Origin of the sequence: Luteimonas gilva, from assembly GCF_005239095.1 — a bacterium.
In the GTDB taxonomy this organism is placed as follows: Bacteria; Pseudomonadota; Gammaproteobacteria; order Xanthomonadales; family Xanthomonadaceae; genus Luteimonas_C; species Luteimonas_C gilva.
Window position 1 is genome coordinate 167,648 of sequence record NZ_SZUA01000002.1, and the last position, 455,400, is coordinate 623,047.

The following is a 455,400-nucleotide window of genomic DNA, read 5'->3' on the forward strand; positions in this document are numbered from 1 at the left end:
ACCGACAGCGTGCCGTCGACGGGTTGGCCGCCGGTCATCGCGACCGCGTCGTTATACAGAATCTTGTAGGTGATGTTGACGCCGGCCGCGACCGACTGCCGGATCGCCAGCGAACCGCTGTGGAAATAGGTGCCGTCGCCCAGGTTCTGGAACACGTGCGGCGTGTCGGTGAACGCCGCTTGGCCGCACCAGGTGACGCCTTCGCCGCCCATCTGGGTGAAGGTGTCGGTGTCGCGGTCCATCCACGTCACCATGTAGTGGCAGCCGATGCCGGCCAGGCCGCGCGAGCCCTCCGGCACCTTGGTCGAGGTGTTGTGCGGACAGCCGCTGCAGTAGTGCGGCACGCGCGGGAAGTTGGCGCGGGGCAGCGCGAGTTCGCTTTCCTTTTCCTCCATCCAGCGCAGCACGTCCTGCATGTGGACGCTGTCGTGGAAACGTTGGATGCGGCGCGCGATCACGCCGGCGATGCGGGCCGGAGTCAGTTCGTTGGTCGAGGGCAGAATCCACTCGCCGCTTTCGTCGTACTTGCCGACGATGCTCGGCCTGCTGTTATCGGCATTGATGCCTTCGAAGTTGTAGAACAGCTCCTTCATCTGGCTCTCGATGAAGCTGTGCTTCTCCTCGACCACCAGGATGTCCTGCAAGCCGCGCGCGAACGCGCGGATGCCGATCGGCTCCAGCGGCCAGGTCATGCCGACCTTGTAGACGCGGATGCCCAGGTCGGCGCAAGCGCGCGCGTCCAAGCCCAGGTATTCCAACGCCTGCAGCACGTCCAGGTAGCTCTTGCCGGTGGTGACGATGCCCAGCCGCGCGTTCGGCGAATCGACCACGACGCGGTCGATCAGGTTCGCGCGGGCGAAGGCCTGCGCCGCCTTCACCGCGTAACGGTGCAGGCGCATTTCCTGGTCCAGCGGCGGATCCGGCCAGCGGATGTTCAAGCCGCCCATCGGCATTTCGAAATCGTCCGGCGTGGCGATCTGCAGCGCGAACGGATTCACTTCCACCGATGCGGACGATTCGACCGTTTCGGCGATCGTCTTGAAGCCGACCCAGCGGCCGGTGTAGCGCGACATCGCCCAGCCGATCAGGCCCATGTCCAGGATGTCCTGCACGCCGGCCGGATTGAGGATCGGCATCATCGCGCTGGTGAATTCGCCTTCGCTGCCGTGCGGCAGCGTCGAGCTGCGGCAGGCGTGGTCGTCGGCGGCTAGCGCTAATACGCCGCCATGCTTGGAAGTGCCGGCGGCGTTGCCGTGCTTGAACACGTCGCCGCAACGATCCACGCCCGGGCCTTTGCCGTACCACATCGCGTACACGCCATCGACGGTCGCGCCGGGGAACAGGTTGGTCTGCTGCGTGCCCCAGACCATGGTCGCGCCCAGGTCTTCGTTCAAGCCGGGCTGGAATTTCACGTTCGCGTTCTGCAGGTGCTTGCGCGCGCGCCACAGTTCCAGATCGAAACCGCCCAGCGGCGAGCCGCGATAGCCGGAAATGAAACCGCCGGTGTTCAAACCGGCGGCTTGGTCGCGCAGCCGCTGCATCAGCGGCAACCGCACCAGTGCCTGCACGCCGGACAGGTAGATGCGGCCCGAGGTGCGGGTGAATTTGTCTTCCAGGGTGTAATCCAGATCCAACGCGCTCTTGGTCAGCTCGGTGTTGGCGGATTCGGGCGAGGACAGTTCGGCGGTGCTGGTCATGGCGTGCGTGGCTGCGGCACCGGGAAGGCGCCGTGGGCTGCGGAATGGGGAGCGCAATTCTACCAGCCGCCCGCCAATCACCCTCGTGTAGGAGCGGCTTCAGCCGCGAGCTCTTTCCCTCACGCCCGAGCGACCCTGAAGGCGGCGCGGCGACCTGCCCGAAGAGCTCGCGGCCGAAGCCGCTCCCCACAGCGAAAGCGGGGTAGAGTGGCGCCCTCGGGGGAGTCCAGGACCGGACGCGCGGAGGCCAGGCATGCCGAACATGCAGGCGAACCGGAAAGAGGAAGGCGCCTGGGCGCGCCGGCACAACCACGCCCTGGTGGCGCTGGCCCGGCAGGTCTGGCACGAGGACTGCTCGCTCGCCAGCGCCTACGCGATCATCTGCGAGACCGCCGCCGAGACGCTCGAAGTCGAGCGCGTCAACATCTGGCGCTGCGACGCCGCCGATGCTCTGCGCTGCGTGCACAGCTACGAGCGCAGCGCGCGCCGCCACAATCCGCCCGGCTTCGAAGAAACGATCCGCCCGCTCGGCGACTACGCGGCGCTGCTCGGCGAGGTGCGCGTGATCGACGCGGCGGACGTGACCGCCCATTCGACCTTGTCGGCATCGGGCACTTCGCTCGGCGATTATCTGCACCGCCACGACGTCCGTTCGCTGCTCGACGCGCCGATGCGCAGCGAAGGCGAGTTGATCGGCGTGGTCTGCCACGAACAGGTCGGCGCGGCGCGGATGTGGACGCCGGAGGACGAAGCCTTCGCCGGCAGCATCGGCGATTACGCGGCGATGGCCTACGAAACCCACCGCCGGCGCGATGCGGAAGGCCGCCTGCGCTATCTGGAGCTGCACGATCCGCACACCGATCTGCCCAATCGCGACCATCTGCTGGAAGTCGCGCATTCGGCTTTGCGTCCTTTGCACGGAGACACCGCCGGCGTGGCGGCGATCCATCTGCAGGTCGATACGCTGCTGCACGACGATCCGGAGGCGACGGACGCCTTGCTGATCGCCGCCGCCGATCGTTTGCGCGAAGAATTCTGCGAAATAGCCACCTTGGCGCGGGTCCGCAGCGACGCGTTCGCGCTGCTGCCGCACCGCCATCTGCACGAAACCGAAGCCTTGAACTTGGCCGAGCGCTGCATCGAGCTGGTGCACGAGGCCGCGCGCGATGCCGGCGCGCACGACATCCAGGCCGCCGCGGGCATCGCGTTCTCGCGCGATCTGGTGGCGCCGTCGGCGGATGCGCTGCTGCGCAACGCGGAGCTGGCCAGCCAGCGCGCGCGGCAGGGCAGCCCGGACCGTTGCGAAGTGTTCGACGCCGAACACCATCGCGGCTTGATGAATCGCCTGCGCACCGAACGCGCGTTGCGCGATGCGGTCACGGAAGGCCGGTTGGAGGTGCATTACCAGCCCGAAATCGACTTGCGCGACGGCCGCTGGCGCGCCGCCGAGGCCTTGCTGCGCTGGCGCGACGAGCAGGGCCGGCTGCATTCGGCCTCGGAATTCATCGAGGTGGCCGAAGCTTCGGGCCAAATCGTGCCGCTCGGCCGCTGGGTATTGGGCGAAGCCTGCCGTGTGGCGAGCGCCTGGCCCGAGCGCGACGGCGCCGCGCCGCTGCTGCGGGTGAACGTGTCCGCGCGGCAATTCGAGCAGCCCGGCTTGATCGCCGACGTCACCCAGGCCTTGATGGCGTCGGGCTTGCCGGCCGAGCGCTTATGCCTGGAATTGACCGAAACGGCGCTGCTGCGCGACGAACTCGCCGCCGCGCACACCCTGTCGCGCCTGCGCGGGTTGGGTGTAGGCGTGGCGCTGGACGATTTCGGCAGCGGCTATTCCTCGCTGCTGTATCTCAAGCATCTGCCGATCGACGCGCTGAAGCTCGACCAGGCTTTCGTCGCCGGGTTGCCGACGGACCGCTACGACTTGGCGATCGTGCAAGCGATCTCGACTTTGGCGCGGCAGGTCGGCATCGAAGTGGTGGCCGAGGGGGTGGAGACGCTGCAGCAGGCCGACGCGTTGCGCGAATGCGGCATCGGCCGCGCGCAAGGGCATCTGTTCGCGCCCGCGATTACGGCCGATGCCGTGCTGAAGAAGTTCGGCGGCGATGCTTAACGGACCGGCGCCGCGGCCGGTTCGCATCGCCCATTGAGCGGGCGTTCCGGCATTCAACGAAGTCCTAACCCGAATCAGGGAAAATGGAGCCATCCGATTTTTTGGAGCGAAGACATGTGCCGGAACATCAGAACCCTGTTCAACTTCGAACCGCCGGCCACCGACCGCGAAGTGCGCGACGCCGCGCTGCAGTTCGTGCGCAAGCTGAGCGGGTTCAACAGTCCGTCGAAGGCCAATCAGGCCGCATTCGACCGGGCGGTGGACGAGATCGCGGCTTCGGCGCGGGCTTTGGTCGATTCGCTGACGACGATTTCGGAGCCGCGCGACCGCGAGGTGGAAGCGGCCAAGGCGAAGGCGCGGTCGGCGCAGCGGTTCGCGCCCGTTCGCTAGCCGGGCCGGTTTTGTAGGGCGGCTTTTGTAGGAGCGGCTTTAGCCGCGAGCCTTTTCCTTCAAATCGAGACATCGCCGCGATTTCAGAGAAAAGCTCGCGGCTAAAGCCGCTCCTACGAAGAGCGACAGCAAAGCAGCGGAGCAAGCTCCGCTCTACAAGACGGAGCGTGGGTCAGCCGGCTTCGACGGCGATGTTGTGCGCTTGCAGCCATTCGCGCACTTGCTCGCGTTCGCGCTTGCTCTTCAGGTCGAGCGAGGTTTCCGGCGTCATGAACAGGTAGCGCTGGAAGGTGACGCCCTGCGCGTTCTTCGCGTTCGGGTCGGCCCCAGCTTCGAGCAGCTGCAGCACGCGTCCGGTTTCGTTGATTTTCGCGGCCAGGTGCAGGGCGGTATTGCCTTGGCGGTCGGCGGCGGCGACCTTGGCGCCGGATTTGAGCAGGAAATCGGCGTGGTCGGCGCGTTCGGCCATCAGCGCGGCCATCAGCGGCGTGACGCCGGTCACCGTGTTCGGCGTGTCCGGGCTCGCGCCTTTTTCCAGCAGTTTGCGCAGGTAGTAATCGGTGTCGGCCATCGCCGCCAGATGCACGGCGGTGACGCCGTCGTCGTTGCCGCGCGCCGGATCCGCGCCTGCGGCGAGCAGGGCGTCGAAGCCGTCGCGGCTCTGGTTGAGCATCGCCCATTGCAGCATGGGCAGGCCTTTCTCGCCCTGCGCGTTGGGATTGGCGCCGCCGGCGACCAGTTCCTTGATTCGCGCGGCGTCGCCGGCTTTAACGGCGTCGGCCAGCACGGCGGAAGCGGAATCGTGGAAGGTCTTGGCGGTGTCCATCGGCGCGGAGTTCCCTTGGCGTGCGCAGGCCGCGCACGCCAGCAGCATAAGCGAGAGGAAGGCGATGATGCGGAGCGGAGCGAGCATGGGGCTAGGTTATGCGAGGAACGAGTGAATGGGAACGAGAAACGAGTGGAAAGCGAAGGCTCCCACTCGTTTCTCGTTCCTCACCACTAGTTTCTGGACGTATTACCAGTTCCAGGGCATCACGCTGTTGACGCCTTCGGCCACGTCGCCGGCGAAGTCGGTCACGCCTTGGGTCACGTCCCCGGCAAAGTCGACCACGCCCTCGGTCACGGTGCCCAGGGTATCGGCGGTCCATTCGACAGCGTCGCCGCCGAATTCGATCACGTCGCCGACGAGTTCGCCGCCGCCTTCAAGCACGCCGGCCACGGCATTGGCCGGCGTCTCCAGGCCCAGGAAATCGCCCAGGTCGCGGATGGTGCTGCCGCCGTAGTTGGCGATGTCGCTCACCTGCGCGCTGGCGTAGTCGGCGCCGCCGGAGATCAGGTCGCCGGTCACGTTGAACGCGCCTTCGGCCACGTCGCCCAGGATGTTGAACGAACCTTCGACGTAATCGCCCTGCGCGAAGTCGGTATCGATCACGTTCTGCACGTCGTCGACCTTGCCGCCGACCGAATCGACTACGTCGGTGCCGGTGGTCCACAGGCCTTCGGCGATGTTGCCGATGCTGTTGATCGTGTATTCGGACGCGTTCTCGCGCACGTCGCCGGCCAGGCCGTCGACGTTCAGCACTTCGGACTCGGGCGCGCGCGGCGTGCCGTTGCGCACGGCTTCGACGAACGAAGTGCCGTTGCCGCTGCCGCCGTGGCTGTCGATGAACGGCGTCATACCGGCCGGCAAGGCGAGGCGCCATTCGGTGCCGACCGCGTCGGGCGTGCCGTTCAGGCCGGGCACGTCCTGCTGCACGGTGTTCAGCGGATCGGTTTCGACGATGTAGCGGCGCACTTGGCCGCTGTCGGCCACATTTTCGCGCGCGGCGTTCGGGCTGAAGCCCAGGTCGGATAGGGTATCGTCGCTCAGGCCCGCGGCGTTGAAGGTCACGCCCGCACCGCCGGTGGCCAAGGACGCAGCCGATGCCAGGCCGCCGCCCAGCGAGTGGCCGGTGAACACCACGTTGCCGTCGCCGAAAGCGACTTCGGCTTCTTTGGCCAGCGCCACCGCCTGGTTGTACTGTGCGGTCTCGAAGCCGAACGCCTGGCCGGCATCGGCGCCGATGTCGGCCATTTCCGACGGATCGGTGCCGGCGTAGGCGACCACGTACTGGCCCTGGTCGTTCTGGTAGATGCCGGCGCGGAAACCGGTGTTGCTGTCTTCCAGCATCGCCGGATCGATCGGGATGTGATTGCCCTGCTTGTCCACCAGGAACTTGCCGCCGTTCGGATCCGGCTGCAGTCGGTTCCAGCCGGCGGCTTCCAGTTCGGTCGACGACTGCGTGCCGGTGCCGTTCGGCCCGGTCACCGTGTAGACGTCGTTGGACATCTGCGCGAACTGCAGATCGTTCTGCTGCTGCGGCTGCTGGCCGGCGATCTGGTCGCTGAAGGTCTCGCCGTTGGTCTGCGCGGCGCGCGGATAGCTCTGCTGCGTCGGCTGCGGTTGCACCGGCTGCATCAGATAGCGCATCAGCGCTTCGTTGGAGACGCTGGAGTTGACGCCGTCGAGCAAGGACATGCGGACCACCCGGGGTTGACCGTACTGAGCCGTAGGTTAGGGGGCGGTTCGGGCGGCTGAATAGCTAGTGCAGACCCTAGGGAAGGCGCCGAGCCGTAGGGTGGGCCTTGGCCCACCATCGCCCTCTCCGGCCGCGGCGGACATGAGCGGAAAGAAGGATCAGCTCCGTAGCCCGGGTAAGCGCAGCGCACCCGGGGCCAGCCGCAGCGGATTTCCCGGGTGCGCTGCGCTTACCCGGGCTACGGTCATGCCGAGGCGAACAGATAGTCGAACTCGCACAGCAGGCCGATCAGTCGCTCGCAGTCCTCGCGCCCGTCCAGGTTGCGGATCGCGTAGGTGCCCACCTGGCTGCGCGGCGGGAAGGCGCCGCCTGTCGCGACGATCTCGCGCACCCGGGGCAGCAGTACGAACTGCAACCATTCTTCGAAGGCCATGGTGTCGGCCGCGAAGGCTTTGCGGAAGCCGTAGGCTCCCTCCGGAAGCGGTTCGTCGCGCCAGGCGCCGATCCGGCGCAGTTCGGTTTCGATCGCATCGGCGCTGGCCAACGCCCGTTCGTGCAATCCGCTCATGGCTCGTCCCTGGTTGTCCGCGCAGCGCGGCAAAACCATTGACGGGAAATGCGGGGCCCGGCGTCCAGCTAGGGCGATGCGTCCTTTTCCAGGGCCACGTCGTGGGCCTGCAGCCAGGCGATCACGTCCTTGCGCTCCTGCCGGGCCGCGTCGTTCAAGCGGGCCTCGGGCAACTTGAAGTAATAGGGCTGGAAGGTCTGGCCTTGCGCGTTCTTGGCCCGCGGATCGGCGCCGGCCTCGAGCAGGGCCAGCACATGGGTGCCGGCATTGATCATCGCGGCGGCGTGGAGCGGCGTGTTGCCGGTACGGTCGGCGCGGTTGGCATCGGCGCCTGCCGACAGCAATAAGCGGAACTGCTTGTCGGTGCGCGGACCGGTCGCGGCCGCCAGCGGCGGCGCGCCGGTCTGGCCGTGCGGCGCGTCGGGATCGGCGCGGTGGGCCAGCAGGATCTCCAGATACACCGCATCGTCGGCGATCGCGGCGTTGTGGATCACGGTGCTGCCGCCCAAGCCGGGTTTCGACGCGTCGGCGCCGTTGTCCAGCAGAGCCTTCAAGCCGTCGGGATTTTGCTTGGCCAGGGCGTACTGCAGCAGGTTCATGCCTTTGTCGCCGCTCGCGTTCGGATCGGCGCCTTCGCGCACCAGTTCGCGCACGCGGGCGGCGTCGCCTTGCGCGGCGGCATCGGCGAGCGCGGCGGTCTGCGGATCGGGGAAGACTTGCTGGGCGTCCATGGGATCTCCGCGGCAGGCGGCGGCGCACAAAGCCAGCAATAGCACGAAAACCTGGATCGTCGCGGCGCGCATGGCGGGATTCTTGCACGGTGCCGTCAATGGATTGCGATGGCGATGCGCTCGATAGCGGAATGCGGCGATCGGGTCGAATATCCCGCTACCGAACCCTCATCCGCCCTTCGGGCACCTTCCCCCGATGGGAGAAGGAAGAGCAAAGCCCCTCTCCCATCGGGAGAGGGTTGGGGTGAGGGTTCGGCGAAGCGGTGCGGTTCCAATGACTAGCGATAACGCCAACGGGCGCGCTCAACGCTCCCAAGGCCGCTGCTGCTGCAGCGCATCGATCATCGTCTGCTGCCGATGCAGATCGCCCACGCGCTCGGCCTTGGCCTTCAGATAGTCGGCGGTGCGCTGGGCCATCTCGATCGGGTTCCAAGTCCACTTCGGCGGATCGATCGGCGGCAACGGGCTGTCGAGCGTGATTTCGTGGCCCGGCGCGTCCGGCATGATGCGGTTCAAGCCGGGCGTGTCTTCCTGCGCCGCGGTCAGCGGATCGCCGTCGACGTTGTAGCGGCGGACCAAGCCGTTCTCGGCGTCCTGCTTGGCTTGGCCGGGATCCAGGCCGAACTGCTCCATCGTGTCGTCGTGCACGCCGGAGGCGTCGAAAGTGACCGCCGGAATATCGGTGGCCAGCGAAGCGATGGCGGACAAGCCGCCGCCCAGCGAATGGCCGGTGATGACCACATTGCCTTCGCGTCCGAACTCGCTATTGGCCACTTGCTGGGCGAGCGCCACCGCCTGGTCGTATTGCTCGGTGCGCAGGCCCAGGCCTTGCGGGAAGTTGGCGCCGGTCCAGTCGATGCGTTCGTTGGAGCCTGAGAAGGCCAGGACGTAGTTGCCGTCGCCGTCGGTGTAGATGCCGGCGCGGAAACCGGTGTCCGGCGTTTCCAGGGTCGCCGGGTCGATGCCGGCTTCGCGCAACTGGGCGTCGCTCAGGCGCGTCCAATCGCCGACGCTGCGCACGCTCGGGTCGTAGACGGCGTTGGCGATCTGCATCAATTCCAGATCGACGGCCTTGGCGTCGCGGCCGCGCACTTCGTCGGCGAACGAGGTCGCGCCCGCGGTGGGCCCGCCCTGGCGCGGCGCTGCTCCGAACAGTTGCGGGTGGTAGCTGGGTTCGAGCCGGTAGCTGCCGGTGGGCGTCGCGGGCGGTTGCGGAAGCGCCTGCGGATCGGCCCGGAACGCGGCCGCCCGGTCCTGCCAGCTTTGCGGAGTGATGCCTAGCGGTTGCACGCCTGCCATCGCACGCCCCTCCCTCGGGTCATCGCGCGACGGTAGGCCGGCCTGCAGGCGGCCGCCAGCTAGGGCAGTCCCGAGGTGCAGCTTTGCTTTTTGTAGGGGCGGCTTCAGCCGCGAGCTCTTTCCTTCAAATCGCGACACCGCTTCGATTTCAGAAAAAAAGCTCGCGGCTGAAGCCGCTCCTACATGAGCCGAGCCGTCAGGCGTACTGGGCCAGGCCCAGGCCGAACGACCAGTTCTCCTTGGGCACTTCGACCAGGCTGATCAGCACGTCTTCCGGCCGCAGCCCGGGCGATTCGGACAGCCGGCGCGCGACGTCGGCATAGAACGCTTTCTTCTGTTCCAGCGAGCGGGTGTTGTTGGCGGTGATCTGGACGAACACCAGGTCGTCGCTGCGGCGGATGCCCAGATAACCGGGGTCGTAGACGAACTCTTCGGCCGCATGTTGGCTGACCAGCATGAAGCGATCGTCCTCCGGTACGGCGAAGGCTTCGCGCATCGCGGCGTAAATGCCGTCGGCGATGGCGCGCAAGTATTCCGGCGGCTTGCCGGCGCGCAGATCGATGCGGACGAGGGGCATGTCGGTTCTCCTTATTTTGCTCGTGTAGAGCGGAGCTTGCTCCGCTGCTTCGGCTTTTTGTGGGAGCGGCTTTAGCCGCCGGCGGTTTGAAGCCCGGTGGCGCTTTACGGAAGGGTATCGCCAACCGGTTCCAGGCGTTGATGTCGATCGCCGCATAATTCAGCGCGACCAATTCATTCTCGTCGAAATGCGCGCGGGCTTCCGCGTAGAGCGCATCGTCCACGCCGCCGTCCGCGATGCGCGTCACCGCTTCGGTCCAGGCCAGCGCCGCGCGCTCGCGCGGGGTGAAGGCGTCGATGTCGCGCCAGGCCGGCAGCACGTGCAGACGCTCGGCGCGCTCGCCGTGCGCCAGCGCTTCGCGATGGTGCAGCCACAGGCAATAGCCGCAGCCGTTGATCTGCGAAGCGCGCACGTTGATCAAATCCAGCAGCGAACGTTCCAGGCCGCTGCCGGCGACATGATCGTGCAGCGCCGACAAAGCCTTGCGGCCCTGCGGCGAAATCGCGTTGGCGTCGAGTCTTTGCATGCCGGCCTCCTCAGGACGAAGTCAGTTTCAAGCCGACGATGCCGGCCACGATCAAGCCGATGAAGCCCAGCCGCAGCGGCGTGATCGCTTCGCCGAACAGCCACACGCCCATCAGCACGCTGCCGACCGCGCCCACGCCGGTCCACACCGCGTAGGCGTTGCCCAACGGCAAGGCTTGCAAGGCGCGGCCGAGCAGCCAGACGAAAGCGGCCAAGGTCGCCAGCGACAGCAAACTCCAGCCCGGTCGCGTATAGCCCTGCGAGTACTTCATGCTCACCGCCCAGACCACGTCCAGCGCGCCGGAGACGATCAGCAATAGCCATGCGAGTCCTGTGCTCATCGCCATAGCCTCAGAAGTCCGCCGCCAGCTCGACCACGCGGCGCACGGCGTCGTCGGTGGTCGCGCGCAGCAGGTCGGGATTGCCGATGGTCGGCTGCACCGCCACCGTTTCGAAATCGTGGATGCCCACGAAGCGCAGCCAGGCCTCCAGGAACGGCTTCTGGTAGTCGGGCCGCGGATTGGTGGTGCCGGGCAGGTAATCGCCGGAGCTGGCGTAGACCACCAGCGCGCGCTTGCCTTGCAGCAGGCCGCGATAACCGGCTTCGGGCGAGAAGCTGAAGGTCAGCGTCGGCTGGGTGACCACGTCGATGTAGTGCTTCAACACGTAGGGCACGTTGAAGTTCCACATCGGCACCGAGAACAACAGCCGGTCGGCGGCGGCGAAACGGGCGACGACGCGTTCGATGTCGCCCCAAGCCTGGCGCTGCTCTTCGCTATGCGGCTGTTTGGCCAGGATCGCGTACTTGGCGTCCAGGATGGCGCCGTCCATGGCCGGCAGGGATTCGCGCCACAGGTCGAGCTTGTCGACGACGGCGTCGGGCTTGGCCTGGCGATAGGCGTGCAGAAAGGCTTCCGCCACGGCGATCGAGTGCGAGCGCTGTTTGCGGGGAGAGGCTTCGATGTAGAGCAGGTCGGTCATGGCGGCAGGGGATGCATTTGCGATGAGCTCAAAGTAGGATGTTCATCCATGAAAATCACTCCGTCAAAAAGGCAAGTGGAGTTTGCATGAATGAACAATCGCTGGATTGGAACGACTACCGCTTGGTGCTGGCCGTGGGCCGCGCCGGTTCGCTCAACGGCGCGGCGAAAAGCCTGCGCGTCAGCCACCCCACCGTGTTCCGTCAAATCAATGCGATCGAGCGCAAGCTGGGCGTGCGCTTGTTCGAGCGCGCCCGCGACGGCTATTCGCCGACCGCCGCCGGCGAGGACGTGATCGCCGCCGCGGCCGAATTGGAGACGCGTATCGAAGCGGTGGAGCGGCGATTGGCCGGACGCGACGAGCGACCGTCGGGCACGGTCCGCGTCACCACCACCGACACCTTGCTATTCGGCTTATTGCCGCCGGTGTTCGCCGCGTTCCGGCGCGCGCATCCGCAGATCGTGCTGGAAGTGGTCGCCGACAACGCGGTCTACAACCTGAGCCGGCGCGAAGCGGACGTCGCGCTGCGGCCCAGCGGCGGGCCGCCCGACAATTTGGTCGGCCGCAAGATCGCGAACATCGCTTTCGCGGTCTACCGCCCCAGCCGCTGGCGCGCGCGCGACGGCGACGATCTGAGCGCGCACGACTGGGTCGTGCCGGACGACAGCTTGTCGCACCTCAACTCCACGCGTTGGCTGGCGCGGCACGGCTACGACCGCCGCGCCGCCTATCGCGCCAACAGCCTGCTTTCCTTGCGCGACGCCGCCGCGCAAGGCCTGGGATTTGCGGTGCTGCCTTGTTACTTGGGCGATCGCACGCCGGGCTTGGCCCGCGTCGGCGAACCGGTGGAAGAGTTGCGCAACGAACTGTGGTTGCTGACCCACCCGGACCTGCGCCGGGTGGCGCGCGTGCGCGCGTTCATGGATGGGATGCGCGAGGCGATGCTGGAGCTCAAGCCGGTGCTGGAAGGAACCGCGTAGGTGCGGCGCTTTCCTTAACCGCTATAGCCAGGCCACGGAAACCGTGGCTGGAGCCTGCGTTCCGATCCTCAACGCTCCGCCTTCTCGCACATAGCACTGCGTATGCGGGTTGGCGGTCAACCAAGACTTGAGCGCGTTGCCGCTGCCCAGGGCCGGGCATTGAGATCGAGACGTTCCATTGACGGTGACGCTTTGCAGTTGCGCGCTGGTCGGGATGTCGAGGTTCACGCTGACAGGAAGCGTGGAATTGCCGGTCAGATCGATGCGATAAGCCGTGGCCCCGGTTCGCGACAGCGATGCGCGAACGTCGTTCCTGTCGTTCCACCACGCGGTGATGCCGCGCGTACTGGTCGTAAGAACGTAGGGCAGCCCTTGCGCATACCGGATGTAGGCGTCGAATTCCTGCGCATCGGGTTTTCCGTCGTTGCTGAAGCTTGGGCTGTGATCGCCGATGTGGTCGTACAGATTGATGACGCCGCCCAACGCGTACATCAAATCGGCCGCGCGCTCCATGCAGGGCCTCGCCGGGAGGCTGTCCTGGTTGCAAGCGGGGGGATTGGCGGTGATTTCGTGGGAGATCAGGCCGTACCGCTGGGGCCATTGGTCCAGGCTCGGGCGCGTGCTCAAACCCGTAGCAGGAATGTCGACGATGCCGTGCCGAGCCGCATCGTTGTACACGATGATCGCGGGATCCGAAAATCTCAGGGCGTAATGCGGATGCGGCCCGTGCGAATCTTCGCCCTTGGCTACGACGCCGTTCTGCGCCAGCGTTTGGATGCCGACCAAATCGGGTTGATCGGCATCGAAATGAGAGTAGGCGCCATGCGAAACGTAGATTCTGGGGTTGACGCTGGCGCCCACGTATGCGTCCAGGCGCGCTAGCTCTCCCGTGAATTCGGTCAGGCCCTGGCCCGGAACGTATTGGTGGTTGCCTATCTCGGCTCCGAGCTGCAACAGGCTCCCGATGGAAGCGGCCACTTGCGCGTCGCAATCATTGGCGGCGCTGAGGGTGCACGGCGAAGAACCTATCGGCAAGCCGATCCTGCTGCCGTCCGGCGACCACTCATTGAGCAGGAAATAGCTTCCCTTCACCGGAAAGTCCCGCAGCGTGTTTCCGCCGGCAAGGCCGTCGCTATAACGCTCTATCCTCGCTACCAGGTCATCGTCGGCCGGCGAGGCCGGGTCGAAACCCCGGTGAGGAAAATGGTCGTGCCGGGTCATGAAGCCGGCTTTGTATGGCCAGGGCCACGCGCCGATCCGCAGGTTCGGGATTCCGCGATTCTGATGGGCTTCGTTTATGGCGTTGCGATAGACGCCATAGACGTAGGCGGCCGACGAATGCATCGACCACCCGGCGAGGGAGTTGATGGAAGCGGAGTAGATGTATTTGCCGCGGCTCCTTTGCTTGGTGGCGAATATCGGTTTGGCCGGGTCCGCCGTCGGACATCCGGCATCGAGCGTTATCGGATCATCGACGGCCAGCACTCTGGCGGAACCATCGGGCGCGCTCGCATCCAACGCCACCTTCTGCCCCCAGTGGTGGGTTTGCTCGTAACCAGGCGATGTCTGGCTCCTACCCAAGCGATAGCCGCGCGCCTCGTCGTCTTCGACGAAGTGCTGCAGCAAAGGATCGCGAGCGCTCGCGTCCTCTCGCCGGATGTGGTCGAAACAACCGTCGATCTCGGTGGCGCTCAAACCCATGGCCCGCCATATGGGGCCTGCCGCGTAGGTATTCGGGATCAGGGCGTTGCCGTAATGGTTGAACGCTTGAAAACCGGATAAACCGACCCAGTTGGAGGTGTCGTAGCCCGGATACGGTGTATTTTCGTAACTGCTGGTGATCCTCACCCTAACGCAGCGGGCCTCCTGAGCCGGAAAACTTACGATCTGATAAGCGCCGCTCAGCTGGCTGCCCACATCCGACGCCACGGTGACGAACGTCCCGTCGGCGCAACTCTCGTTGGCCGAGAGTTGCACGTCGAAATCCTTGATCAAATAGGTGTAGCCGAAGCCGCGATCCTGATAAGTGGAATGCTGCAAGGCGACCTGCGTGACGATGGGCATCGCTGCCGTACCGGTTTCGAACCGGTAGGTGAGCCAGGCCGGCAAGACATCGTCGATTTGGTTCAACCAAAGATTCTGGTGGGTCGGATCCACCGTGGCGATAGCAGGAAAGGCGGAAGAGAAGGAATTTTTGGCCGTGACCAGCGTGCGCGGTGCGGCGACGGATGCGATCGAGAACGGAGGGGTCACCCATTCGCTGCAGTTGCCCGCTTTGATGTACGAGGCGCCGCCTACGATCGCCCTGCCTCCGCCGAGGACAAAACCGTCGATCGCCGCGACTACCGCATCGCTGGAACAGATATTGCTCAGGCTGAACAACGCTGCATATTTCGGCTCGCCTCGATGCCTAGGGACTCGGCCCGCCGCGATATCCGCGCCGACGTCGGCCTGCGAAACGAATAAGGCCCCGTTTGCTATGTCGGAGTCGAAAACCACGTCGAATGCGGTTCCGTCCGAGCGCAGCTGCTCCATCAAAAACCCGTATATGTGCCAGTACTTCCAGCCGCCGGGTCCCTGCAAGGTCGATAGGTACGGATCGGGACGATTGGCCGAGTCGACGATCGCTCCCCACTGCGAGTCCGTGTTTTCGGAAACGTGGATCGCCACGCTCGCGTTATGGTTGGCTATTCCCTGGAAATCGGCGGGTCCGACCGCGGCGGCGTTTCCGATCCAAAGGGCGAGCAAGCAGGCGAGCGCTCCTTTCACGGCCAACTCCTCGGCAGGAACAGAGGCGCTAGTTATCGGACTATTTCGCCGGCAATAAAGAGATGCGGATCAAGATTCCGCAAGATAGGGCGTTCGCGGTCGGGAACTGGCGAAGCGCTAGTCCGCCGGCACGGTCCGCTCGCGCGCCCATTCGCGCAGCGCCTGCACTTGCTCGCGCATCAGCACCGACAAAGGCCGCGCCTGTTTGAGTTCGGCATGCAATTGGAACTCGGATAGCGGCGCGTTCTGCGCATAGGCGGCGTACAAAGCGGCGACGATGGCCTGTTCGATCTCGGCTCCGGAGAAGCCTTCCGACGCGCGCGCCAAGCCGGGCAGGTCGAACGCGCCCGGATCGAGCTGGCGCTTGGCCAGATGCAGCTTGAAGATCTCCTCGCGCGCGGCGGGCGTGGGCAAGTCGACGAAGAAGATTTCGTCGAAGCGGCCCTTGCGCAGCAATTCCGGCGGCAGCGCCTGCACCTGGTTCGCGGTCGCCACCAGGAATACCGGCGCTTTGCGTTCGGCCAGCCAGGTCAGGAAATAGCCGAGCACGCGGTGCGACACGCCGCCGTCGGCGGCGTCGCTGGAGCTGGCCAGGCCTTTCTCGATCTCGTCGATCCACAGCACGCACGGCGCCAACTGTTCGGCCGAAGCCAGCGCGGCGCGCAGGTTCTTTTCGGTCTCGCCGTGGTATTTGTCGTACAGCGTGCCGAAATCCAGCCGCAGCAGCGGTACGCCGAAACCGCCCGCGACGGCCTTGGCCAGCATCGATTTGCCGCAGCCCTGCACGCCCAGCAGCAGCATGCCCTTGGGGGGATCCAGTCCCGGCGGCGGCTTGCCTTCGACGAAGGCGGCGCGGCGTTGTTCGATCCAGCGCTTCGCGCGCGCGGCGCCGGCCACGTCGGCGAAGCGCGCGGTGTCGTATTCGAAATGCAGATGGCCGCTGCGGTTCAGCAGTTCGAACTTCAGCTTGGCCAATTGCGCCAAGTCGTTGGCGTCGATCACGCCGTCGTCGAAGATCAAGTGGCGGGCGATGCGGCGCGCGTCGGTCTCGCTCAGGCCTTGCAGATTACGCACGATCTGCGCGACCACCGCTTCGTCCGAACGCACCCGCTTGCCGCCGTTCTCGCGGGCGTAGGCGTCGGCCTGCTCGCGCACCAGCTTGAGCAGCGTGCCCGCATCGGGCAGGCGCGGCGCGAAGCGCACCGCGAACGGTTCCAGGTCCGCCGGCAGTTCGATCTTGGTGCCGACCAGCACCAGCACGTGCGGCTGGCAATGCCGGCGCTGCACGATGTCGCGCACCATGCGCTGGGTGCCGGCGTATTCCAGATAAGGGTCGAAATCCAGCAGCAGATAGACGCCGCGCTGGCCCGCATCGCGGATCGCCTGCAGCGTGTTGGACGCGTCCGGCGCCACTTCGGACTCGTCTTCGCGGTCCAAATCGAGCCGGCGCAGGCCTTCGGTGATCGACCAGCGGTACAGCGCCCGCCACACGTGGGTCAGCGTCTGCCGGAACAGCTCGATCACGCGCTGCTCGTCCGGCGTTTCGATCACGATCAGCGGCGTGTCGGCGCGGATCAGCGCGACCAGGTCTTGCAGTTGGCTCATCGGCGGTCCCGGAACGTCCTTGGCGGCGACTGCCGAAGGCGCCGCAAGATAGCAAACACCGGTCCGCGGGAACAAACGGTGGTGCATGCTCATTCCGAATGATGAGGCTGTTGGATGCGCAGGACGACGCATCCGGCCGTCGATGCCCGCGAAACGGGCGAGGCGCTGCGCCTCGCCCGCTCGCCTATTTCAAAGATCCATGCCGATGCCGGCGCCCACCGAATTCTCGCTGCCGCTGAACGCGCCGCCCAGGGTCAAGGACGCGCGTCCGAACTTCATGCCGTAACCGACCGAGACGGCGTTCGAGCCGTTCTGATGCCCCACGCCCAGCGAGATGCGCCCGCGGTCGCCGCTGCCGTTGGCGGCGTTGGCGGCCATGTGCGACATCGCCGCGCCCAGCGCGCCAACGCGGCCTATCTGCTTGTCCACCTGGCCGAAACGGCGGTCGATGGCCTCGAAGCGATCGTTCAAGCCGAAGTTGCCGACGGCCTTGTCGGTATAAGCCTTGGCCGCGGTCAACGTTTGCGCATCGCCGGCGTCGGCGTGCTGGTTGGCCGCGGTGAGCGTGGCCGCATCGCCGGCTTGCATGTCTTGCCGGATCGCCGTCTCGCGGTTGTCGGTGTAGGCGTTGGCTTGGGTGCCGCCGGTGGCCACGGCCGTGTCGGTATAAGCGCTGGCCTTGAGGAAGATGTCGTCCAAACCGGACTGCAGCTGCGACACGTTGACCGCATCGGTGGCCTCAAAACCTGCCGCCACATTCACGATGCGGCGTTCGTTGCCGAGGCGGCCGACCGAAACGGTGTTCGGATCGACAGCTTGAGATCCGCTGCCGATCGCGACGCTGTCGTCGCCAGTGGCGAAAGCGCCGGTGCCGATACCGACGGAACGAGCGCCCAATCCCCAAGCGCCCGGACCGATGGCGGTACTGTGATCGCCGAAGGCGGTGGTCAGTTCGCTGCTGGATTCGAACATGCCGTCCAGGTCGGTGTCGATGTCGCTATCGGGCATGCCGTTGCCATTGGCATCGAAGAAACCGCCTATGGCCAAACTAGCATTGCCCCGAGCGGCGGTGGCGAAGCCGATGGCGCTACTGCCTGCGCCAGTGGCGAAATTGCCGGCTCCTATGGCCGTGCTCATTTGCGCCGTCGCTTGGTTGAACGCACCGACGGCAGTGGCAGCGGAAGCCGTTGCGATATTGCTGGCCCCGATGGCAGTGGCGAAATCGTCGGTTACCGCATCGCCAGCGATGTTGCCATTGCCGACGGCCGTACCGGCGTTGCCTTGGACTGTATTGGACGAACCCAGACCGGTGGCATTGGAAGCCAAGGCGTTGTTGTCGGTCCCGACCGCCGTGGCGAATAAGTCCGTAGCGTTATCGCCGGCGTTGTTGAGATTGCCGATCGCCGTGCCTTGATCGCCCGTGGCCGTATTGAAGAAGCCGCAGGCGACAGCGCCCAGACCGCTCGCCGTGCTGCCGCCGGGGTTTTCGATCACAGGGAGGCCGTCGATCAAATCGCAAGTCTGTCCGGCTTGGGCCGGTAAGGCGGCCATCAGGCCGAGTAAGGTGAGGGATAAGGTGGTCGGCCGTAGGGCCGGAGCAGAAAGATAAACCTTCATAGGCGGGAAGCTCCGTCGAAAAACTGCCGAATCGGCAGCGAACGGAAAGACGGATTCCGCGCAAAAATATTCTTGAGGTTTCCCGCTATCGATCGAGGAAATTCGACCAAACGGTTGCATCTAGAAACCGAACGGCGGCGCCTGTTCGGATGCGCGTGTGGGAAGAGGATGCGCGTCGCAGTTTACTTGCGATAGGTATCGAGACCGTCGTCACTCGCGGCGGAGAGCGGTCATCGGGGCTGCGTGACGCTGTTGGTTTCCGAAACAAGGGCAGCTAGCTGCCCTTGTTCGTTTGCTGGCAGATGTACGTTCTAGCGAAATACCGTTGCAGTCTGCCGAGCCGCAACTATCTTCGAAGCCCCTACAGCTTCACGCCGAAGCCGACGCCCGCCGAGCGCTCCGAGCCGCTGAAGGCGCCGCCCAGGGTGAATACGGTGCGGCCGAAGCTCTTGCCGTAGCCGATCGAAATCGCCTTCTCTCCGGAGTGGAAACCGGCGCCCACCGACAGCATGCCGTTCTGCGCATCGGACGCGGTTGCGCCCGCCGCCGAGATGGCGCTCATCTGCGACATCGCAGCGCCCAGCGCGCCGACGCGGCCGATCTGCTTGTCCATCTGGCCGAAGCGGCGGTCGATGGTTTCGAAGCGGTCGTTGAGGCCGAAGCCACCGATGGTTTTATCGGTATAGGCCTTGGCCGAAGCCAGCGTCTGTGCGTCGCCCGCATCGGCGTGTTGGTTGGCGGCGGTCAGCGTAGCCGCATCGCCGGCATCGGCATGCTGATTCGCCGCAGTCAGGGTGGCCGCATCGCCGGTCTGCATGTCTTGCCTGATCGCCGCTTCTCGGTTATCGGTGTAGGCGTTCGCCGCAGTGCCGCCAGTCGCCACGGCCGTATCGGTGTAGGCGTTCGCCGTAGCCAAAGTCGCTTGCAGCTGTTGCAGGTTGACCGCATCGGTCGCCTGGGTGCCGTCGGCGACGTGAGTGATGCGGCGTTCGTTGCCGAAGCTGCCGACCGAGACGATGTTGGGTGCGTCGGCCTGCGAGCCGCTGCCGATGGCGACGCTGTCGTCGCCGGTGGCGAACGCCCCTGCACCGATGCCCACGGAGCGTGCGCCTAGAGCCCAGGCCCCCGGACCGATCGCGGTGCTGCTATCGCCGAACGCGGTAGTGCGTTCGTTGCTCGATTCGAAAATGCCGTCCAAATCTGCATCGACGTTCAGGTCGAAATCTCCATTGTTGTTGCCGTCAAACCAACTGCCTATGGCCACGCTGGTATCTCCGTTAGCGCTGGTAAAGAAGCCAATGGCGCTGCTCCCGCCGCCATCGGCCCTGCTGAAGGTGCCCATCGCGCTGCTGAACATACCGTTGGCGGTATTGCCTGTGCCGATCGCATTGCTGGACACGGCGCTTGTGGTATTAAACGATCCGAGCGCGCTACTCCCAGGGCCTGCGGCGAAGTTACTTAGGCCGAAAGCGCTGCTGTCAGCAGTGGAGATGTTGGATACGCCGACGGCGGAACTGTTCGCCCCCTTCGCTTTGTTTTGCAGGCCCACTGCGAGGGATTTGATGCCCGCTGCATGGCTGGCAGCGCCGATCGCGACGGCGTGATTGCCCGAAGCCACGGTCAACTCGCTGCTGGCGTCGGCCACATTGTCGCCGTCGGTATCTGTGTCCAGATTGGCTATGCCGTCGGCGTTGACATCCAGCCAGCTTCCGATCGCCTGACTGTCCGATCCGATGGCGCTGGCCGCGAAACCGGCTGCGAAACCGCGGTCGCCGCCAGCATCGTTGTTGAAACCAACGGCCGTACCGAAGTCGCCGAATGCGCTATTGCTTGCTCCGACCGCGGTACTATTGATGCCGGATGCGAAATTGTTGTGGCCGAAAGCGCTGCTGACATCTCCGGTCGCTACATTGCCGGAGCCCACCGCCGTGGTCGCGAATCCGGAGGCGAAGTTGGTGGAACCCGCGGCCAACGCCGCGGGTCCACCGGCGTTATTTAAGCTTCCATAGGCGGCTGCATCTGTGCCGCTGGCGGTATTTTTATTCCCCATGGCGGCGCTCCCTAGGCCGTTAGCGATATTGTCGGCGCCGACCGCGCTGCTGGACCCGCCGCTGGCTTCATTGGAAAAGCCGGACGCATGGCTGCTGGGGCCGGATGCTTGGTTTTGGCTTCCGAAAGCGCTGCTATTCGACCCGCTCGCGACATTGCTGGTGCCGAAGGCGCTTGCGTTTACATTGCTTGCCATGTTCTGCGAGCCAACGGCATTGCTGCTGGCGCCCATCGCCTGATTGTGGAAGCCGAAAGACCCGCTGTTAATGCCGCTGGCCACGTTCTGCGAGCCCGCTGCGGCGCTGTTGGCGCCGTACGCCTCGTTGCTGAAGCCGTACACGCTGCTGAAATCGGCCTCGGCGCGATTGTTCCGACCCACCGCCGTGCTGCCAATGCCGGTCGCTTTATTCACATTGCCTACTGCGGTGCTGCCGCTGCCGCTGGCCGTATTGACGTGACCGACCGCGCTAGCGTTATCACCTGCGGCGGCATTGCCCACGCCGAAAGCGCTGCTTTCCGCGCCGCTGGCGGTATTGCCGGTTCCGTAGGCGCCGCTTCCGATACCGCTCGCCGTATTGTTAACGCCGATGGCGGCGCCGTCTTGAACCGCCGTATTGCCGAAACCGACGGCGGTGGAATGAAGATCTTTGGTCTTATTGCTAACACCAAAGGCGGTATTGGTCTCTCCGTCCGTTTGGTTGAACGCGCCAAAGGCGACGCTATTAAAGCCGCTGGCGCTATTCTTTCTGCCGCAAGCTACCGATCCCAGGCCGTTGGCCACGCTTCCGCCATCGTCCTCGTCTAAGATGATGTCATCGTTCAGGTCGCAAGTGAAAGGTTCTGCCGCCTGGGCGAGTGGAGCCGAAATAACGCTCAGCAGAGCGGCGCTCAACAGCCAACGCTGGGGGCGATTGGACAACGGAATTAGCGGGGTATTCATAGATCACCGATTGGAAGGAATGGCCTGATGTCAGGTCCAATCTAAAGACGAGAGGTCTGGGAAAAGTGGCCAGCCCGTCTATCGGTGCATTCATGCGTTTGCCCACGCCGCATTCGGCAATCCTGCGCTGTCCAGGACAGCGCAGGGCCTAAAACTGAAAAACATTCGGATCGCTAAGAACGGCGTTCAAGGTTCCGGTTATGTCGTGGCAGATCAAAGATCCGCGCCGAAACCGATGCCGGCCGAACGTTCCGATCCGCTGAAGGCGCCGCCCAGCGTGAACACGCCGCGCGAACCGACTTTCACGCCATAACCCACCGACAAAGCCTGCTGCCCACCGTGGAATCCGGCGCCGACTGCGATGCGGCCGCGCTCGCTGTTGCCGCCGGCGGCGATGGCGCTCATCTGGGCCATTGCGGCGCCCAGCGCATTGCCGCGGTTGATCCGGCGATCCACTTGGCCGAAGCGGCGATCGACGGCGTCGAAACGATCGTTGAGGTTGGAGAAGTCGGCGAACTTCTGGTCAGTATAGGCCTTGGCCGCCGACAGGGTTTGCGCGTCGCCCGCTTGCATGTCTTTCCGAACGGCGGCTTCGCGGTTGTCGGTGTAGGCGTTCGCTTGCGTGCCGCCGGTGGCCACGGCCGTATCGGTGTAGGCATTCGCGGTGGCCAAGGACGCTTGCAGTTGTTGCAGATTGACCGCATCGGTCGCTTGCGTGCCGTCGGCGACATGCACGATGCGGCGTTCGTTGCCGACGCTGCCGACCGAAACGGTGTTCGCTTCGTCGGCGCGCGAGCGGCTACCGATAGCCACGCTGTCGTCGCCAGCGGCGAAGGCACCGGCGCCGAACCCGGCGGAGCGGGCGCCGAAAGCCCAAGCGCCGGGACCGATGGCGGTACTGTGATCGCCAAAAGCGGTGGTCTGCTCACTGCTTGTATCAGCAATGCCATCCTGATTGATATCAATATCAATGCTTTTTATGCCGTCGCCATCGGCATCAAAAAAACTGCCAAAGGCCAGGCTGGAAGTGCCTACAGCGAAAGTATTGCTGCCGAATGCGCTGCTTTCGATGCCAGACGCAATATTGTTGAATCCGTATGCGTTGCTCATCAGGTTACCAGCGAAGTTGCCAACACCGAAGGCGCTAGATCCTATGCCGGACGTGAAATTAAAAATGCCGACGGCGCTGCTTTGATCTCCGTTTGCCTCATTGAATGAGCCGAACGCGGTGCTGTCGGCAGTGGCGATGTTGAACGCGCCAACTGCTGAACTGTTAATCCCGCTCGCCATGTTGTGTACGCCTATGGCCAGAGATTTAGAGCCTGTTGCTTGGCTGGCCGAGCCGATGGCGACAGCGTTTTCGCCCGAAGCCATAGTCAGCTCGCTGCTGGCGTCGGCGGTGTTGTCGCCGTCGGTGTCCAGGTCCAAATCGACGAAGCCGTTGCCGTTCGAGTCGAACCAACCGCCAATGGCCTGGCTGCCGAATCCGCTGGCGGTAGCGCTGAATCCCGCGGCGAGGCTGCCTTCGCCTATGGCGTTATTGAACGCGCCAATCACGGTGCTGGATCTGCCGACGGCATTATTGGTATTACCGACTGCTGTACTCCCTACCCCCAAAGCGTTATTAGCCGTGCCCACCGCAGTGGAATCGCCCCCCGACGCAGTGTTGATATTGCCGACTGCGGTGTCGAAGTCGCTCGTGGCGTGATTGAGGCTGCCGACAGCCGTGCTGAACGATGCGGTTGCCTCGTTTATCGTGCCTACCGCAAGCGAGCGCAGTCCAGTAGCCCGGGTCGCTGAGCCAACGGCGATCGCAAGATCGCCCGAAGCGGTGGTCAACTCGCTGCTGGCATCGGCAATGTTATCGCCATTGGTATCCAGATCTAAGTCGGCGAAGCCATTGCCATTCCTGTCCATCCAGCTACCGATGGCCTGACTACCCAAGCCGCTGGCGGTAGTTCCGAAGCCTACAGCAAGACTATTTTCGCCGGAAGCTTGGTTGGACAGGCCGATCGCTGTAGCGAATGCGCCGTTGGCGTTGTTGAGGGTGCCGACTGCAGTGCTGAAATTGCTATCGGCTTGGTTGGCGCTGCCGCAAGCAAAAGCACTAGTACCAACGGCGGTGCTGCCGCCACCATTTTCGTTGTTGGGATTGCCATCATTCAAATCGCAGGTTTGGCCCGCGTAGGCAGGCAGCATTGCCGATGCCGCCAAAAGCGCCAGCGCGAGCAGCGTCGGCCGGTGGGAGATGAAAATCGGGATTTTCATAGAGGTCTCGTCGTTGCGGCCGCGGGATACGGCCGGGCCAATCACAGACGAAACCCCTTAAAAAATGTGGTCATGCCGCATTCGGCAGCGGATTGCTTTTTCGACCTTTCGGAATCCGCAAACGACCGTCGATCAGCCCGGCGCCGCCTAAGCAAGACGGCGCCGGAAGCTGACACGAACGAAACTACAGCTCGCCGCCGAAGCCGATGCTCGCCGAACGCTCCGAACCGCTGAACGCGCCGCCCAGCGTGAACACGTGCTTGTCGCCGATTTTCTTGCCCCAACCGACCGCGAGCGCCTTCTGGCCGCCCTGCACCGCCGCGCCAATGCCGTACGAGCCGCGCGCGCCGCGACCCATGGCGGCGATGGCGCTGGATTGGGTCATGGCCGCGCTCAACGCACCGATGCGGCTGATGCGACGGTCTTGTTCGCCGAAGCGGCGGTCGATGCGGTCGAAGCGGTCGTTGATGCCGCCGAAGTCGACGCTGGCGAATTTCTTGTCGGTGTAGGCGTTGGCTGCCGACAAGGTCTGCTCGTCGCCGGCTTGCATGTCTTTCCGAACCGCGGCTTCGCGGTTGTCGGTGTAGGCATTCGCTTGAGTGCCGCCGGTCGCCACGGCCGTATCGGTGTAGGCGTTCGCAGTCGCGAGAGTGGCTTGCAACTGTTGCACATTGACGGCGTCGGTGGCCTGAGTGCCGTCGGCCACATTGGTGATGCGGCGTTCGTTGCCAACGCTCCCGACCGAGACGGTGTTGGGCGCATCGGCCTGGGAGCCGCTGCCGATGGCGACGCTGTCGTCGCCGGTGGCGAAAGCGCCAGCGCCGATGCCGACGGAGCGGGCGCCTAAGCCCCAAGCGCCTGGGCCAATCGCGGTGCTGTGATTGCCGAAAGCGGTGGTCAGCTCGCTGCTGGATTCGAAGGTGCCGTCCAAATCGGTGTCGATGTCTAAGTCGGGCGTGCCATTGCCATTAGCATCGAAGAATCCGCCAAAGGCCGAACTGGCTTCGCCGATAGCCGAACTGAGGTGGCCGAAGGCAGAGCTGCCATTACCCACAGCCACGTTTTCGTTGCCGAATGCGCTAGCGTTCTCGCCCATAGCCGTGTTGGCAAGGCCGAAAGCATTGCTGCGCGTGCCGCCGGCGTTATTCCCAACGCCGAAAGCGCTGCTGTTATCCGCGCCGGCCGAGTTCAAGCGGCCGAAAGCGCTGCTGCTGAAACCGCTGGCGGCATTAGCGTCGCCGAACGAGTTGCTGGCGAAGCCGCTGGCGCTATTGCCTCTGCCGAAAGCGCCACTGAACAAACCATCGGCACTATTGTTCGTACCTATGGCGCTGGCTTCAACGCTGCTGGCGACGTTTTGAGTGCCCAATACAAGGGAGCGATTTCCCGTCGCTCGGCTCGCAGCGCCGATCGCTATGGCCTGATTTCCCGAGGCTACGGTCAGCTCGCTGCTGGCGTCGACTGAATTGTCGCCATCGGTATCTAAATCTATATCGACGGCCCCGTTACCGTTGGCGTCGAACCAGCTACCGATAGCCAGACCGGCTTGACCTTTGACGGTAGCGAGGAAACCAGCGGCCATGCTGTGTTTGCCGCTCGCCGTATTGGCCGCACCGATCGCTGTGCTGGCAAAACCTGAGGCATCGTTGCCGCCGCCGATCGCGCTGCTGCCACTGCCGGAAGCAATATTGCCAGAGCCGATAGCAGCACTCCCATCGCCCGAAGCGTCATTGTTGTGCCCGCAAGCCAGGCCAAAAACGCCGGTAGCGGTGCTGCCATCGGCGAACTCCGTATTCGGGTCGCCATCATGGAGGTCGCAAGTCCGGCCAGCCTGGGCCGGCAGAGATGCCGCTAGGCCGAGCAAAACGATTGCCAACGCAGTCGGCCGCAAGATGGCGTTCGAAAGGGGAAGAGTCATGATACAGAAGCTCCGTCGAAGGGCTGCACCTAGCGGCAGTGAGCGAAAAGACGGAGTTCCGAGAAAAAGATGGTCAGCTTCCGGGGAAACCGGGCGCCCGCCGGGGGCTGAGACAGTCAACAGCGAAGGCGATGCTAAGCTCCCCCGTTCCTCGTGCCGGAGACCGTGGATGAAGACGATCATCGTGGCCAGTTCCAAGGGCGGCGTGGGCAAGACCACCATCGCGACCCATCTGGCCGCTCAGTCGGCCCAGGCCGGGCAGCGCACGGTGATCGTGGACGCCGACCCGCAAGGTTCCTCGACTCGTTGGGCCCAGCGCCGGGCCGGCATGGCCAACGGCGCGGTGCTGCCCATCGACGGGACCAAGAAGCGCAGCTGGCAGAGGGCCGTGCCCGAGGACACCCAGCGGGTGATCGTCGACGGCGCCGCCGGGGCGATGGCGGAAGATCTGGAAAGCTTCCTCGACCAGGCCAGTGCCGTCGTGGTGCCGGTGCTGCCCTCCGCCCTGGACATCGAAGCCACGGTGCCGTTCCTGAACACTCTGGCCAAGCATCCCCGCGTGCGCAAAGGCCAATTGCCGGTGGCGCTGGTGGCCAACAAGCTCAAGCCCTGGACCAACGCTTCCCAGCAGGCGGTGGCGGTGATGAACGAGTGGTCCATCCCGGTCGTGGCCCAGCTGCGCGACAGCCAGGCCTACGTGATGCTGACCGGGCTGGGCAAAAGCCTGTTCGACTACAACTCCGCGCAGATCCGCGAGCACCAGAACGATTGGCAGCCATTATTGAAGTGGCTGGGCAAAGCCCGCTGACGTAGCCCGGGTGGAGCCGCAGGCGATACCCGGGGAACAAGACGCGACTCGGTCCCGGATATCGCTTCGCTCCACCCGGGCTACATGAATCCTGAATCTTTGCCGCGGCGAATCCCGGGTATCGCCTGCGGCTCCACCCGGGCTACGCTAAGGCCTGCGATGCGCGAAGCGAGCCCATGAGAGAACTGATCCTGCTGCGACACGCCCATGCCGAACCGGCCACCACCGGCCAGGCCGATCTGGACCGACCGCTGTCGCCGGAAGGACTGGCCGAAGCCGAGGCCGCCGGCCGCTGGCTGGCCGAGCAGGGCCTGATTCCGGACCGGGCGCTGTGCTCGCCTTCGCGGCGGACACGGGAAACCTTGGAGGCGGTGCTGGGCAAGATCGGCTACGTCGACCAGCGCCTGGAAACCGGCATCTACGAGGCGACGCCCGGCGCGCTGGCCGCGCTGGCCGACGGGCATCGCGAGGCCGAACGCCTGCTCCTGGTCGGCCACAACCCCGGTCTAGAACAACTGGCCGCGCTGATGCACAGCGGCCAATCCGGCGACTACCGCGGCATGCCGCCGGGCGGGATCGCGGTGTTGTCGCTGCCGGCCGATGCGGCGATCGAGCCCGGCATCGCCACCCTCTCCGCGTTCTGGTGGCCGTGAGGCCCAGCGCCGGCGCCATGCGCGCGTTCGTTGGGCTGTGTTGGCTGCTCGCGCTCGGCGCCGCTTCCGCGGCGCCGGCGAACCTGCGGATCGATACGGCCCATACCCGCTTGGGTTTCAGCATCGAGACGCGTTGGGGACAAACCCTCGACGGCCGCTTCCCGCAGTACGAAGGTGAAATCGTGCCGCTGAGCGAAGGCCGGCACCGGGTGCAGCTGCGCCTGGCCGCGGGCGCGGTCGAGATCGAAGACAGCCCGCGCTACAGCCGCTTCGCCCGCGGTTCGCGCTTCTTCGACGCCGAACGGCATCCGTCGATCGAATTCATCTCCGAGCCTTACGACGAAGCGCTGCTGCGCAACGGCGGCGAGCTCGGCGGACGCTTGACCATCCGCGGCGTCACCCGCCGCGAAGTGTTCACGATCGCGCCGGCGGCGTGCGCGCGGCCCGCGCACGATTGCGACGTGGTCGCGCGCGGCAGCGTGCGCCGCGAGAACTACGGCATCAACGGCTTCGGCCTGGCGATCCACAACCGCGTGTACTTCCTGCTCAACTTGCGCATGCGCGCAGAGCCGCCGGCTTGAACGCAGCGCGCGCGCTACTGCTGGCGCTGCTGGCCTTGTCGTGCGGGGCCTGCGCGACGATGTCGCAGTCGCAGCGCGAACGCGCGACGCTGATCGCGACGCAGGCGCGCTCCACCGTTATCGACTGCGCCGCAGCCGACCGCTGCGCGCAACCGTCGCCGCTGCACGAACTGGGCGAAAAAGCCTTGCTGGAATCGGGTCCGGACGCGCCGCGCCATTACGCGCTGATCCTGGACCGCGGCCCGCAAGCTTTGCTGGCGCGGATCAATCTGCTGCGCAGCGCGCGCGCTAAGATCGACTTGCAGACCTACATCTTCGACGAGGACGACGCCGGCCGGCTGGTGCTGGACGAATTGCTGGCCGCGGCGCGGCGCGGCGTACGGGTGCGGGTGCTGGTCGACCAATTGTCGGCCTTGAAGAGCGTCGACACCTTGGCCGCGCTGGCCGGCGCGCATGCGAATTTCCAGATCCGGATCTACAACCCGGTGCTCAACCGCGCCCGGATCAGTTACCCGCAATACCTGATCGCCGGTTTGTGCTGCTTCCGCCGCTTGAATCAGCGCATGCACAGCAAATTGCTGTTGATTGACGATGAAGTCGGCATCACCGGCGGCCGCAACTATCAGGACGACTATTACGACTGGAATCCGTCGTACAACTTCCGCGACCGCGACGTCCTGGTCGCCGGCCCCGTGGCGCGCGAAATGGCCGCCAACTTCGAGGCGTTTTGGGGCGCCTTCCGGACTAAACCGGTGGAACAGCTGGGCGACGTCGGCAAGCGCCTGCTGCGGCAAGGCGTGCCCGCTCTGCCGTCGCCGCATTACGAACAGCCGCAGCGTGCGCAGGCGATGTCGCAGAACGCGAGCGACGCGGCGCTGGTGGAGCGCGAACTGGCTTCGCAAGCGATGCGCGTGGCTGGCGTGGATTTCGTCGCCGATCTTCCGCAAAAGCACCGCCGCGACCCCAAGCGCGCCGAAGCGGCGAAGCTGACCACGCCGGGCTTGAACCAGCTCATCGCCTCGGCGCGCGAGGAAGTCTTGCTGCAGACGCCGTACCTGGTGCTGTCCAAGCCGGCGCAGCAATTGTTCCGGCAACTGCACGAAGGCCCTAATCCGCCGCGGATCGTCATTTCGACCAATAGCCTGGCGGCGACCGATTCGTTCATCACCTACGCGCTGTCCTACAAATACAAGCGACGCTATCTGCGCGACTTCGGCTTCCAGATCTACGAATTGAAGCCGTTCCCGCTCACCGCGCCGATCGACCTGACGGCGACCGGCGCCGATTTGCCGAAGGATGTGGCCCCCCTGCTCTTGCCCGGACAGGCCGTTCCATCCCCGTCGCCGCAACCGATGGGCCTTTCGGGCAGCGGCGGCAGCGGCCGCGCGTTGCGCGGCGCCGACGCGTCGCGGGCCCCGCTCGAGCGGGAATCGTTCGTGGGCCGCTATTTCGGCAGCGGCGCCAACCGCCCCGTTCCGCTCAAGAGCGCAGGCGTGCGCATCGGTTTGCACGCCAAGTCGATGGTCATCGACCACCGGATCGGCGTAGTCGGCACCCACAATTTCGATCCGCGCGGCGACCGCTACAACACCGAGAGCGCGGTGGTGATCGAGGACGACGCGTTCGCGCAGGCGCTGGCGGCGAGCATCCGCGGCGACATCGCGCCGGAGAATTCGTGGGTGATCGCGCGGCGCGACAAGCCGCCGGTGTTCTCCGGCTTGGAATATTCGCTGGCGAAGATTTCCGAACACTTGCCGCTGTTCGACCTATGGCCGGTGCGCTACGCCACCAGCTACGAATTCAAGCCGGGCCCGAACTGCCCCTTGCCGCTGCCGCCGGACGCGCCGGGCTTCCGCGATTGCTACGAACCGGTCGGCGACTATCCGGAAGTGGACCTGGGCTTCAAATGGCTCAGCACGCGGATCTTCACCGCCTTCGGCGCGGGATTGGCGCCGATCCTGTAACCGCTTTTTGTGGGGCGCTTCAGCCGCGAGCTTTCCTGCAGATTGCAGCGATGTGACCGGAAGAGCTCGCGGCTGAAGCCGCTCCCACAAAAGCCATGGACGAAAGCAAAGACCCTGCCATCGGTCATGCCCGCGCGCTTGCAACCGTTCGGCGCGTTGCGTCATCCAAATACTCGAAGGCCGCCGATAACGCTTCCCCGGTAGCGCGGCCCGCCCCCACGACGTGCAGGAATCGCCATGAACCGCCAGAACAAGAACAACCCGGCCGCGCCGACCCCGACTCGGACCGCGCCCACCGCATCGAACCGCTTCCGCATCGCAGGCCCGGCATGGCAGTTGGGGCGCCAGCGCGATTTCGGCGTCGGCTACGGCAACAGCAGCGGCTACGCCAGCGATCGGCGCTACGCCGAAGATTGGGGCCAGGAACGCTTCCGCATGGCGTGAAAAATACGTTTTGGCCCCCGCGCGCGCAGCGTCGCGATTGACGCGCCGGGGGCGGCGGCCTAGTCTGGCGGCTTCCTTTTCCGCCCCGGACCCCACGGAACCGCCATGTCGATCTCGCTGACCATCGAACTGAACGACCGCGACCTCGAGCACTTCAATAAAGCGATGGAAGCGGCGCGCAAGGCGGCCGAAGGCAAGTCGTCCGACGAGGTGATCAACGCCGCCAGCGCTCTGCTGGCCGACGCGCAGAAAGTGCACGTGCCCGATTTCATCCTGGACCGCCTGCTGCGCCTGGACGACATGATCGCCATGGTCCGCGACACCGGCTGGGAACTGCCCGAAGCGGACAAGCAGCGGGTGCTGTCGGCGCTGGTGTATTTCGCCGATCCGGCGGACGTGATCCCGGACAACATCGAAGTGCTCGGCTTCCTCGACGACGCGATCATGATCGAGCTGTGCGTCAAGGAACTGAAGCACGAGCTGGACGCCTACGACGACTTCTGCGACTTCCGCCAGCGCGAAGCCGAGAAGCGCGGCATCGAACCGTCCGCGGTCGGCCATCCCGACTGGCTGGACAGCCGCCGCCAGGAGCTGTTCGAGCGCATGCACCAGCGCCGCGAGCGCGACTACGGCACCGGCTACGGCAGCAGCAGCGGGTACGCGGCCAAGCGCACCTACACGCGCACCTGGCGGCCGGGCATGTTCAAGTTCAACTGATCCGGTCCTAACCGCCGCGTCGGTGTTCCGCCAGGACGTCACTCTCGACGAACTCAACGCGTTGTCGAAAGGCACGCTGATGGAGCCGCTCGGGATCCGCTTCACCGAGCTCGGCGCGGATTACCTGCGCGGCACGATGCCGGTCGATGCGCGCACGCACCAGCCCTATGGCCTGTTGCACGGCGGCGCCTCGGTGGCATTGGCCGAAACCCTGGGCAGCAGCGCCGGCGGCTTGTGCGTCGGCCCGGGCCAGGGCGTGGTGGGGATCGAGATCAACGCCAACCACCTGCGCGGCGTGCGCGAAGGCTTGGTCGTCGGCACCGCGCGGCCGATCCACGTCGGCCGCAGCACCCAGGTGTGGGAGATCAAGATCGAGGACGAACGCGGACGGCCGGTGTGCGTGTCGCGGCTGACGCTGGCGGTGATCGACAAGCCGGCATGACCTCTCCTTCTCCTGCGAGGCGGGAGAAGGTGGCGCGAAGCGCCGGATGAGGGCGCGCGGGCTTGCCGGTCGCGACAAACAACCGGTTTCCGACCACCCTCCAGGGCTGCCGCAATCGGCGACTCCCCGCGGCCTCACCCAAACCCTCTCCCGCAGGCGGGAGAGGGCTACAGCCGAAGCTATAGCCCGACTCTAATGCGCTTGAGTATCGTTGCTCCGTGAGCTCCTCTTCCTCTCCGGTCCTGCGCTGGCTGCGATACGCGATCCGCGTGCCGCTGCTGGCGGTGCATATCGTCGTCGGGTTGCCGCTGGCGCTGCTGTGCATGACGCCGCTGACCGACGGCATCCGCATCGGCGACGAACCGCTGCGCTATCGCGTCATCCGCGCCTGGTCGGCCGGCTTGATGCGGGTGTTCGGCTTCCGCCTGCGCCGCTTCGGCACGCCGCTGCCGGGCGCGGCGCTGTTCGTCGCCAACCACGTCAGCTGGACCGACATCGTCGTGCTGCACAGCCAGCGGATGATGGGTTTCGTGGCCAAGCGCGAGATCAGCGGTTGGCCGCTGGTGGGTTGGCTGGCCGCGCGCGGGGAGACCATCTTCCATCAGCGCGGCAGCACCGAATCGCTGGGCGGCGTGCTGCACGAAATGCTGGCGCGGCTGCGCGCCGGGCGCTCGGTCGGCGTGTTTCCGGAAGGCCGCACCCGCGGCGGCGAAGCGGTCGGTCCGTTCCATGCGCGCATCTTCCTGGCCGCGGTCGAAGCGGGCGCGCCGGTGCAGCCGATCGCGTTGCGCTACGGCGCGCGCGGCTCGGCGCAGACCGTGGTCGCGTTCGGCCCGGGCGAAAGCTTCTTCGGCAATTTCCTGCGCTTGCTCGGCGAACCGTCGCGCGATGCGGAAGTGCATTTCCTGGCGCCGATCGCCACCGTCGACGCCGAAGGCCGGCGCCGCATCGCCGAGCTGGCGCGCGACCGGATCGTGGCGGCGATGGCGTCGTGAAAACGACGGCGGCCGCGCAGGTTTCGCCGCAGGCCTCCGGCTATCGGCCGCCCTGGTGGCTGCGCAGTCCGCATTTGCAGTCGATGCTGGGCTCCAGCCCGATGCGCCGTCGCCGCGGCGAACGCGAGCTGGCCGCGCTGCGCCCGATCACCACCGAACACATCGTCGACGGCGGCGACGGCGTGCGCTTGCACGGCCTGCACAGCCGGATCGAAGGCGCGCCGCCGCGCGGCCTGGCCTTGCTGCTGCATGGTTGGGAAGGCAGCGCCGAATCCAGCTATATGCGCTTGACCGCGGCGCAGCTGCTGCGCGCCGGTTTCGAAGTGTTCCGGCTCAATTTCCGCGACCACGGCGACACTCACCACCTCAACGAAGATCTGTTCCATTCCAACCGCATCGGCGAAGTGGTGCATGCCGCCTGCGACATCGCGCAGCGCTTCCCGGCACGGCCGCTGATGGCGGCCGGCTATTCGCTGGGCGGAAATTTCGCTTTGCGCTTGGCGCTGCGCGCGCCCGTCGCCGGATTGCCGCTGGCGCACGTCGCGGCGGTATGTCCGGTCTTGGATCCGGCGCGGACGATGGAAGTGATGGAAGCCGGGGTGGGCGTGTATCTGGGCTATTTCGAACGCAAATGGCGCGATTCGCTGGTGCGCAAGCGTGCGCTGTTCCCCGAGCTGCACGACTACGATAACCGCACCTTAAAGCAGGGCATGCGCGAGCTGACCCGCTGGTTGGTGGAAAGGCATACCGATTTCGGCACCATCGACGCCTATTTCGACGGCTACAACATCGCCGGCGAACGCATGGCCGGCCTGCAGGTGCCGGCCAGCATCCTGACCAGCGAAGACGATCCGGTGATTCCCGCGGCCGATTTCCGCGAGTTGCGCCTGCCCGGCACGGCATATCTGGAAATCGCGCGCTGGGGCGGGCATTGCGGGTTCCTGCTCAACGGCAAGCTCGACGGCTACGGCGAGCATTGGGTGGCCGAGCGCCTGAGCGCCGCGGCATCTCCGTAGCCCGGGTAAGCGCAGCGCACCGGGGAGGCGAGTCGCGACATGTGCCCGGGTGCGGCCTGCGGCCTTACCCGGGCTACGAATTTTTCATTGCGGGGGGCCGATAATCCCGAGTCGCGTACCCCATCAAGGAAAAGCCATGAAACTGCGCAGCGACAGCTTCGACAACGGCGGCCGCATCCCGCCCGAATTCGCGATGGGCGCCGTCGACGGCTTCGGCGGCAACCGCAATCCGCATCTGGCCTGGGACGAGGTTCCGCCCGGCGCGCGCTCGTTCGCGCTGCTGTGCATCGATGGCGACGCGCCGACCGATCCTTCGCTGGTCGGCAAGGAAGGCGTCGAGATTCCGGCCGATCACCCTCGCGGCGAATTCGTGCACTGGGCGATGGCGGACATCCCCGCCGACGTCCGCGAAATCGCCGCGGGTAGTTGCAGCGACGGCGTGACCAAGCAAGGCAAGCGTTCGCCGCAAGGCCCGGCCGGTTCGCGCCAAGGCTTGAACGACTACACCGGCTGGTTCACCGGCGACGCCGAACTGGGCGGAGATTATTTCGGTTACGACGGCCCCTACCCGCCGCCGAACGATCTTCGCACGCATCGCTACGTCTTCCGCTTGTTCGCGCTGGGCGCCGACAAGCTCGAACTGCCCGCGAAATTCACCGCTGCCGACGTGCGCAAAGCGGCCGAAGGTCAGGTTCTGGCCGAAGCGGCCGTCACCGGAAATTACTCGCTGAATCCGAAGGTGCTCGCCGGCTAGCCGCGAGCGCCTCCGCTTTTTGTAGGAGCGGCTAAAGCCGCTCCTACAAAAGCCAGCCAACCGAAGCGTGGACGTGGCTTCCGCCGTTTTGCCCGCTATGCTTAGCGCCGGGGGGAGCGGTACCGCGCTAGGGGGCAAGCAAGATGTCGATCTCGGGAACCGCGTCCGCCGCGGCGGCGCGCATGCCGCTGCCGAAAATGACGGTGATGTGCGCACGCGGGCGCGACAGCTTCGTTCCCGGTCAATTGGACGCCCTGCACCAGGTTGCGGACTTGATGCTGTGTCCCGTGCTGGCGCCTTTGTCCGCGGCGGAATTCGTCGAGCGTTGCGGCGACGCGCAGATACTCGGTTTCACCCGCCGCGCCATCGCCGATTTCGATCGCGGCGCGATCGACGCGCTGCCGAAGCTGCGCGCCGTCGCGATCCACGCCACCGGCACCGAATGGATCGACCTGGAAGCATTGCGCGAACGCGGCATCGCCTTCGCGAGCCTGCCGGACTATTCCGCGGTGAGCGTGGCCGAACACAGCATCGCTATGCTGCTCGCGCTGAGCAGGCGCTTGCATCTGAGCGAACGCGTCTCCCGCGGCGACCTGCCGGCAACGGTGTCGCTGCGCGGATGGGAATTGGCGGGCAAACGCCTGGGCGTGGTCGGCCACGGCCGGATCGGTTCGCGCGTCGCGCGCCTGGCCGAGGCGTTCGGCATGGAAGTGGCTTGGAGCGATCCGGCGCCCGCCGTTCCCGCGACGGGCGCGGGCGTCGGTTTCGATGCGCTGATCGAGCGGTCGGATGTGGTCGTGTTGGCCTGTCCGCAGCGGCGCGGCGCGGCGCCGATCGTCGGCGCGCGCGAGCTGGAACGGATGCGGCCGGGGAGTTATCTGATCAATCCGGCGCGCAGCACCTTGGTGGACAATCATGCCGTCCTGTCGGCGATCCGCGCGAAAACGCTGTCGGGCTACGCCGTCGACGACAAAGTGTTCGCGGAAGCGGCGCTGGCCGGCATCGAGCCGGGACGCATCCTGCAAACCGGGCATACCGCTTGGTATTCGGACGAAACCATCGCCCGCGGCATGGCGCATTGGGTGGCCGCATTGACCGCGCTGGCGGAAAAGGTCGCCCATGAGTGACGCCGTCGCGATCGGCGATCCCGCCCGCTTGGCGCGGCTGCGCTCGGCTTTGTTGTGGCTGAGCGCGTTGTTGCCGGCCGGCTTCGTGGCGCTGCTGATCCTGGCGCAATGGCCGAATTATTGGCTATGGATCAATTTCGAACACACCCCGATGACCACGCTGGAAGTGGCGGTGATGTTCGCCACCGCGATGGCCGCCTTCGTGGCCGGCGCGCGCGCTTGGTTGTCGCGCGCGCCGCAAGCGGCCACGTGGTGGCTGCTCGCGGCGGCCTTCCTCTGGTTCGCGCTGGACGATCGCTTCGCGCTGCACGAGCGCCTGCGCGACCGCGTGCTCGCCCCGCACGGCGTGTCCATTCCTTTCCTGCCCTGGGTCGCGCCCGGCGATTTCATCATGCTGGGATACGCCGCGGTCGGCTTGATTTTCCTGCCGCGCGTTTGGCGGCTGATCTGCGCGGACCCAGGCGCGCGCGCGAGATTGATCGCTGCGGTCGTCTTTGCGATCGCGGCGGTGGCCCTGGATTCGATCGATCTCGCGTCCTTGTCGATTCCGATGCAGCGTTTCGAGCAGACGCTGGAGGAATGCCTGGAACTCGCCGCGCAGGTCGCGTTCTTGCAAACTTTCTTGTGCGCGTTCCTGGGCGAGCTGGGCAAAGGCTCTCCGGCGCGAACCGTAGTGCGACCGTAGAGTCGAGCCCGCTCGACTGCCTTTCCTCCAAGACCGCAGATCGTGACGGAGAGCAGTCGAGCAGGCTCGACTCTACGAAAAACGCTATTTAGCGGGAGCGATTTCCGACTCGACCACCATGTCGAGCACGTAAACCACCGACGAAGCGTCGGCCGGCGCCGGATCGCGCTTGAACTTCTTCAGCCGCAGCACCTTGCGTTCGCCCTCGACGAAATCGAAGCCTTCGATGCCTTCGTACAACGGCTGCCATTCGCCCGGCGGCGATTGCTTGACGCCGTTGTCGGCGTAGCGGATTTCGCGCACCTGCAGGCACTGGTGGTTCGGAATCAGCGGATGGTTGCAAGCCACGCGCTTGGGCGCGACTTCCAAAAACACGGTTTCGCCGGGGCCGCCGTAACGCGTTTCCGGCGTCGCTTCGCCGACCCAGGCCGATTGCTCGCCGTTGCCGGCGACCAGGCGCAGGCGCGGCGGCGCGCTTTCTTCCACGCGCGCTTCCAGCGGCTTGGCGAGCAGGTCGCTCACCGCCTTGTCCGCTTTCATCAGCGGCTCGTCGCAGGCCATCAGCGTCGATTGCAGGCTGCCGACTTTCAGCTTGCCCTGCGCGTCGGTTTCATACGCGCCGCCGATGTGGTTGCAGCCGCCGGAAACGCCGACTTTGCCGCCTTCGAAACTTAGGCTCAGCGCGCGGTCGCCGCCGGGGAACAGCGCGTCGATGCGTTTGCCTTGCGCGTCGGTCGCCGATTCCAGCTTCCAGCGGTAACCGGCCAGCGCGGCGCCGGCATCGGCGGTCGGCTCGGTTTGAGCGGGCGGTTCGGTGGTCGAAGCGGGCTCGACGGGCGCGGGTTTGTCGGTCGGGGTGCAGGCGACCGCGGCCAACGGCAACAACAGCAACAGGAGGCGCAGGTTCATGACGAATCTCCGGTGGGGACCATACCTAACGTGCCTAAGGCTATGGCGGGGTTAGCGCAGGCAACGGCTCTTGTGGGAGGGCTTCAGCCCCGACAAGCTGTCCGGCGACTCTTGCCGGGGCTGAAGCGCCTCCCACAAAGACGGCCCTGGCTTGCAGCGCTCAGCCTTCGTTGCGGGCCGATCCTAGCAGCGCGGCGGTGAGGACGGCGCCAGCATTCAGGCCGCGCGTCGGCGCAGCGCCAACAGCACCGCCACGCCGGCCAGCAAGCCCCAGAACGCCGAACCGATCCCGCCCAGGCTCAGCCCCGAAGCGGTTACCAGAAAAGTGATCAGCGCCGGCTCACGGTCTTGTTCCTCGCGCAACGCCGCGGCCAGGCTGTTGCCGATGGTGCCGAACAAGGCGATGCCGGCGATCGCCATGATCAATTCTTTCGGGAAGGCCGCGAACAAGGCCGCGACGGTCGCGCCGAACAAACCGACGACCACATAGAAAATGCCCGCGAACACCGCAGCGACGTAGCGCCGCGACGGTTCCTCGTGCGCTTCGCGGCCCATGCAGATCGCCGCGGTGATCGCCGCCAAGTTCAGCGCGTAGGCGCCGAACGGCGCGAGCACGACGTTCACCGCGCCGATCCAGCCGATCACCGGCGATATCGGCACGTCGAAGCCCGATGCGCGGATCACCGCCACGCCCGGCACGTTCTGCGAGGCCATCGTCACCACGAACAGCGGCAGCGCGATGCCGAACACCGCGGCCAGCGACAAGTCCGGCATGGTGAAGATCGGCTTGGCCAACTGCAGATGCACGGCGCCCAGTTGCAGGCTGCCGGTGCCCGCGGCGATGGCGATGCCGGTCAGCAGCGTCGCGATCACCGCATAGCGCGGAAACCACCGCCGTCCGCACAAATAGACGACCAGCATCGCCAAGGCCAACACCAGCCGCGTCTGCATCGCCACGAACGCGTCCAGCCCGAAGCGCAACAACACGCCGGCCAGCATGCCCGAAGCCAGCGCCAGCGGAATGCGGCGCATGCCGCGTTCGAACCAGCCGCTGAAGCCGGCGATCAGGATCAACAACGCCGACAGCAAGAAAGCGCCGATCGCCTGCGATAGCGGCAGCCCGGACGTCGTGGTGATCAGCATTGCCGCGCCCGGCGTCGACCACGCCGTCACCACCGGCACGCGATAGCGCAGCGACAAGGCGATGCAGGTGACGCCCATGCCCAAGCCGAGCGCCCAGATCCAGGAACTGATTTCGTCCGGCGATGCGCCTAAAGCCTGCGCCGCCTGGAACACGATCACCGCCGAACTGGCGAAGCCGACCAGCACGGTGACGAAGCCGGCCACGGCGGCCGACAGCGACACGTCGCGGAAGAAACCCGCCGAAGCCGTCGCGTCCGCCGCCGGCTCGCTCACGGCGACGGCACCAGCAGCAGCAATGCGACGCCCGCGACGAAGCGGTACACGGCGAACGCGGTGAAGCGGTGGCTCTGGATGTAGCGCAACAGCCACTTCACCGCGACGAAGGCGGTGATCGCCGATGCGACGAAAGCGACGCCCAGCGCGGTCCAATCCTCGTGCGCCGCACCGCCGTTGCGCAGCACGTGCAGCAGTTCGTAGCCGGTGGCGGCGAACATGGTGGGAATGCCGACCAGGAACGCGAACTCGGTGGCCGCGGCGCGGTTGGTGGTGCCGGCGAGCAGGGCGACGAAGATCGTCGCGCCCGAGCGCGAAGTGCCGGGGAACACGCCGGCGACCACTTGCGCGATGCCGACCAGGATCGCCGTCGTCCACGAAATCTCGCTGCGTTCGCCCAGTTTCTCGGCGCGCTTGGCGGCCAGTTGCTCGGCCGCGATCATCCATACGCCGCCCAAAATCAGCGCCCAGGCCACCGGCGCCACCGTTTCCGGCAATTCCCAGCCCAGCGCCTTCACCAGCAGGCCGCCGGCGGCGGTGAAGCCGAACGCGACCGCTAGCTTCAACGCGTAGTCGCGGTTGGCCTTTTCGCGGAAGCCGATCAGCAATTGCCAAAGACGCTGCCGATAAATCAGCACCACGGCGAGGATCGCGCCGGCCTGGATCGAGATGTTGAACAAGTCGCTGCGGCGGCCCAGCCAGTGTTCGGCGATCAGCAGATGGCCGGTGCTGGAGATGGGCAGGAATTCGGTGATGCCTTCGATGATGCCCAGCAGCAGGGCGGCCAGCAGGTCGGTCATGGGTGCGCGATGGGTCCGTGGCGGTGGTCTTGTCTTTGTAGAGCGGAGCAAGCTCCGCTCTACAAAGCGGGGAAGCATAGCCGATCGAGACTAAGCATCTAATTAGTGCTAAACGACAATGACAAGCACCAAGTTAGTGCATTTCAAATCACAAATTAGCTGTAATTCTTTATAAATCAATAGTTTGATTGTTGGCACAGAGCTTGCAATAAACACGGCATCCCAAACCAAGGCGGTGCCATGTCTTACGAGAACGTCGAAAAGCTCATCAAGGACCACAAGGTCGAATTCGTCGACCTGCGCTTCGCCGACATGCGCGGCGTGCAGCACCACGTCACCTTCCCCAAGTCGATCGTCGAGCCGGGCCTGTTCGAGGACGGCAAGATGTTCGACGGCTCCTCCATCAGCGGCTGGAAGGGCATCAACGAATCGGACATGGTGCTGCTGCCCGATCCGTCGACCGCGTTCCTGGATCCGTTCACCGCCGATCCGACCTTGGTGCTGACCTGCGACATCCTGGATCCGGCCACCATGCAGGCCTACTCGCGCGATCCGCGCGGCGTGGCCAAGCGCGCCGAGGCCTATCTGAAGTCCAGCGGCTTGGCCGATCAGGCTTTCTTCGGTCCGGAACCGGAATTCTTCATCTTCGATTCGGTGCGCTACGCCAACGAAATGGGCCACACCTTCTTCCACGTCGATTCGGAAGAAGCGCATTGGAACTCGGCCAAGGAATACGAAGGCGGCAACAGCGGCTACCGTCCCGGCATCAAGGGCGGCTATTTCCCGGTCGCGCCGATGGATTCGCTGCACGACCTGCGCGCCGAAATGTGCAAGACGCTGGAACAAGTCGGCATCGAAGTCGAAGTGCACCACCACGAAGTGGCGAACGCCGGCCAATGCGAGATCGGCACCAAGTTCAACTCGCTGGTCAAGAAGGCCGACGAGCTGCTGACCATGAAGTACATCATCAAGAACGTCGCCTTCCGCAACGGCAAGACGGCCACGTTCATGCCCAAGCCGATCGTCGGCGACAACGGCAGCGGCATGCATGTGCACCAGTCGTTGGCCAAGGGCGGCGTCAACCTGTTCAGCGGCGACGGCTACGGCGGCCTGAGCCAGATGGCGCTGTGGTACATCGGCGGCATCTTCAAGCACGCGCGCGCGATCAACGCGTTCGCCAACTCCACCACCAACTCGTACAAGCGATTGGTGCCCGGCTTCGAAGCGCCGGTGATGTTGGCCTACTCGGCGCGCAACCGCTCGGCGAGCTGCCGCATTCCGTACGTGGCCAATCCGAAGGCGCGCCGCATTGAAATCCGCTTCCCCGATCCGATGAACTCCGGCTACCTGATCTTCGCCGCGCTGATGATGGCCGGCTTGGACGGCATCAAGAACCAGATCGATCCGGGCGGCCCCAGCGACAAGGATTTGTACGACCTGCCGCCGGAAGAGGAGAAGGGCATCCCGACCGTGTGCCATTCGCTGGACCAGGCGCTGGAAGCGCTCGACAAGGACCGCGAGTTCCTGAAGGCCGGCGGCGTGTTCACCGACGACTTCATCGACGGCTACATCGCGCTGAAGATGAAGGAAGTGACCGCGTTCCGCGCGGCGACGCATCCGCTTGAGTACCAGATGTACTACGCGATCTGATGAGTTTTGAGCCCTCCCCTTCAAGGGGAGGGTTGGGTGGGGAGGGGTTTGCGCTGCGACATGAACCCCATCCCGATCCCGGCCTTCCCCTTGAAGGGGAAGGAGACAAGCCAAGCAACGGCCTAACCATCGCAGAGGAGAAAGCGAAACCGTTCCAAGCGCGACCCGGACGCGACGAAGCCGGGCAGGCGCTACGCAAGGCGCAAGCAGCAATGACTGGGGAGGGCTCACTTGGGCGTGTCCTACACGCATGGAGCCTGTCATGTCTCGCAAGACCGCACTCGCATCGTCGTTACCGCTGCTCCTGCTGGGCGCGGGGCACGCGTACGCCGGCACCACCGGCAACGTCGCCTTGACCAGCGATTACCTGTTTCGCGGCGTTTCTCAAACCAATCAAGAGCCCGCCGTCCAAGGCGGCGTCGAATACGCGGCCGATGGCGGTTTCTATGTCGGCGCCTGGGGCAGCAGCGTCAGCTGGCTGTCCGACCTGTCCACCGACGCAGCGCCGATCTCCAGCGACGTGGAACTGGACGGCTATCTCGGCTACCGCGGCAAATTCGGCGACAGCAAGCTCGCCTACGACGTCGGCGCGCTTTACTACTGGTATCCGGGCGATTTCCCCGCCGGCTTCAACAGCGCCGACACCGGCGAAGTCTATTTCGGCCTCAGCGCCGGCCTGTCCGATACGGCCACCCTCGCCGCCAAGTATTCGTACGCGGTCACCGATCTGTTCGGCTACGCCGATTCGGACGGCAGCGGCTATCTGGATCTCTCATTGAACTGGCAATTCACGCCCGGTTGGACGTTGAACGTCCACGGCGGCAAGCAGTGGATCGAGAACAACGAAGCCTACGAATACGCCGACTGGAAGCTCGGCGTGACCAAGGCCTTCGACAACGGCTTCTCGATCGCCGCCGCCTACACCGGCACCGACGCGGAAAAAACCCTCTACACCAACGCTTTCGGCAACGAGATCGCCGAAGGCAGGTTCTCGCTCACCTTCGCCAAGGCCTTCTAAGGAGACGCCGATGCGCACCACGGGAGACACCGCATGAAACTGATCACCGCCATCATCCGCCCGTTCAAACTGGACGACGTGCGCGGTGCGCTGACCGAGGTCGGCGTATCCGGCATCACCGTCACCGAAGTCAAAGGCTTCGGCCGCCAGAAAGGCCACACCGAGCTGTACCGCGGCGCCGAATACGTCGTCGATTTCCTGCCGAAGCTGAAGATCGAATGCGCGGTCACCGACGACGCGCTCGACGCGGCCTTAGAGGCGATCCAATCCGCGGCCGGCACCGGCAAGGTCGGCGACGGCAAGATCTTCGTGGTCGCGCTGGACCAGGCGATCCGCATCCGCACCGGCGAACTCGGCGCCGACGCGCTCTGACCATCCATGGAGGCAAGCATGAAGATTCGATCGTTGTTCTCCGGGTGGAAAATCCGCCTGCAGGCTTCGCTGCTGATCGCGCTGTGCATCGGCGCGTTGTTCGCTTTCGACGCGTCCGCGCAGGACGCGGCGCAAACCGGCGCCGAACCCGCCGTGGCGGAGGTCGCGGCAGCGCCGGCCGCGGAAGAGGCCGCGCCGACGCCGGTGGTCGACAAAGGCGACACGGCCTGGATGCTGACTTCGACGCTATTGGTGCTGCTGATGACGGTGCCGGGCCTGGCGCTGTTCTACGGCGGCATGGTCCGCTCCAAGAACGTGCTGTCGGTACTGGCGCAGGTGATCAGCGTGTTTTCGCTGCTCACGTTGTTGTGGGTGGCGTATGGTTACAGCCTGGCGTTCGCCGGCGGCGGGGCCTGGATCGGCACGCTCGACAAGGTCTTCCTCAAGGGCGTCGGCATCGGCACTTTGGCCGACACGTTCTCGCCCGGCTTCAAGTTGCCGGAATACGTGTTCGTCGCGTTCCAGGCGACGTTCGCCGGCATCACCGGCGCGCTCATCGTCGGCGCGTTCGCCGAACGCGCGCGGTTCGCGGCGGTGCTGCTGTTCGCGGTGTTGTGGTTCACGTTCGGTTACTTGCCCATCGCGCACATGGTGTGGGCGGGTCCGGGTTTCCTGTTCGGCAAAGGCGCGCTGGATTTCGCCGGCGGCACGGTGGTGCACATCAACGCCGGCGTCGCCGGCTTGGTCGGTTCCTACTTCGTCGGCAAGCGCCTGGGATTCGGCCGCGAAGCGTTGAAGCCGCACAACGTCACTTTCACCTTCATCGGCGCGGCGTTGCTGTGGGTGGGCTGGTTCGGCTTCAACGCCGGTTCGGCGCTGGAAGCGAACGGCACCGCCGCATTGGCCTTCCTCAACACCTTGCTGGCCACCGCAGCGGCATTGCTGGCCTGGGCGCTGGTCGAAAAGCTCGCGAAGAAGAAATCCTCGGTGCTGGGCATCGCCTCCGGTGCGGTCGCGGGCTTGGTCGGCATTACGCCTGCGGCGGGCACGGTGGGCCCGCTCGGCGCGATCGCGATCGGCGCGGCGGCGGGCGTGATCTGCGTGTGGGGCGTGAACGGGCTGAAGCGCTTGTTGAAAGCCGACGACAGCCTGGATGTGTTCGGCGTGCACGGCATCGGCGGCATCGTCGGCGCGATCCTCACCGGCGTGTTCACCGCGCCCGCGCTGGGCGGCACGGGCGCTGCGGATTTCAGCATCGTCAAGCAGGTGGCGACGCAGGCCTTGGGCGTGGGCATCACCATCGTCTGGATCGGCGTGGTGTCGGTCGTGGCCTTCCTGATCGCCAAGGCCGTCTTCGGCCTGCGCGTCGGCGAGGAGGCCGAGCGCGAAGGCTTGGACATCACCTCTCACGGCGAAGCGGCTTACGAGGCCTGAATAGGGGCGGACGGCGCAACGCCGTCCGCTTTTTTGTAGGGTCGAGCCTTGCTCGACTGCTTCTCGTCACGATCCGGCGATCTTGCAGGAAAGCAGTCGAGCAGGCTCGACTCTACGGGAGGCCGGGCGCTCGGATGCAACCGGACCGGCGGTGCGCGTATCGGTGGTATAGAAGGTCGACCATCCGTCGAACGCGAGTAAGGAACGCCATGAAGCCTGGAAAATGGATCGCGCTGGCGCTGCTGACGTTTTCGGCGACGGCGCTCGCGGGGAACCCTTTCGTCGGCAGCTGGAAATTCGACCCCGCCCGCAGCCGCCTTAAGGCCGAAACCGTGCGCTATACCGACCTCGGCGGCGGCCGCATGCATTATTCGAACGGCGCGACCGTGCAATACGATTTCGCCGTGGACGGCAAAGACCACAAGACCGTCGACGATCGCGCCGTTTCCTGGAAACAGCTCGCCCCGGGGCGCTGGGAAACCCGAACCAAGATCGCCGGCAAGACCACCGAAACCGCGATCCGCACCTTGTCCTCCGACGGCCAGGCGTTGACGGTGAAAGCGGAAGGCTTCTTGCCGGACGGCACGCCGTACAAGCACGACAAACGCTACGCCCGCGTCGGTGCGGGCCGCGGCCTGGCAGGCACCTGGCGCGGCGAGGCCATGGACACCAACAACATGCCCGACGGTTACGTGATCAGCGAAGACGCATCGGGCAACATCACTTGGGCCATACCGACCGACAAGCAAAGCCTGGTCGGCCGCTTCGACGGCCGCGACATGAAACTCACTGGCCCGTCCGCGCCGTCGGACACGGTGTTCGCGGTGACGCGGGTTTCCGAACGCAAGATCGCTTATGTGATGAAGACCCGCGGCAAGCCCGGCCAATACGGCACGGTGACGATATCGGCGGACGGCCAAACCTTCACCGAAGAGTCCTGGCTGCCGGGCCGCGAGGAAGACAAATCCACCGGCGTGCTGTCGCGTTACCGCTGCCCGCCGCCGGGCCGGCCGATGCCGGCAGGCGATCCGGCTTGGCTTTGCGCGAAACGCTAGCGCCCCACCACGGCGACGAAGGCTTGCAATCGCGCCGGTCAGCGGTTGCAATGCGGCGATGAAACCTTGGCCGATCCTGTCGTTGCTGGTGGCGATTGCGCTCGTCGCATGCACCCATGCGCCGCCGCGCAATCCGCTGGCGAAGTGGGTGCCATCGCCCAACCACGAACCGCGCCGGCCGATCCTGATCGTGATCCATGCGACCGAGCAGAACGGCGTGCAGGAAAGTTTGGACACGCTGCGCACACGCAACAGCGGCGGTCCGGTCAGCGCGCACTATCTGGTCGGCAAGGACGGCGAAATCTACCAATTGGTGGCGGATGGATCGCGCGCCTGGCACGCCGGCCCCGGCCGCTGGGGCACCATCACCGACGTCAATTCGGCCTCGATCGGCATCGAACTGGACAACGACGGCGCTTCGCCGTTCGCGCCGGCGCAGATCGCCAGCTTGATCGAGCTGCTCGGCGATCTTTGCGAACGGCTCGACATCCCGCGCACCCAGATCGTGGCCCACGCCGATTTCGCGCCGACCCGCAAACGCGATCCGGGCATCTTCTTCCCGTGGAAGCAGCTGGCCGACGCCGGCTTTGGGCGCTGGCCGGATCCGGCGGCCGGCGAGCCGCCGCCCGATTTCGATCCTTGGCTGGCGCTGCGCCTGGTCGGCTATCCGATCGAGGATCGCGCGGCCGCGGTGCGCGCCTTCCACCGGCACTACCGCGGCACCGAAACCGACGCGCTCGACGCGGAAGACGCGCGCATCCTATACGCCTTGACGCGCGAACCCGTCGCCGCGCCCTGAGCAGGGCGTCACGTTTCGCGGTGGCGGCCTGACTTGCGTCGGTATCGCCGCGCCGCGAACGGGCGCAGAATCCGGGCTTCCGCAGAGCAAGGACATGCGCATGCGCCCCGATGCCCGAACCGCAGGTTTGCTGATCCTATCCGCGCTGGCGTCCGCGCCGGTCGCGGCCGCCACGTACACGGTCGGCCCCAGCGGCCGCCAATTCACCCAGCTCACCGCTTTGTTCAACAGCCCGTCGGTGAATCTGCAACCCGGCGACATCGTCCTGGTCGACGGCAATGCGAGCTATGCGGGCGGCATCGTGGTGACGGAAGACGACGGCGGCGCCGCGGGCAATCCGGTGATCATCCGCTGGCGCCGCGATCCGGGCACGTCGCGGCCGAAGATCTCCGGCGGCACGCATACGATCAAGTTCCAGGAATCCAACCACGTCGTGTTCGAAGGCTTCGACGTCGCCGGCGGCACCAGCAGCTGCGTGTTCAACGCCGCCAACGACGTGGTCGTGCGCGACAGCGTCATACACGATTGCCCCGCGCACGGCGTGCTCGGCGCCGACATCGGCTCGGGTTCCTTCACCTTGGAATACAACGAGATCTACAACGCCGGCCAAGGCACGCAGCGGCACGCCATTTACGTGGCCTCCGACGAGGTCGCGTTCCCGAACTCGGTGTTCCGCATGCAATACAACTACGTCCACGACGGCCTGGGCGGCAATCTGCTCAAGAGCCGGCACGAACGCAACGAGATCTACTACAACTGGTTCGAAGGCGCGGCTTATCAGGAGATGGAACTGATCGGCCCGGATTGCGAAGCGCAAGCGGACAATCCGGGTTGGACGCCGGGCCTGAAGACCGAGAATTCGGACGTGGTCGGCAACGTCATCATCCACACTTCGACGGGATGGCCGAACGCGATCCGCGCCGGTGGCGATCTCAACGGCCGCAACATGGGCCATGTGCGGCTGGTGAACAACACGATCCTGCTCGACCGCAGCGGCAGCGTGAACGCGATCTTGGTGCAGCTGGGCCAGGGCCGGCTGGAGATGCACAACAACGTCTTCTACCAATCCAAAGGCACTGCGCCCGCCATCGTTCGCGAAAACCCGGCTTCGGACGTCGATACGCCGTTCTGCGCGCCCTTCGACCGCGAGCCTTGGGTGCTGGGGCGCAAGGTGACCGGCAGCAACAACTGGGTGCAGACCAATGCCGCCTTGGTACCCAGCGCGAGCGAGTGGAGCGGCACGTTGAAAGGGACCAACCCTTCGTCTTGGAGCGATACCGACATCGCGCAGCGCTTGTTGCGGCCCAAAGCGGGCAGCGCTTTGCTCAATGCGGCCAACCCCGCGCCGCCGGGGCCGATCGGATCTCCGTTCCCGTCGGCGTTGCTGGTGCCGATCCAAGATCCGCCGTACCGGACGAAGCTCGCGATCGGCGGACAACGACCGCGCGGCACGGCGGACGGTTTGGACATCGGCGCTTTCGAGCTGGCCGAAGTGCTGCCCGGCGGCGAGCCGAAACCGATGGAAGGCGCGCAGCCTTTGATTCCGCCGCGTTCGCAGCCGATCGCGCCGCCGGCGACCGTCGCCAACCCGCCGGCGCAGACCTCGACGTCGAAGCCGATACCGCAGCGGGCGGCGCCCGCTCCAGTGCGCGCGCTGCCGTCGTTCGCTCCCACTGAGACGGCATCGGACATTCGCCGGCGGCGGTACTACATGGCGCTCGCGTTCTGTCTGGCGCCGCGTCCGTGGACGAGCTGGCTCGAACCGTTGGATGCCGTTCGCCCGCTGCGCTGCCTGCTGCGAACCGCTCCGCGCTAGCAGCGTTCGGCTACGTCGCCTTTGCGGCCGCGCTCAGCGCGGCCAGCCACGGCGTGCGGTCGAAATAGACTTCGTTGCGGCGGATCTTGCCGGCGGCGTCGAACTGCACCAAGCAGACGCCGACCATGTCCAACGCGCCGCGCGCGAGCGGAATCCGCACCCGCCATTTGTTGAGGAAGCCGGCTTGCATGGGGATGCCCTCGATCTGGGTCCACACCCAGTCGGGGTTGCGCGCCAGCAGCTTGCGGAAATACGCGAGCAGCGCCGGGCGGCCGCTCAAGCCGTCGGGCACCGCGGGATCGGAATAGAAGGCGTCTTCCGCATAGAAACCGGCCAGGGTTTCCGGGCCGTTGCCGGTCCATGCCGGCAGCCAGCGCCCGGCGAATTCCGCCGCCTGAGCGGCGCTCATCTGCGTCATCGTCGGCCTCCGTTCGCGCTGCGTGAAATCAGCCTAACCGGACCGACGCAGGCGGCGCGCGAGCGCCCCGGCGGCCGCCGGCATCCCGGGGTGAGACGGCCGACGGCCGCCGGAGCATTCCGGCAGTGTGGCTTCGGGCCGACGGCCGCGTCAGTGCGCTTGGGCAGGCGAACGCCCTGGCATTGGTAAGCGCGACGGGCATTAAAATCGACGAAGCCCCGATGCGAGAGCCGCGATGAACCGTCCCTCCGCCATTGCCGACGCCGGTTCGCGCGAAGCGCTGATCGATGCCTTGCTGGACGATCGCGACTACCACATCGAATTCAAGCACGTGGAATTCGGCGGCTGGTTGAGCAATCACGACAAGCATGCGGTGATCGCATTGGACCGGCTCGGCGCTTCGGCCGAACGCATCGCCGATTACTACGCCCGCTACGCCGCGCAGACCTACGGCTACGGCCTGGAAGCGCCGAAGGTTTCCGAACACGATATCGATGCCGGCAATTGGAAGACGCACCTGGGCCGGCGCAGCAGCTATTCGGCCTATTGCGATTTCTTCGAAGGGGAAGAAAAGCGGCTGGGCATGGACGCGCTGCTCAGGCGCTATCTACCCGAACTATTCCCGGGTTGGGCCGGCGCGCTGGCGCACGGCGCGATCCATCTGGGCTGGGCATTGGATGCGGGCCATCGCTGGATGATCGTCGAAGGCCTGGCCTACCAGGCTTTCGCCTACGTCTCCTGCCATCCGGAAAAGAATGCGCCCGCGCCGGAAGACGACGCGACGCCGACGCAATCGTTGCTGCGCATCGCGCGCGTCTGGGAAACGCAGGGCGATGCGATGCGCGCATGGCTGGATGCGGCGATGGCCGACGAAACCGCGTTCGTGCATCCGGACCTGGCCAGGCACGGATCGCAATACAAGATCGCTCGGGTGTTGGCCAAGGGACATCCTCTGATCCACGCCACGCCCGCGTGGGTGCGCACGCTGCCGCCGGGCGCGCTGTGGGCGTCCCTGCACTACGCGGCATCGCTGCTCTATCTGGTCAAGCCGGGCGACTTCACCGTGCTGCACCTGATCACTTCGCTGCACGCGATGGAGCATATCGCCGCGCCGTTGTCCGAAGCGCAGCAGCGCGAAGCGGCCGCCTGCTATTGGAGCGGCATGCTGGGCATCCTGTTCTCGCGCGGGGCGTTCCCGGCCGGCGCGGCCCTCGAAGAGCTCGATGCGCGTTATCGCGATGCGGTCGATACCGACGAAGCGGCGGCGCAAGCGGATTGGGAAAGGATCGTCGCCAAGGCGATTCCGGACGACGAAGAGCACAATCCCAAGCTGGTCTACGTCGAACGCCTCGCCTGGCGCCGCTACGGCCATCGGACCCTCTTCCGCATCGCCGCCGACCGATTCACGAGCACGCCAGTGCTGACGGCGTACAAGCCGTCTGCACAGCCTTAGGCAGAATCGAGCCAGCTGCTTATTGCCTCAATGCATGATCTTTTCGGCGCGTAGCAGCGCCGCTAGCCCGCAGGTGGACAACCGTATTCGCGATGGAGCGCGCGGCTGAAAGCGGCATCGATCTGATGGCCGATATCCCCCGATGATCCGCGCCAGCGTCGCATTGCTCTGACACAGCAAATGGTTCGCGAGCAGCATCCGCCATCGCGTCAGAGATTGGATCGGCGAGTTGTCGGTCAATCGCTGAAACGCTAGGCCAACCTAGGAGTTCGTAGTGGCATAGAGCGGCGGCAGCCTATATCGATAGTCCGCTTAACGAAAAATCCATTCAAGCAAAAAAGAGTTAGAAAGTCCTGCTATTTATGGGTGTCAATAGCAAAGCGCCTTCTTTTCGGGCACGAAAGTAGTCACAAACACGCCGTTGCCTGACCGCCATCCGAATATGGTGGCCACATTTTTCGTGAGCTTTCGTCCTGTAACGCACGTATGACGAAGCAAAACCCCGACCCGTTCCGCTTGGCTCGCCGGGCTGAGCGAATGCATGCCTCGATTATTAACTCGGCTAATGCCTCATGCCGAGGATAACAATCCTGCTGCCCGTTTTTTTCAAGAATTCGTCCTTTTCCCCACAAATCAATGACTAGGTATTCAAAATGAATTACGCGAAAAGAAAAACGGCAGTCCTAATTAGTCTGCTGGCCACCGCGCCGGTCTATGCCGGTAGTCCTTGCGATTTGAGCGATGGCGATCCGGGCACTGAAGTCGACGGTGGAAGCATAGCCCCCGGACAAGCAGCTTTAGCATGCGGCTTTTCAAACCAAGCAGCTGGCGTACTAAGCACGGCTATCGGCGCACAGAACGAAGCAGTTGCAAATGCAACTGCCGTAGGCAATTCAAACACGGCTAGCGGCCAAGGCAGTACTGCCATCGGCACCTTTACTAAGGCCAGCGGCAAAGAAAGCACGGCTATCGGAAGCATCAATAAGGCTTTCGGAGAGGGCAGTACTGCAATCGGCGATTTAAACCAAGCCTCGGAAGAACACGCTACTGCAATTGGATATTTTAACAGTGCCGAACTCGAATCTACCGCTGTAGGAAGCAATAATGCTGCAAGCGGAAAGTATGCCACGGCGGTTGGTTTTTTTAATTTGGCTGTTAAAGATGCCACTGCAATCGGAAGGTCTAATATCGCCAACAGTGATGACAGTACAGCCGTAGGTGGTTTCAACCATATTTTCGGCGAGCGTGGCACGGCTATTGGCTTTTCCAACGAAGCTGCGGCCGATGGAACGGCTGTTGGTATAGTCAATAAAGCCATGGGCGAAAGCGCTACGGCTGTTGGATTCTCCAACGTTGCCGATATGCAAGGAAGCGCGGTCGGATTCTCCAATCTCGCTACCGGCATTAAAAGCACCGCTTTCGGCTCAGACAATAGCGCCACAGGCGCGCGCAGCGCAGCTTTCGGTCAGGGAAGCGTAGCTAGGGGCTCAGCTAGCATCGCATTTGGAAGTTGGTTTGATTCTAACGGCAATGGCACTTTTGACGAAGTCAGCGATCTGATCGACGTTGACAATGATGGTTTGGGAGATGAAAGACGCGAGATGACCACCGCTCTCGGTGACCACAGTACCGCTATCGGTCCTGGAGCTTGGGCCTTCGGGAATCGTACCGCTGCTTTCGGTGCCGGATCTTTTGCCGTGGCGAATGATAGTGTGGCTATTGGAAGCAACTCTCGTGCCGAAGAGGTCAACACGATTTCGGTGGGAAGCGCCGGCAACGAGCGGCGTATAGTTAATGTGGCGGCTGGCGAAAAGCCCACCGACGCAGTTAATTTCTCGCAGTTAGAGTCAACGTTGAACACTGCCAAGGCTTACGCGGACACGACAGTGGCGACCGGCGGCACTCAAGCGAACGCCTACACCGACAATCGCGAAGCCGCGGTCCGGCAAGACATGCAAGCCGGCGATGCGCAAACCTTGTCGGCGGCCAAGGATTACACCGACAAGAAGTTCGCGGATCTGGATTTCAGCGGCATTAACGACCGTTTCGATGCGATCGACCGGCGCGTCGGCCATCTGGACGATCGCCTGAACCGCGTCGGTGCGCTCGGCGCGGCGATGGTGGGCATGGCTTCGAGCGCGGCGGCGGTCGAGGGCGGCCGGACGCGCATCGGCATCGCCGCGGGCGCGTACGGCGGCAAGCAGGCTTTGTCGGTGGGTCTGCAGCAACGCATCAACTCGCGTGCGGCGCTGACCATCGGCGGTGCGTTCAGCGGTTCGGAACGCTCGGCCACCATCGGCGTCGGTTTCGGGCTTTAACTCGTCTACCGTTGCGGCGGCTTACTGTCCCTGGGCTGCCGCATCCGCCGTACGTCGTCCCCCGGCGTACGGCGTTTTTTCGAAGCGCAATCCGGTTTCGGCGTAACGTGGGAATTTGATCGCCGTCTGAGTTGGATAAGCGATGAAGGATGCGCCGCAGCCTCGTTCCGCTTAGCCTCCCGATGCGCAACGCAAACGGCCGCGGTCAACCCGCGGCCGTTTTTTGTAAAGTCGCGCCGAAGGCCTTTGGCTCAACCGCAAGCCCGCAGTTTCGCGAGAATGGCGAGTCGACGTCGTCGAAGCACAGTAAAAAACCGACGCGACGGACGAAGGGATCGAAGCTCCGCCCGCCGCGCCGGCACAGACGCGATTACAGGTCGCAGGGCGAGCTGAACTTCTGAGCGTTGGCGGTCACCGTGCCCCACTGGCTCACGCTGCCGAAGCAGGAGTAGTACTTGCCGCCGACTTCTTGGCCTTTCTGGTCGTAATAAACGATTTCCAGATCGCTGCTGCGCTTGGCGATCACGGCCGAACTGATCATCGCCAGCGACAGGATCGCGGCGCCCACGTACAGAAACTTGCCTTTCATCTATCAATCTCCAGGAATCGAATCGAGCGCCGCTTGGTATGAAGCGGCAACCAAGATATAGTAGATTGGAATACCAAAATCAATCATTTTGGAGATTGAACTGACAAAGTGTTCTTCAGGACCGCCGAATGGCGGAACGACACGGGCGCAAGCCGCCCGCGCAGGCAGGTCGTTCAGGTCCCCGCGGAGCGGGAATCGCCGGATTTGACGCGCGATGCGGCATCCGAGGAACCGGAAGCGGCGGCAAGCATGCGCCGGCGCGACAGTTCCAACAGGGCGTAAAGCAGATCCCGATTCGTATCGATCTCCCGCCACACTTCCGGGTTGGCGAAATGAACCTCGGGCGACGGCAATCGATTTTGCTGAGGAGGCGAACGCCGGCGGCGCTTAGTACGCAAAACTAAACCGCCGGCGCTAACGCTGGCGAGCGTTAGGCAAATGCCCGTTCCCAACGGTAACCAGGTCGTGACCCAGTCTCCGGCTCGCCCCAGCGACAAATAGAGCAAGCCGAGGCCGGCGGCTACCGAGCAGCCGCAAGCGATTAGGGTCAGGCGCCGATCGATGCCAGCGTCGGCGGAGGAGGACGCCAAGGATGATCCGGACGGCATGTCGGCTCCGATACAAGTAATGTGGAATCAAGGACGGAAAAAAACCTTGTCGACGGCCGTCGATAGCCGCCGAAACCGAGGAGGCATTGAGCCCAAGGTCGTTTCGGCAGGGCTTGCCGGCTTTGCGAATAGCCTTAGTCGCACAACCGCCCAACCCACGAAGTAAGCCATTCGTCGGTAGGCGTTGCGGCAGGCTTCTTGCTCGTTGCTATCGCGCATCCCCGGCCCGCAGTGAGATCGGTGAGCGGTTTGCGCGCATCCGCAATGCGTTTTGGAGGGTTTCGGAGCAGCGTCGACCGGCGGCGAGGAAGCGGTCGAATGTGTGCCGGCGCCTGAATACGGTTTGCGCACCGCTGGAATAGCCCCGGGCGGCATGTGTAAATATGTGACGAGATAGACGGAATCGCGATGCCAGGGCGGGCATCGTCCGGTCGTCCACGGAACGGAGGGGAACGACGAGCGGGGGAACGATGTCCAAGACCAAGCTGAGCGAAACACTCGAAGCGATCAGCCGCGGCGACGGGGCGGCGCAAAAGCAGCTGTCGCAAGAGATCTACAACCAGCTTCGCGTGATCGCGAGGCATCGATTGGGCGGGCAAGCCCGCACCAATCTCAATACCACCGTCCTGGTGCACGAAGCCTACCTGAAAATTTTGGACGTCCCGGACGCCGACGACCGCATGGACCGGGCCCGCTTCTTCGCCCTGGCCTCCAAAACGATGCGCAACCTGCTGGTCGACTATTTGCGCGCGCGCAACGCGGTGAAGCGCGGCGGCGGCCAGATCATGGCGACGCTGGATCTGGACCGCGAAAACGGAGACGACGGCAAGGACGACTTGATCGACGTGCTCGCCGTCGACAAGGCCTTGCAGGCGTTGGGCAAGATCGACGCCCGTCTGGTCAACGTCGTCGAATGCCGCTTCTTCGCCGGGATGAACTACGACGAGATCGCCTTGGCCCACGACATGAGCGAGCGCACCGTGCGCCGCGATTGGCGGCGCGCCCGCGCGTTCCTGCGCGCGCACATGGACGAACAACCGCTGGACGAGCAATCCCTGGACGAGCAGGCGCTCGACGACGAGCTGCCGTGAGCAAAACCGAGCTTTGGCGTCGCGCGTCGGAATTGTTCGACCGAGTGGCGGATCTGCAGGGAGAGGAACGCGAAAGGATCCTGAGCGCCGAATGCGCCGGCGACCCGGCGTTGCGCGCCGAAGTCGACCGCTTGCTGCGCGCCGATCAACGCACTTCAAACCCGTTGGATCGCGACATCGTAGGCGAAGCCAGCACGTTGCTGCTGGACGGCGACGCCGAACAGCAATGCGGGCAGCGGTTTGGGCCCTACAAGATCGTCCGCTTGCTGGCGCAGGGCGGCATGGGCCGGGTGTACTTGGCCCAACGCGAAGACGCCGACTTCACCCAGACCGTCGCGCTGAAACTGATCGGCGGCTACGGCAGCTTCGACGCCGGCACGGCGCGGGCGCGTTTCTTGGAGGAACGGCGGATACTGGCCCGTTTGGAGCATCCGCACATCGCTCGCCTGCTCGACGGCGGCGTCGGCCCGGAAGCGCAGCCCTGGTTCGCGATGGAATACGTGGACGGCGCGCCGCTGACCGACTGGTGCGATGCGCGCAAGCTGGGCGTGAACGCCCGCCTGGAGCTGTTCGCCAAAGTCTGCGATGCGGTGGACCACGCGCATCGCTTCTTGATCGTGCATCGCGATCTGAAGCCGGGCAACGTACTGGTGGATGCGCGCGGCGAGCCGAAGGTGTTGGATTTCGGCATCGCCAAGCTGCTGGACGAAGGCGAACGCGCTTCGGATCGGGCGGGCTCCACGATCCTGATGACGCCGGACTACGCCGCGCCCGAACAATTGCGCGGCGGCCAGATCAGCACCGCCACCGACGTGTACGGCCTGGGCGCGGTGTTGTTCGAACTGCTGACCGGGCGCAAGCCGTTCGTCGATCCGCTTGCGCCTCGCGATGCGCCGCAAGCCTCGCGTGCGGCGACCGAAGATGGGGACGACACCGGGAGGCGCGCGGCCGATCGGGGCACGACGCCCAAGTCGTTGCGCAAGATATTGCGCGGAGACCTCGACCGGATACTGCGTGCGGCCTTGGACCAAAACCCGCAACGGCGCTACCGTTCGGCAGCGGCATTGGCCGAGGATCTGCGCGCGGTGGCGCAAGGGCACCCGATCAGCCTGCGTCGGGATCGCGCTTATCGTATCGGCGTCTTCTTGCGGCAGCATCGATTGGCCGCTGCTGCGGCTAGCGCAGCTGTGTTGGCGCTGCTCGGCACAACGGGTTGGGCGTTATGGCAGCAGCGGCAGGCAATCGCACAGGCGCAAGAGGCGGCGCGGCAGGCGGAGATTGCTAAGAAAGAAGCGCTGGCATCGGAAAAGGCCAGCGATATGTTGATCTCGGCGTTTGAGGCGGCCGACCCGAACTACAGGAGATCCGTGACTAAGCTGACCGCCGAAGAAGTGCTGGATGCGAGTGCGGCCCGTGTGTCGAAGGAACTCGCCGAAGTGCCGGAGGTGCGCGCCCGCATACAACTGATGCTTGGACGTACATACCTGAACCTAGGGCATGACGAAAAAGCCATCGAGATGCTAGAGGCGTCGACGACAAGCTATATGGATCCCTCGGTGAATCGCCCAGGGCTGGCAGCCGATGCGATGGTGCTGCAGTCCATGGTGGAGGGAGGGCGTGAGAACCACCAACGGGCGATCGACTTGGCCCGTCGCGCCGTAGACCTGAAACGGCATTCCGACAGTCCCGAAGAAGAGGTCGTCAATACCCGTAACACGCTCGGCATGGCGTTGATCATGCCAGGGCATTACGAAGAAGCGGAACGCGAGCTGGCGGCCGTCCACGACTATTGGGTAAAGACTAAGGGCATGAAATCAAAATCGGTCTCGAAGTCGTTCAATACCCGTGGATATTTAGCCAACGTATCGGGCAATCCCTTTCAGGCGGAGCGCTTGTACAAGGCATCCCTCACGGCCATGCCGAGTCCCGACGAACGATCCGTCTACATCACAAGAGGCGTGATGGCCTTGGCGATCGGTGCTCAGGGTCGATTCTCCGAGGCCGAGGCCATGCTGGAGAAAAACATTCGCTTAGCGACGCAATTCTACGATCCAAAAAGCACGAAACAGGCCACGCTCTATGGCCGGTTGGGGGAGGCGCAATATCAAAAGGGTGACCTTGTGCGCGCCGAAGCCAATTACCAACATGCCTTCGAGATAGAGAAAAACGGCGGTCGCGAGAACAGCATAAAAGCGGGAAACCAACTCGGCGCATTAGCACAGATACAGGAAATCCGCGGCGATGCGACTAAAGCCGCACGGAATTATCAGCATGCGGAAGAAACCGTGGCCGGCACGGCCGCTCCATCCGATTTGAACCTACTGCATGCGATCGCTTATCGCGAAGCTTTCAAGGCTCGCCAAAACAGCAAAGGTTGGTCCAACGAACGCTTGAAAAGCGCTTTGAGCGATTGGATCGCTATTTACGGCACAGAACGGAAACATGTTCCATCCGATCTGGCAGACGCCCTCTTTTTGGAAGCCGAACGCCGGCTAGCCACCGGCCAAACCGACGTGCAATCCGTACTGCCGCCGGAAGATCCCACTCTCGAACAACCCATGATGCAGGCGCGCCGCCACTATTGGCTCGCCCGCGCGGCGCAGGTGCGCGTAGATCGCGAAATGGCGGCGGCCGAGTACAAGCGAGCACTGGAGATCGCCGATCGATACGCCGGCCGGGATTCGGTTTGGCCCGCGCTATGGCGATTGGATTATGCGAACTGGTTGCGGTCGGACGGAAAACCCGACCAGGCGCGCGCTCAGCTCCAACTCGCCGAAGCGCCGCTCAAAGCGCAAATGATCCCAGGGGCGCGCGCCTTGGCGCGCATGGAAAGGTTGCGGCGCGGACGCGATGCAACGCAATCGCAAACTGCGCAGCGCATCGCCGCAAGCCGGCGTTGACCGTGATGGCGGCGGCGGCCCCCGCGCGCGATCGCAATCGTGAGCGAATATTCGAAATAAGCGCAGGCAGCTCTGCCGCACTGTTCCCCAATCCGATCGGCGGCCACCTTTTTCCGGACCTTCCGTCCTGTAGCCCACGGCCGACTTGCGGCCGTAGACCACGGGAGAGTCCACATGGGCATCAAACTGCATCTGCTCCATCCACCGGCCTTGTTGGCGGCTTTGCTGGCCGTATCGGCGTATGCCCCCGCCCACGCCGGTCAAACTTGTGACCTGAACGATAGCGACCCCATGACCGAAGACGCTGGCAGCAGCAGCGCGACCGGCACGGATGCGGTGGCTTGCGGCCACGGCAATACGGCCGATGGCGAAGACAGCAACGCTTTCGGTAACCAGAACGCGGCGGGCGGCGCGGCCAGCGCAGCCATCGGCTTCGATAACAAGGCCAATGGTCCCAATGCCACCGCAGTCGGCAACGTCAACGTCGCGTCCGGGGATTTGAGTACAGCCGTAGGCGCATTCAATAATGTGCTCGGATTTCAAGGCACGGCAGTCGGTGCTTTGAACACCATCGACGGCAGCAACAGTACTGCTATAGGCAACGATAATACTGTTACTGGCAATTTTGGTTTCGCGGCAGGTACTCTTAATAAAATCGAAGGCAACCGCGCCACGGCGGTCGGGTTCAGCAATACGGCAGGTGCGGATGCAAGCGCCGTCGGAAACGACAATATCGCCAGCGGCGATTCCAGCAACGCGTTCGGTCGCGGCAATGTGGCCAGCGGCGATTCCAGCAGCGCATTCGGAATCGCGAACTCGGCTACGGGCATCAACAGCAGCGCCGTCGGTGCGAGCAATACCGCTAGCGGCTTGAACAGCAGCGCTCTCGGAAATCTGGCCACTGCCAGCGGCGTGGCGAGCGTAGCCGTCGGCAGTTGGTTCGACGTCAATGGCAATGGCAGCCCCGATCCGGATATCGACACAGATCTGGACGGCATTTTCGAATCCAGCAGCGAGCGGACCACGGCTTTCGGTAACCAAGCTACGGCCGTTGGCCCCAGCGCTTGGGGATTCGCGGATCGCAGCGTTGCTTTGGGTAGCGGCGCCTTTGTGGAAAGCAACGCTGTCGGCGCAGTCGCCCTCGGCAGCGGTTCGCGGGCCGACCGCGAAAACACGGTTTCGGTCGGTGCGGCCGGTGCCGAACGCCAGATCACGAACGTCGCTGCCGGCGCCCAAGCGACCGACGCCGTCAACGTGCAGCAGATGCAGACCGGCGACGCGCAGACCTTGTCTTCGGCCAAGGCCTATACGGACCAGAAAGTCGCCAGCCTGGATTTTTCCGGCCTGAACAATCGTTTCGATCGACTGGAAAACCAAGTGGGCGCGCTGGACCGGCGCTTGAACCGCGTAGGCGCCTTGTCCGCCGCGCTCAGCCTGGCCACGCCGGATGCGCGCGTAGGCGGAGCCAATCAATTCAGCATGGGCGTGGGCAATTACCGCGGCACGCAGGCGCTGGCGGTCGGCTACAGCCGGTTGGTCTCTCCGCGGGCCGCGGTGCGCGTCAGCGCGGCCCTGGCCGGCAGCGACAGTGCGGCGGGCGTGGGCGTCAACCTGGGCTGGTAAGGGCGATGGCGATCCCCTCTCTCCTCGTAAATCGAAGAGAGAGGGGTGGGGGCTGGGGAAACTTAGGTCCGTAGCCAGGCCGTTCCTAAGCCGATCCTGAATTTCAGCAAATGGATTGGCCAGTTTTTTCGAGACCTCTCGTCCTGTAACGCACGGTCGACTTCGCGGCCGGCTTACTCACGGGAGAGACCCATGAACACCCAATTGAACTCGTTCCATAAGCCGGCGTTGTTGACGCTGGCGTTGTTGACCGCCCTGGCCTGTCGGCCTGTCCACGCCGGGGAGGTTTGCGAGGTCGCCGTCGGCGACCCGAATAGCGAATACGCCAGCAACAGTAGTGCTGCAGGCATCAATTCCTTTGCCTGCGGCGTGAGCAGCCAAGTCGTCGGCAACGACAGCGTGGCGCTCGGTTTCGATAACGGCGTGATCGGCGACAGCAATACGGCCGTAGGCGTCGGCAACGAAGCGTTCGGCTCCGAAAACAGCAGCGCGATGGGATTCGCCAATCACGCCACCGGCGCGTCCAGCAATGCGTTCGGCAACGGCAATAATGCTACTGCGGACTGGAGCAATGCCTTCGGCAGCAGCAACAACGCTACCGCGGAGTGGAGCAGCGCGATCGGCGGGAACAACCTCGCCGGCGGAAAGTTCAGCAGCGCTTTCGGCCGGTTCAACACGACCAACGGCGAGGGCAGCAACGCCTTCGGCATGTTGAATGTGACCGGCGGCGAGAACAGCAATGCGCTAGGCCGCAGCAATAATGCCATGGGCGATTCCAGTACGGCGGTCGGCGTCGCGAATTTGGCCGTGGGCAAGTACAGCAGCGCTTTGGGGGCGGACAATACGGCCAACGGCGCGTACAGCACCGCCTTGGGTAATTTCACGCAGGCGAAAGGAGATGCCGGCGTGGCCGTCGGCAGTTGGCACGACGCCAATGGCAATGGCGTGTTCGATTCGGACATCGACACCAACCAGGACGGAATTTTCGACGCGAGCAGCGAGCGCACCACGGCTTACGGCAAGGCATCCACCGCAGTCGGCCCGGGCGCTTGGGGCTATGCGGATGGCAGCGTCGCTTTGGGCGCCAGCGCTTTCGTGAACCGCGATGCCGCCAATAGCGTGGCCTTGGGCGCGGGTTCGGTGGCGGATCGGGCGAATACGGTGTCGGTCGGTTCGGCCGGCGCCGAGCGCCAGATCACCCACGTCGCGGCCGGCATCGCGCCGACCGACGCGGTGAACGTATCGCAGCTGCAAGGCGCGTTGGGCATGGCGGACCAGAAATTCGCCGCCATCGACGACCGCTTCGACCGCACCGACGCGCGCATCGGCCGCATCGGCGCCATGAGCGGCGCGCTCGCGGGCATGGCCATGAACAGCGCCAACCTCAGCGGCCGCAATCGCGTGGCCGTGGGCGTGGGTTCGCAAAGCGGGCGCCAGGCCTTCGCCTTCGGCTATCAGCGCGCCATCGGCAACGGCAATCGCGCCAGCGTTTCGCTGGGCGCGGCTTTCTCCGGCAGCGAAAGCACGATCAGCGGCGGCGCCGGCTACAGCTGGTAAGGCGTACCACACAGAGGGAAGCCGCGCGCGGCTTCCCTCATTCATATGTGACTGCATCAAGCGTGCGACGGCTACTTATAAGTAGCGTGTTCAGTCTCATGAATCGAAGCCATCGCGCTCAGCAAAAGCGATGGCCACTTTTTCGAACGACCTTCGTCCTTAAACGCACTCGTCGCCACATGCATGGCGCGGGTGGTCCAGACGATGGCCAGTTTTTTCCGGACTTTCGTCTTCTAACCAGCAGTGCGCCATGCCGACGCGGCAACGGTGCCGTCCTATCAAAACGAATGGAGAGTACGTAATGAAGATGTCCCGTTCCAAAACTCGCCCGGCAGCATTGGCGCTGGCCTTGTTAGCGGCTATGGCTGTTGTGCCGGCGTATGCGCAGTCGGTTTGTGATCTAACCGATGGCGACCCGATGGTCGAAAACACCGGCGGAAGCACTGCACCTTCCGCGCAAGCCACTGCTTGCGGTCTCAACGATGCTGCAACGGGTCAAGGAAGTTCAGCGATCGGTAGTGGCAACACTGCCAGTGGCCTGCAAAGCAGCGCGATTGGCTCTAACAATACGGCGAGCGATATTTTCGCTACGGCTATCGGCGTCGGCAATCAAGCCACTTTATTCGATGCTACTGCCATCGGTTCGTCCAATTTTGCCACGGGTAGGGACAGCACCGCGATTGGTAACGACAATATCGCTGCGGGCGATAGCAGCACGGCAATTGGCGAGGCTAATGGCGTTACCGGGGATTTCAATACGGCGGTGGGGACTCAAAATATAGTGGTGGGGAATAACAATTCCGCTTTCGGCTTTTCCAACAACATCGCCGGTCCGAACGGGGAGGCGTTCAACGACGCCACGGCCATCGGTAATTTGAATGTCGTGCAAGCCAATGCAGGCACTGCGGTCGGCACCAACAACCTAGTTCAGGGGGAAGGCGGCAGCGCGTTGGGCAACAACAACTTTGCGTTGGGCTTCGAGAGCAATGCGGTCGGTACACGCAACATTGCCTCTGCCGATGGCAGTACTTCGGTGGGTGTCACCAACGTTGCTGCTGGCGAACAGTCGAGTGCGGTCGGGTTCCAGAACACTTCTAATGGCATCCTCAGCGTCGCATCCGGCAGTCTGAATACGGCTAACGCCGACCGCTCTGCCGCTATGGGCGTGGGCAACCAATCCGATGGTCAAGGATCTACTGCGCTTGGCGTGGGCAACTTTGCTGGAGCCGATCTGAGTGCTGCGGTCGGAACCAACAATACGGCCACCGGGCTTGCCAGTGTCGCGTTCGGTTCTGGAAACACGGCCAATGGTGAGAACAGCGTAGCGGTCGGTTCGCAGAATACGGTCGATGGCGAAAGCGCTACGGTTTTGGGCGTGCGGAATGCGGTGACTGCTGGCAATACAGCCGTCGTCGGTGAGGCCAACCAAGTAACGGGTGCGGGTGCTTCGGTGTTGGGCGGCAACAATACGGTCAGCGGCTCGCGTTCGACGGCAATCGGTGCCGGCAATAGCGCTAGCGGCGATAATGCTACGGCCATCGGCGTCGGCAGCGAAGCGACTGGCGCGCGCAGCACCGCCATCGGCGTCGCGGCCCGGGCCACTGCCGACAATGCCATGGCATTGGGCAACGCTTCGGTAGCTGACCGTGCGAACACCATCTCCGTGGGCGCTGCAGGCGCCGAGCGTCAGGTCACCAACGTCGCCGCAGGCACTGCAGGTACGGATGCCGTCAACGTCGATCAGCTCGACAAGGGTGTCAAAACTGCGATCGTCACGTCCAATAACTACACCGATCAGCAGATCGCCAATCTGAATCTCGACTTCGGCGGCGCCTTGGATGGCTTCAAAAACGAAGTGAACGACAGGTTCGCGAAGTTCGATAAGCGCCTTAACGCCAATGGTGCGATGCAGTCTGCGATGGCTACGTCGAACGCCAGCTGCGCAGGCCAGAACAATGAGCATCGTATCTGTACTGGTTTCGGCTATCAGGGAAGTCAAATGGCGCTCTCGGTCGGTTACCAACAGCTGATCGACGAGAAGTCCACCTTCACCGTCAGCGGTGCGCTGGGCCGTCATGGCACCAGCACCGTCGGCGTCGGCTACGGCTTCGGCTGGTAATGAAGTGTCGGATGGTGCGGTTCACCGCCCCATCCGATGCCGAGCAACGTTTTGCTCCGGCGGCCCGACAGCGTGGTCTCTCCCCCGAGCCACTTTCGGCCGCCGGAGTCTCTTCTTCGTAGGCGATGGCCATGGTCCGTACCTTCAATCACAAAGCCGGTAGGGCGCAGGCGGCGGCGCCGCAATACGCCCGCCATTTGTGGCCTGGATCGGTCTACGCCTTTGAGCCGCGGGAACGGAGCAAGGCGTGGGTGCCGATGCGCCGGCTGAAGTACCAGGTTGCGGTCAGTGCCGACGGATATCTTTTGGAACCCGATGACGGATTCGAAATCTATCCGTCGCAGGACGATCCCGAGCAGTACCTGCACTCGCTGCATGCCTACGGCATCGTCCTGATGGGCCGTTGCGCTTATGAAGCCGCGAAACAGGCCGGCCACGACGATCCGTACCCGCACCTAATGAGCTATGTGTTCTCGCGCACGCAAGACGCGTTTGTTCATCCGCGCGTGGAAATGGTGCGCGAGTCCGCCGAGTCCTGGGTGCGCCGGATCAAGGCTTGTCCCGGCAAGGACATCTGCCTAGCGGGAGGCGCGCGTTTGGCAGCGTCGCTGTTCAAGGCGGGTTTGATCGACGAAGTGGTGTTGAAGCTCTATCCGATGATGCGCGGTTCGGGCCAGAAGTTGTTGTCGGATCTGGACGAACCCGTCGCATTGGGCTGGCAGCACAGCACCGCCTGCGAAGACGGCACCGTCACGCTCGGTTACGCCGTGCTGGCAGAGGACCAGCTGTCGCTGGAAGAAGAGAAGCGAGCTCCGTAAATCTGCATGCATAGGCCATCGGGGATTTCCAGATAGCCCTTAACCATGAGAACGACACGACATTTCGCTCTTGCGCGCCTGGCGCCGAAGCGGAAGACAACCAAGGAATCGAAAAAATGAAGAAGCTCCACACGTTCAACCTAATCCTTGGCGCGGGCGCCAGCCTGCTGGTGGGCGGCTGCCAGCGACCGCTGCATGCCGACTCCGCCGTGCTGAATGGCGCCGTGCCGCGCTGCCGGGTGATCCTGTCCGAAGCCCGAGCGGAATACCGCGAAGTGGCCAAGAAGGAATGCGAAGCAGTCACGACGCCCGAACAGCGCAAGCGGAGCGCGGGCTGCGCCATCATGGATTACATGCGGTTCTGCTCCGACGCCGTCATCGCGGGCCGCGGCCTGGCCGAGCCGCCCGTGGAAAGAATCGAAAAATAAGAACTCACAGCGTTGCGGGCGGCCCCTGTCTCTCCCGGCCGCTCCTTCCGCCGCGCGGCATCCTCTTCCCCGGTCGCCGCGCGGCGCCTTTTTTTTGGATGAAGCTATTGCGAAATAGGCGCGCTGGCTGGGGCAATGGCGAAACCATCCAGGAACGTAGCGGTCGGGACGAAGAACAAGGTGCCGGTGACCGGGCGGCTGACGTCGAGCAGCCGGTCGTAGTTGCCCTCGGGCAGGCCGATGAACATATTGCGCAGCATCCTCTCGATGGTGGATGGCGCACGCGCGTAACCGATGAAGTAGGTCCCGTACTCGTCGCCATCGATCCGGCCGAACGGCATGTTGTCGCGCAGGATCTTCAGCTCGCCGCCGTCGTCCTCGATGCTGGTCAATACGTTGTGCGCATAGCTCGGCTTGGCCGAGTCCTCCAGCTCGATGTCGTCCAGCTTGGTGCGGCCGATGATCTTCTCCTGCGCCTCGACCGGGATGGCGTTCCATGCCGCGAGGTCGTGCAGGTATTTCTGCACGATCACATAGCTCGAGCCGGCGTGCGGCGGATCTTCGTCGCCGACCAGCACGGCCTGTTCGGCTTCTTTGCCGCTGGGGTTTTCGGTACCGTCGACGAAGCCGAGCAGATCGCGCGCATCGAAATACCGGAAGCCGTGCACCTCGTCGACGACGTCGACCGCGTCGCCCAAACGCGCGCGTATCTGCCGCGCCAGCTCGAAGCACAAATCGATATGGCCCGCGCGGATGTGCAGGAGCAAGTCGCCCGGAGTGGATACGGCATGGCGCGCGCCCGCGCGCAGCTCCACGAACGGATGCAGGCCCGGCGGGCGCGACAGGCCGGTGAGCCGGTCCCAGGCCTCGGCGCCGATGCCGAGCACGCAAGACAGGCTGCGCTCCGCGTCGCGGAAGCAGACCGAACGCACGAAGCCGGAGAAGTCGGGCAGAAAGGCGCGTACCGCAGCTACGCTGGCGGCGTCCTGCTTGATCGCGAGCACCAGAAAGATCGCCGCGCGAGTCAACGGCGCGGCGACGGCTTGCGGGACGGGGACGTCTTGGACGGTCATGAGATCACCAACTCGATCCTGTGCGACGCGACCATCCGTGCCGGTGACCTGGAGCAGATCTTCCATTAGTTCAGCCAACCCATCCAGCTCAGCGGCCAACGCTTTCGTCGATTCCCTCGTGTCTACCGTTTGCTCTCGCCGCTTCGACAGCAGCCACTTGAGTATGTCTGAAAGAATCGGAATGCTCATGGGACGCAGCGCTCTGCCATGACCAAATCTCCAAGTCGAAGGTCGTGCGGTAGCTTGGGGCGGAAAGTAGCTGAGCCGCGCTCGATTGAGCAATGGTCAACCAGATCTGCCCGGCACGCACAGGTCCGCAGCACTGAAAAAAGAAGAGGGGGCCCGAAGGCCCCCTCTAGCTAGCGAATGCTATTACTTTTCCTTCCGCACGCCCTTAAAGGGCTTGTTGTCGGACTTCACGTCCATAAAGCGTCCGGAGTTGGTATCACGTTTCACAAAATGCCCAGACGGCGTTTGGGTCTGGGAGCGTTCACGGACGGCACCTTTGCGATGCCCGTCCCCTTTCGGCGGATTGGTAGCCATTTCTTGGTTCCTGTGTGTGTTGCGCTAGTAGGTAGATCCGCGGCGTTGTACCTACACTTTCTTCTCGATGGGCTGGGTAGCATTGCTGCTACCCAGCCATCTGCGTTAGACGACCTTACTTGTCGTCATCGCGCACCCAGATCGGCCAGGCTTTCAACCCCTTGGAGGCGGCGTGCAACTTCTTGCCGTTCTTCAAGGTGATGACAGGCCGGAAAATCAGCCTGTAACCGGGGCGATGGGGAGTCGTCGGTGTCTTGGTGGACATCGGCGTGGATCCTCATGGCAGAGGCATCCAACTAGAAACTCACGAGGAAATAGCGCAGCTATTGACAGACTGAGCGTTCAGAAACATAATTTTTCGTCTGCCTTGGCGGGCAGCCGCTTTTCCCCGCAAGACTGCACGATGCTGAATACCGTGCAAGTGCAGTTTTAACGAATAGGGTCGATTTACGAGATCGATCACCAGATTTCGGGTTGAAAAAGAGCTTTAACCACTATATCTAGGGCCCGGCCACAGTGCCGGGCCCTTTTCATTTACCTGAACATTAGCACTCTTCGTGACCGAGTGCCAGAAATTTCTGTCAGGCCATGTATTTTTGTTCGGTACGTCGAACAGAGCCGAGTCTGCCCCGCCTGTTCGGTGTTGTCAAACGGGAAGTTCGGTATAGTGGTAGTTGCCCAAACTTTACATAAATTGAACATTTCATATGACGACCAAACTGGGCGAGAAAATCAGGGAACTCCGCAAAGACAAGGAGATGACCTTAGAGACGCTGGCTGTGGCGGCCGGCATGAGTAAAAGCTACTTGTGGGAGCTTGAAAATCGACCAGCTCCACGCCCCTCTGCCGAAAAGCTGGATGCGCTCGCAAAAATATTAGGGCAACCCGTGGCTTATTTTTTGGAGGATGAAACCAGTACTCCTGAAGAGGCGCATGTAGATGAAGCCTTTTTTCGCAACTACAAAAATCTCGACGCAGGCGAAAAAGTGGTAATGCGAAAAATTATGGAGTCTTTTAAGAAGACGCCCTAATGATTGACGAGCTCACGCCTTCCAAAGCTGCCTATAAGTTCACGCATGTCTTAGACCTGTTTTCCCAGGTGCACGGGACCGCTCGTTTCCCCATCGATATTGTTGCACTCGCCATGGATGCTGCCAACCAATTCGGCTGGAAGGATCCGATCACACAGGTTGAAGCGGCCAATATTCAAAAGTTTGAAGGGGCGCTATTTGCGAACGATGAAAGGAGCAAATGGTGCCTGCTTTACAACAGTGCAATGAAATCGCCAGGCCGGATTCGCTTTACCCAAGCCCACGAACTTGGCCACTACGTTCTACACCGACAACAACGAAACGCTTTCAACTGCGCTGAGGACGACGTCGTCAATAGGGAGGCGCATGAAGCCACGATCGAAGCCCAAGCGGATTCCTTCGCAGCCACGTTGCTCATGCCGCTCAATGATTTTCGCAGTCAGATGAATGACGCGGAGAATTTTGAGGGGCTGGGGGCCTGCGCGGAGCGGTATGGCGTTTCCCTGACGGCCGCCACGTTGCGCTGGCTCAAGAATACAGATCGACAGGCCGTGCTGGTTGTGCATCGAGACGGCTATATGCGATGGGCCTACTCCAGCAACGCTGCCGCAAGGAACGGAGCGTTTTTTCGATCGCGCCAGCAACTTGTCGAAGTGCCTAGCCAATCGCTGGCGGCGAATGAGTTGGTTTTAACCGAGCGTACGGGGGTAGAGGTCTCCGCGAGGACTTGGTTCCCTCATGCGCCGGAGAATTTGGCCTTGCGGGAAATGAAGCTTACCGCGACCGACTACGACACGACGATGACCTTGTTAGTCCTTCCCCGGGGCATGAGTGCTTGGCCGCCCTGGCAGGATCGGGAGGTAGCTAGATAAGTGCAGGAATATCGCTAAGCAAGGCACTGTGTGTTGCTCCTGGAATATCACAATTGGAGGAACCGTGACTGGCTCAAACAAACCGAAAAGACCGGGTCGGAGCACCGCCCCAAGTCTCTGCAGCTCGTTGTCTTTCGATGCCACAGTGAATTCGCCTCAGCCCACCCAGATTGCCGCGCTGGCGATCGGGGAGGCCCTTGAGCTCTCGCTTATAAACAGCGGGCAAGGTGTCGTCGTTATGAAAGAAGGAACGATCGTTGGGACGCTAACCGGGGTGCGTGTCGCACAGCTTATCGACTGTATGAATTCCGGATTCGTATATAACGCTGTTGTCCGGAAACTCGACGGTGGCCAGTGCATCGTCCGCGTGGCGGTCCCGTGAGTCAGCTTGCCGTAGTAGGGGGCTCCTACTTGGAAGCTTGTTCCTCTCCGCGCTCGATTGTTTACCGCGGGAGTGGAGTGAGAGCCGCCTGCGTTCTTGCGGGCATGGGAAATACCGTTACGCTGCATACCGTGCTGGGTAATGAACTGGCAGGTGAGTTCGAACAGATCGCGTCGCTCAAAGGGTTTGCGCTCCAAGCTGCGAGGCGCGATCACGAAATCACATTCGTATATCAACACCCGCTGGGGGTGCCTGAGATCGACGGTGAATCTGTGGGGACGGAGCCCAGGAGCGCGATTAGCGCCGATGCTGCGCTGGTGTTTGGAATGATTGAAGGGCGGCCGATCGTGCATGGCGATCGCGTGGTGTACGACCCCCAAGACGGTGACCGAGCGGCGTCGTTCAGCTCCAATGGATCAAGCGCTAAAGAGTTGGCCATTGTCGCCTCACTGTCGGAGGCACGAAGTCTCTCGGGAAAGGAAACCCCAGAGGACGCAGCGTCAGAGCTCTTGAACCAAGGCGGGCACGTCGTCATCGTCAAATGCGGCATGCTCGGCGCGGTCGTCGCTACGGCGGCAGGACTGACATGGATCCGAGCATTTCCGACCGACTATGTCTGGAAGATCGGTTCGGGAGATGTATTCTCGGCCGCCTTTGCACACGCTTGGCTCGTCGAAGGTCTCGGCGTCCTGGACGCAGCCTGGTTCGCCTCCCGATGGGTCGCCGAATACGTCTCCACCCGGTGTGAGGCCCTAGGCGCGGCCGAACTAGAAAGGGTGCGGGCCGAGGCCGCCGCCCAGGCAATGCCTCGCAACCGTCCGACAATCAATCCTAAGCCGATCTACTTGGCCGGCCCGTTCTTCAATACGGCCCAACTGTGGCAAGTGGAGGAAGCCCGTACTGCATTGCATGACGCTGGTGTAGCGGTTTTTTCTCCGATCCATGACGTTGGCGAGGGCCCCGCTGACGAGGTGGCGCCGGAAGATCTTCGAGCGATAAGAGAATGCGGACTGGTACTGGCGCTTCTCGATGGGCTGGACGCCGGGACATTGTTTGAAGTGGGCTACGCTCGTGCACTGGGTATCCCCGTCGTTGCCATCGCCGAATCGGTAGAAGAGCAATCTCTAACGATGATCATCGGATCTGGGTGCATTGTTCGAAGTGACTTTTGCAGCGGTATATACGAAGCCTGTTGGCAGCTCCTAGTCGATGAATGAGCTGTTGCTGCTCTCAGGTGGCATCGATTCAACCGCGATTGCGGTTCTCAAACGTCCAGCCATCGCGCTTACTGTGGACTATGGTCAAAGGGCAGCGCCGGGCGAGATTACCGCCGCGAAAGCGATCTGCACAGAATTGGGGATTAGCCATGTCGTGCTTGCGGTCCCGCTTTCAAGCATAGGGCAAGGACTTATGGCTGGCGGAACGCGTTCGGTGCTGTCTGAAAGGGAGGAGTTCTGGCCTTTTCGTAACCAGCTTCTTCTCACCATTGGTGCGATGTACGCGGCGAGTAACTCTCTCACCCGTGTGCTCATAGGGACGGTGGCAACGGACGTTCGGCACCGCGATGGCTCTCGCAGTTTTCTGCGAGCTATGCACGAATTGATCAGCAGCCAGGAGGGTGGTATCGAGATTCAAGCGCCAGGTATCAATGAAGACACCCTGTCGTTGGTGCGACGGGCACAGGTGCCGGCATCGGTTTTAGGCTGGACCCATTCCTGCCACGCTGGATCTCTGGCTTGTGGCGCGTGTCCGGGCTGCGTAAAACATTCTGAAATCATGGAGGCCCTTGGCTGGAGCCGATGACGGCAAGAATTTTGCATATCGCCAGTATTTCTCCTCAGGAAACCGCGGAATATGGGCTCCGACTATTTCGTCACCGCCGAATCTGTGGCCTTTGTCGCCAAGCAAGCTCGACCAGCTCAGGAGTAATTGCTTCGCGAAGCACACGTAAAGCGTTGTCTGAGAATCGCTGATGCTTTTGTGATCCAAACTCGAAAATCATTACATTGGCAGCATCGTTGTCAATCTGCAGATGGTCCCGGACGGCCTTCGCCTTTGCGACAGTCAATCCAAGCTTGTCCGCAAGCGCTTTGGGGCTCCAGTGGTATTTCCTTTGTAGATCTACCTCACGGATGGCTGCCGCTCCCTCGGGATCATCGCCCGATACATAGCGAATTGCAGGAGCATCCTCAGCCTTTGTAATCCGCACACGCATCGTCGGCCCCTCGCCAGCAACATCAGTGGCTAGGGTCATGAGTCTCGGAAACACCCGCTCAATAGGCGTATCCGCCCTTATCGCTTCCTCGATCCGGTTTAGATCTCTTTGGGAGACTGAGACTTCCTCGCTCACGTGCGCCTCCATCGCGAGCAATGCCGTGATCCTGCCCCTCGCTTCATCCCGGGCTCGTCTACCGGGTGCCAGCAGCTCACGAATCTGGCCGTACTCCCTGTTGACCAGCAACATGAAGTCGGGGATCGGCTGAGTGGACAAAGGGAGAACCCGCAAGGGGAGATTGCCCGCCAGCGAGTCCTCGAAGTGCGCCTCGAGAATCTCATCAAGCGTGGTAATCAATGCCCTTGCGTTGATGTACAAGGCGTCTTCTGGTACCACGAGCATCCAGTGCTGGGCCTGGTCACGCATTGCGTCTATTACGCGCATCGAGCCAGCCTGCGTCGTCGTTAGCCACCCTTTTGAGTGAGCGACGTTCAGTGCTTTCTCAAGTCCGATCGAGGTACCCTTTTCCTTATCGAAGATGTTCTGACCCTTCTGAACCAGCAGCGCTTTGATCAACATTTCGCTGGCGTGCTGTAGTAGCAAGAGCACTGACTCTGGTCGCCCGTCGTCGTCGTGGCTGTTGAATGCCTCAAGCCCTCGTTTTAACGAAGCGAGGGATTTGGCCTTGAGAGTTCTAGCTTCACGCCTGAGTTTCATGAATCTCTCCGTAGCCCATAAACAAGGCTAACGACCCTTGTGGCTAAGATGAAGACGAGCGCCCCACGGCGGGTCACCAGGCTTGGCTATAGCCGAGAGGCCCAACAGCAGCTTGAGGGCCAAAGCCGGACCGGCGAGGATAGGCACTTCTATTCCGGTCAGGGCGCGTCATGTCCGAAATGACAGATCCGACCGAGGCATTGAAGTCCTTCCAAGAGTCCCTGCTGACTGGATCGCTGGAGCTGGAACGGGGCCGTCTGGACCCTGACGTCTACCTACACGTGGATAGGGCTGATGGGAAGCCTCGGTTCACCTATGTGCGTCTGGAAGGGCGAAAGGTGACCGCCTTGGCTTCCTTCGTACCAAACGGCTACTACCTCGGCCATCCAAACCTCGCTGCCGGGTATGCAGTTCTGGAGGCCTATCGCAATCAAGGTCTGGCAAAGGACATCCTGCGGGCCGGGATTGCCGAGCTGAGGAACGGCTTTAAAGGCCGACCGCCCTTTTATGTCGAAGCGGTGATTAGCGTCGACAACGCCGCTTCATTGAAGGTGGCTGCTGAGGTGCTTGGCGGGACGACCGTCGAGTTCAACGACGAAGCGTCAGGCAGACGCGCTATCCGCTACGCCAGGAAGTTTGATACCGGCCGGTGACGGAAGAACCACAGGCAACGGTGAATTCAAGGCACACATGTATGAGCAGAATGCACATGGGCGTACGCGCCTAGGCGGCCAGGGATTCATTTTGCTGCGCAAGTAGTCGTATAGGTAGCTCACCTGCCTCGCGCATGCCGTCCCATATCAGGCAATCCAAGGCAGCAGGCCGCAATTTAAGCGCTGCTGAGAACTGCAGGAACCGAGACTCCATCGAGAGATAGTCTCGCTCGATGCGGTCAGCTGTCGAAAATAGGCCGCAAAGTAGCCCTGCCCGAATCAGGTGAATATCGAGGATAGCCACTTCATCGGAGTCATAGACATTTCGGACGACCCAGCTTGACGTCTTGAATCCCACCCCTGGTAGCTGCATCAACAAGTCACGAATGGTTCGAGCATCCTTCCCCTCCAAACGTAGCTCGGAGATGCGTTGCATTGCCGTGGCAAGGAACTTCGCCTTCTGATTCGGATAACGGTAGTGAATCTTACGGCCGTTGATCTCGAGGGGGAGGTGCAACTCAGCTGCCCAAGCGTCGACGCTCTGTTCTCGGTTGGCAATAAGGCCGGAGCGCTCACAAGCCTCAAACGCGGCGATATTGAGTTCAGCGGTGATTCCGAACCCCCCGAGCAAACAGAACACAAGCTCCTCGACAACGCCCTGCCTGGCGCGATAGTCGCTGGAGCTCGTTGAATCCATGTGCAGCATCCAGGCCTGGGTTAGCCAGTAAGCTGGAGTGAAAACCACCCAGGGTTCTCCCCATCGCACTCCTGGCATCACCTCTTCATCCGCTGCCGGGAGGTAGCGCTCGACGTAGGCTGAATCCAACGGCAATGCGACTTTCCGCATCATGTTCAAACCTCCAGTTTTTCTTGGAGCCAATGGAGCAAGGCATGCTGTTCGTGTGGCGAAAGCGAATCAATGCGACGCGTTAGTCGTTCCCGGCGCCGGAAGATGACCTCGCGTTCGCGAAAGTTCCGACCCAAATGCCTGGGGTCGTGCAACTGAACCGGCGGTTCGAAGTTGAACCAGACGACCTCCTGACGCAGCCCGTCATGCGCCTTCGCCAGAAAAGAACGGCGATTCCAGTCACGAAGCCAGTAGTCATAGAGGGAAGAGGAATATCCTGAGACCATCACGTGGCACTGCTGCTTCAGCAGAGTTGCTAAGAGCCGCTCGTGGTCTCGCTCGGTATAGTCAAATCGGTACACGCGCTGCCGTTTTCGCGTGGACGGTAGGTACGGCGGGTCGACGTAGATCAGAGAGCCTGGATCCAACGCGCTGTCGCCCAGCCAAATCACGGCGTCCGCTTCGACCAGCTCAAAAGGAAGCGGCCCTTGGGCACGCCACTGGGCAATCACGCTTGGATCTATTTCTATTCCGATCTGCCGCTCAGCCCGTCGTTTCCGGCGCATGACCGCACCACTGCCCAGGTGTGTTTCCACATAGGTCGTGTGCCGCGGCATCAAGTTGATGAGCTGGGGATAGCTACGCCCCTTGCCGCCGGGATATCGCATGAGGCCAAGCCTCGCCAAATCTGGCGAGGATGTCAAGCGACCACTTACGTCGAGCCAACCCATCCGCGAAAGGAGTCGCGGTCCAGCAGCGCTCCAAGACTGAGACCCTCGAACCTGAACACGCGTCGTTCGGTAAAGGCGTCATCCTTCAGCCGAAGAGGGGATCTCTAGGTCTAGGTGTCCGCAAAAAAGACTGAAGTTTGTTTTCCGCTACAAACTTCGGTGTTTTGCCCACAAGCCAACACATCGAAATCCTGAGGAAAGGGCGGCGTTATTGCACTATATTGGTGCAATGCCGCCCGGCCCCATTCTCCCGCCGAACTTGGACCGTCTGGCCACGCCTTTGGCCTGGGCCGATGCTTCGGGCCATATCGCCGGCTGCAATGCGGCTTTCGGCCGCTGGCTCGGAATCAGCGCTCGGCGCCTGATCGACCAACCGCTGGCCGCGCTGGAAACCGAGGGCGATGCCTTGCGCCGCGCCTTGTCGGTGCAAACCGTCGACGACGAGCCGTCGCGGTTGCGCCGCATCGCCCTGGCTTACCTGGGCGGAGAACCGCGTTTCGCCGACGTTTGGCTCAGCCGGGAAGAAGACGGCTGGTGGCTCGAAGTGCATCCGGTCGACGAATTCCCGGGCGAGGATCCCGCCATCGTTTTGCCCGGCGCTTTGTCGGCGGCGCTGAAAGGTTTGGCGCACGAACTGCGCAATCCGCTGGCGGGCTTGAAAGGCGCGGCCCAGCTGCTGGCGCGTCGCGGCCAAGACGAGAACGGATCCTTCGACGCCAACACCCGCGAGCTGACCGGATTGATCGAATCGGAAGTCGATCGCCTGGCCGAATTGCTCGACCGCCTGCTCTCGCCGACGCCGCCGGCCGCGCACGCTCCGCTCAATATCCATGTCTCGCTGGAAAAAGTCCTGCGTCTGGCCGAAAGCGATGCCGGTTGGGCGGTGCGGCTGGTGCGCGATTACGACCCCAGCCTGCCCGAACTGCAAGGCGATGCGGACCGCCTGACCCAGGCGATCTGGAACCTGGTGCGCAACGCGATCGAAGCCGGCGCCGCCAACGTCAGCTTGCGCACGCGAGCCGAGCACGGCGTGCGCATCGGCGATGCCCTGCACGCGCTGGCGTTGCGCTTGGAAATCGTCGACGACGGCCGCGGCGTGCCGGAAGACTTGACCGAGCGCCTGTTCCTGCCGCTGGTCAGCGGCCGCGCCGACGGCAGCGGTTTGGGCCTGGCGCTGGCGCAACAGATCGCGCGCGAGCATGGCGGTTCGCTGACCTATCGTTCGCGCCCCGGCCATACCGTGTTCACGCTGCTGCTGCCGCTGCAGCCGGAAGAGCAAAACGCAGAGGAGATCGCGGCCGATGGCGAATGAGGCGGCCCGGATCTGGGTAGTGGACGACGATCGCGCGGTGCGCTTCGTACTGGCGACCGCATTGCGCGAGGCCGGTTTCGAAGTCGACGGCTTCGATTCGGCGCAGTCCGCGCTGGACGCTCTGCGTTCGCGCCCCGCGCCGGACCTGCTGTTCACCGACGTGCGCATGCCCGGCGACGACGGCTTGGTGCTGCTCGACAAACTGAAGACGGCGCATCCGCGCTTGCCGGTGATCGTGATGTCGGCCTACACCGACATCGCCAGCACCGCCGGCGCCTTCCGCGGCGGCGCGCACGAATTCCTGTCCAAGCCTTTCGATCTGGACGATGCGGTGGCCCTGGCCGAGCGCGTGCTGCCGAATGCGGCGGCCGACAACCACGCCTCGGCCGAAGCGCCCGCCGACGGTGCGGCGCAGGCCGAAACCCTGATCGGCGGCACGCCGGCGATGCGCGCGCTGTTCCGCAGCATCGGACGCCTGGCGCAGGCGCCCGTGTCGGTGCTGATCACCGGCGAAACCGGCACCGGCAAGGAATTGGTGGCGCGCGCCCTGCATCGGGAATCGCCGCGCGCGCGCAAGCCTTTCGTGGCGTTGAATACGGCGGCGATCCCGAGCGAGTTGCTGGAGAGCGAATTGTTCGGCCACGAAGCCGGCGCGTTCACCGGCGCTTCGAGGCGCCACATCGGCCGCTTCGAGCAGGCGGACGGCGGCACGCTGTTCCTGGACGAAATCGGCGACATGCCTTTGCCGCTGCAGACGCGTTTGTTGAGGGTGCTGGCCGAGAACGAATTCTTCCGCGTCGGCGGACGCGAGCTGATCCGCGTCGACGTGCGGGTGATCGCGGCGACGCACCAGCCGTTGGAAAGCTTGGTCGCCGACGGCCGTTTCCGCGCCGATTTGCTGCATCGTCTGGACGTGGTCCGCCTGCGGTTGCCGCCGCTGCGCGAACGCCGCGACGATGTGCCCAAACTCGCCGAGGTCTTCCTGCAATCGGCCGCGCGCAAGCTCGGCGCGCCGGCCAAGCGCTTCAGCAAGCAGGCGCTGGAGCGCCTGCAAGCGCACGACTGGCCCGGCAACGTGCGCGAATTGGAAAACCTGTGCTGGCGCTTGGCCGCGATGGCACCGGGCGAAGCGATCTCCCGGGCCGACGTGGACGAAGCGCTCGCGGCGAGACCCTTCGCCGCGGCCGAATCGGCGACGGCCTGGGAAGCCGCGCTCTCGGCGTGGGCGCGCGCCCAACTCGCCGAAGGCAACGAGGGCATCCATGCCGATGCCCGCGAGCGCTTCGACCGCGCCTTGCTGGAAGCCGCGTTGGCGCACACGGGCGGCCGCCGCAGCGAAGCGGCGGTGCGTCTTGGCCTTGGCCGCAATACGCTGACCCGCAAGCTCGGCCCGGGCCGCAAGCGGCGTTGAGGCATCGCGCTTTGTAGAGCTGAGCTTGCTCCGCTGCTTTTGCTTTAGTTCTTCGTAGGAGCGGCTTTAGCCGCGAGCTCTTTCCTTCAAAATCGCGACATCGCAGGATTTGACAGAAAGAGCTCGCGGCTAAAGCCGCTCCTACGAAGAGCAGCGGCAAGAGCAGCGGCAAGAGCAGCGGCAAGAGCAGCGGCAAGAGCAGCGGCAAGAGCAGCGGCAAGAGCAGCGGCAAGAGCAGCGGGGCAAGCCCCGCTCTACAAAGCGAAGGGTCGGTGCCGGGCTTCATTGCGCCTCTACTCGGCCGGCACTAGCCTTGCCGAGTCCCTTCAGGAGCCCCGCCATGAAAACCACCCTCGTTTCGCTTGCGATCGCGTCGGCCGTACTGGCCGGTTGCAGCAGCACGCCTTCGCCGTCCGCTTCCGCGCCGTCCGCGCCCGCGGCCAAAAGCACGGCGCAATCGGCGCGGGTGAATCTGGCTTCCGCTTCGGGCAGCTTGGTCAGCGGCACGCTGACGGTGACGCCGATGGGCGACGGCGTGCACGTGGCCGGCGAGATCGGCGGCCTCCCTCCGGGCAGCACGCACGGCTTCCACATCCATGAGAAGGGCGATTGCAGCGCGGCCGACGCGTCCAGCGCGGGCGGTCATTTCAATCCCGCCGGCAGCGCGCACGGCAAAGCCGGCGCGGGCGCGCATCACGCCGGCGATGCCGACAATCTCATCGCCGACGCCAACGGCGTGGCCAAGGTCGACGCGCATTTCGGCGGCGTCACCTTGGGCGGCGGCGCGGCCAACGACGTCGCCGGCAAAGCGGTGATCGTGCACGCCTCGCCCGACGACTACAAAAGCCAACCGGCCGGCAACGCCGGCGCGCGCGTGGCTTGCGGGATCATTACCGTCGCCAAGTAGGCCCGCGATCGCAGCCTTCGCTTTGTAGAGCGGAGCTTGCTCCGCTGCTTTGCGCTCTTTGTAGGAGCGGCTTTAGCCGCGAGCTTTTTCGGCGATCTCGGCGAGAGCGAAGAGCTCGCGGCTAAAGCCGCTCCCACATAAGATGAGCGCATGAACGCCGCCCTCCGCATCCGCCCCGCCGAAACTTCCGATCTCGACTGGCTGGCCGAGGGCGCGCAAGCGATGGCCTGGGAAACCGAATACAAGCGCTTGGATCCGGACACACTGCGCGCCGGCATCGCCGCCGGCTTGGCCGACGCGGCCAAGGCCCGCTATTTCATCGCGATGCAGGATCTGCCGCTCGCCGGCGCCGAAACGGTGGGCATGCCGGTCGGCACCTTGATGCTGACCCAGGAGTGGAGCGATTGGCGCAATGGCGATTGGTGGTGGATCCAGAGCGTCTACGTGCCGCCGGAGCATCGCCGCAAAGGCGTATTCGCCGCTTTGTACAAGCACGTCCGAGAACTGGCTCGCGCCGATCCGAACGTGATCGGGCTGCGTCTGTACGTGGAAAAGGAAAACGAGACCGCCCAGCGTACCTATTCTTCGCTGGGCATGGCCGATGCGGGTTATCTGATCTGCGAAGACGAGTTCGAGCGCGCGACGCGTTGAGCCGATGCTTTTTTGCTTTGTAGAGCGGGGTTTGCTCCGCTGCTGTTGCTCTTGTGGGAGCGGCTTTAGCCGCGAGCTCTTTCGATCCACAAACGATGATGGAAAAGCTCGCGGCTAAAGCCGCTCCCACAAGAGCCGGAGTCAAGGCAGCGGAGCAAGCTCCGCTCTACAAAGCGACGGTGGCGCTACAGATCCGCGGCGGTTTCGTCGCCGCAATGCACGAACGTCACCGGCACGCCGTGCGCCTGCAGCACCGCGGCGAATTGGCGTTGCCGCGCTTCGAAATGGGCGAAGCGGCGCGCCAGCAGTTCCGCATCGATCGACGCGTCGCCGTGGTAGCGCCGGCGCCAGGCGTCCGGAGCGAACAAGGCGATGTTCGCCTCGCCGCCGGCGTAGCGCAGCAAAGGTTCGGGCGGCGCGTCGAGCAGGATTTCTTCCTGCGGCGCCAGCAAGGCGGTTTCCAGCACCGGCCACAAAGGTTCCAGGCCTTGGTGGCCGTATTGCAGCGCGGTCATCGCCGCCAGGTCGTGCACGGTGAGATAGCGCGCGTGTTCGATCCGGCAGCCGAACGCTTCCTGCGCCAACAACGCCGTCTCGGCCTGGGCCATGCCGCGGTCGAACAGGATCCGTTCGAAAGCCTCGCCGACCTCGGCCGCACCGGACCCGGTCAGCAGGAAAGGCAGCACGCGCAGGCTGCCGCCTTGCAAAGCGGACTCGGCCTGCAGCGGCTGCGGCACGCGGCCGTGTTCGTCGGCGCCGAAGGCGATCACGCGCGGACCGTCGTGCCGGCCGGGCGCGCGCCGGCGCAATTCGTCCAGGCGCCGATGCAGCGGCCAGCCGGGACGCAGGACCTCGGCCGGATCGAAATGCGCCGCGGCGAACGCCAGTTCCAGCCCGCTCGCCTCGGGAACCAGCGCGGCCAGGTCGCGGCCGAGCAAGCCGGCCAGCGCGCCCGCATCGGCCTGGCGCAAGGCTTCGCGCCCCGGTCGCGCGTCGGGCGAGAGTTCCAGCGCGATCACGCCGAAAACGTGAGTGGCGTCGGCATCGGCGGCGGAGGCGGTCATCGGCGGATTTCGTGATTGGCCGTGCACGGGCGCGGCGTTAGACTTGCGCGACATTATGGCCCGCCAAGGTCGGCGGGTCCTCGCAGCGAGGTCCTCCGATGTTGCAAGGCCGCCCCGTCGCCGTGCTCGGCGGCGTCCGCATTCCCTTCTGCCGCCAGAACACCGCCTATGCCGACGTCGGCAACCTGGGCATGTCGGTCCGCACGCTCGGCGCCCTGGTCGAAAAATTCGGCTTGCACGGGCAGCAATTGGGCGAAGTGGCGATGGGTGCGGTGATCAAGCATTCCAGCGACTGGAACCTGGGCCGCGAAGCGGCGCTGTCGTCGGGACTGTCGCCGCTGACGCCGGGCATCACCCTGCAGCGCGCCTGCGGCACCTCGCTGGACAGCATCATCACCATCGGCAACAAGATCGCCACGGGCCAGATCGAAGCCGGCATCGGCGGCGGCAGCGATACCACCTCCGACGTGCCGATCGTGTACGGCCAGAAGCTGCGCCGGCGGATCCTGGCCGCGGCCGCGGCCAAGACCACGAAAGACAAGATCGCCCAGTTCAAAGGCTTCCACTTCCGCGAACTGAAACCCGATTTCCCGGGCGTGGCCGAGCCGCGCACCGGCAAGTCGATGGGCGAGCACTGCGAGGACATGGCCAAGCAGTGGAACATCTCGCGCGATTCGCAGGACGAACTGGCGGTCGCCTCGCACCACAAATTGGCCGCGGCCTACGAGCGCGGTTTCTTCGACGATCTGGTCGTCAGCTTCCGCGGCGTGTCGCGCGACAACATCCTGCGCCCGGACACCTCGCTGGAGAAACTGGCGACGCTGAAGCCGGCCTTCGACAAGACTTCCGGCCGCGGCACGCTCACCGCCGGCAATTCGACGCCGCTCACCGACGGCGCCGCGGCTTGCCTGCTGTCCACCGACGAGTGGGCGCAGGCGCACGGCCACGAAGTGCTGTGCCATATCCGCGACGCGCAAGTCGCCGCGGTGGATTTCGTCCACGGCGAAGGCCTGCTGATGGCGCCGACCATCGCGGTGCCGGAAATGCTCAAGCGCAACGGGCTGACCTTGCAGGATTTCGACATCTACGAAATCCACGAGGCCTTCGCCGCGCAGGTGCTGTGCACGCTGCGCGCCTGGGAGAGCGAGGAATACTGCAAGAACCGGCTCGGCTTGGATGCGCCGATGGGGCGGATCGATCCGGCCAAGATCAACCCGAACGGTTCCTCGCTGGCCGCCGGCCATCCCTTCGCCGCGACGGGCGCGCGCATCGTCGCCACCGCCGCCAAGGAATTGAAGGAACGCGGCGGCGGCCGCTGCCTGGTGTCGATCTGCACCGCGGGCGGCATGGGCGTGGTGGCGATCCTCGAGCGTTGATGCGGTAGCCCGGGTGGAGCGAAGCGATACCCGGGAAACACGTCGCGACCCGTTCCCGGGTATCGCTTCGCTCCACCCGGGCTACAACCCCATTTAGCTTGCAGGCGCGTTTGCACCAGCTCCTTCCATCGAGCAGGGGCGACACGTGCATCGGAACACCAGAACGGGTTTAGCGCTGGCTACGGCGATCGCGCTGGCTTTGGCGGCCTGCAGCAAACATGCGCCGGAGGCCGAATCGGCGGCGGATGCGGCCGTAGTCGCGGCCGCGGCGCCTGCAGCGCCCCCGGCGCCCGAGCCGACCTCGGGCGGCGGTATGGATAAGCGCATGCAGGAACAGGCGCAGCGGGTCGACCAAGACGCGCCGACCGCGCAGCAGATGACGTCCAGCGCCGCGACCTACACCGACGCGCGGCGCAAATTCATCCGCACCGCGCGCGCGCAATTCCGGGTCGCGGACGTGTACCGGTCGGCGTTGGCCATCGAGGACGTGGCCGCGGCGCAGGGCGGTTTCGTGATCCGCAACGACATCTCCGCGCAAACCGGCGCCGTGCAAAGCCGGCCGATGGGCGAAGGCAAATTGCTGGAGCTGGCCGAATACACCGTGCGCGGCGAAGTCGCGGTGCGCGTGCCCAGCGACAAGACCCAGGATTTCCTGCGCGCGATCGTCGGCCAGATGGAATTCCTCGACAGCCGCAATTTCGAAGCGATGGACGCGCAGTTCCAACTCCTGCGGCAACAGCTGGCCTACCAGCGCAGCCAGGAGACCCAGCAGGAATTGGGCGCGGCGACGGCGCAGGGCGGCAAGCTCGGCCAGAAGGCGGACGCCATCGCCGCGCGCGGCGACGCCAAACTCGCCCGCGACGAGGCGCTGGTCGCGCAGAAGGAATTCGAAGACCGGGTGGAGTTCAGCACCCTCCAGTTGTCGCTGTACCAAGCGCCGCGGATCCGCCGGACCGAGCTGACCGATGTCGAAGCGGTATTCGAACAGAACAGCCCCGGTTTCTTCGCAAGATTGGGCAGCTCGCTCAGCATCGGTTGGCACGGCGCGCTCAATGCGTTGGTCGAGCTAGCCAAGCTTTGGCCGCTGTGGTTGGCAGCAGTCGCGGCGTTCTTTGTCTATCGCAGGTTCTTCAAGCGTGCGCGTGCTTCGGATCGAAGCAAAGCGTAGTCGCCGATGGCGACGTTGGGCCCCTCTCCCACCGGGAGAGGGGTTGGGGTGCGGGTTCGGTGTGCGTGGACGCTGAAATCTCGCCGTATGCGGCACGCCAGCGCAGACGAATTCTCGCTGTCGGCTGCTTCATCGCTCCGCCGAACGCTCGTCCGCCCTTCAGGCGCCTTCTCGGAGGGAGAAGGAAGAGCAACTTCGACGCGGTCTATCCGCGCAGCCGCGGCACGCCGTGCTCGTCGCGTTCTTCGACCGCGGCTTGATCCTGGATGCGCTGGCGCAAATCGCGGCCCGGCAGTTCCTGCGCGGGTTCGTTGCGCGCGGCGCGCAAGGCGTTGGCGTAGCTCAGGCGCGCGCGGGTCTCGTCGCCGACCGCGGCGAAACCATGGCCGAGTTCTTCCCAGGCTTCGCCGCCGGCGCCCTGCGCCAACGCGCGGTGCAGGTATTCCTCGGCTTGCGGCCATTGGTTCTGCGCGCGCGCCACGCGCGCCAGCGCGACCAGCAGCGCGGGGCTGGAAGGGTGCGTTTGCAGCCAGCGCTCGGCGTTGGCGCGGCGCGCGTCGAGGCGGCCGATCGGCAGGCGGCCGTACAGCGCCGCGAGCGATTCGGACCAGCGCGCGTCCAAGGCTTGTTCCAGGCTTTTCGCCGCCGCTTCGTCCCAGCGCAGCGCGGCGGCGCGCTCGGCGTAGGCGGCGACGACGTCGGGCTCGCTTTTCGCGGCTTTCGGCAAGGTTTCCCAGCGCTCGGCCAGCACGTTCGCATCCGCCGCTTGGCGCAGCGAAGCTTCGGCCCAGCGCGTTTGCATGCCGTCGAGGCGTTCGCCGGGCAAAGCGTTCTGTTGGCGCATCGGACCGAGCAAACCGTAAGCCTGCCCGGCCTGGCCCGAAGCGGCTAGCGCTTCGGCGCGCAAGGCGAGGCCGCGCGGGGGCAGCGGTTGCGCGGCGGACGCATCGAGCGCGGTCAAGGCGTCGAGCGGACGCTGTTGCGACAGCGCGCGTTCGGCCGTGGCGATCGCCCGCGCCGCCGGATGCTTGTCGCCGAGCAAATCGATCTGCCGTTGCGCCGCGTCCGCGTCGCCGCGCGCATCCGCGGCGCGTGCGGCGGCGATGCGGGCCGCCGCTTCCGCTTGCCCGTCTTCCGCGGCCTGGTTAAGCAGTTTTTCCGCGCGCGCCCAATGGCCTTGGTGCAGCGCGTTCAGGCCGTCGGCCAGGCGCGCCCGCGATTGCCGATGGCGCATGCCGCGCCAGGCGCGGAACGGCAGCATCAGCAGCGTCCACAGGATCCACAGCGCGAACAGCGCGCCGAGCAGGATCAACACGCCCGAAGTGACCGTGGTCGTGTAGTCGTTGCCGCGGTAGCGGACCAGCACATAGCCGGGATCCTGCAGCAGCAATTGCGCGATCAGCGCGCCGATCACGGCCAGGACCAGCCAGAACAGGATATTGCGGAACAAATTCATCGGTTTCCTCGCGGTGTTCAGCGCGCGCCGCGCAAGGTCCGCAGTTGCTGCAGGGTGGTGCCCAGCACCGGCAAGCGCAGCGACAGCGGCAAGGCCTGCAACCGGCGCACGGTGTCGCGGCGCGCGCGCCGTTCCGCGGAGTCTGGCCACAAGCGCGTGAGCCAGGCGTCGACGCGCCGCAAGGCGGTGCGGTAGCCCGCCGCATCGCGGCGTTCCAGCGCCGCGCGGGCCAGGGTCAGTTCGAGCTGCAGCGCGGCCAGTCCGGCGGCGCGATCGGCGGTTTCGACGATCACGCTGCCTTGGGTGGGACGCACTTCGACGATGCGTCCGAACGCCCGCCGCCACCACGGCAGTCGCGACGGTTCGATCGCGCTCGCGCGTTCGGGCAGCGATTGCAAGGTCGCGGCGAAGACCTCCAAGCGGCCGGCGGCGACGCTGCGCGGATCGGCGCCGACGGCGTCCAGCGCCGCGCGTTCCTGCGCCAAGGTTTGGCGCAAGCTCAAATAAGCCGGATCGTCGATGCCGTCCAGCAGCCCCGCCGCCAAGGCGTAACTGCGGCGCGCGCCGTCCAGGTCGGAGTTCAGGTCCAGGCGCTGCGCGGCGCTGGTCAGCAGCATTTCCACTTCGTCGACGCGCAAGGCCTGCGCGCCGTGGCGGTCGGGATCGGCCAGCTTGGACACGTTGTCTTCCAGCAGCGCCGCGCGCTGGCCGATGCCGAGCAATTCGTCGCGCAGCACGCGGTTGGTGGCGTCGGCCTGTTGCTGGCGCTGCGCTTGCGAGCGCAGGTCGCGGCGCAAGGCGTTCACGCTTTCCTCGATCAAAGCGACGCGTTGTTCGGCGTCCACGATCTGCGCGCGCGCATCGGCTTCGTGCGATCGCCAGCTGCGCCATCCGTACCAGCCCGCGAAGGCGAGCAGCGCCAACAAAACCAGCCAAAGCCAGCCGAAGCCGGAGCGTCGCGGGGCGGGAGGAGCGGGATCGTTCACGTTACGGTTCTTCGCGGGGTGGCCCATGCTAGCGGAAGCGGCGTTCGGCGGCTGCCTGGGCGAGCGCTGCGACCAAGTCGGCCGGGCGCGCGCTGGCGGCGACGAGCGTACGGCCGAAGCCGGCTTCGCGGGCGACAACGGCCAGGCGTTCGCTCGCCACGACGGCGAGGGAATCCGGCCAAGCCTGGGCCCATTCCGGCGGCAGCGCTTGCCGCGTCCGCTGCAAGGCTTCGCCGCTGCTGACGACCCAGGCGTACGGTCGGGTCAGGGCGCGCAGTTTGTTCGATGTCGCCGCGGACCAGACCACGGGCTCGCGTTCGTACACGTCGCTGCGCAACACGCGCGCGCCGCGCGCCGCCAGCGCCGGCGCGATCGCGCCGCGCCCGCCGGGCGCGGTGACCAGGCCGACATCGGTGCCGCGCAGCGCTTGCAAATCGGGTAGTGCGAGCAAGCCATCGCTGTCCATCCGCTGCGGCGTGCGGATGCGTTGCGGAGGAACGCCGGCGCGCCGCAGCGCGGCGGCCGTGCCTTCGCCGATCGCGAACCAAATCCGCCCCGGTCCGGGCCGCAACTTGCGCAATGCGGAAGCGGCGGCGACCGCAGCCGGACTGGTGAATACGACGCGTTCGGCGGCGAGCGCTTCGCGCAACGCGGTGCGGGTCGCCGGATCGTCGCGCCGCCGCAATCGCCACGGCGACAACGCCAGCACGCGCGCGCCGTGTTTCGCCGCCGCCCGGCGCATGGGCGCATGCCCGCCGGCGGGGCGCAGCGAGATCAGTGTCCAACCGGACAGCGGCGACGGAGGTGCGCGCGTCATGGAGCACAGCTTGGCACAGCCGCGGCATTGTGGGAGCGGCTTCAGTCGCCGTCGCGGCGGAAAGAAAGAACTCGCGGCTGAAGCCGCTCCCACAAGATCCAGGCCGTACGTTTCAGCGGTGCCGCGAAGCGCGTTGTCGTCGCGTATCCTTGCGGCGATGGACATCGCCAACGCCCTCGCCAAGCTCGACGCCTACTACCAGGCCATGCCGCCGGTGGCGGCGATGCGTTTGCGCATCGCCCATTACGATGCGCAGCATCTGAAGCTGCACGCGCCGTTGGCGCACCACGTCAACGACAAGGGCTGCGCGTTCGGCGGCAGTTTGAGTTCGCTGATGACGCTGGCGGCCTGGGGACTGGTGTCGATGCGCCTGGAAGCCGCCGGATTGCCTTCGGACGTGTACGTCGCCGACAACCGCGTGCGCTATCTGGCGCCGCTGTATGCGGACCTGGAGGCCGAAGCGGCGCTGTCGCCGGAAGGCTCGTGGGACGAATTCCTGACCACGCTGCGCAGCCGCGGCCGCGCACGCACGCACGTGGACGCATGGGTGCGCTTGCCCGGCGGCGAGACGGCGGCGGAATTCAGCGGACGCTTCGTCGCCTTCGCCAAAGGTTAGGATGGGCGCCGATGCGAAGGAGGGGAAAGCCGATGCGCAAGTTCACGTTCGCCCTGGCGGTCTGTGTCGCGCTGCTGCTGGCCGCTTGCGGCGGGGGCCAGAAGAACGCGCTGCTCGCGGCGCAGAACGCTTACGCCGGCGCGATCCGCTGGGGCGAGTTCGAAAGCGCCTGGGCGCGGGTCGATCCCGAGTACCGCGAACAGCACCCCATGACCGAGCTCGAATTCGAGCGGTACGCGCAAATCCAGGTTTCGTCCTACCGTGACCTGGACGAAGCGGTGCTGGAGGACGGCAGCCCGGCGCGGCTGATCGAAATCGGGGTGATCAACAAGCACACCCAGGCCGAGCGCACGATCCGCTACCGCGAGGAGTGGCGCTGGGATTCGGAAAAGAAGACCTGGTGGGTGCGCGGCGGCCTGCCGGACTTCTGGGCCGGCGGCTGAGCGGCTCCGGCTAGGGATTCTTTGCGCCGTAACCGCGACTCGGCGACAATCGCCGCCCGTTTCGCGCGAAGTCCCTGCCTTGAATTTCGAAGAATTGCTGGCTTTCGCCGGCCGCCACCCGATGTTGTCCCTGGGCCTGGCGGGCCTGACCCTGGCGATCGTCTACACCGAAGTCGCCCGTCTGTTCCGCCCCTACAAGGCGTTGCGGCCGGCCGAACTGACCGGGCTGATCAACCGCGAGAACGCGCTGGTAGTGGACCTGTCGCCGACCGCGGACTTCGACAAAGGCCATATCGCCGGTAGCCGCAATGTCGCGCCCAGCCAGTTCGACCCCGAAAACAAGCAGCTCGCCGGCGCCCGTTCGCTGCCGGTGGTGGCGGTGTGCCGCAACGGCCAGGCTTCGGCGGACGCGGCCAAGCGGCTCAAGAAGGCCGGTTTCGAGAAGGTCTATTGGCTCGACGGCGGCATCGCCGCCTGGCAGCAGGCCGATCTGCCCCTGGTCAAGGGCCGCTGAGTCTTGGTGGGAGGGGCTTCAGCCCCGGCAAACCCGCTGCCGCTTGCTGTCGGGACTGAAGCCCCTTCCGCAAGAGCCAAATCCCCGGGCGTGCGATAATCGCCCACTTTCCCGCACGAATTAACGATTGGAGTAAGGCAATGTCCGACGAAATCAGCAACGGCGCGGCCGCCCCGGCCGAACAAGCCGCCGGCGCCACCTTCGTGGTCGACAAGCTGTACCTGAAGGACGTTTCCTTCGAAGCGCCGAACGCGCCGATGATCTTCAACGAGCAGGGCCAGCCGGACCTGCAGATGAACCTCAACCAGCGCGTGCAGCGCGTGGGCGAAGACGCCTACGAAGTGGTCCTGGGCATCACCCTGACCTGCACCGTGAACGGCAAGACCGCGTATCTGGCCGAAGTGCAGCAGGCCGGCGTGTTCGGCATCAGCGGCTTCGCCGAACAGGGCCTGGACGCGATGCTCGGCACCCAGTGCCCGAACGTGCTGTATCCCTATGCGCGTCAAGCGATCGGCGACTTGATCGTCGGCGGCGGCTTCCCGCCGTTCTATCTGCAGCCGATCAACTTCGACGCCGTCTACGCCGAAGGCCTGCGCCAGCGCGCCGAAGCGCAGGAGAACGGCGATCTGTCTTCGGGCACGGAGACGGCCGGCAACGCCTGATCCATGGCGACCGCGCCCTCCGTCGCGGTGCTGGGCGCGGGCTCTTGGGGCACCGCGCTGGCTGCGCTGATCGCGCGGCACGGCCATCCGGTGGTGTTGTGGGGCCGCGACGCCGAATGCGTCGCGGCGATCGACGCGCGCCACGAGAATCCGCATTACCTGCCCGGCATCGCCTTGCCGGAAAGCATCCGCGCCACCACCGATCTGCAGACCGCTTTGCGCGACGCCGATCTGGTCCTGGTGGTGGTGCCTTCGCATGCTTTCGCCGAAACCTTGCGCACCCTGGCGCCGCACCAGCCCGCGCATGCGGGCGTGGCCTGGGCGACGAAAGGTTTCGAACCGGGTTCGGGACGTTTCCTGCATGAAGTCGCCGCCGACATCCTCGGCGAGGACGTGCCGCTGGCGGTCGTCACCGGGCCTTCGTTCGCCAAGGAAGTCGCGATCGGTTTGCCGACCGCGCTGACCGTGCATTCGGATACGCCCGAATTCGCGCAATCGGTCGCCGACGTGCTGCACGGCCCCGCGTTCCGCGCCTATACCGGCAACGACATGGTCGGCGCCGAACTCGGCGGCGCGATGAAGAACGTGCTGGCCGTGGCCACCGGCGTGGCCGACGGCATGAATCTCGGCTTGAACGCGCGCGCCGGCCTGATCACCCGCGGCCTCAACGAAATGCTGCGCCTGTCCGCGGCGATCGGCGCGCAGCCGGAAACGCTGATGGGCTTGGCCGGCTTGGGCGATCTGGTGCTGACCTGCACCGGCGATCTCTCGCGCAATCGCCGCCTCGGCTTGGCGCTGGGACGCGGCCAATCGATCGACGATGCGGTGCGCGAAATCGGCCAAGTCGTCGAATCGGTGCAGACCGCGGACGAAGTGATGCGCCAGGCCGAGCGCCACGGCGTGGAATTGCCGATTTCGCGCGCGGTGCAAGCGGTGCTGCACGGCGAGATCACCCCGGCCGACGGTTTGCGGCAATTGCTGGCGCGCGATCAGAAGCCGGAATATCCCGAAACCCTGTTCCGCTGATCGCTCCCACAATAAAGCGCAACAAAAAGCCCGGCGCGTAGCCGGGCTTTTCGTTTGCTGCGGAACGCGAAGATCAGAAGCTGGCGCGCACGCCGATCAGGTACTTCGTCGCATCGATGCCGTCGTCGATCTCGCCCGCCTCGATCTCGCCGACCAAGCCCCAGGTCTGGTTGAACTTGACCTGCGCGCCGATCAGGCCGGAGAAGCCGTCGAAGTCGCCGCCGCTGTAGCTGCCCTTGATATAGCCTTCGAAACGGTCGTTGAAGGCGCTGCGGAAGCCGACGCTGGCGCGGTAACCGTCGGCCTTGCCGTCGGCGAAATCGCCCGCACCGATTTCCTGGCGCAGATAGCCCACTTCGGCGATCAGATCGGTGCTGCCGTTGCCCAGCGGATAGTGGTAGCCGACGCCCAGCTGCAGTTCGTCGAAATCCACGTCGACGCCGGCGTCGTCGTTCTTGGTCGAGCCGTAGCTGCCGAAGAAATGGAAATCCTTGCCGGCTTCGACCGAGCCGCGCACCTGGAAGCCGTCGAAATCGGCATCGCCGACGCCGTCGACATCGACGTTGAGACGGGCCCAGCCCGCTTCGACGTAGGTGTAGCCCGGTTCGGCCGCGGAAGCGGCCAGCGGCAGTGCGGCCAGCGCGAGCGCCAGTGCGAGTTGCTTCTTCATGAAATCCCCGTCCTTGAATTAGAGAAATTAAAAAACGCCGCGCCCAAGCCGCGGCGGTGGCGAATGATAAATAATCGTTAATCCTGCGGACAACCCTGTCTTTTGGCCTATCCGGCCAACATGGAACCGTAGAGTCGAGCCTGCTCGACTGCTCTTGTCCCAATGCAGTGATTCGGCAGAAAAAGCAGTCGAGCAGGCTCGACTCTACGGAAGCGAAAAAAACGAAGCCCGGCCTGAGCCGGGCTTCGCATCGCGACGGCAGAGGGGAGAGAGCCGTCAGTCGCGATTTCGCAGAACGCTTATCAGGGCGCGCTTACCAAGTCAGGCGCGGACCGACGAACCACTGCGTGTCGCCGTCGGCGAACTTGACGTCGGTGCTGATGCCCCAGTTCTGGTTGAACTTCACCTGCGCGCCGAGACGGCCGTAGAAGTCGCCGTCGATGTCGATGCCGTACTTCTTCTGGTAATCCTCGTAGCCGGCCATCGCGTAGCCTTCCAAGTTCGGCAGCAACGAACCGCGCACGCCCACTTCCGCGCTCCAGCCGTTGAAGTCGACCAGGTCGGCATCGAACTTTTCGTAGGCGATGCGGGTGACCAGGTCGGCCTTGGGCGCGATTTCGTGGTTGTAGCCCACGCCCACGCGCCATTGGTCGAAATCGCCGTTGATGTCTTTCAGTTCCTGCTTGGCGTAGCCGCCGAACAGGTGGAAATTGGGATGGACCGCGACCGAGCCGTCCAGGCCCCAGCCGTCGGCGTCGCCGTCGCCGTTGGTGGCGACATAACCGCCCTGTACGTAGTTATAGGAAATGCCTTCGGCGGCCGATGCGGCGAACGGCAGCGCGGCGAGCAGGGTGAGCGCGAGCAAGGACTTCTTCATGGGGGCCGAACCTTGTGATTGGTTGTTATTAGACCGGCGCTGAAGCGATCGCGCGGATGCCGTTCGCTGCCGGTGCGCGCAGTATCCGCAGACCCGGATAACGGAACCTGAATTTTAAACTCACAAGTTCTGAAACTTTTGGCTGCGATTCAGGTCGTGACGCAGGTCATGCATGGTCGTAGGCGGAAAGTCATGCGTGCGGTGCTTCCCGTCGTTGTGCGAATGCCGTGCGCGCTACGCAGACTGCCGCGCAGGTCGCCAGCTTCAGCGATCCTGCGATCGGCGCCTGAGCGATCAGCGCGCCGCGTCGGCGAGCAGCGCAGACAGCGCCGACTTCAGCATGCGTCGCGCCGCCGCGGGCTTGCGACTTTGCGCGGTCAGCGTGGCGTACGTCGCATAACTGGTCAGCGCGAACGCCAAGTCGCCGATCTCGTCGGCTTGCGCCGCGCGCAATTCGCCGGCGTCGACCAGCCGCTGCATCAGCGCGCCGATCAGCTTGCGCCGGCGCGCGTTGCGTTCGGCCAGCGCCGCGGCGAATTCGGAATCGCCGGCGGCGGCCGCATGCAGCGTGCCCAGCGCCTGGTTATGGGCCCAGAACTCGCAGAACACGTCGACGACGCGATCGAGAGCGGCGCGCGGATCGGGCATGGCCATCGCGCCCGCCAAGCGGTGCAGGCCGCCTTCGCGCGCGATCTCGTCGAACACCGCTTCCAGCAAGCCGCGGCGCGAGCCGAATTGGTTGTAGACCGTCAGCCGGGTGACGCCCGCGGCCTTGGCGACCGCTTCCAGCGAGACCTTGCCCGGATCGGGCGCCTTGCGCAGCAGGCGCTCGGCCGCAGCGAGCACATTCGCGCGGGTTTCGGCGGCGGCGGCATCGCGGGCCGGACTGGAGTAGGTGCGTTCGGGCATTGCAATCCGGTTTTATTGAGTATACAACTTGTATAACCAAATATCGCAAGGGAATCCCCGATGCAGACGGTACTGATCATAGCCTTGTCGTTGCACGTGCTCGCCGCGGTGTTCTGGGCCGGCGGCACCTTCGTGATGGCGCGCGGCGCGGCCGACGGCAGGCGCCTGGCCAAGCCGATGCTGGGTGCCGCGCTGGTCACGCTGCTCAGCGGCGGCTACCTATGGCATGCGCTGCACGGCGCGGCGTTCGGCAAGCCGGAAACGGTGCTGGTGGTCGGCATCGGCTGCGCGTTGCTGGCGTTCGTGCTGCAGGCCGGCGGCGGCGCCATCGCCCGCGCTCAGATGAAACGCGGCGCGCTGGCCTTGGACGGCGCCAAACTGCGGATGGCGAAGATCCAGCGCATCGCCGCGCCACTGCTGGCGCTCACCATCGTCTGCATGGCCGCGGCGCGCTACGCCTGAGCGCCTGTAGCTCCTCTCCCATCGGGGTGAAACCGCACTGCTTGCGCGCCATGGCGCGCGTGCGGTTGAACGCCAGCGCCGCTGGCGCGGGCCGGGGCGCGGAGCGAGGTTGGGGTGAGGGTTCGGCGAAGTCGAGCAGGTTTCAGATCGCGTCGTGAACTGCAGCGATGCCGCTTCGCCGAACCCTCATCCGCCCTTCGGGCACCTTCTCCCGATGGAGAAGGAAAGCGAGGCTAGCTGCCTTTGAAATCGAGCTGGCGCCAAGCCTCGAACACCACCACGGCGACGGCGTTCGACAGGTTCAGGCTGCGGTTGTCCGGACGCATCGGCAGGCGCAAGCGATGTCCGGGTGGGATCGCCGCCAGCACGGCGTCGGGCAGCCCGCGCGTCTCCGGTCCGAACAGGAAGGCGTCGCCGGCGGCGAAGCGCGGCTGGTCGTAACGCACGCTGTTGCGGGTGCTCAGCGCGAACAGCCGTTGCGGCGAGATCGCGGCCAGGGCGGCGTCGAGCGAGTCGTGCACGCGCAGCGTGGCGTATTCGTGGTAATCCAAGCCCGCGCGCTTGAGCTGTTTGTCTTCCAGAGCGAAGCCGAGCGGGGCGATCAAGTGCAATCGCGCGCCGGTGTTCGCGCACAAACGGATGGCGTTGCCGGTGTTGGGCGGGATTTCGGGCTGGTAGAGGACGACATCGAACATCCGCGCATTATGCGCGGCGTCCGCGCTCAGCCGGGAATCGCGCTGGAAATCGGCGCGCGCAGGCAGGCTTCGGCGCGCAAGAAATCCTGTTCCTGCTGTGGGGCGAAGCGCACCGAGACGAAGCCGGCGGTGAGCAGGCACAGCATCGGCAGGGCGAGCAGGCCGCGGCGCAATTGGTGACGGAACGACATGGGACACCTCCTTCGGGTATCTCTATCGACGCAAGCGGCGTGCCAGCCTTGGCCTTCGATCGGCGCGAATAACGCCCAGGACGCGTGTCCGCCGCGTCCGTCCGCGCGGACGGCGGACGCTCGGCCGTTTTTTTGTGGGAGCGGCTTTAGCCGCGAGCTCTTCCATGGTCGCGACGATCTACAAGAAGAGCTCGCGGCTAAAGCCGCTCCCACAAAAAGCGTGCATTACCAAGGCAACCGTTCGCCCCGCCAATCGAAATACCCGCCGCTCTGCGCAGGCTTCAAGCCGTCGATCAGCTGCAGCAGACCCTTCACAGAATCGGCCACGGGCAAGGTCGCCTGATCGCCGCCCATGTCGGTTTGCGCCCAGCCCGGATGCAGGGCGACGACTGCGATCTTGCGATCGGCCAGCGCTTTGGCCAGCAACGCGGTCGCCATGTTCAAAGCCGCCTTGCTGATGTTGTAGCTGGGCGTGCCGAACCGGCCCAGGCCGGCGATGGAACCCAATTCGGAGGTGATGTTCGCCACCGTGGCGCCATCGGTGAGTTTTTCCGACAAAGCCTGGGTCAGCAGGAACGGGCCCATGGCATTGGTGCGGAAGCTGTCTTCCAGGTTCGCCGCGGACACGCGGCCGAAGCGCTCGCCCGAATGCAGCACGCCGGCGTTGTTGATCAGCAGATCCAGACGGTAGGGTTCGCCTTCCTCGCCGAGCAGGTCCAATTCGCGGGCCAATTCGGCGTGGGATTTGGGATCGGTCACGTCCAGCGGCAACATCCGCAAACGCCCCGGATTCAATCCGGCCAGTTGATTGAGGGCGGAAGCTTTGCCCGGGTGGCGGCAGGCGGCGACGACGCGGTCGCCGCGGGCCAGGCATTGGCGGACGAATTCCAGGCCCAGGCCGCGATTGGCGCCGGTGACCAGGCAGTGGCGGACAGGCATGGGCACCCCCGGAAATTCATGACCGACGGCTAGTGTAGGCAGCCCCACGTCCCGGTAGCATGACGGGCTTCGTCCGCCCGCTTCCAGGAGTGCCGCATGCCTTCGATCCGCCTGCCCCGCGCCGTTCTGTACACGACTCTGCTCGCCGCCCTGGTCGGCGGCTGCGACAAGACACCGGCGCCGAGCGGCGATCAAGCGCAAACCTCCGCGGCCGCGCCCGCGCCGGCGAAGGCCGAGGTCGACATCGCGTACGAAGAGTTCACCTTGCCCAACGGCCTGCGCGTCGTCGTCCACACCGACCGCAAGGCGCCGGTGGTGGCGGTGAACCTGTGGTACCACGTGGGCAGCAAGGACGAGCCGGCCGGGCGCACCGGCTTCGCGCACCTGTTCGAACATTTGATGTTCAACGGTTCGGAGAACCACAAGGGCGAATTCTTCGAACCCTTCGAGCTGGTCGGCGCGACCAATATGAACGGTACGACGTGGCTCGACCGCACCAACTATTTCGAGAACGTGCCGACCACCGCGCTGGACATGGCGCTGTGGATGGAATCCGACCGCATGGGCCATCTGCTCGGCGCGATCGACCAGAAGACGCTCGACGAACAGCGCGGCGTCGTCCAGAACGAAAAGCGCCAGGGCGAGAACCAGCCTTACGGCCAAGCCGACGACGAGATCTACAAGGCGCTGTATCCGAAGAGCCATCCCTACCACCACAGCACCATCGGTTCGATGGCCGACTTGAACGCGGCTTCGCTCGACGACGTGAAGCAGTGGTTCCGCACCTGGTACGGCCCCAACAATGCGGTGCTGGTGCTGGCCGGCGACATCGACGTCGCCACCGCCAAGGAAAAGGTCGCCAAGTATTTCGGCGACATCCCCGCCACGCCGACCATGAAGCGCCAGCCCGTCACCGAAGGCGCGCACGCTGAAGCCACGCGCGCGACCATGACCGACAAGGTGCCGCAGGCGCGCGTCTACCGCGCCTTCAGCACGGCCAAATACGGCGATGCCGACCTCGACCGCTTGCAGCTGTTCGCGCAGGTGCTGGGCGGCAGCAAGAGCTCGCGCTTGAACAAGCGCCTGGTGTTCCAGGACAAGCTGGCCGATGAGGTCGAAGCCTTCGTGTGGCCGTTCGAGTTGGCCGGCACGTTCTACATCCAAGCCGACGTCAAGGAAGGCGTGGATCCGGCCAAGGTCGAAGCGGCGATCGACGAAGAGTTGAAGAAGCTGCTCGCCGAAGGCCCGACCGACGCCGAACTGAAGCAGGCGCAGACCGTGTTCAAGGCCGGCTTCGTGCGCGGCATCGAGCGCATCGGCGGCTTCGGCGGCAAGGCCGACGCCTTGGCCGAATGCGCGGTCTACACCGGCAATCCCGGCTGCTTCCGCGACAGCCTGAAAGTCATCGCCGACGCCAAGACGGCCGACGTGAAGGCCAGCGGCGAGAAATACCTCAGCCGCGGCGGCCACACGCTGGTCGTGCTGCCGGGCGCGCGCACCGAGATTCCGGAAGACGTCGCGGTCACGCCGGAACCGATGGCGCTGCCGCCGGTCGATCCCAAATTCACCGTCACCCAAAGCGACGTCGACCGCAGCAAGGGCGTGCCGCAAACCGCGCAGTTCCCGGAACTGAAATTCCCCGAACAGCAGCGCGCGACGCTGAAGAACGGCACCAAGCTGATCCTGGCCGAACGCCACGACGTGCCGGTGGTGCAGATGACCTATCTGTTCAACGGCGGCTACAGCGCCGACCAGGGCCGCAAGCTCGGCACTTCGAGCTTCTCGATGGGGATGATGGACGAAGGCGCCGGCGATCTCGACGCATTGGCCTTCGGCGACCGCCGCGAATCGCTGGGCGCCAACCTCAGCGCCGGCGCATCGCTCGACGGCGGTTCGGCCATGCTGTCCGCGTTGAAGGAAAACCTGGATCCGTCGCTGGCCTTATTCGCCGACATGATTCGCAAGCCGCGCTTCGACCAGAAGGAAATCGATCGCGTCCGCGCCACCTGGATCGCCGGCATCAAGCAGGAGAAGGCGCAGCCGCAAGGCGCCGCGCTGCGCGTGCTGCCGCCGCTGCTGTACGGCGAAGGCCATCCTTACGGCATTCCGTTCAGCGGCAGCGGCACCGAAGCGTCGATCGCGTCGCTGACGCGCGAGGACATGCTCGCCTTCCAGCGCGATTGGGTGCGGCCGGAGAACGCCACCCTGGTCGTGGTCGGCGACACCACGCTGGCCGAGATCGTGCCGCTGCTGGACAAGTACTTCGGCGATTGGAAGGGCGGCGACGGCGCGGCGGCGAAGACCGCGACGCTGGCGCAGGTGGAACGCCCGGCCAAGCCGCGCGTCTATCTGATCGACCAGCCCGGCGCGGTGCAAGCGAACATCTTCGCCGGCGAAGTGGTGCCGTCCAGCGCCGATGCCGGCGCGATCAAGTTCGACATCGCCAACTCGGTGCTCGGCGGCGAGTTCTCTTCGCGCTTGAACATGAACCTGCGCGAGAACAAGCACTGGGCCTACGGCGCGTACAGCTTCACCCCGAACGCGTTGGGCCAGCGGCCGTGGCTGGCGTTCGCGCCGGTGCAGATCGACCGCACCGCCGATTCGCTGAAGGAAATGCAGCGCGAAATCTCCGAGTACGCCAGCGGCAAGGTCGGGCCGAAGCCGGAAGAAGTGGCCAAGATCCAGGCCACCGAGATCCGCGGCCTGCCGGGCTCGTACGAAACCGCCGCGGCGGTGATGGGCACCATCGCCAGCAACGTGCGTTACGGCCGCCCGGACGATTACGTGTTCAAGCGCAAGGCCGAGATCGAAGGCCTGACGCCGGACCAAGTGAAGGCCGCCGCGGCGACGATCGACCCGGCCAAGCTGACCTGGGTCGTGGTCGGCGATCTGTCCAAGATCGAGAAGCCGGTGCGCGCGCTGAACCTGGGCGACATCTCGATCATCGATGCGGACGGCAAACCGGCCGGGAAGAAGTAAACCGCCGCTGCGTCGTCGAAGAAGCGGGCACGCATCCGTGCCCGCTTTTTTGTTGCCGGAGTCGAAGGGCGCGCTCTTGTGGGAGGGGCTTCAGCCCCGACAAGAGCCGCGGGATGGCTTGTCGGGGCTGAAACTCCTCCCACAAAAGCCGCGGTCCACACGAACGATTCATTCGATCCGCGCCACAATCCTTCCGCGATTCTTCCCGGAGCCGGCCCATGCGCATCGCTGTCCTTTTCATCGGAATTCTCGCCGCTACCGGCTGCACCTGGGTCCACATGGCCCCGGGCGCCCAAGCGGTGCGCGTGGTCGAAGGCCCGCCGGCCGGCTGCGAGAAGCGCGGCGAGGTCTCGGTGTCGGTGCGCGACAGCGTCGCCTTCTACCAGCGCAACGAGCTCAAAGTCCGCGACGAATTGGAGACTTTGGCCCGCAACGAAGCCCCGGGCCTGGGCGCCGATACGGTCAGCCCGCTGGCCCCGCCGAGCAACGGCGAACAGCGCTACGCAGCCTGGCGCTGCGGTCCGAACGCTTCGGCGCCCGCTCCGCGCACCGCGCCGGCCGCCGGCGAAGCCCAGACCTACCCTGCCAGCGGCTGAAGCCTTCATGCGCCGGGGGGCGCTATCCGGTACGATGCGCGGTCATTTTCGGCTGACCGCCAAGGGCTCGCCCATGCTGTTCCAACATGTCGCCATCGCCGGCCTCGCCCACGTCGACGCGCCGCGCCGGCTCACCAGCGACGAGATCAACGCCCGCCTGAAGCCGACCCTGGATCGTTTGAAGATCAAGGTCGACGTGCTGCAGGACATCGCCGGCGTCCACGCCCGCCGCCTGTGGGACGGCGAAGTGCAGGCGTCCGACGCCGCCACCCTGGCCGGCGTGAAGGCACTGGCCGATGCCGGCATCGAACCCAGCCGGGTCGGCCTGCTGGTCAACACCTCGGTCAGCCGCGACTTCCTGGAGCCGAGCACGGCCTCCATCGTCAGCGGCAACCTGGGCCTGGGCGACGAGTGCCAGAACTTCGACGTCGCCAACGCCTGCCTGGCCTTCCTCAACGGCATGGACATCGCCAGCCGCATGATCGAGCGCGGCGAGATCGACTACGCCCTGGTCGTGGACGGCGAAACCGCCAACCTGGCCTACGACAAGACCATGGAGCGCCTGCTCAGCCCCGACGTCACCGAAGAGCAGTTCCGCAACGAACTGGCCACCCTGACCCTGGGTTGCGGCGCCGCCGCGATGGTCCTGGCCCGCGCCGAACTCGCCCCGGGCGCGCCGCGCTACCGCGGCGGCGTGACCCGCGCCGCGACCGAGTGGAACGCGCTGTGCCGCGGCAACCTGGACCGCATGGTCACCGACACGCGCATGCTGCTGATCGAAGGCATGAAGCTCGCGCAGAAGACCTTCAACGCGGCCAAGATCGCGTTGGGCTGGGTGGTGGAAGAGATGGACGAATTCGTCATCCACCAAGTCAGCAAGGCGCACACCGCCGCCTTCATTAAGGCTTTCGGCATCGACCCGAAGAAGGTCATGACCATCTTCGGCGAGCACGGCAACATCGGCCCGGCCTCGGTGCCGATCGTGTTGAGCAAGCTGCGCGAGATGGGCCGCCTGAAGAAAGGCGACCGCGTCGCGTTGCTCGGCATCGGCTCGGGCCTGAATTGCTCGATGGCCGAAGTGGTCTGGTAAGCCCGGCCGCATCACGATCACGGGGCCGGTTCGTCCGGCCCTTTTCATGTCCGCGACCGCGATGAATTTCCCGGATTACCCGTTCCAGCCGCAGCGCTTCGAAGTCCTCCCGGGCATCGCGATGTCGTACCTGGACGAAGGCCCGCGCGACGGCGAAATTATCGTGATGCTGCACGGCAATCCGTCGTGGAGCTATTACTGGCGGCATCTGGTTCTGGGATTGCGCGACCGGTATCGCTGCATCGTACCGGACCATGTCGGCATGGGCTTGTCCGACAAGCCTAGCGACGAAAATTATCGCTACACGTTGCAATCGCGCGTCGACGATCTGGCGGCGTTGCTGCGACACCTGCGCATCGACGGCCCGGTGACGCTGGTGGTGCACGACTGGGGCGGGATGATCGGCTTCGGTTGGGCTTTGTCGCACGCGGCGCAGGTCGAGCGGCTAGTGATCACCAATACCGCCGCGTTTCCGCTGCCCGCGGCGAAGAAAATGCCCTGGCAGCTGTCGTTCGGCCGCGATTCTTCATTGGGTGCGTTGGCGATCCGCGGTTTCAACGCGTTCTCCGGCATCGCTTCGTACGTCGGCGTGGAAAGGCGCATGCCGGCCGATGTGCGTCGCGCTTATGTCGCGCCTTACGATTCGTGGGCGAACCGCATCGCCACGCTGCGTTTCGTGCAGGACATTCCGCTATCGGAAAAAGACGCCGCATGGCCGCTCGTCGCCGAAGCCGGCCGGCGCTTGCACGACTTCGCCGACCGGCCCGCGTTCCTCGGCTGGGGCTTGAAGGATTTCGTCTTCGACCGGCATTGCCTGGACGAATTCACCGCCGCCTTGCCGAAGGCGCAAGTGCGGACTTTCGACGACGCCAACCATTACGTGATGGAAGACAAGCACGAAGTCCTGGTGCCGGCGATCCGCGCCTTCCTCGACGCGACCTGAGCTTTTCGCTCGTGTAGAGCGGAGCTTGCTCCGCTGCTCTTGCTCTTCGTAATGCGAATTCATTCGCACGCCCTTGATCGAGGGGAAAAGCGTGCGAATGAATTCGCACCTACGAAAAGCGAATGCAATGGCAAAAGCAGCGGAGCAAGCTCCGTTCTACACGAGCTAAGCGGGTAGCCAGGCGTCCGGGGTCAGCGGCGACAGCCCATAACGCTGCCGCGCCCGATCGCATTGCGGGCTCGGCGCGCCGTTTTCCCAGGCCGGCAGCAGATCGCGGCACGGATCGGGCCTGGCCGCATAAATCCGGCAGCCGACCGCTTCCCCGACCCGGCCGTCCAATGCCGCGCAATGCGGATCGCGCGCATCGGTGCCCTTCATCGCCATCCGATGCGGACCGACCGGCTCGGCCAGCGCATCCGGAATCGCACCGCCCGCGCTGGCCAATCCCAGCCAGTGGAAACTGACCCGGAAGGCCGCGCAGCAGGCGCCGCAGCTAAGGCAGGGATGGGGCATCGCGAGAAAAAAGATTGCCGGGCGCGGCATTCTGCCGATTCGTAGCCTCCGCGCAAGCGCCGAGACAAGCCCTCTCCCGCTTGCGGGGTGAGGGGCCCTGTTTGCGAGCCATTGGCTCGCAGGGCATCGAACGCCAATGCGCTATGCGCGTTGGCCGGGGTGCGAAGCAGGGTTGGGTGAGGGTGAGTCGCGACCGTATTGCCCTCACCCTAGCCCTCGCGCCCCGGCCCGCGCTTACGCGCAGGCGCTCAACGGCGCGCGCGGCGGTGCCGCGCAAGCAGCGCCTCTTCGCCCCGCAAGCGGGAGAGGGAATGCTCAGCGACAATGGACGCATGAGCGAACCCTGCAACATCGCCGCCGCCTTGCCCCGGCTCGCCCGCGAGCGCCCCGAGCAAGTAGCGATGCGCTGCCCCGGCCGTGGCGGCGGTTACGGCATCGCCCTCACTTACGCCCAGCTCGACGCGCGCAGCGACGCGATCGTCGCCGGCCTGGCCAGGCGCGGCATCGTCCGCGGCACCCGCACCGTGCTGATGGTGCGGCCCACGCCCGAGTTCTTCCTGCTGATGTTCGCCCTGTTCAAAGCGGGCGCGGTGCCGGTGCTGGTCGATCCGGGCATCGACAAGCGCGCGTTGAAGCAATGCCTGGACGAAGCCCGGCCGGACGCCTTCATCGGCATTCCGCTCGCGCAATTCGCGCGTGCGCTGTTGGGCTGGGCGCGCTCGGCGCGGATCCGCATCACCACCGGCGCGCGCGCTTGGCTGGCCGACGCGACGCTGGCCGAAGTCGAACGCGACGGCGCCGGCGCCACCGCGCAACTCGCCGACACCGCGCCGGACGAAGTCGCCGCGATCCTGTTCACCAGCGGCTCCACCGGCGTGCCGAAAGGCGTCGTCTACCGGCATCGGCATTTCGTCGCGCAGATCGAGATGATGCGAGAAGCGTTCGGCATGCAACCCGGCGGCGTCGATCTGCCGACGTTCCCGCCGTTCGCCTTGTTCGATCCGGCGCTGGGATTGACCACGATCATCCCCGACATGGATCCGACCCGGCCCGCGCGCGCGGATCCGCGCAAGCTGTTGCGCGCGATCGAGCGTTTCGGCGTCGACCAGTTGTTCGGTTCGCCCGCCTTGATGCGGGTATTGGCCGAGCACGGCGCGAAGCTGCCTTCGCTGAAGCGCGTCACCTCCGCCGGCGCGCCGGTGCCGGCAGACGTGGTCGAAAAAATGCGCGCGCTGCTCGCGGACGAAGCGCAATTCTGGACGCCGTACGGCGCGACCGAATGCCTGCCGGTGGCGGTGATCGAAAGCCGCGAATTGATCGGGCTGCGCGAACGTACCGAGCAGGGCGCCGGCACCTGCGTCGGCCGCGCGGTGCCGCCGAACGAGGTGCGCTTGATCCGGGTCACCGACGAAGCGATCGAACATTGGTCCGACGATCTGCTCGTGGCGGGCGGGCTGGTCGGCGAAATCACCGTCGCCGGACCGACCGCCACCGACACGTATTACAACCGCGACGCGCAGACCCGTTTGGCTAAGATCCGGGAGACGGCGGCGGACGGCGGCTCGCGCATCGTCCATCGCATGGGCGACCTCGGCTATTTCGACCGCGACGGCCGGCTCTGGTTCTGCGGCCGCAAATCGCAGCGGGTGGTGACCGCGCGCGAAACCTTGTGTACCGAGCAAGTGGAGCCGGTGTTCAACACCCATCCCGAGGTGCGCCGCACCGCCCTGGTCGGCATCGGCCAACGCGGCGCGCAGCGGCCGGTGCTGTGCGTGGAATTGCGCCAAGGCGTGCCGAAAAGCGAACGCGAGCGGATCGTCGAGGAATTGCGCCACCTCGGCGAAGGCTTCGTGCATACGGCCAAGGTCGAGGTCTTTCTGTTTCATCCGCAATTCCCGGTCGACATCCGCCACAACGCCAAGATCGGCCGCGAGAAACTGGCCGCCTGGGCCACCGCGCGCTTGCCGAAGGGCTGACGCGCATGGCCGGCCGCTACCGCCTCGACGATCTCGTCATCGACGTTCCGCGGCAACGCGTGGAGCGCGACGGCCAGGCGCTCGACGTCAATGGGCTGAGCTACCGCCTGCTGCACTATCTGCTGGAACAAGGCCAGCGCGTGGTCGGGTTCGACGAACTGATCGAACGCGTCTGGGCGCCGGCGATCGTCAACGAAGAGACCGTCACCCAGCGCATTCGCTTGCTGCGCCAATCGCTGGGCGACGACGGCCGCAATCCGCGCTATCTGCGCTCGGTGCGCAGCCAGGGCTATCAGCTTTGCGTTGCGCCGCAGCCGTTGGGCGAGGAGGCAGCGCCGGAGCCGTCGCCGCAGCGGCGGAGGCGGCGGATCGTCGTCGGTGCGCTCATCGTCGTCGCGATCGGCGCCCCCATCGCCGCCATCTTGTGGAAACGGACGCCCGAAACCGTGGCGGAGCGTCCGGCGCTGCTGCAACGCGCCGCCTATTACGCCGGCATCGGCCAACGCGACGACAACGAACGCGCGATCGGGCTGTATCGGCAGCGTTTGCAGGAAGCGCCGGACGATCGAGAAGCGCAGATTGGCCTCAGCCGCGCGTACAGCGCGCGGGCCTGCCTGTACAACGGCGATCTCGCTTCGGTGCGGCTTGCGCAGGAACTGGCCGAGCGAGTGATCGCGCGCGATCCGCGCAACGCCGCGGCGCATGCGGCGCTGGGGTATTCGTTCGATTGCCGCGGCCGCACCGACCAGGCCTTGCGCGGCTACGAACGTTCGCTGGAGCTGGATCCGCTGTCCGACAACGTGCGCGCTTCGGCCGCGTACTTGTACGAACGCCGCGGCCGGCTGGCCGATGCGCTGGCCGCCAACCTGGGCGTGCGCGAGCCGGCGCGCGTGCGCTTCCTCGACATCCAGATCGCCAGCAACCTGGATCTGCTGGGCTACGCCGCCGATGCCGAAGCGCGTTACCGGCGTAGCTTCCAGCTGTATCCGGACAACGTGTTCTCCAACGCCGCGTGGCCGGGATTCCTGATGCGCCGCGGCCGTTTCGCGGAAGCCCAGGCCGCGCTGGATGAGGCGGTGTCGCGCGGCACCGAGCACGCCGGCCTGCACCTGCTCGCCGTCGAGCTGGCCTTGCAGCGCGGCGATCGCGATGCTGCGCGCCGCGCGGCTGCGCGCGCGATCGCATTGCGTCCGCAAGCCAGCTTTCCGCGCACGGTGGGATGGATCCTGGCCGAAGTGAAACCTCCGGCCGCCGCATTGCGCGCGCAGGCCGAATCGCTGCGCGCCGGCATGCGCAGCGGCGGCGAGCCCTTGGATGGACTCGACGCCGCTTTGCTGTCGGATGCCGCGGAAGATCGCGCCGCCGCCCTCGCCGCATTGGCCGCGGCGGTGGAGCAGGGCTATCGCGACGCGGCTTATTTGCGCGTTTCGCCGCTGTTCGCTTCGTTGCGGACGGCGCCGGGATTCGCCGCGATCCTGTCGTCCATCGACACGGCCGTCGCGCGCGAACGCGAGGCCGTGCGTTCGCGCGGACTGGAGCGCAAGGCCGGGATTACGGCATCGCCTTGAGGATGTAGTCGGCGAGCAGCTTGTGCGACTGCTGATGCATGTCGCGCTGGTTGTAGCGGGTGCGGGTGATCACCGCGACCAGTTTCTCCTCCGGCAGCACGAACACATAGTTGCCGCCGTTGCCCGACATCGCCCAGGCGTCGCGTTTCTTGCCGTGCGCGTCGAAGCGGAAGCGCCAGATCAGATAGCCGTAATCGGCGTCGTCGCGCGCTTGCGCGTGCACGGTCGTCATCGCCCGCACCCACGCGGCCGAGACGATCTGCCGGCCCTGCCAGCGTCCCTGGTCGAGCAGCAGCTGTCCGAACTTGGCCAAATCGCGGCTGCGATAGGACGTGCCGCCGCCGCCCATGCCGACGCCTTCGGACGATTTGCCCCAGGCGCTCTGGCGGATGCCGAGCGGGCCTTCCAACGCCTCGCGCGCGAAAGCGTCCAACGGCTTCGAGGCCGCGCGTTCGACGATCGCGCCGAGCAGGAACGCGCCGGCCGTGCAGTAGGCGAAGGCGCGGCCGTGCGGACTGTCCTGGGGGCGCCGCATCCACGGCGCATAGCCTTTCATCGGCAGATCCAAAACGAACTGCGTCCAGTCGGCGCTGAGGTACATGCGCTCCTCGTGGCCAGAGGAGAATTCGTTCTCGTCGTCGCATTCCCATTGCGAGCTCATCGTCAGCAGGTCTTCGACGGCGAAAACGCGTTTGCGCGGATCGTCGTTGCGCCAAGTGCGGTCCGGGAAGAAGCCGTACACCTTCGCTTGCGGACCGGCGATCAGGCCGCGGTCGATCGCCGCGCCGACCAACAGAGCGGTGACGCTCTTGGTCAGCGAGCGGGGGTTGTTGAGCACGTCGCGGCCGCCGCCGTTGAAGTAACGCTCGTAGACCAGCTTGCCGTCGCGTGCGATCAGCACGCTGGTGGTGTCCGGCGCCGCGCCCGAGGCGATGGCCTCTTCCATGGCGGCGAGGGTGGAGGCGTTCCAGCCGGATTTCGCCGCGTCGGCGACGGCCCAGCCGTCATCCAAGCGCGGCGGCGGGGTATTGGAAGCGGCGTCGGCGCATCCGCAGGCGAACAGCAAAAGGGCGGGCAGTGTGAATCGGCGCATCGGAGCACTCCGTGTGAGGAGGCTCGACTGCACCGCACCCGCGAATGAAGCGCCTGAAATGCGAATGAAGAATTCTGAAGGTTGCTGGATCAAGCGCTTGCGCGCGCGGCGGATGGCCATCGCGTTGGCATGCCGTTATGGTGTGCACCTTTCGCGGAGGACGAGCGATGCGGATTCTGGTGACCGGCGGCGGCGGATTCCTGGGCCAGGCGCTATGCCGCGGCCTGGTCGAACGCGGTTTCCAGGTCGCCAGCTTCAATCGCGGCCACTACCCGCCGCTGGAAAGCATGGGCGTCCGTCAAATACAGGGCGACCTGGCGGACCGCAAGGCCGTCGTCGCGGCTTGCGAAGGCGTCGACGCCGTATTCCACAACGCCGCCAAGGCCGGCGCCTGGGGCGATTACGACGGCTACCACCGCGCCAACGTGATGGGCACCGGCAACGTGCTGGCCGGTTGCCGCGAGCACGGCGTGGGCAAGCTGGTCTACACGTCCACGCCCAGCGTGACGCATCGCGCGACGCATCCGGTCGAGGGCGGCACCGCCGACACCGTGCCTTACGGCGAAGATCTGAAGGCGCCCTACGCCAGCACCAAATTGATCGCCGAAAAGATCGTGCTGGCCGCGAACGACGAACATTTGTCCACCGTCGCGCTGCGGCCGCGCTTGATCTGGGGCCCGGGCGACAACCAATTGCTGCCGCGCTTGGTGGAACGCGCCAACGCCGGCCGTTTGCGGTTCGTCGGCGACGGCGAGAACCTGATCGACACGACCTACGTCGACAACGCCGCGCAAGCGCATTTCGACGCGTTCGACCATCTCTCGCCGAGTGCGGCTTGCGCCGGCCGGGCCTACTTCATCAGCAACGGCGAACCCAAGAGCGTGCGCGAAGTGGTCAACAGTCTGCTCGGCGCGGCCGGCGCGCCGACGGTCGACAAGACGATCCCGTTTCGCGCGGCCTATGCGGTCGGCGCGGTGTGCGAAGGCTTGTGGTCGCTGCTGCCTTTGCGCGGCGAGCCGCCGATGACGCGTTTCCTGGCCGAGCAATTGAGCACCACGCATTGGTACGACATGGCGCCGGCGACGCGCGATTTCGGCTACGTGCCGCGTGTGTCTTTTCACGAGGGCATCATCCGGCTGAAGGATTCATGGAGGGCGCGCGCCGCCATCACTTCGCGCTGATCCGCGGCGAACGAAAATGGCGCGCATCGGCATCGGCCGAGTTCTAGGAGCGTTCCATGCTGCATTACGCCATCGTCTTCTTGGTCATCGCGATCATCGCCGCCGTGCTCGGCTTCGGCGGCATCGCCGGCACCGCCGCCGGCATCGCCAAGATCCTGTTCGTGGTTTTCCTGGTGCTGGCTGCGATTTCGTTCTTCCGCGGCCGAAAGGTTTGATGCCGTCGCCCTCTTGAAAAAGGGGGCGGATCGGCCGAAGTCCGATTGGATTTGCTTTTGATCCCCCTTTTTCCAAGAGGGAAAAAGCAGAAACGCCGGCCGGCTACAATGCCGGCATGGCCGAATCCTCCTCCCTGCCGTTCGATGCGTTGAAGCCGGTCGCCGGCCGCGCGCTCGAAACCGCTTTGAATCGCGCCTTGGCGCTGGACCCCGAGACTCGCGCCGCGCTGGCGCCGCTTTCGGGCAAGCGCGTGACCTTACGCCTGGCTTCGCCGCCGCTGACGTTGCAGATCGCGGTGGAAGGCGAGCGCCTGACGGTCGGTCCCGTCGACGAGGCAACCGAGCCGGATCTCGCCGTGCGCAGCACCCTCGGCGCACTGATCGGCCAGCTGCCGTTCTTGCGCCGGGACGAGGGAGCGCCGGCGGGCAAGCTGCACGTTTCCGGCGACGCCGACTTGGCCCGTCGCCTGCAGCGCTTGGCGGAGCGTTTCGATCCGGACTGGCAGCGCCCGTTCGCCGCCGTGTTCGGCGATGTGCTCGGCGTGCAGATCGCCAATGCGGCCGCCGCCGCGTTCAAGCAGGCGCGCATCGCCGCGGCGAGCCTGGCGGAGGATGCGGCCGAGTTCGTCACCGAAGAATCGCGGGACGTCGTCTCCAAGGCCGAGTTGAACGCCTTCCACGACGACGTCGACCGGCTGCGCGACGGCGTCGACCGCGCCGCGGCTCGCGTCGCGCGCCTGCAAGCGAACGCGGGAGCGCGCGAATGATGTCGTCGCTGCTGCGCGCCGGCAAGATCGGCCGGGTCTTGCTGCGCTATCGCCTGGACGATCTGCTCGACGATACGCCCGCCGAGCGCTGGCTGCGGCTGATGCGGCCGTTCGTGCCGCGCGCTTCGCAGGAAATCGCGGCGATGCCGCGCGGCGCGCGTTTGCGCTTGGCGTTGCAGGAATTGGGCCCGATCTTCGTCAAGTTCGGCCAGATCCTGTCGACGCGGCGCGACCTGGTGCCGCCGGACGTGGCGGTGGAATTGTCGTTGCTGCAGGATCGGGTCGCCCCGTTCGACGGCGAAGCCGCGCGCGCCATCGTCGAGCAGGCCTTGGGCCGCCCGATCGCCGAAGCTTTCGCGCAATTCGATACCGTGCCGCTGGCTTCGGCCTCGATCGCCCAGGTGCATGCCGCGACCTTGCCGGCGACCGACGCCGCGCCGTCGCGCGATGTGGTGGTGAAGGTGCTGCGCCCGGACATCGAGCGCCAGATCGCCGCCGACATCGCCTTGCTGAACAACATCGCCGGCTTGGTCGACCGCACCCATCCCAGCGCCGACAAGATCCGGCCGCGCGAAATCGTGGCCGAAATCGAAAGCACCCTCGCCGCCGAACTCGACCTGCAGCGCGAAGGCGCCAACGCCAGCGTGTTGCGCCGGTTCTGGACGAATTCGCCGGACATGTACGTGCCCGAGCCGATCTGGTCGCACACCGCCGAGCGCGTGCTGACGATGGAGCGCGTCCACGGCATCCCCAGCGACGACATCGCCAAGCTCGACGCCGCCGGCATCGATCGCAAAGCGTTGGCCGCGAAGGGCGTGCGCGTGTTCTACACCCAGGTGTTCCGCGACAATTTCTTCCACGCCGACGCGCACGCCGGCAACATCTGGGTCGATTCGGATCCGGAACGCAAGCTCGATCCGCGCTTCATCGCGCTGGATTTCGGGATCATGGGCCAGCTCTCCAGCGAGGACCAGTACTACCTCGCCGAGAATTTCATGGCGATCTTCAACCGCGACTACCGCCGCATCGCCGAGCTGCACGTGCAGGCCGGCTGGATGCCCTCGCACATCCGCATCGACGAATTGGAAGCCGCGGCGCGTTCGGTCTGCGAACCTTATTTCACCCGGCCGCTGTCCGAAATCTCGCTGGCCGAGGTGCTGATCAAGCTGTTCCGCACCGCGCAGCGCTACGAGCTGACCTTGCAGCCGCAGCTGATCCTGCTGCAGAAGACTTTGCTCAACATCGAAGGCGTCGGCCGCCTGCTCGATCCGCAGCTCGACATCTGGGCCGTGGCGCGGCCGGTGCTGGAGCGGATCCTGGTCGAGCGCTACAGCCCGCAGCGCCTGGCCGGCGAATTCCGCAAGCGCCTGCCCGAGATGGTGACGCACGCGCCTGACATGCCGCGCTTGCTGCACGCCTGGCTGACCCAGCAGGTGGAAGGCAAGCATCAGCTAGCGCTGCGTTCGAAGGATCTGCACGACTTGGCGCAGACCATGAAGGGCATGCAGAAGCGCATCGTCTCGGCGATCCTCGGCACCGGCTTGTTGATCGTCGCGGCGGTGCTGTACGCGCTCGAAGCGGGCGGCCCGCGCCTGTTCGGCGTGCCGGCGGCAGTGTGGGTAGCGGGGCTGGGCGGATTGTGGGGCCTGCTCGCCGCTTGGCCGCGGCGTTGAAGCGTCGTCAATGACTCGCTTTGTCTTGGTTGCATTTGCACCTGCTGTCCCCCCCTTTGAAAAAGGGGGGCAGGGGGGATTTGCGCTTTACCGATGATCTCTCGAGATCAAGAGCAAATCCCCCTCGATCCCCCTTTTTCAAAGGGGGAGGAACAGCGGAATGTCGGGCTGCCGGTTTTGTATCGCGACGACTGGCTCGCGGTAGTCGACAAACCTGCCGGCCTGATGGTCCACGACAGCGCCTTGGCCCGCGGCGAAACCGACTTCGCCGCCGACCGTCTGCGCGAGCAATTCGGCCGACCGATTTTCCTCGTGCATCGTCTGGACCGCGCCACCAGCGGTTGCCTGCTGCTGGCCTTCGACCGCGACACCGCCTCGGCATTGGGCAAGACGCTGATGTCGCGCGAAGTCGAAAAAGACTATCTGGCGGTGTGCCGCGGTTGGCCGGAGGAAACGTTCGCCGTCGATCATCCGCTCGACGGCGGGCCCGGAAAACCAGCGAAAAAGCCCGCGATCACGCGTTTCGCGCGCCTGGGGACGGCGGAGATCGATGCGCCGTCCGCCGGCTTCGACACTTCACGCTACGCCTTGCTGCGTGCTACGCCCGAGACCGGCCGCTTCCGCCAGATCCGACGCCATCTCAAGCACGTTTCGCATCATTTGATCGGCGACACCAGCCACGGCGACGGCCGCCACAACCGCACCTTCCGCATGCTCGGCATCCACCGCATGCTGCTGCATGCCGAGCGGCTGGCGTTCGTTCACCCGGTCGACGGAAAGCGGATCGAGGCGATCGCGCCGGTGGACGCCGAATTCGGCCGTGCGCTGGCCCTGTTCCGCTAACCGGTTCTATAGAGCGGACTTGCTCTTGCTCTTCGTAGGAGCGGCTTTAGCCGCGAGCGCTAGGGCTGGGCCGGCGCCTGCAATTCGGCTTCGATGTCGCGCTGCATCTCGTCCAGCATCGGCACCAGCAGCTTCTGCACGCCGGCCATCGTGTTCTGCATCAGCTGCGGCATCTTTTCGAGCAGCTTTTGCCCGGCCGGGCTGCCGTAGAAGCCGATCATCGCGTCCATGTCTTCGGCGGTGAACGTCTGCCGGTAGATGTCGCGGTAGATCGGTTCGAGTTTTTCCCAAGCCATCGCGCGCTGGATGCCGGCCATCGACTTTTCGAGTATCCGGTCCAGCTTGGCGCGCTGTTCGGGCGTGAACTGCTTGTCGGCGGTCATCTGCGCCGCCATCTGCTGCTGCGAGGCGGCCACCTGCGGCATCACCGCATCCAGAGTTTGGCGCGCGCGCATCACTTCCAGCAGTTTGTCGACCTGGGCGTCGCTGGCCGGCGTCTGCGCCACCGCCGAGAAAGCCGTCAGGCACAGCAGCCAGCCCGACAGCGCGATCGCGATCTTCTTCATGGTTCCCCCTCCCTCGAATGCGGCCATCCTCGGCCAGCGGCGATCCGGCGTCAAACGCGCGCCAGACACTACAATCGCGCCATGAACGCGCCGGCCATCGTCATTCCCGAACAGGAACTCAGCGAACGTTTCGTGCGCTCGGCGGGGCCGGGCGGACAGAACGTCAACAAGGTGGCGACCGCGGTGGAATTGCGCTTCGACGTGGCCAATTCGCCCTCGCTGCCCGAGGCCGTGCGCGCGCGCCTGCTGGCCAAGCGCGACCGGCGCGTGACCGCCGAAGGCGTGCTGGTCATCAACGCGCAACGTTTCCGCACGCAGGATCGCAACCGGCAGGACGCGCGCGAGCGGCTGGCCGCTTTCGTCGAATCGGGCCGGGCAGCGCCCAAGCCGAGGATCGCGACCCAGCCGAGCCGGGCGGCCAAAGCCCGGCGGCTGGACGCCAAGCGCGAGCGCGGTACGATCAAGCGCCAGCGTACCCAGCGCGATTGGGATTGACCGAGGGGACGGATGACCGGAAACGACGACGTGGTCCTGCCGCTGCCGCCGAACGCGCCGCGCGTCAAACCCAATGGCTTCACCCGTTGGCTCGGCCGCAGCATCCTTCGCCTGGGCGGTTGGCGCATGGCCGGCGCGTTTCCCGACATCCCGAAGCTGGTGCTGATCGGCGCGCCGCATTCGTCGAACTGGGACGGCGTCTGGGGTTTCGCCGCCAAGCTCGCGTTGGGCTTGGACATCCGCATCCTCGGCAAACATCAATTGTTCTGGTGGCCGCTGGGTCCGCTCCTGCGCCGGCTGGGCGTGATCGAAGTCGACCGCAACGCCGCGCACGGCGTGGTCGAACAGGCCGCGGCCCTGATCCACAGCCGCGAGAAGTTCTGGTACGGCTTGGCGCCGGAAGGCACGCGCAAATACGTCGAACGCTGGAAGACCGGCTTCTGGAAGATCGCCAAGGCCGCGAACGTCCCGGTGCTGCCGGCGTATTTCGATTATCCGCAGAAGATCATCGGCATCGGCCCGACGTTCGAACTGGGCGAGGACATGGTCGCCGACATCCACCGCATCCAGCGGTGGTATGCGCCGTGGCGGGGGAAGAATCGCGATGTGGTGCAGCCGCCAGCGACGTGATGGGCTGTTCTCCCTTTTTTGAAAAAGAGGGCCGGGGAGGATTTGCTCTTGCATCGAGGTCGATGAAGCAAGATCAAAAGCAAATCCCCCTTGATCCCCCTTTTTTAAAGAGGGAAACAGCAACGACATTCAGGCGTCGATGCGGGTATCCAACGCCACGCCTTCCCAAGCGCGCAGATCGGACAGCAACTGTTCGGCGTGGCCGCGCACCGCGTCCACCGCGTCGGCGCCGAGTTGCAGGCGCAGCGGCGTCTTGTCCGCCTGCAGCGCGGCGGCGACGGCGACGGCGGCTTTCGCCGGATCGCCCGCCTGCGTCTCGTGCATGCCGCGCGAGAACTCGCGCACCACGCCCGAGGTTTCGCGGTATTCGTCCATTTCCGGCATGTGCCGCAACGCGTTGCCGGCGAAGTCGGTGCGGAACGCGCCCGGCTCGACGATCATCACCTTGATCGCGAACGGCGCGACTTCCAGCGCCAAGGCTTCGGACATGCCTTCCAGCGCGAACTTGGTCGCCGAATAGGCGCCGTAGCCGGCGTACGACAACTGGCCGCCCATGCTCGATACGTTGACGATCGCGCCGCGCTTCTGCGCGCGCATCCGCGGCAGCGCCGCGCGCGTCATCGCCAGCGCGCCGAAGAAATTGGTTTCCATCACCGCGCGCCATTCGTTTTCCGGCGTCTCCTCGACCGCGCCGACCAAGCCGTAGCCGGCGTTGTTGATCAGCACGTCGAGAGAGCCGAAGCGTTCGACCGCCGCGTCGACGGCGCGCTGCGCATCGCCGGCGCGGTCGACGTCGACCGACAAGGCCAGCACGCGATCGGGCGCCAGCGCGGCCAGGCCGGCGAGGCGGGCGGCGTCGCGAGCGGTGGCGACGACGTTGTGGCCCTGGGCGAGGGCATGTTCGGCGAAGGCGCGGCCGAAGCCGGAGGAAGCACCGGTGATGAGCCAGGTTTGGGCTTGAGCGTTCATGGGTTGTCTCCTTGGGCCGGTGCGGGCTGCGCCGGGCATGGAGACAGGATCGGCGCCGACCGATCGTTTGATAAGACGGTATAGTTCGCAAGGGTTATGCGATTCGGTGCATGAATGCTTCGAGACCTGCTGCCGCACCTGCCCGTCGTCTTGGCCGTCGCCCGGCGCAACGGCTTCGCCGCGGCCGCGGCCGAATTGGGCATGAGCCCGTCCGCGGTCAGCCATGCGGTCCGCGCCGTCGAGCTGCGGCTGGGGACGCCACTGTTCGCCCGCACCACCCGCAGCGTCGCGCTCACCGAGGCCGGGACGGCCTTGCTGGGCGCGATCGCCCCGGCGATGCGCGACATCGAAGACGCGCTGGAGCGCCAAGGCTCGGCCGCGGGCCGCATCGGCGGCGTGCTGCGCATCAACGCGCCGCGCATCGCGCTGCCGCTGGCGATCACGCCGATCTTGGCGGCGCTGGCGCGGCGCCATCCCGAACTGGTCGTGGAAGTGATCGCCGACGACGCGCTCACCGACATCGTCGCCGCGGGTTTCGACGCCGGCGTGCGGCTGGGCGAAATGATCGCGCAGGACATGGTCGCGGTGCGCCTGACGCCGCCGTTCCGCACCGCGCTGGTGGCGTCGCCGGAATATCTGGCCGCGCGCGGCGAACCGAAGACCATCGCCGAACTCTCCCAGCACAACTGCATCGGCTACCGCCTGCTCGCCAGCGGCGCCGCTTACGCCTGGGAACTGCGGGAAGGCGGCAAGGACGTGGCGGTCGACGTCGCCGGCAGCGCGCGCGTCACCGACGCGCTGCATGCGCGCGAGCTGGCCTTGGCCGGCATCGGCATCGCCTATCTGTTCGTCCCGCTGGCGGCGGCGGAATTGGATGCCGGGCGCTTGCGCGAAGTGCTGCCGGCGCATGCGATCGAAGAGCCCGGTTTGTTCCTGTATTTCCCGCGCCGCGCGGCGGAAGCGCCGAAGTTGCGCGCTTTCATCGAGGCCGTCCGCGACATCCTGCCGTAAGGTGGGCCAAGGCCCACCCTACGTCATCGTTCCGAATGCCCGGTCTCGTCGTAGCCACCGCGCACGAACAGATCCGGCTTGATCAAATCGACGAAGGCCCGCGCCTGCGGCGAGAGGAATTTGCCCTTGCGCATCACCACGCCGTAGCTGCGCGACGGGAAATATTTCGCCAGGGAACGCGCGGCCAGGCGTTCGCGGTCGGCGTCGGTCAGGCAGATCGAGGTGACGATGCTCACGCCCAGGCCCATCGCCACGTATTGCTTGATCACTTCCCAGCCGCCGACTTCCAGCGCCACGGTGTAGGGCACGCGGTTCTGCTGGAACACCAAGTCGACCAGCCGATAAGTGGTGAGGCGTTTCGGCGGCAGGATCAGGCCATAGGGCGACAGGTCTTCGAGCTTCAGATCGCGCTTGTCCGCGAGCGGGTGGCCACGCGGCGCGATCAGCATCGGCTCGAAGCGATACACCGGCGCATAGCTCAGATCGCCCGGCACATCCAGCATCGAGCCGACCGCCAGATCGACCGCGTCCGAGCGCAGCAGATCCAGTCCGCTGGCGCCGGTGACGTTGTGCAGGCTCAGCCGCACATCGGCGTGGTGCTCGCGGAAGGCGGCCACGATCTTGGGCAACAGGTAGAGGATGGTGGAGCTGCCGGCCGCCACGTGCAGCTCGCCGGCGTCCAGGCCGCCGATCTGGTCGCGGAAGGCGGCGTCTAGGCCGTCCAGGCCTTCCACCAGCGGGCGGGCCAGTTCGTACAGGATCTGGCCTTCGCGGGTCGGGGTCATCCGGCGTCCGGACCGCTCCAGCAGCCGCACCCCCATGTCGCGCTCCAGCGCCTGCAACTGCAGCGAAATCGCCGGCTGGCTGACATAAAGCGCCTCGGCGGCCCGGGAGACCGAGCCCAGCCGGGCGGTCTGGCAAAACGCCCGCAAAGGCTTCAACCGATCGGCCTTGTAAGCGAAACGCGGGCTGTCTGAGCCGCCGGAAATCATTGATTCGAAAGGTTGTATTAGCGGAAATAATACTTAGCATTGAGAAAACTGTATTGTCAAATACAGTACTGGGGCGCACGGTGAGGTCGGACCCTCACCGGAGCCGCGCATGTCGGCAGTGCTGAAACCCGCAACCCGTCCCGCCGTCGAAATCGCGGCTCAAGCCGCTGGCCAGGCCGAGCTGCTGACCCCGGCCGCCTTGGATTTCCTGGCCGATCTGCACCGGCGTTTCGAGCCCCGCCGCCAAGCCCGGCTCGCCGCGCGGCGCAAGCGCCAGGCCGAATTCGACGCCGGCGCCTTGCCGGATTTCCGCACCGACACCCGCGCGATCCGCGAAGGCGACTGGCGCGTGGCGCCGATCCCGGCGGCGCTGCTGGACCGCCGGGTCGAGATCACCGGTCCGGTCGATCCGAAGATGGTGATCAACGCGCTGAACTCCGGCGCCAATTGCTACATGGCCGATTTCGAGGATTCGACCGCGCCGACCTGGGACAACCTGATCGCCGGCCAGCGCTCGCTGCGCTCGGCGGTGGTCGGCACGCTCGAGTTCGTCAACGAGAACGGCAAGCGCTATGCGTTGAAGCCGTTCGAAGAGCGGGCGGTGCTGATCGTGCGCCCGCGCGGCTGGCATCTGGACGAGAAGCATGTGCTGATCGACGGCGAGCGCATGAGCGCCAGCCTGTTCGATCTGGGCCTGTTCGCCTTCCACAACGCGAAGACGCTCGCGGTCAGGGATCGCGGCCCGTACTTCTACATTCCCAAGTTGCAGTCGATGGAAGAAGCGGCGCTATGGCAGGACGCGCTGTCGCATGTCGAATCCGCGCTCGGCCTGCCGCGCGGCCAGCTGAAGGTCACCGTGCTGATCGAAACGCTGCCGGCCGCGTTCGAGATGGACGAGATCCTGCACGCGCTGCGCAAACGCATCGTCGGCCTGAATTGCGGGCGCTGGGACTACATCTTTTCATACATCAAAACCCTACGCGCGCACCGCGACCGCGTGCTGCCCGAGCGCGGCCAGGTGACGATGACGCAGCCGTTTCTGAAGGCGTACTCGGAGCTGCTGATCAAGACTTGCCACCGCCGCGGCGCGCATGCGATGGGCGGGATGGCGGCGCAAATCCCGATCGCCAACGACGTCGAGGCCAACGCCGCGGCGATGTCGCGCGTGCATGCCGACAAGCAGCGCGAAGTCGGTGCCGGCCACGACGGCACCTGGGTGGCGCATCCGGCGCTGATTCCGATCGCGCGCGCGATCTTCGACGCCGGCATGCCGTGCAAGCACCAGCAGAGCGTGGCGCGCGACGACGTGAACGTCGCCGCCGCGGATTTGCTCGCGCCGCCATTGGGCACGATCACCCGCGCCGGCTTCGACGGCAACGTCGAGGTGTGCGTGCGCTATCTCGCCGCGTGGCTGGCGGGCAGCGGCTGCGTGCCGATCCACTGGTTGATGGAGGACGCCGCCACCGCCGAGATCGCCCGCGCGCAGCTGTGGCAATGGCTGCACCACGGCAACGTGCATCTGGACGACGGCACGCGGGTCGACTTCGCGCTGTTCGAGCGCGCCCTGCTGAATCTGCCTTCGAAACTGGCCGACGAGAAGGTGGTCGGCGCGGAGAAGGTGCAGGAGGCGATCGGCCTGCTCGACGAACTCACCCACCGCGACGAGCTCGAGGATTTCCTCACTGTGCCGGCCTACGAACGTTTGCCATAACAGCCCGCCTTTGCTCGTGTAGAGCGGAGCTTGCTCCGCTGCTTTTCGGCCAGTCGCGATAGAAGCAAGAGCAGCGGAGCAAGCTCCGCTCTACACCAACCGAAGCAAAGATACGCCCCGACATCGAAGAAGGACCCAACGCCATGAAGACCCTGCCCACCGCCGAACAGATCAAACTGGACTGGACCAACAACCCGCGCTGGAAGGGCGTGACCCGCGCCTATTCGGCCGAAGACGTGGTGCGCCTGCGCGGCACGGTGCCGGTGGAGCATTCGCTGGCCAAGATCGGCGCCGAAAAGCTGTGGCGCTACCTGCACACCGAGGATTTCGTCAACGCGCTCGGCGCGCTGACCGGCAATCAGGCCATGCAGCAGGTCAAGGCCGGGCTGAAGGCGATCTATCTGAGCGGCTGGCAGGTGGCGGCGGACGCGAACGTCGCCGGCGAGATGTATCCGGACCAGTCGCTGTATCCGGCCAACTCGGTGCCGATGGTGGTCAAGCGCATCAACAACACCTTGCTGCGCGCCGATCAGCTGCATCACGCCGAGGGCGACGACAGCATCGACTTCCTGCAGCCGATCGTGGCCGACGCCGAGGCCGGCTTCGGCGGCGTGCTCAACGCCTTCGAATTGATGAAGGCGATGATCGAAGCCGGCGCCTCCGGCGTGCATTTCGAGGACCAGCTGGCCAGCGTCAAGAAGTGCGGCCACATGGGCGGCAAGGTGCTGGTGCCCACCCGCGAGGCGATCGACAAACTGACCGCCGCGCGCCTGGCCAGCGACGTGATGGGCGTGCCGACGCTGATCGTCGCGCGCACCGACGCCGAAGCCGCCGATCTGCTCACCTCCGACATCGACGACAACGACAAGCCGTTCACCACCGGCGAACGCACCGTCGAAGGCTTCTACAAGACCCGCAACGGTCTGGACCAGGCGATCTCGCGCGGCGTGGCCTACGCGCCCTACGCCGATCTGGTGTGGTGCGAAACCGGCAAGCCGGACTTGGACTTCGCCCGCAAATTCGCCGAAGCGGTGCACGCCAAGCATCCGGGCAAGCTGCTGGCCTACAACTGCTCGCCTTCGTTCAATTGGAAGAAGAACCTGGACGACGCCACCATCGCCAAGTTCCAGAAGGAATTGGCGGCGATGGGCTACAAGTTCCAGTTCATCACCTTGGCCGGCTTCCATGCGCTGAACTATTCGATGTTCAACTTGGCGCACGGCTACGCGCGTCGGCAGATGAGCGCCTTCGTCGAGCTGCAGCAGGCCGAATTCGCCGCCGCCGAGCGCGGCTTCACCGCGGTCAAGCACCAGCGCGAGGTCGGCACCGGCTACTTCGACAGCGTGACCCAGACCATCCAGGGCGGTCAGTCCTCGACCGTGGCGCTGAAGGGTTCGACCGAGGAAGCGCAATTCCAGGAAGAAAAGGCGGCGTAACCGTAGTCCGGGTAAGCGCAGCTCACCCAGGAACACGCCCGAGACATGGTTTCCCGGGTGCCGCCTGCGGCCTTACCCGGGCTACGTGGCCGCGGCGCCTGTTCAGGCCTTCGTTTGGCCGGTCCCCGGAACTTTTCGCGTCCCATTCAGGTATCCGGATCGAGTGGTATCCTGAAACCGACGAATCCGGGGGAGCTGGGATGAATCGTCATTCCGTGGTGCCGCCTTCGGCCCGCGCAACGAACGCATTGGATGCAGCCCATCCTGGGGAGATGGGCACGGCCTCGCTCACGGCCGACGAGTACGCCCTGTTCGCGGAGTTCGCTACTCCGCGTCGGGTGACTGCGGGCGAGCGGTTGTTCCATCGCGGCGATCACGGCGCCACCATGTTCGTGGTCGCGCAAGGCACGGTCGATCTGGATTTCGGCGACGACCTTACCGCCAAGTCGCTCGGCCCCGGCGAATTCTTCGGCGAGCTGGCCCTGCTGATCGGCGACCACGCCCGCAGCGCCGGCGCGGTGATGGCCGAAGCCGGCGTGCTGCTGGTGCTGCAGCAAGCCGAGTTCGAGAGCCTGGTCGAGCGCAACCCGCGCATGCTGGCGCAATTCCTGCGCCGCACGATCATGCGCGTCGTGCTCAACGAACAAAGCCTGATCCGGCGCCTGCGCCTGCGCAACGAAGAACTGCAAAGCGCGCTCGACCATCTGCACGCCACCACCCACCAGCTCAACCAGACCGAAGAGCTGATCCGCACCGACGACCTCACCGGCCTGTACAACCGCCGCGGCCTGACTTTGCATCTGCAGGAAAGCCGCGCCATCGGCATGCCGGCGAGCCTCGGACTGCTGCTGGTGGACTGCGACCGCTTCAAGCAGGTCAACGACGAGCACGGCCACTTGGCCGGCGACCGCGTCCTGCAAAGCGTGGCCAACATCCTGCGTTCGGTGGCCGGGCCGGACGACATCCCCTGCCGTTTGGGAGGCGACGAGTTCTGCCTGCTGATCACCGCCGATCAGCCCGAGAAGGTGATGCGCTACGCCGACTTCATCGTCAGCACCACCCAAGGCCTGCTGCAGGTGCCGCAGTCGCCGCCGCACGTTTGCCCGGTCAGCGTGGGCGCCTGCCTGATCGATCCGGCCAGCGATTGGAACGCCTGGTACGCCCAAGCCGATGCGGCCCTTTACCGCGCCAAGAGACTGGGCGGGAACCGCGTCGAATGGCAGGATGGCGATCCGGCCCACGGCTGACCGCCGCCACCGGACTCAAGGATGCAGCCCGCCATGATCCCCGCCGCAGAACCCGCGCAGCCGCCGGCGTCGACGCCGCAGGTCCGCACTCTGCTGCTGACCGATCTGTGCGAGTCGACCACGTTGGTCGAGCGTCTGGGCGACGCGCTCGCCGCGGCGCTGTTCCGCGAACACGATCGCCTCGTCCTGGAATTGCAGCAACGCTGGCGCGGCCGCCTGATCGATCGCTCCGACGGCCTGCTGCTGCTGTTCGAACGCCCCATCGACGGCCTCGGTTTCGCCCTCGACTACATGCGCGGCCTGCACGAGCTGGGACAGGCGCGCAAGCTGCGCCTGCAGGCGCGCGCCGGCCTGCACGTGGGCGAGGTGCTGACCTGGAAGAACAGCGAAGAGGCCGTCCGCGCCGGCGCCAAGTCGCTGGAAGTGGAAGGCCTGGCCAAGCCCCTGGCGGCGCGCTTGATGACTTTGGCGCGGCCCGGCCAGATCCTGCTCTCGGCGGTGGCCGAGCCGATGAGCCATCGCGCGGCCGGCGAACTGGGCGAGCGCGGCAAGCATCTGGTTTGGAAATCCTACGGGCGCTGGCGCTTCAAAGGCGTGCCGAACGCGCAAGAGATCTTCGAAGTCGGCGAGCCCGGCTTGGCCGCATTGCGCATGCCCAAGCATACGGCCAAGGCCTGGCGCGATATTCCGCTGTGGCGGCGGCCGGTGGCGCTGGCCGCCGAGGTGCTGATCATGATCGGCATCGGCACCGGCGCCTGGTTCATGACGCGCTCGCCGCCGGCGATCGCGTTCAACGAGCGCGACTGGGTGGTGGTCGGCGATCTGCGCAACCTGACCGGCCAGCCGGTGCTGGACGAATCGCTGGAGCAGGCGTTCCGGATCAGCCTGGAGCAGTCGCGCTACGTCAACGTGCTCAGCGACTTGAAAGTGCGCGACACGCTGGCGCTGATGAAGCGCAAGCCGGAAGAACCGCTGGATCGCGCCACCGCGTCCGAAGTCGCCCTGCGCGACGGCGCGCGCGCGGTGATCCTGCCGACCGTGGCCGAAGTGGGCGGGCGCGTGCGGGTCAGCGCGGAGGTGATCGATCCGCACACGCAAACCACGGTCTACGCCGAATCGGCCGACGGCGCCGGCGCGGTGTCGGCGCTGAATTCGATCGACAAGGTCACCGCCGACCTGCGCAACAAGCTCGGCGAAGCGATGCGCTCGATCGAGCACGATTCGGCGCCGTTGCCCAACGTCAGCACCGACAATCTGGACGCATTGAAGGCGTACGCGTTGGGCGTGAAGAAGCGCCACGCGGGCGAATCCGGCGAGGCGCTCAATTTCTTCCAGCGCGCCGCGGAACTGGATCCGGACTTCGCCCTGGCCGTGCTCGCCGCGAGCCGCATCTACATGTCGTCGGGCGACATGCCCGCCGCCCATCGCGAGCTGGATCGCGCCGCCAAACTGCGCTCGCATTTGAGCGGACGCGAAAAGCTATTGCTGGACGCTTATCTGGCCCATTTCGGCCCGATCGAGCCACAGCTGCAGCGTTGGCAGCAGATGATCGAGATGTATCCCGACAGCCACGAAGCCCACTTCGCGATGGCGCAGGACAGCGCTTTCTACGCCAACCGCTATCGGCAGGCGATGAAGCACGCGACGGCGGCCGCGGTGCCGCAATTCTCGGGCCAGGCGCCAGCGCAATACCTGCAAGGCATGCTGCTGCTGGCGATGGATCGCTATCCGGAAGCGCAGCGCCTGTTCAAGACTTCGCGCGAAGCGGGATTCAAGGGCGCCGGCTCTTCCTACGGCTACGCCTACGCGGCGCAGCGCGATTACGCCAAGGCCAACGAATTGTTGGCCACGCGCAAGGGCGTCGGCGCGGATACGGAAAACCTGGAAATCCCGTTCAGCGCGATGATGCTCGCCGTCGACCAAGGGCAATGGCAGCAAGCCGAAGCCTCGGCCGATCGCGGCCTGGGCATGGCGATGAAGGCCGAGCCGTTGATCACCACGCCGGAGTGGCGGATCCGCAAGCTGGCCGTGCAGACCCTGGCCGGACGCGAGGCTTCCACGGAGATGCAACAGCGCTTGCTGCGCGAAATCGCCCAACTGCGCGCCGAAGCGGCCAAGACCGACGCGGTTTATCCCAATCTCAGCGAAACCATGTCCTTCGGCGCCGGCTATCTGGGCGCGCGCTTGGATTCGCTGCCGGTGGTCGAGGCGGCTTTAGCCGCGGCTTCGGCCGAGGGCATCGCTGGTTATCCGCTGCTGATCCAGATGCGCCAAGTGCTGCTGGCCGAGCAGGAACGCCTGCAGGGCAAGCCGAAGCGGGCGGTCGCGCGCTTGAAGGTGTGGGCCGGGCGCGAAGATGCGGCGTTCGCCGTGCATTCGGCGCTGATGCGCGCCGCGCGCGCCGACGGCGATTGGACCTTGGCCTTGCGCGAGGCGAAGTGGATGGCCTCGCACCGCGGCCGCGCCTATATGGAAGGCACGGCGGCGGGCTTGCCGAGCGTGGTCAATGTGGCCGACACCACTCTGGCCCGGCTCGATGCGGCCGAAATCCTGGCCAAGACGGACCGCAAGAAAGAAGCCGAAACCGAACTCTCGGCTTTCCGCGCGGCGTGGCCGGTCGCGCAACTGCCGGAAAGCCTGCGCCGCCGGTCGGCGGCGCTATCGGGGGCTTAGTCCGAGCTGAGCAGCTCGGGCGGGCACATGAAACCCTGGATCATCGCCAGGGTGGACTCCAGCTTGGCGCGCTGCGCGGCGATGTCCTCCTTGCTCGCCAGCGAGGCGCCGGCTTGCATCTGCAGGCAGGTGCCGGCCGAAGCGGCGGCGCTCAAACCGGTCCTCAAGGTATCCGAAGGCGCGCGGTGGCCGGCCTCGGCCAGCGCCGCGGAGGCGTCTCTCTGGAACAGCTCGCGGAAATCGTCGTCGGTGGTGAGCCGATCGAGCAGCGTCTTGATCACTTTCGGATCCAGCGGAGCCGGACCATTGCCCTTGGTTGCCATGCACGTTCCCCTTCGTGTTGAGAGACAACACGGTGGACGCTACCCGTGTCGCAGGACCACAACAAGCCCCAACGAGGATTTTAGCGGGATTGCGGCCACCCGGGCGGAGCGGCCTTGCTGGCGCCGGCGCGCGGGCCTAGAGTCGCCTCGCCATATCAAGTGCGGGGATGGAATGCGGATTCGACGTTGCGCCGTGTTGTGGCTGGAGCCGCGCGAGGTCGCCCATTTCGAATTGGAAGACCTGCTGAAAGGCGGCACCGGGGTGGTCGGCGAGATGCGCTGGCATGCGCATGCGCCGCATCTGCCCGAGCCGCTGCCGGTGGACGCGCAGGACGCGGCCTGGCTCGGCGAATTCAGCCCGAGCGATTGGATGGACGGCGATCGTGCGCGCGAACGCATCGGCGCGGCGCGGCTGGAGGCGTGGTTGCGCGCTGGCCTTCTGATCGGCGACGGCGACGATTTCGCCGAACGGCGGCAGGCCGACGAACGTTTCCGCGCCCAGCATTGGCATGGCCTGGCCTCGGTCTGGCACGCCGCATCGCGCTGGGAAGGCTTGGACGCCGCTGGCGAAGTGGCCGAAGCCGGCATGGACAGCGCGCAAGGCTTGCGCGCGAAATTCGGCGCGCCGCCGCCGGCGCTGCACGATCGCGGCGAAGCCGCGCAACGCATCGCCCTGCCGCGCGTCGCGCGCACGCCGCTCGACGATTTGTTCGACGCGAGAAGTTCCTGCCGCAACTTCGACACCGCGCGCGCATTGCCGCAAGCGCCGTTCGCGCACGTGCTGGAACGCGTGTTCGGCGCGCGCGGGCAGGTGCGCGCGGCGGACGATTTCGACGTGCTGAAGAAGACCAGCCCGTCCGGAGGCGCGCTGCATCCCACCGAGGCTTATCTGATCGTGCGGCGCGTGGAAGGCGTCGCGCCGGGCTTGTACCACTACCGCGCCGGCGACCACGCGTTGCAGCCGCTGCCTTCGCCGCAGGATTTGGACCGCTTCGCCTGGCTCGCGGTGGCCGGCCAGCAATGGTTCGCCGACGCGCACGTGCTGATCGCGCTGGCGCCGCGCTTCGCCCGCAATTATTGGAAATACCGCAATCACGCCAAGGCCTATCGCGTGGCCATCCTCGATGTCGGCCACCTGTCGCAGTCCTTGTTCCTGACCGCGACCGAGTTCGGCCTGGGCGCCTTCGTCACCGCGGCGATCAACGAAGTGGACATCGAACGAGCCTTCGGACTGACCGGCTATGTCGACGGCCCGCTCGCCGTCTGCGGCTTCGGCTTGCGCGCCAATAAGATGGCCACTTCCGAATTCGATCCCAACCGCAAGATCTGGCCGCGCGCCGGACGCTGACGGCGCGTCGACGCCGCCGGGCCTAATCTCGGCGCGGGTCGAACTCGCGGAGGGCGCGTGGCGCGCTACCGGATCGGCGATCACGTCAGCTGGAATTCGGAAGCCGGGCGCGTGCGCGGCCGGATCGTGCGCATCCGTACCCGCGATTTCGACTACAAAGGCCATACCCGGCACGCCACGCCGGAAGACCCGCAGTACGAGATCAAGAGCGACAAGACCGATCATGTCGCCGCGCACCGGGGGAGCGTTTTGCGCAAACTGCGTTCGTAGTTCGTAGCCCGGGTAAAGGGCGCAGGCCGCACCCGAGACAGGACGCGGAGTATCCCGGGTGCGGCCTGCGCCCTTTACCCGGGCTACGGGTCCGCGGCCGAAGTACAATGTCCGGCCCAAAATTCCCCTGGAATTCCGTGAAAGCCCCGCTCCGCGCCCTGATCGACCAGGGCATCGCCGCCCTGCGCGCTGCCGGCACCCTGCCTGCGGACGCCGCCCCCGATTTCGTGGTCGAACGGCCCAAAGACCGCAGCCACGGCGACTTCGCCAGCAATGCCGCGATGCTGCTGGCCAAGGCGGCGCGGACCAACCCGCGCGCGTTGGCGCAGCAATTGGTCGAAGCGCTGCCGGCTTCGCCGGACATCGCCAAGGTCGAGATCGCCGGCCCGGGCTTCATCAATTTCCATCTGTCGGCGGCGGCCTACCAGCGCGAAGTGGCCAAAGCCATCGCCGACGGCGCGAACTACGGCCGCAACGCCTCCGGCAAGGGCGTGCGCGCCGGCGTGGAATACGTTTCCGCCAATCCCACCGGCCCGCTGCACGTCGGCCACGGCCGCGCGGCGGCGATCGGCGACTGCATCGCTCGCGTGCTGGCCGCCAACGGTTGGGACGTGATGCGCGAGTTCTACTACAACGACGCCGGCGCGCAGATCGACAATCTCGCCAAGTCGGTGCAGGCGCGCGCGAAGGGCCTGGGTCCGGACGACGCTTCGTGGCCGCAGGACGGCTATCGCGGCGACTACATCAAGGACGTTGCGACCGCCTATCTGAACGGCGAAACGGTCGAATTCGAAAACCATTCGGAAACCGGCGCCAGAAACGCCGACGATCTCGACGCGATCCGCCGCTTCGCCGTCGCCTATCTGCGCCGCGAGCAAAACTTGGATCTGGCCGCGTTCGGCGTGGGCTTCGACGTCTACTTCCTGGAATCCTCCCTGTACGCCAACGACAAGGTCGAGGAAACCGTGCGCGAGCTGATCGCCCACGGCCACACCTACGAGGAAGGCGGCGCGCTGTGGCTGCGCACCACCGACTTCGGCGACGACAAAGACCGCGTCATGCGCAAGTCCGACGGCAGCTATACCTATTTCGTGCCGGACGTGGCCTACCACCGCTCGAAATGGCAGCGCGGCTACAAGCGCGCCATCACCGAACTCGGCGCCGACCACCACGGCTCGCTGATGCGGGTGAAGGCCGGCCTGCAGGCGCTGGACGCCGGCATCCCGGCCGGCTATCCGGAATACGTGCTGCACCAAATGGTCACCGTGATGCGCGGCGGCGAAGAAGTGAAGCTGAGCAAGCGCGCCGGCAGCTATTTCACTCTGCGCGATCTGATCGAGGAGGCCGGCCGCGACGCGACCCGCTGGTTCCTGATCGCGCGCAAGCCCGATTCGCAGCTCACTTTCGATATTGACCTGGCGCGCCAGCAGAGCAACGACAATCCGGTGTTCTACGTGCAGTACGCGCACGCCCGGGTGTGCAGCCTGATGCGCCAAGCGGCCGAAAAAGACCTGGCCTACGACCAGGCCAACGGCTTGGCGAACCTGAACCTGCTCGACGACGAGTCTTCGCAGGCCTTGCTGGTCGAGCTGTCGCGCTACGCCGAAACCGTGGAAAGCGCGGCCGACACGCTGGAACCGCATCTGGTCTCGATTTATCTGCGCGATTTGGCGAACGCCTTCCACACCTGGTACCACGCCACGCCGGTGCTGGTGGACAATGCAGCGGTCCGCGACGCACGATTGGCGCTGAGCGCGGCGACGCGCCAGGTATTGGCGAACGGTTTGGATTTGTTGGGCGTGAGCGCCCCGGAGACTATGTAGGACATGGCAGCAAGACGCGGCAAGTCGCAGGCGCGACGCAACAGCGGCAACGGCATTCCCGGCTGGGCATGGATGATCCTGGGCGTGGTGCTGACCATCGGCGTGATCCTGGCCGCGCCCAAGCTGCTCAAGTCCGACGGCAAGGACGGCTTCTTCCGGCCCAAGCCCAACCCGGACGCGCAGCCGGCGACGAGCGCTGCGGGCGACAACGACGCGGTGGTGCCGGAAGACGGCGGCAACGAACCCGTCGCCAAGGCCGGCGCCAAACCTGATGCGACGCAGGACGCCGATTACGATTTCTATACGCTGCTGCCGGGCAAGGAAGTGAAGATGTCCGACGCCGAACTCGCCGCCACCGCGCGCGCGGAAGAGGCGCGCCAGCAGCGTGCGGCCGCGGCGCAGAGCAAGCCTGCCGTTGCGGAAGACGCGGCCGATCCGGCCGTGCCGGCGTCCGTACCGGACACGACGCCGGCCACCGCCACCGCTTCCGCGAGCGCGACGCAAACCCCGCCGGCCGCCGCGGTCGACGGCGGCGCGCGCTACATCCTGCAAGCCGGCGCGTTCGGCGCTTCCGGCGACGCCGAGGCGCTGAAGGCGCGGATCGCATTGCTGGGCTTGAACGCGCGCGTCGAATCGGCGGAGATCGGCGGCAAGACCGTCTACCGCGTGCGGATGGGGCCCTACGGCACCGCATCGGAATTGGCCGAAGCGAAAGGCAAGCTCGGCAACGGCGGCTTGCCGGCGATGGCGATCAAGGCGAAATAAATCATGACATCCGCTTTCCGAAAAGCCGCCGCAGGCGGTTTCGCATTCCTGCTGTCCGCTGCGCTCGGCGCCTGCGCGAGCGTCGATACCGGCATCGACCGGATCGGAAGCGCGCCGGTGCTGGATCCCGCGGTGTTGAAATCGCTGCCCGACACCGGCTTCGAGGCCGGCGAATTCCGCGCCAAGAACGACGTGCGCATTCCTTATCGCTGGCTCGCGCCGAATAGCCTGGATCCGGACGACCGCTATCCGCTGGTCGTGGTGATGCACAGCTCCGGCCAGATCGGCGAGGACAACGCCGCGCAGCTGAACGGTTTCGCGCGCACCTGGGCGTCGCCCGAAATCCGCGCGCGTTATCCGGTGTTCGTGCTGGTCCCGCAGTTTCCGACGCGCAGCGCGGAATACGACGATCCGGCCAAGCCGCAACTCGCCCGCGGCACCGCGGCGCTGACCGCGGCGTTGGAAGCGGTGGACGCTTTCGTGGCCGAGCATCCGGTCGACCGGCGCCGCATCTACGTCACCGGCTTCTCGATGGGCGGCTCGGCGAGCTGGCTCTCGCCGCTGCTGCGTCCCGATCTGTTCGCCGCGGCCGTGCCGATGTCGGGCATCGCGCCGAGCCGCGAATCCGCTTCGCGCCTGACCGGTTTGCCGATCCTGGCGCTGCACGGCGACGCCGACACCGAAAACCCGATCGACTCGGACCGCGCCATGATCGCCGCGATCCGCGCCGCCGGCGGCGAACGCGCGCGCTTGCGCGAATACGCAGGGCTCGATCACCGCGTGGCCGGCGACGTGTTCTTCGGCACTTGGTGGCGCGATTGGATGTTCGACCAGCGGCGGCCGAAGCCGGAAGAGAAGTCGGAAGAGTAATCCGCTTTTTTCTCGAACCAACAAGCTCGCAGGGCTCGAACAACATGACCGTCGTCCCAGCGCAAGCTGGGACCCATTTGCTCTTGCTGTTGCCTTGAACCGTCATTCCCGCGAAGGCGGGCTGCGGAGGCAGGATGCCGGAGCGAACATCGGCGGAGCCGATGGCCCGAAAGGCGCGTCGCAGGAGCGGCGCGTAATCCAGCGATTTTGCTTTTGCTCGTCGCTTTTTTTGCTCCGCTCGTCATCCCGGCGAAAGCCGGGATCCAGGGCATCCTACGAACTGGGAGTTCGCGACGCGACTCGCGACATGGAAAACAGCTTCCGGGCTATCGCCCGGGTTACTTTCTTTGCTGGCACAAAGAAAGTAACCAAAGAAAGTGCCTAAATTCAACGGCGGTGCGTATCGTCGCATTTCTCGATTCGCCGGGCGCTGCAGCTGGACAGCACGCCGACTCCCGGTCTCGGTCCGTAGTTCGATGGCGGCAGTTCGTATTGGCGTCGCTTCGCTGTGTAGTCGCTGGCGGGCCAGGAGTGTAACTACGCAGCAACGGTCGCTTGTTCAGCCGCACTTGGCCGACCTGAAATCCGTCTCATCGGTAGAGATTCTTACTTTGCGACCGCGGTCAAATCCGCATCGCGGCCGTTGAGAAGGCGCGCGCGCAATCTGCTTCCCCGTAAGACAAGGAAGCCGCCATGGTCATCGAAGCCGCTCTCATCAAACCCGTCGTCGACGTGCTGCTGACCCTGTTCAGGCAGGGCGAGAATCTGCAACTGAAAAGCAACGCCGAAGCCGCGGTGCGCGAGGCGATCCGCGAACTGCTGCTCGCCAACCCCGACGAGAACAAGGCCGAGGCGCGGATCGCGGTGGCCAAAGCCGCGGGCATCCTGTCCGAGGACGTGGTGCTGGCCGAAGACATGCTGAAGAAGCATCGCGCCACCAAGACCCGCACCAACGGCAAGGGCTCGACCGGGCGCAGGCGCAAGCCGGTCGAGCCCAAATCCGACAAAGCGCCCGCGGCCGCCAAACCTGCGGCGAAGAAAGCCGCGAAGAAGGCCGCATAGGCGTAGGCTGGGCGGATCGTCGGAAGGTGGCCGCCCATGATCGCCAGCAAACTGTTCGCAGCGCTCTGCTTGGTTTGGTTGGCCAGCGAACTGTGGCTGGGCTGGCGCCGCCGTTCGGGCGACGCCGCGCGCACGCAGGACCGCGGCACGCTGCGTTTGCTGCTGATCACGATCTACGCCTGCGTCGCGCTCGCGGTGTGGCTTTCCTACCGGCCTTGGGCGCGATATCCGCCGGATTTGCGCGCGATCCTGTTCTGGATCGGCATCGTACTGATGGCCGGCGGCATGCTGTTCCGCGGGTGGGCGGTGCGCGTGCTGGCCGACTATTTCACGGTCGACGTGACGATACGGCCCGATCACCAGTTGATCCGCCAAGGCCCTTACCGCTGGTTGCGGCATCCTTCCTACACCGGCGCGCTGGCGACGTTCTACGGCTTCGCGCTGGCGTTGGGGAATGTGTGGTCGCTGGCCGCGATCGTGCTGCCGGTGACCGCGGCTTTCCTGTGGCGCATCCGCATCGAAGAACGAGCGCTGGCGGAAGCCTTCCCGGCGCAATACGCCCAGTATTCGCGCGAGACGCGACGGCTGATTCCTTATGTCTGGTAGCGGCAATCGAACGCCTCCGGAGGCGCGCATGACCTCGCACTGGCTGCTATGGGCCTTGCTGTCGGCCGTGTTCGCGGCATTGACCGCGGTGTTCGCCAAGGCGGGCCTGCAAGAGGTCGACGCCGATTTCGCCACGCTGATACGCACCGGTTTCGTCCTGGCGCTGCTGGCGGCTTTTGTCCTGTTCGCAGGCAAATGGCGCTCCCCGGCGACGCTTGCGCCGGTTACGTGGGGCTGGCTGCTCGCGTCCGCGTTGGCGACCGGCGCGTCGTGGGTCTGCTATTTCCGGGCGCTGAAAATGGGCGAAGCCTCCAAGGTGGCCGCGGTCGACAAATCGAGCTTGCTGCTGGTGGCCGCGTTCGCCTTCTTTTTCCTGCACGAACGCTTGAACCTGCGCGAATGGGTGGGTCTGGCGCTGATGGCGGGCGGCGTGGCGCTGCTGGCCTTCAAACGCTGACCGGGGTCGCGGGCCGCCTTACAATCGCGGCATGGACAAGACCATTTTCATCACCGGCGGCACGTCGGGTTTCGGCGCCGCCATCGCCCGCAAATTCGCCGCCGCCGACTGGAAGGTGGTCGCCACCGGCCGCCGCGCCGAGCGCCTGCAGCCGCTGGTCGAAGAATTCGGCGCGGACCGCATCCATGCGGCCGTTTTCGACATCCGCGATGCGGACGCGATGTCGCAGGCGATCGCCGCGTTGCCGGAAAAATTCCGCGGCATCGACGCGCTGGTCAACAACGCCGGCCTGGCGCTGGGCACCGCGCCGGCGCAGCGCGCGGATCTGGCGCAATGGCGGCAGATGATCGACACCAACGTCACCGCGCTCGCCGCGCTCACGTATGCGCTGCTGCCGACGCTGATCGAGCGCAAAGGCGCCATCGTCAACATCAGCTCGATCGCGGCGACGTATCCCTACACCGGCGGCAACGTCTACGGCGCGACCAAGGCCTTCGTCACCCAGTTCTCCTTGGGTTTGCGCTCCGATCTGCACGGCACCGGCGTGCGGGTGACTTCGATCGAGCCGGGATTGGCGGAAACCGAATTCACCCTGGTTCGCACCTCCGGCGACCGGTCGGCGTCGGACAAGCTCTACGAAGGCGCGCAGCCGATCGTCGCCGAAGACATCGCCGATGCGGTGCACTGGGTGGCGACGCTGCCGCCGCATTTGAACGTCAACCGGCTGGAAGTGATGCCGGTGAGCCAATCGTTCGCGGGATTCCAAATCCACCGCGACGCGTAGCCCGGGTAAGCGAAGCGCACCCGGGGCACGACACGATCCCGGATGCGCTTCGCTTACCCGGGCTACACGCGCTCAAGCGATCGGCGCGTCGTCCAGATACGTGTATCCGGTCAACCCGGCTTCCAGCGCCGCATTCATGCGCTCGGCCTCGTCCGCCGGCAATTTCGCCGCGGCGACCTTGTCGCGATAGGCCTGGCGCAGCGCATCGAGCTTGTAGCCTACGTAATCGAGCATCACGTCGGTCGTGTCGCCGCGGCGCTGCTGCGCGATGGTGTGGCCGTCGCCCTGCACGCGCACTTCGATCGCGTCGGTGTCGCCGAACAGGTTGTGGATGTCGCCCAGGATTTCCTGGTAGGCGCCGACCAGGAAGAAGCCCAGCCGGTAGCTTTCGCCCGGCCGCAGCGCGTGCAGCGGCAGCGAGGTATCCAGGTCTTCGTTCTCGACGTAGGTGTCGATCTTGCCGTCCGAATCGCAGGTGAGGTCGGCGATCACGCCGCGCCGCTCCGGCGCTTCGTTCAGGCGCTCGATCGGCACGATCGGGAACACCTGGTCGATCGCCCACACGTCCGGCATCGATTCGAACACGCTGAAGTTGACGAAATACTTGTCGACCAGGCGCTCGTTGAGCTCGTCCAACAGATCGCGGTGGCTCTTCTCGTCATAGGTCAGGCGCGACTTCACCGCATGGGCGATGGCGTAGAACAAATCGTCGATGCGCGCGCGGTGGGCGAGGTCGATCCGGCCCAGCGCGTACAGAGTCAGGCCTTCGGCATGGAAGTGCTGCGCTTCCTGGAACAGCTCCACCGCCGGGCGCGCGTCGATTTCGCCGTGGATCTCGCGCAGATGGCGGATCACCGCCGGCTCGTCGTCGTGCGCGTCGGGCACGCGGCCTTCCGGCGCGCGCTCCACTTCCGACACGTTGGCGACCAGCACCGCGTGGTGCGCGGTCATCGCGCGGCCGCATTCGGTGACGATGCGGGGCGGCGCCAGGCCGTGCTCCTCGCAAGCCTCGGCCAGCGGCTGCACGATGTTCGACGCGTATTGGGCGATGCCGTAGTTGATCGAGCAGAAACTGCGCGAGCGGGTGCCTTCGTAATCGATGCCCAGGCCGCCGCCGACGTCGACGTGCGAAATCTTCGCGCCCAGCTTCGACAATTCGACGAAATAGCGCGTCGCCTCGCGCATGCCGTTGGCGATGTCGCGGACGTTGGAGATCTGCGAGCCCATGTGGAAATGCAGCAGGCCCAGGCAATCGCCCATGCCGCTGTCGCGCAGCGACTTCCACAAGTCCAGCACCTGGCGCGGGCTGAGCCCGAACTTGGCCTTGTCGCCGCCGCTGTTCTGCCACTTGCCCGCGCCGAGCGAGGCCAGGCGCATGCGCACGCCCAGGCCCGGCTTCACGCCCAGCGCTTTCGCTTCCTCCATCACCAGCGGCAGCTCGGACGGCTTTTCCACCACGATGAAGGTCTGCAAGCCGAGCTTGCGGCCGATCAGCGCCAGGCGGATGTATTCGCGGTCCTTGTAGCCGTTGCAGACGATCAGCCCGCCGGGCCGCGACAGCGCCAGCACCGCCATCAATTCGGGTTTGCTGCCCGCTTCCAGGCCGAAGCCTTCGCCGGCGTGCGAGGCCAGCGTGCCGGCCACGCCGTAATGCTGGTTGACCTTGATCGGATACACGGCGGTGTAGCCGCCTTTGTAGTCCCACTCACCCTGTGCCTGCGCGAACGCGGCCTGCAGCTTGCCCAGGCGGTCGCCGAGGATATCCGGGAAACGCACCAGCACCGGCATATTGGCGCCGGCGGCCATCGCCTCGTTCACCACCTCCGGCAGCGCGATCGTCGGCCCGCGCTCGCCTTGCGGGCGCACGACGATGCGGCCGGCGCCGTCCACGTCGAAATAGCCCTCGGCCCAGTGCGGGATCGAGTAGGTCTTGCGGGCTTGGTCGGGCGACCAGGCGGTCATGGGCGTGGGTCCGGTGAGGCGGCGGGAGCGCGCATTCTAGCGTCTGCGGGCGAACGGACTGTCACGCGGGTTCGTTACAATTCCGCTCCCCAATGCCGTCGCCTCGCGTTTAGCCCTCTCCCGCTTGCGGGAGAGGGTTGGGCGAGGGCCTTCGCGCCAGCGAAGCGATGCCGCAGAAGTCGCTGGATTCCCGCCTTCGCGGGAACGACAGCTAAAAGCAAACTCAAGGACCGCGCCATGACCGCCCCGAACTGGTTGTACGAAAACTTCGAACCCGCCGGCTCGTCCATCGGCTACCGCATCACCCGCAAGCTGGACGAGGTGCAGTCGCCGTTCCAGAAGATCGAGGTCTACGAGAGCACCGATTGGGGCAATCTGATGCTGATCGACGGCGCGATGATGCTGACCACGCGCGACAATTTCCTCTACCACGAAATGATGTCGCACCCGGCGCTGTTCACCCACGCCGACCCCAAGCAGGTCGTCATCATCGGCGGCGGCGATTGCGGCACGCTGCGCGAAGTGCTGAAGCATCCGGGCGTGCAGAAAGCGGTGCAGTGCGACATCGACGAACAAGTCACGCGCATGGCGGAAAAATATTTCCCCGAGCTGTGCGAATCCAACGGCGACCCGCGCGCTGAGCTGCTGTTCGACGACGGCATCGCCTACATGAAGAACGCCGCGCCCGGCAGCCTGGACATCGTGATCGTCGATTCCACCGACCCGGTCGGCCCGGCCGAGGGCCTGTTCAACAAGGCCTTCTACGAATTTTGCTTCCGCGCACTGAAGGACGACGGCATTTTGGTGCAGCAATCCGAATCGCCGCTGGTGCTGCTCGATCTGATCAAGGAAATGCGCGGCGAGATGGGCAAGGCCGGCTTCAAGACCTTCAAGACGTTGCCCTTCCCGCAGCCGTGCTATCCGACCGGCTGGTGGAGCTGCACGCTGGCGCGCAAGTCGGGCGGGTTCGATTTCCGCGAGAACGATGCGGCGGCGAAGACGTTCGACACCAAGTACTACAGCGCCGATATCCACCGCGGCGCGGCGGTGGCGCCGCCGTTCGTGGCGGCTGCGCTCGGCGAATGACGTAGCCCGGGTAAGGCCGCAGGCCGCACCCGGGACGCGCCGTCGTCGTGAAAAGCCTGGGTGCGCTGCGCTTACCCGGGCTACGCGTTTCGCGGTTGCGAATAAGTTCGCACCTGCGAGCTATAAAGCGTCGCCGTCCAGTTCGCCGGTGCGGATCCGCACCACCCGCTCCAAATCCCACACGAACACCTTGCCGTCGCCGATCTTGCCGGTGCCGGCCGCCTTCATGATCGCCTCGGTCACCGCATCGACCTGTTCGTCGGTGATCGCCACTTCCAGTTTGATCTTGGGCAGGAAATCGACCACGTACTCGGCGCCGCGGTAGAGCTCGGTATGGCCTTTCTGCCGGCCGAAGCCCTTGACCTCGGTGACGGTGATGCCGGCCACGCCGGCCTCGGCCAGCGCCTCGCGCACGTCGTCCAGCTTGAACGGCTTGATGATCGCCATGACCATCTTCATGTGAATACTCCCGTTAATCCGAGCCCAGGATAATCGGAATTTCCTTACCCCGCGCCGCGGCCCCGAACCGATGGCGCGAAACCGAGCGGCGGCGCAAGCTGGCCGCGCCAACGCCCAATAGGACGAAAGCCGTGATCGACCTCAGCCACCTCGACGAACTCGCCCGCCGCCTCAGCAGCTTGGTCCCGCCGGGCCTGCGCGAAGGCCGCGAGGAACTGCAGGAGAACTTCAAGGCCGTGCTGCAGAGCGGCCTGGCCAAGCTGGACTTGGTCACCCGCGAGGAATTCGACGTGCAGCGCGAAGTGCTGCTGCGCACGCGCGCTAAGCTCGAAGCGCTGGAGCGCGCGCTGGCCGATTTGGAAGCGCAGCTCGAAGCCTCCGGCCACGCGCCGAAACAGACGCACTAGCGCGCGCCCATGTCGCTCGCGCTGGTGCACAGCCGCGCACGCGCGGGCGTGACCGCTCCGGCGGTCAAAGTGGAAGTGCATCTGGGCGGCGGCGTGCCGCGGATGTCGATCGTCGGCCTGCCGGAAGCGGCGGTGCGCGAAGCCAAGGACCGGGTGCGCGCGGCGATCCAATGCGCCCAGTTCGAATTCCCGGCGCGGGTGATCACGGTGAATCTGGCGCCAGCGGATCTGCCCAAAGACGGCGGTCGCTTCGATCTGCCGATCGCGATCGGCATCCTCGCCGCCAGCGGCCAAGTCCCGCGCGAGGCGTTGGACCGCTACGAATTCCTCGGCGAACTGGGCTTGACCGGCGAACTGCGCATCGTCGACGGCGTGCTGCCCGCAGCGCTTGCCGCCGCGCAGGCCGGACGCAAGCTGATCCTGCCGCCCGGCAACGGCCCCGAAGCGGCGCTGGCCAAGGAAGTCGAGGCCTGCACCGCGCGCACCTTGCTCGAAGTCTGCGCTGCGCTCAATGGCGCGAAAACGCTGCCCGCCGCGGTCGCGCCCGCCACGCGGCGCGGGCACGGCGCGGACCTGCAGGACGTGCGCGGCCAAGCGCATGCGCGGCGCGCACTGGAAGTCGCCGCGGCGGGCAACCATCACTTGCTGCTGATCGGTCCGCCGGGATCCGGCAAGACGTTGCTGGCTTCGCGGCTGCCGGGCTTGCTGCCGGAAGCGAGCGAGGAAGAAGCGCTGGAAACCGCCGCCATCGCGTCGGTCAGCGGCCGCGGACTGGATCCCGCGCGCTGGCGCGAACGCCCGTATCGCGCACCGCACCACACCGCCAGCGCCGTGGCCTTGGTCGGCGGCGGCGCACAGCCGCGGCCCGGCGAAATCTCGCTGGCGCATCACGGCGTGCTGTTCCTGGACGAATTGCCGGAATGGGACCGGCGCGCGCTGGAAGTGCTGCGCGAACCTTTGGAATCCGGGGTGGTCACGATTTCGCGCGCGGCGCGGCAGAACGAATTCCCGGCGCGATTCCAACTGATCGCGGCGATGAATCCCTGTCCCTGCGGCTGGGCGGGCGATCCCTCCGGCCGTTGCCGCTGCAGCGGGGAAGCAGTGCGCCGTTATCGCGCCCGGATTTCGGGTCCGCTGATGGATCGCATCGACTTGCACGTGGAAGTACCGCGCCTGCCGCCGTCCGATTTGCGCCCCGACGCCGCGCCCGGCGAAAACAGCGCCACCGTGCGCGAACGCGTGGCGCATACGCGCGGCGTGCAGCAAGCGCGCTGCGGCAAAGCCAATGCGCAACTGACGCAAGCGGAAATGGCCGAATGCTGCCGGCTCGACGCGCGCGACCAGCGCTTGCTCGAACGAGCGATCGAATCGCTGCAGCTGTCGGCGCGTTCGATGCACCGCATCCTGCGCGTGGCGCGCACCGTCGCCGACATGGCCGGCAGCGAAGCGATCCGGACGGCGCATCTGACCGAAGCCTTGGGCTATCGGCGTTTGGATCGCGGCGGCGCGCGGCAGGTGGCGTGACCGGTTGTGTAGGGCGCGCCAAGGCTTACTCGTCGCGCGCTGTTGCCCCCTTTGAAAAGGGGCGAATCGCCGTAGGCGATGGGGGATTTGCTTTTGATGTTGCTTTTAGATCAAGAGCAAAAGCAAATGCCCCTCAATCCCCCCTTTTTCAAAGGGGAAGAACAGCATCTTCTTTTCGGGCTGGCGTCGCCGCAGTGGATTGGGGCGGCGAACGCCAAGCCAGCGCCGCGACATAGCCGTCGGCGGGTACGAATTCATGCAGTCGCCAATCCTCGGGCTTTCCCAAGCCTGGGTCGCAGTCCGTCATCGACAACGCATCGTTATCCTCGGCGAAACTCAGCCGATGCAATCCGAACGCCAAGCCATAACCTTGCGCCTTCAGCACGGCTTCCTTCGCGCACCACAGGCGCAGGAACGCGTGTTCGAGCTCGGCGGCCGGCAATCCGGACAACCAGGCGATTTCGCTCGGCGCGAAATAGCGCTGCGCCACTTCCAGCGCGCGCGACCGCGGCCGCCGCCATTCCATGTCCACGCCCAGCTCCACGTCTTCGCCGAGCGCGATCAGCAGGCCTTCGCCGCTATGGCTCCAACTGGCGTCGTAGCGCCGTTCGGGCAAGGCGATCCGGGGCCGGCCGCGCGCTTCGCGGGTCAAAGGCAAGCTGTCCTGGGCCAGGCCCAAGCGCCGTTCCAACCAGCGTCGCGCGGCCGGTTCTGCGGGTCCGGTGCGCGGATGGGGCAGCCAGGACCAGCGGATCGGGCCGATGGCGGCGACGATGTCCGGTTCGGACAATGTGAACGAGCGGTCTTGGTGCGGCATGGGGCCGCCAGCGTAAGCTAATCGGCAGGGGGCGGCGGAGCCGCGCAAGGAGTCGGGCATGTCGGCAGTCATCGAACAACGGGATCCGGGCGCGTCGCCGCAGCTTTTAGGGCAGGGCGACGAAGCGCGGGCCTTGCTGTTCGACGGCGCCGGCGAGACCTCCTTGGCCACCTATTTCGCCCAAGTGCGCGGCCTGGCCGCGCTGCTGCCGGTTGGGCGCTACGCGATCAATTTGTGCGAAGACCGCTACCGCTTCTTGGTCGCGTTCGGCGCCGCCGCGCTGCGCGGCCAGACCACGCTGCTGCCGTCCTCGCGTGCGCCGGCGGTAATCGACGAGGTGCGCGCCCGCTATCCGGACAGCTATTGCCTGGGCGAACAAGCATTCGACGATGCGCCGCCGCACTACTGGCGCCTGCCCGATACGTTGCCTGCGCGCGAAGGCCCGGCGCCGGCGATCGCGGAAGACGCGCTGGTCGCGATCGGCTTCACCTCGGGCAGCACCGGTTGCCCGAAGCCGCATCCCAAGACCTGGGGCGCTTTCCGCACCAGCACCGCGGCGAACCTGGCCGCGCTGCGTCATTTGTGGACCGACGGCACGCTGCCGCATCTGGTCGCCACGGTGCCGCCGCAGCACATGTACGGCATGGAGATGTCGGTGTTGCTGCCGCTGCTGGGCGGGATGGCCGTGCATGCGGAGCGGCCGTTCTTTCCGGGCGACGTGGCGCGCGCGCTGCAACAGGCGGCCGCGCCGCGGGTGCTGGTGACCACGCCGGTGCATCTGCGCGCGCTGATCGAATCGGGCATCGCGTTGCCGCCCTTGGCCGGCATCGTTTCCGCCACCGCGCCGTTGCTGCAGGCTTTGGCCGCGACGGCGGAATCGCGCTTCGGCTGCGAAGTGCGCGAAGTGTTCGGTTCCACCGAAACCTGCGTGATCGCGACCCGCCGCACCGCCAGCGAAGAAGCCTGGCGCCTGCAACCGGGCGTGCGCTTGTCGCCGCAACCCGACGGCACGCTGGTGCATGCGGCGCATTTGGATGCGCCGGTGACGCTGGCCGATCTGGTGGAGCTGGACGGCGACGATCGCTTCCTGTTGCGCGGCCGCAATGCCGATCTGCTGGAGATCGCCGGCAAGCGCGCCTCGCTCGGCGACCTGACCCGCAAGTTGTTGTCGATCCCGGGCGTGGAAGACGGCGTCGTCTTCCAGATGGACGATGGCGACGCCGCCGGCGTGCGCCGGATCGCGGCGTTGGCGGTGGCGCCGGCGCTGGACGAAGCGCAGATCCTGCGCCATCTGCAACGCGGCCTGGATCCGGTGTTCCTGCCGCGGCCGCTGCTGCGCGTGGATGCGTTGCCGCGCAACGAGACCGGCAAGCTGCCGCGCGACGCGCTGTTGGCGCTGCTGCGCGGCCGCGTGCAATAAGCCCGCGTTTGGGCTAAGAAAAGCCGTCCGGATGCCCCGTCCGGCCCGGCGCCAGCGCTGACGCCCCCATCACATCGGGCTCGCCAGACTGACGTTCGCCCCCACGCAAGGGGAGCGCCATCACCCTTCACCTGTTCAAGGAGTGCGGAGCCATGGGCATCATCATCTGGTTGATCGTGGGCGGTATCGTCGGCTGGCTGGCCAGCATGGTCATGAAGACCGACGCGCAGCAGGGCATCCTGCTCAACGTCGTGGTCGGCATCGTCGGCGCCTTCATCGGCGGCTGGCTGATCGGGCCCTTGGTCGGCGCGGGATCGATCAACGATGGCTTTTCGATCATGAGCTTCATCGTGTCGCTGGTCGGCGCGATTATCCTGCTCGCTATCGTCAATCTGTTCCGGCGCGGGCGCGTGCGCTGATACGCGGTCGCCGCAACGCAACGAAGAAGGCCCGGCATCGCCGGGCCTTCTTGCTCGTGTAGAGCGGAGCTTGCTCCGCTGCCGAGTTTCGTAGGTGCGAATGAACTCGCACCTACAACAACAAGCGAAGCAAAGGCAGCGGAGCAAGCTCCGCTCTACACAAGCCTAAGCATCAGCCGGCGCCTAGGCGCACCCACGCCGGCGCATGGTCGCTGGGCCGCTCCCAGGTGCGCGGTTCGCGGTCGATGCCCGACTCCGCCGCTTCGCCGCGCAGCGCATCGGAGACCAGGGTCAGGTCGATCCGCAGGCCCAAATTGCGCCGGAAAGCGGCCTGGCGATAGTCCCACCAACTGAATACGCCGGCTTCCTGATTGTGCATCCGGAACGCGTCGTGCAGGCCCAGCGCCATCAGTTTCCGCAGCGCGGCGCGCTCGGCGGCGGAGGTGAGGATGTGGCCGTCGTTCCACACCGCGGGATCGTGCACGTCGCGGTCGTCGGGCGCGATGTTGAAATCGCCCAGCACCGCCATCCGCGGATGCGAGCGCAGTTCTTGTTCCACCCAGCCGTGCACCGCTTCCAGCCAACGCAATTTGTACTCGTATTTTTCGGTACCGACGTCCTGGCCGTTGACCACGTACAGGTTGACGATGCGCACCCCGTTCACCGTCGCGGCGATGACGCGCCGTTGCGCGTCGTCGAAACCGGGGATGCCGATCACCACGTCTTCGATGGCGTGCTCGCGGGCCAAAATGGCCACGCCGTTGTAGGTCTTCTGCCCGGCGAACACGCTGCGGTAGCCGAGTCCGGCCAGCGTCGCATCGGGAAATTTGTTGTCTTCGAGCTTGGTTTCCTGGATGCCGACCACGTCGGGCGCCGCGACGCGCAGCCAGTCTTCCAGGTGCGGCAGGCGCACGTTGAGCGAATTGACGTTCCAGCTGGCGATTTTCATTCGGAGTCCGTGCTTTTGTAGAGTCGAGCCTGCTCGACTGCTCTTGATGTTCGGCGTTTGGTGAGGGAAAAGCAGTCGAGCAGGCTCGACTCTACACAAGCGGAGCGTCGGCGGGCCAGCAGGCCGAGCCGGAGCGTCAGCGGACCAGCAGGCGGATGAAACGCTCGACCTTGGAATAGGGCGGCTTGAGCAAGTCGCTGCCGGCGCGGCGCGTCTGCCACAGGATCGGCAGTTGCTTGCTGAAGGCGTCGAAGCCGGCGCGGCTGTGGTAGGCGCCCATGCCGCTGGCGCCGACGCCGCCGAAAGGCAGGGCGTTGATCGCGAAATGGATCAGGCTGTCGTTGACGGTGACGCCGCCGGCCAAGGTGTTGCCGAGGATCCGCTCGATCGCGGCGCGGTCGTAGCCGAACGGATACAGTGCCAGCGGCCGCTCGTGCGCGTTGACGTAGGCGATGGCCTCGTCCAGCGAGCGATAACTCTTGATCGGCAGGATCGGGCCGAAGATTTCGTCTTGCATCACCTTCGCATCGTCGCCCGGCTCGATCACCAGCGTAGGCGGAAAACTGCGCGCGCCGGCGTCGCCGGGCTGCAGCGCGATGACTTGCAGGCCCTTGGCCGCGGCGTCGTCGACATAGCCTTGCAGCCGCTGCCATTGGCCTTGGTTGATGATCCGGGTGTAGTCGCCGCCGGCGCCGCCGGCGTAGCGCGCGTGCACTTGCTCGCGCAGCGCCGCCACCAGTGCGTCGCGGCGCGCCGCGTCGACGAACACGTAATCCGGCGCGATGCAGGTCTGGCCGCCGTTGAACCACTTGCCGGTCGCCAAGCGCGCGGCGGCCAATTCGACCGGGAAATCCGGGCACACGATCGCCGGCGACTTGCCGCCCAATTCCAGCGTCACGGGCGTGAGGTTCTGCGCAGCGGCGGCCATCACCTTGCGGCCGACCGCGGTCGAGCCGGTGAACACCAGATGATCGAAAGGCAGCGCGGCGAATTGCGAAGCCACTTCCGCGCCGCCGAATGCGACGGCGACGCGGTCTTCCGGAAACACTTCGGCCAGCAAATCGCGCAAGAAGCGCGCGGTGCGCGGGGTGTGCTCGGAAGGTTTCAGATAGACGTGATTGCCGGCGGCGATCGCGGTGGCCAGCGGGATCAGCGCCAGGTTCACCGGATAGTTCCAAGGCGCGATCACGCCGACCACGCCCAGCGGTTCGGGGCGGATTTCGGCGCGCGCCGGCCAGAACTTCCAGTCCACGCCGACGCGCTTGGGCTTCATCCAGCCGCGCAAATGGCGCAGCAGATGATCGATCTCGCCGAGCACGGTCATGCCGTCGGAGAGCAGGGTCTCGTGCGTCGAGCGGTGGCCGAAATCGGCGGCGATGGTCTTGGCCATTTCGTCCAGGCGCGATTTCAGCGCCTGGCGCAGGCGGCGCAGGTCGTCGCGGCGCTGCGCGTAACCGGGCTTGCCGGCCTGCCAGGCTTCGCGCAGGCGGGCCAGGGTGGGGCGCAACTCGGCGACGGGCGTATCGGCGGCGGTATCCATACGCCGCAGTGTAGTGCGGCCCCGGCTTACAATCACGCCATGGACCTGCGCCCTTATCTAGGAAAGCTGCCCGAACTGGGACAGCGCGTTTACGTGGACCCGGCCGCGACCGTGATCGGCGACGTGGCGCTGGGCGACGACGTCTCGATCTGGCCCGGCACCGTGGTGCGCGGCGACGTCAATTTCATCCGCATCGGCGCCCGCACCAACATCCAGGACGGCACCGTGGTGCATGTGAGCCACGACGGACCGCACGCCAAGCTCGGCGGCTTCGCGACGGTGATCGGCGAGGATGTGACCATCGGCCACAAAGCCGTCGTGCACGCCTGCCGCATCGAGGATGCGGCGCTGATCGGCATGGGCGCGATCGTGCTGGACGGCGCGGTGGTGAAGAAGCACGGCTTCGTCGGCGCCGGCGCGCTGATCGCGCCGGGCAAGACCGTCGGCGAGGGCGAGATGTGGCTGGGCAATCCCGGCCGGTTCGCGCGCCGGCTCAGCGAGGCCGAGATCGAGGCGCTTTATTACAGCGCCCAGCACTACGTGCGGATGAAGGACCGCTATCTGGCCGGCGAGTAGGCCGTACGCGCTTTCCTTTCTCCCTTGGAAGGTGCCCGAAGAGCGGAGAAAGTTTGACGAAGCGACGCGTTCGGGCTCGCGTCGCTTCGCCGAACCCTCACCCCGGCCCTCTCCCGAGGGGAGAGGGAGTTTCCCGAGCCAGCGCGATTCCCTCTGCCGCCAGGGACGGCTAAAGTCGCACCGGGGAACGCGTCATCCAACAGGGGGAAACGAAGATGGTGGATCCGTACAACAACGCGGAAGAACAGTGGGGCATGCGCGGGCAGGCCGCGAATCCTTACGCGGCGCCGACGGCGCGCGTGGTGGACGAGGAGACCGCCGAGCTGGTCAAGTCGTCGCGCCTGGTCCGGCTCGGCGCGGTATTGCTGGACAGCGCGGTGATCGTGGTGCCGGCGATCGTGTTGGCGGTGGTCATTCCCGGCTTCAGCTTGCAAAAAGCGGGTTCTTCCGGCGGCGCGGACATCCTGTTCGGCGTCCTCGGCCTGGGCATCCTCGCATTCGCGGGTTATCAGCTTTACTTGCTGCACAAGTACGGACAGACCGTCGGCAAGAGAATGCTGGGCATCAAGATCGTGCGCAGCGACGGCAGCCGCGCCGGCCTGGGACGGATCTTCGCCTTGCGCTATTTCGTGCCCGGGTTGATAGGCGCCATTCCGTTCATCGGCTTCATCTTCAGCCTGGCCGACCCGCTCTTCATCTTCGGCGAAGAGAAGCGCTGCATCCACGACATGATCGCGGACACGATCGTCGTCGACGTCTGATGCTCGATACCGTCCGCGGCGTCCACACCCCGGAGGGCGTGGAATTACGACTCCCCGCCGCCGGGCCGCTGTTGCGGTCGGTGGCCTGGGGCATCGATGCGGGCATCCGCTTCGGCGTGCTGTGGGTGTTCGCGATCGCGCTCAGTTTCCTGGGCGAATCGGGCGTGGGCGTGGTGGCGGTGATCGCGTTCGCGATCTGGTGGATCTATCCGATCGTGTTCGAAGTGGCGTGGCAGGGCCAAACGCCCGGCAAGCGCGCGATGCGGCTGCGGGTGGTGCGCAGCGACGGCGCGCCGGTGGGCTGGCAAGGTTCGGTGGTGCGCAACCTGCTGCGCACCGTCGACATGCTGCCGGTGGGCTACGCCGCCGGCGTCGTCACCGGCTTCCTCGATCCTTGGGGGCGGCGCCTGGGCGATATCGTCGCCGGCACGCTGGTCGTGCATCTGCCGCCGCCGTCCGAGCTGAGCGCGCGCACGGCGGCCAGCGACGCTTTGTCCGATGCGGTGCCGGTGCCGCTCAGCGTGCAGGAACAGACCGCGGTGATCGCTTTCGACGAACGCGCCGGCGCGTTGACGAGCGAACGCCAAGAGGAACTCGCCGACCTGGTGCCCGAGTTGACCGGCGCGCGCGGCGAGATGAGCGTGCGGCGGCTGCACGCGATCGCCGACGGATTGCTGGGGCGGCGATGAGGCAGGAGCATTTCGTCGCGCGCCATCGCGCCGCCTGGGACGATTTCGAGCGCTGGCTCGCGGCGCGCGGCGAGAAATCGCCGCGCCAACGCCAGCGCCTCGTCCTCGACGCCGTCCGCGACGAAGACGTGCCCGGCTTGTATCGGCGCATCTGCCATCACCTGGCGCTGGCGCGCCGGCGCGGCTACAGCCCGCAAGTGACCGCGCGCCTGCAGGACCTGATGCAGCGCGGCCACAACGCGCTCTACCGCAACGCGCCGGTGCGCTCGCACGTCGCGCTGGCTTTCATCGGCGGCGGTTTCCCGCGGCTGGTGCGCGCGGAATGGAAATGCATGCTGGCTTCGCTGCTGCTGTTCGCGGTGCCATTGGTGGCCGTGTTCTTCGTGCTGCAATGGCGGCCGGAGCTGGTGCACACCTTGTTTTCGCCGCAACAGCTGGCCGAATTCGAAAAGATGTACGACCCGGCCGAAAGCGCCTGGCGGATCGGCCGCGACAGCGGCACCGACGTGGCCATGTTCGGGCACTACATCTTCAACAACGTCAGCATCGGCTTCCGCACTTTCGCCAGCGGCCTGCTGGCCGGCGTCGGCAGCGCGATCGTGCTGCTGATGAACGGCGTGATCATCGGCGGCGTCGCCGGCCATCTGCACCAGATCGGCTACGGCAGCACGTTCTGGCGCTTCGTCGTCGGCCATGCGCCGTTCGAACTCACCGCCATCGTCATCGCCGGCGGCGCCGGCCTGCGCTTGGGTTTCAATCTGCTGGCGCCGGGCAACCGCCGCCGCAGCGACGCGCTGATCGAAGCCGGACGCCGCGGCGGCCTGTTGTGCCTGGGCGTGCTGGCGATGCTGGTGGTGGCGGCCTTCATCGAAGCGTTCTGGTCGTCGATCGGCAGCATTCCCGCGGCGGTGAAATTCGCCGTGTCCGCCGTGTTGTGGGCGGTGGTGATCCTCTGGTTGTGGCGCGGCGGCAGGGGCGGTGCGGATGCGGCTTGACCGGATCCAAGTCGAACTGCGGCCGCGCTCGCCCTGGGAGGCGATGGAGCTCGGCCTGGCCATGGTGCGCCGTTACGCGCGCACGATCTGGCTGGCCTGGTTCGCGTTGAGCCTGCCGCTGTTCGCGATCCTCAACGCCGCGGCGTGGATGCTCGACGCGTTGCCTTGGGCGGGCATCGCGATGTGGTGGCTGAAGCCGCTGTTCGACCGCCTGCCCTTGTTCGTGCTGTCGCGCGCGGTGTTCGGCGGCGCGCCGACGGTGCGCGAAACCTTGTCCGCGCCGCGCGTGTTCGGTTGGGGCGGCCTGCTGCGCGATCTCACCTGGGGACGGCCGAGCCTGACGCGTTCGGTGGCGATGCCGGTGACGCTGCTGGAAGGCGCGAAAGGCGAGCAGCTCAGGGAACGGCGCAAAGCCATCGTCGGCGCGCGCGGCAGCGGCGCGGCGATGGGTTTGACTTTTCTGTGCATGACTTTCGAAGGCATCCTCGCGCTGTCCTGCGTGACGGCGGTGTTCCTGTTCGTGCCGATGGAATACCTGTCCGAATCGGCGCTCGCGGTGTGGTCGCTGCTGTTCGAATCGCCGCCGAAATGGGCATGGCTGGCGTGGAACGCGATCGTCTGGTCGGCGATGAGCTTCGTCGAACCGTTCTATATGGGCGCCGGATTCGCGTTCTATCTCAACCGCCGCACGCATTTGGAAGCCTGGGATCTGGAACTGGCGTTCCGGCGCCTGGCGACGCGATTGCGCGCCGCGGTGCCGCTGGGCGTAGCGCTGTGCATCGGCCTGGCCGCCGGCGCATGGATGCCGGCGCACGCCACGCCCAGCGAAGCGCCGATCACCGCCGAACGCGCCGCTGCCGCGGCGGCCGCCGCCGCTGCGAAAGCGCCGCGACGTCCGCTGGAACAGGCCATCGACGGCCCGGCCTTCGTTGAGGACGCGCGCTTCGCCGGCGCGGTCGGCGACGCGTATCGCGATCCGTTGCTCAATCCCAAACGCAAGCAAAGCTTCTGGGAATTGCGCTGGAAACCGGACGCCAAGCGCAGCGCCAATCCCGGCTCCGGTGTCGGCGAGGTTTTCGCGCTGCTGTTCAAGGCCGCGATGTGGCTGGCGGCGATCGGCGCAGCGGTTTTGATCCTCTGGCAGATCAAGCGCTGGTGGGGGCCGATGTGGCAGGGCGGCAAAGCCGTTCCGGAGCCGTCGCCGATCGCCGAAGCCGCGGTGCCGATGCCCGAAACACTGCCCGCCGACGTCGCTTCCGCGGCGCGCAAATTGTGGATGCAGGGCCAAGCCCGCGCCGCGTTGGCCCTGCTGTATCGCGGCAGCGTGCAGAAGATGGTCGAGCGCGCGAACGCGGCGCTGGCGCCCGGCGCCACCGAAGCCGAATGCCTGCGCGCATCGCGACGCATGCCCAGCGCCGAAGACCGCGAAGCCTTCGCCCAGGTGGTGCGGGTCTGGCAGCACGCGGCCTATGCGCAGCGGTTGCCGGATAACGACGCGTTCGAATCGCTGCTGCAACGCGCGGCGTCGCGCTTCGGGTGGGCGGCATGACGGCGACGCAGAAAAAAGCCCTGATCGCAGCGCTGGTCGCGGCGGTGCTGGTCGGCGCCGTGCTGTTGTGGCGCTGGGCCTTCGTCAAGGTGGAACGCGAGATCGATCTGCCGCCGATCGGCGAAGCGGCCTACAACCCGCTCTATGCGTTGAAGAAGACCTTGGAAAACGCCGGCCAGAAAGTGGAGTCGCGGCAGCGCCTGGATTTGGCGCAGATGGCGCTGGGCCCGCGCGACACGGTGGTGATGGTCGGCGACGGCGGCCAATTGGGCGCGCGCGATACCGAAGCCTTGTTGAATTGGGTGTCGCGCGGCGGGCACTTGGTGCTGACGGCGCCGGCTTTCGAAGCCGAAGCTACGCCGGCGGCGCAACGCACTTTGCTCAACCGTCTGGGGGTGGCCACGCTCGACGTTCCCGAATCGTGCCTGCTGTTCGCATACCGCGGCAAGGAAACGATGCTGTTCTGCGGCGATGCCCGCTTCGCCGTCGCCAACGAAGCGTCGGTGACCGCGCGTTTGCGCGACGCCGCCGACAAAGGCGACGTCTACGCGCGCCTGCGCTACGGCTACGGCAGCGCCGACGTGGTGTCGGACCTGAGCTTCATGACCAATAGCGGATTGGACAACGAGGCCAATGCGGCGTTCGCGCGGCAATTGCTGCAACCCAACTACGGCGCGGGCGCGTTTCACCTGATCTATCGCGCCGACATGCCGCCCTGGTGGCGGTTGTTGCTGGAGCGCGGCTGGCCGGTGTGGGCGCCGCTGCTGGTGGCGCTGTTCGCCTGGCTGTGGTCGCGGATGCAGCGCTTCGGCCCGCTGATGCCGTCGCCGGCGCTGGCGAGGCGTTCGCTGGTCGAGCACGTGCGCGCCGCCGGCGAACATGCGATGCGTTTCGGGCGCGGACCGGTGCTGTACCAGGCCGTGCGCGACGCTTTCGATGCGCGCCTGCGCCGCCGCGATCCGCTGGCCGCTGCATTGAGTGGCCAAGCGCAATGGGAAGCGATCGCCGCGCGCGCGACGATGCCCATCACCCAAGTGCAAGAAGCCCTGCAATCGCCCAAGGCCGGCGACAACGCCGACCTGCGGTTGCGGATAACCCTGTTGATCCGATTGAGAAACCGACTATGAGCCAGACTCCGCCCGCCGCCATGACCGGCGAAGCCCTGACCGCGCGCATCGCGGCGATTCGCGACCAAGTGGCCGGCGCCTTCATCGGCCAGGAAACCGTGCTGGACCAAGTGCTGATCGCGCTGCTCGCCGGCGGCCACGTGCTGCTGGAAGGCGTGCCCGGATTGGGCAAAACCCTGCTGGTGCGCGCCTTGGCGAAAACCTTGGGCTGCAGCTTCGCCCGCGTCCAGTTCACGCCCGACCTGATGCCCAGCGACATCAGCGGCCACGCCGTCTACGACTCGCGCACGGAAAGCTTCAGCATCCGCCGCGGCCCGCTGTTCACCCATCTGTTGTTGGCCGACGAAATCAACCGCGCGCCGGCCAAGACCCAATCGGCGCTGCTCGAAGCGATGCAGGAGCAGCAGGTGACCATCGAAGGCAGCAGCTTCCCGCTGCCGCCGCCGTTCATGGCCTTGGCGACGCAGAACCCGATCGAACAGGAAGGCACCTATCCGCTGCCCGAAGCGCAACTCGACCGCTTCCTGCTGAAAGTGCTGATCGGCTATCCGGCGCTCGCCGACGAGAAGCGAATGGTGGCCGAGATCGGCCGCGGCAGCACCGCGTCCTCCTTCGATTTGGACGGCTTGCGGCAAGTGGCCACGGCCGAGGAGATCGTCGCGATGCAGATCGGCACCGCGCAGGTGCTGCTCGACGATGCGGTGATCGATTATGCGGTGCGGATCGTGGCCGCGACGCGCAAATGGCCGGGCATCGCGATGGGCGCCGGCCCGCGCGGCAGCCTGGCGCTGGCGCGCGCGTCGCGCGCCCAGGCGGTGCTGTCGGGCCGCGATTTCGTCACGCCCGACGACGTGCGCGAAGTGGCCAAGCCCGCGTTGCGCCACCGCATCGCGCTCGCGCCGGAACTGCAGATCGAAGGCCAGGATCCCGACACGGTGCTGCACGCGCTGCTGGCCAAGGTGGAAGCGCCGCGCCGATGAGCGAAGCCGCCGTCCGCGACCGTCCCTTGTCCGCGATCGGCTTCGCGCGCCCGGCGCCGTTGCTGATCGCGTGCCTGGTCGCGTGCGCGGCGATCGGCGGAGCGGCGGCTTTCGGTTCGATCGGCTTGGAAACCTGGGCGTGGACTTGTGCGGCGCTGGCCGCATTGGCGGTTTTCGACGTCTTGGCGTTGCGCCGCACGCCGACGCCGGAAGTGCGTCGGCTGCTGCCGGACGCTTTGGCCATCGGCGTCGAACGCGAAGTGCAGCTCGAGTTCGCGCCCGGCGAGCATCGGCGCACGTTCGACGTGCACGATCTGCATCCCGGCGCGTGGGAATCGGAAGGCTTGCCGCGGCGGATCGTGTTGAATCCGGGCACGGTCGCCAGCGTCGGTTACAAACTGCGGCCCACCGCGCGCGGCGCTTTCGAATTCGAAGGCGTGCAGATGCGGCTGCGTTCGCCGCTGCGGCTGTGGCGGCAATCGCGGGTGGCCGGTCCGCCGCACGCGGTGCGCGTGTTCCCGAATTTCGTGCCGCTGACCCGCTTCGCCTTGCTCAGCGCGGACCAGGCTTCGCGCCTGGTCGGGGCGCATCTGAAACGGCGGCGCGGGCAGGGCACCGATTTCGAACAGCTGCGCGAATACCGCGTCGGCGACAGCCTGCGCCAGATCGACTGGAAAGCCACCGCGCGCGCCAAGAAACTGATCTCGCGCGAGTACGAGGACGAGAAGAACCAGCAGATCGTGCTGATGCTCGACACCGGCCGCCGCATGCTGGCGCGCGACGGCGCGCTGGGCCATTTCGACCAGGCTTTGGACGCATCGCTCGTGGTCGCCTACCTCGCGCTGCGCCAGGGCGACGGCGTTGCCTTGCACGCCAGCGGCGGCGACCGGCGCTGGGTGCCTTCGCAGCGCGGCGCGGCGTCCATCGACGTGCTGCTGCGCGCCGCCTACGATCTGCAGCCGCGCGCCGAAGCCACCGATTACCTGGCCGCGGCCACCGAGCTGTCGTTGCTGCAGCGCCGCCGCGCGCTGGTGCTGTGGGTGACCAACGTCCGCGACGAGGACAGCGAAGATTTGCTGGCGGCGGCGCGCATGCTGCAGAAGCGGCATCTGGTCGCCATCGCCAGCCTGCGCGAACAGGCCCTGGACGACATCATGGCGTCCAGCGCGCCGAACCCCGAAGACGCCGTGCTCGCCGGCGCCACCGCGCGCTACCTGGCCGAACGCGCGCAAGCGCACGAAGCCTTGCGCCGCCACCACATCACCGTGCTCGACGTCACCAGCGCGCAATTGCCGGCGGCGCTGGTGCAGCAATACCTCTCCGTGAAGCGCGACGGTTTGCTCTAGCCTTTGCTTTGTAGAGCGGGGCTCGCCCCGCTGCCTTGCTTCGGCTTGTGTAGAGCGGAGCTTGCTCCGCTGCCGTTGCTTTTTTGTAGGAGCGGCTTTAGCCACGAGCTCTTTCCTTCAATCGCGACACCGCGGCGATTTCCAAGAAAAATCTCGCGACTAAAGCCGCTCCTACGAAAAGCCGCAGCAGCGGAGCAAGCTCCGCTCTACACGAGCAAAAAGAAAAGAGCAGCGGAGCAAGCTCCGCTCTACAAAGCGAAAGCTCAGGGTGCCGTGGCGCGCTCCAATGCGATCAGCAGCGCCAGCGCCTCCTCGCGCGATCCGCCGCACATCGACGCCATCGGCCGCAACGAGGCGCAGAACGCCGGCCGTTCCGGTTTGCCGAATAAGCGGCAACGCAATTCGTCGTCCAACTGCACGCAAGGGATGCCCGCCGGCTTGCCGTGCGGCATGCCCGGTATCGGCGAAGCGATCGAAGGCGCGATGCAGCACGCGCCGCAACCGGCGCGGCAGTCCACGGCTTCAGTCCGCGGTGACCAGCGCGGCGCGGTGCTCGATCAGCTGCTCGTAGACGGGATCGGTATCCGGCCGCTTGCCGTGCCACAGCGCGAAGCTTTCCGCCGCCTGTTCGACCAGCATGCCGAGCCCGTCGATCGCATCGTGCGCGCCGGCCGCGCGCGCCCAGGCCAGGAACGGAATCGCGACTTCGCCGTAGCTCAAGTCGACCGCAGCCGTACGTTTGCCCACCAGCGACATCGGCAGCGCCGGCAAGCCGCCGTCGCGCGCGGCGGACGTGGCGTTGACGATCAGGTCGAATTCGCCCAGCGCGCGCAGGTCGTCCAGATAGCGCGGATGCACGCGTCCGGGCTGCGCCAACGCATCGGCCAACGCGTCGGCGCGGTCGGCACTGCGGTTGGCGATGAACAAATCGCCGATGCCCGCGTCCAGCAAGGCCGGCGCCACGCCGCGCGCCGCGCCGCCGGCGCCGATCAGCAACGTGCGCCGCGCGCGCAAGTCCAGCGCGTGCCGGCCGGTGAGGTCGCGCACCAGGCCGACGCCGTCGGTGTTGTCGCCGTGCCAGCCGGTCGCGCCGCGCGCCAGCGTGTTCGCCGCGCCGGCGCGGCGCGCGCGGTCGCTCAAGGTTTCGCACGCCGCCGCCGCGCGCTGCTTGTGCGGCAGGGTGATGTTGGCGCCGACGCCGCCGGACGCCGCGAACGCGGCCAGGGCGTTGTCGAACTCGTCCGCGTCCGCGTCGATCGCCGAATAGTCCAGCGCGATCGACAGCTGGCGCCCGAATTCGGCATGGATCCGCGGCGACAGCGAATGCGCGACGGGATGGCCCAGGACGGCGTAACGGAGTATCGGCATGATCGGTCTCGCTCTACTAGACTGGGGAACGCGCAATGGACAACGAAGAGGCCGCTCCGATGAAACGATACGCCGCCGTCCTGGCTTGCAGTCTACTCTGCGGCGCCGCCGCGGCCGGTTTCGCCGAATTCGGGATCGAAGGCATGGGCGTAGTGTCCACGGCCGAAAGTGAAGTCCGCGCCAGCGTCACTCCGGACGGGCAGCGGATCGTCTGGGGCAGCACCAGCCGCAAAGGCGGCCCGGGCGGCTGGGATTTGTGGCAGGCCCGCCTGCGCGACGGCCGCTGGGCCGACGCCGCGCCGCTGTCGGTCAATTCCGGCGCGAACGATTTCGATCCGATCTTCAGCGCCGACGGGCATTGGCTCTATTTCTTCTCCAACCGCGACGGGGGCCAAGGCGGCGACGATCTGTACCGCGCCCCGGTCGCCGCCGACGGCGCGCTCGGCCCGGTCGAAAACCTGGGCGCCGGCGTGAACGGCAAAGGCAACGAATGGGCGGCCACGCCGTCGGCCGACGGCAAGCGTTTGCTGTTCGCCAGCGACAGCTTCGGCGGCGCCGGCCGCCACGATTTGTTCGTCGCGCGCTGGAACGGCAAAGCCTTCGTCGATCCGAAACCGGTGCCCGGCATCAACACCGCGGCCGACGAATTCGACGCCGCGTGGATCGGCGACGGCAAGGCGATCGTGTACGCGCAATCGACGGATGTGGAGAACGCGCCGATCCGATTGTTGCTGGCGCATTGCGACGGCAAGACCTATGCCGACTCCGCGCCGTGGAACGTGTCGTTCAACACCGCCGACGGCACCACGCTCGGGCCGGTGGTGGATGTCAGCAAACCCGGCGAAATCCTGGTTAGCGGCAGCGCCAAAGCGCCTAAGGCGGGGCGGATGGATATTTATCGGGTGCGGGCGCCGGCGGCGGCGGGAAAATCCGGTTGTTGATGAAGCTAAGTGGCTGTACTGAAACCTATAAGTAGTAGGTTTCCGGAAATGAGACGGCCATCTCGTATCCTATGGCCCTGGGGAAACGGCCCTTTCGTCTGAGAGGAGCCGCCGCGGTATTGCGGTGGCTCCGGTCCTCGACGACTGGCCGGATAGGGCAATACCGCCGCGGCGGTCACAGGGGTATGAAGAGATGTTCGCAAGAAACAAGTCTTGGCCGACCGTGCCGGCTTTAGTGGCCGGCTTGCCTTTACGCGCGATGAGCGTTTGCGCTGCACTGCTTGCGCTCATGTCGCCGAACGCCGTTGCGTCGACGATTAGCCCGACTTACGCCGAGGAATACAGCAATATCGTCAACCGGGCGCATACCGAAGCGCTAGGCACCGACCTGTTCGGGGAGCGGATCAATCTATCGAACGGGTCTACGGAATTCTCGGTCACAGATATTGCGGTCAAGACGAATGGCCAGATTCCGCTGAGCTTCGGACGAAAGCTTGTAGTCAACAATCAAGCCAATTACGGGGGGGTCAACAATCCCACATCGGAAATATTGGGCCGGTTCTGGCAAATCGACGTTCCGTATATGCGCGGAATCTTCCCGCAGCAGTTGGGATGGGTCGGATCGAACTATTCGACGCAACGATGCAGTTTCGGACCGCCGCCCAGCCCGGTGTACGGCATCGGCCCTTACGGCAATGTTCCCTACGAAAACAATGTCTATTGGACGGGAACGACCATCAATGTTCCGGGGCACGGCGAAGAGGAACTCGATGTCCTGCCTGCTAACCGCCCACGGCCGACCGATGGCCTCACGTATTCCGGCGGCACTAAGTCCGAATGGCGCGTCGCTTGTCTGCCGACGATAAAAAACGGGCCAGGCGAGGGCTTCATCGCCGTTTTGCCTGATGGCACGAAATATTACTTTGATTGGATAGCCAGCCGAAGTACAGCGGGACTTGTCGACACCTATTGCAATTCCGGTCAAGGCAGCACGACTTGCTACACCGGCGTCTCCCTATACCGGGACGAAGTTTTCTTATACGCCACCAAGGCAGTGGACAGGTTCGGAAATTCCATAACGTACACCTATGACCCGAATAATCCACACCGCCTACTCAGCATCGCATCGTCCGATGGCGCATCTATCCAAATCGGCTACAACAGCATCGGCAAGATCTCTACGGTTTCGACTGCAGGCCGGACCTGGGACTATGCCTATTGGGGCGATGCCAATACCGGAATATTGGCGAGCGTCAGCCAGCCCGATGGCGCTAATTGGTCTTACCTATACGACGGTCTTTATGACCTGACGCATATTGATGCGCGTTACCTTTGGGAAAACTGCGAAGTCCATGTTGGGACCAAGACTTCGTCGGTTGCGCCCGGCCCCAAAGAAACCGCCTCTATCGTGATGACTCACCCTTCTGGTGCGAAAGGCGAATTCCTATTTAGGAAAATCATCCATGGCAGTAATCGCACTCCGGGCAATTGCACCCTGCTGCCTCCCACCGAGAGCCCGGACACTTCTAATAATTTTCCGGCAGTCGGCCCCGTCCCCAGTGTGTATCAACTCGGATCGATTTATTCCAAGAAGATAAGCGGTCCGGGCCTAGCGCCCATGAGCTGGGCTTACAGTTACGCGCCCACGTGGAGCTTCGACAGCGAGTGCAATCCCGCTTGCGGCTCCACTTCGCAGACGTTCGTAACGGAACCCAATGGCGTCAAGACTACCTACACCTACGGCAACGACTACGTAAACAATTTTGGCCAGTTGTTGTCGACTAAAGTCGAAAAATCAGGATCTACATACAGAAGCGACAGCTATAGCTATGTCGCCTCGGCGCAAGGGCAGGCATTTCCCGATGCGGTTGTGGGCAGCTACAACTGGCGCGCAAATAGTTTCTTGCTGAAATTCAGGCCGCTATGGCGACGCCAGACTGTCCAGCAAGGCGCCACTTTTACGTGGGAGGTGAATCAGAGCAATGGGGTTTATAGCTTTGATCAGTACGCCAATCCCTTGGCTGTGACGCGATCGAGTTCGTTGGGTTATTCCCGGGCGGACGTGACGGCATACCAACACAACACAGCGTTATGGGTCATTGGCCAGGCGGCTTCGTCTACCAATAGCAATACCGGGTTAGTCGAGTCGCAAGTCGACTACGATGTGAACGCTTTACCCTGGAAGCTATCCGCTTTCGGCAAGCTGCAACAAACACTGGCTTACAACGCAAACGGTACCCTCGCCACGGTTACCGATGGGAACAATCACACCACCGGTTTCGCTAACTGGAAGCGTGGCATACCACAGACGATCACCTTTGCCGACGCGACCAGCAAGTCCGCGCAAGTCAACGACCTGGGCCAAATAGACTGGGTGACGGACGAGAACGGCTTTCAGACGAATTACGGCTACGACGCCATGGGCCGGCTGAACCTGATCGACTATCCCGACAACGACGATGTCGCCTGGAACAACACCACCGTCTCCTTCGCACCTTCATCCGAAGCGAAATACGGCCTGCCCGCCGGCCATTGGCGCCGCGTGGAATCCACCGGCAATGCGCGCAAGATCACCTTCTACGACGCGCTGTGGCGTCCGGTGGTGCAGGAAACCTACGACACCAACGATTTGGGCAATACGCTCAGCCAAACCGTCACGCGCTACGACGCGAACGGCCAGGTGGTTTATGCCTCCTATCCGCAGCGCAACATGCTGCCGGCGGTCTACGGCACCTGGGCCGATCCCGCGCAAACGCCGAATGCACTAGGCACCTGGACTACCTACGACGCCTTGGGCCGGCCGACCCAGGTGCAGCAGAACTCCGAGCTGGGCCTGCTGAACACCACCTACGAATATCTGACCGGTTTCCAGACCCGCGTCACCAATCCGCGCGGTTACCAGACCACCACGCAATACAAAGCCTACGACCAGCCCAGCACCGATTGGCTCACGTACGCCGCGCAGCCGGAAGGCGTCTTCGTCACCATCGACCGCGACGTGTTCGGTAAGCCGACCACCGTGTCGGTACGCAACGCCGACAGCACGGTCTCGGCCGGCCGCTATTACGCTTACGACCAATACCAACGCCTGTGCAAGCAGACCGAGGTGGAAACCAGCACCACCGCTTTCGGTTACGACGATGCCGGCAATCTGACCTGGTCGGCCACCGGGCTGCCGTGGTCGCCGCTGGCGCCGTGCGGCTACACCCGCGAGCACGCCTTCGTGGTGCCGCGCCGCGTGGACCGCACCTACGATGCGCGCAACCGCTTGGCCACGCTCGCCTTCCCGGATGGCCAAGGCGACCAGATCTGGACCTACACGCCCGACGGACTGCCGTCGCAAGTCATTGCCTACAACGATCCCAACCACACCGGTTCGGTGGTCAGCGCGTATCAGTACAACAAGCGGCGTCTGCTCAACGGCCAGGGCGAGACGATCAGCCAGCCCAATTGGTACAGCTGGGGCATCGGCTACGGTTACGACGCCAACGGCAGCTTGGCCAGCCATGCGTATCCGTCCGGCTACACGGTGGCCTATCAGCCCAATGCATTGGGCCAGCCGACCAAGGCGGGCACCTTCGCCACCAACGTCAGCTATTACCCGAACGGGGCGATCCAGCAATTCACCTACGGCAACGGCCTCACGCACACGCTGACGCAGAACGCACGCCAGCTGCCGCTGGTGAGCACCGACACGGGCGGTGCGCTCAGCCACCAATACGGCTTTGATGCCAACGGCAACGTCGCCCAGATCCTGGACCTGGCCCGCGGCTCGGCCTACCACCGCGCCATGACCTACGACGGCCGCGACCGCCTCACCGGCGCCGGTTCGTGCAGCTTCAACGCGGTCACCTGCTGGTTCCACTACAGCTACGACGTGCTGGACAACCTGACCCGGGTGCAAGGCGCCGACGGCAGCGATCGTTACTACTGCTACGACACGCGCTGGCAGCTGACCAATATCAAGACCGGCGGTTGCAATGGCACCAGCGTGGTGGGCCTGGGCTACGACGAGCGGGGCAACCTGGCCAACAAGAACGGGGTGCAGTACCTGTTCGACGTGGGCAACCGGCTGCGGCTGGTGGACGGGGTGGAGTACTACCGCTACGACGGCCTGGGCCGGCGGGCGTACGCGGCCAGCCCGACGCTGGGGGCGATCTTCTCGCAGTACAGCCGCGACGGTCAGTTGATGTACCAGCACAACGGCCGCACGCAGAAGTCCAGCGAGTACGTGTACTTAAACGGCAGCCTGGTGGCCATCCGGGAGACGCCGTTCTCCGGCGGCAGCTCTACTCTGAAATACCAGCACACCGATGCCTTAGGCACGCCGGTGGCGGTGAGCGACAGCGCCGGCGCCATCATCGAACGCAGCGAATACACGCCCTACGGCAAGCTGTTCAACCGGCCGTTGACCGACGGGCCGGGGTACACCGGGCATGTGCAGGATGCGGCGACCGGCCTGACGTATATGCAGCAGCGGTACTACGACCCCACCATCGGGCGGTTCCTATCGATGGATCCGGAAACGGCTAATGCCAATACCGGCGGGAACTTCAATCGGTATTGGTATGCCAATAACAATCCGTATCGGTTCATTGATCCGGATGGCAGAGCTGCATGCGCAGATGAACACGGGGGGTGCCCAAACAGGCCGAGCATTACGTTTCAGTCACTTATTTTGCCGACGACGGTAGAACTCGGATCGCGTGGCGTGCCTGGAACGTTGGCTAGCAACAGTGTGGGTGCTTTCAAACAAGCCGCCAATCAACTTCTCTTTGTTGGCGCGCTCGCTTCCCACAACGCAATAGCAATACTAAACACACCACAGATTCCAATTGCAAATAACGAGCTGGCTGGTGCCTCGACCGTCGAGATTGCCTCATTGGCATTTGGAGGCGGGTTGATTCGTAGCGGATCATCAGGCTCAGTTAATTTGTTTAGAGCGGTCGGACCAGCTGAGCTTGCTGATATTCAGGCAACAGGATTGTTTCGAAACTTGGGGGCCGCAGAAGGCAAATACTTTACAACCTCTGCAAAAAGCGCAGCTTCGTACGCTCAACAAGCAGTAAGAGGTTTTGGTGATTCCCCTTACACTATTATTCAAACTACCACGCCTCGTGGGGTGTTGAACGGATTAAATCCTGCAAGTGTGGATAGAGGGATTCCTGCGTGGGTTATTCCAAATAACAGGCTCCAAACGTTGAAACCTGTAGTGCTGGATTACGCACCGCTTCCGTGAGGAACTCATTTTATGAACCCTGATGTTGCAATCGAAGTTCGCTTTAAGACTCCTGATGAAGGGGGGCGAACAAAATCCATAAAGGCGCAAACGTATAGCTGCCCTATGCTTATTGATGAAGAAGGATACGACTGCCGTTTATTGCTGAAAGGTGACGAGATCCTGCTGGGCGAGCGGTACGTTATCGACGTCAAATTTATGAACGCGGATTTAGTGCTGCCTAAATTATTCGTGGACAAAGCTATTTCTCTATGGGAAGGAAAGATAATCGCGACAGGGCGTATCTTGCGCATATATTCTTAATTAATTAGGACTGTAAGCTGGGTTGCTTATCCAGTTTCTATCCAGAAGGCGGGCTTCAGTCCGCCTTCCGCGCGCAGAGGGTTAAAGGGGGCGGGGTAATTAAGGACCGTAGGCTGGGTTAGCTTCATCAACCCAGCCCCACAGCGGAGTTAAAGGGGACGGAGGTAATTAAGTTCTACCTCAACGGTGCGCTGCAGCAGTTCACCTACGGCAACGGCATCGTCCATACGCTGACCCAGAACGTGCGCGGCCTGCCGGACACCAGTTGCGACTTCAGCGCCAGCTGCGGCGCCAGCGCGGTGCTCAACGACGGCTACGACTACGATGCCAACGGCAACGTGGCGGCCATCAGTGATGGGATCGGCTCCCATCGCGGCAACCGCACGATGAGCTACGACGGCCTGGACCGGCTGATCGGCGCGGTCTCGCCGATGTTCGGCAACGCCAGCTACACCTACGACCCGCTGGACAACCTCATCCGGGTCAACATCGGCGGCAGCGCCGCGCGCGACCACTACTACTGCTTCGACGAAGCCAACCGCCTGACCAACGTGAAGACCGGCGGTTGCAACGGTGCCAGCGTGGTGGGCCTGGGCTACGACGTGCAGGGCAACGTCGCCAACAAGAACGGCCAGGTTTTCAAGTTCGACTACGGCAACCGGCTGCGCGAGGCCACCGGGTTGGAGTACTACCGCTACGACGGCCGGGGCCGGCGGGTGGAGGCCTGGCATCCGGTCCAGGGCGGCATCCTGTCGCAGTACAGCCAGGCCGGGCCGTTGATGCAGCAGTACAACGAGCGCAACGGCACCCAGACCCAGTCGCTGTACTTGGCCGGTAGCCTGGTGGCGCTGCGCGAGCAGGCGCTGGGCACGGGCGTGGTGACGGTGAAGTACCAGCACACCGACGCGTTGGGATCGCCGGTGGCGGTGACCGACGCGACGGGCGCGGTCATCGAGCGCAGCGAGTACGAGCCTTACGGCTACCTGCTGAACCGGCCGCTAAAGGACGGGCCGGGGTATACCGGGCATGTGAGCGATGCGGCTACGGGGCTAAGCTATATGCAGCAGCGATATATGGATCCCAAGATCGGCGGACGGTTTTTGAGTGTGGATCCGGTTGCGGCGGACAACGTGGGTGGCAACTTCAATCGGTATTGGTATGCCAATAACAATCCATACAAGTTCCGAGACCTAGATGGCCGGGAAGCCAAGCTAACTTGGTTGGCTCCTAATCAGGTAGAACTGCTCGTGACGTACCGCGTGAATAGCGCGCAAGCGACGCCAGCAACAGCGACAGCAGATATGGAGTCGAGATTTGCGAGCGACTTTTCGGGAACGGTTGAAGTGAATGGCCAGCAAGTGCAAGTCACCGCTTCAGCGATTCAAGACGCGAATGCCGCAACGGAAATAACCGTTGTTCCAACGACGGTAGGCGTAACTCAGTCGAATCGTGAAGAGACGAACGCCATCGGCGGCAACCTGGTCACAATTGGCGCTGCAACCGGTGCTGGTGTGGTCAGCCATGAGTTCGGGCATGTGGCAGGTGCTGGCGATCAGTACCTGGGTGGCGTTGCGGCTAACGGGTCAACGGTTACTACAGCTGGCCCTGGAAACAACGCTATGCAAGACTTGGGGGGTGCGGCGAATTCCCAGTCACTCCGGGAAATTATTACCGCGCCGACGAATACCAATACTTGTGAGCCTGGTGTAGAAGCCGTATCGGGGGGTTGTTGACATGAAATATCCTACGTTCTTGGCTTTTATCGCTATGGCCATTTGCGTGATGGCATGCCAGTCATATGCAGTGCGATCTCAAACGGCTCCGCCCAGGGTCTGCGAAATCCGACAGGCTGCATGGTGCATCTATCGCGACGATGTAACGATTCAGCACGAGCCAATCTTCAACTCCAATCTGAGCGCGTGGACCATATCGGGGGGTTATTGGAAGGAGCACCCCGCAGTTATCTTGGAGCCACGTGGTTGTCGTACAGGGATCTCCGATGTTGTCCAGTTGATGAAAACGGACGATGCGTATCAATGGAAAGACCGCACATGGAACAGCGTTACGGTGCGTCTTCGCTCAGATGGGTCATGCGATCTAAATCTACTCTCGCCGCCCGTACATGAAGATGCGCGAAAATCGGCGTTCTCCGCAAAGCTGACGCTTGTTCGGGCCTGTCAAACCGCCGACTGTGACGGACCAACCATTGGCGAAAGCGTGTGGCCGGCTCTTCAACGACAAGAAAAGAAACCATAGATCGGTCGCCAGACCCAATGACATGACAAGGCCCCGCGAGCGGGCCTTGTTCGTTCTGGCGATTGCTGTGGCTTATCGCTCGCTCTGAAAGCGTCGAGCGTCGTGCTTCAAGATCATGCCTTCCAGTAGCGAACGCACGACTTGCTGCTCTTCCGGCGACATGCGGGCCACCGCTTCGAAGTGCAGCCGCAAATCGTCGCCCGGCCCGCGTTCGTCCTTGTCGAACAACAGCGCATTGCCGCTGACGCCCAGGGCCGTAGGCTGGGGTTAGCTTCATCAACCCAGCTCCACAGCTGCCTGACAACTCTTTCAGATTCCCCCTGATCCCTGAGTCAAGCGGTTTTTCGCATGCTTCGCGTATGCGAACTTATTTACGCGCTCGCGTAACGGGCGGCTGCTATTTCTTTACGGTCAACCTTGCCGAGCGTAAGGGCAACACGCTGTTGATCGACAGGGTTTCTGCCTTGCGCGCAGCTTTCGCCGCTACGATCCGAGAACGGCCATTCGCAATGCCAGCCATCGTCGTTCTTCCCGATCATCTGCATTGCCTTTGGGAGCTACCTGTAGGGGACGACGATTTCCCCACCCGTTGGCGGCTGATCAAGTCGAGGTTTTCGCGGCGCATCGAAGGCGCCGAGCGGCGAAGCGAGAGCCGACGCATGAAGAAGGAAAGGGGGCTTTGGCAACGGCGATATTGGGAGCACGTCATCCGCGATACGGAGGATTACCGCCGGCATGCCGATTACATCCACTTCAATCCGGTCAAGCATGGCTACGTATCGGCGCCGAGGCTGTGGCCCCATTCTTCGTTTCGGCAATGGGTACGGCAAGAAATATATCCGGAGAGCTGGGGTGCGCCAGAATAGACTTGCAAGGGAGCTGGGTTGATGAAGCCAACCCAGCCTACAGCTCTGACGAGTTAAGGGGACGGAGGTAGTTAAGTTCGATCTCCAACGGCACGGTGGTGTTTAAACAAAGCACCCAGGTTCTCAGTCAAGCGTGATTCAAGAGTCGTAAGTAGGCAGGGCACCCCCAGCCTCACTTTACGAAGGCCAGTTAAGGGGACGGAGGTAATTAAGTTCGATCCCGCGGCCGCCCACGGCTTTGATAAATTACGCTGCGATTTAAAGTCTTCTCGACCATGGCCTGAAATCGTGAGCTGCCAAGAGCGCGTTCTTGGGTCATGTACAGACGCAGGGATTGTAATTCTTCGTCCGGGATTCCAGCGTATAACCATTTCTTGTAGGCATTGGCCCGTTCTTCGATGCTGGCGCCCGTCGCGTTATAGGTTGCGTGCAAGGTGACTAACGGATCGCGAGTGAGGCCCGATGGAGCGATACGCGACTTGCCTCCGCATAAGCTCAGTCGCAGCCCTCGCGGTGAGGTTTCGGTATCGGTGAAACCTGCTTGAGAAATGAGACGCTTCTTACTGAACTGCCTGCTCAGCCGGCGTAAGATTAATCCATGGGGAACCGCCGGCTAGCCTACGAACCCGCCCTGGATGGAATTCGGGCCATCGCGATCATTCTGGTCGTGCTTTTGCACGCTTACACGCCTGGATTCGCTGGCGGTTATTTCGGCGTCGATGTTTTCTTCGTGCTGTCGGGATACCTGATCACCCGGCTCTTGTGCGTCGAATTGGACCAAACCGGAAAGATCGATCTGCGTCGATTCTGGGTGCGCCGGCTTTGGCGGTTATACCCCGTGCTGTTGATGGTGCTAGCCGTCTATCTGGCGGTATGCACGGCAGCGTGGCCCGACCAGTCGTTCGACACGCATTTTAAGGCATCGCTGATCGCAGGCCTCTACCTTACCGATTATGCCTGGGCTTTCGACGCTCCGATTCGCCAGCTTCAACACACGTGGAGTCTGGCGGTAGAAGAGCAGTTCTATCTTGTTTGGCCGCTATTGCTGCTTTTGCTGAATCGATTCCAGCGCAAGCATGCGATCTTGCTGCTGGCGGCGCTTTATGTCGTTGCCCACGCCTGGCGCATGATGCAGAGCGGCATCCGCACGGACCTCCCCCTCCATTTTTCGTTCGACACGCATGCCACGGGCCTCATCCTCGGCTGCTTGATCGGCAGGATGAGGCCAGAGATACCCAAATGGCTCGGCTGGATCGGCCTTATGGGGATTGCGCTAACGGTCTATGCATTCCCTGCCCGCGATACTCATTCGATCCTTATATCTTTTCCGCTTGTCGAAGCGTCTTCAGCGCTGCTCATCCTATCGCCGCCGACTTGGCTGGGCATCTCGTTGCTGGCTTGGCTGGGACGTTTGTCGTACGGCTGGTATCTATGGCACTTCCCGATCATGGTCTGGATCATGGACCAGGGATATTCTTGGGAAACCGTCGCGACGCTTGGTGGAATGGTTTCTTTGGCATGCGCTGCCGTCAGTTACTACACCGTAGAGCGGTGGGTGCGCGGCTTCAGATCCCGTTCTGGTGAAAATTCTCTGCTCACCGAGCGTCCATCCGATCTGGCCTAAACCGCCCCAACGTGTATCCAGCAACTCACTACGGCAAAGGCATCGTCCACTCGATGGCGCAGAGCGCGAACCCAGTTGCCGTAGACCAGCACCGACTCGGGCAACGAACGCGGCAACCTGGCCAACAAGAACGGAGTGCAGACCTATTGGAGGTGGGCAACCGGCTGCGGCTGGCTAATCAGGCTGTTAGCGCGTCTCTCTAAAGAAAAAGATAGAGAGGCTTAAATAGCGAGTTTCGGGATTTGAGACAGCAATCCCCTATCCTATAGGCCATGGGGAAGAGCCCTTCATGCGAGAAGGGCTGTCGCGGCAACGAGCGCGGCCACGCCGGAAAACGTCGTGCCTGACATGAACAAACGGCCGCTGCTCGTGGCGGGTGGATACAGGGGCGATCAAATCATGTTGCATTCGCGCACGATGCGTTGCGCTGCTTTATTGGCGGCGGGCTTGACGGCTTCGACTTTGGCTTCCGCCTACGTCGAACCGGAACAACTGTACAAAACCGGTTTGACGAAAGCGCAGACGATCGACCCGGTCGGCAGCTTCGGCGAACAAGTCAGCTTGCGCGCGGGCACTTTGAGTTTCCGCAACGTCGACATCGAGCTGCCCGGCACCGGCCCCACGATCCGCATCGTCCGCAGCGCGCAATTGGAAGACGGCTACGGCACGCGAACCAGTTCGGGCAATGCGGTTTCGGGTTGGGAGTTCGATATCCCGCGCTTGAAGACGATCACGGCCGATCCGCTGCCCGCGATCAGGGTCAAGCCTTTGTCGGCGGGAAGCCCCATCGGCTGGCAGGTCCCCGGCACGGACAAGAACGCCCGGTGCACGAATTTCGCACCGCCTCCTCACGTGGAATATCCTGGAACGACGGTCCAGTTCCTTTGGTACGAGTGGTGGTTCGGCTACCAGCTGGTCGACGACAACGGCAACGAACAAGCGGTGTTCCCGCGCACGACAGGAATGCCGGCGCAGGCGCAGCATAAGATCGGCACCGCCGAGAACTGGGTCATCGATTGTTTGCCGACGACCGCCAACGGCGAACCCGGCGAAGCTTTTCTGGCGATCTCACCGGACGGCACGAAATACTGGTTGAACCACCTCACCTATGCCGGATATGAGGACCTGATCCAGGTCTTCGAAAATCAGCCGCCCAAAGGCTACGACTTGAATTACAGCCTGCCGCGCCGGAGCGCCTCGATGCTCGTCACGCGCATCGAAGACCGATTCGGCAATTGGGTCAATTACAGTTACAACGGTTCCAAGCTGGCCGCCATCACCGCCAGCGACGGCCGCAGCGTGACTTTCGCGTGGCAGGGCAATTCGGCCACCGTCACGGTGGGCACGTCGCCGAACACTCAGGTCTGGACCTATGGTCCAAGCGGCAGCTACAGCATGCAGGTGACGCAGCCCGACGGATCGTATTGGGGTTACTCGGGCGATTTCTGGTTGCCGGCCACCTCGCCTTACGAATTCGCAGGCTGCTCGCAGGGCACGGTTTATCCGGTGAGCGGATCGCGCGACGTGTCGGTGCGCGCGCCGTCCGGCGCCACCGCGGCCTTCCATCTCGACCGGCGTTTCTTCGGGCGCTCCTACACCTTCAAGACCTGCGGCAAGACGCCGACGATTTACGACGGGGATCCCGGTTTCTCACGCATTCCCAAGCTGTGGATCGGCTATGCGCTGACCACCAAAACGGTGAGCGGACCCGGTTTGCCCACGCAGACGTGGAACTACGCCTATTCGCCGCACAACGCCAGCTGGCAGAACGATTGCCCCACGCCCACCAGTTGCGCCAGCACGGTGTGGACGCAGGTCACCGAGCCCGGCGGCGAGCGCACGGTGAGTGTGTTCAGCAACCGCTGGGACCAGACCGAGAACAAACTGGTGCGCGAGGAAACCTACGCCACTAACAATGCCTTGCTGCGCGCGGTCGATTACACCTACGCGACGACGCCGTCGAACGCGGCGAATCCGTACCCTTGGCCGCTGAAGATCGGCACTTTCTCCGATCCCACCGGCAACGACGAAGTGAATCTGCGCTGGACGCCGGTCAAGCGCAAGACGATCACCCAACAGGGCGTTTCGTTCGTGTGGGAGGCCAACACTTACGACAACTGGGCCAAGCCTTTGAGCGTGTCGCGATCCAGCTCGCTGGGTTACTCGCGCACCGACACGACGTCCTATCTCGACGACACGACGCTGTGGGTGCTGGGCCAGGCGACTTCGTCCACCAATAGTAATACCGGCCTGGTCGAGTCGCAGACCGACTACTGGCCCGCCACGGCCTTGCCGCAACGCACCTGGGCCTTCGGCAAGGCGCAACAATACCTCGTTTACAACGCCGACGGCACCTTGGCGTCGGTGACCGACGGCAACAACCACACCACTACGCTTTCCAATTGGAAGCGGGGTATTCCGCAGACGATCACCTTCGCCGACAACTCCGCAAAGTGGGCGCAGGTCAACGATTTGGGCCAGATCGATTGGGTCCAGGACGAAAGCAACGCTAAGACCTGTTACGGCTACGACGCGATGGGGCGGGTGAACCGCATCACCTATCCATCGGAAGTGCAGGCCTGGGAGTGCAACCAAGATAATTGGCTGCAGACGACGATAAGTTTCGCGCCCTCGGCAAGTCCGGTATACGGGTTGGCGGCCAATCATTGGCGCCGGTACGAGAGCACGGGAAACGCACGCAAGGTGACTTTCTACGACGCGCTGTGGCGGCCGGTGGTGCAGGAGACGTACGACATTGGCAATACCTGGAACACCATCACCCAGACGGTTACCCGTTACGACAGCAGCGGCCGGGTAACCTATGCCTCTTATCCGCAACGCAACTCGGATCCTGCGGTCTACAACACTTGGGCAAATCCGAGCGTCGCGCCCAATGCTTTGGGCACCTGGACGACCTACGACGCTCTAGGCCGTCCGACCCAGATGCAGCAGAACTCCGAACACGGCTTGCTCACGACTACACAGGAATATCTGAGCGGTTTCGCCACGCGAATCACCGATGCGCGCGGTCAACCGACGACTACCTATTACATGGCCTACGACCAGCCCTCGACGGACTGGCCGACCGGCATCGCCCTGGCCGAGGGTGCGCTTACCCATATTTATCGCGACGTATTCGGCAAACCAGAAGCGCTGGTGCGGCACAATTTGGACAATTCGCAATGGAGCGCGCGCTATTACGCCTATGATGCGCATCAGCGCCTGTGTAAACAATCCGAGGTGGAGACCAGCACCACTGCCTTCGGCTACGACGATGCGGGCAATCTGACCTGGTCCGCCACAGCCTTACCTTGGTCCCCTTACTCGCCCTGCGAATACACGCCCACCCATAGCGAGGTCGCCACGCGACGCGTCGATCGCCTGTACGACGCGCGCAACCGACTCACCGACATCAGCTTCCGGGACGGCAACGGCAACCAGCACTGGACCTACACGCCAGATGGCTTGCCCGATCAGGTCACTACCTGGAACGATGGCGGCGTCAATACCGTCACGAATTCCTACCAATACAACAAGCGTCGGTTGCTGGTCGGCGAACAGACGGGCCAGCCTGGCTGGTACAACTGGTCGCTCGGTTACGCCTACGACATTTACGGAAACCTGGCTACGCAGACTTATCCGACGGGTTTGGCGGTGTCGTATACGCTCAATGCGTTGGGCCAAGCCACCCAAGTCAGCAGCGGGGCGCAGATCTACGCGAGCGGCATCAGCTATTACCCCAACGGCGGGATCCAGCAGTTCACTTACGGCAATGGCCTCACCCACACGCTGACCCAGAACGCGCGCCAGTTGCCACAAGTGAGCACCGACACGGGCGGGGTGCTTAGCCATCAATACAGCTACGACTACAACGGCAACGTCACCCAGATCGAGGATCTGAACCGCGGCAGCCACTACAGCCGCTGGATGACCTACGACGGCCTGAACCGACTCAAGTCCGCCGGTTCTTGCAGCTTCAACACGACTACCTGTTGGTTCTATTACGACTACGACACGCTCGACAACCTGACCCGAGTGCAGGGCGCAGACGGCAGCGATCGCTACTACTGCTACGACGCGCGTCAGCAGCTGACCAATATCAAGAGCGGCCCATGCACCAGCGGGGCCAGCGTGGTGGGCCTGGGCTACGACGACCGCGGCAATCTAAACAACAAGAACGGACAAGCTTACGCCTTCGATTTCGGTAATCGGCTGCGTCAAGTAGTGGGCAAGGAAGACTACCGCTACGACGCCCAAGGCCGCCGGGTACTGGCGTGGCATCCCACCGACAGTAGCGTGACCCTGTCGCAATACAGCCAGGCGGGCCAACTGTTCTACGACGAAAACACGCAAAGCGGCTTGCGCAACGAATACATCTACCTGGCCGGCAGTTTGCTGGCCAAGCACGAGATCGTCTGGGCGACCGGTGTGGTCGCGGTGAAGTACCAGCACACCGATGCGTTGGGCACGCCGGTGGCCGAGACGAACGCGGCCGGAGCCGTGATCCAGCGCAGCGAGTACGACCCGTACGGGCGGTTGAACAACCGGCCGCTGACGAATGGACCGGGCTACACGGGGCACTACCAAGACGCTGCGACGGGTCTGACGTATATGCAGCAGCGGTATTACGACCCCACCATCGGGCGGTTCTTGAGCATGGATCCGGTGACCGCGGATGCCAATACCGGTGGGAACTTCAATCGGTATTGGTATGCAAATAACAATCCGTACCGGTTTATTGATCCGGATGGTCGCGATCCGCAGGCAATGGCCTACTGGCAGGCATGGGACAAAATTAAAGCCTTCTTTAATTCTCCGGCCGGCACGGAAATGGTCTACAACGCCGGCATTTTGATGAATGCTTACAGCGTGACACGCAACCCGCGGACGGCGGCGATGGAAATGGAGGTCGCCGGGGTTGCTATGCAGAATGCGAGGCAGATGCAGGCTGCTAGGGTGCAAGCCAATGGGGCGCGCGGACGTGCTTCAGAAGCACGTGTTCTTAGCGAAATGGGCTTGACTAAAAACACCACAAAAGTCTCGACAGCAGAAGGTAACGCAATTCCTGATGGCCTGACGTCAACGCTCTCTGTTGAAGTTAAGGATGCAGCAAAGGTTAGCCTAACTCGTCAAGCCAGAATCGAAACTCAGGCTGCAAAGGAGGCAGGTCAGACCTCGGTTCTAGTAACTGGTGCAAAAACCTGTGTTAGTGGAAACTGCGAAAAGGCTTATGATCAAATCATTCGCAGGACGGATTTAGGGCCGCAGAATTGACTGAATTAAGCTTCCATTTCCCTGGCGAGCACCTTGATGCAGTGATCAAGGCGCTAATGCAATTGCCGGCGCATTTAAAGCCGCAGCAATTTGGTTACAGCGAGGGGATTAAGAATGATAAGGATATGGTGGCCGATGAGAAGCGCTTCCACGCCTTCTTGCGAAAAGCTGCTTCTGGGTTCTTCCTTTACTTAGAAAATACTGTCTACAGCTTCAGAATAAATAAATCTGGCGAATTCACGGTTGACGCCGATGGCATAAACGCGGAAGAGGCATCCATATTGCTTCGACACCTTGGGCCAGTAGGGGCATCCTTCGCCTACGCTGCCGATAGTGCGGAGCGGAAGCATCGAAATCGACTGATTAAGAATGCGGAATACGGTATACACGAAGCATGGGTGGGTCGCGACTGGCGGCGCTATATCCCAGGGCTGTATTGGCTGACATTAATCCCACAGAGCTTGGCTGATCAGCATGGAGTGCTTCTAGGCGAACTGAAAAAAGCCGCCGTCGAGGCCGAAGAAATCGCACCAAAGTTATGGCTATTACGCTTCTTCGACGCACCGGAAAACTGGCAGGTCAACGCAGAACGTTTGGATGAAATATGCTCAACTACCAAGGGCATGTTCTCTATAACGCCAGTCCGCACGATCTTCGAAAAGACGACAACCTTTTTAGGCGCGGCAGCTGTTCTACGGGAATGGAGTTGAAATAACGTTAACGAGCGGGCCTTGTTCGTTATGGCGGTTGCTGTGGTTTGATCACCTGAAGCAATTTATTCGGAGCTGCAGATAGCTGGGGCGGAAGGACCGTAGGCTGGGTTAGCTTCATCAACCCAGCTATGTTCAGGACAACGGCCTCATTCACACGCTGACGCAGAACGCGCGCCAGCTGCCGCTGGTGAGCATCGACTCGGGCGGTGTGCTCAGCCACCAATACAGCTACGACAACAGCGGCAACGTCACCCAGATCCAGGATCTGAACCGCGGCGCCAACTACAGCCGCACGATGACCTACGACGGTTTGAGCCGTCTGAAGACCGCGCAATCGTGCAGCTTCGGCGCCGGTTGCCAATTCACCTACGACTACGACGCGCTGGACAACCTGACCCGGGTGCAAAGCCCGGGCGGGATCGATCGCTACTACTGCTACGACGCGCGCCAGCAGCTCACTAACCTGAAGTCCGGCCCGTGCACCAGCGGGGCCAGCGTGGTGGGCCTGGGCTACGACGAGCGCGGCAACCTCGCCAACAAGAACGGCCAGGCCTACGTCTTCGACTACGGCAACCGGCTGCGCGAGGTGACCAACAAGGAAGGCTATCGCTACGACGGCCTGGGCCGCCGGGTGACGGCGTGGCAACCCACCAGCGGCACGGTGACGGTGTCCCAGTACAGCCAAGCGGGGCAGCTGTTCTACGACGAGAACACGAGCACCGTGTTGCGCAACGAGTACGTGTACCTGTCCGGCAGCCTGCTGGCCAAGCGCGAGACGGTGTGGTCGGCCACCGGCGCGACGACGGTGAAGTACCAGCACACCGACGCCTTGGGCACGCCAGTGGCGGAGACGGATGCGGCCGGGGCGGTGATCCAGCGCAGCGAGTACGACCCGTACGGGCGGTTGAACAACCGGCCGCTGACGAATGGACCGGGCTACACGGGGCACTACCAAGACGCTGCGACGGGTCTGACGTATATGCAGCAGCGGTATTACGACCCCACCATCGGGCGGTTCTTGAGCATGGATCCGGTGACCGCGGATGCCAATACCGGTGGGAACTTCAATCGGTATTGGTATGCCAATAACAATCCATATCGCTTTACGGATCCGGATGGACGTGAAACGAGGGAAATGGCCTATGAAAGAGGGTCAGGTGGAAAGCTTCCGGTTAAAAGCCCAAAAGATTGGTTACATAAGCCGTTAGGGTATGCGTTAGGAGGCATTCTTGCAGCGCCTATTGCCGCTGAAGCCTATCTGGCTGCCGCTGCATATCCTGCTGCTGCGGCCACAGTAACCAATGTTGCTGCTGAAGCATCCGGCGTGACCGGGACAGCAGCTGCTGGCGCTACTCTTCTTTCCAGAAATCCGTATGTAGTTAGAATTCTAGAAAATGATCGGGGTGTTGTCGAAATCGTAGGTCAGGGAGCTAAAGGGAGTATTACGGTTGTCGCTAGTGTGGTTAAAGAAGGAAGTAAGCTCATATTAAATGGCGCCCATGTAGATGGATTGGGCAAAGGAACCAGCTCAATTAGGGAGCTTCGTCAACTGGCGAGAGCTTTGGGTGAATTACAAGGGGCCGAATCAGTCGTGATCAAGGGTGTGTGTCAGAACTACTGGTGCGAATCCGGGTAAAGTTCCCATTGATATTAAGGTGAATGTAAATCAATGAAAACTATCAGAATCTATGGGTGGGAGCCTGGCTTCAATAAGGTTGAGATGACTAAGCTCTTGCGAGAAGAGCTAGGTAGCTCTCTATTTGATGCGAAGGAGATGGTCGACAAAATAGTTTCTTGTGAGCAAATCGAAATTTCAGTTAACCCTGAATCAATCGAGCGTATTACATACAAATTAGATCAACTAAAAGCCAAGTTTGAAATATTGGACTTATAAGGGTCGAACTTATCTGCATTAAGAAGGACCGTAGGCTGGGTTAGCTTCATCAACCCAGCTCCACGGCTGCCTGACAACCCTTTCAAATTCTCCTGATCCCTCGATCAAGCGGCTTTTCGCATGCTTCGCGTATGCGGACTTATTTACGCGCTCGCATAGCGGGCGGCTGCTATTTCTTTACGGTCAACCTTGCCGAGCGTAAGGGCAACACGCTATTGATCGACAGGGTTTCCGCCTTGCGCGCGGCTTTCATCGCTACGATTCGTGAACGGCCATTCGCAATGCCGGCCATCGTCGTTCTTCCCGATCACCTGCATTGCCTCTGGGGGCTGCCTCCGGGAGACGACGATTTCCCCACCCGTTGGCGGCTGATCAAATCGAGATTCTCACGGCGCATCGAAGGCGCCGAGCGGCGAAGCGAGAGCCGGCTTCGGAAGAAGGAACGAGGCCTTTGGCAGCGACGATATTGGGAGCATGTCGTCCGCGATACGGAGGATTACCGCCGGCATGCCGATTACATCCACTTCAATCCAGTCAAGCATGGCTACGTGTCGGCACCGAGGTTGTGGCCCTATTCCTCATTCGGCCAATGGGTGCGGCGAGGGTTGTATCCGGAGAATTGGGGTGCGCCAGACTAGGCGTGAAGGAGCTGGGTTGATGAAGCCAACCCAGCCTACAGGCAGCCGTGACAACTACAGCGGCTTGCGATAAACATGCTGCGTCTTGGTCCGCCCATAACCCTGGCTCTCATAGAACGGATGCGATTCGGCGCGAACCGCGTTCGAGCGCACCACGATATCGTGCAGGCCCGTCTCGGCTGCCCATCGCTCCGCGGCGGCCACCAGGGTGCGGCCGACGCCGCCGCGGCGCGTTTCCGCATCGACGACCAGCGCGGCGATCTCCGCGCGTTCGCCGTATTCGATGATCAAGCGATGTTCGACGGCGATGAAGCCGCCGAGGCGGCCTTCGCCGGCTTCGGCTACGAAGACCGCGTGCTGCGAAGACTGCAGCAGCTTGCGCAAACGCGCTTCGAAGGCATCGAGCGGCGCGGGATAGCCCAACTGCGCCGACAAACGCGCGATTTCGGCGGCGTCGCCGATTTCGGCGGGCCGAATCGCGGGACTCAGTTCGCTTCCTTCAACCACCGCGCCGCATCCAACGCGAAATAAGTCAGCACGCCGTCCGCGCCGGCGCGCTTGAACGCGGTCAGCGCTTCCAAGGTGCAGGCGCGTTCGTCCAGCCAGCCGTTGGCGTAGGCGGCCTTCAGCATCGCGTATTCGCCGCTTACTTGATAAGCGAACGTCGGCACGCCGAATTCGTCCTTCACCCGGCGCACGATGTCCAAGTAGGGCATGCCGGGTTTCACCATCACCATGTCCGCGCCTTCGTCCAGGTCCAGCGCGACTTCGCGCAGCGCTTCGTCGGAGTTGGCCGGATCCATCTGGTAGTTGTACTTGTTGCCCTTGCCCAGCGCGCCCGCGCTGCCCACCGCGTCGCGGAACGGGCCGTAGAAACTGCTCGCGTACTTCGCCGCGTAGGCGAGGATGCGCGTGTGGACGTGGCCGGCTTCTTCCAGCGCCATCCGGATCGCGCCGATGCGGCCGTCCATCATGTCGCTGGGCGCGACCACGTCGGCGCCGGCGGCGGCGTGCGACAAGGCCTGCTGGACCAGCGCTTCCACGGTCTCGTCGTTGATCACGTAACCGGTGTCGTCGACCAGACCGTCCTGGCCGTGCGAGGTGTAGGGATCCAGCGCCACGTCGGTGATCACGCCCAGCTGCGGGAAGCGCGCCTTCAGCGCGCGCACCGCGCGCTGCACCAGGCCGTCGTCGGCCCAGGCCGCGGCGGCGTCCAGCGACTTGGCTTCCGGCGCGGTGACCGGGAACAAGGCCAAGGCCGGAATGCGCAGCTCGCTGGCTTGCTCGGCCACGCGCAGCAACTCGTCCACGCTCACGCGCGAGACGCCGGGCATCGACGGCACCGCTTCGCGGCCGTCCAATTCGTGCACGAACACCGGATAGATCAGGTCGTTCGCGGTCAGCACGTGCTCGCGCATCAGGCGGCGCGAGAAATCGTCGCGGCGCATCCGCCGCATGCGGGTCAGGGGGTAGCTCATGGGCGACATGATACGCCGGTCGCCCGGACCGCGAAAAAAAACCGGCGCCGCGAGGGCGCCGGCCGAAAACGCGAAGAGACCTGAGCCTACGGCTGCAGGAACCTCGCCACGCAGGTGCGCGCGGAGACTTGCTGGTTGCGGGTGATCAGCCCGTCCGCGTAGAGCGACTGGATATGGTCGTTCATGCAGCGCATGTACTTCGCGCGGCTGTTGCCGGCGCCGGTCAGGCAGACGTTGTTGTAGGCCTGGATGTGCGCGCCGACGATGATGCCGACGTTGGTCACCGCGGGAACGCCGGTGTCGCAGTCGCCGATTTTGCCGCCGCCCGGATTGAGCGTCCAACCGGTGTCCTTCAGCAGGTTGGGCGTGATGTCGATGTCGAGGGTCGACAGCAGGTCCGAGTTGATCGCCGGCTCCATCAGCGTGTTGGGGAACGTGGCCGTATCGTAGTGCGAGCCGGACGAACCGCCTTGCACCGGATTGGGCATGAACAAACGCGGCCGGCCCGCATCGTCGGCGCCTTGCAGCTTGGTCGGATCGACCGTCAGCCCGACCGTCACGCCCGGCAGCTTGCCCTTGATGGTGTTGCCGTCGGCCAGCGTCACCCGGATCGACGGGATGGTGATGGTCGGATCGGCGCCGCCCAAACCCGGCGGCGGCGTGCCGGGGGCGTTGTCGGCGATGATCGCGCCGATCGCGCCGGCGTTCTGCGCGTTCTTCACCTTGATCACGAAACCGCAGGTGCCGCGGTCCATCAACGCGATCTTGCCGGCCACGGCGGCGCCGTTGGTGATCGGGCTGCATCCGTCGGTGGTGGAAGGACCGGAAGCGTCCGCGGCGTCGGTGGCGATCACCACCGTGCCGTTGAAGTTCGCGGGCGAGATCGGCGCGCCGAAACCGGCCGTGCCGTATTCGTACTCGCCGGCGATCGACGCCGGTGCGGTGACCTTGAACGCCGTGCGGTCGCCCAAGATCGCCTGCGCGCCGGCCGATGCGCTGGCGCCGGTGAACACGACCTTGCCGTAGTTGAGCGCGGACGCCTGGCGTTCGGCGATGGTCATCGCGGGCCAGAACTTGGCCGCGGTGTTGTCGTAAGTGAAGACCGAATAGATGTCCTTGCGGCCGCTGAGGAAGGTGCCGGCGGCTTCGTTCTCGAAGTTCTGGAAGCCGAGGCCGTGACCGAACTCGTGCATCACCACATCCAGGAAGTTCACCTGCCCGGCGGGCGTGTTGCCGTCCAGGCCGTAGTAGAACGTGAAGTCCGAGCTGAACTGCGAACCGATGTCGGTGAAGCCCGGGTTGAGATCGCTGCCGGCGATGGCGTCGGCCAGCGCCGAGCTGTACCACGTGTCGGCCTGGATGCCGGGCGCGAAATCGGAGAACACGAACGTGGCGCCGGCCGAGCCGAGCACGTTCGGGCCCAGCGGATTGAACTGCGCGCCGACGTACACCGGCACGTCGCTCTGCAGCACCGCGCCCCACAGATCGGCCGCGAATTGGGCGACGATGCGGCGCTGTTCGCCGCGGGTCGTGCCGGGGTTGCCGCCGACCGGCGCGACCGCGGTTGGATCGTTATAGCCTTCGCCCGGATCGTCGGTGACGACCGGAATGATTTCGCCGGCGTTGGCGCACATCGCCGACAGCGCGAGGGTGACCGCAGCGGTCAATGCGAGAACGGAAGTTTTCATTTCTCGAGCCCTCCGTCGGTCGTGGCCGGCGCCTGCTCGCCGTCGTGTTCGCGAATGCTGACTTTGCCTTGCGCGTCGGTGGTTGCCGACAACGTGGTCCACAGTTCGGTCGGCACTTGGATCGTGCTGCCATCGCCGTTCGGCGTGCCCTTCAAGGTGCGCTGCGCCTCGGCGGCGGTGCGCGGCTGCTTCAACGTGCTCTGCCTGGCCGCGACGGCTTGCGCCATGTCGCGGCGTTCTTCCGCGGTCGGCGCGCGCAATAGCTTGCCGCTCTTGGCGTCGACGACGGCGGTGGAGCGTTGTGCTGCGGAGGCTGCGAAGCAAATGCCAAGCAACAAACCTGGCAAGACGCAGCTTGCGATCGTGGTCGTCCTCATGTTGGATGTCCCCGGGGGTGGATTGAGGTTCGCGCATCGCGGAGCGAAGCGCGGCGACATAGCGCAAGGCAGGGGGTTGCGATAGCTCGCGGGCCGAGTGTGCTCCCCGTTTCGCGTGAAAAACAAGGGATTCCAGGCGCGGAACCGGAATGGCGCCGCCGTCTTGCGGAGGCGACGCACGCGCCGCGCGATGCTGCATCGCACCGTCGTTGGTTTTTCGCCTTCGCGCGGGCCGGCGGGCATGCATCTTGCTATCGCCGCCCGAAAAAAAACCGGCGCCGCGAGGCGCCGGTTCTGGTGCGAAAAACGTATCGTTTCTGTTACGGCGTCACTTTCGACGCGCAGGTGCGGACCTTGGAGAACTGGGTGGTGTTGATCAGCCCGGCGTTCTTCAGCTTGGTCGCCTGGTCGGTCACACAGCGCAGGTAGTTGGCGCGGCTGCCGCCGGCGTTGTTCAAGCACACGCGGGCGAAAGCCTGCATGCCCGCGCCGATCGCCATGCCGCCCGGTTCGACCGCGTCGATGCCGGTGTCGCAGTCGCCGATCTTGCCGTTGCCCGGATTCAGCGTCCAACCTTCGTCGGTGAACAGCGCCGGAGTCAGGTCGAGGAACGCATTGGCCGCGAGGCTGTCGTTGATCGCCGGTTCCATCAACGTGTTCGGCGTCGCGGAGACGTCGAAGTGCGAGAAGGTGGAACCCGGCGTCAGCGTCGCCGGCACGTACAGGCGCGCATAGCCCGCCACGTCGGCGCCCGCGAGCACGCCCGGCACCGGTCCGATCGCCGCCGTGACGGCGCCGCCGCCCAGCGCGGCGCGCACCGCGTTCGCGTCGTTGAGGATCAGATGCGCCGCCGGGATGGTGGCGGTGAGCGTCGGATCGTCGGCCATCGTCAACGGCGCGTTCGGATTGGCCGAAGTGGCGACGTTGCCGATGATCACGGCGATGGCGCCCGCGTTCTGCGCATTGACCGTCTTCAGCTCGAAGCCGCAGGACGGCGCCGGCGCCGGCGGGCCGCCGCGGTTGATGAAGGCGATCTTGCCGGTCAGGCTGCCGGCCGGCAGCGGCTCGCAGGCGTCCGCGGTGTCCGGGCCGGCGCCGTCGTTGGCCAGGACCAGCGAGCCGGAGAAGTTCGCGGCGCTGGGGACCGGGCCGAAGGCGGCGGTGCTGTAGTCGTAGTTCGCGGTCAGCGCGCCGCTCATGCGCAGCGCGATCTTCTCGTCCAGCACCAGCGGCACTTCGGCGGTGGTCGTCGGGCCTTGGAACACGACGTTGTTGCCGATCAGCGCGGCGCGGCGGCCGGCGTCGTCCATCTCGTACCAGCCTTTGTGCGAGACGTTGTCGTAGGCGAACATCGAGAAGATGTCGGGCAGGCCGGCCAGCGGCGCGCCGGTGCTGACGTTGCCGAAGCCCGAGAAACCCAAGCCGTGCGCGATTTCGTGCATCACGGTGTCGAGGAAGCTGGTCAAGCCGGCCGGCGTGTTGCCGTCCAAGCCGTAATACCAGCCCGAACCCGCGCCGCCGCAAGGCGTGCCGTCCGGATTGGTCTTGCCCCAGGACGAGTTGAACTGGCTGATGATGTCGACGCGGCCGGCGTTCGCCGTGCCTTCGTCGAGGTCGCGTCCGATCAGCGCATCGGCGAGCGCGCCGTGGAAGATCGTCTGCGGCAAACCGTCGCCGGACAGGATGTAGAGCGGATTGGCGCGCGCCGAACCCAGCACTTGGCGGGTCGGGATGCACTGCAGCGGCGCGAAGCTCGCTTGCACGCGGATCTGCGCCGGGCTTTCCAGCACCGCGCCCCACATGTCGGCGGCGTATTGGTAGACGATGCGGCGCTGTTCGCCGATGGTGGTGCCGGGGTTGCCGCCGGCCGGGGCGAGCGGCGTCGGATCGTTCAAGCCTTGGTTGGCCGGATCGGCGTTGACCGGAACGATTTCCGCGGCTTGGGCCGCGCCGAAGCAGGCCAGCGCGAGCAAGGAAGCGAGCAGGGTCTTCTTCATGGTCATTCCTTCGCCTCCGTCGCCGCCGGGGCCTTGGATTCGGGCGCGCCGGCCATTTCTTCGACGATGCGCGCACTGCCATCGGGGTTGCGCACCTGCACCAGGTACACGGTGCGGTCTTCGGGCAATTCCATCGAGATGATGCCGTTCTCGACGTAGCGCTTGGTCGCCAGCGCCTGCTGCTCGTTCTTCGGCGACACGTGCGGCTTGGCCTTGGAACTCGCCGCGCCCAACACGAACGGCGTCAGCCGTACTTCCTTGGCATTGTTCGGCGCCTCCGCGGCATTCGCCGCGAAACAGGTGCCGATGATCAAACCGGGCAGCAAAGCCCGGCTTGCGATTGAACGCATCCTCATAAGGTGAATCCCCCGATTGATGTGATGACGTTTGCCCGGCGCGACGCGAGTGCGGCGACGGACAGCGACGAAGTTCGCGGACGGGAACGTGCGCAGGCTTCGCACCCGAGTCTGCAATGGGGTTCGCGTGAAAAACAAGTGCGTGCGCGCTCGCGTTCGCGGCGCGCGCGGCGGACGCGCGATCGCGCCGAAGCGTTCGCACGCGGATGGAACGGCGATGGAAACGGGCGCGCGGCGCGTCAACGAACCGCAGGCCGAGCTTGCGGTATACGGGCTAAGTGTCGGCGCCGGTTGGGCGATACGGCCGGGAATTGCTGCGAACGCACATGGAATCGCGCGGGCCTGAGAACCGCGACCGGCCTCCGTATTTCAGAAGAATCCCATCAAGAAATTTTTGTGACCCCCGTTCCAAACCGAGCCGATCCGTCCTAAGGTATGGGCTGGCCGGTGCCTGGGGGGGCGCGCTGCGCTCTCCCCCATTCCGCGTTTCGCGCGGTGCCGGTCGCTCACGGACATCCAGGGGGATCCGAATGACACGCAACACCCACACTGCGCTCGCCGCGGCGATCGCAGCCTGCCTTTATCTCGCTTCTTCCGCGCCGGCGCACGCCGGCAACGTCTGCGTGCAGGACGACGGCACGAGCAACGTGATCAACGACACCGCATCCGGCACCGAGGCGTTCGGTTGCGGCATTTTGAACTCCGCTTCCGGCGATTTCAGTTCCGCGATCGGCTACGTCAACACCGCCATCGGCGCCAACAGCAGCGCGGTCGGCAATTTGAACTACGCCGAAGGCGACGGCAGCAACGCGTTCGGCGACGGCAACGACGTGTTCGGCGCGAACGGCAACGCGTTCGGCGGCGACAACGCGATCGACGGCGACAACGCCACCGCGGTCGGCAACAACAACGCGGCGGTCGGCGCGAACAGTTTCGCGGCCGGCAGCGGCAGCCAGGCGATCGGCAACGACACGGTCGCGATCGGCAACGGCGCGGTCGCCGGCGGCGACGGCAGCTTCGCCGCCGGTTTCGGCGCGGACGCGTCGGCGCTGGGCGCCGTCGCGGTGGGCGTGGACAGCGAAGCCTCGGCCGATGGCGCGGCGGCGTTCGGCATGGGCGCCGTCGCGAGCGGCGCGGGCGCGGTGGCCGCGGGCGCCAACAGCCGCGCAGCCAACGATCTGGCTTCCGCCTACGGCACCGATGCGCTCGCCGACGGCGTCGCCGGTACGGCGATCGGCACGGGCAGCCGCGCGCAGGGCGACAACAGCGTCGCGCTCGGCGCGAATGCGACCGCACGCGGCGCCAACAGCCTGGCGATCGGCGCCGGCGCCAGCGTCAGCCAACTCGACGCCAACGCGGTCGCCTTGGGCGCCGGTTCGATGACCACGCGTTCCAACGAGTTCTCGATCGGCAGCGCCGGCAACGAGCGCACGCTCGCCAACGTCGCCGCCGGCACGCTGGGCACCGATGCGGTCAATCTCGACCAGTTGAACGCGGCCGCGGCGGACGCATCGCGCTACTTCAAGGCGAACGGCCTGAACGACGGCAGCGACGATGCGGTCGCCAGCGGCACCGGCAGCACCGCCGCGGGCGTCGGCGCGCAAGCCATCGGCGCGGACAGCACCGCGGTCGGCGCACAGAGCGTGGCCAACGGCAGCGGCTCGACCGCGGTCGGTTTCGTCAACACCGCGGACGGCATCGACAGCAGCGCGGTGGGCAATTTCAACTCGGCCGGCGGCGACGGCAGCAACGCCATCGGCCGGCTCAACAACGCTTTCGGCACCAACAGCAACGCGCTCGGCGGCGACAACACCGCCGACGGCGACGACGCCAACGCCATCGGCAGCTTGAACGTGGCCGGCGGCGCGAGCGCCAGCGCGATCGGCGCGTCCAACATCGCCGGCGGCGATTTCGCCAACGCGATCGGCCAGGGCAACGAAGCCGGCGGTTTCTCCAGCAACGCCTTCGGCACCGGCAACCAAGCTGGCGGCGACTTGTCCAGCGCGTTCGGCAACGGCAACACCGCGACCGGCGTCGGCAGCATGGCGCTGGGCGGCAACAACACGGCCGGCGCCGACGGCGCGTTCGTGGTCGGCAACGGCAGCAGCGCCAGCGGCGCGGAAACGTTCGCCATCGGCGCGCGCACCGTCGCTTCGGGCGAACAGGATTTCGCGATCGGCAACGACGCCGCCGCGACCGGCACCTGGAGCATGGCGGTCGGCGGTTTCGCCCACGCCACCGCGTTCGGCGCGATGGCGGTGGGCTTCAACGCCTTGAGCGACGGCGAGAGCGCCTTGGCTTTGGGCTTGCAAGCGCATGCGCAGGGCCGGTTTTCGCTGGCGGCCGGTTCCGCGGCCACGGCGTCGGGCGTTTCTTCGGCGGCGATCGGCGATACGGCCAATGCCGGCGGCGCGCAATCGCTCGCGGCCGGCAACGAAGCCAACGCTTCCGGCACGCGCGACACCGCGATCGGCTATCAAGCGGCGGCTTCGGGCGGCAACAGCAACGCGATCGGCAGCGGCGCGACGGCATCGGCCGCCGACGCGGTCGCGCTGGGCACGGGCGCGCAGGCGACCACGGCAGGCGGCGTCGCGCTCGGCAACGGTGCCGTCGCCAACCGCGGCAATGCGATTTCCGTCGGCGCCGTCGGCGCAGAACGGCAGATCACGAACGTGGCCGCAGGCACCGTCGGCACCGATGCGGTGAATCTGGATCAGTTGAACGCGGCCGCCGCCGACGCTTCGCGCTATTTCAAGGCGAACGGTTTGAACGACGGCAGCGACGACGCCGTCGCCAGCGGCACCGGCAGCATGGCCGCGGGCGTGGCGAGCCAGGCCCTCGGCGCCGACGCCACCGCGGTCGGCGCGGCCAACGTCGCCAGCGGCGACGGCTCGACCGCGGTCGGCTTCGTCAACACCGCCAGCGGCACCGACAGCAGCGCGATCGGCAATTTCAACGACGCCAGCGGCGACGGCAGCAACGCCTTCGGCCGCAACAACGTGGCGTCGGGCCTGAACGCCAACGCCTTCGGCGGCGACAACGTCGCCGACGGCGACGGCGCTTCGGCGTTCGGCAACAGCAACACCGCCAGCGGCGAAGACAGTTTCGCGCTGGGCAGCAAGAGCACCGCCAGCGGCGCCCGCAGCTACGCTTTCGGCGACGCCGCCATTGCCACCGCAGACGACAGCATGGCATTGGGCAACGGCTCGGTCGCCGACCGCGCCAACACGATCTCGGTCGGCGCCGCGGGCGCGGAGCGGCAGATCACCAACGTCGCCGCGGGCGTGCAGGACACCGACGCGGTCAATGTCGCGCAGTTGAACGCCGTTGCGGCCACCGCGGTCGGCACCAACCGCTACTTCAAGGCCAACGGCTTGAACGACGGCAGCGACGACGCGGTCGCCAGCGGCGCCGGCAGTCTGGCGGCCGGCGTGGCCAGCCAAGCCGGCGGCACCGATGCCACCGCGGTGGGCGCTTCGAACGTGGCCTCGGGCAACGCTTCGACGGCGATCGGCTTCGTCAACACCGCCAGCGGCACGGACGCCAGCGCGATCGGCAATTTCAACGACGCCAGCGGCGACGGCAGCAACGCCTTCGGCCGCAACAACGTCACGTCCGGCGCCAACGCCAATGCCTTCGGCGGCGACAATACGGTGGACGGCGATAACGCTTCGGCGCTCGGCAACGGCAATACGGTCAGCGGCGCGGACAGCGTGGCGGTCGGCAACGGGGCGAACGTGAGTGCGGTCGGCAGCGTGGCGCTCGGCAACGGTTCGGTGGGCGATCGCGACAACACCGTGTCGATCGGCGCCGCGGGCGCGGAACGGCAGTTGGTGAACCTCGCCGCGGGCGTGCAGGACACCGATGCGGTCAACGTCGGCCAGCTGCATCCGTTCGCGACCGCGTTAGGCGGCGGCGCCAGCTTCGCCGGCGGCGTGTTCGTGCCGCCGACGTACGCGATCCAGGGTTCGAACTACAACGACGTCGCTTCGGCGTTCGCGGCGGTCGACGGCAGCTTGACCGACCTGTACACGCAGGTCGCGAACATCCCGGCCGGACCGCAAGGCCCGCAGGGACCGCAAGGACCGACCGGTCCCACCGGGCCGACGGGACCGCAGGGACCCCAAGGTCCGCAGGGCCCGCAAGGCACGAGCGATCCGAACGCGGTGAAGTACGACTCGGCGGCGCAGGACCACCTCACCCTGGCCGGCGCCAACGGCACCCGCGTTTCCAACGTCGCCGACGCGACCGCGGCGACCGACGCGACCAACCTGCGCCAAGTGCAGGCCGGGGATGCGGCGACGCTGCGTTCGGCCAACACCTACACCGACCAGAAGTTCGCTTCGATGACGCTCGAGTTCGGCAATTTCCGCGCCGAAGTCGACGACCGCTTCGACCGCCAGGACAAGCGCATCAGCCAAGTCGGCGCGATGGGCGCGGCGATGGCGAACATGACGGCGTCGGCGGCCGGCGTGCGCGCGCCGAACCGGTTCGCGGTGGGCGTGGGCAGTTACAAGGGCGAGAGTTCGATGGCGTTGGGCTACCAGCGCGCGCTGTCGGACAAAGCGGTGATCACCATCGGCGGCGCGTTCAACGGCGACGATACGTCGGTCGGCGCGGGCGCCGCGTTCGGCTGGTAAGGCGGACGTCGCGAGGTTTCCCGCCGACGCCGGGGAAGCGGCGGCGGGAACGGGGTTCGGCTTTGGCCGGACCCCGTTTTTTTGCTGGGTTAAGCCCTCTCCCGCTTGCGGAAGAGGGTTGGGAGAGGGCGCGCGCCTACCCAAGATCGCGACAAACAATCGTTTCTTGCGCGTAAAGACAGATATTGGAAATGCAGGGGTTGACGCGATCGGCTTCACCGCGCGCCCTCTCCCCATCCCTCTCCCGTAAACGGGAGAGGGAGTGATCGCCAGCGGGAGTCGCTTCGCGGAAAAAACGCGGCGCGACTAGGCGCGCCGGTTTCGGAAGCTTGGGTTTATAAAAGGCCGCCGAACATGCTCAGGCGCACGACGGCCACCACGATCACCAAGCCGTTGAGCAGCAAGCCGGTCTTGGCGCGGCCGCGCTTCTCGCGCGAGGTCAAAGCGATGCCGATCGCGGCGATCAGCGCGCCGACGGCGGCGAAGGGAATCAACAGCCAGTTGGTGATGCCGATCACCGGAATCAGCGCCAGCACCATCCACAGCATCGCGACGATGCCCCAGAGCAGACTGATCAGGCCCATTGCGGTTTCCCTCGAGGACGGCGGGGTGCCGTAAAGCGCAGTATGCGGTCGCCCAGCCGTCGTTCAAGGGTCGGACGCGCTGCTTTTGTAGGAGCGGCTTTAGCCGCGAGCTCTTTCCTTTAAATCGCGGCATCGCGGCGGTTTCAGAGAAAAAGCTCGCGGCTAAAGCCGCTCCTACAATAAAGCCGAGGCGGTCAGCCGTGGACGCCGTCGATCTCCACGCACAGCTCGCGCCGGCAGATCGCGGCATGCAGCAGCATATGCGGCACGGCGTCGCCGAACCGGGTTTGCAGCGCCTGCGCGACCGTGGGCAAGTCGTGCGCGTCGCGCACGTACACCTTCAACCGCGTGCCGGCGCCGAAGCGCACGGGCAGGGCCGGCTGGCGCTGCCGCGCCGCGCCGAGCAGGCTGTCGAAATTGGCGAAAGTCTCTTCGAGCTGGGCGAGCAGTTCGCCTTCGTGCTGCGACACGTGGCCGACCACGCTGGCGGTGCCCGACAGCAGCAGCGGTGTGCCGCCCTGGGTCGGCGGCAGCATGGCGCGGGCGAAGCTCGGCGCCTGCGGGCCGTGCTGGCGCGGATAGCGGTAGGCGCTGACTTGGCGCGGGTTCTCCACCGGCGTGCCCGGCGTGCGCGCGGCGAGCCAGTAGATCTGCAGCACGCGGTCGTCGTCGCAGCGTCCGATCGCGGTCGCGGCCGGCAGGCGCGCGGTGTCGAACTCGCCCAGGCCGCGCGCGCGGCCGACGCAGAAGCGGCGGTAGCGTTCGGCGTCGCCGTCGCCGAGCGTGATCGCGTCCAGGTAGTTCCAGATCCGCAGCATGTGCGGATAGCCGCTGTCGCGCACGAACGCGGTCAGGCGCGCGTAGGCATGGGCGGCGGCTTCGACGATCGCGTCCTCGCCCGCGCCGGCATAAGCGCTTTCGTCGACTTCGATCGCGCCGAACTGCAGGTAGCCGTCGCCGCACCAGGCGATTTCGCCGTCGCGACCGCGCTCGATCGGGCGCTGCGCGCGCCAGACTTCGAAAGGCGCGTCGCCGTAAGGCTGCAGCGGCACGCGCAGGTAGCGCGGATCGTCGACGGCCGGTGCGTCGCCGCCGAAGCCGAACACCGCCAAGGTGTCCTCGCCCGCCAGCAGCGCGGCCGGCGTCGTATTCCAGACGTAATCGACCTGCAGCCGCGGCGCGCGCAGAGGCTGGGGCTGCGCGCTCACGGATTGCCCTGTTGCAAGGTGTCGCCGCGCACGTCCACGCCGATCTGGCGCTTGCGCCGCAGCCAGCCGCGGAACGCGCGCGGGGCCATGCTCAGCGCGGTCATCGCGTAGATCGCGCGGAACAGGCGCAGGCGGCGCAGCACCGCGCGGTTGTCGAACACGTCGCCGGCCAGCATCGAGATCACCGCCTGCTCCACTTGCCAGAAATTGCGCGGCTCGTTGAACAACGCTTGCATGACCGGTGTGGTGAAGCGGTAGATGAACCAGGTGAAGTGTTTCAGGCCGCGGCGGATGCGCTTTTCCATGCCGCGCTGCAGCGCGGCTTCGCGCGACGGATCGCGCAACGCGCCGTCGACCACGTCGGCCGCGGTCTCGGCGCTGTTCATGCCCAGGTACACGCCGGAAGAGAACACCGGGTCGACGAAGGCGTAGGCGTCGCCGACCATCACCCAGCCCGGCCCGGTCATCCGGTTGCAGGTGTAGGAGTAGTTGCCGGTCACGTGCACCGGCGCCACGCGCTCGGCTCCCTGCATCCGCGCCCAGACCTGCGGCTCGGATTCCAGGGTCTTCATCAGGAAGGCTTCGTTCTCGCCGCGGCGCTGCTTCAGGTATTCGGGGAAGCAGACCGCGCCCACGCTCATCACGTCCTCGCGCAGCGGGATCAGCCACATCCAGCCGTGGGCGAAGCGCTGCACGGTGATGTTGCCGGCGTCTTCGCCGTCGCGGCGCCGCACGCCCTTGAAGTGGCTGAAGATCGCCGCCGACTGGTGCGCCTGGTTCTTGCGCTTGAGCTTGAACTTGTTGCCGAAGAACGTGTCGCGGCCGCTGGCGTCGACCACGTAGCGCGGCTTGAACGCGAGCTCGTTGCCGTCCGCGTCGCGCGCGTGCGCCAGCGAAGGGCGGCCGTCGGCGCCGAAATCGATGCGCAGCACTTCGACTTTCTCGCGCGCGTCGACGCCGTTGGCGCGCGCGTGCTCGAACAGCAGCTGATCGTATTCCTCGCGCATGACCTGGTAGGCGTACGGGAATTTCGGGTTCAGCGCGCGCTCGAAGCGGAAGGTGTTGTAGTTGACTTCGTCGACCGGGAATTCCGCGCCCGGCTTGTGGATGCCGATCGCCTTCACCTGCTCCAGCACGCCCAGGCGTTCGAGGATGGGCAGGTTCATCGGCAGCAAGGACTCGCCGATGTGGAAACGGGGATGCTGGGATTTCTCCAGCTGAACGACCCGCCAGCCCTTGCGCGCCAGCAGGGTGGCCGCGGTCGAGCCGGCCGGGCCGCCGCCGATCACCAGTACGTCCGTCTCCACAGGGGTTGGGGTCATTCGCGGTAACTGCCTGGCCATGCGATCATTTCGCAGGCGCGAATGATAGCGCGGCCCTTCGCGGCCGCCATCGGACGCGGGCGGAAGGCCGCCGGACGCGGCCCTTAAACCATTCATCCGGAACCGAGCATGCCCACCCAAAGCCACGCCGAGCAAGAACTGGCCCAGCTACTGATCGAAAGCCTGAACCTGGAAGGCGTCGCCGCCGCCGACATCGACCCCGAAGCGCCCTTGTTCGGCAGCGGCCTGGGCCTGGATTCGATCGACGCGCTGGAGCTGGCGCTGGCGATCAGCAAACGCTACGGCTTCCAGCTCAAGTCCGACAGCGAAGAGAACCGGCGCGCGTTCGCGACGCTGCGCGCGCTGGCGGCCCATATCGAACAGCACAAGGTCGCCGCCTGAGCGCGATCGGCCTCCGGTCCCCGGGCGGTGTCGGTTTGATCCTGATCCTCGAAATCGCGTTGGCGCTGGCCTATTCGGTGGTCGCGCACATCGCCAGCGCGCGCCACGACGGGCCGCTGGCCGTGTGCGCGCTGGCGATCCTGTTGCTGATGCTGTTGGCCGCGCCGTTGTCGCAGCGGCGGTTCTGGGCCTGGGCCGCGCTGGCGGCGGGATTGGCAGCGTTGTTGTGGCTGGCGCGGTCGCCCTACGCGCAAGTGCCGATCCTGCTGGTGCCCACGGCGTTCGTCGCGCTGGTCGCGTACTGGTTCGGACGCAGCCTGGTATCCGGCCGCACGCCGCTGATCAGCAAGATCGTGGCCGCGATGGAAGACGAGCCGCCGTCGCCGGAACTGCTGCGCTACACGCGCGGCCTCACCGCCGCCTGGGCGATCGCGTTGGGCGTGCTGGCTTCGCTGAATCTCGGCCTGGCCTTGATCGCGGTGCCGGACGGCTTGCTGGCGCAATTCGGCGCGCATCCGCCGCTGACGGTGACCGAGACGCAATGGTCGTGGTTCGCCAACATCTTCAACTACGGGATCATCGGCGGTTTCTTCGCCGTCGAATTCGCGATCCGCAAGCGCCGTTTCCCCGGCCGCTACCACAATTTCGCCGATTTCCTGCGCCGCCTGCGCGGCCTGGGACCGGCGTTCTGGCGCGATTTCCTGCGTTGAACGGCCGGTCTTGCGGCGTTCATGCCGGCCGACCATGCTTGTAGCCATGGATTTCCGCGTTCCCGCCGACCACCCGAGCCTGCCGGGCCATTTTCCGGGCCGGCCGGTCGTGCCCGGCGTGGTCTTGCTCGACCGGGTGCTGGAAGCGATCGAAGCCGAAGGCGCGCCAGTCGGCGCGCTGCGTTTGCCGCAAGCCAAATTCCTGCGCCCGCTGCTGCCCGAGGAAACGGCGCGGATCGAACTGCAAACGCAGGAGCGGCGCTGGCGGTTCCGGATATTCCGCGGCGACGAATTGATCGCCAGCGGCGAGGTCGCTGCGGAGTGAGCACGGCCTGGCGGCAGCGCCCCGAAGGCGGCGGACAGTTCGCGATCCGCTTGATCCGCGGCTTCAGCCGCTATTTCGGCCGCGCGCCGGCGCGTCTGGCGCTGTATCCGATCACGCTGTATTTCCTGATCAAACGCGGCCCGGAACGGCGCGCGTCGCGCGCCTACCTGAGCCGGGCGCTGGGCCGGCCGGCGACGCTGTGGGATGTGGCGCGCCATATCCACACGTTCGCCGCGACCATCCTCGACCGCGTCTTCCTGCTCGGCGATGCGGACATGCGCCGCTTCGATCTGCGGGTCAGCGGCGCGGAGGGCGTGCTGGCGCAAGCCGAGCGCGGACGCGGCGTGCTGCTGATCGGGTCGCATTTGGGCAGCTTCGAAGCGCTGCGCGGGTTGGCGCAGACGCGGCCCGATCTGCAGGTGCGCGTGGTGCTGGACAAAAGCCAGACGCCGGCAATGACGCAATTGTTGGAAGAGCTGAATCCCAAGGTCGCCGCCGAAGTGATCGACGCGTCGCAAGGCGGATTGGGAGTGGCTTTGGCCATCAAGCAAGCGATCGACGCGGGCGCGTTGGTCACTTTGCTGGCCGATCGCGTGTATCCGGGCGAATCGGTGCTGCATGCGCCCTTCATGGGCGATACCGCGGCGTTCCCGTCCTCGCCTTGGCTGATGGCGGCCGCATTGGAGGTGCCGGTCAGCCTGGCGTTCGGGCTGTACCGCGGCGGCAACCGCTACGATTTGACCTTCGAACCCTTCAGCGAAGGCGAGGCGGTGGAGCGGAAGGAACGTGCGCGGGTGCTCAACGCCTGCGCCGCGCGCTACGCGGCCCGCCTGGAACACCATGCGCGTTCGGCGCCCTACAACTGGTTCAACTTCTACGATTTCTGGAAACGCGACGATGACGGCCAACAAGACACCGCAGCTTCGGATGCGGGCAGCAGCGCTGATGCTGTGCGCCGCCGCCTGCGCCAGCAACGCGCCTGAGGCGCTCGCGCAGGCCGCGGACGCGGGCTGGATACTGCAGAAGTTGGCGCGGCCGGCGCCGACGAGCACCGATTTCGTCGAGCTGCGCGATTCCAAGCTGCTCAAGCAGCCGCTGCGCCTGTCCGGCGTGTATTCGCGTCCCGATGCGGACACGCTGGTCCGCGAAGTGCGCGCGCCGTACGCCGAGACCACGACGATCCGCGCCGGCGAAGCGACCATCGCCCGCGCCGGCAAATCGCCGCGCCGCTTCTCGCTGTCGCGCGCGCCGGAACTGGCCGGTCTGCAGGCCAGCTTCGGCGCGCTGCTGTCCGGCGATCGCGCCGCGCTGGAGAAGTTCTACCGCGTCGCCGCGCAAGGCACGCGCCAGCAGTGGACGATGACTTTGGCGCCGAAGGACGCCGCGCTGGCGGCGAAGGTGCGCGACGTCGCCTTGTACGGCCGCGGCGCGGAATTGCGCTGCATCGAAACGCATGCGGCGAACGGCGGCGAAACCCAACGCACTTTGTTGGCCGGCGCCGCGCGCGCCGCGCAAGCCGCGACGGCCTCCGATGCGCTGCAGGTCTTGTGCCGCGGCGACGCGAAATGACGGCGACCGCACGGCGATGAGCGCACGCGCGCGGCTGGCTCTGGCGCTGCTGTGGCTGGCCTTGCTGGGCGTGGCGGGCTGGGCGATCGGCCGGCATCTCGAGCTCAGCGGCGACTTGCGCAAGTTCATGCCAGCGGCGCAAACGCCGGCGCAAAAGCTGTTGATGGACGAGCTGGGCGAAGGCCCCGGATCGCGCTTGTTGCTGATCGGCCTGACCGGCGCCGACGCGCCGTCGCTGGCGGCGCAATCGAACGCGATGCGCGCGCAGCTGGCGGAGAATCCCGCCTTCGCCCTGGTCGCCAACGGCGCCGACGCCGGTTTGGACGCGATTCCGGAACGCTTGCGCCCGTATCGGTATCTGCTGTCGCCGACCTTGGACGCGCAGCGTTTCGATCGGGCCTACCTGCAGCAAGAACTCGAAGCGCGCGTACAGGATCTCGGCTCGCCCGCGGCGGCGCTGATCGAACCGCTGGTTGGCGCCGATCCGACCTTGGAAACCCTGAAGATCGCCGAAGCCTTGCAGCCGGCGCAGGCGCCGCAGCGATTGCACGGCGTCTGGTTCGACCGCGCCGGCCAGCGCGCGCTGCTCGTCGCGCAGACGCGCGCCGCGGGCTTCGATCCGACCGGGCAGCAGGCCGCGGTCGATGCGATCCGCAACGCGTTCGAAAAATCGCGCGCCGAAGCGAAATCGCAATTGCTGTTGACCGGCCCGGGCGCGTTCTCGGTCGAAATCGGCGGCCGCACCCAAAGCGAGGCGCAGTGGATCGGCACGATCGACACGATCGGATTGGTGCTGCTGCTGTGGATCGCCTACCGCAGCTGGAAAACGCCGCTGCTGGGCGTGCTGCCGCTGGCGAGCGCGGGCTTGGCGGGGCTGGGCGCCGTCGCGCTGCTGTTCGACGGCGTGCACGGCATCACCGTCGCGTTCGGCTTCACCCTGATCGGCGTGGTGCAGGATTATCCGATCCACTTGTTCAGCCATCAGCGCCCGGGCTTGTCGCCGCGCGCCAACGCGCGCGCGCTGTGGCCGACATTGGCCACCGGCGTGGCCTCGACCTGCATCGCCTACGTCACTTTCCTGTTTTCGGGCGTCGACGGATTGAAGCAGTTGGCGGTGTTCACGATCGCGGGCTTGGCGACCGCTGCGTTGACGACGCGCTTCCTGTTGCCGGCCTTGATCGATCCCGCCCCGCGCGATTTCGCCGATTCGCGTTTGCTGGCGCGGCTATGGGCCAGCGTTGCGCGCTTGCCGCGCCCGCGCTGGTCGTTGGCGGTATTGGCCGGCGCCGCGCTGCTGGCGCTCGCCTTCGCGCCCGGCCCGTTTTGGCAGAACGATTTGGCCAAACTGACGCCGGTGCCGGCCGATGCTTTAGCGCGCGACGCGCAACTGCGCACCGCGCTCGGCGCGCCGGACGTGCGTTACGTGATCGCCGTGCGAGGCGCCGATGCGGAAGCCGCGCTGCAGGCGTCGGAACGGTTGCGGCCGGCGCTCGATCGCCTGGCCGCCGCGAAGACCATCGCCGGCTACGACCTCGCCGCGCGCTATCTGCCCAGCGCCGCGGTCCAAACCGCGCGGCAACGCGCTCTGCCGGAGCCGGCGGCGCTGCGCGAAACGCTCGACGCCGCGGTGGCGGCGAGTCCGTTCCGCAGCGACGCTTTCGAAAGTTTCCTGAGCGATGTCGAAACCGCGCGGCATGCGGCGCCGCTCACCCCGCGAGATCTGGCCGGCACGCCGTTGGCGACCAGCGTCGATGGATTGCTGTTGCGCGGCGGCGATCATGCGACCGCTTTGGTGTCGCTGAGCGGCCTGTCCGATCCCGCGGCCGTGGCCGCCGCCGCGCGTGCGCACGGCGCGCAGCTGCTGGATTTGAAGGACGCTTCTGAGACATTGGTGACGGCTTATCGCGGCCGCGTGCTGGCCGCATTGGCCGCGGCCGCGGTGCTGCTGGTGGCGACGGTGTGGATCGCGCTGCGCACGCCGCGGCGGGTGCTGCGCGTGCTGTTGCCGATGGCGCTGACCACATTGCTGATTCTGGCCGTGCTGCGCGCCTGCGGCGTGGAGCTGACCTTGTTCCATCTGGTGTCGCTGATCCTGGCCGCGGGTTTGGGCCTGGATTACGCGCTGTTCTTCGACCACGCCGGCGACGATTACGCCGACCAGTTGCGCACTTTGCACGCCTTGATCGTCTGCAGCCTGATGACGCTGTTGGTGTTCGCCCTGCTGGCCTGGTCGTCGATTCCGGTGCTGCGCGCGATCGGCAGCACCGTGGCGCTGGGGGTGGCGTTCAATTTCGCGCTGGCGTTGCTGGTTTCCCGGCAGCCGGCGAAAGGCGCGTAGGAGCGTTTTTTGTAGGAGCGGCTTTAGCCGCGAGCTTTTCTCTGAAATCGCCGCAATGCCGCGATTTGAAGGAAAAAGCTCGTGGTTAAAGCCGCTCCTACAAAAGCCGTGGCGCTGAAAAGAAGCGGGCGAAACCGGTATTCTGGCGGCGATGATCGGACGCGACGAAATCCTGGCCCTCATTCCGCACCAAGGCGCGATGTGCCTGTGGAACGAAGTGATCGCTTGGAATGCGGATTCGGTTCGCCTTCGCACGAAAACCCATCGGGACCCCGCCCATCCGCTGCGCTCGCAAGGCCGGCTGCGCGCCGTGCACCTGTGCGAATACGGCGCGCAGGCGATGGCGGTGCACGGAGGCCTGCTGGCGCGCGATTCCGGCGCGGCGGCGAAACCCGGTCTGCTGGTGGCGTTGCGCGGCGTCGAGCTGCGCGTCGCGCGCATCGACGATCTGCCCGGCGATTTGGAGTGCGAAGCTCAGGCGCTCGCGCAAGGCGAGGGCAGCCAGCAGTACGCGTTCCGCATCTTCCATGGCGGCGAAATCATCGCCGAGGGCCGCGCTGCGGTGATGTTCGCGTAGCCCGGGTAAGCGCAGCGCACCCGGGAACACGTCGCGACATGGCCCCGGGTGCGCTGCGCTTACCCGGGCTACGGTACGATGCGCCGATGAATTCCACGCAAAAACGCGCCCTGGTCACCGGCGGCAGCGGCGATCTCGGCGGCGCCATCTGCCGGCGGCTCGCGGCGGCCGGCGCGCATGTGATCGTGCACGCGAACGCCAACCCCGAACGCGCCGAAGCGGTCGCCGCGGACATCGCGGCCGAAGGCGGCAGCGCCGAAGCGGTCGCGTTCGACGTCGCCGACGGCGACGCGACGCGCAGCGCGATCGAAAGCCTGCTGCGCCAAGGGCCGATCCAGATCCTGGTGAACAACGCAGGCATCCACGACGACGCGCCGCTGGCGGGCATGTCGGCAACGCAATGGAAGCGGGTGATCGACGTGTCCCTGCACGGCTTCTTCCACGTCACCCAGCCGCTGCTGCTGCCGATGGCGCGCACGCGCTGGGGCCGCATCGTCAGCGTGTCGTCGGTGGCGGCGGTGCTCGGCAATCGCGGCCAAGCCAACTACGCCGCGGCCAAGGCCGCGCTGCACGGCGCCAGCAAGTCGCTGGCGCGGGAAATGGCTTCGCGCGGCATCACCGTCAACGTGGTCGCGCCGGGGGTGATCGCCGGACGCATGACCGACGCCGTCTTCGGCGAAGAGGCGATCAAGCGGCTCGTGCCCGGCGGCCGCGCCGGCACGCCGGAGGAAGTCGCCGCGCTGGTGAATTTCCTGTGTTCGGCCGACGCCGGCTACATCAACGGCCAAGTGATCGGCATCGACGGCGGAATGAGTTGATGCGGGATACGTAGCCCGGGTGGAGCCGAAGGCGATACCTGTCGCGCGGCGTGTTCCCCGGGTATCGCTGCGCTCCACCCGGGCTACAGGATGAAGCCCGGTTCAGGCGCGCGGCGCGATGATCGCCTCAGGCCAAAATGGAGCCTGCCGCCATGCGTTTTCTCCGCGCTTTCGCCCTTCTCGCGCTGGTACTCGGCGCGGCCGCCTGCGCCAGTTCCCACCTGCTCACCGGCCGGCCGCGGCCGCCGATCGATCCGGCCCAGGTGCGCGTCTATTTCTCCGCGCCCTCCACCGGCTACGAAGAGATCGCGCGCCTGCAGACCGGCAGCGGCGCCTTCACCTACGGCGAGCAGAACAAGATGAATTCGGTGATCGCCAAGCTGCGCAAGGAAGCGGGCAAGCTCGGCGCCAACGGCGTGCTGCTGACCGGCACCGACGACGGCTACGGCGGCAGCAGCGTTGGCGTCGGCGCGGGCGGCGGCCGCATCGGCGGGCGCGGCTTCAGCAGCGGCGGCGTCGGCGTGAGCATTTCCCCCAGCCAGAAGTACGCCTACGGCTTGGCGATCTGGGTCGCGAATCCGCCGCCGCCGCAGCGCCGGTAAGCGCGGTCAGGCGCCGTCGCGCGGCGCGTGCCCGCCGACGGGCGCGGGCGCGCGTCCGGCGAACAGATTCAGCAGCGGCCCAGTCATCACCGTGGTCACGATCGCCATCACCAGCAGCATCGTGAACAGTTCAGGGCCGATCAGGCCCGCGTCCAGTCCAACTTTCATCACGATCAGCTCCATCAGGCCGCGCGCGTTCATCAGCGAACCCGCGGCCAGGCTGTCGCGCCAGCCGTAACCGGCCAGGCGCGCGCCGGCCGCGCCGCCGGCGATCTTGCCCAGCACCGCGACGACCAGGATCAGCAGCAAAGCCCACAAAGCCGGACCGGCGAAAGCGTCGGCGCGCGTGTTCAAACCGGCCAGGGCGAACACGATCGGCATCAGCAGCACGACCGCGATGAATTCCACGCGCTCGCTCAAGTAACGCAGCAGGCGATCGTCGCGCGGCAAACAGGCGCCGAACAGGAAGGCGCCGAACACCGCGTGCAGGCCCAGCCATTCGGTCGCGGCGGCGCAGGCGATGGCGCCGATCAAGATCGCCGCGAGCAGCATCAGCCCGGGCCGCCCGTCCGGCGCATGCTTGCGCAGCAGCGCGGCGTACAGCGGCTTCAACGCGCCGAACACGACCGCGCACAAGACCAGTGCGCCGACCGCGATCTTGACGAAGTCGGCATAGCCGCCGCCGGCCAAGGCCAGCACCAGCGCGAGCATCACCCAGGCGAACACGTCGGCGATCGCCGCAGAACTCAGCGCCAACCGGCCGAGCCCGGTTTGGGTCATGCCGCGGTCCTTGAGGATGCGCGCCATCACCGGGAACGCGGTGATCGACATCGCCGAAGCCATGAACAAGGCGAACGGCCAAAAGCCGACGCCCGCCGGCGCCAGCGTCGGATGCAGCCAAGGCGAAATCGCCAAGCCCAGCGCCATCGGCACCAGCACGCCCAAAACGCCGACCGCGCCGGCCGATTTCAGCTGCGCGCGCACGCCGTCCGGCGCGCGCAGTTCGGCGCCGACCACGAACATGAAAAGCACCAGGCCCAGGTTCGACAGCGCGGTCAATCCCGGCAACGAGTCCTTCGCGAACAGGCTCGCATGGAATTCGGGGAACAAAGCGCCGAACACGATCGGGCCCAGCACGAAACCGGCCGCCATTTCGCCGATCACCGCAGGCTGGCCGAAATGGCGCAGCAGCCAGCCGCAGGCGCGGGCGACGGCGAGGATGATCAGGATTTGCAGGAGTAAGTGGCTGTGCTGCATTAAACGTCCTACTTACCGAAGGCTGGGTAAAACGAGATCGTCATCCCGGCGAAAGCCGGGATCCATTTTTGCCGTTGCTTCTTGTACTGGCGAGCAGCAAAGCAAAATGGGTTCCAGCTTTCGCTGGAACGACGGAGCATCGGACTCAAGCCCGCCGCGCCTGCGCCGGAGCCGCTTCGTACACCGTCCCGAATTCCCCGGTCGGATCGTCGATCAGCGCCGGATGCGCCTGGATGCTGCGATACACCGCCGGCACGCCGCCGCGCTTCAGGCAACCCCAGACGATATGCCAGGTGATGCGGGTGAAATCGCGGACCGGCTTGAAATGGCTGGCGCGGAATTGCTCGCCGCTGTGGACGCTCTTGTAGCGCGATTCGATCGGCACCGACACGCAGCGCGTACCTAGTTGCTGCGCGGCGGAAATCAGGATCTGCGCTTCGAATACGAAATCCTCGCCGGGCACGTCCTGCAGCGCCATCACCTCGGCCGGATAGAAGCGCTGGCCGCTCTGGCTGTCGGCGATGCGGTAGCCGGTGCCCCAAGCCACGCCCCAATCGGCGAATTCGTTGGCCAGGCGGCGGTAGGTCGGCTGCTGCGAACGCTTGCGCAGGCGCGCGCCGATCACGATGCAGCCGGGATGGCGGTTGGCCGCGTCGAGCAAGCGCGGCAGATCGGAGGCGACGTGCTGGCCGTCGCCGTCCATGGTCAGCACGCCGGCGCGGCCCTGGCGCAGCGCTTCGCGGAAGCCGTCGCGCAACGAGGCGCCCTTGCCTTGGCGTTGCGCATGGCGCAACAGCGTCACCGGCAGGTCGGCGATGCGTTCGGCGGTGCCGTCGTCGGAACCGTCGTCGATCACGATCACGTTCGGGCACTGTGCCAACGCGCCTTCCACCACTTCGCGGATCCGCAGCGCTTCGTTCAGCGCGGGAATCACGACGGCGACTTGGTCGCGGTCAAGCATTCGTCCACTCCACCCGCAGCACGCGCCCGGGTCCTGCGTGCAGTATCGCCGAACCCGGCGTATGCGCCGCGTCTAATTGGTCTTTGACCGCAGCCAGCGCGTCGAACAAGGGCAGCATCGGCGCCATCGCATTGGCCGCGGCCATGCGCATCAAGGGTCCCGCGGAGGCCGGCGCTTCGCCCGCGCCGAGCGTCGCTCGCAGGCGCAGCGCGCCGGGGCGCACGGCGTTCGAAAGCACCAGCGCACCGCCGAGCAAACCGCGGCTGTCCCACATCGTGGTCAGCGGTCCGCTCGCAGCGCTGTCGTATGCGGCCAACAACACCGCATCCTCGCCGGCCGCGAGTTGCGCCAGCGCTTCGATCAGGCCTTCGGCGAAGCTGGCGTCCATGGCGGTGATGGCGGTGGTCGGCGCCATGCAGCCGGTGCCGATGGTCCAATAGCCGGCGGCGGCGTTGTGCACGGAATTGTGGAAGCGCGTCGGCGAGACCGCGCGCGGATCCGCGGCCAGGGTCGCGGCCATATAGTCGGTGATGGCGAATTCGCCGTGGGTGGACGCGAACACCGAAGGCAGCGTTTTCGGGTCGCGCTCGGCGTCGTTGCACGCCGCCAGCGCCACTTCCAGCGCCACCGCTACCGTATCCGGCGCGCGCCGGCGTTCGTTCGGCGGCAGCAGTTGCGGCGAAGGCTTGGCGGGCGCGGTTTCGGGCAGGACGCCGCTGCGCGCGTAGTCGCGCGCCGCTTGCCAGGAAGGCAGGCCGTTGCACCAGAAGCCGATGCCTTCGAGGGTAGCGGACAGTGCGGTCACGCCATCACCTTTTCGACGACGCCCGCTTTTTGTAGGAGCGGCTTCAGTCGCGAGCTTTTTCGGTGAGATCGATTTGACGTGCGATAAGAGCTTGCGGCTGAAGCCGCTCCTACATAAGCCAAGGTCGGAAAAACCTCGAATGTCATGCTCATGCCCGCCCGAACACCAGCGAGCAGTTGTTGCCGCCGAAACCGAAGGAATTGTTCATCGCGTAGCGGATCCCGCGTTCGGCGTTGCCGAAGCGGATCTGCGGGCCGTTGTCCGGATCGGGCGTGTCGCTGTTGAGGATGCCGGGCAAGAAGCCGCGTTCCAGGGCGAGCAGGGCGAAGACGGATTCGACGATCCCCGCCGCGCCGAGCGTATGCCCGGTCCAGCCCTTGGTGGAACTGGCGTGCAGCGAGGCGGGGAACAGCGCCGCGACGGCGCGCGCTTCGACCGCGTCGTTGGCCGGCGTCGCGGTGCCGTGCAAGTTCAGATAATCGACTTCGCCTGCGGCTATGCCCGCGCGCGCCAGCGCATCGCGCATCGCCAGGCCCGCGCCCAAGCCTTCAGGATGCGGCGCCGACATATGGTGCGCGTCGCTGGATTCGCCGTAGCCGCGCAGCTGCAGGCCGGCGTCGTCCGCCGCGGCGCGCTCGAGCAGGGCGAATCCGCCGGCTTCGCCCAACGATAAACCGTTGCGCGCGGCGTCGAACGGACGGCAGGGCTGCGCCGCCACCAATTCCAGCGAGTTGAAACCGAACAGCACGCTGCCGCACAAGGTGTCGACGCCGCCGACCACAGCCGCATCGGCCAGGCCCGCTTCGATCAAGCGCGAAGCCTGCGCGAACACTTTCGCGCTGGACGAACAAGCGGTGGCCACGGTCACGCAGGAGCCGCGCAAATCCAGAGCCTGCTGTACGAAACCGCCGAGCGAATGCGGCGTGTGCACTTGCGGACGGGCCAGCTCGTCGGGAAAAGCGCCGTCCTGCAGCCGTTCGTAGGCTTCTTCGGTCGCGCCGATGCTGGCGGTCGAGGTGCCCAGCACCACCGCGACGCGATCGGCGCCGTAGCGCTCGCGCGCCGCCTCGATCGCCTCGATCATCCCGTCCTGCCGCAGGGCCAGCCAGGCCAAGCGGTTGTTGCGGCATTCCCACATCGCCCAAGCCGGCGGCAGGGCTTCGTCTTCCAAGCCGTCGACGCGGCCGATCCAGGTGTCCAGCGGGGCCTTGCCGAAATCGTTGCGGCGCAGGCCGCTGCGGCGTTCGCGCAGAGCGCCGGCCTGAGCTTCGCGCCCGCGGCCCAGCGCGGTGGTGGCGGTGTAGGCGCGGATCGCCAACGGCTTGATGGGACGCACCTGGGACTCCATATCGCTCGGCCGAGGAGTATAGCGAGCGTCGCAAAAGCGTCTCTTCGCCTCTTTAAACTAAACCCGCCGGTCCAGTTTCCGCCCGCATGTCCAGCCGCAACGCCCACCGCCTGTCGCTGTTCCGCGATCCCGACGTGCTCCACGCCGCGGCGATCGGCGCCGCCGCGTGCGCGCTCAGCGCCGGCTTGGTCTATCTGGCTTATTTCGTCCACGTGCTGCGCGTGGCGCGCAACGCGCCTTGCGAACCCGAACGCGGCGAATGCGTGCTGCTGTTCGGCAAGCATTCCCCGCGCGGCGAGATCGACCGCGACTTCGCCCAGCGCGTCGAACGCGCCGCGGAACTGTGGCGCGCGCGGCCGTCGCGCATCTGGGTGTTGCTCGGCGGCGGCCCGCCGGGCGTGGCCAGCGAGGCGGAAGTGGCCCGCGCCGCGTTGCGGGCGCGCGGCATCGCCGCCGACGCGCCGCTGCAATTGGAAGCCGCTTCCCGCGACACCCTGCAGAACCTGCGCAACGCGCGCGAGCTGCTGCCCAAAACCGAGATCCCACGCGTCACTTTGCTCAGCAGCCGCTACCACTTGGCGCGTTGCGCTCTGTTCGCCCGCCAACTCGGTTTCGATTGGGAACTGTGCGCGGCCGAAGCCCGCTGGCGCTGGTCGCCGGCGGCGCTGTGGCGGATCGCCGGCGAAGCGGCCTACGTCTGCTTCGCCGACCTGGGCACGCGCTGGGCGCGGTTGATCGGCTCGCAGCGGATGCTGGCGCGGGTGACCTGAGGCGGGACGTCCGGCAGGGGTCGCCTCCCTCGAAAGCGGGGTAGCATGCCCGTTCCTGCGGCCCGGCCCGACGGCCGCCGCACCGGCTCTGGTAGGGGAACGCATGGCTTCGACGACGATGGGGAAGGCGCGCCTGATCGGCGCGATCGCACTGGGCTTGTTCGCGACCGCCGCGGCGGCGCAGACCAAGACGCTGACCAAAGAAGACTACGCCCGCGCCGAGCGCCAGCTCGGTTACGTCACCGCGTCGCTGGTGGACCACAACGTGGATCCGAAGTGGCTGGACGACGGGAATCTCTGGTACCGCGACCACGACGCCAAGGGCGACCGCTATCTGCGCCTGGACGCGGCCAGCGGCAAGGTCGAACCCGCTTTCGATCACGCCAAGCTCGCCAAGGCGCTGAGCAAGGCCACCGGCAAGCCGGCGAAGGCCGAAAAACTGGCGATCGCCGATTACCGGATCGCGGCCGACGGCCGCTACGACATCACTCTGCGTTCCGGGGAGTACGGTTGCGACCTGAAAGGCGGCGGCAACTGCGTCAAGTCGGCCAAGAAGGCCGGCAAGGACGGCGACGGCGAGCCCAATGTTTCGCCGGACAAGAAGCGCGAAGCCTTCATCCGCGATTGGAACCTGTGGGTGCGCGACGTCGCCACCGGCAAGGAAACCCAGCTGACCCGCGACGGCGTCAAGGACTACGGCTACGCCACCGACAACGCCGGCTGGACCCATAGCGACCGCGCGGTGCTGGTGTGGTCGCCGGATTCGAACAAGATCGCCACCTTTCAGCAGGATCAGCGCAAGACCGGCGAGATGACCCTGGTGCGCACGAAGGTGGGCCATCCCGAAGTCGAGACCTGGAAATATCCGTTGGTCGGCGACAAGGACATCACGATGATCGAGCGCGTGATCATCGACGTGCCGGCCCAGAAAGTGGTGCGGCTGAAGATGCCGCCGGACCAGCACCGCTCCACCCAATGCGACGACGTCAGCTGCTTCGGCGGCTGGGAAGACGTGCAGTGGGCGCCGGACGGCAAGACCCTGGGCTTCGTGTCCAGTTCGCGCGACCACAAGCAGGCCTGGATGCGCGTGGCCGACGCCGACACCGGCGCCGTGCGCGAAGTGTTCAACGAGAAGGCCAAAACCTGGTTCGAGAGCGGCATCGACGCGATCAACTGGCGCTACCTGCCCGACAGCAACGCGGTGCTGTGGTGGAGCCAGCGCAGCAATTGGGGCCATCTGTACCTGTACGACCTGGCCACCGGCAAGCTCAAGAACGCCGTCACCAAGGGCGATTGGAACGTCGCCAACGTGCTGCGCGTGGAAGAGAAATCCAACACGATCTGGTTCGTCGGCACCGGCCGCGAGCCGGGCCGCGACCCTTATTTCAAGCACTTCTACAAGGTCGGCTTCGACGGATCGGGCTTGGCCCTGCTGACGCCTGAGAACGGCGAGCACCGCGTCTCGCTGTCCCCCGACGGCAGCCGCTTCGTCGATAGCTATTCGACCACCACCGAACCGCCGGTGATCGTGTTGCGCGACAGCGCCGACGGCAAGGTGCTGAAGGAAATCGCGCGCGCCGACATCAGCCGCTTGAAGGCGGCGGGCTGGCAGCCGCCGGAAGACTTCACGGTCAAAGCCCGCGACGGCAAGACCGATCTGTACGGCCTGATGTTCAAGCCGACGAATTTCGATCCGTCGAAGAAGTACCCGATCATCAACTACGTGTACCCCGGTCCGCAGGTCGGCTCGGTCGGCCGCCGCGGCTTCACCGATGCGCGTCGCGACAACCAGGCGCTGGCCGAATTGGGCTTCATCGTGGTGTCGATCGACGGCATGGGCACGCCCTACCGTTCCAAGGCGTTCCACGACGCCTATTTCGAGAACATCATCGACAACACCCTGCCGGACCAAGTGGCGGGCATGAAGGAACTGGCCAAGCGCTATCCCTTCATCGACCTGTCGCGCGCCGGCATGTGGGGCCATTCGGGCGGCGGCAACGCCACCGCGACCGCGATGTTCAAGTATCCCGACTTCTTCAAGGTCGGCATCGCCGAGAGCGGCAACCACGACAACCGCAACTACGAAGACGACTGGGCCGAGAAGTGGCAGGGCCTGCTCACCAAGGACAAGAACGGCGTCGACAACTACGAGGCGCACGCCAACCAGAAATACGCCAAGGACCTGAAGGGCCATCTGCTGCTGGCGCACGGCGGCATGGACGACAACGTCCCGCCGTACAACACCTGGCTGGTGGTCGACGCGCTGATCAAGGCGAACAAGGATTTCGACCTGATCCTGTTCCCGAACGCGCGCCACGGCTACGGCGAGGATTCGCTGTACATGACCCGGCGCCGCTGGGACTACTTCGTGCGCCACCTGCTGGGCGCCGAGCCGCCGAAGGAATACGAACTGAAGATGCCGGCGCCCTGAGCGCTGCGTTCAAGCCCTCTCCCGCGGCGCGGGAGAGGGTTGGGTGAGGGGGCGCGGACCCGCCTATGGCGGCGCCGCGATATGGAGAAGCGCCCTTTTTGGGGGAGCGGCTTTAGCCGCGAGCTTTTCCTACAACCGATGCGATCCAGTGAAAGAGCTCGCGGCTAAAGCCGCTCCCACAAAGATCCGAAGCCGAAGCCAAGAGCAGCGGAGCAAGCTCCGCTCTACACAAGCCCGTTCATCGCGGCGGGATTACCTCGGCCCTTGGCCGAACAGATGCTTGCGCTCTTCGTCGCTCAGCGGCGCGCCCGCGTTCGGATTCACCTTGTCGGTCAAGGCATAAGCGCGCTGTACCGCCGGGCGCGCCGCGACGGCCGCATGCCAGCGGCGCAGTTCCGGATACGGTTCCAGATCCAGCGGCGCCTTCTTGTAGGCGTTGATCCAGGGATGGATGGCCATGTCGGCGATGGTGAATTCGCCGGCGGCGACGAACTCGCGTCCGGCCAGGCGCTTGTCGACGACGCCCAGCAGGCGATAGGCCTCTTTCGTATAGCGGTCGATCGCGTACGGAATCTTCTCCGGCGCGTAGACGTTGAAATGCCCGTATTGCCCGGTCATCGGCCCGAGTCCGCCGACCTGCCAGAACAGCCATTCCAGGACTTCGTTGCGCTCGCGCAGGCCGCGCGGCAGGAAACGGCCGGATTTCTCGGCCAAATAGATCAGGATCGCGCCGGATTCGAACACGCTGACCGGCGCGCCGCCGTCGGCGGGCGCGGTGTCGACGATCGCCGGCATCTTGTTGTTCGGCGAAATGGCCAAGTAGTCCGGCTTGAACTGGTCGCCCTTGCCGATGTCGACCGGCTTGACGACGTATTCCAGGCCGGCTTCTTCCAGGAAAATAGGGATTTTGTGGCCGTTCGGCGTGGGCCAGTAATGCAGTTCGATCATGTTCGCGGGCTCGCGTGAGGATGCGAGGACTGTAGCGCGGACCCCGCCGCGCTGCGCGCAATGCTGTGTTGCGCTTGGCAGCGTCATCCCGGGCCGCTACCCTGCGCGTTCCGTCCGCTATCCGGCTGCCGCATGTCCGAAACCCGCTCGCCCCGCCTGAATCCGTTGCCCGCGCTGATCTTCAGCTCGCGCTGGCTGCAGTTGCCGCTGTATCTGGGCCTGATCGTGGCGCAGGGCGTGTACGTGTTCCTGTTCGTCAAGGAACTGTGGCACCTGATCCACGGCGCCAACAGCCTCAACGAGCAGGGCATCATGCTGATCGTGCTGGGTCTGATCGACGTGGTGATGATTTCCAACCTGCTGGTGATGGTGATCGTCGGCGGCTACGAGACTTTCGTGTCGCGGCTGGGCTTGCAGGGCCATCCCGATCAGCCGGAATGGCTCAGCCACGTCAACGCCTCGGTGCTGAAGGTGAAGCTGGCGATGGCGATCATCGGCATCTCTTCGATCCACCTGCTCAAGACCTTCATCGAAGCCGGTTCGCTGGGTTTGCCCGCTTGCGGCTCCGCCGAATACCGGGCGATGAGCGAAGCCACCGGCGCGGTGGTCTCGAACCTGAAGTGCACCACCGCCACGGCGGTCGGGGTGATGTGGCAGACCATCATCCACTGCGTCTTCATCCTGTCGGCGATCGGCATCGCCTACACCGACAAGCTGATGACCAATACCTCGAGCAAGCGCGAGCAGGCCCACGCGCATTGAGCGCGGCTCTTGCTTCTGTGGGAGCGGCTTCAGCCGCGAACTTTTTCATGCCGCCACGGGTGGAAAGAGCTCGCGGCTGAAGCCGCTCCCACAAGAGGAGCTCATTTTTCGCGCTTCAGCGACAGATCGTTGAACTTGCGCCGCTCGATCAATTCGACGACGCGGCCCGACGCGTCGCGCCGGAACAGGAACAGGTTCTTCTCGACGCCGTCGTCCATGAACACATCGCGCGCCAGCGGCAGCAACCGCGTCGCGGGGCGGCCAGGGCGGGTGGTGAAGGACAACCCCTTGCCGTCGCTGGCCACGGTGAACGCGCGTTCGGGCGCATAGCGGTACACGCCGGGATAGTCGTCCAGCTTCAAACCGGCCACGTCCAGCGCCGGCGGCGTGGTCGGCACGGTCACGGTGTGCATCGCCGCCAGCTTCCAACGTCCGTCCTGGCGCACGAACGTGTTCGTCATGCGGTAGAGGATGTGCAGCTTCTGGCCGAATACCGTTTCGTATTCGTCCGCGTCGGCGGTGAAGACGGCCGCATCGCCGTAGGTCTGCGCTTTCGGGTTCAGCAGCTTGATTTCGCCCGATAAGCCCGGTGGCAAGCCGGTGATGCCGTCCACCGCTTCCTGACGTTGCTGGGTGCGGCCGAATTCGTCGATCACGACGGCGTCGTCGGCCAGCGCTGCATCCCAGACTTCCTTCTTTCCGTTCGCCAGCGCGTCCATCAGCGATTGGGTGATGGCGGTGAGTTCTTTCAAGTCGGCGGTGGAAGCGTGCTCGGCGTGCGCACGGGAAGGAATTGCCAGCAACAGGGCGGCCACGAGCGGAAGGAGGTGCAGCGAAGAAGCAGCCATGGCATTTCACTCCGTAGACGGTGGGCGCAAGGTCCTCCAGCGCTCGTAGGCCGGACAGTGCCTATCGTCATTCGGGCGGCCTTAGGCGGGGAGGGCCGCCTCGAGGGCGGGCCGAACCGTCGTTTTGGCGGCTTTTCGCTTTCGTAGAGTCGAGCTTGCTCGACTGCTTTCAGTCAGGCGTCGGAATCCGAAAAAAACAGTCGAGCAGGCTCGACTCTACGGTTCGCCGGACCGGTTGGCCGACGAAACTTGCGGCCCGCGCACCTCGCGCTTGCCCGCGATCGCCTCGCGCAGCCGCTCGCCCGCATCGCCGCGCGAAAACCGCAGTTCGCCATCGATCGTTCGGATCCCGAGCCGGCGATACGCCGTGTCCAGCGAAGGAAAGTCTTCCGAAGCCGCGTAGCGCCGGTAAAGCGGCGCGAACACGGGACGTTTCGCGATCTTGTCCAACGCCGCCGCGAACGCCTCCGGTTCCACCTGCTCGGTGCCGTCGCCCAAGCAACAGCGCGAATATTCGGCCAGTACCGCATCCAGCGAGTCGCCGCGTTCGCGCAATGCCAGGTCCGCTTCCAACCAGAATGCCGCGCCGGCCCAATACACGCGCATGGTGCCGCCGCGACGGATCTGCAGTTCGTCCAGGCGCACGCCGCGGGTGGCTTTGCGGCCGCGCTGGAAACCGCCGTCGAGTCGGCGCCAGGCGTCGTCGCCGTCGAGCAGGCCGACGCGGGCGCGCAGCACGTTCTGGTAGTAGCTGGCCAGGCCTTCGGCCATCCAGCGTCCCGACGATCCCAGATACGGATGGAACAGGTGCGAAAGCTCGTGCACCGCCGTCCAGTCCGCACGCAGTTCGTCGAGCGTGGCGTTCTCGCGCACGAACAGCAGCACCGATACGCCACCGCTGCGCAGGGTTTGGCCCCAAGGCACGGGGCTGTCGTCGTCGCTGGACACCTGCTTCACCCGCACCTGCGCCGTGCGCAAAGGAAAACGCCCGAAAACGGTCAGCGGCGCGGTCGCGGTCTCGGCGATCCAGCGCTGCAGCATCGCCGCGCGCTCGCGGTCGGCCACCTCCACCACTTCGACCCGCAATTCGCTGTCGCCCGCGCGCAGCGTGCGCTCGTCCGCCGCCTGCGCCTGCGCGGCGCCGGCGACGAACAGGAGCAGCGGGAAGAGGCGGGCGGACATGGCCCGGCATTGGATGCCGGACCGCCGCTAAGGTTCCGTGAACGCGGCTCGCGTAAAATACCGGCATGGATGTTTCTTATTTGCTGGACGGCCTCAACCCCGCCCAACGCGAGGCCGTCACCGCACCGCCCGGCCACTACCTGGTCCTGGCCGGCGCCGGTTCCGGCAAGACCCGGGTCCTGACCCACCGCATCGCCTGGTTGAACGAGGTCCACCGGGTGCCGGCGCACGGCATCTTCGCGGTCACCTTCACCAACAAGGCCGCCGGCGAGATGCGCGCGCGCGCCGACGCGCTGCTGCGCAACGGCAGCCGCGGTTTGTGGATCGGCACGTTCCACGGCCTCGCCCATCGCCTGTTGCGCTTGCACTGGGCGGACGCGAAATTGCCGGAAGGCTTCCAAGTGCTGGACAGCGACGACCAGCTGCGCCTAGTCAAGCGCGTCGTGCAGCAGCTGGAATTGGACGAAGCCCGCTTCCCGCCGCGCCAGATCGCTTGGTGGATCAACGCGCAGAAAGACGAAGGCCGCCGCCCGCAGCACATCCAGCAAGGCGCGGACGAGTGGGGCGACGTGATGCTGCGCTGCTACGCGCTGTACCAGGAGCGTTGCGACCGCGCGGGCCTGGTCGACTTCGCCGAATTGCTGCTGCGCGCGCACGAACTGCTGCGCGACCAGCCGGCGTTGCTGGCGCACTACCGCCAGCGCTTCGGCGAATTGCTGATCGACGAATTCCAGGACACCAACAGCATCCAGTACGCTTTCGTGCGCGTGCTGGCCGGCGACACCGGCCGCGTGTTCGTAGTGGGCGACGACGACCAGGCCATTTACGGCTGGCGCGGCGCGAAAGTGGAGAACGTGCAGAAATTCCTGCACGACTATCCCGGCGCGCAGACCTTTCGCCTGGAGCAGAACTACCGCTCCAGCGCGAACATCCTGGACGCTGCCAACGCGGTGATCGCGCACAACCCGGCGCGGCTGGGCAAGAAGCTGTGGACCGACAGCGGCGAAGGCGAGCCGGTCGACCTGTACGCGGCCTACAACGAGATCGACGAGGCGCGCTTCGCGATCGAACGCATCCGCCAGTGGGTCCGCGACGGCGGCAGCTACGGCGATTGCGCGGTCCTGTACCGCAGCAACGCCCAGTCGCGCGCGTTCGAAGAGAATCTGCTGGCCGAACAGATCCCGTACCGCGTCTACGGCGGCGTGCGCTTCTTTGAGCGCGCCGAAATCAAGGACACCCTGGCCTATCTGCGCCTGGTCGCCAACCGCGACGACGACGCGGCCTTCGAGCGCGCGGTCAACACGCCGGCGCGCGGCATCGGCGAGCGAACGCTGGACGAAGTGCGGCGCCGCGCGCGCACCGACGCCGTATCCCTGTGGGAGGCGGCGCTGCGGGTCAATCGCGAAAACGTTTTGAACGCGCGCGCGCGCAACGCTTTGGCCGGTTTCCAGCAGTTGATCGACGCGCTGTCCGGCGAGGTCGCCGAACTGAGCCTGCAGGACAAGATCGACCACGTGCTGATGCGTTCCGGCTTGCGCATGCATTACGCCAACGAATCGAAGGGCCAGCTCGATTCGCGCACCGACAACCTGGACGAACTGGTCTCGGTCGCCTCGCGCTTCGTGCGCCGCGACGACGACGAAGAAGCGGCCGACCTGACCGAACTGGTCGCGTTCCTGGCCTATGCCGCGCTGGAAGCGGGCGAGGGCCAGACTCAGGCCGGCGAAGACGGCGTGCAGCTGATGACGCTGCATAGCGCCAAAGGCCTGGAATTCCCGCTCGTATTCCTGGTCGGCATGGAGGAAGGCCTGTTCCCCAACCAGCGTTCGATCGAAGAAAGCGGACGCTTGGAAGAAGAGCGTCGCCTGGCCTACGTCGGCATCACCCGCGCGCGGCAGAAGCTCATATTGAGCTACGCAGAATCGCGGCGTCTGCACGGCCAGGATATGTACGGCCTGCCTTCGCGCTTCCTGCGCGAAATCCCGCCGTCGCTATTGCACGAAGTGCGCCCGCGCGTGCAGGTCTCGCGCCCGTTCTCGCCCGGCCCGCGTCGCGACTACGGCCACGTCGCACTTCCGGAAGCGGCGCCCGGCATCAAGCTCGGCCAAAACGTGACCCACGCCAAGTTCGGCAGCGGCGTCGTCACCGACATCGAAGGCAGCGGCGCGCATGCGCGCGTGCAGGTGAACTTCGACGAGGCGGGGAGCAAGTGGCTGGTGTTGGCGTACGCCAACTTGCAGGTGGCCTAGCGGCGCTGCGTTAGGAACGCGATCGTCCGCGGGCCGCTCGCATGACGACCGACACTGGCCGATGCGATAGTGGAGGTCCAAGGTCCGTCATTCCGGACCACGAGCCCTTGCGATGACTTCCGAAGCCGCGAACTGCAGCAACCCGGCGCGTCGGCGCCTGCTGGCCGCTTCCTTGCCGGCCAGCCTGATGATGCTGAACTTGGATGCGCTCGCCGGGCCGCAGTATCGGCCCGCGGCCAATGCGCCCGCGGCGCGGCCTCGGCCCAAGCTGACCGATCGCAGCGTGATGCTCGGCGGCGACGGGGTGCCGCGTTCGGCCCAAGACTGGCTCGCGCACCTGCAGCAGCTGGTCGAGCGCACGCCCGATGTGCGCGATGGGTATCTGCACGGCGGCGCGGTGGAGAAGCTGGAAGAGCGTTTCGCGGCGCTGCTCGGCAAGCCGGCGGTGGTGTTCCTGCCGACCGGCACCCTGGCCAACAACCTCGCGGTGCGCGTGCTGTGCGACGAGAACCGGCATGCGTTGGTGCAGCACGACAGCCATCTTTATCTCGACGAGAGCAATGCGGCTTCCACGCTCAACGGGCTGAATCTCGTTCCCTTGGCCAAAGGCCGCGCGTCGCCGACTTTGGAGGAAGTGAAGGGCGCGATCGATCAGGCGGAAAACGGCCCATATCCGCTGAAGGTCGGCGCGATCTCGCTGGAAAGCCCGGTGCGCCGCGCCGACGGCGCGATGGTGCCTTACGACACCGCGCGCGCGATTTCGGAACTGGCGCGGTCCAAGCAGATCGGCATGCACCTAGACGGCGCGCGCATCCTACTCGCCAGCGGCCTGCCGGGCTTCGATCTGAAGGCCTATAGCGCCTTGTTCGATACGGTGTACGTGTCGCTCTACAAATATCTGGGCGCGCCGTTCGGCGCGATCCTGGCCGGCGAGAAGCCGGCGATCGACAAAGTGCGCGACCTGCGCCACATCTTCGGCTCCACCCTCTACCAGGGCTGGCCGGCGGCATTGCCGGCGCTGGACGCCTTGGATGGCTTCGAAACGCGCTTCGCGCAAGCGCGGGGCACGGCGGACAAAGTGTTCGCGGGTTTGAAGGCCGCGGGCGGCTTCACGGTGCGGCCGGTCGAGCATGGCAGCAATATCTTCTTCCTCGACATTTCGCCGAAGCGGGAAAAAGGCCTGCTCGACCGCTTGACTGCGGCCGACATCCATTTGCGCGATCCGCAGAACGGCAAGGTGCAAGTGGATATCAACGAAACCTGGCTGCGGATGGATGCGGATGCGATCGTGAAGGCGTTCGTCGGCAGCTGATGATTTTTCCTCCCCGCTCGCGGGGAGGGTTGCCCGCAGGGCAGGAGAGGGGCGCGAAGCGTAGCGAGCGTGCTCTGCTTTGCGCTAAAAGCCGAACCCTCTCTCTGGCGCTTCGCGCCTGTCTCTCTCCCGTAAAAGGGAGAGAGGCAATGCCGCTCAGCCGAGTGCGGACAGACGTCTTTGCAAAAAACGCCGCTCCGGTTCCTGTTTCGCATGGTCCAACGCGCGGTGGTAGGCATCGCGCGCTTCGTCGTTGCGGCCCAGACGCCGGCATAGATCGGCTTTCGCCGCATGGGCGAAGTGATAGTCGGCCAGATCGCCGCGCGCCAGCAACGCTTCGATCAGGGTCAAGCCCGCGGCCGGTCCGTCGCGCATGGCCACGGCGGCGGCGCGATTGAGTTCGACCACCGGCGACGGCGCGCCGTCGAGCAAGGCGTCGTACAAGGCGACGATTTGCGCCCAGTCGGTCCGCGCGGCGGTGGCGGCTTCGGCGTGCACCGCGGCGATCGCGGCTTGCAGCGTGTAGGCGCCGAACCGCCCGGAAGACAGCGCGCGCTGCACCAGCACCGTGCCTTCGGCGATCTGTTCGCGATTCCACAGCGAACGATCCTGGTCGTCGAGCAGCACCAGATCGCCGTCCGCGCTGGCGCGCGCGGCGCGGCGCGATTCGTGCAGCAGCATCAGCGCAAGCAATCCGGCCGCCTCGGGTTCGGGCAACAGCCCCAGCAGCAGACGGCCCAGGCGGATCGCTTCGCTCGACAGATCGTGGCGCGTGAGCTGCGCGCCGGAAGAGGCGGAATAGCCTTCGTTGAACACCAGATACACCACGTGCAGCACGGTCTGCAGTCGCTGCGGCAGATCCTGACGCGCGGGCACTTGATAGGGGATGTTGGCACCGCGGATCTTGGCCTTGGCGCGGACGATGCGCTGGGCGATGGTCGAGGGCGAAGTCAGGAACGCATGCGCGATTTCCTCGGTGGTCAGCCCGCAGACTTCGCGCAAGGTCAACGCGATCTGCGCATCGGCCGCCAGCGTCGGATGGCAGCAAGTGAAGATCAACCGCAATTGGTCGTCTTCGACGGCTTGGTCGTCGAGCATCGAAGGATCCTCCGATTCGGCGTACAGCCGCTCGGCGATTTCGGTGAGGGAAGCGTCGAAGCGGGCGCGCTTGCGCAGTCCGTCGATCACCTTGAAGCGCCCGGCCGAGACCAGCCAGGCGCGCGGATTGTCGGGTACGCCGTCGCGCGGCCATTGCGCGATCGCGGCGGCGAAGGCGTCGTGCAAGGCCTCTTCAGCCAAGTCGAAATCGCCCAGCACGCGGATCAAGGTCGCCAGCACGCGCCGCGATTCCTCGCGGTAGACGCGATCGACCTCCAGGCGCGCCGCCTGCGCATCCATGGCGTTCAAGGGAACTCGGCCACCGGACGCACTTCCACGCATCCCCAGCGCGCGCCGGGGATGCGCGCGGCGATCGCGAGGGCCTCGTCCATGCCGCCGGCTTCGATCAGGTAATAGCCGCCCAGCTGTTCCTTGGTTTCGGCGAAGGGGCCATCGGTGATCGAGACGCGGCCGTCGCGCACGCGCACGGTGCGCGCCGCGGCGGTTTCTTGCAGGCGATTGCTGCCCACATAGTTCGCGCTGGTCTTGACGTCGGTGGTGAACTCGGCGAAATGGGCGATGCAACTGTCCATTTCCGCGGCGGGCATTCGCGCCCATTGCTTCTCGTCGCCGTAGATCAAGCAGAGATATTTCATGTTCGTTCCTCGAAAAGGTCAGGCCGCGCGGCCGAGCGCCGCGTCCGTCGGCAAGGGACGCACTTCCAGGCAGCCGTTGTACGCCCCGGGATGGGCGGACACCAGGCGGATCGCTTCGTTGAGATCGCGGGCTTCGATGACGATGAATCCGCCCAATTGCTCCTTCGTTTCGGCGTAGGGGCCGTCGGTCGCGAGCAAACGGCCATTGCGGATGCGCAGGCTGGTCGCGGCGCTCGCGGGCGGCAAGCGCATCGCCCCGAGCAGCCGGCCGTTCTGGCGCAAAGCGTCGGCGTGGGCATTGCACGCCTCCGTCAGCGTCTGGGCGCGGTCGGGATCGAGCGCGGCCAGGGCTTCGGCGTCGTTGTAGATCAGCACCAGGTATTTCATGGCGAACTCCTATCGTCGCGCCGAACTCGGATCAGCAGAATTCGGCGACCGGCCGCACTTCGACGCAGCCCAGCCGGCCGGCGGGAATGTCCGATGCGATCCGGAGCGCATCGTCCAGATCCTGCGCTTCGATCAGCACGAATCCGCCCAATTGCTCCTTGGTCTCGGCGAAGGGTCCGTCGGTCGCGGAGACGCGGCCTTCGCGATGGCGAAGCGTGGTGGCCATCGCCACCGGCTGCAGCGGATGCGAGGCGATCAGGCGCCCGTCTTCCTGTAAGGCCCGCTCGAACGCCTCGGAATCGCGGATGCAGGCCTGGCCGGCCTCCGCGGACAGGGTTTCGAGCCGTTTTTCGTCGAAATAGATCAGGCAGAGGTACTTCATGAACATTCCTTCCGGCAGGGGTCATGAAGTCGTCGCTCGGGGAGGGGCGGAATCGACATCGCAGCCTCCGCCTCTCCCCTTGGGGCGAGACTGCACTGCTTACGCGCCATGGCGCGCGTGTGCAGTTGAGCGCTCGCGCCGTTGGCGCGGGCTGGGGCGCGAAGCGAGGGTTGGGGTGAGGGTTCGGAGTACGACGCAGTTCCAGCTAGCGTCGCTTCGCCGTACCCTCATCCGCCCTTCGGCCACCACAACGCCGGTTAATCGCGGATCTTGAACCCGAGGTTCTCGTCCAAAGACCCATCCGACTTGAGCAGCGCGTGGCGCTTGCCGCTGCGGTCCACGACTACGGGAATAGGGTCCTGGAACATCGGCCGACGCACGAAGCGCAGCGTCCACTGGAATTGCTCCAGCGTTTCCAATGCGGCCAATTGCTGCGGCGTCAGACCGGCGCGCAGAGCGGCGGAGTCGGCATCGCCGGGGCGGCGGCGTTCGCGTCCGAACATGGGTCGGCCCGTCGGAGAGACGGGCGCAGTGTGGCCAACCACGGCGTTATGGGGTGTGAAAGCCGTCGCAAAATCCCCTCCTCTGTGGGAGCGGCTTTAGCCGCGAGCTCTTCGGTCGGTCGCGATGAACAAAACTCGCGGCTAAAGCCGCTCCCACAGGAGGGCCGCTCACGCGGCGTCGTGGAAGATCACGCCCAGGGTGTGGCGCGCGCCGGCGCGTACGCGGCTCACGCCGTGCCGCAGATTGACCCGGTAGACGCCGCGCGCGCCTTGCACGGGCCGATGCTGCACCGCGAACGCGACGCCGTCGCCCTGCGCCAGCGGCACCACTTCGGCGCGCGACTGCATGCGCGGTCGCTGTTCGGTCAGGACGAATTCGCCGCCGTGGAAATCCGCGCCGGGACGCGACAGCAGGATTGCGACCTGCAGCGGAAACACGTGCTCGCCGTACAGATCTTGATGCAGGCAGTTGTAGTCGCCCTCGCCGTAGCGCAGCAGCAGCGGCGTCGGCCGGCGCTGGCCGGCCGCGTGGCAGCGGTCTACGAAATCGGCGTGCCGTTGCGGATAACGCGCATCGACGCCCATCGCTTCGTTCCATCGATTGGCGATCGGCGCCAGGCGCGGATACAGGTGTTCGCGCAGCGCGGCCACGGTCGCGGGCAGCGGATAGGCGAAATACTGGTATTCGCCGCGGCCGAAGCCGTGGCGGGCCATGACGATGCGGCTGCGGAACAGGGCCGCATCGTCGTACACGGCGGAGAGCGACGCGCATTCTTCCGCCGTCAGCAAGTTCGGCAGGACCGCGTTTCCGCCCGCGTCCAGCGCATCGCCGATCCCGTTCCAATCCAGGCCGGCGATGCGCGCGGCGAGCTCGGGCGCCGCGGCGCCGGACCTGCGCAGCGGCGCGACGCTCACGCCTGCGCCTCGCGCGCGAGCAGGGCGCGTTTGCGCGCGACGCCCCAGCGATAGCCCGACAGCGAGCCGTCGCTCTTGATCACGCGATGGCAAGGGATGGCCACGGCGAGCGGATTGGCCGCGCAAGCCTGCGCCACTTCGCGCGCCGCGCGCGGTTCGCCGATCCGGCGCGCGATGTCGCCGTAGCTGGCGGTAGCGCCGGCGGGGATGTCGCGCAGGGCGTTCCAAACGCGTCGCTGGAAATCGTCGCCGTGCGCGTCCAGCGGCAGATCCAGGCCGCGTTGCGGCCGGTTGACGAAGCCGGCGATCGCGGCGAGTTCGAGTTCCAGGCCTACCTCGTCGCTGAGCAAGTCGGCATCGGGAAAGCGCGAGCGCAGGTCGGCGAGCAGGCTTTCGCCGTCGCGGCCTGGCAGGATCGCGCAAATGCCGCGTTCGCTGCGCGCGACCAGCAACCGGCCCATCGCAGAAGGGCCGATCGCGTAACGGATGCGTTCGCGCCCGGCGGAATCGGCCGCTGCTGCGAAGCGCTCGGGCTTGCAGCGCTTGCACGGCCGGAAGCCGGCGCGTTCGGCGTCGGCGGTACTGGCGTGGAAACGGACGTTTTCCGGCCGGGCCAGGCGCGCCGCGCAGGAAGGCTTGCAGTACACGCCTGTGCTGGCGACGGAATAATAGAAACGGCCATCGGCGGCCTTGTTGCGGGAAACGACGTCTTGCCAGCGCGGGTCCTGCGATGTGGCACGGGCGGCGTCGTTGCGCGAAATGGAAGTAGCGATGGTGTTCATGTTGCGCTCCTTTTTCGGGATGAGCGCAATGTATCGCCGGGCTTTGGGAGGAAATATCCGCGTCTTGCTCACCCTCACCCAACCCTCTCCCGCTTCGCAGGAGAGGGCTCGAGCTTACGGCTCCGCGGCGATTTCCGTTTTCAGGAAATCCAGGGTTTGCTCCAGTATCCGCACGGTGGCGTCGTCCGGATTGCGCACTTCGAAGGCATGCAGGCCGTTGGGCTGGCGCAGCACGCTTACCCGCGCGCCCGCCTGCCGCGCCGCGGCGGCGAATGCGGGAGCGCTCTGGTCGGGCACCACTTCGTCGCGCCCGGCGCGCACCACCAGGATCGGCAACCCCGCGACATCGGCGCCGGCGAGCGCTTCCGTCGCCGGCCGCCAATCGCCGTAGAAGCCGGCCAGGCAGCGCGGCCGCAGCGCAGTGTCGCGCAGCGCGTACGGCACCACGGCGGCCACGCCGGCCGAGAACGTGATCACGCACGGGCGCGCGGCGTCGATGCCGTACTCGCTGGCGTGCGCGCGCAGGTGCGCGTAGGCGTCGCCGATCTGCGCGGTATCGCGCAGATGGCCGTCCCAGCCGATGGCGGCGACCGCCGCGCCGGTGCGCGCGACGATCTGGGTGGCCCAACTGCGCATCAGCGGCGCGCCGCGCAAACCCGAAGCGGCCGGCGCGCCGCCGTGGACCAGCAGGATGAGGCGCGGCGCAGCGGCAGACGCCGCGGGGAGGTACAGGTCGTACGCGTAGTCGGCGCTGGCGCCGCGATAGCTGCGCGCGGGAAGTTCGCGCACCGGGCCGGGCGCGCGCAGCGGCAAGGTCTGCATGGCCGCATCGCGCAGGGAAACGGTCGCGGTGCGGGTGGCGCACGCGGCGCAGGCCAGGCAGAGGACGATGGCGGCGAAACGGCACTTCACGTGTCTTCCCCAGCGCCGGCGATGGTCAATCCGGCAGCGCGATCCCGAAATGGAAGGCCTCGATCCGCAGCCCTTCGCGCAGATAAAAAGCGTGCGCATCCTTGCGGTGCGTGCCCGAATCCAATTGCAGTTTCGCGCAACCTTGCCGCCGCGCTTCGTCCTTCAGCCAATCCAGCAGCGCTTTGCCGTAGCCGCGGCTGCGCACGGTTTGATCGGTGACCAGATCGTCGACGTACAAATGCAAGCCGTAGGCCAGGTTCTCGTGCACGCGCCAGCCCGCGTAGGCGCGCGCGGCGCCGCCGTCGTACAGGCCGGTGGCGCGGAACGTGCCTTGCGCCTGGCGCAAGGCTTGTTCGACGAAGCGGTCTTCGTCCAGATGCGGGCGCAATTGCTGCGCGACCGGCCAGATCGTGCGCAGTTCGGCCGCCGTGGTCAGCGGCCGGATTTCGAATTCGCTCATGGGGATCAGAAACTGAAGAGTTTGAAGTACACCGGCGAGATGCCGTCCTTGGTGTTGTCGATCTGGCCGTCGCCGTCCGAATCGATCAAGTAATAGACCGGTCCGCGCGCCGGCGTCACCTTCACCGTGTGCAGGCGGCCGTTCACCCGCCATTCCTCGATGGTGTCGCCGTTGGGTTCGACGCGGACGTTGCTGACGGCGTCGGCCGGAATCGCCGGCGCGCCGCCGCCCATGCTGGCGCAGGCGGGCAACAACAGGACGGCGGCCAGGGCGCCGGTGCGGAACAGGGTGGAGAGGTTCATGGCGCGGCTCCAGCGGTCTCTGGGGCCATTATGCGCCGGCGCCACGTCGGCGGGGCGTGCACATCGCCGGTGCGGCGACGGCGGGCAGGTAGAATCCGGGCATGAAACGACTCGTCCTGATCGATGGCTCCAGCTATCTCTACCGCGCCTTCCACGCGTTGCCGCCGTTGAGCAACGCGGCCGGCGAACCGACCGGCGCGCTGTTCGGCGTGGTCAACATGCTGCGCGCCCACTTGAAGGAGCGGCCCGATTTCGCCGCATTCGTGGTCGACGCGCCCGGCAAGACCTTCCGCGACGATCTGTACCCGCAATACAAGGCCAACCGCCCGCCGATGCCCGACGACCTGCGCGCCCAGATGCAGCCGATGTGCGAGATCGTGCAGGCGCTGGGCTTCCCGATCCTGCGCATGGAGGGCGTGGAAGCGGACGATGTCATCGGCACGCTGGCGCTGCAGGCCGCCGCGCAGGGCATCGACGTCACCATTTCCACCGGCGACAAGGATTTCGCGCAGTTGGTGCGGCCAGGCGTCGCGTTGGTGAACACGATGAGCGGCAGCCGCCTGGATTCGGACCAGACGGTGTTCGACAAGTTCGGCGTGCATCCGAACCAGGTGATCGATCTGCTGGCGCTGATGGGCGACGCAGTCGACAACGTGCCGGGCGTGGAGAAATGCGGCCCCAAGACCGCGGCCAAGTGGCTGGCCGAATACGGCTCGCTGGACGGCGTGTTGGCCCATGCCAGCGAGATCAAGGGCAAGATCGGCGACAACCTGCGCGCGGCGGCCGAACGCCTGCCGCTGAACCGCGCGCTGGTGACGATCAAGACCGACGTCGAACTCGGCGGCGGCCCGGAATCGCTGGTGCTGCGCGAACGCGACGTCGACAGCCTGCGCACGCTGTTCGCCCGCTACGGCTTCAACCAAGCATTGAAGGAATTGGACGGCGCCGCGCCGGCTCAGGCGGCGGGTAAAGCGGGCGGCAAGGTTGCGGCCGCGCCGGCAGCCGCCGCGGACCTCGACCCCGCGCTGTCGGCGCCCGGCGTTTACGAAACCGTTTTGCTGCCCGCGCAACTGGAGGCATGGATCGAACGCCTGCGCGCGGCGGACGAGTTCGCGTTCGACTGCGAGACCGACAACATCGATCCGATGCAGGCCAACCTGGTCGGCCTGAGCTTCTGCGTAGAACCCGGCACTGCGGCGTATCTGCCGCTGGGCCACGACTACCCCGGCGCGCCCGAACAGTTGGACCGCGCGCAGACCCTGGCCGCATTGGCGCCGCTATTCGCCGATCCGGCCAAGAAAAAGCTGGGCCAGCACGGCAAGTACGACCTGCACGTGCTGCGCCGGTTGGGCTTGAAGGTGGGCAACTACGCCGACGACACCCTGCTGGAAAGCTTCGTGCTGACGTCCGGCATCAGCCGCCACGATCTGGATTCGCTGGCGATGCGCTATCTCGGCTACGGGACGGTCAAGTACGAGGACGTCGCCGGCAAGGGCAGCAAGTCGATCCCGTTCTCGGCGGTGTCGATCGAGGACGCGACCCGCTACGCCGCCGAAGACGCGGACGTGACCTTGCGCGTGCATCGCGTGCTGGCGCCCAAGCTCGCGGCCGAAGCCGGACTCACGTTCGTGTACCGCGAGATCGAGATGCCGCTGGTGCCCGTGCTGGAGCGGGTGGAGGCCAACGGCGTGATGATCGACGCCAACGAGCTGCGCCGGCAGAGCGCGGACCTGTCCAAGCGCATGCTCGCCGCGCAGCAGAAGGCCACCGAGCTGGTCGGGCGCGCGGTCAACCTGGATTCGCCCAAGCAGCTGGGCGCATTGCTGTACGACGAACTGAAGCTGCCGGCGCTGGTGAAGACGCCTTCGGGGCAGCCTTCGACGAACGAGGAAGCGCTGGAGGCGATCGCCGACCAGCACGAACTGCCGCGTACCATCCTCGAATACCGCGCTTTGGCGAAATTGCGCAGCACCTACACCGACAAACTGGCCGACAACGTCAATCCGCAGACCGGGCGCGTCCACACCAGCTACCACCAGGCCGGCGCGGCGACGGGCCGCATCGCATCGTCCGAACCGAACCTGCAGAACATCCCGATCCGCACCGAGGACGGACGCCGCATCCGCCGCGCCTTCGTCGCGCCGCCGGGACGCAAATTGGTGGCCTGCGACTATTCGCAGATCGAATTGCGGATCATGGCCCACCTGTCCGAGGACGCCGGCCTGCTGCGCGCGTTCGAAGCGGGCACCGACATCCACCGCGCCACCGCGGCCGAAGTGTTCGGACGCAAGCTGGACGAGGTCACCGCGAACGAGCGCCGCGCCGCGAAAGCGATCAACTTCGGCCTGATGTACGGCATGAGCGCGTTCGGCCTGGCGCGCCAGCTGAGCATTCCCCGCGGCGAGGCGCAGGATTACATCGCCCTGTACTTCAGCCGCTATCCTGGCGTGCGCGATTTCATGGAGCGCACCCGCCAGCAGGCGCGCGAGCAAGGCTACGTGGAAACCGTGTTCGGCCGCCGCCTGCATCTGGACTACATCCAGAAGGGCACCGCCGCCCAGCGCGCCAGCGCCGAGCGCGCCGCGATCAACGCGCCGATGCAGGGCACCGCCGCGGACATCATCAAGCGGGCGATGGTGTCCATCGACGCCTGGCTGGCCGATCACCGCGATCGCGCGCTGATGATCCTGCAGGTGCACGACGAACTGGTGTTCGAGACCGAAGCCGGCTTCGTCGATACCTTGTTGGCCGAAGCGGGCAAGCGCATGTCCGCAGCGGCGGAACTGCGCGTTCCATTGGTGGTCGATAGCGGGGTGGGCGACAACTGGGACGAGGCGCATTGATTCTTGTGGGAGCGGCTTTAGCCGCGAGCTCTGCCAAGATGCGAGGTAAAAAAAGCTCGCGGCTAAAGCCGCTCCCACAAGAAACCGGCAGGTAAACGCAAGCTGAATCCAACAATTTATTAACTGTCAGCTTCACGAACTATCAATCCGACGAGTGGTCAGATACACCCGTGACGGATGCAACGTCCGGCACAGATCTCTCCCTCCCCTGGAGTGATCCCCGGAACGAAGACTACTCCCCAAGTCCCGTTCCCCCGAGCCCCGCCGGCCCCCCCTGCCTGCGGGGCTTTTTATTGCCCGGATTTCGGCCGCGCCGCGGATTGGGCTAAGTTGCCGCCACCGGCCCAGGAGGCGACATGAACGACCTGCTCCAGCTGTCCGCGCCTTGGTGGCACTTCGTGCTGCGCGCCCTGGCCATCTATCTGATGGTGATGTTGCTGGTCCGGGTTTCGGGCAAACGCGCCGTGGGCCAGTTCACGCCCTTCGACCTGGTTCTGCTGATCCTGATCGGCAACGCCGTCCAGAACGGCCTGAACGGCGGCGACAATTCCTTGGTCGGGGCGGCGATCCTGGCGATCTGCCTGATCGCGCTGAACTACCTGGCGGCTTGGCTGTCCTCGCGCAGCGCGACGGCGCGCAAGGTGATCGAAGGCGTGCCGACCGTGCTCGCCAAGGACGGCCACGTCTTCCAGGAGGTGCTGCGGCGCGAACTGGTCAGCAAGGCCGACTTCCACGAAGCGATGCGCCAGGCCGGATGCCGCGACGTCGCGCATATCCAACTGGCGACGCTGGAGACCGACGGCCACATCACCTTGTTGATGGACGAGGCCGGCAAGCATTCGCCGCCGCCCGATCCGCCGCCGCCCGGTTGAGTTTGCCTAGCTTGTGTAGAGCGGAGCTTTGCTCCGCTGCTCTTGCTGTTGCTTTGTAGAGCGGGGCTTGCCCCGCTGCTTGGATCGCGCCGGGTCCGAAGAGCAGCGGAGCAAGCTCCGCTCTACAAAGCGAAAGCGTTACGGGGCGGGGAGTTCCGACAGCCAATCGCGCGGCCGCAGGTAATCCTGCAATCGCGCCTCGGCGCTGCCCGGTCCGGGCGCGTAGCCGTATTCCCAGCGCACCAGCGGCGGCAGGCTCATCAGGATCGATTCGCTGCGCCCGCCGCTTTGCAGGCCGAACAAAGTGCCGCGATCCCAGACCAGGTTGAATTCGACGTAACGGCCGCGCCGGTACAGCTGGAAGGCGCGTTCGCGCTCGCCGTAGGGCGTATCGCGGCGGCGTTCGACGATCGGCAGATAGGCGTTCAGGAAACCGTCGCCGACCGCGCGCAGATAGGCGAAGTCGCGCTCGAAATCCCGATGCAGGTCGTCGAAGAACAAACCGCCGACGCCACGGGTCTCGCCGCGGTGCTTGAGGAAGAAATAGTCGTCGCACCAGCGCTTGTGCTCGGCATAGCGCGTTTCGCCGAACGGCGCGCACAAGTCGCGCGCGGTGCGGTGCCAATGCAGCACATCCTCGTCGAAGGGGTAGAACGGGGTCAGGTCGAAGCCGCCGCCGAACCACCAAGCCACCGTTTCGCCGTCGCGCTCGGCGCGGAAATGGCGCACGTTGGCGTGGGTGGTGGGCAGATAGGGATTCAGCGGATGCAGCACCAGCGACACGCCGACCGCGCGCCACGACGCGCCGGCCAATTCCGGCCGCGCCGCGCTCGCCGACGGCGGCAGCGCGTTGCCGGACACGTCCGAGAAGCCGACGCCGGCCTGTTCGAACACCGCGCCGTCGCGCAGCACCCGGGTGCGCCCGCCGCCGCCTTCGTTGCGCGTCCAAACGTCTTCGGCGAAGCGCGCGCGGCCGTCGGCGCGCTCCAATGCGGCGCAGATGCGGTCTTGCAGGCCGGAGAGGTAGTCGCGGACGGCGTCGATGTCGGTCATGGCGGCATTGTAGGGCAGGCGGCTCCGCGCCTTGTGGGAGCGGCTTTAGCCGCGAGCTTTTGCTTCGGTTGGCTGCAGTGGATCGAAGAGCTCGTGGCTAAAGCCGCTCCCACAAAAGCGCGGGCCGCGAAAGAGCGCCTTTACGAAGAACAACGCATCCGACGCGCCTACAGTGTTCCAAATCGGATGCGCTGTTTAACCGCGCACTAACTCGCGCATCGGCGTTCTTGGCGATAGTCGCATCCGGTCGATCAATCCGAGGAATGCGAATGACCTTGTCCGCTGCCGCTTCGCGCCGCGAATCGTTTCCGCTGCTCGACGACGTGATCGTCCTCGCCGACATCGCCATGGCGTCCAACCATCCGCAGAAGATCGTGCCGGCGCTGGCGGAAGGCCTGCGCGGCGCGCTCGCCGACGTCGGCGCATTGCCGGCTTGGCTGCTGGAGACGTCCGCGGACGGTCCGGTGCGGCGCGAACTGTATCGTTCGCCCGAATTCGACTATCAGGTGATCGCCATCGCCTGGGCGCCGGGCCAGGGCAGCGGCGTGCACGACCATGCCGATACCTGGGGCGTGGAAGCCGTGCTGCGCGGCGAACTGGAAGTCTTGGATTACCGCATCGCCGGCCGGCACAAGGCATTGACCGAACTGCGCCCCGCCGATCACCGGCCGCTGCCGGCAGGCAGCGTGATCGGATTGCTGCCGCCGCACCATTTGCACGCGTGCCGCAACGCCGGCCAGCGGGGCGTCACGGTGTCGCTGCACATCTACGGCAAGCCTTTGCGCGATGTGACGCGGTACGTGCACGAGCACGAAGCGCTGTACCGCGAAGAGAAGGCGCGGCTGACGAGCGTTTGAGGACTTAGCCTGCGCCGGCGGTCTTTTCCGCGCCGCAAGCAGGCACCCAGCCGGCCAGCGACGTGCGCCAGATGTTGTATTGGCCGTTGTCCCAGGCTTGGATGCGGGCGAGATCGCGCTCCGCCTGCGCGCGATCGCGCGGGTAGGCGACCGGCTGCGTGCGCTCGCTGCTGAAGTACAGCGTGCAGCGATCGGGCCCGAGCCGCGGCTCGGCGTCGGAGCCTTCCGCGTTGACGATATCGCCCATGTGCCGCGGCGTTCCCCAGGTCCCGTCGGCGCCGCGCAAGACGACGAACAAGTCCATGCCCTTCGCGGGCGCGCGCGAAGAGGCGAACACCAGATACGACTGGTCCGGCGCGACCGCCGGATCCACATCGTTGGTGTTGCCATCGCTGAACGCCAGCGGTTCGGGCGGCTGGTAACCGCCGCGGTCGAATCGCGAACGGTACAGCCGGAACTTGCCGCCGGCGCCGAGCGGCTGCATGAAATAGACGCTGCCGTCGGCCGCGATGCTGGTCGCGAAAGTCGAATCGCTGCGGTTCACTGCGTCGGGCAACCGCCAGGGCTCGCCCCAGCCGTCGCCTACCCGATCCGCCCGCCACAAGTTGCCGCCTTGCCCGGGCCTGCGCCGGCCTTGGTATTCCGCGTCGATCGGTTTTCCGCCCGCGTGCGCAGGCCGATTCGAAACGAAAATCAGGAAGCTGCCGTCGGGAGCGAGGGAGGCTTCCATATCGCTCCACACACCCGAGAACGGCGCCACCTGCGGCTTCGACCACCCTTCCGCGCTCCTATGCGTCTCGAGGATCGTCGCGCCCTCGTTGCTGCTGCGCTGGAAATACAGAGTGTCGCCGTCCGGCGTGAACGTTGGCGCCGAATCGTGCGCGGGACCGGACACGATGCCCGGCGCGAACACCACCGGCGCCGACGCAGCGCCCGAGTCGTCGTTGGACGATGCCGCGCCGGCGAACGCGACCAGCGGCAACAGGCGCCAGGCGACGGGCCGTTTCGTCATTTGAGCGTCTTTTCGAACAGCTCGTAGATGCGCCGGTATTCGTCGTACCAAGCATCGGAGTGGACGAACCCGTGCCGCTCCAGCGGATACGGCGCGATTTCCCATTTGTCCTTGCGCAGTTCGATCAGCTTCTGCGACAGCATCACCGAATCCTTGAAGAACACGTTGTCGTCGATCATCCCGTGCGCGATCAGCAGGTGGTCTTGCAGTCCGGCGGCGTATTCGATCGGCGAAGATTTCTTGTACGCCTCCGGATCCAGCTCCGGCGTGTTGAGGATGTTGGACGTGTATTCGTGGTTGTATTGCGACCAGTCGCTGACCGGGCGCAGCGCGGCGCCGGCCTTGAACGCGCCGGGCTGCTTGAACAGCGCCATGAAGGTCATGAAGCCGCCGTAGCTGCCGCCGTAGATGCCGGCACGGTCGCGGTCGCCTTGCTTCTGCGCGACCAGCCAATCCAGGCCGTCCAAGTAATCCTCCAGCTCGGGCGTGCCCATCTGCCGGTAGATCGCGGTGCGCCAGTCGCGGCCGTAGCCCTGGCTGGCGCGGTAGTCCAGGTCCAGCACGATGTACCCGCGCTGCACCAGCAGGTTGTGGAACATCTGCTCGCGGAAATAGTTCGGATAACGCGCGCTGACGTTCTGCAGATAGCCGGCGCCGTGCACGAACATCACGATCGGATACCGCCTGCCGGCTTCGAGCTGCTTCGGTCCGTAATATTTGCCCCAGACGACGCCGGCGCCGTGCTTGGACGGCACTTTCACGTATTCGGGCTTGATCCAATCGGCGATCGCTTTGAATTCCGGCTTGCGCGTATCGGTCAATTCGCGCATGCCTTGCCCGTCGGTGCCGATGACCGCCAGCTGCGGCGGCGTATAGCTGTCCGAATGGCGCAGCAGGAGTTTGTTGCCGTCCGGCGACAGGACGAAACTTTCGACGCCGTCCAGAGCGGTCACTTCGCGCACCGTGCCGCCGTCGGCGCCGACGTTGCAGACTTCGTAATCGCCGGGCCATTGGCGATTGCACAGGAAGTAGAAGCCGTCGGCGGCCAGCACCGGCGAGGAGACTTCCCACTCGCCCTGCGTCAACGCTTTGGTCTTGGCGCCGTCGGTGACGTACAGATGCGAGTAGCCGCTCTGTTCGGACAGGTACCACAAGGTCTTGCCGTCCGGCAGCCAGCCGAAATTGTTGTAGGTCCAGTTGATCCAAGCCGCATCGCGCAGGCGGTGGCGCGGCTGCAGCTTGGCGTTGGCGAAGTCGACGGTGGCGATCCAGCGGTCCTTGTTGTCGATCGCGCGCACCAGCACGCCGACGTTGCGGCTGTCGCCGCTCCAATGCACCGACGGGCTGCCGCCTTCGCCGTCGCTCTCCACGCGCACGTCGCGGTTGCCCTTCAGCGGATCTTTTTTCGCCGCTTTGCGCAAATCGGCGAGCGGATCCTCGGCGATGCCGGGCAGGGCGTCGAATTTCAGTTCGCGCGGTTTGCCGTCGGCCAGATCGACCAACCACAGCTTGTGCGGCAGCGGCGCGTTGCGGCCGACGCGGGTGCGCACTTCCTCGAATTCCTCGTAGCCCGATTCGGTGACGTACTTCGGCATCTTGCCGGCCTGGTCTGTGTCGCCGTTCTTGGCCTGGGTGACGACCAGCAGCCAGCGGCCGTCGGGCGACAGCGCGCTGTCGTGGATGTCGACGTCCTTGCCCAGATAGACCGGCGCCGGCGTGCGGGTGGGATCGGCGCGGCGCCAGTCCTCGTTCTGCTTGCGCGCCGCTTCCTTGCGGTCGCGGTCGTTCTTCAGGGTTTCGATCAGGCGCAGCTGGCGGTCGCGCAGGTCGTCGGGCTTGGGCGCTTCGGCCGGATCGTTCTCGGCCTTCAACACGGCGGCTTGGGCGACGCCGTCGCGCGCGGTCCAGCGGTACCAATCGTTGTCCACGCGCCAGACCAGGGCGCCGTCGTTGCCCCATTGCGGACGCGATTCGCGGGCTTCGGTGCGGGTGAGCTGGGTCAGCGCGCCGCTGCGCAGGTCGCGCACGAAGATGTCGTCGTTGCGGACGAAGGCCATGCGCGTGCGGGCCGCGTCGTAGACGGGGTCGGACGCGTCCAGCTGCGCGCGCGCGGCGCCGTCGATGCGTGCGGCGCTGCCGCCGTCGATGCCCTGTTGGTAGATGTCGCGGATGCCGCCGCCGTCGCGCTTGAGCTGGTACTGCGCGCGCTGGCCGTCCCAACTCCACCAGACGTCTTCGACCGGCGGGCCGATCCAGTCCGGGTCGGCCATGATCCGGTCCAGGGTCAGCGGAGTCGCGGGTTGCGCGGCGGCGGCGCCGGACAAGAACAGGGCGGCGAGAAGAGCGGTGCGGAAATTCGGGCGCATCGGCGGCGGTCGGCGGCGAAAGACGGCAAGCCTATCAGCCAGGGACCGGGCCGCTATCGGTCATCGGTCATGGCGAAGCGCCGGAAATCCTTCTCCCTCCGGGAGAAGGTGCCCGAAGGGCGGGTGAGAGTTCGGCGGAGCGATTTGGGTAACGATCGCAGATGAATCGTGAGCTGACGATTGTCTTCGGAGTTCAGACGACCTCGCTCCGCCGAACCCTCACCCCAACCCCCGCTTCGCGCCCCAGCCCGCGCCAGCGGCGCGGGCTCACAACCGCACGCGCGCCATGGCGCGCAAGCAGTGCGGTTTCGCCCCGTGGGAGAGGGGCTAAAAACAAAAAAAGCGGGGCGACGAATCGCCCCGCCCCGGGTGTGGCTACTGCCTGAGCCAGCAGAGAACCACGATGCGGCCCGGCCGACCAGTTCCGGCCGCATCTCCCGTAACGAACCTGTCGGAACGCTTAGAGATCGAAGCCGAAACCGGCGTTGACCGCCTTCTCGCTGCCGCTGAAGGCGCCGCCCAAGGAGAACGAAGCGCGGTCGCCGATGTGCTTGCCGTAGCCGATCGCGATCGAACTCGAGCCGCCTTGCGCACCCACTCCGATAGCGAGGCGGCCACGCGCACCAGCGCCGGCCACCGCGTTGGCGCTCATGCCAGCGAGCGCCGCGCCCATGGCGTTGCCGCGATTGATGCGGGTATCGAGCTGGCCGATGCGGCGATCGAGGCCGTCCAGCCGCCGTTCGAAATTGCCCGCATCGAAGCCGGCCAGCTGCTGGATCCGCGTGTCGGTGTAGGCCTTGGCCGAAGACAGCGTGCTGGCGTCGCCCGCGTCGGCATGGGCGTTGGCTTCGGCCAAAGTTTGGCTGTCGCCGGCATCGGCGTACTCCTTGGCCGCGCCGAGCGTCTGCGCGTCGCCGACGTCGGCGTAGTCCTTGATCGCATCCAGGTCCACTTGGTTGACGCCATTGTTGGCTACCACCATGTCGGTGTAGGCATTCGCCGAAGCCAGCGTGCTTTGCAGGCCGGAATTGAGCTGCGCGACGTTGACGGCATCGGTGTCCGCTGTACCGGCGGCGACGTTCACGATGCGGCGTTCGTTGCCGACACTGCCGACCGACATGGTGTTGGCTTCAAGGGCCTGAGACCTGCTGCCGATGGCCACGCTGTCGTCTCCAGTAGCGAAGGCACCGGCGCCCAGGCCTACGGAACGAGCGCCCAAACCCCAAGCTCCCGGGCCGATGGCGGTACTGTGATCGCCAAAGGCGGTGGTCAGTTCGCTGTTCTGATCGGGTAGGCCATTGCCATCGGCGTCGAACCAACTGCCGACGGCAACGCTACTTTCGCCTTCAGCGAAAGTCAGGGTTCCGAAGGCGCTGCTCAATGTCCCATTGGCAACACTGCTAACGCCGATTGCGTTGCTGGCTGTGCCGTTTGCCAAAGTATTGTTACCTATCGCATTGCTAGCGATGCCGGTAGCTGTGTTGCCGCCTCCAATGGCATTGCTGGCATTACCGTTCGCCTGATTGGAACGACCGATAGCGCGACTATCACTGGCGCTGGCGAGGTTTTCAAAGCCCACCGCGAGAGCTCTATCGCCTGTGGCCTGCGTCGCCGCGCCGATTGCGACTGCGTTTTCACCCGAAGCTGTGGCCACCTCATTGCTGTCAGCGGAGCCGTCGCCGTTGAGATCCATCCAGCTGCCGAGCGCCAAACTACCCTCACCGCTAGCGGTAGAGCGGAAGCCCATTGCTGCACTGCGATCGCCGCTGGCGGTGTTGCCGAAGCCGACCGCAGTATTGCCAAGGCCGCTGGCGAGGTTGTTCGTGCCGAAAGCATTGCTGCCTGGGCCCTGAGTCGTATTGTTGAAACCGACCGCGCTGCTGAGCTCGTTGGTGGCCGTATTGCCGGAGCCGATCGCGTTACCGGCGAAACCGCCGGCCACATTATCGGTACCGATCGCAAGCGAACGGATCGCCATCGCCTGGGACGCGGCTCCGATCGCCACGGCGTGATCGCCCGAAGCTACGGTCAATTCACTGCTGGCGTCGGCGATATTGTCGCCATTGGTATCCAAGTCGAGATCCGCAATGCCGTTGCCGTTCAGGTCGAGCCAACTACCAAAAGCTTGGCTGCCTGAACCGATAGTCGTGGCACGGAAGCCGAACGCGCTGCTGTTTGCGCCATTGGCTTTGTTGTCAGTGCCAAAAGCATTGCTTCGAGAGCCCAAAGTTTCGTTATCGCGCCCGACTGCATTGCTGAGGAATCCAGCGGCAACATTGGTTGCGCCGATTGCGACGCCATTGACCGACTCAACTTTGTTGTTGCGGCCTAAAGCCGTTCCTCCCAAGCCATTCACTTCATTAAATAGGCCTACCGCTGTGCTGAAATTCTGATTGGCTTTATTTCCTACGCCGATAGCGCTGCTTTGGCCGCCACTAGCGGTGTTCTTGTTGCCGATTGCCTGCGACTCCGCGCCGCTGGCCGTGTTCGATGTGCCGACCGCCACGCTGTCCTGGCCCAAGGCCGAGTTGCCGCTACCTACTGCGCTCGCGCTCTTATTGTCGGCAAAGTTGTCGAAACCGAAGGCTGCGCTTTGCAAGCCGTGAGCTTCATTGCTGTTGCCGATTGCGGAACTATCCTCGCCTTCTGCCCAGTTAAATAGACCGAGTGCGCTGCTTTCAACGCCCTGTGACCAGTTTCCAAGACCCATAGCGCTACTGAAATCACCTTCAGCGGTATTGCTGGAACCGCAAGCCACTGCATCCATGCCGATCGCGGTGCTGCTGCCCGCATCTTCAGTCATGAGATCGCCATCGACCAGATCACAAGCTTGGCCTGCATGGACCGAAGGCGCTGCCAAAATGCCCAACAGAGCGATACTCAAAAGTAGCGGCCTGGGCTGGCGCGAAAAAGTAGAACACGAAGTCTTCATTGGAAGGGCCTGGACGGAGAAGGATGAGGCCTGGAAATCAGGCTCCATCAAAGACGCAAACTCCGGAAAAAGTGGCCATCGGACCGAAGCGAAGTTGCTTGCTGGCATTCAGCGTTCGCTTTCCGCTTCGAAAGGGCACTCATTGAGTCGGTGAAGCGGATCGACATTCGCAATGTGAGCTTTCGAGACGTCCGCTTCGAATTTTTCTTTTTTCATTAGAAGAGAGTTGCGATGGACTGGCAGACGTCGCGCGCAAAAAAACAGCACCAAGCCGGGATTTAGAAGATTTGCGATCTCCCCTGCTGCGGCGCACAATATGCGGCGCGGCACCACCCCGCGTGCCGCGGAGCGCGTCGTGGACGCATTGTTGCTGTCGCGGATCCAATTCGGGTTCGTCATTTCCTTCCACATCCTGTTCCCGGCCTTCACCATCGGCCTGGCCAGCTGGCTGGCCTTCCTGGAATGGCGCTGGCTGCGCACCCGCGACACCGCCTGGCGCGACCTGTTCTTCTTCTGGACCAAGATCTTCGCCGTGTCCTTCGGCATGGGCGTGGTGTCCGGCATCGTCATGAGCTTCCAGTTCGGTACCAACTGGGCCACGCTCAGCGAACAGGCCGGCAACATCCTCGGCCCGCTGCTCAGCTACGAAGTGCTGACCGCTTTCTTCCTGGAAGCGACCTTCCTGGGCGTGATGCTGTTCGGCTGGAACCGGGTCAGCGAAAAACTGCACTTCCTGGCCACCTGCATGGTCGCCCTGGGCACGCTGATCTCCACCTTCTGGATCATCTCCGCCAATAGCTGGATGCAGACCCCGGCCGGCTATGAAATCGTGAACGGCGTGTTCGAACCGGCCAGCTGGTGGCAGATCGTCTTCAATCCCTCGTTCCCGTACCGGCTGGCGCATATGGTGCTGGCCGCGTTCATCACCACCTGTTTCGTGATCGGCGGCGTCAGCGCGGCTTACCTGTTGCGCGGCAAGCACGTCGACCACGCCAAGCGGATGCTGAAAGCCGCGGTGATCTTCGCCGCGATCACCGTGCCCACGCAGATCTTCGTCGGCGATCAGCACGGCTTGAATGCGCTCGAGCACCAGCCGATCAAGGTCGCGGCGATGGAGGCGCATTGGGAACACCACCCGGGCGGCGTGCCGCTGGTGCTGTTCGCGGTGCCGAACGAAAAAAAGGAACGCAACGATTACGAAATCGCGATTCCCAAGCTCGGCAGCCTGATCCTGACCCATTCGATGGACGGCGAGATACAGCCGCTGAAGTCCGTGCCCGCCGACGAACGGCCGCCGGTGAAGCCGGTGTTCTACGCGTTCCGGGTGATGGTCGGGTTGGGCGTGGCGATGCTGCTGGTGGTGCTGGCTTCGCTATGGGCCTGGCGGCGCGGCAGGTTGTACGAGTCGCGCTGGGTGCTGCAGGGATGGCGGCTGCTGACGCCGGCGGGTTTCGTCGCGATCCTGGCGGGCTGGTACGTGGTGGAAATCGGCCGCCAGCCTTATGTGATCTACGGTTTGCTGCGCACCGCCGATGCGGTCAGCCCCACGCTCGCCGCGGCCAGCGTGATGGCCTCGCTGATCGTGTACGCCATCGTGTACGCCATCGTGTTCGGCGCAGGCACCTGGTATCTGCTGAAGCTGCTGCGCAAGGGCCCTCAACCGCACGAACCGCCGCCGCGGCGCGACCAGGGCGATAAGACGCCGGCGCGGCCGCTGTCGGCGGCGGGCGAGGCGATCGAGGAGAACGCGTGATGCGCGCACGCTTTTGTGGGAGGGGCTTCAGCCCCGACCGCCATGTCGGGGCTGAAGCCCCTCCCACAAAAGCGCCGTGCGCGAGGTAATGGCGATGGAATACTGGCTCCCCATCCTTTGGTTCGGCGTCATCGGCTTCGGCGTGCTGATGTACGTGCTGCTCGACGGTTTCGTGCTGGGCCTGGGCATCCTGGCGCCCTTCGCCGAGGACGAAAAACAGCTCGACCACATGATGAACACGGCCGCGCCGATCTGGGACGGCAACGAAACCTGGCTGGTCTTGGGCGGCGCCGGCTTGCTCGCCGCGTTCCCGAAAGCCTATGCGGTGGTGCTATCGGCGCTGTACCTGCCGGTGCTGCTGATGCTGATCGCGCTGGTGTTCCGCGGCGTGGCTTTCGAATTCCGCTTCAAGGCGCAGCGCAGCAAGCCGGCTTGGGGCGCGGCGTTCGCGTTGGGCTCGATGTTCGCCGCGTTCGCGCAAGGCGTGATCCTCGGCGCATTGGTCGAAGGCATGCCGCTGAACGGCGGCAAGTACCTGGGCGGCGCGTTCGGCTGGTTCAGCCCGTTCTCGATGCTGACCGGAATCGCGGTGGTGTTCGGCTACGCCTTGCTCGGTTCGACCTGGCTGATCCTGAAGACCGAAGGCGCGTTGCAGAAAGTGGCGCGCGGCCTGACCCGGCCGCTGGTGCTGGTGGTGGTCGCGTTCATGGGCCTGGTCAGCGCTTGGCTGCCGTTCCTGGACTCGCGGATCATGGCGCGCTGGTTCGAGGGCGGGAATTTCTGGTGGTTGGCGCCGGTGCCGGCGCTGGCTTTGCTGAACGCGTTCGCGTTGTGGCGCGCGGCGATGCGGCAAGGCCGCGACGCGGCGCCGTTCGTGTTGACGCTGTGCTTCTTCGCGCTGGGTTTCGCCGGCCTGGTGCTGGGGATCTGGCCGAACATCGTGCCGCCGGGGCTGACCATCTGGCAGGCCGCTTCGCCGCCGTCGTCGCAGGGCTTCGTGCTGGCGGGGCTGGTCGTGCTGCTGCCGGCGATCCTGGGCTACACGTATTGGTCGTACAGCGTGTTCAAGGGCAAAGTCGCGGCGGACGCGGGTTATCACTGACGCTGTTTCCCCCTTTGAAAAAGGGGATTAAGGGGGATTTGCTTTTGATCTTGCTTAGAGGACAGAGCAAGATCAAAAGCAAATCCCCCATCGCCTTCGGCGATTCGCCCCCTTTTCAAAGGGGCAAACGGCAAAAGTCCGAAGCGCGACGCGCGGCGGCGTTTGCGCGCAAAATCCGGCATAGATTCCCTATTTCCGGCCTTTCCGACACAATCGTCGCGGTTCCCCGCCGTGCCCCCGATGCAAGCCTACGTCTACAAGAGCCAGCGCAAGGACGATACCTACGTTTACCTCGCCCGGCGCGACGGTTTCGAGCAGCTCCCCGAACCTCTGCGCACCCAGTTGGGGCCGCTGCGTTTCGTGCTGGAAGTGGCTTTGACCACGGACCGCAAGCTGGCCCGCGAGGACGCGGCCGTGGTGCGCGAGAACCTGACTGCGCGCGGCTTCCACATCCAATTCCCGCCGAAATTGGCGCCGGAGCGCGCCGATGCCTGAGTTGAGGCGCGAAACGGCGGGCGCATTGGCGACCGGCATGCTGTTGGCCGTCCTGACCGGCTTCGGCGGCGTTATCGCCGCGTTGGCCGCCTGGCTGGCGCAGCCGGCGCTGGCGCTGGCGGTGTCCTGGTGGCAGGGAAGCCGAGGCCGGCCGGCTTTCGATGTCGCCGGCCGCAAAGCTTTGGCGCGCGAAGCCGGCGTCCTGCTCGCATTGTGGGGCGGAGGCCTAGCCTTAGCCGCGCTGTTGATCGCCTGGCCGCTGACCGGTTTGCGCCAGAGCGGCAGCCTGGGCGCGGCGATCGGGCTGAGCTTGGTGGCCGGCGTGATCTGGCTGGGCTTGTGGCGCACCTGGCCGGTGTGGCGTGCGATCGAGCGCAAAGGCGGCGATCTGCGCGATCGCTGGCAGCGTCTCGACGAAGTGCAAATCGGCATTTCCAGCGGATGGCGGCCGGCGAGCCTGGTCGCGGCGATGCTCGCGGCCGCCTTGGTCCTGGCCTGGCCGGGATTGCTGGCGCCGACCGTGCGCTGGATCGCGGCCGCGCTGTACGCGCTGGCGCTGCCGCTATTGCATTTCTTGCTGCAGCGTACGCAAGCGCCGCCGCTGGCCGTGATCGAAGAATTGCCGCACGACGAAGACGAAGCCGCGGAAACGGAAGACGAAGGCGAGCCGACCTCGGCCTTGTACGCGGCCGCGCGTTCCGGCCGGGTCGAGCGCGCGCTGGCGCTGCTCGAGGCCGGCGCCGATCCGCATGCGCTGCCGGCGACGGAAGATCGCGATCAGCGCACGCTGCCGCTGCTGGCGGCGGTATTGCCGGATTTGCGCTTGCTGCGCGGCTTGATCGCCAAGGGTGTGCAAGTCAACGAAGCGCACGCCGGCATGACGCCGCTGCTGGCAGCCACGCGCGACAGCTGGCACGGCCGTCCGGAAGCGGTGATGACGCTGCTGGCCAACGGCGCCGATCCGCGCGTGGCCGATGCCGACGGCAATACGCCGCTGCATCACGCCGCACGCAGCACCGATCCCGGCGTGGCGGCGCTGCTGCGCGATGCCGCCGCCGAAATCGACGCTTTGAATAACGAAGGCCAATCGCCGCTGGCGATCGCCTGCGCCGCCGGCAATTGGCGCCTGGCGCGTTTCCTGCTGGAGCGCGGCGCGCGCACCGAGCCTGCGCAAGGCCAGCCCGCGTTGCTGTCGGCCGCGGCCACCGACGAAGACGATCCGGCCGGCGTGCAGCTGCTGCTCAAGCACAAGGCCAAGGTCGACGCGCGCGACGCGCGCGGGCGCAGCGCGCTGCATGCGGCCAGCCTGGCCGGGCATGCGGAAATCGTCGCCATGCTGCTCGGCGCGGGCGCGGACGCGAAAGCGCGCGACGAAGCCGGGCGCACGCCGCTGCTCGACGCGGCGCAAAGCGGATCGCTGGCCGCGGTCGAACGCCTGGCCGAAGCGCATGCCGAGTTCGACGCGGTCGACGGCGAGGGCCGCAATGCGCTGATCCTCGCCGGCATTTCCGAACAAGCCACGCCGGCGTTGCTGCGGCGCTTGCTCGAGCTGGGCGCGGACCCCGGCCATTTGGACCGCGACGGCAAGCGCGCCATCGATCGTGCCGCCGAACACGGGCGTTGGGCGATCGTCACCGCGCTGGATCCCGATTACCCGTTGCCGAGCAACGTCGGCGACGCCGGCGACGAAACCCCGCCCGACCGCGCGCCGCTGGCGCTGCTGCGCGAAGCGCTGCACGAAGGGCGCGACGAGGGCAACGATGCGCTGGCCAGATTGCTTGGCCCCGCCGAGCTCGGCAGTCTGCTGCACGATGCCGAGTTGGCGCCGCCAGCATTCGCCTGGCTGCTATCGCGCGGCGCCGATCCGGAGGCGCGCGATGCGCACGGCGATAACGCCATGTTCGCGCTGCTGTCGCGCGGCCGCAGCGGTTTGCCGGCGCTGCACGTGTTTCTGCGCCGCGCCGTTTCGCCGGCCGGCGCCGGCGGTTTGGCCCGTTTCGTCGCCAGCTGCAGCGCCGAAGAACAAGCCGATCTGGCGCTGGAGTCGTGCGCGATCGACCTGCTCGAACGCGGCGCGGATCCCTTCGCGCCCGCGCCGTCCGGCGATCCGGCCTTGGCTTTGGCGGTGCGTCTGGGTTGGCTGCGCTTGGCCGACCGGCTGATCGCGCACGGCGTCGATCCCGACGCGCGCGACGCGCACGGCATGACGCCGCTGCATCTGGCCGCCGCGCTCGGCCGCGAGGGTGTGCTCAAGCAGCTGATCGCGCGCGGCGCCTCGCCCGATTTGCGCGCCGCCGACGGACAAACGCCGCTCGGCGTAGCGCTGTCGTCGGGCCGCCGCGATTTGGCGGATTGGCTCGATTGGCGCGGCTGGCCGCTGCCGCATCGCGCGCTGCAGCCCGGCGACGTGCCGGCGGCGGCGATCGTCGGCGATGCGGATGCGGTGCGGCGCTTGCTCGATCTCGGTTTGCCGGTCGACGCGACCGACAGCCAGGGCTGCACCGCGCTGCTGCGCGCGGCCGGCGGCGGCCATCGCGCCACCGTCGATCTGCTGCTCGCGCGCGGCGCCGATCCTGGCCGCGCCGCCAACAGCGGCGCCACGCCCTTGTCGGCGGCGGTGAGCATGCGCCAGACCGATATCGTCGACGGCCTGCTCGGCGCCGGCGCCGAGCTCGAACAGCGTTTGCCGGGCGACGTGACCGTGTTGATGCTGGCCGCGGCGCTCGGTTTGCCCGATCTCACCGCGCGCCTGCTCACCGCGGGCGCCAACGTGCACGCCAGCGACGCGCAAGGCCTGATGCCGCTGCATTGCGCGGCGCTGTACGGTTTCACCGCGCGCGAACGCCCGCGCTTGCTGGCCTTGTTCGATACTTTGCTGCTGGCCGGCGCCGAACCCGATGCCGCCGCGGCCGGCGGGGTGACGCCGTTGTTGCTGCTGCTCGGCGCACGCGCCGAACCGGGCACCGCTTGCGACGAAGACACCGTACTGGTCGCGTTGGACCGCCTGCTCGACGAGGACGTCTCGCTCGACGCGCAAGACCCGCGCGGCTTCGGCCCGCTGCACCTGGCCGCGTTGCACGGCCTGTTGCGGGTGACCCAGCGCCTGATCCGCGCCGGCAGCGACCCCGACCTGCGTGACGCGCTCAACCGCACCCCGCGCGAGATCGCGGTGATGCGCGGCTTCGTCGACGTCGCCGGCGAATTCGGCCCGACCCAGTCGGGTGTGTCGATGGCCCGGTTCCTGCGCGAGCCGCGCTGACCGTTTTGTGCCCTGCTTGCTCGTGTAGAGCGGAGCTTGCTCCGCTGCTCTGCTCTACCTTCAAATCGAATGGATCGGTTTAGAGACCCGCACAGTTTCGGATCCATCTGCTCCATTGATGCGGATAATCCTCTGTCTTGGCGACGATGCCGGCTCTGACCGGATTCAAGGCGATGTATCGCGCCTGCGCCCGCAGATCTTCATCGCTGCGCAAGTAGTGATCGTAAAAACCAGGCTGCCAGATGGCTCCGGAGGTGCCTAGCATCGAGTGGATGGCCCGTGCCGATCGCGACTTGAATCTTTGAAGACACGCTTTCAATGAACCGGAACGCAGTTCGACCAACCAGTGAATATGATCCGGCATGACGACCCATGCATGGCTGTCGACTAAACCCTCGTACTCGCAGCTATTGATCTCGTGGATGACCATGCGGGCTGCTCGGTCATCTTTGAACAATGGTGTGCGCCGATCGGTGACCGTCGTGACGATGTAAAAGAAGCCGACCTTGGATTGCCGGTGACGCGATAGTTTCGGGCTAGCCATGCCGACAAGGTATGGCCTGCGATCATCGGCGCTATCGGCGTTCCATTTGTCGGAGCGTAGGAGTATTCCCTTTGTATAGGGATTCACCTCGGCGACAAACAAGAGCAGCGGAGCAAGCTCCGCTCTACACGAACAAAAGCAACAGCGGTCGAAGCGAGTTGAACCGAACTCAACCCCGCCGCTCGGTCTCGTGCGCGACACCGCTGGCCACGCTCAGCACGTCGCTTTCCAGTTCGCCGACGATGTCGGCCTCGAACAGCTGCTCGAGTTCGGCGCGGCCCTGCTTTGCGGTCTCTAGCAAGGCGTCTTCGTCGTCGTAGATCAGGTGCTGGGTGGCGAGCAGGCGTTCGTCGTGCTCGCGGAACCGCTGCGCGCGGTCGACGGCGACATCGCGTGGCACGCCGAGCGAGACCAGCACTTCGCGGCCCATTTCCAGGCCCGAGGCGAAGGTCTCGCGGAACACTTCCACGCCCAGGTCCATCAATTGCCAGGCATGGCGGCGGTCGTGGGCGCGGGCGAACACTTTCAGGTCCGGATACAGCCGCCGCACCACGCGCGCGGTGCGCAGATTGGCTTCGGGATTGTCGATGGCGTCGATGAAGATCTTGGCCTGCGCCGCACCGGCGGCGCGCAGCAGTTCCGGACGCGCCGGATCGCCGTAGTAGATCTTGTTGCCGAAACGGCGCATGAAGTCGACTTGCTGCGCGTCGGTCTCCAGCGCCACGAACGGGATCCGCTGCGCGATCAGCAAGCGCGCCACGATCTGGCCGAAGCGGCCGAAGCCGGCGATGATCACCGGCGGATGCGCGTCGTCGGGCAAACGGTCGAACTCGCGCTCCTGCTTCGGCGCCGGGCGCAGGCCGATCGCTCGCGCGACCAGGATCATCAGCAACGGCGTCAGCGCCATCGACACGCCGACGATCGCGACCAGGCGGTCGTGCATGGCGCTGTCGATCAGCGCCGCGCGGTCGGCTTCGGTGAACACCACGAAGGCGAATTCGCCGCCCAGCGCCATCACGCTGCCCAATCGCAGCGCTTCGGCGGCGCTCAAGCCGCCCGGACGCAGGCCGACCGCGAACAGGATCGCGAACTTCACCGCCAACAGCGCGACCACGCCGATCAGGATCATGATCGGCTCGGCCACCACCCGGTCGATGTCGATGCTCATGCCCACGGCCATGAAGAACAGGCCGAGCAGCAGGCCTTTGAACGGCTCGATCTGCGATTCGATCTCGTGGCGGAATTCGGAATCGGCCAGCAGCACGCCGGCCAGGAACGCGCCCAGGCCCATGCTCAGCCCCGCGAGCTGCATCACCCACGCGGCGCCGAGCACCGCCAGCAGCGCGCTTGCGGTCAGCATCTCCGGCACGCCGATCCGCGCCGCGCCGCGGAACAATTGGCGCAATAGATACCGGCCGCCGACGATCACCACGCCGATCGCGGCGACGGCTTTCAGCGTCGCGATCCAGACCGGCTGCGATTCGGTCGAGGCGACGTGGCCGAGCAGCGGAATCGCCGCGATCAGCGGGATCGCCGCCAAGTCCTGGAACAACAGGATCGCGAACGCCAGCCGGCCGTGGTCGGTATTCAGCGTCTTGCGCTCGGACAGCAGTTGCAGGCTCACCGCGGTGGACGAGAACGCCAAGCCCAAGCCGATCACCAGGGCCGCTTGCCAACTCAGGCCGTCGAACAGCGCCAAGCCGCCGAGCGCCAGGCCCGACAGAGCCACCTGCAGGCCGCCGGCGCCGAACACCGACTTGCGCATCACCTTCAGCCGCGACAGCGACAATTCCAGGCCGATCACGAACAGCATCATGACCACGCCGATTTCGCTGGCGGCCAGCACCGGCGCGGCGTCGGCGATCACCTGGGCGCCGTCGGGGCCCAAGGCCACGCCCGCGGCCAGATAACCGAGCACCGCGCCCAAGCCGAAACGCTTGAACAATGGCACCGCGATCACCGCCGCGAGCAGGAACACCAAGGCCAATTGCAGACCGCTGCCGTGCATGCGCACCTCCTGCGCCGATTATGGCGCGTTACGCCCGCTCACGCCGCGCCGACACGTTCGCTGGCTTGATCGTGCCTCTTTCCGGCACGGCCGATGCATGGACCTGAAGAGCGGCTATCCCTGGTGGGCGGTCAAGAACGGCCTGATGCACGCTTTCCCGCGGCTGCGGGACGACCTGCGCTGCGACGTGGCGGTGGTCGGCGGCGGCATCACCGGCGCGCTGATCGCCGACGAACTGGCCGCGCACGGGCACGAGGTCGCGGTGATCGAACAACGCGACGTCGGTTGGGGCAGCACGGCCGCCAGCACGGCCTTGCTGCAGTACGAAATCGACACCCATATGACCGATTTGGCCCGGCGCTACGGCGAAGCCGATGCGGCGCTGGCCTACCGCGCATGCGCCGCCGCGATTCCGATGCTGGAGGCCGTCGCGCGACAGCTGCGCGACGTCAGGTTCGCGCGCAACGACAGCCTCTACTACGCCAGCAAGCGCCGGCATCGCCAGGATTTGCTCGCGGAATTCGCGATGCGCGAACGCCACGGCCTGCCGGTCGAATGGCTGGACCGCGCTGCGCTGCGCGAGCGCTACGGCATCGACGCGCCGGGCGCGATCCTGAGCGCGCTGGCCGCGACCGTCGATCCCTACCGCTTCGCTTACCGGCTGTTGATGCGGGTGCAGAAGCGCGGCGGCGGCGTGTACGACCGCAGCATCGTCGACCGGATCGAAACCGGTCCGCGCGGCGCCGTGCTGACTTGCATCGACGGCCCCCGCATCCGCGCCAAGCACGTCGTGCTCGCGGCCGGCTACGCGAGCCAGCGCTGGCTCAAGCCGCGGGTCGCGCGCAACCGCAGCAGCTACGCACTGGTGACCGATCCGCTGGATCCGGCGACGCTCGGCGCGTTCCGGCGGACGATGGCCTGGGAATCCGCCCGGCCCTATCTGTATCTGCGCACGACCGAAGACGATCGGCTGATCGTCGGCGGCGAAGACGACGCGATCGACGTCCCGGCCAAGCGCGACGCGCGGGTGGAAAAGAAAGCCGCGAAGCTGGTCCGTCGAGCGCAGACCTTGCTGCCGCAGGCCTTATTGCGGCCGGCTTTTTCCTGGGCCGGCACCTTCGCCGAGACCGAAGACGGATTGCCGTTCTTCGGCCCGCATCCGCAACACGGCCCGCGCGTCCATTTCGCGATGGCCTACGGCGGCAACGGCATCACCTACAGCGCGATCGGCGCGGGGCTGCTGCGCGCGTCGATCGAACGCCGCCGCCATGCGTTGGCCGCGCTGTTCGGCTTCAAGCGGCTGGAGCGTTGAACGCGCCGACTTCGCGCAAGCGGTGCGCACCGCGTTCGGCGATCGCCAGCATCGCGTGCTCGTGCGCCATGCGGTAGTAGTCGGCTTGCGGATGTTCGCTGTCCAGCACGCCGAACAAAGCGTCGCCGAACAGGATCGGCACCGCCAGTTCGGACAGGTTCGGCTGATCGTCGCTCACGTAGCGTTCGTCCAGGCGCGCATCGGCGGTGCGTTGCGGCAAGCGCAATTGCGCGCAGCGGCCGACGATGCCCACGCCCATCGCCAAGCGGATGCGCGATTCCAACATGTGGTGCGCGGCGCGTTTCGGTCCCCAGGCGGCTTGCTGGGTCAGCGTGGCGCCGCCTTCGTCCAATAGATAGACCACGGCATCGGCGAGCGCCAATTCCCGGCCGCAGAAATCGCACAGCGTCCAGGCCACGTCCTGCGAGGTCACTTGGCGGGACAAAGCCTGCGACAGCCCGGCGAGCCGGGCCTGGGCTTCGGCGAGGAACGTGGCGGCGGCGAGGGACATGCCGTTCCCGGGTCCGTGGAACGTTGGACGGAGAGTACTCCAAACGCGGGAAATGTGAGCGTTCGTAACGGCGCCGGATGGATCGAGGAAGCTTGCCGATCCGCCGAATAGCGGCCTCGGGAGCTCCGCAAGGCTTGCAGCCGTTCGCTTTAATTCGCCCTTAGTCGCCGAGCCTTGCGAATCGCGCTCCCCTCACGAAAAAGCCCCGCGATGCGGGGCTTTTTCGTTCTGCGTTCCGCACTGCGGCTCAGCGCTTCATCGAAGCGAAGAATTCATCGTTCGACTTGGTGTTCTTCATCTTGTCCAGCAGGAATTCCATCGCCGCGATCTCGTCCATCGGATGCAGCAGCTTGCGCAGGATCCAGATCTTCTGCAGCATTTCCGGTTCGATCAGCAGATCCTCGCGGCGGGTGCCGGAGCGGTTGATGTCGATCGCCGGGTAGACGCGCTTCTCGGTGATGCGGCGATTCAGGTGCACTTCGCTGTTGCCGGTGCCCTTGAACTCTTCGTAGATCACCTCGTCCATCTTCGAGCCGGTCTCGACCAGCGCGGTGGCGATGATGGTCAGCGAACCGCCTTCCTCGACGTTGCGCGCGGCGCCGAAGAAACGCTTCGGGCGATGCAGGGCGTTGGCGTCGACGCCGCCGGTGAGCACCTTGCCGGAGCTGGGCACGACGTTGTTGTAGGCGCGGGCCAGGCGGGTAATGGAGTCGAGCAGGATCACCACGTCCTTCTTGTGCTCGACCAGGCGCTTGGCGCGTTCGATCACCATTTCGGCGACCTGAACATGGCGCGCGGCCGGCTCGTCGAAGGTGGAGGAAATCACTTCGCCGCGCACGGTGCGCTGCATGTCGGTGACTTCTTCCGGGCGCTCGTCGATCAGCAGCACGATCAGATGCACGTCCGGATGGTTGGTCGTGATCGCGGTGGCGACCTGCTGCATCATCATCGTCTTACCGGCTTTCGGCGGCGAAACGATCAATGCGCGCTGGCCTTTGCCTTGCGGCGCCATCAAGTCGAGGATGCGGCCGGCGATGTCTTCGCTGGAGCCGTTGCCGCGTTCCAGCACGAAGCGGCGGCGCGGGAACAGCGGCGTCAGGTTCTCGAACAGGACTTTGTTCTTGGACGCTTCCAGCGGCTCGCCGTTGATGGTGTCGACCATCGACAGGGCGAAATAGCGCTCGCCTTCCTTCGGGAAGCGGATGCGGCCGCTCAAATGGTCGCCGGTGCGCAGGTTGAAGCGGCGGATCTGGCTGGGCGAGATGTAGGTGTCGTCGGGGCCGGCCAGGTAGCTGGCCTCGGCCGCGCGCAGGAAGCCGAAGCCGTCGGGCAGGATTTCCAGCACGCCGTCGGCGGCGACGCCTTCGCCGTGGCGGGTCAGCACCTTGAGCAGGGCGAAGATCACGTCCTGCTTGCGGGCGCGGGCCACGCCTTCGGAGATGCCGAGTTGTTCGGCGATGTCCAGCAGCTTCTGCGCCGGCATCCGCTTCAGGTCGCTGAGCGAGTACTGCGGGAAACCTTCCGGGATATTGGCCAGCTTCGGCTGGGGTTGGTAATGGTTGCCGTCGCCGTTGCCGTTGCCCGGGTTGTCCTGCGGCAGGCCGTCGTCGCGGAAGCGGTCGCGCTGGCGGTCGCGGCGGTTGCGGAAGCGATCGCGGCGGTTGTTATTGTTGTTGTTGAAGCGATTGTCGCGCTGCTCGCGCGATTCCCCGCTTTCAGCTTGAGTGTGGGCGTTGCCGCCGCCTTCGGCGGGCGGGTTGGCGTTCTGCTGCGCCGGTGCCGGCGCGGACTCGACCGCGGCGGGCGTGGGAGCGGGCGACGGCGGAGCGGCGGGTGCGGAAACCGCGGGTGCGGAAGCGGCCGGTGCCGGTGCTTCGGTGTTTTCTGCGGCGGCCACGCGCGTTTTGCGTACGCGCTTCACGGCGGTTTCGCCGGAGTCGGGAGTGTTCTTGGACAAGCTCGGAATTCCTCGCTGCTGCGAGCGCTCGCGGTCGCGAGCGGACGTTGATGAGAAGTGGTTCTGGAGAGGGGGTGCGGCGCCGATGACGCGCCGGGTCGGGCAAAAACTAGCACCGCCAAGGCGCGGCGGCAAGGGTGGTATACGGTTTTCGTTCATGGAAGCCGCTGGCAGGCGGCTTCTTTGTGGGAGCGGCTTCAGCCGCGAGCTCTTTCCCGTAGGCTCGGCGTGGTGGAAAAGCTCGCGGCTAAAGCCGCTCCTACATAAAAGCGGGAGCTCAAAGCGCCTTTTCGATCATCTGGTTCAACACGGTCCGGAGGTTGCCGGGCGCGCCGTACTGAGTGGCCTGGACCTGGCCGTTCTTGAACATCATCAGCATGGGCAGGCTGCGCACGTTGAAGCGGATGCCCAGGTTGGGATGGGCTTCGACGTCCACTTTCACCATCTTGGCGCGGCCGGCGTAATGGTCGGCCAGCTCGTCCACCACCGGCCCGACCACGGTCTTGCAGGAAGGGCACCAGGGCGCCCAGAAATCGACCAGCACCGGTTCGGCAGAACCCAGCACGGCCGCGTCGAAATCGGCGTCGCCGGCATGGATGACCTTGTCGTTCATGGGCTTTCCCGGAATCGGCGGACCTTGATTCGGCGCGGATCCGGCGCCACCTATAGGATTACAGCGCCTTTTCGATCATCTGATTGAGCACGGCCTTGATGTTGCCCGGCGCGCCCATCTGGCTGGCCTGGATCTGGCCGTTCTTGAACAACAGCAGCATCGGGATGCTGCGCACGTTGTAGCGGATGCCCAGGTTCGGGAATGCCTGCACGTCGACCTTGACCATCTTGGCCCGGCCTTCGTATTCGTCGGCCAGTTGGTCCACCACCGGCCCGATCATCTTGCAGGGCGCGCACCAGGGCGCCCAGAAATCGACCAGGACCGGCTCGGAGGACTGCAGCACGGTGGAGTCGAAATCGGCGTCGCCGGCGTGGATGACCTTGTCGTTCACGGAAAATCTCCTGCTGGGGCGGCCCGGTCGGGGGGCGCCAAGTACGGTAAACTGGGGCGTTAACGAGGCGGTTTCAAGTCCGCCACCCCGCCCCGAATCCAGGCCGCAGTCTGCGACGAGGACGCCGCCCACGCAAGCGCGATACGCGCTCATCGACGCAACAGCATGTCCGACAAACCGCTTACCGATATCACCTTCTCTTCATTCGATTTGCATCCCGCGCTGTTGGCCGGGCTGGAGGCCGCCGGGTTCACCCGATGCACGCCGATCCAAGCCCTGACCTTGCCGATGGCGCTGGCCGGCCGCGACGTCGCGGGCCAGGCGCAGACCGGCACCGGCAAGACGCTCGCGTTCCTGATCGCGGTGATCAACCGCATCCTGACGCGGCCGGCGCTGGCCGAACGCAAACCCGAAGATCCGCGCGCCCTGATCTTGGCGCCGACCCGCGAACTCGCCATCCAGATCCATAAGGACGCGGTCAAGTTCGGCAGCGACCTGGGCCTGCGCTTCGCCCTGGTCTACGGCGGCGTCGATTACGACAAGCAGCGCGCCCTGCTGCAGCAGGGCGTGGACGTGATCATCGCCACGCCCGGCCGCCTGATCGATTACGTCAAGCAGCACAAGGTGGTCTCGCTGCACGCCTGCGAAACCTGCGTGCTGGACGAAGCCGACCGCATGTTCGACCTGGGCTTCATCAAGGACATCCGCTTCCTGCTGCGCCGCATGCCGGTGCGGACCGAACGTCAGACCCTGCTGTTCTCGGCCACCCTCAGCCATCGCGTGCTGGAGCTGGCCTACGAGCACATGAACGAGCCGGAAAAGCTGATCGTCGAATCCGAATACATCACCAACGCCAAGGTGCGCCAGGCGATGTATTTCCCGGCCGACGAGGAAAAGCTGCCGCTGCTGCTGGGCCTGCTGTCGCGCAGCGAAGGCGCGCGCACGATGGTGTTCGTCAACACCAAGGCCTTCGTCGAACGCGTGGCGCGGGCGCTGGAGCGGGCCGGCTACCGGGTCGGCGTGCTCAGCGGCGACGTGCCGCAGAAGAAGCGCGAGACGCTGCTGAAGCGCTTCCAGGCCGGGCAGCTCGAGATCCTGGTCGCCACCGACGTCGCCGCGCGCGGCCTGCACATCGACGGTGTCAGCCACGTCTACAACTACGATCTGCCGTTCGACGCCGAGGATTACGTGCATCGCATCGGCCGCACCGCCCGCCTGGGCGCCGAGGGCGACGCGATCAGCTTCGCCTGCGAGCGCTACGCGATGTCGTTGCCGGACATCGAGGCCTATATCGAACAGAAGATTCCGGTGTCGACCGTGACGCCGGACCTGCTGGTCGCGCTGCCGCGCGCGCCGCGCGCCAAGGTGGAAGGCGAGGACGAGCAGGAAGAAAGCATCGGCAGCATCTTCAAGGAAGCGCGCGAACAGCGTCTGGCCGACGAACAACGCCGCGGCGGCGGCCGCAGCGGCGGTGCCGGCCGTAGCGGCAGCGGTTCCGGCCGCGGCGGTCCGCGCGCCTCCGGGGGCGACGCGCGCCGCGAACGCGGTCCGCGTCCGCCGCGCAAACTGGACGCGGCGCCGCGTCCGGTCGCGGAAACGCCGCCGATCGCGGCCGTGGCCGCGCTTCCCGCGGAAGGTGAACGCGCACCGCGCAAACGTCGCCGTCGTCGCGGCGGGCGCAAGCTTGAGGGCGGCGAAGGCGTCGCGCAGAACGTCGCAGCGCAGTCCGCCGCGAAAGCCAAATCGGCCGCCAAGACGGCGCCCGCCGCGGGCGAAGCCGCACCTTCGCTGCTGGCCCGCATCGGCCGCGGCTTGAAGAAGCTGGTGACCCGCGCTCCGCGCGCCCAGCACTGACCGTCCGATCGCTTGTGTAGAGCGGAGCTCGCTCCGCTGCTCCGGCTTTTCGTAGGAGCGGCTTTAGCCGCGAGCTCTTCCTCCAAATCGCGACATCGCGGCGATTTCAGAGAAAAAGCTCGCGGCTAAAGCCACTCCTACGAAAAACACAGCAAATGCAGCGGAGCGAGCTCCGCTCTACATAAGCTGAAGCGGTCTTGCTCGCGTGTGCCGAAGCGGGCCGGCCATCGCGCCAAAAAGCCATCGGGCTCCGGCATAATCCCGGGCCATGAGCGTCCTGCGCTTCGACAACGTCAGCAAACGCTACCCGGGCGGGCACGATGCGCTCGCCGAGGTCAGCTTCGAAGTCGCGGCCGGCGAAATGCTGTTCGTCACCGGCCATTCCGGCGCCGGCAAGAGCACCTTGCTGAAACTGATCCACCTGAGCGAGCGGCCCAGCCGCGGCGCGGTGCTGTTCGGCGAACGCAATCTGCTGAAAGTGCGCGGCCGGCGCGTGCCGCTGCATCGGCGCGAAGTGGGCGTGGTCTATCAGAACCACCAACTGCTGATGGACCGCAGCATCTTCGACAACGTCGCCCTGCCGTTGATCCTGCGCGGCATGCGCCGCGGCGACATCGGCAAGCGCGTGCGCAGCCTGCTCGAACGCCTGGGCCTGGGCGCGCGCGAACGCGCGCTGCCGTCGCAGCTGTCCGCCGGCGAACAGCAGCGGGTCGGCATCGCCCGCGCCGTGATCGGCGAACCGCTTCTGCTGGTCGCCGACGAGCCGACCGGCAATCTCGACCCGACCCTGTCGGCCGAGATCATGGCCTTGTTCGCCTCCTTGCCCGAGCGCGGCACCAGCGTGCTGGTCGCCAGCCACGACCTGGGCCTGGTCAAGCGGATGAAGAAGCGCGTGCTGGTGCTCGATCACGGGCGCCTGGCCGACGACATCTCGCCTGAGGACCTGGCCGATGAATGAATTGCGCGAAGCCAGGGCGCGATCGGGCATCGGCACCTGGTTCGACCACCATCTCTACAGTTTTCTCGCCAGCCTCGGCCGCGTGGTGCGCAAGCCGTGGTCGACCGTGCTCACCGTCGGCGTAATGGCGCTGGCGCTGGCGCTGCCGCTGGGCCTGTGGCTGGTGCTGCAGAACGTGGAGCGCTTCGCAGGCGACGTGGAGCGATCGCGCCAGATCAATCTGTTCCTCAAGCCCGATGTCGGCCTGGAACGCGCCCGCACGCTGACCGAACAACTGCGCGGCCGCGGCGACGTCGCCGAGGTGGTTTGGAAAACGCCCGAACAAGGCTTGTCCGAACTGCGCCAACGCAGTGGGCTGGGCGAGGCGATCGCTTCGGTCGAGGGTAATCCGCTGCCGAGCCTGCTGGTGGTCACGCCGAAGGGCGACGAAACCCTGCTGGCCGAATCTTTACAGGCCTTGCCCGAAACCGATTTGGTGCAGCGCGACGCCTTGTGGCGCCAACGCCTGGACGGCTGGCTACGCTTCGGCAACCGCGTCGCTTGGGTATTGGCGGCGCTGTTGGGTTTGGGCGCCTTGCTGGTCGTCGGCAACACGGTGCGGTTGGATATCCAGTCGCGCAGCGAAGAGATCGGCGTCCTGCAACTGCTCGGCGCCACCGACGGCTTCATCCGCCGGCCTTTCCTGTATCTCGGCGCCTGGTACGGCTTGGCCGCGGGCGCCTTGGCGCTGGCGCTGCTCGCGGCGACGGATTTCGCTTTGCGCATGCCGCTGGCGACCTTGGCGCAAAGCTACGGCAGTCAATTCGCGCTGAGTGGATTCGACTTGCGCCAAGCGGCGATCGTGCTGCTGGCCGCGACCCTGCTCGGCTGGCTCGGCGCGGGTTTGGTCGCCCACCATTTCCTGCGCCAAACCCGGCCGACGGAAACCTGATGGCCACGCACGACATCCGCCATCTGGTCAGCGACGCGCCGCGGGTGATGGTGGTCGACGGCTCCAAGCTGGTGCGCAAGCTGATCGGCGACGTATTGCTGCGCGATCTGCCGCAAACCCAACTGGTCGCCTGCGACGGCTTGGCCAGCGCGAAAGCGGCGTTGGCCGAAGGCCCGGTCGATCTGGTCACCACCGCCTTGGTCTTGCCCGACGGCACCGGTCAGGAAGTCGCGCGCGCGGTGCGCGCGGCCGGGCAGCAGGCCTACGTGCCGGTGATCGTGGTGTCCGGCAATGCGCAGGAACAATTGGAATCGCGCAGTTTCAGCGAAGACATCACCGATTATTTCGACAAGTCGCTCGGCCACAGCGCGCTGGCGGCTTTCATCCGCGGCTACGTGCAGCCAGAACCGATTCCCGGCGCGCGCGTGCTGTACGTCGAGGACAGCCGAGTCGTAGCGCTGGCCACCAAGCGCATGCTCGAGCACAGCGGCATGCAGGTCACCCACGCGATCAGCGTGGAGGATGCGCTGGAATTGCTCGCCGCGCACCGCGAAGCTGACGGCGCGCCGGCCTTCGACCTGATTCTCACCGACGTTTATCTCAAAGGCGAGATGGAAGGCGGCGATCTGCTCGCGCACATCCGCGACAAACTCGGCTACGGCAAGCGCCGGTTGCCGGTGCTGGTGATGACCGGAGACGCCAACGCCAAGAACCAGTCCGAACTGCTGCGCGCCGGCGCCAACGATCTGGTGATGAAGCCGATCGAGGAGCGCCCGCTGGTGACCAAGGCCTTGTTCCAGCTGCGCGTATCCCGGTTGCCCGAGCAGCGCACGCTCGATCGATGAACGAAGACCGGATCAAACTCGAACCTTCGTGGAAAGACCGGGTCGGCGACTACCTGCAACGCGACGACATGCGCGCCTTGTCCGAATTCCTGCGCCAGCGCAAGGCGGCGGGCGCGCGCATCTATCCGCCCGGTCCGCAGATTTTCGCCGCGTTCGACGCCACGCCGTTCGACGCGGTCAAAGTGGTGATCCTCGGCCAGGATCCGTACCACGGCCCCGGCCAGGCGCACGGCTTGTGCTTTTCGGTATTGCCCGGCGTGCCGGTGCCGCCGTCGCTGGACAATATGTTCAAGGAAATCCAGCGCGATCTGGGCGTCGCGCGCCCCGACCACGGCTATCTGATGCCGTGGGCGCAACGCGGCGTGCTGCTGTTGAACGCGGTGCTGACGGTCGAGGACGGCCGCGCCGGCGCGCACCAGGGCAAGGGCTGGGAAGGCTTCACCGATCACGTGGTCGATGCGCTCAATCGCCAGCGCGAAGGCCTGGTGTTCATGCTGTGGGGCAGCTATGCGCAGGCCAAGGGAAAAGTGATCGACCAAAGCCGGCATCGCGTGCTGAAGACCACGCATCCATCGCCCTTGTCGGCGCATCGCGGCTTCCTCGGAAGCGGACATTTCTCGGCGGCCAACGAATATCTGTCGCGGCGCGGCATCGCACCGATCGATTGGTCGCTGCCGCGACGCGCTGAGCTATGACGACTCGTAGCCCGGTCGAAGGCGATACCCGGGTCGCCTTCTTTCATGAGGCTGCGCGTCCCGGGTATCGCTTCCACCCGGCTACAGTTTCGCGTTCGTTGAGCGCTCGACCGGCGGCAGGCTGCGCAAGAACATCCACAAAGACTTCAATTCTTCGTCGTCGGCGGTGCCGACCGCGCGCCACGGCATTACGCTGCCGTCGATGCCGGTGCCGTCCGGGCGCTTGCCGGTGCGCATCGCCACGATGAAATCGCGTTCGCTCCAACCGGCCAATCCGTGCGGGGTCAGGTTCGCGGCGGGTTTCTTGTCAGGCGCGTGCGGCATCGGGCCGCCCGCGTAATCGGCGCGGTGGCAACCGGTGCAAAGCCGGGCCAGATGATGGCCGTATTCGATCGTGCCGACCGGCGGCGGCGCCGCCATCGTCGGCGCATCGTGATCGATCTTTTCGGCGGAAACGAAGCCGTCGTCGAGTTTGCCGAACGCCAGCAAAGCGCGCCCCAGCGGTCCCAGCGCGCTCTGCGGAAGGCCATGGTCGATCGGCTTCAGCGTCGAAACGTAGGCCGATATCGCTTCGATCTCGCGCGCGCTGAAGTGCGCGTACTCCTGCGAGGGCATCATCAGCAAGGGCCGCGAATCGAGGTCTACGCCGTGACGCAGGGCGCGAAACATGCGTTCGTGCACCGATGCGTTCTCGTGTCCCGGCGGCATCCGGGTCAGGTTGTCGCCGACGATCCGCCCGAACGGCATCTCGTCCAGAACGATTTTGCCGGCCAAGTCCCCGCCATGGCAGTCCATGCACCCGCGTGAACGCGCCAGATGGCGGCCTTGCTCGGCTAGCGCAGGATCCGGAGCGCCGACCTCGATCTTCAGCGCATAGTCGCGCTGCAAGCGGCGTTGGCTGGACATGGCGACGAAGGCGACGACGAGCGCAAGCAACGCCGCGAACGCGAGCAGGGAACGCAGCGCGCGGCGGCGCCAGGAGTTGGCCATGGCTACCTCGAGGAAGAAAACGAACAGCGCCGACGATGATCGTGTCGGCCGCGAGCGCGCCGCCACGTCCGGGCCGCATGAGCGCTCCCTTTCGTTAGACGTCGTCCGGCGCTCGCTCAGGACAGGTTGCGGCCGCGGGTTTCGCCGCTGCTCACCAATGGCAGGGTTCGGCGCCGACTCGATCCGCTGTCGCGCCGCGGGCGCGGCCGACATGATCTGCGTCCGAATCCACGACGAACGCAAGGATGCCGCGCCGGCATTCCGCGAAGGAGAACGCCGATGAACTTACCATCCCCCGCGCATCCGACGGTGTTGTCGCCGATCGATCCCAACGAACGTTCCGAATGGCTGGACGCGGTGCGCGGCTTCGCCCTGCTCGGCATCCTGCTGACCAATATCGTGGCGTTCAGCGGCTACGCTTTCCTCGGTCCGGCGAGCCAAGCGCAGCTGCCGTGGAGCGCCGCCGACGGCGTGCTGAACTACCTCGAGCATGCGCTGATCGAGGCCAAATTCTATTCCTTGTTCTCGTTCTTGTTCGGCCTGGGTTTCGCCGTGCAGCTGCGCCGCGCCGAAGCGCGCGGCGGCGATTTCAAGGCGGTGTTCCGGCGGCGCATGGGTTGGCTGCTCGCATTCGGCTTGAGCCATGCGATCTTCGTCTGGTTCGGCGACATCCTTAATTTCTACGCCTTGCTGGGCTTCGCGCTGCTGTTGTTCCGCAGACTTTCGGCGCGCGCGCTCCTGGCTTGGGCGATCTTCTTCCTGACCGCGCCGATTTGGCTGTACGCCGGTTACCTCGTTTTCGCGATGGCCGCCCACGCCGCGCCGGCCAGCGCGCCCGAAACCTCCGCCGGCGTGCAGGCGATCATCGACGCCTACGCGCACGGCGGCTATCCGGACGTGGTGCATTCCAACGCGATGATCTATGTTTTCGCGTGGATCCGCCGCATCTATCGCTTCCAACTGTTGCGCATCTTCGGCATGTTCCTGCTCGGCGCCTGGGCGGGAAAGATCGGGTTGCCGCGCGCACGCGATGCCTTGCGGCCGATGCTCAAGCGCTGGCTGTGGATGGGCTTGGCGATGGGCCTGCCATTGAACCTCGCGTTCGCGGCGATCGGCGGCAACGACGCGCTGGTGCCGGCGAGCATGAAAGGTTTGCTGTCCATCGCGCTGGGCTCGGTGGGCATTCCGCTGTTGAGCTTGGGCTATGCGGCGGCGTTCGCGCTGTATTGGCGCAAATTGCGCGGTAGCAATCATCTGTTCGTCGCCAGCGGCCGGATGGCCTTGACCCACTACTTGAGCCAGAGCGTGGTTTGCGTGCTGCTGTTCTACGGCATCGGCTTCGGTTGGTTCCAAAAAACCAGCGTCGCTACGAGCTTGCTGATCGCAACGGCGGTTTATCTGTCGCTGGCCTGGCTGTGCCGCGCTTGGTTGAAACGCTATCCGCAAGGCCCGATGGAAACCTTGTGGCGCCGGCTGAGCTATGGGCCGGCGCGTCGCGTGCCGTCTACCCAAGCGGCGCCACGCGCGCCCGACGCGGTGCTCTGAGGGCCCGCTCATGCGGCGGCGAACAACCGCCGCCGCATGCGGAATCAAGCCACGCCCCACAGCTTGCGCGCTTCCTCGGCGATCACGTCCGGGAACTCTTCCGGGAAGAACAGCTTGGCCTCTGGGATTTTGCGCACGCCGCGCGAAGCGCCGAAGGTGCGGTCGAGATAATCCGGGCTCGACGACAGGAAGATGTCGTCGGCCATGCCCCAGATGATCCGCGTGGGTACGCGGCTGGCCTTGAGCTTGGGTTCGATGCCCGCCAGGAAGTTGCGTTCCAAGCCCAGTGCGTAGGCGTGGGTGTTGTCGGGATTGCGCACCAGCGGGCCCAGATACATGTCCACCGCTTCGTCGGTGGGGCTGACGCGGAAGGAGAACGTCGCCCCGCCCAAGCCTTGCGCCGAGCGGGACCGCGTCTTGTCGGCCAGGTCCGGCGCCAGCCATTGTTCGACGAATTTGCCTTCGCGCGACAGGTCCAGCACCGGCTTCAGCGCCGGCGGCGGGCAATCCGGTTCGGTATCGCAATTGGTCAGCAGCAAGGTGCGCACGCGCTCGGGATGCTGGACCAAGAAGAACTGGGCCACGCCGCCGCCGCTGTCGTTGGCGATCAGATCTACGGTGTCTACCCCGCGTTCGTCCAGGAAAGCGATCAGCATGTCCACCTGCGCCTGCGGGTCGCGGCTTTGTCCGGCGGCGACCTTCGTATAACCGAGGCCCAGGAAATCCGGCGCCAAACAACGCCGATAGCCGGCGAGGCGGTCGAAGGCGCCACGCCATTGAAAACCGTTGAGCGGGAAGCCGTGCAGGAACAGCGCGGCCGGACCGCTGCCGCGTTCCACATAAGCGATATCGCCGAATTTCGTTTTCGCGAAACGGCGCGCCGCGTTCCAGGCCGCGGCATCGGTGACCGTGGCCGAGGCCGCGGACGTGCCCCCGGAAGCGGCCCGGCCCAATGCCGGCAAGCCGGCCGCGGCCATCGCGACCGCGCCGCCCGCCCATCCCATGAATTGTCTGCGTTGCATGTTCTTAACTCCGATTGGGCTGGCGCCCGTTGGTGAACGATCTTCGGTGCGAGCAGGTAATGGCTCAATTACTCGACGGGTCATGAGGCGATGACGTGACAGGTAATGGTTCGGCAGCGGCATCCCGTTATGCTGGCCGCATGCACACCACCGAACTCCAAGGGGTCGCGCCGATCGGCGCGCTGTTGCGCGAATGGCGCGCCGCGCGCCGGTTGAGCCAACTGGATCTTGCGCTGGACGCGGGCGTATCGGCCCGTCACCTCAGTTTCGTGGAAACGGGCAAGGCGCGGCCCAGCCGCGAATTGGTCGAGAAGCTCGCCGACACGCTGGCGATGCCGCTGCGCGAACGCAATGTGCTGCTGGTCGCGGCCGGCTATGCGCCTAAATATCCGGAGACCGCGCTGGCCACGCCGATGATGGCGCAGGTGCGGCGCGCGATCGATTCGATCCTTGCGCAACAGGAGCCGTATCCGGCGTTCCTGGTCAACCGGCATTGGGACGTGCTGGCGGCGAACGCCGCCGCCGGGCGCGTGGCGAACTTCCTGCTCGACGGGCGGCAGAGTCCGCACGCCAACATGCTGCACAACATCTTCGATCCGACGGATTTGCGTTCGAGGATCGTCAATTGGGAAGAGATCGCGGGCGACCTGATGCGCCATCTGCACAGCGACGTCGCCGCCACGCCGTCGGATGCCGTGGCGCGCGGCCTGCTCGATCAGATCCTGACCTATCCCGGCGTGCCGCAGCATTGGCGCAACCGCGATCCGGCGATCGCGCCTACGCCCCTGCTGCTCACCCACTTCCGGCACCGGGGCCGGGACCTGCGCTTCTTCTCCACCATCACCACGTTCGGCACGCCGCGGGATGTGACCCTGGAAGAGCTACGGATCGAATGCTGCTTCCCCGAGGACGAGGCGACGGCAGCGTTTTGCCGGGAGCTGGTCGAGCGGGAACACCGCGAGGCTGTCGCGGTCTAAGCCAGGCCTCCGATTAGGGGCACCTATTGAGGCGCGACGCGGCGCATCGGCATAAAAATCAGATATTTCAAATAGTTATGTATATCCGGCGGACCGCCCTTGAATCCTGGCGGCCCGTACCGATTAATAAGCCAGAGACTGCAAGGGGAGGCGGTTCCTCAGTCCGGCGTTCCAACAGCGAAACGCTGGGGAACTTCTGGCACCCATAGCAGTCATATCTGGCGACTGCTAAAATCGGAGCCCATGAAGACCCCTATGTCCCAAGCCCTAGTCGCCAACAACCTGCCGGTTCCCAGCGCGCTCGGTTCGCTGGATGCGTACATCGGCGCGGTGCATCAGATTCCGGTCCTCACCGTCGAGGAAGAGCAGGCCCTGGCCCAGCGCTTCCGCGAAGAGGACGACTTGGAAGCGGCCCGCGAGCTGGTGATGTCGCACCTGCGCTTCGTCGTGCACGTGGCGCGCGGCTACAACGGTTACGGCCTGCCGCTCGGCGATCTGATCCAGGAAGGCAACATCGGCCTGATGAAGGCCGTCAAGCGCTTCGACCCCGACGTCGGCGTGCGCCTGGTCTCGTTCGCGGTGCATTGGATCCGCGCCGAGATGCACGAATTCATCCTGAAGAACTGGCGCATCGTCAAAGTCGCCACGACCAAGGCGCAGCGCAAGTTGTTCTTCAACCTGCGCAAGAGCAAGACCCGCCTGGGCTGGTTGAACGCCGAAGAAGTGCGCGCGGTCGCGCAGGATTTGAACGTCTCCGAACGCGAAGTGATGGAGATGGAATCGCGCCTGTCCGGCCGCGACGTCGGTTTCGACCTGTCTTCGGACGAGGACGACGACCACGCCCCGCCGGCGCCGGCCGCCTATCTGATGGCCAACGAGGAAGACCCCTCGCAAGCCTACGAGCGCAGCGACAGCGAAGACCATCAGCTCGAACTGCTGCGCGCCGGCCTGAGCCGGCTGGACGAGCGTTCGCGCGACATCATCAAGCGCCGCTGGCTGGACGCCGACAGCAAGATCACGCTGCAGGAGCTGGCCGACGAATACGGCGTGTCCGCCGAACGCATCCGCCAGGTCGAGGCCAATGCGCTGAAGAAGATGAAGGCGCTGTTCGCGGCTTGATCGCGACGCACCGCCGAAACCAGGAACGGCCCGGGCAACCGGGCCGTTTTCGTTTGCGCAGGATGCGGATATCGCGGCCTGCGCGCCGTGCCTAACCTGGCCGCATTCCTAAGCTACTGGAGCGCGCCATGGATTACGTCGTCAAAGGGTTGCCGTTGGAACCCTTCCAGCACCTGTTCGGTTTGTCCGACGAGGCTTTGCTTGCCCACGGTGCGAAACGCTACGTCGCCGACGCCAAGCCCGGTTATCCCTGCCGCATCACTTTGCAGGACGCCGAACCGGGCGAGACCTTGCTGTTGGTGAACTGGCGCCACCAGGGCGCCGATACGCCTTACCGTTCGGACGGGCCGATCTTCGTCCGCGAAGCGGCGTTGGCTTCGTTCGAATCGCGCAACGAGATCCCGGAGCAGCAGCGCAGCCGCTTGCTGTCGGTGCGCGCTTACGACAAGGACGGTTGGATGCAGGCCGCGGACGTCGCGGAAGGCGCCGAATTGGAATCCTTGATCGCGAAATTCTTCGCCGACCCCGCGGTCCACTACCTGCATGTGCACAACGCGCGCCGCGGTTGCTATGCGTGCCGCGTCGACCGGGCCTGATCCCGAGAGGAGACCGTAGCCCGGGTAAGCGCAGCGCACCCGGGTAACGCACGGCCATCCGACCCGGGTGCGCTGCGCTTACCCGGGCTACAGAGCGCGACGACTCAATCGTCGCGGCCGACGATGATCCGCGCGTTGCGCTGATAGGTCCAATACGCCATCGCCCAGTCGAGCAGGACGACGATGCGGTTGCGGAAGCCGATCAGGAAGAAGATGTGCGCGACCAGCCAGAACGACCAGGCGAGGAAGCCGGAAAAACGCAGCTTGCCCAAGTCGACGATCGCCGCGCGGCGGCCGATGGTGGCCAGGTTGCCCCAGTCGCGGTAGCGGAACGCTTGCGAGGCGCGTCCGGAGAGGCGGCCGAGGATCGTCGCGGCGACGTGGTTGCCCATCTGCTTGGCCGCCGGCGCCACGCCGGGCACCGGTTTGCCGTTGTCTTGCTGCAATGTGGCCAGATCGCCGGCGACGAAGACCTGCGGATGCCCGGGCACGCTCAAATCGGGCTGCACTCGCACGCGGCCGGCGCGATCCAGCGGCACGCCCAGCGAGCGCGCCAGCGGCGAGGCCGCCACGCCCGCCGCCCACAGCACGGTGCGCGTGGCGATGCGATCCTCGCCCAAGTTCAGCCCTTCCGCGTCGATGCGCGTCACCGCCGAACCGGCGCGCACTTCCACGCCCAATTTCTCCAGTTGCCGCTGCGCTTTCGCCGACAGCGATTCGGGAAAGTTCGACAGGATGCGCGGCCCGGCTTCGAGCAGCAGCACGCGCGCGTGGCGCGGGTCGATGCGGCGGAATTCGCGCTTCAGCGTATGCCGCGCGATTTCGGCCAGGGTGCCGGCCAGTTCGACGCCGGTCGGGCCGCCGCCGACGATGGCGAACGTCAGCAAGGCGCGGCGCTCGGCCTCATCCATGCTGGCCTCGGCGCGTTCGAATGCGGACAGGATCTTGCGCCGGATCAGCAGCGCATCGTCCAGCGTCTTCAATCCCGGCGCATGCGCGGCCCAATCGTCGTGGCCGAAGTAGGCGTGATTGGCTCCGCTGGCCAGCAGCAGGAAGTCGTACTCCAGCGCATCGCCGTCGGCCAATGCCACGCGCTTGCCTTCGGCGTCGACCGCGGTCGCTTCGCCCATCAGCACGGTGACGTTCTTCTGCCTGCGCAGGATGTGGCGCAGCGGCGCGGCGATGTCCGGCGAAGACAGGCCCGCGGTGGCGACCTGGTACAGCAGCGGCTGGAACAGATGGTGGTTGCCGCGATCGAGCAAAGTGATCCGCACCGGCGCGCGCGCCAGCGCGCGCGCGGCCCAGAGTCCGGCGAAGCCGCCGCCGACGATGAGCAGATGCGGCGTGGGGAGTTCGGGCATGTCAGTACAAGTCCATGGGATCGACGTCGAGCGACCAGCGTACCTTGCGCGCCTCGGGCAAGGCGTAAACGGCGGGCAGGGCGGTTTCCAGCGCGACGTGCAATTCTCGCCGATTCGGCGCGCTCAGCAGCAATTGCGCGCGATGCATGCCGGCGCGCTTGGGCATCGGCGCCGGCAGCGGCCCCTGCAGTCGCACTCCGCGCGTCGCAACCAGTCGTTCTCCTCCTTTTTCAAAGGGGGGAAAAGCTTGTCTCGCCGCGTTCAAGAAAGCCATCGGCGCATCGGCGTGCTTGGCTTCGGCGCGCAGCAGCGCCAAATGCGCGAAGGGCGGAAAGCCGGCGGCTTCGCGTTGCGCGAGTTCGTTCTCGGCGAAGGCGTGATAGCCGCCGTGGATCAGCGTCTGCAGCAAAGGATGTTCGGGATGGTGGGTCTGCAGCCACACCTCGCCCGGTTTCTCCGCGCGGCCGGCACGGCCGGCGACCTGGATCAGCAATTGCGCCAGCTTTTCGCCCGCGCGGAAATCGGCCGAGAACAAACCCTCGTCGATGCCGACCACCGCGACCAGAGTCAGGTTCGGCAGATCGTGCCCCTTGGCCAGCATCTGCGTGCCGACCAGTACGCCGGGTTGTTCGCCGAATTCCTCGAACAATTTTTCCAGCGCGTCTTTGCGGCGCGTGCTGCCGCGATCGATGCGCACGACCGGCACGTCGGCGAACTGTTCCGCCAACGCCGCTTCGATCCGTTCGGTGCCCGCGCCCTGCGGCTGCAGCGCCAAGCTCGCGCAATCCGGACAGGCGTTGGGCGCGGATTGGCGCGCGCCGCAGTGGTGGCACTGCAGGCGGCGGCCGCCGGCGTGCACGGTCATCGGGGCGTCGCAACGTTTGCAGTGCGCGCTCCAACCGCAGTCGTGGCAGATCAGCACCGGCGCGTAGCCGCGGCGGTTCTTGAACACCAAGGCTTGGCCGCCGGCGTCGACCGCCTGCCGGATCGCGCCGCGCAACTCCGCCGACAATCCGGCTTCCAACGGCCGCTTGCGGATGTCGAGCACGCGCACCGACGGCGGCTTCGCTTCGCCGGCGCGTTGCGGCAGCCGCAAATGGCGGTACCGGCCCTGGCGCGCGTTGTGCAGCGATTCCAGCGACGGCGTGGCGCTGCCCAGCAGCACCGGCACGTCCAGGGTTTTGCCGCGGACCAGGGCGAAATCGCGGGCGTGGTAGCGGATGCCGTCCTGCTGCTTGTAGCTGGCGTCGTGTTCTTCGTCGATCACGATCAGGCCGGCTTCCGGCAGCGGCGTGAACACCGCCGAGCGCGTGCCGACGATCACGCGCGCCTCGCCGCGCCAGGCCGCGGCCCAGGTGCGCGCGCGTTCGCCGTCGCTCAGGCCCGAGTGCAGCGCGTGCACGGGCACGCCCAGGCGCGCGCGGAAGCGGGCCAGCATCTGCGGGGTCAGGCCGATTTCGGGCACCAGCACCAAGGCCTGCTTGCCGCGCGCCAGGCATCGCGCGATCGCCTGCAGATAGACCTCGGTCTTGCCGCTGCCGGTGACGCCGTCGAGCAGGAAGGGCGCGAAGTCGTCGGCGGCGGCGACCGCGGCGATCGCTTCGGCTTGCGCCGCATTCGGTTCGGGCCCGGTTCGCCCGGCGGGCGCGAGCTGCGACGCCGGCACCGCGACGCGCTCCGCGTAGCCGCGTTGCGCCAGGGCGCGCGCGGCGCTGCGCCAACCCTCTTGCGCGTCGTCGAGCGCGTCTTCGCCCCAGCTGCCGTGCTGCAGGCGCTCGGCCAGCAGACGCGGCCGGCTGCCGTTGCGCAATCCCGCCAAACCGGTCAGGCCGGCTTCGCTCAATCGCCAGGCCCAGACGTGCGTGTCGGGCAAGGCTTCGCCGCGGCGCAGCGCGGCCGGTAGCGCGGTGGCGAAGACCTCGCCCAGCGGCGCGTGCGTGTAGGCGGCCAGCCAGCGCAGCGACGCGAGCAGCTCGCCGTGGAACAGCGCGGCATCGTCGGGATAGGCGAGCGCCGCCTTGAGTTCGGCATCGGGATCGTCCGCCGCACCCACCGCGGCCACCACGCCGATCAGCTCGCGGCTGCCGAAAGGCACGCGCACGCGGCGGCCGACGTCTTCCTGGCCGGCGGCGAGCGCCGCGGGCGGCCGGTAATCGAACAGGCGCGGCAGCGGCAACGGTAACGCGATTTTGAGCGCAAGTTCGGACGCGGGCATCGCGTCAGTCTAGCGAGCGCGAGGCTCGCGCCGTGAGATGTCGGCAGTTGCGCGCCAAACCTGCTGCGCGGCGCAGATAACCCACGCAAACTACCGCCGCAAAAGGAGATTCGCCTTTATCCACATCAGCTGTGGATAACCCTGTGCAAGCCGGCCGACCCGATGCGCGCAAACGCGTGAAAGTAAGCGTTTCGCGTAAGCTGGCGAAAAAAACGCCAATCGACATATTCCCATCTGAATCAATCACATAGCTGTGAAACAGAAGCGCAACATAGCGTGATGGCCCGGTTAAGACCGGGTCGGTGACAGTTTATTGACCGCTGTGAACAACTGGATTTTCCGCAAACCCTTGTCCCGCCTCGCTGAGCGGCGTTCGGACCGCTTGTCAAGCATGGTCCGCGGGGTGCGCATCGGTATCATGCGGCGACGATGAAACCCGCACGATGACCGCGCCTTCTCTTTCCGACGCCAGCGGCGTGCCGGCGGCCATCAATGCCTTCCTGCGCGGCGTGGAACGCCGCGGCGCGGTGTTCGCCGAGCTGCAATGCGGCGATGCCGTGGCCGGCGATGCGGCCTTGGCCGCGGCGATGCGCGCTTTCCAAACCAGCGTCGCGAAGGCGCCGATGGGCGAATGGCCGCACCGCTTCTGGAGCCTGCTGCTGGCCACGCCGATGCTGCGCCGGGCGAACGCTTTGCCGATCCGCCACGACGCCCTGGCGCCGCTGACGCGGGTCGGCCACGGCCCGCGCGCCGCCTTGTTGCTGCGCTTGGCCGCCGGCTTGGGCGAAACCGAGGGCGCGGCGGCCTTGGGCATCGCTCCAGCCACCTACCGGCTCGCGTTGCAACGCGCCCTGCCGCGCCGCGCCGACGGCAGCGCCGACGCGTCGGCATGGCAGGCGCTGGCGAGCGCCGTGCAAGCGACGATCAAGCAACTGCCGCCGCAACGCCTGGCGCACCTGGCCAAGTTGCGCGAAAGCGCCCTGCGCCCGGTCGCCAAGCGCAGCGTCGCCCCGGCGCGGCTCGAGGCGCCCGAACCGTCCGCGCCGCGCAGGGGATGGCGCATCGCGTTGTGGGCGAGCGCGTCCGCCTGCGTGCTGGCGCTGGCCGCGACGTTCTTGTGGCCGGGCAAGCGCCCGCCCGAACGCAACGATGCGCCGGACATCCGCACCGTGTCCTTGCCCGATGCAGAACCGCCGGCTTCGCGCTACGACGCCGAACTGGCGCGGCTGAGCGATCGCGACTTCGATCTGTTGCTGGATGCGCGCGACGAAGCGGTCTATCTCGATTTGGATTTCTACGCCTGGTACGCCGCGCAAGCGGCGATGCCCGCGACGGGCCGCGTTCCGGCCCCACCGGGCGCGACGGACCCCGCGCAGGACGACGATCATCCGGAGACCAGCGATGCGACGCTCTAGCGCTTTCCTGTTCGCGGCGCTCGCCGCCGTCGCCGCAGCCGCAACGGCGGCGCTGTCGCCGCAACACCAGGCCTTGCTCGACCAACTGCCGGTGGCGCAGCGGGTGGAACTGGAACAGCGGCAGGCGCGATGGCGGGCGTTGTCGCCGGTGGAGCAAGCCGTGTACGGGCAGCGCGAATTGCGCTGGCAGGCGCTGCCCGAAGCGGTCCGCCGCGAGCGCCGCGAGCGCTGGCAAGCCTGGCGGGCGCTGCCGGAAAACGAGCGCGCGCAGTTGCGGCGCGCCGCGGCGGATTGGGCCGCTTTGCCGCCCGAACGGCAACGGCCGGTCCGCGCGCAATTCGATGCGCTGGACGGCCGCGAGAAGCACGGTTGGCTGCTCGGTCCCACGCTTGGCGCCGAGTACGTCCGCTTGCAGCCGCTGCTGGCCTTCGTCGAAGCCGAGGAACGCGCGCGTCTGCTGCAAACGCTGCGCGAGATGAACCCGGCCGAGCGCGCCGATCTGGCGGTGCTCGCGCAGCGCGTGCCGCCGGATGCGCGCGAGGCGCTGCGCCGCGAGCTGCTGTCCACCGCCGCCGCCAACCGCGGCGAATGGCTGCGCCGACGCCTGGATCAGTAGTGCGGATCGGCCGGGGACGGTTCGCGGTCCATCGTGACCACGTGCCGCATCACCCGCCGCGTGGTGCGGAAACGGTTGCCGAACTGTTCCAGGCTGCTGGCCCGGAAGCGCATGGCGTGATCGCGCAGATAGGCGTCCAGCGCGGCCGCGTCGCGCAGGAAGAATTGGACGCACATCGCCTGCCGGCCCGCGTCGGGACCCGGCGCGAGCAGATTGTGGATGCGGGCGCTGATGAAGCCGGGCAGAGCGACCATCTCGCGCACGTGGACGTCCATCCAGGCGCGGTAGTCGTCGGCCAGCACGGCGTCGACCTCCACATTCACTTCGTAGACGACGTGGCCGTCGGGGGCGGCCGGTGGTGGCATCGGCGGATCACATTCGGACCAGGCTGAACAGCATGGTGAACATCGCGCCGGTTGTCAGCAGCAAGAAGTAACAGAAGCCCAACAAACAGTATTTCAGCAGGGTCAGGGTCCAGCCCTGGCGGTAGACCCGCTTCTGCATGATCAAAAGATAGATCGGCATCCATAGCCAAAGCAGGGCCTCGATCCAGCCGAACAGGCCGTGAAGGAAGCCGGAATCGGGCGCCAGCCAGTTCTGCAGCGCGATCGTCACGAACATCAGCAGCAGGGCCAGGCACAGGAAGGCGTGGCTGTGCAGGGCCACGATCAGGTGCTCCATGTACAGCCGGCGCTTGAAGACGTACAGGATCTTCAGCATCAGCGCGAACAGCGGCAGCATGATGAAGAGCGTGGACGGGACCGCGCCCAGCAACGCGTCCTTGAAGGCGTCCGGGTCTTCCTTCAGGCGCTTGATGTTGCCCTTGCCGCGTCCGACCTGGACGTTGATCCAGTCGTTGGCGAATTTCGGCAGCCAGGGCACGGTGAGGGGATTGGTCTTAGGATCCCACGGCCGGCCGTTGAAAGACACGTTGAGGTCTTCATCGTCGTCGTCCGCCTTCTTGGCGGCGGCGTCCTGCGCCAGCGGCGCCCCGGCCGGAGCGGACTTCGCCGGTGCTTTCGCGTCCTGCGGGCCTTTCGCCAGGGCTTTCGCCTGCTCGGCGCGCAGGGCCGCGATGCGTTCGTCGGCTTTCTTGCGGATCGCGCGCTCGCCCATCCGCAGGCCCACGTCCGCGCCGGGCGTGCCTTCGGTCTGCTTGCGCGCCTTGGTGATCTCGGCGAGCGCCTCGTCGCGCGCTTTCTCCACTTCCTCGATGCTGGCGGCTTTGGCGAAGCTGTCGTTGTTGTCGCCGTCTCCGAATTTGACCGCGCCGTCGCCGAAGCTGACGGTGAACTGCGCGATGAAGAAGGTGACGATGCTGATGAAGACGAACAGCCGCACCGGGCTGACGTAGCGCACGCGGCGGCCGGCGAAGTATTCGGTCGTCAGATAGCCGGGCTTGGCGAACAACGGCCAGATCGTGCGCGGCAGGCGCGTGTCCAGGTTGAGCACGCTGTCGGCGAAATCGCCCAGGATGCTGGAAAAATGCCGCACCAGCCCCTTCACCGGCTGGCCGCAGGCGTAGCAGTACTCGCCGAGCAGTTCGCGCCCGCAGTTCTCGCATTTGCGCGCGGGCGCAGGCGCGTCGGCGGGCGCGGCGGCGGCTTGCGGTTCGGTCATCGTGCTTCCCCCGAAAGACGCGCTAAGATAGCCTCCAGCCGCGACCCGGCGCCAGCGCACGATTCCTTCGCGCGGCTGCAGTCGCCGGATTTCCCCGCATGTCGCACGTCACGCCCACGCCGGCGCGCTTCCGCGATGAAGTGCGCACCTCGGCCACGCTCGCCGCGCCGCTGGTCGCCGGACACCTGTCGTCCGGTTTGATCGGTTTCGTCGACAGCGTGATCGCCGGCCATCACGGCACCGATACGCTGGCCGCGGTCGCGGTCGGCACGGCTTTGTTTTGGCTGCCGATGATGATCCCGATGGGCACGCTGCTGTCGCTGCCGCCGACCGTTTCGCAATTGGACGGCGCGGGCCAGCGCGAGCGGATCGGTCCGGTCTTCCGCCAGGCCTTGTGGCTGTCCATCGGCCTGGGCGTGTTGCTGTTCCTGTTCCTGACCTTCGTCGTGCACGCGCTGGAGCCGATGGGCATCGCGCCGGAAATCCGTCCCGGCGCGACCGCGTTCCTGCACGGCATCCGCTGGGGCATTCCCGCCTTCACGCTGTACTTGTGCATGCGCTATCTGAGCGACGGCCTGCATTGGACGCTGCCGACGATGCTGCTCGGCTTCGGCGGCTTGCTGGTGCTGATCCCGCTGGGTTACGCGCTGACCTACGGTTTCGGGCCGTTGCCGTCGCTGGGCGCGGGCGGATTGGGCATCGCTTCGGCGATCATGATGTGGGCGCAGGCGCTCGCGTTCGCGGTGTATCTGTGGCGCGCGCGGCGCTTCGCCGACCTGGGCCTGTTCGCGCGTTTCGACCCGCCGCAATGGACGCTGATCCGCAGCTTGCTGGCGACCGGCTTGCCGATCGGCATCACCATCGCGATGGAAGGCGGCTTGTTCATCACCACCGCGCTGCTGATCGGGCGCTTGGGCGACGTGCCCGTCGCTGCGCACCAGATCGCGATCAACGTCGCCAGCCTGTGCTTCATGATACCGGTCGGATTGGCCGAAGCGACGACGGTGCGGGTCGGCCACGCGCTCGGCCGCGGCGATCGCGACGGCCTGCGTCGCGCGGCGTTCGCCGGTTACGCGATCGTGCTGTGCACGCAGACGCTGTCGGCGCTGGTGCTGTTGACCGGCAACGACGCGATCGTATCGCTGTACACGGCCGACGCCACGGTCGCCGCGCTGGCCGCAACCTTGCTGCTGTTCGCGGCGGCGTTCCAATTCCCGGACGGCATCCAAGTGCTGTCGGCCGGCGCCCTGCGCGGACTCAAGGACACGCGGGTGCCGATGTTCCTGGCCGCCTTCGCCTACTGGGGCCTGGGCATGCCGCTCGGCGCCGGGCTCGGCCTGGGCATGGGCTGGGGGCCGAAAGGCATGTGGATCGGCCTGATCGTCGGCCTGACCGCGGCCGCCACCCTGCTCTGCAGCCGGTTCTTGCGCTCCTCCCGACGAGCCCCCATGGTGCGGGAAGGCGCAGTGACCAACGACGCATGAAAGCCCGGCGCCCGCCGGGCTAAGCTGCAGGCCGGTTTCGGGAGTATCAGGTAATGAATGAAGTGCGCCGCCGCGGCCCCATCGCCCGCGTCCTCGTCGGCATCTGGGATGGCGTGAATTTCGCGCGCCGTTTGGTGTTCAACCTGATCTTCCTGTTCTTCGTGCTGTTGCTCCTGATCCTGTGGGGCGCCGGCGACCGGGTCGCGCCGCTGGTGGGCCGCACCACCCTGGTGATCGCGCCGGAAGGAAAGCTGGTCGAGCAATACAGTTCCGACGCCTTCAGCCGCGCCTTGTCCAAGGCGATGGGCGACAAGGAAGGCGAAGAAGTGCAGCTGCGCGACTTGTTGCGCGGCATCGAGGCGGCCAAGGACGACAAGCGCATCGAACGCGTGCTGCTGCGCGTGGATCGCCTGCGTCCGAGCGGCTACGCGCAATTGCGCGAAGTGGCCGCGGCGCTGGCGCGACTGCGCGCGGCGGGCAAGCAGGTGATCGCTTACGGCGATTATTTCGAACAGTCGCAATACTTGCTGGCGGCGCAGGGCAGCGAGGTCTATCTGGATCCGATGGGCGGCCTGTTGCTGGAAGGCCTGGCCGGCTATCGCCAGTACTACCGCGAAGGCCTGCAGGACAAGCTCGGCATCGACTTCCACTTGTTCAAGGTCGGCGAATACAAATCCGCGGCCGAGCCTTTCATCCTCGATTCCGCTTCGCCCGAATCCAAGCAGGCCGACCTGTTCTGGATGAACGACGTGTGGCAGCGCTATCTCACCGACGTCGCCAAAGCGCGCAAGCTGACGCCGCAGCAGCTGGCGGCCGGCATCGACACCTTGCCCGAAGGCATCGCCGCGGCCGGCGGCGATCTGGCCCGCTTCGCGCTGCAGCAGAAGCTGGTCGACGGCCTGAAGACCCGCACCGAAGTCGACGAATTGCTGGCCGAGCGCGGCGTCGCCGACGCGGATGCCGAAGGCGGTTTCCGCCAGATCGACCTGGGCGGCTATCTGCGCCAGATCGACAGCGGCCTGGGCGCGGTCGACGAGCGCCCGCAGGTGGCGGTCGTCGTCGCCGAAGGCGAAATCACCGGCGGCGAACAGCCGCCGGGCCGCGTCGGCGGCGAATCGACCGCGGCGCTGCTGCGCGCTGCGCTGGACGACGACAAGGTCAAGGCGCTGGTGCTGCGCGTGTCTTCGCCCGGCGGCGAAGTGTTCGCCTCCGAGCAGATCCGCCGCGAAGTCGTGGCGCTGAAGGAAGCGGGCAAGCCGGTGGTGGTGTCGATGGGCAATGTGGCTGCCTCCGGCGGCTACTGGATCAGCATGAACGCCGACCGGATCTATGCCGATCCGTCGACGATCACCGGTTCGATCGGCATCTTCGGGCTGTTCCCCACCTTGCCGCGCGCGCTAGACAAGATCGGCGTGCACACCGACGGCGTGGCCACCACCCGCTTCGGCGGCGCGTTCGACGTGACCCGCACGCTGGATCCGGACGTGGGCCAGGTGATCCAGAACGTGATCGACAAGGGCTACCGCGATTTCACCGGCAAGGTCGCGCAGGCGCGCAAGAAGAGCGTCGAGCAGATCGACGAAGTCGCGCGCGGCCGCGTATGGACCGGCGCGCAGGCGAAGGAGCGCGGCCTGGTCGACGAATTCGGCGGTATCGACGCCGCGGTCGCCGACGCGGCGCGGCGCGCCAAGCTCGGCAAGCCGGGCGAGTACCGCGTGCAATACGTGGAAGGCGCCGGCACGCCGTTCCAGCGCTGGTTCGCCGGCTTCGCGGAAAGCAAGATCGGCGCGGCTTGGCTGGCCCGTTCCGACGTCGCGCGCAGCCTGCTGACGCGCGCCGCACCGCGCGCGAGCGACGATCTGCGCTTCCTGCAGAACGCGATCGAACCGGGCAACGGCCCGCGGGTGAAGGCCCTGGCTTACTGCTTCTGCGGGCTTTGATCTGCCTGCAAATCCGTCGCGCTTCGGCGCGACCGCCGCTTGCTTTTGTGGGAGGGGCTTCAGCCCCGACAACCAGTCGGGGCTGAAGCCCCTCCCACAAAGCTAAACGTTTCGCTATCCGACAGAGGTTCCGCGTGCGTCGTATCCGTTCGTTGTCCGCAGTGCTGCTCGCCGCTGCGCCGGCCTTGGCGATGGCGCAGGTGGTGGGCGTCGCGCTGGATCCGAAAGCGGTGCTGGTGGACGGCGAGTTGAAAGTGCTGCCTTCGCCGCCCGCCGATTCGGCGGTGTTTTTGCGGTTCGACGGCGCCAAGGCGAAAGAGATCGGGCGCGTGCCCGCAGCGACCAGTTTCCAGGGCCCGCCGTCGAGCGTGGCGATTTCGGCCGATGCCAAGCTGGCCTTGGTGACGGCGTTCATGCGCATCGATCCGGCCGATCCGAGCAAGCTCGCACCGGAAAAGAAGCTGACAGTAGTGGACCTGTCCGCATCGCCGATCGAGGCCGTGCAAACGCTCGAACTGGGCGCGCAACCTTCCTCGGTCGCGCTGAATCGCGCCGGCACGATAGCGTTGGTGCCGCACACCGCCGACGACAGCGTGACCGTGCTGGCGATCGCCGACGGACGCGCGCGCGTCGTCGAAAAAATGGCGATGGAAAAAGGCTCCGGACCGCTCGGTGCCGCGTTCAGTCCCGACGGCCGGCGCGCCTTGATTTCGTTCCCGAACGCGGGCCGGGTGGGCGTGTACGCGGTCGAGAACGGACGCTTGAAGACGCCGGCGATCCGCGAGATGACGGCAGGCATCTGGCCGACCGCGCTGTCGTATTGCGGCGACAGCGGCCTGGCCGTGGTCGCCAATTACGGCAAGGTCGGCGGCGATGCGGACACCGTCAGCCTGCTCGACGTGGCCGGCGAGCATCCGCGGGTGATCGACACCGTCACCGTCGGTCCGTCGCCGGAAGGCGTCGCCTGTTCGCCCGACGGCCGCTACGCCGCGGCCGCGCTGCAGAACATGAGCACGGTGGCGAAAAGTTCGCCGTTCCATTCGCCGCGAAGCAAGCTCGCGGTGCTGAAGATCGACAACCGGCGCTTGCACCGGTTGGCGGAGGCGGCGTTCGGGCCGTGGGCGCAGGGCGTCGGTTTCCTCGACGATTCGCGCACGCTGTTCGCGCAGAGCATGGGCGACCGTTCGATGCATCTGTTCCGCATCGAAGGCGATGCGCTGAAGGCCGCCGCGCCGCCGATCGTCTTCGTCGACGGCGCGCCGACGGCGTACGGGATTTCGGGGCGCTGATCGTCACCCTCGTTCGTTCTCCGACGCGATAGAAATCCTCACGTCGTCATCCCAGCGCAAGCTGAGATCCATTTTGCTTTGCTCTTAAGCTGTCATCCCGGCGAAACGAGCAAAGCGAGTTAACGGCGAAGCCGGCCCGAAGGGCGAGCGCGCAGCGCGAGTCAAGCCGGGATCCAGGCCATCCGAGAAACTGGCAAGTCGCGATGCGACTCGCATCATGGACAAAGGCTTCCGGGCTGACGCCCGGGTCGCTTTCTTTGCTGGCACAAAGAAAGTAACCAAAGAAAGTGCCTAAATTCAACGGCGGTGCGTGAAGTCGCGCGTCTTGATCCATCGGGCGTTGTAGCGGGACAGCACTCCCACTCTCAGTCTCGGTCCGTAGTTCGATGGCGGGCCGTTCGTATTGGCGTCGCTTCGCTTTGTGGTCGCTGGCGTCCATGAAACGTAGCTGCGCGGAGAGAGGTTTCTTGGCGACTCCCGTCGCGATGTGGGTGCGGCGCAGCTCTCGAATCCGGCTTGACTCGCGCTGCGCGCTCGCCCTTCGGGCCGGCTTCGCCGTTAACTCGCTTTGCTCGTTTCGCCGGGATGACGAGCTGTACTGACGCTCAGCCGCCTTCCGCTTCGATCTGCGCGCGCTGCTTTTCGGCCGCGTCCTGCACCGCCTTGTCGGCGGCCTTGGCCTTGTCGATCGGTTCTTTGATCGCATCGCGCAGTTCGGTGTGCGCGGCTTGGGCTTGGGCTTGGGGTTCGGGTTTCTGCTCGGCCGGCGGCGGTTCCGGCGCGCGGCAGGCGGCGCAGGCGGCGATCGCGAGCAGCAGGGCGGTGCGGGTGAGCGTGGGCATCGCAGCGTCCTTGTGGGGTCCGGCGCTATGCTACGCCGATCCGGTGCAGACGAGGCGAACATGGATCCCCACCGCTGGCGGCTCGACGGACAACTGGCCCTGGTCACCGGCGGCAGCGCCGGCATCGGCCGCGCCATCGCGCGCGAGCTTATGGGCCTGGGCGCGCGCGTGATCATCGCCGCGCGCGACGGCGACGCGCTCGAATCGGCCCGCGACGAACTGGCCGACGAATTCCCCGACGGCGAGGTCCGCGGCGTGATCGGCGACGTCGCCGACGACGAGCAGCGCCGCGAAGTCCTGGATTTCGTCGAAGACATCGGCGACGGCCTCAACATCCTGGTCAACAACGCCGGCGGCAACCTCACCAAGAACGCCACCGACTACACCGAAGACGAATGGCGGCAGATCTTCGAGGTCAATCTGTTCTCGGCCTTCGAACTGTCGCGTTACGCGCATCCGCTGCTGACCCAGCACGCCTCGTCGAGCATCGTCAACGTCGGCAGCGTATCCGGCGCCACCCACGTGCGTTCCGGCGCGCCTTACGGCATGAGCAAGGCCGGGATGCACCAGATGACCAAGAACCTGGCCGTGGAATGGGCCGAGGACGGCGTGCGCGTCAACGCCGTCGCGCCCTGGTACATCCGCACCCGGCGCACGTCCGACAAATTGGCCGATCCGGATTATCTGGACGAAGTGCTGCTGCGCACGCCGCTGGGCCGCGTCGGCGAACCGGAAGAAGTCGCCGCCGCGGTGGCCTTCTTGTGCCTACCCGCGGCCAGCTACATCACCGGCGAATGCATCGCGGTGGACGGCGGGTTCTTGCGTTACGGGTTTTAAAAGTTGAGCCCTCTCCACCGGCGCGGGCCGGGGGGGGGTGAGGGTTCGGCGAAGCGAGAATGTTTCCGATGCGATGGATATCGTCGGCGGAACGATGCCATCGCGACTTGGTCCAACATCATTCCACCGAACCCTCATTCGGCGCTGCGCGCCACCTTCTTCCGATGGGAGAAAGTCGCTCACTCCGCCGGACAGCTCTCGCGCAATACGGTTTGCGAGCGTTCCAGCGCGGCCTTGGCGTTGGCGGCTTGTTCGCCGGTGCCGAAACGGGCCGCGGTCCGCGCTTCTTCGGCGCGTTGGCGCCAAGCTGGGCACAGCTGTTGATCGGCGATGGGCTGGCAAGGGTCGCGCATCATCTCGCAAACCGTGCCCGCGCCGGTGGCCGGATTGCCGTCCAGGCCGACGGCCTGCATCGGCACGCAGCGGCGCGGCTGCAGATCCGTATCGCTGAAATAGACCTCGCGCTGCAGATTCGCGCAACGGTATAAGGCCGGCGGCGGAACCAGCGCCGCGGGCGGCGTCGACGGAACAAGCGCCGGAGCGGCAGCCGGCGGCGTCGCTTTCGCCGCAGCGAGTGCCGGTTGCGCGGCGGTCACGGGCGCCGATGTCGCTGCGGGAGCGGCGCTGGGCGCAGCCGCCGCGTTTGTCGGCGCCGTCGCCGCCGGCGTTTCGATCACGCGCTTTTCCTGCTTGCTGCCTTTCGGGCAACGCACGTCGTTCTGCAAGGTCACCGCGCCCTTGGCGTCGGTGCATCGGTACATGACGATCCGTTGCTGCGCGGCGGCGGCGTCGCAGCAGCACAGCGCGATCAGCAGTCCGAACGCGATGCGCAAATCAGTAGGCCCGGCAGTCGTTGTTCATGCGCGCGCGCAAGCCGCGCTCCTCGTCGTCCAGCACGGCGCGTTCGCTCGGCATCGCGTTGAGATAGCGGCGCTTGATTTCCCACAAACGGTCGTCCAGGCGCGAGCAGACCTCTTCCTGCGGCAAGGCATGGCATTCGTCGGCGACGTAAGTGCTGCCGGCGTAGATCGCCGGCGCGGGATGGACCGGATGCGGACGCGTGGGCGGGCCGATATTCGGCGGACGCGGCGTCGGGCGTACCGCGATGCTGGCCGCGGTGCCGGTGCGGAACGAAGTCGCGGGCCAGGGATAGCCCAAGGTCCACAACGGCACCCAGCGCGGATTGCCGGCATCGGTATCGCTGGTGTAGCGCTCGCCGTCGGGCGTGACGCATTCGTACAGCGGGCGCGGCGGCGCGACGGTCACGTAACGCACTTCCACCTGTTTTTTCGGCTCGACCGCGGGCAACGGCGTCGGCGCGACCGGACGCGGCGGCGGATCGACCGGCTTCTGGAAAGTGCGGGTTTCCTGCTGTTCGCCCTTGGCGCAGGGCGTGTCGCGCAAAGTCAATTTGCCTTTCGCATCGACGCAGCGGTACAGGGTGATTTCCGCCGCTTGCGCGCCGGTGCAGGCGCAGGCGAGCAGTGCGGCCAGCAAGCCAGGGCGGAAGGGCGGGCGCATGCCGGCATCTTGCGCCGGTTCATCGCAGCGCGGAAGCGCGGGCGGTTCGCGTATCCGCGAGGCGTCGGCCGCGGTTCATTTTGTTCAAGGAAGCGTGCACCTAGAGGCGCAGCACCGCGCCGGTGAGAGCGTCGCGGATCGTGGTCGGACGGTCCAGATGCGAGGTTTCGCCGTCCAGGCGGCCGTCCGTTTGCGCGAGCAGGTCCGGATCCAACGCCGCCAGGCTGGCCGCAGGCGGTTCGCCGGCGCGGTTGGCGCTGGTCGACACCAGCGCGCCGCCGAACACCGTGCACAGCGTGACGACCACCGGATGCGCAGTCACCCGGACGGCGATGCCCTCGTGCGCGCCGGTGATCCAGCGCGGCGCGCGGCGGCTGGCCGGCATCACCCAGGTGTGCGGGCCGGGCCAGGTGGCCAGCACCTCGGCCAGGCGTTCGCTCGGCAGCGCGGTCAGATCGAGATAGGGGCGCAATTGGTCCAGGTTCGCGGCGATCAGGATCAGGCCTTTGTCGACCGGACGCTGCTTGATCGCGAGCAGGCGCATCACCGCCGCTTCGTCGTCGGGATCGCAGCCCAAACCCCAGACCGCTTCGGTCGGATAGGCGAGCACGCGCCCATTTTTCAGAGCGGTGGCGGCGTCGGCGAGGGAGAGGGGTTGCAGCATGGCGAAAGCACGTCAGAACGGCGCGTCGTCGCCGGCAGCGGGTGCTTTCTTTTTGACGACTTTCTTCGCCGCCTTCTTCGCGGTCTTCTTGGCGGCGGCTTTCTTAGCCGTTTTCTTCGCGGCTTTCTTGGCCGGCGCCTTCTTGGCGGCCTTCTTCGCCGGCGCGGTTTCCTTCTTCTTCGGCGCCGCCTTCTTCGCCGCGAAGCGGCCGCGGCCGCGCATCGGTTTGCCGGTTTCTTCCATCAGCTTCTGCACTTCTTCCAACGTCAGCGAAGCGGGTTCGCGGTCCTTGGGAATGCGGCCGTTGAGCTTGCCGTCGCTGATGTAGGGGCCGAAGCGGCCGTTCAGCACCTGGATGTCGCTGCCTTCGAAGGACTTGATGATCCGGTTGCGCGCGATCTCTTCCTTCTCGGCGATCAGGAACACCGCCCGCGCCAGGTCGATCGTGTACGGATCGTCTTCCTTCTTCAGCGAAGCGTAGGTCGAGCCGCGCTTGGCGAACGGGCCGAAGCGGCCGATGCCGACGCTGACTTCCTCGCCGTTGTCTTGGCCGAGTTTGCGCGGCAGGCGGAACAGGTCGATCGCTTCTTCCAAAGTGATCGTATGCATGCTTTGGCCGGGGCGCAGGCTGGCGAAGGTCGGTTTGTCTTCGTCGTCGGCGGTGCCGATCTGCGCGTACGGCCCGTAGCGGCCCAGGCGCACGCTGACCGGTTTTCCGGATTTGGGATCGGTGCCGAGTTCGCGCGCGCCGGTGGCTTCGTTGCGGTCGACCGATTCGGTCTTCTCTTCGACCAATTCCTTGAACGGACCCCAGAATTTCTCCATCAGCGGCACCCACTCTTCCTCGCCGCGCGACACCGCGTCGAGTTCGTCCTCGAGCTTGGCGGTGAAGTCGTAGTCGACGTATCGGGTGAAGTGGCCGCTTAAGAACTTCGATACCGCACGGCCGACGTCGGTCGGACGGAAGCGGCGGTTCTCCAGCTCCGCGTATTTGCGGAACTGCAGCGTCTGGATGATCGAAGCGTAAGTCGAAGGACGGCCGATGCCGTATTCCTCCAGCGCCTTCACCAGCGAGGCTTCGGAAAAGCGCGGCGGCGGCTCGGTGAAGTGCTGGTCGGTGTGGATGCGGTCCAGCGGCACGCGCTCGCCCGGCTTCATCGGCGGCAGCTTGCGGCCTTCGTCCTCGTCTTCGGCGGCCTTCTGGTCCTTGCCTTCTTCGTACACGGCCAGGAAGCCGGGATCGATGACGGTGGTGCCGCTGGCGCGGAAGTTGTGTTCGCTGCCGGCCGCCAGGTCGACGCTGACCGTGTTGAGCGTGGCCGGCACCATCTGGCAGGCGACGGCGCGCTTCCAGATCAGTTCGTACAGGCGGCGGCCGTCGTCGTCCAAATGCTTGGCGACTTGCGCCGGCGTGCGCAGCGCCGAAGTCGGGCGGATCGCTTCGTGCGCTTCCTGCGCGTTCTTCGATTTGGTCTGGTAGAAGTTCGGCTTGTCGGGCACGGCCTTGATGCCGAAGTCGCGCGCGATCACGTCGCGGATCTCGCTCAGCGCTTCGGCCGACAGGTTCACCGAGTCGGTACGCATATAGCTGATCAGGCCGACCGTGCCTTCGTCGCCGATCGCCACGCCTTCGTACAGCTTCTGCGCCACGCGCATGGTGCGCGAGGTGGTGAAGCCGAGCTTGCGCGAGGCTTCCTGCTGCAGGGTGGAAGTGGTGAACGGCGGCGACGGCCGACGCTTGCGTTCCTTGCTGGCGACGTCGGTGACGTGCAGCGCGCCGCCGGCGGCCGCGACGATGCGGCGCCGCGCTTCCTCGGCGGTGTCGCCGTCGGTGATGGTGAACTGTTCGAACTTCTTGCCGTCGAGCTTGGTCAGCTTGGCGGTGAACGGCTGCGAGGCGTGCGCGCACTCGGCTTCGATCGTCCAGTATTCGCGGGCGACGAAGGCTTCGATCTCTTCTTCGCGCTCGACGATCATGCGCAGCGCGGGCGACTGCACGCGCCCGGCGGACAGGCCGCGCTGCACCTTGCGCCACAGCACCGGCGACAGGTTGAAGCCGACCAGGTAATCCAGCGCGCGCCGCGCTTGCTGCGCGTCGACCAGGTCGCTGGCGATGCTGCGCGGCTTGAGCATCGCTTCCTTGATCGCGCGCGGCGTGATTTCGGTGAACACCACGCGCTGCAGGGTCTTGTCCTTGAGCAGGCCGCGCTCTTTCAGGATCTCCGCGATGTGCCAGCTGATCGCCTCGCCTTCGCGGTCCGGGTCGGTCGCCAGGAAGATGCCCTCGGCGACCTTGGCGGCCTTGGCGATGGCGTCGACGTGCTTCTCGTTCTTGTCGATCAGGTCGTAGCGCATCCGGAAGCCGTCGTTCGGATCGACCGCGCCTTCCTTCGGCACCAGGTCGCGGACGTGGCCGTAGGAGGCCAGGACGGTGAAGTCCTTGCCGAGGTATTTGTTGATCGTCTTGGCCTTGGCGGGCGACTCGACGATAAGCAGGTTCTTGGCCATTGCGGGGGAGGTTTCCGGGCGGGGCGTTAAGCCGGCGCCAAACATGAGTACAGAAGGGAACGCCCGAGGCCGGGGCCTCGGGCGTTCAGGTTCGTTCTTTTTATAGTGGAATCACGGCGGCCTGCCGCCTGTCAAGCGGCGGCCGTGGAAATTGTGCGGCGGGCCGCTAGTGCACGGGCTCGGGTTCGTCGGCGAACATCTGGGTTTCCATCCAGGCGTAGGCGGCTTCGGAGCCGGGTTGGTTGAACAGCACCATCAGCACGACCCACTTCAGATCGTCCAGGTCCAGTTCGTCCTGATCCAGGGCCATGGCGCGGTCCAGCACCAGTTCGCGCTGGTCGGCGTCCAGGATCCCGTGCTGCTCCAGGAACAGCAGGAAACCGCGGCATTCCACGTCCAGCTTGTCCAATTCCGGGCCGAAATAGACCCGGGTCGGGCCGTCGCTGCGCGCGCTGCCGGCCGCCGGGCGCTGTTCGGCCAGGGCGTCGAGCCAGTCGAAAGCCTTGCTGATCTCGGCGGGGCTGAAGCCGGCCTGGATCAATCCGTTCTGGAGGGAGTCGCGATCGCGGACGGGATCGGCGTCGTCGGTGAAGTAGTGTTCGAAGAGGTAAAGCAGTACGTCCAGGATGCTCTCTTTCATTTCCCTCGGCCTGCGCCGGTCTCCGGCGCGTTGGGGGACAGGGTCTTGCGGGTGTAGCGGCCGTGTCGGTTGCTCACAAGGCCCTCAAGCTCCATGACCAGCAGCATGGAGGACAGTTCCGCGGCCGTCAATCCGGTGCGTTCGATCAAGCGATCCATACCGGTGGGGTCGTGTCCTAAGGCTGTCCACAACTTGTGGTAGTCGGGGTCGTCGAGCAGAGCCGGCGATAACGTCGCCGTCGCGGCTTCGACGGAAGTGGAAATGGGGCCTTCCAAGCGGTTGCGCAAGGTCGTCGCCAAGCTCGCTGCGACCGGCAGCACGGCGGCGATCACCTCGTCGGCGGTCTCCGCCAGCGCGGCGCCGTCGCGGATCAATTGGTGGCAGCCCCGGGCGAGGGCGTTGTGGATCGAACCGGGCACGGCGAACACCTCGCGGCCGGCATCGGCGGCTTGCTTGGCGGTGATCAGCGCGCCGGACCGCAGCGCCGCTTCGACCACCAGCGTGCCCAGGGACAATCCGGCCAGGATCCGATTACGGCTAGGAAAGTGCGAAGGCCGAGCCTGCGTGCCGGGCAAGTGTTCGCTCACCACCGCGCCGCGCGCGGCGATGCGGTCGCGCAACGCGGCGTTCTCGCGCGGATAGGCGACATCGGGCCCGGTGCCCAGCACGGCGACGGTCAATCCCGACGGCGCCGCCAGCGCGCCTTCGTGCGCGGCGGTGTCGATGCCCGCGGCCAAACCGCTGAGGACGGAGAATCCGGCGTCGGCCAAATCGCGGGCGAAACGGCGTGCGTTGTCGCGACCGCCGGGGCTGGGCGCGCGGCTGCCGACGATGGCCACCGACGGATGCCACAGCAACGCCGGATCGCCGTCGACGAACAAAGCCAGCGGTGGGCTGGACAGGCGCCGCAACTGCGGCGGATAGGCCGGATCGTGCCAACCCAGCAGATGATGTCCCGGCTGCGCCAGCCAAGCGCGCGCCGCGGCCAGCGTTTCGTCGGCGCATTGCGCCAGCGCGACCGTCTGCGTCTCGTCTAAGCCCGCTTCGCGCCATGCGCGCGGACCTGCGGCCAATGCGGCGGCGGGCGCGCCCAGCCGATCGAGCAAGCGCCGGCGCGGCGCGACCGCGCCGGGCAAAGCCTGCAGTTTCAACAATGCATCGAGGTCGTCGTCGGCCATCGCGCCAACCTAGCCCCGAAACGGCGACGGCGCCCGCAGGCGCCGTCGCTGAAATCTGTAGGAAAACCCCGGATCAGTACGTGGCGTCGGGGTGCTTGAGCGTGTAGCCCACCTTGGCCGGCTTGATGCCTTCCATCACCAATCCGTAGCTCATCTTGTCGAAGGTGCGGAACACCATCACGTGGCCGGCGAATTCGTCGGGCAATTGCACGCGGCTCTTCTTGGGCACCGACTGGTAGCTGCGGTCTTCGCCGTATTCGACTTTGTCGATGACGTTGCTGCCGTTGCGCCAGATCGAGAACACGGTGCCGTTGTCGACGCCGTCGCGGGCGCCGGCGGAGATCGCGATCACGTCGCGCGGGCCGCCGTAGCGGTCCGTATCGGCCACCGCCAGCACCTGGGCCTTGCCGATCGGCAATTGGGTTTTGGGCGCGTGCGGGAAGAACTGCAGGTCGTAGCCGTGCGCGTCGACCGGAATCAGGCGGTCGCCGATGCGCACTTCGCGGCCGGCTTCGTCGAGCAGCACGGTGGACGCTTCCACGTTGCCGACTTCGCCGCGGGTGACCGTGCCCAGGTTGACCCGGGCCAGTTCGTAGCCGAGCAGTTCGAGCGGGCCTTCGGACAGGACCATATTGGTCCAACCGGTATCCAGGTCGGCGGTCTGGGTCAGCAGGCGCTTGCCGCGGAAATCCAGGTCTTCCTTGAACGGCAGGTACTGGCCGTTGGACGTGCGGCGGGTCTGGGTGTAGCGCTGGGTCGGCCGCACGATCAGATAGCGCTGGCCCGGCTGGGCGCCCGCGAGGCCGCGGACGTAGACCACCTGGCCTTGCGAACCGCGCAGACGGTCTTCTTCCAGGCTGACCACGTAGGGCAGCTGCTCGAATTCGTCGACGACGCGCAGGTCCTTCAGGAAGGCTTCGATCTGGTCCAGCGGGATCGCGTTGATCGGCGCGGCCTGGCGCGGACCCGGCTGCACGGCCAGGCGGTCCAGGTAGGCCAGGCTGATCACGTCGCCCGGATAGATCAGATGCGGATTCTTGATCTGCGGGTTGGCCTGCCAGATTTCGGGCCACAGCCACGGCTTCTTCAGGAAGCGCGCCGAGATGTCCCACAACGTATCCCCGCGCTTCACCACGTAGGTGTCGGGGTGGTCGCCACGCCATTCGGCAGCCGTGGCGTAGGCGGCGACCGTCAAGGCCGCAACCGCAAAAACCGTACGAAGCCCCCGAGAAAGGCGCTTAAGCATGGCGGCCATCTACCCGCTCCCCTTGAGAATTTCCCCTGACAGCGGGGGCAATATAGCCCACAAACAGCGCCGCAAGGCAAGCTTTCCGGCGTTACAATCGCCCCAGCGCTTGCGCTTGTGACCGATGCCCCCATTTTTTACGCCATGGCCCTGTTAAACATCCTCGAATTCCCCGATCCGCGCCTGCGCACCAAGGCGGTGCCGGTGGATCCCGCGCGGCTGGCCGATCCGGAATTCCAGCGCCTGTTCGACGACATGTTCGAAACCATGTACGAAGCTCCGGGCATCGGTCTGGCCGCCAGCCAGGTGGACGTGCACCAGCGCTTCATGGTGATCGACGTATCGGAAGAGAAGAATCAGCCATTGGTGTTCGTCAATCCGAACATCGTCGCCAAGGCCGGCGAGCAGGTTTACCAGGAGGGCTGCCTGTCGGTGCCGGGCATTTTCGCCGACGTCACCCGCGCCAACGAAATCACCGTGCAGGCCCTGGACCGCCACGGCCAGCCGTTCGAGATGACCATCGACGGCCTGCTCGCGGTCTGCATCCAGCACGAGATGGACCATCTGGACGGCAAGCTGTTCGTCGACTACCTGTCGCCGCTCAAGCGCGAGATGGTGCGCAAGAAGCTGGCCAAGCAGAAGCGGCAGGATGCGGCTTGAGCGGCGCTGCGCGCAGCCAGGGGTGAGCGAAGAGAAGTGAGCAGTGAGGCGCAACATGCGCTCGCTGCCGCTTCCGCTCATTTCTCGCTCCTCTCCGCTCGCTTCTCACTTAGACTCTCCGCATGCCCTTGAGAATCGTTTTTGCCGGCACGCCGGATTTCGCCGTGCCCTCCTTGCGCGCCGCCGCTGCGCGCGGCGAAGTGGTCGCGGTGTACACGCAACCGGATCGCCCGGCCGGCCGCGGCCGCGAATTGCAGGCTTCGCCGGTGAAGCTCGAAGCGTTGAAGCGCGGCATTCCGGTGCTGCAGCCGGAAACGCTGAAAAGCGAGTTGTCGCGCGACGCGCTGCGCGCGCTGGAGCCCGACTTGATGGTGGTGGTCGCTTACGGCCAATTGCTGCCGCAGAAGATCCTCGACATCCCGAAATACGGCTGCTGGAACGTGCACGCTTCGCTGTTGCCGCGCTGGCGCGGCGCGGCGCCGATCCAGCGCGCGATCGAAGCCGGCGACCGCGAAACCGGCGTCTGCCTGATGCAGATGGAGAAAGGTTTGGACACCGGTCCGGTGCTGTTGTCGCAAAAGCTGGCGATCGGCGAGAACGAAACCGGCGGCGAACTGCACGACCGTTTGTCCGAGCTCGGCGCGCAGACCCTGGCCGACGGTTTGGGCCTGCTGCGCGCCGGCATCCGTCCGGTGGCCAAGCCGCAGCCGGAGACCGGCGCGACCTACGCGCACAAGCTCGAAAAAGGCGAAGCGAAATTGGATTGGACGCAATCCGCGCAGCGCCTGGCCGACAAGGTCCGCGCGTTCCAGCCCTGGCCCGTCGCCGAGGCGGAAGTCGCGGGCGAACGCTTGCGCATCCATGCTGCGGTCGCGTTGCCGCTGGCGCACCAAGCCGCGCCCGGCACGCTGCTCGTCGCCGGCCGCGACGGCATCGACATCGCCTGCGGCGAAGGCGCTTTGCGCATCCGCACGCTGCAGCGCGAAGGCGGCAAGGCGATCACCGCGGCCGATTACCTCAACGCAAGGCGCGACCTGCGCGCCGGCGCATGATCGGCGGCCTGCTCTCGAAAATCTTCGGCGCGCGTCCGGCCTGGATCGAAGGCGGCCTGTACGCTACTCGCCGCGAAGACGGCAGCTACGCCGCGCTGAAGATCCTGAAGACGGACGCGCAGGGCGTGCACGTGCGCACCTACAGCAACGTCTATCCGCAGCCTCCGACGCGGATCGACGAAGCCGCGCTGTACATGGCCGGCATCCACGACGGCGATGGAGAACATCTCGGCATGGGCCACTTGCCGGTGTCGCACGCGTCGTTTTCCGGTTGGGGCGCGGTTTTCGTCCAGCGCTCCACTGTTGCCGGCGACGAACTGGAAGGCTACGAGATGTGGCGCGAAGCCGAGGGTGGCTACTTTTGAATGACCAGCCTTCGCGCGCAGGCGTCAACGCGCGGATAGCGGCCGTGCGCACGTTGGACGCGGTGCTGCACCGCGGCCGTTCGCTGAAGGCCGAACTTGCCGCGGCGCTGCCGGGGCTCGAGGATCCGCGCGACCGCGCCCTGGTCGAGGCGATCTGCTTCGCCGCCCTGCGCCAGCGCGCGCGCTACGACGCTGCGCTCAAGGCGTGGATCGCCAAGCCCTTGACCAAGCGCGACAACGAGTTGCGCGCCTTGCTGATGGTCGGTTTCGCCCAGATCGACGCGCTCGGCCTGCCGGCGCATGCGGCGGTCGATGCGACCGTGGAAGCGGCGCGTTCGCTCGGCCGCGCGCACCAGGCCGGCATGGCCAATGCGTTGTTGCGCCGCGCGCTGCGCGAAAGCCTGCCGCCGGCGGATGCCGCGGACGCCTGGCCGCCCTGGCTGCGGATGAGGTTGCACGCGGATTGGCCGCAGGATTACCGCGCGATCGTGGACGCGGGCGCGACGCCTGCGCCGACCTGGCTGCGGGTGAACGCCCGGCGCGTCGCGCGCGACGTCTACGCCGGGAAACTGCGAGAGGCGGGCATCGAATCCATCGCGCCGGAGAATTTCGGCGAGGCGCTTCGCATCGAAGATTCGGTCGCCGTCGCCGCGTTGCCCGGTTTCGATGCGGGCGAAGTCTCGATCCAGGACGGTGCGGCGCAACGCGTCGCCGATGCGTTGTCGGCGGCGCCGGGCTCGCGCGTGCTCGACGCCTGCGCCGCGCCCGGCGGCAAAGCCGCGCATCTGCTCGAGCGCGACCCGTCGTTGCGTTTGACCGCAGTCGACAGCGATCCGAAGCGCCTGCGCAAAGTGGCGGAAACGCTGGCGCGGCTCGGCCTGGATGCCGGCGCCGAATTGCGCGCGGCCGACGCCGCCGATCCGCCGGGCTGGTGGGACGGCGCGGCGTTCGACGCGATCCTGCTCGACGCGCCGTGCTCGGCCACCGGCATCGTGCGCCGTCAGCCCGATATTTTGCTGCATCGGCGCGAACGCGACATCGTCGCGTTGACCGCATTGCAGGCGCGCTTGCTCGACGCGGCTTGGGCCATGCTGCGCCCCGGCGGCGTGCTTCTGTACGCGACGTGCTCGATCTTGAAGGCCGAGAACGAAGCCCAAATCGCCGATTTCCTCGCGCGCGCGCCCGATGCGTCCGCGGAAGATTTGGGCGACCGCTTCGGACGCATCGCCGGCGCAGGACGCCAGCGCCTGCCCGGCGAGGAAGGCATGGACGGTTTCTTCTACGCCCGGCTGCGCAAGAAAGCCTGAAACGGCTTTTTGTGGAGGGCAGCTTCAGCCGCGAGCTTTAGATCGTCGCGTCTCATCCAAAAGCTCGCGGCTGAAGCCGCTCCCACAAAAGCTATGATGGCGCCCATGCTCAAGACCCGCGCTTCCCGCGAATTCTGGCTGCTCGCCTTCACCGCGCTGCTCGTGCTCGGCGCCGGCTTGGGCCTGCGCGATCCCTGGCCGGCCGACGAACCCCGCTTCGCCTTGGTCGCCAAGCAGATGGTGGAGAGCGGCGATTGGCTGTTCCCGCATCGCGGCGTGGAACTGTATTCGGACAAGCCGCCGATGCTGATGTGGCTGCAGGCCGCGGCGTACACGGTGCTGCGCGAATGGCGCATCGCGTTCTTGCTGCCGTCGCTGTTGGCCTCGCTCGGCACGCTATGGTGCGTATACGACCTCGGTCGCCGGCTGTGGACGAGGCGCGTCGGCTTGTACGCGGCGTGGGCGCTGCTGTTCGCGCTGCAATTCACCTATCAATCGAAGAAGGCGCAGATCGATCCGCTGGTCACGTTCTGGATCACCCTGGCCAACTACGGCTTGTTGCGCCATCTGTTGCTCGGCCCGAACTGGAAGATGTGGTGGCTGGGTTGGTTCGCCGCGGGCTTGGGCACGATCACCAAAGGCGTGGGCGTGTTGGCGCTGGTCATGATCGCGCCGGCCTTGTTCGCTGTCTGGTCGCGCTGGCCGCGGGTGAAGCTGCATCTGCGCGATGCGCGATTCTGGCTGGCGCCGCTGGCGTTCGCGGCAGCTGCCGCGATCTGGCTGGTGCCGATGCTTGCGGCGGCCTTGTCGAACGCGGATCCGTCCTATCGCGCCTACGTCGACGACATCCTGTTCAACCAGACCGCGAACCGGTACGCGAAATCGTGGGATCACGCGCAGCCGCCGTGGTATTTCCTGGGCGTGGTGCTGACCATGTGGCTGCCGCCGATGCTGGCGCTGCCGTGGGCGGTGCCGGCGTGGTGGCGGCGCCTGCGCCGGCGCGACGCGCGCTATCTGCTGCCGCTGGCCTGGTGGTTGCTGATCCTGGTGTTCTTCTCGATCCCCAGCGGCAAACGCGATGTCTACGTGATGCCGGCGCTGCCGATGGCTTGCCTGGCGCTGGCGCCGCTATTGCCGGGCATCGTGCGCAAGCTGTGGCCGCGCCGGTTGGCGTCGGCATTCGCCGGCTTGCTCTCGGCCGGCGCATTGACGCTGGGTCTGGTGCTGCTGCTCGGCGATACGTCTTTCGAGCACAAACTGGTGGAGCAGCGCGGCTTCAGCGGCGGCGCGCAAGCGCTGGGCTGGTTGCTGGCGGCGATCGGCGCCTGGGGCGTCGGCAGCCTGCTGTGGTTCGGGCGCCGGCGCGCGATCGCGGCGATGCTCAGCACCTTGGCCGGCTTGTGGGTGCTGTACGGCTTGGTCGGCCATCCCTTGCTCAATCCTTCCAGTTCGGCCCGCGAATTGATGGAAGGCGTCGCCCGCCGCATCGGTCCGCAATCCGAACTCGCTTTGGTCGCGTGGAAGGAACAGAACTTGCTGATGTCCGCGCCGATGGCCACCACCTTCGGTTTCGTGATGCCCTGGCCCGAGCAATTGCGGCGCGGCATCGAATGGCAGAAGCAAGCGCCGCAAAAGCGTTGGCTGCTGGTGCAGGAACCGGCCTTGGACCGCTGCATCGACCGCTCGAAAGCGGAATTGGGCGGGCTGTCGAACCGCCGCCGCTGGTGGCTGGTGCCGGCCGCAGCGGTGGTGCCCGGCTGCGTGCCGGAGAAGTCCGACGTGCCCGGCAACGCCGTCGACGCCGATCCGGATTGAACGCCTGCTCTTCGTAGGAGCGGCTTTAGCCGCGAGCTTTTTCTCCGAAATCGCTGCGATGTCGCGATTTGAAGGAAAGAACTCGCGGCTAAAGCCGCTCCTACGAAAAGCGGGTCATGCCGAAGCGCGCAATAGACGATATTTATCGTAGACGTAGCGCGCATGCAGCGCGTGATAGCGCGCAGCGGTCGGTCCGTCGAGGAAGCCGCCCCGCAGCAGATAGTTCTTGATCCAATACGCCGCGGCGTGCAGCGGCGCCGACAGCGGCCCCGCGCTGCGGCCTTCGGCGCGTTTCTGCTGCGCCCATAACCCGGCGTAACGCCGCAGCTTGGCGGCGTATTCGTCGTAGGAACGCGCGGTGTCGTGCTCGATGCGCGCATCGAGCGTCGCCGCGCGGCTGCCTGACAAGTCCAGTTTTTCGTGCACGTCGGCCGGCAGATAACGCAACCGCGGCCGGAACAGGCGGTCGACCTTTTCCTTGCCCCAGCCGCCGTGGTTCAGCGGCGCGCCGAGGAAATGGGTGCGCCGCAACAGGCGCCAAACATCGGCGCTTTCGATTTCGCCGCTATCGAACAAAGCGCGCAACCTCGAACCGGCGTCGGCATCCAGCCATTCGTCCGCGTCGAGCAGCAACACCCACGGCTGCGCGGCGCGCGCGATCGCGGCGTTCTTCTGCGCGGCGAAACCCAGCCAGGGCTGTTGTTCGACGCGCGCGCCGGCCGCGGCCGCGACGGCGGCGGTGGCGTCTTCGGAACCCGAATCGAGCACGATCACTTCGCTGCACACTTGCGTCAGGCTCGCGACGCAACGTCCGATCCGATCGGCCTCGTTCTTGGCGATCACCACGCCGGAAATCGGCAGCTTGGCGGTATCCGCGCGCATGCTCACCAGCGTAGCGGCCGCCGCGCGATTTCGCGCGCCAATCGCCGGTACAGCGCTTCCGCCTCGGCATCGGGCAGATAACGCACCCGCAGCGGCGGCGCCAGCGCCCCGGCGCCTGCGGTATCCAAATGCAGCGTGGCCATGCCGAAGCGGCGGTCGAGCGGCGAGCGCGTCAGCTTCAGCGCCTGCAGCTTGTCGAGTTCGGCGAAGCGCCAATGCCGCGACCACCAGCCTTCGCGCACCGCGACCAGGCGTTCGTCGATCGCGTAACCGGCGCGCCGCGCATGCTGGCGCGCGGCGAACGCCGCCCACGGCAGCCACAACAGCCCGAGCGCGCCCCAAGCGCCGAACTTCCAGCCCAAGCCCGCGCTCAAGATCAGCGCGAAGACGATGCCGGGCAGCCACAAGCGCCACCACGCGTTCGCATGCAGCGGGTTCCACTGGGCTAACGGCCACTGCGCCCGCGGCAATAGCCGCTGCAGCAACGCGTCGCAAACCTGCGGCGTGGCCACCGGCGCCAGTTCGCTCAAGCCGCGGGGGTCGTCTTGTTTGCCCGCGACGGCGGTGTCGATCCGCAGGCTGCGCCGTTTCAGCAGGCGATGGATCACGCCTTCGCTCAAAGTCCAGGCCTGGATGCGCCGCGTCGGCACGCTGCTGCGCAGCCGCGACAGCAGGCCGCGTTCGACGGTCAGGCGCCGGTCCTGCCGGCGCAGGGCGAAGCCGAAATACTGCAGCAAGGCCAACACCATCGAGAACAGGCGCAGCAGGATCACGAATCCGGCCAGCAAGCCCAATCCCGCGATCGCGTACTGCATCGGCCCGAAGTGGTGGCTGCCCGCGTAGCCGAACAGGAATTTGGCGATCGGTTCGATCAGGTTCGGGATCGCGCGCGGGCTGAATTGCGACACCGCCGCCGCGCCGCCGCCGAGCACGATCAGGCCGCGGTTGGAGATCAATCCCAGGCGCAGCACTTCCGCCGGCGGCAGTTGCAGCAGCAGTTCGCCGTCGCCTTCCGCGGCGCCCGTCGCCGCGGCGTCCGCGCCGCTCGTCGCGCGCCGCCTCAGCAGCGCTTCCAAAGCCAGCGCATCGTCCAGTTTCAGCACCCGCATCTCGGCCTCGGGCTTTTCGCCGCCGGCCGATTCGAGCTTCACTTCGGCCACGCCGAACATCCGGTGCAGCAGCGACTGGTGCACGGCGACGTTGTGAATGCGCGCGAACGGGATCTGGCGCAGACTGCGGTGCAGCAGGCCGCTGCGCACGATCAGCCGGTCGTTCTCGATCCGGTAACGGTAGGTGAAGTACTGCCACACCGACGCCAGCGCCAGCACGCCGACGCCGATCAGCGGCCACAATTCGTTCCTGTCGCCGCGGCCGAAGAAGAACAGCGCGATCAACGGCACGATGAACTGCTTGAGCTGCTTGATCAGCACGAACAGCCACGACAGCGGATGCAGCCGCCGCTCGGGCGTCGCGGCGGGCGCGGCTTCAGGCGTCGTCGTCATCGTCGATCTGCAGCGCCAGGCGGTCGCGCAGTAGCGCCGCGTCGTCTTCGTCCAGGCCGGTCAGCGACACCGCGCTGTCGCGGGTGCCGGCCGTGTGCACCACCAGCGTCGCCAGTTTGTAGCGGCGTTCCAGCGGCCCGTGCTTCAAATCCAAATGCTGCACGCGCGATGCCGGCACTCGGGTTTCGCTGCGCCAAAGATTGCCGCGGCGCAGGGCGAAACCGTCGGCATCCAGTTTCCAGCGCGTGTAGCGGTATTGCTTGCGCGCCAGCCACAAACCGAGCGAAGGCAGCGCGACCAGCACCGCCAGCGCCGCCGCCAACGCCAAGCCGCGCGAAGGCATCAGCAAGCCGATCGGAATCAGCGCGCCGAGCGCGATGACCGCGCCGGTCAGCACGTTGACCAGCACGAACAGGTTCAGCGCGCGCGGCGGCAGCGGTTGCCAGCCGTCCTGCGGGATCGCGTCGGGCGTTGCGGAAGGCGCCGCGCTCATCAATGCGTTTCCAGGTCGCGGTAGGGATTGTCTTCGCCGCTATCCGGCGGACGCAGGGTATAGCGCTTGTAAGTCCACTGGTACTGCGCCAGGTCGCGGCGCGCGATGTCCTCTACCGCCGCGTTCAGCGCGTACACGCCGGCGACCGGGTCCGGCGCGGCGATGCCCGGCGGCGCGGCTTCGATCCGCAACGCGAATTCCGGGCCTTCGCCGATGCGCTCGCAATAGGCGAACAGCACCGCCGCGCCGCTGCGCTCGGCCAAGCGGTTGAGCAGGGTCATGGTCAGCGCCTGCTTGCCGAAAAAGGGCGCGAATTCGCCGTCGCCGGCCTTAGGTTGCTGGTCGGGCAGGATGCCGGTGACGCCGCCTTGCTTCATCAGCTTCCACAGCTGGCGCACGGCCGGGCCTTCGGCGCGGATCTGGGTGACGCGATCGCCGGTATCGGCGCGCACCAGGCGCAGGAAGGCTTCGGCGACCGCGACTTTCGGCGGCCGGTACAGGATCGAAATCGGCGTCTTCGCGGCCAGCCATTGGTTGAGCAGTTCCCAATTGCCGTAGTGCGGCGCGGCGACGATCAGGCCTTTGCCCGCGGCGACGGCGGCGTCGAACTGATCGACGCCGTGGCTTTCGCGGATCAGGGCCAGGTTGCGCGCATGCGGACGCGTCCAAAAACGCAGCGTCTCCAGCGCTTGGCGCGCGGTCGTGCGCAGGACCGCGCGGTGCAGGCGCTCGCGCTCGCCCGCAGGCAACTGCGGGAAAGCCAATTGCAGATTGCGCCGGCTGACGCGGCTTTCGCGCACGTCCAGCCGCAGCCAAACCCAGGCGATGGCGTCGCCGATCCGCAGCAGCCACGGCCAAGGCAGGCGCGCGACGCTGGCGGCGAAGACGTAGAGCAGGCGGGCCGCGAAGTCGATCATCGGGTCAGTCTAACGGGTGGTAGCTCGTCATCCCGGCGAAAGCCGGGATCCAGGAAGTCGCGGTGATGTCGAAACATGCGACCGTCCCGGCAAGTCCTGGATCCCGGCTTTCGCCGGGATGACGAGCATGAGAGTCTGTCGACGATTTTCGATTTCCGACTCCAACTATGCTCGCCCTGATCCAACGTGTCGCCCAAGCCTCCGTCGTCGTCGACGGCGAAACCGTCGGCGCCATCGGCCCGGGCCTGTTGGCCCTGGTCGGCGTCGAACCCGGCGACGGCGAGCCGCAGCTGGCGCGGATGGCCGAACGCCTGCTCGGCTACCGGGTTTTCGGCGACGAGGAGGGGCGCATGAACCGCTCCCTGGCCGACACCCAGGGCGGCCTGTTGCTGGTCAGCCAGTTCACCCTGGCCGCCGACACCCGCTCGGGCATGCGCCCGGGCTTCAGCACGGCCGCCGCCCCGGTCGAAGCTGAACGGATTTTCGGCCGATTGGTCGACATCTGCCGAGAAAAGCACGCCCCGGGGGTGGAAACCGGCCGGTTCGGTGCCCATATGGTGGTCAGCCTGGTCAACGATGGCCCGGTGACCTTCCTGCTGAAGTCCTGACCCGATCGCAGGCTGGTATAATTACGGGTTCACTTTCTCTCCCGGTGGCGCCCCACATGGCCAACGAACGTCAGGCCCCCCAGTCAGACATCAAGCAACTGATCAGCAAGGGCCTGGAACAGGGTTATTTGACCTATGCCGAGGTCAACGACCACTTGCCCGACGATCTGGTCGATCCCGAACAGATCGAAGACATCATCGGCATGATCAACGGCATGGGCATCGAGGTGCACGAGATCGCGCCCGATGCCGAAACGCTGTTGCTCGCCGGCGCCAGCGACGGCGGCCGCGAGGTCGACGACACCGCGGCCGAAGAAGCCGCCGCCGCGTTGTCCGCGCTGGACACCGAAGCCGGCCGCACCACCGACCCGGTGCGCATGTACATGCGCGAGATGGGCACGGTCGAACTGCTGACGCGCGAAGGCGAAATCGCCATCGCCAAACGGATCGAAGAAGGCCTGAACCAAATGCTGTCCTCGCTGGCCAGCTTCCCGTGGTCGATCAAGCTGCTGCTCGACGAATACGACCTGCACAAGGCCGGCAAGCGCCGCTTGGCCGAAGTCGTGGCCGGCTTCAACGACGTGGAAGAGGCGACGCCCGAACCGCCCGTGGTGGAGGCGTCCGACAGCGACGTCGATGCCGACGAGGACGAAGAAGAAGCCGCCGGCGGCGCCGACGAGGAAGCCGCGCCGACCGGTCCGGATCCGGTCGAGGTCGCCAACCGCATGGAAACCCTCGGCGGCCTGTACGCGAAGTACGAGAAGGCCTACGCCAAGAACGGCTCCAGCCACAAGACCGTGAGCAAGCTGCGCCAGGACATGGCCGACGTGTTCATGACCTTCAAGCTGCCGTTGCCGCTGACCGACACGCTGGTACGCAAGCTGCGCGACGTGGTCGGCCAGATCAAGGAACACGAGCGCCGCATCCTCGACCTCGCCACGCGCGTGGCCAAAATGCCGCGCAAGGATTTCATCCGCGCCTGGGAAGGCAACCAGACCAATCTGGAATGGGTGGACGAAGTCCTCAAGCGCAAGCAAAAGTGGTCCTCGGGCCTGCGCGAGGTGAAGGACAAGATCGTCGCCGAGCAGGAAGCCACCATCGCCACCGAAAAGGCGCTGCACCTGACCTTGGCCGACATCAAGGAAATCAGCCGAGCCATGGCTTACGGCGAAGCGAAGGCGCGCAAGGCCAAGAAGGAAATGGTCGAGGCCAACCTGCGCCTGGTGATCTCCATCGCCAAGAAGTACACCAACCGCGGCCTGCAGTTCCTGGACCTGATCCAGGAAGGCAACATCGGCCTGATGAAGGCGGTGGATAAGTTCGAATACCGCCGCGGCTACAAGTTCTCGACCTACGCCACCTGGTGGATCCGCCAGGCGATCACCCGCTCGATCGCCGACCAGGCGCGCACCATCCGCATTCCGGTGCACATGATCGAGACGATCAACAAGCTCAATCGCATCAGCCGGCAGATGCTGCAGCAGTACGGCCGCGAGGCGACGCCGGAAGAATTGGCGAAAGAGATGGACATGCCCGAGGACAAGATCCGCAAGGTCATGAAGATCGCCAAGGAACCGATCTCGATGGAAACCCCGATCGGCGACGACGAGGATTCGCACCTGGGCGATTTCATCGAGGACACCAACGTCGAGTCCCCGATCGAGAACACCACCAACATCAACCTGTCGGAAACCGTGCGCGACGTGCTCGCCGGGCTGACCCCGCGCGAGGCCAAGGTGCTGCGCATGCGCTTCGGCATCGACATGAACACCGACCACACCCTCGAGGAAGTCGGCAAGCAGTTCGACGTCACCCGCGAACGCATCCGCCAGATCGAAGCCAAGGCGCTGCGCAAGCTGCGCCATCCGAGCCGGTCGGAACAGCTGCGCAGTTTCCTCGATATCGAGTAAGCCAAGCCCGCTAGCCCAAACGAAAGCCCCGCCTCGCGCGGGGCTTTTGCTTTCTCCCCCTTTGAAAAAGGGAGATACAGGGGGATTTGCTTTCGCCGCGATGCGTTGCCGCGTAAATCCCCCTCGATCCCCCTTTTTCAAAGGGGGAGGAACAGCAGCGGCTCAGCCGACGTTGTAGAAAAATTGTTCGTGAGCGATTTTCCCATCCCGCACTTGGTACACGCAGATCTCCTTCATATCCATCCGGCCTATGCCCTTGTAGGTCGCGTCGATCCCCATCGCCACGCTGAACCAGTCGCCCGCGACGACCGGATCGCCGACGCTGCCGCCGTGGATGGTTTCGATGCTTTCCTGCCACTTGCGGCCTTTCTCGCGGATCGCGTCCAGGCCTTTGACATTGCCCGCTCCGCCGCCCGGCGAGCCCTCCATTTCGACGCTGACCGCGTCCTGCGCGTACAGCTCGTCTTGGGCTTGTTCGTACTTGCCTTCGCGGCACAACTCGACCAGGCGCTTGGCGATTTGTTCGGTGTTCATGGCCTATCTCCTTCGATGGGAAGCCCAGCCTACGCCCGCTTCCTGACAACGTATTGTCAGCAGGCCGGGGTCAGCGCCCGGCATTGGGCGCCGCTGCGGTCTCCGCTATGAACTTGCGGAAAATATCGGCCGCGGGCGCGGCGTGAGTCTCCAGCAAGAAATGCCCGCCATCGAGGATGTGCGATTCCATCCTCGGCAGATCCTGCATCCACGACAGCGTTTCGTCGATGTCGAAGAAGGCATCGTGGCGCCCCCACACCATCACCGCCGGCGGCTGCCGATCGGCGAGGTATTTCGAGATTTCGTCGAACCGCGCGACGTACTTCGCATAGTCGGCGAGGAGCGCGCATTGGGTTTCCATGCGCCCCGGCAATTGCATCACCCGCCAATCCTCTTCCCACACCTGCGGCGATATGAGCGCGGCGATGTCCGCGGGCACATCGGCCACGTACTGGGCGCGAATGCCCTCGCAATTGAGGAACGTCAGGGAAGCCGCTTGGTTCTTCCGGGTCGGGTTTTCCCAGTAGGCGAGCGTGGCGTCCCATTGCGGTCCGAAGCCGGAGCGGTGCGCGTTCGCGTTCTGCACGATCAGGCCCAGCACCGCGTCGGGCTCTTTCATGGCCACGTGCAGGCCGACCGGCGCGCCCCAATCGTGCAGGTAGACGTAACGCGGTCCCACCTTCAAATGCGCGAGCAGTTCGAAGATCGCTTCGCCGAAGGCTTCGAACGAAGCTTGCGCCAACGGTTCGGACTCGCCGTAGCCGGGCAGGTCGGGAGCGATCACGTGGGAGATTTCCGCCAATCGGGGGATCACGTCCCGGAACGTATTCGCCGAACTGGGAAATCCGTGCAACAGCAGCACGGCTGGAGCGGCGGGATCGCCGGCGGACACGAAGGCGAGCTTCGTGCCGCCGGTCAAGCGCAGATGCTTGCGGGGCAGGGCATCCATCGGGCCTCCACGGCCGTATTCGCCGGAATGCTGGACCAGATGTAGCGCAGCGAGCGTCGCCGCTCCGTGATGCGCTTCGCCGGCAAAGCTGACGTCCGCCTGCGCTGGCCTTAAACTGCGCGCACGGGCCTATAGCTCAATGGTTAGAGCAGAGGACTCATAATCCCTAGGTTGCGAGCCCTGAGCGCCAAGCCACAGGACCTTGTGGAACGGGGAAGGAAGACAAAAAGGGCCTATAGCTCAATTGGTTAGAGCAGTGGACTCATAATCCATTGGTTCCAGGTTCAAGTCCTGGTGGGCCCACCATTCGCGCCTGCGGTACAGTTTCGGTACAGTGCCCGTATCCGGGCAGTGCATGTACCCCATGGCAACCATCGTCGAAACCAAGTCCAAGACTTGGAAGGCGGTCATCCGAAAACAAGGATGGCCAACCACGGTCAAGACCTTTCGCCTCAAGCGCGATGCCGTCGATTGGGCGCGACGCACCGAAGATGAAATGGTGCGCGGGGTGCACATCGAGCGGGCCACATCGGGCCGCCTCACGTTCGACAAGGCGCTGGATCGTTACCTGAGCGAGGTGACCCCGACCAAGCGGGCGACCACCCAGAGGGCGGAAAAGCTCAAGGCCGTGCCGGTGCGGAAGTTCTTCGGCGCGTACTCACTGGCCGCAATTAACGTTGACCTGGTAGCCCGTTACCGGGACGAACGCCTGGCGACCCTGAGTCAACGCAAATCCAAGAGCACTGGCAAGGCCGCGGCGTTGAGCCCAGCCACCGTTCGCCTGGAACTCGCGCTGTTGGGGCATGTCTTCACTACGGCAATCCGCGAGTGGCGGATCGGACTTGTGCAGAACCCCGTTGCAAACGTGCGTAAGCCAACCACGGGCGAGGGGCGCAATCGGCGCTTGAATGCTGGCGAAGAAAAACGACTACGCGAGACGATCGAAGCCTATTCCAATCCGATGCTGGGCTGGATCTTCACCGTCGCACTCGAAACGGGGATGCGATCAAGCGAGATCACTGGCTTGAAGCTACGACAGGTCGATATTGCCCGGCGGATAGTGCGCTTGGATGTGACCAAGAACGATAGCGCCCGTACTATTCCGCTGACCAAGCGCGCAGCAGAGACCTTTACGGCAGCATTGGCTAATCCAGTTCGGCCGAAGGATTGCGATTTGGTTTTCTTCGGTGAGCCTGGACGCGACGGCAAGCGTCGTCCCTACACCTTCTCCAAGGCTTGGAACGACATCAAGGAATCACTTGGCATGTCCGATCTGCGCTTCCACGATCTTCGGCACGAAGCTGTCAGCCGCTTGGTGGAAGCCGGGTTTAGCGATCAAGAGGTTTCGGCAATCAGCGGGCACAAGTCGATGCAGATGTTGAAGCGGTACACGCACCTTCGCGCTGAAGACCTGGTTGATCGATTGGATGCGATTGGAAAGGCGAATAAAGCTGCCATTGCCAAGAAGAAGCGATCCGCCAAAAAGTGAGTTTTTGGCGGATCGAATCACATGTGTGTACATCACTTGATACGTTGCAGCATTTGTGTTTTTATCAGAACCCTGAAAGCAAATGGCTGGCCAGCTTGTTTATCGGCAGCAGCCTAGAAGGGCGAAGGTTCGCCTGATCCTGAACTCCGCGCCGCCACGCGAAGCTCAAAGGGTCAAGGCAAACGAATCTAGCTCTGTCCGTTGGCGGACAACGGTCACCAGTAGGTGGCCCCTCTAGCGCGAGTTGTTGCTAAGGGCGGCGTTTTTCGCCGGTCGTTCGCTGCGTAGTTCCCTGCATGGGAAGCCCCTAAAGCGCAACTCGCTTAATGCACTTGGTTCGACCAAGTGCACCACGCATGGGGTGCGCCTTGAACTTCCCAATCGCAAGCTCGCTGGAATACCTAGCCTCACGGTACCCACCTTCGCTTAACGTCAAGCAGGTAGGGGAAATCACATCAGGCTCCGTTGATGCCATACGCAATGCCCTAAGTCGCGGGTGTTACCCCATTCCCTCATTCAAGATCGGCAGGAAACGGGTTTTCCGCCTGGTCGATGTTGCTGCATATCTCGACCAGCAATTTGCAGCAGCGAACAACTCAGCGATTGCTGATCGGCACGTTGGCACAACGGCACAGCAGCCCGCCCGCCGCAAGGCGCAGGGAGGCCGCTGATATGACGACGACCGTTGACCTGTTGCTCAAGTTCACTGGTGGTTCGCCGCTGCTGTCCCAGACTCAACTAGCGGGCGTCCTCGATCGGAGTCCTGACGGTCTTCGGATGTCGCTGGCAGGCGACAACGACTTGGCCAGGCGGCTCAATCCGGCCAAGAGGAAGATCGGCAAGCGAGTGTATTTCGCCGTTCTCGACGTGGCCAAGGTCCTAGATGAGACGGGCGTGTAGAGACATGCCCAATAGTCAGCCGCCACCAGATCGAATCGATGGCATTGAGCGTGCACCGCGTAGACGGCAGTACGAGAACATCCCTTTGCCCCTCATTCGTGATGCGCGGCTTTCATATCGGGCACTAGGCGTACTGACGCGGCTGCTGTCCAACGCCGATCGCTTCCGCATGAACTCAGCAGATCTGGCGCGGGAACGTAAAGAAGGCCGCGACGCCGTGCGGGCCGCGCTAAGCGAGCTTGAAGACGCTGGCTACATCGTTCGCGAGAGGCGTCAGAACACTCGCGGGCAATGGTCAACCGTAATGGTCGTGTCCGAGGAACCGGTCGGCCGGCAAGAGCCGCACTCTGCGGATTTCCAGGCGTCGGTTTTCCAGTCGTCGGTTATCCAGGCGTCGGAAAATCAGGCGCTAAAGAGCAGTAGTACCAATAAGCATTACCAAAAAGACACTACTACTACTCCGGCGAACCCACTTCTATGGGAATTCCTGCCGCAGCTGTCCCCTGAGCAGCAACTAGTAGTTGTTGAAAAGTTGAAGGGACTAGACCGCGCTCAGCACCAAGACGTGCTTGATGAACTGGCAGGTGCCGTTCGGACGAAGGCAATCAAGGGACCTTGGCCGCAGTGGTTGCATGGCGTCATCCAGAAGGCCGCTAAAGGCGAGTTCCAGCCAAGCCTTGCGCTGGACATTCAGCGCGATCGGAAGCAGCGCAATGAAGCTGAACAGACCGCAGCAAAGCGTCGCGCGGACGCTGCGGAACGCGCTGCCCGAAACGCAGACCCAGCAACGACAGCTAGGAACAAGGAAAAACTGAAAGCCATCGGAGAAATGCTTCATTCGTAGCTGCTTTGGCCTACGAGCGATGTAGTGACCCTGCCAAAGAAAACCTCATCAAAAGGAGCAACACCGTGAAAGTGAACTACCTCTCAGCAGCAATCGTGTCTGCCGTTCTCGCCGTCGCGGCGTTGGGCGTTTCCAGCCCTGCCAACGCGACCGGCGTTCCCGTCGTCGATGCGCTGCTCAACACGCAGACGCAGGCAAACCAAGCGGCGAACATCGCCAAGTACATCGAGCAGATCGCGCAGTTGAAGTCGCAGCTCGATCAAATGAAGCAACAGTACGAATCTATCACCGGCACGCGCAACCTGGGCGAAATCCTCAACAACCCGGCATTCCAGAACTATTTGCCGCAGGAATGGCAGGACGTGTATTCCAAGGTGCAGAACGGCGGTTACAAGGGGCTGACGGGCTCGGCTGCGCTCATCCGTGACGGCAACCAGTTGTTCGATATGTGCAAGTCAAAGACCGGCGCTGACAAAACGCTGTGCGAGCGTTCGGCGTCGAAGGCAGCGCAGGACAAGGCGTTTGCGGTCGAAGCCTTCGACAAGGCCAAGGATCGTTGGGATCAGATCGCCGGCCTCATGCGGCAGATCAATTCGACCACAGACCCGAAGGCGATTGCCGAGTTACAGGCACGCATCAACGCCGAAGGCGCGGCCATCCAGAACGAGCAGACCAAGATGCAACTGTTCGCCCTGGCGTCGCAGGCAGAAGACCGTCTCATCCAGCAGCAACGCCGTGAGGCTAACGCGCGCACCTGGGGCGCCACGGGTGGCGGTGTCACTGCCGAACCGTTGACCTTTGGCCAATAAAGGAGGCCCGCAATGCCCACGGCATACATCCAACCCATGTTTCTGCTGATCGAACTGTTCGCCGTAATCCAGCTAGTACGGTTTTGGGCGGCAATCCAAAGCACGGGCTATTTCAGTCTGGTCATCAGCCGGTACTACACAGCCTTCATGTCCGACTGCATGGCCGTGTTCCTGTTCTTGGTTCAAGTGGTCATTGCCCTACATGACTGGTTTGGCCTTCCGCTCGATGCTCTCGGCATTGCCAGCAAATCGACGGGCGTTGTCACCTGGCTTGTGTTCGGTTCGTTTTTGGCGCTGGTCTGGGTGAACTGCCGTGGGCGACTTGAACACGATAGCGCCACGCGAACGATTGTGGTGCTGAATGCTTTGAACGGCTCCGCATCGAGGATTCATTCGTGAACGCTAAACCCGCGAATCTTGGCTGCATCGCTATTGCCCTGGCCTTATCCGCCTGCAACTCAGCGGAGCCAACGCGCTCCGTTGAGTGGTTCGTTGAGCATCGGCAGGAGCTGAAAGACACCCTCGCCGAATGCAACGGAAATCCGGGCGAACTGGTGGCGACAACGAATTGCATCAATGCGAAGAAGGCCCAAGGAAAGATTACTTGGGGAGCCCAGGGTGGCGGCGTCAAAGCAGAGCCGATCAAGTTCTGATTGAAGGAGAAAAGTCATGAGTGACCCCGATGTCATGCTGTTCCGGTTCGTTGGTGAAACCGTTGAAAACGCCATCGCTGCGTTTGTAGAGCCGGCAGCGAACAACATCATCAGCACGGTCGGTGCAACGGCGCTGGTCGGCTCGACGTTGTACCTGGCTATTGCGGGTGCCCTCATCATCGCAGGCTACCTGTCGAACCCGTTCTGGGACGTAGTGAAATCCTGCGTCAAGATCGCCATCGTTGGTTCCATTGCCTTGAGCGCCGGCAATTACATGTCGTGGGTTGTCGGCGGCATCGACGGCATACAGACGGGGCTATCAGCCGCGCTCAATACGCTTGGCGGCCCATCACCGGATTCGATCTACGAAACGCTGGACAAGTCGCTTGGGCATGCTTTCAGCTTAGTCGGCGAGTGTTTTAAGCACTCGGACGAAGCTGGCTATGACGTCGGCACGGCGATCGGTTGGCTGTTATGCGGAAGCATGATTGGCCTCGGTGCATTGCTTTTCACCCTACTGGGTGGCGCCATCATCATCATGGCCAAGTTCTCGCTTGCGGCCCTGTTTGCGCTCGGGCCAGTTTTCATCATGTGCCTGATGTGGCCTGCAACTGCCCGGTTCTTCGACTCATGGTTCTCGCAGGCGATGAGCTACGTGTTCACCATCGTCATCGCCGCACTGTTCATGTCCTTCGCGCTGGCAGCGTTCGACAGGTTTGTCGATGGCGCTGACCTTTCCGGTGGCGGCGTCAATTCACCGGCATTTGCTGCGCTTCAAATACTTGGCTGCACCGGGATCTTCACGTACCTGCTTCTGAAGAGCAGTGAACTCGCTTCCGGCCTCGCAGGCGGGGTGTCGATGGCGGCATTGACCATACGGCAGATGGTGTCGCCGGCGACCGCCACAGCACATGCCGTTTCGGGTGGCGCGGCCAGCATGGGGCGCATCGTAAATCCGACAAGCAACAGGCTTGACCCAAAAACCGGGCTGCAAATGTCCTCTAGCCGTGCTGAGCATCTCTACATGGGCCGGACCATTCTCAATCCTGCTTATCGGAAGGCTGTAACCGATCACCGCACGGAGAACCGTGGAAGCAATACGGTCAAGGGCAGGTAGAGGGCTTGTAGTGAGCACCGAACTGCGGCAAATCAAGACTAGGGTGACGGCTGAGTTTCAAGCGCGCTGGAAAGCGAAATGCGCCAGCGCGCATCTGTCCGACAGCGACGCTTTGAGGCTTGCCATGTTGCAGTTCATTGGCGACTCCGCTGCGCCAGTTTCCTATATGGCCATCGCCGAATGTCCTGACATGTCTAGACGCCGGCAGGAAATCAGGCTCGCTGATTCGGAGATAGAAGGGATCTCCGAGCTGGCACAAGCCTTCGGTGCTTCCCGCCCGAAGTACCTGGTGAACCTTGTTCGCGGCCACCTGCTACGGGAGCCGCAGTTAGGGATGACCGAACTCGCCGGGCTCGGTGAATCGAACAAGCAGCTTGCCGCACTTGGTCGCCACTTCAACCAAATCGCCAAGAAGTTGAACTCAGACGAGAACGTTGAAGCCCATTCGATCGCTCAGGCGTTGAACAGGCTGAAGGAAGAGATCGACGAACACCTGGCCTACGTCTACAGGGTCATGCGCTCAAACCTCGATAGGTGGAGCATCGTGGAGGCAACCAATGACGATGATCGATGATGCCCTGAAAGAGTGGGACGAGAATTATCACTTCAAGCCGCTCCGTGGCCGCAAAGCGAAATTGACGATCACCGGCGTTCGGGTTCCAACGACCACGTCGCAGCCGCGGCGCACAAGTGGTGTGGCTGGTGCGCGATCGCGGCTCAGTGGAATCGTTCGCAAGGTTCCCGAAGTCATGGTGAAGGTATCCGGTGGCGGCAAGGGTATGAGGGCCATCAAGGCGCACATGGACTACATATCGCGCAATGGCGACGTGGCCTTGGAAAATGAGAACGGCGAGGTCATCGCGGGCAAGGAGGCTGTGCGGGATTTGCGCGACGAGTGGAAAAACAGCCTCTACGGAATCCCCGAAGAAAGCGGCAAGAAGGAAGCCTTCAACATAGTGCTTTCGATGCCGCCGGGTACCGATCGTAAGGCCGTGACCGACGCAGCCAGGGAATTCGCCAAAACCGAGTTTTCTGGCAATTTCCAGTACGTCTTCGCCACCCACGACGACGAGAAGCATCCGCACGTCCATTTGTGCGTCAAGGCCCAGGGCATCGACGGTACCCGGCTCAATCCTCGCAAGGCCGACCTGCAACGGTGGCGCGAAGGCTTTGCCGAAGCCCTGCGAGAACATGGCATCGAAGCGAACGCAACGCCGCGGCTTGTACGGGGCGCACGCCGCCGGACTCGCCGGCAGGCGGCTTTGCATGTGGACGCCTCGCAGCGACGCTCACAGGGCGACGAACACACTCCTAAAGCATCCCAGAAGGTGGTCAAGGGCTACGAGTCACTGGCCAAGGCGCTCGCGCAGGGCGAACCGGACGATCGCTCGCTGGCGCTTGGCATCGTGAACACCGTGAAGGGCATGAAGGCCCAGCAAGGCACCGACATTCAGCCGACGAAGAATGAGCCCCGCGAAGTCACCCGCGACGGCCAGGAAGCTCACCGCACTGTGCCCGACAAGAAGCAATCCCCCGAACGATAACCCTTGCAAGGAGATTCCCCGCATGAAATCCATCCTGATAACCAACCGCAAGGGCGGCGTCGGCAAGTCGGCAATCGCCAGCCAGTTCGCCCACTACCTTGCGGACAAGCTGCAACTTCGTGTGCTTTTCATTGACCTGGACAGTCAGCGGAACAGTACCAAGGCGCTCACGACCAAGCAGGCTGCAATGCTTTCGACAACCAATGCCGCAGAGGTGTTCACGAACAGGAATGCAACCGTTGAAGCGGGTCGTTTCGTTGTCATGCCAGGCAGCGATGAGCTTGACTTGCTGGACATGGAGAAGGAGCGTCGCAACGAGTTGGCCGGCAACTTCAAATCCTTCATTTCCAGAATCGGCGGGCAGTTCGATGTTTGTGTGATCGACACCGCACCCACGCACGACATTCGCATGAAGTCGGCCATCATCAGCGCGGATTTCCTCGTTGCACCGACGCAGCTTGCACAGGAGGCCATCGACGGAATTCGCTTTCTGGTGCAGAGCGTGACCCTCGCTAAAGGCTCCTTGAATCCGAACCTGACCTTCATCGGGATTCTGCCGAACCAGGTCATGGATACCCCGTTCCACAAAGAGAATCTGGCGATCATCGTCCAGCACTTCGCCAGGCTACTCATTGCCTTACCTTCTGGCGGCTTTGCGCTGATTCGCCGCACTACGGCTATCGAGGAATCCCAGGCCGAGGGCGTGCCGATCTGGAAGCACGGCAAAACCAGCGCCCGCGATGCGTGGCGCAAGATTGAACCCAGTTTTGCCCATATCGCCGCAACGATGGGTGTCCTCGACAGCCAGACGCAAGGAGTAAATCAGCATGGCAATTGACCTGACCGCTTTGGACTTCGCACAGAGCGCGCTTTCCGAGGCGGGCAAGCCGGCTGCAAAGCCGGATGGCAAGGCGGTTGAATTCAACATTGCCGACATACGCGAAGACCCCGGCCAGCCGCGCAGGGAATTCGACCAGGCTGCACTTGAAGAACTGGCCGCAGACATTCGCCAGCGCGGCGTTTCGACCCCGATTTCTCTCCGGTCAGACCCGGAGGCCGCAGGTCGCTACATCATCAACCACGGCCACCGTCGCTATCGTGCGTCGATTCTCGTCGGCAAGACCACCATCCCTGCGCACATCGCCGAGGCACATGACCCCTACGGCCAGATGACCGAGAACATGCAGCGCGAGGATATGAAGCCGCATGAAATCGCGGAATTCATCAAAAAGCGTCGCGCGCTGGGCGAGAGCAATTCGTTCATCGCCAAGAGCCTGGGAAAGCCACCGCGTTACATCACGGAGCATTTGGCGCTGGTGGACATGCCCGAACCACTGGCCGCGGCCTATGCAGCCGGCAAGTCAACGTCACCCACGACCCACTACTACTTGCGGAACCTCTACGAGAAGCACCCCGACCAGGTGGCGACCTGGGTGAGCGATCAGTTGGAGATTACCCGCAAGTCGGTTGACGACCTGGCCAATGAACTCGGCGGCAAGAGCGACAAGGCGAAGCCCGAAGCGACAGCACCCAAAACATCGGATTTTGTACGTACAAAATCCAAGCCGGACCGGGTGGCAAGGACGGAAGAAAGCTCGCCTGTAGCCAAGGTCAATTTTCGCCCTCTGCTGCTGGTCGAGATTGATGGTCGGCCTGCATCCGTCCAGTTGAAGCAGTTGCCTTCCCGGCGCGGCTTGTTGCGCATCCGGTACGAGAACGACGCCGCCGAGGCCGAAGTTGAAGCCAGCCGCTGCACGATCCTGTCACTAGAAGACGGCGGGAAAGCGATCGTTCCCTTGGTCGGGGCAGATGCCGAGCCGGCCAGGGCTACCGGATGACGGTTGTTCTGGCGCTGCTGGGTTGGGATGGCCGCGCAGGGTGAACCATCCCAACCCAGCAACCCCAAACAGGAGTGCCCATCATGAAGACCCTAGCCGCCTGGCTCTACGAATCCTTCCCCGTCTTTCAGGAATGGTTTCCGATTCCCGCCTTGTTCCTTCTCGCCCTTTACGCGCTGGTTGCACTCATCGGACTCGCTATCGCTGCATGGCTGTTCTGGAAGTGGTTCAACAGCGGCCTCGATGGGATTCCCGATCCGGTACACCCGGTCATTCAGCGCGTCGTGGTTGTCCATGAGCATCGGCACAGCCGCATCGACGAGTAAGGCCGGAACGATCACGTACAAATTCCGGGTCGCCGGCCCAGAGCGATCACGTACAGATTCCGGGTTGCTGGGCCCAGAGCATCACGTACAGATTCCGGGTTGCCAGATTTCTACATGTAGAAAGGCAGTTGAGGACTAAGGCAGGATAGGCCGAAGGCCGCAAAGTGGTACCACTTGCACGTTCACGTGGAGAGCCGAATGACGTACACCTATGAGCAGGTGTTGGCCTACGAAGTGGCTAGCGAACTTGCCAATACCCACATCGCGGATTATTCGGCGGCGATTGGCGAGGAGGAGGAGAAGGCCTGTCCTGACCAGGCACGAATCGACCAGCTTCGGGGAGCATCCCTAGCCATTGCATTAGAACGCCGCAGCCTTTCCATGACGGACGACGTGGCTGTTGCTCGGTTCGTAGCCAAGTACCGGCGTGAACCGTCTCCTCGGGCCGCAGAGGATGCGCAGAACTGACCGTTAGCTAGCACTGGCTAGAACAGGATTCGGAACATGGGCTACCCGATATCGATTTTCGATACCTTGGGCGAAACGTATGATTTCCTTCGTGAGCCGACAAACATACAGGCGAGTCGCCAAGATGCGGCTGATGCGCTAGCTGCCGATATCGGCCGACTGGGTAGCGCCTTAGAGGGAATTGTCAGAACGGCACGCACTTATCATCGGCTTGCCCAAGATGAAGGTATCTGGGATGAGCCAGGTGTTGCGTCGAAGTACGCCGATGCGGTTGGCCTTAGGTCAGGCTCTTACGACGCATGCCTGACACAAGCCTTTGTCTTGTTCGAAATGGCCGTGGCGGAAATTCGAGCAGGAGAAGACTGCTGAGAGGTGCTGCGGACCCCGGTCGTGGGGTTCGACATGGCATGTCGACTTTGACATTCCGTCATGGTGGGGCGAACCCAAGTGCCCGATCATTGCCGTCTTGTGCTGCGACGCCTCGATTTTGTGCGCGAGGGGTATGGTCATTCATTACCCTACCAGTAGGGTAATATCCTCCCCTAGGTGGGGCTATCAAGCGGCCACCGAAGGAACGTTGACCGTACAGCGCAACTCGGAACAACCGCGAATACCGTTAGGTCGGGTGGGTGTCTGAGTTTCCCTACCGGGGGCCGGTCAATCCATTGAAGTGGGGATATGGCGACCGTACCTTTGCTTCGAATCGACGGAGGCTATCGCCATGTCTGCCAAAAAAACCGAAGCTGAAATCATCGACTTCCCGAAGGCGAAGGCCGAAAAGACGATTTCATCCACCGAACGGATCTGGGGTAAGGCTGTCTGTAGCCACGGCTACGCGGGCATCCCGTCCATTCTGATCAAGGGCCAACGTCGCCTGGGATTGAGCCCCATGCAGTTGAACATCTGCATCCAGTTGTTGGATTACTGGTTCGATCCTGCACGCAAGCCCTTTCCTAGCAAGAAGGACCTGGCACAGCGTATCGGCTGCACTGAAAAGACCGTCCAGAACAACGTCCGCGAGATGGAAAAGGCGGGCTTGATCAAGCGGCAGCTGCGCAAGACTGCCGCTGGCGACTGGAACAGCAACATCTACCATCTAGACGGATTGGTCGAGAAGGTACAGGCGCTTGAGCCGGAGTTCGCAACAGAAAGGAAGGAGCGGGCGGAACGGAAGACTCAGCTGGTGAAGCCAGGCGGCTTGAAGGCGAAGTCCAAATAAAAATTTACCCCGGCCGCGTACCCTTTCGGGCAGAGACGGTACCGGGGTTTACGGGCGCAACTTACCCCAGGTGGGGAAATTTTGCAAGACCAGGCTGAGGGTCGGTTCAGGAAGGCATGACGCACGAGAATTTCGAAGAGGCACTCTCCCTAGAGCGATTTGGCCGCTATCTGGCTTGGGCGGCGGGGGAGCGTGGCCGGGCGATCGAACTTTACAGCCTGAATACCTGCCTTTCCGAGAGCCTGTACACCCCTCTGCAAACGCTTGAGGTGGCGCTCAGGAACCGCATCCATACCGTGCTGGCTGACGCTAAGGGCGAGGAGTGGTTCAAGGACGAAACCATCATCCTTGGCCCCTACCAGCCGGGGCAAGTTGCCGACGCCGTTGCCGAACTCGAAGGGGCAAAAAAGCCTGTCACGGCTGGGAGGGTGGTCGCCGCCCTTACCTTCAGTTTCTGGACGACGATGTTCAACAAGGACTATGAGGTGCTGTGGCAGCAGACACTGCATCTGATAGCTGATCCAAGCGCGCCAAAAGGGCTGAAGCGGAAGAGCTTCTCCGGGGCGCTGACTCCCATCCGAATACTGCGCAACCGTATCGCCCATCACGAGCCCATTCTTGGTTGGAACCTTCCCAAGCATCACGCTCAAATCATTGAGCTGATAGCGTGGCTTTCACCGCCAGCGGCCCACTGGTGCCGGGAGAATGATCGCTTTCCGCAGGTCTACCCGACCGAGGGGATAACCCTAGCGCAAGCCGTGGTGAGTGAATCTGACGGCTAAAGGGGCACTTCAGGGCGGCGATTCAACCCCGGCACGCCTAAGTTGGCCCGGCGCACTGCCTACCGTGACGAGACCGGGCGCCATCGATGGAGTGTGCACCACTTTGGTGTAAAGTGGTGCACTATCTGGTTCGAAGTGTTTAGGTCATGCCTGCGACGAAAGACATTGCAAGCTCACAGCCCAAGCGTGATCCGGCTCCGAGGGCGTCCGTGACATTCCCGCCCGAACTCTACGAAAAGCTGGAGGCCATCGCCCGGAGCAAGAAGGTCTCCGTAGCATGGGTCGTTCGCGACGCAGCAGAGAAGTACGTCGCTGAACAATGGCCACTTCTGGAGAGGCAGCAATGAACACCGTGCTTGTCATGAGGCCGGTCAAGCGGCAGGCCACGGCAGCCTTCGTATCAATCTCCTCGCGTACTAGGACTAATTCGCGGGGTACCGCGCGGTGGAAGCTTCACGGGCATAAAAGGGGTGGATCTTGTCGATTGTCCTGAACGCATTTCCGCTGAAAGTCCCCGAGCTGGAGCTTGAAGTCCTCCAGATTCAGTACGACAAGGAAACCCTGGATGACCTTCGCGACCGTCATAGAGCGACGCACGCCTTCCGCCGGCAGGGCGACAACATTCTGATCTTCTCGGGGGACGGCACGTTCCCAGCATCTGGCACGCCGCAGACGATCGCGCTCAAGGACAACTTCGGTATCTTCTGCTCGCTGGTCAAGGACGGACTGACCCGGCATCTCGCCGGACTGGGCCGCAACCCATCCGGTTTTAACCCCATCGAGTTGGTGAGCGCCAAGCCGGAGGACAATCTTCTAGTCCCCATTCTTGGAGATGCGTACCCGTTCAAGATCTGCGCCAAATACTCAATTGACACCCGTACCGTGCAGGGCCATCCGTGCCTTGTTATTGATTGCACAACGCGCCGCGTACTCAAAGAGAACGGCCTGTTCTTCCTGAATGCTGGGTTCGATCTCATGAGCCGCTACGTTGTCACAGAACAGGACGACGGATACAGAAAGCTTCTGGGGTCGGTGAGCGGCTGCAAGGGTGAAACGCTCCATGTCACGCGGCCTGACGGCCAGGTTGTTCAGGCCGAGGCGAAGAACGTGTACCTGGAGGCCAGCCGGACGAATTTCGACGACTACATTCTGCATACGCATGGAGCGCAGAAAGATGCCATCGTCGATCGTATTCGGCAATCCGTTTCCATATTCAATGGAGGCGAGAACAAGAAGGCACGCATCGACACGCTCAAGAAGTACATCCAGTCGAAGACCATCCCGCTGATCGACGGAACGCGCATTGAGATCGAGGACTCACCCAACATCCAAAAGAACTGCGGACAGATGCAGAAGCCAGTGTTCGTCTTCAACGACAACGGCGAAGCGGATTGGGCCGAGAAGGGTCTGACACAGAGCGGCCCCTATACGAAGCGCACCTTCGATAGGAATGACCCGTCGATCTGCGTGATCTGCGGCCAACACGACAAGGGACGCGTCGAACAGTTCGTTCGCAAGCTCCTGAAAGGCATCTCAAACAGTAAATATTTCAGTAGCGGCCTTGAAGGCAAGTTCACGCTTGGAACCAGCCGCGTTGAAGTATTCGCGACAGTCACCGATAGCGTGGACGCGTACAAGAACGCCATCGAGGCCGCGATCCGGAAGAAAGCGGATGAAGGCGGGCGCTGGGACTTGGCCCTCGTGCAGGTCCGGCAGTCCTTCAAGAAGCTCAAGGTTACAGACAATCCGTACTATCTCGGCAAGAGCCTTTTCTTCCTGCATCAGGTTCCGGTGCAGGATTTCACGATAGAGCTTCTTGCGCAGTCCGACTATTCGCTTGGGTACTCGCTCAACAATATGGCACTGGCCTGCTACGCGAAGATGGGCGGCGTCCCTTGGCTTCTCAAAGCCTCGCCGACTCTCTCGCATGAACTCGTGATCGGAATTGGTAGCGCGAATATCGGGCAAGAGCGCGGCGCCGACCATCAGCGGATCATGGGCATCACCACGGTCTTCTCCGGAGATGGCAGCTACATCGTCTCGAATACCTCGAAGGCGGTCGTGCCGGAAGCCTACTGTGAAGCATTGACCGCCGTGCTCGGGGAGACGATAGAGAAGATTCAGAAGCGGATGAACTGGCAGAAGGGCGACACGATCCGCCTGATCTTTCATGCGCAGGTCAAGAAATTCAACAAGGAAGAGGTCGAAGCCGTTCGCGCCGTGATCGACAAGTACCGTGAATATCAGATCGAGTACGCCTTCCTGAAAGTCTCGGAGGATCACGGCTTGCACATGTTCGACTCTGCGACGGCTGGCGTGCAGAAGGGTCGGCTGGCTCCGCCGCGCGGGAAGACATTCAAGCTTTCCAAGCACGAAATGCTTGTCTACCTGATCGGCCAGCGCGAACTGCGTCAAGACACAGACGGACATCCGCGCGGCGTGATCCTCGAGGTTCACAAGGACTCGACCTTCAAGGACATCACGTATCTGAGCGCCCAGCTCTACAGCTTCGCATCGCACTCCTGGCGCAGCTACTTTCCCAATCCCATGCCGGTGACTATCAGCTATTCCGACTTGATCGCCCGGAATCTCGGATGGCTGAACCAGCTTCCGGGCTGGAACGACTCGGTGATGATCGGGAAGATCGGGCAATCCCAATGGTTCCTATAGAGAAGGAAAACGCATACCAGTTGCGCGAGTATCTGCACCGCAAGGTGAGCGAGAGCGCGCACGCCGACCCTTTCAAATCCTCCCTTCTGTATTTTCTGGGCTTGTCGAAGGACGGTGTTCCGTCCTTCGACTTTGCGACGCTATCCTTGTATCAGCGGTGCGCGATTGCGGGCCTCGGCGTTCTGGACGAAGCCGTTTCGAGTCTGGATGTCTCTCGCCTGCTCGGCCAGGCCGCTAAGATCGACTCCACGCCACGTCCGTGGGTTTCCGACATGTTCGGCGTCATGGCGGTGAAATGGCTGGCCGGACAGATGAACGACGCGCGCATTGCCCGCGAGTTCGAGAGTTGGATTTCAGGGTTTCTGGCCCAGCAGGTCAGCGGCGACCATCTCAATCTCTTCGAGAAAGATATCGCTGCGTATGTATGCAGCGGCGACTCCGCCGTCTATAGCAGCGCCTGCGTTCCTCTCTTTCTTCACTATCGGACGATACGGCGAATCGACGATCACCAGATTCGCCTTTCCCTATTCAGCCGCTTCATGGCCGAGTTCCGGGCGCAGGCGCAAGAAGACGCTTCGACGGCGCTGTTGAGCCTGATGGTTTACGTCTTCGATCAGGTCAATCAGGACGTGGCCGTGGTGCCACCGAAAGGCTGGAGCCTCGACGACCTCCTAGGATTTCTGGAGCATATCCCCGTCGGTCTCAAGCGATGGACGTGGGAGGACGCGGGGCGCACGAGAGGCGCAGAACCCGTCAAGTGGCAGGTAGAAAACGAATACCACGTCCAGAACCTTCTCTACGTCCTACTCGCGCCGATCTTCAACGACATAGCGGACGAAGTGAATCTCCAACCCGTCGGGCAAAAGAATCCGCGCATTGATCTCTACCTGCCGTCGCTCCATACAATTATCGAGGTCAAGTACCGGAAAGACGTGAAGAAGTCCTTCCCGACGCTCATTGGCGAGATCGCCGAAGATGCGTCTCTCTATCGCGCTGACACGAAATACAAGGATGCGCGGATCGTCAGCTTCCTGTGGGACTGTACGCGCGCGACGCAGGAGCATGCAAAATTCAGGGAAGGCGTCTCTAAAATCGACGGAATTGATGGGTGCGTGGTAATTAGCGCACCCTCCACAATGAGTTAGTGGGCCCCGTCGTCGCTGTGCTCGGCGCGGGTACAAGAGCGGTACACCGACAGGCTTTGGCGCACTTCGCTAAACTGCGCCAACCTGCTGATTCGTAACTGCTTTAGGCTTCGTCAGACTTCGCACCTATTCGTATAGCTTTCAGTGGCTTATGGTTTCTCTAGGGAACTCATAATCCTTTGGTTCCAGGTTCGAGTCCTGGTGGGCCCACCAATCCGGCGCCTCGATCCGCAGGCGTTGCCATCAGCATGTCCTTGAAAGCCAGTGCGTTGGCGGTGGCGCATCCCGAGGCGGTGTTGTCGAATACCACGAACGCCGGTTTGCCGTGCGCCAGCGCACGGACCCGCATCGCCAGCGCGCTCAGCTCTTCTTCGCCGTAGTTGCTGTAGTAAACGCGCGGCGCGCCGTGGAGCCGCCAGTAACGACAAGAGCCGTAGTCCGACGGCGCGCCGTCGGGCGCGATCACGGGCGGGTCCGCACCTACCCGGTTGATGCCGAGGCGCTCGAACAATTCCTCTGCGCGCGGCTGCGCCCAGGTCGGATGGCGAGGTTCGCACGCGATGTGGACGCCTGCGGGAAGAGAACGTGCAAGCATCGCGAAGAAAGGCGCCGCGACACGGCCATCGAATGCCAGGCTAGGAGGAAGCTGCACCAAAACCACGGCCAGCTTTTCTCCCAACCCCGTGCATTCTTCGACAAAACGGTCCGTCGGAAGCGAGGCCGCGCGCAATCGTTGCTCGTGAGTGACAGCGCGGGGCAGCTTGACGGCGAACCGGAAAGCCGCAGGCACGCTCGCCGCCCAGCGTTCGTAGGTCTTGCGTTGATGGGGGCGATAGAACGAAGAGTTGATCTCCGCCATATCCAAGCGAGTGGCGTATCGCGCCAGCATCGAATCGCCCTCCGCGAAGCTGTCGCGATGGACGGAAGGAATCGACCAGCCGGCGGTACCCGTGCGAACGGTCAAGCGCATGGCGTCGTCTCGAATTCGTCTCGCATCGACATTCGCATTCAGATTGACGGGGCCAGCTTAAGCCGCGCGCTCGTTACATCGCCATGACGATCGGATTGTTAGCGTGTGCGGAGCCGATCCGGCATCTTCGAGCTTCGCATCATGGCCAGCCGCCGCAAGCCCGCTTCACCCGCAGCCAAGAAGGTTGCCGCCGCCTCAGCCGCTCGCAATACCGATAGTTCGGCGAACAAACTCCGGTCCGACACGACGGATCCGCTGGCGCAGCGCGCTGCCGATACGGAAAAAACCGCCGGCAAAGTGACGTTCAACGCCACGAAGGCGACCGAATACGGACGACCCAACAGCTTGAAACCGCCGGCGGGACGGACCGCGAAACTCGCCTCGCCCAGCGCAGGCGCGAGCACGCTTTCCGAGGTGAACGATTCAGGCAAGACAGGTTCGCCGGCGGAGCCGGGAACGAATCCCACGGTGGATCCGCTCACCCGCGTGCGCGTGGATTCCGGGGATCGGCGCCTGACGACCAATCAAGGCGTGCCCGTCGCCGACAACCAAAGTTCGCTGAAAGCGGGCATCCGCGGGCCGGCGCTGCTGAAGGATTTCATTCTTCGCGAGAAGATCACCCACTTCGACCACGAGCGCATTCCAGAGCGGATCGTGCACGCGCGCGGTTCGGGCGCGCACGGCTTCTTCGAGAGCTATGCGTCGCTGAAAGAGTTGACGCGCGCCGCTCCGTTCCAGAAGAAAGGCAAGCGAACGCCGGTGTTCGTCCGCTTCTCCACCGTCGCCGGCGAACGCGGTTCGAAGGACACCGCTCGCGACGTGCGCGGATTCGCGGTCAAGTTCTACACCGACGAAGGCAACTGGGACCTGGTCGGAAACAACATGCCGGTGTTCTTCATCCAGGACGCGATGAAATTCCCCGATCTGGTGCACGCGGTGAAGCCGGAGCCGCACCACGCCATGCCGCAGGCGGCATCGGCCCACGATACGTTCTGGGACTTCGTGTCGTTGATGCCCGAGTCGACCCATATGCTGATGTGGCTGATGTCGGACCGGGCCATACCGCGAAGCTACCGGATGATGCAGGGTTTCGGCGTCCACACTTTCCGCTTCGTCAACGAGGAAGGCGAATCGCGCTTCGTCAAATTCCATTGGACGCCCAAACTCGGCACCCATTCCCAGGTGTGGGACGAAGCGGTCAAGACGTCGGGCTGCGATCCGGACTTCCATCGCCGCGACTTGTGGGAAGCGATCGAGGCCGGCGCCTATCCCGAATGGGAACTGGGCGTGCAGGTGTTCACCGAGCAGGAGGCCGAGAAATTCTCGTTCGACGTGCTGGACGCCACCAAGATCGTGCCGGAAGAGCTCGTGCCGGTGAAACCGATCGGACGCATGGTGCTCGACCGGAACCCCGACAATTTCTTCGCCGAGACCGAACAGGTGGCCTTTTGCACCGCGCACGTCGTGCCCGGCATCGATTTCAGCAACGATCCCTTGCTCGCCGGGCGGATCCACTCTTATGTGGATACGCAGATTTCGCGTTTGGGCGGGCCCAACTTCCACGAAATCCCGATCAACGCCCCGCTGGCGCCCGTCCACAACAACCAGCGGGACGGCATGCATCGGCAGGCGATCCACCGCGGACGGGTCGCTTACGAGCCGAACTCGCTCGCGGGCGGATGCCCCTTCCAAGCCGGCGGCGCGGGTTTCGTTTCTTTTCCCGAACTGGTCGAGCAAGACGAAGTGAGGGGCAAACCCGAGAAGTTCGCCGAACATTTCAATCAAGCTTCGTTGTTCTTCGACAGCCAGGCGCCGGTCGAGCAGGCCCATATCGCCGCGGCGTTCCGCTTCGAGCTCTCGAAGCTGACCGTGCCGGCCATCCGCAGGCGGGTGGTCTCGATGCTGCGGAACGTGTCCGAAGACCTTGCGGCGCAGGTCGCCGAAGGCCTGGGCTTGGATTTGCCCGAGCCCATGCCGCGCGCGCTCGCGCGTCCGCCCAAACCCGAAGTGGGCAAGTCGGATTTCCTGTCCTTGTCGTCGCATCCGGGCGATGGGAGCATCGCATCCAGGAAAATCGCCATTTTCGTGGCCGACGGCGTCGACGCCGGCCAGGTATCTTCGTTGCAGCAATCCCTCTTGCAGGCCGGTGCGGTCGGCCGTTTGGTGGGAAGCCGAGTGGGCGCCTTTACCGCGGCCGACGGCTCCGCGCTGGAAGCCGACGCGTCCTTGGAGAACGAACCCTCGGTGCTGTTCGATGGTCTGGCGATGCCCGATGGCGCGCAAGCCTTGTCGCAGGACGGACGCGCGATCGAATTCGTCAAGGATCAATTCCGCCACTGCAAGACGATCTTGGCGTTAGGCGCCGCGGTGGAGCTCGTGCAGCTCTCCGGACTGCCCAGCGGCACCGCGGACAAGGGACTCTTGCTGGTGGCCAAACCCAAGGCGCGTTTCGAAGCCGATTTCATCGGCGCACTGAAAAAGCATCGGCATTTCGAGCGCGAAACGGATCCGCCGGCGGTCTAGCCTGGCGCTGCCGTTCCGATCGTCCATGGCATTCGCGTCCTCGACGCGGGCATGATGCCGATCCTATGCCGAAGCGGAGCCGTCATGGCCCAGACCTGGGATGCATTGATCGTGGGCGGCGGACCGGCAGGATTGACCGCCGCCACCTATTTACGCCGCTATCTGCGCAGCTGCCTGGTGTTGGACGATGGGCGAAGCCGGGCGCGCTACATCCCGGAGAGCCAGAATTGCCCTGGATTTCCGCACGGCATTTCGGGAACGGATCTGCTCGGCAGGATGCGCGAGCAAGCGCGCTCGTTCGGCGCCGAATTCCATCAAGGCCGCGTTAGCGGCATCGTCAAGGACGGCCCGGATTTCGTCGCCATGGCGGGCGATCGCGAGATCCGGGCTTCGGCGATCCTGCTGGCCATCGGCATCCGCGACCGATTGCCGAAAGTGGATTGGATAGAAGAGGCGATCCAGTGCGGCGCCGTGCGGCTGTGCGCGGTGTGCGATGCGTTCGAGGCGCGGGACCAGGTCATCGGCGTCTACGGGCCGTTGGACGAAATCGTCACGCACGCGGAATTCCTGCGCGCCTATTCGTCGAAAATCGTGTTGCTGCCTACCGCCGCTTCGCTCCGTCCGCCGGACGGAGCGCGCTTGGATGGATTCGCGGTATTGCCGGCCGGCGGAGAGCTTTCCTTCGATGGCGAAAAATGCGCCTATCGTGCCGGAGGCAAAAGCCATGTCTTGGACACCGTCTACCCCTTCCTCGGTTGCGAACCAGCCGACTCGCTGTTCGGCGATCTGGGCTTGAAAGCGACCGACACCGGCGAACTGCAGGTGGACAGGTATCTGCAGACGAACGTGGAGCGTGTCTATGCGATCGGCGACGTGGCCAGCGGACTCAACCAGATTTCGGTGGCGGTGGGACACGCCGCCGTGGCCGCGACCCACCTCAACCGGGAATTGCCGCGTTAGCCGCCGATGGCTAGGCGCCGACGCGGCAGTGCAGTGCCGACGCGACGCGCAGCTGAAGCGTTCAGAGGCAGGGCTGATCAAGCAAAGCGTTACCACGCTGCCTGCACGGAGATAGTTTTACCGTGGTCATGGCCCCACCTGGACGCATCGATGACTGCAGAGGAACTACAAGCGGCGTGCCTGAAATTCGCGGTCTTGGAGCGGACGCGGTACCCCGCCAGCGCCTGGGAGCAATGCGAGTGCTGGATCAATTCGGACTGGGAGGATTTCGAGCCCTCGGTTTCCTGGAACCGCGCTCGCTATTTCATCATCAATGCATGGAATGCCATTGCGATGCCAACACCGGCGCATCCCTTGGACTAGCCCGCATCTGGCGGAAAGCGAGCGGTTCGAGCCGTACCTCGAGCGCCGCAGATATTCTTTGCGGCTTACGCGCCGGACCAGCGCACCCTGAGCCGACCGGTATCGGATACGTCACGCCCGGCGCAGATCCGGCTGGTGCTTTTTTAGAGTGGACATAAAATGGCCGGACCGAAGGCCTGCCGGTCCAGTGGACTAGATATGCTTTAAATTAGCCGCGATTGGATTGCGTAGGCTTTGGCCAAGCCGGACTCGACGAGCGTTCTTCGCGTCGACCTGCCGGCCGAACAGGAGAGGGCGATTGATCGAGCTTCCCATAAGAGATCCGTGCGACCTTTGCGTGGCAGGTCGCGAAGAAAGATGGAAAGTCATAGACGAAAGCGAACATACGCTCACCGTCATCAATCCGTGGCAGTTCGAAATGGGCCAATGTTGCGTCATCACGCGTCGGCATGTCGCGACGCTGCTCGATCTTTCTCGCCAAGAGTGCGAGGCCGTACTGGTCTCGGCGAAGAGAGTCGCAGAGGCGCTCGTCAAGGCATACCAACCCCTGGGAATACTCACGTTCCAAAACAACGGCGTCTATAGCGGGCAAGAAACGCCGCATTTCCATTTCCACGTCGTGCCCCGGCAGAAGGGGAGCGATTGGGGGATAGGCCCGCCGCAACTCGCGACCTTCGATAGCGCCGGACGGCAAAGGGGTACGCCGCACGATCCAAGCGGAGATGCGCAGCGCCGCGAGCGGGTACGGGCTTCTGCCGGGCGACTAACCGAAACCGTGGACCTGATTCGTTCGAATCTGCCGAAGTAGCATTCCGGCACCTTGCGGATTTCCATGAACTTGCCGACACTCGGCCCGCGTGAGTCGGCACCGGCCGGCGGGGGAGCGTCATGAAGCGCGGCCTGTTTTCCGAGCTGAAGCGGCGCAACGTCATCCGTGCGGCGGTGCTGTACGTAGGCGCGGTATGGGCGCTGGCGCAAGGCATCGCCCAGCTGGCGCCGCTGTTCGGCGACTACGATTGGGTCGCGCGCTGGTTCGTGATCGCGGGGATCGTCGGTTTCCCGTTCTGGGTGGCGTTCGCATGGTTCTACGAGTTCACGCCGGAGGGCCTCAAGCGCGAAAGCGAGATCGATCCGGCGGATGCGGCCGCGCACCGCGCCGGCCGCAAATGGGATTTCGCGATCATCGGCGTGCTGTCGGTCGCTGTGGTGCTGCTGCTGACCGATCGCTTCGTGCTGCGCCACGGCGTCAACGCCGCAGCGGAGGCCGCGGCGCCGGAACGGTCGATCGCGGTGCTGCCGTTCGCGAACCTGTCCTCGGACAAGGACCAGGCGTATTTCTCCGACGGCATCTCCGAGGAGCTGCTGAACCTGCTCGCCAAGAACCCGCAGCTGCAGGTCACCGCCCGCACCTCGTCGTTCGCCTTCAAAGGCAAGGATGTCGGCATTCCGGAGATCGCGCGCCGGCTGCGCGTGGCGCACGTCTTGGAAGGTTCGGTGCAGAAGGCCGGAAACCAGGTGCGGATCACGGTGCAGCTGGTCGACGCCCGCAGCGATAGGCAATTGTGGTCGCGCACCTGGGACCGCCGGCTCGACGACATCTTCAAGATCCAGGACGAGATCGCGGGCGAAGTGGTCAAGGAACTGAAGGTGAAGCTGCTCGGCGCATCGCCGAAGGCGCGCGCGACCGATCCGCAGGCGTACGCGCGGTACCTGCAAGCCCGGGAACTCGGACGGCAGTTGAACGCGGAGGCGTTGGCGAAGTCCGACGCGCTGTACCAGCAGGCATTGGCGATCGATCCGCGCTACGCGCCCGCGTGGGAAGGCCTGGCGGCGAACTTCGTCAGCAAGACGACCATCGCCGTTCTTCCGAACCAGGAGGGCTTGGCCCGCGCCCGCGAGGCGTACGGAAAGGCGTTGTCGATAGACCCGGATTACGGGCCGGCGTACGCCGGGCTCGGCTTCATCGCGATGTACGGCGACAACGATCTCGCCACCGCGGCGCAGCGCTTCGAGCGCGCCCTGGCGCTCGATCCGACCAACCTAGGCGTGCTCAACAACGCCGCCGACCTGCTCCGCAACCTCGGCCGTCTGGACGAGGCGCTGGCGATCGAAGAGGCGATCGTCGGCCGCGATCCGGTCGACGTGCGGTGGCTCTACGTGCTGGGCTATTCGCAGCGTTGCGCCGGCCGCTACGACGCGGCGATCGCCTCCTACCGCACGGTGCTGAGCTTGAGCCCGGACAACGGCAGCGCGCATTACCAACTCAGCGTGGTGCTGCTGCTCAAGGGCGACGCCGAGGCCGCGCTCGCCGAGATCGAGCAGGAAACGAACGATGCGTACCGCATGATCGGCCTGCCGATGGCGTACTACGCGCTCGGGCGCAAAACCGACTCGGACCAGGCGCTGTCCGCGCTGATCGCGAAGTACCAGAAGGACGCGCCCTACAACATCGCCGGTGTATACGCCTATCTCGGCGAGCCGGACAAGGCGTTCGAATGGCTCGATAAAGCAGTCGAGTACCAGGACCCCGGCCTCGCCGGGATCGTGTCCGACGACCTGTTGACCAAGATCCACGCCGATCCGCGCTGGCTGCCGTTCCTGCGCAAACGGGGCAAGGCGCCGGAGCAACTGGCGAAGATCGAGTTCAAAGTGCCGTTGCCGAAGGCGGAAGGCGCTGCGAGCGGCGCCGCGCCCGGGTAGGAGAGGCGGATCGCCAGTTAAGGCGCCTGCTTTGTCCGCGACACGTTCCGATCCAAAAAGTCGCGAATCATCCCGGCGATCTGCGGCCCGTGCGTTTCCAGCGCGAAGTGGCCGGTGTCGAGCATGCGGATCTGCGCGTTCGGATTGTCGCGCCGGTAGGGCGCGGCGCCGGCGGCGACGAAAATCTCGTCGTTGCGGCCCCACAAGACCAGCATCGGCGGTTTGCGCTCGCGGAAGTAGCGCTGCCATTGCGGGTACAGCGGCAGGTTGTTGCGGTAGTCGTAGAAGAGATCGAGCTGGATGTCCTGGTTGCCCGCGCGATCCAACCGCGCCTGGTCGACGGTCCATGCGTCCGGGCTGACCAGCGAGAGATCCGGCACGCCGTGCGTGTACTGCCATTGCGTGGACTTCGCGCCGAAGGCGGCGCGCAAGGCTTCGCGATCGGCGGGCGCGCCGCTGCGCCAATAGGCTTTGATGGGATCCCAGAAACCGGCGATTCCTTCTTCGTAGGCATTGCCGTTCTGCACGACGATCGCGGTCACGCGTTCGGGATGCGCCGTAGCCAGGCGGAAGCCTACCGGCGCGCCGTAATCCATCGCATACAGCGCGTAGCGGGTCAGGCCGAGCCGCTGCGCGAATACGTCGAGCAGCTGCGCGTAGTGGTCGAAGGTGTAGGCGAAGCGGTCGCGCGGCGGCGCGGCGCTATAGCCGAAGCCCGGGTAGTCCGGCGCGACGACGCGATAGCGCTGCGCCAGCCGCGGCATGAGATCGCGGAACATGTGCGACGACGCGGGAAAGCCGTGCAACAGCAACAACACCGGCGCGTCGGCGGGGCCGGCTTCGCGGTAGAACACGTCTACGCCGTCGATGTTCGTGGTGCGGTAGCGCACCTGTTCGACCGCTGCGGCGGACGGCGTCGCGGGCGAGGGCGCGGAGGGCGAAGCGGCCTGGACGGTGCCGGCAGCGAAGAACGCCAGCGCCAGGCTCAATAGGGTCTTGTTCATGAGGAACTCCTTAAGGCCATCGGCCGTAGGGCCGAGGGCAGGGGACGGGTGGGCTGCGAGGCCTACTGTGAATCTTTCCTGTTGCGGCGATAATCAGTGGGTATGACACTTCACCATTGCTAAAACAGGAATAATCATGGACCGGCTCAACGCCATGGCGGTCTTCGCGGCCGTCTGCGATGCGAACGGTTTCGCGGGTGCGGCGCGGCGCCTGGGCCTATCGCCGCCGGTGGTGACGCGCACGGTGACGTCGCTCGAAACGCACCTCGGCGTCCGCCTGCTCCAACGCACCACGCGCTCGTTGCGCATCACCGAGGCCGGCGCGCGCTATCTGGAGCACGTCCGGCGCGTCATGGCCGAAGCGGACGCCGCCGACGAAATCGCGCGCGGCGAACAGGTGCGTCCACGCGGCAAGCTGGTGGTGACGGCGCCGCTGATCTTCGGCCGCATGCATGTGGCCGACGTGCTCCGGCGCTACCTCGCGAGCCATCCGGAGGTCACCGCCGAACTGCTGCTCAACGACCGCAACGTCAATCTGATCGAAGAAGCCGTCGACGTGGCCATCCGCATCGGCGCGCTCGACGATTCCAGCCTAGTTGCGCGCCGGATCGGCTCTACGCGACGCGTGGTCGTCGCCAGCCCCGCTTATCTGGCCGCGCGCGGCCGGCCGGCCGGCCCGTTGGAACTCGATGCGCACGACACCATCAGTTTCGGACCGGCGCACGCGGCCCGCGATTGGCTGTTCGCCGATCCGCAGGACTACGCGCGCGAACTGCGCATCGCGATCCGTCCGCGCCTGATCACCAACAGCGGCGATGCCGCGATCGACTACGCCCGCGAAGGCGGCGGCTTGACGCGCGCTCTGCACTATCAGGTTGCGCCGTACATCGCGACCGGCGAACTGGCCGTCGTACTGAGCGGTTTCGAGCCGCTCCCTTCGCCTATCCACGCGCTCTACCCCAGCGCGCGCTTGCTGCCCGCGCGCGTGCGCGCATTTTTGGATTTGATGCTGGAAGCCGGCGAGCGGGCGTATTGATAGCGCGCGAAACGCGATGCATCGCATGCATCAAGCCAAGTCGCGAAGCGGACGAATCCAAGGGGGGCAATCATATTCCGGGCGTTACGGCGCGCAACCGAGCTCGAATCGGTTTAGGCCCTCCTATGCGGCTCTCAGTGCATGCAAGTCTTGAAGCGCGCGTTCTCCATTCCGCGCAACAGGCCGATAGATGATAAATAATCACATTTTGACGGAGCCGCGGGAGGACGTATGCCGGACAAGCCGACAACGACGCCGGTGACGGTCAGCGCCGCCGACGAATGGCTGAGCGCGGACCGATTCGCGGGAGAGTGGCAAGGCGCTTCGCGCGGCTCGGGCATCTGCGTGATCGCCAATGCGATCGACGCGCCGGGCGCGGGCGCGAAAGCGCACAAGCATCCGTACCCCGAGACTTTCGTGATCCGCAAGGGCAACGTGCGTTTCACCATCGGAGAGGAAACGCTGATCTGCGGCGCGGGCGAAATCGTGGTGGTACCCGCCGGGGTGCCGCACGCATTCTGCAATCACGGCCCCGGTCCGTTGGAGATGATCGACATCCACGAGAACGGCGTTTTCGACACCACCTGGATCGAATGACCGCAAGCCGCGCGGTACGCGGGCGTGTGAACGCCGGTTTACGTTCGGCCGCGAGCCGGATCGTATAGTGCGCGGCCGTCCGCAATCGTTAGAGAAATTCACGTGCGCCGTCGCGAAGTGATCTTGGCCGGTTTGTCGTTGCCGTTGCTTTCGTTGTTCGACGGCGGCATGAAAACGTTTGCAGCGACGCCGAAGAGCGCGACGCCGTTCGACGACGACACCGTCGCCGGCTTGGCACGATCCTTGGCCGCGAATCCGTACCGCCCGCCCGACGAGACTTTGCCCGCCGAGCTGGCCAAGATCGGCTACGACCAATACCGCGACTACCGCTACCGCGCCGATCGCGCGCTGTGGCGCGGGCTGGGCGTGCCGTTCCAGGCGCAGTTCTTTCATCGCGGCTTCCTGCATAAGGAACGCGTCGACATCTACGAGGTCGTCGACGGCAAAGCCGCGCCGGTGGTCTATTCGCCGGACATGTTCACTTACGGCCGCTCGCCCGCGCCGAAGGTGAGCGATCTGGGTTTCGCCGGTTTCCGCCTGCACGGGCCGATCAACCGTCCGGATTATTTCGACGAGATCGCCGCCTTCCTCGGCGCCAGCTATTTCCGCGCGGTCGCTAAGGGCCAAAGCTACGGTCTGTCCGCGCGCGGCTTGGCGTTGAAGACCGGCGATCCGGAGCCGGAGGAATTCCCCGTATTCAAAGCGTTCTGGCTGCAGCGTCCGGCGAAAAGCGCCGATGCGGTGGTGGTGCACGCCTTGCTCGACGGTCCCAGCGCCGCCGCGGCGTTCCGCTTCGCGATCAAGCCGGGCGTGGAAACCGTGTTCGACGTCGACATGCGCTTGTATCCGCGCGTCGAGCTGGCGCGCGCCGGCATCGCGCCGCTGACCAGCATGTTCGATTTCGACGCCAGCGACCGCGTCGGCGTCGACGATTACCGTCCCGCCGTGCACGATTCCGACGGCCTGGCCTTGCTCAACGGCCGCAACGAACAGGTCTGGCGTCCGCTGCAGAATCCGAAAGCGGTGCAGATGAGCGCGTTCCAGGACGTCGACCCGCGCGGCTTCGGCCTGATGCAGCGCAAGCGCGCCTTCTCCGACTACCTGGATTTGGAAGCCGGCTACCAGAAGCGGCCGAGCCTGTGGGTGGAACCGATCGGCGATTGGGGCGAGGGCGCGGTGATCCTGGTCGAGATCCCGACGGCGGACGAATACCACGACAACATCGTCGCTTTCTGGCGGCCGAAGCAAGCCTTCGCCGCGGGCCGCGAATACCGCTTCGGTTATCGCCTGCATTGGTGCATGGACCACGCATGGCAGCGCGAGCTCGCGGTCGTGGCCAGCACGCGCATCGGCAAGGCGCCCAAGGCCGGTCGCTTGATCGTGATCGAGTTGGCCGGCGGACGTCTGGACGCGATGCCGGCCGAAGCCAAGCTGCAAGTCGACGCCCTGGCGTCGAAGGGCGAATTGCGCAATGCGGTGGCTTACCGCAATGCGGAAACCGGCCATTGGCGGATGAGTTTCGAACTCGATCCGCGTGGGCAATCGGACATCGAATTGCGCGCGCGCTTGAAGGACGCGAAGGGCCCGCTGTCGGAAACCTGGCTGTATCGATGGAATCCGTGATCGCCGCCCCGCCGACCCCGCCGCCGCGTGCGCCGTCGCCGCTGCTGCCGGCCGAAGCGCCGCTGGCGATGCCGATCCAGTCGCTGCGCGAAGGCCGCGCGCCGGTCGGCACGCTCGCCTCCGCGCCGAACGGGGTGGCATGGCGCCGAACCTGCGTGATCGGCGGCTCCGCCGTGCTGACCCTCGTCGCGGCGTACCAGATCTGGTGGCTGCTGCGCGGCGGCGGCATCGACGTGCTCGAAGCGCTGCTGTTGCTGCTGTTCGTCGCCTTGTTCGCTTGGATCGCGCAGGCCTTCGTCAGCGCGGTCGCCGGTTTCGTCCGCTTGCTGTCGCACCGGCAGGCCCGGCTCGGCTTGTCGCCGCGCGATCCATTGCCGGCGCTGTCCACCCGCACCGCCTTGCTCATGCCCACCTACAACGAAGATCCGCAACGATTGCTGGCCGGCTTGCAGGCGATCTACGAATCGGTCGCGGCGACGAGCCGACTGGGCCAATTCGATTTCTTCGTGCTCAGCGACACCACCAAGCCCGAGATCCAAGCGGCCGAGGAAGCGGCGTTCGCCGATCTGCGCCGCCGCTTGGGCGACGAGCGATTGTTCTACCGGCGCCGCACCGACAACGCCGAACGCAAGGCCGGCAACATCGCCGAATGGCTGCGCCGCTTCGGCGGCGCTTATCCGCAGATGCTGATTCTTGACGCCGACAGCCTGATGAGCGGCGACACCATCGTGCGCTTGGCCGGCGCGATGGAGCGGCATCCCGACGTCGCGCTGATCCAGACCTTCCCCGTGGTGGTGAACGGCAACACGCTGTTCGCGCGGATGCAGCAATTCTCGGGGCGCGTGTACGGGCCGATCGTCGCCCACGGCATCGCCTGGTGGCATGGCGCCGAAAGCAACTACTGGGGCCACAACGCCATCATCCGCACCGCCGCGTTCGCCGCGCACGCCGGCTTGCCGGAACTGCGCGGGCACAAGCCTTTCGGCGGTACGGTGCTCAGCCACGATTTCGTCGAAGCCGCGCTGCTGCGCCGCGGCGGCTGGGCGCTGTACATGGAGCCGGGCTTGCCGGGCAGCTACGAGGAAGGTCCGCCCTCGCTGACCGACATGCTGGTGCGCGACCGCCGCTGGTGCCAAGGCAATCTGCAGCACAGCGCGGTGCTGCCGGCGAAAGGCCTGCATTGGGTCAGCCGTTGGCATCTGCTGATCGGCATCGGCCAATACTTCACCGCGCCGATGTGGGCGATGCTGATGCTGGTCGGATTGGCGATACCGCTGTACCACGCGGGCTTGTCCTGGAACAACATCCAGTTGTCCGGCTTCTCGCCGACCGCGTTCTGGCGCGAGCAGGATCCGCAGCGCTTCGTCTGGGTGTTCGTGTTCACGATGACGATCCTGCTGGCGCCGAAGGTGCTGGGCTATATCGCGATGCTGTTCGACCGCGATTTGCGCCGCGGCTGCGGCGGTGCGCTGCGCACCTTCGCCGGCATGCTGCTGGAAACGGTGCTGGCGGCGCTGATGGCGCCGATCACCATGTACGTGCAGTCGCGCGGCGTGGCCGAAGTGCTGGCGGGCAAGGATTCGGGCTGGGAAACCCAGCGCCGCGACGACGGCACCTTGCCGTGGTCGGGCTTGCTGCGCAGCTACGGCGGCATGACCTTGTTGGGCTTGCTGATGGGCGGCATCGCGTACGCGATTTCGCCGGCGTTGGCGGCGTGGATGTCTCCGGTGATCCTGGGCTTGGTGCTGTCGATGCCGATCGTGGCGCTGAGTTCGTCGCGCAAACTGGGGCTGGCGCTGCGGCGCTGGGGGATTTTCCGCATACCCGAGGAAAGCGCGCCGCCGGAAGTGCTGCGTCGCGCGTCGCAGCTGCGCGCTAAGGCTTGAGTTTAGCTCTTGTAGGAGCGGCTTCAGCCGCGAGCTCTTTCCTTCAAATCGCGACACTGCGGAATTTGAGAGAGGAAGCTCGCGGCTGAAGCCGCTCCTACAACAGCAGAGGCCGGGGCAGCGGAGCAAGCTCCGCTCTACACAAGCCTGCGGATCGCGGCACGGCGGCAAGCGTGGTAATTTCGGGGTTTAGAACGTTCTAAATCGCCGATCGGGGAGTCCGGGATGGGGAAGTCGATGCATGCGCGGCGCTGGCTCGCCGCTGTTTCGGTAGGCCTGCTGCTCGTTTCGAATGTATACGGGGCCAATAACGGAGCGAGCGCCTACGCCGCCGTCGATCCTTTCATCGGCACCGGCGGCGAAGGTCACACTTTCCCGGGCGCGGTGGTGCCGTTCGGCATGGTGCAGCTCAGTCCCGATACGGAGATCAAGCCGCGCAAGGAAGCCTACGGTTGGGCGGCGGGTTATCGCTACAGCGACGGCAGCATCGTCGGCTTCTCGCACACGCATTTCTCCGGCACGGGGCATTCCGACCTGGGCGACATTCTGTTGATGCCGATCGCCGGCGAAGTGAAGCTGGAGCGCGGCGACAGCGCCAAGCCGGGCAGCGGCTACCGTTCGCGCTTCGGCCACGAGGACGAAGTCGCGCAGCCGGGTTATTACGCGGTCACGCTCGACGACTATGCGATCCGCGCCGAGCTCACCGCCACCGAACGCGTCGGCGTGCACCGGTACCGCTTTCCGCAGGGCAAGCCGGCGCATGTGCTGATCGATCTGCGCAGCAGCCTGTACGACTATCCCGGCAAGGTGCTGTGGTCGCGGCTGCGTTTGCGTCCGGACGGCACCGTCACCGGCTTCCGCGAAACGCGCGGTTGGGCGCCCGGCCGTCAGCTGTATTTCGCGATGCGCTTCTCCGCGCCGATTAGCGGCCACGCTTTCCACGACACCGAAACCGATGTCGCCTACAAAGGCTTTCCGCCGCCGGGCGAAAAAGATCCGAAGCAGCGTGCGCAGATCGAAGGCCGGCAGCTGGTCGGCAGTTTCGATTTCGCCCAGCCCGGTGGGCCGCTGGTGGTGAAGGTCTCGATCTCGCCGGTGAGCGAAGAGAATGCGATCGCCAACCTCGACGCCGAGATGCCGGGCTGGGATTTCGACGCGGTCCGCGCCCAGGCCAAGCGGAGTTGGACGCAGGCCTTGTCGGCGATCGACGTGGACGCGTCCGCGCCGATGCGCAAGAGCTTCTACACCGCGATGTACCACACGCTGATGGGCCCGAGCCTGTTCATGGACAGCGACGGCCGCTATCGAGGCCCCGACAACGCGGTGCACAAAGCCGAAGGCTTCCGCAACCATTCCACGTTCTCGCTGTGGGACACCTATCGCGCGCTGCATCCGCTGCTGACGCTGATCCAGCCGGAGCGGCGCACCAACGATTTCGTCAATTCGCTGCTCGCCGCGCGCCGCGAAAGCCCGTACGGCGTGCTGCCGGTGTGGGCGTTCCACGGCCAGGAGACCTGGTGCATGATCGGCTACCACGCGGTGCCGGTGATCGCCGACGCGTACATGAAAGGCATCCGCGGCTACGACGCGAACGCGGCCTTGGACGCGATGGTCGCCAGCGCCAGCTACGGCCCTTACGACGGCCTCGCCCAGTACATGGAACTGGGCTATGTGCCGATCGACGAGGAAGGCGAAGCCGCAGCTAAGACTTTGGAATACGCGTTCGACGATTGGACCATCGCGCGCATGGCGCAGGCGATGGGCCGCAAGGACGTCGCCGCGCGGTTCGAAAAGCGCGCGGGCAATTGGACGCATGCCTTCGACGACAAGACCGGCTTCATGCGCGCGCGCAAGCGCGACGGCGCGTTCCGCGAGCCTTTCGATCCGTCCGCCAGCGGCTACGGCACCGACTACACCGAAGGCAACGCCTGGCAATACTCGTGGTACGTGCCGCAGGACGTGGCCGGCTTGGCGCGGGCGCACGGTGGCGAAGATAAGCTGCTCGCCAGGCTCGACGCCGTGTTCGACGCCAAGGTCGATCCGAAGATCTTCGAGCACATGGAAGACATCACCGGCCTGATCGGCTGGTACGCGCACGGCAACGAGCCCAGCCATCATGTCGCCTATCTGTACGCGTACGCCGGTCAGCCCTGGCGCACCCAGGCGCGCTTGAAGGCGATCATGGACAGCCAGTACGCGCCGCGCCCCGACGGCCTGGCGGGCAACGACGATCTGGGGCAGATGTCGGCCTGGTACGTGTTCACCGCGCTCGGTTTCTATCCGGTGGCGCCGGGCAGCAACCAATACGTGATCGGCCGCCCGTTCCTGCCGCGGGCGACGTTGAACCTGCCCAACGGCAAGCGCTTCACCGTGATCGCCGAAGGCTTGGACGACGCGCACACCTACATCGGCAGCGCGACGCTCGACGGCAAACCGTTGGATCGAGCGTACCTCGAACACAGCGAAATCATGGCCGGCGGCGAGTTGAAGTTCGTCATGCAGGCGGAGCCGAACCAGGCTTGGGGTACGGCGCAGCGGCCGTATTCGATGTCGGCGAAATAATCCCGCGCGACTCTAGCCCTCTCCCGCTTGCGGGAGAGGGTTGGGTGAGGGCGCGCAGATACGCAAGGCCGCGACTAACAATCGTCCGCCTGGAACGTTGACCCGGCCGAATGCGCGCTTTCGACGCGATTGATATTCCGCGCGCCCTCACCCCAGCCCTCTCCCGCAGCGGGAAAGGGAGCCGATCGCCGCTTTCGGGCACAATCCTCCCGAACGGAGGAAGCGATGGCCTTACTGGAAACCGTAGAACACGAAACCGCGCCCGACCCGCGCTGGACCGTGCTATGGCTGCACGGCCTGGGCGCCGACGGCCACGACTTCGCGCCGATCGTGCCGGAGTTGGTGCGCCGCGAATGGCCGGCGCTGCGCTTCGTGTTCCCGCACGCGCCGCAGCGCGCGGTCACCATCAACGGCGGCATACGGATGCGGGCCTGGTACGACATCGTCGATTTCGACCTGGCCAACCGCGCCGACGAAACCGGCGTGGCCGAGTCTATCGTTCAAGTTGAAGCCTTGATCGCCCGCGAACGCGAGCGCGGCGTGCCGGCGTCGCGGATCGTTTTGGCCGGCTTTTCGCAAGGCGGCGCGATCGCGCTCGCGGCCGGCTTGCGCCGCAGCGAACCGCTGGCGGGGCTGGTGGGTTTGTCGACGTATCTGCCCGCCGCCAACAAGGCCGCCGAATTCCTCGCCGAGGCCGCGGTCGCGCAGCCGTTGTTCATGGGCCACGGCATCCAGGATCCGGTGGTGCCGTTCGCCGCCGGCGAGTACACCGCATCGTTGCTGAAGATGTTGGGCTTCGCCGTCGATTGGCACCACTATCCGATGGCGCATCAAGTGTGCGCCGAAGAGATCGGCGACCTCGGCGATTGGCTGTCGCGGTTGTTCGCATCGCCCTGACATGTCCGATCCTCGCGACAACGAGCTTTGGTTTCCCGACCTGTGCCGGCTGCACCGCGTCGGCACGCTGCTGGGGCTGGCCGAACTCGCGGTCGTGGTGGTGATCCTGGCGCCGGACGGCGCGCGCGGCTGGGACGCCAGCGCCTTCGTCCACGCCAGCGGTTTCGCGTTGTGGCTGGCGCTGAGCGTGTCGGTGCTGCTGTGCCGGATGCGGCGCAGCCTGTCGCGCTGGCCGCCGCGCACCGGTTCGCTGATCGCGGTGGGCGTGGCCGCGGCGGTGGCGGTGGCCGCGGCGGGCGTCGTGCATGCGCTGTTCGCGAGCGTCGGCGATGCCGGCGGACTGCCCGGGTTCTGGCGCTTCGTCGGCGGCAGCGCGGCGATCGTGGCGCTGATCACCGCGCTGGCCTTGCGCTATTTCTACGCGATCGACGGCTGGCGCGCGCAAGTCAACGCCAACGCGCGCGCCGAAGCCGATGCGCTGCAGGCGCGGATCCGCCCGCATTTCCTGTTCAACAGCATGAATCTCATCGCCAGTTTGCTGCGCAGCCAGCCGGCGGTCGCCGAACGCGCGGTGCTGGACCTGTCCGATCTGTTCCGCGCCGCGCTCGGCGCCGGCGAAAGCAATGCCACCTTGGCCGAAGAAGTCGAATTGGCCGAGCGCTATCTGGCGATCGAATCCTTGCGCTTGGGCGAACGCTTGAGCATCGCCTGGGACAAGCGCGAGCCCTTGCCCTGGTCGCAGCCGATGCCGCGCCTGACCTTGCAGCCGCTGGTCGAAAACGCGGTGCTGCACGGCGTGTCGCGGATGCCGGAAGGCGGCACGGTGGAGATCGGACTCGAAGCCGACGAGGGCTGGCTGCGGATCCGGGTGCGCAATCCCGCGCCGAGTACGCCGCCGCCGGTCGCGGCCGGCGCCGGCCATGCCCAGCGCAACATCGGCCATCGCCTGGCCTACGCCTTCGGCCCGCGCGCGCGGATGACCGCCGGCGCGGCGGAGGGCTACTATGTCTGCGAACTCAGCTTGCCGCTGGGCTATGCCCGGCGGCCATGAGGACGGGCCGCGCTTGAAGATCATCATCGCCGACGACGAACCCCTGGCGCGCGAGCGCCTGCGCGATCTGCTCGCCGAGCAACCCGGCGTGCAAGTGGTCGCCGAAGCCGGCGACGGCCGCGAAGCGCTGCACGCCTGCGCAGAGCACGATCCGGATCTGGTCCTGCTCGACATCGCCATGCCCGGCATCGACGGTTTGGAAGCGGCGCGCCATCTGGCCGCGTTCGATCCGCGTCCGGCGGTGGTGTTCTGCACCGCCTACGATGCGCACGCGCTGTCCGCGTTCGATGCCGCCGCGATCGACTACCTGCTCAAACCGGTCCGCGCCGAACGCCTCGCCGCCGCGCTCGAGCGCGTGCGCACCTTCGCCGCCGGCCGCGAACGCGACGCCGCGCAACCGTCCGGGCGCCTGCGCACCCACCTGTGCGCGCGCATGCGCGGCAGCCTGCGCTTGATCCCGATCGAGGACGTGCACTACCTGCAGGCCGACGAGAAATACGTGGTGGTGCACCACGCCCGCGGCGAAGATTTGCTGGAAGAATCGCTGAAGTCGCTGGAAGAGGAATTCGGCGACCGTTTCGTGCGCATCCACCGCAACTGCCTGGTGGCGCGGCACGAACTGGTGGAGCTCAAGCGCGGGCCGGACGGGCACGTGCATGCGATCCTGCGCCACGGCAAGCAGCCGTTGGAGGTCAGCCGGCGTTGCGTGACGGGGCTGAAGGAAACGGTCAAGCACCTATAGCCTGCTGTTCTTCCCCCTTTGAAAAAGGGGATCGAGGGGGATTTACGCGGATCGGCAGATCGCCGCGAAAAGCAAATCCCCCTGTATTCCCTTTTTCAAAGGGGGAGAAGCGAAGATCGGCGATAATGCGCGCATGGAAATCCTCCGCATCGCCACCCGCAAAAGCCCGCTCGCGCTATGGCAGACCGAACACGTCGCCGCTTCGCTGCGCGCGGCGCATCCGGGCCTGAACGTCGAACTGGTGCCGATGAGCACCCGCGGCGACGAGGTGCTGGACCGCTCGCTGGCGGCGATCGGCGGCAAAGGCCTGTTCCTGAAGGAACTGGAAGTGGCGATGCAGCGCGGCGAAGCCGATTGCGCGGTGCATTCGCTGAAAGACGTGCCGATGGTGCTGGAAGCGGGCTTCGCCCTGCCGGCGATCCTGGAGCGCGCCGATCCGGCGGACGCTTTCGTCAGCAACGCCTACGCTTCGCTCGACGCCTTGCCGCAAGGCGCGCGGGTCGGCACCTCGTCGCTGCGCCGGCAAGCGCAGTTGCGCGCGCGCCGTCCGGATTTGGAATTGCTCGATCTGCGCGGCAACGTCAATACGCGCTTGGCCAAACTCGATGCCGGCGACTACGACGCGATCGTGCTGGCCTGCGCCGGCTTGCAGCGCTTGGGTTTTCAAGATCGCATCCGCGTGCGCTTGCAGGCGCCCGACTGGCTGCCCGCGCCGGCGCAGGGCGCGATCGCCGTGGAAGCGCGCGAAGGCGATGCGCGCACCCGCGCGTTGTGCGCGGCGCTCGATCACGCGCCGACGCGCATCCGCGTGGAAGCCGAGCGTGCGATGAATCGCGCCTTGCACGGCAGCTGCCATGTGCCGGTCGCGGCCTACGCCGAATTGAATGGCGAAAACCTGCGGCTGCAGGGCCTGGTCGGCGACGTCGAGAACGGCCGCGTGCTGCGCGCGCAAGGCGAAGGCCCAGCCGATGCGCACGAAGCCTTGGGCCTGCAGGTCGCGCAGCGGTTGTTGGACCAAGGCGCCGCCGATTGGCTCAGCGCCCACCGCTGACGACGCTTTTGTAGAGTCGAGCCTGCTCGACTGCTCCTGTTTGCGAAAAAGCAGTCGAGCAGGCTCGACTCTACAGACGGCGCCGCCGCTCAGAACGCGTACTGCAACTTGACCGAGCCTTCGGTCTCGGTGGTGGCGTTGCCGCCGCTTTCGGCGCGGCGCGTCTCCACGCCCGATTTCAGGGTGACTTGCGGCCTGAGCTCGATGTCCAAGCTGATCGCGTTGCGCAGGAAGCTGCTGCGGTCGCGGCCGGTTTCCAATTGCACCTGCTGGCTCCAGCGCGCGCGGTCGCCGAAGCGCTGGGTGAAATCCAGGCTGGCGCGGGCCACCGGTCCGGTCGTGCCGACGCCGTCGTCGACCCAGGGCTGCAGCCGGTAGCCGGTGCCGAACACCACGCTCACCTGGGTCTGCGGCCGCCGGATCGCCGCCACGCCGTAGCGGGCGCCGACCCGCCAATCCTTGGCGTAGCTGTCCATCCAATCGCGGGACGAGGGCGGTGCGCTCAGGCGCCGGCCGCTGACCGGTTGGCCGGGCAAGGGTTGCGGGCCTTCCTTGTCGGCGCGGCCGACCTCGAGGAAATCGCGGTTCGACCACTCCGCATCGCCGCAGACCAGGCTGTAGCAGGTGGGCAGCGAAGACATGCGCGCAGCCTCGACCGCGACCGCCAGCGGCTGGTCGGGCGTTTCGAGCAGGGTCAGCGGTGACAGGGGTTGGCCGATCACGGCGAACCACCAGGCGGCCCACATGGCGCTTTTCCTCGGATGTAAACGATTACATGGCTATTATGCCGCCGGATTGCGACGATCCCAAGACCCGGCCCGCCGCTCAATAGTAGCGGGTCACCAGGTGTTTAGCCTGGGCGAAGAACAACCAGCGTTCGATGAAGGTGCCGGCCAGGATCGCCACCACCGTCACCGGGAAAAAACCCGCGGCGGCCTTGGGCGAAGCCTGGATCGCCACCGCCGCCAGCAACGGCACGCCGGCGAACAGGGCCAGCGCGAGCCAGCGCAGCAGGCGTCCGTTTTCGCGGGCGACTTCGAAAGCCATTTCCCGGGTGATGTAGTTGGCTTCGGTGTGGGGGCGTTCGAACACCTCCACCTCCCGGCCGGGCAGGCCGACGGCGGCGCCGCGGGTCGGCAGCGCGCCGCGGTCGGTTTCGCGCCAGTACAGCAGCTTCAGCAGCGCCGCCAGCACGCCCAACACGGCCAGGATGCGGGACAGGCCCACGCCCGCGTCGACATCGGGCAGCCGCCACAACATCAGTAGGAACAGCAGCGCCGCGCCGGTGTGCAGGGCGAACAGCAGATAGCCCGGCAGCACCAGCGGATGGCTCCAGGCGGGGATCGGCTTGAGCGAGGCGTAGATCATCGCCGTGCAGGCGACCGTGGCCAGCGCCAGCATCGTGGTCAGCAAGCCGGCCACGGCCAGCATCCCGGACGTGTCGGCGTTCTGCTTGCCCTGCCAGAGCAGATAGATCATCGCCATCGTCGGCAGATAGGTGAGCAGCGACAGCACGCCTTCGCGCGACAGCCAGGACGTGCGCCATTGCGACATCGCCCGCCACGCGCGCTGCGGCTTGCCCAAATGACCCAGCGAGCACAGCAGCCCCACCGTCACCAGCACGATGCCGATCGCCGCGGCGATCAATTGCAGCGACACCAATTCCATGCCGAGCTTGCCGCGCGATTGCAGCAGCGAAGTCGAGATGCCCAGCCAGACCAGCAGCCCGTAGCCGGCGCCGGACAAGGTGGTGAAGAAGATGACGGAGAGGGCGGGATGCATGCGTCGGTGGTTCCTGCTTTGCTCTGAGCCGTCATGTCCGCAGACGGGGCTCCAGCGGCTTTGCCGTTCGATAGGCCGACAAAGTACTTGAAACCAAAAGCGAAAGTCACTGGATTGCCGCCTGCGCGGTAATGACGGCGCCGGAACGGGCGGACGCGTCGCCCAAAAAACGTGACCGCTTCAGCGTTTGAGGATCCTATCCAGCCAATGCGACGCCGCCGTCGCTTTGGACGGCGCTTCGGCCGTGGCCTCGTCCGAAGCGCCGCGCCGCGGCCGCGGCGGCAGATAGCGGTTGACCGGCTGGTAGCCCAGTTCGGGCATCAGCGCCACGCCGCCGCGCTCGGCCACCAGCTTGGAGACTTTCGATTCGGGATCGCCGAGGTCGCCGAAATGGCGCGCCTTGGTCGGGCAGGCCTGCACGCAGGCCGGCTGGCGTTCGCTTTCGTCCAAGTTCGTGTTGTAGATGCGGTCCACGCACAGCGTACATTTCTTCATCACGCCTTCGACGGCCGAATATTCGCGAGCGCCGTAAGGGCAGGCCCAGCTGCAGAGCTTGCAGCCGATGCATTTGTCTTCGTCGACCAGGACGATGCCGTCCTCGGCGCGCTTGTAGCTGGCGCCTGTGGGGCAGACGGTGACGCAAGCGGGAGTTTCGCAATGCAGGCAGCTGCGCGGGAAATGCAGCGTCATCGCCGGTTGCGGCTTCGAAGCCTCTGCTTGCGCCCCTTTCCCGCTTGCGGGAGAGGCTGGGTGAGGGTGAGTTTCCGCCGCGATCTCGTAACTATGCACACGGTTGAACCACACCCCCGACGGATCCTTGCCGTATGGATTCTCGTCCGTCAGCGGCCCGGCGATGCCGCCGGAATTCCATTCCTTGCAGCTGGTCGCGCAGGCGTGGCAGCCGACGCAGGTGTCCAGGTCGATGACCAGGCCGAGTTTCTTTTTCGACGGCGGCGGCAGGTCGGTCATCGTTGCGCCTTCTTGCGGAATTCGGCGCCGTAGCGCAGCGGCCGTTCGTTCGCCTCGCCGAAACCGATGGGCGCGAACTGCGGCTCGGATTCGGACGCATCCGTATCGGCCTTGCGAAGGTTCACCCGCAAATCGAACCACGCCGCTTGTCCGGTGACCGGATCGGCATTGGCGTAATCGCTTTTCGGCAGCTTGTCCGAGATCAGATGGTTGAGCAGGAAACCTTTCTCGCCTTCCGGCGCGTCCTTCGCCAATCGCCATGCGCCTTTGCGCTTGCCGATCGCGTTCCAGCTCCACACGGTGTCGGCCTGCGTATTGGTCGCGAACTTGGCCTGCACCCGGATTTCGCCGTTGTGCGAAGCGACCGTTACCCAATCCAAGTCGTCGATGCCGTATTTGCGCCCGGTGTCCGGATGCAGATAGAGATAGTTGCGCGCCGCGATCTGGCGCAGCCAGGCGTTCTGCGAGCCCCAGGCGTGGTACATGAACATGGGCCGCTGAGTGATGGCCGAGAGCGGGAACTCGCGATTCACCGCGTCGATTTCCGCGCCCTCGAACGGCTCGTACCAGATCGGCAGAGGATCGAAATAGGTCGCTACCCGTGCGCGATGTTCGGCCGGCGGCAAAGTCGCGCCATGTCCCTGCGCCGCCAGCCTGAATTTCTGCAGCGTCTCCGAATACAACTGCAACGCGATCGGTTCGGTGGAGCCGACGAAGCCGAAACGCTGCGCCCATTCCAGATAGCCGCGGTTGGCCATCTTGTAATAGCGCGCATGTTCGGGGATCTCTTCGCGCCAGAAGCCGCCGTTGTCGATGTAGCGCTGCAATTGGTCCGGATTCGGCGGCCCTTTGCCGTGCAGCGAACCGTCTTCGCCGCGCCAGCCGGCGAGCAGGCCCACGCCGGGCGCGCGCTCGTGGCGGACCATGTAGTCGGCGTAGTCGCGGTAGATCGGCGAGCCGTCGGCATGAACCATCCCCGGCAATCCCAATCGCGCGCCGAGTTCGAGCAGCACTGACTGGAAGCCGCGCGCGTCGCGGCCCTCGCGCTGCGTGGACGGTTCGAACAAGGGATGGCGGATCGCATCGGCGGCGCCGTCGGCGTCGGAAATCGGGCGATCCAGCAGGCTGATGCAGTCGTGGCGCTCGAGATAGGTCGTGTCCGGCAGCACCAGGTCGGCGTAGGCGACCATTTCCGACGCGTAGGCGTCGGAATAGATGATCCGCGGGATGCGGTATTCGCCGTCTTCGCGCTTGTCGGTCAGCCAGCGCATGGTCTGCGCGGTGTTCATCGCCGAATTCCAGCTCATGTTCGCCATGAACATCAGCAGCGTGTCGATCGGATAAGGATCGCCGGCGTGGGCGTTGCGGATCACCGTGTGCAGCATGCCGTGCGCGGCCAGCGGATAGCTCCACGAATAAGCGTGGTCGATCCGGCGCGGCCGGCCGTTTTCGTCGACGACCAGATCCTCCGGCGCATGCACGAAGCCCAGCGGCGGCGCGTCGAGCGCGCCGTTGTCCTTGCGCTTGCGGCCGGGCCGGTTCGGCGGCGGAATCGGTTTGGGGAACGGCGGCTGGTAGCGGAACGAGCCGGGCGTGTCCACCGCGCCCAGCAGCAATTGCAGCAGGTGCAGCGCGCGGCAGGTGTGGAAGCCGTTGCTGTGCGCGCTGATACCGCGCATCGCGTGCATCGCCACCGGTCGGCCGGGCATGTCGGCGTGTTCGCGTCCCCAGGCGTCGGTCCAGGCGATCGGCAGGCGCAGGTTCGTGTCGAAAGCGTTCTGCGCGAGTTCGCGGGCGATGCGGCGGATCGTGTCGGCGGGGATGCCGCAGCGTTCGCTGACCGCGTCGGGCGAATACTGCGGATCGAGATAGCGTTCGACGACGAGTTGGAAGACGGGATTGGCCAGGCGGCCGTCGGCGAGCAGGTATTCGCCGACGATCGCGGGCGAAATGCCGATCGCATCGGCGCGCGCTTCGGCGCCCGCGCGATCCCAGCACAGCGGGTTCCCGTCGGCGTCGCGCGCGAACAAGCCGTCTTCCGCGCCGCCAGGATCGCGGACCACCAGCCAATGCGCGTTCGCGTACCGCACCAAATAGTCGAGATCGATCCGATCGGTGCGCAGCAATTCGTGGATCAGCGCGAACGCGAACAGGCCGTCGGTGCCGGGCCGGATGCCGATCCATTCGTCGGCGATCGCGCCGTAGCCGGTGCGGACCGGATTGACCGCGACGATCTTCGCGCCGTGCGCCTTCAATTTGCCCAGGCCGAGTTTGATCGGATTGGAGTCGTGGTCTTCGGCCACGCCCCATAGCATCAGATAACGGGTGTGCTCCCAATCGGGCTCGCCGAATTCCCAGAACGAGCCGCCCAGCGTGTACAGGCCGCCGGCGGCCATGTTCACCGAGCAGAAACCGCCGTGCGCGGCGTAGTTAATGGTGCCGAATTGCTGCGCCCACCAGCCGGTCAGCGCCTGCGATTGGTCGCGGCCGGTGAAGAAGGCCAGCTCGTCCGGATTGCGTTCGCGGATCGGCGCCAGCCAGCCGGCGGCGATGTCCAGCGCTTCTTCCCAGGAAATCTCGCGGAACTCGCCGCTACCGCGCTCGCCCACGCGCAGCAAGGGCTTGTCCAGCCGCGCCGGCGAGTAGTGCTGCATGATCCCCGACGCGCCCTTGGCGCAGATCACGCCCTGGTTGACCGGATGCGCGGGATTGCCCTGGATGTAGCGGATCTTGCCGTCGGCCAGCCACACTTTGATGCCGCAGCGGCAGGCGCACATGTAGCAGGTGGTCGTCTTGACCTCGTCGCCCGGCGAAGGCGAGGTGTTCAGGGCTGGCTCTTTCGGAGCGGGCGCGCGCATGGCGCGTATTGTGCCTGCGCGCGGCTTTATTGTGGGAGCGGCTTTTGTAGGCGGCTTTTCGTAGGAGCGGCTTTAGCCGCGAACTTTTTCTTCAAATCGCGGCATTGCGGCGATTTCGGGGGGAAGAGCTCGCGGCTAAAGCCGCTCCTGCATAAAGCGGTCTACTGCGGCGGATCGATCTTGATCGAGGCGTCGTTGTAGCGGCTGTAGCGGATCCGCGTTTCCACGCTCTTGCCCTGCATCTCCATGCGGTTGAGTATCTGCAGCGGCAGATGCGCCTCGCTCACCCACAGCGTCATTTCCACCGGCTGCGGCTGGGTGTTGCGCACGGCGTATTTGCGCGCGGGCGTGCCGTCCACGGCGTCGCTGCCTTGCGCTTCGACCGTCATGGTCGCTTCGTGTTCGTTGATCTTGCCCGGATCGCGCCACTGGGCCAGTTGGTCCTTCTGCATCGGCACTTTCATCGTCTTGCCCTGCATCGTCATATACAGGGTGTCGCCGACGATGGTCTGGGTGCCCATCGGCATCTGCATCCGGTAGCGGTCGGGCGCGACGAAGTCCATCGTCGCCTTCATCTTGCCGCCGGGCATCTGCGGATTGTCGATTTCCATGTCGGCATGGAAGCTCTTGGCTTCCAGGAAGGCGGCCATCGCGGCCTTGATCTCGTCCTTGGGGCTGGTGGGGGCCAACGCTTCGGCGGCCGCGGCGACGGGCGAGGGCGCGGCCGCGGGGGCGGACTCCTGGGCGGCGGCCGGTCCGGCGGGTTCGGTTTGCTGCTTGCAGCCGACCAGAACGGTCAGCGCGGCGACGAGGGCGAGCGGAACGAAGCGGCGCATGCGAAACTCCCTGTTCGATGGCGTGGCGGTATCCTTGCACAAACGGCAGGCCGACCCCATCGCGGTCATGCTCCCTTCGCACAATCCGCCCCCATGGACCGCTACGAGCGCATCAACGCCCTGCACCGCATCCTGAAGTCCGCGCGCTATCCGGTGACGGTGCCGCGGCTGCAGGAGGAACTCGGCTGCTCGCGCGCCACTGTCTACCGCGATTTGGCCTTCCTGCGCGATGCGCTGATGGCGCCGGTGGTCGGCGACGGCGAAGCCGGCTTCCGCTACGAATCCGGCGAAGCCGGCCGCTTCGAATTGCCGGGCTTGTGGCTGAGCTCGGAAGAGCTGCACGCGCTGCTGGCCGCGCAGCAATTGCTGGCGCGCACCGGCGGCGGCGTGCTGTCCAGCGCGCTGGCGCCTTTGAACCAGCGCATCGACGGCCTGCTGTCCGAACACGCCGGCGGCAAGCGCTGGCCGGTGGAGCGGGTCCGCGTGATCCCGCACCGCACGCGCCGCACCGACGAACACGCTTTCCGCACCGCCGCTTCCGCGGTGCTGGAGCGCAAGAAGCTGGCGTTCGAATACCGCGCGCGTTCGACCGACGAGAAGACCCGGCGCACGGTGTCGCCGCAACGCATCACCCACTACCGCGACAATTGGTATCTGGACGCCTGGGATCACGAGCGCTCGGCTTTGCGCAGTTTTTCGGTGGACCGGATCGGCAACGCGCGCGTATTGGAAGAGCCGGCGGACGACATCGCCGATGCGCAGCTCGACCAGCACCTGTCTTCCAGCTACGGCATCTTTTCCGGCGAACCGAAAGGCTGGGCGACGATCGTGTTCAGTCCCAAGGCCGCGCGCTGGGTGGCCGACGAGCATTGGCATTCGCTGCAGCAAGGCCGCTGGCTGCCGGACGGCCGCTACGAGCTGAAGGTGCCTTACGGCACGCCGCGGGAATTGCTGATGGACGTGCTGCACTACGGCAGCGACGCCGAAATCGTCGAACCCAAATCGCTGCGCGAGCAGGCGCGTTCGCTGCTGTTGATGGCGCTGAGCCAGTACGACCGAAATTGACGATGGCCGCGGCCGAGGCCCCGAAGATCGAACGCGGCGAACCGGTCGCGTTGGCGCTGGGCGCGGGCGGCGCGCGCGGCTTCGCCCAGATCGGCGTGATCGAAGCGCTGCAGGCGCGCGGCCTGAAGATCGTCACCGTCGCCGGTTCGTCCAGCGGCGCGCTGGTCGGCGGCGTGTTCGCGGCCGGCAAGCTGCCGGAGTTCAGCGCCCGGCTGAAAGAGATGAGCCGCGGCGATTTCGTGCGCATGCTCGATCCCTCGCTCGGCGGCAACGGCCTGTTCCGCGGCGAGCGTTTGATCGAAACCATGCGCGAGGTGGTCGGCGATCCGAACATCGAAGCGCTGCCGATCACCTTCGTCGCGGTGGCGGTCGATCTGATGCGCCAGCGCGAAGTTTGGCTGCGCCAGGGCCCGCTGTGGCAGGCGATCCGCGCTTCGTTCGCGATTCCCGGCTTGTTCACGCCGGCCGAAGTCCACGGCCGCGAACTGGTCGACGGCGGATTGCTGGCGCCGTTGCCGATCACCGCCACGCGCCTGTCCGATGCGCATCGGCTGATCGCGGTGGACATGCACGGCTGGCCCGAATCGCCGCCGGGCGAACCGGCTAAGCCGGACGCGCCGCCCATGCGTCCGCACCGCTTCGGCGCCTGGGTGGAAAAGCATCTGCGCCGCCGCGTCGAGGAGCAGACCGAAGAGGGTATCGGCTTCAGCGAGATCATGGCGCGTTCGCTGGACACCATGCAGGCGCAGATCGCGCGCGTGCAGATGGCGCTGGATCCGCCCGAATTGGTGATCCGCATTCCGCGCGACGCTTGCTTGTTCTACGAATTCTGGCGCGCCGGCGAGATGATCGAATTGGGGCGCAAGGAGGCCGACAAGGCTCTGGACGCGGCGGGCTATTGAATGGGTGAGCACCTTCTCCCGCTTGCGGGAGAGGGCTTACTTATGTCGCAACCTATGAGATGGCCGCCCGGCAGCCTGCGTTCCCGACCCGAAGGAGCGCTCCGATGTCGATCCTGATCGCCAAACCCTCGCCCCGATCCGTCCCCGTCGTCGATCCGCGCCTGGACGCTGCGCTGCGGCAGATCGCTCTGATCGGCCTGATCGCCGTGCTGACTATCCCTGCCGCCCGCGGCAGCAGCGTTTGGCTGGGCTGGATGCCGCTGTGGCTGCTGGCCATGCCGCTGACGGCTTGGTGGGCATTGCACCGTTTCCGCCTGCCGCGCGCGGCCGCCGCGGGCCAGCGCCGGACCCGCCCGCGTGCGCACACGCAGGCGCGGCGGCGCACCCGGCGGGCGCCGCCGAGCCGGCTGCCGCAAGTGGCCTGACGGGCCGAGGACCTCTGACCTTCGGCACGGCTCGCCCCTAACCCCCTGTGCTAGGTTGGGGGTTTCCACCATTTGCAGGGGCGCCCATGCCGAAAGCGACGCAGGCCAGTCTGACCTTATGGATGACCGCGGCCCTGGCCGTATCGGCCATGGCCCCCGTTCGAGCCCAGGAGGCCAGCGCCGTGACCGATCCTTCCGATACCTATGCCTGGCTGGAAGGCGTCGAGGATGCGAACGCGCTGGAATGGGTGCGCGGCGAAAACGCCAAGACCGAGGCCGAACTGGCCGCGACCCCGGAATTCAAGAAACTGGAAGGCGAGATCCGCGCCATCCTCGATTCCGACGCCAAGATCCCGACCGTCGAGAAGATCGGCGACTACTACTACAACTTCTGGAAAGACGCCAAGCACGAACGCGGATTGTGGCGGCGCACGACGCTGGAGGAATACCGCAAGCCGCAGCCGAAGTGGGAAACGGTCATCGATCTGGACGCGTTGAACGCGGCCGAAGGCGCGAAGTGGGTCTGGCACGGCGCGGACTGCCTCAAGCCGGAGTACAAGCGCTGCCTGATCGCGCTGTCCCCGGGCGGTTCGGACGCCGACGTCACCCGCGAATTCGACCTGTCCACCAAGCAATGGGTGAAGGACGGCTTCCATCGCGCCGAAGCCAAGGGCGCGCTCGGCTGGATCGACCAGGACACGGTGTACGCATTCACCGATTTTGGTCCCGGTTCGATGACCAGTTCCGGCTATCCGCGCATCGTCAAGCAGTGGAAGCGCGGCACGCCGCTGGCGTCGGCGCAGGTGGTGTACGAAGGCAAGCCCGACGACATGTACATCGCCGGCGTCCACGACAACACGCCCGGTTTCGAGCGCGATTTCGTCAGCCGCACCATCGCTTTCTACAACGACGAGCTGTACCTGCGCGGCAGGGACGGCAAGCTGGCCAAGATCGACGTGCCGAACTCGGTCGACAAGTCCGTGCACAGGGAATGGCTGACGCTGCAACTGCGCGAACCCTGGACCGTCGGCGGCAAGACCTACGCGGCCGGCTCGCTGCTGGCGGCGAAGTTCGACGATTTCATGGCCGGCAAGCGCGATTTCCAAGTGCTGTTCGAGCCGACCGACAAGACCTCGCTGCAGAACTACGTGTGGACCAAGTCGCACGTGGTGCTGAACGTGCTGGACGACGTCAAGAACCGCCTGAGCGTGCTGACGCCGGGCGAGGGCGCGTGGAAGAAGGGCGAATTCGTCGGCGCGCCGAAGTTCGGCACGCTCGGCGTCGCCGCGGTCGATTCCGACGACAGCGACGCGGTCTGGCTGACCGCCACCGATTATCTGACGCCGACGACCTTGTCGCTGGCCGAGATCGGCAAGCAGCCCGAACAGCTGAAGGCGATGCCGGTATTCTTCGACGCGTCGAAGGACGTCATCGAGCAGCACTTCGCAACGTCCAAGGACGGCACCAAGGTGCCGTACTTCATCGTCCGCCCGAAGGACATGAAGCTCGACGGCAGCACGCCCACTTTGCTGTACGGCTACGGCGGCTTCGAAATCTCGCTGACGCCGGCGTATTCCGGCGGCATCGGCAAAGGCTGGCTGGAGAAGGGCGGCGCCTATGCGGTCGCCAACATCCGCGGCGGCGGCGAATACGGCCCGCGCTGGCACCAAGCCGCGCTGAAGGCGAACCGGCACAAGGCCTACGAGGACTTCGCCGCGGTCGCGCAGGATCTGGTCGCGCGCAAGATCACCTCGGTCGAGCGCCTGGGCATCCAGGGCGGCAGCAACGGCGGCCTGCTGATGGGCAATATGCTCACCCAATATCCCGAACTGTTCGGTGCGGTGGTCGTGCAGGTGCCGCTGCTGGACATGAAGCGCTACAGCCATCTGCTGGCCGGCGCGTCGTGGATGGCCGAATACGGCGATCCGGACAAGCCGGAGGAATGGAAATTCATCCAGGGCTTCTCGCCCTACCACCTGTTCGATCCGGCCAAGACCTATCCGCCGACCATCTTCATGACATCGACCAAGGACGACCGCGTCCACCCGGCGCACGCGCGCAAGATGATGGCCAAGATGCAGGCCGCGGGTAAGGACGTGCGCTACTACGAGAACATCGAAGGCGGCCACGGCGGCGCGGCCAACAATGCGCAGCAAGCGCATATGAACGCGTTGGCGTATACGTTCTTGTGGAAGGAGTTGAACAAGTAACCAGGACGTCGCCCAGCGCAAGCCGGGACCCATTTTGCCGTTGCCTAGGCCGTCATTCCCGCGAAGGCGGGAATCCAGCGACTTTGGCCTAACAAGGACACAGCAAAATCAAGATGGGTCCCCAGCTTGCGCTGGGACGATGGCGACGAACCCGTTGCGCTCTGCCGAAATGGACCCATCTATGAAACCGACCCTTTTCCTGCTCGCAAGCCTTTCCCTGATGACTCTCAACGCCCCCGCCGCCGATCTTCCGCCCCCGCCCGACGTCGCCAAGAAGCCGCACGAGGTCAAGGCGCCGTTCGGCGCGACCCGCAACGACGAGTACTACTGGCTGCGCGACGACGAGCGCAAGAATCCGGAGATGCTCGCCTATCTGAAGGCGGAGAACGACTACGCCACCGCGTTCATGGCGCCGCTGAAGCAGGTCGAGGACCGGCTGTACGACGAAATCGTCGGCCGGATCAAGCAGGACGATGCCAGCGTGCCTTACCGGCTGCGCGGCTACTGGTACTACACCCGTTTCGAAACCGGCAAGGACTATCCGATCCACGCCCGCCGCAAAGGCACCATGCAAGGTCCGGAAGAGGTCCTGCTGGACGTCAACGCGATGGCCGCCGGCAAGGACTATTTCAACGTCGCCGAATACGAGATATCGCCCGACAACAAAATCATGGCCTGGACCGACGACGACGTAGGCCGCCGCCAGAACAAGGTCCATTTCAAGAACCTAGTAACCGGCGAGATCTATCCGGACACGATAGCGGGCGTGACTTCGTACACCGCCTGGGCCGACGACAACAAGACCCTGTTCTACGTCGAGAACGATCCGGAGACGCTGCTCACCACCCGGGTCAAGAAGCACGTGCTCGGCACGCCGGCGTCGCAGGACGAAACGGTGTACGAGGAAAAGGACAACAGTTTCTACATCGGCCTGTGGCGCACGCGCGACGACAAGTTCATCTGCATCGACGTGGGCAGCACGGTGATGACCGAAATCCGCTGCGCGCCGGCCGCCGATCCCAAGAAGTTCGCCGTGCTGGCGCCGCGCGAGCGCGACGTGGAGTACTACGCCAACCATCTCGGCGACCGCTGGGTGATCCGCACCAACGCCGACGGCGCCAAGAACTTCAAGATCGTCACCGCGCCCGACGGCAGCGCCTCGCGCAAGGATTGGAAGGACTGGGTGCCGCACCGCGAGGACGTGTTCATCGAGGACATCGAACTGTTCGACGGCTTCACCGCGATCGCCGAGCGCTCCGACGGCCTGGAACGCATCCGCCTGCTCAAGGGCGACAAGGAGGAATACGTCAAGGCCGACGAGACCGCTTATTCGATGGGCTTCTCGGTCAATTCCGAGCACGACACGCCGTGGCTGCGCTACACCTACACCTCGATGACCACGCCGGCCACCACTTACGAGGTCAATACGCAAACCGGCGAGCGCCGCCAGCTGAAGCAGCAGCCGGTGATCGGCTACGACCCGTCCAAATACGCTACCGAGCGCGTGTGGGCCACGGCGCGCGACGGCACCAAGATCCCGGTGTCGCTGGTCTACAAGAAAGGCTTCGAGAAGAACGGCAAGGCCGCGATGCTGCAGTACGCCTACGGCAGCTACGGCGCGTCGATGGATCCGGGCTTCAGCATCGTCAACGTCAGCCTGCTCGATCGCGGCATGGTCTACGCCCTGGCCCACATCCGCGGCGGCCAAGAAATGGGCCGCAAGTGGTACGACGACGGCAAGCTGTTCCACAAGAAGAACACCTTCACCGATTTCATCGACGTCACCGATTATCTGGTGAAGGAAGGCTATGCCGCGAAGGACCGCGTCGCCGCGTACGGCGGCAGCGCCGGCGGCCTGCTGATGGGCGCGATCACCAATATGGCGCCGGAGAAGTACCGCGTGATCCTGTCGCAGGTGCCTTTCGTCGATGTGGTGACGACGATGCTGGACCCCAGCATCCCGCTGACCACCAACGAATACGACGAATGGGGCAATCCGGAGAAGAAGGAGTACTACGACTACATGGTCACGTACTCGCCCTACGACAATTTGAAGAAGGGCGCCTACCCGGCGATGTTCGTCGGCACCGGCCTGTGGGATTCGCAGGTGCAGTATTGGGAACCGGCCAAGTACGTGGCCCGCTTGCGCGATCTGGATACGGGCAAGCAGCCGGTGCTGTTCCGGATCAACATGGACGCCGGCCACGGCGGCAAATCGGGCCGCTTCCGCAAGTATCGCGAGCAGTCGGAGATGTTCGCGTTCATGCTGGATCAGTTGGGTGTGGGCGGGACCAAGTCGACCGACTGATTGTCCGACGTACGTAGCCGACGTCTAAGTTCGCCGCGGCTTTAGCCCTCTCCCGCTTGCGGGAGAGGGTTGGGTGAGGGCGCGCAGACGCGAAGATCGCGACACGCAATCGGTATCCGATATCTCAAGCGCTGGGCTGACGATATGTTCGACGCGATCGGCTATTCCGCGCGCCCTCACCCCAGCCCTCTCCCGTAAACGGGAGAGGGAGCATATCGCCGCGACTCCGCCCTATCATTGCGGTCATGACCGCTCCCGTCCGCTACCGCTGGGCTTGGTGGCTGCTCGCTTACGTCAGTTTGGGCGTGGGCATCGTCGGCATCTTCGTGCCGGGCCTGCCGACCACGGTGTTCGTGCTGATTTCGGCCTGGGCCGCCGCGCGCGGTTCGGAAAAGCTGCATCGCTGGCTGCACGAGCACCCGCGCTTCGGTCCGGCGATCCGCGACTGGCAGGCGCACGGCGCCGTCTCGCGCCGCGCCAAATGGATGGCCACCGCGACCATGGCCGTCTGCGCCGTCGTGCTGTTGTTAGTGATGCTGCGTTTCCCCGCGCATCGCTGGTGGATGACGGCGTTGCCGATCGCGTGCATGGCGATCGTCGCGGCTTGGCTGTGGCGCCGGCCGTCGCCGCCGCCGGCGTAAGTTTTTAACCGAACGCGCTTTTGTAGGGCTCGTAGGGTGGGCTTCAGCCCACCGACGCGCAGCGTCCGCGAATGCGGGCGATACGGATTCGCAGATCGTATGCCGCCCTTGTTTCGCAGCGGTTTTAGGACGGCGATGGCGGGCTGAAGCCCGCCCTACGTCAGATCGGCTCGCCGCGGCGCGTGCCGGGCTTCACGATCAGCAACTCGTCCGCATCGCGCCTGCGCGCGCGCATGACCAGGTCCAATGCCAATTCCGGCTGCAGCCGGTAGCGTTCGAACGCGGCGCGGTCGATCTCGTAATACTCCTCGTAGTCGACCAGGCCGTTGTTGACCGGGATCGACACGTAATAACGCCCCGAATCCTCCTCGACGCCGATCGAGAAGCGATGCTCGCGGTTCACCACCACATCGTTGAACTTCAAGGCTTCGGCGCTCAGTTGACCGTGGTCATATGGTACGCCGACGGGGGCAGGGCGCCAGCGTCGATCACCGCCTCGTTGGATCCGGTGGGCAGCTTGCCGCCCGGAATCCACTGGGTGTTGGCGCCGTCCTCATTGCCAGAGGGAATGCGGATATTGCCTTCCTTCGGATTCGGGAAGTCGATCCGGACCAGCGGGTCGTTGGCCAGCGTGCCCGGCGGCAGGCCCAGGGCTTCTTCCAGCTTCGCCGTGTCGCCGCCCGCGCTGGCGATCAGCGCATCGGCTTCGGCCTTGGGCATCACGAAGGTGGTGCCGTCGGCGCGGGCGATGCCGTATTTGTCGACCGCGCTCTGCGTGGCGAAGCGCGAAGCGCCGTCGTCGAACAAAGCCATGTGCTGGTCGATGTAGGCCGGCGACAGGTATTCGGACGGGGCGGGGCGCGTGCCCTTAGGCAATTTGGTGATGTCGTCGATCAGCGAGGTCGGCAATGAATCGCCGGCGCGGACCAGGCGGCCCGCATCGCCCAGCACGTCGAGCGCGCGGGTGCCGTCGGCGATCTTGTCGGCGGTGTTCAGGCCTTCGGCGATGCGCGTGGCGGTGGTGCCGCCCTTGATCGCGGCGTTCGCTTCGCCGACGCCGATGAACATACTGCCTACGTCCACCACCAGGCGACCGCCGAACTTCGACCAGTCGCCGTTCGCGGCGGCGTCCTGATAGCCGTGGGTCACGCCGTCCCACAGCGCGCCGGCGGTGCGCATATTGCCTTCGGAGTTCACCGCCCAGCCGACCGGGCTGGTCAGGCTGCCCAGCGCGACGCCGGTGTTGGCGATGCTTTCCACGCGCTGGAAATTGCGGTCCGCATGGGTCGCCCATTCCAACGGGCTGACCAGCTTGCTGGCGCCGTCGGCGAGCTGCACGACGCCCTTGCCCATGTCGTAGACGGCCAGCACCGCGCCTTCGGTGACGCCGAGCTGGTTGGAAACGAACTGGCCCGCCGCTTCGCCTACCACGCCGCCGTGTTCGCGGCCGAATTGGACGATGTCCTGGCGGAAGCCGTCGACCGCTTGCTCGGCGCTGTCGACCGCGCCTTCGATCTTGCCGCCGACCCAATTCTTGGCGTCGTCGACGTCGTCGAGCCGATCGCCGACCCAGTGGCGCGCGTTGCTCGCGGCGCTGGTGACGCTGTCCCAGGCTCCGCTCAGGCTGAATCCCATGGCCCTCTCCTTGCGCGCGGTTTACTGGCCGAAAATTAGGTCGGCCGCGGCGTCCTGAAAAGCTAGGGCAAACCCTGGAGCGGGGTTTAAGTCCCGTTTGCGCGGGCCGGCTGCGTTACGGCAGCGCACCGGGCTACACTTCGGCCATGAACCTACGCTTCTCATTACTGATAGCTCTCTCGGCGCTGGCCTTGGCCGGCTGCGGCAACAAGGGTCCGCTGGTGCAAGCTCCGCCCAAGACCGCGGAAGAGACCCCGGCCCAGGAAACGCCGAAAGCCGAAGACGCCACGACGCCCGTGCCGGAAACCCCGGCCGAGCCGGCGCAGCCCGAAACGGCGCCCGCGACGCAAACGCCGCCGCCCGCTCCCGACGCGGATGGCGGTTGATGCCATGAACGCCGCCGTGCGCGCGCCGGCCGCTGCGCTGCGCTTCACCAAAATGCACGGCGCCGGCAACGATTTCGTCGTGCTCGACTTGCGCGGCGGCACGCCGCCGCCCGACGCCGACCTGTGCCGCGCGCTCGCCGACCGCCACACCGGCGCCGGCTGCGATCAAATCCTGACCATCGAACGCCCGCGCAGCGCGCAAGCGACGGCCAGCTATCGCATCTGGAACGCCGACGGCTCGTCTTCGCAGCAATGCGGCAACGGCGCGCGTTGCGTGGCGGCGTGGCTGGTGCGCGACGGCGCCGCGCGCGGCGCCGAATTCTGGCTCGACAGCCCCGCCGGCACGCATGCGGTGCAGCCGCTGGGCGGCGGCCACTACCGGATCGCGATGGGCGTGCCCGATTTCGCCCCGCAGGCGGTGCCCTTGGCGGGCTTCGCCGAGGCGCAGGACGAATACGCGGTGGACATCGGCGGCGCCGAAGTGCGTTTCGGCGCGGTGTCGATGGGCAATCCGCACGCGGTGCTGGAAGTGCTGGACGTCGATTCGGCGCCGGTGGCGACGCTCGGCCCGGCGTTGCAGCGCGACGGCGCGCTGCCGCAATCGGGCAACATCGGTTTCGCCGAAGTCGTCGCGCGCGACCGCATCCGCCTGCGCGTGTACGAGCGCGGCGTCGGCGAGACCCTGGCCTGCGGCAGCGGCGCCTGCGCCGCGGCGGCGGTGCTGATCCGGCGCGGCCGCGTCGGCCGCGAGGTGGCGGTGGCGTTGCCCGGCGGCGAATTGCGCATCGCTTGGCCGGACGACATCGCGCAAATCACCATGGCCGGTCCGGCCGCATTCGTTTTTGAAGGGGAATGGTCGGCATGAGCGACAGCAACGAACGCCTGGGCGCGCACGAAGTGGCGGTGTGGCTGCGCCGGCATCCGAAATTCCTGCAGCAGTTCCCCGATCTCGCGCTGAGCCTGGTGGTGCCGCGCGAAGACGGCCCGGCCGCGTCGCTGGCCAGCTACCAATTGGACGTGCTGCGCGACAAGAACCGCGAATTGAACCGCCGCCTGCAGGAGCTGTACGCGAACGCGCAGGACAACGAGCGTCTGGCCGTGCGCACCCAGCAGCTGACTTTGGCGATGATGCGCCAGGACAACGCCGCCGACACGCTGCGCGCGATGGCCGCGTCGCTGGAAGAGGATTTCAACGGCGATTTGGTCCGGATCGTGCTGTTCGAAGACGCGCCCGGCGTCGGCGACGTCGATTGGCTGCAGGTGATTCCGCGCAACGACGCGCAACTGGCCTCGTTCCGCGATTGCCTGGACGACGGCGAACCGCTGTGCGGCCGCCTGCAACCGGAAAAGAACGCCGTGCTGTACGGCGTGCGCGCGCCGGAAGTGCAGTCCAGCGCTTTGATGCCGATGCCGGGCGTGGGCCTGCTCGCGGTCGGCAGCCGCGAACCGAACCGCTTTTATCCCGGCATGGGCACGCTGTTCCTGCGGATGATGGGCGAAGCGCTGGCGACGGGGTTGGCGAGGTATGCGCGCTGACGGCGCGAGTTTCGCCGGCCGTCGCTCTTACGGCCGTCATCCCGGCGCATGCCGGGATCCAGGGCGAAACGACGTTCCGGCAATTCGCGGCCTAATTCGGCGGATCTGGATCCCGGCATTCGCCGAGATGGCGATCGAAAGCGGGATGCCGTCGTGATCGAAGAATTCCTCGCCTATCTGCAAATCGAGCGCCGCATGTCCGCGCACACGCTCGATGCGTACCGGCGCGATCTGCAAGCCCTGTCGGCATGGTCCTCGGCGCAAGGCGACGACGATCCTTCGCGATTGCGCGCCGAACAACTGCGCGCCTTCGTCGCCGCCGAACACCGCCGCGGCTTGTCCGCGAAAAGCTTGCAGCGCCGCTTGTCCGCGTGCCGCAGCTTCTACCAATGGCTGCTCAAGCACGGCCGCATCGCCGCCAGTCCCGCGGCCGCGATCCGCGCGCCGAAGGCGCCGCGCAAATTGCCGCAGGTGCTCGATCCCGACGAAGCCAAAGCGCTGGTCGAGGTACCCACCGACGCGCCGCTGGGCGTGCGCGATCGCGCCTTGCTGGAACTGTTCTATTCGTCCGGATTGCGTTTGAGCGAATTGTGCGGCTTGCGCTGGCGCGACCTGGACATCGCGCACGGCCTGGTAACCGTGCTCGGCAAGGGCGGCAAGCAGCGCAGCGTGCCGGTCGGCTCGCATGCGCGCGAAGCCTTGACCGATTGGAAGAAGGAAAGCGGCGGCACCGCGGAAACGCCGGTATTCCCCGGCCGCGGCGGCGCGCCGATTTCGCCGCGCGCGGTGCAGATGCGCCTGCGTTTGCTGGCGCAGCGGCAAGGCCTGTTCAAGCGCGTGCATCCGCACCTGTTGCGGCATTCCTTCGCCAGCCACGTGCTGGAATCCTCCGGCGACCTGCGCGGCGTGCAGGAATTGCTGGGCCACGCCGACATCGCGACGACGCAGATCTACACGCATCTGGATTACCAGCACCTGGCCAAGGTCTACGATGCCGCGCACCCGCGCGCCAAGCGCAAGCCCTAACCTTCCGCTTTCGTAGAGTCGAGCCTGCTCGACTGCTTTGGCTCGTGTAGAGCGGAGCTCGCTCCGCTGCTTTGCTTCCGTCCGGCTCGAGGAGCAGCGGAGCAAGCTCCGCTCTACACAAGCGGTCTACGGGCCCTTGTGGCGGCCCGAGCCCACCCCCATCCAAGGAACTCGACCCCGGAGCTCCGCATGGATCCCAGCCAGAATCCCCACGTTTTCCACGCCACGACCATCGTCTCGGTGCGCCGCAACGGCCGCGTCGCCGTGGCGGGCGACGGCCAAGTCACGCTCGGCCACACGGTGATGAAGGCCAACGCGCGCAAAGTGCGCCGCTTGGGCAAGGACGGCCAGGTGCTGGCCGGTTTCGCCGGCGCGGCCGCCGACGCTTTTACGCTTTTCGAACTTTTCGAATCGAAGTTGGAGAAGCACGGCCAACTGCAGCGCGCCGCGGTGGAATTGGCCAAGGATTGGCGCACCGAACGCCGCCTGGGCAAATTGGAAGCGCTGCTGGCCGTGGCCGACAAGGAAACTTCGCTGATCGTCAGCGGCACGGGCGATGTGATCGAGCCGGAAGACGGCCTGGTCGCGATCGGCTCCGGCGGCCCGTACGCGCTGTCCGCGGCGCGCGCCTTGCTGGCGCACACCGAATTGGACGCCAATCGGATCGCGGTGGAAGCCTTGAACATCGCCGGCGACATCTGCATCTACACCAACCGCAACATCGTCGTCGAAGAGCTGTAGGAACGAATGAAGAGAAATGAGGAACTAGCGATGTCCGCGAACCCCTCACACCTTGCCCCTTCACTCGTTCCTCGTTCCTAACCTCTAGTTCCTAGCTCGAGTCCCATGTCCAAGCCAGACAACAACTCCTCCACCATGACCCCGCGCGAGATCGTGCAGGAACTCGACCGCCACATCGTCGGCCAGCAACAGGCCAAGCGCGCGGTGGCGATCGCGCTGCGCAACCGCTGGCGGCGCATGCAGCTCGACGCGGATCTGCGCAACGAGGTGATGCCGAAGAACATCTTGATGATCGGCCCCACCGGCGTCGGCAAGACCGAGATCGCGCGGCGCCTGGCCACGCTGGCCAACGCGCCTTTCGTCAAGGTCGAGGCGACGCGCTTCACCGAAGTCGGCTACGTCGGCAAGGACGTCGAGCAAATCGTCCGCGACCTGGCCGATACCGCGGTGAAGCTGTACCGCGAACAAGCCAAGCAGCGCGTCCGCACCCAGGCCGAGGAGCGCGCCGAAGACCGCATCCTCGACGCGTTGCTGCCGCGGCGCGCGCCGGGCGGTTTCGGCTTCAATGCCGAGGACGCGCGCAACGAACCTTCCGCCGCCGACAGCGACACGCGCTTGAAGCTGCGCAAGCAGCTGCGCTCGGGCGCGCTGGACGAACGCGAGATCGACATCGAAACCGCGATCAACGTCGGCGTCGACATCATGGCGCCGCCGGGCATGGAAGAGATGAGCCAGCAGCTGCGCCAGATGTTCTCGCAAGTGGCCGGCAACAAGACCCACAAGAAGACGCTGACGATCAAGGCCGCGCGTCCGCTGCTGACCGAGGAAGAGGCCGGCAAGCTGGTCAACGAGGACGAGATCCGCGAAGCGGCGATCGAAGCCTGCGAGCAGCACGGCATCGTCTTCATCGACGAGATCGACAAGGTCGCCAAGCGCAGCGAAGGCTACGGCGCCGACGTCAGCCGCGAAGGCGTGCAGCGCGACCTGCTGCCGCTGGTGGAAGGTTCCACTGTCAGCACCAAATACGGTCCGATCAAGACCGACCACATCCTGTTCATCGCCAGCGGCGCGTTCCACCTGGCCAAGCCGTCCGACTTGATCCCCGAAATGCAGGGCCGTTTTCCGATCCGGGTCGAGCTGGGCGCGCTGGGCAAGGCCGAGTTCGTGCGCATCCTCACCGAGCCGAAAGCCTCGCTGACCAAGCAATACGTCGAATTGCTGAAGACCGAAGGCGTGTCGCTGAGCTTCGCGCCGGACGCGATCGAGCGTTTGGCCGAGATCGCCGCGCAAGTGAACGAGCGCCAGGAGAACATCGGCGCGCGGCGCCTGCACACGGTGCTCGAGCGCTTGCTCGACACGCTCAGCTACGAAGCGCCCGATCGCGACGGCGCGGCGGTCGTCATCGACCGCGCCTACGTCGATTCGCATCTGGGCGAATTGGTGCAGGATCCCGACCTGTCCCGCTACATCCTGTGATGCATAAGCCCTCTCCCGCGCGCGGGAGAGGGGTTTTGCGTAGAGTCGAGCTTGCTCGGCTGCCTTGTTTTGGTTTGTGTAGAGCGGAGCTTGCTCCGCTGCCTTTTTCCCGGAATCCGAAGAGCAGTCGAGCAAGCTCGACTCTACAAAAGCGCCTGGTCGCGAGCGCCTAGCGCCCCGGCATCGCCTTGTTCACTGCGGCCAAGGCCCCCACGCCCGCCGCGATCGATATCACGCCGACCAGCCAGGTCCACACCCGGCCGCACTTGACGCACTCGATGTCGATGATGCCACCGGGCCCGAACAGGATGATGAGCCCGCCGACGATGATGATCCAAACAGCCGCGTACCTGATCATGTGCTCCTCCTTGGCGCGACGGGCCGGGCTTCCGGCCATCGCCGAGATTCCCCCTGCGACCTAGGCCAACGCGGGGCGGGGCGGCCAAAGGCCATCGTGCCCGGCCCGGCGATGCGATAATCGCCCCATGAGTGAACGAGACCAGGCCCCGGGCACCACCCATTTCGGTTTCCGCGACGTGCCGGTGGGCGACAAGCAGAAGCTGGTCGGCGAGGTGTTCTCGTCGGTGGCCGGCAATTACGACCTGATGAACGATCTGATGAGCCTGGGCATCCATCGGGTCTGGAAGCGTTACTTCGTCGCCACCGCGCAGGTGAAGCCGGGCGACCGCGTGCTCGATCTGGCCGGCGGCACGGGCGACATCGCGGCGTTGCTCAAGGACCGCGTCGGCGCGACCGGCGAGCTGGTGCTCGGCGACATCAACGGCGCGATGCTGCGCGTCGGCCGCGACCGCATGACCGACCGCGGCAACGTCCGCGGTTTCGAATACGTGCAATGCAACGCGCAGACCCTGCCGTTCCCGGACGCGAGCTTCGACCTGGTCACCATCGCCTTCGGCCTGCGCAACGTCACCGACAAGGACGCGGCGCTGCGCGAGATGCACCGCGTGCTGAAGGTCGGCGGCCAAGCGCGGGTGCTGGAATTTTCCGAAGTGAAAGCGGATTGGTTCAAGCCGCTGTACGACTTCCACTCGTTCCAGGTGCTGCCGCGGCTGGGCAAATTGTTCGCGCAGGATGCGGACAGCTATCGCTATCTGGCCGAATCGATCCGCAAGCACCCGCCGCAGGACGAACTCAGATCGATGATGGAGGCGGCGGGTTTCGCGCGCTGCGATTACAAGAACCTGTCCGCCGGCATCGTCGCCATCCACACCGGCTACAAGGTCTGAGCGAACGTAGCCCGGGGTAAGCGCAGCGCACCCGGGGCCGCGTCGCGACGTGCTTCCCGGGTGCGCTGCGCTTACCCGGGCTACGTCCGATGCGGCCGGGAAAGATCGAATTCGGGCCGGAAATCCCGTAGAAACCGTGACAACCGCGGCACCGTATCCCGGCCGAGACGGTAAACTCGCGGTCCCCGTTCCCCCCGAAGGCCGCCCATGCGACTGCCTATCTTGCTGTCTTGCCTCGCCATCGCCCTGGCCGCGGGCTGTTCCCGCGAATCCGCCGATACCGCTTCTTCGGCGCCGGCCGCCAAATCGGAGGCTGCCGCCGTGACCGTGGTCGACGAACATTCCTATGCCGAACCGGCCAAGGTCGTCACCGACGATCTGGCGCTGGACCTGAAGCTCGATTTCGCCGGCAAGACCTTGTCCGGCACGGCGACCTACACGCTCGACTGGAAGGACAAGAGCGCCACCCAGCTGGTGCTCGACACCCGCGATCTGAACATCGAAAAAGTCGAAGGCGAAAGCGCGCCCGGCCAGTGGACGCCGCTGCAGTTCGCGCTGGCGCCGGCCGACAAGATCCTGGGCAGCAAGCTGACGATCCAGACGCCGGCCCGCAATGCGCACGTGCGCGTGACGTACGCGACTTCGCCGAACGCCTCCGGCCTGCAATGGCTGGAGCCGTCGATGACCGAAGGCAAGCAACAGCCCTTCATGTTCAGCCAGTCGCAGCAGATCCACGCCCGCAGCTGGGTGCCGCTGCAGGACACGCCGAGCGTGCGCTTCACCTATTCGGCGCACATCGCCGCGCCGCCCGAGGCGATGGTGCTGATGAGCGCCGACAACGATCCGGCCGCGGCGCGCGACGGCGACTACAGCTTCAAGATGCCGCAGAAAATCCCGTCGTACCTGCTCGCGATCGCCGCGGGCGATCTGGTGTTCAAGCCGATTTCTGGCCGCAGCGGCGTATGGGCGGAACCGGCGATGGTCGACAAGGCCACAGCCGAATTCGCCGACACCGAGAAGATGATCGAGACCGCCGAGAAGTTGTACGGCCCGTACCGCTGGGGCCGCTACGACATCCTGGTGCTGCCGCCTTCGTTCCCGTACGGCGGCATGGAAAATCCGCGCATGACCTTCGCCACGCCGACCGTGGTGGTGGGCGACAAGTCGCTGGTGTCGCTGGTCGCGCACGAATTGGCGCATAGCTGGTCGGGCAATCTGGTGACCTTTTCCAGCGCCAAGGACGCCTGGCTCAACGAAGGCGTCACCAGCTACGTCGAAAACCGCCTGGTCGAAGCGCTGTACGGCAAGGAACAGGCCGACATGGAGCGCGTCATCGCGCGCAACGAGCTGAAGGCAGAGTTCAAGCAGATCGATCCCAAGCTGCAGGCCTTGGCGCTGAAACCCGATGCGTTGCCCGATCCGGACGGCACGTCCAGCGCCACGGTCTACACCAAGGGCGCCTGGTTCCTGCAGTTCCTGGAAGAGCGCTTCGGCCGCGCCGAATTCGACGCCTTCCTGCGCGGCTATTTCGACCATTTCGCGTTCCAGAGCATCTCGACCGCGCAATTCGCCGACTACGCCAAAAAGAACCTGCTCGACAAATACCCGAACAAGGTCAGCCGCGAGGAATTCGACGCTTGGCTGTACGGCTCGGGCATCCCGGTCGGCGCGCCGGAAGCGCTGTCGCCGCGCTTCGGCGTGGTCGATTCCGCGCGCCTGGCCTGGCTGGGCAGCGCGCAGTTGCCGCCGCCGGCGATCACCGGCCCGTGGACGACGCAGGAGTGGGTGCATTTCATCGAAGGCATGCCCGAGACGCTCAAGGTCGAACAGCTCAAGCAGCTCGACGACGCCTACCATTTCACCGGCACGCCGAACGGCGAGATCGCGCAGCGCTGGTATCCGCTCACCGTGCGCAGCGGCTATCTCGACGCGCGCCCGGCGATCGGCGAATTCCTGCAGCGGATCGGCCGGCGCAAGCTGATCATGCCGACTTACCAGGCGCTGGCGGCGACGCCGGACGGGCTCGCTTTCGCCCAGGAAGTCTTCGCCAAGGCCAAGCCGGGCTACCACCCGATCACCACCGGGTCGGTGGAGAGCCTGTTGGCCAAGGCCAAGCCGGCCGACGCGCCGGCGCCGCCAACCCACTGAGCGGCGTTTGCGAAATGCGGTTCAGCCCCGACTGCCTTGTCGGGGCTGAAGCCCCTCCCACAAAGGCCTGAATCGGCGAAGATGCGCGTTCTGCAGGCTTCGTCCGGTGCCCGATACCTATGCGGCTGAGGCGCTCGATCGCTGTTGCTTCGCTGATCGCGATCGCGGTGTTGGCGATCGCGATCTGGCGCGACCCTTACGCCATCGTCAGCGCCGAATACGCGCGCCAGCGCATCGCCGCAGGCCTGTCGGAACACGAAATCGAAGCCGGCGGCTATCGCTGGCGCTATGTCGAGCGCGACGCCGACCGCGCCGGCGCGCCGACCTTGGTGCTGGTGCACGGCTACACCGGCAGCAAGGAAAACTGGTATCGCTTGGCCCAAGCGCTGGGGCGCGGTTACCGGCTGGTGATTCCGGACCTGCCCGGCTGGGGCGACAGCGAACGCAAACCCGGCGCCGATTACGGCTATGCCGCGCAGGCGGGCAATCTCGCCGCCTTCATCGACAAGGTCGCCGGCGGTCCGGTCGTGCTGGTCGGGCACTCGATGGGCGGCGGCATCGTCGCGGTGACCGCCGCGCGCTATCCCGACGACGTGTCGCGCGTCGGCTTGCTCGACGCTTCCGGGGTGCGCTTCAAGGACAACCGATTCGGCATCGACGTGCTCGCGGGCAAGAATCCGTTCGGCGTCACCGACGACGCCAGCCTGAAGGCCTATCTCGACATCCTGTTCAACGACGACACCGGACGTCCACGGATTCCGTGGCCGGCTTCGCAGGCCTTGATCGCCAAGCGCCGCGCCGACGGCGCGTTCGAACAATCCGTGCTCGACAAGATCGGCCGCGGCGATGAACGTTTCCTGCCTTACGATCTGGCCGCGGGGATTCGTCAACCGACGCTGCTGCTATGGTGCCGGCAGGATCGCGTGATCGACGCGAGCGCGCTGGAGATCTACGCCGCACGCATTCCGCAAGCGCAAAAAGTGCTGCTGGACGGATGCGGGCACATGTCGCTGATGCAGCAGCCCGAAGCGGTGGCGCGCGCGATCGGCCGGCTGATCGCAGACGAAGCTACGAACCGAGGACCGTTCCGATGAAGAAATACGCCGCATTGATGATCGCCGCCGGCCTGTTGGGCGCGTGCAAGGGCGAAGACCCGCAAGCCGCGGCCGCGGCGCAGGCCGCCGCGAAAGAACAGGCCGCGGCGCCCGTGCTGCAGCAATACGAAAGCGCGGTGGCGTCGCAGAACTGGGAGCTGGCCAAGGCGCAAGCCGACCTGCTGCAATGGCAACACAAGGGCACTCGGGCTGCCGCAAAGGCCGAGGAGAACTACGACGAGATCAAGGCCAAGGCGGACGCGATCAAAGAAGATCGGCGTTTGGTCGGCCTATGGAGTTACGACAACGTCGCGGTCGGCAAGAAGGGCACGCAGAAGACCGCGTCGATTTATTCGAAGGAGCGCGTCGACGTGGATGGCAGCGGCGCCAAGCCGGTGCGTCTGATCTTCCGCGACCATCCCGAATGGGGCAAAAGCGCTTATTTGGTGCTGCAATCCGGCGATTTCCGCTGTCCGGGCGGCTGCAAAGTGCAGGTTAAGGCCGACGGAGCCGCGGCCAAGCCGATGGCGGCGACGCGGCCGGACACCGACGAAGCGATCGCGATGTTCGTCGAAGACGAACGCGCGCTGTGGCGCATCGCGCGCAAGGCCAAATCGGTTTCGATCGAATTCCCGGTGAAGGCCGGCGGCACGCGCACCGCGGTGTTCGAGACCGGCGGATTGGATGGCGCGCGGCTTCCGGGCTGGGATTGAATTTCGCTTTTGTAGGGGCGGCTTCAGCCGCGAGCCCTTTGCAGCAAATTGCGATGCGGGAAAAGCTCGCGGCTAAAGCCGCTCCTACAAGAGAAGCCGTCGCATTCACGTAGCTTTATTCGGACGGGAGTAAGCTCGCTTCGTGCGATGCGAATCGCACCGAACGACGCAACGCCAGGACGCGCGCGTCACACACCTCTTCGGCGCTGCCGCTTCGGAAGGCCGACGGCGCCCTGGAGACGGCCATGCTCTCTCCCCGATTGCACCAGTTCCTCGACGAGCGCCACGCGCCGTACGCCACGCTCGCCCACCACCGCACCGTCACCGCGCACGACACCGCCACCGCGACCCACGTCGGCGAACAGCGATTCGCCAAGACGGTGATGCTGAAGATCGACGGCGCGATGGCCATGCTGGCGATGCCCGCCGCGTATCGCGTAGACCTCACCCGGTTGTCGCGCGCGCTCGGCGGCCCGGCCGTCGAACTGGCCACCGAAGACGAATTCAAAGGCGCGTTCCCCGATTGCGAATTGGGTGCGATGCCGCCGTTCGGGCATCTGTACGGCATGCCGGTCTATGTCGACGCGCGTTTGTCCGGGCACAAGGACATCGTGTTCAACGCCGGCTCGCACACTGATGCGGTGCGCATGAGCTATGCCGATTTCGAACGCCTGGCCGAGCCGCAGACGTTGTGGATGGCGCATGTGATGTAGGGCGGGCTTCAGCCCGCCGGCGCCATCGTTCCGCTGCGACGTTGGTCGGATCGGTGGAATGGCGATGGTGGGCTGAAGCCCACCCTACGTTACAACGCGTTGCCTGCGGGGCTGAGCCGGCATGCGCTTCATTTCGGCGTCTTATCGGGCGCCGCCGCCGGCGGTTTGGACGAGGCCGATTCGTCGAGGCTGTAGCCGAGCCAGGTAAAAAAGCCGAGAACGGCCAACGCGGCGAAAGCGATCAGCAACGCAAGCCAGGCGTTCTGGTCGTGGAACCACGTTACAAGCTGATCGTAGCTGCACATCCGCCCCGGCTTGTTCCAGGAACAGACTCTGCCCGCGAAGTAATAGCCTAAAAAGCCGACGATGCCGATCAGGCAGACGATAAAAAACGGAATCGATTCGACGTCGTACTGCCACCATGCCGACTCGCGCAGGCGACGAAACATGTCCGATTACAACGCGTAGCCGAACTGCTGCCGGAACTGCTCCGCGAATTCTTCGTAATCGAAGCGCTGGTTCTGCGTGCCCGGATGCTCGACCTTCAGCGCGCCCATCAGGTTGCCGATGCGGCCGATGGTCATCCAGTCGTAGCCCTTCTCGATGCCGAAGATCAAACCTGCGCGGAACGCGTCGCCGCAGCCGGTGGGATCGGTGACGCGGCGTTCGTGCGCCGGCGGGATGCGGTGCGATTTGCCGTCGGCGTGGATGTCGCAGCCTTGCGGACCGCGGGTGACGATATAGGCCTTCACCTTGCCGGCGATGTGCTTCTCGCTCCAGCCGGTGCGTTCCTGCAGCAGGTTGGATTCGTAGTCGTTGACGGTGACGTAATTCGCTTGATCGATGAAGTCGCGCAATTCCTGGCCGTTGAACAGCGGCATCGCCTGGCCCGGATCGAAGATGAAGGGAATGCCGCCCTCGGCGAATTCCTTGGCGTTCTGCAGCATGCCCTCGCGGCCGTCGGGGCTGACGATGCCGAAAGTGACGCCGGCGACGTTCTTCACGTGGTTTTCGTACGACCGCATCATCGCGCCGGGATGGAAGGCGGTGATCTGGTTGTTGTCGTGGTCGGTGGTGATGAAGGCCTGCGGGGTGAACAGCTCGTCGATCACCTTGACCTGGTCCAGGCGGATGCCCAGCTCGTCGAACCATTCGCGGTAAGGACCGAAATCCTGGCCGACGGTGGCCATCGGCACCGGCTCGCCGCCGAGCAGCTTGAGGTTGTAGGCGATGTTGCCGGCGCAGCCGCCGAACTCGCGGCGCATCCGCGGGACCAGGAAGGACACGTTCAGGATGTGCACCTTGTCCGGCAGGATGTGGTTCTTGAACTGGTCGGGGAACACCATGATGGTGTCGTAGGCCAGGGAACCGCAGATCAGCGCAGACATCGGCAAGGCTCGGGTTGGGGCGAAGGCCGGCTAGGGTAGCGGCATGGGGCGGGGGAGGCCAGCCATTGCGCGGTTTCGGCCGCAAGCCGTCGCCGGGAGAGGTGCCGAGAGGGCTGGGGTCTGTCTGGCGGGGGGCGCCGCGTCCGTTTGCTGCGGACCGACAACGGGCAAGCGTTTTTGCTAGGCTACACGACCTCTTTCGCGCCCCCACGAACGGACTTTTTTCCCCGATGTTCAAGATGTTTCGCGGTTTGTTTTCCAACGACCTGTCCATCGACCTGGGCACGGCCAACACCCTCATTTTCGTCCGCGGCCAGGGTATCGTGTTGAACGAGCCGTCCGTGGTCGCGGTGCGCCAGGACCGCATGTCCGGCGGCACCCGTTCGGTCGCCGCGGTCGGCGCCGAGGCCAAGCAGATGCTCGGCCGCACCCCCGGCCACATCACCACCATCCGGCCGATGAAGGACGGCGTCATCGCCGACTTCACCTATACCGAGGAAATGCTCAAGCACTTCATTCGCAAGGTGCACAAATCGCGCTTCCTGCGGCCCAGCCCGCGGGTGCTGATCTGCGTGCCCTGCGGCTCGACCCAGGTGGAGCAGCGCGCGATCAAGGAATCCGCGCTGGAAGCCGGCGCCCGCGACGTGTCGCTGATCGAAGAGCCCATGGCCGCCGCGATCGGCGCCGGCATGCCGGTCACCGAGGCGCGCGGCTCGATGGTGGTGGACATCGGCGGCGGCACTTCGGAAGTGGCGGTGATCGCGCTGAACGGCATCGTCTACTCGCAGTCGGTGCGCATCGGCGGCGACCGCTTCGACGAGGCCATCATCAATTACGTCCGCCGCAACCACGGCACCCTGATCGGCGAGACCACCGCCGAGAAGATCAAGCTGGAAATCGGCTGCGCCTATCCGCAGGCGGAAGTCCGCGAAATGGAAGTCTCCGGCCGCAACCTGGCCGAGGGCGTGCCGCGGATGATCGTGATCAATTCCAACGAAGTGCTGGAAGCGCTGCGCGAGCCGCTGGCCGGCATCGTGATGGCGATCAAGCAGGCGCTGGAACAGACCCCGCCCGAGCTGTGCGCCGACGTCGCCGAGCGCGGCATCGTGCTGACCGGCGGCGGCGCCCTGCTGCGCGACCTGGACCGCTTGATCAGCGAGGAAACCGGCCTGCACGTGCAGGTGGCCGACGATCCGCTGACCTGCGTGGCCCGCGGCGGCGGCCGCGCGCTGGAACTGCTGGACATGCACGGCAACGAGTTCTTCGCCGGGGAATGAGGTTCGGGCTTCGGCCCGCCGTTGCTCTTGTAGGAGCGGCTTTAGCCGCGAGCTCCTTCCGTAAATCGCGACATCGCAGCGATTTGAGAGAAAAAGCTCGCGGCTAAAGCCGCTCCTACGAAAAGCCCCGATCGCGAAAGTAGCGATGGGGTTTGGGTTTCGCGAACTTTTTCGCTTTTTCGCCGCTCCGATGAGCGGTTTTTCGCCGTCGACGGCATACTCTTTCGATCTTCGCGACACCGACCGACCACGTGCCTTCCTACGCCGGCCCCGCTCCCGCCCGACCTGCCGACATCGCCGGCACGCTGCGGCTGCTGGGTTATCTGGCGCTGGGCGTGGCCTTGATCGTGCTGGACCATCGCGGCGGTTGGCTCAAGCAGATCCGCGGCCAAGCCGAACTGGTCACCCAACCGCTGTGGTGGATCGCCGGGTTGCCGGGCCGGATCGGCAACAGCGTCCACGACGATGCCGCCACCCGCACGCGTTTGTCCGAAGACAATCGCTTGCTGCGCAACGCGCTGCTGATCAGCGGCGCGCGCCTGGCGCGGCTGCAGTCCGCTGCGGACGAGAACGAACGCTTGCGCGGCCTGCTCGGCGCGGTGGAGCGCGGCCAACTCGACGTGCAACTGGCGCCGATCCTCAATATCGACCTCGACCCGACCCGGCAGCGCCTGGTGCTCGGCGCCGGCAGTTCGGCCGGCGTGCGGATGGGGCAGGTGGTGATCGATGCCGGCGGCGTGCTGGGCCAGATCATCGAGGTCAAGCCGCTGACCTCCACCGTGCTGTTGCTGACCGATCCCGATCACGCGATTCCGGCTTCGGTGGCGCGCAACGGCGTGCGCTTGGTCGTCTACGGCCGCGGCGGCCGCTTGGAATTGGCGAACATCCCCCTGTCCAGCGACGTCAAAGTCGGCGATAGCGTGGTCACTTCCGGCCTGGGCGGGCGTTTCCCGGCCGGGTTTCCGATCGGCACCATCGCCGCGCTGCGTCCCGACGACAGCCGCGCTTTCCTGATCGGCGAATTGAGTCCCGCCGCGCAGCTCGACCGCGGTCGCGAGGTGCTGTTGCTGCGGGTGGATCGGGCCGCTCCCGCTCCCGCGAACGCCGCCGCGCCGGCGAGCGCCGAGCCGAAGCCTGTTCCGCCGGCGCCGAGCGGAGCGCCGCGATGAGCCGCTGGCGCCAGGGTTGGATCATGCCGCTGAGCGTGTTCATCGCGCTGCTGCTGGGCCTGTTGCCGTTGCCCGACGTGCTGACGCCGTTCCGCCCCTATTGGCTGGCCCTGGTCGTCGCGTATTGGGTGATCGAAAAACCCGACAGCGCCGGACTGGGTTTCGCCTTCGTTTGCGGCCTGCTCGCGGACTTGTCGGTCGGCGGCGTGCTCGGCGAGCAGGCGCTGCGGCTGACGGTGATGGCCTTCATCCTGGACCGCTTCCGCGCCCGCCTGCGCTTCTTTCCGCTCTCGCAGCAATCGCTGGCGATCGGCGTATTGTTGTTCAACGACCGCATCGTCAGCGCCGCGATCCATCTGGCGCTGGGCGAACCGCAACTGCCGGCGGCGTTCTGGTGGGCGCCGCTGCTGAGCGCACTGCTGTGGGCGCCGATCTATTTGTTGTTCGATGCGATCCGCCTCGGTAGGAGGGCACGCTGATGGGCCGCCGCCCGCAACGCCGGCAGATGAAGAACCTGGTCGCCGAAGCCGACCAGTTCCGCCGCCGCGCGCTGCTGGGTTTCGCCGGCGTGGTGGTCGCGCTGGGCGGCTTGGCGGCGTGGTATTTCAAGCTGCAAGTGATCGAGCACGCCGATTACGCGGCGCGCGCGGAGGCGAACCGGATCAAGCCGCTGCCGATCGTGCCCGGTCGCGGCCTGATTTACGACCGCAAAGGCCGCATCCTGGCCGACAACGTGCCGGCTTTCCGCCTGGACGTGGTGCCGGACAAGGCCAAGGACACCCAGCGATTGATCGCCGAGCTCGGCAAGATCGTCGCCTTGTCGCCGGAAGACATCGCCGCGTTCGACAGCGCGCGCAAGGCCAGCCGCGGCTTCCGCCCGGTCACGCTGAAATTGCGCATCAGCGACGAGGAAGCGGCGCGCTTCGCGGTCGACCGCTGGCGTTTCCCCGGCGTGGAATTGGTGCCCTACCTCAACCGCCGCTATCCGTACGGCGATCTGTTCTCGCAGATCATCGGCTACGTCGGCCGGATCGACGAGAAAGACCTGGAGACGATGGGCGAAACCAACGCCGCCTACACCCACATCGGCAAGACCGGCATCGAGCGGTTTTACGAGGAGGCGCTGCGCGGCAAGATCGGTTTCGAGCGCGTGGAAACCAATGTCGAAGGCCGGGCGATGCGCCAGCTCGGCGTGCAGCCGGCCACGCCCGGCGCCGACTTGCGCTTGAGCGTCGACCTCGATCTGCAGAAGGCGATGGTGGCCGCGTTCGGCGACATGGACGGCTCGGCGGTGGCGATGGATCCGCGCACCGGCGAAATCCTGGCCATGGTCAGCCTGCCCGGCTACGACCCGAACCTGTTCGTCAACGGCATATCGCACGCCGACTACAAAGCGCTGATCGAGAATCCGTCGCGGCCGCTGTTCAACCGCAACGTGCTCGGCGGCGGGCCGCCGGGTTCGACGGTGAAGCCGCTGATCGGCCTGGCCGGCCTGGACAGCGGCATGCGCACGCCGGAATGGAAGGTGTTCTCCACCGGCGAATTCCACATCCCCGGCCAGCGCCGCGGCTGGCGCGACGCGCACGGCGGCGCGGGCTGGACCGATCTGCGCAAGTCGATCGCCGCGTCAGTGAACTACTACTACTACAAGCTCGCCTACGAGATGGGGATCGAGCGTTTCGACGTCTACATGCGCAAATACGGCTTCGGCGCGCCGACCGGCATCGACCTGGCCGGCGAACGCGCCGGCGCGGTGCCGTCGCCGGAAGAGAAGGCCAAGCGCACGAAAGAGCCTTGGTATCCGGGCGAAACCGTGAATGCGGGCATCGGCCAAGGTTCGTGGATCGTGACCACGCTGCAGTTGGTGCGCGGCACCGCGGCGATCGCCAACGGCGGCGAACTGGTGCGTCCGCACCTGGTCGCCGCGCGGCGCGACGGCTATCAATCGCCGTGGGCGCCGTTGCCGCAGCCGCCACCGGTCCGCATCACCGACAACGCGAACAATCTGCGCGCGGTGCAGGAAGGCATGGCCGGGACCATGAAACCCGGCGGCACCGGCTTCAGCCTGACTCGCGGCCTGAGCTATCCCATCGCCGGCAAGACCGGCACCGCGCAGAAGATCAGCCGCAAGGGCGGCGCGAGCTTCAATCCGCACATGCTGCCGTACCACTTGCGCCACCAGGCGCTGTTCGTCGGTTACGCGCCGGCGGACAACCCGACGATCGCGATCGCGGTGTCGGTGGAGCACGGCGGTTACGGCGCCAGCACCGCGGGGCCGATCGCGCGCAAGATCCTCGACTTCTGGGTGCTGGGCAAGATGCCCGAACCCGATCCGGACGCGATCCCGATCGCCCCGCCGGAGGTCCAGCCCGAGACGGTGCCCGACGAGATCGCCGCCGTCGCCGCGCCGGCGTTGACCGCATCGCGATGACGGGCGCTCTGTGACGGCCGTCCTATGAATTTCATCCTGCGCTGGCTGGCGGACGTCGTCGCGCGCATCGTGCGCACGCTCGACGCGCCGTTGTGCATCGCCTTGCTGGCGCTGATGGCGATCAGCTTGATGGTGCAGTTCAGCGCCGGCAACGGCAGCTTGCGCCCGGTGCTGGCCCAGGGCGCGCGCTTCGCGATCGGCGCGGCGGCGATGTGGGGTTTGTCGCGGCTGCCGGCGATGCGCCTGCGCGGCTGGACGCCGGCGATCTATGCGGCGTCGCTGCTGCCGCTGTTCCTGGTGCTGCTGATCGGCACCGGCAAGCACGGACGCCATTGGATCGACCTGAAGCTGTTCTATTTCCAGCCTTCGGAACTGCTCAAGCTGAGCCTGCCGATGATGGTGGCTTGGTATCTGCATCGCGAACCGCTGCCGCCGCGGGTGCGGACCGTCTTGATCGCCGGCGCGATGATCGCGGTGCCCACCGGCTTGATCCTGCTGCAGCCGGATTTCGGCACGGCGATGCTGGTCGCGGTGAGCGGCGTATTCGTGCTGTTCCTGGCCGGATTGCAATGGTGGTGGATGGGCGCGGCGATCGCCGGCGTGGCCGCTGCGGCGCCGGTGGCCTGGTTCTGGTGGCTGAAGCCGTACCAGAAGGACCGCATCCTGACCTTCCTGAATCCCGAATCCGATCCGCTCGGCACCGGCTGGAACATCATCCAATCCAAGATCGCGGTCGGCTCGGGCAGCTGGTTCGGCAAAGGTTGGGGCCAGGGCACCCAGTCGCGGTTGGACTATCTGCCCGAACACACCACCGATTTCATCTTCGCCGTGCTGAGCGAGGAATTCGGCTGGGTCGGCGTGGTCGTGGTGCTGTCGCTCTACCTGTTCGTGATCGGCCGCTGCCTGTGGATCGCTTCCGAGGCGCGCGACACTTATTCGCGTGTGCTGGCCGGCGCGCTGGGCTTGTCCATGTTCGTGTACGTGATCGTCAACGGCGGCATGGTGTCCGGCCTGCTGCCCGTGGTGGGCGTGCCGATGCCGCTGCTCAGCTACGGCGGCACTTCGGCCGTGTCCCTGCTCGCGGGCCTGGGCGTGGTGATGGCGGTGCGCGCGCATAAGCCCATGCACGTGCGTTGATGACCTGCTGAAAGCTGTTTGTGGGAGCGGCTTTTCCTAGGAGCGGCTTCAGCCGCGAGCTCTTTCCATCCGATACTGGCGACATCGCGATTTCGTGCGATCGCCTAAACCCAGACCGCATCCCAATAAGGGTAGTCGCCCACACGCTCGACTAATCCTGCCCGCACAGGATTCATAGCCAAATATCGTGCCACGACCCGCAGGTCTTCATCCTTCCGCACGGCCCGGTCGTGGAAGCCCGGATCCCAGATTCGGCCCAGATAAGGGTGGGACCTACGTAATTCCCGAGCAGTGTTGCCTTTGAGGCGACGCATGCAATCCGAGAGGTCTTCGTGTTCGCCCAATTGGACCAAGCCATGCCAGTGATCCGGCATCAGCACCCAAGCCAGAAGCTGCGAACGCCGCCATGCCTCCGCAGACGAGATCAGGCCAGCCATGAAAGAGGCGGTTTCCCAGTTGCGAAAGTGAGGGTTGCGATTGGCCGTAGTGAACGTCACCAGATAAATCTGTCCGACGCGGGAATGGCGGCCGCGTTTGAGTGCAATTTGTTGTGTCATGCCGCCATATCGCCAGGCCGCGAATGTTTTGGGCAGCGGTGGATTCCCTAAATCGATGTAGGGAATAGGCGTGAGGGCAAGAGCTCGCGGCTGAAGCCGCTCCTACGAAGAGCAAAGCCTTAACGGGAAGTGGCTAAGTGCGATTCGAAGTTGGGCCTGCGCGAATTCGCGTGCTACCCTCGCCGCCGATGACACGACGTGCCCTGGCCTGCCTGCTGCCATTCGCTCTCGTTGCCTGCGCGACGAACGCCAAGTCTCCCCCTTCCGCTCCGCCTGCCTCGCCTCCAGTCGCGCAAACGATGCCGGAACCGGCCTTGCTGCCCAAAGTGCCGCAGCCGCCGGAGCGTCCGGTGGCGCCGGCGTCGGTGACCGATCCGGCGATTCCGCGCGAGCAGCGCATCGAAGCTTTCGTCGACTACGCGGCGCAAACCTACCAAGCCGATCCGGCCTTCGTCCGCTCGGTGCTGGCGCAGGCGCAATACCAGCAGAAGATCGTCGATGCGATGAACCGCCCGGCCGAAGCGGTCAAGCCGTGGCGCGATTACCGGCCGATCTTCATGACCGATGCGCGCATCGAAGGCGGCCGCGCCTTCTACGCCGCCAATCGCGATGCGCTGGACCGGATCGCCGCCGAAACCGGCGTGCCGGCCGAATACGTCGTCGCGATCATCGGCGTGGAGACCAGCTACGGCAAGATCACCGGCAACTACCGCGTGGTCGATGCGCTGTACACGCTCGCCTTCGATTATCCGAAGCGCGCGCCGTTCTTCGCCGGCGAACTGGCGCAGTTGTTCGCGCTCGGCAAGGCCGAGCCGCAGTTGGACATCCTGGCGCTGAAGGGCAGCTACGCCGGCGCGATGGGCATGGGCCAGTTCATGCCGTCCAGCTACCGCTTATGGGGCAAGGATGGCGATAACGACGGCCAGCGCGATCTGCTGACCCATCTGCCGGACGTGTTCGCGTCCATCGCGAATTATTTCGTCGTGCACGGCTGGCAACGCGGCGGCCCGGTCGTCGCGCGCGCCGAACGCGCCGCGGACGCCGCGGATTTCGTGCCGGACGGGCTCGATCCGGTCTATCCGTTGGCCGATCTGGCCGCGCGCGGTTACCGCCCGCAATCGGGCGAGCCGACCGCCGAGGGTGCCACGCTGCTGTCGATGGACGGCGAGCTCGGCAAGGAATACTGGCTCGGCTATCGCAATTTCTACGTCATCACCCGCTACAACCGCTCGCCGATGTACGCGCTGGCGGTGCATCAGCTGGCGCAGGCGATCCGCGCCGGTACGCCGGCGGGCGCGCCGTGAAGCGCATCGCGCTGCTCGCGTTCGTGGGCGCGCTCGTCGCGTGCGGCAGCGCACCTAAAAAAGCGGCGCCGCCCGCGGCCGGGCATGCGCCGCCTTCGTCGTCCTCCTCGCGCACCGCGGGCAGGCGCGGTTCGCCTTACGCGCCCGCGCAAGAGGATTTGAGCAAGCGCGGCGACTACACCGCCGGCGGCTTGTACGCGCCGGGCGTGCGCGACAGCGCGCCGGAAGGTTTGGAGGACGTCGACCTGATCCCGGAACCGGACGTCGTGGACGAGCCGCGCTCGCGCTACGGCAATCGTTCGCCGTACCAGGTGCTTGGCAAATCCTACCGCGTGCTGGACAGCGCCGAAGGCTACGACGAGGAAGGCACCGCGTCGTTCTACGGCAACAAGTTCCACCGCCGCCGTACCTCGTCGCTGGAGGTGTACGACATGTACGCCTTCAGCGCCGCGCACAAGACCTTGCCGTTGCCCAGCTACGCCCGCGTCACCAATCTCGATAACGGCAAGTCGGTGATCGTGCGGGTCAACGATCGCGGGCCGTTCCACGACGGCCGCGTCATCGACCTGAGCTATGCCGCGGCGGTGAAGTTGGGCATCGACCGCAAAGGCACCGGCAACGTGCGCGTCCAAGGCTTGACCGCCGCCGACGCCAAACATCGCGACGCGGATACGCGCGTGGCCACGCCGCAGATGCCTGCATCCATGCCGCGGCCGCGGCAAGACACCGCCATCGATAAATTGGTCGCCGCGTTGCCGATCGCATCGGCCTCGGCGGCCGAGCGCAAACCGGAAGCGCCGCCGCCGGCCAATACCGATTACCGCTTCGACATGCGCCAGGACGGCAAGCCGATGACGGTGAAGGAATTCGACGCCTGGATGAAGGCGCGCAAAGTCAGCGTGGCCACGGGCAAGCCGGGCAAGCTGGAGCGCGTCGACGCCAAGGTGAAGCCGGTGGCGCCCGAGCCGGTCGCGCCGAAGGCCGCCGAGGCCGCGGTGGCGAGCCGGATCGCTTCGCAACCGGCGCCTGCCGGCAAAGCGGGCGACGTCACCCTGCAAGTGGCGAGTTTCGCCAGCGAGCAGAACGCCAGCCGGGCTTTGACCATGCTGCGCGGCGCCGGCATCGACGATGCGCGCCTGCAGGACGCGCAGGTGAACGGGCAGAAGCTGTGGCGGCTGCGGGTCGGGCCGGTGCGCGGGGATTCGGCGACGGAACTTGCCGGGCGGATCGCCGGTCTGGGATTCGGGCAGCCGCGGGTGGTGAAGGATTAGCTTGTTCCTCCCCCGGGGGAGGATGCCTCGAAGAAGGCAGGAGAGGGGACGCGAAGCGGAGCGAGCGTGCTTTTGATCTTGCTCGTAGCTCTGCGCCAAACGCCGAAGCCTCTCCTTGGCCCTTCGCACCTGTCCCTCTCCCGTAAAGGGAGAGGGTAAAAGCGGGGTTTTCGGCAGCTTTAGTGGCTAAAATCCCGGGTTTCGCTTGGTCCGCCGCTTGCGGGCCCGCCTTTAGGAGTTCTTGATCGATGAAATCCGCTTCCGCCACCGGCGCCGCAGTCATCGCAGCGCTGGCCACCGCCGCTTTCGGCCTGGCCTTCGCCCAGCAGCCCGCCCCGCAGCCTTCGGCCCCGCCCGCCGCGGTCGCTTCCGGCGAACTGCCCGTGCCGCCCGCGCCCGCGCCGAAAGTCGCTTCGGCTTGGCTGCTGATGGACTACGCCACCGGCCAGGTGCTGGCGGGCGAGAACTTCGACAAGCGCGTCGAGCCGGCCAGCATCACCAAGGTGATGACGTCCTACGTGATCGCCGCGGAGATGAAGAACGGCAAGGTCAAGGCCGACGATCCGGTGATGATGAGCGAGAACGCCTGGCGCAGCGGCGGCGCCGGCACCGACGGCAGCTACAGCGGTTTCGAGGTCAACAAGACCGCGCCGTTGGAGCAGATGGAAAAGGGCATGGTGGTGCAATCGGGCAACGACGCCGCGATCGCCCTGGCCGAGCACGTCGCCGGCAGCGAAGAAGCTTTCGCTTCGCTGATGAACCAGTACGCCAAGCGCATCGGCATGACCGGTTCGCATTTCGTCAATCCGCACGGCCTGTCCGCGCCGGAGCATTATTCGACCGCGCACGATCTGGCCCGCCTCGGCCGCGCGCTGATCCACGACTATCCGGTCGCGTACTCGTACAACAAGATCAAGGAATTCACCGTCGGGCCGATCACCCAGCCCAACCGCAACCTGCTGCTGTGGCGCGATCCCAGCGTCGACGGCATCAAAACCGGCCACCATTCCGGCGCCGGCTACTGCCTGATGGCCTCGGCCAAGCGCGGCGACCAGCGCCTGATCACGGTGGTCATGGGCGACACCAGCGAGAACCAGCGCGCGGTCGATTCGCAGGCGCTGCTCAACTGGGGCTTCCGTTTCTTCGAGACGCACACGCTGTACACGGCCGGCAAGCAGGTCGCCAAGCAGAAAGTGTGGAAAGGCCAGGCCGACGAAGTGCGCCTGGGCGTGGCCGAACCGATGCTGGTCAGCGTGCCGCGCGGCCGCTACGCGCAGCTGAAGCCGTCGATGGACGTGCCCAAGACGCTGGTGGCCCCGATCAAGAAGGGCCAGAAGATCGGCACTGCGAAGGTTTCGCTGGACGGCAAGGTGATCGCGCAAGCGCCGTTGGTGGCGATCGACGGCGTGGAAGAGGGCGGCTTCTTCAAGCGTCTGTGGGACGAATTCTGGATGTGGTGGGAATCCACCTGACCGCATCGCGGATCCGAACGGCAAAACCGGCCGCAGGGCCGGTTTTGTTTTTGGGAATCGATGCGAGGCTCACTCCGCTTCGCCGATCGGCTCGTCCCCGCTCCACAAACCGTTGTCGCTGTTGGCGCCGTGGTACCACAGATACAGCGGCTTTTCGTTCCTGAGCAAGTCCAGGATGTTGGCGAAGTCGCGCAAGCGGTAATTCAGCACGATGTGGCCGTCGGCCAACTGATCGGCCGGCAGGGCGGCATCGTCGGCATGGAAGAACAAGTCGCCGACGTAGGTCGCGCCGCGCTTCAAGCCGATGCGGCGCATGCCGTTGCGCGACGAGTAGATGACGCTGTAGGCGTCGACCAAGCCGGACGGATTGAGCAAACGGAACGGATTGCGGGTCGTACGGTCCGCCAGCGGGCCGACCACTTTCTTTTTCGCCATGACGCTCTCCTTGCGCGGCCGGTCGCGGCCGGGGTCAGCAAGGCCAACGCGGAAAACGGCTGCGGCCTGCCATCACATCGCGCCGATCACCGCCAACAGGGCGCAGAACGTCAACAAGAACAGGAGCGCGTATTCGACGATGGGTTTTTTGCCGCTGCGGTTCATGGCGCTGTCGGGTGGGCGCGCCGCCGTTCGGCGCCCTTCTCACGACGGAGGCGCGATGCCGGAATGGCCAGGCCGCCGATCCGCTGCGGAGAGGTCGTTCAGCGGCCGTATCGGGGCTGCGGGGCCGCGACCGCCGCCCTTGGGTTGGGCGCTGAACGGACCCATAATCGGCCCATGGAAATCAAGTCCGACAACCCCGAGCACGGCTTCCAGTTCCCGGGCCAATTCGAGATCACCGCGATGGGTCCGGCCAATGCCGGTCTGGAAAGCGAAATCCCCCGTTTGCTGACCGCCGCCGGCATCGACGTGCTGCACGAAACGGTGAGCTGGCGCGAATCCAGCGGCGGCAAATTCGTGTCGGTGAAGCTGAGCTTCCGCGCCGAGTCGCGCGAGCAGTACGAAACGGCGCACGAGGCCTTGCGTTCGCATCCGGAAGTGAAGTGGACGCTGTGAGCGGGCGGAGCGGCATCGTCCGCGATCTGGGCCGGCAAGCCTACGAACCGGTGTGGCGCGCGATGCAGCGTTTCACCGATGCGCGCAACGACGAAACGCCGGACGAAATCTGGATCGTCGAACACGATCCGGTGTTCACATTGGGCCAGGCCGGCAAGCCCGAACACGTGCTGATGCCGGGCGAGATTCCGGTGCTGCACGTCGATCGCGGCGGCCAGGTGACCTATCACGGCCCGGGCCAGATCGTCGCTTATCCCTTGCTCGACCTGAAGCGGCTGAAGATCGGCGTGCGCGAATACGTGCAGCGGATCGAGCAAGCCATCATCGACACCTTGGCCGAGTGGAACATCCACGCCGAACGCCGCGAAGGCGCGCCCGGCGTGTACGTGGCCGGCGCGAAAGTCGCCGCGCTGGGCATCCGCGTGCGCCGCGGCTGCACCTTCCATGGCCTGGCCTTCAACGTAGCGATGGACCTGGAGCCTTTCCGCCGGATCAATCCCTGCGGCTACGAAGGCCTGCAGGTGACCTCGGTGCTAGACTTGGGCGGCCCGTCCGGTATGGATGCGGTCAAGCCCGTGCTCCTGGAGCAGCTTTCCCGCCAGTTCGGCCTCGCGCTGCGCGCCGCGCCGCCGCCGGATTTCGCTTCCCTGGATTCGCAAGCCGCCTGACATGACCGAACCCGTCGCCAAAACCATTCCGTTGCAGGTCGTCGCTCCGGCCGCGCTCGAGCCCGGCGCGAAGCAAGTGGCCGGCGACAAGATCGCGCGCAGCCCGGTCAAGTTCGACGACGCGCCGGTGCTGCGCAAGCCGTCGTGGATCCGGGTGCGCATTCCCAGCAACGGCGCGGTCGCCGCGCTGAAGGCGAAGTTGCGCGAGAACCGCCTGGTCACCGTGTGCGAGGAAGCCAGCTGCCCGAACATCCACGAATGCTTCGGCCACGGCACCGCCACCTTCATGATCCTGGGCGAGGTCTGCACCCGCCGCTGCAGCTTCTGCGACGTCGCCCACGGCCGGCCCAAGCCGCCCGATCCGCTGGAGCCGTTCAACCTGGCCAACACCATCGCCGACATGGGCCTGAAGTACGTGGTGGTGACCAGCGTCGACCGCGACGACCTGCGCGACGGCGGCGCCCAGCATTTCGTCGATTGCATCGCCCAGATCCGGGCCAAGACGCCGAACACCAAGATCGAAATCCTCACGCCCGACTTCCGCGGCAAGGGCCGCATGGAACGCGCGCTGGACATCCTCGCCGCGAATCCGCCGGACGTGTTCAACCACAACGTCGAGACCGTGCCGGACTTGTACGCCAACGTCCGTCCGGGCGCCGACTACCAGTGGTCGCTGACCTTGCTGCAGAAATTCAAGCAGCAGCATCCGGACGTGCCGACCAAGTCCGGAATCATGCTCGGCCTGGGCGAAACGATGGAACAGGTGCAAGGAACGCTGCGCGACCTGCGCGCGCACGGCGTGGACATGGTCACCATCGGCCAATACTTGCAGCCGAGCGCGCACCACCACCCGGTGCTGCGCTACTGGACGCCGGACGAGTTCAAGGCGCTCGAGATCTACGGCATGTCGCTGGGCTTCACCCACGTCGCCTCGGGTCCGCTGGTGCGTTCGTCGTACCACGCCGATCGCCAGGCGGCCGAGGCCGGCGTCGCCGCCTGAACAGGCGTTCTGCAACGCAGATTCCCACGGCTAAGCCGCATCCGGCTGACGCAGCGTTCACACCGCCCCGGTTTTGCCCGGTTACAGTGGCCCGGGCGTGGTTTTAGGGCCGCAACTTCCGGCACTATCGCGTTGTCCAACGTCTCCGCAACCTGAATCGGGCGATCGCCCTTCCACCGTTCCACAACGGCCTTCCGGCCCGAGCTTATCGATGAAATTGAGACACACCCTGCTTGCCTTCGCCCTGGCCACCGTACCGCTGGCCCTGTTGGCCCGCGCCGACGGCGATGGTCTGGCCGGCCCGACCGCCGACCAGGCGACGACGTCGAAACTGGTCTACGGGCTGCTCTCCGATAGCCGCTACGCCTACCGGCCGCGCGCGCTGGACGATGCGCTCTCGCAGGAAGTGTTCAAGCGCTATTTGGACGCGATCGACCCGGGCAAGATGTTCCTCACCGCCCAGGACGTGGCCAAGTTCTCGTCGCAGAAGAGCAAGCTGGACGAAGCGATCAAGACCGGACAGGTCGAACCGGCGTACGCGATCTTCGCGCTGTACAAGCAGCGCGTCGACGAACGCGTGGCCTACGCCCGCGGCCTGCTCAAGCAGAACATCTTCGACTTCGCCGGCAACGACCGTTGGGAATACGACCGCGAGGACGTGCCGTGGGCGGCCGATAGCGCCGCGCTGGACCAAGTGTGGAAGCAATCGGTGCGCAACGACTGGCTGCGCCTGAAGCTGGCCGGCAAGAAGCCGGACGACATTCGCAAAACCCTGGACAAGCGCTACGCCAACCTCGGCAAGACCTATGCCGACTTCAACGGCGAGGACGCGTTCCAGACTTTCTTGAACGCCTACACCAGCGCCATCGATCCGCACACCAATTATTTCGATCCGCGCGGCGCCGAGCGCTTCAACCAGAGCATGTCGCTGTCGCTGGAAGGCATCGGCGCGGTGCTGCAGAAGCAGGACGACGTGGTGGTGATCCGCGAAATCGTGCCCGGCGGCCCGGCCGATCTCAGCGACAAGCTCAAGCCCGGCGACCGCATCGTCGGCGTCGGCCAGGGCGCGAGCGGCGCTTTGGAAGACGTGATCGGCTGGCGCATCGACGATGTCGTCGAAAAGATCAAAGGCCCGAAGGGCACCCAGGTGCGCTTGGACATCCTGCCGGCGGAAGTCGGACTGGACACCAAGCCCAATCGGCTCGTGCTGACCCGCGACAAAGTGCGCCTCGCCGAGGAAGCGGCGAAATCCGAAATCCTCACCGTGCCGGCCAATGCCGGCACGCCGGCGCAGCGCATCGGCGTGATCAAGCTCAAGGGCTTCTACCAGGACTTCGAAGGCCGCCGCAAGAACGCCAACGATTACGCCTCGGCGACCCGCGACGTGGCCAAATTGCTCGCCCAGTTCCGCACGCAGAAGATCGACGGCGTGGTGCTGGATCTGCGCGGCAACGGCGGCGGTTCGCTCAACGAAGCGGTCGAGTTGACCGGCTTGTTCATCGACAAGGGCCCGGTGGTGCAAGTGCGCGAATCCGGCGGTCGGGTGAGCGTCGAGAACGACCGCACGCCGGGCGTGGCCTGGGACGGTCCGCTCGCGGTGCTGGTCAACCGCGGTTCGGCTTCGGCTTCGGAAATCTTCGCCGGCGCCATCCAGGATTACGGCCGCGGCTTGGTCATCGGCGAAACCACCTTCGGCAAGGGCACGGTGCAGAATCTGGTCGACCTGGACCGCTGGCCGGCCAACGAGAAGCCGCGCTTCGGCCAGGTGAAGCTGACCATCGCCCAATTCTTCCGCGTCGCCGGCGGCTCCACCCAGAACAAGGGCGTGGTGCCCGACATCGCTTTCCCGGTGACGGTCGACGCCAGCGAATACGGCGAGAGCACCTACGACAACGCGCTGCCGTGGACGCGCATCGCTTCGGTGCCGCACACCCAGTACGGCAACTTCGCGCCGCTGCTGCCCAAGCTGGAAACGCTGCACCAGGCGCGCATCGCCAAGGACGTCGAATTCCAGTGGCAGGAAGAGGACGTGACGCGCTTCAAGGCCGAAGCGGCGAAGAAATACATCTCGCTCAACGAAGGCGTGCGCCGCGCCGAGAAGGACAAGCTCGACGCGATCCGCAAGAGCCGGCAGGAAGAGCGCAAGCGCCTGAACATCGCGCTCGATCCGCTGCTGGAGGACCGCGCCGACGACGGCCTGCAGACCAACGAACGCGACATCGCCAAGGAAGTCGCGCGCGAGAAGGCCGCGGAGAATCTGCCCGATCCGATGCTGCGCGAGTCCGCGGCGATCCTGGCCGATGCGGCGCATCTGCTGAACGGCGATCGCGCGCTGGCGGGGCAGGTATTGCCCGAATCCAAGGCGCCTGGGCACTGGGCGGAGTGACGGTTGCCCCCTCTCCCGTCTGCGGGAGAGGGCTGGGGTGAGGGCAACATGGCACGACTCACTCTCACCAACCCTCTCCCGCTTCGCAGGAGAGGGCTAAACAGCAACATCCGGATAGCGGGCGCCCAGGGCGCTCGTTACCCTTTCCGGCATGGACAAATCCGCTAAAAAACTAGAACGCGTGCGCGAGCTGCTGGACGGCGGCGAGCCGTCGCTGGCCGAATTGGCGGCCGCTGTCGGCATCAGCGCTTCGCACCTGCAGCGCCGCTTCAGCGCGCGCTACGGCCTCAGCCCGGCCGAATACCTGGCCCAGCGCAAGCTCGGCACCTTGAAGGAAGCCCTGCGCCGCGGCGGCCACGACGTCAGCGCGGCGCTGTACGACGCCGGCTACGGTTCGCCCTCGCGCGTGTACGAGGCGGGCGCCGCGCGCCTGGGCATGACGCCCGCGCGCTATCGCGCGGGCGGCGCGGGCGAGGACATCCGCTGGAGCCTGATCGACACCGCGCTCGGCCGCGTGCTGGTCGCCACCACCGAGCGCGGCATCTGCGCGGTCGAGCTCGGCGACGACGATGCCGCGCTGGAAGCCGGCTTGCGCGCCGAATTCCCGAAGGCGCATTTGCAGCGCGTGGACGCCGGCCGCGACGAATTCCTCGGCCCGCGCGTGCGCGCCGTGGCCGACGTGCTGGCGGGCAAGCGCGCGCAGGTCGATATCGACATGCTCGGCACCGCTTTCCAGAAAAAAGTCTGGGACGCGTTGATGAAGATCCCGAAAGGCGAAACGCGCAGCTACGCCGAGGTCGCCGCTTCGCTCGGCGCGCCGCGCGCCAGCCGCGCGGTGGCCAGCGCTTGCGCGCACAACCGGTTGGCGATCGTGGTGCCTTGCCATCGCGTCGTGCGCGGCGACGGTTCGCTCGGCGGCTATCGTTGGGGGTTGCCGTTGAAGGAGCGGCTGCTGCAGCGGGAGCGGGCGGCGTGACGCTTTTGTTGTTCCTCCCCTTTTGAAAAGGGGCCGAGGGGGATTTGCTGCTGCCGTTGTTTTGCCTCCGTAGAGCGAAGAGCAAAAGCAAATCCCCTGCGTCCCCCTTTTTCAAAGGGGGATAACAGCAACAGCGCTCACTTGCGCCGACGTCCCGGCGCTCGCGTCGGCACCTGCATTCCCAGCTTCACCGTTTCGAAGATCAACCGCGTGTCGTAGCGGCGCACGTAGCCTTCGTCCAGGAACAGCTTCTCGGCGACTTCGCGGTAATGGGCGACGCTGGTGGTCGCCAGGATCACCAGATAATCCCAGTCGCCGGCCAGCGCATAGCACTGCTGCACTTCCGGCGCGGCGCGCATCCGCGCGTAGAACGCAGCGTGCTGTTTGGCCGATTCGCGCTCCATCATCACCAGCGCGGCGACCAGGGTGACGTTGCCGAGCAGGGCCGGGTCGAGCACCGCCACTTGGCGCAGCAGATGGTGCTTGCGGTAGCGCGCGATGCGCCGCTGCACCGCGCTGGCCGACAGGCCGACCGCATCGCCGAGCGCGGTCAGGGTGGCGTCCGCGTCGCGCTGCAGCAGCTCGAGCAGGCGGTGGTCGAAATCGTCGAGTTGGAGGGGCGTGGCAGCCATGCAAAAATTTTGCGTCTGGGTGCAGAAATATTCAATCCACTCGCCCCGCGGTTTGGCTAGGCTGTGGCCAGGACCTTCGCCGCGCACGGCGGCCAAGGTCGGCATCGGAATCGACCCATGAACGACTCTTCTACCAAGACCTCCGGGTTCCTGGGCATCGCCCTGGCCCTGGCTGCGGTTTACGTGATCTGGGGTTCGACCTACCTCGGCATCCGCTTCGCGCTCGAAGGCGGCTACCCGCCCTTGCTGATGGCCGGCGGCCGCTTCTTGCTGGCCGGCATCCTGATGTACACGGCGCTGCGCCTGCGCGGCATGCCCGCGCCGACGCGCGCGCAATGGCGCAATTGCGCCTTCATGGGCGCGCTGCTGCTGGGCGGCGGCAACGGGCTGGTATGCATCGCCGAGCAATCGGTGTCGTCCGGACTGGCGGCGGTCGCGGTCGCTTCGGCGCCGTTGTGGATCGGCCTGTTCTCGGCGATGCGCGGCCAGCGTCCGGGCAAGATGGAATGGCTGGGCCTGGGCATCGGCTTCGTCGGCGTGCTCTGGCTCAATGCCGGCAGTTCGCTCACCGCTTCGCCGCAAGGGTTGATCGCCTTGCTGATCGCGCCGCTGGCCTGGTCGTTCGGCTCGGTGTGGAGCCGAGGCCGCGATCTGCCTTCGCCGTTCATGACCGCCGCGGCGCAGATGTTGTGCGGCGGCGCGCTGATGCTGATCGCCGGCTTCGCCATCGGCGAGCGGATGACGGCGTGGCCCTCGCTGAAGGCGACGCTGTCGGTCGGCTATCTGCTCAGCTTCGGTTCGATCGTCGCGTTCAGCGCTTATGTCTGGCTGCTCGACCACGTGCGGCCGACGCTCGCCGGCAGCTACGCCTACGTCAATCCTTTGATCGCGGTCGTGCTCGGCGCCTGGCTGGCGAACGAAAGCTTCAGCGCGCAGGACTTCGGCGCGATGGGCGTGATCCTGCTCGGCGTGGTCGCACTCACGATGGCCAAGGGCGCGAAGAAGCCGTTCGCGCCGCGGCCGGCGGACGAAAGCGCATGACGCCCGCGCCCGCCCTCGACCGTCGCGGCCTGTGGGTCGCCGCCGCCTCGTTCGTGCTGTGGGGCGTGATGCCGCTGTACTGGCATCTGCTCAAGGCGGTGCCGTCCTTGCAGATCGTGTTCCACCGGATCGTGTGGAGCACGATCCTGGTGATCGGCTGGCTATGCTTGAAGCAGGGGCTGCAATGGTGGCGGCAAGCGGTGTCGAAGCCGCGCGTCGCCTGGCTGCTGGCGATCAGCGGCACGCTGATCGCGTTCAACTGGGGCCTGTACATTTGGGCGGTGAACGCCGGCCATGTGGTCGAGACCAGCCTGGGCTATTTCATCAATCCGCTGCTCAACGTGGTGCTCGGCGTATTGCTGCTGCGCGAGCGTTTGAACGCGGCGCAATGGACCGCCGTGGGCGTGGCCGCGTTGGGCGTGCTGTGGCTGACGTTCAACTACGGCAGTTTTCCGTGGATCGCGTTGGCGCTGGCGGCGTCGTTCGGGCTGTACGGTTTCGTCCGCAAGATCGCCGCGGTGGATTCGATTCCGGGGCTGGGCATCGAAAGCGCCTATTTGTTCTTGCCGGCGCTAGGCATGCTGCTGTGGAGCGAGACGCACGGCCAAGGCGGCTTCTTCGGCGGCTGGGGCTTGGGCTTGGATGCGTTGCTGATCGTCGGCGGCGCGTTGACCGCGTTGCCGCTGATCGGCTTCGCCTATGCGGTGCGACGCATTCCGTATTCGGTGATCGGGCTGATGCAGTACATCGCGCCGACGATGCAGTTGCTGATTGGGGTGCTGGCCTTCGGCGAGCCGTTCGGGAGCGACCGCGCGATCGGCTTCGTGTTCATCTGGATCGGATTGGCGGTATTCGCGATCGACGGGTTCTGGCGTTCGCGGCGGCGCGCGGCGCCCGCCGCAGCGTAGCGCTTGAGCCCTCTCCCGCTTGCGGGAGAGGGTTGGGTCAGGGCGCGCGGGCTTGCAGATCGCGACAAGCCTGGCTGGTGTTCGGAACCGATTGTTTGACGCGACCATCGAGTCAGCGCGCCCTCATCCGGCGCTGCGCGCCACCTTCTGCCGCAAGCGGGAGAAGAGATAAGCGATCAGGCTCCCGGGCAGGGCGCGCCGCCATCCTTCCAAGCCTTGAACGCCGCCACGAACTGATCGTGCGGCACCGACACCGGCTGGCGTTCGCCGCCCGGATCCCAGCCCCACAGCACCAGCTTGTCTTCGCTGACGTGCTTGAGCATCGCGTCCAGATCGCGGTTCCCGTTGCGCTTCTTGTCCTTGATCATCGCGCACAGTTCCGCGGCGGGCACGCCGATCCAGGCCATCTTTTGGTTCGGCGGCGGCAGCGACCAATGCGGCGCGCCGGGCGGCGCGTGCGGACCGTAACTGGCCGGCGGATTCTTCTCGGCGTGGCAGGTCGCGCAAGGCAGGCCGGCGGCGCCTTTGCCTTCCGGTCCGCGCACCACGTTCATCATGTGCGGCGTGCCGGCGTCGAATTGCAGCGGCTGGTCGCCGGGGATGTGGCAGTTGCGGCAGCGCGGATGCTGGAACACCTTTTCGATCGTGGCGAACGAAGCCTCGGCCTGCGCCTTCTGTTCGGGCGTGGCGCGCGGGCCGCAGGCGGCGAGCAGCAAGGCGGTGAGCATGAGGATGATGATGCGCATGTCGTCGTCTCCTCAGGCCTTCGCGGGTTCGGGCGCCAGACGCAGCGGCAGTTCGCGCAGCCGTTGTCCGGTCAGCGCGAACACGGCATTGGCCACCGCCGGCGCGATCGGCGGCGTGCCGGGTTCGCCGACGCCGCCCATCTTCTCGGCGCTGGGCACGATATGCACTTCGACGACGGGCATTTCGTGCATGCGCAGCACCTGGTAGTCGTGGTAATTGGATTCCTGCACGCGGCCGTCCTTGAAAGTCAGCTTGGAATGCAGCGCCGCGCCCAGGCCGAAGGCGATGCCCGATTCCATTTGCGCGGCGACGGTCTGCGGATTGACCACCGGGCCGCAATCGATCGCGCAGACCACGCGATGCACTTTGATCGCGCCGTTCTCGACCGACACTTCCGCGGCCTGCGCGACGTACGAACCGAAGGATTCGTGCACCGCGATGCCGCGCCCGCGGCCCTGCGCGGCGGGTTTGCTCCAGCCGAATTTCTCGGCGGCCAGGTTCAGCGCCGCCAGATGGCGCGGATGGTCCTTCAACAGCATGCGCCGGTATTCGAGCGGATCCTTGCCGGCGGCGTGCGCCAGCTCGTCGACCAGACTCTCCATGACGAAGCCGTTGTAACTGTGGCCGACCGAACGCCACCACAGCACCGGAATGCCGGTCTTGGGCGAATGCAGATCGACGCGGTGCGCCGGCGTGCCCAGCACGTAAGGCGAATCGGCGACGCCTTCCACCGACGTGCCGTCGATGCCGTTCTTCACCGTGAACGGTTCGAACGGCGTGCCGGCGGTGATCGATTGCCCGACCATCACCTGCTGCCAGGCGACCGGCTTGCCGTCCGCATCCAGTCCCACTTTCGCGCGCTGCACGTAAGCGGGCCGGTAATAGCCGCCGCGCACGTCGTCTTCGCGCGACCACACCGTTTTCACCGGCGCCTTCGCGGCTTTGGCCACCTCCACCGCTTCGGACACGAAATCCGAGACCGGCGTGGCGCGCCGGCCGAAGCCGCCGCCGAGGAAGGTGGTGTGGATGAAGATCTGTTCCGGCTTCAATCCGGTGATCTTCGAAGCGACCTGCTGATCGACGGTCTGGAATTGCGTTCCGGTCCAGATCTCGCATTTGTCCGCGTCGATCTTCACCGTGCAATTGAGCGGTTCCATCGGCGCGTGGGCCAGATAAGGCACGGCGTATTCGGCTTCGACGGTCTTGGCCGCTTTCGCCATCGCCGCCGCGGCATCGCCGGCCTGCGCGGCGACCGGACCGGGGGTGCCGGCGAGCTTGGCGAAGTCGGCGCGCAACGCGTCGGTGTCGAGCGCGGCGTTCGGGCCCAGGTCCCAATCCACCTTCAAGGCATCGCGGCCGAGTTTCGCCGCCCAGTAATGATCGGCGACAACGGCCACACCGCTCGGCACCTGCACCACGTTGCGCACGCCGGGCACGGCTTTGGCCGCCGCCGCATCGAAGGACTTCGCCTGGCCGCCGAACACCGGCGCGCGCGCCACGACCGCGGTTAGCAACCCGTCGAATTGCACGTCCATGCCGAACTGGGCGCGGCCGGTGATCTTTTCCGGCGTGTCCAAACGCAACGTCGGCTTGCCGATGATCTTCCAGTCCTTGGGATCCTTCAGCTTGAGCGTCTTCGGATCGGGCACCGGCAGCTTGCCCGCGTCGTCGGCCAAGTCGCCGTAGCGGATGCGTTGGCCGCCGGCGACGACTTCGCCGTTCCCGGTGCGGATTTCGGCCGGCGCCACGCCCGTGCGCGCGGCGGCGGCCTGCACCAGCATCGCTTTCGCCGCGGCGCCCGCTTGGCGGTAACGGTCGAATTCCGACCAGGTCGAGGTCGATCCGCCGGTCATCTGCATGCCGAACGCGGTGTGCGCGTAGGCCTGCGCGGCGGGGGCGTGTTCCACCTTGATCTTGGACCAGTCGGCGTCGAGTTCCTCGGCCACCAGCATCGGCAGCGCGGTCCAGATGCCCTGGCCCATTTCCGAATGCGACAGCAGCACGGTGATGCGGTCGTCGTTGCCGATGCGCAGGAACGCGTTCGGCGCGAACGGCGCCGCGGCGGCGGCCGCGCCGGCTTCCTGCGCCATCGCGAAGCGGCGCGCGCCGGGGACGACGAAGGCGATCACCAGACCGCCGCCGACGACGGCGCCGGCCTTGAGGAAATCGCGGCGGGACGGGTTGAGGACTGCGTTCACGAGTGCCTCCAAGATTCGCTATTCCTTCTCCCACCGGGAGAAGGTGCCCGAAGGGCGGATGAGGGTTCGGCGAAGCGATGCCAGTTTCAGATCGCCGATAGGTTCCGTACTCGCGTCGCGATCTTTGTCATGAGCCGCTTCGCCGAACTCTCACCCCAACCCTCTCCCGGCGGGAGAGGGAGCCAATAACGTCAAGCCTTCGACAACTCCGCCGCGCGGTGCACCGCCGCGCGGATGCGCGGATAGGTGCCGCAGCGGCAAATGTTGCCCGACATGGCTTGGTCGATGTCGGTGTCGTTCGGCGAAGGAATCTTCGCCAGCAGCGCGACCGCCGACATGATCTGGCCGGATTGGCAGTAGCCGCACTGGACCACGTCCAGCTCGGCCCAGGCCTTTTGCACCGGATGGCTGCCGTCCGCCGACAGGCCTTCGATGGTGGCGATCTTCTTGCCTTCCACCGCCGAGACCGGGGTGATGCAAGAGCGCAGCGGCGCGCCGTCGGCATGGACCGTGCACGCGCCGCATTGGGCGATGCCGCAGCCGAACTTGGTGCCGGTCATGCCCATCAGGTCGCGCAGCACCCAGAGCAAGGGCATATCGGCAGGCGCATCGACTTCGCGCTCGCTGCCGTTGACGTGCAGTTTCATCGGCGACTCCCTGGCGTCGGCTGGGGACAGGAGAAGCATACTATCGGCAGTGTGAAAAACTTACTTCGGACGGATCGCTCCGGCGGACCATGAACCAGATGCAGTCGATGCGGGCGGGAGCGGGGAACGGCGCGCGCGGCGTGCTGGAAGGCGTCGCGGCCGCGATCCGCGCCGGCGCCCGGGCCACGCTGGCCCTGGTCGTGGAGACCGAGGGCTCGACCTATGTCGATGCCGGCGGCATGGCCCTGTTCGGCGGTCCGGACGGCCAGGTCGGCTGGCTGAGCGGCGGTTGCCTGGAACCGGAGATCGAGCGGCAAGCCCGGCAGGCGGACGAAACCGGTTCCCTGCGCTGGATGGAGGTCGATACCCGCGACGACGAAGACTTGCTCGCCGGTTCGGCGCTGGGCTGCCGCGGCCGATTGCGCATCGCGCTGTTGCCGCTGCGGGCGCTGCCCGGTTTCGAACAGGCTGCGCAGATGTGGCTGCAGGGCGGAACGCCGCTCGAGTTTGCGGTGTCGGACGACGGCGCCGTTGCCGTCCGCGCCGGCGGAACCTGGGAGTGGCGTTTGCCGGCATCGGCTCCCGATGGGCCGCACGCCGGTTGGCGCCTGCGGATCGATCCGCCGCCCGAGGCGATCGTGTTCGGCGCCGGTCCGGAAACGCCGCTGTTGCTGCCGCTGCTGCGCGAGATGGGTTGGCGGACGACTTTGGTCGAACGCCGCGAACGCTGGAGCGCATTGGCCGCGCTCGCCGATCGCCGCATCGACGGATTTCCGGCGGCGGTCGCCGACGGCGCCCAGTTCGATGCCGCTCTGGTCATGCACCACAATTTCGAATTGGACCGCGAAGCCCTGGCCGCGTTGGCGCCCGCCGCCATCGCTTTCGTCGGATTGCTGGGCCCGGTGCGCCGGCGCGAAGACTTGTTCAAATTGCTGTCGGAACGCGAACGGATCGCGTTGGCGCCGCGGCTGCGTTCGCCGATCGGATTGAAGTTGGGCGGACAAGGGCCGCAAGCGATCGCATTGAGCATCGCCGCGCAATTGCAGGCCTATCGCCATGGCGAGGAGACGCGTTGAGCGGGCATGCCGCGGTGGTGTTGGCGGCGGGCGGCAGCCGGCGGCTGGGCCGGCCCAAGCAGTTGTTGACGCGCGGGGGCGAGACGCTGGCGCATCGCGCCGCGCGTCTGGCGGCGCAGACTTCGCCGCGACGCTTGCTCGTGATCTCGGGCGCGTTTCGCGAGGAGGTGGAAAAGGCGCTGGCCGATCTGGATGGCGAATCGGTTTTCAACGAGAACTGGGAAAGCGGGCTGGCCGGCAGTTTGCGCAGCGCGGCGGCGGCATTGGCCGATCACGACGGCCCGGTTTTGATCGTCGGCTGCGATCAGCCCGCCTTGGAAGGCGCGCATCTGGCGCAATTGCTGGCCGGCGCGGCGAATACGGGATGCGCGGCGACCTCGCACGGCGGTTCGCCCGGAATTCCGGCGATCGTACCCGTAGCCATGCTGCGGGAAGCGGACGCGCTGAGCGGCGACCGCGGCCTCGGCGCACGCCTGCGCGGCCTGCCGCAAGAACGCGTGTGGATGCTGCGCGCGGCCGAATTGGAGTTCGATATCGACGATGAGGACGACCTGCGGATCGCCGTGGATCGCGGCCTGATCGACGCCTAGCTTTCGTGGGAGCGGCTTTAGCCGCGAGCTTTTTCCCTGAAATCGCCGCGATGCCGCGATTTTGGAGGAAAGAGCTCGCGGTTAAAGCCGCTCCTACAAAAAGCGGCTCAGCGGCCGATGGCGGCCCAGACGATCAGCGCCAGCGCGATCGCGCCGGCGACGTAGACCACCCGCCACGCCCAGCGCGCCGTGCGCCGCGCGCGGCGCACGATTTCGGTGGCGATGGCGTCGGCCTGTTCGATCAGCGGCGCGGCCTCGGCCTGCGCCTGCTCGTAAGTCGCGCCGTCGCGGTCGAAACAAGCGTGCGCGCTGCGCTGCAGATCGTCGTAGCGCGCGTACAGCTCCCGCTTGGGCCAACGCTGCAATCCTTGCGGCGTTTCGGGCGGCATCAAGCCGCCCGCAAGGCCGTGGTCACCGGCAGACGCGCGGCGCGCAGCGCCGGGAACAATCCGCCGACCAGGCCGATGCCCAGCGCCCATTTCAGGCCCGTCCACAGCAATTCCGGCGAGACCTTGAACTGGAACACCACCTGGCTGAAATTGCTGCCCAAGGTGCTGACGCTGTAGCCGTTGAAGATCAGCCAAGCGATCAGTCCGCCGAGGATCCCGCCGAGCAGGGCGAGCAGCATCGTCTCCAGCATCACCGCCAGCACCACCGGCACGCCGCGGAAGCCGATCGCGCGCATCGTCGCGATCTCGCGCGCGCGTCCGGCGACGGCCGCGTACATGGTGTTGAGCGCGCCGAACACCGCGCCGATCGCCATGATCGCGCCGATCACGGTGCCCAGTACGCTGATGATCTTGCTCAACTGGCCCGATTGCTTGGCGTAGTAGGTGGCCGTGGTTTCTACGTCGAGCTTCAGCCGCGGATCGCCGTCCACCGCCGCTTTCAGCTGCTTGAAGCCTTCCTTGCCTTCGGTCTTGGCGGTGATCGACTGGTACGAGCGCCGGTTGTAGGTCGACGACAGCGTCTCCGCATCGCCCCACAGTTCCGAATCGTGCGCGTCGCCGGATTCGAACATGCCGACCACGGTCCAATCTTGCGCGCCCAGGCGCAGCGACTTGCCCACTTCCAAGCCGCGGAACTGCGAAGCCGCGCCTTTGCCGACCACGATTTCGCGCAAACCGGCGCCGAATTTGCGGCCCTGCACGATCTTGACGTTGTCGCGCACCGCCCAGGCTTCCGGACCCACGCCGCGGAACTGGGCGTTGGCGTCGGTGCCGTCGGACATGCTCGGCAAGTTCACCACTTGCGACAGTTCGGCCGAGATCAGCGGCTTGCCGTCGGCGCCCTTCTTGATGCCGGGCAAGCTGGAGATCAGCGGCGCCTGGTCGCGGGTGATCACCGAGTTGGTCTCGGCTTGCGAGCCGCCGCGCAGGATGATCGCGGTGTCCTCGCTGCCGGTCTTGTCGAGCGTGGCCTTGAAGCCTTCGCCCATCGCCAGCATCGCCACCAGCACGCCGACCACGCCGGCGATGCCGACCACGATCACCGACGACGCGCCCCAGCGCTGCGGCAGGCTGGCGATGCCGATCTTGGCCGCGGCCAGCGACAAGCGGCCGCTGCGGGTGAGGAACAGCCACAAGCCCAGCGCCACGGCGATCGCCAGCACGGCGTACCAGGGCAGCATGACCCAGACCACCAGGCCGACGACGAGGGCGAGCACGGACAACGTATTTCCGATCCAAGGTTTCATCGCTGCATTCCCCTTATCGTCCGGCCAGCGCGTCGACGATCTTCAGCCGCTGCGCGCGCAAGGCGGGCAGCAGGCCGACGACGACGCCGATCGCGATCATCAGAACCAAACCGATCGCCCAAGTCTGGCCGGGCACGGTCGGCAGTTGGATCATGCCGCCGCTCGCCGCGCTGACGCCGGGCATGATCACCGCCGCCAAGCCCAGGCCGATCAAGCCGCCCAGCACCACCAGCAGCACCGATTCGACCAAAACCAGCACCAGCACCGTGCCGTCCTTGAAGCCGAGCGTCTTCAGCACGGCCAATTCCGGAATGCGCTCGCGCACCGCCTGCGCCATGGTGTTGCCGGTCAGCAGCAGCAGGGTGAAGAACACCGCCGCCATGATCGCGGTCACGATCAGGCCGATGTCGGCGAACTGCTTGGCGAAGGCCTGCTGGAACGCCGATTCGGTCTGGCTCTTGGTTTCGTGATCGGAGTTGGCCGACAGCGCGTCGATCGCCTTGGCCACGCGCGAAGCCTGGTTCGGATCGGCGATCTGCACCGTGTACCAGCTGACCTGGCTCTTGATGTAGTCGTTGGATTCGTCGAAGTACTTCCAGTTCATCATCAGCTGGTTTTCCGCGCCGATGTTCTTGCGGTCCTTCACCTTGAAGATCGCCTTCAGCTGCAGCGGCCAATCGTTGCTGCCGCCGCGCGGGAAGATCGTGGCCTGCAGCGGGATGGTGTCGCCGATCTTCCAGCCGTTCTTCTTGGCCAGCGATTCGCCGACGATGGCGCCGGTGCGGGTCTCCTGAAACGCCTTCAGCTGGTCCGGCGGCACGTCGTACTCGCCGTAGACGTCGAAGAAGTTCGGCGCGATCGAGAAGTTCGGGAAGAAATCCTTCGGATCGCGGTAGATGCCGCCGAACCACATCGCGTAGGTCACCTTGCGCACGCCGGGCACCTGCGCGATCTGCGCCTCCAGATTGACCGGCAGCGATTGGGTGATCGACAGCCGCGACGCCACGACCAGCCGGTTGACGCCTTCGACGGTGCCGCCGGAGTTGAACGCCACGCGCACCGAATCGAGCATCCCGTACAGCAGGAACGCCGCGACCACGGACAACAGGGTCAGCAGGGTCCGCGTCTTGCTGCGGAACAGCTGCGCCCAGATCAGGGATAGGTATTTCATGGCGGCCTCGTCTTAGTGGGCCAGCGCGGAGGATTCGACCAGTTCGCCCTTGTCCAGGTGAATGGTATGCGTCGCGTACTCCGCGGCCTTCGGATCGTGGGTGACCATGATGATGGTCTTGCCGTGTTCGCGGTTGAGCAGCTGCAGCAGCTGCAGGATCTCTTCCGCGGACTGGCGGTCCAAGTCGCCGGTCGGTTCGTCGCAGATCAGGAAGGTCGGATCGGAAACGATCGCGCGCGCGATCGCCACGCGCTGCTGCTGGCCGCCGGACAATTCGTTCGGGCGATGCGAGCCGCGATCGGCCAGGCCGACCAATTGCAGCGCGATCTCGGCGTTGCGCTTGCGCTGCGCGCCGCCGAGCTTGGTCAGCAGCAGCGGCAGCTCGACGTTCTTCTGCGCGGTCAGCATCGGCATCAGGTTGTAGAACTGGAACACGAAGCCGACGTGGTGGCTGCGCCAGTTCGAGAGCTGGCCCGCGCTCATCCGGTCGATGCGCTCGCCTTCGATCTCGATCTCGCCCGAAGTCGGCGTATCCAAACCGCCGATCAGGTTGAGCAGGGTGGTCTTGCCCGAGCCGGACGGACCCATCAGCGCGACGAAGTCGCCCTTGGGGATCTCCAGGTCCAGGCCGTGCAGCACGTCGATCTTCTCCGGGCCGCGCTGATAGGTCTTATGCAGGTTGCGGATCGAAACCAGGGATGCCATCGCCACGCTCCTCGTTGTTGGCCTTTCTTCGGCCGTCATTCCCGCGAAGGCGGGAATCCAGTGTCTTGCCCTTAACGCTCTTTAGCCGTCATTCCCGCCTTCGCGGGAATGACGGCTTAAAAAATCAGCGCTTATTGCGCTTCCTCATCCTTCTTCAACCGGATCTTGTCGCCGTCCTTCATCGCCGGCGGCGGATCCAATACCACGGTCTCGCCCGGCGACAGGCCGGAGACCACTTGCCGGTCGTCGCCCATCGCCCGGCCGAGCTTCACTTCGGCCTGCTCGACGGCGTCGCCCTTGTCGTTGACCACGAACGCGACGTCCTTACCATCGCGCTGGGCGATCGCAGCGGATGCGACGCGTACGCCTTGCGGCTGCTGCGCCGCGGCCGGCTTGGCCGATTCCAGGAAGCTGACCTTGACGCCCATGTCCGGAACGATGCGCGGATCCTTCTGCTTGATCGCGATGCGCACCTTGACCGTGGCCTTGCCGCGATCGGCGGCCGGGATGATCGCGATCACCTCGGCCGGGATCTTCCAATCGGGATAGGCGTTGAGCGTGGCTTCGACCGGCATCTTGGGCTGCACGCGGCCGATGTAGGCCTCGCCCACATCGACTTCCACTTCCAGCGAATCCATATCCACGATCGTGCCGATGCCGGTGCGGGTGAAACCGCCGCCGGCCGACAGCGGCGACACGATTTCGCCCGGCTGCGCGGCTTTGGCCGTCACCACGCCGGCGAACGGCGCGCGCACCACGGTGTTGTCGACGCCGATGTCGGCGATGCGCAGTCGGCCGGAAGCGACCTTCGCGTTGCGTTCGGCGGTCAGCAATTGCGCGCGCAGCGAATCGCGCTGGGCGATGGCCTGGTCGTACTGCGACTTCGACACGAGTTGCTGCCGCACCAGCGAAGACAGGCGCCGCGCGTTGGCTTCGGCTTCGATCAATTGCGCGCGCATCTGTTCTACGCCGCTGTGCGCGGCGGACAGCTGCGCGTTGGCGAGCGAACGTTCGGCGTCGGCGTCGATCGGGTCGAGCGTGGCCATCACTTGGCCTTCTTCGACGCGCTGGCCTTCTTCGATCAGCACTTCGCGCACCCGGCCGGTGATCTTGGCCGAAACCGTGGCGATGCGCCGCGCGACCACATAGCCGGTCGCATCCAGCACCGAAGCCGAACTGCCGCCGCTGCCGATCGCCACCGTCGTCGCGGTGCGCACTTCCACGCCTTTGTCGCGGCCGAAGAAGGCCCAGCCCGCGCCAGCGAGCAGCAACAGCGCGGCGACCACCGCGATCGCGATCCACAAGCCGCGCCGAGAGGTCGGCGGCGGCGGTGCGCTCTTGCGGTCGATGCGGAGTTCCTTCAGCAGGTCGGCGGAAGCGTTCATCGTTATCCGGACGGAATAAAAGGCGAAGTGTGACGGGATGCGGCCGTTGCCGCCACCGCGGGCGCCCCCAGGCGGCCTCTCGTGGACGGCAAGCCTACGCAGGTCGCCCGGCCCGGTCATCTGACGCCTGTCATGCGGAATGGCTGATGGCCGCGACTGCCGCCGCTCGCCGGCGAAGCCTAACTTGATGGCCAGTCCGGAAGGAGGGCGATCGATGGGCGGCCAAGAAGAAGTGCTCGCACGTTTGCGAGGGGCGCATAAGGCGTACGGCAAGGTCAAAGCGCTGGACGGCGTCGACCTGTCGCTGCGCGGCGGCGAATTGCTGGCCTTGCTGGGTCCGAACGGCGCCGGCAAGACCACGGCGATCGGCCTGCTGCTGGGTTTGATCCGCACCGATGCGGGCGAAGCCGAATTGTTCGGCCAGGACCCGCAGCGCATCCAGGCGCGGCGCGGCATCGGCGTGATGCTGCAGACCGCCACGCTGCCGCCCGCGTTGCGCGTCGGCGAATTGATCCGCTTGACCGCCAGCTACTATCCGCAGCCGCGCACGTTGCAGGAAAGCGCGGAGCTGGCCGGCGTGGCCGATCTGCTCGATCGCCCTTACGGCAAACTGTCCGGCGGCCAGCAAAGGCGCGTGCAATTCGCGCTGGCGCTGTGCGGACGGCCGCGGCTGCTGTTCCTGGACGAGCCCACCGTGGGTTTGGACATCCAAGCGCGGCAGAAGCTGTGGGCCGCGATCCGGCATCTGATCGCCGAAGGCAATGCGGTCGTGCTGACCACGCATTATTTGGAAGAGGCCGAAGCCCTGGCCGACCGCGTCTGCGTGATGGCGCGCGGCAAGATCATCAGCGAAGGCAGCGTCGACGAATTGCGCGCGAAAGTCTCGCTCAAGCGCGTGCGCTGCCTGACCCGCATCGACTTGGCGACCGCGCGCGCTTGGCCGGAAGTGGTCGAAGCGCGGATGGACGGCGAACGGCTGTGGCTGTCCAGCGACCGTGTCGAAGCGCTGCTGCGCCGCATGCTGGCCGTCGACGCCGAACTCACGGGGCTAGAAGTGCAGGCCGCCGGCCTGGCCGAAGCCTTCACCGAACTCACCCGCGACGCGGACGACACCGCGTCCGAACGACGCGAGGCCGCCTGATGGAAACGATCGCCTTGTCCGCCGCGCCGCCGCGCGCGCTGGCCCCCATGTCCAACGGGCGCGTGCTGCGCGCTTACCTGGAGGAAGCGCGCGCCGAGTGCCTGCGCTATCTGCGCAGCCCGAGCTTCATGCTGCCGACGCTGCTGTTCCCGCTGGTTTTCTACACCATGTTCGGCGTCGTCCTGGGCCAGCGCGGCAATCCCGACGCGCCGCGCTTCCTGCTGGCCGCGTACGGTACTTTCGGCGTGATGGCGCCGGGCCTGTTCGGTTTCGGCATGTCGCTGGCGCTGGAACGCGACAACGGCCTGTTGACCTTGAAGCGCGCGTTGCCGATGCCGCCGGCGGCGTATCTGCTGGGCAAGATGGCGATGGCGATGCTGGTGGCCGCCATCATCATCGTGCTGCTGCTCGCGCTGGCCGTATTCGCCGGCCATGTGCGATTGGAGCCGGCGCAGATAGCGCGCCTGTTCGTCGCCGACGTGCTCGGCGTGCTGCCGTTCTGCGCGATGGGCCTGCTGCTGGGCACGCTGGTCAAAGGCCATGGCGCGCCGGCGGTGGTCAACCTGCTGTACCTGCCGATGGCTTTCCTGTCCGGACTCTGGTTCCCGCTGTCGGTGCTGCCCAAGTTCCTGCAACAGCTGGCGCCGATGTGGCCGAGCTACCACTTGAACGCGCTGTCGCAGTCCGCGGTCGGTTTCGATACCGGCCCGGGTTGGCCGCATGCGTTGATCCTGCTCGGCTTCACCGCGGGCTTCCTGCTGCTGGCGGCGCGGCGCCTGCGCCGCTACGGCTGAAATGGCATGATCCGCCCACGCCTCGCCCGGAAACCCGCGTGATTCCCGCTTTCCTCGCCGCCTGGTTCAAGCCCGCGCCGGATTCGTCCGCGGCCGAGATCATGCGCCGGCAGAAATCGCCGTGGACCGACGGCGTGCATCTGCTGTGGACGGTGTGGGTGTTCATCACGCCCTTGTTCGGCAGCGGCTACACCTGGCGCTGGCTCGCGATCACCGCGGTGACGTATCCGGTCTTCGTCGCGTTGTACGCGAAGACTTTGCTGGCGCCGCGGCGCACTTCCTATCGCTACGCCTTGGGCATGGTGGCGCTGTGCCTGGTGCTGATGCCGGTCTATCCGGCGGGCATCAGCTATTTCGTGTTCGGCTGCGTGATGCTGCGCACTTTCCGCAACCGTTTCCTGTTCGGCTATCTGGTCCAGGTGGCGCTGCTCAACGCCGTGTTCCTAGCGGTGGCGACCTGGTCGGGTTATCCCTGGCAGGCCATGATCTGGGTGCCGGCGATGACCTTGATCATCGGCATCATCGTCAACGTCGAACGCGCCAACCTGGAAAAGGACGTCGCCCTGAAGCTGTCGCACGACGAAGTGCGGCGCCTCGCCGCGACGGCCGAGCGCGAGCGGATCGGGCGCGACCTGCACGATCTGCTCGGGCACACCCTGTCGCTGATCACGCTGAAGCTGGAACTGTCGCGCAAGCTGTTCGACCGCGATCCGGAGGCTTCGCGCCGCGAAGTGGAGGAAGCCGAGCGCGTCGCCCGCCATGCCCTGATGGAAGTGCGCAGCGCGGTCACCGGCATCCGCGCCACCGACCTGGCCGCCGAGCTCGCGTCCGCGCGGCTGATGCTGGAATCTTCGATGGTGCACCTGGAATACGAAACGCCGCCCGGTTTGCCGGCCGAGATCGAGCGCGGTTTGGCCTTGGTCGTGCGCGAAGCGGTCACCAACATCGCCCGCCACGCGCGCGCATCGCAGGCGCAGATCGCCTTCGCCTGCGAGGGCGGCGCGGTGCAATTGCGGATCGTCGACAACGGCGACGGCGGCATCGTCGCCGACGGCAACGGCCTGAGCGGCATGCGCGAACGCGTCGCGGCGCTGGGCGGCACGCTCAGCATCGATTCGCCGAAAGGCCAGGGCACGCGCCTGCTGGTGCGGGTGCCGGTGAAGCCGCCGCGTTCGTTGCCCGCGGTCGAAGGCGCGCCGCCGGCCGAGGCGGAAGCGCCCGCCGAAACGCCGCGGTTGCGCGCCGTATGACAACGAGGCGCGCTTGATCAGGATCCTGCTGGCCGAAGACCAGGCGATGGTGCGCGGCGCTTTGTCCGCGTTGCTCGGGTTGGAGAGCGACATCGAAGTGCTCGGCGCCGCCGCCGACGGCGAGAGCGCCTGGCGCGAACTGCAGCGCCTGAAGCCCGACGTGCTGATCACCGACATCGAGATGCCCGGCCTGACCGGGTTGGAACTGGCGCAGCGCATCCAGCGCCACGGTTTGCCGACCAAGGTGGTGATCGTCACCACGTTCGCCCGCGCCGGTTTCCTGCGCCGCGCGCTCGACGCCGGCGTGTCCGGCTATCTGCTGAAGGACGCGCCGGCGGAAGATTTGGCCGAAGCGCTGCGCAAGGTGCATCGCGGCGGCCGCGCGATCGACCCGCAGCTCGCGCTCGACGCTTGGAGCGACGCCGATCCGCTCAACGACCGCGAGCGCCAGATCCTGCGCTTGGCGGGCGAAGGGCAATCCGCCGCCGAAATCGCCGCGCAACTGCACCTCTCGCACGGCACCGTCCGCAACTACTTGTCCGAGGCGATCGGCAAGCTCGGCGTGGGCAATCGGATCGAGGCTTATCGGTTGGCGAGACAAAAAGGCTGGTTGTAGTCCGACGGCCCGTCGGAGCCAAATCAGTGACGCAAGACACGTTTTTTCCGGCTGCGACGCGCCTTCGCGGCGGGTCGGACGGCCGCGGCGCATAATCGGCCCATCCCGCCCTGTCGCGCAGCCTAATGAAAAGGGTCAAGGCCCGCACCCAGACCGGTTTATTGATCGCGGCGCTGATTTTTCTCGCCATCGGCGTCGGCGTCGTGCTCGGCGCCCAGCGCCTGATCAAGGATTCGGAGTGGGTGTCGCATACCAATGCGGTGATCGGCCAGCTGGACGAACTCGAGGCGGGCCTGCGGGATGCGGAGTCCGCGCAACGCGGCTATCTGTTGACCGGCGATGCGAATTATCTCGCCGACTACCGCAACGCGCGCGATCGCTTGCCGAGATCGTACGAACGGCTGTCGGAACTGATGGCCGACAATCGCCAACAGGCGGTGCGGGCCAAGATCCTGCAATCGCAGATCGAGTTGCGCGTAGCGCAAATGGGCGAGACGTTGGCGCGGTACGAAAGCGGCGGCCTAGCCGCTGCACAGTCCATGGTCGGCAAGGAGATCATGGATGTGTCGTCGGCGATCCGCAGGCAGAAAGCGCAGATGGTGGAGATCGAACGCGTCCTGCTCGTCGAACGGGCCGCTTCCACTCACCGCAGCGCGGCCACCTTGCGGACCATCGCCTTACTCGGCGTTCCTCTAGGCTTGGCGGTGATCGGCGCCGTTTACTGGCTGTTGGTCATGGAAGTGCGCCGCCGCGCTCAGGCGGAAACGGCCACCGCCGACGCCAACAAGCAGTTGCATACCGGCGTGGCCCGGCTCAAGCGCAATAGCGCCGACCTGCGGAGTCTGAGCCGTTACGGCAGCATGCTGCAAAGCTGCGTCGAGCCGGCCGAGGCGCTGCAGCTCACCTCGCGGATGCTGGCGACGCTGCTGCCCGGCATCGGCGGCACCATCTATCGAATGCGGAATTCGCAAGACCATGCCGAAGCCCTCGCGCATTGGGGCGAACATGCGGCTCGCGGCACCGATCTGGTGGCGCCGGAAGACTGCTGGGCCTTGCGCCGCGGCCAGGCGCATATCGTCGAAGTCGGCGGCCTGCATTGCGCCCACGTCGCCGGATCGGCGGCCGAAGCGGTCACCGCCTGCATCCCGCTCGCCGCCCAGGGCGTGCAATTGGGCTTCATCTATTTGTCCGATCGCGACGCCGGTTTCCTGTCGCGTATCGAGATCGTCGAAGCCGCCGCCGAACAGCTGTCGATGGCCTTGTCCAATCTGTATTTGCAGGAGCGGCTGCGCATGCAGTCGATCCGCGAGCCGCTGACCGGACTGTTCAACCGGCGCTATTTGGAAGAGGCCATGGCGCGCGAGCTGTCGCGCTGCGCGCGCCGGCAATTGCCTCTGTCGCTGCTGATCCTGGACCTGGACCGCTTCAAGGCCTTCAACGACGTCCACGGCCACGCCGGCGGCGACGCGCTGTTGTCCGCCTTCGGCAAGCTGCTGCAGGAAATGTCGCGCGGCGAAGACATCGCCTGCCGCTACGGCGGCGAGGAATTCACCCTGATCATGCCCGAGACCGAACCGGAAACGGCGACGCAGCGCGCCGAAGCGGTCCGCGACGCGGTCGAGAACATGCGCGTGCGGCATTTGGGCGCCGAGCTGCCGAAGGTGACGGTCTCGATCGGCGTCGCCGCTTTCCCCGGCGACGGCGATGCGCCGGAGGAATTGCTGCGTGCCGCCGACGAAGCGCTGTACCGGGCCAAGCGCAACGGCCGCAACCGCGTCGAGCGCGCGGAGCGAACGATCCGTGCCTGAGCTTCGCATCGATAGGACACCATCGCGCGCGGCGAATGGTTCCATGGCGCCGGTCCTGTCTATCCAACCGCGCCGGGCCTAGTTTTCCTTCATGACGAACCCCAACCGCGCCGCGCCCATCTCCGCTTCCGAGCGCTACGACTTAGTGGACGCCTTGCGCGGCTTCGCGCTTTGCGGCGTGCTGTTGGCGAATATGTCGGCTTTTTCCCTGTACGAATACCTTACCGAACAAGCGCAGGCGACGCTCTCGAGCGCGGCTTTCGACAAGGTCGCCGAGAACGCGCTGGCTTGGCTGCTGACGCACAAGGCCGTGACCGTGTTCTCGATCCTGTTCGGCTTCGGCTTCGCGATGCAGTTGGAGCGCGCCCAGGCGCGCGGCGGCGACGGCTTGCGCGTGTTCCTGCGCCGGATGGGCGTACTGCTCGCGCTGGGCGCGCTGCACACCGCGTTCTGGTGGGGCGACATCTTGCTGGTGTACGCCCTGGCCGGATTCGCCCTGGTGCCGATGCGCAAATGGCCGGATCGCTGGCTGGTCTGCGGCGGATTCTTCGTGGCGCTGGTCGCGACCGCCGCGGTGCGCGCCGGCTTCGTCGCGTATACGGGCGCTACGTCTCCGCCGCGCGCGGAAGTGATGGCGCAGGCTTACCGCGCGTTGTCCTCGCCGTCGTTGTCCGCCGCGTTCGAGGGCAATGCGGTGCTGCTGCGCTGGTGGCTCCCGTTCGGAGGCCTGATGCTGGTTTGCTTCGCGCTCGGCCGCATCATGCTGGGCTATTGGGCGGGCCGGCGCAGGTTGTTGCAGGATCCGGCGGCGCACCGGCCCTTGTTCAAGCGCATCCTCGCCTGGACCCTGCCGCTCGGCTTGCTGACGACCGCGCTGCAGTTTTGGCAGGCGCCGCTGCGCGATGCGCTGCCGGCATTGAAGCAGGGCTTCGGCGCGCATGTTTGGGTCGCCGCGGTTAGTTTCTCCGGTCCGCTGTTGCTGGGCATCGCCTTCGGCACGGTGTTCGTGCTGCTGTACCTGCGCCCGCGCTGGAAGCGCGCGCTGAGCCAATTCGCGCCGGTCGGCCGGATGGCGTTGAGCAATTATCTCACCCAGACCGTGGTGTGCAGCACACTGTTCTACGGGTACGGTCTCGGGCTCGGACCGGTTTACGGGACGCCGAGCTGGTTCGCGGTCTGGATAGTGTTGTTCGCCGCGCAGATGGCGTTCAGCCGCTGGTGGCTGGCGCGTTTCCGGTTCGGCCCGATGGAATGGCTGTGGCGCACGCTGACCTACGGCCGCGTGCAGCCGATGCGCATCCGCACGCCGGCGGCAAGCGCAACCGCCTCAGCCGACTGAAGCGCGGCGGCGCGTCGGTTTGGATGCGCCGGCCAGCGCGTCCCAGGCCGCCATCGCGCTGTCGACGATTCGGTGTAACGCCTTGCGGCTCGCGCCGCTGCGCGATTGGAACGACAGGCCTTGCAGCACGGTGCCGTAGAAGCCCGCGATCGCGGCCGTGTCCGCGTCCTTGCGCAAATCGCCGTCGGCGATGCCGCGCTTCAGGCGCGCCGCGAGCGCGGCTTGCGCGGCGTCGCGGCGCGAGGCGAGGAAATCGCGCACGTCTTCGTTGTCGGTCGAGGCCAGGTTCGCGGCGAGGATGATCATGCAGCCGCTGGGCGTGCGCGGATCGGCGTAGGCGTCGACGTTGCCGCGCAGCATCGCCTCCACCGCGCCGCGCGCGGTCGGCACGTCGGTCAGCGCGCGGCCCGACACGCCGCCTTCGCTGCGCTCGTACAAGTCCACCGCTTCGCGGAACAGCGCCTCCTTGCCACCGAAAGCCGCGTACAGGCTGGGCCGGTTGATGCCCATCGCCGCGGTCAGGGCTTCCATCGACGCGCCTTCGTAGCCGCGTTCCCAGAACACGATCATCGCCTGGCGCAGGGCCAGGTCCCGGTCGAAGCTGCGCGGACGTCCGCGTTCGGCCATGGAACGCTCCTTTCTGTACCGATATGAAAATAAGTCCTTGCCGCGGCCGGTTCAAGGGCCTATATTTCTGTACCGTTCGATACAAATTAGGTGCAGGCATGAATCTGGCAGGAAAAGCGGCATTGGTCACCGGCGGCAGCCGCGGCATCGGCGCGGCCATCGCGAAAGCCTTGGCGAAAGACGGCGCGGACGTGGCGATCACCTACGTCAGCGCCGAGGACAAGGCGCAAGCGGTGGTCGACGAGATCCGCGCGACCGGCCGGCGCGCGGTGGCGATCCGCGCCGACAGCGCGGACATGGCCGAAGTCGCCGCGTCCGTGGAACGCGCGGCCAGCGAATTCGGCCGGCTCGACATCCTGGTCAACAATGCCGGCATCGCGCAAATGGGGCCGCTGCAGGAAGTGAGCGTGGAGGATATGGACCGCACGCTGTCGATCCACGTCCGCGCTTCGTTCGTCGCCTCGCAAGCGGCCGCGCGGCACATGGGCGAGGGCGGGCGCATCGTCAACATCGGCAGTTGCCTGGCCGAGCGCGTGGCCGGACCCGAAATGACCCTCTACGCGATGAGCAAGGCCGCGTTGCTTGGCCTCAGTAAAGGCTTGGCCTTCGATCTGGGTCCGCGCGGCATCACCGCGAACGTGGTGCAACCCGGTCCGACCGATACCGACATGAATCCGGCCGACGGCGATCACGCCCAGGAGCAGCGCACCAAGCTCGCGCTCGGCCATTACGGCAGCGCGGACGACATCGCCGCGACCGTCGTGCATCTGGCCGGTCCCGGCGGACGCTTCATCACCGGCGCATCGATCGCGGTCGACGGCGGCTTCGCGGCATGACGTCCACGGGCGCCGGACATTGGCTGCTGGCGGTGGCGATCGGCGCCTTATTGCCGTTGGAGGCATTGATGAATGCGCGCCTGGGGCAGGCGACGCGCGGCCCCTTGTTCGCCGCATTCGTCACCTGCCTGGGCGGCGCTGCGGCGCTGGGCATGATGTTGATGATCGCGCGCCCGTCGTCGTCGCCGGCATTGCAGACAGCGCCGTTCTGGCTATGGTGCGCGGGCTTGTTGGGTGCGACGTATCTCGCCAGCGCGACGATGCTGGTGCCGCGATTGGGTGTCGCCGGACTCATTTGCCTGGTGGTGCTGGGCCAGATGCTGTCGTCGCTGCTGCTCGATCATTACGGCGTGCTGAACGCGCCGCGTCCAGCCGACGCGCTGCGCGCGGCCGGCGCGGCCTTGGTGGCCGGCGGTACTTTGCTGGTGGTGCAGCCTTGGCGCGCCGGACCTTGATCCACGCGTTTGTTTTGTAGAGCGGGGCTTGCCCCGCTGCTCTTGCGGTTGCTTTGTAGGAGCGGCTTTAGCCGCGAGCTCTTTCCACCAAATCGCGGCATTGCGTCGATTGAGAAAAAAGCTCGCGGCTAAAGCCGCTCCTACAAAAAGGCCAGGTCGCACCCGGGATGCAGCGTCGCATCGGATCGCAAACTCACGGGTGCGCTTCGCTTACCCGGGCTACGGAGGTGGTCGGAGCAGCATCGAGGCGCTATTACTTCAACAACGGCTCCAGCGCCGTCCACACATGATCGCGCAGCTTCGGCTGCGCCGCGGCGACCGGATGCAAGTTGTCGTTCTGGAACGAAGCGCGGTCGGCGGCGACCGGTTGCAGCAAGAACGGCAGCAGGGGGACGTCGAAAAGTTTGGCCAGGTCGGTGTAGGCGCGCTCGAAGCCATGCGCGTATTCCGGACCGTAGTTCGGGGGGATGCGCATCCCGACCAGCAGCACTTTCGCGCCCACTGATTCCGACGCGCCGATCATCCGCGCCAGATTGCGTTTCATGTCGCGCAGCGGCAAACCGCGCAGGCCGTCGTTCGCGCCCAGTTCGATCACCACCACCGCCGGCTTATGGCGCACCACCGCATCGACGATGCGCGCCGCGCCGCCGGCCGTGGTTTCGCCGCTGATGCTGGCGTTGACCACGCGCCAGCCCGGCCTGGTTTCGGCGATGCGCTCGGCGGTCAGCGACACCCAGCCGTCCGCGGCCGACAAACCGTAGCCGGCCGACAGCGAATCGCCCATCACCAATACGGTCTTGGCCGGCGCCTCGGCAGGCGCGCGCGCCGCTTGCGCCTGCGCCAGCGGGCCCCAAGCCAAGGCCAGCGCCAGCGCGGCCATACCTATGGCCCATTGCAGCGGGCCGCGCGAAGCCGCATATCGCCGATTATTAAGACCCATTAATCGCGTCTCCGGAAAATACCTGGGACTAAGCATAAGGACGATCATGGCCGATTCCAGACCGCAAGCTGAAGCCGTGCGAACGCAGGCGTTGAACGTGGCGGGATTGGGCAAGCGGGTGATGCTGCCCACCGGCGAATTGACGATCCTGGACGGGATCGGATTTTCGATCGCGCCGGGCGATACCGTCGCGATCGTCGGCGCTTCCGGTTCCGGCAAGAGCACGCTGCTGTCGCTGATGGCCGGTCTGGACGTGCCCAGCAGCGGTACCGTGACGCTCGACGGCCGGCCCTTGTCGGCGCTGGACGAAGACGGCCGCGCGCGCGTGCGCAGCGAGAAAGTCGGCTTCGTGTTCCAGAGTTTCCAGTTGCTGCCGTCGCTGACCGCGCTGGAGAACGTGATGCTGCCGCTGGAATTGCGCGGCGACGCGGATGCGGAGACGCCGGCGAAGGCGATCCTCGGCAAAGTCGGCTTGGGCGAACGCTTGGGCCACTATCCGCGCCAATTGTCCGGCGGCGAGCAGCAGCGCGTCGCCTTGGCGCGCGCGTTCGTGACGCAGCCGTCGCTGCTGTTCGCGGACGAGCCCACCGGCAATCTCGACACGCACACCGGCCAGGCGATCATCGAGCTGTTGTTCGATATGAACGCCGATGCCGGCACCACCCTGGTGCTGGTCACCCACGACGAACACCTCGCATCGCGTTGCGGCCGCATGCTGCGTTTGGACAGCGGCCGCCTGGTGGACGGATGAGCCGGCGCGGCGGCCTTTTTGGATTGGCTTGGCGGCAATTGCGCCGCGATCTGGCTGCGGGCGACATCCGCATCTTGTTGGCGGCATTGGTGCTGGCGGTGGTGGCGGTGACGTCGGTCGGCTTCATCACCGACCGCGCCGAGCGGGCCTTGGCGATCGAAGCCAATCGCTTGCTGGGCGGCGACGCGGTGGTGCGCGGCGACACGCCCATCGCCGGGCGCGTCGGCGAAGCGGCGGGCGCGTCCGGATTGCGCAATACGCGCACCGTCGAGTTCCAAAGCATGATCCGGGTCGGCAGCGGCGCCGCCGTCGATCTGCGCCTGGGCGATCTGCGCGCGCTAGGCGAAGGCTTTCCGCTGCGCGGCAGCTTCCGCATCGCCGACGCGCGGGGCGAACGCGATGCCGGCGCGATTCCGGCGCCGGGTACGCTATGGATGAGCCGCGCCGGCGCCGATACGTTGGGCGCGAAGGTCGGCGACGAGATCGGCATCGGCACGTCGAAATTGCGCCTGACCGCATTGGTGCTGCAGGAGCCGGATGCGGCGCTGGACTATTTCAACGTCGCGCCGAAAGTCTTCTTGAACCTCGCCGATCTGCCTGCGACCGGATTGGTGCAGGAAGGCAGCCGCATCCGCTATCGGCTGGTCGTCGCGGGCGAGGCGGGCGCGGTGCAATCCTTCGTCGACACGGCCCGAGCCAATCTCGCGCGCGGACAACGATTGGAAACGATCAGCGAGGCGCGTCCGGAGATCCGTTCCGCGCTGGATCGCGCCGGCCGTTTCCTCGGCTTGGCGGCGCTGGTGTCGGTCGTGCTCGCCGCGATCGCGGTGGCGATGGCCGCGCGGCGGCATAGCGAACGGCATTTGTCCGGCGCGGCGGTGATGCGCTGCCTCGGCGCCAGCCAGCGAACCCTGGTCGGCATCCACGTCGGCGAGATGATGCTGCTCGGCTTGATCGCCAGCAGCATCGGCGTGCTGATCGCGTTCGGCCTGCAATGGGCGGTCGGCGATTGGTTGGCGCGGACGATGAAACTGTCGATTCCGCCGGCGGGTGGGTTGCCGGCGTTGCAAGGCTACGGCGTCGGCATGACGGTATTGCTCGCGTTCGGCGCGCCGCCGGTGCTCGCGCTGCGCCGCGTGTCCGCGCTGCGCGTGCTGCGCCGCGACCTGGACGCGGTCGAGCCGAGCGCGTGGGCGGTGGCGATCGCCGGTTTCGCGGGATTGGCCGCGCTGCTGTGGTGGAAGGCCGGCTCGGCCGTATTGGGCGGCGCGATGCTGATCGGCATCGCCGCCACGCTGTCGGTGTTGGCGTTGTTGGCTTGGCTGCTGATCGTCGCGGTGCGGCGCTTGCGTTCGCGCATGCGCGGCAGCCTGCGCTACGGCCTGGCCAACGTCAGCCGCCGCGCCGGCACCAGCATCGCGCAGGTGTCGGCCTTGGGTTTGGGCTTGATGGCGCTGTTGCTGCTGACCTTCGTCCGCACCGACCTGCTCGACCGTTGGCAGTTGTCCCTGGCCGAGAACGCGCCGAACCGCTTCATCATCAACGTGCAGAGCGACCAGGTCGCGCCGGTGCGCGAATTCATCGCCGCGCAAGGCGTGCCGGCGCCGACGCTGGTGCCGATGGTGCGCGCGCGCCTGGTCGCGCTGAACGGCAAGCCGACCAGCGGCGCCGATTACGCGGCGCGCAGCGGCGATGCGGACCAGGACCGCGAATCGCAGCGCCGCGCCGACCGCGAATTCAATCTGTCGATGGCCGACGCGCTGCGCGACGACAACAAGGTGGTCGCCGGCAAGTTCTGGACGGGCAAGCCGGCCAAGCCGGAATTCTCGGTGGAAGAGCGCTACGCGCAGTCGCTGGGCTGGAAGGTCGGCGACCGCATCGCGTTCGACATCGCCGGACAGCGCTTGGAAGCGCCGATCACCAGTCTGCGCAGCGTGGAATGGGAAAGCTTCCGCCCCAACTTCTTCGTGCTCGCTTCGCCCGGCGCGCTGGACGGCTATCCGGCCAGCTACATCACCGCGGTCAACGTACCGCCGCAGCGGAACCGCTTCACCGCCGATCTGGTGCAGCGTTTCCCGAACCTGTCGGTGATCGACGTCGACGCCGTGCTCAAGCAGGTGCGCAGCACCGGCGACCAGGTGTCGAAAGTGGTGCAAGTGGTGTTCTGGTTCTCGCTGGCCGCCGGCGTGCTGGTGCTGCTGGCGGCGATCAGCGCCAGCCAGGACGAGCGTTTGCTGGAAGGCGGAGTGATGCGCGTGCTCGGCGGCAGCCGGCGCCAGTTGCGTTTGGCGCAAGCCTCGGAATTCGCGGCGATCGGCCTGTTGTCCGGATTGGTCGCCGCGATCGCGGCCTCGGTGCTGTCCGGGGTGGTCGCCGAACGCGTATTCGATCTGCCTTGGGAACCGAACTGGGCTTTGGCCGCGGCCGGCGGCGGCATCGGCATGCTGGCGGCGCTCGCCGCGGGCCTGTTCGCCACGCGGCGGATACTGGATGCGCCGCCGTCGGTGACCCTGCGCGAACTGAACTGAATCTGGGAGCGGCTGTAGGCTGGGTTGGCTTCACCAACCCAGCGCTCCGTCCAGCGAGGTCGCGATGCTGGGTTGGTCAAGCCAACCCAGCCTACGTCCGTTGTTCAACCCATCCGGCGCACGCCGAAGTAATAGGCCAGGTTGCCCAGGCCGGTGGCGCCGATCAGCAGGGCGAACACGCCCGGCGAGGGCTCGTCCCAGCCGAAGGCTTGCATCAGGCCCAGGCCGATGGCCAAGGCCACCATCACCACGCCCCAGCGTAGCGAGCTGTGCCGGCGGCGGATCTCTTCGCCTTCCAGGATCGAGCGCAGCAGGTCTTGCGAGCCGTTGGACTCGACCATCTTGCGGCGCACGTGGGCGTCGACGACGGCCTTGATGGCGTAGGTGATGCAGATGAACAGAACGATCGGTACGAGGATTCCAGGCAGGTCCATGGCGGTTTTCCGTGGCGGATGAGGGGCTACGGCGCAATAGATACGGCTCCCCGTGGGGCGGTTGCAGCGGGCCGGTTGCAACCGCGGGGCCGGTCGGCGTATCAGCGTATCCGTAATGAGCGAGCCCACCCACCCCGGCGACGAGGCCGGCGACGACCGCGCCCTGGTCGCCGCCGTGCTCGCCCGCGCGCCCGGGGCCTTCGAACGCCTGGTCCAGCAGTACCAGGGCCTGTGCTGGCACATCGTGCTGCGCATGGTGCGCAACCCGGAGGACGCGCGCGAGCTGTGCCAAGAGACTTTCCTGCGCGTCCACCAGTATTTGCACCAGTACCGGCACGACAGCGCGCTGAAATCCTGGATCGGGCAGGTGGCCTATTCGGTGGCCAAGCGGCACTTGGAACGCAAGCGCATCCCGCTGGTCGAAAACGACGACGACGAAGGCCGGTCGCTGGCCGAAACGGTCGGCGACGGCTTCGATTTGGAAGCCTCGGTGGGCGACGACCAGATCAATATCCGCCTGCACGCCGCCATCGCCGCGCTGCCGCCGCTGCAGCGCACCCTGCTGACCCTGTATCACTTGGAAGAAACCCCGATCGGCGAGATTTCACGCATCACCGGGCTCGCCGAAGGTACGATCAAAAGCCATCTGTTCCGCACCCGCAAGCAATTGCGCGAAACGCTGGAATCGAGGATCGGAGTCGCCGTATGAACGCACCGGACAACGACAAGCTGGACCAGGCCCTGGCCGACGAGCGCGAGTGGCTGGCGCAGGAGCAGGCGATGCGCGACGAGCGGATCGGCGCTTCCGCCGCCGGCGCCAGCGCCCCCGAAGCGCAATACCGCATCGTCGCGCGTGCGCTGCGCGAGCCGCCGGCGGCATCGCTGCCGCCGGATTTCGCCCGGCAAGTGGCGCGCATGGCCGAATCGCGGGCCGAGGCCGGCATCCAAATCGAACCGCTGGTGCTGCGCGCGCTCGGCGCGGTGCTGGGCGTTTCCGGCGTCGCTGCGCTGGCCTATTACGGCCGCGAAGCGGCCGCCGGCGTGGATCCGCGGATGCTGCAATGGAGTTTGGCGATCGGCGCTTGCGCGGCCATGACCTGGTCCTTGGATTGGGCGCGGCGGTGGATGCATCGCGACGAGCCGATGCGTCACGCCTAATCGCGGTCTCAGTCTTCGGCATCTCTTCCGCTCGGCTTTAGCCTCTCCCGCAAGCGGGAGAGGGGGAATATCCATCAGCGGGTAGAATCCGCCGCGCATGTCCATTGCCGACAACGATTACCCCCTGGAAACGCTATTCCTGCCGTTCGCGACGGGCGCATTGCCATGGCCTGCGCAAGGCGCCTTGTTCCTGCGCGCCCGCGACGGCTGGCCTCTGCATCGCCAAGCCTTGCCGGGATTGGCGTGCGCGCAAACGTTCAAACCCGAATACGACCGCCTGCAGCGTTCCGGTTTGACGATGGACGATGCGGCGGACGACGCCCGTTATCCGCTCGTGCTGGTCCTGCCGCCGCGCCAACGCGACGAAGCCCGCGCGCTGTTCGCGCAAGCCGTGGCGCGCCTGCGGCCGGGCGGCATCGTCGTCGCTTGCATGGCCAACGACGAAGGCGCGAAGTCGGGCGAAGCCGATTTGGCGAAGATCGCCGGACTTTTGCGCACGCTGTCGAAAAACAAATGCCGCGTGTTCTGGAGCGAACCGCTGGACGATCCGGCCGATGCCGAACTGGCCGCGCAATGGCGCGCGTCCGACGAACCCAGGCCGATTCTCGACGGCCGTTTCCTCAGCCGCCCCGGCGTGTTCGCCTGGGATCGCGTCGACACTGCTTCGGCCCTGCTCGCCGAACATCTGCCGAGCGATCTGGCCGGTGCCGGCGCCGATCTCGGCAGCGGCTACGGCTACTTGGCCGCCGAAATCCTCGCGCGCTGCGCAGGCGTTAAGGCGCTGAACCTGTACGAAGCCGAAAAACGCGCGCTGGAACTGTCGCGCGCGAACCTCGCGCCGTTCGCCGAACGCGCGACGCTCGGCTTCCATTGGCACGACGTCGCCGCGGGATTGCCGCAGCGCTACGACTTCATCGTCACCAATCCGCCGTTCCATGCGCAGGGCCGCGCCGATCGTCCGGACATCGGCCGGCGCTTCATCGCCGCGGCCGCACAAGCTCTGAAGCCGGGCGGCCGGCTGTGGCTGGTGGCCAATCGCCATCTGCCGTACGAAGCGGTGCTGGACGCGAATTTCGGCACGGCGCGCAGCGTCGCCCAGCGCGATGGTTTCAAAGTAGTGGAGGCGGCGAAGGCGCGATGAAACTGGTCAAGCTGATCGCCAACCTCGGCTACGGCAGCCGCAAGGACGTGGCCCTCATGTTCCGCGAAGGCCGGATCACCGACCCGCAAGGCGAGGTGCTGTACGCCGACGATCGGGTCGAACACGCGTCGATCCGGATCGACGGCGAGCCGCTGGATCCGCCGCCGGGTCTGGCGCTGATGCTGCACAAACCGGTCGGCTATACCTGCTCGACCAAAGATCCCGGCCGCATCGTCTATGACTTGCTGCCGCCCCGTTTCCGCGCGCGCTCGCCGCTGTTGTCCACCGTGGGCCGGCTCGACCGCGACACCAGCGGCCTGCTGCTGATGACCGACGACGGCGCGCTGCTGCACCGCATCGTCTCGCCGAAATCGCATCTGCCGAAAGTGTACGAGGCTGAATTGGCCGAAGACCTGCGCGGCGACGAGGCCGCGACGTTCGCCAGCGGCACGCTGATGCTGGAATCGGAAACCACGCCGCTGCGGCCTGCGACGCTGCAAGTGTTGGCGCCGAACCGCGCCAGGTTGATCTTGACCGAAGGCCGCTATCACCAGGTGCGCAGGATGTTCGCGGCTACCGGGAATCGCGTAGAGAAGCTGCATCGCGCTGCGATCGGCGGGTTGGGCTTGGATGAGTTGGCTGAGGGGCACTGGCGCGCGCTTAACGCTGCGGATCTGACGCGGTTGTGGATGGCGGAGCCTGCGGCGCTTTAGCTCGGCGCTGCGACTTGGCGCAAATCCCCCCTTCGGTTCCCCCTTTTGCAAAGGGGAGTTCCGGATTTCGGCGAGATCGCGCGATTCTGCTGTTTCCCTCCTTTGAAAAAGGAGGGTCGGGGAGGATTTGCGCCATGCTGCGCGGCGCGCGGCTCTAGCCGTTCATGCATGACCGCGGCACACGCCGAAACCTGCTTTAGAATCGAGCCGCAACAGCCGTTCGAAGGATTCCTTCCGTTGGCCCAGCCCGCCATCCACTCCGCCGACGCGTCGCGCCGACGATGAACGCGGTCCGTTACCGCTTCGGCGAATACAGCCTGGATCTGGCCAAGCGCGAACTGCAGCGCGACGGGCAACCGATCGTGCTGCCGGCGCGCGTGCTGGAATGCTTGGCCGCGCTGATCGAGCACCGCGACCGCGCGATGCACCGCGACGAGCTGGTGCGCGCCGTGTTCGGCCGCGCCGACGTGTCCGACGCGCAACTGGGCCAGATCGTGCTGCGCACGCGCCGGGTGATCGGCGACGATGGGCACGAGCAGCGTTATATCCGCACGGTGCCGCGTTACGGTTTCGCCTGGGTGGCGCCGGTGTCGGTGGACGATCCGGCGGCCGAGGAAGCGGCGCCCGCGGCCGCGCCCGCCGCGGATGCGGCCGACGATGTCCGCGATGCATGGGATGCGGATGCGGGTGCGTTGTCGGCCGCGCCGGAAAAACGCCGCTTCGGCTGGCTGGGTGCGCTCGCCGCGGCGGTCTTCGCCGCAGTGCTGATCGCCTTGCCGGTAGCGCGCATCGAAAAGCCGCGGCAGGCCCCGGCGCAAACGGCCGAACGCGCGTTCATGGTGCTGCCTATGGAAGCCGATGGCCCGGGCGACATCGCTTGGACGCGGCTGGGGCTGATGGATTTCGTCGCCGACCGCATGCGCAGGGCCGGTTTGCCGGTGCTGTCCAGCGAGGCCACGCTCGGCGTCATCGCCGACGGGGGTTCGGCGGCCGCGCCGGCGCGCACCGAAGCGCGCGTCAGCGGCCGCGCGCGATTCAGCGAGGGCCAGTGGCAAGTCGATCTCGCATCGGTCGATGCGCAGAACACCTCGCTGCACGGCCGCGCGAAGCACGCCGACCTGATCGGCGCGACGCGTTTGGCGACCGACCGTTTGCTCGCCGCGCTCGGCCACAGCCTGCCGGCCGGCGACCAAGACTCGCCCGCGCTGGCCGAACGCTTGCTGCGCGTGCAGTCGGCCTTGCTCGCCAACGAGCTCGACGCCGCGCGCCGCATCCTCAACGAAGCGCCGGAATTGCAGCGCGACCAGCCGCAGTTGCGCTACCGGCTGGCGCAAGTGGATTTCCGCGCCGGCGATTACAGCGGCGCCCTGGTCACCGTCGATCGGCTGATCGCCGAATCGAAGCCGGCGCAAGATCCGCTGTTCCATGCGCGCCTGCTCAACGCGCGCGGCGCCTTGCTGGTGCGGCTGGGCCGTTTCGGCGACGGCGGGCGCAGTTTCGACGAGGCGGCGACGCTGCTGCAAGGCACGCCGTACGCCGCCGAACTGGGGCAGGCGCTGACCGGGCGCGCGGTGACCCACTCGGCGCAAGGCCGCTTCGAACAGGCGCTCGCGGATTTGGGCCAGGCGCGCATCTACCAGGTGCGCGCCGGCGACGCGCTCGCGGTGGCGCGCGTGGACGCGAACCTGGGCGCGGTGGAAATGGACCGCGGCCGTCCCGCAGCCGCGCTCGGCTATTACCGCGCCTCGGGCCCGGTGTTCGAAAGCGTCGGCGCGATCAACGAACTGGCCGGCACGCGCTGGTCGCTGGTCGACGCGCAGCTGTCTTTGCTCGACAACAAGTCCGCGCTGGCGGAAAGCGAGCGCCTGTACGCCTTGCTGGCGCGCATCCGCGATCCGGCCGTGCGCGCCAAAGCCATCCTCAGCCGCAGCGAAGCGCTGATGGCGGTCGGCCGGATGCGCGAGGCGCGCGAACTGATGCTCAGGGAAGACGCCGCCGTGCCGATTCCGGCCGAGCCGCATCTGCGCGATTACCTGATGGTCGAACTGGCGCGCCGCAGCGGCGATCCGCGTTCCGCCGCGCTGCTGGCCGAACGCGCCCTGCGCGCGTGGCCGCCGGGCGATTACGGGCCGCTGCGCGAATGGACCCAATTGCGCTGGCTGCAGGCGGCCGCGGCGGCGGATTTGCCGCGGCCGGACGTCGGCCTGTCCGCGACCACGGCCGACAACTTGCCCGCGCTGCTGATCCGGGCGATGCAGCAGGGCGCGCACGGCGACCCGGCTTTGGCCGAACAGGAATTCGGCGCCGCCCTGGCCCTCGCCGAACGCGGCGGCGTTCCGGCGGAAATCGCCGAGGCGGTGTCGATCCAAGCCTCGTGGCTGCTCGACCAGCAACGCAACGAAGAAGCCGGCAGCCTGATCGGACGCGTGGCGCCGTGGGCGGCGCAGGATTTCGAGCTGGCCTTGCTGCAATTGCGCTTGTTCCAGCAATCGGGACAGGTCGCGCCGTGGCGAAATGCGTTGGCGCAAGCGCGCGGTTTGGCCGGCGAGCGCGCCGTACCGGCCCGTCTGGAACTCGCGCCGAGCGCGCAAACGCGCATGCAAGGTTCTGAAAAACAACAAGAAGCAGAGCTGTAGCGGAGTTGTAACGAACTGGGAGTGACGGCCGGCGAACGGCCGTGGAACGGTCGGCCGTCGCATCGATGGCCCGGGGAAGGCGCTGTCGATCGTCGCGCTTTGTTCCCCCGCAAACGCCACTTCCGGAGATCGATCAACCATGAACCGCACGCCGCTGTACGCCGCGTTGTTGTTGCTTTTGTCCGGCCCGGGCATCGCCTGGGCCCAGGCCGCCGAAGAAAACCCGCAAGCCGTTCCGGCTTGCCCGGACGCTTCGGCCGATGCGGCGGCTGCAGCCGCTTGCGAAAACGCCACGGATGCGGCGACACCCCAGGCTGCGGAAGGCACGCGCTACGTGCAGGTCGACGGCGCCGGCGACGGCAGCGACGATGCCCTCGCCAGCGGCGAGTACGCGATCGCCGCCGGCGCGAACAGCCGCTCCGAAGGCCACGGCGCGATCGCGGTCGGGCGCGAATCGCAAGCCGCCAGCTATAGCGCGATCGCGATCGGCACCCAAGCCGCGACCGCCGGCGAATACGCGTTGGCGATGGGCCACACCGCGAAAGCCGACGGCTTGAGCGACGTGGCGGTCGGCGCGGGCGCACAAGCGGCGGGCGGCTCCTCGGTCGCGATCGGCGGCCAGTACAGCACCTTCGTCGGCTGGGTGAAGACCAAGGCCGAGGGCTCGCACGCCGTCGCCGTCGGTTCCGGCGCGAACGCCGCCGGCAGCTTCGCCACCGCGATCGGACCCGATGCGCACGCATTGGGCGAGAACACGATGGCGTTGGGCGAAGCGGCCAGCGCGGACGGCTTCAACAGCATCGCTCTGGGCTTGATCTCCAAGGCCGACGGCGAATCGACGATGGCCTTGGGCGTGGCCAGCGAAGCGCACGGCCTGTTCAGCAACGCGGTCGGTTTCAACAGCTACGCCGACAGCGAAGGCGCATTGGCCGCGGGCGCCTACTCGACGGCGACCGCGATCGGCGCCAGCGCGATCGGTTCGGGCAGCGATGCCACCGCTTATTTCGCCACCGCGCTCGGCGGCAACAGCAAGGCCACGGCCGAACACAGCGTCGCGATCGGTTCGTATTCGCTGGCCGATCGCGCGAACACGGTTTCCGTCGGCGCCGCCGGCAACGAACGCCAAGTCGCCAACGTCGCCGCGGGCACCGAATCCACCGACGCGGTGAACGTCGCGCAATTGCAAGACGCGACGCGTTACGTCGCCGCCAACGGCAGCGCCGACAGCGACAACGCCGCGGCGGCCGACGGCGATTTCGCCACCGCCGTGGGCGAATCCGCCTACGCCGGCAACGCCGGCGCTAGCGCGATCGGCAGCGGCGCGTTCGCCTTGGGCGCCAACGCCACCGCCATCGGCCTCAACGCGGTCGCTTCGGGCGACGACAGCGCGGCGTTCGGCGATTTCAGCCAAGCCTCCGGCAACAGCAGCGTCGCGATCGGCGGCGAACTGCACCACGAATACATCGATCCGGAAACGAACGAACAGGTGGTGCTGAGCGGCAACACGTCCGCATCGGGCGTCGGCGCCATTGCGCTCGGCGCGGGCGCGCAGGCTTCCGGCGAACTCGGCACCGCGGTCGGCGCGCTGGCCTCGGCATCGGGGCAATGGTCCACCGCCGCCGGTTCGCGCGCGACCGCCGAAGGCGCCAGCAGCGTGGCGATCGGCGAGATGGCGAAAGCGACCGGCGATCAGAGCACCGCCGTGGGCGGCAGCCGTCCCGCGGGCGGACACTTCGGCCACATGCCCACCACCGCATCGGCCGAGCGCGCATCGGCGTTCGGATCGGCGGCGATGGCCACCGGCATCCAATCCACCGCGCTGGGTTGGGATTCGTTCGCCACCGAAACCAGCGCGACCGCGACCGGCGCCAGCGCCTTCGCCAACGCCACCTGGTCGACGGCGATGGGCAGCCAGTCCTTCGCCAACGCCAAGGGCGCCGTCGCGCTCGGTTTCTACGCGTTCGCGATGGAAGAAAACAGCGTCGCGCTCGGCGCCGGTTCTCTGGGCGATCGCGCCAACGCCGTTTCCGTCGGCGCCGGCCCCAATTGGGACGGTTTTCCGGAAACGCGCCAGATCACCCATGTCGCCGCCGGCACCGAAGCGAACGACGCGGTGAATCTGGCGCAATTGCAGGACGCGACCGAAGACGTGAAATACCTCGCCGCCAACGGCGACGCCGACAACGATCAAGGCGCGACCGCGGAAGGCGATTTCGCCACCGCGGTCGGCAGCGGCGCTTCGGCGCTCGACTTCGGCGCCACCGCGTTCGGCAGCGGCGCGTTCGCGCTGGGCGAGTACGCGACGGCGGGCGGCTTCAACAGCTTGGCGTCGGCGAAGTGGGCCACTGCCTACGGCGTCGGTTCGCAAGCGACCGGGCAAAGCGCGGTCGCGGTCGGCGGGCAGATGGTGGTGATCAACGGCACGACCTGGGAAGAGGAGATCTGGTCGACCGAAGCCTCGGGCCAGGAAAGCACCGCGATCGGCACCGCGGCGCGCGCCACCAGCTACGGCAGCACCGCGATCGGCGTCGTGTCGGAAGCGAGCGGCGAAACGTCCACCGCCATCGGCGCGGCCAGCACCGCGCGCGGTGATTGGAGCGTGGCCGTCGGCGGCGAATCGCGCGCCTACGGCGTGTTCAGCACGGCGCTAGGCAACCAGGCGCAGGCGCGCGGCGACCGCACCATCGCGATGGGCGGTTTGTCGGTGGCGCAAGGCAACGAAAGCCTCGCCTTCGGCGGCTTGTCGGCCACCGGCGGCGAACAAAGCGTGGCTTTGGGCTGGAACAGCATCGTGTTTCCGGGCGCGAACGGCAGTATGGCCTTGGGCGCCAACAGCGAAGTCGCGCCGGGCGTCGAGAATTCGGTCGCATTGGGCAACTTCTCGTTCGCCGACCGCGCCAATGCGGTGTCGGTCGGTTCGCCGGCGCGCGTGCACGACGGCCAGCTGCCGGTCGACGTGCCCGAAATCGATCGCCAGATCATCCACGTCGCCGCGGGCACCGAAGACACCGACGCGGTCAACCTGGCGCAGCTTAAGCAGGCGACGAGCGATACGAAATACCTCGCCGCGAACGGCGACGCCGACAACGATCAGGGCGCGTCGGCGGAAGGCGATTTCACTACCGCCGTAGGCTCGGCGGCTTCGGCGTTGGACTACGGCGCGACGGCGATGGGCAGCGGCGCGATGGCGCTGGGCGCGTACTCGACCGCTTCGGGCTTCAACAGCGTCGCGACCGGGCAATGGAGTTCGGCTTACGGCGTCGGCTCGCAGGCCACCGGCCAAAGCGCCACCGCGATCGGCGGGCAGATGGAAGTGTTCGATTGGGAGAGCCAGGAGTTCCAGACTTGGTCCACCATCGCCTCAGGCCAGGAAAGCACCGCGATCGGCGTCGCCGCCGTCGCCAGCGAATACGGCACCGTCGCGATAGGCGCGGTGGCGTCGGCCACCGGCGAAATGGCGATCGCGGTCGGTCCGACGGCGCGGGCCAGCGCCTACAAGAGCCTGGCGATGGGCGTGCAGGCGCATTCGGACGGCGATCGCAGCGTGGCGATCGGCGCGGGCGCCACGGCCATGGGCGACCGCAGCGTGGTGCTCGGTTCGGACGCGGTCGCTTACGACGAAGCCAACACCGTCGTCGGCCAGTTCGCCGGTTCCGCCGGGCTGGACAGCAGCGCGTTCGGCCGCCAGGCGAAGGCCCGCGTGCGCGGCAGCACCGCGCTCGGCGCGCAAACCGACGTGCTGGCGGAGAACGCGGTCGCATTGGGCGCCTACTCCATCGCCGACCGCGCCAATACGATTTCGGTCGGCAGCGCGTACGAAAACATCGATAGCGACTTCAACACCATCGCGCCGTTCCAGCGCCAGATCACCAATGTCGCGGCCGGCACCGAAGAGTTCGACGCGGTGAACGTGGGCCAGCTGGAAGCGGCGACCGGCGCCATGAAATACGTCGCCGCGCGCGGCGACGACGCCAACGACCAAGGCGCGGCCATCGATGGCGATTACGCCACCGCGGTCGGCAGCGGCGCGTCCGCGCTCGCGGCGGGCGCCAGCGCAATGGGCAGCGGCGCGATGGCCCTGGACGAACGCGCGACGGCGATCGGCTTCAACGCGACCGCTTCGGGCTGGCAAAGCGCGGCTTTGGGTTCGTCGGCGCAGGCCACCGGATCGGGCAGCGTCGCGATCGGCGGGCAGTTGCTGGTTTTCGATTGGGAATCGCAGAGCGAAATCCTGATGTCCACCCAGGCCAGCGGCCAACAATCCACCGCCGTGGGTTCCGCCGCTCGCGCCACCGATGTGGGTACCACCGCGGTCGGCGTATTGGCCAACGCCGCCGCGCAGGAAGCAGTAGCCGTGGGCGCCAATGCCACCAGCACCGGCTTGGGCAGCATCGCGATCGGCTCGGGTGCCAATTCCCGGGGCGCGAACGGCGCCAGCATCGCCATCGGTTACCGCGCCACGGCGATCGGCGAAATGGGCGTCGCGGTGGGCGGCGCTTCCTTCGTCAACCAACGCGGCGGCCTGGCCTTCGGCAATGCGGCGCAATCCGTCGGCTTCGACGGCAGCGCCGTGGGTACTCGCAGCATGGCTATCGGCAAGGCCAGCACGACCATTGGCGCGAACGCTCGCGCCATGGCCGACGGATCGGTCGCGCTAGGCGCTTATTCGTACGCCGACCGCGCCAATACGATTTCGGTCGGCAGCGCCGTGCCGATGCAGGACAGCAACGCGAACACCGTCCAGCCGTTCCAGCGCCAGATCACCAACGTCGCTGCGGGCACGCAGGCCTACGATGCGGTGAACTTCGCTCAGCTGCAGGAAGTGGCGGACCAGATCGGCGAAGGCAGCCCCTACTTCAAGGCCGAGGGACTCGGCGGCGACGACGCGCAAACCACCGGCAAATACGCGGTCGCGGCCGGCGCGCGCAGCGTCGCGCACGGCATCGGCACCACCGCGCTCGGCGGCAGCGCCGTCGCCGACGGCCAGTACGCCACCGCGGCCGGTTTCGGCGCCAATGCGATGGAGGACAACACCGCCGCGTTCGGCGCCGGCAGTCGCGCTTCGGCTGCGGGCGCGAGCGCGATCGGCGATTCGTCGCGCGCTTCGGCCGCCGACAGCACCGCGCTAGGTTCGGGCAGCTACGCCCGCGCCGCGAACAGCGTCGCGCTCGGCGCGGGCTCGGTCGCCGATCGCGCCAACACGGTATCGGTCGGCACCGCCGGCGGCGCCCGCCAGATCGTCAACGTCGCCGCCGGCACCGCGGACACCGACGCGGTGAACGTCAAGCAATTGCGCGACGCCGGCCTGGTGGGCGACGACGGTTCCACCTTGCGCGCGATCAGTTACGACGATGCCGAACGCGACAGCGTCACCTTCGCCGGCGAAGGCGCGACCTTGCGCAACGTCAAAGCCGGCGCGGTCGCGGCCGACAGCATGGAAGGCATCAACGGCAGCCAGTTGTACGCCGCGCAGCGCGGCGTCGCCGATCTGTTCGGCGGCGGCGCGTCGGTGACGCCGTCCGGCGCGCTGATCGCGCCGAGCTACAACATCCAGGGCAGCGCCTACGGCAACATCGGCGACGCGCTCGCCGCGCTCGACCGCAACTGGACCGCGCTCGACAACCGCGTCGGCGCCCTCGAAGCCAATCCCGGCACTAATCCGGGCAACGGTGGCGGCACCAACGGCCGCGTCGCGGTCGACGGCGCCGCCGACGGCAGCGACAACGCCAGCGTCGGCGCCGGCAGCCGCGCGGTCGCGATCGGCAGCAACGCCAGCGCGGCGGGCCCGGGCGACACCGCGATCGGCGCCAACGCGAAAGTGCACGCCGACGCCAGCACCGCGGTCGGCGCGAACAGCACGATCGCCGCGGGCGCGACGCAAGCCGTGGCGATGGGCGAGGGCAGCAGCGTGCAAGCCGCGTCCGGCACGGCGCTGGGCCAAGGTTCGCGCGTCGCCGCCGGCGCCACCGGCGCGGTCGCTTTGGGCCAGGGCTCGGTCGCCGATCGCGCCAACACGGTATCGGTCGGTTCGGTCGGGCACGAGCGGCAGGTGGCGAACGTCGCCGACGGCACGCAGGACACCGACGCCGCCAACGTGCGCCAAGTCAACGCCGGCGATGCAAAGACGCTGAACCAGTCCAAGGCCTACACCGACGCCCGCTTCCAGGAAGCGATGGCGGCGCCGATGGCCGCGGTCGACGACCTGCGCGACATGGTCGGCAAGCGCTTCGACGAGCAGGGCCGCCGCATCGACCAGATGGGCGCGATGAACGCCGCGATGGTGCAGATGGCGACCAGCGCCGCCGGCGTGCGCAACGCCAATCGCCTCGGCATCGGCGCCGGCTTCTCCGGCGGCGCGCAGGCCTTGTCGATCGGCTACCAGCGCGCCTTCAGCGACAGCGCCACGCTGACCATCGGCGGCGCCTTCAGCGAAGACGAAAGCTCGGCCGGCGTCGGCGTCGGCTTCGGTTGGTGATCCACGGGCGGCGCTCTCGCACGCGCCGCACCCCTTTGGGCCACGGACGGCCCGTCTTTTTCGAATCCCGTATGGACGCGCCCGCGTCCGCAGACCCCGCGTCATCGCGCCAATTGGAGAGAACCATGCAACAGCGATCCCGCACCACTTTCTGCTTGCTCGCCGCCGCCGTCGCCGTCGCGATGGCCGCATCGCCGATCATGGCCGGCCAACGCGCGCCGTTGCGCGCGGTCACGCAGCCCGCGTCGACCGCGCAGGACGGCCGCGTCGACCGCCTCATCGTCCGCTACCGCAGCGGCACCGCCTTGCGCGCCGACAAGACCCGCGCCGCCGCCGCCGTGCGCAATGCGGCGACGCGTTCGGGCCTCGCCGCTACCGACGCGCGTTACGTGCGCAGCACCGCCACCGGCGCCGATGTGGTGAAGCTGTCGCGCCCGCTGGATCGCGCCAGCGCCGCGGCCCTGATGCGCACCTTGCGCGCCGATCCGAACATCGCCCACGTCGAGCCCGACGTGCGCATGACCCACACCGGCGCCGCGTTCGCGAAAGCCCCTGTCGCCGCGCGCGCCGGCGCGACCCCGAACCTGACCCCGAACGATCCCTACTTCGGGCAGTACCAGTGGCACCTGCACCACGCCACCGGCGGCATCCGCGCGCCGAGCGCATGGAACTCGGCCACCGGCGAAGGCGTCGTCGTCGCGGTGATCGACACCGGCATCGTCCAGCACGACGACATCGACGCCAACGTGCTCGAAGGCTACGACTTCATCACCGACGCCTTCGTCTCGCGCCGCGAAACCGACGAACGCGTTCCCGGCGCGCACGACTACGGCGATTGGAACGACGACCCGAACCAATGCCCGGTATCGCCCAGCAGCTTCCACGGCACCCACACCGCCGGCACCGTCGCCGAGCTGACCAACAACGGCCTGGGCATGGCCGGCGTGGCGCACAACGCCAAGGTGCTGCCGGTGCGCGTGCTCGGCCGCTGCGGCGGTTACATGTCCGACATCGCCGACGCGTTGGTCTGGGCTTCGGGCGGCGAAGTGGCCGGCGTGCCGGCCAACGAGAACCCGGCCGAAGTGATCAACATGAGCCTCGGCGGCTCCGGCGCTTGCACCGCGGGCTCGGAATTCCAGACCGCGGTCGATGCCGCGGTCGCCAACGGCAGCACGGTGGTGGTCGCGGCCGGCAACTACAACACCAACCTGTCGCAGTTCACGCCGGCCAGCTGCGCGGGCGTGATCGCGGTCGGCGCGACGCGCATCACCGGCGGCAAGTCCAGCTTCTCCAATTACGGCGCGCTGGTGGATCTCTCGGCGCCCGGCGGCGACAGCGTGGACGGCAACCCGAATGGCTACGTCTGGCAGAACATCAACGACAGCGAGACTTCGCCGGAAAACGGTCAGCAGAATTACGGCGGCATGGCCGGCACGTCGATGTCGGCGCCGCACGTGGCCGGCGTGGTCGCGATGCTGCAGAGCGTGGCGCAGGCCCCGCTGACGCCGGCCGAAGTGGAAACGCTGCTGAAGAACACCGCGCGCGCGTTCCCGGTGAACATCCCGAGCGGCACGCCGATGGGCGTAGGCATCCTGGACGCCGAAGCCGCACTGGCCGGCCTGGTGCCGCCTTGCCAGGGCCCGGATTGCGAGCCGGACGCGACGCCGATCGTCAACCGTTCGCCGGTGCCGGGTTTGATGGGCAACGCCGGCGACGAGCAGCTGTATTCGCTCGACGTTCCGGCCGGCGCCACCAATCTGAACTTCCTCACCTACGGCGGTTCGGGCGACGTGACGGTGGTGGTGAGCTTCAACAAGGAACCCACCGCGACCGAATACGATTTGCGTTCGTCGCGTCCGGGCAACAACGAAACGATCCGCATCGCCGCGCCCAAGATCGGCACCTATTACATCAAGCTGATCGGCGTGGCGAAGTTCGCCAACGTGACTCTGGAAGCGCGGCACAACTGAGCCGCTTCTCTGGAGGGCCGCGATGCGGCCCTTCAGTTTTTCGGAATGTAGCCCGGGTGAGCGAAGCGCACCCGGGATCGAGTCGCTGCGTACTTCCCGGGTGCGCTTCGCTTACCCGGGCTACGGTTTCCCGGCTTGCAACGCGGCCCGCGCGTCGTCGCATTCCTCGCACATCCCCGGTGCGTGCAAGAACGCGGTCTCATCCTCGCGCAACCGCGGCAACGCCGCATCGACCACGTCGCGCGAACGCATCAACCGCGCCTCGCCGTACCCGACTTGCCCGCGCCGCTGCTTGCCTTCCGCATCGAGCCAAGCGTCGAGCAGGGCGAATCCCTGGCAGCAGTGGTCCAGCTCCCGGTATTCGAACCTCTCCGGCTTGCCGTCGCGCAACACGGTCAAATGCTTGGGCCGCAGATAGCGCGCCCCGGCCATGTTCTCGGCCAGGTGCACCGTCGTGTTCGCATCGTGTCCGACGCCCAGCAGCAACACGTGCCCATCCATTTCGTAGACGCGCCCGACCGGACTGTCCAAGCCGTGCGGCACGTCCAGCGGATGCGCGGCGACGATCTCCGCCGCCCGCGGCCCGATCGCCGCGAACGCGTGCGGATTGTCGCTGCGCAGGACGCCCGGCATCCGCCAGAACGTGTCGGCGACGATGCCCATGTTTTCGAGGCAGGGCGTGCGTGCGGCGTCGAACGGAATTTCGTCGTCGTCGGACATGCTGGGCATGACCAGCGTGCCGTGCGGACCTACTGCGGCGAGCAAGGCGTCGATCAATCCGCTCGGGCCGCCGTCGATCGGTCCGAGTTTCGAAAAAGCGGTATGCACGAGCAATATGCCGCCCGCTTTCACGCCCAGAGCCGAAAGCTGTCTGGCCGCATCGCTTCGCGCCGCCGGTTCGGTCTCGGTCATCGATGCCGGTTCCGAGCGATCTCAGCCGCCGCCCGCATAGGTGTCCAGGAACTTGCCGACGAAGTTCCCTTCTTCGGAGCCGTCCGCATGGGTGATCAGCCAATCCATGACGTCCGATTCCGGAAAGGCATAGTCGTCGCCATGGCGAAAGCCTTGCACGCGTTCGATATCGTTCCAGATCCTGCCCGATACTCTGCCGTCGGCGATATCGCGAACGGCGATGAAGACCTGCTCGAACGCGCCCGACGAGTCGTAGAGGCGCGTGGTGACGAAGAAAGACTGTCCGACAGGGAGGCCGGCTGTAAATTTCGCCTTCGCGGCAGGATAAGTCCGCTTGGCTTGGGCGATATAGGGCGCTATCGCGGCTTCGAACTTCTTCATCTCCTCCGCAGCGACTTGCGAAGGCTGATCCGGAGGCGCGTTGGGCGAGAATTGAGGTTGCTGGGCAACGGCCGGAAAAGAAAGCGAGATAAGCAGTAGAACGAATAACCGGCGCATGCCCGTCTCCTGGCTCGGCGTTTGGTTGCGACTATGTCCCGCTCGGACATATCGTCCGTCCGAGCTCGGGGCGCGTCAACACGCGACGGATCCGCTCGGCGGCGTCGCGCCGTTATTGGTCCGGGAGTATTTCAATGCTCATGCCCCGGCCATGGGCTCGCCTCGGACAGATTGCAGATGGCGCCCTGGTAGGCGCCGAGGTGCCCGCGGTTCGATCGGGTGAATATGCCGCTGACCAACAGATATCCTGCTGTCGTCGGGATGTCGCCGCCCGACTCGATCCAAATGCCGTTGCCCCAGACGTCGTTCTCGTAGTCGGACTTGTTGAGATAGAGCGCGCTTTGTTCGAACCCGGAGCGGTAGTAGCCGATGACGCGGACGGCCTTGCCTTCGTATTTTTCCGGGTTCGCCAGCAAAGCGATCAGCGAGATGTCTTCAGGATCCTCGACGGCGGTGGCGCAGACCTTGGCCCAAGGAAGTTCGAGCCGAGCGACTTGCTCCGACGTGAGCGTCCGGGTTTCGACCTGCGCCGACGCGAGCGCCGGAAAGAGAAACAACGATGCGACGATGGGGTTCATAGAGGCGGCGAGTTCGGACGAGGCGCCGCTACTTTAGCCCCGCCGAGGGCGGTTAGCAGATTCAGTCGATTCGATGATTCGGCCGAACTTCAGTGGTCCTTGCCGAAGGCCTCGCCCTCCAGAACGCGTCGCCATCCTTCGTGCCCCAGCGAGCGCAAGGTCTCGATGTTGCGCTCGACGATGACATCCGGATCCGGAAACGCCGCCACCGCCCGCGCCACGCTGTCTTCGCGCAGCAAGTGCAAAGTCGGGTACGGCGAACGGTTCGTGAAGTTGGCGATGTCGTCCGGTTCGCTACCGGCGAATTGATAGTTGGGATGGAAACTGGCGACTTGCATTACGCCTTCCAAATCCATCGATTCGACCAGGCCGTCGGCCAAGTCGAGGAAATCGTTGTAGTCCAGGAAATCGGTCAGCACCTGCGGATGCACGATCAGTGTGGTGTCGACCTCTTCCGCCGGAGTGTCGCGCAGCCGCGCCAATTCTTCGCCGAGTTCTTCCAGCAGGGCTTCCGACGTAGTCGCTTCGCTCAATACGTAGCGCACCTGCTTCTTGGCGAGGACCGCCTTCGCGAACGGACACAAGTTGAGCCCGATCACCGCCCGCTGCAGCCAACGTTCGGTCGCGGCGATCGGGTCCTGCGGCTCGGCGGACATCGCTCGCGCGCCGCGATCAGTCGCGGAAATTGTTGAATTGCAGCGGCAGGCCGAATTCGCCGCCGCGCAGCACCGCCATCGCCGCCTGCAGATCGTCGCGTTTCTTGCCCATCACCCGCAGCTTGTCGCCGTTGATCTGGGTGTCGACCTTGATCTTGGCGTCCTTGACCGCGTTGGCGATCTTCTTCGCCAGTTCGCGCTCGATGCCCTGCTTCACCACGATCCGCTGGCGCGCGCCGGCGACATTGGTCAGCACATCGCCGAATTCCAGGCAGCGCACGTCGATCTTGCGCGCGATCAGCCGCGCGCGGAGGATGTCGGTCATCTGCTTGAGCTGGAATTCGCTGGGCGCCGACAGCGCCACCGCGCCGTCCTCGAGCACGAACGAAGCTTGCACGTTCTGGAAATCGAAGCGCGTGGCCAGCTCCTTGTTCGCCTGGTCGACCGCATTGGCCAACTCGTGCGAGGAGACTTCCGAAACGATGTCGAACGAAGGCATGGCGGAGGCGTTGCGGCAGGGCGCGCGATTATGCCAGGGCCTGCGGGGGCGCCTCAAACCGGCGCGCATAGCCGCGTTCGTCGGCCACGCGCAGCACCTCTTCGTCGCTCAGGTCGGGCGCGCCGTAGATCGCATAAACCGGCTGATCGCCTTGCTTGCCGATCGCATGCAGGCGATAGCGGGATTGGCCGCCGCCGGTGTTCGGCGGGTAGTGCACCGGCGGCTCCTTGCCGTCCAGGTCCAGTTCGCTGTTGTCCACCGTGCCGCCGACGAAAAGCGCTCGGATCATGTAGGGGCTCCTGAGGGGGTTCGCGACCGATGATGCCGTCTGCGACGTTCGCTGACGATGAAACCGGCGTTTCTTTCGTGGAACGCTGGGCTTGCATCGATGACGCCTGCTGACACGACGGTGTCAGGCGGCCGCAAGCAACCTGTCCTCGATAACCTTGGGCATACTCCGCCGATGACCGCATCGCTACCCGCCCGCGCCATGCTGTACATGCTGGTCGCCGTCGCGCTGTTCGCGCTGATGGACGCTGGCCTGAAGCTGCTGTCGCCGCACTATCCGGCGCTGCAAGTGGCCATGCTGCGCGGCGCTTCCGCGCTGCCGTTGGTGCTGGCCTGGGCTTTGCTCGGCGCCGCTGCGGGCAGCCTGGTGCGCGTGCATTGGCCGCTGCACCTGCTGCGCGGCGCGCTGGGCATCGCGATGATGTTCGGTTTCGTCTACGGCCTGCGTACGCTGCCGCTATCCACCGCATACGCGATCACCTTCGTGTCGCCGCTGCTGGTCACCGCGATGGCGGGGCCGTTGCTGGGCGAAAAAATCGGGCCGCGGCGTTGGATCGCGATCGCGATCGGGCTGGTCGGCGTGCTGGTGGTGCTGCGTCCGACCGGCGCCGGCATGCTGACCCTGGGCGGATTGGCGGTGCTGCTGGCGACGCTCTGCTGGGCCGCGTCGGCGATCACCGTGCGCTTGCTCGCCCAGCGCGACAGCACCCAGGCGATGGTGCTGTGGTTCATGGCGATCTTGGCGCTGGGCGCGGGCGCGTTGTCGTTCCACGAATGGCGCCCGATCCGCACCGAACACATCTGGGTGATCGCCGGCATCGGCGTCACCGGCACCTTGGCGCAGATCGCATTGACCGAGGCTTTCCGCCGCGGCGAGGCGTCGCTGATCGCGCCGCTCGAATACACCGCGCTGGTGTGGGGCGTAATGCTCGATGTGGCGCTGTGGGGCGTGCTGCCCGATGGGGTAACCTGGTTCGGCGCGGCGATCATCGTCGCCAGCGGCCTGTACCTGCTGCGGCGCGAGAAAGCGCAGGCGGTCGCGGTACCGCCGCCGTGACCTAACGCAACCGGCCCGGCGCTCGCGCACCGGGCCGGCAAGGTTCGCGTATGCGGAACGGTCAGTGGCCGCCGGGCGTGCCGTTGCCCGCCGAGGAACCGCCGAGGATTTCCTTCCAGCTCACTTCCTGGCCCTTGCGATGGCCTTTTTCGGTCAATTTGAGTCCGGTCGGATCGATCGTCAGGGTGTAGGCCTTGTCGTCGATCTCGATTTCGCGCCTCAGCGATTTTTCCAGTTTGGTGGCCATCGGCTGTTCTCCTCGATTGAAAATGCCCTGCCACTGTTCGGATTCGGCATTCAGATGGCGTGAAGACGAGCCCCGTTGCGCCGCGCCATGACGGCTTAACCTGGCCCGGGTAGGCTCGGCGCACCGCCTGAACGCAGACCGCCGATGCCGCGCAGCGACGCCGTTTCCGTAACCGATTACCTGGCCTCGCTGCCGCCAGAACGGCGCGCCGTGGTGGCCAAGGTGCGCGATCTGGTCAATGCGAACCTGCCGGCCGGATACGCCGAGACGATGGCCTTCGGCATGATCGGCTGGGGCGTCCCGTTGTCGCGCTATCCGGACACCTACAACCGGCAGCCGCTGGGCTACGTCGCGCTCGCGGCGCAGAAGAACGGCTATTCGCTGTACCTGATGGGCGTGTACGCGATCGCCGAACAGGAGCGCCGATTGCGCACGGCCGCCGCAGCCGCCGGCAAGAAACTGGACATGGGCAAGAGCTGCCTGCGCTTCAAGAAGCCGGAGGATCTGCCGTTGGAAGCGATCGGCGAATTGATCGCCGACGTCGGCGTGGACGACTACATCGCCGTGTACGAAGCCAGCCGCAAACGGTAGCCCGCAAACGAAGACGGGCCCCGAGGGGCCCGTCGTTTTTCGCTATCGTGGCGGGAAACCGCGGATCAGAACCGCGCACCGATGCCGACGCCGACCACCCACGGATCCAGCTTGGCTTCGCCGATCTTGGCGCCGCCGGCCTTGAGGTCCGAATCCCCCTTCATGTAGCGGGCGTCGGCGCGGGTGAACCAGCGTTCGTTGATGTTGAAGTCGGCGCCGGCGGTGGCGATCGCACCCTTCGGCGTGGTCATGCCGACGTGCTGGCCGCCGATCTTTTCGTCGCTGACGTTCGACTCGTAATAGCCCAAGCCGACGTACGGACGGATCGCCTGGCCGGGCTGGCCGAAGTGGTACTGGCCGCTCACCGCGACCGGTTGCTGCTTGATCGTGCCGACGTTGGCGCCGTTCGACCGCACGCGCTGCTCGGACTTGTCGGCCGCGCCCCACAACTCGACCGCGAAATTGTCGGTGGCGTACCAGGTGCCGCTCAAAGTCGGCATGCCGCCGCCGTCGAAACCGTTCTTGCCCGGCGTATTTTCGAACGCATCGGACTTCGGCTTCATGTGCGCATAACCGCCGACGACGGCGAAGCGCTTGCTGGCGGCATCGGAAGACGCGTCCTGGGCGAAGGCCGCGGGCGCGATGGCCAACGAAGCGGCGAGAGCGAGGCTCAGGGAGCGGAAGGACAACATAAGGAATCTCCTCGTTATGGTCGTATGCCCGGGGAGAGGGCGCACGTAGGCTAACGAGATCTTTATGAACTCCCTTTGTGCGCACCATGAATATTCCGGTTAGATTCATGGAACTTTTTCGTAACGTTCATCTACGCCGCTTCGAGCGCGCATAACGCGCATCGCCGCGAATATCGGAGATATTTTTCGCATGAAAGCATTCAGTTTGTTGATGGCCGCGGCGGTGGGCGCGTTGCTGCCTCTGCAGGCGCTGATCAACGCCCGCTTAGGCCAATCCACGCACGGGCCCTTGTTCGCGTCGATGGCTTCGTTTTGCGTCGGCAGCATTGCGTTGCTGTGCTGCTGGTTCGCGCTGAGGCCCGCCGCGATCGATATCGCCACGCTGTCGCGCATGGAATGGTGGGGATGGACCGGCGGCTTGATCGGCGCGCTGTTCGTGCTGGCCGCCACGGTGCTGGTGCCGCGCTTGGGCGCGGCGGGGCTGATCTGCGCGGTGGTGTTCGGACAGATGCTCGGCTCGTTGCTGCTCGATCATTTCGGCGTGCTGCATGCGCGCCAGCCGATCGATCCGATGCGCGTGTTCGGCGCGGTTCTGGTCGCCGTCGGCGCATTGCTGGTGGTTCGTCCGTGGCAAGCGGGGCCGCCGGGATGACTCTGCAAGGCTTGCCGCCGGCGGTGCGGAAAGACGCCCGCGTGCTGGTGCTGGGTTCGATGCCGGGCGAGGCTTCGCTGCGGCTAGGCCAGTATTACGGCCATCCGCGCAATCGGTTTTGGCCGCTGATGGCGGCGCTGTACGGCATCGACGCGAGCGCGCCCTATCCGCAACGGATCGCGGCGCTCAACGAAGCCGGTGTCGGGCTTTGGGACGTGATCGGACAATGCGTTCGCGCCGGCAGCCTGGACAGCGCGATCGAACGCGGCAGCGAGATCGCCAATCCGATCGCCGTTTTATGCGCGCAGCTGCCCGAGTTGCGCGCGATCGGATTGAACGGCGGCAAGGCCGCGCAAGCGTTCGCACGCTATGCGGCGCCGGAGATGGATGCGGCGCTCGAACGCCGGTTGGCGATCGTCGGATTGCCGTCGACCAGCCCGGCCAACGCGTCCTACGCGCTGCCGCAGTTGCAGTCGGCCTGGGCGCCGCTGGCCGCCCGCAGGTCGGCGTAGGCCTGCCGCGGCGAACGATCTGCGTCGATGGCGGCGCGGCAAGGCTGGATGCGTGCCGCGGCCGGGTCGTGCAGGGCGTAGCCGCCGGCCAAGCCGCTGGTCAGCAGGGCGAGCGCGAGGACCGCGCGTTGGAAAATGTGGTGCAAGCGTTGCATGGTGGTCACCTTGAAGCTGTTTTTTCGGTTGCTCGGACCCCTGTACGTAGGGATGCGCCGGGAGCGGCCGGCGTTGCGTCGGCGCCGATTCACGTGACGAAGGTCATAACCCCGACCGGCAGGGGACGGAAGCCGGCGGATTTGGCAAGCTGGCTTCCACAGGGAAAACCGTCACGGGGAAATAGATCATGCGTTCGGTTTCGATGGGATTGTCGTTGCTGCTGCTGGCCGGAGCCGCTCAGGCCGCCGAGGTCCATGTCGAGTGCAACGTGCGGAGCGATTACGACTTCGCCCTGTCCGACAAAAGCGTCATCTTCACCCGCGAAACCGCCTCGCCGAAGGCGATCGTGATGCGCCAGGGCCGGCTGTTCGTCGACGACCGCTGGGTGAGCCTCAGCGCGGCCGACAGCAAGCGCGTGGCCGAATACGAGCGCGAAGCGCGCGCGACGATGCCGCTGGCGCGCCAAGTGGGCCTGGACGCGGCCGACATCGCCTTCACCACGCTCGGCGAAGTCGCCGCCGGATTCGGCGGCGATCCCTCGCGCACCCGCGCCAAGCTGGACAAGGCCCGCGCGGAACTCAACAAGGAATTGTCGCGTTCGGTCAGCGCCAACCACTACAACAGCGAAGCGCTGGGCGAGAGCATCGGCGACGCGGTCAAGGAAGTGATGCCGTCGCTGATCGGCGACATCGTCACCGGCGCGGTCAGCGCGGCCTTCTCCGGCGACGAAAAGCGGATGAAGCAGCTCGAGGACATGGACAAGGACATCGAAGCGCGGATCCAGCCTCGCGCCGACGCGCTCGAGGTCCGTGCGCGCGCCTTGTGCACGAAGATGGAAAACTTGGACCGTATCGACAACGAACTCGAATACCGCTTGCCGAGCGGCAAGCCGCTGGATCTGCTCGAGATCAAGCCGCCGGAGAAGCATCGCAAGGCCGATTGAGGCGGCCGGGGCCTCATTTCCTGTGGAAGCGGCTTCAGCCGCGAGCTTTCCCGCAAATTGCAGCCGGGCGAAAAAGCTCGCGGCTGAAGCCGCTCCCACAGGCCGTGGTTGGCGCTTAACGCCGCAACCGCCACAATAGCCCTCTCACTGCAAGGCGGAGGGCCGCATGGCCGAGTTGAAGGAAGCGCGTGTCCCGGACATCGGCGGCTACGACGACGTGCCCGTCATCGAAGTGCTGGTCGCGGTCGGCGACTCCGTCGCCAAGGATCAGGGCCTGGTCACGCTGGAATCGGACAAGGCGACGATGGAAGTGCCCTCGTCCTTCGCCGGGGTGGTCAAGGAGCTCAAGGTCAAGATCGGCGACAAGTTGTCGGAAGGCAGCGTCGTGGCGCTGATCGAAGCCAGCGGCGGCGCGGCCGAGGTCAAGGCCGAAGCGAAGAAGCCCGAGCCGGCGGTGACCATCGCCAGCGAAGATCCCAAGGTCGAGCCCGTCGCGCCGGCCGCGCAACCGGACAAGCTGACCCAAGCCGCGATCGCTTCCAGCCCGTCGGTGCAGGCCACCGAAACCGCGCCGATGGGCGCCGGCCTGCCGCCGGTGCGTTTCGACGCGGATGCGCTGCTGCCCGGCAAAGTGCCCTACGCCAGCCCCGCGGTGCGCCTGTTCGCGCGCGAGCTCGGCGTCGATCTGCTGCAGCTCAGCGGCTCGGCGCGCGGCGGCCGCATCACCAAGGAAGACGTGCAGAACTTCGTCAAGCACGCGCTGCAGTCCGGCGGCGCGCCGGCCGCGGCGGTCGGCGGCGCAAGCGGCGGCGGTTTGAACCTGTTGCCGTGGCCGAAGGTGGATTTCGCCAAGTTCGGCGAAATCGAAACCAAGCCGCTGTCCAAGATCAAGAAGATTTCCGGCGCCAACCTGGCGCGCAACTGGGCGATGATCCCGCACGTCACCCAGCACGACGACGCCGACATCACCGATCTCGAAGCGCTGCGCGTGCAGTTGAACAAAGAGAACGAGAAGGCGGGGATCAAGCTCACCATGCTCGCCTTCATCATGAAGGCCAGCGTCGCCGCGCTGCAGAAGTACCCCGACTTCAACTCGTCGCTGGACGCCGCCGGCGAAAACCTCACGCTGAAGAAGTATTGGCACATCGGCTTCGCCGCCGACACGCCGAACGGCCTGGTGGTGCCGGTGGTGCGCGACGTCGACAAGAAGGGCGTGATCGACATCGCCCACGAAACCTCGGAACTGGCCAAGAAAGCGCGCGACGGCAAGCTCGGTCCGGCCGAGATGAGCGGCGGCTGCTTCTCGATCAGTTCGCTCGGCGGCATCGGCGGCACCGCGTTCACGCCGATCGTCAACGCGCCGGAAGTGGCGATCCTGGGCGTGTCCAAATCGGCGACGAAGCCGGTTTGGGACGGCAAGCAGTTCGCGCCGCGGCTGATCCTGCCGCTGTCGCTGAGCTACGACCATCGCGTGATCGACGGCGCGGCCGCGGCGCGCTTCACCGCCTACTTGGCGCAACTGCTCGGCGACATGCGTCGCGTGCTGCTGTGAAAACGCTGCGCATCGCGCTGGCCTGCCTGCTGCTGGCGGCCTCCGGCGCGGCCGCGGCGATCAAGCCTCCGCCGGGCTCGTCTTTGCGCAGCGCGGTCGATCGCCATCTCGCCGCGATCGAAGCCCGCGATCTCGATGCGCTGCTGGAGACGGTGACCCGCCTGCCGATCATGACCACGATCCTGCCGGACGGCCGGGTGCTGAAGACGCGCGAGGAGTACCGCAAGCTGCACGTCGCCTGGTTCGCCGAACGCGATTGGCGCATGCGCTTCCAGGTGCAGGACGTGATGCAGTACGGCGATGTCGGCATCGCCCGGGTCAAGTACGACTCGCAAGTCCGCGACAAGGCCGGCCGTTATCGCAGCAAGCGCATGGCGCTGCTGTCGTTGACCTTCCGGCGCGAGGACGGCGCTTGGCGTCTGGTGTACGACCAGAACACGGTCATCCCGCCTACCGAAAAGAAATAGGAGCTGTTCGATGGCGAATACGGTGGAAATCAAGGTACCCGACATCGGCGGTTACGACGACGTGCCGGTGATCGAAGTGCTGGTCAAGGTCGGCGACACGGTCGCCAAGGACCAGGGCTTGGTGACGCTGGAGTCGGACAAGGCGACGATGGAAGTGCCGTCGTCGGCCGCGGGCACGATCAAAGAATTGAAGGTGAAGGTCGGCGACAAGCTTTCGGAAGGATCGGTCGTGGCGATCCTCGAGAGCGAAGGCGCGGCGGCCAGCGCGCCCGCTCCGGCGAAGGCGAGCGAACCCGCGAGCGCCGCGGCATCGCCACCGCCGGTCGCGCCGTCGCCAGCGAAGCCGGCCGAGCCCGCGCCGCAGGCGGTCGCCGCCAGCGGCAAGAAAGCCGACATCGAATGCCAGATCGTAGTGCTCGGTGCCGGCGTCGGCGGCTACACCGCCGCGTTCCGCGCCGCCGATCTGGGCATGGACACGGTGCTGATCGAACGCTACGCCAGCCTCGGCGGCGTTTGCCTCAACGTCGGTTGCATTCCGTCCAAGGCCTTGTTGCACGCGGCGGCGGTGATCGAAGAAGCCGCGCACGCTACGGATTACGGCGTCGACTTCGGCAAGCCGAAGATCGATATCGACAAGCTGCGCGCCTACAAGGAAAAGGTCGTCGGCCAGCTGACCAAGGGCCTGGCCGGCATGTCCAAGCAGCGCAAAGTGCGGATCGTCACCGGCATGGCGAAATTCGTGTCGTCGAACGAGATGGAAGTGGTCGTCGACGGCAAGCCGCAACTGCTGCGTTTCCAGCAATGCGTGATCGCCGCCGGCTCGCAGCCGCTGAAGCTGCCCGGTTTCCCTTGGGACGATCCGCGGGTGATGGACTCCACCGACGCGCTGGAGCTCAAGGAAACGCCGAAAACGTTGTTGGTGGTGGGCGGCGGCATCATCGGCCTGGAAATGGCGACGGTGTATCGCGCGCTGGGCAGCCAAGTCACCGTGGTCGAACTCGCCGACCAGCTGATGCCGGGCGCGGATGCGGATCTGGTCAAGCCGCTCGCCGACCGGCTGAAGAAGCAGGGCGTCGCGATCCATCTGAAGACCAAGGTGGTCGAGGCCAAAGCGCAGAAGGACGGCATCGCCTGCACGTTCGAGGGCGCCAGCGAACCGGCCGACAAGCTCTACGACCGCGTGCTGGTCGCGGTGGGACGCGCGCCGAACGGCAAGAAGATCGACGCCGACAAGGCCGGCGTGCGCGTCGGCGACCGCGGCTTCATCGACGTCGACCGGCAGATGCGCACCAACGTGCCGCACGTCTTCGCCATCGGCGACATCATCGGCCAGCCGATGCTCGCGCACAAAGCCGCGCACGAGGGCAAGCTCGCCGCGGAAGTGGCTGCGGGCGAGAAGCGCGAATGGGTGGCGCGGGTGATCCCGTCGGTGGCCTTCACCGATCCGGAAATCGCCTGGGTCGGCGTCACCGAGACCGAAGCGAAAGCCAAGGGCCTGCATTACGGCGTCGGCAAATTCCCGTGGGCGGCCAGCGGACGCGCGATCGGCATCGGCCGCACCGAAGGCTTCACCAAGCTCATCTTCGACGAAGCCACGCATCGCGTCATCGGCGCAGGCATCGTCGGCGTGCACGCGGGCGATCTGATTTCCGAATTGGCGTTGGCGATCGAAATGGGCTGCGAAGCCGCCGACATCGGCCACACCATCCATCCGCATCCCACGCTCGGCGAATCGGTGGGCATGGCGGCGGAGGTGTACGAAGGCACCATCACCGACCTGTATATCCCCAAGCGCAAATAACACCGGCGCCTTTGTTTTGTAGAGCGGAGCTTGCTCCGCTGCTTTTCGGCCCGTAGCGATGAAGGGCAAGAGCAGCGGAGCAAGCTCCGCTCTACAAAGACCGAAGCCAGGCGGTCGGGCGAGCCCAGCTCTACAAAATCAGAACGCGAACGTCACGCCGACGATCGGGCCCTTGAAGCGCTGGTCCAGGCCCAATACGCCGTTGTTGCCGCGATCGCTGCGCTCGACGTCGATCTTGAACCAGTCGTAGCCCACGTACGCGCCGAAGTTCTTGGTGAAGCGGTATTCGGCGATGGCGTTGGCGCGGCTGATGTCGCCTTCGTAGTCGTCGAAGTTGCCCCAGTCGGCGTTCAAGTACTGGCCTTGCACGACGAAGCGCCACTTCTCGCTCGGCGTAGCCGTATAGCGCAAGCCGACCACCGGCGCGTAACCGTCGTCGCTGGCGCGGTCCTCGTAGCTGAAAGGACCGGATTGCGCGTACAGCTTGGCTTCCAGCTTGGCGTATTCGACGCCGATCTGCAGGCCCAGGCTGCTGGTGGGCGTTTCCACGACGGCGTAGTCGTACATGGCGCTGGCCAGTTCGAACTGCGCCTCGGTCTTGGCGAAGCTGCCGCGCGGGATGGTGATGTTCTCGAACGAGAAATCGTCGTTCAACGTGGCGCGGCGGTCTTTGTCGTAATTGAAGTAGTTGAACAGCAGACGGTGGCGATCGCCGAACTTGAACATGCCTTCCACGCGCGGCACGAGTTCGTCGCCGCCGAAATCGAAGTCTTCCTCGAAACCTAAGGGCTGGCCCTGGAAGACGGTGCGGCCGCTGAGCGTGCTGTCCGCTTTTGCGTTCATGGCGCCCAGGCGCAGGACGAAGCGGTCGTCGTCGGCGCGCGCGGGCAGGGCGAGACTGGCGCCGGCGAGCGCCAGGGCGAGGGCGAGTACGGTTTTTTGGGGGATCACGGCCTTGCTCCGGTAGCGAAATAAAAAAGCGGTACTTCGTGTACCGCCCGGTGCAATTAATCGCCGATCCGGGGTGGAGCGAGCGTGAAAGCGTTTCCAGATGATTTGAGCGGGCCCTGGAAAGGCGAAGCCCCGGTCGGGACCGGGGCTTCAAGGGGCCTGCCGCGAGGATCGACGAGGGTTGGCGGGCAGGCCTCGTAAAGACTGACCGGCGCTTTCGGAAAAGGTTCCGTGCCCGGACCGCATCGGTCGGCGCGGCTGAAAAATTCACCGGAAACGCCCGCGCGGGACTTTTCGCGGTTGCCGCTGAAAACGCCCGACTGCTATAATTTTGCGGCTCCGCGGGGCGGTTATTGAGCCCCATCTCCGCAAGCTGAACAGGGCCGAGCGTTGCACGACCCCATTGCTGCTGGACGTCGTTCTGCGCTGCGCGCGGCGGCGGTCCAGGCCGTAGTCGCCCTGCTGGTCGCGCTGCTTTTCCTGGCGCAAGGGCCGCAGGCGGCGCTGGCGGCGGGGATCGGCGGCGGCGCGTTGGCCTTGGGCAACGCGCTGGCGGCGGGAGTGTCGCTTGGGGGGATCGTGCAGGCAAGGGTCGCGTTCGCGCGGCTGCTGCTGGGCGCGCTGCTCAAATGGACGATCGCGATCGTCGTGCTGGTGATCGCGTTGGGAGTCTGGCGCCTGCCGCCGCTTCCGATGGTAGTGGGGCTGGCCGCGGCGACGCTGGCCTACCTGTTGGCTTTGAATGTGCGGCAAACCGTCAAACGTACGCAAACGTAAGGGCTGATAAGCGTGATCGTCGAAAACACCGCACATGCGCCGGAATCCGGCGGCGGCGCCACCGGGTACATCACCCACCACCTTCACCATCTGCAGTGGCAGATCGGCGAAGGCAAGTTCATGACGATCAATCTGGACAGCGTGTTCTTCACGCTGGTCCTGTCGGCCATCTTCCTGTTCTTCTTCCTGCGCACCGCGCGCAAGGCCACGGCCGGCGTGCCGGGCAAATTCCAGGCCTTCGTGGAAATGGTCGTCGGCTTCGTCGACAGCATGGTCCGCGAGACCTTCCACGGCCGCAGCAAGCTGATCGCGCCGCTGGCGCTGACCATCTTCTGCCTGGTGTTCATGATGAACTTCCTGGACATGATCCCGGTGGATTGGGTGCCGGGCCTGTGGACCAAGGGTCACGAGCTGGCCGGCCACGATCCGCACCACGCCTACCTGCGCATCGTGCCCACCGCCGACCTCAACACCACGCTCGGCCTGTCGCTGATGGTGTTCCTGCTGATCCAGATCTTCGGCATCAGCCATAAGGGCGTGGGCACTTTCGTCAAGGAAGCCTTCACCGCGCCGTTCCACGCGCACGGCTTCATGAAGATCGTGCTGGCGCCGGTCAACCTGCTGCTGCGCATCATCGAAGAACTGGTCCGGCCGCTGTCGCTGAGCCTGCGACTGTTCGGCAACATGTACGCCGGCGAGCTGATCTTCATCCTGATCGCGCTGATGACGCTGAACGCCGCGTTCTCCAGCTGGATGACCTACGCGATGCTGCCGATCCAGTTCGTCGCCGGATTCGTCTGGACCGCGTTCCACATCCTGGTGATCACGCTGCAGGCCTTCATCTTCATGATGCTGACCATCGTGTACCTGAGCATGGCGGCCGAAAGCCACTAAGCCGAAGCAAGACCAGAATTTCCACGCAGTTTCGCTTTATCCCATCCACCACGTTCCAACCGCTTCACGCACGGAGTAAACCATGGAAAACGCAGCCCTCATCGCCGAAGTGATGAAGTTCACCGTCATCGCCGCCGGCCTCCTGATCGGCCTGGGCGCCCTCGGCACCGCCATCGGCTTCGCCATCCTCGGCGGCAAGTTCCTGGAGGGCTCGGCCCGCCAGCCGGAGCTGACCCCGATGCTGCAGACGAAGATGTTCATCGTCGCCGGCCTGCTGGACGCCGTGCCGATCATCGGCGTCGCCATCGCGCTGCTGCTGCTGTTCGCCAACCCGTTCCTGTCGCAGCTCGCGGGCTGATCCAGGCGTAACGGTTAGGCAATCGCCGGCGGCATCGGCTGCCGGCGCCAGGAGCAAGCAATGGATATCAACCTGACATTCGTCGTCCAGGGCCTCGCGTTCTTCGCGGTGGCTTGGCTGGTGATGAAATTCGGCTGGCCGCACATCATCGCGGCCATCGAGGAGCGTCAGCGGAAGATCGCTGAAGGCCTCGCCGCGGCCGACAACAGCCAGAAGGCCCTCGCCCAGGCGCAGGACCAGGTCAACGAAGAGCTCAAAGCCGCCCGCGTCAAGGCCAACGAGATCATCGAACAGGCCCACCAGCGCGCCAATCAGATCGTCGACGCCGCCAAGGCCGAAGCGATCGCCGAAGGCGCGCGCCAGAAGGCTTTGGCCGAAAGCGAAATCGCCGCGGCCTCGAACCGTGCCCGCGAAGATCTGCGCAAGCAGGTGTCCGTGCTGGCCGTGACCGGCGCGGAGAAGCTGCTCAAGCGCGAAATCGACGCCAACGCCCACAAGGCGCTGCTCGACGAGCTGGCGGCAGAGATCTGACATGAGCCAAGCACTGACCCTCGCCCGTCCGTACGCGCGCGCCGCTTTTGCGATCGCGCGCGACGCCGGCAAGTTCGCCCAGTGGTCCGACGCGCTCGGCTTCGCGGCGCGGCTTTCGGCCGATCCGCAGATCGCGTCCCTGCTCGGCAATCCGAAACTGACCGACGACGATGCGGTGGTTTTGCTGTCGCCGAACGACGCCGATCAGCCCGTCCGCGACTTCCTCGCCCTATTGGCCGACAACCGCCGCCTCGCTTTGCTGCCGGAGATCGCCGGTTTGTACGAAGAAGCGCGCGCTGAAGCCGAACGCATCGTCAAGGCGAAGGTGACCTCCGCCGCGGCGCTGCCGGCCGGCGAACTGGATGCGATCAAGGTCGCGTTGAAGAAGCGTTTCGGCCGCGAGGTCGAGCTGGAGACGGCGATCGACGAGTCGCTGATCGGCGGCGCGGTGATCGACGCGGGCGATGTGGTCATCGACGGTTCGCTGCGCGGCAAGTTGTCGCGGCTGCAGACCGCGTTGGCAAATTGATTTGAATTCGTAGGGTGGGCCTCGGCACACCGAACGCGATGGCGGATTGAACCCGCCCTACATTGGGAAAAGAAGATGGCAACCACGACGCTCAACCCGTCCGAAATCAGCGAACTGATCAAGACCCGCATCGAGAAGGTCAAGCTCAGCGCCGAAGCCCGCAACGAAGGCACGGTCACCTCGGTGTCCGACGGCATCGTGCGCATCTACGGCCTGGCCGACGTGATGCAGGGCGAAATGATCGAACTGCCGAACGACACCTTCGCCCTGGCGCTGAACCTGGAGCGCGATTCGGTCGGCGCCGTGGTGCTGGGCGATTACGAACACCTGCGCGAAGGCGACGTCGCCAAGACCACGGGCCGCATCCTGGAAGTGCCGACCGGCCCCGAATTGCTCGGCCGCGTGGTCAACGCGCTGGGCGAGCCGATCGACGGCAAGGGCCCGATCGGCGCCAAGCAGACCGCGCCGGTGGAGAAGGTGGCCCCGGGCGTGATCGCGCGCAAATCGGTGTCGCAGCCGGTGCAGACCGGCTACAAGGCGATCGACTCGATGATCCCGATCGGCCGCGGCCAGCGCGAGCTGATCATCGGCGACCGCCAGACCGGCAAGACCGCGGTGGCGATCGACGCGATCATCAACCAGAAGGGCACCGGCGTTAAGTGCATCTACGTCGCGATCGGCCAGAAGAACAGCTCGATCGCCAACGTCGTGCGCAAGCTGGAAGAGCACGGCGCGATGGGCCACACCATCATCGTCGCCGCCGCCGCCGCCGAATCGGCCGCGATGCAGTACATCGCCCCGTACTCCGGTTGCACCATGGGCGAATACTTCCGCGACCGCGGCGAAGACGCGCTGATCATCTACGACGACCTGTCCAAGCAGGCCGTGGCCTACCGCCAGATCTCGTTGCTGCTGCGCCGCCCGCCGGGCCGCGAAGCGTATCCGGGCGACGTGTTCTACCTGCACAGCCGCCTGCTCGAGCGCGCCGCGCGCGTCAACGAGGAGTACGTCGAGAAGTTCACCGACGGCCAAGTGAAGGGCAAGACCGGTTCGCTGACCGCGCTGCCGATCATCGAAACCCAGGCCGGCGACGTGTCCGCGTTCGTGCCGACCAACGTGATCTCGATCACCGACGGCCAGATCTTCCTGGAAACCGACCTGTTCAACGCCGGCATCCGCCCGGCCGTGAACGCCGGCATCTCTGTGTCGCGCGTCGGCGGCGCGGCCCAGACCAAGATCATCAAGAAGCTGTCGGGCGGCATCCGCATCGCGCTCGCCCAGTACCGCGAGCTGGCTGCGTTCGCGCAGTTCGCTTCCGACCTGGACGAAGCCACCCGCAAGCAGCTCGAGCGCGGCCAACGCGTGACCGAGCTGATGAAGCAGAAGCAGTACGCGCCGATGTCGGTGGCCGAGCAGTCGCTGTCGATCTACGCCGTGGACAAGGGTTACATGGACGACGTGCCGGTGATCAAGATCGGCGCCTTCGAAGAAGCGCTGCACGCCCATTTCGCGAACACCTCCGGCGAGCTGATCAAGAAGATCAACCAGACCGGCGACTGGAACGACGAGATCGAGGCCGGCTTCAAGAAGGGCATCGAGGACTTCAAGGCGACCGGTAGCTGGTAATCCGTAGGGTGGGCCTCGGCCCACCATCGCGGGAAAACGGTGGGCCGAGGCCCACCCTACGAAAACGTAGAGCGAGCGAGAGATGGCAGGCGGCAGAGAAATCAAAACCAAGATCAAGAGCGTGCAGAACACCCGCAAGGTGACCCGCGCGCTGGAAATGGTCTCGGCCTCCAAGATCCGCAAGGCGCAGGAGCGGATGAAGGCTTCGCGCCCGTACGCGCGCGCGATGAAGCAAGTCATCGGCCACCTGGCGCAGGCGAACTCCGAGTTCCAGCATCCTTACCTGGTCGAGCGCAAGGAGATCAAGCGCGTCGGCTACATCATCGTCTCCTCCGACCGCGGCTTGGCCGGCGGCCTCAACAACAACCTGTTCCGCCGCCTGCTGGGCGAGATCCGCAAGTGGAACGATCAGGGCGTCGAGGTCGACGTGGTCACCATCGGCCAGAAGGCCTCGGTGTTCTTCCGCCGGATCAAGGTCAACATGCTCGCCACCGTCACCCACCTCGGCGATCGGCCGCACGTGGAGCAGCTGGTCGGCGTGATCAAGGTGATGCTGGACGCGTACAGCAGCGGCAAGGTCGACAAGGTCTTCCTGAGCTACAACGACTTCGTCAACACCATGACCCAGCGCGCCGCGTTCGATCAGCTGCTGCCGCTGCCCGCCGCGGACACGCAGATCGCGCACCACGACTGGGACTACATCTACGAGCCGGACGCGCAGACCGTGCTGGAGCACGTGCTGACCCGCTACGTCGAGTCGCTGGTGTACCAGGCCGTGATGGAGAACGTGGCTTCCGAGCACGCCGCGCGCATGGTCGCGATGAAGGCCGCTTCGGACAACGCGACCAAGCTGATCGGTACGCTGAATCTGGTTTACAACAAGGCGCGCCAGGCCGCGATCACCCAGGAAATCTCGGAGATCGTCGGCGGCGCCGCTGCGGTTTGATGTCTGCTGGAGCCGTCGCCGCGCACGACGGGTCCGTGGGTCGAAGTAGGAAGCTTCACTGCGCACGCCAACGCACCACGAACCTCCCGACAGCCAGATAAAGGAAAAACGGTAATGATGAACAAGCTCGTGATCGCCCTCGCCCTGTGCGCCGCCCTGGCCGCGTGCAAGAAGGAAGAAGCCCCGGCCGCCGACGCCGCCGCCGCTCCGGCCGCCGACGCCGCTGCCGCTCCGGCCGACGCCGCTGCCGTCGCCGCCGCTCCGGCCGCTTCGGGCCTGCCGCAGGAATGCGAGGACTATCTGAACCGCGCCAAGGCCTGCTTCGCCAAGTCCGGCGGCAACGCCGCGGCCGCTGCGTTCCAGCAGGGCATCGACCAGTCCAAGGCGCAGTGGGAAGCGATGGCCGACAAGAGCGGCCTGGCTCCCGCCTGCAAGCAGGCCAACGACCAGTTCGCCCAGGTCGTCGCCGCGCTGAAGTGCGAGTAAGGGATGCAACCGCCGCCGCCCGCTTCGCCGCGGGCGGCGGATTTTCCCGGATGTTCGGGAAAGCCGCAGAGGTTTTCCCGAACACCCGAACGCAACACGATCGTCCTTGATCAAGAGCCCGGCATCCACGGCCGGACTTTCCAAATTCAGACTGAACTTAAGCGAGTAAGCGTATGAACACCGCCACTACCCACGGCAAGATCGTCCAGATCATCGGCGCGGTCGTCGACGTCGAATTCCCGCGCGAGAGCGTGCCGAAGGTGTACGACGCGCTGAAGGTGCAGAACACCGCGATCACGCTGGAAGTGCAGCAGCAGCTGGGCGACGGCGTCGTGCGCGCCATCGCGCTCGGCTCCACCGACGGCCTGAAGCGCAACCTGATCGCCGTGAACACCGGCAAGGCCGTGTCCGTGCCGGTCGGCGCCGGCACGCTGGGCCGCATCATGAACGTGCTCGGCGAGCCGATCGACGAAGTCGGTCCGATCGACGCCAAGGAGCATTGGGAAATCCACCGCAGCGCGCCGACCTACGAGGAACAGGCCGCGACCAGCGACTTGCTGGAAACCGGCATCAAGGTGATCGACCTGATGTGCCCGTTCGCCAAGGGCGGCAAGGTCGGCCTGTTCGGCGGCGCCGGCGTGGGCAAGACCGTGAACATGCTGGAGCTGATCAACAACATCGCGACCCAGCACTCGGGCTTGTCGGTGTTCGCCGGCGTGGGCGAGCGTACCCGCGAGGGCAACGACTTCTACCACGAGATGATCGAAGCCAAGGTCGTGCGTCCGGACAACTTCCCGGAATCGAAGGTGGCGATGGTGTACGGCCAGATGAACGAGCCGCCGGGCAACCGCCTGCGCGTCGCGCTGACCGGCCTGACCATGGCCGAATACTTCCGCGACGAGAAGGACGAACACGGCAAGGGCCGCGACGTGCTGTTCTTCGTCGACAACATCTACCGCTACACCCTGGCCGGCACCGAAGTGTCGGCGCTGCTGGGCCGCATGCCGTCGGCGGTGGGCTACCAGCCGACGCTGGCCGAGGAAATGGGCGTGCTGCAGGAGCGCATCACTTCGACCAAGACCGGTTCGATCACCTCGATCCAGGCCGTGTACGTACCCGCGGACGACCTGACCGACCCGTCGCCGGCCACCACCTTCGCGCACTTGGACGCGACCGTCGTGTTGAGCCGCAACATCGCCGCGCTGGGCATCTATCCGGCGGTGGACCCGCTGGACTCGACCAGCCGCCAGCTCGACCCGAACGTGATCGGCAACGAACACTACGACACCGCCCGCCGCGTGCAGGCCACGCTGCAGAAGTACAAGGAACTGAAGGACATCATCGCGATCCTGGGCATGGACGAGCTGTCGGAAGAGGACAAGCAGGCCGTGTCGCGCGCGCGCAAGATCGAGCGCTTCTTCAGCCAGCCGTTCCACGTCGCCGAAGTGTTCACCGGCTCGCCGGGCAAGTACGTGTCGCTGAAGGACACCATCCGCGGCTTCAAGATGATCGTCGACGGCGAATGCGACCACATCCCCGAGCAGGCCTTCTACATGGTCGGCGGCATCGAGGAAGCGCTCGAGAAGGCCAAGAAGATCACCGGCTGATGCATTGAAATTCCCTCTCCCGCTTGCGGGAGAGGGTTAGGGTGAGGGTTCGGCTTTCATCGCGCCCCCGCCCTCACCCCGCCCTCTCCCGCAAGCGGGAGAAGGAGAGAAGGAAGAAGGTTTATGGCAAGCACCATCCGTTGCGACATCGTCAGCGCCGAGCAGGAAATCTTCCACGGCGAAGCCGAAATGGTCGTCGTCACCGGCGAAATGGGCGAGCTCGGCATCGCGCCGCGGCACGCGCCGCTGATCACCCGGCTGAAGCCGGGCAAGGTCGTGGTGACGCAACCGGGCGGCGAAACGCTGGATTTCGCCATCTCCGGCGGCATCCTCGAGGTGCAGCCGCAGGTCGTCACCATTCTGGCCGACACCGCGGTGCGCGCGCAGGACATCGACGAAGCTTCGGTCCGCGCCGCGAAGGAAGAAGCCGAGCGCATCCTCGCCAACCGCGGCGAGGCGATGGAAGTGGCCGAAGCGCAGGCCAAGCTGGCCGAAGTCACCGCGCAGCTGCAGGCGCTCGAGCGTCTGCGCAAGAACCTCAAGCACTGATCCGGTCTTCATTCGGATACGAAAACGCCGGCCCGATGCCGGCGTTTTTCTTTTTGGCTTTTTGTAGGAGCGGCTTTAGCCGCGAGCTCTTTCCTGCATGTCGCTGCGATCCGAAGGTAAAGCTCGCGGCTAAAGCCGCTCCTACAAGGGCGAGGCGTCAGCGCTTGTAGACCCAATGCCGCGACAGCAGGAATCCGATCACGCCCAGCGCCAATTCCACGCCGGGCTTGGCCAGCCACGCCCATTTCAAGCCCAGATAATCGTCGATGGCGCCCATCGACCAAGTGCTGACCGCGGTGGTGCACAGCCACATCATCACGAAACGCTGCAGTTGAGTGCGGCCGACCGCGGTGTCGTCGCCGGCGAAGGTGAGCTTGCCGTTGAGCCAATAGCCGAGCAGCGCGCCGCTGATGCGGCCGGCGATGTTGGCCGGCTCCACCCGCATCCCGAAATGGCTCAGCGCGACCATCACGCCCCAGTCCACCAGCCACTGGATGCCGCCGATCAGCAAATAGTGCCGCCCCTGCCGGCCCAAACTCATCGGCGGCGGCCCTCGGCCGCGTGGCGGGAGGAAGGAATCGGCGGTGTCGGATGGGAATCTCGCATCGCTGCGCATGCTAGCAGCGCCGGCCGTTAGAATCCCGCCATCGCCCGCAACGGAACCGCCATGGCCGCGCCCCTGCACGTCGTCATCCTCGCCGCCGGCGAGGGCAAGCGCATGAAATCCAAACTGCCCAAGGTGCTGCAGAAGCTGGCGGGCAAGCCCATGCTGGCGCACGTCGTCGACGCCGCGCGCGCGCTGCAGCCCGCCGGCATCCACATCGTGTACGGGCACGGCGGCGAACAGGTGCGCGCCGCGTTCGGGGCCGAGGACGGTTTGGCCTGGGAGGAACAGGCGCAACAGCTGGGAACGGGCCATGCGGTGCAACAGGCCATGCCCGGCGTGCCGGACGGCGCGCAAGTGCTGGTGCTGTACGGCGACGTGCCGCTGATCCGCCCCGATACCTTGCGCCGGCTGTTGGATCTGCCGGGCCGCTTGGCCGTGCTCGTCGCCGAGCTGCAGGATCCGACCGGCTACGGCCGCATCGTCCGCGATCCGGAAGGGCGCGTCGCGGCCATCGTCGAGCACAAGGACGCCGACGACGAGCAGCGCCGCATCCGCATCGTCAACACCGGCATCCTCGCTGCCGAAGCCACCGCCTTGAAAGGCTGGCTGGCGGCGCTGTCCAACGACAACGCGCAGGGCGAGTACTACCTCACCGACGTTTTCGCCCAGGCCGCGGCGGAGTACACGCCGGCGGAGATGGCCGTCGTCGCCGATCCGGTGGAGACCGAAGGCGCCAACGATCCCTGGCAACTCGCTCAGCTCGAGCGCGCCTACCAGTTGCGCGCCGTGCGCGCGCTGTGCGTGCGGGGCGCGCGTTTCGCCGATGTCCACCGGGTGGACGTGCGCGGAGAAGTGAGCGTCGGCAGCGACGTGGAGGTGGACGTCGACGTCGTGTTCGAAGGCAAAGTGGAACTCGGCGACGGCGTGCGCATCGGACCGTTCTGCCGGCTCAAGGACGTGCGCCTGGCCGCCGGCACCGAAGTGCGCGCGCATTGCGATCTGGACGGCGCGGTGGCCGAAGGCGCCGTGATCATCGGCCCGTATTCGCGCCTGCGCCCGGGCACGGTGCTGGCGGACGGCGCGCATATCGGCAATTTCGTCGAAACCAAGAACGCGAAGGTGGGCGTCGGGAGCAAAGCGAACCACCTCGCGTATCTCGGCGACGCGGCGATCGGCGCGGGCGTCAACGTCGGCGCGGGCGTGATCACCTGCAATTACGATGGCGTCAACAAATCCACGACGACGATCGGCGATGGCGCGTTCATCGGTTCGAATTCGGCGCTGGTGGCGCCTGTTTCGATCGGCAAGGACGCGACGATCGGGGCGGGGTCGGTGATTACGAAGGATGCGCCGGACGGGCAGCTCACAGTCGCGCGCGGCAAGCAGGTCAGCGTTTCGGGTTGGCAGCGCCCGAAGAAGAAAACCTGAGCGCCTCGAGTTCGTAGAACGCGGCTTGCTCCGCTGCCGCTGTTCTTGACTGTGGGAGCGGCTTCAGCCGCGAGCTCCTCGCATCAGGATGCCGTGATCTGCAAGAAAGAGCTCGCCGCTGAAGCCGCTCCCACAAAAAAGCGAAGAGCCGCGCCCTATCCCTACGCTTCGCGCCGCCTATCCCTCTCCCGCAAGGGGAGAAGGGCAAAGCAGACGCTACGCTCGGAAAGCGCTAGTCGGGCAACACCATGCTCACGCACAACCCGCCGCCTTCGCGGTTGAGCAAGGCGATGCGGCCGCCGTGCGCTTCGGCGATTTCGCGCGCCAGCGCCAGCCCCAAGCCGGTGCCGTTGCGCTTGGTCGAATAGAACGGCAGCAGCGCGTTCGCCAGCACCGCTTCGTTCATTCCGCTGCCGCGGTCGAGCACGTCGATCCGCCAGCCGTCGTGCAGTCGCCGCAGCGCCAGTTTCACTTCCTCCGGCGCGGTGCCGGATTCGTGCGCGTTCTTCAGCAGGTTCAGCAGCGCTTGTTCCATCTGCGCGCCGTCGAAGCGCGCATGGCCGTCGATGTCCTCGCCGTCCAGCGAGAATTCGACTTGGTTGCGCAACTGCGCGATGAAGCGCGGCCAATGCATCGGTTCGGTGCGCGGCGAGGGCAGTTTGGCGAAGCGCGCATAGCCGCGGATGAAGCCTTCCAGGTGCCGCGCGCGGTCTTCGATGGTCGCCAACGCTTCCGGCAAGCGCTCGGTCTGGCCGCGGCGCAGCAGTTCGGCGCCGGAGTGCGCCAAGGAGGCGATAGGCGCCAGCGAATTGTTCAATTCGTGGCTGATCACCCGGATCACTTTCTTCCAGGTCTGCACTTCCTGGCGGCGCAGTTCGGTGGTGAGCTGGCGCAGCAGCAGCAATTCGTGGCGGCGGCCGTTGAGGCGGAAATGGCGCCGCGCCAGGTGATAAAGCTCTTCGTCCTCTTCGGTGCCGACCGCGAACAGGCCGTCGCCGCCGCGGGCGACGGCCTCTTGCAAGCTGGCCGGCGCATGCGCGAGCAGATCTGCGAAACCGTGCCCTTCCAGCCGACGCCCTTCGCCGAGCAGCTTGCGCGCCGCCAGATTGCCGAAGACGATGCGTCCGTCCGGTTCCAGCAGCAGCATCGCCACCGGCGTGTTCTGGACCATCGTGTCCAGCAACAGTTCGCGTTGGATCAGGCCCAGGCGTTGTTCGCGCAACGCGTCGCCGAGTTCGTTGTGCGCGGCGACCAATTCGGCCAACTCGTCCTTGCCGTCCCAGGAGAGCCCGAAGCTGAAATCGCCGTCGCGATAGCTGGCCACGGTGCTGCCCAGCGAACGGAACAGCGAGTTCATCGGCGCGAAGGCGCGGCGCACGTGATAGGCCAGCAACGGCGCCAGCAATACGACGGCGATGCCGCCCGCGGCCCAGGATTGCAGCCATTCGCGCAGCACCATCGCCAGCGCCGCCGCGGCCGCCATGTACGCCAGCGTCAGCGCGGCGAATTTCAGGCTCAGCGGGATCCGTCGCAGCCAGCGCATTGTTCGTCAGTCGCGCTTGATGCCCAGGCGTTCCAGGCGCCGGTACAGCGCCTGACGCGACAAGCCGAGTTCGGCCGCCGCCTGCGCCAGCACGCCGCCGTTGCGTTCCAAGGCGGCTTCGATCGCGTCGCGGTCCGGCTCTTCGGCGGAAGCGGCGTGGCTAGGCGCCGCTGCGGGCAGGTCGAAGTCCGCGGCCGTCAGCGTATCGCTTCGCGACAGCAGCGCCGCGCGCTGCACCGCGTTGCGCAGTTCGCGCACGTTGCCCGGCCACGGGTGGCGCAGCAGCGCGCGCGCGGCGTCGTCGCCGAGGAATTTGCCCTCGGGCAGGAAATGGCGCGCCAGCGGCAGGATGTCGTCCGGGCGTTCGGACAGCGGCGGCAAGCGCAGTTCGATGGCGTTGAGCCGGTACAGCAAGTCTTCGCGGAAACGGCCGCTGCGGATCAGCGCGGGCAGATCTGCGTTGGTCGCGCTGATCACCCGCACCTTGACGTGGCGCTCGCGGTTGCCGCCCAAGCGTTCGAAGCGCCCGGTTTCCAATACGCGCAGCAATTTGATCTGGCCGGCCGGCGTCAGCGTACCGATCTCGTCCAGGAACAAGGTGCCGCCGTCGGCGGCTTCGAATTTGCCTTCGCGCGCCTTGTTCGCGCCGGTGTAGGCGCCGGCTTCGGCGCCGAACAATTCCGCCTCGATCAATTCGGAAGGCAAGGCGCCGCAGTTCACCGCCACGAACGGTCCGTTGCGCACCGACGAATTGGCATGGAGGATTTCCGCGTACTTCTCCTTGCCCGAACCATTCGGGCCGGTGATCAGCACCGGCAGTTCGGAACGCGCGACTTGGCAGGCCAGCGACAGCACGCGTTCGCTGGCCGGGTCGGCGTAGACCAATCCGCGCAGATCGTATTCGCGCATCAACGCGCTGCGCCGGCGGAGTTCGCCGGATTTGCGGCGCGACAGCTCGTTGCGCGCCTGCGACAGTTCGAGCAGGTTGTTGACCGTGGCCAGCAGCTTGGGATCGTCCCAAGGCTTGGCCAAATAGTCGGCGGCGCCGGCTTTCACCAACTCCACCGCGTTCTCCAGGTGCGTCCAGGCCGTCAGCAGGATCACCGGCAAGTCGGGGTGGCGCTCGCGGATCGCGCGGAACAATTCCACGCCTTCCTCGCCCGAGGTGGTGTCGGCGTGGAAGTTCATGTCCTGCACCACCAGGTCGACGGGTTCGCGCTGCAACATGTCCAAGCCCGCGTCCGGCGACTCGGCTCGCAAGGTGTCGATGTCGTGCAGCGAAAACAGCAGTTCGAGCGCGGTGGCGACGGAAGGATTGTCGTCGATGACCAGAATCGTCGGCATACGGCGTCGTCGGAGGGCGAATAAGTGAGTCCGTCATCCCGGCGCAAGCCGGGATCCAGGACGTGCGAAGCGGTAGCCAGGCCTGGATCCCGGCTTGCGCCGGGATGACAGGAGGGAACGGTCAGCGCGCGGCCGCCGCCATCATACGCTGCGCGTGGCGATCGCAGGCGGCACCGCCGATGCGCGAAGCGCCGGCCCCAGCACCGAGAACTGGCCCAGCAGCCATAGCGCGATCGCGCCGACCGGCAGGTAGTACAAGGGCAGCCGCGGCAGCTCGTACTTGCCCATCAGCAGCTGGTTGATGGCGTAGGCCAACAGCATGCCGATGACGATGCCGAGCGTGGCCAGCAGGAAGTTCTCGATCTGGAAATAGCGCAGGATCTGCGCCTTGGTCGCGCCCAACGCGCGGCGCACGCCGATCTGGCGGGTGCGCTGCTGCACCCAGAAGCTCGCCAAGCCGACGATGCCTAGCGCGGTGACGACCAGCAGGCCTGCGCACACCGCGACCAGCAGCCAGGCCATCGCCCTGTCCTGCTGGTAGTACTCGTTGCGCAGCTGCTCGAAGGTCTTGCTGTCTTCCACGTCGATGATGCGGGTCGGGCCGCTCGTTTCCAGCGCCTTCATCGCGGCGCGCATCACTTCCTGGCGGCGCGAGGGGTCGTTCACGCGGATCAGGTAAGTGCCGCCGACTTCGTAAGGCACGTTGATCGGGAACATCATCGAGTACTCGACAGCCTCCGGTCCCCCCTGGTCGTTCGGACGCATCAGATGCTCGACCACGCCGACCACGCGGATCGGGTCGTCGCCCCAGGAATAGAACGCTTTGCCGACCGCGTTCTCGCCCGGGAACAGCTTATCCGCCATCGACTTGGTGATGATGGCGGACGGGATGGCGATCTTGGCGTTGGGCTCGTCCAGCTTGGCCCACTCGATGTATTCGTCCGCGGTGAACTGGCGGCCGGCGATCAGCTTCAAACCCATCGTGTCGAGCAGCGACAGAGGGCCGAAATAGGTGGTGGCGTTGAGGGTGGTTTGCTGCTGGTCCTGCTTCAGGCGCACGCCGCTGTTCCAGGACGAGCCGCCGAAGGTGACTTGGTTGGTCGACGCGGCGTTCTTGACGCCGGGAATGGCGCGCAGCACCTGCAGGTCGTTGAGCGTGATCGCGGCGGCGTCCTTGTTGTCGGCGATGCCGCTGATGCGCACCGTCACCAATTCGCTCTCGGCCTGGCCGCTGACCCGGTTCATGCGCTCGATGCGGTTGCTGATCAGGAACAGGGCGTTGCAGATGATCGCCGTGCTCAATGCGATCTCGAGCACGATCAGCGCTGCGGCGGTCTTGTGCCGGCGCAGGGTGGACAGGATGGGTCGCAGTTCCATGTTCGTTCTCCGGAAGATTATTGCGACTTCAATTGGATCGCCGGCGTCACCTGCATCGCGCGCCAGGCCGGCAACAGGCCGGCCAGCAGGCTGGCGAGGATCGCCAGCGCGAAGGTGGCCAGCAGCATCGTCGGGTTCAGGTGCGCGAGTTCCGCGTAGCTCGCCGGCTGCTGGCGTACCGCCCACAGGCCGAGCAAGGCGAGTCCCAGGCCGAGAATGCCGCCGGCTAAGCCGACGGTGCCGGCTTCGATCAGGCACTGCACGAAGATCTCGCGACGCGAAGCGCCCAGCGCCCGGCGCACGCCGATCTCGCCGCTGCGGCGCAGGAACTTGGCCAGCAGCAGGCCGACCGTGTTGAGCAGGCACACCGCCAGGAAACCGAACGCCAGCCAGGTCTGCAGGCGCACGTCGGCGGGCACGACCTTGCGGTAGTCCAGCCATTCCATGACGTTGCGCAACCGGGTGTTGGTCGGACGCTCGAAGCGCCCTGAAGCGCGCTGTTCGTCGGAGTAGTTGATCAGGTACTGCTTGTAGGCCGAGACCTTCTCCGCCGAATCCAGCTCCACCCAATACTGGAGCCAGGCGCAGGGCGCGTTCAGGCCTTGCGAACCCTCGCCGTCCTCGTTTTTGGTGTCGCCCCAGCAGTTCATGTTGCCGCTGCTGCCGAGCTTGAGCGCGCGCGAAGTGGAGAAAGGCACGAACGCCTGCTCCAGTTCGCCGTAGCGGTCGGAAGTCATGTCGTAGAAACGCGGCGTCGGCCTCCACGAATCGAGCACGCCGATGATGCGGAATTCCACCTGGTTCATCCGCAGCGACTTTCCGACGCTGTCGGCTCCGCCGAACAGCTTCTCGTTGAGCTGTTTGGAGATCACAGCCACGCGGGCGCGGGCTTCGTCGTCCTGCGCGGTCCAAGCGCGGCCGTACTTGAACGGCACCTCGAACATGGGGAAGAAATCGGCCGAGGCGTAGCGCGAGGTGATCGTGAACGGGGTCAGGCCATGTTTGTCGGGTTCGATCGCGAGGTTGCCGCCGGTCATCACCGCCTGGCGGTCGCCCTTCTTCTCGCGCAGCATCTTTTCCGCGTCGAAACGCGTCATCTGGTCCTGCGGCTCTTCGCCGGCGACGTAGCCCTGCTTCCCCTCCGGATCGATCTGGGGATAGAACAGCTTGGCGCTCTTGGCCGGGATCGGATCGCCGGACAGGATGTAGAACACGGTCAGCGTGGTCATGCTGGCGCCGATGCCCAGCGCTATCGCCAGCACCATCAGCGCGGTCAGCACCTTGTTGCGCTTGAAGCTGCGCAAGGCGAGATTGAAGTAGTAGCCGAACATGGCGGCGTCCTCAGGCGGTGGTGTTGGCGGAAGCGTGGCCGTTGGCGTGCATCAGGCCGCGTTCGGCCACGATGTCGGTGGCCATGCCGTCGACGATGTGTACGTTGCGCTGCGCGCGCGCCGCCAGCTCCGGATCGTGGGTCACCATCACGATGGTGGTGCCTTGCGCGTTGATCTCTTCCAGCAGCTCCATCACGCCGCGCGCCATCTGCGAATCCAAATTGCCGGTCGGTTCGTCCGCCAGCAGCAGGCGCGGGCTGCCGGCCAGGGCGCGGGCGATCGCGGCGCGCTGCTGCTGGCCGCCGGACAGTTCGGCCGGAAAGTGGCGCATGCGCGAACCCAGGCCGACCTGGCCCAGCGCGTCCTCGATCCGCAGCTTGCGCTCGGCCGCGGGCATGCCGCGGTAGCGCAGCGGCACGTCCACGTTGTCGAACAGGTTCAAGTCGGGGATCAGGTTGAAGCTTTGGAAGATGAAGCCGATCTTGCGGTTGCGCAGCTTGCTGCGCGCGTCGTCCGACAGGCCGCGCACGTTCTCGCCGTCCAGGACGTATTCGCCGCCGGTGAAATCCTCGAGCAGGCCGGCGATGTTGAGGAAGGTCGTCTTGCCCGAACCCGACGGACCGGTGACGGCCACGAATTCGCCCTCGCGGACGTGCAGGTCGAGCGAGCGCAGCGCGTGCGTCTCGACCAATTCGGTGCGGTAGACCTTGGAGACTTGGCGCATGTCGAGCATGTCGTTCTTCCTTCTGGCGGGTTCGGTTTCGGTGCGTGGTGTGCGGTTGGATGCGGGATGGCGGCGGCGGGCTTAAGCCCGCCCTACGTCAATTGATCTTTATTTTTTCGGCGTCGCCGAACTGGTCGCCGCCGGAAACGACGATGCGCTCGCCCGGCTGCAGGCCGTCCAGGATCTCGACCTCGCTCAGGCTGCTGACGCCGGTGCGGATCGGGCGGCGCACCGCGCTGCTGCCGTCGACGACGTAGGCGTAGCGGCCGCCGCCCTGGTCGACGAAGGAACCGCGTTCGACCTTCAGCGCGTTGCGGCGGGTGTCGAGCACGATGCGCGCGCTCAGGCGCTGGTTCTGGCGCAAGCCCGGCGGCTGCTTGCTGTCGAAGCGCAAGCGCGCGGCGACTTCGCCGTTCACCACTTCGGGCGACACCGCAGACACCTTGGCCGGGAAAGGTTCGCCGCTGCCGCTGGTCAGCTGGCCCGGCATGCCGATCGCCAAGTCGCGCGCGAAGCTCTCGGGCACTTTGATCTCCACCTCGAACACGCTCAGGTCGACCACGCTCAGGATCGGCGCGTTGATCGCTACGTTCTGGCGCTGGGTGATCTGCACCTGGCCGACTTGGCCGTCGAACGGCGCGCGCAAGGTCAGCGCGTCGACCTGGCGCTGCAATTCGGCGACGACCGCTTTCTGGCGATCGGCGAGCAAGCGCTTGTTGCGCGTATCCAGGCCCGCGCCCTGGCCCTGCAGGCCTTCGTCCTTCTGCGCGTGCTGCAGGCCGACCTCGGCCTTCTTCAATTCGTCCTGCGCCTTGGCCACGTCCACCTGCGCGACCGCGCCGCCTTGGAAGCCGCGTTGGTAGCGTTCCAGGTCGCGCTGCGCGGCGACGCGTTCGATCTCGGCCTGGTCCAGCGCCTTGCGCGCGGTCGCGCGCGAAAGCTGCGCATCCAGCGCGGCGCGGCTGGCCTCGGCTTCCAGGCTGGCCAGCGTGGCTTCTTCCTGCATCAATTTGCTGCGCAGTTCGGGGCTGTCGATCTCGGCCAGCGGCTGGCCTTTCTTGACCGCATCGCCGGCGACCACTTTCAGCGACACCGTGCCGCCGGCGATCGCGTACAGGGTGGGGCTGTTGGCTGCGATCACCCGGCCGTCGGCGGCGATGTCGCGGACCAGGTCGCCGCGCGTGACCTCGGCGATGCGCACGCGCGAGCTGTCCACCGAACGGGCGCCGGCGCTGTAGCCGCTCACGACCCAGGCGCCCAGCAGCAACAGCGCCGCTACGCCGCCGCCGACCAGCAACATGTTCTTGCTGGGCAGCTTGCGCGTTTTGGCCGGCTTGCCGCGGTCTTGGCCGGAGGTGTCGCGGATGCTGCCGACGGGGCGATCCTGGCCGGACGTGTCGCGGATGCCGATCGTGCGATCTTGGGCGGAGGTGTCGCGGATGCTCATTCGTTCCCCGGGGCGATAAAGTCCTACCTCGGTTTAAGCAAGCGGCATGCCAACATGCAAGCAATTGATTGCGTTCGAATTTTAGCTGTACGGTAGGTGTCCGGACGGCGACTGTCCGCGGCCGGCGGACGGCCGTACGGCGCCGCGCTCGTTAAACTACGCACTGACCAAACAAGGATTCGCCATGTGCGGCATCGTCGGCGCGATCGCGGATCGCGATGTGGTTCCGGTCCTGATCGAAGGGCTCAAGCGCCTGGAATACCGCGGCTACGATTCGGCGGGCATCGCGGTCGTCGATAACGAAGACGTGCGCCGGGTGCGCCGCACCGGGCGCGTCGCCGAAATGGAAGCCGCCGCCGCGGGCGAGAACTTCCACGCGCCGCTCGGCATCGGGCATACGCGCTGGGCCACGCACGGCGGCGTCACCGAAGGCAATGCGCACCCGCACATCAGCCATGGCGAGCTGGCGCTGGTCCACAACGGCATCATCGAGAACCACGAACAGCAGCGCGAACGCCTGCGCGGCTTGGGCTACGCCTTCGAATCGCAGACCGATACCGAAGTCATCGCCCACCTGATCCATTACTACCAGGCGCAGGGCCACGATCTGCTCGCCGCCCTGCAGCGCGCGGTGAAGGAACTCGACGGCGCCTACGCGATCGCGGTGATCAGCAAGCGCGATCCGCAGCGCATGGTCTGCGCGCGGATGGGCTGCCCGCTGCTGATCGGCCTGGGCGAGGGCGAGAACTTCATCGCCTCGGACGTGTCCGCGATCGTGTCCGCGACGCGGCGGGTGATCTTCCTCGAAGAGGGCGACACCGCCGAAGTGACCCGCGAAAAGGTGCGCGTGTTCGACGCCGCCGGCACCGAAACCCAGCGCGACGTCCACGTCTCCGACGTGTCGCTGGCTTCGCTGGAGCTGGGCCCGTACCGCCACTTCATGCAGAAGGAGATCCACGAGCAGCCGCGCGCGATCGCCGACACCATCGAGGCGATCATCGACGAGAACAGCTTCGCCCCGGCCTTGTTCGGCGCGGACGCCGAAGCGGTGTTCCGCGACATCGAAGCCGTGCAGATCCTCGCCTGCGGCACCAGCTATTACGCCGGCCTGATCGCGCGCTATTGGATCGAATCCATCGCCGGCCTGCCTTGCGCGGTCGACATCGCCAGCGAATACCGCTACCGGCAAGTCGTCGCCAATCCCAGGCAATTGATCGTCACCATCTCGCAGTCGGGCGAAACCCTGGACACGATGGAGGCGCTGAAATACGCCAAGTCGCTGGGCCAGGAGCGCACGCTGTCGATCTGCAACGTGCCCGAGAGCGCGATCCCGCGCGCCAGCAAGCTGGTGTTCTACACCCGAGCGGGCGCCGAAATCGGCGTGGCCTCGACCAAGGCCTTCACCACCCAGCTGGTGGCGCTGTTCGCGCTGACCGCCACGCTGGCCAAGCTGCGCGGCCGCTTGGACGCGGCCCAGGAAACCGAATTGCTCGAAGCGCTGCGCCACCTGCCCGGCAGCGTGCAGCACGCGCTGAATCTGGAGCCGCAGGTCGCGGTGTGGTCCGAACGTTTCGCGCCCAAGCAGCACGCGCTGTTCCTCGGTCGCGGCGTGCATTACCCGATCGCGCTGGAAGGCGCGCTCAAGCTGAAGGAAATCTCCTACATCCACGCCGAAGCCTATCCGGCCGGCGAACTCAAGCACGGCCCGCTCGCGCTGGTCGACGCTGACATGCCGGTGGTGGTGATCGCGCCCAACGACAAGCTATTGGAGAAGGTGAAATCCAACATCCAGGAAGTGCGCGCGCGCGGCGGCGAGATGTTCGTGTTCACCGATCAGGACAGCCACTTCAGCGAATCCGAAGGCGTGCACGTGATCCGCACCCCGCGCCACGTCGGCGTGCTCAGCCCGATCGTGCACGCGATCCCGGTGCAGCTGCTGGCCTACCACGCCGCGCTCGCGCGCGGCACCGACGTGGACAAGCCGCGCAATTTGGCCAAATCGGTGACCGTGGAGTAGCCGGCGGCGTTTTTTTGCTTTCGTAGAGTCGAGCCTGCCCGACTGCTCTTCGTTCCGCCGCGATGCAGCCGCATGTGCGCGTATCGAGCAAAGCAGTCGGGCAGACTCGACTCTACAAAGCCGATTCAGTCGATCTTGCGCCACACCGAAATCGGAACGCTCCCGTCCGGCCGCACCGGTACGCGATAGCTGAGCACGCCGCCTTCCAGCGTGTACGTCCGCTTCTGCGCGACGCCTTCCCAGTTGGGGTAGGAAGCCCCTTCGATCCGGAACACGAGGATCCCTTGCTCGGCGTCGACGGACACCGTGCCGTAGTGCGTGCTGGAACCCAGCGCCGCCGATGCGAATTCGTCCGCGCTGCCGTCGTTCTTGTCGCCGGCGAAGCGCAGCCGCTCCGACTTGAAGATCTGCAGCGAATAGCGGCCTTGCGCGTCGACGATCAGCCGCCCTTTCGGGGTCTGGCCGTAGTCGCGCACCTGCTCGCCGCCCGGCAGGATCTTGTCCGCGGCGACCAGCGTCCACGTGCCGCGCAGCGGCGATGCCTGCGCTTGCGGCGGCGAGGCTTGCGCGGACATCGCGGCGAGCGTCGCGAACGCCATGCCGATCAGAGGCTTCATGGACGATTCCTGTGGTGATGACGGAAGGCCAGGCTACGCCGGTTGATAGATTCTAAAAATGCATCTATAAACATATCAGTCATTTCAAAGTCTAATCTTGCCCCGATGAAGACCCTGGACATCGATGCGGTACGGGCTTTCGTGCTGGCCGCCGAGCTGCGCAGCTTCACCCGCGCGGCGGATGCGCTGGGCACCACCCAGTCAGCGATCAGCCTCAGGCTGCGTCGCTTGGAGGAACAGCTAGGGCGCCGCCTTTTGGAGCGCACGCCGCGGCAGGTGCGCTTGTCCGCCGAGGGTCTGGCCTTCCTCGACGCGGCGCGCGAACTGATATCGACCCACGACCGCGCCGCGGCGGCATTCGACGCGGAACAACGCCGTTTGGTCGTCGGCATCAGCCATCAACTGGTCGGCGCCGAATTGCCGTCTTTGTTGCGCCGGATGTGCGACCACGATCCCGGCCTGCGCATCGAAATGCGCGTGGCCGGCACCGGCGAGTTGATGCGCGCCTACGAACAGGGCGGCCTGGATGCGGCGCTGGTGCTGCGGCCCGACGACCGCCGCAAGCAAGGCAAGCCCGTGTTCGCCGAAAGTTTTTCGTGGTTCGCCGCCGTCGGGTGGAAGCCGCATGCCGGTTCGCCGCTGCCGCTGGCGACGCAAGGCGAGCCGTGCCGGGTGCGCGGCGCGGCGGTGCGCGCGCTGGACCGCGCCGGCATCGCTTGGGACGAAATCTTCGTCGGCAAAGGCGCCGCCATCGTCGGCGCCGCGGCCGCGGCGGGCCTGGCGGTAGCGGTGCTGGCCAAACGCGCGGCGCCGCCCGGCACGGTCGACGTCGGCGCGGCGTTCTCGCTGCCGCCGATCCCGGCGCAAGACGTGATGCTCTACAGCGCGCTCAACGACCGGCGTTCGCGCGATGCGTTGCGCGTGCTCGCGTTGGCGTTCCAATGAATATCCTTTCGTTTCGCGCCTGTCGCTCGCGCCCGAATTTCTGTCGTTCGTCCCCGATGCCTTGATTGCGCGAAACGATCGAGGCATCAGTGCGACCCGAAGGCCGCCGCTTGCGGCACGGGAGCCGAGATGAACCGACGAGATTTCCTGGGAACGTGCGCGACCATCGCTGCGGCCGCGGCTCTCCCCGCTTGCCGCACGGTTCCGGGCGGGGGCGGGACGACGCTGGATGCCGCGGCATTCGCTTCGCTTCGCCGTTTCGCGCAAACGCCTTTCGGGCGCATCGCGTACGTGGAGCGGGGGCGAGGGCCGGCGGCGTTGTTCCTGCACGGACTGCCGTTGAACGGGTTCCATTGGCGCGGATCGATCGAACGCCTCTCGCCCTATCGGCGATGCGTCGTTCCGGATTTCATGGGGCTCGGTTATACGGAAGTTTCGGGGCAGCAGGATCTTTCGCCTCAAGCGCAAACCGACATGCTCGCGGCGTTCCTCGACCGCCTCGCGATCCCTTCGGTCGATCTGGTCGCCAACGACAGCGGCGGGACGATCGCGCAGCTGTTCGCGGCGCAACACCCCGGCCGGGTGCGCACCATGCTGCTGACGAACTGCGACGTCCACGAAAACTGCCCGCCGCCGCAGATGCGCAATTCGATCAACGCGGCCAAGGCCGGCACTTACGACCAGAAGATGCAGCGGCACCTGGACGACCGCGTCTACGCCCGCTCCGAGAAGGGCATCGTCGGCTCGGCCTACATGGACCCGGCCAACGTCTCGGACGAAACGATCGACTACTACTTCCGGCCGCTCGTCGAATCGCCGCTGCGCAAATCGCAGCTCAACCGCTACTTGGCGCAGCTCGATCCCAATCCGCTGCTGGCGATCGAGCCGACGCTGCGCCGGTTGGACACGCCCACGCGCATGGTGTGGGGCACGGGCGACGCGCTTTTTCCGGTGGTGTGGGCGACGTGGCTCGATAAGATCCTGCCCGGATCGCGTGGCATCCGCCTGGTCGAAGGAGGGAAGCTGTTCTGGCCGGAGGAGAGGCCGGACGTGGTCGCCGAAGAGGCGCGGAAGCTTTGGAGCGTTTAGCCGAACGCTTCGGAAGTCATGAGGCCTCGGATAGGCCGAGGCCCGCGAGCCCGATTGCCTTTCGCAATTTATCGCGGTAGCTGCGCCCGCCGGACAGTTTTTGGCCGTTGTGCAGGCGAAGCAGATACTGCCCCGACGGCAACAATTCCACATCGCGCACGGCGCCGATGCGGACCACGCGCGAGCGGTGGATGCGCACGAACTGCGCCGGATCCAACTTCGCCTCGATCGCGTTCAGCGTTTCGCGCGCCAGGTGCCGCTCGTGCCCGCAGTGCACCTCGACGTAGTTCGCGCTTGCGAGCAGCGAATCGATGGTCTGTACCGGCACCAAGCGCTGGCGCGCGCCCGCATGAAGTAGCAGGCGCTCGGGATACGCGGATCCGCGCGCGGCCAAGCGCGCCCGCAGGCGCGCGAGCGTGGCCTGCAGGCGCCGCGTAGTGAAGGGTTTGAGCAGATAGTCGACCGCATCGGTTTCGAATGCGTGGACGGCATGCTCGGAATGGGCGGTCACGTACACCACGCAAGTGCCCGCGGTGGCGTTCGCCGAGACGTGCAAGCCGTCTATCCCGGGCATGCGGATGTCGAGGAAGGCGACGTGTGGTCGGTGCGAGCGCAGGGCCGCGATCGCGGAAGCGCCGTCCCCGCATTCCGCGACCACTTCGACGCCGTCCTCGTCGCGCAGCAGTCGCGATAGGCGCGCAAGGGCCATCGGTTCGTCGTCCACCACGATCGCGCGGATGCGTCCGCTCATGCCGCCTCCGGAAGCCGTTGCAAAGGCAGGTCGATGCGAACGCAGGTTCCGTTGCCGGGCGATGTCTCCACTTCGAAGCGGAAGTCGTCGCCGTAGAGGCATTGCAAGCGCGCCCGCGCGCTCGCCAGCCCTAGGCCATGCCCCGGCGCCGCTGCGGCTTCGCCGTCTCCGTCGTCGGAAACTTCGAGCAGCAACCGGTTCCCGTCGCCGCGCGCGGCGACTTGGATGCTGCCGGGCGCCAGGCGCGGAGCGATGGCGTAGCGGATCGAATTCTCGACGAGAGGCTGCAACAAGAGCCGCGGCACCGCGGCCGAATACAAGGATTCGTCCACGTCCAAGCGGAAGCGCAATCGCGGCCCCAATCGGACCTGTTCGATCCCCACGTAATCTTCGATCAATTCGATCTGCTCGCCCAACGTCGCCTGCTGCGCGGCTCCGCCGTCGATGCTTTGCCGCAGCAGGCCGCCGAGCCCCACGACCATGCGGTCGGCCGCCGCCACGTCGCGATGCATCACCTCGCTGATGGAGTGGAGCGCATTGAACAGGAAATGCGGGTCGAGCCGGGCCGAGAGCGCTTCGAAACGCGCCTGGGACAGTTGCGACTCCAGTTCGGCGTGCTGTCGCCGGCGCGCCCCTTCGCGCTGTGCGAACAAGAGTGCGTGCGCCACGCCGATGATCATCCAGGCCGTAAGCAAATTGCTGAGGAAGCTGGTGCGGAGCAGGGCGGGCCAGCTCGGCAGCTGTTCGTGCCAGCCGATCCACGGATTGATCGCCGCAACGCACAAGGCGCGGGCCACGATGATCCCGGCGACGGCGAGGGTCAGCCAGCCGATCGACCGAAGCATCGCACCGCGTTCGATCGGATGGCGGCCCACCCACCAGAAGAGAAACAGGGTGAAAGGGATCCACAGCGCGGCTTTGGCCATCTCCGTGCGCAACAAATAGGACGAGGCGACCTGCCCGGAAAAGGCCTCGTACATCTGCCCCGTCCACACCAGTCCGGTGAGCAGCCACCAAGCGCCGACTGCCAACCATGTCAAAGCGGTCCGTCGTTGCATACCCGACACGCTAGCCGTGTGCGCCATCTCTCGAGAAGGCATCGCGCCCAGCATATCCGGTGGGTCGCGACGAAGCATCTGCCGGCGACGTTGAGTTGTCCCAAGCGGGCTGCGACCATGGCGCGTCGGCATCGCGCCGCGGCAGGCGCAAGGAGAAGGCAATGAGCGACGGGCTGCCAAAATACTGCGACTTGGTGATGAAAGGCGGCATCACCAGCGGCATCGTCTATCCCAATGCCGTGCTGGCCTTGGCCGAGGAATACCGGTTCAAGAACATCGGCGGCACGTCCGCCGGCGCGATCGCCGCGGCCGTGTCCGCCGCTGCCGCGATGGGCGAACGCGTGCGCGTTGCGGGTGCGGAGCGCGATCCGAAGCTGGGTTTCGAAGGCTTGGCGGCCGTTTCCAAGCGGTTGTCGGCGGCGGGTTTCATCTATGGCCTGTTCCAGCCGGCGCGCGGCGCGAAGAACGCTTATCGGCTATTGGTGATGTTGGCCGGACACGCGCCGCCGTGGCGCAAAGGCTTGGCGGCGTTGGCCGGCGTCGCCGCGATCGCTCCCGTGGAGACTTTATTGGCCTTCGCCACCTTGACGGGCCTGGGATACGGTGTAAGCGGTTGGCGCGGCGCCGTTGCCGCGGCATTGCCTTCGTTGTTGTGCGCGTGGGCGGCCGGCGGCTACTGCGCTTTGCAGCGCGTCGCGCGGGTGATCCGCAAGAACCAATTGGGGTTGTGCTCCGGCTCGCGCGTCGACGGCGACAAGCCCGCATTGACCGAATGGATGCACGAGGTGCTGCAAGGATTGTCGGGCAAGCCGCTCGGGTCGCCGCTGACCTTCGCCGATTTGCGCGGAGCGCCGCGCTACGACGGCGAACCGCAGACCGAGCACGCGATCAATCTGCAAGTGATCACCACCGGCGTCTCCCACCGCGAACCGCGCACGCTGCCGTTCGAAGGCGCGAGCTTCTGGTTCCTGCGCGAAGAGTTCGATCGGCTGTTCCCGCCGCCGGTAGTGGATTGGATGGCCGCGCAGGATCCGGCGCCGGTGCAGGCGCAAGGAAAAACCTATTACCGCCTGCCCGCCGATGGGGAATTGCCGGTACTGGTGGCGGCGCGCATGAGCCTGAGCTTTCCGCTGCTGATCAGCGCGGTGCCGTTGCACGAACCGGCGCGCTGGGAACAGGCCTCGGCGCGCACCGACGCGGACAGCGCCGCGCCGCCGGAAGAAAGCATGGCCGCGAGCACCGAGGGCCTCACCACCGGCGGCGAACGCGGCGGCGCCCAGATTTCCGCGTTCCGCATTTGCTGGTTCTCCGACGGCGGGATCAGCAGCAACTTTCCCATCCATTTGTTCGACGCCGCGTTGCCGCGCTGGCCCACGTTCGCGATCAACCTCGTGTACCCGAAGTCCGACGACGCCCGCCGGCGGCGTTCGACGGATGGGGACGGCCAACAGAGCATCGAGAGCGCGGTGTTCTTGCCGACCGAGAACAACAAGGGCTGGCAGCGCACTTATCAGTCCATCGCCGATCCCAGCGCGACGAAGGAAGTGTCCGGCTTCTTGTTCGGCATCGTCGCCGCCATGCAGAACTGGCGCGACTTGCTGCTGGCGCGCGCGCCGGGGCAGCGCGACCGCATCGTCCACGTTTCTTTGGACGGCGACGAAGGCGGCATGAACCTGGACATGCCGCAAGCGGTGCTGACCCGCATTTCCGACAAGGGCACCGCCGCAGGCCGGCGCTTCCGCGACTTCTCGTTCGAAAACCACTACTGGGTGCGCTGGCGCAATCTGGCGTCGGCGTGGCAGCGCTACACGATCCAGGTCGCCGGCAGCGCCGACCCCGCGCGCCGCGTGCCCGCCTATGCGCAGGCTTACGCGCAGGCCGCGCCGGAAGGTCCGCCGCCGCCGTCCTATAAGTTCTCCTCCGAGGCCAAGCGCAAGGCCGCCGAGGGCTTGCTGATGCGATTGCAGGAACAAGGCGAGGAGTGGGCCGATCTGGGCCCCGATCTGACCGACGGCGCGCCGCGTCCGTTGCCGCAGATGAAGATCACGCCGATCTACTAGCGGCCGCGGCCTGCGGTGCAAGACCGTTTCGGCTAGCATGTTTCCATGAACAAGTACGCGACCACCCTCGCGCGCGCGATGGAAGCCAAGAGCATGCGGATCGCCGCGCTCGCTCGTGAGGTGGGCAGTTCCGCCAGCTATATCTCCCAGTGCAAGGCGGGCAAATTGCCGCTGAGCGATGCATTCGCCGAAGAGGTGGCGGCACTACTCGGCGTGGCGCCGCAGGACATCAGCGAACAGTACGCACGCAAGCTGAAGGCTGGGGCTGCTCTGGAGAGTATGGGGGTCCGCTCCATTGCGGCGGCGCTCCCCCGGGGACACGTTCGCTTGGAGCCGCTGGCGGAATTCGGCCCGTTGATGGAGGGCATGTCCTATGTGGTCATGCCCGAGGCCCTGGTCAGAAAGAAAATCGGTTTCACCCCGCTCGAGCAAGTCCGTTACGGATTCAATCCTTCCAAGGCGATGGCCCCCGACATTGAATACGGCGCGCTGTTCCTTGCGGACGCGTCGCAAACCGCGCCGGACGAAGTCATCGACGGTATGGTATACGCTTATCGGCTGTACGGCCGGCCCAACGTCCGGCGGTTGCTGGTGCGCAAGCGACGGCTATATGTAGGCGGGCACAACGCGTCGGCCGCCCCTACGCTACTGTCGGACGACGACCTCGAGCAGTTGAGCATCGGCGGATTGGTGATCGGAGCTTATTAGCGGACGCCACGGATGCGGCGGTTGAGGAAAGGGGATGTTTAAATTATTCACGCGTGCCGACGCCGAACTGCGTTGGCTATTGGGCATCGGCATCGCCGCGGCCTACGCTGTGTGTTTCTTGTTGCTGCGCGGATATTCGCAAGACCAGTGGTACCTACCCGCGGGCCTGCGCGTGGCGGTATTGCTGCTGTTTCCTTACCGCTACTGGCCGTATCTCATCTTGGGCGACGTCGCCGCGGTGCTTTGCTATCGGACGAAGCTTATCCCGGAACACGGGATGGGCTGGGTTGTCGTCTCGACTGTGACGATGATGCCGGCGGCCGCACTGGTCGTCTATGCCCACAAGCGCCGGATCGAAGCCGGCCGCCTGCATTGGTACCCATCGCTGACCTTGTTGTCGGCATTGTCGGTGTCGGCGGTGAACGCCGTGTCCGGATATTTTTTGGCGACCGGGCTCGAACCGTTCAAATTGGAGAATGCACTCCGCCTGGTGATCGGCAATTATCTCGGCATCCTGGTGCTGACCCCACTGGGGGTTCTTTATCGGTCAGGGAACGCCGTTGCGCCGCTATCGCCCAATTTTTGGCCTAACGCGATCGGCGCTTTCGCGGCCGTCGCCGCTTTGTTCGCGGTGGCGGCGGCATGGCCAAGCTTGCTGCCCGCGCACCAGCATGGCCTAAAGATGCTCATGCTGATCCCCGCCGTGGCATTGGCGTTGCTGCACGGATGGCGCGGCGTAGCTGTCGGCGTGGCCATGGTCGACTTGGCCATAGGCTTGTTCACGATGCAAAGCCCGGCCATCGTCGGCGAATACGATCAGGACGTGTTCCTCACGCAGCGCGGCTTCGCTATGTCGGCAACCGTCTTGTTCGGATTCTGCGCGCTGATTACGCAATGGCGACCGACAGGCCGCCACGACAACCATCGGCAACAAGCCATCGCCATCGCCCGGTCGAGCCTAGCGGCCAGCGAGCGCGAGCTGGAGCGGCGAACCCAGGAGCTGACCGAGCTTGGCGATTCGGTCCGCGAAAGCTATTCGCATGCAGCGCGTTCGTTGCGCGAACACGGCCATCATGAAGCGGCCATGGCCATCCAAAGTGATGGCGTGCAGCGCGCGCGCGAAATACGCAACCAGCTTACCCTCCTCTATCCGGTCGAGATCCGCTCGGTCGGTCTTTACGGCGCGCTCGGCAGCGGCATGATCGCCGATATCTGGCGCCGCAACGGCAAAGTGGTGCGCAGCCTGCGCGGCGATGCGGGTGCGTTGAGCTTCGACCTGCAATTGGCCGCGTACCGGACCATCTGCGACTTGGTGAGCCTTCTGCAGCAGACGGGGCACCCGCACCTTGCTTTGCGGGTACGTTGCGGCCAGAGCGGCCGCTGGAGCTACCTCGCGGCTACGATCACGTCGGCAGACAGCGACGGTGCGCCGTTCAATCACGAATTCGCGATGTTGGAAACAGGCTATATCGCGAGCCGGGTACTGGCCTATGGCGGCGTGGTCCACCGCCGTGAGCATCGCATCGCTTTCATGATGCGCGAGGCTCTCGGCGCGCGCGCATCTCCGATCGGATTCAGCTGGTCCGTATGAGCTGGCCGCACTGTTGACTTATTACGATTACTGATGCTAAATGACCGCGACGCCGCTTTCTCGCGAATGCGTCGTCCGCAATAGGGGTATCGGAACTTTTTTGACCGCAACGCGTCGCCGAGCTTCGGCGCGGCGGCGAAGGCGTACGCATGCCTGTTAGCGCGGTCCGTCGAAGGGAGCAATCGTGAATAGGAAGTGGTGCTTCATGGCCCTGCTGGCCCTGTCGGCAACCGCGCAGGCCGGCACCTGCGAGAGCGATTTCCAGGCCATCGGCGACCCGCGCAATGGGATGATGTTCATGGGCACGGTCAAGAAGGCCGGGTTGGGCATCGGCAGCGCATTGGGCCAGTTGCAGAAGATGGCGGCGGACGAAGGCTTCGAGATCGGCAACGAGTCGATCGTAGGCGATACCGGCGAGGTGCTTTTTACCCGCAACCGGGACGTCAAGAAACCGATCGTCTACCGCGCCGAGGCGAACGCCGCAGGCGAAGTATCGTTGGGCGTCAAGCTGGCCCGCGGACAGCAGATGAACCCGGACGAGGTGCGCAGCAAATTCTGCGGGATGCTCAATGCGCTTGCGCCCGGCAAGCAAGGCGACGCGATCGCCGCCGCCGCGAGGGCCAAGTCCGGCTCGGGACAAATCATCGACGCCGAAGCGCCCAAGCTGTCCGCGGAAATCGGCCGCGACATCAAGAAGATCATGGCCGGGGTGAACAGCAAGGGCGTGCTGGGCAATCTGCTGATCGGCAGCACCGATTATGCGACCGCGGGCGAGCGCAACGAAGCCTTCGCGCCGGTCCGCGCCAAGTACATGGGCCGCAGATACCGGATCGACGGGCAGGTCTATACGACATCGAAAAACACGTACGGCGCGAGCGTGATGCAGATTGCCTACCTGGTCACCCAAACCCGCGGACTGCTCGGCATTCGCGACAGCTCCACCTACAACAGCAATAACTTCGAGATCCAGTGCACGCTCGCGCCGGACCAGGCCAAGTTGTACCTCACCCTCGAAGAGGGCGACTGGGTGAAGCTGCTGGGGACGGTGGAATACATCGATACCGAAGGCATGCGGCTGAGGGATTGCCGACAGGCGCCGGGTTGAGCCGAGCGATCCAGACGGTAACGACGCATAGAACGATAGGATCAAATCTCTTAGGGGATGAGGTATGCGCACTAGGGCGATTCAAAGGATTGTCGCTGATTCATACGCGGCATTGATGATGTCGTTCGCACGTTTGACCGACGTCCGGCCCTGTCGAGATTCCGTTCGACGCGCTGAAGGCGCAGAAAGGATCCGCAGGGCAGCGGCTCTATTGCTATTTGTAAGCTTGCTGCTGCCGGCAGCGACGGTATTCGCCCAAGAAAGCGGCCGTGCTTGGACGACGTCCGTCAACGGCGCGGGGACTTTCAATACCGTGCCGGAGGCCGAGGCGATAATCAGGGCGCAATACGGCTCCGACCTGGTCTTGAAGAGTCAGCAGACGCAGGACGGCAATACGACGCTGACTTACTGGCGGGGACGTAAAGGGCCGGCATCCGGAGCTTGGGGCTACAGCAGAATCGCTCCCGGAACTCCGACTAAATTTCAAACGGAACAAGAGTCCGTCGACGATGCCGTTCAATACTGGTCGCAGTGGCGAGACTGCCCCGTATCAGTTACGAGCGAGGGCGGCTGGGTATCCACTGGAACTTGGTCGGATGGACAAAGCAATTACGAAAAAAAGATATACAAGATCGGGCACTACAATGACGGCGGCAATGGCAGCGAATGCACGCGCCATGTGGTCGATACGCAGGAGATGCATCGCAGCCGCGATATTTCATGTCCTTCGGGTTTCCTCTGGGATGGCGCGGAGTGGGGGTGCGTCAATCCAACGCGCGGCTATATTTACTCGAAGCAATTGCTCGCCTGCAGTCCGTGCTCGCACGTCGGCGATCCGGCGGATGTGACGACCGGCGAACTGTACGAATCGGAGCAGGACTTCGACTTGGGATGGGTCTCGCTCACGCGCTACTACCATTCCGGAACTTCTATAGCGCTTAGCGGACTCGGAAACGGCTCCTGGACGCATTCGCACAATCTGCAGATATCCTTCAAGGACGGAAATCCAGTCGGCTTGATGCGCGGCAACGGCGCCCAGGTGGGCTTCCGCGCGTCGGGCGGCGCTTTCGAAGCCAACGATGGTAGCGGCGATAGGATAGAGAACGACGGCGCCGGCAATTGGGTGCTCGAGCAGTCGGACCGCACCTTGGTATTCGATGCCAAGGGCCGCCTGGTAGGGCAGTGGATGGAGGACGGAAGCGCGCTCTCCTACGCCTACGATGCCGCAGGACGGCTCATCTCCATCAAGAACGAGTCAGGGCGATCTATCGATTTCCAATACGCCAATGCGTATGGCGAGGCGCAGATCAGCGCGATCAGGATCGCTGGAACGGTGCTGGTGTCCTATACGTACCTCAACGGCAAGCTCGCTTCGGCAAGCTATCCCGGAGCGGGCGCGAGGATGTACCAATACGACGATGCTCGCTTCGCCACTCATCTGACGAGCATCAAAGCGGAAGATTCGCGTCTCTACAGCACCTTCGTTTACGACGCGAAGGGGCGGGTGCTGTCAAGCGAACATGCAAATGGCGCCGACAGGACAGAATTCACGTATACCGCGCAAGGCGGCGCAGTGGCCAAGGACGCGCTTGGCCATGAGACAAACTATGAATTGACCGCGAGCAGCCCCACCGATCTGCCGAGAAAGTTGTCGAACGTATCCGATGGCGTCGCGTCGACGAGCCGGACATACAACGACGAATCCACCGACTTCCGTCGCCGCCTGAAAACCGTCAACAGGAACGACGTCCAGACCAGCTACGGCTATAGTGAGAGTACACTGGACGGTCAGGCGGTCAAGATCGAAACCATAGAAGAAGCTGTCGGCAAACCAGAGAAACGCACGACGGTTACATACCGCGATCTGGCCACCAATCGGCTTCTATTGAGCGAAGCGGGCAACCGCAAAACCCGTATCGCCCGCAATAGCCGGATGCAGCCGACCCAGGTAACGGTCACGGACGCCGCTACCGGCGAGAGCCGTACCACGACCTACACCTACTGCGAGCAAGCCGACGTCACGGCCGGGACGTGTCCCTTGATCGGGCTCGTTATCAAAGTCGACGGCCCGCGCACGGACGTCAGCGATATCACCACTTACACCTATCGGGCCAGCGACGAGCCGACTTGCGCATCGAGTCCGGCGGCGTGTCCGTACCGAAAAGGCGATGTGTGGAAGGTCGCCAGACGGGTATCGGACACATTGAGCCTCATAGAGGAAACTCTCAGGTACGACAGCGCCGGCCGTCCGCTGTCCGTCAAGGACGCCAACGGCGTGATTACGGACTACGAATACACTTCTCGCGGACAACTGACCGCTCGCAAGTTGCGAGGCGCCGACAACGCCACCGAAGCCGACGATCAAATCGCGCGCATCGAGTACTGGCCGACAGGCTTGGTGAAGAAGATCACAGACCCGACCGGTGCGTCCAGCAGCTTCGCGTACGACGACGCCCAGCGCCTGACCGATATCGCCGATCAGGACGGCAACACCGTGCACTACTCGCTCGACAATGCCGGCAATCGCAAGACCGAGGAAGTTAAGACGGCGGCCGGCGTAACCAAGCGCAGCCTTTCCCGCACCTATAACGCGCTGGGCCAGATGGAAAGCCAGTCCGACGCCGATCCGACACCCAATGTGACGCGCTATACCTACAACAAGAATGGCGGCCTGGAGACAGCGACGGATCCCTTGGCTCATCGCGCCCGGCAGCAATACGATGCCTTGGATCGCCTGAAGAATACGCTCGAAGACGAGACCGGCCTCAGGGTCGCGACGAGCTACGAGTACGATGCCCTGGACAACCTGACTAAGGTCAACGATCCGCGGCAGAAGACCACTACCTTCACCTACAACGCCTTCGGCGAGGTGATCCAGGAGGTCAGCCCGGATCGCAAGACCACTACGTACACCTACGATAGCGCCGGTAACCTGAAGACGAAAACCGACGCCCGCAACGTCAAGTGGGAGTACAGCTACGACGCGCTCAACCGCCTGGCCAGGATCTACACCGCGACCGGCAATCGAGAGCAATTGTGGAGCTACGACAATTGCGGCAGTTACGGCAAAGGACGGCTGTGCGCCACCGGCATCATCGGGACCAACGTCCTGTTCGACTACGACCGGTTCGGCAACCTCAGATTGCGGCAGGACCAGATCACCGGCAAGGAAGGAGCGGGCGTCAGGAGCGCCTATTACACCTATTACACCTACGATGTCGCGGGACGGCTGACCGCTATCCAGTATCCCGATGGAATGAAGGTCGGTTATGGCTACGACGAGGACGTGCCGACCTCGATGAAAGTGACGATCGGCACGGTGGAGAGCAATGCCGTTACCGGAGCAACCTACGAACCTTTCGGGCCGGCCAACAGTTGGACGTATGGCAATGGCTTGAAGCGTCTGATCGGATACAACAAGGACGGGCAGCCCGATGCGATTAGCGTCGACAACGGTCCGCTGCAAAGCCTGACCTATGCCTTCGACGGCAACAACCGCATCGACAAGATCACCAATGCCGGCAATCCGGGCACTACGCAGGACTACGACTACGACGGCGTCTCGCGCCTGCAGCAGTTCAGCACCGGTTTCAACGACACCCTGACTTACACCTACGATGGCACAGGCAACCGCACTAAGATGGTGCTCAGCGGGAAGTCCAGCCGGACCGATATCTATGCTGTCGAGAGCGACAGCAATCGGCTGAGCTCAATTAGCGGCGGACAGACCGCGGCCTTCGGCTACGACGCAGCCGGCAATACGACCAGCGCCTATGGTTTGACCTTAGCCTACAACGGTTTCAATCGGTTGCAGTCGGTCAGCAGGAACGGGGTTCAGGTTGCGGCGTACCAGTACAACGTCTTCAACGAGCGCACGTTCAAGACAGCCCCGCAAGGGGACTTCCGTTACGTCTACACGCCGGATAGCCGGCTGCTGAGCGAGCATCAGGACAACGGCGACATCTGGACGAATTATCTGTGGTTCGGCGACGAGTTGGTCGGCCTGGTCCGGAACGGGCAGATTTACTACGTCCACAACGATCATCTGGGCCGGCCCGAGATCGCGACGGACGCCGCGAAAGCGGTGAAGTGGCGGGCGAACAACTATGCGTTCAACCGTTCGATCGGCCAGGACGCGATCGGCGGCTTGAATGTAGGTTTCCCGGGCCAGTATTACGATGCGGAGACTGGCTTCTGGTACAACATCAATCGGTACTACGATTCGAACACGGGCAACTATTTGCAGAACGATCCCATTGGTTTGGCGGGAGGGATCAATACCTATGCATATGTGGGACGAAATCCTGTTAACCGACTAGATCCGCTTGGCTTGGCTGAGTGTTCGTTGATATTCAGTAATGGCCAAGGGCGGCTTAAATGCACCCCAACTAACCCTGAAAATAGCGCAGTTGACATTCCAGTTGCATCCGGAAATAACGGCGCAGGAACAAATTGCAAAAACAATCCCGATTGCGATGCAGATGTAGGGCGTGGCCCGATCCCAAGAGGGTGTTGGAAATGGACGAACGGTTGGACATCAAAACCAAATGGGCGCGTGCTTGAGCCGTGCGAAGGAACAGAGACGCATGGAAGAACTCTAATTCGTTCTCATAGTTGTATAAATGCTTTCGGCCCTTCTAAGACTGGGCCATTTTGCTCTGAAGGATGTGTTACTGGATCGGCAGCCGACATTCGACTCCTCAATGCATTGATCGATGCGGAGCCGGGGTCAACATTACAAGTGGGGCCTAAACCGGAAGCGGCAACTGCCCAGCAGAGGAGCGGCGAAGATATGATCAGGGCTTTGTTACTTCTAGTGATATCAGGTGTGAAAAAATGAATAGTGGTGCGCCAGCGCTATCTATTGAATTGGCGAGGATGAGGATTTCTTGCGTTCCTCAAGGTCGGGGTAGCGGGGAGGGTTCGCGCCATATTTAAACCATGCTAGGGCGCGGCGCTTGTTTTGGGTCGCTGTCCAGGCCATGGCTTGTCGCCAACTGATTCGCACAGTATTGGCGACCAGTTTTTGGGGTGGCGCATAATCCCCGCGTGCGCAAGATCATCCACATCGACATGGACGCCTTCTACGCTTCGGTCGAACAGCGCGACGATCCGGCGCTGCGCGGCCGGCCGGTGGTGGTCGCTTGGCGCGGCGCGCGTTCGGTGGTGTGCGCGGCTTCGTACGAGGCGCGCAAGTTCGGGGTGCGTTCGGCGATGCCGGCGGTGCGCGCCGAGCGTCTATGCCCGGACGCGGTGTTCGTGCCGCCGGATTTCGTGCGCTACAAAGCGGTGTCCCGGCAGGTGCGCGAGATTTTCCTGCGCCATACCGACTTGGTCGAACCGCTGTCGCTCGACGAGGCCTATCTCGACGTCACCACGCCTAAGACCAATCTGCCCAGCGCGACCGCGATCGCCGAGACGATCCGCGCCCAGATCCGCGAAGAAACTTCGCTCACCGCTTCGGCCGGCGTGGCGCCGAACAAGTTCCTGGCCAAGATCGCTTCGGATTGGAACAAGCCGAACGGACAGTTCGTGATCCGCCCGCAGCAAGTGGAAGCGTTCCTCACCCCGTTGCCGGTGGCGCGCATTCCCGGCGTCGGCAAGGTGATGCAAGCGAAGTTGGCCGAGTGGGGGATCGAAACGGTCGGCGACTTGCGCGCGCGCCAAGCGGACGAGCTCGAACGGCGCTTCGGCAGCTTCGGCCGGCGCCTGTACGAACGCGCGCGCGGCATCGACGAGCGGCCGGTGGAACCCAATCAGCCGGTGCAATCCATTTCCGCCGAGGACACGTTCGAACGCGATGTGCCGCTGGAGGAATTGGAACCGGCGATACGCAGCCTGGCCGAGAAGGCTTGGCAGGCTGCGCGCCGCACCGAGCGCATCGGCCGCACCGTGGTGCTGAAGTTGAAGACCGCGCAGTTCCGGATCCTCACCCGCAGCCACACGCCGGAATCGCCGCCGGCGTCTTTGCAGCAATTCGCCGACATCGCCGTGTCGTTGCGCGACCGCGTCGATTTGCCCGCGGATACGCGCTATCGGCTGGTGGGCGTAGGCTTGGGCGGATTCCGCGAACGCGAAATTCCTTTCGCGCAAAGCGGGCTATTCGATCCGGACGACGATTCCGCCGATCAATCGTGATCGGTGTCGCCGCCGGAAGGCTCGTCGAAGAAGCTCGGCATGGGCGCGGCCTCTTCTTGCATGTTGGTGGTGGTGACCGGCGTGGCGGCCGGTCGGCCGCGCGGCGGCGGCAGTTTGGCGATGGCCGCTTCGGCGGCTTGCACCAGTTCGTTGCGGCGCGCTTCGGGCACGTCCTGCCAATGGCAATCCTGCAGGGCGCCTTCCAGCGCGTACAGCAGGTTGAGGCTGGGTTTGAAGCCGGCGCGCTTGACCCGCATGAACGCTTCCAGCGCGCCGGCGGCAGCTAGGTCCTCGCGCGTGCGCAAGCCGACCTGGCGCAACCAGGCCGCGCTCTTGGGTCCGATGTTCCGCAGCTTGACAGCGCTCATGCCGACGACTCCAGGAATATCGAGGCGATCCGTTCCAGGCCGCGCTGGTCGTCGCGATCGAAACGTGCGGGCACCGGGCTGTCGAGATCGAACACGCCGATCAGTTCCTCGCCGCGGAACAAGGGCACCACCAGTTCCGAACGCGAAGCCGCGTCGCAGGCGATGTGACCGGGGAACGCGTGCACGTCCTCGACGAGTTGGGTCTGTCCGCTGCGCGCCGCCGCGCCGCACACGCCGCGGTCGAGCGGGATGCGCACGCAAGCGGGCAAGCCTTGGAACGGGCCGACGACCAATTCGTCGCCGTCGTAGAAATAGAAGCCTGCCCAGTTCAATTCGGGCAGCGCGTGGTAGACCAGCGCGGACAGGTTGGCGGCGTTGGCGATGCGGTCGCGCTCGCCGGCCAGCAACGCCTGCGCCTGTTCGGCCAGCTGGGCGTACTGTTCCGGCTTGCCGCCGCTTAGACTCTGGGCTGCGAACATGGGTCCTCCGCCCTGCAGTGTATCAGCGGGACGGTGCGGATCGGGGCAGGGCGGGAGCGGAAAGATGGACGTAGACAGCGAATCCGGGGCCTCAGCGCGCACGCGCGACGGTTTCCGCCACCGCGGCCGCGAAGTGACGCGGCTGGAGGCCTTCGTCGATGCGGCGTTCGCGTTCTCGGTGACGCTGTTGGTGATTTCGGTCGATTCGATCCCCGACAGCATGGCCGCCCTGGCGCTGGCGCTGAAAGGCATCCCGGCCTTCGCCGCGAGTTTCGCGATGATCGCGATGTTCTGGAACGCGCACGCCAACTGGAGCCGGCGCTACGGTTTGGACGACGGCGCCAGCAAGCTGCTCAGCCTGGCGCTGGTGTTCCTGGTGCTGGTGTACGTATATCCGCTGCGCATCCAGTTCGGCGTGCTGTTCGGTTGGATCAGCGGCGGTTGGCTGCCGTTTCCGGTCAAGGTCGGCAGCGTCGCCGACTTGGGTTTCATGTACCTGGTGTACGGGTTGGCGTTTTCGACCATGTCGCTTTGCGTAGCCGGCTTGTACGCGCATGCGCGCCAGCGCCGCGGCGAGCTCGGCTTGGATGCGCAGGAGTCCGCGTCGACCTCGGCCGAGGTGGCGGTGTGGCTGTATTTCGTCGCGATCGGCGTGCTGTCGATCGTGCTGGCCATGGCCTTGCCGGATAGGCCGACGCCGTTGCAGCTCAGCCTGCCCGGCTGCGTCTATTTTCTGCTCAGTTTCACCGGCATCGTCGGCGCGCGCGTGCAGCGGCGCGCGGCGGCGAGGAGCTCGGCATGACCGTCGCGTTCTACGTTACGGGCACCGATACCGGCATCGGCAAGACCGTGGCGAGCGCCGCGCTGCTGCATGCGTTGCGCGCGCGCGGGTTGCGCGCGGCGGGCATGAAGCCGGTGGCCAGCGGCTGCGAGCGCATCGATGGCGAATGGCGCAACGAGGACGCGTTGGCGTTGCGGCGGGCGAGCGATCCGGCGCCGGACTATGCGGACGTCAATCCTTACGCGTTGCCGGAGGCGACCGCGCCGGAATTGGCGGCGCGCGCGGCGGGCGTCGATATCGGATTGGAATCGATCGCCGCGGCCTACCGCCGGCTCGCATCGCGCGCCGATGCGATGATCGTGGAGGGCGTCGGCGGCTGGGCGGCGCCTTTGTCGGCGGAATTGGATCAAATCGACGTGGTTCGCGCGCTGGAGTTGCCGGTCGTGCTGGTCGTGGGACTGAAGCTGGGTTGCATCAACCACGCCAGGCTGAGCGCGCGTGCTATCGCAGCCGACGGCGTCCGGCTCGCCGGTTGGATCGGCAACGACGTCGATCCCGATCTGCCGCAAGCCGACGATTATTTCGGGCTGTTGGCGTCGCGCATCCCGGCGCCGTGTCTGGGCCGTCTGCCGCATGCGCCCGGCGCGGACGCGGCCGCACTGTCCGCGCACCTCGATTGCGCTCCCTTGCTGGCGAACCGCTTTTCGTAGAGTCGAGCCTGCTCGACTGCTTTTCGTTCCGTTGCAGGAAAGCAGCGGAGCAAGCTCCGCTCTAAACAAGCCGAGCAAGAGCACTCGAGCGGGCTCGACTCTACAAAAGCGAGAGCGATGGCGCCAAAAAGAACGGGCGCATCGCTGCGCCCGTTCCGGTTCCGCTTTTTGCGACGTAGCTTACGCCGCGTGCGGTTCGGGTCCGCCGTGCGGCGCGTCGCTTTCGGCTTGCGCGGCCTTCTCGCGATCGCGGTCGTGCGCATGGTCGCGCGCCAGGAACAGATAGAACGCCGGCAGCACGAACAGGGTGAACGCGGTGCCGATGGTCATGCCCGAGGCGATCACCACGCCCATCGAGAAGCGCGAGGCCGCGCCCGGACCGGTGGCGATCAACAGCGGGATCATCGCGAACACCAATGCCGCGGTGGTCATCAGCACCGGGCGCAAGCGGATCGCGGTGGCTTCTTCGATCGCTTCGCGCTTGGACAGGCCCTGTTCGCTCTGCAGCTTGTTGGCGAACTCCACGATCAGGATGCCATGCTTGGAGATCACGCCGACCAGCGTCACTAGCCCCACCTGGGTGTAGATGTTGATGCTCATGCCGGGGAAGGCTTCGATCTGCGCGATCTGCAAAATGCCTGCCAGGATCGCCAGCACGTTCAGCGTCAGCAGCGCGCCGCAGATCGCCATCGGCACGGTGAGCAGCATGATCAGCGCATCGCGGAAGCTCTCGAACTGCGCCGACAGCACCAGGAAGATCACGATCAGCGCCAGCGCCAGGGTCAGCAGCATGGCCGAGCCTTCTTGCTTGAACTGGCGCGATTCGCCGGCGTAGTCGACGCTGTAGCCCTGCGGCAGCACTTCCTTCGCGGCCTGGTCCAGGATCGCCAGCGCCTGGCCCTTGCTCACGCCGGGGCGCGGCGCGAACGTGATCGACACCGCGTTCAACTGCTGGAAGCGCTTCAGCGACTGCGGCTGGGCGGTTTCCTTCAGGGTCACGATGGTCGACAACGGGATCAGTTGGCCGTCGCGGGTGCGGGTGTAGTAGTTCTGCAGCGCGCTCGCGTTCAACCGGTCGCTGCGCTGCACCTGCGGGATCACCAGGTAGGAGCGGTTCTGCATCGCGAAGCGGTTGGTGTAGCCGCCCGACAGCATCGCCGACATGTCGGCCGCCAGGGTGCGCATGTCGATGCCCAGCGTGGCCGCCTTGTCGCGGTCGATCTGCACCTCGATCCGCGGCTTGTCGATCTTCAGGTCCTTGTCCAGGAAGATGAAGCGCTTGCTCTCGTAGGCCTTGGCCAGGATCGCATCGGCCAGTTCGCTGAGCTGGCTCAGTTCGCCCACGCCGCCGATGATGAACTCGCCGCCGCCGTCGCCGCCCGCGCTGGGCAGGGAAGGCGGAACCAGCGCGAACACGTTGAGGCCGGTGACCTGGCTCATCTGTGGCTGCAATTCCTGCTGCAGCACCGCGTTGGTCGACTTGTCGCGTTCGCTCCAGGGCTTGAGCACGAAGCCAGCCATCGCGCTGGGGCTGGCGCCGCCGCCGCTGCCGCCGAAGCCGCCGTTGAACAGGAAGAAGCCGTCCACTTCCGGCACGCCCTTGGCGATCTTGGTGATCTCCTCGGTGTAGCGTTCCACATAGTCCAAGGTGGCGTACGGATCGGCGTTGCCGATCGAGAAGATGAAGCCCTCGTCCTCCAGCGGCGCCGGTTCCTTGGGCGCGGTGATGTAGAGGAAGGCGCAGGAGATCAGCACGATGATGCCGAACACGGCGATCACCGACTTGGTCTCCAGCGCGCCGTGCAGCTTGCGCTGGTAGCCGTGGCGCAGCCAGTCGAAACGCGCGTCGAGCCAGGCTTCGAGCTTGCCCTTGCTGCCTTCGGCGTGCGGCTTGAGGATCTTCGCGCACATCATCGGCGACAAAGTCAGGGCGATTACGCCCGACAGCAGCACCGATCCGGCCAGGGTGAACGCGAACTCGGTGAACAGCACGCCGGTCAGGCCGCCCTGGAAGCCGATCGGCAGGTACACCGCCACCAGCGTGGTGGTCATCGCCACCACCGGCCACGCCAGTTCCTGCGCGCCCTTGATCGCCGCATCGTAGGGCGACATGCCCTCCTCGATGTGGCGATGGATGTTCTCCAGCACGATGATCGCGTCGTCCACCACGATGCCGATCGCCAGCACCATCGCCAGCAGGGTCAGCAGGTTGATGGTGAAGCCCATCAGCAGCATCAGGAACAGCGAACCGATCAGCGACAGCGGCACGGTCACCGCCGGGATCAGCACGCTGCGCAGCGAGCCCAGGAACAGGAAGATCACCACGATCACGATGATCACCGCTTCGACGATGGTGCTGACCACTTCGTCGATCGCGTCCTGGATCGCTTCGGTGCTGTCGTAGGGGATCGACGGGGTGATGCCCTGCGGCAGCTGCGGCACGATCTGCCCGTCCCACAGCTTGCGCACTTCCT

Annotated in this window: 409 protein-coding genes, 1 tRNA gene and 7 pseudogenes (2 of these 417 only partly in view); 259 read left to right on the plus strand and 158 right to left on the minus strand. The window is 65.7% G+C overall.

All coding sequences use genetic code 11. The features are described 5' to 3' along the window. A pseudogene (locus FCE95_RS08715) lies at positions 1-1,631 on the minus strand (indolepyruvate ferredoxin oxidoreductase family protein); its annotated part reaches 2,002 nt to the left of the window's first position; the annotation flags it as partial. Positions 1,632-1,950: 319 nt separating this feature from the next. Here FCE95_RS08715 and FCE95_RS08720 point away from each other — a divergent pair. Continuing rightward, a complete protein-coding gene (locus FCE95_RS08720) occupies positions 1,951-3,807 on the plus strand; it encodes a putative bifunctional diguanylate cyclase/phosphodiesterase (protein ID WP_137266645.1) in 1,857 nt (618 codons plus the stop codon). A 114-nt stretch (positions 3,808-3,921) separates the two neighbouring features. Further along, positions 3,922-4,197 carry a DUF2277 domain-containing protein gene (locus FCE95_RS08725; RefSeq protein WP_137266646.1) on the plus strand — a complete coding sequence of 92 codons (276 nt, stop codon included), beginning with the start codon at positions 3,922-3,924 and terminating at the stop codon, positions 4,195-4,197. Between the two features lie 172 nt (positions 4,198-4,369). Here FCE95_RS08725 and FCE95_RS08730 read toward each other — a convergent pair whose 3' ends face one another. The 9 genes and pseudogenes from FCE95_RS08730 to FCE95_RS08770 form a co-directional block, all read right to left on the minus strand. Further along, the gene (locus FCE95_RS08730; protein ID WP_137266647.1) at positions 4,370-5,110 is read right to left on the minus strand and encodes an ankyrin repeat domain-containing protein; all 741 of its coding nucleotides are present in this window, start codon (positions 5,108-5,110) and stop codon (positions 4,370-4,372) included. Between the two features lie 102 nt (positions 5,111-5,212). Further along, the gene (locus FCE95_RS08735) at positions 5,213-6,715 is read right to left on the minus strand and encodes a Tle-like phospholipase domain-containing protein (RefSeq protein ID WP_137266648.1); all 1,503 of its coding nucleotides are present in this window, start codon (positions 6,713-6,715) and stop codon (positions 5,213-5,215) included. A 245-nt stretch (positions 6,716-6,960) separates the two neighbouring features. Further along, on the minus strand, positions 6,961-7,284 hold the full coding sequence (locus tag FCE95_RS08740; RefSeq protein WP_189644697.1) for a YqcC family protein: 324 nt from the start codon (positions 7,282-7,284) through the stop codon (positions 6,961-6,963). Positions 7,285-7,352: 68 nt separating this feature from the next. Further along, positions 7,353-8,087 carry an ankyrin repeat domain-containing protein gene (locus tag FCE95_RS08745; protein WP_137266650.1) on the minus strand — a complete coding sequence of 245 codons (735 nt, stop codon included), beginning with the start codon at positions 8,085-8,087 and terminating at the stop codon, positions 7,353-7,355. A 231-nt stretch (positions 8,088-8,318) separates the two neighbouring features. After that, positions 8,319-9,314 (minus strand): Tle-like phospholipase domain-containing protein, encoded by a 996-nt coding sequence (locus tag FCE95_RS08750; RefSeq protein WP_137266651.1) that lies wholly within the window; start codon positions 9,312-9,314, stop codon positions 8,319-8,321. Between the two features lie 196 nt (positions 9,315-9,510). Continuing rightward, positions 9,511-9,891: a tautomerase family protein gene (locus FCE95_RS08755; protein ID WP_137266652.1), complete on the minus strand. Its 381-nt coding sequence runs from the start codon at positions 9,889-9,891 to the stop codon at positions 9,511-9,513. A gap of 259 nt (positions 9,892-10,150) precedes the next feature. Beyond that, a pseudogene (locus FCE95_RS17240) lies at positions 10,151-10,417 on the minus strand (carboxymuconolactone decarboxylase family protein); the annotation flags it as partial. A 10-nt stretch (positions 10,418-10,427) separates the two neighbouring features. After that, a complete protein-coding gene (locus FCE95_RS08765; RefSeq protein WP_137266653.1) occupies positions 10,428-10,757 on the minus strand; it encodes a DMT family transporter in 330 nt (109 codons plus the stop codon). Between the two features lie 10 nt (positions 10,758-10,767). Next, positions 10,768-11,397, minus strand: coding sequence for an FMN-dependent NADH-azoreductase (locus FCE95_RS08770; RefSeq protein WP_137266654.1), 630 nt, complete (start codon positions 11,395-11,397; stop codon positions 10,768-10,770). A gap of 86 nt (positions 11,398-11,483) precedes the next feature. On the opposite strand from FCE95_RS08770, the gene FCE95_RS08775 reads away from it, so the two are divergent. After that, positions 11,484-12,377: a LysR family transcriptional regulator gene (locus tag FCE95_RS08775; RefSeq protein WP_137266655.1), complete on the plus strand. Its 894-nt coding sequence runs from the start codon at positions 11,484-11,486 to the stop codon at positions 12,375-12,377. Between the two features lie 21 nt (positions 12,378-12,398). On the opposite strand, the gene FCE95_RS08780 is transcribed toward FCE95_RS08775, so the two are convergent. The 6 genes from FCE95_RS08780 to FCE95_RS17385 form a co-directional block, all read right to left on the minus strand. After that, the gene (locus FCE95_RS08780; protein WP_137266656.1) at positions 12,399-15,146 is read right to left on the minus strand and encodes a discoidin/SUN/FTP domain-containing protein; all 2,748 of its coding nucleotides are present in this window, start codon (positions 15,144-15,146) and stop codon (positions 12,399-12,401) included. A gap of 117 nt (positions 15,147-15,263) precedes the next feature. After that, positions 15,264-16,751: an AAA family ATPase gene (locus FCE95_RS08785; RefSeq protein WP_137266657.1), complete on the minus strand. Its 1,488-nt coding sequence runs from the start codon at positions 16,749-16,751 to the stop codon at positions 15,264-15,266. 189 nt (positions 16,752-16,940) lie between these two features. Further along, on the minus strand, positions 16,941-18,302 hold the full coding sequence (locus FCE95_RS08790) for a YadA-like family protein (protein WP_189644698.1): 1,362 nt from the start codon (positions 18,300-18,302) through the stop codon (positions 16,941-16,943). Between the two features lie 427 nt (positions 18,303-18,729). Continuing rightward, positions 18,730-21,357, minus strand: a complete 2,628-nt coding sequence (locus FCE95_RS17090) for a YadA family autotransporter adhesin (protein ID WP_189644699.1) — start codon at positions 21,355-21,357, stop codon at positions 18,730-18,732. Positions 21,358-21,570: 213 nt separating this feature from the next. Continuing rightward, entirely contained in the window at positions 21,571-23,625 is a 2,055-nt protein-coding gene (locus tag FCE95_RS08820; protein WP_137266664.1) for a YadA-like family protein, read from the minus strand. 184 nt (positions 23,626-23,809) lie between these two features. After that, entirely contained in the window at positions 23,810-25,543 is a 1,734-nt protein-coding gene (locus FCE95_RS17385; RefSeq protein WP_189644700.1) for a hypothetical protein, read from the minus strand. Between the two features lie 169 nt (positions 25,544-25,712). On the opposite strand from FCE95_RS17385, the gene FCE95_RS08830 reads away from it, so the two are divergent. The 12 genes from FCE95_RS08830 to FCE95_RS08885 all read left to right on the plus strand — a co-directional run bounded on the left by FCE95_RS08830 (position 25,713) and on the right by FCE95_RS08885 (position 35,729). Beyond that, the gene (locus FCE95_RS08830) at positions 25,713-26,351 is read left to right on the plus strand and encodes a ParA family protein (RefSeq protein WP_137266666.1); all 639 of its coding nucleotides are present in this window, start codon (positions 25,713-25,715) and stop codon (positions 26,349-26,351) included. A 176-nt stretch (positions 26,352-26,527) separates the two neighbouring features. Then, positions 26,528-27,004 carry a SixA phosphatase family protein gene (locus tag FCE95_RS08835; protein ID WP_137266667.1) on the plus strand — a complete coding sequence of 159 codons (477 nt, stop codon included), beginning with the start codon at positions 26,528-26,530 and terminating at the stop codon, positions 27,002-27,004. Between the two features lie 17 nt (positions 27,005-27,021). Continuing rightward, positions 27,022-27,585 carry a YceI family protein gene (locus FCE95_RS08840; RefSeq protein WP_137266668.1) on the plus strand — a complete coding sequence of 188 codons (564 nt, stop codon included), beginning with the start codon at positions 27,022-27,024 and terminating at the stop codon, positions 27,583-27,585. Between the two features lie 59 nt (positions 27,586-27,644). Further along, positions 27,645-29,549 (plus strand): phospholipase D family protein, encoded by a 1,905-nt coding sequence (locus FCE95_RS08845; RefSeq protein ID WP_137267538.1) that lies wholly within the window; start codon positions 27,645-27,647, stop codon positions 29,547-29,549. A gap of 237 nt (positions 29,550-29,786) precedes the next feature. Further along, positions 29,787-29,993, plus strand: a complete 207-nt coding sequence (locus FCE95_RS08850) for a hypothetical protein (RefSeq protein ID WP_137266669.1) — start codon at positions 29,787-29,789, stop codon at positions 29,991-29,993. Between the two features lie 105 nt (positions 29,994-30,098). After that, positions 30,099-30,710: a YkvA family protein gene (locus FCE95_RS08855; RefSeq protein WP_137266670.1), complete on the plus strand. Its 612-nt coding sequence runs from the start codon at positions 30,099-30,101 to the stop codon at positions 30,708-30,710. Between the two features lie 79 nt (positions 30,711-30,789). Next, entirely contained in the window at positions 30,790-31,152 is a 363-nt protein-coding gene (locus FCE95_RS08860) for a hotdog fold thioesterase (RefSeq protein WP_137267539.1), read from the plus strand. A gap of 218 nt (positions 31,153-31,370) precedes the next feature. After that, positions 31,371-32,147 (plus strand): lysophospholipid acyltransferase family protein, encoded by a 777-nt coding sequence (locus FCE95_RS08865; protein WP_223266833.1) that lies wholly within the window; start codon positions 31,371-31,373, stop codon positions 32,145-32,147. Between the two features lie 83 nt (positions 32,148-32,230). Then, entirely contained in the window at positions 32,231-33,163 is a 933-nt protein-coding gene (locus FCE95_RS08870; RefSeq protein ID WP_137267541.1) for a YheT family hydrolase, read from the plus strand. Positions 33,164-33,299: 136 nt separating this feature from the next. Then, entirely contained in the window at positions 33,300-33,917 is a 618-nt protein-coding gene (locus FCE95_RS08875; protein ID WP_137266671.1) for a YbhB/YbcL family Raf kinase inhibitor-like protein, read from the plus strand. A 143-nt stretch (positions 33,918-34,060) separates the two neighbouring features. Then, positions 34,061-35,044 carry a 2-hydroxyacid dehydrogenase gene (locus FCE95_RS08880; RefSeq protein ID WP_137266672.1) on the plus strand — a complete coding sequence of 328 codons (984 nt, stop codon included), beginning with the start codon at positions 34,061-34,063 and terminating at the stop codon, positions 35,042-35,044. Beyond that, on the plus strand, positions 35,037-35,729 hold the full coding sequence (locus FCE95_RS08885) for a hypothetical protein (RefSeq protein WP_137266673.1): 693 nt from the start codon (positions 35,037-35,039) through the stop codon (positions 35,727-35,729). The genes FCE95_RS08880 and FCE95_RS08885 overlap by 8 nt, the downstream gene beginning before the upstream one ends. Before the next feature lie 84 nt (positions 35,730-35,813). Here FCE95_RS08885 and FCE95_RS08890 read toward each other — a convergent pair whose 3' ends face one another. The 3 genes from FCE95_RS08890 to FCE95_RS08900 form a co-directional block, all read right to left on the minus strand. Further along, positions 35,814-36,638 carry an META and DUF4377 domain-containing protein gene (locus FCE95_RS08890; RefSeq protein WP_137266674.1) on the minus strand — a complete coding sequence of 275 codons (825 nt, stop codon included), beginning with the start codon at positions 36,636-36,638 and terminating at the stop codon, positions 35,814-35,816. A gap of 216 nt (positions 36,639-36,854) precedes the next feature. Continuing rightward, positions 36,855-38,054, minus strand: a complete 1,200-nt coding sequence (locus FCE95_RS08895; RefSeq protein WP_137266675.1) for a benzoate/H(+) symporter BenE family transporter — start codon at positions 38,052-38,054, stop codon at positions 36,855-36,857. After that, on the minus strand, positions 38,051-38,854 hold the full coding sequence (locus tag FCE95_RS08900) for an undecaprenyl-diphosphate phosphatase (RefSeq protein WP_137266676.1): 804 nt from the start codon (positions 38,852-38,854) through the stop codon (positions 38,051-38,053). Before FCE95_RS08900 ends, FCE95_RS08895 begins: the two co-directional genes overlap by 4 nt. 240 nt (positions 38,855-39,094) lie before the next feature. Here FCE95_RS08900 and glnA point away from each other — a divergent pair, with 240 nt between their 5' ends. From glnA to FCE95_RS08935, 7 genes are all read left to right on the plus strand, one after another. Next, entirely contained in the window at positions 39,095-40,504 is a 1,410-nt protein-coding gene (gene glnA, locus FCE95_RS08905) for a type I glutamate--ammonia ligase (RefSeq protein WP_137266677.1), read from the plus strand. A 262-nt stretch (positions 40,505-40,766) separates the two neighbouring features. Further along, positions 40,767-41,522, plus strand: a complete 756-nt coding sequence (locus FCE95_RS08910) for a TorF family putative porin (RefSeq protein WP_137266678.1) — start codon at positions 40,767-40,769, stop codon at positions 41,520-41,522. A 33-nt stretch (positions 41,523-41,555) separates the two neighbouring features. After that, positions 41,556-41,894 carry a P-II family nitrogen regulator gene (locus tag FCE95_RS08915; protein ID WP_137266679.1) on the plus strand — a complete coding sequence of 113 codons (339 nt, stop codon included), beginning with the start codon at positions 41,556-41,558 and terminating at the stop codon, positions 41,892-41,894. 18 nt (positions 41,895-41,912) lie between these two features. Next, positions 41,913-43,328: an ammonium transporter gene (locus tag FCE95_RS08920; RefSeq protein WP_137266680.1), complete on the plus strand. Its 1,416-nt coding sequence runs from the start codon at positions 41,913-41,915 to the stop codon at positions 43,326-43,328. A gap of 209 nt (positions 43,329-43,537) precedes the next feature. Next, complete coding sequence (locus FCE95_RS08925) at positions 43,538-44,383, plus strand: hypothetical protein (protein ID WP_137266681.1); 846 nt, start codon at positions 43,538-43,540, stop codon at positions 44,381-44,383. A 58-nt stretch (positions 44,384-44,441) separates the two neighbouring features. Next, positions 44,442-45,182 carry an N-acetylmuramoyl-L-alanine amidase gene (locus FCE95_RS08930; protein WP_137266682.1) on the plus strand — a complete coding sequence of 247 codons (741 nt, stop codon included), beginning with the start codon at positions 44,442-44,444 and terminating at the stop codon, positions 45,180-45,182. Between the two features lie 100 nt (positions 45,183-45,282). Next, positions 45,283-46,998, plus strand: a complete 1,716-nt coding sequence (locus tag FCE95_RS08935; protein ID WP_137266683.1) for a right-handed parallel beta-helix repeat-containing protein — start codon at positions 45,283-45,285, stop codon at positions 46,996-46,998. A 10-nt stretch (positions 46,999-47,008) separates the two neighbouring features. On the opposite strand, the gene FCE95_RS08940 is transcribed toward FCE95_RS08935, so the two are convergent. Further along, positions 47,009-47,416 carry a nuclear transport factor 2 family protein gene (locus FCE95_RS08940; protein WP_137266684.1) on the minus strand — a complete coding sequence of 136 codons (408 nt, stop codon included), beginning with the start codon at positions 47,414-47,416 and terminating at the stop codon, positions 47,009-47,011. Positions 47,417-47,651: 235 nt separating this feature from the next. On the opposite strand from FCE95_RS08940, the gene FCE95_RS08945 reads away from it, so the two are divergent. Then, a complete protein-coding gene (locus tag FCE95_RS08945; RefSeq protein ID WP_137266685.1) occupies positions 47,652-48,869 on the plus strand; it encodes a questin oxidase family protein in 1,218 nt (405 codons plus the stop codon). Between the two features lie 653 nt (positions 48,870-49,522). Next, positions 49,523-51,187, plus strand: a complete 1,665-nt coding sequence (locus tag FCE95_RS08950) for a YadA-like family protein (RefSeq protein WP_137266686.1) — start codon at positions 49,523-49,525, stop codon at positions 51,185-51,187. A gap of 370 nt (positions 51,188-51,557) precedes the next feature. Here FCE95_RS08950 and FCE95_RS08955 read toward each other — a convergent pair whose 3' ends face one another. Both FCE95_RS08955 and FCE95_RS08960 read right to left on the minus strand, forming a co-directional pair. Next, positions 51,558-51,776, minus strand: coding sequence for a DUF6289 family protein (locus FCE95_RS08955; RefSeq protein ID WP_137266687.1), 219 nt, complete (start codon positions 51,774-51,776; stop codon positions 51,558-51,560). A 173-nt stretch (positions 51,777-51,949) separates the two neighbouring features. Further along, complete coding sequence (locus FCE95_RS08960) at positions 51,950-52,366, minus strand: hypothetical protein (RefSeq protein WP_137266688.1); 417 nt, start codon at positions 52,364-52,366, stop codon at positions 51,950-51,952. Between the two features lie 488 nt (positions 52,367-52,854). Here FCE95_RS08960 and FCE95_RS08965 point away from each other — a divergent pair, with 488 nt between their 5' ends. The 8 genes and pseudogenes from FCE95_RS08965 to FCE95_RS09005 all read left to right on the plus strand — a co-directional run bounded on the left by FCE95_RS08965 (position 52,855) and on the right by FCE95_RS09005 (position 62,920). Further along, positions 52,855-53,475 carry an ECF-type sigma factor gene (locus FCE95_RS08965; RefSeq protein WP_137266689.1) on the plus strand — a complete coding sequence of 207 codons (621 nt, stop codon included), beginning with the start codon at positions 52,855-52,857 and terminating at the stop codon, positions 53,473-53,475. Next, positions 53,472-56,375 (plus strand): serine/threonine-protein kinase, encoded by a 2,904-nt coding sequence (locus FCE95_RS08970; protein ID WP_189644701.1) that lies wholly within the window; start codon positions 53,472-53,474, stop codon positions 56,373-56,375. The genes FCE95_RS08965 and FCE95_RS08970 overlap by 4 nt, the downstream gene beginning before the upstream one ends. Before the next feature lie 174 nt (positions 56,376-56,549). Continuing rightward, positions 56,550-57,998 (plus strand): YadA family autotransporter adhesin, encoded by a 1,449-nt coding sequence (locus FCE95_RS08975; protein WP_137266691.1) that lies wholly within the window; start codon positions 56,550-56,552, stop codon positions 57,996-57,998. 192 nt (positions 57,999-58,190) lie between these two features. Continuing rightward, a pseudogene (locus tag FCE95_RS17510) lies at positions 58,191-58,910 on the plus strand (hypothetical protein); the annotation flags it as partial. A gap of 99 nt (positions 58,911-59,009) precedes the next feature. Then, a pseudogene (locus FCE95_RS17485) lies at positions 59,010-59,555 on the plus strand (YadA family autotransporter adhesin); the annotation flags it as partial. Between the two features lie 301 nt (positions 59,556-59,856). Next, entirely contained in the window at positions 59,857-61,674 is a 1,818-nt protein-coding gene (locus FCE95_RS08995) for a YadA family autotransporter adhesin (protein WP_189644702.1), read from the plus strand. A gap of 131 nt (positions 61,675-61,805) precedes the next feature. Next, on the plus strand, positions 61,806-62,492 hold the full coding sequence (locus FCE95_RS09000) for a dihydrofolate reductase family protein (protein WP_189644703.1): 687 nt from the start codon (positions 61,806-61,808) through the stop codon (positions 62,490-62,492). Between the two features lie 116 nt (positions 62,493-62,608). Continuing rightward, the gene (locus tag FCE95_RS09005) at positions 62,609-62,920 is read left to right on the plus strand and encodes a hypothetical protein (protein WP_137266697.1); all 312 of its coding nucleotides are present in this window, start codon (positions 62,609-62,611) and stop codon (positions 62,918-62,920) included. Positions 62,921-63,024: 104 nt separating this feature from the next. Here FCE95_RS09005 and FCE95_RS09010 read toward each other — a convergent pair whose 3' ends face one another. From FCE95_RS09010 to FCE95_RS17100, 3 genes are all read right to left on the minus strand, one after another. Continuing rightward, on the minus strand, positions 63,025-64,182 hold the full coding sequence (locus FCE95_RS09010; protein WP_223266835.1) for a Dyp-type peroxidase: 1,158 nt from the start codon (positions 64,180-64,182) through the stop codon (positions 63,025-63,027). A 183-nt stretch (positions 64,183-64,365) separates the two neighbouring features. Beyond that, entirely contained in the window at positions 64,366-64,536 is a 171-nt protein-coding gene (locus FCE95_RS17095; RefSeq protein WP_189644704.1) for a hypothetical protein, read from the minus strand. A 115-nt stretch (positions 64,537-64,651) separates the two neighbouring features. Beyond that, positions 64,652-64,801 carry a hypothetical protein gene (locus FCE95_RS17100; RefSeq protein ID WP_189644705.1) on the minus strand — a complete coding sequence of 50 codons (150 nt, stop codon included), beginning with the start codon at positions 64,799-64,801 and terminating at the stop codon, positions 64,652-64,654. Between the two features lie 442 nt (positions 64,802-65,243). Here FCE95_RS17100 and FCE95_RS09015 point away from each other — a divergent pair, with 442 nt between their 5' ends. The 4 genes from FCE95_RS09015 (at position 65,244) to FCE95_RS09030 (ending at position 68,624) form a co-directional block, all read left to right on the plus strand. Continuing rightward, entirely contained in the window at positions 65,244-65,567 is a 324-nt protein-coding gene (locus FCE95_RS09015) for a helix-turn-helix domain-containing protein (protein WP_137266698.1), read from the plus strand. After that, a complete protein-coding gene (locus tag FCE95_RS09020) occupies positions 65,567-66,439 on the plus strand; it encodes an ImmA/IrrE family metallo-endopeptidase (protein ID WP_137266699.1) in 873 nt (290 codons plus the stop codon). The genes FCE95_RS09015 and FCE95_RS09020 overlap by 1 nt, the downstream gene beginning before the upstream one ends. A 459-nt stretch (positions 66,440-66,898) precedes the next feature. Continuing rightward, a complete protein-coding gene (locus tag FCE95_RS09025) occupies positions 66,899-68,038 on the plus strand; it encodes a PfkB family carbohydrate kinase (protein ID WP_223266836.1) in 1,140 nt (379 codons plus the stop codon). After that, the gene (locus tag FCE95_RS09030) at positions 68,031-68,624 is read left to right on the plus strand and encodes a 7-cyano-7-deazaguanine synthase (protein ID WP_137266701.1); all 594 of its coding nucleotides are present in this window, start codon (positions 68,031-68,033) and stop codon (positions 68,622-68,624) included. Before FCE95_RS09025 ends, FCE95_RS09030 begins: the two co-directional genes overlap by 8 nt. Before the next feature lie 70 nt (positions 68,625-68,694). Here FCE95_RS09030 and FCE95_RS09035 read toward each other — a convergent pair whose 3' ends face one another. Next, positions 68,695-69,753 (minus strand): hypothetical protein, encoded by a 1,059-nt coding sequence (locus FCE95_RS09035; protein ID WP_137266702.1) that lies wholly within the window; start codon positions 69,751-69,753, stop codon positions 68,695-68,697. A 170-nt stretch (positions 69,754-69,923) separates the two neighbouring features. On the opposite strand from FCE95_RS09035, the gene FCE95_RS09040 reads away from it, so the two are divergent. Beyond that, positions 69,924-70,406 carry a GNAT family N-acetyltransferase gene (locus FCE95_RS09040; protein WP_137266703.1) on the plus strand — a complete coding sequence of 161 codons (483 nt, stop codon included), beginning with the start codon at positions 69,924-69,926 and terminating at the stop codon, positions 70,404-70,406. 70 nt (positions 70,407-70,476) lie between these two features. On the opposite strand, the gene FCE95_RS09045 is transcribed toward FCE95_RS09040, so the two are convergent. Further along, on the minus strand, positions 70,477-71,256 hold the full coding sequence (locus tag FCE95_RS09045; protein ID WP_137266704.1) for an 8-oxoguanine DNA glycosylase: 780 nt from the start codon (positions 71,254-71,256) through the stop codon (positions 70,477-70,479). A gap of 2 nt (positions 71,257-71,258) precedes the next feature. Then, complete coding sequence (locus FCE95_RS09050; RefSeq protein WP_137266705.1) at positions 71,259-71,921, minus strand: DNA adenine methylase; 663 nt, start codon at positions 71,919-71,921, stop codon at positions 71,259-71,261. 292 nt (positions 71,922-72,213) lie between these two features. Here FCE95_RS09050 and FCE95_RS09055 point away from each other — a divergent pair, with 292 nt between their 5' ends. From FCE95_RS09055 to FCE95_RS09070, 4 genes are all read left to right on the plus strand, one after another. After that, the gene (locus tag FCE95_RS09055) at positions 72,214-73,296 is read left to right on the plus strand and encodes a two-component system sensor histidine kinase NtrB (protein WP_137266706.1); all 1,083 of its coding nucleotides are present in this window, start codon (positions 72,214-72,216) and stop codon (positions 73,294-73,296) included. Beyond that, the gene (gene ntrC / locus FCE95_RS09060; RefSeq protein WP_137266707.1) at positions 73,286-74,707 is read left to right on the plus strand and encodes a nitrogen regulation protein NR(I); all 1,422 of its coding nucleotides are present in this window, start codon (positions 73,286-73,288) and stop codon (positions 74,705-74,707) included. The genes FCE95_RS09055 and ntrC overlap by 11 nt, the downstream gene beginning before the upstream one ends. A 340-nt stretch (positions 74,708-75,047) precedes the next feature. Further along, a complete protein-coding gene (locus FCE95_RS09065; protein WP_137266708.1) occupies positions 75,048-75,614 on the plus strand; it encodes a superoxide dismutase family protein in 567 nt (188 codons plus the stop codon). A gap of 150 nt (positions 75,615-75,764) precedes the next feature. After that, a complete protein-coding gene (locus FCE95_RS09070) occupies positions 75,765-76,265 on the plus strand; it encodes a GNAT family N-acetyltransferase (RefSeq protein ID WP_137266709.1) in 501 nt (166 codons plus the stop codon). 185 nt (positions 76,266-76,450) lie between these two features. Here FCE95_RS09070 and FCE95_RS09075 read toward each other — a convergent pair whose 3' ends face one another. After that, positions 76,451-77,329, minus strand: coding sequence for a hypothetical protein (locus tag FCE95_RS09075; RefSeq protein ID WP_137266710.1), 879 nt, complete (start codon positions 77,327-77,329; stop codon positions 76,451-76,453). Positions 77,330-77,427: 98 nt separating this feature from the next. Between FCE95_RS09075 and FCE95_RS09080 the strand changes: the two genes are divergently transcribed. Both FCE95_RS09080 and FCE95_RS09085 read left to right on the plus strand, forming a co-directional pair. Then, entirely contained in the window at positions 77,428-78,705 is a 1,278-nt protein-coding gene (locus FCE95_RS09080) for an acetyl-CoA C-acetyltransferase (protein ID WP_137266711.1), read from the plus strand. 145 nt (positions 78,706-78,850) lie between these two features. Next, positions 78,851-79,873, plus strand: a complete 1,023-nt coding sequence (locus tag FCE95_RS09085) for a DUF4349 domain-containing protein (protein WP_189644706.1) — start codon at positions 78,851-78,853, stop codon at positions 79,871-79,873. Positions 79,874-80,078: 205 nt separating this feature from the next. On the opposite strand, the gene FCE95_RS09090 is transcribed toward FCE95_RS09085, so the two are convergent. The 3 genes from FCE95_RS09090 to FCE95_RS09100 are packed head-to-tail and all read right to left on the minus strand — an operon-like array spanning position 80,079 to position 83,132. Next, a complete protein-coding gene (locus FCE95_RS09090) occupies positions 80,079-81,329 on the minus strand; it encodes a heme biosynthesis HemY N-terminal domain-containing protein (protein ID WP_137266713.1) in 1,251 nt (416 codons plus the stop codon). A gap of 17 nt (positions 81,330-81,346) precedes the next feature. Next, positions 81,347-82,342, minus strand: coding sequence for a uroporphyrinogen-III C-methyltransferase (locus FCE95_RS09095; RefSeq protein ID WP_137266714.1), 996 nt, complete (start codon positions 82,340-82,342; stop codon positions 81,347-81,349). Position 82,343: 1 nt separating this feature from the next. Next, on the minus strand, positions 82,344-83,132 hold the full coding sequence (locus FCE95_RS09100; RefSeq protein ID WP_137266715.1) for a uroporphyrinogen-III synthase: 789 nt from the start codon (positions 83,130-83,132) through the stop codon (positions 82,344-82,346). A 157-nt stretch (positions 83,133-83,289) separates the two neighbouring features. Here FCE95_RS09100 and FCE95_RS09105 point away from each other — a divergent pair, with 157 nt between their 5' ends. From FCE95_RS09105 to FCE95_RS09125, 5 genes are all read left to right on the plus strand, one after another. Beyond that, positions 83,290-83,748 (plus strand): YiiD C-terminal domain-containing protein, encoded by a 459-nt coding sequence (locus FCE95_RS09105; protein ID WP_137266716.1) that lies wholly within the window; start codon positions 83,290-83,292, stop codon positions 83,746-83,748. Positions 83,749-83,780: 32 nt separating this feature from the next. Next, the gene (locus FCE95_RS09110; RefSeq protein ID WP_137266717.1) at positions 83,781-84,191 is read left to right on the plus strand and encodes a hypothetical protein; all 411 of its coding nucleotides are present in this window, start codon (positions 83,781-83,783) and stop codon (positions 84,189-84,191) included. Between the two features lie 79 nt (positions 84,192-84,270). Next, complete coding sequence (locus FCE95_RS09115) at positions 84,271-84,705, plus strand: rhodanese-like domain-containing protein (RefSeq protein ID WP_137266718.1); 435 nt, start codon at positions 84,271-84,273, stop codon at positions 84,703-84,705. Positions 84,706-84,845: 140 nt separating this feature from the next. Continuing rightward, entirely contained in the window at positions 84,846-85,367 is a 522-nt protein-coding gene (secB, locus tag FCE95_RS09120) for a protein-export chaperone SecB (protein WP_137266719.1), read from the plus strand. Positions 85,368-85,370: 3 nt separating this feature from the next. After that, on the plus strand, positions 85,371-86,393 hold the full coding sequence (locus tag FCE95_RS09125) for an NAD(P)H-dependent glycerol-3-phosphate dehydrogenase (protein WP_137266720.1): 1,023 nt from the start codon (positions 85,371-85,373) through the stop codon (positions 86,391-86,393). Between the two features lie 73 nt (positions 86,394-86,466). Here the strand turns inward: FCE95_RS09125 and FCE95_RS09130 are convergent, their stop codons facing one another. The 3 genes from FCE95_RS09130 to FCE95_RS09140 all read right to left on the minus strand — a co-directional run bounded on the left by FCE95_RS09130 (position 86,467) and on the right by FCE95_RS09140 (position 88,849). Next, positions 86,467-87,063, minus strand: coding sequence for an outer membrane beta-barrel protein (locus tag FCE95_RS09130; RefSeq protein WP_137266721.1), 597 nt, complete (start codon positions 87,061-87,063; stop codon positions 86,467-86,469). 313 nt (positions 87,064-87,376) lie between these two features. Continuing rightward, entirely contained in the window at positions 87,377-87,940 is a 564-nt protein-coding gene (locus FCE95_RS09135) for an OmpO family porin (protein ID WP_137266722.1), read from the minus strand. Positions 87,941-88,234: 294 nt separating this feature from the next. Beyond that, a complete protein-coding gene (locus FCE95_RS09140; RefSeq protein ID WP_137266723.1) occupies positions 88,235-88,849 on the minus strand; it encodes a TetR/AcrR family transcriptional regulator in 615 nt (204 codons plus the stop codon). Between the two features lie 60 nt (positions 88,850-88,909). Between FCE95_RS09140 and FCE95_RS09145 the strand changes: the two genes are divergently transcribed. Then, on the plus strand, positions 88,910-89,311 hold the full coding sequence (locus tag FCE95_RS09145; RefSeq protein WP_137266724.1) for a hypothetical protein: 402 nt from the start codon (positions 88,910-88,912) through the stop codon (positions 89,309-89,311). A 233-nt stretch (positions 89,312-89,544) separates the two neighbouring features. Here FCE95_RS09145 and FCE95_RS09150 read toward each other — a convergent pair whose 3' ends face one another. The 3 genes from FCE95_RS09150 to FCE95_RS09155 all read right to left on the minus strand — a co-directional run bounded on the left by FCE95_RS09150 (position 89,545) and on the right by FCE95_RS09155 (position 91,136). Next, positions 89,545-90,006 carry a tRNA (cytidine(34)-2'-O)-methyltransferase gene (locus FCE95_RS09150; protein WP_137266725.1) on the minus strand — a complete coding sequence of 154 codons (462 nt, stop codon included), beginning with the start codon at positions 90,004-90,006 and terminating at the stop codon, positions 89,545-89,547. 26 nt (positions 90,007-90,032) lie between these two features. Continuing rightward, entirely contained in the window at positions 90,033-90,197 is a 165-nt protein-coding gene (locus FCE95_RS17105; RefSeq protein WP_189644707.1) for a hypothetical protein, read from the minus strand. A gap of 225 nt (positions 90,198-90,422) precedes the next feature. Continuing rightward, a complete protein-coding gene (locus FCE95_RS09155; protein ID WP_137266726.1) occupies positions 90,423-91,136 on the minus strand; it encodes an SDR family oxidoreductase in 714 nt (237 codons plus the stop codon). A gap of 96 nt (positions 91,137-91,232) precedes the next feature. On the opposite strand from FCE95_RS09155, the gene FCE95_RS09160 reads away from it, so the two are divergent. From FCE95_RS09160 to FCE95_RS09175, 4 genes and pseudogenes are all read left to right on the plus strand, one after another. Then, entirely contained in the window at positions 91,233-94,115 is a 2,883-nt protein-coding gene (locus tag FCE95_RS09160) for a M16 family metallopeptidase (protein WP_137266727.1), read from the plus strand. A 224-nt stretch (positions 94,116-94,339) separates the two neighbouring features. Next, a pseudogene (locus FCE95_RS09165) lies at positions 94,340-94,642 on the plus strand (DUF4156 domain-containing protein); the annotation flags it as partial. A gap of 142 nt (positions 94,643-94,784) precedes the next feature. Beyond that, positions 94,785-95,801: a 3-oxoacyl-ACP synthase III gene (locus FCE95_RS09170; protein WP_137266729.1), complete on the plus strand. Its 1,017-nt coding sequence runs from the start codon at positions 94,785-94,787 to the stop codon at positions 95,799-95,801. A 61-nt stretch (positions 95,802-95,862) separates the two neighbouring features. Further along, positions 95,863-96,744 carry an alpha/beta fold hydrolase gene (locus tag FCE95_RS09175; RefSeq protein ID WP_137267543.1) on the plus strand — a complete coding sequence of 294 codons (882 nt, stop codon included), beginning with the start codon at positions 95,863-95,865 and terminating at the stop codon, positions 96,742-96,744. A 165-nt stretch (positions 96,745-96,909) separates the two neighbouring features. On the opposite strand, the gene FCE95_RS09180 is transcribed toward FCE95_RS09175, so the two are convergent. Further along, positions 96,910-97,257, minus strand: coding sequence for a YkgJ family cysteine cluster protein (locus tag FCE95_RS09180; RefSeq protein WP_137266730.1), 348 nt, complete (start codon positions 97,255-97,257; stop codon positions 96,910-96,912). Between the two features lie 332 nt (positions 97,258-97,589). On the opposite strand from FCE95_RS09180, the gene oleC reads away from it, so the two are divergent. Both oleC and FCE95_RS09190 read left to right on the plus strand, forming a co-directional pair. After that, positions 97,590-99,233 carry an olefin beta-lactone synthetase gene (oleC, locus tag FCE95_RS09185; protein WP_137266731.1) on the plus strand — a complete coding sequence of 548 codons (1,644 nt, stop codon included), beginning with the start codon at positions 97,590-97,592 and terminating at the stop codon, positions 99,231-99,233. A gap of 5 nt (positions 99,234-99,238) precedes the next feature. Then, on the plus strand, positions 99,239-100,801 hold the full coding sequence (locus FCE95_RS09190) for a winged helix-turn-helix domain-containing protein (protein WP_137266732.1): 1,563 nt from the start codon (positions 99,239-99,241) through the stop codon (positions 100,799-100,801). On the opposite strand, the gene FCE95_RS09195 is transcribed toward FCE95_RS09190, so the two are convergent. Next, entirely contained in the window at positions 100,785-101,894 is a 1,110-nt protein-coding gene (locus FCE95_RS09195) for a serine hydrolase domain-containing protein (protein WP_223266838.1), read from the minus strand. The two genes, FCE95_RS09190 and FCE95_RS09195, sit on opposite strands and share 17 nt — an antisense overlap. Positions 101,895-102,061: 167 nt before the next feature. Between FCE95_RS09195 and oleD the strand changes: the two genes are divergently transcribed. The 5 genes from oleD to FCE95_RS09220 all read left to right on the plus strand — a co-directional run bounded on the left by oleD (position 102,062) and on the right by FCE95_RS09220 (position 106,573). After that, the gene (gene oleD, locus FCE95_RS09200; protein WP_137266733.1) at positions 102,062-103,075 is read left to right on the plus strand and encodes a 2-alkyl-3-oxoalkanoate reductase; all 1,014 of its coding nucleotides are present in this window, start codon (positions 102,062-102,064) and stop codon (positions 103,073-103,075) included. 56 nt (positions 103,076-103,131) lie between these two features. Continuing rightward, complete coding sequence (locus tag FCE95_RS09205) at positions 103,132-103,290, plus strand: DUF1328 domain-containing protein (RefSeq protein WP_137266734.1); 159 nt, start codon at positions 103,132-103,134, stop codon at positions 103,288-103,290. Positions 103,291-103,406: 116 nt separating this feature from the next. Next, entirely contained in the window at positions 103,407-104,057 is a 651-nt protein-coding gene (locus FCE95_RS09210) for a ubiquinone biosynthesis accessory factor UbiJ (protein WP_137266735.1), read from the plus strand. Next, positions 104,057-105,730 (plus strand): ubiquinone biosynthesis regulatory protein kinase UbiB, encoded by a 1,674-nt coding sequence (gene ubiB / locus FCE95_RS09215; protein ID WP_137267545.1) that lies wholly within the window; start codon positions 104,057-104,059, stop codon positions 105,728-105,730. The genes FCE95_RS09210 and ubiB overlap by 1 nt, the downstream gene beginning before the upstream one ends. A gap of 93 nt (positions 105,731-105,823) precedes the next feature. Beyond that, the gene (locus tag FCE95_RS09220) at positions 105,824-106,573 is read left to right on the plus strand and encodes a pseudouridine synthase (protein ID WP_137266736.1); all 750 of its coding nucleotides are present in this window, start codon (positions 105,824-105,826) and stop codon (positions 106,571-106,573) included. A 59-nt stretch (positions 106,574-106,632) separates the two neighbouring features. On the opposite strand, the gene FCE95_RS09225 is transcribed toward FCE95_RS09220, so the two are convergent. Then, on the minus strand, positions 106,633-107,139 hold the full coding sequence (locus FCE95_RS09225) for a DUF2059 domain-containing protein (protein ID WP_189644708.1): 507 nt from the start codon (positions 107,137-107,139) through the stop codon (positions 106,633-106,635). Positions 107,140-107,220: 81 nt separating this feature from the next. Between FCE95_RS09225 and arfB the strand changes: the two genes are divergently transcribed. Further along, positions 107,221-107,634 carry an alternative ribosome rescue aminoacyl-tRNA hydrolase ArfB gene (arfB, locus tag FCE95_RS09230; protein ID WP_137266738.1) on the plus strand — a complete coding sequence of 138 codons (414 nt, stop codon included), beginning with the start codon at positions 107,221-107,223 and terminating at the stop codon, positions 107,632-107,634. 12 nt (positions 107,635-107,646) lie between these two features. After that, positions 107,647-108,264 carry a lysophospholipid acyltransferase family protein gene (locus FCE95_RS09235; RefSeq protein ID WP_137266739.1) on the plus strand — a complete coding sequence of 206 codons (618 nt, stop codon included), beginning with the start codon at positions 107,647-107,649 and terminating at the stop codon, positions 108,262-108,264. Positions 108,265-108,393: 129 nt separating this feature from the next. On the opposite strand, the gene FCE95_RS09240 is transcribed toward FCE95_RS09235, so the two are convergent. Then, positions 108,394-109,233 carry an oxidoreductase gene (locus FCE95_RS09240; RefSeq protein WP_137266740.1) on the minus strand — a complete coding sequence of 280 codons (840 nt, stop codon included), beginning with the start codon at positions 109,231-109,233 and terminating at the stop codon, positions 108,394-108,396. A 114-nt stretch (positions 109,234-109,347) separates the two neighbouring features. Between FCE95_RS09240 and FCE95_RS09245 the strand changes: the two genes are divergently transcribed. Then, positions 109,348-110,244 (plus strand): LysR family transcriptional regulator, encoded by an 897-nt coding sequence (locus FCE95_RS09245; protein ID WP_137266741.1) that lies wholly within the window; start codon positions 109,348-109,350, stop codon positions 110,242-110,244. Between the two features lie 23 nt (positions 110,245-110,267). Here FCE95_RS09245 and FCE95_RS09250 read toward each other — a convergent pair whose 3' ends face one another. Next, positions 110,268-111,236, minus strand: coding sequence for a LysR family transcriptional regulator (locus FCE95_RS09250; RefSeq protein WP_137266742.1), 969 nt, complete (start codon positions 111,234-111,236; stop codon positions 110,268-110,270). 109 nt (positions 111,237-111,345) lie between these two features. Between FCE95_RS09250 and aceB the strand changes: the two genes are divergently transcribed. From aceB to FCE95_RS09270, 4 genes are all read left to right on the plus strand, one after another. Further along, positions 111,346-112,947, plus strand: a complete 1,602-nt coding sequence (aceB, locus tag FCE95_RS09255) for a malate synthase A (RefSeq protein ID WP_137266743.1) — start codon at positions 111,346-111,348, stop codon at positions 112,945-112,947. 143 nt (positions 112,948-113,090) lie between these two features. Next, positions 113,091-114,383, plus strand: coding sequence for an isocitrate lyase (gene aceA, locus FCE95_RS09260; RefSeq protein ID WP_137266744.1), 1,293 nt, complete (start codon positions 113,091-113,093; stop codon positions 114,381-114,383). Between the two features lie 200 nt (positions 114,384-114,583). After that, positions 114,584-115,630, plus strand: coding sequence for a GGDEF domain-containing protein (locus FCE95_RS09265; RefSeq protein WP_137266745.1), 1,047 nt, complete (start codon positions 114,584-114,586; stop codon positions 115,628-115,630). Positions 115,631-115,663: 33 nt separating this feature from the next. Next, the gene (locus tag FCE95_RS09270) at positions 115,664-118,303 is read left to right on the plus strand and encodes a putative peptide modification system cyclase (RefSeq protein WP_223266839.1); all 2,640 of its coding nucleotides are present in this window, start codon (positions 115,664-115,666) and stop codon (positions 118,301-118,303) included. On the opposite strand, the gene FCE95_RS09275 is transcribed toward FCE95_RS09270, so the two are convergent. After that, a complete protein-coding gene (locus FCE95_RS09275; protein WP_137266747.1) occupies positions 118,300-118,626 on the minus strand; it encodes an NHLP-related RiPP peptide in 327 nt (108 codons plus the stop codon). The genes FCE95_RS09270 and FCE95_RS09275 overlap by 4 nt on opposite strands. A gap of 172 nt (positions 118,627-118,798) precedes the next feature. Between FCE95_RS09275 and FCE95_RS09280 the strand changes: the two genes are divergently transcribed. From FCE95_RS09280 to FCE95_RS09320, 9 genes are all read left to right on the plus strand, one after another. Next, on the plus strand, positions 118,799-119,974 hold the full coding sequence (locus FCE95_RS09280) for a putative peptide maturation dehydrogenase (protein ID WP_137266748.1): 1,176 nt from the start codon (positions 118,799-118,801) through the stop codon (positions 119,972-119,974). Positions 119,975-120,031: 57 nt separating this feature from the next. Continuing rightward, on the plus strand, positions 120,032-120,244 hold the full coding sequence (locus tag FCE95_RS09285; protein ID WP_137266749.1) for a hypervirulence associated TUDOR domain-containing protein: 213 nt from the start codon (positions 120,032-120,034) through the stop codon (positions 120,242-120,244). A gap of 137 nt (positions 120,245-120,381) precedes the next feature. Beyond that, positions 120,382-122,067 (plus strand): arginine--tRNA ligase, encoded by a 1,686-nt coding sequence (argS, locus tag FCE95_RS09290; protein ID WP_137266750.1) that lies wholly within the window; start codon positions 120,382-120,384, stop codon positions 122,065-122,067. Positions 122,068-122,070: 3 nt separating this feature from the next. Next, entirely contained in the window at positions 122,071-122,832 is a 762-nt protein-coding gene (locus FCE95_RS09295) for an SPOR domain-containing protein (protein ID WP_137266751.1), read from the plus strand. A gap of 3 nt (positions 122,833-122,835) precedes the next feature. Then, entirely contained in the window at positions 122,836-123,702 is an 867-nt protein-coding gene (locus FCE95_RS09300; RefSeq protein ID WP_137266752.1) for a carboxylesterase family protein, read from the plus strand. Between the two features lie 693 nt (positions 123,703-124,395). Then, entirely contained in the window at positions 124,396-124,764 is a 369-nt protein-coding gene (locus FCE95_RS09305) for a hypothetical protein (protein WP_137266753.1), read from the plus strand. 36 nt (positions 124,765-124,800) lie between these two features. Further along, positions 124,801-125,370, plus strand: a complete 570-nt coding sequence (locus FCE95_RS09310) for a methyltransferase family protein (protein WP_137266754.1) — start codon at positions 124,801-124,803, stop codon at positions 125,368-125,370. Between the two features lie 28 nt (positions 125,371-125,398). Next, the gene (locus FCE95_RS09315) at positions 125,399-125,827 is read left to right on the plus strand and encodes an EamA family transporter (protein ID WP_137266755.1); all 429 of its coding nucleotides are present in this window, start codon (positions 125,399-125,401) and stop codon (positions 125,825-125,827) included. 31 nt (positions 125,828-125,858) lie between these two features. Further along, on the plus strand, positions 125,859-126,611 hold the full coding sequence (locus tag FCE95_RS09320; protein WP_137266756.1) for an SDR family NAD(P)-dependent oxidoreductase: 753 nt from the start codon (positions 125,859-125,861) through the stop codon (positions 126,609-126,611). A gap of 72 nt (positions 126,612-126,683) precedes the next feature. Here FCE95_RS09320 and speA read toward each other — a convergent pair whose 3' ends face one another. After that, a complete protein-coding gene (gene speA / locus FCE95_RS09325; protein WP_137266757.1) occupies positions 126,684-128,573 on the minus strand; it encodes an arginine decarboxylase in 1,890 nt (629 codons plus the stop codon). A gap of 237 nt (positions 128,574-128,810) precedes the next feature. Here speA and speE point away from each other — a divergent pair, with 237 nt between their 5' ends. Further along, complete coding sequence (gene speE, locus FCE95_RS09330; RefSeq protein WP_137266758.1) at positions 128,811-129,659, plus strand: polyamine aminopropyltransferase; 849 nt, start codon at positions 128,811-128,813, stop codon at positions 129,657-129,659. A gap of 120 nt (positions 129,660-129,779) precedes the next feature. On the opposite strand, the gene FCE95_RS09335 is transcribed toward speE, so the two are convergent. Beyond that, on the minus strand, positions 129,780-130,118 hold the full coding sequence (locus FCE95_RS09335; RefSeq protein ID WP_137266759.1) for a P-II family nitrogen regulator: 339 nt from the start codon (positions 130,116-130,118) through the stop codon (positions 129,780-129,782). Positions 130,119-130,249: 131 nt separating this feature from the next. On the opposite strand from FCE95_RS09335, the gene ubiK reads away from it, so the two are divergent. After that, positions 130,250-130,525, plus strand: a complete 276-nt coding sequence (ubiK, locus tag FCE95_RS09340; protein WP_137266760.1) for a ubiquinone biosynthesis accessory factor UbiK — start codon at positions 130,250-130,252, stop codon at positions 130,523-130,525. 9 nt (positions 130,526-130,534) lie between these two features. Then, positions 130,535-132,049 (plus strand): YifB family Mg chelatase-like AAA ATPase, encoded by a 1,515-nt coding sequence (locus FCE95_RS09345; protein ID WP_137266761.1) that lies wholly within the window; start codon positions 130,535-130,537, stop codon positions 132,047-132,049. A gap of 148 nt (positions 132,050-132,197) precedes the next feature. On the opposite strand, the gene FCE95_RS09350 is transcribed toward FCE95_RS09345, so the two are convergent. Further along, on the minus strand, positions 132,198-132,866 hold the full coding sequence (locus FCE95_RS09350; protein ID WP_137266762.1) for a 4'-phosphopantetheinyl transferase family protein: 669 nt from the start codon (positions 132,864-132,866) through the stop codon (positions 132,198-132,200). Positions 132,867-132,924: 58 nt separating this feature from the next. On the opposite strand from FCE95_RS09350, the gene FCE95_RS09355 reads away from it, so the two are divergent. Continuing rightward, complete coding sequence (locus FCE95_RS09355) at positions 132,925-134,286, plus strand: AMP-binding protein (protein ID WP_137266763.1); 1,362 nt, start codon at positions 132,925-132,927, stop codon at positions 134,284-134,286. Positions 134,287-134,438: 152 nt separating this feature from the next. Further along, entirely contained in the window at positions 134,439-134,705 is a 267-nt protein-coding gene (locus FCE95_RS09360) for a GlsB/YeaQ/YmgE family stress response membrane protein (protein ID WP_137266764.1), read from the plus strand. A 172-nt stretch (positions 134,706-134,877) separates the two neighbouring features. Here the strand turns inward: FCE95_RS09360 and xth are convergent, their stop codons facing one another. Both xth and FCE95_RS09370 read right to left on the minus strand, forming a co-directional pair. Next, on the minus strand, positions 134,878-135,654 hold the full coding sequence (gene xth / locus FCE95_RS09365) for an exodeoxyribonuclease III (protein ID WP_137266765.1): 777 nt from the start codon (positions 135,652-135,654) through the stop codon (positions 134,878-134,880). A 136-nt stretch (positions 135,655-135,790) separates the two neighbouring features. Next, the gene (locus FCE95_RS09370; protein ID WP_137266766.1) at positions 135,791-137,194 is read right to left on the minus strand and encodes a coniferyl aldehyde dehydrogenase; all 1,404 of its coding nucleotides are present in this window, start codon (positions 137,192-137,194) and stop codon (positions 135,791-135,793) included. 39 nt (positions 137,195-137,233) lie between these two features. Between FCE95_RS09370 and FCE95_RS09375 the strand changes: the two genes are divergently transcribed. The 8 genes from FCE95_RS09375 (at position 137,234) to FCE95_RS09410 (ending at position 145,217) form a co-directional block, all read left to right on the plus strand. Beyond that, the gene (locus tag FCE95_RS09375) at positions 137,234-137,770 is read left to right on the plus strand and encodes a gamma carbonic anhydrase family protein (RefSeq protein WP_137266767.1); all 537 of its coding nucleotides are present in this window, start codon (positions 137,234-137,236) and stop codon (positions 137,768-137,770) included. Positions 137,771-137,985: 215 nt separating this feature from the next. Continuing rightward, entirely contained in the window at positions 137,986-138,531 is a 546-nt protein-coding gene (locus FCE95_RS09380) for an RDD family protein (protein WP_223266840.1), read from the plus strand. Then, on the plus strand, positions 138,531-139,220 hold the full coding sequence (locus FCE95_RS09385) for an RDD family protein (protein WP_137266768.1): 690 nt from the start codon (positions 138,531-138,533) through the stop codon (positions 139,218-139,220). Before FCE95_RS09380 ends, FCE95_RS09385 begins: the two co-directional genes overlap by 1 nt. Next, on the plus strand, positions 139,217-140,215 hold the full coding sequence (locus tag FCE95_RS09390) for a stage II sporulation protein M (RefSeq protein WP_137266769.1): 999 nt from the start codon (positions 139,217-139,219) through the stop codon (positions 140,213-140,215). Before FCE95_RS09385 ends, FCE95_RS09390 begins: the two co-directional genes overlap by 4 nt. Then, entirely contained in the window at positions 140,205-141,764 is a 1,560-nt protein-coding gene (locus FCE95_RS09395; RefSeq protein WP_137266770.1) for a DUF4129 domain-containing protein, read from the plus strand. The genes FCE95_RS09390 and FCE95_RS09395 overlap by 11 nt, the downstream gene beginning before the upstream one ends. Beyond that, positions 141,761-142,891, plus strand: coding sequence for a DUF4350 domain-containing protein (locus FCE95_RS09400; protein ID WP_137266771.1), 1,131 nt, complete (start codon positions 141,761-141,763; stop codon positions 142,889-142,891). The genes FCE95_RS09395 and FCE95_RS09400 overlap by 4 nt, the downstream gene beginning before the upstream one ends. After that, positions 142,888-143,871, plus strand: coding sequence for an AAA family ATPase (locus tag FCE95_RS09405; protein ID WP_137266772.1), 984 nt, complete (start codon positions 142,888-142,890; stop codon positions 143,869-143,871). The genes FCE95_RS09400 and FCE95_RS09405 overlap by 4 nt, the downstream gene beginning before the upstream one ends. Next, positions 143,868-145,217 (plus strand): DUF58 domain-containing protein, encoded by a 1,350-nt coding sequence (locus tag FCE95_RS09410; protein WP_137266773.1) that lies wholly within the window; start codon positions 143,868-143,870, stop codon positions 145,215-145,217. Before FCE95_RS09405 ends, FCE95_RS09410 begins: the two co-directional genes overlap by 4 nt. 263 nt (positions 145,218-145,480) lie before the next feature. Here FCE95_RS09410 and FCE95_RS09415 read toward each other — a convergent pair whose 3' ends face one another. Both FCE95_RS09415 and aroE read right to left on the minus strand, forming a co-directional pair. Continuing rightward, on the minus strand, positions 145,481-145,735 hold the full coding sequence (locus tag FCE95_RS09415; protein WP_137266774.1) for a YkgJ family cysteine cluster protein: 255 nt from the start codon (positions 145,733-145,735) through the stop codon (positions 145,481-145,483). 4 nt (positions 145,736-145,739) lie between these two features. Next, positions 145,740-146,585: a shikimate dehydrogenase gene (aroE, locus tag FCE95_RS09420; protein WP_137266775.1), complete on the minus strand. Its 846-nt coding sequence runs from the start codon at positions 146,583-146,585 to the stop codon at positions 145,740-145,742. Between the two features lie 59 nt (positions 146,586-146,644). Between aroE and FCE95_RS09425 the strand changes: the two genes are divergently transcribed. The 4 genes from FCE95_RS09425 (at position 146,645) to FCE95_RS09440 (ending at position 154,801) form a co-directional block, all read left to right on the plus strand. Continuing rightward, on the plus strand, positions 146,645-147,526 hold the full coding sequence (locus FCE95_RS09425) for a TolB family protein (RefSeq protein ID WP_137266776.1): 882 nt from the start codon (positions 146,645-146,647) through the stop codon (positions 147,524-147,526). Positions 147,527-147,719: 193 nt separating this feature from the next. Next, a complete protein-coding gene (locus FCE95_RS09430; RefSeq protein ID WP_137266777.1) occupies positions 147,720-152,765 on the plus strand; it encodes an RHS repeat domain-containing protein in 5,046 nt (1,681 codons plus the stop codon). Positions 152,766-152,777: 12 nt separating this feature from the next. Next, complete coding sequence (locus tag FCE95_RS09435) at positions 152,778-153,068, plus strand: hypothetical protein (protein WP_137266778.1); 291 nt, start codon at positions 152,778-152,780, stop codon at positions 153,066-153,068. 299 nt (positions 153,069-153,367) lie between these two features. Next, positions 153,368-154,801, plus strand: a complete 1,434-nt coding sequence (locus FCE95_RS09440; RefSeq protein ID WP_223266841.1) for an RHS repeat domain-containing protein — start codon at positions 153,368-153,370, stop codon at positions 154,799-154,801. Positions 154,802-155,396: 595 nt separating this feature from the next. Here the strand turns inward: FCE95_RS09440 and FCE95_RS17110 are convergent. After that, positions 155,397-155,552, minus strand: a complete 156-nt coding sequence (locus FCE95_RS17110; protein ID WP_189644709.1) for a hypothetical protein — start codon at positions 155,550-155,552, stop codon at positions 155,397-155,399. A 131-nt stretch (positions 155,553-155,683) separates the two neighbouring features. Between FCE95_RS17110 and FCE95_RS09445 the strand changes: the two genes are divergently transcribed. From FCE95_RS09445 to FCE95_RS09475, 6 genes are all read left to right on the plus strand, one after another. Next, positions 155,684-156,190 (plus strand): REP-associated tyrosine transposase, encoded by a 507-nt coding sequence (locus FCE95_RS09445; RefSeq protein WP_137266779.1) that lies wholly within the window; start codon positions 155,684-155,686, stop codon positions 156,188-156,190. A gap of 598 nt (positions 156,191-156,788) precedes the next feature. Continuing rightward, a complete protein-coding gene (locus FCE95_RS09450; protein ID WP_137266780.1) occupies positions 156,789-157,814 on the plus strand; it encodes an acyltransferase family protein in 1,026 nt (341 codons plus the stop codon). 399 nt (positions 157,815-158,213) lie between these two features. Beyond that, positions 158,214-163,088 carry an RHS repeat-associated core domain-containing protein gene (locus FCE95_RS09455; RefSeq protein WP_189644710.1) on the plus strand — a complete coding sequence of 1,625 codons (4,875 nt, stop codon included), beginning with the start codon at positions 158,214-158,216 and terminating at the stop codon, positions 163,086-163,088. Beyond that, positions 163,085-163,798, plus strand: coding sequence for a hypothetical protein (locus tag FCE95_RS09460; RefSeq protein ID WP_137266782.1), 714 nt, complete (start codon positions 163,085-163,087; stop codon positions 163,796-163,798). Before FCE95_RS09455 ends, FCE95_RS09460 begins: the two co-directional genes overlap by 4 nt. A 190-nt stretch (positions 163,799-163,988) precedes the next feature. Continuing rightward, on the plus strand, positions 163,989-165,437 hold the full coding sequence (locus FCE95_RS09465) for an RHS repeat-associated core domain-containing protein (protein WP_223266842.1): 1,449 nt from the start codon (positions 163,989-163,991) through the stop codon (positions 165,435-165,437). A gap of 389 nt (positions 165,438-165,826) precedes the next feature. Then, complete coding sequence (locus FCE95_RS09475; protein WP_137266784.1) at positions 165,827-166,333, plus strand: REP-associated tyrosine transposase; 507 nt, start codon at positions 165,827-165,829, stop codon at positions 166,331-166,333. 54 nt (positions 166,334-166,387) lie between these two features. Here the strand turns inward: FCE95_RS09475 and FCE95_RS09480 are convergent, their stop codons facing one another. The 6 genes from FCE95_RS09480 to FCE95_RS09500 form a co-directional block, all read right to left on the minus strand. Continuing rightward, a complete protein-coding gene (locus FCE95_RS09480; RefSeq protein WP_223266843.1) occupies positions 166,388-166,840 on the minus strand; it encodes a GNAT family N-acetyltransferase in 453 nt (150 codons plus the stop codon). Continuing rightward, entirely contained in the window at positions 166,819-167,811 is a 993-nt protein-coding gene (hemB, locus tag FCE95_RS09485) for a porphobilinogen synthase (protein WP_137266785.1), read from the minus strand. Before hemB ends, FCE95_RS09480 begins: the two co-directional genes overlap by 22 nt. Before the next feature lie 86 nt (positions 167,812-167,897). Next, positions 167,898-169,499 carry a PA domain-containing protein gene (locus FCE95_RS09490; RefSeq protein WP_189644711.1) on the minus strand — a complete coding sequence of 534 codons (1,602 nt, stop codon included), beginning with the start codon at positions 169,497-169,499 and terminating at the stop codon, positions 167,898-167,900. Continuing rightward, positions 169,496-169,876 (minus strand): hypothetical protein, encoded by a 381-nt coding sequence (locus tag FCE95_RS17115; protein WP_189644712.1) that lies wholly within the window; start codon positions 169,874-169,876, stop codon positions 169,496-169,498. Before FCE95_RS17115 ends, FCE95_RS09490 begins: the two co-directional genes overlap by 4 nt. A gap of 320 nt (positions 169,877-170,196) precedes the next feature. Next, a complete protein-coding gene (locus FCE95_RS09495; RefSeq protein ID WP_189644713.1) occupies positions 170,197-171,873 on the minus strand; it encodes a PA domain-containing protein in 1,677 nt (558 codons plus the stop codon). A 2-nt stretch (positions 171,874-171,875) separates the two neighbouring features. After that, positions 171,876-172,223: a hypothetical protein gene (locus FCE95_RS09500; RefSeq protein ID WP_137266788.1), complete on the minus strand. Its 348-nt coding sequence runs from the start codon at positions 172,221-172,223 to the stop codon at positions 171,876-171,878. 536 nt (positions 172,224-172,759) lie between these two features. On the opposite strand from FCE95_RS09500, the gene FCE95_RS09505 reads away from it, so the two are divergent. Continuing rightward, complete coding sequence (locus FCE95_RS09505; RefSeq protein WP_189644714.1) at positions 172,760-176,869, plus strand: hypothetical protein; 4,110 nt, start codon at positions 172,760-172,762, stop codon at positions 176,867-176,869. Positions 176,870-177,204: 335 nt separating this feature from the next. On the opposite strand, the gene FCE95_RS09510 is transcribed toward FCE95_RS09505, so the two are convergent. The 3 genes from FCE95_RS09510 to FCE95_RS09520 all read right to left on the minus strand — a co-directional run bounded on the left by FCE95_RS09510 (position 177,205) and on the right by FCE95_RS09520 (position 179,983). Beyond that, the gene (locus FCE95_RS09510; protein WP_137266790.1) at positions 177,205-177,453 is read right to left on the minus strand and encodes a hypothetical protein; all 249 of its coding nucleotides are present in this window, start codon (positions 177,451-177,453) and stop codon (positions 177,205-177,207) included. Positions 177,454-177,647: 194 nt separating this feature from the next. After that, positions 177,648-178,661 carry a chorismate transformation FkbO/Hyg5 family protein gene (locus FCE95_RS09515; protein ID WP_189644715.1) on the minus strand — a complete coding sequence of 338 codons (1,014 nt, stop codon included), beginning with the start codon at positions 178,659-178,661 and terminating at the stop codon, positions 177,648-177,650. After that, on the minus strand, positions 178,658-179,983 hold the full coding sequence (locus FCE95_RS09520) for an NAD(P)/FAD-dependent oxidoreductase (protein ID WP_137266791.1): 1,326 nt from the start codon (positions 179,981-179,983) through the stop codon (positions 178,658-178,660). Before FCE95_RS09520 ends, FCE95_RS09515 begins: the two co-directional genes overlap by 4 nt. A 129-nt stretch (positions 179,984-180,112) precedes the next feature. On the opposite strand from FCE95_RS09520, the gene FCE95_RS09525 reads away from it, so the two are divergent. From FCE95_RS09525 to FCE95_RS09565, 9 genes are all read left to right on the plus strand, one after another. Then, positions 180,113-180,385 (plus strand): phosphopantetheine-binding protein, encoded by a 273-nt coding sequence (locus FCE95_RS09525; protein WP_137266792.1) that lies wholly within the window; start codon positions 180,113-180,115, stop codon positions 180,383-180,385. Positions 180,386-180,420: 35 nt separating this feature from the next. After that, entirely contained in the window at positions 180,421-181,095 is a 675-nt protein-coding gene (locus FCE95_RS09530) for a COG4648 family protein (RefSeq protein WP_223266844.1), read from the plus strand. A 46-nt stretch (positions 181,096-181,141) separates the two neighbouring features. Continuing rightward, positions 181,142-181,420, plus strand: coding sequence for an ApeI family dehydratase (locus tag FCE95_RS09535; RefSeq protein WP_137266793.1), 279 nt, complete (start codon positions 181,142-181,144; stop codon positions 181,418-181,420). Next, complete coding sequence (locus FCE95_RS09540) at positions 181,417-182,403, plus strand: lysophospholipid acyltransferase family protein (RefSeq protein ID WP_137266794.1); 987 nt, start codon at positions 181,417-181,419, stop codon at positions 182,401-182,403. The genes FCE95_RS09535 and FCE95_RS09540 overlap by 4 nt, the downstream gene beginning before the upstream one ends. Continuing rightward, positions 182,366-182,989, plus strand: a complete 624-nt coding sequence (locus tag FCE95_RS09545) for a LolA-related protein (protein WP_137266795.1) — start codon at positions 182,366-182,368, stop codon at positions 182,987-182,989. The genes FCE95_RS09540 and FCE95_RS09545 overlap by 38 nt, the downstream gene beginning before the upstream one ends. 16 nt (positions 182,990-183,005) lie before the next feature. Then, positions 183,006-185,327, plus strand: a complete 2,322-nt coding sequence (locus tag FCE95_RS09550; RefSeq protein ID WP_137266796.1) for an MMPL family transporter — start codon at positions 183,006-183,008, stop codon at positions 185,325-185,327. Between the two features lie 151 nt (positions 185,328-185,478). Further along, positions 185,479-185,904 carry a hotdog family protein gene (locus FCE95_RS09555; RefSeq protein WP_137266797.1) on the plus strand — a complete coding sequence of 142 codons (426 nt, stop codon included), beginning with the start codon at positions 185,479-185,481 and terminating at the stop codon, positions 185,902-185,904. Positions 185,905-185,990: 86 nt separating this feature from the next. Continuing rightward, positions 185,991-186,722: a 3-oxoacyl-ACP reductase FabG gene (gene fabG, locus FCE95_RS09560; protein WP_137266798.1), complete on the plus strand. Its 732-nt coding sequence runs from the start codon at positions 185,991-185,993 to the stop codon at positions 186,720-186,722. 152 nt (positions 186,723-186,874) lie between these two features. Further along, positions 186,875-187,324, plus strand: coding sequence for a hypothetical protein (locus FCE95_RS09565; RefSeq protein ID WP_137266799.1), 450 nt, complete (start codon positions 186,875-186,877; stop codon positions 187,322-187,324). 6 nt (positions 187,325-187,330) lie between these two features. On the opposite strand, the gene FCE95_RS09570 is transcribed toward FCE95_RS09565, so the two are convergent. The 4 genes from FCE95_RS09570 to FCE95_RS09585 all read right to left on the minus strand — a co-directional run bounded on the left by FCE95_RS09570 (position 187,331) and on the right by FCE95_RS09585 (position 191,674). After that, positions 187,331-188,581: a cation:proton antiporter gene (locus tag FCE95_RS09570; RefSeq protein ID WP_137266800.1), complete on the minus strand. Its 1,251-nt coding sequence runs from the start codon at positions 188,579-188,581 to the stop codon at positions 187,331-187,333. Between the two features lie 145 nt (positions 188,582-188,726). Next, entirely contained in the window at positions 188,727-189,542 is an 816-nt protein-coding gene (locus FCE95_RS09575) for a glycosyltransferase family 2 protein (protein WP_137266801.1), read from the minus strand. After that, positions 189,535-190,347 (minus strand): beta-ketoacyl synthase chain length factor, encoded by an 813-nt coding sequence (locus FCE95_RS09580; protein WP_137266802.1) that lies wholly within the window; start codon positions 190,345-190,347, stop codon positions 189,535-189,537. Before FCE95_RS09580 ends, FCE95_RS09575 begins: the two co-directional genes overlap by 8 nt. A gap of 148 nt (positions 190,348-190,495) precedes the next feature. Further along, positions 190,496-191,674: a beta-ketoacyl-[acyl-carrier-protein] synthase family protein gene (locus tag FCE95_RS09585; protein ID WP_137267552.1), complete on the minus strand. Its 1,179-nt coding sequence runs from the start codon at positions 191,672-191,674 to the stop codon at positions 190,496-190,498. Between the two features lie 107 nt (positions 191,675-191,781). Between FCE95_RS09585 and FCE95_RS09590 the strand changes: the two genes are divergently transcribed. Further along, positions 191,782-192,465, plus strand: coding sequence for a YdcF family protein (locus FCE95_RS09590; protein WP_137266803.1), 684 nt, complete (start codon positions 191,782-191,784; stop codon positions 192,463-192,465). Positions 192,466-192,568: 103 nt separating this feature from the next. Further along, entirely contained in the window at positions 192,569-194,896 is a 2,328-nt protein-coding gene (locus FCE95_RS09595) for a S9 family peptidase (protein WP_137266804.1), read from the plus strand. 252 nt (positions 194,897-195,148) lie between these two features. On the opposite strand, the gene FCE95_RS09600 is transcribed toward FCE95_RS09595, so the two are convergent. Beyond that, positions 195,149-195,844 (minus strand): glutathione binding-like protein, encoded by a 696-nt coding sequence (locus tag FCE95_RS09600; RefSeq protein ID WP_137266805.1) that lies wholly within the window; start codon positions 195,842-195,844, stop codon positions 195,149-195,151. Positions 195,845-195,976: 132 nt separating this feature from the next. Between FCE95_RS09600 and FCE95_RS09605 the strand changes: the two genes are divergently transcribed. Next, positions 195,977-196,606 carry a TIGR00645 family protein gene (locus FCE95_RS09605; protein ID WP_137266806.1) on the plus strand — a complete coding sequence of 210 codons (630 nt, stop codon included), beginning with the start codon at positions 195,977-195,979 and terminating at the stop codon, positions 196,604-196,606. A gap of 101 nt (positions 196,607-196,707) precedes the next feature. On the opposite strand, the gene FCE95_RS09610 is transcribed toward FCE95_RS09605, so the two are convergent. Both FCE95_RS09610 and FCE95_RS09615 read right to left on the minus strand, forming a co-directional pair. Continuing rightward, complete coding sequence (locus tag FCE95_RS09610; protein ID WP_137266807.1) at positions 196,708-197,454, minus strand: nuclear transport factor 2 family protein; 747 nt, start codon at positions 197,452-197,454, stop codon at positions 196,708-196,710. Between the two features lie 216 nt (positions 197,455-197,670). Beyond that, positions 197,671-198,636 (minus strand): M61 metallopeptidase family protein, encoded by a 966-nt coding sequence (locus FCE95_RS09615; RefSeq protein ID WP_137266808.1) that lies wholly within the window; start codon positions 198,634-198,636, stop codon positions 197,671-197,673. A gap of 65 nt (positions 198,637-198,701) precedes the next feature. On the opposite strand from FCE95_RS09615, the gene uvrD reads away from it, so the two are divergent. Continuing rightward, positions 198,702-200,885: a DNA helicase II gene (gene uvrD, locus FCE95_RS09620; protein WP_137266809.1), complete on the plus strand. Its 2,184-nt coding sequence runs from the start codon at positions 198,702-198,704 to the stop codon at positions 200,883-200,885. Between the two features lie 112 nt (positions 200,886-200,997). Next, positions 200,998-202,197 (plus strand): threonine aldolase family protein, encoded by a 1,200-nt coding sequence (locus FCE95_RS09625; RefSeq protein ID WP_137266810.1) that lies wholly within the window; start codon positions 200,998-201,000, stop codon positions 202,195-202,197. 156 nt (positions 202,198-202,353) lie between these two features. Here the strand turns inward: FCE95_RS09625 and FCE95_RS09630 are convergent, their stop codons facing one another. From FCE95_RS09630 to FCE95_RS09675, 10 genes are all read right to left on the minus strand, one after another. Next, positions 202,354-203,595: an RNA polymerase sigma factor gene (locus FCE95_RS09630; RefSeq protein WP_137267553.1), complete on the minus strand. Its 1,242-nt coding sequence runs from the start codon at positions 203,593-203,595 to the stop codon at positions 202,354-202,356. 5 nt (positions 203,596-203,600) lie between these two features. Continuing rightward, positions 203,601-203,951: a YciI family protein gene (locus FCE95_RS09635; RefSeq protein WP_137266811.1), complete on the minus strand. Its 351-nt coding sequence runs from the start codon at positions 203,949-203,951 to the stop codon at positions 203,601-203,603. Positions 203,952-203,969: 18 nt separating this feature from the next. Next, positions 203,970-204,338: a YciI family protein gene (locus tag FCE95_RS09640; protein WP_137266812.1), complete on the minus strand. Its 369-nt coding sequence runs from the start codon at positions 204,336-204,338 to the stop codon at positions 203,970-203,972. A gap of 31 nt (positions 204,339-204,369) precedes the next feature. Continuing rightward, positions 204,370-204,720, minus strand: coding sequence for a YciI family protein (locus FCE95_RS09645; protein WP_137266813.1), 351 nt, complete (start codon positions 204,718-204,720; stop codon positions 204,370-204,372). A 257-nt stretch (positions 204,721-204,977) separates the two neighbouring features. Then, complete coding sequence (locus FCE95_RS09650) at positions 204,978-205,223, minus strand: hypothetical protein (RefSeq protein ID WP_137266814.1); 246 nt, start codon at positions 205,221-205,223, stop codon at positions 204,978-204,980. Positions 205,224-205,391: 168 nt separating this feature from the next. Further along, positions 205,392-206,138, minus strand: a complete 747-nt coding sequence (locus tag FCE95_RS09655) for a 2OG-Fe(II) oxygenase (RefSeq protein ID WP_223266845.1) — start codon at positions 206,136-206,138, stop codon at positions 205,392-205,394. Next, complete coding sequence (locus FCE95_RS09660; RefSeq protein ID WP_137266815.1) at positions 206,135-206,920, minus strand: methylated-DNA--[protein]-cysteine S-methyltransferase; 786 nt, start codon at positions 206,918-206,920, stop codon at positions 206,135-206,137. The genes FCE95_RS09655 and FCE95_RS09660 overlap by 4 nt, the downstream gene beginning before the upstream one ends. Positions 206,921-207,034: 114 nt before the next feature. Continuing rightward, a complete protein-coding gene (locus FCE95_RS09665; protein ID WP_189644716.1) occupies positions 207,035-207,832 on the minus strand; it encodes an alpha/beta hydrolase in 798 nt (265 codons plus the stop codon). 25 nt (positions 207,833-207,857) lie between these two features. Continuing rightward, positions 207,858-208,292 (minus strand): GNAT family N-acetyltransferase, encoded by a 435-nt coding sequence (locus FCE95_RS09670; RefSeq protein WP_137266817.1) that lies wholly within the window; start codon positions 208,290-208,292, stop codon positions 207,858-207,860. A 5-nt stretch (positions 208,293-208,297) separates the two neighbouring features. Next, positions 208,298-208,594 carry a DUF2782 domain-containing protein gene (locus FCE95_RS09675; RefSeq protein WP_137266818.1) on the minus strand — a complete coding sequence of 99 codons (297 nt, stop codon included), beginning with the start codon at positions 208,592-208,594 and terminating at the stop codon, positions 208,298-208,300. Between the two features lie 101 nt (positions 208,595-208,695). On the opposite strand from FCE95_RS09675, the gene polA reads away from it, so the two are divergent. Continuing rightward, positions 208,696-211,437, plus strand: a complete 2,742-nt coding sequence (polA, locus tag FCE95_RS09680; RefSeq protein WP_137266819.1) for a DNA polymerase I — start codon at positions 208,696-208,698, stop codon at positions 211,435-211,437. Positions 211,438-211,793: 356 nt separating this feature from the next. Then, positions 211,794-212,309, plus strand: a complete 516-nt coding sequence (locus FCE95_RS09685; protein WP_137266820.1) for a DUF421 domain-containing protein — start codon at positions 211,794-211,796, stop codon at positions 212,307-212,309. Positions 212,310-212,447: 138 nt separating this feature from the next. Here FCE95_RS09685 and hemF read toward each other — a convergent pair whose 3' ends face one another. Then, positions 212,448-213,362: an oxygen-dependent coproporphyrinogen oxidase gene (gene hemF, locus FCE95_RS09690; protein WP_137266821.1), complete on the minus strand. Its 915-nt coding sequence runs from the start codon at positions 213,360-213,362 to the stop codon at positions 212,448-212,450. A 269-nt stretch (positions 213,363-213,631) separates the two neighbouring features. Here hemF and FCE95_RS09695 point away from each other — a divergent pair, with 269 nt between their 5' ends. Beyond that, positions 213,632-214,219, plus strand: coding sequence for a cysteine dioxygenase family protein (locus FCE95_RS09695; protein WP_189644717.1), 588 nt, complete (start codon positions 213,632-213,634; stop codon positions 214,217-214,219). 4 nt (positions 214,220-214,223) lie between these two features. Here FCE95_RS09695 and FCE95_RS09700 read toward each other — a convergent pair whose 3' ends face one another. The 3 genes from FCE95_RS09700 to FCE95_RS09710 all read right to left on the minus strand — a co-directional run bounded on the left by FCE95_RS09700 (position 214,224) and on the right by FCE95_RS09710 (position 220,400). Continuing rightward, positions 214,224-215,231, minus strand: coding sequence for a TolB-like translocation protein (locus tag FCE95_RS09700; RefSeq protein ID WP_189644718.1), 1,008 nt, complete (start codon positions 215,229-215,231; stop codon positions 214,224-214,226). Beyond that, positions 215,228-217,597: a S9 family peptidase gene (locus FCE95_RS09705; RefSeq protein ID WP_137266824.1), complete on the minus strand. Its 2,370-nt coding sequence runs from the start codon at positions 217,595-217,597 to the stop codon at positions 215,228-215,230. The genes FCE95_RS09700 and FCE95_RS09705 overlap by 4 nt, the downstream gene beginning before the upstream one ends. A 460-nt stretch (positions 217,598-218,057) precedes the next feature. Then, positions 218,058-220,400 carry a YadA-like family protein gene (locus FCE95_RS09710; RefSeq protein ID WP_189644719.1) on the minus strand — a complete coding sequence of 781 codons (2,343 nt, stop codon included), beginning with the start codon at positions 220,398-220,400 and terminating at the stop codon, positions 218,058-218,060. Between the two features lie 484 nt (positions 220,401-220,884). Between FCE95_RS09710 and FCE95_RS09715 the strand changes: the two genes are divergently transcribed. The 4 genes from FCE95_RS09715 to FCE95_RS09730 all read left to right on the plus strand — a co-directional run bounded on the left by FCE95_RS09715 (position 220,885) and on the right by FCE95_RS09730 (position 227,138). After that, positions 220,885-222,282: a cytochrome ubiquinol oxidase subunit I gene (locus tag FCE95_RS09715; protein ID WP_137266826.1), complete on the plus strand. Its 1,398-nt coding sequence runs from the start codon at positions 220,885-220,887 to the stop codon at positions 222,280-222,282. Between the two features lie 88 nt (positions 222,283-222,370). Then, the gene (gene cydB, locus FCE95_RS09720) at positions 222,371-223,384 is read left to right on the plus strand and encodes a cytochrome d ubiquinol oxidase subunit II (RefSeq protein WP_137267555.1); all 1,014 of its coding nucleotides are present in this window, start codon (positions 222,371-222,373) and stop codon (positions 223,382-223,384) included. Positions 223,385-223,624: 240 nt separating this feature from the next. Next, on the plus strand, positions 223,625-223,879 hold the full coding sequence (locus FCE95_RS09725) for a YcgL domain-containing protein (RefSeq protein ID WP_137267556.1): 255 nt from the start codon (positions 223,625-223,627) through the stop codon (positions 223,877-223,879). After that, positions 223,872-227,138 carry an ankyrin repeat domain-containing protein gene (locus FCE95_RS09730; protein ID WP_137266827.1) on the plus strand — a complete coding sequence of 1,089 codons (3,267 nt, stop codon included), beginning with the start codon at positions 223,872-223,874 and terminating at the stop codon, positions 227,136-227,138. Before FCE95_RS09725 ends, FCE95_RS09730 begins: the two co-directional genes overlap by 8 nt. A gap of 79 nt (positions 227,139-227,217) precedes the next feature. Here the strand turns inward: FCE95_RS09730 and FCE95_RS09735 are convergent, their stop codons facing one another. Both FCE95_RS09735 and FCE95_RS09740 read right to left on the minus strand, forming a co-directional pair. After that, entirely contained in the window at positions 227,218-227,682 is a 465-nt protein-coding gene (locus FCE95_RS09735) for an REP-associated tyrosine transposase (RefSeq protein ID WP_137266828.1), read from the minus strand. A gap of 169 nt (positions 227,683-227,851) precedes the next feature. Beyond that, on the minus strand, positions 227,852-229,690 hold the full coding sequence (locus FCE95_RS09740) for a monovalent cation:proton antiporter-2 (CPA2) family protein (protein WP_137266829.1): 1,839 nt from the start codon (positions 229,688-229,690) through the stop codon (positions 227,852-227,854). 97 nt (positions 229,691-229,787) lie between these two features. Between FCE95_RS09740 and FCE95_RS09745 the strand changes: the two genes are divergently transcribed. Continuing rightward, positions 229,788-231,002, plus strand: a complete 1,215-nt coding sequence (locus FCE95_RS09745) for an NAD(P)/FAD-dependent oxidoreductase (RefSeq protein ID WP_137266830.1) — start codon at positions 229,788-229,790, stop codon at positions 231,000-231,002. Here the strand turns inward: FCE95_RS09745 and FCE95_RS09750 are convergent. The 4 genes from FCE95_RS09750 to trxA all read right to left on the minus strand — a co-directional run bounded on the left by FCE95_RS09750 (position 230,983) and on the right by trxA (position 234,474). Continuing rightward, positions 230,983-231,513: a GAF domain-containing protein gene (locus FCE95_RS09750; protein WP_137266831.1), complete on the minus strand. Its 531-nt coding sequence runs from the start codon at positions 231,511-231,513 to the stop codon at positions 230,983-230,985. The genes FCE95_RS09745 and FCE95_RS09750 overlap by 20 nt on opposite strands. A 247-nt stretch (positions 231,514-231,760) precedes the next feature. Then, on the minus strand, positions 231,761-233,470 hold the full coding sequence (rho, locus tag FCE95_RS09755) for a transcription termination factor Rho (RefSeq protein ID WP_137266832.1): 1,710 nt from the start codon (positions 233,468-233,470) through the stop codon (positions 231,761-231,763). 277 nt (positions 233,471-233,747) lie between these two features. Beyond that, positions 233,748-234,083 carry a thioredoxin family protein gene (locus FCE95_RS09760; RefSeq protein ID WP_137266833.1) on the minus strand — a complete coding sequence of 112 codons (336 nt, stop codon included), beginning with the start codon at positions 234,081-234,083 and terminating at the stop codon, positions 233,748-233,750. A gap of 58 nt (positions 234,084-234,141) precedes the next feature. After that, a complete protein-coding gene (gene trxA, locus FCE95_RS09765) occupies positions 234,142-234,474 on the minus strand; it encodes a thioredoxin (protein ID WP_137266834.1) in 333 nt (110 codons plus the stop codon). Positions 234,475-234,639: 165 nt separating this feature from the next. Here trxA and rhlB point away from each other — a divergent pair, with 165 nt between their 5' ends. From rhlB to ung, 5 genes are all read left to right on the plus strand, one after another. Next, positions 234,640-236,328, plus strand: coding sequence for an ATP-dependent RNA helicase RhlB (gene rhlB, locus FCE95_RS09770; RefSeq protein WP_137266835.1), 1,689 nt, complete (start codon positions 234,640-234,642; stop codon positions 236,326-236,328). Positions 236,329-236,596: 268 nt separating this feature from the next. Further along, on the plus strand, positions 236,597-237,286 hold the full coding sequence (gene ftsE, locus FCE95_RS09775; protein WP_137266836.1) for a cell division ATP-binding protein FtsE: 690 nt from the start codon (positions 236,597-236,599) through the stop codon (positions 237,284-237,286). Continuing rightward, complete coding sequence (gene ftsX / locus FCE95_RS09780) at positions 237,279-238,217, plus strand: permease-like cell division protein FtsX (RefSeq protein WP_137266837.1); 939 nt, start codon at positions 237,279-237,281, stop codon at positions 238,215-238,217. The genes ftsE and ftsX overlap by 8 nt, the downstream gene beginning before the upstream one ends. Then, positions 238,217-239,062: a response regulator gene (locus FCE95_RS09785; RefSeq protein ID WP_137266838.1), complete on the plus strand. Its 846-nt coding sequence runs from the start codon at positions 238,217-238,219 to the stop codon at positions 239,060-239,062. The genes ftsX and FCE95_RS09785 overlap by 1 nt, the downstream gene beginning before the upstream one ends. After that, entirely contained in the window at positions 239,059-239,757 is a 699-nt protein-coding gene (ung, locus tag FCE95_RS09790; protein WP_137266839.1) for a uracil-DNA glycosylase, read from the plus strand. Before FCE95_RS09785 ends, ung begins: the two co-directional genes overlap by 4 nt. Positions 239,758-239,838: 81 nt before the next feature. On the opposite strand, the gene FCE95_RS09795 is transcribed toward ung, so the two are convergent. Further along, on the minus strand, positions 239,839-240,747 hold the full coding sequence (locus tag FCE95_RS09795) for a c-type cytochrome (RefSeq protein WP_189644720.1): 909 nt from the start codon (positions 240,745-240,747) through the stop codon (positions 239,839-239,841). Between FCE95_RS09795 and FCE95_RS17120 the strand changes: the two genes are divergently transcribed. Further along, positions 240,746-241,030 carry a hypothetical protein gene (locus FCE95_RS17120; RefSeq protein WP_189644721.1) on the plus strand — a complete coding sequence of 95 codons (285 nt, stop codon included), beginning with the start codon at positions 240,746-240,748 and terminating at the stop codon, positions 241,028-241,030. The genes FCE95_RS09795 and FCE95_RS17120 overlap by 2 nt on opposite strands. Then, positions 241,027-242,292, plus strand: a complete 1,266-nt coding sequence (locus FCE95_RS09800; protein ID WP_137266841.1) for a DUF418 domain-containing protein — start codon at positions 241,027-241,029, stop codon at positions 242,290-242,292. The genes FCE95_RS17120 and FCE95_RS09800 overlap by 4 nt, the downstream gene beginning before the upstream one ends. 44 nt (positions 242,293-242,336) lie before the next feature. Here FCE95_RS09800 and FCE95_RS09805 read toward each other — a convergent pair whose 3' ends face one another. After that, positions 242,337-243,314, minus strand: coding sequence for an alpha/beta fold hydrolase (locus FCE95_RS09805; protein WP_137266842.1), 978 nt, complete (start codon positions 243,312-243,314; stop codon positions 242,337-242,339). Between the two features lie 140 nt (positions 243,315-243,454). Here FCE95_RS09805 and FCE95_RS09810 point away from each other — a divergent pair, with 140 nt between their 5' ends. The 3 genes from FCE95_RS09810 to FCE95_RS09820 all read left to right on the plus strand — a co-directional run bounded on the left by FCE95_RS09810 (position 243,455) and on the right by FCE95_RS09820 (position 246,006). Further along, positions 243,455-244,291, plus strand: a complete 837-nt coding sequence (locus FCE95_RS09810) for a helix-turn-helix domain-containing protein (RefSeq protein ID WP_137266843.1) — start codon at positions 243,455-243,457, stop codon at positions 244,289-244,291. A gap of 243 nt (positions 244,292-244,534) precedes the next feature. Continuing rightward, a complete protein-coding gene (gene rpoH, locus FCE95_RS09815) occupies positions 244,535-245,410 on the plus strand; it encodes an RNA polymerase sigma factor RpoH (RefSeq protein ID WP_223266846.1) in 876 nt (291 codons plus the stop codon). A 128-nt stretch (positions 245,411-245,538) separates the two neighbouring features. Continuing rightward, positions 245,539-246,006: a DUF1203 domain-containing protein gene (locus FCE95_RS09820; protein ID WP_137266844.1), complete on the plus strand. Its 468-nt coding sequence runs from the start codon at positions 245,539-245,541 to the stop codon at positions 246,004-246,006. Positions 246,007-246,110: 104 nt separating this feature from the next. On the opposite strand, the gene FCE95_RS09825 is transcribed toward FCE95_RS09820, so the two are convergent. Together FCE95_RS09825 and FCE95_RS09830 are read right to left on the minus strand one after the other, a co-directional pair. Beyond that, complete coding sequence (locus FCE95_RS09825) at positions 246,111-247,367, minus strand: NAD(P)/FAD-dependent oxidoreductase (protein ID WP_137266845.1); 1,257 nt, start codon at positions 247,365-247,367, stop codon at positions 246,111-246,113. Position 247,368: 1 nt separating this feature from the next. Continuing rightward, the gene (locus FCE95_RS09830; RefSeq protein WP_137266846.1) at positions 247,369-249,582 is read right to left on the minus strand and encodes a primosomal protein N'; all 2,214 of its coding nucleotides are present in this window, start codon (positions 249,580-249,582) and stop codon (positions 247,369-247,371) included. A 443-nt stretch (positions 249,583-250,025) separates the two neighbouring features. Here FCE95_RS09830 and FCE95_RS09835 point away from each other — a divergent pair, with 443 nt between their 5' ends. Together FCE95_RS09835 and FCE95_RS09840 are read left to right on the plus strand one after the other, a co-directional pair. Continuing rightward, entirely contained in the window at positions 250,026-250,997 is a 972-nt protein-coding gene (locus FCE95_RS09835) for a hypothetical protein (RefSeq protein WP_137266847.1), read from the plus strand. After that, on the plus strand, positions 250,984-251,613 hold the full coding sequence (locus tag FCE95_RS09840; protein WP_137266848.1) for a DUF3106 domain-containing protein: 630 nt from the start codon (positions 250,984-250,986) through the stop codon (positions 251,611-251,613). Before FCE95_RS09835 ends, FCE95_RS09840 begins: the two co-directional genes overlap by 14 nt. Here FCE95_RS09840 and FCE95_RS09845 read toward each other — a convergent pair. Continuing rightward, positions 251,607-251,978 (minus strand): DUF4286 family protein, encoded by a 372-nt coding sequence (locus FCE95_RS09845; protein ID WP_137266849.1) that lies wholly within the window; start codon positions 251,976-251,978, stop codon positions 251,607-251,609. The two genes, FCE95_RS09840 and FCE95_RS09845, sit on opposite strands and share 7 nt — an antisense overlap. Positions 251,979-251,985: 7 nt before the next feature. Then, positions 251,986-253,233 carry a DUF3667 domain-containing protein gene (locus FCE95_RS09850; protein WP_137266850.1) on the minus strand — a complete coding sequence of 416 codons (1,248 nt, stop codon included), beginning with the start codon at positions 253,231-253,233 and terminating at the stop codon, positions 251,986-251,988. A gap of 98 nt (positions 253,234-253,331) precedes the next feature. Here FCE95_RS09850 and FCE95_RS09855 point away from each other — a divergent pair, with 98 nt between their 5' ends. The 3 genes from FCE95_RS09855 to FCE95_RS09865 all read left to right on the plus strand — a co-directional run bounded on the left by FCE95_RS09855 (position 253,332) and on the right by FCE95_RS09865 (position 257,946). After that, positions 253,332-254,717, plus strand: coding sequence for an MATE family efflux transporter (locus FCE95_RS09855; protein ID WP_137266851.1), 1,386 nt, complete (start codon positions 253,332-253,334; stop codon positions 254,715-254,717). A 53-nt stretch (positions 254,718-254,770) separates the two neighbouring features. Further along, complete coding sequence (gene sppA, locus FCE95_RS09860) at positions 254,771-256,657, plus strand: signal peptide peptidase SppA (protein WP_137266852.1); 1,887 nt, start codon at positions 254,771-254,773, stop codon at positions 256,655-256,657. A gap of 134 nt (positions 256,658-256,791) precedes the next feature. Beyond that, positions 256,792-257,946 carry a YncE family protein gene (locus FCE95_RS09865; protein WP_137266853.1) on the plus strand — a complete coding sequence of 385 codons (1,155 nt, stop codon included), beginning with the start codon at positions 256,792-256,794 and terminating at the stop codon, positions 257,944-257,946. 605 nt (positions 257,947-258,551) lie between these two features. On the opposite strand, the gene FCE95_RS09870 is transcribed toward FCE95_RS09865, so the two are convergent. Continuing rightward, positions 258,552-258,788 carry a hypothetical protein gene (locus FCE95_RS09870; RefSeq protein WP_137266854.1) on the minus strand — a complete coding sequence of 79 codons (237 nt, stop codon included), beginning with the start codon at positions 258,786-258,788 and terminating at the stop codon, positions 258,552-258,554. Between the two features lie 60 nt (positions 258,789-258,848). Between FCE95_RS09870 and FCE95_RS09875 the strand changes: the two genes are divergently transcribed. After that, a complete protein-coding gene (locus tag FCE95_RS09875) occupies positions 258,849-259,625 on the plus strand; it encodes an SDR family oxidoreductase (protein ID WP_137266855.1) in 777 nt (258 codons plus the stop codon). 179 nt (positions 259,626-259,804) lie between these two features. Here the strand turns inward: FCE95_RS09875 and FCE95_RS09880 are convergent, their stop codons facing one another. From FCE95_RS09880 to FCE95_RS09910, 7 genes are all read right to left on the minus strand, one after another. Further along, entirely contained in the window at positions 259,805-260,458 is a 654-nt protein-coding gene (locus FCE95_RS09880; RefSeq protein ID WP_137266856.1) for a DUF4124 domain-containing protein, read from the minus strand. 1 nt (position 260,459) lies between these two features. Next, positions 260,460-261,146 (minus strand): DUF4124 domain-containing protein, encoded by a 687-nt coding sequence (locus tag FCE95_RS09885; RefSeq protein WP_137266857.1) that lies wholly within the window; start codon positions 261,144-261,146, stop codon positions 260,460-260,462. 100 nt (positions 261,147-261,246) lie between these two features. Next, positions 261,247-261,810 carry an L-threonylcarbamoyladenylate synthase type 1 TsaC gene (gene tsaC, locus FCE95_RS09890; protein WP_137266858.1) on the minus strand — a complete coding sequence of 188 codons (564 nt, stop codon included), beginning with the start codon at positions 261,808-261,810 and terminating at the stop codon, positions 261,247-261,249. 12 nt (positions 261,811-261,822) lie between these two features. Further along, on the minus strand, positions 261,823-264,318 hold the full coding sequence (locus tag FCE95_RS09895; protein WP_137266859.1) for a DNA topoisomerase I: 2,496 nt from the start codon (positions 264,316-264,318) through the stop codon (positions 261,823-261,825). Positions 264,319-264,484: 166 nt separating this feature from the next. After that, positions 264,485-264,958 carry a DUF494 family protein gene (locus tag FCE95_RS09900; RefSeq protein WP_137266860.1) on the minus strand — a complete coding sequence of 158 codons (474 nt, stop codon included), beginning with the start codon at positions 264,956-264,958 and terminating at the stop codon, positions 264,485-264,487. Continuing rightward, positions 264,955-266,136: a DNA-processing protein DprA gene (gene dprA, locus FCE95_RS09905; RefSeq protein WP_137266861.1), complete on the minus strand. Its 1,182-nt coding sequence runs from the start codon at positions 266,134-266,136 to the stop codon at positions 264,955-264,957. Before dprA ends, FCE95_RS09900 begins: the two co-directional genes overlap by 4 nt. A 73-nt stretch (positions 266,137-266,209) precedes the next feature. Next, positions 266,210-267,382 (minus strand): LysM peptidoglycan-binding domain-containing protein, encoded by a 1,173-nt coding sequence (locus tag FCE95_RS09910; RefSeq protein ID WP_137267558.1) that lies wholly within the window; start codon positions 267,380-267,382, stop codon positions 266,210-266,212. A 144-nt stretch (positions 267,383-267,526) separates the two neighbouring features. On the opposite strand from FCE95_RS09910, the gene def reads away from it, so the two are divergent. The 5 genes from def to FCE95_RS09935 all read left to right on the plus strand — a co-directional run bounded on the left by def (position 267,527) and on the right by FCE95_RS09935 (position 272,581). Beyond that, the gene (gene def / locus FCE95_RS09915) at positions 267,527-268,042 is read left to right on the plus strand and encodes a peptide deformylase (protein WP_137266862.1); all 516 of its coding nucleotides are present in this window, start codon (positions 267,527-267,529) and stop codon (positions 268,040-268,042) included. Positions 268,043-268,170: 128 nt separating this feature from the next. Further along, a complete protein-coding gene (gene fmt / locus FCE95_RS09920; RefSeq protein WP_137267559.1) occupies positions 268,171-269,094 on the plus strand; it encodes a methionyl-tRNA formyltransferase in 924 nt (307 codons plus the stop codon). Next, the gene (locus FCE95_RS09925; protein ID WP_137266863.1) at positions 269,091-269,459 is read left to right on the plus strand and encodes a hypothetical protein; all 369 of its coding nucleotides are present in this window, start codon (positions 269,091-269,093) and stop codon (positions 269,457-269,459) included. Before fmt ends, FCE95_RS09925 begins: the two co-directional genes overlap by 4 nt. Continuing rightward, positions 269,456-270,766 (plus strand): 16S rRNA (cytosine(967)-C(5))-methyltransferase RsmB, encoded by a 1,311-nt coding sequence (gene rsmB, locus FCE95_RS09930; protein WP_137266864.1) that lies wholly within the window; start codon positions 269,456-269,458, stop codon positions 270,764-270,766. Before FCE95_RS09925 ends, rsmB begins: the two co-directional genes overlap by 4 nt. Before the next feature lie 105 nt (positions 270,767-270,871). Continuing rightward, on the plus strand, positions 270,872-272,581 hold the full coding sequence (locus FCE95_RS09935) for an ArnT family glycosyltransferase (protein ID WP_137266865.1): 1,710 nt from the start codon (positions 270,872-270,874) through the stop codon (positions 272,579-272,581). A gap of 114 nt (positions 272,582-272,695) precedes the next feature. Here FCE95_RS09935 and FCE95_RS09940 read toward each other — a convergent pair whose 3' ends face one another. Genes FCE95_RS09940 through FCE95_RS09955 form a run of 4 tightly spaced genes read right to left on the minus strand, consistent with a single transcriptional unit; the run spans position 272,696 to position 276,375 of the window. Next, entirely contained in the window at positions 272,696-273,463 is a 768-nt protein-coding gene (locus FCE95_RS09940; protein ID WP_137266866.1) for a glycosyltransferase family 2 protein, read from the minus strand. Between the two features lie 2 nt (positions 273,464-273,465). Beyond that, entirely contained in the window at positions 273,466-274,965 is a 1,500-nt protein-coding gene (locus tag FCE95_RS09945; RefSeq protein WP_137266867.1) for a PH domain-containing protein, read from the minus strand. Next, positions 274,949-275,458, minus strand: a complete 510-nt coding sequence (locus FCE95_RS09950) for a PH domain-containing protein (protein ID WP_137266868.1) — start codon at positions 275,456-275,458, stop codon at positions 274,949-274,951. The genes FCE95_RS09945 and FCE95_RS09950 overlap by 17 nt, the downstream gene beginning before the upstream one ends. Further along, positions 275,458-276,375: a lauroyl acyltransferase gene (locus FCE95_RS09955; RefSeq protein WP_137266869.1), complete on the minus strand. Its 918-nt coding sequence runs from the start codon at positions 276,373-276,375 to the stop codon at positions 275,458-275,460. Before FCE95_RS09955 ends, FCE95_RS09950 begins: the two co-directional genes overlap by 1 nt. A gap of 167 nt (positions 276,376-276,542) precedes the next feature. Between FCE95_RS09955 and dtd the strand changes: the two genes are divergently transcribed. Continuing rightward, positions 276,543-276,983, plus strand: a complete 441-nt coding sequence (gene dtd / locus FCE95_RS09960; protein ID WP_137266870.1) for a D-aminoacyl-tRNA deacylase — start codon at positions 276,543-276,545, stop codon at positions 276,981-276,983. Positions 276,984-277,039: 56 nt separating this feature from the next. Continuing rightward, a complete protein-coding gene (gene rpoD / locus FCE95_RS09965; RefSeq protein WP_137266871.1) occupies positions 277,040-278,893 on the plus strand; it encodes an RNA polymerase sigma factor RpoD in 1,854 nt (617 codons plus the stop codon). A 162-nt stretch (positions 278,894-279,055) separates the two neighbouring features. Here the strand turns inward: rpoD and FCE95_RS09970 are convergent, their stop codons facing one another. Further along, a complete protein-coding gene (locus FCE95_RS09970) occupies positions 279,056-279,427 on the minus strand; it encodes a nuclear transport factor 2 family protein (RefSeq protein ID WP_137266872.1) in 372 nt (123 codons plus the stop codon). 70 nt (positions 279,428-279,497) lie between these two features. After that, positions 279,498-280,376: an alpha/beta fold hydrolase gene (locus FCE95_RS09975; protein ID WP_137266873.1), complete on the minus strand. Its 879-nt coding sequence runs from the start codon at positions 280,374-280,376 to the stop codon at positions 279,498-279,500. Between the two features lie 229 nt (positions 280,377-280,605). On the opposite strand from FCE95_RS09975, the gene FCE95_RS09980 reads away from it, so the two are divergent. The 20 genes from FCE95_RS09980 to FCE95_RS10075 all read left to right on the plus strand — a co-directional run bounded on the left by FCE95_RS09980 (position 280,606) and on the right by FCE95_RS10075 (position 296,180). After that, positions 280,606-280,682: transfer RNA gene (locus FCE95_RS09980), tRNA-Ile, on the plus strand. Between the two features lie 58 nt (positions 280,683-280,740). Continuing rightward, positions 280,741-281,865 carry a site-specific integrase gene (locus FCE95_RS09985; RefSeq protein ID WP_137266874.1) on the plus strand — a complete coding sequence of 375 codons (1,125 nt, stop codon included), beginning with the start codon at positions 280,741-280,743 and terminating at the stop codon, positions 281,863-281,865. 552 nt (positions 281,866-282,417) lie between these two features. After that, a complete protein-coding gene (locus FCE95_RS09990) occupies positions 282,418-282,765 on the plus strand; it encodes a hypothetical protein (RefSeq protein ID WP_317616483.1) in 348 nt (115 codons plus the stop codon). Between the two features lie 169 nt (positions 282,766-282,934). After that, positions 282,935-283,609 (plus strand): hypothetical protein, encoded by a 675-nt coding sequence (locus FCE95_RS09995; protein WP_137266875.1) that lies wholly within the window; start codon positions 282,935-282,937, stop codon positions 283,607-283,609. 65 nt (positions 283,610-283,674) lie between these two features. Then, positions 283,675-284,418, plus strand: a complete 744-nt coding sequence (gene virB5 / locus FCE95_RS10000) for a P-type DNA transfer protein VirB5 (protein ID WP_223266847.1) — start codon at positions 283,675-283,677, stop codon at positions 284,416-284,418. Between the two features lie 36 nt (positions 284,419-284,454). Next, on the plus strand, positions 284,455-284,817 hold the full coding sequence (locus FCE95_RS10005; protein ID WP_137266876.1) for a hypothetical protein: 363 nt from the start codon (positions 284,455-284,457) through the stop codon (positions 284,815-284,817). Beyond that, the gene (locus FCE95_RS10010; RefSeq protein ID WP_137266877.1) at positions 284,814-285,071 is read left to right on the plus strand and encodes an EexN family lipoprotein; all 258 of its coding nucleotides are present in this window, start codon (positions 284,814-284,816) and stop codon (positions 285,069-285,071) included. The genes FCE95_RS10005 and FCE95_RS10010 overlap by 4 nt, the downstream gene beginning before the upstream one ends. 16 nt (positions 285,072-285,087) lie before the next feature. Beyond that, positions 285,088-286,188, plus strand: a complete 1,101-nt coding sequence (locus FCE95_RS10015; protein WP_137266878.1) for a TrbL/VirB6 family protein — start codon at positions 285,088-285,090, stop codon at positions 286,186-286,188. A 10-nt stretch (positions 286,189-286,198) separates the two neighbouring features. After that, positions 286,199-286,762: a hypothetical protein gene (locus tag FCE95_RS10020; RefSeq protein ID WP_137266879.1), complete on the plus strand. Its 564-nt coding sequence runs from the start codon at positions 286,199-286,201 to the stop codon at positions 286,760-286,762. Beyond that, complete coding sequence (locus tag FCE95_RS10025; protein WP_137266880.1) at positions 286,746-287,732, plus strand: relaxase/mobilization nuclease domain-containing protein; 987 nt, start codon at positions 286,746-286,748, stop codon at positions 287,730-287,732. The genes FCE95_RS10020 and FCE95_RS10025 overlap by 17 nt, the downstream gene beginning before the upstream one ends. 22 nt (positions 287,733-287,754) lie before the next feature. Further along, positions 287,755-288,570 carry a ParA family protein gene (locus FCE95_RS10030; protein ID WP_189644722.1) on the plus strand — a complete coding sequence of 272 codons (816 nt, stop codon included), beginning with the start codon at positions 287,755-287,757 and terminating at the stop codon, positions 288,568-288,570. Beyond that, positions 288,560-289,570 (plus strand): ParB/RepB/Spo0J family partition protein, encoded by a 1,011-nt coding sequence (locus FCE95_RS10035; protein WP_137266882.1) that lies wholly within the window; start codon positions 288,560-288,562, stop codon positions 289,568-289,570. Before FCE95_RS10030 ends, FCE95_RS10035 begins: the two co-directional genes overlap by 11 nt. Positions 289,571-289,653: 83 nt before the next feature. Continuing rightward, positions 289,654-289,896, plus strand: coding sequence for a hypothetical protein (locus tag FCE95_RS10040; protein WP_137266883.1), 243 nt, complete (start codon positions 289,654-289,656; stop codon positions 289,894-289,896). 198 nt (positions 289,897-290,094) lie between these two features. Further along, entirely contained in the window at positions 290,095-290,364 is a 270-nt protein-coding gene (locus FCE95_RS10045) for a hypothetical protein (RefSeq protein ID WP_137266884.1), read from the plus strand. Between the two features lie 36 nt (positions 290,365-290,400). Beyond that, positions 290,401-290,733 (plus strand): hypothetical protein, encoded by a 333-nt coding sequence (locus FCE95_RS10050; RefSeq protein ID WP_137266885.1) that lies wholly within the window; start codon positions 290,401-290,403, stop codon positions 290,731-290,733. A gap of 352 nt (positions 290,734-291,085) precedes the next feature. Then, positions 291,086-291,583, plus strand: a complete 498-nt coding sequence (locus FCE95_RS10055) for a helix-turn-helix domain-containing protein (RefSeq protein ID WP_137266886.1) — start codon at positions 291,086-291,088, stop codon at positions 291,581-291,583. Positions 291,584-291,699: 116 nt separating this feature from the next. After that, on the plus strand, positions 291,700-292,365 hold the full coding sequence (locus tag FCE95_RS10060; protein WP_137266887.1) for an Abi family protein: 666 nt from the start codon (positions 291,700-291,702) through the stop codon (positions 292,363-292,365). A gap of 146 nt (positions 292,366-292,511) precedes the next feature. Next, entirely contained in the window at positions 292,512-292,712 is a 201-nt protein-coding gene (locus FCE95_RS10065) for a ribbon-helix-helix domain-containing protein (protein ID WP_137266888.1), read from the plus strand. Positions 292,713-292,842: 130 nt separating this feature from the next. Further along, positions 292,843-295,035 (plus strand): argonaute/piwi family protein, encoded by a 2,193-nt coding sequence (locus tag FCE95_RS10070; RefSeq protein ID WP_137266889.1) that lies wholly within the window; start codon positions 292,843-292,845, stop codon positions 295,033-295,035. Next, positions 294,960-296,180, plus strand: coding sequence for a PD-(D/E)XK nuclease domain-containing protein (locus FCE95_RS10075; protein ID WP_223266848.1), 1,221 nt, complete (start codon positions 294,960-294,962; stop codon positions 296,178-296,180). Before FCE95_RS10070 ends, FCE95_RS10075 begins: the two co-directional genes overlap by 76 nt. Before the next feature lie 169 nt (positions 296,181-296,349). On the opposite strand, the gene FCE95_RS10080 is transcribed toward FCE95_RS10075, so the two are convergent. Beyond that, on the minus strand, positions 296,350-297,150 hold the full coding sequence (locus FCE95_RS10080) for a DUF72 domain-containing protein (protein ID WP_137266890.1): 801 nt from the start codon (positions 297,148-297,150) through the stop codon (positions 296,350-296,352). Positions 297,151-297,248: 98 nt separating this feature from the next. Further along, positions 297,249-297,581: a hypothetical protein gene (locus tag FCE95_RS17260; RefSeq protein WP_223266849.1), complete on the minus strand. Its 333-nt coding sequence runs from the start codon at positions 297,579-297,581 to the stop codon at positions 297,249-297,251. 37 nt (positions 297,582-297,618) lie between these two features. Between FCE95_RS17260 and FCE95_RS10085 the strand changes: the two genes are divergently transcribed. The 4 genes from FCE95_RS10085 (at position 297,619) to FCE95_RS10100 (ending at position 303,696) form a co-directional block, all read left to right on the plus strand. After that, positions 297,619-299,673: a catalase gene (locus FCE95_RS10085; RefSeq protein WP_223266850.1), complete on the plus strand. Its 2,055-nt coding sequence runs from the start codon at positions 297,619-297,621 to the stop codon at positions 299,671-299,673. 84 nt (positions 299,674-299,757) lie between these two features. Next, complete coding sequence (locus FCE95_RS10090) at positions 299,758-300,633, plus strand: NAD(P)/FAD-dependent oxidoreductase (protein ID WP_189644723.1); 876 nt, start codon at positions 299,758-299,760, stop codon at positions 300,631-300,633. Positions 300,634-301,294: 661 nt separating this feature from the next. Then, positions 301,295-301,804: an HIT family protein gene (locus tag FCE95_RS10095; RefSeq protein WP_137266893.1), complete on the plus strand. Its 510-nt coding sequence runs from the start codon at positions 301,295-301,297 to the stop codon at positions 301,802-301,804. Positions 301,805-301,884: 80 nt separating this feature from the next. After that, positions 301,885-303,696 (plus strand): tetratricopeptide repeat protein, encoded by a 1,812-nt coding sequence (locus tag FCE95_RS10100; protein WP_137266894.1) that lies wholly within the window; start codon positions 301,885-301,887, stop codon positions 303,694-303,696. Between the two features lie 17 nt (positions 303,697-303,713). Here the strand turns inward: FCE95_RS10100 and FCE95_RS10105 are convergent, their stop codons facing one another. Further along, positions 303,714-304,700: an alpha/beta fold hydrolase gene (locus tag FCE95_RS10105; RefSeq protein ID WP_137266895.1), complete on the minus strand. Its 987-nt coding sequence runs from the start codon at positions 304,698-304,700 to the stop codon at positions 303,714-303,716. Positions 304,701-304,836: 136 nt separating this feature from the next. Between FCE95_RS10105 and FCE95_RS10110 the strand changes: the two genes are divergently transcribed. The 9 genes from FCE95_RS10110 (at position 304,837) to hemC (ending at position 316,145) form a co-directional block, all read left to right on the plus strand. Continuing rightward, on the plus strand, positions 304,837-305,736 hold the full coding sequence (locus FCE95_RS10110; RefSeq protein ID WP_137266896.1) for a LysR family transcriptional regulator: 900 nt from the start codon (positions 304,837-304,839) through the stop codon (positions 305,734-305,736). A 231-nt stretch (positions 305,737-305,967) separates the two neighbouring features. Beyond that, the gene (locus tag FCE95_RS10115) at positions 305,968-306,333 is read left to right on the plus strand and encodes a cupin domain-containing protein (protein ID WP_137266897.1); all 366 of its coding nucleotides are present in this window, start codon (positions 305,968-305,970) and stop codon (positions 306,331-306,333) included. 102 nt (positions 306,334-306,435) lie between these two features. Next, positions 306,436-307,956, plus strand: coding sequence for an OpgD/OpgG family glucan biosynthesis protein (locus FCE95_RS10120; RefSeq protein WP_223266851.1), 1,521 nt, complete (start codon positions 306,436-306,438; stop codon positions 307,954-307,956). Next, the gene (mdoH, locus tag FCE95_RS10125) at positions 307,944-309,842 is read left to right on the plus strand and encodes a glucans biosynthesis glucosyltransferase MdoH (protein ID WP_137266898.1); all 1,899 of its coding nucleotides are present in this window, start codon (positions 307,944-307,946) and stop codon (positions 309,840-309,842) included. The genes FCE95_RS10120 and mdoH overlap by 13 nt, the downstream gene beginning before the upstream one ends. 225 nt (positions 309,843-310,067) lie before the next feature. Continuing rightward, on the plus strand, positions 310,068-312,404 hold the full coding sequence (locus FCE95_RS10130; RefSeq protein ID WP_137266899.1) for a GH92 family glycosyl hydrolase: 2,337 nt from the start codon (positions 310,068-310,070) through the stop codon (positions 312,402-312,404). Positions 312,405-312,629: 225 nt separating this feature from the next. After that, positions 312,630-313,301, plus strand: coding sequence for an alpha/beta hydrolase (locus tag FCE95_RS10135; protein ID WP_137266900.1), 672 nt, complete (start codon positions 312,630-312,632; stop codon positions 313,299-313,301). Between the two features lies 1 nt (position 313,302). Beyond that, positions 313,303-314,352 carry a sensor histidine kinase gene (locus tag FCE95_RS10140; RefSeq protein WP_137266901.1) on the plus strand — a complete coding sequence of 350 codons (1,050 nt, stop codon included), beginning with the start codon at positions 313,303-313,305 and terminating at the stop codon, positions 314,350-314,352. Continuing rightward, positions 314,336-315,094 (plus strand): LytR/AlgR family response regulator transcription factor, encoded by a 759-nt coding sequence (locus FCE95_RS10145; protein ID WP_189644763.1) that lies wholly within the window; start codon positions 314,336-314,338, stop codon positions 315,092-315,094. Before FCE95_RS10140 ends, FCE95_RS10145 begins: the two co-directional genes overlap by 17 nt. A gap of 133 nt (positions 315,095-315,227) precedes the next feature. After that, positions 315,228-316,145 carry a hydroxymethylbilane synthase gene (hemC, locus tag FCE95_RS10150; protein WP_137266903.1) on the plus strand — a complete coding sequence of 306 codons (918 nt, stop codon included), beginning with the start codon at positions 315,228-315,230 and terminating at the stop codon, positions 316,143-316,145. Positions 316,146-316,234: 89 nt separating this feature from the next. Here the strand turns inward: hemC and FCE95_RS10155 are convergent, their stop codons facing one another. From FCE95_RS10155 to FCE95_RS10175, 5 genes are all read right to left on the minus strand, one after another. Further along, positions 316,235-316,891: a DUF481 domain-containing protein gene (locus FCE95_RS10155; RefSeq protein ID WP_137266904.1), complete on the minus strand. Its 657-nt coding sequence runs from the start codon at positions 316,889-316,891 to the stop codon at positions 316,235-316,237. Between the two features lie 79 nt (positions 316,892-316,970). Then, entirely contained in the window at positions 316,971-317,927 is a 957-nt protein-coding gene (locus FCE95_RS10160; protein WP_137266905.1) for a dimethyl sulfoxide reductase anchor subunit family protein, read from the minus strand. 180 nt (positions 317,928-318,107) lie between these two features. Continuing rightward, the gene (locus tag FCE95_RS10165) at positions 318,108-318,896 is read right to left on the minus strand and encodes a 4Fe-4S dicluster domain-containing protein (RefSeq protein WP_137266906.1); all 789 of its coding nucleotides are present in this window, start codon (positions 318,894-318,896) and stop codon (positions 318,108-318,110) included. Further along, positions 318,893-321,754, minus strand: a complete 2,862-nt coding sequence (locus FCE95_RS10170) for a molybdopterin oxidoreductase family protein (protein WP_137266907.1) — start codon at positions 321,752-321,754, stop codon at positions 318,893-318,895. Before FCE95_RS10170 ends, FCE95_RS10165 begins: the two co-directional genes overlap by 4 nt. A gap of 161 nt (positions 321,755-321,915) precedes the next feature. Then, positions 321,916-322,590, minus strand: coding sequence for a LolA family protein (locus tag FCE95_RS10175; RefSeq protein ID WP_137266908.1), 675 nt, complete (start codon positions 322,588-322,590; stop codon positions 321,916-321,918). 93 nt (positions 322,591-322,683) lie between these two features. On the opposite strand from FCE95_RS10175, the gene FCE95_RS10180 reads away from it, so the two are divergent. The 6 genes from FCE95_RS10180 (at position 322,684) to FCE95_RS10205 (ending at position 330,141) form a co-directional block, all read left to right on the plus strand. Then, a complete protein-coding gene (locus FCE95_RS10180; protein ID WP_137266909.1) occupies positions 322,684-323,655 on the plus strand; it encodes a helix-turn-helix transcriptional regulator in 972 nt (323 codons plus the stop codon). Positions 323,656-323,657: 2 nt separating this feature from the next. After that, positions 323,658-324,557: a patatin-like phospholipase family protein gene (locus FCE95_RS10185; RefSeq protein ID WP_137266910.1), complete on the plus strand. Its 900-nt coding sequence runs from the start codon at positions 323,658-323,660 to the stop codon at positions 324,555-324,557. Positions 324,558-324,661: 104 nt separating this feature from the next. After that, positions 324,662-324,982, plus strand: coding sequence for a hypothetical protein (locus FCE95_RS10190; protein WP_189644724.1), 321 nt, complete (start codon positions 324,662-324,664; stop codon positions 324,980-324,982). Positions 324,983-325,068: 86 nt separating this feature from the next. Beyond that, a complete protein-coding gene (locus FCE95_RS10195) occupies positions 325,069-327,192 on the plus strand; it encodes a prolyl oligopeptidase family serine peptidase (RefSeq protein ID WP_425481297.1) in 2,124 nt (707 codons plus the stop codon). A gap of 181 nt (positions 327,193-327,373) precedes the next feature. Then, positions 327,374-329,500 carry a S9 family peptidase gene (locus tag FCE95_RS10200; RefSeq protein WP_137266911.1) on the plus strand — a complete coding sequence of 709 codons (2,127 nt, stop codon included), beginning with the start codon at positions 327,374-327,376 and terminating at the stop codon, positions 329,498-329,500. A gap of 245 nt (positions 329,501-329,745) precedes the next feature. Then, entirely contained in the window at positions 329,746-330,141 is a 396-nt protein-coding gene (locus FCE95_RS10205) for a YbaN family protein (RefSeq protein ID WP_137266912.1), read from the plus strand. 160 nt (positions 330,142-330,301) lie between these two features. On the opposite strand, the gene FCE95_RS10210 is transcribed toward FCE95_RS10205, so the two are convergent. Both FCE95_RS10210 and FCE95_RS10215 read right to left on the minus strand, forming a co-directional pair. Continuing rightward, entirely contained in the window at positions 330,302-330,565 is a 264-nt protein-coding gene (locus FCE95_RS10210) for a hypothetical protein (RefSeq protein WP_137266913.1), read from the minus strand. Positions 330,566-330,576: 11 nt separating this feature from the next. Next, complete coding sequence (locus tag FCE95_RS10215; RefSeq protein ID WP_137266914.1) at positions 330,577-331,776, minus strand: hypothetical protein; 1,200 nt, start codon at positions 331,774-331,776, stop codon at positions 330,577-330,579. Positions 331,777-331,922: 146 nt separating this feature from the next. Between FCE95_RS10215 and lptM the strand changes: the two genes are divergently transcribed. The 6 genes from lptM (at position 331,923) to hslU (ending at position 336,941) form a co-directional block, all read left to right on the plus strand. Beyond that, entirely contained in the window at positions 331,923-332,162 is a 240-nt protein-coding gene (lptM, locus tag FCE95_RS10220) for an LPS translocon maturation chaperone LptM (protein ID WP_137266915.1), read from the plus strand. 4 nt (positions 332,163-332,166) lie between these two features. Next, a complete protein-coding gene (gene dapF, locus FCE95_RS10225; protein WP_137266916.1) occupies positions 332,167-333,027 on the plus strand; it encodes a diaminopimelate epimerase in 861 nt (286 codons plus the stop codon). Further along, complete coding sequence (locus FCE95_RS10230) at positions 333,024-333,698, plus strand: DUF484 family protein (protein WP_137266917.1); 675 nt, start codon at positions 333,024-333,026, stop codon at positions 333,696-333,698. Before dapF ends, FCE95_RS10230 begins: the two co-directional genes overlap by 4 nt. Positions 333,699-333,851: 153 nt before the next feature. After that, on the plus strand, positions 333,852-334,724 hold the full coding sequence (gene xerC, locus FCE95_RS10235; protein ID WP_223266852.1) for a tyrosine recombinase XerC: 873 nt from the start codon (positions 333,852-333,854) through the stop codon (positions 334,722-334,724). A 189-nt stretch (positions 334,725-334,913) separates the two neighbouring features. Then, a complete protein-coding gene (gene hslV, locus FCE95_RS10240) occupies positions 334,914-335,465 on the plus strand; it encodes an ATP-dependent protease subunit HslV (RefSeq protein ID WP_137266919.1) in 552 nt (183 codons plus the stop codon). A gap of 105 nt (positions 335,466-335,570) precedes the next feature. After that, the gene (hslU, locus tag FCE95_RS10245) at positions 335,571-336,941 is read left to right on the plus strand and encodes an ATP-dependent protease ATPase subunit HslU (RefSeq protein WP_137266920.1); all 1,371 of its coding nucleotides are present in this window, start codon (positions 335,571-335,573) and stop codon (positions 336,939-336,941) included. 169 nt (positions 336,942-337,110) lie between these two features. Here the strand turns inward: hslU and FCE95_RS10250 are convergent, their stop codons facing one another. Continuing rightward, on the minus strand, positions 337,111-337,299 hold the full coding sequence (locus FCE95_RS10250; RefSeq protein WP_137266921.1) for a hypothetical protein: 189 nt from the start codon (positions 337,297-337,299) through the stop codon (positions 337,111-337,113). Positions 337,300-337,426: 127 nt separating this feature from the next. Between FCE95_RS10250 and ubiE the strand changes: the two genes are divergently transcribed. The 5 genes from ubiE to FCE95_RS10275 all read left to right on the plus strand — a co-directional run bounded on the left by ubiE (position 337,427) and on the right by FCE95_RS10275 (position 342,856). Further along, entirely contained in the window at positions 337,427-338,188 is a 762-nt protein-coding gene (ubiE, locus tag FCE95_RS10255; RefSeq protein WP_137266922.1) for a bifunctional demethylmenaquinone methyltransferase/2-methoxy-6-polyprenyl-1,4-benzoquinol methylase UbiE, read from the plus strand. Positions 338,189-338,395: 207 nt separating this feature from the next. Beyond that, complete coding sequence (locus FCE95_RS10260) at positions 338,396-340,336, plus strand: M1 family metallopeptidase (protein ID WP_137266923.1); 1,941 nt, start codon at positions 338,396-338,398, stop codon at positions 340,334-340,336. A gap of 119 nt (positions 340,337-340,455) precedes the next feature. Next, the gene (locus FCE95_RS10265) at positions 340,456-341,430 is read left to right on the plus strand and encodes an alpha/beta fold hydrolase (RefSeq protein ID WP_137266924.1); all 975 of its coding nucleotides are present in this window, start codon (positions 340,456-340,458) and stop codon (positions 341,428-341,430) included. Continuing rightward, entirely contained in the window at positions 341,427-342,143 is a 717-nt protein-coding gene (locus tag FCE95_RS10270) for a hypothetical protein (protein WP_137266925.1), read from the plus strand. Before FCE95_RS10265 ends, FCE95_RS10270 begins: the two co-directional genes overlap by 4 nt. A gap of 245 nt (positions 342,144-342,388) precedes the next feature. Next, positions 342,389-342,856, plus strand: coding sequence for an aminoacyl-tRNA deacylase (locus FCE95_RS10275; protein ID WP_137266926.1), 468 nt, complete (start codon positions 342,389-342,391; stop codon positions 342,854-342,856). A 128-nt stretch (positions 342,857-342,984) separates the two neighbouring features. Here FCE95_RS10275 and FCE95_RS10280 read toward each other — a convergent pair whose 3' ends face one another. Together FCE95_RS10280 and FCE95_RS10285 are read right to left on the minus strand one after the other, a co-directional pair. Beyond that, positions 342,985-343,305, minus strand: a complete 321-nt coding sequence (locus tag FCE95_RS10280) for a hypothetical protein (protein ID WP_137266927.1) — start codon at positions 343,303-343,305, stop codon at positions 342,985-342,987. Between the two features lie 6 nt (positions 343,306-343,311). Then, positions 343,312-344,244, minus strand: coding sequence for a carbohydrate kinase family protein (locus FCE95_RS10285; RefSeq protein WP_137266928.1), 933 nt, complete (start codon positions 344,242-344,244; stop codon positions 343,312-343,314). A gap of 230 nt (positions 344,245-344,474) precedes the next feature. Between FCE95_RS10285 and FCE95_RS10290 the strand changes: the two genes are divergently transcribed. The 5 genes and pseudogenes from FCE95_RS10290 to rodA all read left to right on the plus strand — a co-directional run bounded on the left by FCE95_RS10290 (position 344,475) and on the right by rodA (position 350,258). Next, positions 344,475-345,521 (plus strand): rod shape-determining protein, encoded by a 1,047-nt coding sequence (locus FCE95_RS10290; RefSeq protein WP_137266929.1) that lies wholly within the window; start codon positions 344,475-344,477, stop codon positions 345,519-345,521. Positions 345,522-345,772: 251 nt separating this feature from the next. Beyond that, a pseudogene (mreC, locus tag FCE95_RS10295) lies at positions 345,773-346,678 on the plus strand (rod shape-determining protein MreC); the annotation flags it as partial. 8 nt (positions 346,679-346,686) lie between these two features. Continuing rightward, positions 346,687-347,169: a rod shape-determining protein MreD gene (gene mreD, locus FCE95_RS10300; protein ID WP_137266931.1), complete on the plus strand. Its 483-nt coding sequence runs from the start codon at positions 346,687-346,689 to the stop codon at positions 347,167-347,169. After that, a pseudogene (gene mrdA, locus FCE95_RS10305) lies at positions 347,169-349,013 on the plus strand (penicillin-binding protein 2); the annotation flags it as partial. The gene mreD and the pseudogene mrdA, both read left to right, overlap by 1 nt. Before the next feature lie 132 nt (positions 349,014-349,145). After that, the gene (gene rodA, locus FCE95_RS10310; protein ID WP_137266933.1) at positions 349,146-350,258 is read left to right on the plus strand and encodes a rod shape-determining protein RodA; all 1,113 of its coding nucleotides are present in this window, start codon (positions 349,146-349,148) and stop codon (positions 350,256-350,258) included. Positions 350,259-350,362: 104 nt separating this feature from the next. Here rodA and FCE95_RS10315 read toward each other — a convergent pair whose 3' ends face one another. Then, complete coding sequence (locus tag FCE95_RS10315) at positions 350,363-350,815, minus strand: REP-associated tyrosine transposase (RefSeq protein WP_137266934.1); 453 nt, start codon at positions 350,813-350,815, stop codon at positions 350,363-350,365. Positions 350,816-351,003: 188 nt separating this feature from the next. Between FCE95_RS10315 and mltB the strand changes: the two genes are divergently transcribed. The 3 genes from mltB (at position 351,004) to FCE95_RS10330 (ending at position 354,862) form a co-directional block, all read left to right on the plus strand. Beyond that, a complete protein-coding gene (mltB, locus tag FCE95_RS10320; protein ID WP_137266935.1) occupies positions 351,004-352,119 on the plus strand; it encodes a lytic murein transglycosylase B in 1,116 nt (371 codons plus the stop codon). Next, positions 352,116-353,390 (plus strand): septal ring lytic transglycosylase RlpA family protein, encoded by a 1,275-nt coding sequence (locus tag FCE95_RS10325; protein ID WP_137266936.1) that lies wholly within the window; start codon positions 352,116-352,118, stop codon positions 353,388-353,390. Before mltB ends, FCE95_RS10325 begins: the two co-directional genes overlap by 4 nt. 248 nt (positions 353,391-353,638) lie before the next feature. Then, complete coding sequence (locus FCE95_RS10330; protein ID WP_137266937.1) at positions 353,639-354,862, plus strand: D-alanyl-D-alanine carboxypeptidase family protein; 1,224 nt, start codon at positions 353,639-353,641, stop codon at positions 354,860-354,862. A gap of 69 nt (positions 354,863-354,931) precedes the next feature. On the opposite strand, the gene FCE95_RS10335 is transcribed toward FCE95_RS10330, so the two are convergent. Then, positions 354,932-355,297 (minus strand): hypothetical protein, encoded by a 366-nt coding sequence (locus FCE95_RS10335; protein ID WP_137266938.1) that lies wholly within the window; start codon positions 355,295-355,297, stop codon positions 354,932-354,934. Positions 355,298-355,636: 339 nt separating this feature from the next. Between FCE95_RS10335 and FCE95_RS10340 the strand changes: the two genes are divergently transcribed. From FCE95_RS10340 to FCE95_RS10360, 5 genes are all read left to right on the plus strand, one after another. After that, positions 355,637-355,915 (plus strand): DUF493 family protein, encoded by a 279-nt coding sequence (locus tag FCE95_RS10340; RefSeq protein WP_137266939.1) that lies wholly within the window; start codon positions 355,637-355,639, stop codon positions 355,913-355,915. Next, positions 355,903-356,583, plus strand: coding sequence for a lipoyl(octanoyl) transferase LipB (gene lipB / locus FCE95_RS10345; protein ID WP_137266940.1), 681 nt, complete (start codon positions 355,903-355,905; stop codon positions 356,581-356,583). Before FCE95_RS10340 ends, lipB begins: the two co-directional genes overlap by 13 nt. A 1-nt stretch (position 356,584) precedes the next feature. After that, positions 356,585-357,583: a lipoyl synthase gene (lipA, locus tag FCE95_RS10350; RefSeq protein WP_137266941.1), complete on the plus strand. Its 999-nt coding sequence runs from the start codon at positions 356,585-356,587 to the stop codon at positions 357,581-357,583. Positions 357,584-357,794: 211 nt separating this feature from the next. Then, the gene (locus FCE95_RS10355) at positions 357,795-359,969 is read left to right on the plus strand and encodes a carboxy terminal-processing peptidase (RefSeq protein ID WP_137266942.1); all 2,175 of its coding nucleotides are present in this window, start codon (positions 357,795-357,797) and stop codon (positions 359,967-359,969) included. Positions 359,970-360,120: 151 nt separating this feature from the next. After that, positions 360,121-360,945 carry a methylated-DNA--[protein]-cysteine S-methyltransferase gene (locus FCE95_RS10360; protein WP_137266943.1) on the plus strand — a complete coding sequence of 275 codons (825 nt, stop codon included), beginning with the start codon at positions 360,121-360,123 and terminating at the stop codon, positions 360,943-360,945. A gap of 137 nt (positions 360,946-361,082) precedes the next feature. On the opposite strand, the gene FCE95_RS10365 is transcribed toward FCE95_RS10360, so the two are convergent. Then, on the minus strand, positions 361,083-361,577 hold the full coding sequence (locus tag FCE95_RS10365) for an Lrp/AsnC family transcriptional regulator (RefSeq protein ID WP_137266944.1): 495 nt from the start codon (positions 361,575-361,577) through the stop codon (positions 361,083-361,085). A gap of 117 nt (positions 361,578-361,694) precedes the next feature. On the opposite strand from FCE95_RS10365, the gene yedA reads away from it, so the two are divergent. Together yedA and rarD are read left to right on the plus strand one after the other, a co-directional pair. Further along, positions 361,695-362,618 (plus strand): drug/metabolite exporter YedA, encoded by a 924-nt coding sequence (yedA, locus tag FCE95_RS10370; RefSeq protein ID WP_137266945.1) that lies wholly within the window; start codon positions 361,695-361,697, stop codon positions 362,616-362,618. Next, positions 362,615-363,526 (plus strand): EamA family transporter RarD, encoded by a 912-nt coding sequence (gene rarD, locus FCE95_RS10375; RefSeq protein WP_137266946.1) that lies wholly within the window; start codon positions 362,615-362,617, stop codon positions 363,524-363,526. The genes yedA and rarD overlap by 4 nt, the downstream gene beginning before the upstream one ends. 176 nt (positions 363,527-363,702) lie before the next feature. Here the strand turns inward: rarD and FCE95_RS10380 are convergent, their stop codons facing one another. The 3 genes from FCE95_RS10380 to FCE95_RS10390 all read right to left on the minus strand — a co-directional run bounded on the left by FCE95_RS10380 (position 363,703) and on the right by FCE95_RS10390 (position 367,118). Next, positions 363,703-364,272 (minus strand): hypothetical protein, encoded by a 570-nt coding sequence (locus tag FCE95_RS10380; protein ID WP_137266947.1) that lies wholly within the window; start codon positions 364,270-364,272, stop codon positions 363,703-363,705. Between the two features lie 12 nt (positions 364,273-364,284). After that, the gene (locus FCE95_RS10385) at positions 364,285-366,471 is read right to left on the minus strand and encodes a xanthine dehydrogenase family protein molybdopterin-binding subunit (protein WP_137266948.1); all 2,187 of its coding nucleotides are present in this window, start codon (positions 366,469-366,471) and stop codon (positions 364,285-364,287) included. Positions 366,472-366,662: 191 nt separating this feature from the next. Beyond that, positions 366,663-367,118 carry a (2Fe-2S)-binding protein gene (locus tag FCE95_RS10390; protein WP_137266949.1) on the minus strand — a complete coding sequence of 152 codons (456 nt, stop codon included), beginning with the start codon at positions 367,116-367,118 and terminating at the stop codon, positions 366,663-366,665. 89 nt (positions 367,119-367,207) lie between these two features. On the opposite strand from FCE95_RS10390, the gene FCE95_RS10395 reads away from it, so the two are divergent. Then, positions 367,208-368,194, plus strand: coding sequence for an XdhC family protein (locus tag FCE95_RS10395; protein ID WP_223266853.1), 987 nt, complete (start codon positions 367,208-367,210; stop codon positions 368,192-368,194). Then, positions 368,191-368,784 carry a nucleotidyltransferase family protein gene (locus tag FCE95_RS10400; RefSeq protein ID WP_223266854.1) on the plus strand — a complete coding sequence of 198 codons (594 nt, stop codon included), beginning with the start codon at positions 368,191-368,193 and terminating at the stop codon, positions 368,782-368,784. The genes FCE95_RS10395 and FCE95_RS10400 overlap by 4 nt, the downstream gene beginning before the upstream one ends. A gap of 107 nt (positions 368,785-368,891) precedes the next feature. Here FCE95_RS10400 and FCE95_RS10405 read toward each other — a convergent pair whose 3' ends face one another. From FCE95_RS10405 to FCE95_RS10425, 5 genes are all read right to left on the minus strand, one after another. Then, positions 368,892-369,173: a hypothetical protein gene (locus FCE95_RS10405; protein WP_137266950.1), complete on the minus strand. Its 282-nt coding sequence runs from the start codon at positions 369,171-369,173 to the stop codon at positions 368,892-368,894. Beyond that, positions 369,173-370,480: an ABC transporter permease gene (locus FCE95_RS10410; protein WP_137266951.1), complete on the minus strand. Its 1,308-nt coding sequence runs from the start codon at positions 370,478-370,480 to the stop codon at positions 369,173-369,175. The genes FCE95_RS10405 and FCE95_RS10410 overlap by 1 nt, the downstream gene beginning before the upstream one ends. Positions 370,481-370,493: 13 nt before the next feature. Further along, the gene (locus FCE95_RS10415; protein ID WP_137266952.1) at positions 370,494-371,651 is read right to left on the minus strand and encodes an ABC transporter permease; all 1,158 of its coding nucleotides are present in this window, start codon (positions 371,649-371,651) and stop codon (positions 370,494-370,496) included. A 12-nt stretch (positions 371,652-371,663) separates the two neighbouring features. After that, positions 371,664-372,356 carry an ABC transporter ATP-binding protein gene (locus FCE95_RS10420; RefSeq protein ID WP_137266953.1) on the minus strand — a complete coding sequence of 231 codons (693 nt, stop codon included), beginning with the start codon at positions 372,354-372,356 and terminating at the stop codon, positions 371,664-371,666. 131 nt (positions 372,357-372,487) lie between these two features. Beyond that, positions 372,488-373,741: an efflux RND transporter periplasmic adaptor subunit gene (locus FCE95_RS10425; protein WP_137266954.1), complete on the minus strand. Its 1,254-nt coding sequence runs from the start codon at positions 373,739-373,741 to the stop codon at positions 372,488-372,490. 214 nt (positions 373,742-373,955) lie between these two features. Between FCE95_RS10425 and FCE95_RS10430 the strand changes: the two genes are divergently transcribed. The 6 genes from FCE95_RS10430 to FCE95_RS10455 all read left to right on the plus strand — a co-directional run bounded on the left by FCE95_RS10430 (position 373,956) and on the right by FCE95_RS10455 (position 380,689). Next, complete coding sequence (locus FCE95_RS10430) at positions 373,956-374,882, plus strand: ABC transporter ATP-binding protein (RefSeq protein ID WP_137266955.1); 927 nt, start codon at positions 373,956-373,958, stop codon at positions 374,880-374,882. Continuing rightward, positions 374,882-375,676, plus strand: a complete 795-nt coding sequence (locus FCE95_RS10435) for an ABC transporter permease (protein ID WP_137266956.1) — start codon at positions 374,882-374,884, stop codon at positions 375,674-375,676. The genes FCE95_RS10430 and FCE95_RS10435 overlap by 1 nt, the downstream gene beginning before the upstream one ends. A gap of 38 nt (positions 375,677-375,714) precedes the next feature. Beyond that, positions 375,715-376,926: a sensor histidine kinase gene (locus FCE95_RS10440; RefSeq protein WP_137266957.1), complete on the plus strand. Its 1,212-nt coding sequence runs from the start codon at positions 375,715-375,717 to the stop codon at positions 376,924-376,926. Positions 376,927-376,939: 13 nt separating this feature from the next. Then, on the plus strand, positions 376,940-377,542 hold the full coding sequence (locus tag FCE95_RS10445) for a response regulator transcription factor (RefSeq protein WP_137266958.1): 603 nt from the start codon (positions 376,940-376,942) through the stop codon (positions 377,540-377,542). Between the two features lie 110 nt (positions 377,543-377,652). Continuing rightward, positions 377,653-379,350: a sensor domain-containing diguanylate cyclase gene (locus FCE95_RS10450; protein ID WP_425481304.1), complete on the plus strand. Its 1,698-nt coding sequence runs from the start codon at positions 377,653-377,655 to the stop codon at positions 379,348-379,350. A 91-nt stretch (positions 379,351-379,441) separates the two neighbouring features. Then, entirely contained in the window at positions 379,442-380,689 is a 1,248-nt protein-coding gene (locus tag FCE95_RS10455; protein ID WP_137266960.1) for a DUF418 domain-containing protein, read from the plus strand. On the opposite strand, the gene FCE95_RS10460 is transcribed toward FCE95_RS10455, so the two are convergent. Next, positions 380,678-381,316 carry a TetR/AcrR family transcriptional regulator gene (locus FCE95_RS10460; RefSeq protein WP_137266961.1) on the minus strand — a complete coding sequence of 213 codons (639 nt, stop codon included), beginning with the start codon at positions 381,314-381,316 and terminating at the stop codon, positions 380,678-380,680. The genes FCE95_RS10455 and FCE95_RS10460 overlap by 12 nt on opposite strands. A 98-nt stretch (positions 381,317-381,414) precedes the next feature. Between FCE95_RS10460 and FCE95_RS10465 the strand changes: the two genes are divergently transcribed. Together FCE95_RS10465 and FCE95_RS10470 are read left to right on the plus strand one after the other, a co-directional pair. Then, complete coding sequence (locus FCE95_RS10465) at positions 381,415-382,152, plus strand: 3-oxoacyl-ACP reductase family protein (RefSeq protein ID WP_137266962.1); 738 nt, start codon at positions 381,415-381,417, stop codon at positions 382,150-382,152. Beyond that, on the plus strand, positions 382,149-382,607 hold the full coding sequence (locus FCE95_RS10470; RefSeq protein WP_137266963.1) for a DMT family transporter: 459 nt from the start codon (positions 382,149-382,151) through the stop codon (positions 382,605-382,607). The genes FCE95_RS10465 and FCE95_RS10470 overlap by 4 nt, the downstream gene beginning before the upstream one ends. Positions 382,608-382,860: 253 nt before the next feature. Here the strand turns inward: FCE95_RS10470 and FCE95_RS10475 are convergent, their stop codons facing one another. Continuing rightward, positions 382,861-383,547 carry an arylesterase gene (locus FCE95_RS10475; protein WP_223266855.1) on the minus strand — a complete coding sequence of 229 codons (687 nt, stop codon included), beginning with the start codon at positions 383,545-383,547 and terminating at the stop codon, positions 382,861-382,863. Between the two features lie 46 nt (positions 383,548-383,593). Between FCE95_RS10475 and FCE95_RS10480 the strand changes: the two genes are divergently transcribed. Then, positions 383,594-384,298, plus strand: coding sequence for an ABC transporter ATP-binding protein (locus FCE95_RS10480; RefSeq protein WP_137266964.1), 705 nt, complete (start codon positions 383,594-383,596; stop codon positions 384,296-384,298). Further along, positions 384,295-386,826, plus strand: a complete 2,532-nt coding sequence (locus FCE95_RS10485) for an ABC transporter permease (RefSeq protein WP_137266965.1) — start codon at positions 384,295-384,297, stop codon at positions 386,824-386,826. Before FCE95_RS10480 ends, FCE95_RS10485 begins: the two co-directional genes overlap by 4 nt. Before the next feature lie 104 nt (positions 386,827-386,930). Here the strand turns inward: FCE95_RS10485 and FCE95_RS10490 are convergent, their stop codons facing one another. After that, positions 386,931-387,260 carry a DUF6249 domain-containing protein gene (locus FCE95_RS10490; protein ID WP_137266966.1) on the minus strand — a complete coding sequence of 110 codons (330 nt, stop codon included), beginning with the start codon at positions 387,258-387,260 and terminating at the stop codon, positions 386,931-386,933. 115 nt (positions 387,261-387,375) lie between these two features. Here FCE95_RS10490 and FCE95_RS10495 point away from each other — a divergent pair, with 115 nt between their 5' ends. The 7 genes from FCE95_RS10495 to FCE95_RS10525 all read left to right on the plus strand — a co-directional run bounded on the left by FCE95_RS10495 (position 387,376) and on the right by FCE95_RS10525 (position 401,353). After that, positions 387,376-387,969 carry an RNA polymerase sigma factor gene (locus tag FCE95_RS10495; RefSeq protein WP_137266967.1) on the plus strand — a complete coding sequence of 198 codons (594 nt, stop codon included), beginning with the start codon at positions 387,376-387,378 and terminating at the stop codon, positions 387,967-387,969. Next, the gene (locus tag FCE95_RS10500; protein ID WP_137266968.1) at positions 387,966-388,418 is read left to right on the plus strand and encodes a hypothetical protein; all 453 of its coding nucleotides are present in this window, start codon (positions 387,966-387,968) and stop codon (positions 388,416-388,418) included. Before FCE95_RS10495 ends, FCE95_RS10500 begins: the two co-directional genes overlap by 4 nt. 97 nt (positions 388,419-388,515) lie before the next feature. After that, the gene (locus FCE95_RS10505; RefSeq protein WP_137266969.1) at positions 388,516-389,559 is read left to right on the plus strand and encodes a class I SAM-dependent methyltransferase; all 1,044 of its coding nucleotides are present in this window, start codon (positions 388,516-388,518) and stop codon (positions 389,557-389,559) included. Next, positions 389,556-390,272, plus strand: a complete 717-nt coding sequence (locus FCE95_RS10510) for a pseudouridine synthase (RefSeq protein WP_137266970.1) — start codon at positions 389,556-389,558, stop codon at positions 390,270-390,272. Before FCE95_RS10505 ends, FCE95_RS10510 begins: the two co-directional genes overlap by 4 nt. 281 nt (positions 390,273-390,553) lie before the next feature. After that, positions 390,554-392,908, plus strand: coding sequence for a winged helix-turn-helix domain-containing protein (locus tag FCE95_RS10515; RefSeq protein WP_137266971.1), 2,355 nt, complete (start codon positions 390,554-390,556; stop codon positions 392,906-392,908). A 139-nt stretch (positions 392,909-393,047) separates the two neighbouring features. Next, the gene (locus FCE95_RS10520; protein WP_137266972.1) at positions 393,048-399,383 is read left to right on the plus strand and encodes a YadA-like family protein; all 6,336 of its coding nucleotides are present in this window, start codon (positions 393,048-393,050) and stop codon (positions 399,381-399,383) included. Positions 399,384-399,508: 125 nt separating this feature from the next. Beyond that, positions 399,509-401,353 (plus strand): S8 family peptidase, encoded by a 1,845-nt coding sequence (locus FCE95_RS10525; RefSeq protein WP_137266973.1) that lies wholly within the window; start codon positions 399,509-399,511, stop codon positions 401,351-401,353. Between the two features lie 120 nt (positions 401,354-401,473). On the opposite strand, the gene FCE95_RS10530 is transcribed toward FCE95_RS10525, so the two are convergent. The 6 genes from FCE95_RS10530 to FCE95_RS10555 form a co-directional block, all read right to left on the minus strand. Beyond that, positions 401,474-402,265, minus strand: a complete 792-nt coding sequence (locus tag FCE95_RS10530) for an AAC(3) family N-acetyltransferase (RefSeq protein ID WP_137266974.1) — start codon at positions 402,263-402,265, stop codon at positions 401,474-401,476. Positions 402,266-402,286: 21 nt separating this feature from the next. Next, positions 402,287-402,763 carry a DUF2314 domain-containing protein gene (locus tag FCE95_RS10535; RefSeq protein ID WP_137266975.1) on the minus strand — a complete coding sequence of 159 codons (477 nt, stop codon included), beginning with the start codon at positions 402,761-402,763 and terminating at the stop codon, positions 402,287-402,289. A 131-nt stretch (positions 402,764-402,894) separates the two neighbouring features. Continuing rightward, complete coding sequence (locus FCE95_RS10540) at positions 402,895-403,341, minus strand: hypothetical protein (RefSeq protein ID WP_137266976.1); 447 nt, start codon at positions 403,339-403,341, stop codon at positions 402,895-402,897. Positions 403,342-403,430: 89 nt separating this feature from the next. After that, positions 403,431-403,997 (minus strand): DUF1415 domain-containing protein, encoded by a 567-nt coding sequence (locus tag FCE95_RS10545; protein ID WP_137266977.1) that lies wholly within the window; start codon positions 403,995-403,997, stop codon positions 403,431-403,433. Positions 403,998-404,013: 16 nt separating this feature from the next. Then, positions 404,014-404,496, minus strand: coding sequence for a YajQ family cyclic di-GMP-binding protein (locus FCE95_RS10550; RefSeq protein WP_137266978.1), 483 nt, complete (start codon positions 404,494-404,496; stop codon positions 404,014-404,016). Between the two features lie 28 nt (positions 404,497-404,524). Then, on the minus strand, positions 404,525-404,785 hold the full coding sequence (locus FCE95_RS10555) for a hypothetical protein (protein ID WP_189644725.1): 261 nt from the start codon (positions 404,783-404,785) through the stop codon (positions 404,525-404,527). Between the two features lie 174 nt (positions 404,786-404,959). Here FCE95_RS10555 and FCE95_RS10560 point away from each other — a divergent pair, with 174 nt between their 5' ends. Then, entirely contained in the window at positions 404,960-405,841 is an 882-nt protein-coding gene (locus FCE95_RS10560; protein WP_223266856.1) for a DMT family transporter, read from the plus strand. A gap of 61 nt (positions 405,842-405,902) precedes the next feature. On the opposite strand, the gene FCE95_RS10565 is transcribed toward FCE95_RS10560, so the two are convergent. After that, complete coding sequence (locus FCE95_RS10565; RefSeq protein WP_137266979.1) at positions 405,903-406,088, minus strand: hypothetical protein; 186 nt, start codon at positions 406,086-406,088, stop codon at positions 405,903-405,905. 144 nt (positions 406,089-406,232) lie between these two features. Between FCE95_RS10565 and FCE95_RS10570 the strand changes: the two genes are divergently transcribed. After that, on the plus strand, positions 406,233-406,679 hold the full coding sequence (locus FCE95_RS10570; RefSeq protein ID WP_137266980.1) for a DUF1801 domain-containing protein: 447 nt from the start codon (positions 406,233-406,235) through the stop codon (positions 406,677-406,679). Between the two features lie 65 nt (positions 406,680-406,744). Here FCE95_RS10570 and FCE95_RS10575 read toward each other — a convergent pair whose 3' ends face one another. Then, the gene (locus FCE95_RS10575) at positions 406,745-407,371 is read right to left on the minus strand and encodes an OmpW/AlkL family protein (RefSeq protein WP_137266981.1); all 627 of its coding nucleotides are present in this window, start codon (positions 407,369-407,371) and stop codon (positions 406,745-406,747) included. A 190-nt stretch (positions 407,372-407,561) separates the two neighbouring features. Here FCE95_RS10575 and FCE95_RS10580 point away from each other — a divergent pair, with 190 nt between their 5' ends. Beyond that, positions 407,562-408,023 (plus strand): DMT family transporter, encoded by a 462-nt coding sequence (locus FCE95_RS10580; protein WP_137266982.1) that lies wholly within the window; start codon positions 407,562-407,564, stop codon positions 408,021-408,023. Then, positions 408,020-408,535, plus strand: a complete 516-nt coding sequence (locus tag FCE95_RS10585) for a DNA-deoxyinosine glycosylase (protein WP_137266983.1) — start codon at positions 408,020-408,022, stop codon at positions 408,533-408,535. The genes FCE95_RS10580 and FCE95_RS10585 overlap by 4 nt, the downstream gene beginning before the upstream one ends. On the opposite strand, the gene FCE95_RS10590 is transcribed toward FCE95_RS10585, so the two are convergent. Continuing rightward, on the minus strand, positions 408,475-408,699 hold the full coding sequence (locus FCE95_RS10590; RefSeq protein ID WP_137266984.1) for a hypothetical protein: 225 nt from the start codon (positions 408,697-408,699) through the stop codon (positions 408,475-408,477). The two genes, FCE95_RS10585 and FCE95_RS10590, sit on opposite strands and share 61 nt — an antisense overlap. Positions 408,700-408,878: 179 nt before the next feature. On the opposite strand from FCE95_RS10590, the gene FCE95_RS10595 reads away from it, so the two are divergent. The 4 genes from FCE95_RS10595 (at position 408,879) to lpdA (ending at position 413,454) form a co-directional block, all read left to right on the plus strand. Then, entirely contained in the window at positions 408,879-409,634 is a 756-nt protein-coding gene (locus tag FCE95_RS10595) for a DUF2884 family protein (RefSeq protein WP_137266985.1), read from the plus strand. Between the two features lie 166 nt (positions 409,635-409,800). Continuing rightward, a complete protein-coding gene (locus FCE95_RS10600) occupies positions 409,801-411,186 on the plus strand; it encodes a dihydrolipoyllysine-residue acetyltransferase (RefSeq protein WP_137266986.1) in 1,386 nt (461 codons plus the stop codon). Further along, positions 411,183-411,653: a YybH family protein gene (locus FCE95_RS10605; protein WP_137266987.1), complete on the plus strand. Its 471-nt coding sequence runs from the start codon at positions 411,183-411,185 to the stop codon at positions 411,651-411,653. The genes FCE95_RS10600 and FCE95_RS10605 overlap by 4 nt, the downstream gene beginning before the upstream one ends. A gap of 10 nt (positions 411,654-411,663) precedes the next feature. Then, on the plus strand, positions 411,664-413,454 hold the full coding sequence (gene lpdA, locus FCE95_RS10610; protein WP_137266988.1) for a dihydrolipoyl dehydrogenase: 1,791 nt from the start codon (positions 411,664-411,666) through the stop codon (positions 413,452-413,454). 138 nt (positions 413,455-413,592) lie between these two features. On the opposite strand, the gene FCE95_RS10615 is transcribed toward lpdA, so the two are convergent. Continuing rightward, positions 413,593-414,405 (minus strand): hypothetical protein, encoded by an 813-nt coding sequence (locus FCE95_RS10615; RefSeq protein ID WP_137266989.1) that lies wholly within the window; start codon positions 414,403-414,405, stop codon positions 413,593-413,595. 390 nt (positions 414,406-414,795) lie between these two features. Here FCE95_RS10615 and FCE95_RS10620 point away from each other — a divergent pair, with 390 nt between their 5' ends. The 10 genes from FCE95_RS10620 (at position 414,796) to FCE95_RS10665 (ending at position 422,708) form a co-directional block, all read left to right on the plus strand. Beyond that, positions 414,796-415,182, plus strand: a complete 387-nt coding sequence (locus FCE95_RS10620; protein ID WP_137266990.1) for an ATP synthase subunit I — start codon at positions 414,796-414,798, stop codon at positions 415,180-415,182. A 12-nt stretch (positions 415,183-415,194) separates the two neighbouring features. Then, the gene (gene atpB, locus FCE95_RS10625; RefSeq protein ID WP_223266857.1) at positions 415,195-416,076 is read left to right on the plus strand and encodes a F0F1 ATP synthase subunit A; all 882 of its coding nucleotides are present in this window, start codon (positions 415,195-415,197) and stop codon (positions 416,074-416,076) included. 82 nt (positions 416,077-416,158) lie between these two features. Continuing rightward, complete coding sequence (gene atpE / locus FCE95_RS10630) at positions 416,159-416,434, plus strand: F0F1 ATP synthase subunit C (protein ID WP_137266991.1); 276 nt, start codon at positions 416,159-416,161, stop codon at positions 416,432-416,434. Between the two features lie 60 nt (positions 416,435-416,494). Next, positions 416,495-416,965, plus strand: coding sequence for a F0F1 ATP synthase subunit B (locus FCE95_RS10635; protein ID WP_137266992.1), 471 nt, complete (start codon positions 416,495-416,497; stop codon positions 416,963-416,965). A gap of 1 nt (position 416,966) precedes the next feature. Further along, positions 416,967-417,494, plus strand: coding sequence for a F0F1 ATP synthase subunit delta (locus FCE95_RS10640; protein WP_137266993.1), 528 nt, complete (start codon positions 416,967-416,969; stop codon positions 417,492-417,494). Positions 417,495-417,569: 75 nt separating this feature from the next. Continuing rightward, on the plus strand, positions 417,570-419,120 hold the full coding sequence (atpA, locus tag FCE95_RS10645; protein WP_137266994.1) for a F0F1 ATP synthase subunit alpha: 1,551 nt from the start codon (positions 417,570-417,572) through the stop codon (positions 419,118-419,120). 82 nt (positions 419,121-419,202) lie between these two features. Then, positions 419,203-420,066, plus strand: a complete 864-nt coding sequence (gene atpG / locus FCE95_RS10650; RefSeq protein ID WP_137266995.1) for a F0F1 ATP synthase subunit gamma — start codon at positions 419,203-419,205, stop codon at positions 420,064-420,066. A gap of 114 nt (positions 420,067-420,180) precedes the next feature. Next, entirely contained in the window at positions 420,181-420,552 is a 372-nt protein-coding gene (locus FCE95_RS10655; RefSeq protein ID WP_223266858.1) for a DUF5339 family protein, read from the plus strand. A 173-nt stretch (positions 420,553-420,725) separates the two neighbouring features. Continuing rightward, positions 420,726-422,159, plus strand: a complete 1,434-nt coding sequence (gene atpD, locus FCE95_RS10660) for a F0F1 ATP synthase subunit beta (RefSeq protein WP_137266996.1) — start codon at positions 420,726-420,728, stop codon at positions 422,157-422,159. Positions 422,160-422,282: 123 nt separating this feature from the next. Beyond that, positions 422,283-422,708 carry a F0F1 ATP synthase subunit epsilon gene (locus FCE95_RS10665; RefSeq protein ID WP_137266997.1) on the plus strand — a complete coding sequence of 142 codons (426 nt, stop codon included), beginning with the start codon at positions 422,283-422,285 and terminating at the stop codon, positions 422,706-422,708. Between the two features lie 157 nt (positions 422,709-422,865). Here the strand turns inward: FCE95_RS10665 and FCE95_RS10670 are convergent, their stop codons facing one another. Next, positions 422,866-423,249 (minus strand): GtrA family protein, encoded by a 384-nt coding sequence (locus tag FCE95_RS10670; protein WP_137266998.1) that lies wholly within the window; start codon positions 423,247-423,249, stop codon positions 422,866-422,868. 126 nt (positions 423,250-423,375) lie between these two features. On the opposite strand from FCE95_RS10670, the gene glmU reads away from it, so the two are divergent. Next, positions 423,376-424,743 carry a bifunctional UDP-N-acetylglucosamine diphosphorylase/glucosamine-1-phosphate N-acetyltransferase GlmU gene (glmU, locus tag FCE95_RS10675; protein ID WP_137266999.1) on the plus strand — a complete coding sequence of 456 codons (1,368 nt, stop codon included), beginning with the start codon at positions 423,376-423,378 and terminating at the stop codon, positions 424,741-424,743. A 232-nt stretch (positions 424,744-424,975) separates the two neighbouring features. Here glmU and FCE95_RS10680 read toward each other — a convergent pair whose 3' ends face one another. The 6 genes from FCE95_RS10680 to FCE95_RS10705 all read right to left on the minus strand — a co-directional run bounded on the left by FCE95_RS10680 (position 424,976) and on the right by FCE95_RS10705 (position 432,362). Next, on the minus strand, positions 424,976-426,277 hold the full coding sequence (locus tag FCE95_RS10680) for a sensor histidine kinase (protein WP_425481305.1): 1,302 nt from the start codon (positions 426,275-426,277) through the stop codon (positions 424,976-424,978). A gap of 15 nt (positions 426,278-426,292) precedes the next feature. Then, positions 426,293-427,630: a sigma-54-dependent transcriptional regulator gene (locus FCE95_RS10685; protein ID WP_137267001.1), complete on the minus strand. Its 1,338-nt coding sequence runs from the start codon at positions 427,628-427,630 to the stop codon at positions 426,293-426,295. Between the two features lie 141 nt (positions 427,631-427,771). Further along, a complete protein-coding gene (locus FCE95_RS10690) occupies positions 427,772-429,007 on the minus strand; it encodes an ABC transporter permease (RefSeq protein ID WP_137267002.1) in 1,236 nt (411 codons plus the stop codon). A 17-nt stretch (positions 429,008-429,024) separates the two neighbouring features. Next, positions 429,025-430,338 carry an ABC transporter permease gene (locus FCE95_RS10695; protein ID WP_137267003.1) on the minus strand — a complete coding sequence of 438 codons (1,314 nt, stop codon included), beginning with the start codon at positions 430,336-430,338 and terminating at the stop codon, positions 429,025-429,027. 10 nt (positions 430,339-430,348) lie between these two features. Next, positions 430,349-431,071, minus strand: a complete 723-nt coding sequence (locus tag FCE95_RS10700) for an ABC transporter ATP-binding protein (RefSeq protein ID WP_137267004.1) — start codon at positions 431,069-431,071, stop codon at positions 430,349-430,351. Positions 431,072-431,159: 88 nt separating this feature from the next. Then, on the minus strand, positions 431,160-432,362 hold the full coding sequence (locus FCE95_RS10705; RefSeq protein ID WP_137267573.1) for an efflux RND transporter periplasmic adaptor subunit: 1,203 nt from the start codon (positions 432,360-432,362) through the stop codon (positions 431,160-431,162). Positions 432,363-432,693: 331 nt separating this feature from the next. Between FCE95_RS10705 and glmS the strand changes: the two genes are divergently transcribed. Then, positions 432,694-434,526 carry a glutamine--fructose-6-phosphate transaminase (isomerizing) gene (gene glmS / locus FCE95_RS10710; protein ID WP_137267005.1) on the plus strand — a complete coding sequence of 611 codons (1,833 nt, stop codon included), beginning with the start codon at positions 432,694-432,696 and terminating at the stop codon, positions 434,524-434,526. A gap of 125 nt (positions 434,527-434,651) precedes the next feature. On the opposite strand, the gene FCE95_RS10715 is transcribed toward glmS, so the two are convergent. Then, positions 434,652-435,143: a lipocalin-like domain-containing protein gene (locus FCE95_RS10715; protein ID WP_137267006.1), complete on the minus strand. Its 492-nt coding sequence runs from the start codon at positions 435,141-435,143 to the stop codon at positions 434,652-434,654. A gap of 105 nt (positions 435,144-435,248) precedes the next feature. Between FCE95_RS10715 and FCE95_RS10720 the strand changes: the two genes are divergently transcribed. After that, positions 435,249-436,088, plus strand: coding sequence for a LysR family transcriptional regulator (locus FCE95_RS10720; protein ID WP_137267007.1), 840 nt, complete (start codon positions 435,249-435,251; stop codon positions 436,086-436,088). Between the two features lie 129 nt (positions 436,089-436,217). After that, the gene (locus FCE95_RS10725; protein WP_137267008.1) at positions 436,218-437,177 is read left to right on the plus strand and encodes an alpha/beta fold hydrolase; all 960 of its coding nucleotides are present in this window, start codon (positions 436,218-436,220) and stop codon (positions 437,175-437,177) included. 16 nt (positions 437,178-437,193) lie between these two features. Here the strand turns inward: FCE95_RS10725 and FCE95_RS10730 are convergent, their stop codons facing one another. Next, the gene (locus tag FCE95_RS10730) at positions 437,194-437,928 is read right to left on the minus strand and encodes a LytR/AlgR family response regulator transcription factor (protein ID WP_189644726.1); all 735 of its coding nucleotides are present in this window, start codon (positions 437,926-437,928) and stop codon (positions 437,194-437,196) included. Next, the gene (locus tag FCE95_RS10735) at positions 437,925-438,986 is read right to left on the minus strand and encodes a sensor histidine kinase (RefSeq protein WP_189644727.1); all 1,062 of its coding nucleotides are present in this window, start codon (positions 438,984-438,986) and stop codon (positions 437,925-437,927) included. The genes FCE95_RS10730 and FCE95_RS10735 overlap by 4 nt, the downstream gene beginning before the upstream one ends. A gap of 161 nt (positions 438,987-439,147) precedes the next feature. Between FCE95_RS10735 and FCE95_RS10740 the strand changes: the two genes are divergently transcribed. From FCE95_RS10740 to dinB, 6 genes are all read left to right on the plus strand, one after another. Beyond that, on the plus strand, positions 439,148-441,046 hold the full coding sequence (locus FCE95_RS10740; RefSeq protein WP_137267011.1) for a patatin-like phospholipase family protein: 1,899 nt from the start codon (positions 439,148-439,150) through the stop codon (positions 441,044-441,046). Between the two features lie 45 nt (positions 441,047-441,091). Next, complete coding sequence (locus FCE95_RS10745; RefSeq protein ID WP_137267012.1) at positions 441,092-441,754, plus strand: helix-turn-helix domain-containing protein; 663 nt, start codon at positions 441,092-441,094, stop codon at positions 441,752-441,754. Between the two features lie 79 nt (positions 441,755-441,833). After that, a complete protein-coding gene (locus tag FCE95_RS10750) occupies positions 441,834-443,345 on the plus strand; it encodes an MASE1 domain-containing protein (RefSeq protein WP_189644728.1) in 1,512 nt (503 codons plus the stop codon). 184 nt (positions 443,346-443,529) lie between these two features. Further along, positions 443,530-444,450, plus strand: a complete 921-nt coding sequence (locus FCE95_RS10755) for a hypothetical protein (protein ID WP_137267014.1) — start codon at positions 443,530-443,532, stop codon at positions 444,448-444,450. Positions 444,451-444,676: 226 nt separating this feature from the next. After that, positions 444,677-449,290 carry an RHS repeat-associated core domain-containing protein gene (locus FCE95_RS10760; protein WP_189644729.1) on the plus strand — a complete coding sequence of 1,538 codons (4,614 nt, stop codon included), beginning with the start codon at positions 444,677-444,679 and terminating at the stop codon, positions 449,288-449,290. A 209-nt stretch (positions 449,291-449,499) separates the two neighbouring features. Beyond that, positions 449,500-450,588, plus strand: a complete 1,089-nt coding sequence (dinB, locus tag FCE95_RS10765; RefSeq protein ID WP_137267016.1) for a DNA polymerase IV — start codon at positions 449,500-449,502, stop codon at positions 450,586-450,588. On the opposite strand, the gene FCE95_RS10770 is transcribed toward dinB, so the two are convergent. Together FCE95_RS10770 and FCE95_RS10775 are read right to left on the minus strand one after the other, a co-directional pair. Next, entirely contained in the window at positions 450,579-450,956 is a 378-nt protein-coding gene (locus FCE95_RS10770) for a TfoX/Sxy family protein (RefSeq protein ID WP_137267017.1), read from the minus strand. The two genes, dinB and FCE95_RS10770, sit on opposite strands and share 10 nt — an antisense overlap. Beyond that, positions 450,953-451,435 (minus strand): GAF domain-containing protein, encoded by a 483-nt coding sequence (locus FCE95_RS10775; protein WP_137267018.1) that lies wholly within the window; start codon positions 451,433-451,435, stop codon positions 450,953-450,955. Before FCE95_RS10775 ends, FCE95_RS10770 begins: the two co-directional genes overlap by 4 nt. A 64-nt stretch (positions 451,436-451,499) precedes the next feature. Between FCE95_RS10775 and FCE95_RS10780 the strand changes: the two genes are divergently transcribed. Together FCE95_RS10780 and bioD are read left to right on the plus strand one after the other, a co-directional pair. Beyond that, positions 451,500-452,237 carry a TMEM175 family protein gene (locus tag FCE95_RS10780; RefSeq protein ID WP_189644730.1) on the plus strand — a complete coding sequence of 246 codons (738 nt, stop codon included), beginning with the start codon at positions 451,500-451,502 and terminating at the stop codon, positions 452,235-452,237. Further along, the gene (gene bioD / locus FCE95_RS10785) at positions 452,234-452,926 is read left to right on the plus strand and encodes a dethiobiotin synthase (protein WP_137267020.1); all 693 of its coding nucleotides are present in this window, start codon (positions 452,234-452,236) and stop codon (positions 452,924-452,926) included. The genes FCE95_RS10780 and bioD overlap by 4 nt, the downstream gene beginning before the upstream one ends. A 180-nt stretch (positions 452,927-453,106) precedes the next feature. Here bioD and FCE95_RS10790 read toward each other — a convergent pair whose 3' ends face one another. After that, a protein-coding gene (locus FCE95_RS10790) for an efflux RND transporter permease subunit (protein WP_137267021.1) crosses the window boundary here: on the minus strand, positions 453,107-455,400 show its 3' portion. 889 nt of this gene lie beyond the right edge of the window; the window shows 2,294 of its 3,183 coding nt (coding positions 890-3,183); its start codon lies beyond the right edge, outside the window — the gene reads right to left on this strand; it ends in the stop codon at positions 453,107-453,109.

What these genes read in the sequence shown, in the direction of transcription:
- FCE95_RS08720 (WP_137266645.1), top strand. Translation starts at nt 1,951, where the DNA reads ATGCCGAACATGCAGGCGAACCGGAAAGAGGAAGGCGCCTGGGCGCGC.
- FCE95_RS08725 (WP_137266646.1), top strand. Translation starts at nt 3,922, where the DNA reads ATGTGCCGGAACATCAGAACCCTGTTCAACTTCGAACCGCCGGCCACC.
- FCE95_RS08730 (WP_137266647.1), bottom strand. Translation starts at nt 5,110, where the DNA reads ATGCTCGCTCCGCTCCGCATCATCGCCTTCCTCTCGCTTATGCTGCTG.
- FCE95_RS08735 (WP_137266648.1), bottom strand. Translation starts at nt 6,715, where the DNA reads ATGTCCTTGCTCGACGGCGTCAACTCCAGCGTCTCCAACGAAGCGCTG.
- FCE95_RS08740 (WP_189644697.1), bottom strand. Translation starts at nt 7,284, where the DNA reads ATGAGCGGATTGCACGAACGGGCGTTGGCCAGCGCCGATGCGATCGAA.
- FCE95_RS08745 (WP_137266650.1), bottom strand. Translation starts at nt 8,087, where the DNA reads ATGCGCGCCGCGACGATCCAGGTTTTCGTGCTATTGCTGGCTTTGTGC.
- FCE95_RS08750 (WP_137266651.1), bottom strand. Translation starts at nt 9,314, where the DNA reads ATGGCAGGCGTGCAACCGCTAGGCATCACTCCGCAAAGCTGGCAGGAC.
- FCE95_RS08755 (WP_137266652.1), bottom strand. Translation starts at nt 9,891, where the DNA reads ATGCCCCTCGTCCGCATCGATCTGCGCGCCGGCAAGCCGCCGGAATAC.
- FCE95_RS08765 (WP_137266653.1), bottom strand. Translation starts at nt 10,757, where the DNA reads ATGAGCACAGGACTCGCATGGCTATTGCTGATCGTCTCCGGCGCGCTG.
- FCE95_RS08770 (WP_137266654.1), bottom strand. Translation starts at nt 11,397, where the DNA reads ATGACCGACCTGCTCTACATCGAAGCCTCTCCCCGCAAACAGCGCTCG.
- FCE95_RS08775 (WP_137266655.1), top strand. Translation starts at nt 11,484, where the DNA reads ATGAATGAACAATCGCTGGATTGGAACGACTACCGCTTGGTGCTGGCC.
- FCE95_RS08785 (WP_137266657.1), bottom strand. Translation starts at nt 16,751, where the DNA reads ATGAGCCAACTGCAAGACCTGGTCGCGCTGATCCGCGCCGACACGCCG.
- FCE95_RS08790 (WP_189644698.1), bottom strand. Translation starts at nt 18,302, where the DNA reads ATGGCCGCCTTACCGGCCCAAGCCGGACAGACTTGCGATTTGATCGAC.
- FCE95_RS17090 (WP_189644699.1), bottom strand. Translation starts at nt 21,357, where the DNA reads ATGAATACCCCGCTAATTCCGTTGTCCAATCGCCCCCAGCGTTGGCTG.
- FCE95_RS08820 (WP_137266664.1), bottom strand. Translation starts at nt 23,625, where the DNA reads ATGAAAATCCCGATTTTCATCTCCCACCGGCCGACGCTGCTCGCGCTG.
- FCE95_RS17385 (WP_189644700.1), bottom strand. Translation starts at nt 25,543, where the DNA reads ATGACTCTTCCCCTTTCGAACGCCATCTTGCGGCCGACTGCGTTGGCA.
- FCE95_RS08830 (WP_137266666.1), top strand. Translation starts at nt 25,713, where the DNA reads ATGAAGACGATCATCGTGGCCAGTTCCAAGGGCGGCGTGGGCAAGACC.
- FCE95_RS08835 (WP_137266667.1), top strand. Translation starts at nt 26,528, where the DNA reads ATGAGAGAACTGATCCTGCTGCGACACGCCCATGCCGAACCGGCCACC.
- FCE95_RS08840 (WP_137266668.1), top strand. Translation starts at nt 27,022, where the DNA reads ATGCGCGCGTTCGTTGGGCTGTGTTGGCTGCTCGCGCTCGGCGCCGCT.
- FCE95_RS08845 (WP_137267538.1), top strand. Translation starts at nt 27,645, where the DNA reads ATGTCGCAGTCGCAGCGCGAACGCGCGACGCTGATCGCGACGCAGGCG.
- FCE95_RS08850 (WP_137266669.1), top strand. Translation starts at nt 29,787, where the DNA reads ATGAACCGCCAGAACAAGAACAACCCGGCCGCGCCGACCCCGACTCGG.
- FCE95_RS08855 (WP_137266670.1), top strand. Translation starts at nt 30,099, where the DNA reads ATGTCGATCTCGCTGACCATCGAACTGAACGACCGCGACCTCGAGCAC.
- FCE95_RS08860 (WP_137267539.1), top strand. Translation starts at nt 30,790, where the DNA reads ATGGAGCCGCTCGGGATCCGCTTCACCGAGCTCGGCGCGGATTACCTG.
- FCE95_RS08870 (WP_137267541.1), top strand. Translation starts at nt 32,231, where the DNA reads ATGCTGGGCTCCAGCCCGATGCGCCGTCGCCGCGGCGAACGCGAGCTG.
- FCE95_RS08875 (WP_137266671.1), top strand. Translation starts at nt 33,300, where the DNA reads ATGAAACTGCGCAGCGACAGCTTCGACAACGGCGGCCGCATCCCGCCC.
- FCE95_RS08880 (WP_137266672.1), top strand. Translation starts at nt 34,061, where the DNA reads ATGTCGATCTCGGGAACCGCGTCCGCCGCGGCGGCGCGCATGCCGCTG.
- FCE95_RS08885 (WP_137266673.1), top strand. Translation starts at nt 35,037, where the DNA reads ATGAGTGACGCCGTCGCGATCGGCGATCCCGCCCGCTTGGCGCGGCTG.
- FCE95_RS08890 (WP_137266674.1), bottom strand. Translation starts at nt 36,638, where the DNA reads ATGAACCTGCGCCTCCTGTTGCTGTTGTTGCCGTTGGCCGCGGTCGCC.
- FCE95_RS08900 (WP_137266676.1), bottom strand. Translation starts at nt 38,854, where the DNA reads ATGACCGACCTGCTGGCCGCCCTGCTGCTGGGCATCATCGAAGGCATC.
- glnA (WP_137266677.1), top strand. Translation starts at nt 39,095, where the DNA reads ATGTCTTACGAGAACGTCGAAAAGCTCATCAAGGACCACAAGGTCGAA.
- FCE95_RS08910 (WP_137266678.1), top strand. Translation starts at nt 40,767, where the DNA reads ATGTCTCGCAAGACCGCACTCGCATCGTCGTTACCGCTGCTCCTGCTG.
- FCE95_RS08915 (WP_137266679.1), top strand. Translation starts at nt 41,556, where the DNA reads ATGAAACTGATCACCGCCATCATCCGCCCGTTCAAACTGGACGACGTG.
- FCE95_RS08920 (WP_137266680.1), top strand. Translation starts at nt 41,913, where the DNA reads ATGAAGATTCGATCGTTGTTCTCCGGGTGGAAAATCCGCCTGCAGGCT.
- FCE95_RS08925 (WP_137266681.1), top strand. Translation starts at nt 43,538, where the DNA reads ATGAAGCCTGGAAAATGGATCGCGCTGGCGCTGCTGACGTTTTCGGCG.
- FCE95_RS08930 (WP_137266682.1), top strand. Translation starts at nt 44,442, where the DNA reads ATGAAACCTTGGCCGATCCTGTCGTTGCTGGTGGCGATTGCGCTCGTC.
- FCE95_RS08935 (WP_137266683.1), top strand. Translation starts at nt 45,283, where the DNA reads ATGCGCCCCGATGCCCGAACCGCAGGTTTGCTGATCCTATCCGCGCTG.
- FCE95_RS08940 (WP_137266684.1), bottom strand. Translation starts at nt 47,416, where the DNA reads ATGACGCAGATGAGCGCCGCTCAGGCGGCGGAATTCGCCGGGCGCTGG.
- FCE95_RS08945 (WP_137266685.1), top strand. Translation starts at nt 47,652, where the DNA reads ATGAACCGTCCCTCCGCCATTGCCGACGCCGGTTCGCGCGAAGCGCTG.
- FCE95_RS08950 (WP_137266686.1), top strand. Translation starts at nt 49,523, where the DNA reads ATGAATTACGCGAAAAGAAAAACGGCAGTCCTAATTAGTCTGCTGGCC.
- FCE95_RS08955 (WP_137266687.1), bottom strand. Translation starts at nt 51,776, where the DNA reads ATGAAAGGCAAGTTTCTGTACGTGGGCGCCGCGATCCTGTCGCTGGCG.
- FCE95_RS08965 (WP_137266689.1), top strand. Translation starts at nt 52,855, where the DNA reads ATGTCCAAGACCAAGCTGAGCGAAACACTCGAAGCGATCAGCCGCGGC.
- FCE95_RS08975 (WP_137266691.1), top strand. Translation starts at nt 56,550, where the DNA reads ATGGGCATCAAACTGCATCTGCTCCATCCACCGGCCTTGTTGGCGGCT.
- FCE95_RS08995 (WP_189644702.1), top strand. Translation starts at nt 59,857, where the DNA reads ATGAAGATGTCCCGTTCCAAAACTCGCCCGGCAGCATTGGCGCTGGCC.
- FCE95_RS09000 (WP_189644703.1), top strand. Translation starts at nt 61,806, where the DNA reads ATGGTCCGTACCTTCAATCACAAAGCCGGTAGGGCGCAGGCGGCGGCG.
- FCE95_RS09005 (WP_137266697.1), top strand. Translation starts at nt 62,609, where the DNA reads ATGAAGAAGCTCCACACGTTCAACCTAATCCTTGGCGCGGGCGCCAGC.
- FCE95_RS09010 (WP_223266835.1), bottom strand. Translation starts at nt 64,182, where the DNA reads ATGAGCATTCCGATTCTTTCAGACATACTCAAGTGGCTGCTGTCGAAG.
- FCE95_RS17095 (WP_189644704.1), bottom strand. Translation starts at nt 64,536, where the DNA reads ATGGCTACCAATCCGCCGAAAGGGGACGGGCATCGCAAAGGTGCCGTC.
- FCE95_RS17100 (WP_189644705.1), bottom strand. Translation starts at nt 64,801, where the DNA reads ATGTCCACCAAGACACCGACGACTCCCCATCGCCCCGGTTACAGGCTG.
- FCE95_RS09015 (WP_137266698.1), top strand. Translation starts at nt 65,244, where the DNA reads ATGACGACCAAACTGGGCGAGAAAATCAGGGAACTCCGCAAAGACAAG.
- FCE95_RS09020 (WP_137266699.1), top strand. Translation starts at nt 65,567, where the DNA reads ATGATTGACGAGCTCACGCCTTCCAAAGCTGCCTATAAGTTCACGCAT.
- FCE95_RS09030 (WP_137266701.1), top strand. Translation starts at nt 68,031, where the DNA reads ATGAATGAGCTGTTGCTGCTCTCAGGTGGCATCGATTCAACCGCGATT.
- FCE95_RS09035 (WP_137266702.1), bottom strand. Translation starts at nt 69,753, where the DNA reads ATGAAACTCAGGCGTGAAGCTAGAACTCTCAAGGCCAAATCCCTCGCT.
- FCE95_RS09040 (WP_137266703.1), top strand. Translation starts at nt 69,924, where the DNA reads ATGTCCGAAATGACAGATCCGACCGAGGCATTGAAGTCCTTCCAAGAG.
- FCE95_RS09045 (WP_137266704.1), bottom strand. Translation starts at nt 71,256, where the DNA reads ATGATGCGGAAAGTCGCATTGCCGTTGGATTCAGCCTACGTCGAGCGC.
- FCE95_RS09050 (WP_137266705.1), bottom strand. Translation starts at nt 71,921, where the DNA reads ATGCGATATCCCGGCGGCAAGGGGCGTAGCTATCCCCAGCTCATCAAC.
- FCE95_RS09055 (WP_137266706.1), top strand. Translation starts at nt 72,214, where the DNA reads ATGCCGCCCGGCCCCATTCTCCCGCCGAACTTGGACCGTCTGGCCACG.
- ntrC (WP_137266707.1), top strand. Translation starts at nt 73,286, where the DNA reads ATGGCGAATGAGGCGGCCCGGATCTGGGTAGTGGACGACGATCGCGCG.
- FCE95_RS09065 (WP_137266708.1), top strand. Translation starts at nt 75,048, where the DNA reads ATGAAAACCACCCTCGTTTCGCTTGCGATCGCGTCGGCCGTACTGGCC.
- FCE95_RS09070 (WP_137266709.1), top strand. Translation starts at nt 75,765, where the DNA reads ATGAACGCCGCCCTCCGCATCCGCCCCGCCGAAACTTCCGATCTCGAC.
- FCE95_RS09075 (WP_137266710.1), bottom strand. Translation starts at nt 77,329, where the DNA reads ATGACCGCCTCCGCCGCCGATGCCGACGCCACTCACGTTTTCGGCGTG.
- FCE95_RS09080 (WP_137266711.1), top strand. Translation starts at nt 77,428, where the DNA reads ATGTTGCAAGGCCGCCCCGTCGCCGTGCTCGGCGGCGTCCGCATTCCC.
- FCE95_RS09090 (WP_137266713.1), bottom strand. Translation starts at nt 81,329, where the DNA reads ATGAATTTGTTCCGCAATATCCTGTTCTGGCTGGTCCTGGCCGTGATC.
- FCE95_RS09095 (WP_137266714.1), bottom strand. Translation starts at nt 82,342, where the DNA reads ATGGGCCACCCCGCGAAGAACCGTAACGTGAACGATCCCGCTCCTCCC.
- FCE95_RS09100 (WP_137266715.1), bottom strand. Translation starts at nt 83,132, where the DNA reads ATGACGCGCGCACCTCCGTCGCCGCTGTCCGGTTGGACACTGATCTCG.
- FCE95_RS09105 (WP_137266716.1), top strand. Translation starts at nt 83,290, where the DNA reads ATGGACATCGCCAACGCCCTCGCCAAGCTCGACGCCTACTACCAGGCC.
- FCE95_RS09110 (WP_137266717.1), top strand. Translation starts at nt 83,781, where the DNA reads ATGCGCAAGTTCACGTTCGCCCTGGCGGTCTGTGTCGCGCTGCTGCTG.
- secB (WP_137266719.1), top strand. Translation starts at nt 84,846, where the DNA reads ATGTCCGACGAAATCAGCAACGGCGCGGCCGCCCCGGCCGAACAAGCC.
- FCE95_RS09125 (WP_137266720.1), top strand. Translation starts at nt 85,371, where the DNA reads ATGGCGACCGCGCCCTCCGTCGCGGTGCTGGGCGCGGGCTCTTGGGGC.
- FCE95_RS09130 (WP_137266721.1), bottom strand. Translation starts at nt 87,063, where the DNA reads ATGAAGAAGCAACTCGCACTGGCGCTCGCGCTGGCCGCACTGCCGCTG.
- FCE95_RS09135 (WP_137266722.1), bottom strand. Translation starts at nt 87,940, where the DNA reads ATGAAGAAGTCCTTGCTCGCGCTCACCCTGCTCGCCGCGCTGCCGTTC.
- FCE95_RS09140 (WP_137266723.1), bottom strand. Translation starts at nt 88,849, where the DNA reads ATGCCCGAACGCACCTACTCCAGTCCGGCCCGCGATGCCGCCGCCGCC.
- FCE95_RS09145 (WP_137266724.1), top strand. Translation starts at nt 88,910, where the DNA reads ATGCAGACGGTACTGATCATAGCCTTGTCGTTGCACGTGCTCGCCGCG.
- FCE95_RS09150 (WP_137266725.1), bottom strand. Translation starts at nt 90,006, where the DNA reads ATGTTCGATGTCGTCCTCTACCAGCCCGAAATCCCGCCCAACACCGGC.
- FCE95_RS17105 (WP_189644707.1), bottom strand. Translation starts at nt 90,197, where the DNA reads ATGTCGTTCCGTCACCAATTGCGCCGCGGCCTGCTCGCCCTGCCGATG.
- FCE95_RS09155 (WP_137266726.1), bottom strand. Translation starts at nt 91,136, where the DNA reads ATGCCTGTCCGCCACTGCCTGGTCACCGGCGCCAATCGCGGCCTGGGC.
- FCE95_RS09160 (WP_137266727.1), top strand. Translation starts at nt 91,233, where the DNA reads ATGCCTTCGATCCGCCTGCCCCGCGCCGTTCTGTACACGACTCTGCTC.
- FCE95_RS09170 (WP_137266729.1), top strand. Translation starts at nt 94,785, where the DNA reads ATGCTGTTCCAACATGTCGCCATCGCCGGCCTCGCCCACGTCGACGCG.
- FCE95_RS09175 (WP_137267543.1), top strand. Translation starts at nt 95,863, where the DNA reads ATGAATTTCCCGGATTACCCGTTCCAGCCGCAGCGCTTCGAAGTCCTC.
- FCE95_RS09180 (WP_137266730.1), bottom strand. Translation starts at nt 97,257, where the DNA reads ATGCCCCATCCCTGCCTTAGCTGCGGCGCCTGCTGCGCGGCCTTCCGG.
- oleC (WP_137266731.1), top strand. Translation starts at nt 97,590, where the DNA reads ATGAGCGAACCCTGCAACATCGCCGCCGCCTTGCCCCGGCTCGCCCGC.
- FCE95_RS09190 (WP_137266732.1), top strand. Translation starts at nt 99,239, where the DNA reads ATGGCCGGCCGCTACCGCCTCGACGATCTCGTCATCGACGTTCCGCGG.
- FCE95_RS09195 (WP_223266838.1), bottom strand. Translation starts at nt 101,894, where the DNA reads ATGCGCCGATTCACACTGCCCGCCCTTTTGCTGTTCGCCTGCGGATGC.
- oleD (WP_137266733.1), top strand. Translation starts at nt 102,062, where the DNA reads ATGCGGATTCTGGTGACCGGCGGCGGCGGATTCCTGGGCCAGGCGCTA.
- FCE95_RS09205 (WP_137266734.1), top strand. Translation starts at nt 103,132, where the DNA reads ATGCTGCATTACGCCATCGTCTTCTTGGTCATCGCGATCATCGCCGCC.
- FCE95_RS09210 (WP_137266735.1), top strand. Translation starts at nt 103,407, where the DNA reads ATGGCCGAATCCTCCTCCCTGCCGTTCGATGCGTTGAAGCCGGTCGCC.
- ubiB (WP_137267545.1), top strand. Translation starts at nt 104,057, where the DNA reads ATGTCGTCGCTGCTGCGCGCCGGCAAGATCGGCCGGGTCTTGCTGCGC.
- FCE95_RS09220 (WP_137266736.1), top strand. Translation starts at nt 105,824, where the DNA reads ATGATCTCTCGAGATCAAGAGCAAATCCCCCTCGATCCCCCTTTTTCA.
- FCE95_RS09225 (WP_189644708.1), bottom strand. Translation starts at nt 107,139, where the DNA reads ATGAAGAAGATCGCGATCGCGCTGTCGGGCTGGCTGCTGTGCCTGACG.
- arfB (WP_137266738.1), top strand. Translation starts at nt 107,221, where the DNA reads ATGAACGCGCCGGCCATCGTCATTCCCGAACAGGAACTCAGCGAACGT.
- FCE95_RS09235 (WP_137266739.1), top strand. Translation starts at nt 107,647, where the DNA reads ATGACCGGAAACGACGACGTGGTCCTGCCGCTGCCGCCGAACGCGCCG.
- FCE95_RS09240 (WP_137266740.1), bottom strand. Translation starts at nt 109,233, where the DNA reads ATGAACGCTCAAGCCCAAACCTGGCTCATCACCGGTGCTTCCTCCGGC.
- FCE95_RS09245 (WP_137266741.1), top strand. Translation starts at nt 109,348, where the DNA reads ATGCTTCGAGACCTGCTGCCGCACCTGCCCGTCGTCTTGGCCGTCGCC.
- FCE95_RS09250 (WP_137266742.1), bottom strand. Translation starts at nt 111,236, where the DNA reads ATGATTTCCGGCGGCTCAGACAGCCCGCGTTTCGCTTACAAGGCCGAT.
- aceB (WP_137266743.1), top strand. Translation starts at nt 111,346, where the DNA reads ATGTCGGCAGTGCTGAAACCCGCAACCCGTCCCGCCGTCGAAATCGCG.
- aceA (WP_137266744.1), top strand. Translation starts at nt 113,091, where the DNA reads ATGAAGACCCTGCCCACCGCCGAACAGATCAAACTGGACTGGACCAAC.
- FCE95_RS09265 (WP_137266745.1), top strand. Translation starts at nt 114,584, where the DNA reads ATGAATCGTCATTCCGTGGTGCCGCCTTCGGCCCGCGCAACGAACGCA.
- FCE95_RS09270 (WP_223266839.1), top strand. Translation starts at nt 115,664, where the DNA reads ATGATCCCCGCCGCAGAACCCGCGCAGCCGCCGGCGTCGACGCCGCAG.
- FCE95_RS09275 (WP_137266747.1), bottom strand. Translation starts at nt 118,626, where the DNA reads ATGGCAACCAAGGGCAATGGTCCGGCTCCGCTGGATCCGAAAGTGATC.
- FCE95_RS09280 (WP_137266748.1), top strand. Translation starts at nt 118,799, where the DNA reads ATGCGGATTCGACGTTGCGCCGTGTTGTGGCTGGAGCCGCGCGAGGTC.
- FCE95_RS09295 (WP_137266751.1), top strand. Translation starts at nt 122,071, where the DNA reads ATGGCAGCAAGACGCGGCAAGTCGCAGGCGCGACGCAACAGCGGCAAC.
- FCE95_RS09300 (WP_137266752.1), top strand. Translation starts at nt 122,836, where the DNA reads ATGACATCCGCTTTCCGAAAAGCCGCCGCAGGCGGTTTCGCATTCCTG.
- FCE95_RS09305 (WP_137266753.1), top strand. Translation starts at nt 124,396, where the DNA reads ATGGTCATCGAAGCCGCTCTCATCAAACCCGTCGTCGACGTGCTGCTG.
- FCE95_RS09310 (WP_137266754.1), top strand. Translation starts at nt 124,801, where the DNA reads ATGATCGCCAGCAAACTGTTCGCAGCGCTCTGCTTGGTTTGGTTGGCC.
- FCE95_RS09315 (WP_137266755.1), top strand. Translation starts at nt 125,399, where the DNA reads ATGACCTCGCACTGGCTGCTATGGGCCTTGCTGTCGGCCGTGTTCGCG.
- FCE95_RS09320 (WP_137266756.1), top strand. Translation starts at nt 125,859, where the DNA reads ATGGACAAGACCATTTTCATCACCGGCGGCACGTCGGGTTTCGGCGCC.
- speA (WP_137266757.1), bottom strand. Translation starts at nt 128,573, where the DNA reads ATGACCGCCTGGTCGCCCGACCAAGCCCGCAAGACCTACTCGATCCCG.
- speE (WP_137266758.1), top strand. Translation starts at nt 128,811, where the DNA reads ATGACCGCCCCGAACTGGTTGTACGAAAACTTCGAACCCGCCGGCTCG.
- FCE95_RS09335 (WP_137266759.1), bottom strand. Translation starts at nt 130,118, where the DNA reads ATGAAGATGGTCATGGCGATCATCAAGCCGTTCAAGCTGGACGACGTG.
- FCE95_RS09345 (WP_137266761.1), top strand. Translation starts at nt 130,535, where the DNA reads ATGTCGCTCGCGCTGGTGCACAGCCGCGCACGCGCGGGCGTGACCGCT.
- FCE95_RS09350 (WP_137266762.1), bottom strand. Translation starts at nt 132,866, where the DNA reads ATGCCGCACCAAGACCGCTCGTTCACATTGTCCGAACCGGACATCGTC.
- FCE95_RS09355 (WP_137266763.1), top strand. Translation starts at nt 132,925, where the DNA reads ATGTCGGCAGTCATCGAACAACGGGATCCGGGCGCGTCGCCGCAGCTT.
- FCE95_RS09360 (WP_137266764.1), top strand. Translation starts at nt 134,439, where the DNA reads ATGGGCATCATCATCTGGTTGATCGTGGGCGGTATCGTCGGCTGGCTG.
- xth (WP_137266765.1), bottom strand. Translation starts at nt 135,654, where the DNA reads ATGAAAATCGCCAGCTGGAACGTCAATTCGCTCAACGTGCGCCTGCCG.
- FCE95_RS09370 (WP_137266766.1), bottom strand. Translation starts at nt 137,194, where the DNA reads ATGGATACCGCCGCCGATACGCCCGTCGCCGAGTTGCGCCCCACCCTG.
- FCE95_RS09375 (WP_137266767.1), top strand. Translation starts at nt 137,234, where the DNA reads ATGGACCTGCGCCCTTATCTAGGAAAGCTGCCCGAACTGGGACAGCGC.
- FCE95_RS09380 (WP_223266840.1), top strand. Translation starts at nt 137,986, where the DNA reads ATGGTGGATCCGTACAACAACGCGGAAGAACAGTGGGGCATGCGCGGG.
- FCE95_RS09385 (WP_137266768.1), top strand. Translation starts at nt 138,531, where the DNA reads ATGCTCGATACCGTCCGCGGCGTCCACACCCCGGAGGGCGTGGAATTA.
- FCE95_RS09390 (WP_137266769.1), top strand. Translation starts at nt 139,217, where the DNA reads ATGAGGCAGGAGCATTTCGTCGCGCGCCATCGCGCCGCCTGGGACGAT.
- FCE95_RS09395 (WP_137266770.1), top strand. Translation starts at nt 140,205, where the DNA reads ATGCGGCTTGACCGGATCCAAGTCGAACTGCGGCCGCGCTCGCCCTGG.
- FCE95_RS09400 (WP_137266771.1), top strand. Translation starts at nt 141,761, where the DNA reads ATGACGGCGACGCAGAAAAAAGCCCTGATCGCAGCGCTGGTCGCGGCG.
- FCE95_RS09405 (WP_137266772.1), top strand. Translation starts at nt 142,888, where the DNA reads ATGAGCCAGACTCCGCCCGCCGCCATGACCGGCGAAGCCCTGACCGCG.
- FCE95_RS09410 (WP_137266773.1), top strand. Translation starts at nt 143,868, where the DNA reads ATGAGCGAAGCCGCCGTCCGCGACCGTCCCTTGTCCGCGATCGGCTTC.
- aroE (WP_137266775.1), bottom strand. Translation starts at nt 146,585, where the DNA reads ATGCCGATACTCCGTTACGCCGTCCTGGGCCATCCCGTCGCGCATTCG.
- FCE95_RS09425 (WP_137266776.1), top strand. Translation starts at nt 146,645, where the DNA reads ATGAAACGATACGCCGCCGTCCTGGCTTGCAGTCTACTCTGCGGCGCC.
- FCE95_RS09430 (WP_137266777.1), top strand. Translation starts at nt 147,720, where the DNA reads ATGTTCGCAAGAAACAAGTCTTGGCCGACCGTGCCGGCTTTAGTGGCC.
- FCE95_RS09435 (WP_137266778.1), top strand. Translation starts at nt 152,778, where the DNA reads ATGAACCCTGATGTTGCAATCGAAGTTCGCTTTAAGACTCCTGATGAA.
- FCE95_RS09445 (WP_137266779.1), top strand. Translation starts at nt 155,684, where the DNA reads ATGCGAACTTATTTACGCGCTCGCGTAACGGGCGGCTGCTATTTCTTT.
- FCE95_RS09450 (WP_137266780.1), top strand. Translation starts at nt 156,789, where the DNA reads ATGGGGAACCGCCGGCTAGCCTACGAACCCGCCCTGGATGGAATTCGG.
- FCE95_RS09455 (WP_189644710.1), top strand. Translation starts at nt 158,214, where the DNA reads ATGTTGCATTCGCGCACGATGCGTTGCGCTGCTTTATTGGCGGCGGGC.
- FCE95_RS09475 (WP_137266784.1), top strand. Translation starts at nt 165,827, where the DNA reads ATGCGGACTTATTTACGCGCTCGCATAGCGGGCGGCTGCTATTTCTTT.
- hemB (WP_137266785.1), bottom strand. Translation starts at nt 167,811, where the DNA reads ATGAGCTACCCCCTGACCCGCATGCGGCGGATGCGCCGCGACGATTTC.
- FCE95_RS09490 (WP_189644711.1), bottom strand. Translation starts at nt 169,499, where the DNA reads ATGAAAACTTCCGTTCTCGCATTGACCGCTGCGGTCACCCTCGCGCTG.
- FCE95_RS17115 (WP_189644712.1), bottom strand. Translation starts at nt 169,876, where the DNA reads ATGAGGACGACCACGATCGCAAGCTGCGTCTTGCCAGGTTTGTTGCTT.
- FCE95_RS09495 (WP_189644713.1), bottom strand. Translation starts at nt 171,873, where the DNA reads ATGAAGAAGACCCTGCTCGCTTCCTTGCTCGCGCTGGCCTGCTTCGGC.
- FCE95_RS09500 (WP_137266788.1), bottom strand. Translation starts at nt 172,223, where the DNA reads ATGCGTTCAATCGCAAGCCGGGCTTTGCTGCCCGGTTTGATCATCGGC.
- FCE95_RS09505 (WP_189644714.1), top strand. Translation starts at nt 172,760, where the DNA reads ATGACACGCAACACCCACACTGCGCTCGCCGCGGCGATCGCAGCCTGC.
- FCE95_RS09510 (WP_137266790.1), bottom strand. Translation starts at nt 177,453, where the DNA reads ATGGGCCTGATCAGTCTGCTCTGGGGCATCGTCGCGATGCTGTGGATG.
- FCE95_RS09520 (WP_137266791.1), bottom strand. Translation starts at nt 179,983, where the DNA reads ATGACCCCAACCCCTGTGGAGACGGACGTACTGGTGATCGGCGGCGGC.
- FCE95_RS09525 (WP_137266792.1), top strand. Translation starts at nt 180,113, where the DNA reads ATGCCCACCCAAAGCCACGCCGAGCAAGAACTGGCCCAGCTACTGATC.
- FCE95_RS09535 (WP_137266793.1), top strand. Translation starts at nt 181,142, where the DNA reads ATGGATTTCCGCGTTCCCGCCGACCACCCGAGCCTGCCGGGCCATTTT.
- FCE95_RS09545 (WP_137266795.1), top strand. Translation starts at nt 182,366, where the DNA reads ATGCTGTGCGCCGCCGCCTGCGCCAGCAACGCGCCTGAGGCGCTCGCG.
- FCE95_RS09550 (WP_137266796.1), top strand. Translation starts at nt 183,006, where the DNA reads ATGAGCGCACGCGCGCGGCTGGCTCTGGCGCTGCTGTGGCTGGCCTTG.
- FCE95_RS09555 (WP_137266797.1), top strand. Translation starts at nt 185,479, where the DNA reads ATGATCGGACGCGACGAAATCCTGGCCCTCATTCCGCACCAAGGCGCG.
- fabG (WP_137266798.1), top strand. Translation starts at nt 185,991, where the DNA reads ATGAATTCCACGCAAAAACGCGCCCTGGTCACCGGCGGCAGCGGCGAT.
- FCE95_RS09565 (WP_137266799.1), top strand. Translation starts at nt 186,875, where the DNA reads ATGCGTTTTCTCCGCGCTTTCGCCCTTCTCGCGCTGGTACTCGGCGCG.
- FCE95_RS09570 (WP_137266800.1), bottom strand. Translation starts at nt 188,581, where the DNA reads ATGCAGCACAGCCACTTACTCCTGCAAATCCTGATCATCCTCGCCGTC.
- FCE95_RS09575 (WP_137266801.1), bottom strand. Translation starts at nt 189,542, where the DNA reads ATGCTTGACCGCGACCAAGTCGCCGTCGTGATTCCCGCGCTGAACGAA.
- FCE95_RS09590 (WP_137266803.1), top strand. Translation starts at nt 191,782, where the DNA reads ATGTCCAGCCGCAACGCCCACCGCCTGTCGCTGTTCCGCGATCCCGAC.
- FCE95_RS09595 (WP_137266804.1), top strand. Translation starts at nt 192,569, where the DNA reads ATGGCTTCGACGACGATGGGGAAGGCGCGCCTGATCGGCGCGATCGCA.
- FCE95_RS09600 (WP_137266805.1), bottom strand. Translation starts at nt 195,844, where the DNA reads ATGATCGAACTGCATTACTGGCCCACGCCGAACGGCCACAAAATCCCT.
- FCE95_RS09605 (WP_137266806.1), top strand. Translation starts at nt 195,977, where the DNA reads ATGTCCGAAACCCGCTCGCCCCGCCTGAATCCGTTGCCCGCGCTGATC.
- FCE95_RS09610 (WP_137266807.1), bottom strand. Translation starts at nt 197,454, where the DNA reads ATGGCTGCTTCTTCGCTGCACCTCCTTCCGCTCGTGGCCGCCCTGTTG.
- FCE95_RS09615 (WP_137266808.1), bottom strand. Translation starts at nt 198,636, where the DNA reads ATGTCCGCCCGCCTCTTCCCGCTGCTCCTGTTCGTCGCCGGCGCCGCG.
- uvrD (WP_137266809.1), top strand. Translation starts at nt 198,702, where the DNA reads ATGGATGTTTCTTATTTGCTGGACGGCCTCAACCCCGCCCAACGCGAG.
- FCE95_RS09625 (WP_137266810.1), top strand. Translation starts at nt 200,998, where the DNA reads ATGACTTCCGAAGCCGCGAACTGCAGCAACCCGGCGCGTCGGCGCCTG.
- FCE95_RS09630 (WP_137267553.1), bottom strand. Translation starts at nt 203,595, where the DNA reads ATGGATGCGCAGGCGGCGCGCCTGGAGGTCGATCGCGTCTACCGCGAG.
- FCE95_RS09635 (WP_137266811.1), bottom strand. Translation starts at nt 203,951, where the DNA reads ATGAAATATCTCTGCTTGATCTACGGCGACGAGAAGCAATGGGCGCGA.
- FCE95_RS09640 (WP_137266812.1), bottom strand. Translation starts at nt 204,338, where the DNA reads ATGAAATACCTGGTGCTGATCTACAACGACGCCGAAGCCCTGGCCGCG.
- FCE95_RS09645 (WP_137266813.1), bottom strand. Translation starts at nt 204,720, where the DNA reads ATGAAGTACCTCTGCCTGATCTATTTCGACGAAAAACGGCTCGAAACC.
- FCE95_RS09650 (WP_137266814.1), bottom strand. Translation starts at nt 205,223, where the DNA reads ATGTTCGGACGCGAACGCCGCCGCCCCGGCGATGCCGACTCCGCCGCT.
- FCE95_RS09660 (WP_137266815.1), bottom strand. Translation starts at nt 206,920, where the DNA reads ATGAACACCATCGCTACTTCCATTTCGCGCAACGACGCCGCCCGTGCC.
- FCE95_RS09670 (WP_137266817.1), bottom strand. Translation starts at nt 208,292, where the DNA reads ATGAGCGAATTCGAAATCCGGCCGCTGACCACGGCGGCCGAACTGCGC.
- FCE95_RS09675 (WP_137266818.1), bottom strand. Translation starts at nt 208,594, where the DNA reads ATGAACCTCTCCACCCTGTTCCGCACCGGCGCCCTGGCCGCCGTCCTG.
- polA (WP_137266819.1), top strand. Translation starts at nt 208,696, where the DNA reads ATGAAACGACTCGTCCTGATCGATGGCTCCAGCTATCTCTACCGCGCC.
- FCE95_RS09685 (WP_137266820.1), top strand. Translation starts at nt 211,794, where the DNA reads ATGAACGACCTGCTCCAGCTGTCCGCGCCTTGGTGGCACTTCGTGCTG.
- hemF (WP_137266821.1), bottom strand. Translation starts at nt 213,362, where the DNA reads ATGACCGACATCGACGCCGTCCGCGACTACCTCTCCGGCCTGCAAGAC.
- FCE95_RS09695 (WP_189644717.1), top strand. Translation starts at nt 213,632, where the DNA reads ATGACCTTGTCCGCTGCCGCTTCGCGCCGCGAATCGTTTCCGCTGCTC.
- FCE95_RS09700 (WP_189644718.1), bottom strand. Translation starts at nt 215,231, where the DNA reads ATGACGAAACGGCCCGTCGCCTGGCGCCTGTTGCCGCTGGTCGCGTTC.
- FCE95_RS09705 (WP_137266824.1), bottom strand. Translation starts at nt 217,597, where the DNA reads ATGCGCCCGAATTTCCGCACCGCTCTTCTCGCCGCCCTGTTCTTGTCC.
- FCE95_RS09710 (WP_189644719.1), bottom strand. Translation starts at nt 220,400, where the DNA reads ATGACTGAAGATGCGGGCAGCAGCACCGCGATCGGCATGGATGCAGTG.
- cydB (WP_137267555.1), top strand. Translation starts at nt 222,371, where the DNA reads ATGGCGATGGAATACTGGCTCCCCATCCTTTGGTTCGGCGTCATCGGC.
- FCE95_RS09725 (WP_137267556.1), top strand. Translation starts at nt 223,625, where the DNA reads ATGCAAGCCTACGTCTACAAGAGCCAGCGCAAGGACGATACCTACGTT.
- FCE95_RS09730 (WP_137266827.1), top strand. Translation starts at nt 223,872, where the DNA reads ATGCCTGAGTTGAGGCGCGAAACGGCGGGCGCATTGGCGACCGGCATG.
- FCE95_RS09735 (WP_137266828.1), bottom strand. Translation starts at nt 227,682, where the DNA reads ATGGCTAGCCCGAAACTATCGCGTCACCGGCAATCCAAGGTCGGCTTC.
- FCE95_RS09740 (WP_137266829.1), bottom strand. Translation starts at nt 229,690, where the DNA reads ATGCACGGCAGCGGTCTGCAATTGGCCTTGGTGTTCCTGCTCGCGGCG.
- FCE95_RS09745 (WP_137266830.1), top strand. Translation starts at nt 229,788, where the DNA reads ATGGACCTGAAGAGCGGCTATCCCTGGTGGGCGGTCAAGAACGGCCTG.
- FCE95_RS09750 (WP_137266831.1), bottom strand. Translation starts at nt 231,513, where the DNA reads ATGTCCCTCGCCGCCGCCACGTTCCTCGCCGAAGCCCAGGCCCGGCTC.
- FCE95_RS09760 (WP_137266833.1), bottom strand. Translation starts at nt 234,083, where the DNA reads ATGAACGACAAGGTCATCCATGCCGGCGACGCCGATTTCGACGCGGCC.
- rhlB (WP_137266835.1), top strand. Translation starts at nt 234,640, where the DNA reads ATGTCCGACAAACCGCTTACCGATATCACCTTCTCTTCATTCGATTTG.
- ftsE (WP_137266836.1), top strand. Translation starts at nt 236,597, where the DNA reads ATGAGCGTCCTGCGCTTCGACAACGTCAGCAAACGCTACCCGGGCGGG.
- ftsX (WP_137266837.1), top strand. Translation starts at nt 237,279, where the DNA reads ATGAATGAATTGCGCGAAGCCAGGGCGCGATCGGGCATCGGCACCTGG.
- FCE95_RS09785 (WP_137266838.1), top strand. Translation starts at nt 238,217, where the DNA reads ATGGCCACGCACGACATCCGCCATCTGGTCAGCGACGCGCCGCGGGTG.
- ung (WP_137266839.1), top strand. Translation starts at nt 239,059, where the DNA reads ATGAACGAAGACCGGATCAAACTCGAACCTTCGTGGAAAGACCGGGTC.
- FCE95_RS17120 (WP_189644721.1), top strand. Translation starts at nt 240,746, where the DNA reads ATGGCTACCTCGAGGAAGAAAACGAACAGCGCCGACGATGATCGTGTC.
- FCE95_RS09795 (WP_189644720.1), bottom strand. Translation starts at nt 240,747, where the DNA reads ATGGCCAACTCCTGGCGCCGCCGCGCGCTGCGTTCCCTGCTCGCGTTC.
- FCE95_RS09800 (WP_137266841.1), top strand. Translation starts at nt 241,027, where the DNA reads ATGAACTTACCATCCCCCGCGCATCCGACGGTGTTGTCGCCGATCGAT.
- FCE95_RS09805 (WP_137266842.1), bottom strand. Translation starts at nt 243,314, where the DNA reads ATGCAACGCAGACAATTCATGGGATGGGCGGGCGGCGCGGTCGCGATG.
- FCE95_RS09810 (WP_137266843.1), top strand. Translation starts at nt 243,455, where the DNA reads ATGCACACCACCGAACTCCAAGGGGTCGCGCCGATCGGCGCGCTGTTG.
- rpoH (WP_223266846.1), top strand. Translation starts at nt 244,535, where the DNA reads ATGAAGACCCCTATGTCCCAAGCCCTAGTCGCCAACAACCTGCCGGTT.
- FCE95_RS09820 (WP_137266844.1), top strand. Translation starts at nt 245,539, where the DNA reads ATGGATTACGTCGTCAAAGGGTTGCCGTTGGAACCCTTCCAGCACCTG.
- FCE95_RS09825 (WP_137266845.1), bottom strand. Translation starts at nt 247,367, where the DNA reads ATGCCCGAACTCCCCACGCCGCATCTGCTCATCGTCGGCGGCGGCTTC.
- FCE95_RS09830 (WP_137266846.1), bottom strand. Translation starts at nt 249,582, where the DNA reads ATGCCCGCGTCCGAACTTGCGCTCAAAATCGCGTTACCGTTGCCGCTG.
- FCE95_RS09835 (WP_137266847.1), top strand. Translation starts at nt 250,026, where the DNA reads ATGACCGCGCCTTCTCTTTCCGACGCCAGCGGCGTGCCGGCGGCCATC.
- FCE95_RS09840 (WP_137266848.1), top strand. Translation starts at nt 250,984, where the DNA reads ATGCGACGCTCTAGCGCTTTCCTGTTCGCGGCGCTCGCCGCCGTCGCC.
- FCE95_RS09845 (WP_137266849.1), bottom strand. Translation starts at nt 251,978, where the DNA reads ATGCCACCACCGGCCGCCCCCGACGGCCACGTCGTCTACGAAGTGAAT.
- FCE95_RS09850 (WP_137266850.1), bottom strand. Translation starts at nt 253,233, where the DNA reads ATGACCGAACCGCAAGCCGCCGCCGCGCCCGCCGACGCGCCTGCGCCC.
- FCE95_RS09855 (WP_137266851.1), top strand. Translation starts at nt 253,332, where the DNA reads ATGTCGCACGTCACGCCCACGCCGGCGCGCTTCCGCGATGAAGTGCGC.
- sppA (WP_137266852.1), top strand. Translation starts at nt 254,771, where the DNA reads ATGAATGAAGTGCGCCGCCGCGGCCCCATCGCCCGCGTCCTCGTCGGC.
- FCE95_RS09870 (WP_137266854.1), bottom strand. Translation starts at nt 258,788, where the DNA reads ATGCCCACGCTCACCCGCACCGCCCTGCTGCTCGCGATCGCCGCCTGC.
- FCE95_RS09875 (WP_137266855.1), top strand. Translation starts at nt 258,849, where the DNA reads ATGGATCCCCACCGCTGGCGGCTCGACGGACAACTGGCCCTGGTCACC.
- FCE95_RS09885 (WP_137266857.1), bottom strand. Translation starts at nt 261,146, where the DNA reads ATGCGCCCGCCCTTCCGCCCTGGCTTGCTGGCCGCACTGCTCGCCTGC.
- tsaC (WP_137266858.1), bottom strand. Translation starts at nt 261,810, where the DNA reads ATGCTGCAACCCCTCTCCCTCGCCGACGCCGCCACCGCTCTGAAAAAT.
- FCE95_RS09895 (WP_137266859.1), bottom strand. Translation starts at nt 264,318, where the DNA reads ATGGCCAAGAACCTGCTTATCGTCGAGTCGCCCGCCAAGGCCAAGACG.
- FCE95_RS09900 (WP_137266860.1), bottom strand. Translation starts at nt 264,958, where the DNA reads ATGAAAGAGAGCATCCTGGACGTACTGCTTTACCTCTTCGAACACTAC.
- dprA (WP_137266861.1), bottom strand. Translation starts at nt 266,136, where the DNA reads ATGGCCGACGACGACCTCGATGCATTGTTGAAACTGCAGGCTTTGCCC.
- FCE95_RS09910 (WP_137267558.1), bottom strand. Translation starts at nt 267,382, where the DNA reads ATGCTTAAGCGCCTTTCTCGGGGGCTTCGTACGGTTTTTGCGGTTGCG.
- def (WP_137266862.1), top strand. Translation starts at nt 267,527, where the DNA reads ATGGCCCTGTTAAACATCCTCGAATTCCCCGATCCGCGCCTGCGCACC.
- FCE95_RS09925 (WP_137266863.1), top strand. Translation starts at nt 269,091, where the DNA reads ATGATCGGCGGCCTGCTCTCGAAAATCTTCGGCGCGCGTCCGGCCTGG.
- FCE95_RS09935 (WP_137266865.1), top strand. Translation starts at nt 270,872, where the DNA reads ATGCTCAAGACCCGCGCTTCCCGCGAATTCTGGCTGCTCGCCTTCACC.
- FCE95_RS09940 (WP_137266866.1), bottom strand. Translation starts at nt 273,463, where the DNA reads ATGCGCGCGGATACCGCCAAGCTGCCGATTTCCGGCGTGGTGATCGCC.
- FCE95_RS09945 (WP_137266867.1), bottom strand. Translation starts at nt 274,965, where the DNA reads ATGACGACGACGCCTGAAGCCGCGCCCGCCGCGACGCCCGAGCGGCGG.
- FCE95_RS09950 (WP_137266868.1), bottom strand. Translation starts at nt 275,458, where the DNA reads ATGAGCGCGGCGCCTTCCGCAACGCCCGACGCGATCCCGCAGGACGGC.
- FCE95_RS09955 (WP_137266869.1), bottom strand. Translation starts at nt 276,375, where the DNA reads ATGATCGACTTCGCGGCCCGCCTGCTCTACGTCTTCGCCGCCAGCGTC.
- dtd (WP_137266870.1), top strand. Translation starts at nt 276,543, where the DNA reads ATGCTCGCCCTGATCCAACGTGTCGCCCAAGCCTCCGTCGTCGTCGAC.
- rpoD (WP_137266871.1), top strand. Translation starts at nt 277,040, where the DNA reads ATGGCCAACGAACGTCAGGCCCCCCAGTCAGACATCAAGCAACTGATC.
- FCE95_RS09970 (WP_137266872.1), bottom strand. Translation starts at nt 279,427, where the DNA reads ATGAACACCGAACAAATCGCCAAGCGCCTGGTCGAGTTGTGCCGCGAA.
- FCE95_RS09975 (WP_137266873.1), bottom strand. Translation starts at nt 280,376, where the DNA reads ATGGATGCCCTGCCCCGCAAGCATCTGCGCTTGACCGGCGGCACGAAG.
- FCE95_RS09985 (WP_137266874.1), top strand. Translation starts at nt 280,741, where the DNA reads ATGGCAACCATCGTCGAAACCAAGTCCAAGACTTGGAAGGCGGTCATC.
- FCE95_RS09990 (WP_317616483.1), top strand. Translation starts at nt 282,418, where the DNA reads ATGTTGCTGCATATCTCGACCAGCAATTTGCAGCAGCGAACAACTCAG.
- FCE95_RS09995 (WP_137266875.1), top strand. Translation starts at nt 282,935, where the DNA reads ATGAACTCAGCAGATCTGGCGCGGGAACGTAAAGAAGGCCGCGACGCC.
- FCE95_RS10005 (WP_137266876.1), top strand. Translation starts at nt 284,455, where the DNA reads ATGTTTCTGCTGATCGAACTGTTCGCCGTAATCCAGCTAGTACGGTTT.
- FCE95_RS10015 (WP_137266878.1), top strand. Translation starts at nt 285,088, where the DNA reads ATGAGTGACCCCGATGTCATGCTGTTCCGGTTCGTTGGTGAAACCGTT.
- FCE95_RS10025 (WP_137266880.1), top strand. Translation starts at nt 286,746, where the DNA reads ATGACGATGATCGATGATGCCCTGAAAGAGTGGGACGAGAATTATCAC.
- FCE95_RS10030 (WP_189644722.1), top strand. Translation starts at nt 287,755, where the DNA reads ATGAAATCCATCCTGATAACCAACCGCAAGGGCGGCGTCGGCAAGTCG.
- FCE95_RS10035 (WP_137266882.1), top strand. Translation starts at nt 288,560, where the DNA reads ATGGCAATTGACCTGACCGCTTTGGACTTCGCACAGAGCGCGCTTTCC.
- FCE95_RS10040 (WP_137266883.1), top strand. Translation starts at nt 289,654, where the DNA reads ATGAAGACCCTAGCCGCCTGGCTCTACGAATCCTTCCCCGTCTTTCAG.
- FCE95_RS10045 (WP_137266884.1), top strand. Translation starts at nt 290,095, where the DNA reads ATGACGTACACCTATGAGCAGGTGTTGGCCTACGAAGTGGCTAGCGAA.
- FCE95_RS10050 (WP_137266885.1), top strand. Translation starts at nt 290,401, where the DNA reads ATGGGCTACCCGATATCGATTTTCGATACCTTGGGCGAAACGTATGAT.
- FCE95_RS10055 (WP_137266886.1), top strand. Translation starts at nt 291,086, where the DNA reads ATGTCTGCCAAAAAAACCGAAGCTGAAATCATCGACTTCCCGAAGGCG.
- FCE95_RS10060 (WP_137266887.1), top strand. Translation starts at nt 291,700, where the DNA reads ATGACGCACGAGAATTTCGAAGAGGCACTCTCCCTAGAGCGATTTGGC.
- FCE95_RS10065 (WP_137266888.1), top strand. Translation starts at nt 292,512, where the DNA reads ATGCCTGCGACGAAAGACATTGCAAGCTCACAGCCCAAGCGTGATCCG.
- FCE95_RS10075 (WP_223266848.1), top strand. Translation starts at nt 294,960, where the DNA reads ATGGCTGAACCAGCTTCCGGGCTGGAACGACTCGGTGATGATCGGGAA.
- FCE95_RS10080 (WP_137266890.1), bottom strand. Translation starts at nt 297,150, where the DNA reads ATGCGCTTGACCGTTCGCACGGGTACCGCCGGCTGGTCGATTCCTTCC.
- FCE95_RS10090 (WP_189644723.1), top strand. Translation starts at nt 299,758, where the DNA reads ATGGCCCAGACCTGGGATGCATTGATCGTGGGCGGCGGACCGGCAGGA.
- FCE95_RS10100 (WP_137266894.1), top strand. Translation starts at nt 301,885, where the DNA reads ATGAAGCGCGGCCTGTTTTCCGAGCTGAAGCGGCGCAACGTCATCCGT.
- FCE95_RS10105 (WP_137266895.1), bottom strand. Translation starts at nt 304,700, where the DNA reads ATGAACAAGACCCTATTGAGCCTGGCGCTGGCGTTCTTCGCTGCCGGC.
- FCE95_RS10110 (WP_137266896.1), top strand. Translation starts at nt 304,837, where the DNA reads ATGGACCGGCTCAACGCCATGGCGGTCTTCGCGGCCGTCTGCGATGCG.
- FCE95_RS10115 (WP_137266897.1), top strand. Translation starts at nt 305,968, where the DNA reads ATGCCGGACAAGCCGACAACGACGCCGGTGACGGTCAGCGCCGCCGAC.
- mdoH (WP_137266898.1), top strand. Translation starts at nt 307,944, where the DNA reads ATGGAATCCGTGATCGCCGCCCCGCCGACCCCGCCGCCGCGTGCGCCG.
- FCE95_RS10130 (WP_137266899.1), top strand. Translation starts at nt 310,068, where the DNA reads ATGGGGAAGTCGATGCATGCGCGGCGCTGGCTCGCCGCTGTTTCGGTA.
- FCE95_RS10135 (WP_137266900.1), top strand. Translation starts at nt 312,630, where the DNA reads ATGGCCTTACTGGAAACCGTAGAACACGAAACCGCGCCCGACCCGCGC.
- FCE95_RS10140 (WP_137266901.1), top strand. Translation starts at nt 313,303, where the DNA reads ATGTCCGATCCTCGCGACAACGAGCTTTGGTTTCCCGACCTGTGCCGG.
- FCE95_RS10145 (WP_189644763.1), top strand. Translation starts at nt 314,336, where the DNA reads ATGCCCGGCGGCCATGAGGACGGGCCGCGCTTGAAGATCATCATCGCC.
- hemC (WP_137266903.1), top strand. Translation starts at nt 315,228, where the DNA reads ATGGAAATCCTCCGCATCGCCACCCGCAAAAGCCCGCTCGCGCTATGG.
- FCE95_RS10155 (WP_137266904.1), bottom strand. Translation starts at nt 316,891, where the DNA reads ATGTGGGCCGCCTGGTGGTTCGCCGTGATCGGCCAACCCCTGTCACCG.
- FCE95_RS10160 (WP_137266905.1), bottom strand. Translation starts at nt 317,927, where the DNA reads ATGCATCCCGCCCTCTCCGTCATCTTCTTCACCACCTTGTCCGGCGCC.
- FCE95_RS10165 (WP_137266906.1), bottom strand. Translation starts at nt 318,896, where the DNA reads ATGACCGACCTGCCGCCGCCGTCGAAAAAGAAACTCGGCCTGGTCATC.
- FCE95_RS10170 (WP_137266907.1), bottom strand. Translation starts at nt 321,754, where the DNA reads ATGCGCGCGCCCGCTCCGAAAGAGCCAGCCCTGAACACCTCGCCTTCG.
- FCE95_RS10175 (WP_137266908.1), bottom strand. Translation starts at nt 322,590, where the DNA reads ATGCGCCGCTTCGTTCCGCTCGCCCTCGTCGCCGCGCTGACCGTTCTG.
- FCE95_RS10180 (WP_137266909.1), top strand. Translation starts at nt 322,684, where the DNA reads ATGGACCGCTACGAGCGCATCAACGCCCTGCACCGCATCCTGAAGTCC.
- FCE95_RS10185 (WP_137266910.1), top strand. Translation starts at nt 323,658, where the DNA reads ATGGCCGCGGCCGAGGCCCCGAAGATCGAACGCGGCGAACCGGTCGCG.
- FCE95_RS10190 (WP_189644724.1), top strand. Translation starts at nt 324,662, where the DNA reads ATGTCGATCCTGATCGCCAAACCCTCGCCCCGATCCGTCCCCGTCGTC.
- FCE95_RS10195 (WP_425481297.1), top strand. Translation starts at nt 325,069, where the DNA reads ATGCCGAAAGCGACGCAGGCCAGTCTGACCTTATGGATGACCGCGGCC.
- FCE95_RS10200 (WP_137266911.1), top strand. Translation starts at nt 327,374, where the DNA reads ATGAAACCGACCCTTTTCCTGCTCGCAAGCCTTTCCCTGATGACTCTC.
- FCE95_RS10205 (WP_137266912.1), top strand. Translation starts at nt 329,746, where the DNA reads ATGACCGCTCCCGTCCGCTACCGCTGGGCTTGGTGGCTGCTCGCTTAC.
- FCE95_RS10215 (WP_137266914.1), bottom strand. Translation starts at nt 331,776, where the DNA reads ATGGGATTCAGCCTGAGCGGAGCCTGGGACAGCGTCACCAGCGCCGCG.
- lptM (WP_137266915.1), top strand. Translation starts at nt 331,923, where the DNA reads ATGAACCTACGCTTCTCATTACTGATAGCTCTCTCGGCGCTGGCCTTG.
- dapF (WP_137266916.1), top strand. Translation starts at nt 332,167, where the DNA reads ATGAACGCCGCCGTGCGCGCGCCGGCCGCTGCGCTGCGCTTCACCAAA.
- FCE95_RS10230 (WP_137266917.1), top strand. Translation starts at nt 333,024, where the DNA reads ATGAGCGACAGCAACGAACGCCTGGGCGCGCACGAAGTGGCGGTGTGG.
- hslV (WP_137266919.1), top strand. Translation starts at nt 334,914, where the DNA reads ATGGATCCCAGCCAGAATCCCCACGTTTTCCACGCCACGACCATCGTC.
- hslU (WP_137266920.1), top strand. Translation starts at nt 335,571, where the DNA reads ATGTCCAAGCCAGACAACAACTCCTCCACCATGACCCCGCGCGAGATC.
- FCE95_RS10250 (WP_137266921.1), bottom strand. Translation starts at nt 337,299, where the DNA reads ATGATCAGGTACGCGGCTGTTTGGATCATCATCGTCGGCGGGCTCATC.
- ubiE (WP_137266922.1), top strand. Translation starts at nt 337,427, where the DNA reads ATGAGTGAACGAGACCAGGCCCCGGGCACCACCCATTTCGGTTTCCGC.
- FCE95_RS10260 (WP_137266923.1), top strand. Translation starts at nt 338,396, where the DNA reads ATGCGACTGCCTATCTTGCTGTCTTGCCTCGCCATCGCCCTGGCCGCG.
- FCE95_RS10265 (WP_137266924.1), top strand. Translation starts at nt 340,456, where the DNA reads ATGCGGCTGAGGCGCTCGATCGCTGTTGCTTCGCTGATCGCGATCGCG.
- FCE95_RS10270 (WP_137266925.1), top strand. Translation starts at nt 341,427, where the DNA reads ATGAAGAAATACGCCGCATTGATGATCGCCGCCGGCCTGTTGGGCGCG.
- FCE95_RS10275 (WP_137266926.1), top strand. Translation starts at nt 342,389, where the DNA reads ATGCTCTCTCCCCGATTGCACCAGTTCCTCGACGAGCGCCACGCGCCG.
- FCE95_RS10280 (WP_137266927.1), bottom strand. Translation starts at nt 343,305, where the DNA reads ATGTTTCGTCGCCTGCGCGAGTCGGCATGGTGGCAGTACGACGTCGAA.
- FCE95_RS10285 (WP_137266928.1), bottom strand. Translation starts at nt 344,244, where the DNA reads ATGTCTGCGCTGATCTGCGGTTCCCTGGCCTACGACACCATCATGGTG.
- FCE95_RS10290 (WP_137266929.1), top strand. Translation starts at nt 344,475, where the DNA reads ATGTTCAAGATGTTTCGCGGTTTGTTTTCCAACGACCTGTCCATCGAC.
- mreD (WP_137266931.1), top strand. Translation starts at nt 346,687, where the DNA reads ATGAGCCGCTGGCGCCAGGGTTGGATCATGCCGCTGAGCGTGTTCATC.
- rodA (WP_137266933.1), top strand. Translation starts at nt 349,146, where the DNA reads ATGAATTTCATCCTGCGCTGGCTGGCGGACGTCGTCGCGCGCATCGTG.
- FCE95_RS10315 (WP_137266934.1), bottom strand. Translation starts at nt 350,815, where the DNA reads ATGACACAACAAATTGCACTCAAACGCGGCCGCCATTCCCGCGTCGGA.
- mltB (WP_137266935.1), top strand. Translation starts at nt 351,004, where the DNA reads ATGACACGACGTGCCCTGGCCTGCCTGCTGCCATTCGCTCTCGTTGCC.
- FCE95_RS10330 (WP_137266937.1), top strand. Translation starts at nt 353,639, where the DNA reads ATGAAATCCGCTTCCGCCACCGGCGCCGCAGTCATCGCAGCGCTGGCC.
- FCE95_RS10335 (WP_137266938.1), bottom strand. Translation starts at nt 355,297, where the DNA reads ATGGCGAAAAAGAAAGTGGTCGGCCCGCTGGCGGACCGTACGACCCGC.
- FCE95_RS10340 (WP_137266939.1), top strand. Translation starts at nt 355,637, where the DNA reads ATGGAAATCAAGTCCGACAACCCCGAGCACGGCTTCCAGTTCCCGGGC.
- lipA (WP_137266941.1), top strand. Translation starts at nt 356,585, where the DNA reads ATGACCGAACCCGTCGCCAAAACCATTCCGTTGCAGGTCGTCGCTCCG.
- FCE95_RS10355 (WP_137266942.1), top strand. Translation starts at nt 357,795, where the DNA reads ATGAAATTGAGACACACCCTGCTTGCCTTCGCCCTGGCCACCGTACCG.
- FCE95_RS10360 (WP_137266943.1), top strand. Translation starts at nt 360,121, where the DNA reads ATGGACAAATCCGCTAAAAAACTAGAACGCGTGCGCGAGCTGCTGGAC.
- FCE95_RS10365 (WP_137266944.1), bottom strand. Translation starts at nt 361,577, where the DNA reads ATGGCTGCCACGCCCCTCCAACTCGACGATTTCGACCACCGCCTGCTC.
- yedA (WP_137266945.1), top strand. Translation starts at nt 361,695, where the DNA reads ATGAACGACTCTTCTACCAAGACCTCCGGGTTCCTGGGCATCGCCCTG.
- rarD (WP_137266946.1), top strand. Translation starts at nt 362,615, where the DNA reads ATGACGCCCGCGCCCGCCCTCGACCGTCGCGGCCTGTGGGTCGCCGCC.
- FCE95_RS10380 (WP_137266947.1), bottom strand. Translation starts at nt 364,272, where the DNA reads ATGCGCATCATCATCCTCATGCTCACCGCCTTGCTGCTCGCCGCCTGC.
- FCE95_RS10390 (WP_137266949.1), bottom strand. Translation starts at nt 367,118, where the DNA reads ATGAAACTGCACGTCAACGGCAGCGAGCGCGAAGTCGATGCGCCTGCC.
- FCE95_RS10395 (WP_223266853.1), top strand. Translation starts at nt 367,208, where the DNA reads ATGAACCAGATGCAGTCGATGCGGGCGGGAGCGGGGAACGGCGCGCGC.
- FCE95_RS10405 (WP_137266950.1), bottom strand. Translation starts at nt 369,173, where the DNA reads ATGCCGCCCGAAACGCCGCAAGGATTGCAGCGTTGGCCCAAGCGGGAG.
- FCE95_RS10410 (WP_137266951.1), bottom strand. Translation starts at nt 370,480, where the DNA reads ATGAAACCTTGGATCGGAAATACGTTGTCCGTGCTCGCCCTCGTCGTC.
- FCE95_RS10415 (WP_137266952.1), bottom strand. Translation starts at nt 371,651, where the DNA reads ATGAAATACCTATCCCTGATCTGGGCGCAGCTGTTCCGCAGCAAGACG.
- FCE95_RS10420 (WP_137266953.1), bottom strand. Translation starts at nt 372,356, where the DNA reads ATGGCATCCCTGGTTTCGATCCGCAACCTGCATAAGACCTATCAGCGC.
- FCE95_RS10425 (WP_137266954.1), bottom strand. Translation starts at nt 373,741, where the DNA reads ATGAACGCTTCCGCCGACCTGCTGAAGGAACTCCGCATCGACCGCAAG.
- FCE95_RS10430 (WP_137266955.1), top strand. Translation starts at nt 373,956, where the DNA reads ATGGGCGGCCAAGAAGAAGTGCTCGCACGTTTGCGAGGGGCGCATAAG.
- FCE95_RS10435 (WP_137266956.1), top strand. Translation starts at nt 374,882, where the DNA reads ATGGAAACGATCGCCTTGTCCGCCGCGCCGCCGCGCGCGCTGGCCCCC.
- FCE95_RS10455 (WP_137266960.1), top strand. Translation starts at nt 379,442, where the DNA reads ATGACGAACCCCAACCGCGCCGCGCCCATCTCCGCTTCCGAGCGCTAC.
- FCE95_RS10460 (WP_137266961.1), bottom strand. Translation starts at nt 381,316, where the DNA reads ATGGCCGAACGCGGACGTCCGCGCAGCTTCGACCGGGACCTGGCCCTG.
- FCE95_RS10465 (WP_137266962.1), top strand. Translation starts at nt 381,415, where the DNA reads ATGAATCTGGCAGGAAAAGCGGCATTGGTCACCGGCGGCAGCCGCGGC.
- FCE95_RS10470 (WP_137266963.1), top strand. Translation starts at nt 382,149, where the DNA reads ATGACGTCCACGGGCGCCGGACATTGGCTGCTGGCGGTGGCGATCGGC.
- FCE95_RS10475 (WP_223266855.1), bottom strand. Translation starts at nt 383,547, where the DNA reads ATGGGTCTTAATAATCGGCGATATGCGGCTTCGCGCGGCCCGCTGCAA.
- FCE95_RS10480 (WP_137266964.1), top strand. Translation starts at nt 383,594, where the DNA reads ATGGCCGATTCCAGACCGCAAGCTGAAGCCGTGCGAACGCAGGCGTTG.
- FCE95_RS10485 (WP_137266965.1), top strand. Translation starts at nt 384,295, where the DNA reads ATGAGCCGGCGCGGCGGCCTTTTTGGATTGGCTTGGCGGCAATTGCGC.
- FCE95_RS10490 (WP_137266966.1), bottom strand. Translation starts at nt 387,260, where the DNA reads ATGGACCTGCCTGGAATCCTCGTACCGATCGTTCTGTTCATCTGCATC.
- FCE95_RS10495 (WP_137266967.1), top strand. Translation starts at nt 387,376, where the DNA reads ATGAGCGAGCCCACCCACCCCGGCGACGAGGCCGGCGACGACCGCGCC.
- FCE95_RS10500 (WP_137266968.1), top strand. Translation starts at nt 387,966, where the DNA reads ATGAACGCACCGGACAACGACAAGCTGGACCAGGCCCTGGCCGACGAG.
- FCE95_RS10505 (WP_137266969.1), top strand. Translation starts at nt 388,516, where the DNA reads ATGTCCATTGCCGACAACGATTACCCCCTGGAAACGCTATTCCTGCCG.
- FCE95_RS10510 (WP_137266970.1), top strand. Translation starts at nt 389,556, where the DNA reads ATGAAACTGGTCAAGCTGATCGCCAACCTCGGCTACGGCAGCCGCAAG.
- FCE95_RS10515 (WP_137266971.1), top strand. Translation starts at nt 390,554, where the DNA reads ATGAACGCGGTCCGTTACCGCTTCGGCGAATACAGCCTGGATCTGGCC.
- FCE95_RS10520 (WP_137266972.1), top strand. Translation starts at nt 393,048, where the DNA reads ATGAACCGCACGCCGCTGTACGCCGCGTTGTTGTTGCTTTTGTCCGGC.
- FCE95_RS10525 (WP_137266973.1), top strand. Translation starts at nt 399,509, where the DNA reads ATGCAACAGCGATCCCGCACCACTTTCTGCTTGCTCGCCGCCGCCGTC.
- FCE95_RS10530 (WP_137266974.1), bottom strand. Translation starts at nt 402,265, where the DNA reads ATGACCGAGACCGAACCGGCGGCGCGAAGCGATGCGGCCAGACAGCTT.
- FCE95_RS10535 (WP_137266975.1), bottom strand. Translation starts at nt 402,763, where the DNA reads ATGCGCCGGTTATTCGTTCTACTGCTTATCTCGCTTTCTTTTCCGGCC.
- FCE95_RS10540 (WP_137266976.1), bottom strand. Translation starts at nt 403,341, where the DNA reads ATGAACCCCATCGTCGCATCGTTGTTTCTCTTTCCGGCGCTCGCGTCG.
- FCE95_RS10545 (WP_137266977.1), bottom strand. Translation starts at nt 403,997, where the DNA reads ATGTCCGCCGAGCCGCAGGACCCGATCGCCGCGACCGAACGTTGGCTG.
- FCE95_RS10550 (WP_137266978.1), bottom strand. Translation starts at nt 404,496, where the DNA reads ATGCCTTCGTTCGACATCGTTTCGGAAGTCTCCTCGCACGAGTTGGCC.
- FCE95_RS10555 (WP_189644725.1), bottom strand. Translation starts at nt 404,785, where the DNA reads ATGATCCGAGCGCTTTTCGTCGGCGGCACGGTGGACAACAGCGAACTG.
- FCE95_RS10560 (WP_223266856.1), top strand. Translation starts at nt 404,960, where the DNA reads ATGACCGCATCGCTACCCGCCCGCGCCATGCTGTACATGCTGGTCGCC.
- FCE95_RS10565 (WP_137266979.1), bottom strand. Translation starts at nt 406,088, where the DNA reads ATGGCCACCAAACTGGAAAAATCGCTGAGGCGCGAAATCGAGATCGAC.
- FCE95_RS10570 (WP_137266980.1), top strand. Translation starts at nt 406,233, where the DNA reads ATGCCGCGCAGCGACGCCGTTTCCGTAACCGATTACCTGGCCTCGCTG.
- FCE95_RS10575 (WP_137266981.1), bottom strand. Translation starts at nt 407,371, where the DNA reads ATGTTGTCCTTCCGCTCCCTGAGCCTCGCTCTCGCCGCTTCGTTGGCC.
- FCE95_RS10580 (WP_137266982.1), top strand. Translation starts at nt 407,562, where the DNA reads ATGAAAGCATTCAGTTTGTTGATGGCCGCGGCGGTGGGCGCGTTGCTG.
- FCE95_RS10585 (WP_137266983.1), top strand. Translation starts at nt 408,020, where the DNA reads ATGACTCTGCAAGGCTTGCCGCCGGCGGTGCGGAAAGACGCCCGCGTG.
- FCE95_RS10595 (WP_137266985.1), top strand. Translation starts at nt 408,879, where the DNA reads ATGCGTTCGGTTTCGATGGGATTGTCGTTGCTGCTGCTGGCCGGAGCC.
- FCE95_RS10600 (WP_137266986.1), top strand. Translation starts at nt 409,801, where the DNA reads ATGGCCGAGTTGAAGGAAGCGCGTGTCCCGGACATCGGCGGCTACGAC.
- lpdA (WP_137266988.1), top strand. Translation starts at nt 411,664, where the DNA reads ATGGCGAATACGGTGGAAATCAAGGTACCCGACATCGGCGGTTACGAC.
- atpE (WP_137266991.1), top strand. Translation starts at nt 416,159, where the DNA reads ATGGAAAACGCAGCCCTCATCGCCGAAGTGATGAAGTTCACCGTCATC.
- FCE95_RS10635 (WP_137266992.1), top strand. Translation starts at nt 416,495, where the DNA reads ATGGATATCAACCTGACATTCGTCGTCCAGGGCCTCGCGTTCTTCGCG.
- FCE95_RS10640 (WP_137266993.1), top strand. Translation starts at nt 416,967, where the DNA reads ATGAGCCAAGCACTGACCCTCGCCCGTCCGTACGCGCGCGCCGCTTTT.
- atpA (WP_137266994.1), top strand. Translation starts at nt 417,570, where the DNA reads ATGGCAACCACGACGCTCAACCCGTCCGAAATCAGCGAACTGATCAAG.
- atpG (WP_137266995.1), top strand. Translation starts at nt 419,203, where the DNA reads ATGGCAGGCGGCAGAGAAATCAAAACCAAGATCAAGAGCGTGCAGAAC.
- FCE95_RS10655 (WP_223266858.1), top strand. Translation starts at nt 420,181, where the DNA reads ATGATGAACAAGCTCGTGATCGCCCTCGCCCTGTGCGCCGCCCTGGCC.
- atpD (WP_137266996.1), top strand. Translation starts at nt 420,726, where the DNA reads ATGAACACCGCCACTACCCACGGCAAGATCGTCCAGATCATCGGCGCG.
- FCE95_RS10665 (WP_137266997.1), top strand. Translation starts at nt 422,283, where the DNA reads ATGGCAAGCACCATCCGTTGCGACATCGTCAGCGCCGAGCAGGAAATC.
- FCE95_RS10670 (WP_137266998.1), bottom strand. Translation starts at nt 423,249, where the DNA reads ATGAGTTTGGGCCGGCAGGGGCGGCACTATTTGCTGATCGGCGGCATC.
- glmU (WP_137266999.1), top strand. Translation starts at nt 423,376, where the DNA reads ATGGCCGCGCCCCTGCACGTCGTCATCCTCGCCGCCGGCGAGGGCAAG.
- FCE95_RS10685 (WP_137267001.1), bottom strand. Translation starts at nt 427,630, where the DNA reads ATGCCGACGATTCTGGTCATCGACGACAATCCTTCCGTCGCCACCGCG.
- FCE95_RS10690 (WP_137267002.1), bottom strand. Translation starts at nt 429,007, where the DNA reads ATGGAACTGCGACCCATCCTGTCCACCCTGCGCCGGCACAAGACCGCC.
- FCE95_RS10695 (WP_137267003.1), bottom strand. Translation starts at nt 430,338, where the DNA reads ATGTTCGGCTACTACTTCAATCTCGCCTTGCGCAGCTTCAAGCGCAAC.
- FCE95_RS10700 (WP_137267004.1), bottom strand. Translation starts at nt 431,071, where the DNA reads ATGCTCGACATGCGCCAAGTCTCCAAGGTCTACCGCACCGAATTGGTC.
- FCE95_RS10705 (WP_137267573.1), bottom strand. Translation starts at nt 432,362, where the DNA reads ATGTTGCTGGTCGGCGGCGGCGTAGCGGCGCTGTTGCTGCTGGGCGCC.
- glmS (WP_137267005.1), top strand. Translation starts at nt 432,694, where the DNA reads ATGTGCGGCATCGTCGGCGCGATCGCGGATCGCGATGTGGTTCCGGTC.
- FCE95_RS10715 (WP_137267006.1), bottom strand. Translation starts at nt 435,143, where the DNA reads ATGAAGCCTCTGATCGGCATGGCGTTCGCGACGCTCGCCGCGATGTCC.
- FCE95_RS10720 (WP_137267007.1), top strand. Translation starts at nt 435,249, where the DNA reads ATGAAGACCCTGGACATCGATGCGGTACGGGCTTTCGTGCTGGCCGCC.
- FCE95_RS10725 (WP_137267008.1), top strand. Translation starts at nt 436,218, where the DNA reads ATGAACCGACGAGATTTCCTGGGAACGTGCGCGACCATCGCTGCGGCC.
- FCE95_RS10730 (WP_189644726.1), bottom strand. Translation starts at nt 437,928, where the DNA reads ATGAGCGGACGCATCCGCGCGATCGTGGTGGACGACGAACCGATGGCC.
- FCE95_RS10735 (WP_189644727.1), bottom strand. Translation starts at nt 438,986, where the DNA reads ATGCAACGACGGACCGCTTTGACATGGTTGGCAGTCGGCGCTTGGTGG.
- FCE95_RS10740 (WP_137267011.1), top strand. Translation starts at nt 439,148, where the DNA reads ATGAGCGACGGGCTGCCAAAATACTGCGACTTGGTGATGAAAGGCGGC.
- FCE95_RS10745 (WP_137267012.1), top strand. Translation starts at nt 441,092, where the DNA reads ATGAACAAGTACGCGACCACCCTCGCGCGCGCGATGGAAGCCAAGAGC.
- FCE95_RS10770 (WP_137267017.1), bottom strand. Translation starts at nt 450,956, where the DNA reads ATGAGCGCTGTCAAGCTGCGGAACATCGGACCCAAGAGCGCGGCCTGG.
- FCE95_RS10775 (WP_137267018.1), bottom strand. Translation starts at nt 451,435, where the DNA reads ATGTTCGCAGCCCAGAGTCTAAGCGGCGGCAAGCCGGAACAGTACGCC.
- FCE95_RS10780 (WP_189644730.1), top strand. Translation starts at nt 451,500, where the DNA reads ATGGACGTAGACAGCGAATCCGGGGCCTCAGCGCGCACGCGCGACGGT.
- bioD (WP_137267020.1), top strand. Translation starts at nt 452,234, where the DNA reads ATGACCGTCGCGTTCTACGTTACGGGCACCGATACCGGCATCGGCAAG.